The organism is Methylobacterium tardum, from assembly GCF_023546765.1.
In the GTDB taxonomy this organism is placed as follows: Bacteria; Pseudomonadota; Alphaproteobacteria; order Rhizobiales; family Beijerinckiaceae; genus Methylobacterium; species Methylobacterium tardum.
This window is the reverse complement of the sequence record NZ_CP097484.1, coordinates 1055330-1516702: the sequence shown is the minus strand read 5'-3', so window position 1 is coordinate 1516702 and position 461373 is coordinate 1055330. Positions and strand designations below refer to the sequence as shown.

Genomic DNA, 461373 nt, shown 5'->3' with positions numbered 1-461373 from the left:
CTTGGCCTCGTCCGGCGTCATCGCACACTCCATCGGTGCTGCTCGCCGGCCGATGGTCGCGGAAACAGCCGGGCTTCACAAGAGGCCAGCCGGTTTTCGTCAGTTTTCGAACGCGTCGGCAGGTGCTCGCTAAGGTATATAGCCCGCGTTTATTGCATTCAGGGCTGCGTCCTGCCGGGGCTGCCAGCTCTCTCGCCGCTCCTCCTTGCCGCTCTGCCTCTTCTCCGACGCGCACGCCACCCAAGACTTTGTTGGCGGCGTCGGAGCGCTCGTTTCCGCAGGCGGTGGGAGCGACAATGTCCCACTCGCAGTCCGTGCTGGCGGCGCGCCGGCGACCGGCGCCGGAGGCGGGCTTGCGAGCGGCTCGCCGAGGCCTGGAACGCGCGTGACATCGTCAGGCCGGCGTAACACCCGTGTCGGACCCTGTGACAGTCCGTAACTTACCACGCTTCGAATTTCGGCAAGATTGACTTTAATCAAGATGTGGCCGGCACAAACGGGATCGAAACGCTATGACTGGGTAGCGATGGCGGCAACGATGAGACCCGATCAGGTTCAGCTTGCTCAAGACGCGTATGTCACGGCCGCAGATTTCATCGACAATTACATAGACAAGCTTTCTGTGGCTCCGAGACATTTGTTGCGGAACCATGTGGCTTTCGAGATCGCATATCGTATCAAGCAAGGTGTCGATCGAAAGCAGGAACTGATTGCGCTCGCAGTCCAAGCAGCTCTCACAGAGGCGGCTCTAAAATCCCTGCGCTCTGCCGAGCCAGAGGCCGTGAGCTGCTATCGCTGATCCAGCTGTCTTTATGATTGTCCATGCCACCGGGATGTCCTGCATTCCTGCGCGGTCGGACTCCGTCACGACCTGCACCGTGACCTGATCTTGGGGTGAGGGCTGTCGGCCGCGGATCACGCGCGCCAGTGGCCGAGGACGGGCGGGTGACCCTCTCCGCCTCTGGGGTGTCCGGCGGCCACCACCGGTCTGGTGCTTGTCGCGCAGACACCGCGTCGCGTGCGGGAGACGGGACGCGGTTTTTCGTAGCCCGAAGGCGCGGGCGCAGCCCGGCACGCCCGGCGGCGAACCGTTCCAGAGACGATCGCGGGAACGACCTTTTCACCATCTCAGCCGGATGAATTGGGCCGAACGCGGCCTGTGTCCGTTCAGAGCGCATGGCTATACCCGCGCAGACGCTACCGGGCTGCTCGACGTCCAGCGCGGGTGCGGTGGCCGATCTGCCGACGGCCGTCTTCGTCGAACGCTGGCGCCTCATCACGGGCGAGCCGCCGGCCATCCTGCTCAACTCACGCACTGCGATGCTGGCGCTGCTCGTCGAGAGCACGCCTGTCGCGCCCCTCGAACCGCCGGTCCCTACCTGGGACGGGTGTGGGCGGGGCGGTGACACGCCGCGCTGACCCGCCAACCTGGCACCGAGCCGCCCATCAGGCGCGACGGGTTCGGCAAACCCGCTCTCGGTTCAGTCAACCTTCAATGATGTCTCTTGGGACGCCGCTCTGGAAAAACCTAGTGCCATCAGAGCGTTGAGTGGTGGAGACGACAGGGATCGAACCTGTGACCTTTCCCATGTCAAGGGAATGCACTACCGCTGTGCTACGTCTCCTCATCGACCGCAATCAGGCTCGCCGAACCTGGAAGCCATCGAAATAGTCCATGTATCTCAGCGACTTATGAGGAGTATCGACTACCCTGTCAAGGTAGTGTCCTCCCGCTGAGCTACGCGCCCGGGCCGGAGCCGTTCGTGCTCCGGTGGGCGGGGCCTATAGCGGCTGCCCGGCGCGCGCGCAAGCGGTTCCTGGCCGCGGGGAGCCGCAATCGCCGATCCCGCCGGTCGGCGCCGTCATGGTGCACGCCGACGGAAAAATGCGCTATGGGCCTGCCGCTCGGCATCCGGCCGCGCCACCACACAGGGCGCCGGCGCGCCGCCGCCTCACGCTACGGGACATGCGCTACTTCATCGACCATGATCAGGGTGACTCGATCCGCGGCTGGATCGTGCCGGACAATCCCCTCGCCATCAGCCGGGTCGTGGTCTCGGTCGACGGGCGACGCGTGGCCGAGATCCCGGCCCGCTTCACCGACGAGGTCTTCAAGCGCAATGGCTGGCACGCGACCGGTCAATGCACCTTCATGGTCTCCCCCGACGAGGTGCCGGGGCTGCCCGAGATTCCGCGGCTGGAGCTCTACGACGCCGATACCAACGTCCTGGTCTACCGGCGCGTGCCGCCCGAGGGGCGGGTGCGGCTGCGCACGATGCTGATCAACACCGGCATCGAGCCGGAGGCCGTCCTCCAGGCCGCGCTCTTCCCGCATTTCCAGCACTGCTACTTCGGCGTCCACAAGCTGCCGGACGAGATCCTGACCTGCGTGCTGACCGGCCCGGCCGCCCCGTCGGCCTTCCTGTCCGGAGCCGTGACGATCCCGCGCTACGAGAACTTCCTGACGCCGGACCTGATGATCACCGCGATCCTGCTGCAGGAGCCGCAGATTGAGATGGCGACCCGCATGCTCTGGCTGAAGGCGCGGGCCGGCGACGCCGCCGATCCCGCGCGCAGCTGGCGCCTGGGGCCCCTCGCCGAGGCCGCGGCCTTCGCGGACGAGTACGACTTCACCGACGTGAAAAGCCTCAAACGGTTCTTCCGCATGCTGCCGGAATCCGCCTACCGGCTGCTCTACAACCCCCTGACGCGCCAGCTCGGAACCCGCATGCCGGAGGACCGGCTGCATCCGGGCAATTCCATCGCGGCGATCGAGATCCTCGCCCGGGTCGGCATCGTCGGGCACAAGACCCGGTTTCCCGCCTTCGCGTCGACCCTGTTCGACCGACTCGGCATCGCCGCGCCGATCCCGGTCCTGCCCGCAATACCCGCCGAGACCCAGGCGCTGGCCGAGCGCCTCCGGTCCGTCAAGGCGGTCGAGGAGATGATCGTGTTCGATGTGGCCATGTCGGACGCCGTGAAGGCCTCGGTCGACAAGAGCTGGAGTTGAGGGTGCGCTCCACCGGGCCGGAGGCGCCCGAACCTCGCCTCCCGCCGGCGCACCTGACCGGGCTCTGGCGCGCGCGCCGCACCCTGCCGGCCCGGGCCGCGCCGGACGGGCTGCGCGTCGCGCTGCCGGACCTGGCGGATCGCTGGGTCGAGATCACGCTGTCCAACGACCCGGCCGAGGGCCGCGATACGGTCCCGGATATCAGCTTCGTCGGGCCGGACGGGCGTCCGGGATCGCTGCTGCCGCAGGAGGCGCGGGGCGGGGGCGCCTTCGCGTGGATCGGCCGCCTGCCCGGCAACATCGTCGAGCTGCGCGTGGCCGATCCGGCCGGACGGGTTCCGGCCCGGCTGCGCCGGATCTCGGTGCGCCGCCTCGCCCGACCGGTCCTGGCCCTGCGCGGCCTGATGCGCGAGCCCGGCCTGACCGCACAGGCGCTCACGTGGCGCGTCCTCGGCAAGAAGGTGCGCGCGCGGGGCTTCCTCGGGCGGGCCCTGCGCCACCGGCGGGTGACCGGCTACGAGGCCTGGCTCGGGACCCATGCGCTGCGCCGTGCGGAGCGGGACGGGATCGCCGCCGAGATCGCCGACTGGGCCGACCCGCCGCTGATCTCCGTGCTGATGCCGGTGCACAACCCCGACCCGAAGGTGCTGCGGGCCGCCCTGGCGTCGCTGCGCGCGCAGCTTTACCCGCATTGGGAGCTCTGCGTCGTGGACGACGCCTCGACGCGCCCGGCGGTCCCGCGGATCCTCGCCAAGGCGGCCGAGGCCGACCCGCGCATCCGCGTCCTCACCCGCCCCGAGAACGGCCACATCGCCCGCGCGACCAACGACGCGCTGGGCCGGCCCGCGGCGTGGTCTGCGCCTTCATGGACCATGACGACGCGCTGACCGAGGACGCGCTCTACGAGGTCGCCCGGGCGCTCCGCCGCGATCCGGATCTCGTGCTGATCTACAGCGACGAGGATAAGATCGACGGGCGCGGCCGCCGGTTCGACCCGCATTTCAAATCGGGCTTCGACCGTGAGCTGCTCTACGCGCAGAATTACATCAACCACCTCACGGTGGTGCGGACCGACGCCCTGCGGGCGGTCGGCGGTCTGCGTCCGGGCTTCGAGGGCAGCCAGGATCACGACCTGCTGCTGCGGCTGACCGACGGGCTCGACCCCGGCCGCATCCGCCACATCCCACGGGTGCTCTATCACTGGCGCGCCGCACAGGGCTCCGGCACCTTCTCGGACCGGTCGCTCGCCCGGGCCGAGGCGGCGCGCCTGCGGGCCCTGGAGGAGGTCGTGGCCCCCTGGGGCGGCCGGGCGGAGCGCGGTCCCGGCGGCTTCAACCGCCTGATCCGGCCGCTGCCGACACCGCCGCCGCGGGTCTCCGCGATCATCCCGACCCGGGACCGGGCCGAGATCCTGTCAGTGACCCTCGACGGGCTGCTCGGCGCGACCGACTACCCCGATATCGAGGTGGTGATCGTCGACAACGACAGCCGCGAGCCCGAGACCGCCGCCCTGTTCGCCCGCTACCGGGGCGATCCCCGGGTGCGCATCGTCCCGGTGCCGGGCGCCTTCAACTTCTCGGATCTATCGAACCGGGGCGCCGCCGCGGCGACCGGCGCGGTGCTCCTGTTCCTCAACAACGACATCGAGGTGCTTGAGCCCGGCTGGCTCGCCGAGTTGGTCCGCCACGCGGTCCGCCCGGAGATCGGCGCCGTCGGGGCGAAGCTGCTCTATCCGGACCACACGATCCAGCACGGCGGCATCGTCCTCGGGATCGGGGGCGTCGCCGGCCACAGCCATCTCGGCGTTGCGGACGCGGATCCGGGCTATTTCTGCCGGATGGTCATCGCCCACGAGGTCTCGGCGGTCACCGGCGCGTGCCTGGCCATGCGGGCCGAGGTCTTCAGCGAGGTCGGCGGTTTCGACGCGGTCGACCTGAAGGTCGCCTTCAACGACGTCGATCTCTGCCTCAAGGTCCGCCGGGCCGGCTACCGGATCGTCTGGACGCCCTTCGCCAAGCTGATCCACCACGAGTCGAAGAGCCGCGGCGCCGAGGACACGCCCGAGAAGCAGAAGCGCTTCGAGGGCGAGGTGCTGACCATGCTGGATCGCTGGGGCCCCGAGTTGCGCGCGGACCCCTACTACAACATCAACCTGTCACGGAACTCGGCGCATTACCGGGTCTGAGCCGCACCGGTCCCGCGGATGCTGTCGGCGGCCCGCGACGACATGGTGCTATGCGTGCGTCAGTGGGTGAACTTGCGTCCGGAGCCGGTTGCGATACCTCTGGACATGCCGCATGAGGCGGTTCCGGCCAAGGCGTCCCGGCGGACGCGCGGCGAGGGCAGCAACCAGAGATGAGTGCGAACACCCCTACGGTCACGGGCCTTGAGCGCGACGCCCAGCAGGCGATGGGAGACCACAAGGTCCATCCCAACGAGATCGCCATCGGCGTGGTGATCGGACGTGCGTCCGAATACTTCGACTTCTTCGTGTTCGGCATCGCCTGCGTGCTGGTCTTCCCGAAGGTGTTCTTCCCCTTCGTCGACCCGCTGAAGGGCACGCTCTACGCCTTCTCGATCTTCGCCCTCGCCTTCATCGCCCGGCCGGTCGGCACCGTGCTGTTCATGGCGATCGACCGGCGCCACGGCCGCAGCGTCAAGCTGACGACGGCCCTGTTCCTGCTCGGCGGCTCGACGGCGGCGGTGAGCTTCCTGCCGCGCTACGACAGCATCGGCATCTCGGCGGTCTACATCCTGGCCGGCCTGCGGGTGCTGCAGGGCACGGCGCTCGGCGGCGCCTGGGACGGGCTCGCCTCGCTGCTCGCCATGAACGCGCCGCGGGAGCGCCGCGGCTGGTACGCGATGATCCCGCAGCTCGGCGCGCCCCTGGGCTTCATGGTGGCGAGCGCGCTGTTCGCGTTCTTCCTGGTCAACCTCGACGAGGCCGACTTCATCGACTGGGGCTGGCGCTTCCCGTTCTACTGCGCCTTCACCATCAACGTGGTCGCCCTGTTCGCCCGGCTGCGCCTCGTCGCCACCGACGAGTTCGCCCGGATGATGGACCTCGACCGGCTGCGCCCGGTCCCGGCCCTGGAGCTGTTCCGCCATCACGCCGGCGACGTGGCCCGCGGCGCCTTCGTGCCGCTCGCCGCCTTCGCGCTGTTCCATCTCGTGACGATCTTCCCGATCGCGTGGCTGGCGCTGAACAGCACCAGCCGCTCGCCGGGCGAGTTCCTGATCGTGCAGTTCTCGGGCGCCATCGTCTGCGCCGGCGCAGTCGCGGCCTCGGGGCTGATCGCCGACCAGATCGGCCGCCGCAACTGCCTGATCATGAGCTCTTCGCTGATCGCCTTCTTCGCCGTCGGCAGCATCATCGCGCCGCTCCTGTTCGGCGAGAGCGCCATCGGCCAGACGATCTACGTCACGATCGGCTTCATGCTGCTCGGCCTCGCCTACGGCCAGACGGCCGGTGCGGTGAGCGCCCGCCTCGGCAACCACTACCGCTACACCGGCGCCGCGCTCACCTCCGACTTCGCGTGGCTGCTCGGGGCCGGTTTCGCGCCGCTCGTCGCGCTGTTCCTCTCGCAGCGCTACGGGCTCGCGATGATCGGGGTGTACCTCCTGTCCGGCGCGGTCTGCAGCTTGGTGGCCCTGTTCACCGACCGCTCGGAACTGCGTCAGATGTAGCCGGTCGGGCCCGCGGCGCAGGCCGCCGGCCACCCGTTGACTGACAGGAACGCCGCCTCGCGCGGCACGGCAGAAGCGCCGCGTCAGCGGCATGGGATAACGAGACGCGTGCTGTGACCTCTTCGACCCATCGACCGGACAGGACCGACACCGCGGCGCGCCGAGGCGGCCGCGGGCGGCGCCTCCTGCCGTTCCTCGCCCTCCCGCTCCTGACCCTGCTGGGCGGCTGCAACTTCGTGGTCCTGCACCCGGCCGGCTACGTGGCCGAGCAGCAGCGCAATCTCGTGCTGGCGGCGACCGGGCTGATGCTCCTGATCATCGTCCCGGTGATCGCCTTCACGCTGATCTTCGCGTGGCGCTACCGCGCCACCAACGAGGACGCGGTCTACGATCCGGAATGGCACCACTCGACGCAGCTCGAGGTGCTGATCTGGACGGCGCCGCTGATGATCATCATCGCCCTCGGCGCCCTGACCTGGATCGGGACCCACACCCTCGATCCGTTCCGGCCGCTCAGCAAGATCGACCCGAAGCGCGACGTCCCGGCCGGCACGCAGCCGCTCGAGGTCGAGGCGATCGCCATGGATTGGAAGTGGCTGTTCCTCTACCCGCAATACGGGATCGCCACGGTCAATGAGCTGGCCGCGCCCGTGGACCGGCCGATCCGCTTCAAGATCACCGCCACCGACGTGATGAACACGTTCTACGTGCCCACGCTCGCCGGCATGGTCTACGCGATGCCGGGCATGCAGACGCAGCTCCACGCGGTGATCAACCGCGAGGGCGCCTACGAGGGCCGCTCGGCGCATTACAGCGGCGCCGGCTTCTCCAACATGTTCTTCAAGTTCCACGGCTTGACCAACGAGGGCTTCGACCAGTGGATCGCCAAGGCCAAGGCCCAGGGCGGTGAGCTGAGCCAGGAAGCCTATCTCAAGCTCGAGGAGCCGAGCGAGGCCGAGCCGGCGCGCTTCTACAAGTCGTACATGAAGGGCCTCTACGACCGGATCATCGGCATGTGCCCGCGTCCCGACCAGATGTGCGTCGGCGAGATGACGAAGATCGACGCCCAGGGCGGCGCCTCGGGCGAGGAGGCGGCGGCGAACTACAAGCGGCTGCAATACGACAACCGGCTCGCCGAGCGCGGCGTCGAGGGACCCGGCGCGACCGCGCCGGCCTCGGAGACCCTGCCGCACGGCCAGACCCAGCCCCAGGGCATGCAGCCGCGGCCCGACATGGGCAATCCGGACGTCCGGGGCCAGAAGTCGCCCGATAGCCAGGGCAAGGGCTCCGGCGAGGGCCAGAGCGAGGGCGGCCAGATCGCCCCGAAGCAGCTGAACCAATGAGCCCGCGCGCGATGACAGCGGACTCCACACACATGACCGGCGGTCGCCGTCGAACCCACTGAACGGGCCGATCCCATGTTCGCAAACCTGGACCTACAGCAACTGCTCTTCGGACGATTTACGATCGAGCAGATTCCCTACCACGAGCCGATCCTGCAGGCGACGTTCGCCGGCGTGGTGGTGGTCGGCCTCGCGGTGCTCGGCGTCATCACCTACTACCGCTTCTGGGGGCCGATGTGGCGTGACTGGATCACGTCGATCGACCACAAGAAGATCGGCATCATGTACTGCATCTTCGCGGGCGTGATGCTGCTGCGCGGCTTCGCCGACGCGGTCCTGATGCGCTCGCAGCAGGCCGTCGCGTTCGGCCAGGAGCAGGGCTTCCTGCCGCCGCACCACTACGACCAGATCTTCACCGCCCACGGCATGATCATGATCTTCTTCGTGGCGATGCCGTTCGTCACGGGGCTCATGAACTTCGCGGTGCCGCTGCAGATCGGCGCCCGCGACGTCGCCTTCCCGTTCCTGAACAACTTCAGCTTCTGGATGACGGTGGCCGGCGGCATGCTGGTGATGGTCTCGCTGTTCGTCGGCGAGTTCTCCCGCGCCACCTGGCTCGCCTACCCGCCGCTCTCCGGGGCGGCGATGAGCCCCGGCGTCGGCGTCGACTACTACATCTGGGCGCTGCAGATTGCCGGCATCGGGACGCTGCTCTCGGGCATCAACCTGATCGCCACCATCGTGAAGATGCGGGCGCCCGGCATGACCATGATGAAGCTGCCGATCTTCGTCTGGTCGTCGCTGTGCACCAACATCCTGATCGTGGCCGCCTTCCCGATCCTCACGGCCGTTCTCGCGATGCTGTCGCTCGACCGCTACGTCGGCACGCATTTCTTCACGAACGACCTCGGCGGCAACGCCATGCTGTACTTCAACCTGATCTGGATCTGGGGTCACCCGGAGGTCTACATCCTGATCCTGCCGGCCTTCGGGGTGTTCTCGGAGATCACCTCGACCTTCTGCGGCAAGCGCCTGTTCGGCTACACCTCGATGGTCTACGCGCTGGTGGTCATCACCATCCTCGCCTATCTCGTGTGGCTGCACCACTTCTTCACGATGGGCTCGGGCGCGGACGTGAACTCGTTCTTCGGGATCACGACCATGATCATCTCGATCCCGACGGGCGCGAAGATCTTCAACTGGATGTTCACCATGTACCGCGGCCGGATCCGGTTCGAGGTGCCGATGCTCTGGGTGGTGGCGTTCATCGTCACCTTCGTGATCGGCGGCATGACCGGCGTCCTCCTGGCGGTGCCCCCGGCCGACTTCGTGCTGCACAACTCGCTGTTCCTGATCGCGCACTTCCACAACGTGATCATCGGCGGCGTGCTGTTCGGCATGTTCGCCGGCGTGACCTTCTGGTTCCCCAAGGCCTTCGGCTTCAAGCTCGACGAGTTCTGGGGGAAGATGGCGCTCGTGTTCTGGGTGACCGGGTTCTACGTTGCCTTCATGCCGCTCTACGTGCTCGGCCTGATGGGCGTGACCCGGCGCATGCAGCACTTCGATGACCCGTCGCTGCAGATCTGGTTCGTGATCGCGGCCATCGGCGCGGCGCTCATCGCCTGCGGCATCGCCTCGCAGATCATCATGTTCGTGGTCTCGATCCGCAACCGCGACAAGCTGCGCGACCTCACCGGCGATCCGTGGGGTGGCCGGACGCTGGAGTGGTCCACCTCCTCGCCGCCGCCGGACTACAACTTCGCGTTCACGCCGGTCGTCCACGATTCCGACGCGTGGTGGGACATGAAGAACCGCGGCTTCGCCCGCCCGATGACGGGCTACAAGCCGATCCACATGCCCAAGAACACCGCGGCCGGCGCGATCCTGGCGGCGCTGAACTTCACCTTCGGCCTGGCCATGGTCTGGTACGTCTGGTGGCTGGCGGCGCTCACCTTCGTGGCGATCTTCGTCGTCGCGATCGCTCACACCTTTAATTACAATCGCGACTACTACATTCCCGCCGACGTCGTCAGTCGGACGGAAGGTCAGCGGACGCGCGAACTGGAGATGGCGTGATCCGATGATGCACGCGGAGACTGCACCCCCGGCGCCGCGGCGCCGGTCTTCTACCAGATCGACGAGGAGGGCCATCATTCCGAGGGCTCGACCATGCTCGGGTTCTGGCTCTACCTGATGAGCGACTGCCTCATCTTCGCGACCCTGTTCGCGACCTACGGGGTGCTCGGGCGCAGCTACGCGGCCGGCCCCACCCCGAAGGAGCTGTTCGACCTGCCGGGCATCGCGGTGAACACCGCCATGCTGCTGTTCTCGTCCATCACCTACGGCTTCGCCATGTTGGAGATGGACCGGGACCGGGTGAAGCAGACGCAGATCTGGCTGGCGGTGACCGGCCTGTTCGGCGCGGCCTTCGTGACGCTGGAGATCCGGGAGTTCGTCCACCTGTTCCACGAGGGCGCGCCGCCCTGGCGCAGCGCCTTCCTGTCCTCGTTTTACACGCTGGTGTCGACCCACGGTCTGCACGTCTCCATGGGCATCCTGTGGCTGATCGTGCTGATGGTGCAGGTGCGCAAGCACGGGCTCATCGCCGAGAACAAGCGTCGGCTGATGTGCCTGTCCCTGTTCTGGCACTTCCTCGACCTGATCTGGATCGGCGTCTTCACGGTGGTCTACCTGATAGGAGTGCTCGAATGAGCGCCGACGTGCACAACATCGCCGGGCCTGCCGGGCACGGACCGGATCTGCACGGCCACGACGCCCACGCCCACGGCGAGGGCAGCCACGGCACGTTCCAGAGCTACATGACGGGCTTCGTCCTGTCGGTGATCCTGACGGTGATCCCGTTCTGGCTGGTGATGGGCAACGTGCTCGACAACAGCCTGGTCACCACCCTGGTCATCCTGGCGCTCGGTGGCGTCCAGATGGTCGTGCACGTCATCTACTTCCTGCACATGAGCACGAAGTCGGAGGGCGGCTGGACCTTCATGTCGCTGATCTTCACCATCACGGTGGTGGTGATCATGCTCGCCGGCTCGGTGTGGGTGATGTACCACCTCAACCACAACATGATGCCGATGGATGCCCACGACGTCATGAACAACGCCCGCTGAGCGCGCGTCCGGAGATGAGACCCGCGGGGTCGGGACGGGGGCTGATCCGGGCTCGGCCCCCTCCCCGGCCCCGCTCTCGTTCCTGCGGCGCGTTGTGTTCGGCGTCGGCGCCGGCCTCGTGTTCGTGGTCCTGCTCGGGCTCGGGACGTGGCAGGTGGAGCGGCGGGCCTGGAAGCTCGACCTCATCGCCCGGGTCGATGCCCGGGTCCACGCGCCGGCCGTGCCGGCCCCGGGCCCTGCCGACTGGCCGCGCGTCGGCCCCGACGACGCCTACCGGCATGTCCGGCTCTCCGGTACCTTCCTCAACGATCGCGAGACCCTGGTGCAGGCCGTGACCGAGCGCGGCGGCGGATTCTGGGTGCTGACGCCGCTGCGCCGGACCGACGGCAGCCTCGTGCTGGTCAATCGCGGCTTCGTGCCCGGCGACCGGCGCGATCCGGCGACCCGGGAGCCCGGCCAGGTCGCGGGCGAGACCACGGTGACCGGCCTCCTGCGGCTGACCGAGCCGAAGGGCGCGTTCCTGCGCTCGAACGATCTCACGGACGACCGCTGGTATTCCCGCGACGTGGCGGCGATCGCGGCGGCCCGGGGCCTGACCGAGGTCGCCCCCTACTTCGTGGACGCGGACGCGACGCCCAATCCCGGCGGCCTGCCGGTGGGCGGCCTGACGGTGATCGCCTTCCCCAACAACCACCTCGTCTACGCGATCACGTGGTACGGGATGGCGCTGATGCTGGCCGGCGCGATGGTCTACGTCCTGCGCGGCGGGCGGGCGAAGGACCTGGACGCCGAGGTGCGTGGGCCGCGCCGCGGGTGATCCGGGCGGATTCCTGACGCATCCACCGCCGCACCGTCGTTCCGGGGCCGCGCAGCGGAGCCCGGAATCCAGATCCGCCGGTGGTTTTCGGTCTGCGACGATGGCGGCTCTGGTTTCCGGGCTCGCCCGCGGCGCCCCGGAACGACGGGCTGTCTTCGCGCAATCCACCGCCGGCCATGCGCGTCGAGCGGCGAACGGGTCGCTCCGGCCCCTGTCCTCACGTCCGCGAGACGGTGGCCCTGGACTCTGCAAAGCCAAACTGCTGCGCGCCTGGCTCGACCGATAGGGGAGTAGCCCGCTCCGAGCGGGTCCCTATAATGGCATGACAAACGCCATAACGAGTCAACGCCATGACCTCCCGCATCCCGAACTTCGCCGAAATCCCGCTTGCCGGCGAATCACTCGCGATCGCGGCCCCGGCGCTCGGCGAGCCCTGGATGACGCCGGAGGGGATCCCGGTGAAGGGCCGCTACGGGCCGGAGGACCGGGAGGGCATCGAGTTCCTCGACACCTATCCGGGCATCGCGCCGTTCCTGCGCGGCCCCTACCCGACCATGTACGTCACCCAGCCCTGGACGATCCGGCAGTACGCCGGCTTCTCCACGGCCGAGGATTCGAACGCCTTCTACCGCCGCAACCTCGCGGCCGGGCAGAAGGGCCTGTCGGTGGCCTTCGACCTGGCCACCCACCGCGGCTACGATTCCGACCATCCCCGCGTCTCGGGCGATGTCGGCATGGCGGGCGTGGCGATCGACTCGATCTACGACATGCGCACGCTGTTCTCCGGCATCCCGCTGGACGAGATGACCGTGTCGATGACGATGAACGGCGCGGTGCTGCCGATCCTCGCCCTCTACATCGTCGCCGCCGAGGAGCAGGGCGTGCCGCCGCAGAAGCTCGCGGGCACCATTCAAAATGATATTCTAAAAGAATTCATGGTCCGCAACACATACATCTATCCCCCTAAGGGATCGATGCGGATTATCTCCGATATCTTTGCGTATACTTCCAAAAATATGCCGAAGTTCAACTCGATCTCGATCTCCGGCTACCACATGCAGGAGGCAGGCGCCACGAACGACCTGGAGCTCGCCTACACGCTCGCCGACGGCGTCGAGTACATCAAGGCGGGCCTCGCCGCCGGGCTGACCATCGACCAGTTCGCCCCGCGCCTGTCGTTCTTCTGGGCGATCTCGACCAACTTCTTCATGGAGGTCGCCAAGATGCGGGCCGCGCGCCTGATCTGGGCGAAGCTCGTGAAGGGGTTCGATCCCAAATCCGAGAAGTCCCTGGCCCTGCGCACCCACTCGCAGACCTCGGGCTGGTCGCTCACCGCCCAGGACGTGTTCAACAACGTCACCCGCACCAACATCGAGGCGATGGCGGCGACGCAGGGGGGCACGCAGTCGCTCCACACCAACGCGCTCGACGAGGCGCTGGCCCTGCCCACCGACTTCTCGGCCCGGATCGCCCGCAACACCCAGCTGTTCCTGCAGCAGGAGAGCGGCACCACCCGGATCGTCGATCCCTGGGGCGGCTCCTACTACGTGGAGAAGCTCACTGCCGACATGGTCGCCCGGGCCTGGGAGCACATCCGCGAGGTGGATCAGCTCGGCGGCATGGCCAAGGCGATCGAGGCCGGTATCCCGAAGCTGCGGATCGAGGAGGCCGCCGCCCGCGCCCAGGCCCGGATCGATTCCGGTCGCCAGACCATCGTGGGCGTGAACAAGTTCCGGGCCGACGACGACATGGCGATCGAGCTGCTGCGGGTCGACAACGGCAATGTCCGCCGCCTCCAGATCGACAAGCTCAAGCGCCTGCGCGCCGAGCGCGACGAGGCGACGGTCGCGGACCGGCTCGACGCGCTCACGAAGGCCGCCGACGGCGCCGGCAACCTGCTCGAACTCGCCGTCGACGCGGCCCGCGCCAAGGCGACGGTGGGCGAGATTTCCGAGGCCCTGGAGAAGGCCTGGGGCCGGCACCGCGCCGAGATCCGCTCGATCTCCGGCGTCTACAAGCGCGAGGTGGGGGGCATGTCGCCTGTGGTCGAGGAAGTCCGGGCGCTGGTCGAGGCGTTCGAGGAGAACGACGGCCGCCGGCCGCGCATCCTGGTCGCCAAGATGGGCCAGGACGGGCACGACCGCGGCCAGAAGGTGATCGCCTCGGCCTTCGCCGATCTCGGCTTCGACGTGGATATCGGGCCGCTCTTCGCCACCCCGGCGGAGGCCGCCCGGCAAGCGGTGGAGAACGACGTCCACATCGTCGGGGTCTCGTCGCTGGCGGCCGGCCACCTGACGCTGGTGCCGGAGCTGAAGGCGGCGCTGACCGAGCAGGGCCGGGACGACGTGATGATCGCCATCGGCGGCGTCATCCCGCCGGGCGATTACGAGGCGCTGACGGCGGCGGGCGCGGCGGCGATCTTCCCGCCCGGCACGGTGATCGCCGAGGCGGCCGCCAAGCTGATCCGCGCGCTGAACGAGCGGCTGGGCTACGCGGCCCGGCAGGCGGCGGAGTAGGGCGAGCCTTCCGAGGCGGCCGGACGGGCCGCCTCGATCCCTCCCACCCCCGCGTCCCATCCTGAGGTGCCGGAGCGCAGCGGGGCCTCGAAGGAGGTCTCCAGCCCGCCGCGCGATTCCTGGAGCCCTCCTTCGAAGCCCGTCGGCGCGGGCACCTCAGGATGAGGGGTTTGGGTCGGATTCCGCCGGTGCGACCGGGATCAGCCCGCTCAGTTCAGTGCCTGCGGATCCGCCTCTGTGAGGAAGGCCTCGACCTCGTGGAGGAACTGCATGCGGTTCTTCTCCATCATCACCGTGTGGGTACCCTCCCCCAGCTCGACGAAGCGCTTGTAGGGGGCGTGCGTGAGCTTGGTGAAGTATTCCTGCGCCTGGTAGCTCGGCAGGTCCGCATCCCACTCGGCGTGGATGATCAGCACGGGCACGCGGATCTCGCCCGGGTCGTAGAGCGGCTTGCCCGCCTGCCAGAACTCCTTCGAGTCGGCCACCACGCCATTCGGGGCACGCAGGACCGGCGGCGTCTGCTTGGCGCCGGCCTGGTCCGTCGCGAAGGTCGCGTCGGCCCATTGCTCGAACCAGCCCGGCGGGATCAACTCGGCCTTCTTGTCCTCGGGCACGCCGGTCAGCCAGCGCGTCTTGGCATTGTCCCGGCTGACGCTGCGATAGGCGCCGAGCGGCCCGTTGCCGCCGATCAGGGCCGGCGTGCGCGCCAGCCATTGCGGCGCGTAGAGCACGAGCCGGTTGACCTTGTCGTTGTGGGTGCTGGTGTAGAGCCCCATGGTGGAGGTGCCCCAGGACCAGCCCATCAGGTCGATTTTTTCGACCCCGCGTCGCTTCAGGATGAAGTCGACCACCTGCCCCACCACCTTGGCGGAATCGGGCGTGCGCATGAACGGCGCGTTGTCGGAGGCCGGCGCGCTCATGGCGGCGGGACGCCCGGACAGGCCGTAGCCCGGCAGGTCCACGAGGTAAACGTCGAAGCCCAGGCCGGCGAGGTAGTCCATCGGGGACATCCCGCCGAGCGGCAGGTCGAAAGCCGTGGAGGCCGGGTAGGTCGCCCCGTGCACGTAGAGCAGGATCCGATCACCCGGGAACCGCTCCGTTCCGGCGGGACGCTTGTTGCGGACGTAGATCTCGACCCCCGGCTCGCTCCAGGGCAGGCGGAACTCCTCCGTCGCCAGCCGGGCGGATGGGGCGGCGACGGCCGGTGCCGCCGAGGCCGCGACCACCGCCCCGGCGGCGAGCGCCCCGACCAGCTCGCGCCGGGCCAAGCCCCGGCCCGGCTGCGCCGCGTTCGGATCTGTGCGCATCGGTCTGTCCGCCATGGTTTCCTCCGGCCCGCCTTGCGTGGCGGCTCGGGCGATTCAACCGACGGGTGTCGGCCGGCGCAACGCCCCGCGGCACGGCCGGCTGGACAGGCGGCGGATTCCGTCGCCCGATCCGGCGAGACCGCGTGAAAAAAGCCCGCCCCCGACGCCGGAGCTGGTGACGCCAAGCTCCCGGACGGGCATTGAGGCGGGAGATCCCGGGAGACGCCCGCTTATGACGACTCCGAAAACCGTCGCGACCACGCCCTTCCCCGACCAGAAGCCGGGCACCTCCGGCCTGCGCAAGAAGGTGCCGGTGTTCCGGCAACCGAACTACGTCGAGAACTTCGTCCAGGCGATCTTCGACACCCTGCCCGACAAGGCGGGCGCGACCCTGGTGCTGGGCGGCGACGGCCGGTTCCTCAACCGCGAGGTGGTGCAGAAGACGCTGCGCCTCGCGGCCGGCAACGGCTTCGGCCGGGTCCTTGTCGGGCGCGGCGGCCTGCTCTCGACGCCCGCCGCCTCCTGCGTGATCCGCAAGGCCCAGGCGCTCGGCGGCATCGTCCTCTCGGCGAGCCACAACCCGGGCGGGCCGGACGGCGATTTCGGCATCAAGTTCAACGCCGCCAATGGCGGCCCGGCGCCGGAATCCGTCACCGACGCGATCTTCGCGCGGGCCAAGGCACTGACGGAGTACCGCCTCGCCGAGGCGCCGGACCTCGACCTCGACCGCCTCGGCGACACCCGCCTCGGGGCCATGACGGTCACGGTGATCGACCCGGTGGCCGACTACGCCGAGCTGATGCGCACGCTCATCGACTTCGATGCGGTGTCGCGCCTGTTCGCCTCGGGCTTCCGCATGCGCTTCGATGCCATGAGCGCGGTGACCGGCCCCTACGCCACCGCGATCCTCGAAGGAATGCTCGGCGCCCCCGCGGGCACGGTGGTCAACGCCGAGCCGAAGGAGGATTTCGGCGGCCACCACCCGGACCCGAACCCCGTCCATTGCCACGACCTGTTCGACCTGATGCAGGGGCCCGACGCGCCGGATTTCGGTGCCGCCTCCGACGGTGACGGCGACCGCAATATGATCGTGGCCCCGGGCCTGTTCGTGACGCCGAGCGACAGCCTCGCCCTGCTCGCCGCCCATGCCCACCGGGCGCCGGGCTACGCGGGCGGGCTCGCGGGCGTCGCCCGGTCGATGCCCACGAGCCGCGCCGCCGACCGGGTCGCGGCCGCCCTCGGCATCAAGGCCTACGAGACGCCCACCGGCTGGAAATTCTTCGGGAATCTCCTCGATGCGGGGCTGATCACCCTGTGCGGCGAGGAGAGCGCCGGCACCGGCTCGAACCACGTGCGCGAGAAGGACGGGCTCTGGGCGGTGCTGCTCTGGCTCAACATCCTGGCGGCCACCGGCGAGCGCGCCGACGCGCTGGTGCGGGCGCATTGGCGGACCTACGGGCGCGACTACTACGCCCGCCACGATTACGAGGAGGTCGATTCGGACGCCGCCAACGGCCTGATGGACGCGCTCCGCGAAAAACTCGCCGGGCTGCCGGGCACGCGGATCGGCGACCTCACGGTGTCGACGGCCGACGAGTTCGCCTACCGCGATCCGGTGGACGGCTCGCTCACCGAACGTCAGGGTATCCGGATCGGCTTCGCCGAGGACGCGCGGGCGGTGTTCCGGCTCTCGGGCACCGGCACCGCCGGGGCGACGCTGCGGGTCTACCTGGAGCGCTACGAGAACGCGCCGGACCGGCTCGACTTGGCCGTTGCCGAGGTGCTGGCCCCGGTTGCGGCCGCGGCCCGCGCGATCGCCGAGATCGAGCCGCGCACCGGAAGGCCTGAGCCGAGCGTGGTGACCTGAGGGGAGCCGGGAGACGCCCCGTCTTTGCGAGCGCAGCGAAGCAATCCAGAGGCGCCACGCTCTACGGCGACGCGCCACCCTGGGTCGCTTCGCTGCGCTCGCGATGACGGTAGGGCCGGCGCCGATGCCTCAGACCAAGTCCTTCACCATGTGCACGGTGACGTCGTCGTCGCGGGTCCGGCCCGGTCCGTCGTAGAGTTCCTCCCGCTCCACCCGGTAGCCGAGCGCGCCGTAGAGGCGCAGGTTCGCGACGTACTTCTTGTTGGTGTAGAGGCGCAGCCGCGCGAGCCCCGCCCCGGCCGCGACGGCATCCGCGAGCCCCATCAGCCGGCTGCCGAAGCCCCGGCCCTGGAAGGCCGGGTCCACCGCCACGTTGACGACCAGCAGGTGATCGGCCTCCGCCTTCGTCTCGATCAGCCCGGCGAGATCCGGGCCGGCCAGCAGCAGGTCGAAGCGGTGGTCCCGCAAAGCCTGCGCGTAATCCGCCCGCATCGGGATCGGCAGGCGGCCTATCACCGGGATCCACTTGGTATAGGCCGCCGCGACCAGCGCCCGGATCGCCTCCACGTCCGCGGGTGTCCCGCGCCGGACCGCGACTGACTCGTCCATCTGACCTCTCACGGTTGACCGCGGCGGCTCCGTCCCCTAAAGACCCGCCCGTCGATGGGGCTCCGCACGGGGCCCCGTCGCGTTTTCACGCGCACCCGTGGGCGGGATCCTCCCGCCCTGTCGTCCCGGACCTGACGTCCGGGAAAAGGAGGGCGCGTTCCTCATTCTCGTCACGAGAGGACGCGAAACATGTCGAAGCGGATTCAGGCCAAGCACAAGCTCGACCGCCGCATGGGCCAGAACATCTGGGGCCGCCCGAAGAGCCCCGTCAACCGCCGCGAGTACGGCCCCGGCCAGCACGGCCAGCGCCGCAAGGGCAAGATGAGCGACTTCGGCACGCAGCTGCGCGCCAAGCAGAAGCTCAAGGGCTACTACGGCAACATCACCGAGAAGCAGTTCCGCCGCTACTACGCCGAGGCGATCCGCCTGCGCGGCGATTCCGGCGAGAACCTCGTCGGCCTACTCGAGCGCCGCCTCGACGCCGTGGTCTACCGGGCGAAGTTCGTCGCGACCCCGTTCGCCGCGCGCCAGTTCGTCAACCACGGCCACGTCAAGGTCAACGGCGTCCGCGTCAACATCCCGAGCTACCAGGTGAAGGCCGGCGACCTGATCGAGGTCAAGGAGTCGTCCCGCCAGCTCGAGATCGTCATCGTGGCGACGCAGCTCTCCGAGCGCGACGTGCCGGACTACATCGAGGCCGACCACGCCAAGATGACCGCCCGCGTCACCCGCATTCCCAGCCTGTCCGAGGTGCCCTACCCGGTGCAGATGGAGCCGAACCTCGTCATCGAGTTCTACTCCCGCTAAGGCTGTCGCGACAGCGATGTCGGTGGAGGGGCCGCCCGCCTGGGCGGCCCTTTCGCGTTTTCGGGGTCAGCACCCGTGGCAGATCGAGCCCATGGTGTGGCGCATCTTGGCGTCCCAGGCCTTTGAGCGCGCTTCCGCGGCCTTCTGCGCCTTGATCATCTCGGCCTCATTGATCGGCCGCGGCAGACCGGCGGCGGCCGCACCGGGCGGCTTCGTCTGGCCCGTGGCGGCAATCCGGCGTCCGCCCGGCGCGGTGAGTGCCGGATCCCGGGCCGGCACCGTGCTTGGCGCACTACCCGGAGCCCGGTCCGGGAGCGGGCTCTGGGCCAGCGCCGGCGTTATCCCGAGCAGGACGCCCAGGATCACCGCGTGACGGATCGTTGCCATGAACCTGATCTCCCCGGCGCAGGATCGAATGCCTGTCCCGCCCTATTCGGTGCCGATCGTAGCCGATCCGAGCCGTAAAATCATGCGTTCGGGATGGCTCCGATGAGCGGCGTGGCGCCACCCCGGAATCGCCGCGAGGCCGTGGCCGCGGCGCTGGCCCGCCTCGCGCCCCGCCTGCCGGGCTTCGAGGCCGAGGCCGTCCTCGATCGCGCGCTGGCGAGCGCGGGCCTGCGCCGGGCCGCGCCCGAGACGGCCGCCCGCCTCGCCCTCGTCACTTATGCCCGCCACGTCTTCACCGATTACGACGCGCTCCTGGCCGACGGCTACGACCGGGACAGCGCCCGGCATTTCGTCCTCGGCGACCTCAACGCGGCGCTCGTCGCCTGGGGCGCGACCGCCATCCCGGAGACCGAGGCCGGGGAGGCCGGCGTGCCGGAGGACGAACCCCGCTGAGGTTATCGCGCGCGGCCCCGCCATGCTGTAGGAGACGCGCCGGAGCCGCCCCGGGCGGCGAGCGGAGTCTGCACACATGAAGATCAGCGCGCGCAACGTCCTCAAGGGCACCGTCGTCTCGGTCGACAAGGGCGCGACCACGTCCCACGTCAAGATCGAGATCAGCCCCGGCCAGGTGGTCACGGCCTCGATCACCAACGAGGCGGTCGATTCCCTCAAGCTTGTCGCCGGCGGTCCCGCCTACGCGGTGGTCAAGGCCTCCGACGTCATGGTTGCCGTCGACTGAGGGCGGCCCGGGTCCCGCACCCGCCGGGTTGCGGCGGGTCGGCGATCCATCTCCCGCCCGCGTCCGCATCCGCGGTGCCGAGGCGCAGCGGAGGCCTCGAAGGACGAGGTTGCGGATGAGATCGACGGCGGAGACCAGGCTCCGCCTTCGCGCCGCGGCCGCCGGCGGATAGAGTGTGATCCGGACAAGGAGTTCCGCGCGTGCAGAAGACCGTCCTCGGCATCGAGACCACCTGCGACGAGACCGCGGCCGCAATCGTGTCCGTCGACGAGGACGGCCTCGGCCAGATCCGCGCCAACGAGGTGCTGAGCCAGATCGCCGAGCACGCGGCCTATGGCGGGGTCGTGCCCGAGATCGCCGCCCGCGCGCACGTGGAGGTGCTCGACCGGCTGATCGCCCGCGCCCTCGACCGGGCCGGGATCGGCTTTCCCGATCTCGACGGGATCGCGGTGGCGGCCGGGCCCGGGCTGATCGGCGGCGTGCTGGTCGGCCTCGTCACGGCCAAGACCCTGGCCCTCGTGACCCGCAAGCCGCTTCTGGCCGTCAACCACCTGGAGGCGCACGCGCTCACGGCGCGGCTGACCGACGGCATCGCCTTCCCGTACCTGCTGCTGCTGGTCTCGGGCGGCCACACCCAGCTCGTCGCCGTGCGGGGCGTCGGCGACTACGTGCGGCTCGGCTCCACCGTCGGCGACGCCATCGGCGAGGCTTTCGACAAGGTCGCCAAGCTCCTCGGCCTCGGCTATCCGGGCGGCCCCGAGGTCGAGCGCATGGCCGAGACCGGGGATCCCGAGCGCTTCGCCCTGCCCCGGCCCATGCTCGGCCGGCGCGAGGCCGACTTCTCCCTGTCGGGCCTCAAGACCGCCCTGCGGATCGAGGCCGAGCGGATCGCGCCGCTGGCCGAGCGCGACGTCGCCGACCTGTGCGCGAGCTTCCAGGCCGCCGTGGTCGACGTCGTGGTGGACCGCGCCCGGGTCGCCCTGCGCGCCTTCTCGGACGTGGCCGGTCGGCCCACCGCCCTCGTGGCGGCGGGCGGCGTGGCGGCCAACGGTGCCGTCCGGCGGGCGCTGGCCGCCCTGGCCGGCGAGGCCGGTCTCGGTTTCGTGGCCCCGCCCCTGCCGCTCTGCGGCGACAACGGCGCGATGATCGCCTGGGCCGGCCTGGAACGCCTGCGCCTCGGGCTCGTGGACGACCTCACCGCCCCGGCCCGGCCCCGCTGGCCGCTGGCGGCCGCTCCGGCGCGCGCGGCGGTCCCGGCCGGATGAGCGAGGCGGCGCGGCGCGCCTCTTGGCGCGATCTGGTCGAACGCCGCCTGCCCGAGGCCGCGCGGCCGGGCTGGCCGGTCCGCCTCGACCATTGCTTCGCCCGCATCCTCCTGGACCACGCCTGCGGCGGCCCCTGGCGCGACCATGTGCGCCCGCCCGCCTACGCCACCCTGCCCCTCGATCAGCTTGAGGCGGCGATCGCGCTCGGCGAGGCCGTGCTCGCCGGCCACGCGGACCTCGCTCTCCTGAACCGCCGCTCGCTCGCGTGGCGCGGCAAGGTTGCCGCCGCTGCGGTGCCCGAATCCCTCGAGGACGGGGACCTGATCCTGCGCCGCTGGCGTCCGGAGGACACGGCGCCCTTCGCGGCGCTCAACGCCGACGCGGCGGTGATGGCCCATTTTCCCCGGCCCCGGACGGAGGCCGAGAGCGTTGCCGAAGCCGGCCGCTTCGACCGGCGCTTCGTGGCGGACGGGTTCGGCCCCTGGGCGCTGGCGCAGGGCGGCCGGTTCATCGGCTGCGCCGGCGCGATGCGGATCCTGCAGCCCCTGCCCTTCCCGGGCGGCGACCGGCCCGGGACGACGGTCGAGCTGGCCGGCGCCTCGCGCGGGAGGCCTGGGGCCGGGGCTTCGCCACGCGCGCCGCGCGGCTGGCCCTGGACGATCTCGCCGGACGCTGCGGAATCCGCGCCGTGGTGGCCTACACGGCGGCCGGCAACGCCCGCTCCCGGGCCGTGATGGAGCGCCTCGGCATGGCGCCGGCCGGGACGTTCCCGCATCCGGCGGTCCCGGAGGGGCCGCTGCGCGATCACGTTCTCTACCGTCTGGACTGCGCGGACAGGGAGGATGCGGCATGAGCCCAGGACGCGCGATCAACGTCGTCGGCGGCGGCGCCTGGGGCACGGCGCTCGCCAACGCCGCCGCCGCGGCCGGCCATCCCGTGACCCTCTGGCTGCGCGACGCGGAGGCGGCCGCCGCCCTCGAGGCGCGGCGGGAGAACCCGCGCTACCTGCCGGGCGTGCCGCTCCACGCCGGCATCCGGGCGACCGCGCAGCCGGAGGACCTCGCCGGCGCCCGCGCGACCCTGCTGGTCGTGCCGGCCCAGACCGTCCGCGGCGTTCTGGAGACCCTGCGCGCGCCCCTGGCCTCGGCCGGTCCTGTGATCCTCTGCGCCAAGGGCATCGAGCGCGGCAGCGACAGCTTCATGAGCGCGGTGGCCGAGCAGATCCTGCCGCCGGGAACGCCCGTGGCGGTACTGTCGGGGCCGAGCTTCGCGGCCGACGTCGCCCGCGGCCTGCCCACCGCCGTCACCCTGGCAGCGTCCGATCCCGGCCTCGCCGCGTCTCTGAGCGCGCTGCTGTCGGGGCCGAGCTTCCGGCTCTACCACACCGACGACGTGCGCGGCGTCGAGATCGGCGGGGCCGGCAAGAACGTGCTGGCCATCGCGTGCGGGATCGTGGCCGGCCGGGGGCTCGGCGAGAGCGCCCGGGCGGCGCTGATCGCCCGCGCCTTCGCCGAGCTGATGCGCTTCGCCCGCACCTTCGGGGGTCGGGCAGAGACGCTGATGGGGCTCTCCGGCCTCGGCGACCTCGTGCTCACCGCCTCCTCGCCGCAATCGCGCAACTTCGCCTTCGGCCAGCGGCTCGGCGCCGGGGCGAGCCCGGCCGAGGCCGCGGGCGGCAAGCTCGCCGAGGGGGCGTTCACGGCCGCGGCGCTCGCCGGGCTCGCCACCGCCAAGGGCATCGAGATGCCGGTGGCGGCGGCCGTCGCCGCCATCGTGGCGGGTACGGCCGGGGTCGGCGACGTGATCGCGGGGCTGCTGGCCCGGCCGCTGCGCGGCGAGACGGATTAGCGCGCCTGCGTCGGGTCCGCCCGGTCGATGGTTCGGCGGTCGCCTTTGTGCCCGCCTTCGCCCGCCTTCGCGCCCGGCTCTGCGGCCGCCCTGGCGCGCAGCGAAGCGATCCAGGCGCCGGATCTACGCCACGGAGGCCGCCGCCTCCGGCGCGGTGCCGTGGGTGTGGGTGGAGAAGCGCTCGATCGGCGCGGGCCGGCCCAGCAGGTAGCCCTGGGCCAGGGTGCAGTGCTCCGCGGCCAGGAACGACAGCTCCTCGTCCGTCTCCACACCCTCGGCCACCACCGCCAGCCCGAGGCCGCGCCCGAGCCCGAGGACGGAGCGCACGATCGCGGCCCCCTGCGGGTTGCTGTGGACCGCCTTGATGAACGAGCCGTCGATCTTGATCCGGTCGAACGGGAAGGAGCGCAGGTTCGAGAGCGAGGAATAGCCGGTCCCGAAATCGTCCATGGCGATCCGGATGCCCAGGGCCTTGAGCTGGCGCAGGGTGAGCAGCGCCCGGGCCGGATCGCGGATCAGCGCCGTCTCGGTGATCTCGATCTCCAGGCGCTCGGCCTTCAGGCCGGTCTCGAACAGGGTGCCGTGGACGAACTGCACGAAATGCGGGTTGTGGAGCTGAATCGCCGAGACGTTGACGGCGATCCCGAGCGGGCGCGGCCAGCTGAAAAGCGACAGATAGTACCCCGCCAGGGACGCAAAGCCGACCCCAGTGCGAATCATACCCATCCAACCCCTTGAATCCCATCGAAGGCAAGAAAGATGATCTGGGCGCGGGCTATGACGATCAGGGTGATGCGTTTTGCGTCTGGCGACTGGTCTCAGCCGACCGCGCCCTCAGGTTGCGTCGGGATGCACATTTCGCTATGGCGCTCGAACCATCGCGCTAACGAACCGTTGAGAGAGGCGTGCTCAAAGGGCGACGGAGATTGGAAAGGTTGCTCAAGCGACCTGATTTCTCTCGACAGCGCCGATCTGAGTGATACACCTTCGCTACCAGCACCCACGGGGGAGCAGGGAAGAATGTCTGAGAAGCCAAAGACGACTGACGCTGAATATCTGGCCCAATTTTCCGAATCGCCTTACGGCTTTCGCGCGAACAAGCGCGTGGTTGTCGAAGGCAAGTCGGAACTGAAGGGTTCCTGGCGTCGGGCTCAGGCTTCTGGCGAGACCAAAGCCGCCTAATTGCATCGTTTGATGTTGACTGGTTGTTGGGGCGCAGCAAAGAGCTGCGCCCTTCGCATTTGTGCGCCTGAGGAACGTGATGGACGTCCGGTTGAGCAAGGGTCTGACGGGGGATTTCTTCGAGCGTATCCAAAATAAGGAAGTGTTCGAAGCTGAGATCTACCGAGATTTCCATGACCGGGCTGAGGAAATGGGGGTGGTTTTTCACTGGAACAAGCGCAACGCATTGGACGGGTTTTTCGAGTGGTCTCAGGATCTTAAACGTCTCGATTTTATTGAGAAAAAGTTAGAGCGCCCAGATCATCTAAAATGCGCAGCTTATCTTATTTATTGGTTGTGTCGATCGTCGCCGATATCTAATTTCGTGTTTGCGGAAGACCTCGATGACGCGAAGGAGTTCATGCTCAAATATGGGCGTGAGTATCTTGCATTTGATCTTGGTTATCGCGCTGCACAGCTATATGAACGGAAAGTCAATAGCCGCAACTTGGGCGAGGACGCGTTCCCTTTGCATTCTGCTCTCGGCGATGTTGCAAGGACAGATTTTATTGAGACGACGTGCCATGTTCTTAAGCTTAAGATGGTGTCTCCGAGCGCAATATTGCTTGTTCTGAAGGCGGTTTTTTTGCGCCCTTGATGGCTTAAACCGCTTAGTGGTCCACTAGGGCGTGAACCGAATCAAGCTGTTGCAGACGCTGTCGTTTTGTGATTCAGGGCCGCCGTTTGCGACCTGGAGGTAGCGATGGCGGACCTGTTCTGGCTCTCGGATGCGCAGTGGGCGGTGATCGAGCCGTTCATGCCCAAGAACCAGCCCGGACCGGAGCGCAAGGACGACCGGCAAATCATCTCCGGCATCGTGCACGTGCTCACCTCGGGCTGCCGCTGGCGCGACTGCCCAGCCGCCTACGGCCCGCGTACCACGGTCTACAACCGCTTCAACCGGTGGTCACGGCGTGGCTTCTGGAAGGCGCTGTTGGCAGCCCTGGCCAAAGCCGGATGGTCAGGCGAGGCGGCGGCCATCGACAGCACCTACGTGCGGGCGCAGCGCTCGGCTCACGGCGGGAAAGGGGGCCAAGGCGCAAGGGATTGGCCCCTCGCGCGGCGGCCAGACCACCAAGATCCACGCGCTCACCGATGTCCTCGGCCGCCCCGGCGTCCTCCTGCTGACACCCGGCAACGCCAGCGACGTGCGCACGGCGTCCGAGGTGCTCGCTGAAGCTCCCGGCCGCATCCACCGTCTGAGCGCCGACAAAGGCTATGACGCCGCCTGGCTGCGCGCCGATCTGCGAGCGCAGGGCATCACCCCCATCATCCCGGGCAAGCGCGGCCGCAAGCGCCGCATCCGTCACGACAAGCGCCGCTATCGCGAACGCTGGCGCATCGAGGCGACCTTCAACCGCCTGAAAGACTTCCGCCGCATCGCGACCCGCTACGACAAGCTCGCCCGCAACTATGCCTCAGCCGTCGCGCTCGCGGCCGTCATCGCCTTCTGGTGCTGATCGAGTCCAGACCCTAGATGTTAGGGCCCGGGATTTGGTGGTGCGGGTTGTGGTTGAACCTGAATGGTTCGTCCATGCCTTGCAGATGGCCTCGTAGGGCGTGAGACCGCGAAGGGTCTTCAGACGGCGTGCGAAGTTGTAGGCACTGGCGAACTTGGCCAGGTGAGCGCGAGGCTGTGCGAACTGCTTTAATGATAGCGCTTGACCGTGGCGTTCTTGATCGTGCGGTTCATCCGCTCGACCTAACCGTTGATCCAGGGGTGCGCGGTTTGGTCAGCCGATGGTCGATATCGTTGCGGGCGCAGGCGGACTCGAAGCTGTAAGCTCGGAAGGTCTGCCCGGCTGCGATCGTCTCCCTGATCAATGGCGCGGCCGAGGCAACGTCGCCGGGCATGGTGCAGCGGGTGTCGTTGTCCGTGAGTACCGTGTGTACCTTGTCGGGCACGGCCTCGATTAGATGCCGGAGAACGGCATCCGCAACACGCCGGGTGGCCTTCTCGTGCAGCTCCACGAAGGCGAACTTGGTCGTGCGATCAATGGCGACGAGCAGCTCGAGCCGCCCTTCTTCCGTGTGAGCTTCAGGCAGATCGATGTGGAAGTAGCCGAGCGGGTAGCCTTTAAGCGTGACCGCTTGGGCTTGTCACCGTCGACCTCCGGCAGTCGGCTGATGCCGTGGCGCTGCAGGTAGCGGTGTAGCGAAGAGTGGGTCAGGTGCGGGATCAGGGCCTGGAGCGCGTAGAGGCAGTCGTCCTATGGTAGGAGCGTAAGACGGCGAGAAAGGCGGCGACCACCGCCTCGTCCTCGGGTGACAGCACCGTCGAACGCAGATCCTTGGAGCCCGTGCGCTGGTCGGCGACCAAGGTCCGTTTCGAGAGCGCCCTCAGGTTCGCTTGACGATGCTGGATCGCTCGACGGATCGCCTTGGTTGTCGTGACGCTGCCGTGAAGAAGCTGGCCCATCGCGCGTCCCTCCCCTCCAACGTGAAGAGTGCACCATCAAACCCCGGGACCAAATATCTAGAAGCTGCGTTGAATTCAAATCTCTTGTGCCCCTCGATCAAATAAGGGAACGTACGGTGGACTATGAAGTTCAATCCGCGATCTGCAAAGCAGCGCGCGAGGCCGCTGGAGGCCGTTTGACTTTTGCAGAACTCGTGCGGAACCTAGGTTCTGTCGGCGTCGAACGCCTTCACGTCGATCTCGTGCGTGGCGATACGACGTACTATCAGGGCGACTATACCGCGGTTCTGCCGGTGTATGTCCAGATCAGAAAACCTGCCCCTCGGTTCTCGACCGCAGGTATCGAGGCAGCGGGCGACGCGTGCACATACCCAGAGTTTTGCGAGCGCATCCTGGCGGCTGGGTGTGTTGGCTTCATCGTGTCGATCGTCGGCCGCCGCGTTCTCTACTACGGAGCAGACGGTGCAGTCGTATCGTCCGAGAGGCTTGCGGGTAGGGCCATCACGAGCTGATCTGAACTTGCTGATCCCTGCCGACGGCCGACCACACCTAAGATCGACGCGCGGACCTCGATGGAAGGGGCAATCCGCCGGCGCAGCCTCGCCGAGAACGCGCGCGAGCGGAACAAGACGGCGCGGCGCGATCACCATCGTGCGACCCGGCCTGCCGCGAAGGTTCCGGTAGAGGTCCCTGTAGAGCCGGTCGCAACGCCGCGTCAGGCCCAGGAGCGCATGAACCCGATCGGTGACATCTTCGCTGAGCCGCCGCCTGTGTTTACGATCCGGCCGAACACGAACGTCCGCTGAGACATTCCAGGTACGACGGACGATTTCGGATGTCCGTCGTACCCCTATTCGTCGATCCGATGAGAAACCCAGATTCTCCCATGCCCATTGAGCCCAAAGACTATCTTGCGGATCGCATCGCCGCTTTGAAACATCGGATGGTAAAACTTCGGCCGCTCGACGGCGTTGCCCTGGAAAAGCTTAATGCGTCGTTTGATGTCGAACTGACGTACACATCGAATGCAATTGAGGGAAACACGCTTACCCATCGAGAGACGGGCCTCGTCATCGAGAAAGGTATCACGATCGGCGGCAAGACGGTGGTCGAGCACATGGAGGCTCTGGATCACTACGAGGCGGTCCAGACTATGCGCCAGATCGCCGCCGAATCCCGTCCCGTCACGGAGCGGGACGTGCTCGATCTGCACCGGATCGTGACCTATCGATCCAATCCGAAGATCTCCGGAATCTATTCCGACAGTCTACGCCGGATCGTCGGCTCGGACGTAATCTTGCCGGGCCCACACAAAATCCCCGGCTTAATGGAGCGCTTTGGTCAGAGTCTCGAGCGCGCCCAAGGATGGCAAAGCGCCTTCGAGGCCCATTATGCCCTCGTCACCATCCATCCCTTCTCCGATGGCAACGGCCGGACGGCGCGGCTTCTGATGAACCTGCTGCTCCTCAAGGACGGCTTGCCGCCTGTCCCGATCAGGCCCGAGGTCCGCGCCGAGTATCTGAAGGTGCTCGAAGACCGGCAACTTGCCGAGCCCCTCGGCCACGATGTCCGGGATCCCCGAACACGCTCGGCCTACCGGAACTTCATGGGAACTTGCCTCGTCCAGGCGACGGAGCGATATCTCAGTATCGTCGAACCGGAGCGTGAGGATCGGAAACCTGCTCCCTCGCCCAGGGGGCGAGACGGAGGCGGGATCGGCGATTAGACGGCGAACGGCATGAGGCGTCTGTCATACCCGGGCTCACTCGGCCGTGTCGCCGGCCGACACAGCTTCGCCAAGACCTTCGGTCTTGCCCGCAAGGCCCGGCACTTCGTTAAGTTGGCGCAAGCTGGTGAAACGCCGGCGCTCCTTGCGGTCGCGGACGATCTCGAAGCCGCGGCCCTTTAGGGCTGGGACGGCGTCGAAATCCTCAGCAGTGGCCGTGTCCAGGTCGATCATCGAGGGCGGGCTCCTCAGTCGCGTCGACAGCGTCCGAACCTTTCCACGCGGCGACGGCCCCCTGCTAAACCAAGTGTGGGAAGCCTGCGCTCAATCGATCGACGGTGCCCGCCAAGGTGCCATCGTCGCGGCAAATCCGGCACGGAAACCGCGCCTCCTCGCTTTCGCGATGCACGACCGTCTTCGAACTGCGATCACCCCGCGGAGAACGGTGACACGCCGCGGTGTCCTGCATCCGCAACCTAGGGGTGCCGATAGACATCGAGCGCGAAGCTTGGCAGGCCCGAGACGCTTTGCGTCGAACGAGTCCTCCCGATGTCCTACGTCTCGTCCACCATCAGCCGCGTCCTCGATCAGATCAATCGCAGCTACTTCCTTCCGGCGATCCAGCGGCCCTATGTCTGGCAACCCGACCAGATCATCGCTCTGTTCGATTCCCTGTTGAAAGGGTATCCGATCTCCTCGTTCCTGTTCTGGGAGATCCGGCCGGAACGCCGTGCCGACTGGGAGATCTACAAGTTCGCCGACAACTTCCGGCAGGGTAGCACGCACAACGAGCTGGCCGAGCCCGATGGTCGCGATGTCATGCTGGTGCTCGACGGCCAGCAGCGTCTGACGTCGCTGTTCATCGGCCTGCGCGGGACCTACGCGGTGCGGGCGCGATATGCACGACGCAACAACCCGGACGCCTGGAGCCGGCAGCGCCTGTACATCGACCTCCTGAAAGACCCTGCCGTCGAGGAAGAGGAGATCGACGGCGAGGACCTTGGCGTCACCTACGGCCTGCGCTTCTTCGAGCAGGACCCGATCAACGACGCGGCACACCATTGGATGAAGGTTGGTCGCATCTTGGATTGCACCAGCGACGACGCCTTCGATCACCTCCGCGAGGCGATTGTCGACACGCTGCCCGACACGACGACGCGCGCGCAGCAGAGGATCGCCGAGCGGACGCTCGACCGGCTCTATCGAACGGTGTGGAAGGACGGCGTCATCGCCTACTACACCGAGAAGGACCAATCCTACGATCGCGTGCTCGACATCTTCATCCGTGCGAACGACGGCGGGACGAAGCTGAGCAAATCGGACCTCCTGCTGTCGATGATCACCGCGCAGTGGGAGGGGGTCAGCGCGCGGCAGGAAATCTACGCCTTTGTCGATCATCTCAACGACGGCCTGACCGCACGCAATCGCCTCGACAAGGATTTCGTGATGAAGTCCTGCCTCGTCCTGTGCGACCTCGATCCGCGATATAAGATCGGCAACTTCACCAACGCCAATCTCGAGCGCATCGAGGCGAACTGGCGTGCGATCAAGGCGAGCCTGGAAGCGACGCTTCGCTTGGTCAATCGCTTCGGCATTGACGCGGAGACCCTGACGTCGCTGAACGCGTTGCTGCCCATCGCCTACTACCTACACAGGATCGGGGGAGGCAGCCTGGACGGTTCGACCCCATTCGAGGCCGCCAACGCGAAGCGGATCCAGCGCTGGCTGCTCGGCAGCCTGCTGAACGGCGTGTTCGGCGGTAGTTCCGACCGGACGATCGGCATCGCGCGCGCTACCCTTCAAACCGCCTTGGAGACGGGCCGCGATTTCCCGGAACGGGCGCTCGTGGAAGTCCTCGTCGGTCGCGGCCGCGCCGCGGCGTTCGACGAGGGCAACATCGAAGGCGTGCTCGGATCGAGCTACGGCAAGCGGACGTGCTTCCTGGCCCTGTCGCTCCTCTACGATGCTCACGCGTGGGGCGCGATGCCTCATCATATCGATCACATCATCCCGCGCTCGCTCGCGGACCGCAGAGCCCTCGCGGCACAGAACATCCCAGCGCCGGAGATCGATCGGATCCTCGCGAGCGTGAACCGCCTCGGGAACCTTCAGCTTCTTCTCGCGCGCGAGAACCTCGAGAAGAGCAACATGCCATTCGATCGGTGGCTGCAAACGCGAGACGCAGATTTCCGCAGTCGTCACTTGATCCCGAACGATCCCGCCCTCTGGTCGGTCCGCGCATTGCCGGAATTCGTCGCCGCGCGCGAGGAACTCATCCGACAGCGTCTCAGACAGATCGATGTCGACCCCGTCGGTGACACGCCACAAGCTCAGGCGGCGACGATTTGAACGGCGACGACCGACCAGCATCGTCATCGGTCGCGCCAGCGAACCAGGATCCCTCGGCTGGCAAACAAAGTTGGCACAGGCGATCAGGCGGGCATACGCGTCTCAACAGTGCGAACCCTGAGAGGGAGAGCCAGAACCGTGTCGCTCGTCTGGGATGGCATCACGAAATCGGGCACGCTACCTGAAGCCAGTGCCGCAATCCGCCACCGCTTGGCGGACGCAGCGGAGCGGTACGACTGGACCGAGACGCTGTCGCTGCTGGCCGATCACGCCGATCTGGTGAACACCACCCGGCCGGACGGTTCCGCGCTTTTGCTCCGCTTCATCACGCCGCCCACGGTCACGCCCCTCGGGAGGTCTGTGCCGCACTCATCGAGGCCGGGGCTTGGCGGATGCTGAAGAACGCCCGCTGGGAACGCCCAATCGACATCGCCGAGCGCTGCGGGCACTCCGACATCGTCGAGATCCTGCGACCCGTTCTACGACGTACCGTACCCCTCGGCGTGCTGACCGCCATGCAGCATCACTTCCACGCCATCATTCGAGGCCGCGTGTCCGACCTCGTACGCAAGAACGCCCTCAGACTGCCAGAACTCGGGCCGTTGTTGGAGCTGTCGCCGGAGGCTGAGCCGATCTGGTTCGCCGTGCCAGGCATGTACGGCGGCTTCTCCTATCAACTGCGCTTGGACGTACCCACGCCCGTTCTGATCTCGGAGAGCTGGTGCCGCGTCGTCGGCGGATCCGGACAGCGGCACGAGATCACCGCGACTGGTAGCCGTCTGATCGACGAAGGCTTCGTGTAGCGGGTCTGCTCGGGTCCTAGTCGGTACGTCGTGCACGGATCCGAGTACCGCGCCGGGCAGACGTTGCATGAGGATTGCGAGCCGCGACGGACAGCCGCTTAAACGCGTCGTCGTCGCCATAGGGCCGGACGTCCTCTACGTCGCCAACCCGATCTATCTCGATGAGATCCAACGCGGCCGCAGCCAGCCCATCGGCTTCCGGCGCATCGACTGTTTTGCTTGGGACAAAACCGCCTTCGAGACCCTCTCCGAGCGCTACGCGGCTGCCGAACAGACCGAGACAGAGGCGTGGATCACGCTGCCGCCATTCACCGGTGCAGTCTTGGCAATGAGATAGTAGACCGATCGCCGAGCGATGAAGGCGACCTGCACGATCTGCCGCCGGCATCGCCTGGTCCTGCCCGAGCACCGCCTTTGCCGCGCCTGCGCGACGGGCACCACCCACACCTGCCCGATCTGCCGTGTCGTCGTACCCGGAGGCGGCCAAGCCCCGTGTGCCCCGTGCAGCCACCGCCGTAGATCCGAGCCCCGGATCGCGGGCGAGGCAGGCACGATCCCGCAATTGTGGGTCGCCGAACTGTTCACCGGCTTCTGCACGAGCGGCCAGATCCCACCCCGACATCGCGCCAGGCACACACGTTGCACGAGACCGTTGTATGCAAATCTGCGACTTGCATACAGTGCCGTCCGCGATGCCACGACCGCTCTCGCTCGCCCAGCACACGCTGTACGCCGATCTCCTCGAACAGGGGATCGGCGACCTGTTTGATACGGATTTTGCCGAGAACGGCAGCATACTGATGCGGCCCGGCCGCATGGGCGGCCCCGCCCAACACGCCTACTACCAAGGCTATCGCAGGGTCTTCGGCGGGAGGGATCGAGGACAGCGCTACGCCCGCTACCTTGGGCGCGCTGATGATCCAGCGGTCGCGTCACGGATCGCGCGGTTCTCACGGGTCAAGGCAGTCCGCGCCGAGCGCGCCACGACCGTTCGCGCCCTGATCGAAGCCGGGATGCCGCGACCCGACCGGATGACAGGACAGCTGGTTGAGGCGCTGGCCCGCGCAGGCCTATTCCCCGACGCGGCTGTTCTGCTCGGCGCGGCCGCGTATCAGACTTACGGCGGCATCCTTGGGGTCCGACTGTCGACAGCCTTGAGCAAGCCCGTCGGCGACGCGGAAACGCGCTCGATCCAGGTCGCCCTGCGCGCGGTTGATCAGACGGCTAAGATTCATGCAGCGCTATGCGGCGTCGATCCGAGCTTCGCGCCCTGGACCTGTTCGGCTGACCCGACCCGTACGACGTGCTTTCAGAATGCAGACCGCGTCCGGGTCGATGTCAGCACCGTCAACGCAGAGCCTATCCTCTTCAAAGCGGCAGTCAGCGCCGTCGTTCTGTTCGGTCCAGGCATCCCGGTGACCGTCCCAGCGCCGGAGTGTTGGCTTATTCGCACCCTGATTGGGCAGGGACAGCGGACCATCGCCACCGGCGATACGAACCGAGCGCTTGCCCGGGCAGCCGAGCTCGTCAAAGCCGTGAGCATCGCCGGACGAAGCCACCTCCTCGCAAAAGGGTTGCGCGAGGCTTGCCGGGCCGAGCTCCAGAACGAGATCCAACACTTGCCCGCCGCTGCGCGAACCATTCTGGAGGGCTGCTTTCAGATACGACAGGTCGGTAGGACCCTGTGACCGGGCTTCTGTCGCTTCTGTCCCTATTGTCAGCAGCAGCACCGAGGCCACAAGCCATTCGGAGCCGCTTCGTCGTACCCAATTGCACCCAGCGACGTGACAGAACCGACAGTTCTGAAACTAGATCCGCTCACGCGCGTAGTTGGTCCGGCCAAGTGTATGCAAAGCCGAGTTTTGCATACACCGTCCTCAGGCTGATGCGGTCGCTCCTGCTCGCCCGGCCCTCACCGAGCGCCATCCACGCTGGCGAGACGGTCTTCACATCGGCTTCGCCGCTCTCGCGATGGCAGATCCTGGCATAAATTGCCGCCCTGATGGCGGCTAAGCCGCTGAGCGCGCTGAGCTTTTTCTCCATCCACAATTTGTCTTTGTACGCCAATGGTTTAGGATTGTCGCGCCCGCTGTTTATCGGTAGCATCTCGGGATCATGGGGCCGCCGGTCCCAACCGGAAACGCCCGTGCGCGACGACGCCCTAAGTCAGCGGCTGAACGAGATCTGCGAGCAGCTCGGCTACACCGAGAGCGAGACCTTCGTCACCGCCGACACCCTAGGTGCGGACGGGCAGCGCTCATATGTCGTGCGGGAAGCGATCAGGACGATCGGCATCGCCGCTGTGTTCGGTCTGGCCGGTTCCCTCGAGGCGAGCGCAGCGCGCCCGGTCGTCTACCTTGCGGCGGCCGCCGATGCCGATCAGGTGCGCCGGATCCGCAGGGAAGTCTGGACCCAGGGCGTCGTCCCGTTTCTGATCATCGTCTCGCCGGGCACGCTGACGATCTGTTCCGGCTTCGAGCCGCCCTCCGAGAAAGCCGTCGTCCTCAAAGATGACGGCCCCTTGCCGAAGCCGCTCCTCGATCTGTCCGCGGCGCGTCTGCGATCCTCCATCGCGTGGCAGAACTTCGACGTCGCGTTGAAGTCGAGCGTCGACAACCGCCTCGTGGACGCGATCGAGGCGCTCAACCGCGCCGCTCGGAACCTGAACCCCTCGCTCAAGGACGAGCGGAACCTCGTCAACGCCGCGATCGGACGGTTCCTCTACCTCTACGTCCTGATCGACCGCGGGATCCTCCACGAGGCATGGTTACGCGAGGTTGGGACCAACCGCGAAGGAGCCGCCCTGTTCGCGAGCGCGGTCTGCGCGGATGGAAAGCAGGGCGCGTGGACGGCCCAGGACGCGTTTGAAGCCCTCGACGCGGTCGACGGCGAGATCAACGGCTCGGTCTTCCCCATCACTGAGGACCAGCGCGCGCTGCTGACGGACGAGGTCTGCCGGTTGATCCACACCGTCCTAAGGGCCGGCACGACCGTCGAGGCCATCGGGGGACAGCAACTCGACTTCTTCGACGTCTCCTACAGGGTCCTGAGGACCGAGACGATCTCCGCGATCTACGAGCGGTTCGTCGCGATCGAGGACGGCAACGACAAGGCCGACGATGGTGTGTTCTACACGCCGCCGCACCTTGCCGATCACGTCCTGGACCTCATGGAAGAGGCCGCACCGCTCACGGTCACCTCTCGGATCATCGATCCGGCGGCCGGGTCCGGCGTGTTCCTGGTCGGTGCATTCCGCCGGATCATGGAGCGGGCGACGCCCGAGGGCGGGTGGTCTCAAGAACACATCTACCGCGCGCACGATCTCCTGACGCGCTGCATCTTCGGTGCCGAGAAACAGGCCCAGGCGACGAATGTCTGCCGTTTCAGCCTGTACCTGACGCTCCTCGACTACGTCGGAAACGCTCAGATCGAGAACCTCGTCGCCGCTGCAGGGGACGTGAAGTTTCTTCCCGATCTCACCAAGAATATCCTTTGTACGAACGCCTTCGACCTGACGCCCGATCTGCTCGCCGTCGATCGAAAGCGCTACACGCACGTCATCGGCAACCCTCCATGGTCTCAGAAGGGCGGCCAAAAGGATCGCGCCAACGTCCGGATCAATCAGCGCGAGGAGGCCGCCACCGCGCACTTCTCCGAAGGTCTCGACACAGACGAAGAGCCCGTGGCGCAGGGGCGGATGTCGGACCTGTTCGTGTGGCTCGCCAAGAAGCACTTGGCCGAACACGACGGGGTTATCGCGCTCGTGCTGCCCACGCGCTCACTGGTCGGACTGAAATCCGGACGGTTCGCTCACGCCGTCGCGCGTGCGATGACGCCGGTCTTCATCGGCAACCTGTCTCATCTGCGTCGCAAGCTGTTCGATGGCGCTCAAGCTCCAGCCATGATCGCCGTCCTGAGAAATCGGCCGCCAGAGCGCACGGATCGTGTCGCGATCTATCGGCCGCTTCTCACGTCCCTCCCGCTTGGCAAGAAACGGGATATCTGGGCGCTGTTTCTCGCTCAGGCAGACATGCAGTATGTTCGCGCCGAAGATCTCCAGTCGGGACCGAGCGGCTGGTACGAACAGACCATGCTGCGGGCGCTCGACCGCCGTATGCGCGGCGCGCTCGTGACGTGGACCCGTGCGCGGTCGCGGACGTTCGGTGATTTCCTGACCCGCTCAAGGCTCGCCATGACGCGCGGGGCCAGCCCCACCAATAGCGGCGTCTCGCGTCGGCCCAACGGTGCAGATAAAGACGTCAAGCTGATGCCGATCACGCCGTACGCCCTGGAACAGGCCAATCCGGATTACCGGGCCCGGTTCTCAGGGAACGTGATCCTGGTCCCCCGCAGCATGGCCGAGGCCTTCTACCTGCGTGACCCGCACGCCTACTCATCGTCGTTCAATGCGATCCTGCCCGAGGCACAGCAGCGTGCAGGACGCTACGATCCCGAGACCGACGTCGGATTGACACTGCGGGATAAGGTCGTCAACGCCCTCATCCAGTACCTGAACGCGCCGATCTTACGCTACTTCGCCGCCCTGTACGGTTCAGGCCAGCTCGCCGACAGCGCCCGCTTCGAGCGCGAGGAACTCCTGTCTGTCCCCTGCCCTTATAGCTCGGTGGACGATCCCGTCTTCCTGGCCCTTGCCGCTCGATCGGACGTCGATGATGCGATCCTCGACGCGATGAACGCCGGCGACGAGTTTCGGAGAGCCTATCGAGACTTCCGGGATTTCCGGAGGCAATTCGGCAACGCCCGCATCCCGAAAACAAGCTACATGACCGCAAAGACCTCAGAGGTCGAAGACTATCTGGAACGGGTTAAGGCCGAGGTCGCCTCCGCTCTCCCGCGCGGCACACCGATGCAAATCAAGTCCTCCAAAACACCGGGCCATGACGCGCCGGACGCAATCCATATCTTGCTCGATGGTGGCGATCCAATACCACGGACGCCGCCGAAGAGCCTGTTCCTTGGTACTTCCGTCATCGAGACTTACCTCGATGACGAGCAAATCGTCATCTGGAAAAGCACAGGCCGGCACGCCTGGACCATCGAGCAGGCGGTCGCCGACGCACAGGTTGTCATCCGTCGGATCTCAGCAGTCCCCGTCGAGCTTCGCTAAGCTGCAGACCCAAGCATGACGCAGACGACGACCTGGCCGAGTTTCCTCGAGAAAGCCCTGTGGGGCTTGCGAAGGGCCTCGGAGCACCTCGGTGACCCTGAGGTGCAAGCTGAATTCGAGGCCGCGGACGACTGGTGGCGCAAGCCCAAGACGATCGGCGGCGTCGAGAACGTCCTCGTGCCCGAGGAGACGGCAGTGAGCGGAGCCCTGAAAGTCCTGTTCAGTCGGATCCAGTCGGACCAAGTGATCTCCGGCACCCCGCCTGACGAGGACGATCTCAGACAATTTCACTTCAGCCTTGAGGAACGCCGGCCGCGCGATCCGGCTATCGGCAAGAAGACCAAGCCGACCGACATCGCCATCGTCCTGCGGGCTGCCGAGGTGTTCGACCTGCGCATCGAGGCCAAGACCCTGATCGAATACGGAGACATCAGGTCGGAGTATCTTTCCGGTCGCGGGCTGCTGCGCTTCGAGGATCCCGGAAACCCCTACACGCTCGAGGTCTATGGCGGCATGCTCGCCTACATCGTGAAGGAGGAGGCCTCGGTTTGGGAAGATCGGGTTCGGGTAGACCTGCTCACCCAGCTCGGAGCCGAGCGCATCCTACAGACGACTGTCGGACAGCGTTCGATGACCACGTCCACGCATCGGTTCGACATCGCCGAGAAGGGCAAAACACGCACGGTCAACGTCGCTGTGCTGCATCTTGTGACAGCAATCGAAGCACGGCCCTCGCTGAGGAACCCCACCGATCCTCGGCAATCCGAGCCGAACGACGCCTGATTCTGATCTTCGCCGGCACAGTCGTGGTCCCGTGCTTCGTCGCCGACCACGTTCAGGTCCGATCCCGGCGACCCTGGCCACGGCACGGCTGGTCCAGTCCGTGACGTCACCCGGCGGTTCCGAGCAGGTCAGCGCCAACACCTCGGCAATCGTCTCGGTCGAGTGGGGCGGCGTGCCGGGTGGGCGCGTCTTGTCGCGCAGCAGACCTTCTCGATACCCACCTCGCCGTAGCGCCGGTGCCAGCGCCACACGGCCGGGCGGCTGATGCCTTGCCCGCTTGGTCGGCATCCTGCACGCTCAGGCGCTCGGCCGAGAATAGAACGATGCGGGCGCGCTGGATGTGCTTGAGCGGTCGAGATCGGTCGCCAGCGATCGCAGCTAGCTTGGGCATACCGGCCGCCTCGGGTCGCACGCACACCGTCTGAGTCATCGCCTAGACACGCACGCCTCACCGCGGGCGTGAAGCCTCCGCCCGCGCTACTGCATTAGTAATCTTTTAATCCACTTAGCTGTCTCAGAATTCATCAATTGTCGGGCTGGAGTTCGCGACGCCTAATTGTAACTCATGGGCTTTTGTCGACAATTAACCTATAATTAGGTTTGATAGCGCACATTTTGAGATGGACCAACACAGAGTTTTTTCCCATGCTCCCCGTCCGGAAGATGGCTTTCGCGCTCGCAGCAACCTTGCTGCTTGGAAGCACGGCTGCACACGCCCAGGACGTTCAGCAGCTCAAAGCAAGTTACAAACGGCCTGATCTCATCCCTTTCCCCGAGGAGGCACCGTATTCTCCGCAGATGGCGACCCTCGGCAAGATGTTGTTCTTCGACCCGCGGCTGAGCGGTAAGCAGAACCTCAGCTGCGCAAGCTGCCACAACCCGTCCTTCGGATTCGAAGTCCCCGTCGCAGGCGCGATTGGCGCGACCAACAAGCCGCTGCCGCGCAAGGCTCCGACCGTGCTGAACGCGGCTTGGATCCCCACCCTGTTCTGGGACGGGCGCGCGCCGAACCTCGAGATGCAGGCGATGGGGCCGATCACCGCCGAAGGTGAGATGGACGGCAAGTTCCCGCAGATCATCGCCCGGCTTGGGAAAATCCCTGAGTACAAAGCCTGGTTCGGGAAGCTATTCCCCAAAGACGGCGTCACGCAGGACAACATCCTGACGGCGATCGCCACCTACGAACGCTCGATTGTCGCCGGAACCGCGCCCTTCGACCGCTGGATCGAGGGCGATGAGGCGGCGATCTCGCCTGCAGCGCAGCGCGGCTTCAGTGTATTCAACGGCAAGGCTGGATGCGCGGGCTGTCACACGGGCTGGAACTTCACCGACAACCAGTTCCACGACATCGGCATCCCGACCAAAGACATCGGCCGTGCGGCCTTCAGCCCCGATGATCCGTTCGCCCAGTTCGCTTTCAAGACGCCGGGGCTGCGCAACCTGACTTACCGCGCGCCGTTCGGCCACGCCGGTCAGTTCGCCGACCTTGAGGCGATCATCGCCTTCTACGAGAGCGGGGGCCTGCCGCGGCCGTCTAGGTCGCCTTTGATGAAGCCGCTCAGCCTCAGCGACGGCGAGCGCGCAGACCTGATCGCCTTCCTGCACACCCTGACAGCCGAGCAGACGCGGATCGCCCTGCCGAACCTGCCGAACTGACGCTGACAAGGGGACCCCGTACCATGTCGATCCGCTTTAAAATCCTTCTTCCCCTGCTCGCCTTCCTTGTCGTGGCGGCCGCTTTGTCGGGCGTGACCGGTCTGGTCGGCCTCGGAGCGGTTGCAGATCTCGCCACCCTCACCGAACGCACGAGCGAGGCAAACGAGGTCAGTCGCGCGGCGCGAGACCATTTTCGCCAAGCGGAAGATCTGCTCGCCCGGGTGAGCGCGATGACCGACCTCATCGACATGGCACCAGTCAACGCCCAGTTCACCGCAGCGAGCGACCAGCTGACGCTGTTGCTCGGGCGTCTGAGGAGCGCCACCCTGTCTGACCCGATGCAGGCGTTGTCGCGTGACACGGACATCGAAGCGCGCCGGTGGCGCAGCGATGCGGAGGTCCTGCTCGGCATACGACCGGCGCGGGAGATCCCGACACAGGAGCGGATGGCGCAGCAAAGCCGAGGCCTGCAACAGCGCTTCAACGAAATCGTAGCGCTCGCGGCCGCGGATGCGAGGGCCCAGATCGGGTCGACCCGAGAGGCGACGGCCTGGAAGATCTGGATGATGCTCGGGCTCGCAGGATCCGTGGTGCTCCTCGGCTCGACCACGGCGTGGTGGCTTGCCGGAAGTTTGGCGAAGCCGTTGGTTCAGCTGACCGCCGACACCGCGCGCTTGGCGAAGGGCGACACCAGCGTGGGCCTCCTGGGTGCGCACCGTCGCGATGAGATCGGCGACATCGCCCGCGCGGTCGTGGCCGTTCGCGACATGTCGCTGGAGGAGGCCGCCCGGCAACTTGAGACGACGGAGGCTGGCCGCTTGCGCGAGGAGCAAGCGCGCCGCGCGATGTTGCGCGACCTCGCCGACCGCTTCGAGCACTCCGTCGGTGCCATCGTCGAACGGGTCAGGCAAGCTGTCGGCAGCCTGCAGGCCTCATCCGACACCATGTCGGCGGCCGTGGAGGGCACCGCTCAGCGCTCGACCAGTGCGGCGGGGGCCGCACGACAGACCAGCGACAACGTCCGCACTGTGGCAACCGCAGCCGAGGAGATCGGCGTGACCGTCGGTCAGATCGGCCGTCAGGTCGAGCAGGCCACGGGGATGTCGGCTTACGCCGTGCAGGCCGCTTCCCGGACCGAGCAGACCATGGCGGCGCTCGCCGCCGCCGCGACCCGAATCGGCGACGTCACCGATATGGTCTCGTCTATCGCCGGTAAGACGAACCTCCTGGCACTCAACGCGACGATTGAAGCGGCGCGAGCCGGGCAAGCTGGACGGGGCTTTGCCATCGTCGCCTCCGAAGTCAAGGAGTTGGCTGCCCAGACCAGCAGAGCGACTGAGGAAATTGGGCAACAGATCTCGGCGATCCAGGGGGCCACGGGAGGGGCCGCCCAGGCGATCCAGGAGATCGCAGCGCAGATCCACGCGATGAACGGGGTGACGATGAGCATCGCCGCCATGGTCGAGGAGCAGAGCGCCACCACGCAGGAGATCATGCGCAGCATGGTCCAGGCTTCGGCCGGCACCGATCACGTGACCGTCAACATCTCCGAGGTTGTCCGGTCAGCCGAGGGCGCAGGCGACGCCGCCCGGTCGGTCTCGTCCGCTGCCGACGCGTTGGCCGATCAGTCTGATGTGCTGCGGGCCGAAGTGCAGCTGTTCCTCGCAAACGTGCGCGCGGCCTAGCACTTTCAACGACAGACGCCGTGCTCGTGTCGGGTCCGATCCCCATACGAGCACGGCGTTTTCACGTCGGGGCTGCCCTGCATCATAGCCACTGTGAGTTGGCTCTATAGGCTCACCCTGTGATACCACTCCGCCTTGAGTGGCGGGGCTTCCATGGCTGAACGCGCACAGCGTCTCACACCATAGACGGGCAATGTTCACTGCGGCGTTCTGATCGCGTTCGTGTTCCGCTCTGCACGTGCTGCATGTTCCTCAAAGCCCTAGGGTGGTCGATGTCTGGGCATCGCCCCACATTGGGCTTTAAGCGTGACAGCCCATCCGTTGACGGAGTCCGGCCGCCCGCGTAGACGAAATTGCAACGGATTCGCCCCTCACTGGTTGTGGGAGCGGGAAACACCACATGAGCGCACTTCGCAACAACACCGGCAAGCTGCAGCCCCTCACGCGCGCCGACGATATGGCCTTCGTCGGCGGCGAGCGTACGCGGTCGCATAACGATGCTGGCATGGTGCGATACCTTCAGGCGAACCCGAATGATGCGCGTATGATCGGTCGCGCGATCCAGCGCATGCGCCGCAACCTCAGCGACGCTTATCCGGGGGAAACCCGTGATCGTCATTATTCCAACGCCGACTGGCGACAGGCGGGATACGACGATGTCGCGGCGGTCAACGAACTGCTCGGTCTAGACGGACGCTGAGGCCGTCGACTTCGAGCGCACCGTCTCTCACACCATTCTCGGCGACGTGCGCTCCGCCGTTGAGGCAAGGATTGCGCGTTGTCGACGGTTGGAAGTGAGCTGAGGCGTCTGTTTCCTCACGGAACCAACCCTGCCTCCGAAGATGCTTCCGAGCCGGACTGGTCGCAACGGCCGTTCGTTCCCGCCGACGTGTTCACCGCGGCGGCACACCTGCTCGAAACTTCGGGTGCCTACCAGTACATCGTCGCACCCTACTCAGCCGCGAGCGGAGGCGACCCTCGATATGGGTACGACAGTCCGACCGCGGCCCCGCTCAAGGTGGAACTGGAACGCTGGATCGACATCGGACGGCGCTGGGCCAGGCGGCCGGATGTCGGTGAAGAAGTTCAACCTTTCTGGGACATTCTGTACGCGTGTGAAGCCGAGAAACTCGTCCTCACTCCGAGCGCCCGTGCGCCGTCGCCGCGATGGTGGTCTGCATGCCATGCGATGCTGGTCATCGCCGACGAAGCCAGCGGCGATTTCGGGTACGACTACCGGGCAACCCAATCGACGGTCGGAGAGGCGGACAAGTGGGCGAACTGGCTTGCAGGCTACGCCCTCGCCGACGTCACGGAACGGCGGCCTATCCCGAGTGCCGATCACCCCGGTAATCAGGATCATTACAGTCGGCATGTGTCCCTCGATAGCCTGTGCACGGACGTTGATCGGCATGTGGCGCGCGTGTTCCCGAAAGGACGCACCACCGAGATCGGTTGCACCCTCAGGACGTTCTCGCACAACCTCACTCTGCTCCCGCCTCACGGGCGCGCCAACGCGTACTGGCACCAGTCTGTCGACGCCACGGAAGTCGACAATCCCGACGCCTTGACCATCTTGGTGATCCCGTTCCCCTACGTCATTCCCGAGCGATCGTTTCACGGGTGCGAGACGGACGTCGGTGCGGGCGAGCAACGCTGGGGCCGCTTCCAACTGGATCAACGCTGGCTGCGTCCCGACGGGTCGGCTTTGCCCGGCCACGACGAGGAGTGGAGCACGACGGCCTCGCGTCAGGCCTTCGCCGATTTTGTCGAAGCGATGCTCGCGAAAGTGCGCGCGGACGGGGACGGGCCAATCCAAGGGATCGTGCTGCCCGAACTCAGTCTCGATTGGGAAACCTACGACACCCTGATCCGCCGCCTGTGTCGGAACTGGCCGTCGATCGAGTTCGTCGTCGCGGGCGTCTCCCAGGATTGCAACGGTCGCGTCGGAAACCAAGTCACCGCGTCGGTGTTCCGGCCGTCTCCAAGCGACGGTCGGAGGATCGCGGAAACGCACTCGCGACGGAAGCACCACCGCTGGCAGATCGACCGAACGCAGATCGAGAGCTACGGCATCGAAGGGGACTTGGATCCGGAAGTCCTCTGGTGGGAGCACCACTCCGTCGAGGAACGCGTCCTCCACCTCGACGTCTTTCGGGAAGGCTCGGCGATGACGGCCGTGATCTGCGAGGATCTGGCGCGCGTCGACCCTGGTTTGGCCCTGCTGCGTTCGCTCGGTCCGAACCTCGTGTTCGCCTTGCTGATGGACGGCCCGCAGCTCAAATTCCGGTGGCCGGGAACCTACGCGACGGCGCTGGCGGACGACCCCGGCTCCTCCGTGCTCTCAATCACCTGTGCGGGCATGGTTGACCGATCCAACGCAACCTTTAAAGCGAGGAACCCGACCGCGGCTCCGCAGCGTACGGTCGCCCTCTGGAAGAACCGTTCCGGGCCGGCATCGGTGTATCCGCCCGGCGATTTCGCCGAGATCAATCTTCCCGACGGCAGCCACGGGCTTGTGCTGAAACTGGCGGGCACCCGCGCACACGAGACCACGATGGATGGTCGGCCCAACACGGACACGACCGCGTGGCACTTGCGCGGCGTGACACCGGTCGCGATCGAAGCCGCGGTGCTCGACGCGCAAAATCTTCGCTGGATCGTTCCTAATTGACTCCTACACGGCAGTGCTGAGCGTCGCGAAGGTCCGGCCAGTGAGCACTGCGCAAGCCTTCGAGGCCGCCCCACACGTTAAGCGGGCGCTCGCGAAGCTCGCCAACGCCACGGCTCAGGGGGGCGGGCAAGCCGTGTCAGCGATCGGCTCGATCACCGGCCGCATTCAGGAGATCAGCGGCGTGACGACGAGCATCGCTGCCGCTGTCGAGCAGCTGGGTGCGGCCACGCAGGAGATCGGGAGCGACGTCAGCCAGGTGGCGCACGCCACCAGTGCGTTGACGAGCAACATTGCCGGTGCTGCGAGGACGGCCGAGGAGACGGGGGCAGCGGCGAGCCAGGTTCGGGGCGCGGCCTCTGAACTGTCACGGCAATTCGAGCATCTCTCAGCCGAGGTCGCGCGCTTCCTCACCACCGTGCGCGCGGCATAAAACCGTCGGTTTGAACGACCGATCTTAATCGTCGCATGATTGCAATGGACGGAGGCGCGGAATCTCGAATGCCCGCTGGGGTTGCTTCTCGTGGGAGGCAAGCTGGGTTGGTTTGAAGGGCATCTTCGCCGCCCTATGGCGATCACCTGGGTCAACTGCTTAGGCTGACGCAACAAACCCATGCCGCGTGTCTTTTGCAACCTTGAATAGGACTTGCGAACCGGCGACACAGCTCAAAACGAAGCTGTAGGGTGTCGCCATGTTCCGGGGCGGATGGAGTGGGGTTCTGTTAGCGGCCGCCCTCGCTTCTGCGGGGCCGGTTCAGGCACAGGTCACGCCGCTCGACATCTTCGGCGGGCTTCTGGGCGCTGCCCAGGCTCAGGCGGCGCGCGAGGGATGGGCGCGGCTTCCGAACGCGGATCGCTCCTGCCTCGACCGCGCGCTCGCCCGCAGGAATGCTGACATCGCCGGTTTGATCCAGCGCGGCATCGGTCCGGACGACGGGCGGCTGAGCGGGTTCTTCACAGAGTGCCGACGCTTCACCGAGCCGAACCTGCGACGCGGCTTCAGCTGCACGACCTCGGACGAGAATGGCTGGTCGCTCACGACGACGTGCAACCAGTCATTTGCCTATCGCGATGGCGACGGACGCCTGCAGCCCGTCGAACCCCGTGAGGCCATCGAGCTGCACTTCTCGGGCACGCGCATCATTGTCGCCGACGTCGAGACCGGCGAAGCGCGCGCGTTGCGCCAAGCTCGAGCCGAGGCGCAGGGGCGTGCCGAGCAACTCCAAGTGCTTAAAGGAACGCTGGCAAATTATGGGCGCGATCCATCCCCAGTGGTCCGAGCCGAGATCTCTCGGATCCAGAGCCGGATTGATCAGCAGCTTACGGCGCGTACTGGCCCGTCAGCGCCCGACACCGAGGCGATTGCCCGTGAGATCGGCGGGCTGAGCGCGCTGTCTCAGGCTGAGACCGTGCGCATGGCCGCGCTCGACCGGATGAGCAGCCTACGTGCCCAGGCTGAGGCGCGAACAAAATCAGACGCGCCAGAGGCTCTGCGCAAGCGCTTGGCCGATTTACGGAAGGAGGCTGTGGCACTGTCGGAGCCGCCACGCCCCGCCCCGTCGCCGAAGGCTCCGGCACAGGCTCGCGACCTCGGCCCGTCTTTCGATTGTGAGAAGGCGAACACCCCGCTGCCAATTCTCATCTGTGAAGATGCCGGGTTACGGCGTGTCGATCTGGAAATGGCGCGGGCGTTCTACGTGCTGCGACACCTCAAGTCCGATGCCGGCGCGGAGCTTAAGGCCGAGTCCAACGAGCTCGTGAAGCGCACGCTCGATGCCTGCCGCATTCCCGAGACCGGTAAGGTCACGGCGGCGCTGCGGGCCAGAGCCGTTCCCTGCATCGCCGTCACCTATCAGCGCCAGAAGGACATCTGGGCGGCGCGCGTCAGCCGCGAAGGTCCGCCTTCTGCCGTGCAGGAGCTTGATCGACCGATTGACGAGCATATCCGCCTGCAGGAGGCTCTGCGCGGTGCAGGCTATCTCTCGGCCGATGCGATCGCCGACGGCGTCTATGGCGGCGTGACCCGCAAGGCTATCGTGGCCTTGGCGCAAGCCGAAGGTCTGCCGAGCGATGGCTTCCTCGGCAACGGGCTGGCCGCAAAGCTCGGCCGCGGCTCGTCGTCGACGCCAAGCGCCGCGTTCATCACGGATCCAAGCTTGCCTGCGCGCATCGACGCTCTGGCGCGGCGATACGACGGCTACCTCGCAGATCTCGGTGTCGAGGAGCGGGACCGGGCTGCGAGGCTACAGGCGCAGCATCAGCTCGACGATCAGCGCAAGCGTGTTCAGGCCCTCCTGAGCGGCCCCGTGCCGGAGGATCTCCGTCCCGAGCTCGCGGTGCTGTTGCAGCAGACTGACGGCGCTGCTCCGCGAGACCTGCCGAGGATTGCGGAGGCGATCCAGCAGCGCTTCTCGCAGATCGAGCCGCGCGTCCGTGAGGCCGAGGCGGTTCAGCGCGCCGTGACCGACAAGAACCGCTTCCTCGTGGACGGCGACGCCGGCGATCTGCTGCTGCTCTACAACAGCTCGCCGCGCGCGGTCGCGGTGGTGCGAGGTCTCGACGGCAACCTCGTCTTCGATCCCGAGCGCACGGTGGTCTGCGCCGTGCCGGATGCACCGAACGATCGCGTCGCGTTGGAGCAACTCGTCGCGAAGGCGCGCAGCCTCGGTGCGCCAGTCAAGGAGGCGCTCCCCTCGTGCAGCACAGTGCAGCAGCAGAGCGCCGATCTCATCGTGTTCGAGCGGGGAGCCTTGCGCGCGCAGGCTGGTCTGTTCGGCACCATCGCGTCGGCTGTCGACACCGGCGTGTTCACGCTCGGCGGCACGGTGCCAAAGTCAGATATCGAGGCCGCACGACAAGCGGAGGGCATCCGCGCGGCCGAAGCCGAGAGCGAAGTCGCGCGCGGAACGTCGGACGGTCTGGCCGTGATCGCCTTCGGGGCCGGCTCTCGCACGATCTGCAGGATCGCTGCTGGCGACAAGGCTCTGCATGATCAGCTGCTACAGACCTATGAGCTGCTGCTGAAGGCCGAGCTGCGCGGCGCGACGACGGTAGTGACCGCAAGTGCCGATGGGGCATTCTTGTCGATCAAGCGCGGGCAATGCGGAGCAGCCTACGGATCAGCCAAAGATCTGGTCCCGCTGGTAAAGGGCCTGACGCGGGACGGCGTCACCTTCCGCTATCTCCCGATCTGGATTGCGCCCGAAACGGTCACCAAGGCGCAGGCGGCTCTGGCGGAGCAAGCTGCCGCCAAACAGCGTGAGCGTGAGCAGGATGAACTCCGGCGCGGGCGCGATGAGGCTGAGCGCAGCCGAGCGGCGCTCATCGAGCGGCTCAAGCATGATCAGGCCGAGGCGGACGTCACGCTCAGAGGTGGCATTCCGCAGGATCTCCAGACTTTCCTCAGCGGCTTCGCCGCCGAGGTCGCCGCGATCGCGCCTGAGACGCCCGATGCTCGGCTCAAGGAACTCGCCGACGCCTACGCGGCCAAGCGGGCCCGCATCGACGAGGCCGCACGGCTCGCCCGGGCCGTTACGGCCAGAAGCCGCTTCCTCATGGATGGCGACCGCGGCGATCTCATCATCCTGTACAACGACAGCGGGAAAGCTCCGTCCGTCGTACGCAACCTCCGTGGCGAGCTGGTCTTCGAGGACGGGCGGGCGGCGGCTTGCCTGTACCATGCGCCCCTGTCTGACGTGTTCCTGAACCGCCAGATCCGCGACCGCAGCGCGGCGCTTGGGGCCAAGCTGGATTTGCCGCTTTCGGCTTGCGGGGCAAATGACCTGGCCAAACAGGACCTGATCTTCGTCGAGCGCGAGCGCTTGCTACGTGAGCCCGTCGACCGGGTGATCAGCCTCGCCGATGCGGTCAACGGAAACCTGTTTGCACGGCTTGATATCGTCCAGGCGGGTGCTCTCGCAGCAGCCAAGCAGGCTGAGGCTGCCAAGGCGAATGAGGTCGAAGCCCGCGTTCACGGCCGAACGGGCGACGGCTTCGGCATCGTCGTCGTGCCGAACGCATCCAGCGTCGTGTGCAGGGTCGCGCCGAATGATGCCGAGGCGCATGCGGCGATCCTTGCACGCGTCAACGACCGGGTCGGGGACGAGCTGCCCGGTACGCCGGTGCTCACGCCGACCTCAGCCGACGGCGCGTTCATCGCGGTGAAGCGTGGCGAGTGTGGCGCAGTCTACGCTGCCTCCGCGGATCTCGCGGTGCTGGACGAGGCGATGAACCGGGACGGTCTCAATCACCGCTACCTGCCGCTCTGGATCGAGCCCGCCGAGGTTGCTCAGACGCGGGACACGATCGAGCAGGACAAGACGCGGAGTGCCGAACAGCAGTTCCTGCGCCAGCGTGAGCTTGAAGAGCGCAGGAAGCTCGATCAGGCCAAGGCGAACGAGGCTGGTGTCCGGCGTGCTGCGCAGGAGCAGGCACTGCGCGCCCAATATGGCGAACGGGCACGCTTCTTCGAGCAGGCGTTCGGCGAGGAGGCCCGCGCCTTCGCGACCGGTGTCCAGCCCGCCGCCTTCTCGGAGCACTATCCCAGGCTCGCCAGACACTATCAGGCTCAGCGCGACGATCGCTGGGAATTCATGTCGGCCGAGACGCACATCCTCGACTATGGGACCGCCCTCTACAAGGATCGCCCACTGGAGACGGCCTTCGTGACTACCCGGATCAAGATGCGCAACCGCATCAAGGGTGAGTACCAGGATGTCTGCTACGTAACCGGCTTCGTGAATGACGCCGAGTTCGGTGTGGTTCGTGATCCGTTCGGTGCGTCCTGCGACGAGGCCGGCCCTAACCTCGCCCGCTACAAGCTAGGGGAGCGCTTCAGCAGCCGCTGGATCGTGCCGTGAGCACGGCGGTGGCTGCAACAGCCCTAGAAACCTCTGAAGCGGACGTACCGCAGTGGACCCAACTCAGCCGCCGGAAGCGCAGTTGGCGTTCCCCGAAGCGGACATTCGTAAACTCTGCTCGGGGTAGAGAGCTGTCATCGGGTAGCTGCCCAGAAGTTGACGTTGGGTTGCGCATGGTCGCAGCGCCGTGCTCACTCGACGAATGGATGAGCGCACGATCATCGCCGACCTCGAACGCCGCCTCGCGGCGGCGAACGCGGCTTTGTCGGAGAAGGCCGACATCGAGGCGGCCTCCCAGCGAATTGGCGAGCTTGGCCGCCCTGCCGTCGAAGATGGTCGCATAGAAAGCGTTGAGGTCACGGAGCAACAAAGGGTGGATGAGCTACTGCGCGAGAGCGAGGCGCGCCACCGCCTTCTCATCGAAAGCTGGACCCAGGCGGTGTGGGAGACGGACGCCGCCGGCGTCGTCGTCGCCGACAGCCCAAGCTGGCGAGCCTACACCGGCCAGACTGTGGACGAGTGGCTCGGCTACGGCTGGCTCGATGCGATCCACCCGGAGGACCGCGCCTTCGCCGAGCGGCAATGGCGGGAGGCGATGGCCTCTCATTCGGTTGTCGACGCGGAGTTTCGCCTCCGCTCGCCAAGCGGCGGGTGGCGCTGGACCAACGTACGTGCCGCCCCCTACTCAAGGCTGAAGGACGCATTGAGAAGTGGGTTGTGGTAAATATTGATATCGACGCCCGAAAGCGTGCCGAAGACGCTCTCCGCGAAAGCGAAGCCCGCTATCACGAACTCTTTGAAAGCATGGCTGAGGGCTTCGCCGCGTTAGAGGCGGTCCGCGACGATGAAGGAAACCTGACAGATTTCCGCCATCTAGCCCGAAACCCAGCAAGCACGCGCGTGACAGGACTCCATGACGAACAGGTCCTGGGCCGCTTAGTCGGCGAGGTGCTTCCGCCTGAGGACGCGCGCTATTGGATAGATGCCTATTCGCAGGTCTTCGTCTCCGGCGAGCCCTCACATTTCGAGAACTTCATCCCGGCTTTGAATCGCTGGTTCGGCATCAACGTCACTCCATTCGGAAGGAATGGTGTCGGCGTGTTCTACGAGAACATCACGGAGCGCAAGCGGGCAGAGGCAGCGTTGCGCGAGAGTGAGGAGCAACAGGCGTTCCAGCTGCAGCTCAGCGATGCGCTCGGGTCGTTGACCGATCCTGCGGAGATCCAAGCGGAGGCTACGCGGCTGCTTGCCGAGCGGCTCGACGTCGGCTGGTGCTACTTCAACGAGTTTGACGAGCGCGGGACGCACGCGACCGTGCTTCGCGATTTTCACCGTGAGGGTGTGCCCTCAATGGTGGGCGTCCATGATCTGTCAGGCGAGCGGGACTTTCTCGATCTGGTGCATTCAGGTGCCGTGCTCGACATGCCGGACCTGACAGGTTCGGAGCACTTCAGCGCAGAGGCCAAGGCTACTTACGGCGAGCTCGGCATCCGCTCCGCGCTGGGCGCGCCGCTCCTGCGAAACGGGCGTCTAGCCGCTGTTCTCCTGGCGGCCGACACCCGCGTGCGCACGTGGAGCCGTGTTGATAAGGGGCTCTTGAAAGGAGCAGCGGAACGCACCTGGGTAGCGCTCCAGCGCACCCGCCTTGAAGCAATTGTACGCGAACGCGAGGAGCGGCAGGCGTTCCTGCTCACATTGGGCGACGCCATGCGTACTCAGTCTACGCCAAACGCCATTATCGAGATCGCAGCCCGTCTGCTTGGCGAGCGGCTGAACGCTTCGCGGATCATGTTCGCCGAGTTCGGCGAGGCGAAAGGTATCGCCGACATCTTCTTCGGGTGGTTCGCGGATGGCGCGCAGCCATTTCCGGCAGTGATGCGGCTGGAGGACTACGAGGGGCCGATCCTGGACGACCTCCGCGAGGGCCGGATCGTGCGGATCGAAGACACGAACGATCCGGCCCTCGCGCGCCCCGATCTCGCCGCCATTGCGGAACTCGGGGTATCGGCGCTGCTCAGCGTTCCCCTCTTGATCGGCGGCAAGCTGCTGGTGAACCTGTCCGTTCACCAGCATACACCACGCCGCTGGACCGACGACGAGGTCGCGTTGGCGCAGGAGATTGCGGCGCGGCTTTGGGCCGATCTCGTGCGTGCCCGCGCCGAGGCATCGGTGGCCGCAGCCGAGGCTTGGCAGCGCACGCTCGCCGAGGGCATCCCGCAGCTCGTGTGGCGCGCGGCCAGAGGCGGCGAGTGGACCTGGGCCAGCCCACAATGGACGGCGTATACCGGCCAGAGCGAGCCGGACAGTAGGCGCTGGGGCTGGTCTCTCTCTCTCTCTCTCTCTCTCTCTCTCTCTCTCTCTCTCTCTCTTGAGCCGCTTCATCCTGATGATCGACCTGCGGCACGGGAAGTGTGGAGCCAGGCGGCCCAGCGGGACGGGTTCGACGTCGAATACCGCATCCTCAGCCGAGCCGGGCACCGTTATCGCTGGTTCCAGACACGGGCCACGCCAGTGCGTGATGAAGCCGGGGCGATCGTCGAGTGGCTGGGCACTTCAACCGACATCGACGATCTGCGTGCTATGCAGGTGCGGTTGGAGGTGCTGATCAACGAGCTGCAGCACCGCTCCCGCAACCTACTTGGCGTGGTCACTGCCGTGGCGGGCAAAACACTGCGGCAGGGTAGTACGGTCGAGTCGTTTGAGGAGCGGCTGCAAGCGCTCAGTCGCGCCCAAGCGCTTCTCAGCAAAGCCGGCAGCGATACCGTCGAGGTCGGGGCTATGGTCCGAGCCGAGCTCGCTGCCTACGCTCAGGATGGATCGGAGAAGGTGTGCGTCGGCGGTCCGGAGGTGCAACTCACCGCACGACAAGTACAGAACTTTGCGCTCGCCCTGCATGAGCTGACCACCAACGCCGTGAAGTATGGCGCGCTGAAGGACGGCACTGGCAGTTTGGCCGTCACATGGGAGGTGCTGCTCGATAGGCGTGATCGCCGGCGGCTAGCACTGAGCTGGGTGGAGAGCGGCGTCGCCATCAAGCCGGACAAGGTCACGCGCCGGGGGTACGGGACCGAGCTGATCCAGGAGGCCCTGGGCTACGCTCTGGAGGCCGATGTCGACTACGAGATGAGCGCGGACGGCGTGCGCTGCCGTGTCGAGATGCCGATCAATCAGCCTGGGTGAACGCGCATCCGCACAGCTCGGTTGGCCTCAGAGGGGAGGCATACATGAGGAGCATCCATGGCCGACGCTGCCCTGTCACTTGCTGGCCGTCGCGTTCTCATCGCCGAGGACGAGTACCTCATCGCCATGGAGGTGAAGCGCTGGCTGCAGCATGCCGGGGCCAAGGTAGTCGGGCCTGTGCCCACCGTTGAGCGTGCGCTCGACCTGATCGAAGACGATGACGTCGATGTAGCCGTGCTGGATCTCAACCTCGGTGACGGGGCCACAGCCTTCCCGATTGCCGACCGCCTCCGTGCGCTTGGCGTACCGCACCTCTTTGCCACCGGCGACGTGCAGCTCGGGCAAGGCTCTGGATATGAGGACAGCCCGCGGCTGGAGAAGCCGTTCGTGGAAGCGGAATTGGTGCGCGCGGTTGGCAAGCTGATCGCACCAGCTTGAGCCATCCGCACGCTCGCCGAAGTACACAGCCCATGCGGCGACGGCGTCCGCTTCCGTGCCTTACCACCCGTAAGCGGACCGGCAGATTTCCACCCTGAGCGGACGACTGGCGCTAAGGGAGATGCACGCCTAGGTCGACGGGTGTCCAGACGCGGCGGTCGGGCTCCTCATCGGCCGAACCGAAGCTGAGGCAGCCATCGCTCCGGTAGGCAAGTGAACCGCACCCCGTTTTGACCGGACAGGCGGCATAGCTCACGAAGGCATAGGCATTGGCCTATGGGTAAGGCTATGTCATCGATCCAACCGCCCCGCCGGTGCCCAGCGAGATCCTGACCGGCGTCCAGCGTCGACGTCGCTGGTCCACCACTGAGAAGATCCGCCTCGTTGAGGAGAGCCAGCAGCCCGGCTCGTCCGTGTCATTCGTCGCCCGCCGCTACGGCATCTTGGCCCAAGCCTGCTGTTCTCGTGGACGCGGCGCATGCTGGAGGGCGGCTATCAGGCCGTGCACGCCGACGAGGCGGTTGTCGGCACCAGCCGCGTGCGCGCGTTGGAGCGGCGCGTGCGCGACCTCGAACGCCTGCTCGGGCGCAAGACTATGGAGGCAGAGATCCTGAAGGAGGCGCTCGACCTCGCGCGCGCGAAAGACCGATCACGCCGCTCAGCTCTTGGAGCGGTTCGACGGGCGGTTCGCGGTGAAAGCGGTCGCCGACACGCTCGGTGTGGTGCGCTCCCACCTGGCCGAGCACCTGCGTCGGCCCGCTCGGCCGCGCGGCGTCTACCGCAAGCGCGAGGATGCGCGACTTCTGCCGACCATCCGCGCGATCGCCGATGCCCGCCCGAGTTATGGCTATCGCCGCGTCACCGCGCTGGTGAGCCGGGCACTGCGCTCGCGCGGTGAGGCGAGCGTCAATGCCAAGCGGGTGCTGCGCATCCTGCGGGCGAACGGGCTCTCCCTCGCGCCGCACACCGCCCGCCGGCCCGGCCCCACCCACGACGGCATCGTGGTGGCGCTGCACTCGAACGTGGAGCGGGTAGCTCAGACCACCTCGAACTGCGCTGCCGGGACGGTGCGGTCGTCCGCGCGCCGTTTGCCATCGTCCTTACACAAGCTCAGCAACCATTAGAAACGAGCATGGGTGTCAAGTGCTATGCCTCCGCTTGATCGCTCAAGGATCGGATCAAAAATAACAAATTGAGCTAAATATTTCTTCGAAGTTCTCGGCGGGCTCCTGATCGGGCTTGTAATTTTTGAGGCCATTCGGGTAGCCTATCCTGCCGATATTTAACAGGGAGGGCCTATCGATGCGAGTCCATGTGCCTATATCTGCCCTGGTGTTTCCTTTGTTGATGTTGTCTTCTACGCAAGCTGCGGACGTGGCAAAGCTTCAAAAAGCGATGAACGATGCGCAAATATGTAAACCTGTCAAGCTAAACACCAAAGAAATCAGAAAACTGCTTCCAATCAAAATTCCGGACGCAATACCAGATACAGATATCGGCATCGATAAAGACTTCCATGTTGTTAAATCTTTTGACGTGACGGCCTCATCGGCGAAGGTCATGGGAACTTACGGTTGCCAGCCGAGCGACGAGGCCGTTCCGTTCAAGCCTCCTTTCAGCCAGAAACCCGAAGACTGGCGGCTGACCGACAATTTCGAATGTGAAGCGCAGATCAGCGGGACAACCGTGAGTTCGGCGACGTGCAAGAATAGCGGAGAGGTCGGTAAAATCATTGCTGCCGCAACAAACGTAAACGAGAAAATGAAAGGAGCAATCCAAGCAGCGCTTCAGTGAAACTTCTGTTTGGCACTTGTTAAGGCGCGATCATTTGGACGGCCTCGCATTGCGAGGTCGTCGGTGTTCCCGCTGATCAGAGTGACGTCAAGCTCTTTACAGCCTGTGCCGGCAAGGCTCCGCACCTTGAGCTTGAGTGTTGTCTGGTTCGAGGCATATCTGCTTCGGTGATGCTGCAGGGGGCCGCAGACGACCGTCATGGGTCGCAAGGGGACGGTATCAAAAGGCAAATTTCGACCATTCGACACGAGTATGGCCGACGCTGGAAGAATCACACCAACCGCTGCTAGCCTCATGGCACAGACCCTGATTTAGAGTGGGCAAATTCTGCGTCTGCATACATCGGGCTGGAGAGAGGTTCGGGCGGCCCGCTCACCCCTTCAAGGCTCCGGTCTCAGCAATCTCACAAACGGTTGATGCTCGCAGAGGCTGAGCGACAATCAGAGTTCCCAACACGCCTCCCGGTTGCACGAGACTCCTACCGCCAAGCTTGCACTACTTGAGGCTGTGCCCCTACAGTCAAGCTAATGACAGGGGGAAGCCGTGCAGGACGGTATCCAGATCACATGCTCGGCGACTGAGCACGTCAGCCTCGCCTACCACGAGAACGCGGTCCCGGTCGTCCGTGAGCTCGTGGTCGCGAACGCGTCCGAGCAGGACCTCCTTGACGTCCAGCTCCGCATCGAGAGCCGACCAGCGGTTGTGCAGCCGCTGACGCTGCGCATCGATCGGATCCCGGCCGGGTCGGACCACCACATCGAGACGCCGGATCTCCGCCTCGATGCCGCGCTGCTGGCAGGCTTCACCGAGGCCAGTCGCCTGGAACTGACGGCAATCCTGGACGATGCGAGCGGTGAGCGAGCCCGGCTCGCCGAAGAGCTGCGTCTGTTGCCGCCGTCGCACTGGGGCGGCAGCCGAAGCGCGCCCGAGCTTCTCGCAGCTTTTATTCGACCCAATGATCCGGCGGTCGACGTCGTCCTGCGCGATGCCGCAACCAAGCTCGGGGATGCCGGACGTGAGACGGGTCTGAACGGCTACACGACCGGCAAGAAGTCTCGCGCTTGGGAACTAGCCGAGGCGATCTGGGCGGCCCTCGCGGACAGGCGCATCGCCTACGTACTGCCGCCGGCTAGCTTCGAGCAGGCCGGACAGAAAATCCGCGGCCCGAGCGATGTGCTGGAGCGCAAGGTTGGGACCTGCCTGGATCTCTCGCTGCTCTACGCGGCCTGCCTCGAGCAGGCCGGGCTCAACCCGGTGCTCGTCCTCACTGCCGGCCATGCCTTCGTCGGCGTCTGGCTCCAGGACGAGGATTTCACGAGCGCGGCCATCGACGACATGCAGCTCCTGCGCAAGCGGCGCGACCTGCAGGATTTGATCCTCGCCGAGACGACACTGCTGACCCACAACCCACCGGCCACGTTCAAGGTCGCCACCGCTCAGGGCAGTGCCCAAGTCGAGGACGAAGCGCCCTCGGCGCTCGAGATCGCCATCGACATTCGGCGCTGCCGCCGACGCGGCATCCGCCCGATGGATCTCGGCGGCGCGAAACCCAGTGATGTCGCATCCGCGCCGACCGCGCCTTTGAACCACGTGCTGTCTGCACCGCCGAGCTTCGACGAGGAGGCACGGCCGCCCGCAGACGAAGCACCGGAGACACCGGTCGGACGTGTGGAGCGCTGGAAGCGCAAGCTTCTCGACCTGACGCTTCGGAACAAGCTGCTGAACTTCAAGCCCGGCAAGGGCTCCGTCAGCCTGGAATGCGCCTCGCCCGGCGCGCTGGAAGACGGACTCGCGGCGGGGACCGAGTATCGCCTGAAGCCCGTCTCCGATGTGCTGAGCGGGGGCGATGAGCGTAGCGCTGACCTCTACGCGCGCCGGCACCACGATGATGGTCGCCGCAGCTATCTCGAGGCGGCGCTCGTTCGGAAAGAGATCTACACGACCTCGACTGAGACCGATCTCGATCGCCGTCTGCTCGACCTCTATCGGCTCGCGCGCAACGGTTTTGAGGAGGGCGGGGCCAACATCCTCTTTCTCGCGATCGGCTTCCTGTCGTGGACGAAGAAGGACGGCGAGGACGCTTACCGCGCCCCGCTTCTGCTCGTCCCCGTCACCCTCAAGCGCTCGAGTGTGCGGGCCGGCTTCAAGCTCGCTCTCCACGACGACGAAGTCCGGATCAACCCGACCTTGCTGGAGATGCTGCGCGAGGACTTCAAGCTCCGTATCCCGGAGCTCGAAGGCGATCTGCCGCGCGACGGCTCTGGGTATGACGTCGACGGCATCTTCCGGATCGTCCGCCAGCACGTGAAGGAGCTGCGTGGCTGGGAGGTCGTGCCAGACGTCGTGCTCTCGGCCTTCTCCTTCACCAAGTACCTGATGTGGAAGGACCTGGTCGACCGCGCCGAGCTCCTGAAGCGCAATCCGGTGGTCCGCCACCTCATCGACACGCCGAAGCATTCCTACGGCGACGGCACGCCGTTTCCTGAGCCGGCGCGTCTCGACCGGGAGCATCCACCGGAGACCGTTTTTGCGCCGCTCTCGGCAGACTCCTCGCAGCTCTCCGCGGTCCTGGCTGCCGCCAGCGGCAAGGACTTCGTTCTGTTCGGGCCGCCCGGGACCGGCAAGAGCCAGACGATCGGCAACATGATCGCGCAGTGCCTCGCGCAAGGGCGAACCGTGCTGTTCGTCTCGCAGAAGACGGCCGCCCTGGAGGTCGTGCAGCGCCGCCTGCAGGAGATCGGCCTCGGCGACTACTGCCTGGAGGTGCATTCGACCAAGTCGCAGAAATCGGCCGTGCTTGGTCAGCTGCGCCGCGCCTGGCACGAGCGCACCACGCCCACGCAGGGCGCGTGGGACGCAGCGACCGGCGAACTTGCGAGCCTGCGCGAAGAGCTCAACGGTCTGGTGAACGCCCTGCATCGGCGGCGCGAGAACGGGCTCTCGGCCTACGAGGCCTTCGGGCGCGTGATCGCGGCCGGCAGCACCGACGCACCGCTCGTGCTCGCTTGGCCCGATCACCTCGCGCACACCGAGACGACGCTCGCGACCTTGCGTGTGAGCTGCCGGGAGCTTCGGCCTGTCCTGGCCTCCGTGGGTTCGCTCGTGGATCACCCGCTGCAAGGTGTCGAGGCTACCCAGTGGTCGCCGGTCTGGCGCGATGACATGGGCGCTGCCATCCGAAACGTCGAACAGACGTTCAGTGCCCTGCGCAGCTCCGGCCAAGCCTTCGCCGATGCGATCGGCCTGCCCGCCCTCCTCTCGACCTATGCTGGCACGCGCGGGCTCATGGTGTTGGGCAACTATCTCGTGCGGCCGGAAGCGCGCTGCGGGGCCGCGTTCCTCGCCGATGGAGCCGGTGACCTGCGTCGGGCCGTCGACGCGCGCGAGCGCTTCCAGGCGACGAAGGCTCAGCTGCTCGGCCGGCTCTCTGGGCGATACGGCTCAGGCATCCTCGATCAGGATCTGCCGGGGCTCCTCGCAGAGTGGGTCGCCGCGCAAGCGTCGAATTTCCTCGTTCGCGGTGGCAAGCTGAAGCGCGTGGTGGCCCAGGTGCAGCCCTACGCCGAGGGCCCCCTGCCCGCCGATCTCGGACCGGACCTGACGGGGCTGATCGAGGTCGCCAAGCACGTCAAAGCCGGCTGCGTGGAGGAGCTGGTTCTCGCTCGGCTCGGGTTGCCGTGGAGCAATCCGGAATGCCCGGCCTCGGATTTCACGCCGGCGATCGCCTGGGCCGAGAAGGTCGAGCAGCTTCTCGACATCCTCGGACCGCTGTCGCTCGGGATCGACGGCCTGCGCGACCACCTCGCGCAACTGATCGAGCGCCAGACCCGGGCCCTCGCCGAAGGCGGCCGCATCGCCCAGGCCTACGCGGTGTTCGCGCAGGATCGCGCCCGGGCCACCGAGGCCATGAAGGTGCTCAGCCAACTGGCTGGACGTTCTGATCCCGATGAGCCGCTGGCGGCAGACGCTGACTGGATCGAGGCGAGCATTGCCCTCGCCCATCGCTGGGCATCCGGTCTCGGACGAGCCCAAGGCTGGTGCGCCTGGCAGGCCGCGGCACAGAACGCGCGCAAGACTGGCCTCACCCCGCTGATCGAAGCGCTCGAAGAGGGTCGCGTTGCACCCGACCAGGCTGAGGTAGCGTTCGAGACCGCCTATGCGCGCTGGTGGATCGACCGCGTCGTCAGCCACGATCCGGTGCTGCGGCGCTTTCTGCCGGAGCTGCACGAGGACACCATCCAGCGCTTCCGGGCCGCCGACGCGCGCGTCACCGAACTCTCGAAGCAGGTTGTCCGCTCGCGCCTCGGCGGCGGCATTCCAGGGCCGACGGCGTTCGGTGCCGATCCGGAATGGGGCACGCTCTCGCACGAGCTGACGAAAAAGACGCAGCACATGCCGCTGCGGAAGCTGTTCGGCCGGATGCCAACGGCGCTGACGCGGCTCACCCCGTGCGTGATGATGAGCCCGCTCTCGATCGCGCAGTACCTGCCGCCCGACAAAGAGCCGTTCGACGTCGTCATCTTCGACGAAGCTTCACAGATCTCCCCATGGGATGCGGTCGGCGCGATCGCGCGCGGCAAGCAGGTCGTCATCGTCGGCGATCCTGAGCAGCTGCCGCCGACCAACGTCGGTGACCGCGGGGTCGATGACATCGAGGATGGCTCCGACGTCACGGACCAGGAGTCCATCCTCGACGAGTGCTTGGCGGCCAACATACCGCGGCGGAACCTCGACTGGCACTATCGCAGCCGCCACGAAAGCCTGATCGCCTTCTCGAACGCGCGCTACTACGGCGGACGGCTTGTCACGTTCCCCTCCCCTGTCACAGACGACAGGGCCGTTCGGCTCACCCTCGTGCCGGATGGAGTGTACGAGCGCGGAGCGGGCCGTGTGAACCGGCCGGAGGCCCGCGCGGTCGTCGCCGAGATCGTGCGTCGCCTGCGCGATCCGAGCTTCGCCCAGGAGCGGCGCTCGCTCGGCATCGTCACCTTCAACGGCGAGCAGCAGCGGTTGATCGAGAACCTGCTCGACGAGCAGCGGCGGTCGTACCCGGAGCTGGAGCCGTACTTCGACAAGGACCGCTGGCACGAGCCCGTGTTCGTGAAGAACCTCGAGAACGTGCAGGGCGACGAGCGCGACGCGATTATCTTCTCGGTTGCGGTCGGACCGGACCAGACCGGGCGTCCGGTCAGCACCGTGTCGTCGCTCAACAAGGACGGCGGCCACCGCCGCCTGAACGTCGCGATAACCCGTGCCCGGCGCGAACTCGTCGTTTTCGCGTCTCTTCGGCCTGAGCAGATCGACCTCGGTCGTACCCGGGCGCGCGGTGTCCGCGACTTCAAGCACTTCCTCGAATTCGCCGACCGCGGTGCGCGGGCTCTCGCGGAGGCGTTCGCGCCGACCGGCGGCGACGTCGAATCACCGTTCGAGGCGGCGGTGATGACGGCCCTCGAGGCCAAAGGTTGGACCGTACACACGCAGATCGGCGTCTCGGGCTTCCGGGTCGATCTCGGCGTCGTTCATCCGGACGCCCCCGGACGATACCTCGCCGGTGTCGAATGCGACGGCGCGACCTACCATAGCTCGGCCACGGCGCGGGATCGCGACCGCCTGCGCGAGCACGTGCTGACCGATCTCGGTTGGCGCATCCGCCGGGTCTGGAGCACCGAGTGGTGGATGGACGCCGAGGGCGCGCTCGCCAAGCTCGACAAGCGCCTGCGCGAGGATCTCGAGGCGGACCGTGCGCGAGCTGCGGCTGCGGCGATCGTGGCCGAAGACGCGGTCGAACCCGTCGTCGCCGAGCCGGACGATCTGGAGCCTGAGGGCGAGCTCTCTGCGGTTTCGTCCGCCGAAGAAGCTCCACCGGAGCCGGCGAACGATGCGCAACCTGCTTCCGAGGCGGCACAGCCACGCCGCTATGCCGATCAGGTTATGCCGGCCGCGGTCGCGGCTGCGCCTATCGAGCTTCCGCCAGAAGAGCGGGACTACCGGATCGCCGATCTGGCAGAGCTGGGTCTGCCGATCGAGCCTGGGCGGTTCTACGATGCCTCCTATCGACCGGTGCTGAGCGCGATGATCGCCCACGTGCTCGCCGTCGAAGCACCGATCTACGAAGAGCTTCTCGTTCGGCGTGTCGCCCGCGCGCACGGCCTGCAGCGGGTTGGGCACCTCGTCCGTGAGGCGATCGTCGCTCAGATCGACGTGGCTGTCGCGCGCACCGATGACGAGGGTCGCCCTGTCTTGTGGCCAGCCGGTGTGGAGCCGCAGATGAGCTACCCACACCGGCCGGCCGATCCCAGCGTGCGCAGCCATGGCGACACGCCGATGGCGGAGCTCGTTGGGCTTGCAGGGACCCTTCAATCCAACGCCTCGGAGGCTGAGCGCGCCAGGCTGATGGGACAGAGGCTCGGGCTGTCCCGCATTGAAGCTTCCGCGCGGACTAGGTTCGAGCGCGCCAGCGAGTTGGCGCGTCGAGCGGCGTCCTCGTAGACGACCTTCTGCGTTGGATTACTAACAGCCACTAGCGCTGAGTCCAATCAGCCCGCTTTGGAGAGTCTGAGCGTTCCTTTGGGCGCTTATCAAACCGAAGCACCTCAATCCAAGTCCATCTTCCGCCGCGCAAATCTTCAATCCCCCGCGCATTGAGGGCATTCGCGATTTCCGCCGGGTCCGAGATCCCGGCCAATCGGATCTCCTGTAACACAAAAGAAATTCGAGCCGCCCGCTCGATTCTCATTTTCTGTCGCTTGTCCATACAGCAAGATGTATTGTGATCTGAAAACTAAAAAAGGCCCGCACCGTTACTGGTGCGGACCGAACGCATGTGGATCTAAACCAGTGCTTAATATTTGCGGACCAGCGGCGTTGGGATCGGCGACGCGGCCGGGGTCGGCGAGTAGAGCGGCACGATGAACCGGATCCAGCCGTCGGTGGAGTAGTCGCTGCGGGTGCGGCCGAACGCGTTGGTGAGGGTCGCGCCGGTCACGACGTCGCGGGCGACGTAGGCCTGGACGGTGAAGACCTTGAAGTCGTAGCCGATCAGGCCACCGATGGCGAAGCGACCGCGGTTTCCAACCGCCGCGCTGAACTGGCTGATGTCGAAGTTGTAGGTGCCGTAGGCGACCGGACCGATCTCGAAGTTGCCGAACTTCTTGGTCGCCGTGAAGTCGAAGTTCAGGGCGTTCGACAGTCGGATCGGGCCGATGAAGGCACCGACTGGACCACCGAAACGGCCGGGCGAGTCGTAGATGTTGGCGGTCAGGTTGGTGGTGATGTTCCAGCCGTCACCGGTGTAGCTGCCGGCGATGCCGAAGCGGTAGGTGTTGGAGGAAAGCTGCGGCAGGACTGGGGTGCCGACTGGGATCTGACCGGTCCCGGAGAGCGGGTTCACCCTGGTAGAGCCTGTGAACAGCGAGCCGCGGTCGCCGTTGAGGTCGTTCAGGTACACACCGCCGAGCAAGCTGACGCCGAAGTTGCCGCCGAGATCGAACGCCCAGATGCCGCCGACGAAGGTGCCGACGTTGATCGAGATGTCCTTGTTAGGCTGGCCCGCCGGATTGCGGGTGAAGACGAACACGGTCGGAGGCGCGACGAGCAGCTCGACGCGGCCGCCGAACGGCACCAGCGGGGTCGACCACACCAGGACCGGGATGTTGACGGCCGTGTCGGGATCGTTGCGGCCGTCGGTGCGGCGGTAGGTGAACGTGTTGATGGCGTAGATGCCTTCCGGCAGCGGCGCGCCGACAGCGAGGCCGACCTGCTCGCCCGGAACCGTCGTGGTCTGCGCCTGCGCGATCGCCGAGGCCATGCCGACCGTGAGCGCGACCGTGCCGGCCGCGAGCCAGTTCTTCATCATTTTCTCATTCCTTCCCAAGGTCTCAAGGCATCCGTCCCGCATTCGGCATTTCCCTGCCGGTCTGCTCGCCTGTCGCGGCTGCCGGCTTTGGACCTACCGAGCGCCCCCACGGAGCCTGCCCGTCTCAACACAGGAAATATCCTACGGTTAGCGGTTGATTGATAGTCACAACAGCTCAGGTTAGAAGCAACGGTGCGCTGTAGTGGCAGAAATGCACCATTCTTCCCGCGCTGCAAAATGTCCCCATGCGGTTTTGTCCCGGGATCCCCGGCACACACCAGTAGCGCGATCGCCTTGGCGCTTCGAAGTTATTACCAAAACCTTAAATCCCTGGACTTCGCTGATACGCCCGTGTGATGGGTAGAAGGGAAATGGATCGGCTGGGCAATCTGTCTGGTGATCCTCCCTTGGCTTCGCGGTTCTCCCGCACTTTGCGTGGATCAAGCAGCAAGGAGCACGCGGTGGCGGAGGCGTGCGAAGCTAGCGCGGCCGTTCATGGTGCGCTTGAGCATCTTCAGCCGACTGATCTGCCCTTCTGCCTGCGCGTTGCTTCAGGACGTCGTCAGCGCCGACCAAACCGCCGGCCCGTCCTGCGCCAAGCCAGCCGCGAAGGTCTCCAACGCCGCGACGCCGCAGTTGCGCGTCTTCGGGAGCCATCTGTCGAGTGCGCCGACTGCATCCGCTTTTCGGTCGCCATCCAGGCCGCAGGCGCGGACCAACTTCGTGAACCGTCGCGCCAGATCGGCAACCCGTGCTGCCTCGGCATCCTGCCGGATGCGGGCGAGGTCGGCCGTGGCCCGGGGCGGCAAAGTCGTGATGGCGTGAACCGGGGTCCAGGCCAGCTGCTTCGGAGAGGCGATTGGTTCTGCTCCGGGAACCTCCGCGCCCGTCGAGCCGGTCCGCGACAGCCATTTGTGGGCGGTGCGCCGCGCCGGCTTCGTGCGCCGCTCAGCGACGTAGCGGTGCACCTGCCGATGAGTGCCAGCGAAGCCCCGGTCGCGGATCTCGCGCCAAAGCTCCATGGCGTTCTCGCAGCCCTCGGCCATGCGCTGCTCCAGATGAGCGAGATAGGGATCGAGGCAAGACGGATTGGGCCAGCGGATCGTGCGCTTGAGCAAGCTCTCGGCCTGGGCGTACCTGCGCACGGTTGCGCGCCCCAGACCCATGACGCGGCCGATCGCCAGGAGGGACTCACCTGCCTGATAACGTCGATGCACGTCCTCGTAGGACGCAAGTCGCTGGACGCTGCTGTCGAGGCTTGTCGCGATCTCGGCCGCGCTGCGGCGGTCCGCATGCAGGCGTTCCCCTGGCTGTCGGCCATTGCCGCTGGACAGAGCGGGCAGCTGCCGCAGCCGACTATCAACGCGGTCGAACCAGCGTTCGAGTGCTTGGCGCATGTTGAGGAGGAGATGCCATCAGTCGGCGTGGAGAGCAGAGGGAGCGCCTGTCGCCGTCGCTCGGGCTTACTCGGTCGAGCGGTCGTGGGCGACGATCTGGATGCCGGGATGGCGTCGCAGCCAGGTGGTGACGGTCGCCCCCGAACGGGCAGGCAACAAGACGCCGTGCCCCTCCGGGCATGGAAGCCCCGCCTTTTAAGGCGGGGAGACATCACGGTTGGTCTGCATCCCCAGCTGGCCGGTCAGGCGCGCACCAGCCCCGCCACCCGCCGCAAGCTCGATGCGGGTCTGGGCCTGCGCGAGGCGGCGCGTCCGGCGTGCTTGCGGCGGCATCAGCTGCGGAAATGGCTCCGCGAAGGTACGGCGGCAGGCACTATGATGGCAATAGAAGCGCCGGATGTGTAGGCGCAGCGTCATGGGCTGACCAACGCTCGGCAGATCGGCCGGACGGCGTTCAAAGCGGCTGTGAACGGCAGAGCTGGTCGTGCCACAGGTCGGACACCGGCCACGAACACGCCGCGCATGGGCGATGACGACAAGACGACCGTCGCTCCGGATGACGCGCTCGATCGCGCAGCCCGGCAAGGATGAGGACAGGATCATCCGCCTGGTGAACCAGCTTGTGCCATCCCCGTCACCGTGACCGTTCCACGCAAAGTGCGGTAGAACCGCGTAAGCAGGGGAGGATCGGCCGGACGTGAACGCACCCTCCGGAACGCGTTCGACGCGGCTCGGCAGCGTAGCTCGGAGTGGCAGGCCAGCCTCCGTGCGAGCGTGCAGCAGCTGCCCACGGCCGCGCGCACGATCGTCACGCCCCAGATGATTAATCTCGATTAAGAAGAACTTATATATGCATAACGAAGTGTGAGCCAATTAACTGCTCGTTAACCATGTCAGTGCCTCTGTCAGGACTTATTCCCTTCCCGGCAGGGCAAAATCAGCATGGTTGCGGCCCCAACAGCCTCGTGGTCCCAGATCCTGACGCAAGTCGCGGAGAGTCTCGACAGGATCGTCGAGAAGCCGACTGCCGAGATTTTGACGCTGAAGCCCTCCTTCACATCGGGAGCGCCGACTTCTTGGACGGAGACGGCGGCCGACGGCAGTGATCCCGCACCAGTCCTGCCAACTGAAACAATCAGTGATGCCGGACCGGTAACACCTTACTCCGAGCCGGAAGCCGACGATGTGTCGGACTGGATGAGCACCCTCGACATCATCAACGGTATGGCCGGCCTGGCTGACGAGCAGAAGAAGCGCCTCACGGAGCAGAGCGTGTCGCACGAAGCCGCGCTTCAAACCTTGCAGCGGGAACTGCGGGAAACGCAGCAGCGCCTCCAGCTCTCCGAGATGCGCGTTCAAGAGATCCAAACGCGTGCCGACATCCGTCTGCAGAAGGTTCAGGCAGATGCGGATGCGCAAGTGCAGGAGATTCGCGCCGAGGCGGAGATGCGGGTGAGGACGATTCGCGCCGAGTCGGAGGCCTGGGTCAGGGCGGCCGAGGAGCAGGTGCGGGTCGCCGATCTCCGGGCGGACACCGCGGAGCGATGGCTGCAACGCATCGACACGGCCGCCAAGGCTCTGCTGCTCGGCGGCCATATGAGCCCGGCCCGGGCACCGACGTGAGGCGACGCGGCTGACACCGAGGACCGACCATGGAACAATCAGCACAGATCCCGTCAGATCAGCCGGACAGGAGCGCGCTGACGCCCGCGACTGTCCAGGACGAAGCCGTAGCGGCAGCGTCCCCAAAGGTTGTGGTCCTTGCCTCAATCGCCGCTAGCCAGCCGTCAGCGCATCCCTCGGCAGAGACGGCCTCAGCGAAATGGACGGGTGTGCTGGAGCGGGTGCGCGGGGCGGCCCACTACATCCGAGAGGTCGAGGACCGCACGCAGGAATACGAGCTGCGCGTCCAGGACCTGCTGGAGCAGGTGCGAGCCGACCTGCGGGACGCTGACGCCAAGGTCCGGGCCGCTGAGCAACGTGCCCGGGCGGCCGAGGCACAGGCGAGCAATGCGATCCGGTCTGCGGAAGCGCGTGCGCAGGCAGCTGAGGAGCGTGCTGCGGCGGCCGAGGAGTGGCTGCAACGGATTTCCGAGGCGATCGAGGCCGAATTTGTGGTGGAGCCTGCCGCTCCGCAAAAGACCGGCGCGCGGAGCGCGTAGCCCTGCCGCCGCGGCGGTGACCGTTTCAGGACAGATCCAGGAAGAAGGACTAGGGATGGCGGCGATCGATGAAGCCTTCTGGGCCCACCTTGATGCGCGGATCATCGCGAACCGACCGGACGACCAGGGGCGGCCGCTGACGACAGCCATCCCGACAGGAACTTCCGCGGCTGTCGGGGCGGCAGCTGCGGCCGCTCTCCCGCCGTCCCCGGCCCTATCGGATTGGACGGGTGTGCTCGACACCCTCACCGCGGCCAAAAGCGCCGCTCAGCAGCAGGAGGCGCGTCTGCGCGCGCAGGCTGCGGAGCAAGCTGCGTTGCTTGAGGAGCTGAAGCGGACGCAGCAGGAAGTTCAAGCCCTTGAGGCTCTGCTGAGCGGGGTCCGGTCGCAGGCGGATACGAAGATGGAGGAACTCCAAGCTCAGGCCGAGGCGCGCGTTCGCGACCTCCAGGCTGTGGCGACGGCGCAGCTGCAGGCGATGGAGGAACGGGCGCGCGCAGCCGAAGCGCGAGCCGAAGCTGCTGAGGACTGGCTGAAGCGGATTGAGCAGGCGAGCCGGGCTCTGCTACCGGCCGACCAGAGAGTCGCGGCCTGAATGCAGACGCAACCGTGTTGATCGGCTGAACTCGTGAGCGCTCTCGGTCTTCCATTTCGGTCTCTGCAAGTTGTTCTCACGGCGGTTTCGCTCGCGCTGCTGCTCGGCGGGTGCCTCTCTGCGCAGGGCGGGCCGCTCGATCAGATAGCCATTGACCAAATCTCCCGAACTGAGTCTGCTGGCTCGCGCAGTGGTCCGTTAGACGCCGCGGATCTCAGGGCGTGGCGACTGCGGCTGACACGTCTCTAGGCAGAAGCGCCTGACAATAGGTCAGGCGCTCCTGCCTTGACCCTCAGGATGACACTCCGCAGCCATGCTGAGCGTCACGGTGCAGAGCACCGTCCCAGCCTCATCGCGTACCAAGGCTCGGAATGCCCGCCGGCCATCAGCGGGCGGTGGCTCACGGCCGAAATCGGGCAGCGCCGCGATCGCGGCGTCGCGAGCCTCGTGCAGATTCGGATAGCACGTCCCCTCCTCGTCTCGCAGGCTTTCCGAGCCATCCTCGTAGTCGATGAAGTAGCGAGGCATCGCGACGCGCGGGTTCGTGAACGCAGACCGGTACGAACTGAGAAACCGTTCACCCGCAAAAGGTTGCATAGGTTAGAAATTAAGGCTGCCGACAGATTCAACTCGATGATTGTAGTCGGCCTTTCGTCTGTTTGGGCACTTGTGACCAGACAGGCTCCAAGCGTCGCGGTATGAGTTGCGCGCCATCGATCTGTAACGACCTGCCGCCAACCCATGCCTGCCGACATCGACGTCCTGCTCAGCGGCAATCTGCTCCTCAGCGCCCTGCGCCTGCCGGATCAGGCGCTCATCAAACCGCACCTGGAGCTAAAGCCGTACGCGCGCGGCGAGGCGCTGTTCGAGGCGGGCGAGGACGTCAGTTCCATCTCGTTCCCGCTCGGTCCGTGTGTGGCCGCCCTGGTGATCGGCTTGCGGGAGGGCCGCGCGGTCGAGACCGCCACGGTCGGTCATGAGGGCGCGATCGGCGGCGTGGTCAGCCAGGGCTCCCTGCCCGCCTTCAGCCGCGCGGTGGTTCAGGTCCCCGGATCTGTGCTGCGCATCGAGGCCGCGGTGTTGCAGAAGATCAAGCAGACCTCGCCGGGCCTGCGCAATCTGCTGACCCGGTACTCCGACTGTCTGCTCGCCCAAGTGCTACAATCGGTGGCCTGCAACGCCAGCCACACGATCGAGGCGCGCTGCGCCCGATGGCTGCTCAGCCTGCAGGATCGGCTCGGCACCGAGGTCTTGCCGATCACCCACGAGGTGCTGGCTGAGCTCCTGGGCGTGCAGCGCTCCTACCTGTCGCGCGCGCTGCGGACCCTACAGCAGCAGGGGCTGATCCATGTCCGGCGCGGGCGGATCATCATCGTCAGCCGTGCAGCCGTCGAGGCATCGGCATGCGAGTGCCACGGCGCGGTCAAACGGCACTTCGAGGCCGTGCTCGGTGCCGTCTACAATGCGAGCGGCACCCTCGTGTCGCTGCGCGCCCGAACTCCGGACGGTAGCCGGGTGTGCGAAGCGGTCTGAAGACGGCGACCATATATGACAATATTTGCCTCCCCCGCGTCCTTTAACACCGTCCAGTTGCAGAGCTTCGAGGATCTCGCGCGCCTCGCGGCCGAACTCTGTCAGACAACGCACGCCGTGATCCGCCTGGTTCAAGACGGCGCGACGCACCTGCACGCCTGCTACAGCCGCGCGACCGACCGGTTGCGACTGGACGAGACCGCCTGCACCGGACCTGTCGATCACGACGGCATCGTCACGGTGCCGGATCTGCAGCAGGATCCGCAGCTCGCCCGAAGCCAGATCGCGTCCGGCGACGTGCAGGCGCGCTTCTACGCGGCGGTCCCGTTGCGAAGCGCCCAGGGCGCTATGCTCGGCTCGCTATGCGTACTCGACCCTCAACCACGCCCCGGCGGTCTGAACCCGGCGCAACAGAGCTGTTTCGCCAGCCTCGCTCGCCAAGTAGTCACGCTTCTCGAGACCCGGCACGCCGCGCAGGAGCATCGAGCACAGCAGATCCTGCAGGCCCGTATTCTCGACAGCGCGACGGATTACGCGATTATCGCGACCGACCCGCAGGGGCGGGTAACCCGCTGGAACGTCGGCGCTGAGCGGATCCTCGGCTGGCGCGAGGACGAGATGCTGGGCGACCCCGCCGACGTGTTCTTCACGCCGGAAGATCGCGCCGCTGGCCAGCCCGACACGGAAAGAGCCTTGGCGCTTCGCGACGGTCGCGCGCCCGACGAGCGTTGGCACCTGCGCAAGGACGGCTCACGCTTCTGGGCAAGCGGTGAGATGATGCCGCTCAAGGACGAGGCGGGCACCGTCCAGGGCTTCCTCAAGATCCTGCGCGACCGCTCTCAGCAGCGCGCCGATGCAGCGGCGCTGGACAAAGTTCAAGACCAGCTCCGCCTTGCCATCGCCGCGACCGATCTCGGCATCTTCGACTTCGACCTGATCTCGGGCGACCTCGGCTGGGACGCCCGTGTGCACGCGCTGTTCGGTCTGCCGCCAGACGCGCCAGTCTCGTACGACGTCTTCCTGGCCGGCCTGCACCCGGACGACCGCGATCGAGTCGACCGGGCGGTGGAAGCCGCCCTCGATCCGGCGGGCGACGGCACTTACGACATTGCCTACCGCACCATCGGCCTTGAAGACGGCGTGGAGCGCTGGATCGCCGCCAAGGGGCAGGTGTTCTTCGCCCAGGGACGCGCAACACGCTTCATCGGCACCGTGCGCGACATCAGCGACGTCAAGCGGGCCGAGGATCACCAGCGCCTGCTCACCGGCGAACTCCAACACCGGATCAAGAACACGCTGGCGATGGTCCAGGCGATCGCCAACCAGACCCTGCGCAGTGCCAAGGACCTCGGCGAGGCGCGCGAGGCCTTCGCCGGGCGGCTGATCTCGCTCGGCCGCGCGCACGACATCCTGACCCAGGTCAGTTGGACGGCCGCGCCGATTAGCGAGGTCATCGAGGGGGCGCTTCTCGTCCATCGTCAGACCAGCGTCCCACGGATCCGCATCAGCGGCCCGAACGTGTTGCTGGCGGCGAAACCGGCCTTGTCCTTGGCGCTGGCCCTGCACGAACTCGCGACGAACGCGGCCAAGTACGGGGCGCTCTCAAACGACAGCGGGTCGGTCGAACTGCGCTGGGACGTGGTGCATGAGGGCGCAGCGCCCCGCTTCCGCCTGACATGGTCCGAGCAGGATGGTCCACCCATCGTCGGCCCGCCGGCCCGACGCGGCTTCGGCTCGCGCCTGATCGAGCGCAGCTTCGCGCCCGAGAGCGGCGGCGTGGTGACGCTGACCTACCCGCCGACCGGCCTGATCTGCCGGATCGAGGTTCCGCTCGCCTCGATGCAGGAGCAGCTCGTTGTGGCCGACGCCTAACCTCGCCGACGGTGCCGCATTGCGCCACAGCCCGTTGTCGTGCGCACAAGCGCGGTTTCAAGACGTCCGTCGCGGCGTGTGCCGCCCGGTGACACGAAACAACGTGTACCTCAGGTCGCAGGATTGTGCCTTGAGGTAGGCTGCGAACGACCTATCGTGAAATCGTATACATCTGCCGACCGGAAGAGCATGTCCGACCGAAAGCGCATTCTCTCGCGGATTGCCGAAACCTTGGGCATTCCGGTTAATGTCTTCAGAGGTGTCGATGACGCGGCGGGCAGTCGCCTCGCGTCCCTGGATGAATGCGTCGAACTGCTCGAAGCCTTCAAACAGATCGGGGATCGTCAAGCTCGGCGGCGCTGTCTCAGCTACGTCAGAGCCGCGGCAGAACGTTCGGCCGAGGAGGCGTGACGACACCATTGCCTCGATCCAATACCCGCTGGCATGTTCGGATCGGCACAGCGGCCCCGCGGTCGATCCGGCGAAAAATGGATTGGATCCCGTCTTCGCGCATCAGCGACGTGCGACATTCCGCACTCATAGCTTATGTTAATAGTACTTGCGCGGAATGATCGGAGCAACAGCAAGAAACAACTTGTGTCTATTGTTCATTATTGGATCAGACGGCGACGGAATTAAGCTTCGCTTAACCGTCATCGGATCAAATGTCATAGCGGTCAACCGCGGCCCTGCGGTGCGCAGAGGATCTGGGAGTCGCCCAACGTACGTCCGTGGTTGGGCAACTCTTCCGGAAGCCATCAGATTGTTCCTGGGATGGAGCGCACCATGGGCGTCTCGTCGAGCAATGTCGTGCGCCTCGCGACAGGCAACGCGCCATCGCGGGCGTCGTCGGCGGCCAGCCAAGTCGGTTCCGTCCATCAGAACATGAGCGACGATCTCCGCTCGCTCGAGGTGCTGTCTTCAAACCTTGCCGTTCTCAAGGGCAGCTTGATCGAGGCGATCGCGACCTACAGCCGCGATTGCCTCGCCGCTGGCGGCACCGATCCGACGGAGCGCCTGACTACGCTGCTCAAGCCTGTCGAGACCCTCGAAGCGGGCATGCACCGCCTCGCTGGAGCCATGGCGGCGACCCTGCCGCGCTGAGACAGTCGTGCGCGCAGTCGCCCGATCTGCAAGGGGCTGCCTCGTCGGTGCAGTCACAGCAGACACGTCGCGGCGGCGAGCCTCGAACCGCTACGTCAGACCTCTGCACGACAACTGGACTTGTGAGATTGATGGCACAGCTGCAAGCTGACCCACCTGCGCCGAAGTCTTCTGGCCGGCCCGTGGTGCCTCGTGTTTCTGCCGAGGAGCTGACACTGGGTCGGATCAGGGCGCGCCGGCACGAAGCCATCGATCAGCTCGTGCCCGCGATGATGCTCGCCAACATCGCCTGCGCCGGTACGCTGACCCTGCTCCTGTGGCAGATCCAACCTACCGTCCTGTTCACCTGGTGTGCGCTCATCGTCGCCCTCTCCGCCGCCAGGCTTCTGATGGCACTGCGCACGAACGCGCGAGCGACGCGCGCCTACGCTTCACCGCGCTCGGATCGGAAGCGCATGCGTCAAGCCGCGATCATGGCCATGCTCTTTGTCAGCGTCCCGGCGTGGCTGCTGACGCAGACGAGCGGAGCTCAGGTCACGTGCGTCATCTGCTTTCTCACAGGCATGCTGTGGGCCGGCGGCCTTATCCTCGCTCCCGTGCTGCCCGCTGCGGCCACCTACGTCGGCTTGGTCAGCGCGCTCACCATCACGGGCCTCCTCGCGAGCGGGTGCGACGCCTACATCCTGTACGTGGCCTTCCTGTTCGTGGCTGGCGGCGTGACAGTCCTGGGAACAGCCAAGCGTCAATCGGAGCTGTTCACCGCAAGCCAGCGGCAGCAGATGGAACTGGAGGAGCAAGGGACGACGATTGGGCTCCTGCTCAAGGAGTACGAGGATCAGACCAGCGATTGGCTCTGGGAGACCGACGCCGATCTACAATATCAGAACCCAAGCGAGCGCTTTGCGCAGGCGCTCGGTCGTCCGCAAGACGCCATTCAGGGCGTAGCCCTGGGACAGCTTCTCGTCGATGACGGCAGCCCAGAAAACGCCGAGGCCCGCCGGGTGCTCGGGATAGCGCTGCCGCACGCTTGGCGTTCCGCGATATCATTGTGCCTTTCAGTATCGCTGGCGCACACCGTTGGTGGGCACTCTCTCAGGCCGGCCGCTCTACGACGGGCAAGGCGCGTTCCTGGGATATCGCGGTGTCTGTGCCGATATCACGCCGGCCAAGCAGGCCGAAGCGCGGATCGCCTACCTCGCTCACCACGATGCTCTGACCGAGCTGCCGAACCGCACGCTCTTCTGCGACGGCCTCGATCAAGCGCTTCGGCGTGGAGCCGTGCGCCTCGCGGTGCTCAGCCTGGATCTCGACGGCTTCAAAGGCGTGAACGACCGCTACGGCCACCCGGCCGGCGACGCTCTGCTGGTCGCCGTCGCGCAGCGCCTGCGATCCGTGGTCGAGGGTGGTGATCAGATCGCCCGGTTCGGCGGCGACGAGTTCGTCATCCTGGACGCGACCTACACGGATCAGGCCGCGGTCGAGGTGCTGGCCCAGCACATCATCCGCACACTCAGCGCTCCGTTTTCGATCGCTGGCGACGACGTCACCGTCGGGGTGAGCATTGGCATCGCTTTCGCGCCGACGGATGGCGAGACCGCCTCCGCGCTCATCAAGAGTGCCGACGCTGCGCTGTACCGCGCCAAAGGCGACGGGCGCGGCACCTTCCGCTTCTTTGCACCGGAGATGGATCGACGCCTACAGGAGCGGCAGCGCCTCGTACAGGACCTCCGCTCGGCACTCGCGCGTGGGGAGCTGGTGCTGCACTACCAACCCTATGTCAGCGCTGAGACCGGGGCAGTCAGCGGCTGCGAGGCTCTGCTTCGCTGGCAGCATCCTGAGCGTGGCATGATCTCGCCGGCCGACTTCATCCCGGTGGCTGAGCAGAGCGGGCTCATCATCCCGATCGGGGCCTGGGTTTTGGAAGAGGCCTGCCGTGAGGCTGTGCGCTGGCCAGCCGAGCAGCGCGTGTCGGTCAACATCTCGCCGGTGCAGTTCCGCAACCGCGAGCTACCGCGCACGATCCTGACAGCGCTCACGCGAGCGGGCCTGTCGTCGTCGCGTCTCGAGATCGAAGTCACCGAGACCGTGCTGATCGGCGACGTCGAGGCGGCTCTGGACACGCTGAGACAAATCCGAGCCCTCGGCGTGCGCGTTGCGCTTGATGACTTTGGCACCGGCTACTCGAGCTTGAGCTATCTGCGCAGCTTCCCGTTCGACAAGGTCAAGATCGACCGCTCCTTCGTGCAAGAGCTGCCGACGCGCCGGGACAATCAAGTCATCGTGCAGGCGATCCGCGACATGGCTCGAGGACTCGGCATGTCTGTGACAGCCGAAGGTGTAGAGACCTGCGAACAGGCCGATCGTTTGCGGCAGAGCGGCTGCGAGGAGCTGCAGGGCTATCTCTACAGCCGACCCAAACCCGCCGGCGATCTCGAGTTTCGTTACAGTCTGGCACCAAAGCTTGCTGTCCAAACCAGAGCCGGATGATCGCACAGGTCATCGGATGATCCTGCGTTGGCTCGGCTTCCTGCCGTAGCGCTGCCCTCGATCCATGGATCGAAACACGCCATCACGCGTTCCCAACCGGCATACGGTCGAGGTTGGATGACGATGACAGCGTGCGAGGCGAAGAGAGATCGGCATTCGCACGCCGTAGACATGTCCACGAGCGTCGTTTCGGTTGTGTCCTCGCGCTACCGGCTAGGCCGGGCCGCCAATGACAACCCGGCTCCGGATCGCGCAGCCCAGATCGTCATCGCCATTGGTCAGGCGAGCGCCGCCGTCGCCAGCTTCAGCGGGATCGTTGCCGCATTGCTCTTCCTCGGGCGATAGGACCAAGTGTTTCCTTCTGCGCACCTGTCGAGAGCGGCAGTGCGCAGATCGTGATTTGATGCAAGCGCGATCTCGTCCTGTCTCGCAGGGCCGGCGAACCGACGCTGTACTCTGCATCCGTTCGGTGATGCCTAGCGCGCCCGTGGGGCGAGGTTCGCCACAGCTTGGACCAAGTCCGACTGGTCGAACGGTTTCGCGAGCCGCGGGCGCTGCCTGTGGAGGCAGGTATGGGCTGGCCGCACGTCACCGGTGGCGAAGAGGTACGATACGCCGAGCGCGGCGAGGGCATCGGCGACAGGGTAAGACGTCGCGCCATCGCCGAGATTAATATCGAGCACGGCCTGATCCGGACAGCGATCTTCAATCAGATCAAGTGCCTGTTCCACGATCGGCACCGGCCCGATCACCTCGGCACCGGCGGCCAGGAGCCAGCGCTTCACCTGCATGGCGATCAGGTACTCGTCCTCAACGACGAGGATACAGCGTCCCGTCAACGCAGCTCCAAGATCCGGCACGGACACTCCGCCATTTGCGCCGCATGGTTCGAAAAACCCGCACGTTGGCCGGATGTTCGCTGTTCAGGAGATTGGCATCTCGATCCGGCAACGTACGCCATCCGCACCGAGCGAGTAGTCCACCTTCGCCTGGAGCGCGTAGGCGAGCGCTTCCTGGATCAGTTCGGTGCCGTAGCCGCGCCGAGGCTCACGGCTCGGATCGACGGTGACGCCGCTCTCGACCCAGTTCAAGGCCAGCCGCCGATGCTTACGCCGGTCGCGTAGGATCTCCCACGTCACAGAGAGATGTCCTGAATCGTCCTTGAGCGCGCCGTACTTGACCGCGTTCGTCGTCAACTCGTGGAGCGCGAGCGCGAAGTTCTGCACCTGTCGCGCCGTCAGTCGCACCTCCGGACCCGAGATCGTAGCTTGCCGCGACCCGTCATCGACGTGCGCGGCCAGTTCGGCCCGGACCAGGGCACCAACCTCTACGGTATCGTTGCCGCCTTGACTGAGAAGCCCCTGCGACCGGCCGAGCGCCTGTAACCGGTCGCCGAACGTGGCGAGAGGCTTGCCCCTCTCCAGCGTTCGTTCGGCGACCGAGGAGACGATCCCGAGCAGGTTGCGCGAGCGGTGCTGCAGCTCCTTGATCACGATCTCCAGGCGCGCGGCCGTCTGCTTCTCCTCAGTCACGTCCTGGGCGATGCCGCCTGCCCGGTGGATGCGCCCGTCTCCGTTCCGGATCGGAAACCCGATGTCGTGGATCCAGCGCACGGCCCCGTCCGTCGGGCGCACGATCCGGTACTCGTTGACAAAGGTCTCGCTGTTCAGAACTCGCGGCATGCCTTGCTGAGCCTGTTCGCGGTCGTCGGGATGGACGAGTTCGAGCCAGCGGCCGAGATCGGCCATCACGGCCTCGCGCGGCTCACCCCACATTGCCTCAAAGGCGGGGCTGAGATACTCGAGCCGGCCGGTGTCGGTGTTGACGATCCACAGGGTGCTGGCCGAGTTCTCGGCGAACGAGCGAAAACGCTCCTCGTTCGCGTGCACGGTCTGCTCGGCGATCTTGCGGCGGGTCACGTCGCTGGCCGCACCCAGCCACTCGGCGATCCTGCCATGCTGGCCCCGGATCGGGACCGCGCGCGACTGTGTCCAGCCGAAGCTGCCGTCAGCGCGACGCACCCGATGTTCGAGGTCGAACATGCTGCTGGTCCGGATGGTCTGCGCGATAGAGGCCTGTACCGACGGCTGATCATCGGGATGGATGTAGTGATCGAGCCAACCCGTGCTCGGCTCATGCGTGTCGTCCAGGAAGCCTCGCCCTTTGAGGACGAGCATCTCGGACCAGTCCGGGCTCATCCGGTAGACGACGTCGGAACTCGCCGTGACGAAGGCGTGGAAGCGCGCCTCGGTCGCGCGCAGATCCCCGATCTTCCGCAGACGGTCGATCACCGGCCCGATGATGACCGCGTAGGTGCGCAGGAACTCCGTGTCCGCGTCGGTGAAGTCGCGCGGCTCGCCCGCATCCACCTGCAGCAAGCCGTAGGCTTTTCGGCCGGGCACGAAGATCGGCACGTTGGCGAGCGCGATCACGCCCGCGTCCTTCATGAACGCCGGGATCTCGAAGCGCATCTCCTGTCGGATGTCTCGCATGATCATCGGCTTGCGCTCGCGGATCGAGTAGGTCTCCGAGGAGTGCTCGCTCATGGGAAGGCAGACTTTACCGACGACGCCGGGCTCCCAGCCGACCCCGGCCCGCACCAGGAGGCTCTGGTCGTCCTCTTGGATCTCCAGGATCTTGGCGCGCTGCGTGCCGAGCGCTTCGCCGACGAGCCTGCAGGCCTCGGTTAAGACCTCGTCCAAGCTCTCGCTCCGGAGGGCGAACTCGCCGAAGTCGCCCAGCACCCTCTGGCGCTTTATCATCTGCTCATCGCCCGGCATCGTGCTCCCCCTCCCAGCTGAAAGCGCATACAGGGTTCGACAGGATACTCGGTTTTGGAGCCTGCGCAGGACTGCGGCCTCATGGTTGAACTCACGAAGCGCAACTCGGTCCGGTCAGTACACGACGGACTACCGTGAGCGTGTGGTGTGAACAACGATCGCACAGGCGTAGCCTAGTAATTTGTCTACGAAATTGCCCTACATTCCACGTGCGCCAACGACCGTTCCTGTGCGAAGGCACCGTCGTTCAAGTCATTCTACAGACGATAGCGGGTCCGCCTAGGAAGATGAGGGCCAGCTCGATCATGGAAGTCCAGATCCCGGGCGTGCCGATTATTCGCGTGCGCGGCCGCGCCGGCATCATCATGTGCCGTCCGCACGAGGTTGGGGTGCTTCGGGACCAGCCGGCACGGCTCGATCCAATCCGCTTCGTCCTCCCTACGACATCTGGACCTGCGCGGATGGCCGGGAGATCTTGTTCAACCGCGAGTACCGCGCAATCTGGCAGCGCACACCCAAGGGCACCGTCCGCGAGGCCGATCCACACGAGTGGATGCCGTTCAAAACACCGATCTTCTATTCTCAAGACGACAGTCGGCCATGGTTGGACCGCAGAACGCATCGCTTCCGCGAAGGCGTGCTCGCGTCCTGGAGCCTGCCAGAGCGGGCCGCGCCCTACGGCGAAATCGATTGAGAGGCAGAGAGCGTCGCCGACGATAGGGTTAGACAGCTGCTGAGTAGAAGCGTATCGTGTGTACCATAATGTAACGTGTGTTGAGCCTCACGAACTGGTCGAGGCAGCAGGGCGTCTCCAGGATGACGGCTTGGCGCATGGCTACGACCGGACGCGTTCCAGGTGCCAGGCTCAGTCCGGCTGGGCGATGGGTCGTGGACGTCGCTGATCCCAGGCTCACCGTCGCCTATGCGAGGGTCTCGTCGCACGACCAAAAGAGCGATCTCGATCGGCAGGTCGCACGCATCGCCGAGTGGGCAGCGGCATCAGGGATCCGGATTGACCGCTACGTTCGCGAGATCGGCTCGGGTCTCAATGACCGACGCAAGCAACTCGCCTCGCTCCTGTCCGACCCCAAGGTCGGCACGATCGTGGTCGAGCATCGCGACCGCCTCGCCCAATTTGGCGTCGGCCAAGTCGAACAGGTGCTCGTTTCAGCCGATCGCTCCTTGATTGTGATCGATCCGGGCGAGGTGGAGGACGATCTCGTCCGGGACATGATCGACCTCATGACCTGTATGTCGGCCCGCCTCTACGGGAAGAGATCTGCACGCAATCGCGCCCTGCGGGCCGCGGAAGCCCTTCGGGCATGACCCGCACGTTCTGCACGGTCGTGCTCGACCCGGCCGCCGATGCGGTGCTTGCCCCTGTGGGCGAGCTTTTCGCCCGGGCTCGGCACTGGTGCTACCGTGAGATCCACCTCCGCGGCCGATCCGTCGCCAGCGTCAAGAAGGACGCGCTCCCACGCTTTGGCATCACCGCTCGCCAGTTCAACGGCATCCGCTTCGAGCTCGATCAAGCCGTCAACGCTTGGCGCGGCACGGCGCGATACCGCGTTCAGTTCCTAAAAGATGCCATTGAGGCAACCCGCGAGAGGATCGAGGCGCTGGGCCGGAAGCTGGTCGTCGCCAGCACCGCGAAGCGTCAAGCCTCGTTGCGCCTCAAGCAGGTCGGCAAGAAGCAGCGCCTCGACCGGCTCCGGGGCCGGCTCCTGAGGGCCAAGGCCGATCTCGCTTCGAGCACTCCCAAGGTCTGCTTCGGCGGACGCGAGCTTCTCAGGCGATCGCACGCGGACCCCGACGCGATCTGGCGATGGCGCGAGCGGCGGGGCGGGCATATCCTCCTCGTCGGGGCGAAGTGCGAGGCGGAAGGCAACCAGACGTGCCGGTGGGATGGTCGGGCCTTGCGCCTGCGCCTGCCGAACGCGTTCGGCGGAACGGTGGTGACGCTGGACGGTGTGACTTTCCGCTACGGCCAGGAAGAGCTGCTTGCCGTGCTGGCTCGCAACCGGTCCGAGGCGACGCGAACGGGCCTCACCTGGCTTCTGTTTCGCGATGAGCGCGGGCGATGGAATGTGCGTGTCACCGTCGGCGAGCCGGTGGCTCCTGTACTCACCGATGCTCGACATGGCGTGATCGCAGTGGATCTCAACGTCGACCACCTCGCTGTCGTGCTGGTCGACCGCCACGGCAATCCGCATGGCCGGCTCCGGCTGCCGTTCCCGGATGCCGGGGTAGAAACCGGCAAGGCCGCAGCGATGATCGGCGATGCCGTGCGCGGACTGACGCTTCTGGCTCTCAAGCACGGCTACGCCGTCGCCGCGGAGGACCTCGACTTCAGCCGCAAGAAGGCGGGACTGCGCGAGTACGGCACGGCGCACGCGCGCCGACTGTCAGGCTTCGCTTATGCCAAGTTCCACGAAGTGCTGAAGGGGGAGGTGCTCGCGCGACGGAGTGCAACTCGTCGAAGTCGATCCGGCGTTCACGAGCGTGATCGGTCGGCACAAGTACGCCCGCTGCCGGGCCATGTCGCCGCATCATGCGGCGGCGTTGGTGATCGGCCGCGCGGCGATGGGATATGGCGAACGCCTCGTCTGTCAGGACGGCACCGCCCTCGACGCACCTGGAAGGATGCGTCCGAGGATCGAGCGGCGTCGTTGGCGGGGCGTTCGTAGGCTGGTGCAGGAGGAGGCGAGAGCTTCCGCGCGTACTGCACGGTCGGGATCTGGAACGACGCGGAGGGGTGGGCGTTCGCGCCCTGCCTCGGCCATTGCGGGACAGGGTCCGACCCCCTCCTGCACGGGCCGGGCGAGCACTCGAAGCGGCGAGGTCCAAGTCGGGGACGCCGTTGCCCCGGCGGTGGCGGATGTGGTCAGCCGAGGCTGATATGCCCGTTACAACTTACGACAGCGGTCCGACGAAGCCTTTCCTCCGCGCACGCAAGACCTCATCATAGATGATGGGTCATCCGCCTCTAGGATCCCGTGAGATGGACGCCATGGAACAGACCGGACACGCTATCCAGGCCGCACTGGGGCACTTTAAGGCGAGCACGGGCGCTGACGTCGATCCTGTCGCCTTCGCGAAGTCCCTGGCCTCAGGATGCCCGACGCCGCAGACGGAGTTCGCCCTCGAAGCCCACCTGCGCGAGGCCGACCCTGCCGAACTCGCAAACCTCGTCATCGAAGGCGCGGCCAGCTTTCACAGCCTGAAAACTCTGGCCGATCAGTTGCTCCCAGCGGATCACCCGAACCACGCCTACATCGCGCGCTTTCTCCCGTGACGGCTGCCCTTTCAGGCCCGCTCGAAGCCCGGCCAAATCCCTCGCGATGGGCGAGCCTGCTCGACCTCGCCCTTCCGGCACTCGATCATGCCACCCCAAGAGAAGCCGACATGATTTCGCGCGGATCTACGCCGCGTTGGAGCTTGGGCGGAGGAACGGCCCTCGCGCTCCGCATCGGACATCGCATCAGTGATGACATTGATATCTTCCTATCCGGGATTCGTTTGGCAGAACTCTCGCCCAATCGAAATCCTTTCGCAAAATCCATCAGCAGTAAATTCGACTGGCCAGGTCATTACCTCAAGTTCCACAGGCCAGATGGCGAAATCGATTTTTTGAGCTCCGCACTCCAAACCGAGCCCGGCTTCTCGGTGGAAACATTCAAAGGTCGCCCAATCGCGCTTGAGACCGTGGATGAAGTCATGGTCAAAAAGCTTCGGTACCGGTCAGGAAACTTCACGATGCGGGACGCTTTCGATCTCGCCTGTGTTCTCAAAGCCAAGCCCGAGACTGTTTTGACGCTGGCAACGGAAGTGGCGGACACAATCCCCCGAGCCGCGCTCGCCCTCAGCTCCCTGTCGAACGAGAAAGTGCGCGAGGCCGTCCGTGCAACGCCCGCTTTTAAGGACGTCCTCGAAGATCCGATCGGTCGGACAAGAGCCGGCCTTGAACAAATGGCGTGGCTGCGCGAGAACCCCATCTCGCAGCAAACATTCGAGGCAATCGCCCAAGAGATCGCAACGATCGACTGGTTCGAGCCTGGTCGCCAAGCGGGTCGCGTGCGCTTCGGTTGGAACTCATCTTCGAAACAGCGGGAAACCGACTTCCTCGCGACCTTCGATGCTAGACCGATCGAGGCCAAAGCCGCGCTGCTCGTCGCATGGCGTACCAAAGATCCCGCGGCATTCCATCGATGGGACAGCCAAGGACGTCCCGCAGCGCCCCAGGACAGGGTTGTCGCGGTCAAGGACGACGGCGGCCGCGATCGCTAAGATTTGGTAGCTTTTGAAACAGTGAGCTCGACAGTTTTAACCGTTTCTCATGGGTCTACGCTCAGGGTCTGGGTCTTCTTAGACTCGCCACCGCGACGAGGTTGGTGTGCACATCCTGTTTCTCACCGACACGCTGGCGCGCACGCAGCGTCTCGCGCGCAATCTTGGTCGCCTCGATCACACGCGTATCGTGGATGTTCTCGATCCGTTTCAGTCCCCCTCATCGATCGAGGCAGGCGGTGTCAAACTTATCGTCAGTGATGTTGCGTCCACGCGCTCTGACATCCTCGCGGCGCTACGTCTCTACCTCGACGCGCTACGCAAGCCTGGGATGCCATTCTTCTGCGTGCTCAACGGCACGAGCCCGCGAGCGGAGGTCCAAGCCGCCGCCCTGAAGCCGACCCGGATCATGGCCGCCGATCAACTGGCCGAGCCAATCACGCTGGCCCTCGGTAGCCCTGCAAAGCCAGCAGGCAAGCCGGAGAGCCCGGGGTTCAGCGCCCACATCGCCGGCGCGCAGACGAGCCTCACGGAGATCCTCGCCCGTGGCCGTGCGGGCCGGGCGATTGATCCGGCACTGATCACGACGGGAGCCGCCTACATCGAGAGCGCCCTGCGCGAGAGCGACATACGCGTGTGGCTCGAACTCGTGTGGCGCTTCGATGACGCGACCCACCAGCACTGTCTGCTCGTCGCCGGCCTCGCGGCTGGCTTCGGGCAAAAACTTGGCCTGTCCCGGCCCGACTGCGAACGGTTGACCCAGGCGGGGCTCCTGCACGACATCGGCAAGTCGCGGATCCCGCTCGCAATTCTGAACAAGCCGGGACGCCTCGGCGAGGGAGAGCGCGCGGTCATGCAGACGCACCCGGCGATGGGCTACGCGATGTTGCAGGGACACGGCTACTCCGCCGACATGCTTGCGGTCGTGCGCTCGCATCACGAATTCCTCGACGGATCCGGCTATCCGGACCACTTGCACGGCCGTGCCATTCCCGATCTCGTACGTTTAATCACAATCTGTGACATCTATGGCGCGTTGATCGACCATAGGCCGTACAAGACAGCGATGGAGCCGATGAAGGCCTACGACTTGTTGGCGAGTATGACGGGCAAGGTTGATCCAGATCTCGTCCGCGCCTTCCATTCGATCGCCATCGCGGCTGGAGCTGCAGATCTCAAAGTCACGGCTTAGGTCCGCGGCGCAGATCGCATTGTGTTTGGCAGACGATGGCAGAACTCAGAAATCGTAGTCCAACCCGTATCGCCTTCGTGTCATGATCGTCGTCAGCGCGATGATGACAATAGGGCGAACCGATGTCCGACGAACGGCCCGACCTCGTCGATCGGATCTAGGAGGCCGATGTCCTGCCGGAACTCTGGCCCGCGGTTCTGACCTCGACGTGTCCACGCCCGAGGAATTTGCCCGCGAGCCCGTATTTCGCGCGTTCTTCAACCGTGCGTATCGTCAGAGATCGCCGTGGCGCGGCTGAGGCAAAGGCGGGACATTGTCGGGTCAGTTTTGTGAGCAGCGGCTACGCCACGCGAGTTGCACCCCACTGCCCGAGTCGCGTCCCACAACTTCGAACAGAAAGCACCCTGGCCGCGCATCAGCGCTTGGTACGGTCAACAGCGCTCGGGAAGCTGAGACGTCCTTGACGCGGTTTAGGATCTTCGGCCCATCATGCAGCCGGACAATCGCGATCCCACTCATCTCGCATCGCTCTTACGGCGGCTGATCTGCCCGGTACTTGCTCCGGATCCGTTCTCTGTGTTCCGGCCTCGACAAAGCAATCTCGAAACTCTCGCGAGTAACACACGTTAAAGCTGCGAATTTCGTCAAGGGTAACCGTGTTGATGGGTGGAGGGGCGAGCCAAATACGGAGCGTTAATGTGCTGTCTCTAAGCTCCTTCTAATCGGCCAGGGCGCTCATCGAGGCAGATGATGGGGCGGGGCAACAACAAGGTACAATCGAATGTCTCTGTCAAAGGATGGGCAGTTGATACAGCCCGACAGAGCCTCCGGGCCGATCGACAGGGCGGGGTCGCCGTCATCTTCGCCCTCAGTTCCACGGTCCTGATCGGGCTGGCTGGCGGCGGCATCGACTACGCGCGCCTGTCGGCCCGGCGCAGCCAACTGCAAAACGCCCTCGACAACGGCGTGCTCGCCGGCGGTAATGCGCTGAAGCTCGCCTCTGCGACTCCTGCCTCAGTCAGCGGCATCACCGAGCAAGCCATCCGCAGCGGTGTTACCTCGCCGCCCGACCGGCCGCTATCCGTGCAGATCACAGTTCCCAACGACAAGACGAGCGTCACGGCGACTGCCTCGGAGGAGTTCAAGCTCGCCTTCGGTCCGTTCGTGGGCGTGCGCACCGCGCATATCTCGCTTCGGGCGAAAGCCAACGTCATCGGCAACATGCGCCTGTGCATGTTGACCCTCGATCCTGCCGCCCCTGGTGCGTTCGATCTGGAAAAGAGCGCACAGGTCACCGCCAGTGGCTGCTCGCTCTACTCCAATTCCAGCAATCCGCAGGGCATGTTGGGCCAGGATAGCTCGTATGCCCGCGCGCAGACGATCTGCTCAGCGGGCGGCTTCTTTGGGGCTCGCGCCAACTTCGCCCCACCGCCGCAGACCGGCTGCCCGGTCATTAAGGATCCGCTCCAAGACCGCCCCACGCCGACGGTGGATGCCTGCACGTCAATCCCGGCCTCCGCCAATTCGAAGGGTGACACCAGCAAAAACCTCGCCGACCAGAGCACGCCATTGAGCCCCGGCACCTACTGCGGCGGTCTGCACATCACCAAGAACGCCATCGTCTCGCTGCAGCCCGGGATCTACGTGATGAAGGACGGCCCGCTGATCGTGGACAAGAACGGCTCCCTGAGCGGCATCGATGTCGGCTTCTATTTTACAGGAAACAAGGGCGGTCTGCTGTTCGATCAGAAGACCGCCATCAGCCTTGCGGCACCCACGACCGGTGTCATGGCGGGCCTGCTCATGATGGAGGAGCGTGCCGTTTCCGATCCGGTCGATCCGACCCTTGATGTCGTACAGGACATCCTTGCTCCGACCTCACCCACGCCGCCGCCATTGGGCGCAACGAAGCCCATGCGGACCTACCGCATCATCAGCGACAACGCGCGCACGATGCTCGGCACGATCTACCTGCCAGCGGGTCGCGTGGTGATCGATGCGAAGAAGCCGGTTGCCGACCAATCGGCCTACACTGTGATCGTCGCCCAGCAGGTGAATCTCTACAAGGGGCCGAACCTCTACCTCAACGCCAACTACGACGCCACGAGCGTCCCGGTGCCCAAGGGCGTGGGACCGATCAGCGGCAAGCTGCTGATCACGCAGTGAGTGGAGTGACGATGCCGGGCCTGCGCCGATGGAACCTCGTCCGGGAGTGACGCGATGCTCGCTCTGATCCTCGGCGATTCCGAGATGAACAACCTGCTGATGCTGCAGGCGCTGAAGCCCGTGGCCAATTGCGAGCCCGTGGCCTTCACCTGCCCTCGGGCGGCGCTCGACTTCCTGCGGGCGCATGTCGACCGGATCGGCGTCGTCGTCACCGATTACGACATGCCCGGCCTGACCGGTCTCGAGGTCATCGCGGCCGCCCGGGCGGTGCCGGGCTTCGCGCATGTGCCGATCGTCATGGTGACGAGCCTCGATCAGCGCAGCCTGCGCCACGATGCCCTGCGCGCCGGCGCTACCGACTTCCTCGGCAAGCCCTGCGACCCGGTCGAGATCCAGGCGCGCATCACCAACCTGATGCGGATCAGCGCCGCACACCGGCAGGAGCAGGACCGCACCGCCTGGCTCGCCCGCGAGGTCGCGGCCGCGGTCTCGGTGATCGAGGCGCGCGAGCACGAGATCATCGCCCTGCTGATGCGCGCCGCCGAGCACCGCGACACCGATACCGGCGATCACATCGCCCGGGTGGCGGGCTATGTGGGCGTGATCGCCCGGAACCTCGGCTTCGAGCCCGCCGCGATCCAGACCCTGAAGCTCGCCTCCACGATGCACGATGTCGGCAAGATCGGGGTCCCCGACTCGATCCTGCTGAAGCGCGGGCCGCTCTCCGCCGACGAGCGCGCCGAGATGGAGAAGCACGCCGAGCGCGGACGCCGGATCCTGGAGGGCAGCAGCTCCGACGTCGTGCGGCTCGCCGCCGAGATCGCCGAGAGCCACCACGAGCGCTGGGACGGCACGGGCTATCCGAAGGGCCTCAAGGGCGAGACGATCCCGCTCTCTGGCCGCATCGTGGCGGTGGCCGACGTGTTCGACGCCCTGGTGACGGAGCGCCCCTACAAGACCGCGTGGCCCCTCAATCGCGCGCGGGCCTTCGTGGCCGATCAGGCCGGCCTCCATTTCGACCCGCGCTGCGTCGAAGCCTTCCTCTCCGGCTGGGACGAGGTCGAGGCGCATTGCTTCGAGTCGACCGCTTCAGGATGCTAACCGGCGGAATGCTTCGCCCAGCCGTAACGTTCGCTTCCAAAATTCACAGTTTGGGGTTAGCCGGAAGGACGACCAAGACGGCGAAGACGATGAGCGTCGCATAACGTGTGCGAGCTCCCATCGCAGGCACGCCTGGGTTTGCGCGGCATCGGTTGTGCGCGAGCGAAATTGTTCCACGCTTCAGGAGTGTCCTGCCGCAATTGACCCGACAGCAGATCGGCATGACCGAGCTCGCCACCGCCATCGTCACGGCTCTGCCAACGCCTGCTTTCGCGCAAGCCGTGATCGAGAGCCAGACCAGCACCACGATCATCGTTTCCCCGAGTGCGCCGGGTGTAGTCACCTGCCAGCCTGGCCCCACCGGCAGGGACCTCTTCTCCGACGGATAGAATAGCGTGGCGGCTCGCAACGACGGGCAACTCTCACAGGCCAGAACGACCGGCAGTGGCGGCAGCAAGTAGCCGCTCGTAGCACGGCGCGTTCAGTCACACAGTTGCGGCTCGTCTCGGCTCACCCAGCTCACGGAGCGGGCTTTCGTTTGGCGCATTCAAGCGTCGGTCTGCACGACCGATATCCGCCTGCTCAAGCAGATTGTGACCGGCGGAACGCTTCGGACGATTGCGCCCTGGCGTCCCGCCGGACCGGGGGGAATGTTGAGACACCCGGCACGCACGCAGTGCACAAACTGGGATCGCGTTCCGGAGCAGGCGAGACAGCCGACGCGTTTTGCAAGGCATGCGGTCGCGTGCTGCGCCCAGCCTTGAGCAGCTTCGCCCACCGGATCGCCGGGGCAATCTCACAGTCCGTCGTGATCTGCGCGGGACCGGCTGAGATCAACGTCTCGATTGGTATCGCTCTCTCGGCCGCACATCCTCAGAGCTCGCACGACATTCTGACTGCGGCCGATCAGGCAATGTATGCAGCCAAGCGCAACGCGAGCACACCATGGCGGCTCGCAACGTCGCGAGAGCCCCGCATCTGCGCCGCCTGATCGATGGCATGCTGTCGCTCGATGCCGCCTTCAGTCTAATGAAAGCGTTCTTTGACGATCGGCCCCGATGGATTTTAGCCGCCCGCAGTGCTCGGCGATAATGTAGCCTACGATCAACCCGCCGCTCTGACACGCATGATCGGTCACGTCAGCGCCGCCCTGGGCTGCTTCAGCGTTCAGGTAGCCCTTGCTCTATTGCTTGGGCATTGAAGGTCGCAGGGTTCGATGATCCAGCACCTTACGCCCAGGCAGGTCGTTGTCGCGATCGACAGCGCCGCAGAGCCGGTTCGAGAGGCGGCGTGGCCGAGGACGGCCTGGGTACGACAGCCCGAGTTCGTCGGGTCAGCTCTTGCTGAGCTGCCTGTGATTGGCTTGGACCTTCCGACCGTAGCCGCGTACGACCTTGCGCGGCGTGCCGCCCGTCGCGAGCGTCACCGCGGCAGAGCCAGCGACTAGGACCTTCTCGGTCACTATCCAGTGAGTTTCCTTGCGCGCCTTCGGGCCTCCGACCATCAGACTGGCGATCCGCTCGCCGACGGCCATCTGCGCCTGGACGCCGAGTATCGCGAGGTCGTGCCCACGGCGAGCCACGGTGCAAGATTGTCGCCTGATCTCCGGCCTGCGCGCATGGGGCTCCCTGCGTTTTAGATGGACCGCGCTTCACCTTGAACTGGCCGCGCCTACGCAGCGATCCGGCAATTGTTGCAATTGACCCTACTGCCGGATGGAATCGAGGAGATCACCGCCTCACTTCCGTGAGCGTCGAACCCAGGCTGATGGACCGATAGGTCTGACAATAACTCGGATCAGCGCTCTTCGTGGGATCGTCGAGCGTTCGACCTCAGCAATTCGTGCGCGTCGCGTGGCGCTCGGTCTAGTCGTCGACGAACTATCCTCGTCAGACCGGTAGGCGCTGGTGCCACAGTAGCGGCCCAACCGCTGTTGAAACGAGGCCTACGCAGCCTACAGCCCCGCTTCCTACTACCTGTGCGCGAGGACCTAGGGTAGCGTCGCCGGCTCAAGGCAACGGCCGGCACCGGCCGTCATGTGGGGGGACATGACCTCGTGGACGCGTTCGGCCTCGACCAGACCCTAATCCGGGACTACGACGCCTTCGCGCGATCCTTCAACAAGATCGCTGCTGACGACATCCGGACCGAGGTCGACCGCCTCTACGACAACAAGGCGTTCTGGCCGGATCCCCTGATCACGATCAACCCGCACTTCGCACGCGGGGAGACGCTCCAGGAACTCGTCAAGGACGATGTCCTGCACCCGCTCACGACGCACGTCTTTCGTGAGCGCAGCCGGGTCCTCGAGCCGCACCTTCATCAGGTCGAGGCGCTGACGAAGGCCAAGGCCAACAAAAGCTTCGTCGTCACGACCGGCACCGGATCGGGCAAGTCGCTCTGCTACTTCCTGCCGATCATCGACGAGGCGATCCGGGAGCGCCAGAAGCCCGACTTCCGACCGCGGACCCGCGCCATCGTCGTCTATCCGATGAACGCGTTGGCGAACTCGCAGTACGAGGGCCTGACCGAGTTCCTGAACCAGTGCGGTATTCCAGAGGCCGAGCGCCCACGGGTGCGCATCTACACGGGCCAGGAGAGCCGCGAGAAGCGCGAGGAGGTCCGAGACAACCCGCCGGACATCCTGCTCACCAACTTCATGATGCTCGAACTGCTGCTTACGCGGCAGAGCGAGCTCGACGCCCAGGTGATCGGCAACGCCCGCGGCCTGCGCTGGATCGTGCTGGACGAGTTGCACACCTATCGCGGGCGTCAGGGTGCCGATGTCGCCGTTCTGGTGCGCCGACTGCGCGACCAGCTGTGCCGCGGCGTGGCCGATCCCGTCTGCATCGGCACGTCCGCGACCATGGCGACGCCGGACCAGGGCGATCCGGTCAAAGCGGTGGCCAAAGTCGCCAGCGACCTATTCGGTGTGGCGGTCACGGACGACTGCGTCATCGAAGAGACCCTTCAGCGGGCGACCGACGAGGATCTGACAGTCCCCAGCGTGCAGGGGCAGCTGGCCGCATGCATCCAGAGCCCGGTGCCAACGAAGGTCACAGACGCCGAGCTGAAAATCCACCCGCTCGCCGTCTGGATCGAGCTTCGGATCGGGCTGGAGTACACCAGCCGCCTGAAGCGGCGGCAGCCGATGACCCTGGTGGATGCGGCGAGGGCTCTCGCTCATGAGACCGGGTGCGACGCGGAACTATGCGAAGGGCGTCTGCGCGAGATGCTCAGCCTCCTTGCCCGTCCCGGCGCAGAGCGGGGCGGCACCGGGTCCCGCGCGTTTCTGGCGTTCAAGCTGCACCGGTTCATCTCAGGCGCGGGCTTAGTCTACACGACCTTGCGTACGGCCGGTCCGACCGGCATCCGGCGCGTCACGCTGAAGGGTCAGACGCACCATCCAGATGACAAGACCGCGCTGCTGTTCTCGACCCATTTCTGTCGGGATTGCGGGCACGAGTACCACCCGGTCATGCGCCTCGGCGACGAGGACGGCGACCATTTCGTGGCCCGCTCGATCGACGATCCGATCAATGAGCGGGAGACGGACGGCGGCACCGCCGGCTACCTCGTGCCCGAGCCTGAGACGATCAACGAGTTCTTCCAGGGCGCACTGGACGAGTACCCCGACGAGTGGGTCGAGCACACGCCGCGTGGCTCGCGCCTGAAGTCCACGCGCCGAAAGCAGCAGGTCACGGCAGCCTTCGTCCTGCCGAACGGGCGCGTCGGTGCCGCCGGCCGCCAGGCTTGGTTCATCCCCGGCCGGTGGCGTTTCTGCCTGAACTGCAAGCTGGAGGCGCAGCCCGGAACCCGCGAGCAGAACAAGCTCGCCGGTTTGACTGCCGAGGGGCGTTCTTCGGCGACGACACTCATCGTCAGCAGCCTTCTGCGGTTCATGCATCGTCCCGAGGCGAAGATCGCCGACGACAAGCGCAAGGTGCTGGGGTTCTCCGACAACCGTCAGGACGCGGCGCTTCAGGCCGGCCACTTCAACGACTTCATCTTCACGACGCTGTTGCGGGCTGCCGTCCTCTCGGCCGTGCAGGCCGCCGGGCCTGACGGGCTCGCCGAGGCCGAGTACGGCACGGCCGTGCAGAAGGCGCTCGGCTTCGAGGACAACAACGACGATCGCCGCCGCCACTGGATGCGCTCGCCCGAGGCCGTTGGCCCGTCCCGTGCGCGGGCTGTCACCGATCTCACGCGCGTTCTCAGCCACCGCGTGTGGAGCGACCAGCGCCGCGGCTGGCGGTACACCAACCTGAACCTGGAGAACCTCCAGCTCATCCGGGCGCACTACCCGGGCCTCGAGAGCTGTGCCGATGACAGTCTCTTCAAGGATGCCCCTCTGCTGCGCGGCCTCAAGCCGGATGCGCGTCGACGGATCTTTCACGCTCTGTTCGAGGTCATGCGCGGGGAACTCGCGGTCGAGAGCGACTTCCTGAAGAAGGCGACGACCGAGAGCCTGGGCCGATCCTCACGCGACAACCTGCGCACGCCCTGGGCGATCTCGGAGCAGGAGGCGGTCTCCAATGCCGGGCTGCTGATCGTCCCGGAGGGGGCCGGCGGCAAGGCTCAGCCGAGCGGTCGCGGCCCGGACAGCCGCCTGATCACCGCCGGTCCCAACAGCCGCGTCGGCAAGAAGCTGCGGCACGGCCATCTCTCGGGCAATCGACGCCTCACGGTCCACGAGTACAACGAACTCCTGGAGAGCGTCGTCCGGATCGCCAAGGCTCAGAACTGGATCCGAGAGGTCTCGGAGTACGGGATCACCGGCCTGCGGCTGTTGCCCTCCGCCATTCGGCTCGTCGCTGATGCGCCGAAGGTGGACGTAAACACCTACTTCACGCGCCTGTATCGCGAGACCGCGGACATCCTCACCAGCGACGACGATAGCCTGCTCGGGTTCGAGAGCCGTGAGCACACGGCGCAGGTCGACAAGGATCTGCGGCTCTGGCGCGAGGCGCGCTTCCGCTGGGGCGATGCCGGCAAACGCAACCTCGACGTGATGCGCGCGGACCAGACCAATCCGCTGGAGGCTGACACCTTCCTGCCGGTGCTGTTCTGCTCGCCGACGATGGAGCTCGGCGTCGACATCTCGGTGCTGAACGCCGTCTACCTGCGCAATGCGCCGCCGACGCCGGCGAACTACGCGCAGCGGTCCGGCCGCGCAGGACGCTCCGGCCAAGCTGCGCTCATCGTCACCTACTGCGCGGCCCAGAGCCCGCACGATCAGTACTACTTCGCCCGGCGGGAGCAGCTCGTCGCCGGCTCCGTGCGACCGCCCGGCATCGATCTCGCCAACCGCGACCTGATCGAGGCGCATCTCAACGCCATCTGGCTGGCGAAGGCCGGCATCGACGGGCGGCTGCGGCAGGAACTGCCGGACGCCATCCCGGACATCCTCGACCTCGATACGCCCAAGCGCACGGTGCGCGCCGAGATCACCGACCGGCTCGCAAATCCGGACCGCGTGGTCGGCGTGGAGGACGATTTCGAGCGGATCCTGGGCAACATCCGCACCTCCATTCCGCCAGCCGTCCTGAACGACCCGGGCAGCGATTGGCTGAAGAACTCCAAGCCATTCGTGGCTGATGTCGCGAAGACGGCAGCGCAGCGCTTCAACGATGCGTTCGGGCGCTGGCGCGACCTGTACAACGCCGCCTTCGTGCAGATGGAGGAGGCCAGCCGGCAGATCATGAAGCACGGCCTGACGAAGCAGGCCCGCGACGCCGCCGAGCGCGCCTTGCGCATCGCTAACAGCCAGATCCGGCTGCTGGAGCACGGCGGCAAATCGGACAATTCCGACTTCGCCTCGCACCGATACCTCGCGACCGAAGGCTATCTGCCCGGCTACAACTTCCCACGGCTGCCGCTCTACGCCTACGTGCCCGAGCAGGGCTCCACCGGGCCGCGGGCGGCCTACCTGCAGCGTGCCCGCTTCCTGGCGATCGCCGAATTTGGACCGGGCTCGCTGATCTACCACGAGGGGCGCGCCTTCAAGGTCGTCCGTGCCAAGATCCCGCCGGACGTTCGCGACCCGCAAGGAATGCTGGCCGAGGGCAACCTCGCGGTCTGGCGCGTGTGCCGCACATGCGGCGCGGGCCACGAGGGTGCCGGACAGAATCTGTGTCACGCCTGCGGCGCGCAGATTGGCGGCGAAGGTTCGAAGCTCATCCAGAAGGTTCTGCGCATCGAGAACGTCGAGACGGTCCCGTCCGAGCGCATCACCGCGAACGAGGAGGCCCGCCGGGGTCGTGGGTTCGAGATCCAGACCACCTTCACCTGGGCGAAACGAAACGGCCAGAGCGACATCCTGACCGCGGTCGCTGAGGATGACGACGGCACCGTCCTGGATCTAACCTACGCGCCACGCGCTCAGATCAGCCGGCTCAACCTGGGCCTTCGCAAGCGGAAGCCGGAAACAGGGTTTGGCTACCCGATCGACCCGCAGAACGGCCAATGGGTCGGAGCCGACCGCGAGCAGGACGATGACGATGCTGACCCGGCAGAGCCCGAACGCCCCGGAGCCGTGCGCGTCGTACCCATCGTGCAGGACCACAAGAATGCGGCCCTGCTGAAGCTCTTCGGTCCGGAGGCAGAGGAGACCACGCTCGCCACGCTCCAATACGCGATCGCTCGGGGCCTGAGCCTCGTCTTTCAGGTCGAGGAAGGCGAGATCGCCACCGAGGCCGTCCCGGATCGCCGGAGGCGCAAGGCGATCCTCGCTTACGAGTCCAGCGAGGGCGGTGCCGGCGTGCTTCGCCGCCTCGTCAGCGAACCGGAGCGCTTGGCCGAAGTCGCCCGTCGCGCCCTGGAAGTCATGCACTTCACGCCCGAGAGCATCGAGGACGCGCTGATCACCCGCGACGCCTCAAAGCTGCAGGATCTCGGCGACGCCTTCTGCGTGCGCGGCTGCTATCGCTGTCTGCTGTCGTACTACAACCAAATGGACCACGCTCTGATCGACCGCACGGACGAGGGCGCTCGCACGACCCTCGTCCGGCTCGCGGCCGGCGTGATCCGGTCGACCTCCGTCGTGTGCACGGCACCCTCGGCCGCAGCGAGCACGGAGACGTGGCCGCAGGCTCTCGGCCGGTGGGGGCTGCCGCCGTTCGACGCCAAGCGGTTGAAGTTCGACGCCAACGGCATCTTGGACGTTTGGCGCAGCCACCACGTCGCGATCGCCTACGCGCCGCCGCCGCAGGACATCGTCGACGAACTCGATGACGGCGGCTGGACGCTCGTGGTGCTCACAGGAGCCCCCGAGCAGGACCCGCCCCTGCCCTCTCGTCGCTGTTCAAGGTCGCGGCATGACCGTCCAGTTCTCCCCCGGCGACCTCGTGCGTGCGCGCGGCCGGGAATGGGTCACGCTGCCCCACAACGACCCGGCCGCGCTTCGCCTGCGCCCGCTCTCCGGCACTGAGGCCGACGCGCTGACGATACTGCCGGCTCTGGAGCGGATGCCGGTCGAGGCCGCGCACTTCGCTCCGCCCGAGGTCGACGTGCGCGGCACGCAGGAGAGCGCCCGCCTTCTGGCGGAGGCGCTCCGCCTGTCGCTGCGGCGGGGCGCGGGCCCGTTCCGCTCGTCGGCGCGCGTCAGCTTCGAGCCGCGAGCCTATCAGCTCGTACCGCTGCTGATGGCGATGCGCCTGCCCGTGGTTCGCCTGCTGATCGCCGACGACGTCGGCATCGGCAAGACCGTCGAGGCCGGCCTCATCCTTCGCGAACTCCTCGACCGCGGCGAGATCGAGCGCTTCTGCGTCCTGTGCCCGCCGCACCTCGTCGATCAATGGGTCGGCGAGCTGCGCGCCAAGTTCGACATCGAGGCCGTCGCCGTCACCTCCGCGTCCGCGCCGCGCCTGGAACGGAAAGTCGTCGGGACGCAGAGCCTGTTCGAGGTCCATCCGTTCACGGTCGTCAGCCTGGACTACATCAAGGCTGAGAAGCGCCGTGAGAGCTTCGCGGCCTCGTGTCCGCCCTGCGTCGTCGTCGACGAGGCCCATGCCTGCGTCGGCACGCACGGTAGCCGCCAGCGGCGCTATCGCCTGCTGCAGCGTCTCGCCCGAGACGCGGCGCGGCACATAATGCTTCTCACCGCGACCCCACACAGCGGCGACGAGGAGGCCTTCGATCGGTTGCTGAAGCTGCTTGATGAGAGCTTCGCGATGTCCGGCCTCGAGACCAATGCCGGCCGTATCGCGCTCGCGCGCCACTTCGTGCAGCGTCGCCGAAAGGACATCCTCGAGCAGAAGTGGGAAGACGATCAGATCTTCCCGAAACACGAGAAGCTCAACCGCCCCTACTCGCTCGGGCCCGATCACACGGCGTTCCACGACGCCGTCCTCGACTACTGCCTCGATCGCATCGAGGACGCGGGTGACGGCACGCACCGGCAGCGGCTCACGCTCTGGTCGACGTTGGCGCTGCTCCGCTGTGTGGGCTCATCGCCGGCCGCGGCCCTCAATGCGCTCCGCAACCGCCAGGACGGCGATCCCGAACGCTTGTCGATGCAGGTTCTCGACGAGGAGGACGAGGATACCGAGGCCGTCGACGCAGAGCCGAGCGCCTATCTTGGGACCGACCCGGCGCTCGCCAAGCTGATCCAGCAGGCCGAGGCGCTGGTCAAAAAGCCGGACCCGAAGCTCGCGATGATGATCGAGGAGCTGAAGCCCCTGATCACCGCCGGCGCGAACCCGGTCGTGTTTTGCCGGTACATCGCCACGGCCGAGTATGTCGCCACCGCGCTCCGCAAGGCCTTCCCGGGCCTCGCCGTCGAGAGCGTCACGGGTCTGCTCGTCCCGGACGATCGCCGCGACCGGGTCGAAGGGATGGCCGAGGAGCCACAGCGGCTACTGGTGGCGACGGACTGCCTGTCCGAAGGCATCAACCTGCAGATGCTGTTCGACGCCGTCGTGCACTACGACTTGTCGTGGAACCCGACCCGGCATCAGCAGCGCGAGGGGCGCGTTGATCGCTTCGGCCAGCCGGCGTCCCTGGTAAAGTCCATGCTACTGTTCGGGTCGGACAGCCTCATCGACAGCGCGGTCCTCAGCGTGATCCTGAGGAAGGCGGAGCGGATTCGGAAGGATCTCGGCGTCATCATCGCGCTGCCGGAGGATCGTCAGGTGATCTCCGGCGCGCTCTTGAACGCGATGTTGGAGCACCGCGGACGCCCCCGAGCGCAGAGGCAGCTCGACTTGTTCGCCAAGGAAGCGAGCGCCCTGTCGGCGTGCTGGCGCGACGCCGAGGAGGGCGAGAAGCGCTCACGCGCGCGCTACGCGCAGCACGCTCTCAAGCCTGCCGAAGTCATGCCCGAGTGGGAGAGCTGGCGCGCGATCATCGGCGGCCCCGACCGGGTCGAACGCTTCATCGCCCATGCCATGAACCACTTCAACACGGCGCTGGAGCCCGGCCGCGACGCGACCTTCCGCGCCGATCTCGCCAAGCTACCGCCCGCCATCACCGAACGCCTCGACGCCAGCGGTGTCAGGGGCGACGTGCGGATCAGCTTCGAGGCCAAAGCGCCAGCCGGTGCCGTCACCGTCGGCCGGGCGCATCCGATCGCCGCGACCCTAGCCGAGAGCCTGCTGGAGACCGCGCTCGACCCCAAGAGCGAGACTGGCTTCGAACTCGCCCGGACCGGTGTGTGGAGCACCAGCGCCGTCGACGCCATGACGACGGTCGTGCTTGTCCGCCTGCGCCACAAGCTCACCGTACACGGACGATCGGAGCGCATGCTGCTCGCTGAGGAAGCCGTCACCCTGGCCTTTGTGGGAGCGAGCGCGACCGCCATCGCGGATGGCGAGACCGCGCAGCAGCTGCTTGAGGCACCCGCCAGCGGCGACCTTGCTGAAACCGCGCGCCACCGCCTGATCGAGCGGGCGCGCGAGCGCGTCTTGAGCGCGTACATGCCAGCGATCGACGCTTACGCCCTCCAGCGTGGCGAAGCGCTCGAGGCCGATCACCGCCGCGTCCGTGCCGCTGCTCAGGGCACGCCCCGGGTCACGGTCGAGCCGATCCTGCCCGCCGACATCGTCGGCCTCTACGTCCTCACGCCCGGAGATCTATGATGGCGCGCCAGCCGAGACCTGCTGGGCGGGCCCGTCGCGCGAAGCGCACCCCGGCGATCGCGTTCGACGCGATCACCCTAGAGGGTGGTCTGATCGCGCCGGCGATGCTGTCTCAGATCGCCCGCATCGAGGCCGACGAGCAGACTGCGGCCGATTACGGCGTCGCGCGCGGGCTCATCCTGCGCGACGAGATCGCGCGCGCCTACCGGATTGCCCAGGCGCACTACGCCGATCTCACGGCCCATCCGGAGCCGTCGCTCGCTGCTACGCAGCGCTTCACCGAGGCCCTGCTGCGCGACGTCCTGGAATTCCGAGACCTCGTCCCGGTCGGGCGGCATGACCGCGATGGCGACATCTACCCCGTGACCTTCGAGGGCCTCGGTGGACGCGTGCCGGTGGTCGTGGTCCCGCCGGCTGACGGCATCGACCGCGTGAGCGCGAGCCTGACGGCGGCCGGACGGCGCGGGTCCGCGGCCAGCGTCGTGCAGGACTGGCTCAACGCCGAAGATGCCGCCCTATGGGGGCTCGCCTGCTGCGGCACGCGCCTGCGCCTGCTGCGCGACAACCCAAGCCTGACCCGGCCCGCCTACATCGAGGCCGATCTTGACGCGATCTTCACGAACGAGGGCCGGGTCGATTTCGCCGTGCTCTGGCTGCTCCTGCACGCGACGCGCTTCGGCAAGCCTACTGACGCGGTCACGGATTGCACGCTGGAGCGGTGGCGGCTTGCCGGACTGAAAGAGGGCGAAGTCGCACGCGATCGTCTCCGCGACGGGGTCGAGGAAGCCCTTCTCGCACTAGGAACTGGCTTCCTGAGCCACCCGGCCAATGGGGAGCTGCGCAAGTTTGTCGGCAGCGGCGTGATCCCGGCCCAGGCATATTTCGAGCAGTGCCTGCACCTCGTCTACCGGCTGATCTTCCTGTTCGTCGCCGAGGATCGCGACCTCTTGCATCCGCCGCAAACGGCGGCGCTCAAGCGCCAGCGCTATGCTCAAGGCTACAGCCTTGGAAGCCTACGACAGGCCAGCATCCGCCGAAGTGCGTATGATGCTCATGCTGATCGCTGGGAGGCCCTTCAGGTTGTCTTCCGCGGATTAGGGGATGGCGAGGAAGAACTCGGCCTTCCCGCACTCTCCGGTCTGTTCGAGCCGGGACGTATGGATGATCTCGAGAGCTGCGCTCTAGCCAACCGGGATTTGATGAGAGCCATCCATCGGCTCGCCTGGCTCAGGGGGCAGGATGGTACGCTTCCGGTGAATTGGCGTGATATGCAGACCGAGGAACTCGGTTCTGTCTACGAAAGTCTGCTTGAACTCGCACCGCGCATCAGCCCGAATGGACGCGAGCTGCTCTTCGCAGAAGGCGCAGAGACGAAGGGCAACGCCAGGAAAACAACGGGCAGCTACTACACGCCTGACAGTCTGGTTCAGGCGCTCCTCGACACAGTTGCCGATCCCGTCATGGACCGCGTGGTCTCCAGCTCGCAGGATCCCACGCGAGCTCTGCTCAGCTTGCGCATCATCGACCCTGCCTGTGGCTCAGGTCATTTCCTGCTCGCAGCAGCCCGACGTCTCGCGACACGTGTTGCGCGGGTCCGGAACGGAGGTGTCGCTTCAGCGGACCAATATCGAGAGGCGATGCGTGACGTTGTCCGACGTTGCGTCCACGGCGTAGATCGCAATCCGATGGCTATCGACCTCGCCAAGGTCGCGCTGTGGATCGAATCGATCGAACCTGGCAAGCCACTCGGCTTTCTGGATGCCAATCTGGTCTGCGGTGACGCCCTTCTCGGAACGTTCGCTTTCGGGGAGAAGCTGGACAGCCTTCTCGACAGCGGTGTTCCGGACGAGGCCTACAAGCCTATGACCGGGGACGACAAAGCCGTATGCCGTCAGTACTACCTGATCAACCGGGATGAACGCGTCGGGCAGGGCCGGCTCGACATCTTCGATGACAAAGCCTGGAAACTTCAGAACTCCTACATCGAGAAACTTGTAGAGACGTTCAGGGAAATGCCGGAAGACACGCCTCGCGAACGCAGAGCACGCCAGGAGCTCTGGCAACAGGCCATGTCTGATCCAGGTTTGCTCGCGAAGAGACAGGCTGCCGATATCTACGTCGCGGCCTACCTTCTTGGCAAAGATAGCCAAGCTATCGCCCACGATGAAAGACTGATCCCGACAACCGCTGACATTGCTGCCGTACTACGGCAGGTCAGCATCAAGCCGGAGATCGAGGCTTCAGGCTCACTTGCTTGCGCAACCGCGCGCGTCCTTCATTGGGGGCTGACCTTTGCTGACGCATTCGCTGCCGGAGGGTTTGACATCGTTGTCGGCAATCCGCCCTGGGACGTGATACAACTTGGCGAAGAAGAATATTTCGCTCAGCGCAAGCCCGAGATCGCTCTACTGGCAGGGTCTAAGCGCAAAAAGGCCATTCAGGATCTCAAGCTCCATCACCCTGAAATTTTTGCCACTTACGAGCGAGACAAGCGCGCTTTCGAAGCTGCGAACGAGTTCGCTCGTTCATCGGGGCGATTTCCACTCACCGCGCGCGGCAAAGTCAATTCCTACGCGCTCTTCTCGGAACTGTTTGCGAAGCTGATCTCATCCCGAGGTCGGGCGGGGATCGTTGTCCCAACGGGCATCGCAACTGATGCAACGACTTCGCTGTTCTTCGCTGATCTGGTCGCCAACAAGCGACTGATCCGTCTTGCCGATTTCGAGAACAGGATGAAGCTTTTCGCCGCGCCTGATGCGCGGATGAAGTTCTGCCTTCTGACAATCGGAGAAGGCGTTGAGAGTGCGACGTTCTCGTTCTTCTCAACTGCAACCTCCCAGATGAATGAACCCGAAAGAAACTTCATTCTTTCAGCTGACGACATTCTGCAGATCAATCCGAACACAAAGACCGTGCCTGTCTTCCGGGCACGAGAAGATGCGAGACTTACGAAGTATATCTACTCACGCTCTCGCGTTCTCATCGAAGAAGCCAATAAGGCTACAGGCAATCCATGGCGTGTGACGTTTCGCCAAGGATTGTATAACATGACCTCGGACAGTGCGCTGTTCAAAGACGCCAGTCAGCTCATCGATCTGGGCCTAATCCAGGAGGGCACAGATTGGATCAGTGATCCCGATGCAGCTGCGTCCGGTTCTGATATCACCGAACCCGTGCGATATATTCCGCTCTATGAAGCAAAGATGATCAACTTTTACGATCATCGTGCAGGAGGCTACGCTCAGCGCGGCGACGAACGTGGCTATCGCGTACTTCCTGAAACGAGCGCTGACGAACATGCCGATCCGAACTTCGAATTGACGCCGTTCTACTGGGTCGACAAATCTGACGTGGAAGAGAGGTTAGCCTCTCTGCATTGGCCACACGCTTGGTACATCGGCTTCAAAGATCTGACTTCTGCAACCAACGAACGCACCTTCATTCCCGCGATCGTTCCGCGTGTCGGCGTAGGGAACAATCTTCCCCTCATGTTCCCCGGCGTTACTGACGTTAGGAAGATCGCGTGCCTCCTAGCCAACATGAGCAGCCTCATCTTCGACTTCGTTGTTCGCCAGAAGGCGGGCGGCTTGCACATGAATTTCTTCTATGTGAAGCAGTTTCCAGTTCTTCCTCCTGATCACTATGGGCCTGAGAGCCTGAACTACATCATTCCGCGCGTTCTCGAACTCGTCTACACAAGCCACTCCATGGCACCGTTCGCTCGTGATCTAGGGTACTCAGGACCCCCATTCACATGGGACGAGCAACGGCGAGCGCTGCTGCGCGCTGAACTCGATGCCTGGTATGCACATGCATACGGCCTCACTTTTGATGATCTACGCTACGTCCTCGATCCTACTGATGCGAAGGGACCGGAGTATCCGTCCGAAAGCTTTCGCGGCCTGAAAGCCAACGAATTGCGGGAGCTCGATGAATATCGAACGTCCCGGTTGGTCACAGCTGCGTATAGAAACATTGCCGCCGCGATAGGCGCGCGTGTCGCGGCTGAGTAGGATGTCGTACCAGGCCCCCGCAAAGCTACTGCCCTTGCGGCTGTCGGTTTGGATCGACATTCGCCAAGTGGCGAACAGAAACGGGTTTCCGAAAGGCTCGGACAAGCTAGATTTTAGTGAAGGATGGTACCTGCTGCGCTCGACAGAGACGCCCTTGCAGGTTGACGTTGCTGCTTGCGAAGATGGCGGGCCTTGGGTCGTGTCGTTCAGCGATCCACGGATCGATGCAGCCATCCTCCCGGGCACGAACTATATCGGTCCCATGCCAGGGCAGATTGGCCGCATGGTCAGCAGCCTCGCCGAACTCGGCGACGCGCTGTCGCGGATCTATCATTTGGCTACTGCGGAACTAGCACCGACTGCCTACCAGGAGTTCCTGGACGCGACCCATACCATGCCCGCGACGACCGAGGTCGAAAGGCTGGCCATCGTCCGTACAGCGCAGGGCATCTTTCGACGGCACCTGGACAGGTACTGGAACCAGGCCTGTGCGATCACGGGGATGCGCGACCGGGACCTACTCCGGGCTTCGCACATCAAGCCGTGGGCAGACTCCAACGCCTATGAGCGAGTCGACGTCTACAACGGCCTCCTGCTCTCGGCTCTCTGGGATGCAGCCTTCGACCAGGGCCTCATCAGCTTCAGCGACGAGGGCAAGCTCTTCGTGAGCTCGAGGCTCTCAGAGCGTGCAATTGACGCGTTGACGGGAGGGCGAACGATCACATTGCCCCTGAGCGACGGTCATGCTCCCTATCTGCGAGATCATCGGTCAAGGCACGGGTTCAGCGACGATCACGGGTGAGGCGCTGAGCGCTTCCGCTTGCGCCGGGACGATTTCGGTCCCTCAGCGAGAAGTTTGAGCTCGCTGGTGTACGTGCACAGCCGCACGACGTCGGCGGCGATCCACTTGCCGATCGAGCCGTGCTTCTCAATTTCAGCTCTCAATCCGTCCGGGATTTTCAAAGGCGTCTTGTGAAACACAGCGGCCGCAGCCGCGTGAATGAAGTTGCGTTGCCGGCCGGACAGCGATTGGTACTTCGGCGTCAAGAGCGGCCGGTTCTTGCCTGGCGAAGCCGGCAAGCTGGTCTTGCTTGAGCGCCTGAGGCCGGCGCTACAAAACCCGATGCGAAGGACTGTGCTGCCGCCGTGGTATGATCCAGAACTGCTCATCGAACGCTCGAACCGCAAGCATCGGCACCCAGGCGAGCATAGTTCCAGAGAGCTTGGCTGAAGGCTAGTGCCAAGCTGTCCGCGATCTCACGCACGGGCAACTGGCAGATCCGAGACCTGTGTCGTGTAGCGCGGCGTTCGCATCTCGAACTTGGTGTTCCACGCCCGCTTCGTCGCCAATCCAGCGCGCGCGGGGATCACGGAACCGCGGCCCCAGCGGGCATTGCACGCGTCGAGTGCGGCCATCAGCGGTCCGGAGCACTCCCGATCGAGCCGCCCGATCAACGCTCGTGGGCTCTCGGCCAACGGCATGAGGTCGGTGGTGATCACCCCGGCCTTCGAGTACCGCCACGGGACCGCACCCGGTTCGCGCCATGTCTTGGCCACGCCCAGGCAGGCGGCCTTGATCAGGGCGAGGCTGTCGTTCGTCGCCTCGGGCAGGCTCACGACTGTTGAGACCGAGCGCATCGGCTCGCCGCGGTCGTGCTCGCTCGTATGGTAGAAGACCGTCACGTGGTCCGTGCCGAGCCCGTCGCGCCGGAGCTTCTCACCGAGCCGCGAGGCGTGGGCTGCCACCGCTTCGCCGAGGGTCTCGCGGTCGCTGACCCGTCCCGAGAACGAGCGGGTGACCGCGCAGCCCTTGTGGCGCGCCGGGACCAGCTCCAGCGGCAGGCAGGCCGTGCCGCGCAACTCGTGGATGATGCGCTCGCCGACCACGCTCAGCGCCTTGCGCACTGGCCGGGGATCGAGGTCGCGGAGATCCGCGACGCTGTCGACGCCCATCGCCTCGAGCTTGGCGAGCGAGGCCCGGCCGATGCCCCAGAGCTCGCCGACACGGATCCGGCAGAGCCAGTGGTCGTACTGGACCGGATTGGTCAGGTCGCACACGCCACCCAGCGCCGGCAACGTTTTGGCTATGTGGTTGGCGAGCTTCGCCAGCGTCCTCGTAGCCCCGAGGCCGACGCAGGTCGGGATCCCCGTCCAGGCGCGCACCGTCGCCCGGAGATCCTGGGCGAGCGTGAACCTGTCCTGCTCGCGAACGTCTGAGAGGTCCAAAAAGCTCTCGTCGATCGAGTAGACCTCCACGTCCCGCGCGAAGTCGCGGTAGACAGCGTTCGCCCGGGCCGACATGTCGCCGTAGAGCGTGTAGTTTGACGAGAACACGCGAACCCCTTGGGCGTCGCACAGCCCCCGGATCTTGAAGTACGGGTCGCCCATCTTGATGCCGAGGGCCTTGGCCTCGGCCGTCCGCGCGATGGCACAGCCGTCGTTGTTCGACAACACGATCATCGGGACCTGAGCGAGCTTCGGATCGAAGACGCGCTCGCACGAGCAGTAGAAGCTGTTGCCATCGATGAGCGCGATCGCGCGGCTCATCGCTTCAGCGCGGCCTTCGTCGTGTGCCAATGGATCGTGAACCGGACCACGCCCCAGATCACCCCCTCACCAAGCTCTTCGACGGCGAAGACCGGCAGGTCCGGGTTCTCGAAGGCGAGCCACGCGCGATCGCTGGTCTGGCGGTAGCGCTTGATCGACATCTCGCCGTCGATCGCTGCGACGACAACGCTTCCGTCGTTCGGCGTCAGGCTGCGATCCACGCAAGCGAGATCGCGGTCGTAGATCCCGGCCCCCTGCATGCTGTTGCCGGAAATCCGCCATAGGAAGGTCGCCGGCGGGTTCGGCGCAAGCCAGCGCGGCAGGTCGAGCGCGTCCTCGACAAAGTCATCGGCCGGCGATGGAAAACCCGCACACAGGCTCGGGCCCATGATCGGGATCCGCACAGTTCCCGAACCGCCAGGCTTGAGTTCCTCGATCCGTGCGACAGCCATCGCGCTCGCTTCCCGAATTGGAACAGAACGCGAACAGATGGCCGCTGAGTTCCCCGCGAAGCAAGGCGACCGAAGGCTCAAATTTTTAGCCTGGGGACGGCTGTGGATAAACCATTGGAGGGCGGCCTTACGGAGGCTCGGGAGAGAAGAACCAAGTTTGCCTAAAAACCCGGAAGGCAAGGCTGAACGGCTCAACGAGGCAAATCATGGGACCGCGTCAAAGACCACTTTCGGTCAAGGGCACCATCGTATGGATCATACCGCAGACGATGGGAAGCCTTCCTCGTAAGGTGAGAGTGGGCTCAATCATGGAAGACCAGCGCCTCGGCATTCATGATACAGGGCGAAATCGACATCGCTGAAAAGCCGGCGCGGCTTGCCTTCGATGTATGCGTTTGGCCTTGCCCCGTAACTGACGCGATAATTGGCTCATTCCACTACGAGCGCCATCTGCGTTGAGGCCGGGCGTTCTCCAATTGGTTAGCCCGACCTACAGAAACAGGATGAGGCAAATGGCCGACGATCTTATCCCAACCCTCAGCGAGTTCAGAAAGGCTTGGCAAGCAGCCCTCGGCCGCGATCACAAGGGTGACTATGACGCGCTGACCAAGCTGATGCGCTACGCGGCCATCGCCGCGGGGTACTCGCTGGACGAGATCAGGCCGCAGCCGCCGAAGCCCAAGCCGGTGCAGCCCGAAGGCCCCAGCGCGAAGAGTCGCCGCGAAGCAATGGAGCGGAGGCTCGGATTATGACCTACAAGGAGGTCACGGAAACCGAACTGTCGATCCTGGACGGTCTCCTTGGGCCAGGCTGACATCACCCAGGATGAGGTGATCGCGCTGATACGAGGCGAGAAGGGGTGGCCCTCCTTACGGTCCGACGAGCGAGGCTCTCCGGCACTTCTGGCCCTATCGTCACAGACCAAGGGGTCATCACCCCTTCGCGTCGTGTCGCACCCAGCTGCTCGACCGGCGCGCCTGACATAGCCGACAGTTCTGACGATAGACCCTAGCGTCGCACAGGCGGACTACGGCGCTGGACCGATGCCGAACACCGGGTATGTTCGCGGCACGGTTGCGGGAGCTGCTATCTCCGCGGCCGAGGGCGGGACGTGAGCGGAGCCAGCACGCGTTGCGGCGGGTCCCTGGCCGCCAGCTTCGTCCCGCCCGCCTCGAAATGGCGTCTGATCGCTTCATCAGCGCCATGAGACACAGCTCAATCAATGGGCGAACACTGCCGACGTATGAGCATAGGACAGATTGCGTGTCTGGCGAAACCTCCTTGAGGCATGAATTGCCGCGGATTAACTTGCAGCACGGTAACATGAGAAGCGATTAAAACAGAGCCGTGGCACAGATACCAGAGAACGGGGTAGTCCCTACCTGGAAGAAAACCCCAGGAGTGACATCGGTTTCCGATAGGCTGCAAAGCGACATCAAAATCCTATCATTGCTGTAACCGGGAACATCGTCGCGCCAGGCGCTCGGCGCTGCGCTACGACGCGAAGCATCCGTTCACATCGTCCTGCGAGGATCCGCCATGACTAACTTTGAGAGCACGCTTGACGGACTGACGCAGACGCCGACGCGCGTCATCGACGCTGCCGGAATGGTCATGGTCGTCGGCGTCTCCAGCCTGAACCCGACGCTCGATGGTTTCGCGAACGACCTCTTCGCCGGATGCGGCACCGCCGCGATCTTGCACGCCTTCGTGCGGTCGCTCCGCAGCGGTGCGCAGACGATGCGCGCCCGGCGGAAAGATCACGACCGGCGGATCGTCACAGCCGTCGCGGCCCAGCCCCGTCTCGAACTCCCGCGGAAGCGGTTCGACCGGATCGCCAACGCCATCATCGGTGCCGGACCCTGCAACCGCGACGAGGCCAGCCAGATGCGCCGGAAGATCGCCATGGCGATCCACTCCGATCGCGAGCCGGCCGCCGAAGCGGCGCAGTGAGGTGACGCTTCGGCTAGAGCGAACAAGTACCTCGACGCGTTCAAGGCTTGATCTCCAAGCCCCACGGGTACGAGCAGCACACGGCGTCGATACCCAGACTTTCTGCGACTGGTTCGCGTGACGAAACCAACAATTTCGACACGAGGTCGACGCCTCAAACCTCCCAAACGTCGTCGGGCTTGAATTTCCGTGCTCGCGCCGTGTCGCGCGACAGACCGCCGACGAGTTCGGGCGCGCAACCTGGCGGGCACAGAGCGGCCACCGTTTGAAAAGCCCCCGCCACGGTCCCCTTGACCACCGCGTAGATCCGGGTCTCGCCGTCGTGCCTCATAGCCACCAGATACATCTTGCTGCGCTCACGCTGAGGCATGCAAGTCCATGCCACCCGACTGGTGCGCACGAGATACGGGACCGCGTGCTGCGCGATGGGGAGAACACCCCATCGGGACAGCCTCGCTTGGCAGACCAGTACAAGGACCAAATCCCATGAGGATGGAAGACTTCCGTGTCGGCGACCGCGTGCGCAGCGCCGACTGGCGGTTGAAGAGCGACCGCGCATGCACGGTCACGGTCGTCCGTGACGGCGACATCCTCAGCCTTCGACCGGACGGTCAAACCCGCGACGTGCCCGTGCCGATCAACCGGGGCATCCGTTTCGCCAGGACCGATGAGCCGGTCCCTTGCATCGCCCCGGACGCGATGGATCGCTGGCACGTCTCGAACGCGGCGGCCGATTGCCCCGCGCCCGAGGAGAGCGTGGCCTCGTTCGTCACTAGGGTCGGCGAGAACGGCCATTCCTTTCGCATGGTCAGCCTGTCCAGGGACACGATGGCGGATGCGCGATCGGCTGAGCCTCTCGACCAGGATGAGCTCATGGCGTTCACGAGCCAGGTCATGCGGTGGCAGGCACGCTACGCCGGCAGGGCCACCGATCTCGCCTTCCACCATTGGGTGGCGTGGGACGTCCATCACCGCCCGTACGGCGTGTCTCCGCAGGCCTACTTCGCCGAGGAGAAGGCCCACCAAGATCGTGTGAGCGCCCGGATCGAACGTCACTGTGAGTCGGCGGCACGGCGAACGCCCCGTCGGCTCGCGAAATCCTAGCCAGTTGAGCACGGCCGCCCAGCACGACGCCGTCGACGATAGCAGGTACGAGCCGAGCAGCAGCGATGCGCCTGAATTCGGCGACACCGATTGGAAGATCAGATGTTCGTAGGGGACGAGGCTCGTTAACCCTCGGCTTCAGCTCAGTTGACAGAACAACGTTGGGCTGCCGGTAGCAGCGCCACGTCAGCTTGGGTTCGGCACGCGTCTCTGATCACAGGCGGTATCCGATGTGAGCTTGGTGGTCGGGTCAGCCGCGCCTTTGAGCCCGCGGGATCGTGCTGCTCCGTCGATGACTTGGTGGAGCTTTCAGGAGCGCTGATGCTCGCGACGCCGACCTCGCTGTTACAACTTCGTTGTTGTCTACGCAACCGAGAGTTGGCCTGGCGAACACTTTGCAGTCGGTTTGCTCGATATTTGTTCGGCAGATTTTTTTAAGTATTTTCGTGTTCTAATTGGCCAAACCGAGATCCCTTTCCGCATGTCTGCACAGATCCCAGTCCTCGCACCGCCCACTCAAGCTCCAGTCCATGGAGGTGCTCCGACCCTGGCCGCCATATCCGCGCTGACAGCCGAGGTTAGCCGAATCGCCGGCGACAAAATCGACCGCATTCGGCGGATCACGGCTCAGACCAAGATGTTGGCGTTGAACGCGCTCATCGAAGCCGCGCGTGCCGGTGAGCAAGGACGCGGGTTCTCGGTCGTCGCGCAGGAGGTCCGGGCAGTCGGTGCGGAGGTGGAAATCCTCGCCCGTGAATTGGAAACGCATCTCTCCGGTCGGATCGGCGACTTGCACCATTCGGTCACAGCCATGGCGACTCATGCACAGAGCGAACGCCTGGTTGATCTCGCTCTGAATGCGATCGAATTGATCGACCGCAATCTCTATGAGCGAACTTGCGATGTGCGGTGGTGGGCGACTGATGCTGCCGTTGTCGCCTGCGCGCTGGCACCGAGCCAAGCTGCCGTTCGTTATGCCAGCGAACGGCTTGGTGTCATCCTCAATGCCTATACCGTCTATTTGGACCTTTGGCTCTGTGATCGGAACGGCCATATCTTGGCGACCGGTCGTCCTGAGCGCTATCCTGGTGTGATCGGCATGAGCGTGGCTGGCGAGCCTTGGTTTCAGGAGGCTGCAGCGCTGCAGGGCGGTGACGATTATATCGCGGCCAACGTCCGCCAAGAACACCGGCTCGGCGGTGCGCAGGTCGCGACTTACGCTGCCAGTGTACGCGGAGACGGACGAGCGAATGGCGAACCGCTGGGTGTGCTGGCGATCCACTTTGATTGGGAGCCGCAGGCGCGGGCGATCGTCGAGGGTGTGCGCGTCGCCCCCGAAGATAAGGCACGCACGCGGGTTCTGCTGGTCGATGCAAGCCGCCGCGTACTCTCCGCCTCGGATCGCCGAGGAATACTTACGGAGACGCTGAGCCTCGACTTTCAAGGCCAAACGAGCGGCGTGGTGCAGGAAAGCCGGACGGAGACCGTGCAGGCGTTCCACCGCACGCCGGGTTATGAGACTTACCATGGGCTTGGCTGGTATGGAGTCATCATACAAGGATCAATGTGAAGTTGAATCCTTCCACTGGGCGGCGGGGGGGCTCTATTTGTCTCCGCAGCCAGCCGGTAAGTCTCGCAAAAAGTGTCCGAGCGCCGAATATAAGGCGGCAGTGATGTCCGATACTGACATCGCAGACGACGCCGTGCTCCTCAAGGTGATTGCCAGCCTTCGAGACAACTAGCCGATCTCGGCGTGGTCGCCAAAGGCTCAAGGTGCTCCTGCGCTGGCCTTGTACGGCGACGGCAGCCAGCGCATTGAGGCGGAAAAGGCCCGGTTGCTCAAGCGTCACCTGTTCGGTGACTGGCTCGTGCCGACGATCCCGCACCGGGACATGGCCGCCCGCTGGGCCGAGCGGATCCGTGCCGACCTTCCTGGCGTCATCCCGTACGGAAGCGGCGCGTACTTGATCGACCCGGAGGCTGTCGCAGGTTCATGGCAGAGGACGGCTAACGTCGATCGGCACGCCCGACGATCCGTTCCCGGAACCGCTCGCGCCGCGACCCCTAAGAGCTTCGACGCAGCGTAGGGGTAGCGATGATCGCGAACCTCATCGCGTGCCGAGGCGATGCTCGAGGAGCTACTTCGGCCCTTGCTCGCCGCGTCGAAGATCACGGCGGCCCAGCGCGACCGCTGGTGCCTCGTGCCGGAAGCCCGACACGCCGACCTCCTGCGCCTGGTCCGGATCGACGTCAGCACCCGGGACAAACGCGGAAGGGCGATGCGAGCGACCGGTCTCAGCAACGCGGCCGTCGCCGCCCGTGCGACCCTGGATGAGTTGCAGCCCGTCATCGCGTTCCAAGAAAACTTCGCCGAGCGCATGCGTCGCATGATCCTTTCAGAGATCGCGCAATACGCAGCTTGGGAGGCCGGTGCGCCCGAGGCGGTCGGAGCTGTCCCAGGCTGGCGCGAGCAGGACGCGATCCGGAAGCGGTTCGCCAGGACCGGCATTCGTCCGGTGAGTGCTTGAGCGATCGGGGTAGGACGGGCGAGAACGGTCATGGTCAACAGGTGCCCACGATCTCGCCGGACCTCGCCGCGCTGCTGGCGCGGCTGACCGAAGCGACGAGGCGGGGAGACATCACATCGGCACAAACCCAAGTTGGAGAACCAAGTCCGTGTTGGTCGTCCGGACGGCGTAACGAGATCGGACGCGCCGTCAGAAGTCGGTGCCGTGAGGGATGACCCGTGCACGGTTTCAGGAGCTTTGTGCAGATCCCTTGCAGACTGTCGCGGCGTGTTGCCGTGGGTCGAGCAATCTGTGGAGTCAGCGCCGAGGTTGGATCGGACGCGCTTTCACCGGCCAACGACGCGCCAGCTGCCAAGGCTCCGATCAAGCTGCGTTGGACATCATCCGCAACCCAACAGCGAAACAAAACCAGTGACGTACGCACGCGTTGGATATCATCGGCTTCCGAGCACGCTCATGATCTCGCAGAGTCTGTGAGGGCAGCGAACTGGCATTCGGAGATTGGTGATCCGTGCGAGCGGATCCGCACGCCGCTGAGTTGAACGCGTCGGCAGGCTATCGTCGAACCAGCGCCTACGATTGTCGACCGTTCTGGTACTGAGATCGACAACGTGAGATCGCCTCGTATGGTGCTCGAGCGGACAGAGTGGCTACCTGCTGATTCGTTCGCCTAGTGCCAGGAGCGACCATGCGCTTTTTGCCCGCCCTCTTGGGGCTGTGTCTCGTCGCCACCTCGACCTGCACGGCGATGGCACAGGCTGCGCCGACGGCGACAACTCCGGATTCGACCACGCTCAAAGCGGCCCGCGACGCCGTGGCTGCGATGCAGGGCGATCGGACTGCCGTTCTGAACGCGATGGCGGGACCGATGGTCGGCATGATGCAGCAGATCGGCGTCAAGGAGCCCGACAAGGCACAGGTGTTGGTCAGGGAGGTCGTCCTGCCGACCCTGACGGCGCACTACGACGAGTTGCTCGACATCCAGGCGCGCGGCTTCGCCACGGTGCTCGGCAAGGACGACCTGCAGGCGATGGCGGCGTTCTACGCGACGCCGGCCGGCAAGCGTCTGGCGGCCGCACAGCCGCAACTCGCCCAGGTGCAGTTGCAGGGCATGCAACAGTGGATGCAGGCGATGACCCCCGACATGCAAGCCAAGCTCGTCGCGGCGATCAAGGCGCATGGCTGGGGGCCCAGCGGGCAGACGAAGCAGCACTGAGCCGTCGTCGCATCCATGATCCGATCCGAACTCATCGCGCGCGTCGCGGCACAGAACCCGCACCTGTACCTCAAGGAGGTCGAGGCCGTGGTTGCCACGATCCTGACGACGATGTCCGACGCGCTCGCTAGGGGCGACCGGGTCGAGCTGCGCGACTTCGGCACCTTCTCGACACACGACATCGCGGCACGCTCCGGCCGCAACCCCAGGACCGGGGCGCTTGTGGCGGTTGAGGCCAAGAAGCACATCGCCTTCAAACCCGGCAAGGCGATGCGCAGGCGGCTCAATTCCGAACCCGCGCGTTCCGGACAGGATGCGGGGCAGCTCTCACAAACCTCGTGACTGCGGATGGCAACGCGACGGGCAGCCGACCGCAGGGAATATGGGCCGCACCTCGGCGAACGCCCCTGTGAGCGACGTCGATATCCATAAATTTCTCCGCAGGGGACCGTCTGCTTTAGCTGACGGGAGAATGCGGGGCCGCTATCCGACGCTCCCTTGCAGATAGATGCGCGACGTTCATATAACGGCGGATGAGCCGCTACCGACGTAATGCGGGCGCTACCTTCAGCCTCAAGTACCACCTCGTGTGGTGCCCGAAGTACCGGCGCAAGGTGCTGGTCGCGCCTTACGACATGCGGCTCAAGGAGATCATCGCCGAGGTGGCCGCGGAAGCCGAGATGATCGTCCACGCCGTCGAGGTCATGCCGGATCACGTCCACCTGTTCGTGGAGGCCGACCCGACGCTGGCGGTCGCTGGGATCGTTAACCGCTTCAAAGGTCGCTCGTCCCGGCTGATGCGCCGGGAGTTCCCAGCCCTTCGCTCCCGCCTCCCGACCCTGTGGTCGCGCTCGTATTACGCGGGCAGCGTCGGGCACGTCAGCGCCAAGGTGGTTGAAGCCTACATCGCCGCGCAGAAAGGGATGTAAATGTCCCGATCCTCCGAACAGCCGATCAAGATTTTCTGCGATGGCGGATGCGGAAAGTCGCAGAGCGTGCGACCGAGCAAGATTGATAGACGTTACACGCACATTGGCTGCGGTAAGTGCGAAGGCTGGGTTCGGCTCAAAGCGTCCTTCCGGACGGACCGGGACGAAATGATTTGCGAATACGATTTCTACGCGGCCGGAGGCTTTGAGGGGATGCGGCTTCGGATCGCGACCGTTGAGGAACGGGCTGCGCTGGAGCGCGCGCGTGCTCTCGTTCAGATCGCCCGCGAACAGGGTCTCGCCTGATCGATGTCCGTGCGCTCCTATAAGTATCGGCTCCGGCCGAACCGGGCGCAGAGCGCCGCTCTTGACGCAATGCTGCGGGACTTCTGCGGCCTGTACAACGCCTGCCTCCAACAGCGGATCGAAGCCTACCGGCGGCGTGGTCTCTCCCTGCGCTACGGGCCTTAAGCCAGCGAGTTGAAAGCGTGTCGACTCGTCGATCCGGACGGTTTGGGGCGCTGGTCGTTCTCGGCCCTGCAACAGGTGCTCCGGCGACTGGACCAAACGTATTCCGCGTTCTTCAAGCGCGGGCACGGCTTCCCGCGGTTCCGAGCTCTGACCCGTTTTCACAGCACGACGCTCCGGGTCGGTGACGGACTGACCCTGAAAAAGGATCGCCGAGACCTGCGGCACGGGCTCGGTTGGGATCGATCTCGGGCTCAACAGCCTGATCGCCACGAGCGACGGCGAGACGGTCGAGGCACTCCGCTACGCCCACAAGGCTCAGGAGGCGCAGCGACGGAGACAGCGGGCTCTGGCGCGGTGCAAACGAGGGTCGAAGCGTCGCCTCAAGGCCGAGGCTCGGTTCGCCGCAGGGTCCGCCAAGATCGCCCGCCAGCGTCGCGACCACCTGCACAAGCTCTCGCGCTCCTTGGTTTCCCGCTATCAAGGGATCGCGTTCGAAGATCTCAACATGGCTGGGCTTAAGCGCGGGATGCTCGCCCGGTCCGTTCACGACGCCGCGTGGTCTCTCCTCGTCCAACTCGTACAGTACAAAGCTGCGAACGCTGGTGCTGAAGTCGTATTGGTCGATCCGCGCGGCACTTCTCAAACCTGCCCCTCGTGCGGGACGATCAAGGCCAAAACACTCTCGACCCGAACACACGCCTGCGAATGCGGCTGCGTTCTTGATCGCGATGTGGCGGCGGCAATGATCGTGCATCAGCGGGCTTTTTCAGGCCGGGATATCGGCCTTCGGTGCATAAGCCAGCGGGTTGTCGCATAGCTGCGCCGAGAAGCCGCCCGCTTCAGCGGGCGGAGTTGTCACGTCCGAGACATCGGAGCTGCTTACTCGTATCGCGAGCGCCCTTGGTATCCCCGCTGAAGCGTTCTCGCCTCAATGGGAAGGGCTGAGCGATCGTGGGGCGACACCCGAAGAGGTCGCCGAGCTCATCGATGCCTTCCGGCGGATCCAGGATCGGCAGGCGCAACGGCGTTGCCTCAGCTATATCCGGTCGACGGCTGAGCAGAAGCAGTCGCGCTGAATTCCTGCGCATGTCCTGGGGAGACTGGAACGATGGTTGTCAAGGCTTGGACCTTGGACAGGATCCGTGAGCTTCCTGAGAGCGCTCAGCGCACGTTGTACGAGAGGGCCAAGACGCGAGCCGACGGTGACTACATCATCGCGCTGATGGATGACGCGGGACTGAAACCCAAGCCGAAGCTGATGTCCTATACAGACCCAGTCTATCGGCAGATGGTTCAGATCGGCAAATCGTCGTCCGGCAAGGCGGCAATGGAGGCGGCGGCTGCCAAGGGAGAGCCTGCGCTCTGCGGCTTCGACCGGCTGCTTCAGAGCCGCCTTGGGGAAGACTACAGTGAGTCGCGATGCCCCGGAACGATTATGTCTGCGGGCAGCATCGTCGCCGAAATCATGCCCAAGCTGGGCTACGTTCGAGCGAGAAAAAGCGCCTGTGTCGAAGGTTGTATGGCGCGCGAAGGTATCGTCTGGCTTAAAGGCTAGGACGGACTGAGATTGGCCGGAGATTTGTCGTGCATTCCGAGCAAATTTCTTGTTCAGGAGGTGGTCCGCGCTGAGGCGACCTCGTTCTGGCTCCAGCCCAGCACTGAGTATTCTACATCCACGAGGACGGTCATGCGTGCAAACCTTGAGACGCGTACGCTGCCCCTAAGTCGGACAAGCCGATCCGCGATCTGATCGAAGCGCAGGTGTACGGCTGGCGCATCGACGGCGCGTTCCGTGCGGACAGCGAGGGTATGACAATACGTTTTCGACGTCTGTCGTACCGCCCGAATTGCCGTACTTGAGGCAGACAATGCGCGGCTGCGCCAGGTGACGCTCGAACAAACGGCTGACACGAAGGCGTCACCGCGTTCTCACCAACGCATCATGCTCGGCGAGAGCGACATTGAAGCGATGGAACAGCGGACGATCTCAATCCTGTTGCGATCGCCGACATGATCATGTCGCCGTTTATAAGGCGCGGACCGAACGACCATGCTACGCGGAGCAGATCCTAGCTGAAGCATAGCACAACCGGATCCGCACGCCGGGTTCGTGGCGATCGATGACCTCGTGCTCATGGACGTGGAGATGCCAGTCATGAATGGCGTCACGGCCATGCGCCAGATCTGCGCCCTATACGGTCCCGTGCGCGACGTGCCGATCGTCGCGATGACCGCACACGTGCTCCCCGATCAGGTAGAGCGCCTGCTCACTGCCGGCGCGGACGACTACATCGGCAAACCGTTCAACCGCGCCCAGCTGCGCGACGTCATCGTGCGGTGCCTCGATGATCGTCCAAAGCGCGCGCCGGCTGCGGCCTAGCAGCTGCGCGGTCACAGCGCAGGAACCAGCAGAGCTTCGCCGGCCTTGAGCTCATACCTGTGAAAACCGGAAGATCTCCCAAAGCCCGATGCAGTCGCAGTGCGTAACCTACCGAGTCTTGGAGCGGCTGGACGGCCGTTTCGACATCGAAGTAACTGGCACCAACGGCTTCACCGTACAGCGCGAGGGCTTCACCTCGGTGACAGAGGCCGACGCTGCCTTGCGGGATCTGCGCGCAGCTCTCTCAATTCGCCGGTGGCACCTCGTACCCCAGGGCGGGCCGGCGCTGGCCTGATACTCACTGTCGCTGGCCTCATCCCGACATGGAACGAGCTGCTCTTTGAGGGAAGAGCAGCTCGCGCCACGTCCGGGGATTGAACAGGAGCACACCATGCGCAATGTGCATCTGGAAAACTGGTGATCAACGGGTCGGTTCCCGTGATTGTCGATCTCCAGCGCAGATCCGATTTCGCCGAACGCGAGCCCAACACGAAACCTTGAACAGCGGCAGAGGTTGAGGGGCCGTCAATCCAGTGCCGCCATCCTGGCGCGCCTTATGCACCCTGCCCAATCCCCGAAGACGGCTGCGCCAAACGGTCGCGCCCGAGAAAGGATGCCCGCGTGGACGTTACTTCGACCGCCCTGTGCCTCGTCTGCCAGGGCCGCACCTGGATCGACATCAGACCGGGTCAGACGCCGATGTTCCGGCAACGCTGGCCGCTCGCGCGGTTTCTGCCCGGCCTGAACGACTGCCCGGCCTGCGTTCAGACTGCCTGCACGCCGGAACTGCCGCAGGCGAGTGCCACAATTCCGCCACATTCAGACCACTATTCAGAAACACTGGCGTAATCGCACGCCGAACATCAGTTACTCTATACGTGTGAACAGTACTCGTTCCGTCGACGGCTCAGTTATTGCGGGCAAAGCCGGCAACGACCGGAACGCGCGTTGCGTGCGTCTCTCACATCAGGAGATCAGCCGTGGCCGAACACGCCGTCACCGATCTGTCGCTCCGCCTCAACCGGCTCTCGCTGGGCCTGATCCTTGGCCCCGTCGCCGCCGAGGCGACCGTGCTGCTCGGGATCTTCTGGCTCTAGGCCATCACAGTCTCGACTTCGTCACGCACAGTGCCAGGTAGCCGACGGTTGAGGGGCGCGAATACAGAATTCAAGCGTTGCCAGGCGACCCGGCTGGAGGATGCGGTGCTCACGGACGCTCCACAGGATCGCAGCGGCGCACAGGCCTTCGAGCGCCTTCAAGCCTGCGTCGTCCCCCGACGCGGCGTCGCCGCCCGTCAAGCGATCACTCAAGGCACGCGTGCCTCAAGCCTCCACCTCGTGATCACCGGGATGGCGGCACGCGACCGCGTGCTCGGCAACGGATCGCGCCAGGTCACAGAACTCTAACTGCTGGGCGACCTATGCGACCTCGGCGATCAACTCACCGGCCGAGCCAGTGACGACATCGTGGCACTCACCACCTGCATCCTCGGTGAGATCCCATGCAAGATCCTGTTCGCCGACGGCGCATTGAAACCGGACTGGGCGGAGTTCGTCTTTCGAATCCTCGGTCGTGAAAGCGCGATCACCGCCGAGCGGATCGTCAGCTTGGGCCGTCGCTCGGCCTTTGAGGCCGCCGCCCATCTGTTCTGTGAACTCTTTGCGCGCATGGACGCCGTCGGTCTAGCGGATGAGACGCACTGCCCCTTCGGCCTCACCCAGGTCGATCTTGCCGACGTGCTCGACATAACCTCGGTTCACGTCACTCGCACGATGCGGGATCTGCGCAGTCGTGGCTTGGTGCGGGTCCGCGGCATGGTCGCGACGATCCTTGTTCACGGCGCGCTCGCCAAAGTTGCAGACTTCGACCCGACCTACCTTCACATGCAGGAACCGGCAGACGTTCGCCCGATCGCATCGGGCCTCCGCGCCACCGCGCGCAGGTCTGCGCCGCTGCCGTCCGGGCCAGAACTGGCTTCGCAGTCGGTCTGACCGTCGCTTGCGCGTTCGCGCTCAGGCCACGTCGCCGTACCTAGACCGGCTGTACGGCGCTGCGATCCCGGATCTCGTACGACTGGTCACGATCTGCGACATCTACGGCGCGCTGATCGAGCATCGGCCGTACAAGACCGCCCTGGACGCTACCGAGGCCTACAGGATCCTGGCCGGCATGGCAGGCAAGCTCGACCCCGATCCGGTCCGCGCTTTCCAGCCGATCGCCCTCGCCGCTGCCACGGCAGATCTGAAAACGGCAGCCTGAGCACAGGCCGATGGGGCGTTTGCGCGGCCCGTCAAAGGCCGCGTTGGACATCACTCCATGTGCAAAATCACGTTTTTCAACATGTGTTTGCGACTGCGTTGGATATCCTTTAGCGCGACCGTTCCCCTTGCCGCCCGAGCCAGACCACACAGAGCGTCCGCGCGTGGCTGTGGTCATTCGATCTAGACCGTCAGATCAGGCGCGATCCCATCGTGCGTCGACCGGATCGCCGGCAGCACCGCCATTCTCTCTGGCCAGCGGCGCAGAACCGGTGCTCTAGAGGCTGTTATGAACCTGTGGCCAGTTGAGCGGCCTGTCTGAGCATGAGGCAGACGAAAGCGACGAGGTGCAGGTCTGCCAGGGTGCTGGCATAGCGCTCGTAATCTTTGACGAGCCTGCGGAAGCGGGTCGCCCAGGCAAAGGAGCGCTCCACGACCCAACGGCGTGGGAGCAGCACGAAGCCGCGCTTGGCCTCTGGCAGCTTCACCACCTCCAGTTCGATGCCGTGCTCGCGGGCTGCCGTGGCCGGCTTCTCACCGGTATAGCCCTGATCGGCGAAGGCGACCTCGACGCTCTCACCGGTGGCTGCCTGCACGGCCTTGGCGAGCCGGCCCACCTGGGCCCGATCATCGGCATCGGCGGGCGTGACGTGCAGCGCCAGGAGATGGCCGAGGGTGTCCACCGCCATGTGCAGCTTCGAGCCCTTCTTGCGCTTGGCCCCATCGTAGCCGGCCCGCTCGCCGCTCTCGGGCGAGGAGCGCAAAGTCCGGCTGTCGAGCACGGCCGCGCTCGGCTCCGGGGCCCGGCCTGCAGCCATGCGCAGCACCGCGCGCAGATCCTCGGCCAGTTGCTCGAAGCAGCCAGCTGATAGCCAGCGCTGGGCCTGCTGATACACGACAAACCAAGGCGGCAGATCATGCGGCATCAGCCGCCACGGGCAGCCGCTCCTGACGACGTAGCGCAGCCCGTTGAACACCTCGCGCAACGCGTGCTCGCGCTGACCGGCATCCTCGCGCAGCAGCGTCAGGTAGGGCGCGACCAGCGCCCACTCCTCATCGGAAACGTCGGACGGATACGGCTTGCGGGCAGGGCTCATCCCAGCCCATCTGAGCATCAGACCCACCCAGGTCCATAACAGCCTCTAGGATTGATTGCTGCTTTCCGGCGATTGCAGAAATATAATCCTGGTCAGTCCGTCAGGATTGATGATCAGACGGCGTCATCAATCCAGGGGGTGCGACACCGTCAATCACGAACGCTGCTCGCTTCTCGTGTTCAGTTATGCCAATGCCGGATCTCACCACAGCATGACATGCGCGCATTGCTGTCACGCGGACGAATGCCGCCTCTTGAACAACGGCCAAGCCGAACAACTTGTACGGCGAGGGGCATGAACTTGGAACTTCGCACAATGTCAGACGTCAACGCGAGCGGTTCGCTCGACGCCATTAAACTCGCCGACGGGATCGTCGCCGCTTACGTCTCCAACAACGCCGTCCGCGCCGCAGACCTGCCCGAGCTGATCGGAAGCGTCCACGCGGCAATCGTCGGCCTCAGTCGAGGTGGCAGTACGACCGTTGCGTCTGCATCTGCGGCTGCGCCGGCCGTAGAACGCCCGAGCGCGGCTCAGATCCGCAAGTCGGTCCGGGACGACGGTCTCATCAGCTTCATCGACGGCAAGACCTATAAGACGCTCAAGCGCCACCTGACCGGTCACGGGCTTGACCCGAAGAGCTACCGCGAGCGTTATGGCCTACCGGCCGACTACCCGATGGTCGCCCCGAGTTACGCCGCCCAGCGCTCGGCGCTCGCCAAGGCGATCGGGCTCGGTCGTCCCGGTGCGATGGCCGAACGCGAGCAGGCTGATACCGGCGGCCGCAAGGCGGCGTAGTCGCCTCAGCCTCGGAGGACAGGCTGCCCTCCGCGATCACAGGGCAGCCTGCCTCCAGAGCTGTACGCCCAGGGCCGCCGGCCCGACCCTCTCACCCGGGGGAGTTCGACCAGGCCGGGCCGACGGCTGTCCCTTGCGAGGACACGCCATGGTGCAAGCCGAAGCCGCATCGGTCAATTCCGGTGCTAGCCCGGTACGCCGAGCGGCCCCTCATGCGACTGCGCCGACGAGGCCGCGCCGCGATCGACCGTCAAAAACGATCCCGGTGCTGCTCTTTTGGCGCTCAGCCGCTTGGCTGATCGCAAGACGTTCGTGAAGCGATACGATTAATCGAGCGTTAAGTGACCGCGAAACGCAAACATTTCTCGAGGATCGTCGCGCGGCGTCACAGGCACCAAGTCTTCGTACGAAGGCACGTAGGCGCACCAGCCACATACGCCCCTGTCGGCCGCCTTCGGCGCGTTCCACTGCGAGCAGTGCGGGCAAACCTTCACGACGATACGGGTGCCGTGAACGAATGCGAGACCGCGACCACGGAAGGTCGCCTGACCCTGTGGAAGGTTCTTGGACATGATCCTGTCATCGGCACCACCACCGTCCGAAGTCAACGCTCGGGACGCGTTCGTCCGCAGCCGCACGGAGCATTTCGTCGGCCGGCTTGGTCGTTGGACGACTGGTCGGACCAAACCGGTGCTTCGGCAGCGATACTGTTCGTCCACGCCGGAAACGGCAGATCACCAGGAGATTGCGCGGGGTCAAACCGCTGTTTCGACAGCCGTGTTAAGTTGCCGTTGACCACGATCGCGCTGCAACGCAACACATTGCGGAGCCTCGGCGTACTTCCTCATGACCAACGAACGCGACCCCTTGGTTCGATCGACGTCTCGGCCGCACGGCAAACTGGACGGCCTGCCTCAACCGGAATTCGTTGCGGCCTGGAAGGCCCTCGTCGGTGAGCCGCCTGCGGCGATGCTCGACAGCCGGTCTGACATGATCCGGCTTCTCGTGGAGAGCATACCGATTGTCGGAACGATGAGCGAGGAAGTCGGGCGCACATCACCGCTGCCCGATTGAGACTGGTTCACCCCTCCGCTCAGACGTGCCGTCAATCGCGCTGAAGCCAGTCGAACGCGCCCGCACGACGGCGTGACGATCGCCTCCGACCTCACGATGTCAAGGTGGACAGATCGCGTAGGCAGAGATCGACAGCCTGGACCAGTTGCTCGGCAGACGTGATCGTCGCCGGATCCTGAGACATCGCGATCACACTCTCCTTGAGCGTGCGAAACGCCTTGAGACGTGTCGCCGGATCGATTCCGCGTGTGACGGCCGATCGCACAAGTCCTCGTACGAGTTCGCGCGCCAGAGGCTCGCCGAGGTCGAGGGTGGTCCGATGCGTGCCGGCCGGTCCGCAAGAGCGAGCGGTGCTGTCAACGCGGTTCAGGTCATGCTCACCACAAAGCGACTGCATCGATGCTTTAAGTTCACTCTGTCGTGTCCGAACCGGAACGACACTAGGTCGAGTGGTTGTGCAATGCCAAGCCGGTGTGCTCGTTAACCCACTCGCGATTGCCTCCGGATCCTTCGAGCCGATAGAGCCCGGCCAAGAGCGCTCAGGGCGCGCGAGGACCGGATCGGAGAGAGCGGGCATGCCAAACACGCTCGGCCTCAACCGCACGATCGGCGGGGCGATCGGCATCATCGCGCTGGTCTCGCTGCTCAGCAGCGGCGCGGTCCTGCTCACCGGCAACGAGCGGCGTGAGGCGACCGATGCCCTCGAGCGCTCGAATCAGGTGATCCGCGGCCTCGAGAGCTTTCGCGCCGCCATGCTCAATCAGGAGATCGGCTTGCGCGGCTACCTGATCACCGGGCGCGAGAGCAGCCTGGAGCCCTACAGGGATGGTCGTCCGGCCCTCGACGAAGCCATCAGCCGGTTGCGGTCCGTGATCGGCAACGGCCCCGAGCGGACGCGCCTGCTGAACGAAGCCGAGAGCGCTGCACGGGATTGGCAGACGAACATCGGCGAGGCGGCCATACGGTTGGCGGCCGATCCAGCGACGCGGCGGGACGGGGTCCGCATCGAGGTCGAAGGCCGCGGCAAGCAGTTCTTCGATACCCTGCGCGCGCGGCTCTCCGGCATCGAGAGCTTGGTGGAGAGTGCCCGAGCCCGACGCAACGCCGAGGTCGCGCGCGCCGAGCGCCGCGAAAGCATGGCGCTCTGGGGTGGGACCCTGATCACGCTGCTGATCTGCCTCGCAATCGGCATCGCGATCCGTCGCCTGATCGTCCAGCCGCTCGTCGCGTGATGAGCTTTGTCGAGCGGATCGGCGCGGGCGACCTCTCGGGCCGGCTCGAAGCCGGTATCGGTGGCGAGGTCGGACGGCTGGCGGCGACGCTGAACGCGATGGTGGCGGGGTTGTCGGACCTCGCGCGCACCAATCGTTCGGCGACCGCGGACCTGACCGCGGCCGCGACCGAGATCCGCGCCTCGGCGCAGGAGCAGGCGGCCTCGGTGGAGCAACAGTTCGCCGCCGTGCAGCAGACGGTGGCGACGGTCGATGAGATCACCCGCTCGGGCGCTCTGGTCACCAAGCGCGCCGGCGAGGTGATCGCCACCGCCCAGGCCACGGCGCAGACGGTCCGTCAGGGCTCACGCGCGGCCACCGACACGGCCAGGGCCATGGACGCGATCCGCGAGCAAGGCGAGGCGGTGGCCAGCAACATCGTCAGCCTGTCGGCGAAGACGCAAGCCGTCGGCGACATCATCGAGAGCGTCAACGACATCTCCGAACGCACGCACCTCTTGGCGCTCAACGCCGCGATCGAGGCGGCGGCGGCCGGCGAGAGCGGCCGCAGCTTCGCGGTGGTAGCCTCGGAGATGAAGCTCCTGGCTGATCAGGCCAAGGCGGCGACCGTTCAGGTCCGCGCGATCCTGGGGGAGATCCAGCGGGGCATCAACACGTCGGTGATGCTGACCGAGGAGGCGGTCAAGCGCGCCGCCGCCGGCAAGACGCGCTCCGACACGACCCAGCAGACCATCGCAGAGATGGCGGCGCGTGGAGGAGAATGTCCAGACCTTTCAGCAGATCGTCGCCTCGACCAACCAGCAGCAGTTGGCGATCGAGCAGGTCATGGCGGCGTTGCAGAACATCCGGCAGGCGAGCCAGCAGACCGCGGCCGGCACGCGGCAGGTCGAGACCGCCTCGGCGAACCTCACGGAGCTGGCCCAGGCGCTGACAGCGCTGGCCGAACGCTATGGCCTTTGAGCGCTAGAGCCCAGTCGAGGCACAAGGATCAGCCCATGTCGGACCCGGATCGGCCGATCACCGAGGGCGAACTGGAACCGCTGCTTAAGGCACTCAGCCGGTTTTTCGAGGGCTCTGGGCCGGCCTTTGAGGCCCTGTTCGATCAGGCGCGTGCCAACTCGATCGTGTGCGCGTTCCTGCTGCGCGAGATGACCAAAGCCGGCCTGATCGAGCCCGAAACGCTCAAGCAGGAGGCGCTCGCGGCCACTGGAACGCTTGAGCCGCCCGGATCCGGCGCGGAGGTCGCTAAGCTGATCACGAGCCTCTTCGGCGGCGAGCCCGCGGAAATCTCGCCACAAGTGGTGCTGCGCGTGATCCAGGGCGGCCTCGGTCAGGCAGCCGAGACGATCACGTCTGAGCAGGCGGACAATCCGGGCGATCCTACGGTGTAGATCGTCTCACCTCCTCTCCCGATAGCTGGCTACGCCCTAGATTGTGTCGAGCATAGCGGGAGAGCCGGTTTGGTGACGCAGAGATGGATCGAGGCGCTGATCGCCGTGAACGAAGATATCGTCGCGTGCGAGCGGCGCTTTCACGACCAGTGCATGCGCGTCGCCAACGTGGCCGAGCACGCACAGGTCGCGGCACGGGACGAGATGCTGCTCACGTCATACATGACGAGCCTCGTCCTGCTGCGAACCCACCGGGACGCCCTTCTCGGAAAGGCGCGGAGCTGCGCTGACAGCCCACCTTGAGAGCCGGCCGTCGACCTTTCGTCGCAATTGTCCCTATCGTCAGGGCACCTCCGAGATCGCGCCCCACAGACGCCCTGTCGTACCCCGCTCTGCATGAACGGCGCTGACAGAACCGACAGTTCTGACAAAAGACCGCGCCGCCCTCAAGCCTCGATCATCTCGCGGATCCGGCTCGCAAGCGTCTCCATGACGAACGGCTTGGTCAGCACGGCCATGCCCGGCTCCAGGTGGCCATTGCCCACCGCCGCGTTCTCGGCGTAGCCGGTGATGAACAGCACCTTGAGATCCGGTCGCTTCACGCGAGCTGCATCCGCCATCTGGCGGCCGTTCATGCCGCCAGGCAGTCCGACATCGGTGACCAGCAGGTCGACCCTGACGTCCGACTGCAAGACCTTGAGACCGGACTGCGCATCTGCTGCCTCGATCGCCGTGTAGCCGAGATCCTCCAGAACCTCGGTGACCAGCATGCGCACGCTCGGCTCGTCATCGGCGATGAGCACGGTCTCACCCTGCTCGGCGCGGGGCGCATCGGCGAGGTCCGGAGCGGCTTCGGCCTCACCCACGTCGCCGTGATGGCGCGGCAGGTACAGGCACACCGTCGTCCCCTGCTCGACCTCCGAGTAGATCCGAACCTGTCCGCCGGATTGCCGGGCAAAGCCGTAGATCATCGACAGCCCGAGCCCGGTACCTTGACCGATCGGCTTCGTCGTGAAGAACGGGTCGAACGCCTTCGCGATGATGTCCGGCGTCATACCGGTGCCGCTGTCGCTGACGCACAGCGACAGGTACTGTCCAGGCGGCAGATCCCGCTCCCGGGCTGCCCGGTCGTCGAGCCAGCGATTGGCGGTCTCGATGGTGATGCGGCCACCGTCCGGCATCGCGTCGCGGGCGTTGATGCACAGGTTCAGCAGCGCGTTCTCGAGCTGCGGCGGGTCGACCAAGGCCGGCCAGAGTCCGCCAGCCCCGACCACTTCGATGTGCACAGACGGACCCACGGTGCGGCGGATCAGGTCTTCCATGCCGTGGATCAGGGCGTTGACGTCGGTCGGCTTGGGGTCGAGCGTCTGTCGGCGCGAGAACGCGAGCAGGCGGTGCGTGAGCGCGGCGGCCCGCTTGGCCGCCCCTTGCGCCGCGCTCATGTAGCGGTCGAGATCCGTCATCCGGCCCTGGCTCATCCGGGCCTGCATCAGCTCCAGCGAGCCCGAGATGCCGGTGAGCAGGTTGTTGAAGTCGTGCGCCAGCCCGCCCGTGAGCTGGCCGACCGCCTCCATCTTCTGCGATTGCCGCAGCGCCTCCTCGGTCGCGGCCAGCGCCTCAGCGGCCTCCTTCTCGGCCTGGATGTCGCGTCCGACCGCGTGGATGAAGCGCGCGTCCGGCACCGCCGTCCAGGACAGCCAGCGGTAGCTGCCATCCTTGGCGCGGTAGCGGTTCTCGAAGCGCAGCGTGGTGATGCCTTCCGAGAGCCGGCCGACCTCGGCGAGCGTCGCCGCCACGTCGTCCGGGTGGACGAGGCCCATGAACGAGCGCCCGACGAGTTCCTCCTCCGGCCAGCCGAACAGGGTCGTCCAGGCCGGGTTGACGGCCTCGATGCGGGCCTGGAAGTCTGCCACCAGCATGACGTCGGTCGAGAGCCGCCACATGCGGTCGCGGTCGCGCGTGCGCTCCTCGACTTGCTGTTCCAGGGTCTCGTTGAGCGCGCGCAGGCGCTCCTCGGCGAGCTTCCGGTGCGTGATGTCGACAGAGGTGCCGACAAGCCCGCTGACAGTGCCCGTCGCATCGGTGAACGGGGCTTTCGTCGACAGCCAGACCCGAGGGATGCCGTCGGGGCTGGTCACCGTCTCCTCGACGATCTCAGGCTGCCTTCGCTCGATGATGCGCCGATCGTTGGCCATCACGGACTCGGCCTGGACCGGGTCGTCCAGGAACTCCAGATCCGTGCGCCCGAGGATCTCCGCGATCGACTTGCCGACGAGCTCGGCCGTGCCGCGGTTGGCCGCGAGCATGCGGCCCTGAAGATCCTTCGCGTAGACCACCCCAGGCACCGCCTCCATCACCGCGGCGAGCAGCGCGTTGGAGTGCACCAACTGCGCCTCGCTCGCGCGCAGTTTCTCGGAGGCTCGCGCGGTCGCCGTGATATCGCGCGACACGGACAGCAACTTCTCAGGGCGGCCCGACGCGCCCTGGATCGGCGTGACGACCACGTCCCACCAGCGCGGCGAACCCTTCAGCGTCGGAGCGGCCCCTTGGAAGCGACCCGTGTCGCCGCGCTTGGCCGCCTCCACGGCCGTAAGCGCCTTGGCGTGATCGTCGCCCTGCCAGAAGTCGAGCCAGCACGCCCCCTCGATCGCGCTGAAATCGTCGACTTCCATCACGCATAGGCCGCCTTCGGACATGAACTCCAGGCGGCCGTCGAGGCTGAGCACCTTGATGCAATCTGCAGAACTGGCGAGGACTCGGCGGTTGAACTCCTCACTCGCGCGCAGGCGCTCCTCAGCGGTGCTGCGCTCGGTCTCGTCGCGTCCAATCTTCAGAAGCCCGATTCCACGAGCTTGCCCGTCGCGCAGAGCGCGAGCGGCACCGCGGATGAAGACGCGGCTGCCGTCCTTCCTGAGATGCCAACGGACGTCCGGTGCGACGCCGTCCGTCATCGCGGTCCCAGCCTCCGCCTGCGGCACAGCGGCGGCCCGGTCCTCCGGCGTGAACAGCACGTCGCCGAGCTGACCGATGATCTCTTCGGCGGTGTAGCCGAACGTGGCCTCCGCCCCGGCCGACCAGCTCGTGATCCGGCGATCCGGATCCATGGTCAGGATGGCGTAATCGGTCGCGGTCTCGATGATGAGCCGCAGCCGCTCCTCACTCGTGCGCAGGCGCTCCTCGGCCTCCCGCCGCTCTGTGATGTCGACGCACGCTCCTGTCATGTACGAGGGGGTGCCGTCTGGATCGCGGAACGTCTTGCCGCGATCGTAGAGCCAGCGAAGGCTGCCGTCGGGGCGCACGACGCGGAACGCCATCTCGAAATCCGCACCGCTCGCCGCACAATCCTCGCAGCGCGCGATCACGCCAGCGCGGTCGTCCGGGTGGACCAGGGCGATGAACTGATCGAGGCTGCGCGCCGTCTCGCCGGGCGTCAGGCCGAACAGCCGGTCGAGGGCCTCGTCCCAATCGAGCGCGTTGGTCCGGATGTTCCAGCGGAAGGTGCCTGTGTCGCTGGCGTCCAGTGCGGCGCGCAGGCGCTCGTCGCTGGCGAACCGAGCCTCACTGTCGCGGATTTCGCTCTCATCGTCCGGCTGCATTTCGGCGGCGACGCGATCGGTGGTATCGGCAAGAATGCAGAGCACGCCCGCCGGGCGGCCGCTCTCGCCGAGAACCGGCGAGGAGTCCAGGTTCATCCAGACCTGCTCGGGCCGCCCGTGCCGATACAGGGTCAGTTCCTGATCCTTGTAGGACAGCGTCTCGCCAGCCAAGCCGACGCGCATGACGTGATCATTGAAGTCGGCGACCTCGGGCCAGCCCTCTCGCACCTTGGAGCCCAGCAACTGCGGGTGCCGGTCGCCGGCGAAGACCGCGTAGGCGTCGTTGTAGATCATGACGCCGTCCCCACCCCAGAGCAGCGCCATCGGCACGTGCGAGAGCAGCACGAGGCCGACGGTAGTTCTCAGGCTTTGGGGCCAAGCCGTGATCGGGCCCAGCGACGTCGCGGCCCAATCGTAGGCTCGAACCCGGTCGCCGCATTGGCCACCGCCTGCGAAGAAGGTGTTGGGCACGTCAAGAGCTTCAGAGATAGACCGGGGCAGAGGCAAGCGCGGGCAGATGCGCGCGCGAAGTGCCGTCGCTCTCGTGTTCATGTCAATCAGCTGCGGCGACGCTGCGCAACGTACGACGTGGACCGGCGCGACAAGGCAGGAAACTGCGGCTCCTCTCGAAGGCTTGATCACGTCATCGTGATGCTGAGGCGCAAGACAACCGCAGATTGAAACAACTTAGATCAATATGTACGCGCGTCCACCAAGGTGCCCATGCACCGATCTATTGCTATTCGCAGAAGCCCAGCAGAGCCTGTTCTCGGGATGGTCGTGCCTTTAACGAAGGCACAACCTTGAAAGCCTAGGGTGAGTTCAAGTTTCGGCGCTGGTCCGAACGCAACGGGTGTGCAGTGTACGCGCCCGAATAGGGAACTCTGCCATGCACCTCGACCGCACCGGATCGGCGACGCGCGCCCGCGTTTCGCGACTGCCGGCACTCTCGTTGCCCGCGCGCGTCAGCCTGCTCAGCACGGTGCTGCTCGTCCTCGCGACGTCGATCCTCGCCGGTCTGCTGCTCGTGCAGATGCGCGCCGCTTTGGAGACGCGCGCCCAGAACAGTCTCGCCAGCAACCTGCGCCTGCTCCAGCAGGGTCTCGCCGACGTAGGCGGGAGCGCGACCTTCAGCGTCCAAGGTGATCGCCTGTACGTGGGCACCCACGCCATCGACGCCGCCGATGCCGCTGTCGATCGCGTGCGCGCGATCATCGGTGGCAGCGCGACCATCTTCCTGGGCGATACCCGGATCGCCACCAACGTGACGAAGGCCGACGGCACTCGCGCGGTCGGGACCAAGCTCGCGCAGGGCGCAGCCTACGATGCCGTCCTGCGCCAGGGCGTGTCGTACCAGGGCGAGGTCGACGTGCTCGGCACGCCCCACTTCGCGCGCTACGAGCGCGATCCGCGACGCATCAGGCAGCGTCATCGGTGTCCTCTACGTCGGCGTGAAGCGCGCCGACTTCCTCGCGAGCATCGACGCTCTCGTCCAGGAAGCGATCATGATCGGGCTGCTCGTCACCGCTGTCGCGGTTGGCGTGCTCTGGCTCTCACTGCGGCGGGCCCTGTCGCCGCTGAAGCAGCTACACGCGGTCATGGGCCGTCTGGCCGAGGGCGATGCCTCGGCGGCCATCCCCGGCACGGACCGGCGTGACGAGATCGGCGCGATGGCGGGGGCCGTTCAGGTGTTCAAGGACAACTTGATCCAGGCACGCCGCCTGGAAGAGGAGACGGCGCTCGCCCGCGCCTCGGCCGAGGAGCAGCGCAAGCTGGGCATGCGCCAGATGGCCCAAGCCTTCGAGCGGTCGGTCGGTGGCATCGTCGGCCTGGTCTCATCGTCGGCGACCGAGTTGCAGTCCACGGCCCAGGCGATGACCGCAACCGCCACACAGACCGCCAGCCAGTCGGCGACGGTCGCGGCCGCCGCCGAAGAGGCGGCCTCGAACGTCAACACCGTGGCCGCTGCCGCCGAGGAACTCGGCTCGTCCGTTCAGGAGATCGGTCGACAGGTTCAGGGCTCGGCCGAACTCGCCCACACTGCCGTGGCAGAGGCCGATCAGACCGCCGGGCTTGTGCAGGCGCTGAGGGCCACCTCCGCCAAGATCGGCGACATGGTCGGGCTGATCACCTCTGTCGCGTCTCAAACCAACCTCCTGGCGCTCAACGCCACGATTGAGGCGGCCCGGGCCGGTGAGGCTGGTCGGGGCTTCGCGGTGGTGGCCACCGAGGTCAAGGCGCTGGCGGCCCAGACCGCGAAGGCCGCCAACGAGATCGCCGGACAAATCGGCGAGATCCAGGGCGTGACCGACCAAGCGGTCAGCGCCATCAGCGGGATCAGCAGCCGGATCCGCGAGATCAACGCCGTAGCCACGAGCATCGCGGCCGCCGTCGAGCAGCAGGGCGCGGCGACCCAAGAGATCGTGCGCAACGTGTCTCAGGCGGCTGCAGGCACAGGTGAGGTGACGAACAACATCGCCGGCGTCGCGGGCGCGGCCGAACAGACAGGCACGGCAGCTAGCCAAGTTCTGGGAGCAGCTTCGGAGTTGTCGCAGCAGTCCGAACATCTCACGGCCGAGGTCGTGCGTTTTCTCGCCTCCGTTCGGGCGGCCTAAAGACCAGTGAGCGGCGGCTCATCCGCCGCTTCCTGCATGTTGGACGGCTCGCTCTCGTGTGCTCACGGGGGGAGGACGGTTTCTTGGTCTCGGCCACAACCTCACTTTCAGCATCCGCCAAAGTTAATCTGAACCACCCCCGGCTAAAGCTGGGGGGCCAGGTGTGCTCTGATCCCGCCTTTCGTGGTCCTCGCTTTCGCGACACGGCCACGGCCTCGCGGAGCTGGTACTCCCCTTTCAACGGGCGACCTACTCCGACGCCCTGACGGACGTGGGGTCGGACAAGGTCCTTCGCGCTCGCGGGTTTGTCTTTGCGGTCAGGGCGCAACAGCAGCACCAACCCGTTCCAATGCACGGCCGGCACCGGTTCGGAGCGGATGATGGCTTCGCCCTTGCCCTCGACACTGGCGAACCGACCGGTGGGCTTGAACCGTGGCCTGCCGCGCTTTCCGAACGCGTACATCTGCACGGCCCTGAAGGCGCGCAGCGAGGTGGTCTGGGTATCGTGGCTAGCGGCGTGATCGCCGATCCAGCAGGCGTCGCCGGCAGCCCTCTGCAAACTTCTGGAGGGAGGCGGAGGTGAAGTCGAGGGGCCTGCGCGACGTTGAAGAGTTCGGCGCTGATCCCGTTAGGGATCAGCTTGCCGTCTGTGCTCTTGCTGAGGAGCTTCGTCATGGAACGAGCCCGCTGCCAGTTCCTGCTCTCGCGCATGAGCGCGAGGCGGGCACCGCAAGGCAGTGCGCGAGCGCCATCAACGCGTTCGGCGTTCACTCCAGAGGAAAGCCTCGAAGGGCACACGGGGTCGACGCGGCGTCGCTGCCGCGCCGTCCTGCAACGGCTGTCGAGCAGGGAGAGGCGCTTTCACGCGGCGGAGAACCACACGATCTCGCGGAGCGTCATCCACGACGCGATCACGCGACGCGCGGGGATCTGCATCGAAGACCTCGCGGGCATTCGCCTGCGCACGCAGGTGTCCCGCGCCTTGCGCTGGGATCACGCCGGCTGGAGTTTCTACCAGCTGCGCGCGTTCCTCACGTACAAGGCGGCGATCGCGGGCGTTCCGCTCCTTGCAGTCGATCCCGCCTGGACGAGCCAATCGTGCTCGCGTTGTGGCTGTCTCGGCGACCGCGAGCGCAAGGTCTTCCGCTGTAATGCGTGCGGCCACCGGGGCCGACGCCGATCGGAACGTGGCCGACAATCTGCGTCTGATGGGGATGTCCGTAACGCATTATCGAGGTCCGTGTTGTCCCCTTCCAAAAGGGACCGTGCAGGGCTCCTGAAAGCCCCTCCCTTTAGGGAGGGGAACTAACCATGGGGGTGACCGATGGCGCTGAGCGAGTTTGATGTCCTCGGCGAGGAGGTCAGCGACGAAGAAACCGGCGAGATCCTCAAGAAGGGCGACCCCCGCCGCTCCCTGGTTCGATATCAACCTAACGGCGGCGAGCTATTCGTCAGTGCCAGGATCAGCCTCCCGCTCCTGAAGACTGCAGCTTCTCGTCCCGTCCTGCTTCTCATGCCCTCCTCCCGCGAGGACGAGGTGCTCAGACCCAGCAATCCTGCGCTGAGGGCAGCGGGCGGCTGGGATCTGCTGACCCCTGAAGGATCACGGCGGAACTGGAGGCTTTTGGAACGCATCTGTGAGGATCTGACGAAGGCGTCCGTGCCCGCCTGCTACCTGGCTGAGCAGCACGGCGCAAACCGGCGCGACTTCTACTTCGTTACGGAGGACGTGGCCGGTGTGGAGCGCATCGCCTACGCTGCGGCGGAAGCATTGTTCTTCCCGCTGGCGATCGAGCGGCGGTGCTTGGCCGAGGTCGCTCCGATCATTGTTCCGACAGAGGTAATCGGTGAACTTGACCTCGATGTCTCAGACGACGCCCGCATCCGACCGACACGGTTCGAGTTCTGGGGCGCGGACGCCTCTTTGGCGAAGCTCCGGTCCGAGCTTGAGCAGCGCGGCTACCAGTACATCGGGTTCGATCCGGGCATGAGGGAAATGCGGATGGCCAAGCCAGTGCCAATCGATGGACCCGGCTTCCTGGCGGTGCTGAAGGAGATCGCGTCCCTGGCTCGCTCGCTTGGCTGCAGCTACCGGGGTACGGAAACCGTAGGGGGCTCGGCCCAGTTCGCGCTCGATCGGCCCCTGCCCGACCGCTACGCCGCCAAAGCCGGCGTCCTCGGGCGGCTCTTCGAAAGATGGCGACGGTAGCTGGTTGCCTTTCTGCCAGCGGTGGGCCGATTGGAGCGGCTTGCTCGGCCGCAAGCGGACTTTGGCGAAGCGTCTAGTGTGGTGCTTCGGAGTAGCCCTCTAGTTCGACGCAGCCATATCGGAGGCGTCGGTCATGTCAGAGGTCGATACAGCTGCGACCCGTTAGTCGATTTTCAAAGAGCGGTAGCAGGAACGTCTCCGTCTGGGGCGGCCCACAGTGCTCCTTCGGCCCGGCTCCGAACTTTCAACGAAACCTGCCACAAGTCGCCTCTCGCCGCAGGTGATCAGCACCTGATTTGGGCTACTAGGTTCCGGTCAACGCGGCCAGCGTACCATTCGATGATCTGGCGTAATCTTACCCGAGCTCGCCGACTTGATTTGCCTTATAAGCTCGAGTGCCCGGAGGACATCAATCTGGAACGCACGCTACCGAGCCGGTGTGAGTTTTACGCTGTACTATGAACGACGCAGTCCCCAAAGGCCGCAGTGAGGTCGAACGGTTCTTCGGGATTTGGTTGATCGGCGAGTCTCCGCTTCAACTCGTGCCGCGACATAGGTCTGCCGAGATGGTAGCCTTGAAATAGATCCACGCCAAAGGATGATACGAGTTCGATCTGCCGCGCCTCTTCCACGCCTTCGGACGATGGGCCTCTGGGAACAGTTCCCGACCAGATCGATGATGTTCTTAAGCAATTTCGCACCGCGGGGCGTGTCGCAGCTCTGTACGAAGAAACGGTCGATCTTGACCATATCGAAGCGAAGCTCGCTCAGGCACGTAAGGCCCGCGAATCCCGTCCCGAAGTCGTCCAGCCAGACGCGGATCCCACTCTCGGAGAGCCGATCCATCAACCTGGCGACCTCCGGGTTGCCGCTGATCTGCCCGCTTTCGGTGATCTCCAGGGCAAGACGCGACGGTGCGATGCCGGCCGCCCGGACGACCGCCTCGACGGTGCCGACGAAGTCCGGGTCGCCGATCTGTCGCGCGGACACGTTCACGCTGACGATCGGGAGGGCAGGCTCGCTCGCGAGCAGGTCGCAAGCCTCGCGCAGTATCCATGCGCCCATCTCGAGAATGACTCCCGTGCGCTCGGCGACGGGAATGAACGCCTCCGGCGAGATCGCGCGACCTTCGGCATCCTTGAGCCGCATGAGCGCCTCCGCGGCCCAGATGCGACCGGTCGATACGTCGACGATGGGCTGGAAGACCGCGGAGATACGCCCGTCGGCGACCGCCGATCGAAGCGTCTCGGCACCGAGATCGTCACCTTCAGCGCCATGGAGCATTCGCGCGTTGAAGACCCGCGCGCGGTTACGGCCTTCCTCCTTAGCGACGTAGAGGGCGAGATCGGCTGCGGTCACCGTGCGCTCGGGCTTGTCGCCCGCGGCATCCGCCGAGAACGCCGCCCCAATGCTCACCGTCACGGTCGAAAGGGCATCGCGCCGCGCGGCATGTGGGATCTGCAACGCCTCGACGGCCTGACGGACCTCCTCGGCGAAAGCGAGGACCTGTTCGGTCGAGGTGGCCGGGAAAAGGGCGGCGAACTCCTCGCCGCCGAATCGACCCAGGGCGTACCGTCTCCGGTCGGCCGCGCTCCGCATGACCTCACCCAGCGCGGCGAGGCACCGGTCGCCCTGCTGATGCCCATAGCGGTCGTTGTAAAGCTTGAAGAAATCGACGTCGATCAGGAGCATGCCGAACGTCTGACCCGAAGTCGTCTTGGCGAGCCAGAGTTCCTGCAGGACGCCGTCGATGGCACGTCGGTTCGACAATCCGGTCAAGACGTCGGTCGTGGACAGCCGGAAAAGCTCCTCCCCGCGTAACACGATCTCTCGTTGCCGCAACTCCGCGCGGCAGGCGTTCAGATATACGCGATAGCGCTCGCGATTGTACTTGAAGTTCAAAAACATCGTGAGCAGGAAGCTCAAAACGTAAAGCGAACCGAAGCAAATGACGTAAATTGTGCTATCAGAAAATATCGTGGCCCAGATTAGGAAGGTAGTTGTAATCAAGCCGGACGAAATTAGAGCAAATTCGGAGCTGAGATTGAAAAACAGGTTGGCGACCAGCATGAAGATCAGGCCGTACCCTGCATAGTAGAGGATCGCGTTCGCGTCGGAGCTCTGTGCCGCGAGGAGCAGCCATGCCACGAAGCCAACGTAGATACCGAGGCAGCACTGAAGCTCCAGAATGCGCGTGGCGACGCCACGACGGACCTGCGCCACGATCCCGATGACGTAGGCACCACCAATCAGGACGCGCAACGCCATGAGGTACGGGAGCATGTCGCTGATGAGGAGCGCGTCCATCGCGCCGAACGCGATGTAGAGCATGCCTACGAGCTGACACGCCCGGCCCATCTCCTCGCGCGTAGAGTGCGCGTGTTGCGCCTTGAATGCCTCGTGCAGGATCGACGAACGGCGTTGGAACCAACGCTTGCCGATTTCGCAGTCGAGTTGGTCGAGCGTTGCGGTACTCATCTCGGACATGCCTCACGCGGCATCGATACCAGCGGCACGTCCCGAAATTCTTAATGCCGCCTGTGGCGCATCGACCGATAGCTGCGCGTCCGACGCTCAGCACGACGGGTCAGGCCGGTGATCGGGCAAGCCCTGCGAGGGCGGCCGGCAAGCCCTGATGGCGCATCGTCGGATGTGTGCAGCCGATGATGCGATCAAGGATGAACAAACGGGCGCTCTGGTCCGGTAGGGTCATACATAGGCATGGGATCCTTCGCGCTCCGCACGCTTCAGCAACCCCCTAGACAAAGCTTAACCATTCGTTAAGCTTAACCATAAGCCGTGGATGCGTTCCGGCGTCGGGACTCAGGGGTGGTTAAGCATGTCGGGTGGGCAACTTTCACTATCCCGCGAGCGCGATCGCTTGCATGGTTTTGTGTCGCTCAGGGAGTTCGAGCGATCGCGCGGCGATGTCAGCCAGATCCCGGCGGAGATTCCCGAGGAACTCTACCCGGTCGTAGCGGACGACGTCGGGCGAGCCCTAACCAACCTTCTCGGACTTGCGCAGCCGGGGAACTACGCGAGGCTGACGAGCGCCGTCATCGATCTACTCGGAGCCTTGAAGGAGGCGTTCGGCGATCGGGCGTGGCGGGAGGCAGTCCTGCCGGCCGCCCGTGCACACGCCCTCGCCGGCCTCGTGCACGAATGTCCGTTCACGCGGCACTCCTTCATGCAGCCGCGCGGATACCCCGGGGATGCCGGGCTGCTGGACTTCGTCTACCGCCATCCCGCCGCGCGGCTCGCGCAAGAGGCAGCGACCGATGCCGGGCGGACGGTCATGACCTTCACCGTCGACGTGACGGCCTGCGAGGCGGTGCGCCATCGCCGGTCCATCCTGGCCGCGAAGATTGACGAGACCGCAGCCCGCTGCGACATGCCGGCGATCCTGGCGGTCGCCAGCGGCCACCTCCGCGAGGCGGAACTGAGCGTGGCCTTGAGGGAGGGGCGTGTCGGACGTCTGCTCGCGACCGACCAAGACCCGGTCAGCCTGTCGACCGTCGACGGCTACCGGGCGTCGATTTCCGATGCGATCGAGACTAGGCAGGTAACCGTCCGCAACATCCTCGCGGGCAAGGCAGACCTGGGGCGCTTCGACCTCATCTACGCTGCCGGCCTCTACGATTACCTCGATGCCAGGGTGGCCGCGCGCCTGACGCGGATCCTCTTCGACCAGCTCAACGACGGCGGCCGACTCGTCATCCCGAACTTCCTCTGGGGTGTTCCCGAGGAGGCCTACATGGAAGTGTACATGGATTGGTACCTTCTGTACCGCTCCCGCGACGAGATCGAGCGCTTCGCCCAGGATCTTGAGCCCTCGGCGGTCCGAAAGACGACCTACACGGAAGATGCTGCGGGCGTCATCGGCTACCTCGAGCTCGAGCGCGTGTAGGGTGTCATTGCTTCGGTTGGGGGCAGCGTCACCTTAGAAAAGGCTTTGAAGGCCGTCTGTTCAATACGAAGCGCGGCCCGTGGCTGGCCTCTGGCAGGGCACCTACGACTGCTTGAGGCTGCACGCGTCCTGGAGCTAGCGGCCGCGCATGCCCGTCGCCCTCCCACGCTTACGCTTTCAACCACCAGGGGCATCCGTTACGCAGGAGCCTCGCAATTTCCCTCATCCCATACATTGGTCAGCACATAGGACTGTCCACCATGAGCAATTGATGTTGCGAAACTGATACTTGCCCTGATGGCAGATGTGGTCGCGACCCTTGTCGCTCTGCGGCTTGTCTGGTCTCATCTGCATGTCACGATCGGTCTGGTTTCAGAGCCGGACAGCCCTCTACGACTCGGGCGTTTTGACCGGCAACGCGTCCAACATCTCAACCAGCTTACGGACTTCCTGGACAAGTCGGTCGAGCTTTGCCATGGCAACGCGCGCCTCGGAGATTTCTGGGTGGTTCGACTCAAGGTCAACACTCAGAACGCGGACATTTTCACTCAACGTCTGCGCGAGCCGATCGAGGGAATGCGCGAGCATTCGCATGTGCGGAATGCGCGAGCCGAGATCCCGCCCTTCTGTCGCCGCAGCTGCCAGCAAATTGCTGATGTGGCTTGTGCCCGCGGCACTTAGATCGACAGGAAGCACTCGGAGTTCGGCCATTTTTCCCTCCTCGGGAACTCGGGCGCAAGACGGGCACATCACACCACGGTAGTATCAGGCGCTACAAAGGCGCTCTGCCACCCCAGGCGACTGAAGAATGGGCGTGTCGTCAGCGGTCTGAGACACGCTAAACCAAGGCGCTGAGGCTCCGGCTGATATCAGCCATACCGGCTGATGCGACTTGCATGTTCGCCGAGATTTCGCCCGTTGCCGCGCTCTGCTGCTCGATCGCCGCGGCTGCTCCCGAGACGAAGTCCTGCACCGATCCGACCGCCTCGCTGATCGCCGCCAGAGTCTGCACCACCTCCGCCGACACGTCCTGCATCGCCGCGATCTCCTCCGAGATGCGAACCGTGGCGGTCGTGGTCTGTGTGGCCAACGCCTTGACCTCGTTGGCCACGATCGCGAACCCCTTGCCCGCCTCACCTGCCCGCGCCGACTCGATGGTCGCGTTCAGCGCCAGCAGATTGATCTGCTCGGCCGTCTTGCTGATCAATTGCACCACCCCATCCATCGCTTCCGTGGCCTTGTGCAACTGCACGGTCGAGCGGTCCGCACTCAGGGCATGGCCGTGGATCACGTCCACCGCCTGCTTAGAGCGGCTCATCGATACCGTGATCTCGGCCACCGACGCGGTCATCTCCTCGGCCGCAGCCGCCACCGCCTGTACGTTCGCCGCCGTCTTCTGGGCCGCCTCCAAGGCTGCCGCGCGGGCGCGGACATTCTCGGTGATGTCGGTGGCGTACTTGACCACCTTGAATGGGCGACCGGACATGTCGCAGATTGGATTGTAGGTCGCTTGGATCCAGACCTCACGCCCGTTCTTGCCGACCCGCGAGAATGCGGCCGAGTGGAACTCGCCCCGCCGCAGCTTCTGCCAGAACTCCTGGTACTCGCGGCTAGCCGCGTAGGCTCGCTCGACGAATATCTGATGGTGCTGGCCCTGAATCTCATTGAACCGGTAGCCCATCGCGTCGAGAAAGTTGTCGTTGGCGTCCAGGATCGTGCCGTCCATGGCGAAGTGGATCACGGCCTGCGCCTTGTTGATCGCGTCGATCTGGCCGGAGAAGTCGGCATTCTTGAGCTTCTCGGCCGTGACGTCGGTGGCGTATTTGACGACCTTGAACGGGCGACCATTCATGTCGAAGATCGGGTTGTAGCTGGCCTGCAACCAGATCTCCCGCCCGCCCTTGGCGAAGCGGCGGAACTCCGCGTTCTGGTGTAGGCCGCGACCGAGCTTCTGCCAGAAACTGGCGTACTCCCAGCCTTTGGCCTCTTCAGGAGCGACGAACATCGCGTGATGCTGGCCGACGACCTCGGCCCGGTCATAGCCGACCGCTTTGAGGAAGTTGTCGTTGGCGTCCAGGATCGTGCCGTCCATGGCGAAGTGGATCACGGCCTGCGCCTTGTTGATCGCGTCGATCTGGCCGGAGAAGTCGGCGGCCTGCATCTTCTGCGCGGTCACGTCGGTGGCGCACTTCATCACCCGGATGGGCTTGCCCGCCTCATCGAGGATCGGGTTGTAGGTCGCCTGTATCCAGACCTCCCGGCCGCCCTTGGCCAAGCGCCGGTACTCGGCGGACTGGAACTGGCCGCGACGCAGCGTGGCCCAGAACTCGGCGTAGGCTTTGCTCTCGGCCTCGCCCTTGTCCATGAACATGGCGTGGTGCTTGCCCACGACCTCGTCCAACTCGTAGCCCATGGCGGCGAGGAAGTTGGCGTTGGCTTGGAGGATCGTGCCGTCCATCGCGAACTCGATCGTGGCCAGCGACTTGCTGAGCGCCGCGAGCTTGGCCTCCAGCGTGGCGCGGCTGAGCTTGGGAGCTGCTTCCGACTTCTTGTTCAGGCGTAAGCCTGAAGGGCGGGCGCTCGCAAACAGCTTCAGCATGGCGCTTCGGGTCCGAATATTGCAGAGACTGGCCGCTCGCCGAGCAGCATGGCAGTCGACTAAGATCAAGCTGCCGGCCAAAGCCTAAATTTTTCCTAACCATGTTGAGTACACAACATAGGTTACATTGCGGCAGAGCGCCTAAAACCCGAGGTTGTGCTGGCTCGGTTTCTCAATCTTCCATTGCTGAGGCTGGGAAATCGCAATCGCGATCCACTGGCCTTGTCCTGCGTCGAACTCGTCGCACCCAAGCGATGCTTTTGGCGCGGAGATCGACCGCGACACCAATGCCGCGATCGACCTCCGGGCTGTGTCCCCTGGCGTGGTGTAGCTTCGGCGTGGCCACCACGATCACCGGCTTGGGCCGGATTGATCAGGCTGCCAGGGTCGGCAGGCTGACGAGGGGATCATCGCCGATCGGGGCGATGCTTTCCAGGGTGATGTAGCGGGAGCGCTGGACGGCCCACTCGTCGTTCTGTTCCAGCAGGATCGCGCCGACGAGGCGTGTGATGGCCGCCTCGTTGGGGAAGATGCCGACCACCTCGGTCCGGCGCTTGATCTCGCCGTTGAGGCGTTCCAGCGGGTTCGTGGAGTGCAGCTTGACCCGATGCTGGGTGGGGAAGCCCATGTAGGCCAGCACGTCCGGCTCAGCCTCGTCCATCAGCGCGGCGAGCTTGGGGACCTTCGGCCGGAGCTGATCAGCCACGCGCCGCCACTGCTGACGGGCCGCCTCGGCATCGTGCCTCGAGCAAATGCCGTGGCGATGAAGGCGGAGACGACACGCCGCCCGCTGCGTCCGGCATGGGCGAGCACGTTGCGCATGAAGTGGACGCGGCAACGCTGCCAGGTCGCGTTCATCACCTTGGCCACCGACGCCTTGATGCCCTCGTGGGCGTCCGAGATCACCAGCTTGACCCCGCGCAGGCCGCGCCGCGCCAGCTTGCGGAGAAAGTCCGTCCAGAACGTCTCGGCCTCGGACGGGCCGACATCCATGCCGAGCACCTCGCGACGGCCGTCAACGTTGACGCCCACCGCCACGATTACGGCGACAGAGACGATACGGCCGTCCTGGCGCACCTTCACGTAGGTCGCATCGATCCAGAGGTAGGGCCACTCGCCCTCGATGGGCCGGGCGAGGAACGCGCCCACGCGCTCGTCGATCTCCTGGCAGAGCCGGCTGACTTGGCTCTTCGACGCGCCTGTGCCGCCCATGGCTTGGACGAGGTCATCGACCGAGCGGGTCGAGATGCCCTGGATGTAGGCCTCCTGGATCACAGCCGTGAGCGCCTTCTCGGCCATCCGGCGCGGCTCTAGGAAGCCTGGGAAGTAGCTGCCCTTACGCAGCTTCGGAATGCGCAGTTCGACCGTGCCGGCCCGCGTCTGCCAATCCCGGTCACGGGTCACCGTTGCGCTGGACCAGCCGCTCGGCGCTCTTTTCGCCGTGGGCCGCGCCGGTCAGGCCACCGACCTCCAGCTCCATCAGGCGTTTGGCCGCAAAGCCGATCATCTCGCGCAGCAGATCGGCGTCGGCGCTCTTCTCCATCAGCCCGCGCAGGGCCATCATCTCGTCGGTCATCGAGGGTCTCTCGGGTTCGAGGTTGGTGCTCGCAACCCGACCCTACCCGGCAACCGCCGATGACCACCCCGCGAGAGATCCCGCCTGCTACAGCGCTGTCAAGGGCGCGCAGGCGGGCTCTCCCGCTACCGGCGAGCTACACCACCTCCAGGGACACGACCGACCTCCGCGAACGCGCGGTTCTCAAACGTGACAACTCCGCCTGCTGAAGCAGGCGGCTTCTCAGGACAGCTCCGCGGCAACCCGCCCGCTTAAGTCCTGAAGGCACGATATCCCGGCCCTATCCGAAGGCCCGTCGATGCACGATCTTGGCCGCGGCAACGTCACGGTCCAGCACACAGCCACAGGTGCAGCGGTGCTGGCGTTCCTTGAGCGCCTTCGGCTTGATCGCGCCACAGGACGGGCACGTCTGCGATGTGCCGCGCGGATCGACCAGCACGACTTCGGCTCCGGCACTTGCAGCCTTGAACCGGACGAACTGAACGAGCGTGCTCCACGCGGCGTCATGAACGGACCGGGCCAGCATACCTTTCTTGAGCCCAGTCAGATTGAGATCTTCAAACGCGATGCCTTGGTACCGTGACACCAGGGACCGCGAGAGCTTGTGCAGGTGATCGCGCCGCTGTCGCGCGATCTTCGCAGACGCCGCCGCCAATCGGGCCTTGGCCTTTAGGCGGCGGCGACTGCCGCGCTGGCAGCGTGCGAGCGCGCGTTGGCGGCGTCGCTGAGCCGTGTGCGCCCGGCGAGCATAGCGCGGAGCCGGGATGATCTCTCCGTCGCTGGTTGCGACTAAGCTGTTCAGCCCAAGATCGATGCCGACGGTGCCGGTACCGCAAGCGTCGGCAAAGGCGGCTTCGACCGAGAACACGACGTACCATTTGCCCTGCTGGCGCGTCACGATCGCGGTGGCGATCGTCGCGTCTTTCGGCAGTTTGCGGTGCCAGACGGCTTTGATCCCGCCCGGCACACCGACGATGCCGAGGCGACCATCTTTCCTCAGGCTCAGCCCGTCGCCGAAGCGGAACGTGGCGGCGTGGTAGCGGGCCGCAGCGCGAAAGCGAGGAAACCCGTATCCGCGCTTGAAGAAGGCAGCGTAGGCCTGCTGGAGGCGGCGTAGCACCTGCTGCAAGGCAGTGAACGACCAGCGTCCCAGCCCCTCGGGATCGTCAGCGCGGCAGGCTTTAGAGCTGTTCCCGGTCAGGTAGCGACGGCCAAGTCATTCTCGTAGCCGGCTGCGGCGAGGTAGTTGCGGCACTCCTGCGGCGTGAAGCGGGTGAAGGCCTGACGGATCGCCGCCCAGAGATCCGGGATCGTGCGGGCTGCCGTGCTGCGTAGCAGAGCCTTCAGCTTTGCGAAGGCCTGCTCGATCGGGTTGAAATCAGGGCTGTAGGACGGAAGGTAGAGCAGCCGCGCTCCTGCGGCCTCGATCGCATCCTGCACGCCGGCGACCTTGTGGGCTGGCAGGTTGTCCATGACAACGATGTCGCCCGGCTGCAGCACCGGGACCAAGGTGTCGGTGACATAGCTGCAGAAGCACCTGCCGTTCGTGGGGCCGTCCAGCAGCGCGGTGGCACACAGCCCGCTCGTGCGCAGGGCGGCCGTGATGGTCGTGGTTTTGTAGTGGCCGAGTGGGGCTGCAAGCCGGCAGCGCTCGCCGCGTCGGGCCCAGCCGTAGCGGCGCGCCATGTTGGTGGCAGCCGCTGTTTCGTCCAGGAACACCAGCCGGTCCGGATCGAGCTCGGGCTGGGCCTCGAACCAAGCCGCGCGGGCCGCTCTTACGTCGTCACGCTCCTGCTCAGCTGCATACGTCGCCCCCTTTTCCAGGTGATCGCGTGTCGCTGGAAGAAGCGCGACAGGCCGCTTGTGCTGGTCTGGACGCCCTGCTCAGCCAGTCGGTCGCGCAGCTCGCGCAGGAAGAGACGCGGCTCCTGTTCGGAAGTCGCCAGGATCAGTGCGGCATGCGCCTCGATGCGCTGCGAGGTGTGATCGCCGCCCATCGGCTTGGGCGCGACATGGCCCTCTTGGTGCGAGCGCTGCGACCAGCGGCTGGCGCTGGACACGCTGACCCCAAAGCGAGCTGCGGCTCGGTGGCACGAGGCCCCTGCCGCCACGGCAGCCACGACACGCTCGCGTAAGTCGACCGACAGAGGTGAAGGCATCGGCATGCTCCTTCACCCGTCAACGCGCCAGCCGCTAACCCGTCGCAATCCGCCCGGGACCGGCTCTAAGTTCATTTGCCTGCTGGGCGTAGCCCAGGCTGACACGTCGACGGCGGAACGCCTCAATGTGCTGCTGGAGCCCTGCGTTGTACAGGCCACAGAAGTCCCGCAGCATGGCGTCGAGCGCCACGACCTGCGCGCGATTGGGCCGGAGCCGATATTTGTACGATCTCAACGCCACAGGGAGATCGTACCCGATCTGTTCTCAGGAGCAATCGCCGAGCCGCGTTCCCCCGTCGCCTAAAGGCGACGGTCCCCTGCTAAACCATTTATGGCTGTCGGGCCGGCGATGACGGCGCGTGAATCGAGCCGCACCTGCGGCCCGAAGCGGGAACTCTCGAGGCGGCCATGATCGCGAACCAGGCGATCATGGCCGGGAGATGCCCCTGCGTTCACGCAGGGGAGTCGGTCACAACCGGCGTTGCATGGGCGTGAGGTTCAGACCGGTGATGGTCGGGTGGACGGCACCCATGCGCCCGCCGAACCACGAGGCTACAGCGCCGAGCACCAGCGCGAAGAACCCGAACAGGGCACCGCGCGAGACGGCCTTGCGCGTCAACTCGGCCGCCTGCTTCGCCTGCTCCTTGGCGCTGTCGGCCGCTTGACGGTACTGCTGCTCGTACTGCTGCACTTGACCCTTCGCCTGATCGACCGGGATGTTCTGCGCCTTGGCCAGAGCCTCCGCCGCACGGTTGCGCGCCGCCTCAGCCTGAGCTTGGTCACCGGTGACGGCGGCGCGCACCGCGGCCACGGCCGCATCCTTCGCGGCCGCCGGATCCTGGCCAGCGGAAGCCCCGCGAACCGACTGCTCAATGGAGGAGAACGGGTCGCTCACCTTCGAGAGGGATGGCGCGGCCGTTTGCGCGGCGGTCTGAACCGCGCCGCCGGCCGTGTGGGCCAGACCGCCGGCCACACTGCTGAGCGAGTTGAAGGCACCGCCGAGCACACCGCCGACCGTGGAGGACAGCAGGTAGAAGATGACCAGCGTGGTGAAGGCCCAGGCCGTCAGCCCATGCCAGGCGGCGGTGTTCTCCTTCGGCTTGCCCGAGAGGCGGCCTGCCGCGTAGGCACCGGCGAAGGAGGCGATCACGCCGGAGAGCGTCCACCAGAGGCCGGCACCGATGGAGAAGGTTTGCGCGGAGGGATTGTCGCCACCTGCCGCGGAAAGTGAAGCTGCCCCGATGCCAAGCCCCAGGAGGTTGAGGAGCAGCTGTACGACCAGGGCGACCACGACGCCTGCGAGCACCGCGCCCCAGGATATCCGGTTCAGCATGATCGAGCGCGCGTCCTCGCCCGGCGTGATGGGGCTGGTATGAGGCGCGTCATGGTCACCCAAGTCGCGCGGTGTTTCGGGGCGTAAATTGTCAGTCATGAGAGTTTCCGGAAAGCGATGCTTGAGCAGGCAAGATGGCACAATGCCGAAACGATAACCGGGGTATTGGGTGCCGGTTCGCTGCAGTCAAAGAAAATATCTGCTCCACGTCGAGATCGGAAGGTTCGACAAGAGTTCGGTTCGACGCCGGATGCGAGAAGCGGCGAGTTTCGCTTGGTCAACGTATGTACGATCAGAGCGCTTATTGGCTCGGCAGCACGCCCGTGACTCGGCATCAATCCATACGGCGCTGTAACTTTCCCGAAGAGATCTGCGGAACCGGTACAAAAAGACCTACATACCCGGTTAGAAACAACCAAAAAAAGATCGAGGAACCGGTTCGCTACAACCGACTTGACGGGACAAATGCGCCTCCGGCACGCATTGCCGGAGGCGCAGCACTCCAGGGCGTCGATGCACCATGTCCGCTAAGCAACCGCCTCCGCATGCGCGCGGGTCGCTGAAGGAAGCGCTCGGCAAGATCACCGGTGACCCCGAGGTTGAGGCGCAGGGCCGGGCCGAGAAGCATGGCGTGCGCGGCGCTCCCGAGCCCGCAAAAGTCCCCGGGCGGGCTGCGAGGACAGGCCGGCAGCCCGTTTAGCCTAGAGCGTCCGCCCCGCATTATCACATCGATTTACTCCACCGGCTGGCCGGGCCTGGTCCGCTTCGTCTCGCTTGCGGGAACGTTCTGCAGCCAGCCGTCCAATCGGATACGCCCACGAGGTTGCCATGATCAGTGAAGACACCTCGCCGAGTGCGCCCGGTCACTTCGACCTGGCGTGGTGCAGCCAATGAGCGGTCCGCCGGACAACGCCGAGGGCGTTGCCTCGGTCCGCGGGAAGTCCGACCGGAGTGGTCCTGCGGCCGAGCCCCATACCGTCGACCCTGGCCCCGGGTCTGAGCTCGTCATCCCGGTCGCCGAGGAACGCGCCCGGATCGACAAGCGCGTCGTGGAGACCGGCCGCGTTCGTGTCAGCACGCACACCGAGACCACCGAGCAGGTCCTGCGCGAGAGCCTGCGCAGCGATGCGGTGGGCGTCACCCGGGTGTCTGTGAACCGCACGCTGGCCGAGGGCGAAGCCGTCCCGGTCGCACGTACCGAAGGCGGGGTGACGATCATCCCCGTCCTCGAGGAGATCCTCGTCGCCGAGAAGCGGCTCGTCCTGAAGGAAGAGGTGCACATCCGTCGGACAACGTCGGGTGAGGACGTCGAGGTTCCGGTGACGCTGCGCAAGCAGCGCGCCGTCGCCGAACGCCTGTCCGCCGACGGGCATGTCACCAACACAACAGCTTCAACGAGATCCGAGGAGACCTCATCATGACGCAGACGATCACTGCGCTATTCGACAAGCCCGCCGAGGCGCAGGCCGCACAGGCCAAGCTCGTGGCTGCCGGCATCCCGCAATCGGCGATCCGGCTGGTCCAGGGTGCGCAGACGGCGCGTACAAGCGGCTCGTATGACTACCAGCGCGACGAGGGCGGGTTCTGGGGCTCGCTCAAGGAGTTCTTCATGCCCGAGGAGGACCGTTACGCCTACAGCGAGGGTCTGAGCCGCGGCGGTACGTTGCTGACGGTGCAGTCAGATCAAGCCCAGATCGAGACCGCCTACGACATCCTGGAGCAGAGCGGCTCGGTCGATCTCGACCAGCGCGAGGCCTCCTGGCGCAAGGAGGGCTGGAGCGGGTACTCGGCGACGGGCGGCACGACCGCGGCGACTGGTGCAACGGCAGGGACTGCGGGTGCAGCGGCCTACGCCTCCGGTGAGCGCTCCGCGACAGCCACGACCGCGGGCGAAAAGGACTACATCCCGGTCGCCGAGGAACGGCTGAACGTCGGCAAGCGCGTGGCTGAGGCCGGCCGCGTGCGGGTGCGCTCGTACGTCGCCGAGAGGCCGGTCGAGGAGCAGGTCACCCTGCGCGACGAGACCGTTCATGTCGAGCGCCGTCCGGTCGACCGGCCGGTGACGGCGGCTGACGAGGCCCTGTTCGAGAACCGGGTCATCGAGGCGACCGAGATCCGCGAGGAGGCGGTGGTGGCGAAGGAGGCCCGCGTCGTTGAGGAAGTTGGCATCCGCAAGGACGCGACGCAGCATGTCGAGACCATCGCTGACAAGGTGCGGCACACCGAGGTCGAGGTCGAGGATGAGCGCGGCAATGTCAGTCGCACCAGCACGACTGGCACGAACACCGGCACTACGCCGCGCAAGCCTGTCTAATGCCATTTATCGTGCCGCCTAATACTTAACGGATTGGGCGAGCGTTCGAGTGCGCCGTGTGCCGCAAGCTTGGCGGCACACGGCTTCACATCACACGCAATGCCAGAGACCTCGCATGTTCCTGATTCGTACGCTCCTCGTTCTGTTGCCGCTCTTCGCCACGACGCCTGTGCTTGCCCAGACCACGACCACAGGTAGGCCCGCGACCGGGGGTGCCTCGAGCGCGACGTCGGGTGGACAGAACGCCGTGACACGACCCAACACGGATCACGTCCAGGACGGCAAGCCCGGCGGCACTGTCGCGCCCGCGAACGTCAAGCTGGAGAAAGGAGCCAACAGCTTCACCGAGGGCGAGGCAAGGCGGCGGCTTGAGAAAGCCGGCTTCCGCGACGTGAGAGATCTCAAAGAGGATGCGGACGGCATCTGGCGCGGCAGCGCGACGATGGACGGCAAACCGGCCAACATCGGCCTCGACTTCAAGGGCAACGTCGCCGCCGAATAACCCTCGCAGTTCGAAGCAGTTTTCTCCCAATTTTGGAGCTTTTCATGACGGCGCGCACGCTCACCGCATTGTTTGATCGATACGACGAGGCGGCTCAGGCCGTGTCGAAGCTGGAAGCGGCAGGCGTACCGCACGGCGATATAAGCCTGGTCGGCAACAACGCCGACGGCGGCACCGGGGCGGGTACCGCATCCGATCACGCCGCGAGCGGTGCCGGGACGGGCGCGACGATCGGGACCTTGATCGGGGGGGCGCGGGGTTGCTGGCCGGCCTCGGGCTGATGGCCATTCCCGGCGTCGGCCCCGTCGTGGCCGCGGGCTGGCTCGTGGCCACCTTGACGGGAGCGGGCGTCGGTGCGGCCGCAGGTGGGTTGACGGGCTCGCTGACCGGTGCCGGCGTCAGCGAGCAGGATGCCCGGGCCTATGCCGAGGGCGTCCGGCGCGGCGGTACGCTGCTGACGGTCCGCGTGGCTGAGGGCTATTCCGACTCCGCCGTACGCATACTGGAGGAGCACGGGGCGCTCGACCTCGACGCGAGCGCCGAAGGCTGGCGACGCGAGGGTTGGAGTGGCGTAGAGCCGAGCACGGCGGGTGGCGAGACGACGTTAGGCGACCCGGATCCAGCCGTGGGCTCGGCCACTCACAGGGGCGATGCGGGTCGCGGATCGCTGGCCGAGAGCGACACCCGCCTACCCGGTGCCCGACGCGTTCGAATCTACGATCATCCGATCTGAACTAGAGGTCACTCCAGCGGATGCGGCTTGGTCGAAGAACAGGTAAGATTGGTTGACCATTTTGGTTTGGACCTTGATTTCATCGCCTAAGCTTTTCGGTACTTGAGTGATGCACGCGCTGATCGTTTAAGATCAGCGCGTACATCGCCGCCACAGACTCTAGATATGAGTGGAGCTGCAAGTGCATGCAGCTAAGGAGCGGTGTTCCAGGGAAAGCTAAGGGAGCGCCCCCGGCCCTTGCGGCACAATCAGAACAACTCTGCGCATGATAGCTGGTGCTGAAAGCGCGTTGTATCGGCGGGTAGAAGCCATGTGAGATGTAGCAGGCGTCATGCTCGCTCCGAGCACTTATCGGTTTCGAGTTCACACTGAGGTTTGAGAAAAGTAGCGCGTGTGTAAGTTTCCTTTTCGAGATCCGTGTTCCCGGCATTCCAGAAGCGCTGCTGCACGGACAACGGTCGCTCGATATCTCAGCCGGCTTCGCATCCGCGTGTTCTCCGATTGATCATGGTGGATGACGAGCCAATCGGGCAAGATGCCTCACGAGTCGCGCTGGAGTTGAGCCCGATGCAATCCTCCGTGCCCGTGTCGCCGCCCTGCACCTACATGGCAGCATTGACCGAGCTACTCGGTGAGTTCCCGGTCGGACGTGACTGGCGTCAAGAACGGATGTCGGAGCGGTTAGATGAACTCGAGTACGAGGCTCGCTGGAGTGGGGCTCCGGAAACCACCCTGGCTGCGATCCAAGGCGCACGCGTGCTGCTCTTGCTCACGTGATGCCGACTTTCGCCTCCGAGCGTAAGTCTCAGCTCGGGATAGCTCTACCCAACTGCGAAGCAAGTTCGATGATCGTGCAATTCCAGGCGCACCGGAGGCCTACGTCGAAGCTTGTCATTCAAGTACGGACGCCAGCACAGGCGACACTGTAGCCTCGTGCGGTAGCCCAATCTGGCGTTTCCTCCCTTCGACTGAGCCGCCTCTCGCTGAGGCAGCTCCTTTTTGTAAACTCTTCAATTTGCAATGGTGAGGCCTTCCTCAAGGCTGCTTGTGCCGGTCACGGCTGTTTCTTACCGCCGCGCCAGCGACGTGAACACATAATAGCTCAACATTCGACCGGCCTGCTGCGCCGCCTGAACGTCGAAGCCTGGCAGCGGTTCCGATTCTGACATCGTGCCGCTATACATCCACATCTCCGGCCCGATGAACTTGGGCACAGGCCAGTCCTGGCGCACTGCGCAGTGAAGGGCGGGCTTATGACGGTGCATGAAGATATTATAGAGCTTGTGATGGCTCTGATTGTCCATGATTCAGCTTTTGACAGTGAGGTTGCGTTACTTTGGACTGGAGGCGGCTTGGAGGAGTCGAGTCCGGGCAGCCGACGGTTTTCGCGTCTGCGGCCAGCCTTTCGCCGACGGTCGGCCCATCCCGGCCCACGCCTCATTGGATGGGTTTGGAACGTCGGGTTTCACACCGAGGAGAATGCGCATCCGCGCCCTGTCAACGCCCCTGCTCGACCATGACGACCGATGGCGCACCGCCATATGAGGTGGAGTGCGGAGCAGCTCAAGGTGCGATGACGAACGGTGACGGCGTCCTCATCGACCCACCTCGGTCATGATTCGCGTGGAAAAGCGTGGCTATTTGGCCCGCTTTCCAGCAGAGACGCCCGAAGCTCACGCTCCAGACCCTTTGAGCACCGCGTCGAGCTTGGTGGCTAATTGCGGGAGCGTGAACGGCTTGCCGATCAGATGCGTGCCGGCGTCCAGCACGCCATTGTGAACGATGGCGTTGCGTGTGTACCCGGTCATGAACACGACCTTCAGGTCCGGGCGCAGTTTCAGCGCAGCATCCGCCAGCCTGCGCCCATCCATCTCGGGCATGACCACATCCGACAGAAGCAGTGCAACCTCCGGATGATCCGCCAGCAGGCGCAGGGCCACGGCCGCGCCGCTCGCTTCGAGCACACGATAGCCGATCTCGCGCAGCGCCTCGACGGCGAAGCGGCGCACGCCCTCTTCGTCCTCAACGACGAGAACCGCCGTTTTGCCATCCGCCTGCACTGGCGCGGCGGCGTGCGGCTCGGTGATCTCCTCGGTGCCGGTATAGCGTGGTAGGTACAGCTTGACCGTGGTCCCCTGCCCAGCCTCGGAGTACAAGGCGATGTGTCCGCCGGATTGCTTGATGAAGCCGTAAACCTGGCTCAGGCCGAGACCCGTACCCTTACCTTGCTCCTTTGTGGTGAAGAACGGCTCGAAGGCGTTCCTCATCACCTCCGGGCTCATGCCGGTGCCGGTGTCAGTCACCGCCACAAGGACGTACTGCCCCGCTGTGACCTCCACACGGGACGCCGCGTAAGCCTCGTCGAGGTGAGCGTTCGCCGTCTCGATGGTGAGCCGCCCACCTTCAGGCATGGCGTCGCGCGCGTTCACGGCGAGGTTGAGCAACGCGTTCTCCAGCTGGCCTGCATCCACGTGGGTCCGCCACAGGCCGCCGCCGAGCACCGTCTCGATCTGAATCGTCTCCGGGAGCGTGCGCCGCAGCAGTTCGGACAGGCCGGACACGATCTTGTTGGCGTCGAGCGGCTTGGGTTCGAGAGGCTGTCGTCGCGAGAAGGCGAGCAGGCGCTGCGTCAGGTTGGCCGCGCGCGTCGCACCCTCGCGTGCGTTCTCGATCAGGCGGCGCTGGCGCTCGTCGCCGTTCGCCATGCGACGACCGAGAAGATCGAGCGAACCGAGGATGATCTGAAGCAAGTTGTTGAAGTCATGCGCAATGCCACCCGTCAAGCGGCCAATCGCCTCCATCTTCTGCGCCTGCCGAAGCTGCGCTTCCATGTCCTGACGCCGGGCGGCCTCGGCATGCAGGGCTGCCATGGCCATCGCCTCGCGGCGTGTACGCCGCAAGGCGACAAGGCTCAGGGCGACGAGCCCGAGTGTCGCGGGGATGCCGAAGATCAAGTGACTGGCCATCAGCATCAGCCAGCCGTGGATCACGACGGCGCGATCGATACCAACAGTCACGTAGATTGGGTACCCCGGCAGCCGCCGATAGGCATTGATCCTCTCGACGCCATCGAGGTCGGAACGGCCCTTGACCAGACCGCGCCCAGGGCTTTGTGCGATGGCGCGCATCATCGGTCCGTGCGCCGAACGCCGGGTCACGTCATCGGGCAGTGCTGGATAGCGGGCGAGGACGGTGCCGTCGGCGCGCATCAACGATGCCGTCGTGATGCCACCGCCCTGTACGACGTCTCCGTAAAAATCATGGAAGTACGAGGGGCTGGCCGACACCGCCACCACGCCCGCAAAGCCGCCCTGCCCTTCCTCGCGCGCCGTGCTGATCTGGAAGTTGCGCCTGCCGAACACGCGACCGACGAGCACCTCACCGATATAGGCCTGCCCACGAGGGGTCGTGCCGTCGCGGTGGGCACGGACGTAGTCGCGGTCGGATAGGTCGAGCGCCTGTGGCGGTGGAGAAGCAATTGAGCCGACGAGGGGGTGACCGATCGCATCCAGCACCCAGATGTTGCTCACCTGCGGCAGACGGCGGACGATCTTGGCGAGACGGGCGTGCAGATCGGGTTCCCGAGCCCGGACGTCGGCGTCGCTGAGACCGCGGGTCAGTTGGTCGATTTGCTCCACGACCAGGTCGTGGGTCTCAAGCACCTTCGCGGCGTGCTCGTGCATGAGATCGAGGGTGCGATGCAGCCGTTCGTGCGCCTCGCTGAAGGCGTTGCCGTAGGCGATCCATGAAGCGGTCGTGAAGATCAGGATTGGTAACGCCAGGGCTGCCGCGGTGAGCCAGCGCAGCAGTCGCTCAGCCGCTCCTGCCACAGGCAGGTCGAGCGCCTCGTCCATCATGGCTTCTGTCGACAAGTGCAATCAGACGGCTCTCAGTGGCGCTCATCGCCAGCGGTGAGGAAGGCCGGAGCCGGCTCGCTAGCGCGCCTCAACGCGGTGCAGCGCGCTTGGGATCCCAGCGATACGCCACTCCCAAAGGCAATATCGTGATCAGCGATAGGGCCGCCGAGCTGATGTTCGGCGTTCAGGAGATCGGCATCTCGATCCGGCAGCGCACCCCGTCGGACCCGAGGATGTAGTCGACCTGGGCTTGCATCGCGTAGGCCAAGGCCTCCTGGATCAATTCAGTACCGCAGCCGCGGCGCGTGATCGTCTCCGGATTGATAGCAACACCGCTCTCGCTCCAGCTCAGGGCCAATCGGCGATGTCCGTGCCGATCCAGCACTGCCTCCCAGGTCACGGCGAGATGACCAGGGCTGCCCTTCAGGGCTCCATACTTCACCGCGTTGGTGGTTAGCTCATGCAGCGCCAGCGCGAAGTTCTGCACCTGACGGGCCCTGAGGCGCACCTCTGGACCCGAGATCTCAACCTGTTCGGAGGCCGCCTCGGTGTGTGCGGCCAACTCGGCGCGGACTAAGGCTCCGACTTCGACGGTGTCGCTCCCATTCTGGCTGAGCAGCCCAAGAGCCCGGCTGAGCGCCTGCAGCCGTTCCTCGAAGGCCTCCACGGGGCCACCCTGCTTCACTGTCCGGTCCGCAACCGCCGAGACGACGCCGAGTAGGTTGCGCGAGCGGTGTTGCAGCTCGTTCACCAGCACCTCCAGGCGCTGGGTGGCCCGCTTGGCGTCAGTCACGTCCTCGGCGATGCCGCCGATGCGCTGGACGCGTCCCATCCCGTCGCGGAGTGGAAAATCGGTGTTGCGGATCCAACGCTCCTCGCCCTCAGGTGGCCGGCAGATGCGGAACTCATGTATGGTGGCCTCGCCGCCTCGGGCCTGTTCGAGATGGCGAAGTGCCCCGTCACGGTCTTCGGGCAGGACAAGGTTTGTCCAATGCTCCACGCCTCCCAACATAGTCTCTCGGGTGGCACACCGTAGACGGAGTGCATCGCTGGGCTGGCGTACTCCATCGCAAACGTTGCAGCGTCCCGGATCCAGAGCGCGTCAGCCGATGAGGCTGCGAACTGCTGGAAGCGTCCCTCGCTCTCGCGCAATCTTTCGGTGGCCTCCCGTCTCTCGGTGATGTCGGTACCCGCCCCAAACCACTCGGTGATCTCGCCCTGGCCGTCGAGCAGCGGAACCGCTCGCGAGATCACCCAGCCGACACGGCCGTCGGCGAGCCGAACACGATGCTCCAGCTCGAACAGAGACTTGGTGCGGATCGCCTGCTCAATCGCGGCGAACACGATCGGGCAGTCATCGTCCAAAATGTACTTGGACGCCCAGTCCTCGATGGGCTCGGCTGTATGAGTGAGATTTGCGCTATCGAGCTGGTACATGATCCGCCAGTCGGGGCTCATGCGATAGATCGAGTAGGTGCCGGCGGTGACCAAGGCGCGAAAGCGCTCCTCGCTATCGCGCAATGCTGCCTCAGCGTGTTTACGCGTTGATATGTCGAGCACGAACTCCACGAAGCCGGGGCCGAGCTTGCGTGCCGTGAACAAGCCCCACCAGTGCGAGCCGTCCTTGCGGAAGTACTGCTTCTCGTACGGCGCACCCTCGCCTGTGTCCCGGACCTCCTCCACGAACTCTGCAGAGCGCTGACGGAAGTCGGGCGGTGTCAGATCATTCCAGCTTTTCCTCAACGCCTCCGCGCGCGAGAAGCCGGTCATCCGCAGGAACGCGTCGTTCATGTCCGTGAGGCAGCCGTCCCCGCTCCAGAACGCCACGCCGACGGTGCTGATCGACAACGCGAGCCGCAGCCGTTCCTCACTCTCGCGCAGCGCCTCCCCGGCCTGGGAGCGCTCGATCAAATCAGCGGCCTGACGGGCGAGCAGGTCGAGGAAGCGCGACTGTCGTTCGCTCGGGCGATGGCCGGTCTGTCGCCAATGCGTGTTGAGCATGCCGAGCAGTCGGCCTGCGCGTGACACGAGCGGAATGGCCTGCGCCGACTGAAAGCCAGCCCCGACGAGGAGGGCACAGCCAGGATCTGCGACCTCTTCGGTGAAGTCGACAAAGGCTGGCCGACCCGTGCGGAGCGCCAGACCACGCCCCGTGCGGCTGCTCGCGTGGACGTTGCGGAAGCGCTCGATGATCGCTCGCGAGAAGTTCCGGGTCGCGAGTAGCGCGAGCGAGTGCGTTTTTGGGTCGTAGATCTGAAGCGTTCCCGCATCCGCCTCTGCGAGGCCGATGGCGGCAGAGACGATCTCGTCATAGATCGTCTCGACATCGTCCTCGGTCACAAGGCGCGCCGCGAGGTCGCGCAGGAGCAGCGTGTCGGCGAGGTCGGCGGCAAGCCGCTCATCGTGTAGGCGCTGCTCCGTCATGTCGAAGCTCACGCCGTTGACGATCCACGGTCGGTCGCGCTCGGGGCGGCCGCGCAACTGCGCCCAGCGCCCCCTGCCCGGCCCGCTCATGACTTCAATCTGGCCGTCGAACGCATCGCCAGCCGCGGTGGCGCGTGACACCACAGCGCCGATTTCGGTACGGCCCTCCGAGGACATGCGGTCGGTGAAGACGGAAAGCGCATGAGGCCCGTCCGACGGTGGTAGGCCCCACAGCTCCAGGAATGCGGCGTCGCCCCAGATCAGCTCGTCGCGCAGGTCCAAGCGCCACGTGCCCATGCGCCCGCCCTCGAGCGCGATGCGGCGGAGCTCCTCGCTCTCACGTAGTGCGTCCTCGGCCCGCCTGCGATCCGTGACGTCGGTAAACAGGGCGGCAAGCCGGTTCTGCCCTGGCGCACCAGCCGGAAATACATAGACGCTGTACCAACGGTCCAGCCCAGCGACGAAGTCGGCGAACCGCTCCGCTTGCCCGGTTCGGGTGACCGTCGCGTAGAGATCGAGCCACATGTCCTCGGCTTCCGGAAACACCTCCCGCATGGTCTGGCCCGGCTCGGGCCTGCGCCCGGTTTGCTTGGCGAACCCGTCGTTCGTCTCGACGTAACGGAAATCGACGGCCTTCCCGCCCTCATCGAAGATCATATCGAAGACCGCCAGACCTTCATCAATGGCCGTGAAGAGTGTTCGGTACTTCGCCTCACTCTCGTGCAGGGCGGCGACTGCGGCCGTCCGCTCCCGTTCCGCCATAACCGCCTTCGTGGTCTCGATGACCGTGCAGAAGATGCCAACAACCGTGTTGCCGCCGTTGCGCACCGGCAGGTAGTGGACGTTCCACCACGCCTCCTTCACCGCGCCGTCTCGGTTGATTGGCAACAACGCGTCCTGAAGGATGACGGCTTCCCCCCGCTGCACGCGCTCGTAGAGCGGTGCCATGATGTCAGCGATCTCCGGGAAGCATGCATGCGTCGGCTGACCGAACGCGGCGGGGTGCTTGCCACTCATCAGGGTTCGCCAAGGATCATTGTAGATCTGGATGTGGGTGGGTCCCCACAACAAGATCGTGGCGACCGGACTGCCAAGCGTCAGATCGACGGCCGTGCGCAGACTCGCCGGCCATGCCTCGATGGGACCGAGTGGTGTCGCTGCCCAGTCGTGGCCGCGGATGCGCACGGCCATCTCGCCATTTCCGTCAAGCCGCTCTGACATAAACCGGTCGTTCATTTTCTAATGCCGCTCACCATGTCTGCTTGCGCGCGGCGCGGCAATCATAGCATTTCAGGTCTTGCAGACTTTTCAGGCGAGTACTGGGCATCGGTGCGGATCGCTCAGGGGTTTTCACGGGGCGATCGAAAACGAGAGATCTCCGGTAACCCTCAAGCTTTGGCGAAAGGCAGATCAAAAGTTTTCCTTCGGGCTCGCTGTAGGATCGGGAGGATTGCCTAACCGCGTGACCGGAGGTAACCTCGGTGGTGTCGCGAAAAACGACCGTCCGGAACCGGGCTGTCGAGCATACGCCCCCGCGCGCCTCGCGCGGGTCGGTCAGCGTCTCCGAAGCAAATGCCCAACGACCTTGGGCAGCCGCAGCGATCAGCACCGACGCGTGCTGCACGCCTGCGGTCTCAGGAGCGCATCCATGCGACAGTCGATCACGATCCTTGGCGCAGGTCTCGGCGGGCTCGTGCTGGCCCGCGTCCTCCACCTCCACGGGATCGCTGCAGCGATCTACGAGGCCGAGCCATCAGCCGACGCCAGAGCCCAGGGCGGCTTGCTCGACATCCACGAACGCACCGGCCAGATCGCCCTGAGAGCCGCGGGACTCCACGAAACCTTCCTCCGCCTCGTGCGCCCCGGCGAAGACGCCAAGCGTGTCGCCGATCAGGACGGCACCATCCTGTTCGACAGGCCCGGTAGCCCAATGGGCCATCGGCCCGAGGTCGATCGCGGCGACCTCCGGCGGATGCTGATCGCCTCCCTCCCCGCAGGGACGATCCGGTGGGGCCATAGAGCGATCGCGATCGCCGCACGCGGTGACGGGCGGCACGCGGTCACCTTCGCAAACGGCGCGACGATCACGACCGATCTGCTCGTGGGCGCGGACGGCGCGTGGTCGAAGGTTCGCCCCCTGCTCTCGCGGGCAGCGCCCGCCTACGCGGGCACCTCATTCGTCGAGACGGTCGTTCTCGACGGTGACGCGCGCCTCAGGGCAAGCGCGGACGCAATCGGCGGCGGCACGCTCATGGCCGTGGCTCCGGGTATGGGTATCCTGGCCCACCGGTATTCGGACGGTCGGCTGCACACCTACACGACCCTGAACAGGTCGATGTCCTGGTTCGACGCCATCGACTTCGGCAATGCGGAGGCAGCCCTGGCCCGCATTGCCGCGGAATTCGAGAGGGTGGGCACCGCACCTCACCGCCCTCATCACGAACAGCGACACCGATCCCATTCTTCGTCCCATCCACACGCTGCCGGTTGATCACCGCTGGGAACGCGCGCCCGGCCTGACCCTCCTCGGCGACGCGGCGCACCTGATGTCACCGTTTGCGGGTGAGGGAGCAAACCTCGCCCTCTACGACGGAGCCGACCTTGCGAGAGCGATCATCGCCGCGCCTGACAACACGGGTGCCGCACTCGCAGCTTACGAAGAGGATCTGTTTGCCCGCAGCACCGCGGTCGCCCGCGAGTCCGCGCGGAACCTCGCGTGGTTCTTCGGCGAGAGCGCGCCTCGCGGTGTGGTCGCGATGTTGGAGCGGGAGCCTTCGTGAACGTCTGCCCGGGGACGGGAGCAGCCCCTCGCTGCGGGTACCAAGCGTCAGATTGAGGCCGCTGGACCAAGCTGCGAGGGAGCGACGACGACAGCCTGATTTTAGACGCCAAGGCGCTTCGGCTCGGACTTGTACTCTGAATACGGAACCTTGCTACGCAATGCAGGTTGACGCACCGCAGCAGGGTGACGGCGTCACCCTGCTGCGGCCCATCACTGGGCGTTTCCTCCCTAGACTGAGCCGCCTCTCTCCGGGGCGGCTCTTTTTTCTAGGACTCTAATTTGCATTAACTCCGACAGGGTCAAGAGGGTTGCTCGGCTCTCGACCGAAAATGTAGGAGTTGGTGTCTCTATTGACGGCCCGCGACAACGCTTTCGGACTGAGCAACACCGCTCAATCCCAGGAATGGCTGCCAAGCTTTCCGCTTCGGTCCCAACTTTCGATTTCACCTGCTGCGTGTCCTCCTGCCCCTGATCGTAGATGCGCGCCAAGCGCCGACCTAGATGAGCGCCTCGACGCGGGCTCCGCGGCGGCTGCAAAGACGTCCTCGGACGACACGATCCACACGAGCGAAGCGCACAGATGGTTCACACCGGCTACAACCCGGCCCTCGTCGCTCTGTCCGTTGCCATCGCGGTGTTCGCAGCCTACGCCGCACTCGATCTCGGGGCGCGGGTGCGCTCGCATGAAGCCGGCCGTCGGTGGGCTTGGGGTGCAGGCGCGGCGGTCGCGATGGGCGGCGGCATCTGGGCGATGCACTTCGTCGGCATGCTCGCGTTCGAGATGGGCCTGCCCGCTGCGTATGACTTCGGCCTGACACTCCTGTCGCTCCTGATCGCGGTCGGCGTCACAGCCGGTGCGTTCGCCTGGGTGGCGCTGCGCGGCACAGGACCGCGCGCCCTCCTCGTCGCCGGGCCCGTCATGGGCGTCGGTGTGGCGGCGATGCACTACACCGGCATGGCCGCGATGCGGGTGCCCGGCAATCTCGCCTACGATCCCGGGATCGTCGTCCTGTCGGTAGCGATCGCGGTCACCGCCGCAACCGCGGCCTTGTGGCTGACCTTCCGCCGCAACCAGCCCTGGCAGAAGCTCGCCGCCGCCTGCGTCATGGGCTTGGCCGTGGCGGGTATGCACTACACCGGCATGGCCGCGGCGACGTTCACCGCCGAGGCAACCGGCGCACATGATCCCCACGTCGCACCCCTGGGAACGAGCCAGCAGAACCTCGCGCTCGGGGTAGCGGGCGCGACCTTCGTCATCCTGTTCCTGGCGATGCTGGCGAGTTCCCTTGACCAGCGGAGGGTCCAGAAACGCTTGCACGTCAGCGAGGCGCGGTTCCGCTCCGCCGTTCAGGCCGTGCGCGGCATCATGTGGACGGCCAGTTCAGACGGACAGTTTGTCGAGGAGCAGCCCGGTTGGTCCGGCATGACTGGGCAGAGCTACGCCGAGTACCACGGCAGGGGTTGGGCGACGGCGATCCATCCGGAGGACGCGGCGGCGACCCTTGCCGCCTGGGACGACGCCGTACGGGCCCAGCGTCCCTACACCGCCGAGCACAGGGTGCGAACGTCGGACGGCAGTTGGCGGTACTATCTCGTGCGCGCCGTACCGGTCCGCGACGCCGACGGAGCGGTACGCGAGTGGGTCGGGGTTCATGAGGACGTCACGGCGCGCCACGCCTATGAAGAGGCTCTTCGCGAGGCGCGAGATGCCGCAGAAGAGGCGAGCCGGGCCAAGAGCCGGTTTCTGGCCAACATGAGCCACGAGCTTCGCACGCCGCTCACGGCGGTCATCGGCTACGCGGAGATGCTGCAGGAAGAGGCGGAGGACCTCGGGCAGGACGTCTTCCTGGATGATCTCGGCAAGATCCGCACGAACGCCCAGCACCTGCTCGGGCTGATCAACGACGTCCTCGATCTGTCCAAGGTCGAGGCCGAGAGAATGGATGTCCACCCGGAAGACATCGTGCTCGAACCGTTCGCCCGCGAGGTGGCGGCGACCGTGGAAGCGCTGATCACCAAAAGGAGCAACCGCCTCTCCCTCGACCTTGCACCCGACCTAGGGTCCGCTCGGACCGACGCGGTCAAGCTGCGTCAGTGCCTGTTCAACCTTCTCGGCAATGCCGCCAAGTTCACGGAGGGCGGAGCCATTACCCTGCGCCTCCGCCGCGAGCCAGGCTCCGGCAGCGATCGACTGATCTTTGCAGTCTCTGACACTGGCATCGGGATGACGCCCGAGCAGGTAGCGGGGCTGTTCGAGCGCTTTAGCCAAGCGGACGAGACCACGACACGCAAGTACGGCGGCACCGGCCTCGGGCTCGCCCTGACAAAGGCTTTCGCCAATCTGATGGGCGGCGATGTCACGGTGGAGAGCGTTGAAGGGACGGGGACCACGTTCACGCTCGTCGTCCCCGCAAACCTTCCAAGACCAGGGACCGAAGTGGCGGGCGCTGAGGCGGAGGCTGACGCCACGGCATCGTCGGCGGAGCACACCGGTCGCGGCCTCGTCCTCGTCGTGGATGACGAGGCGAGCCAGCGCGACTTGATGTGCCGATTCCTGACCCGACAGGGCTTCTCGGTACGCACGGCGGCGAATGGCCATGTCGCCCTCGACCTTACCCGACGGCTCCGACCCGCGGCGGTGCTGCTCGATGTTATGTTGCCGGAGATCGACGGCTGGGCGGTGCTCGCCACCTTGAAGGACGACCCCGCAACCCGGGACATTCCCGTTGTCATGGTCAGCTTCATGGCCGACGCGGCGCTCAGCACCTCTCTCGGCGCGGTCGGCGCGGTGCCGAAGCCGGTGGACTGGGCGCGGCTACGAGGGGTGCTCGACCGGATCGGCGCGGGAGCCGGCGATGTGTTGGTGGTCGGCGATGACGCGGAGATGCGCAGGCAACTCCGCACGATGCTGGAGCGTCGCGGCTTTGCCGTGCGCGAGGCTGGCGACGGGGCCGAGGCGCTGGAACGTGTGCGGGCTGCGGTTCCGCGCTTGGTGCTCCTCGACTTAACCATGCCGGTGGTGGACGGCTTCACCTTCCTGCGCCAGATGCGCGCGATGCCCGACTGCGCCGCGGTGCCAGTGGTGGTGTTGAGCGCGCGAGATGTGTCAGTCGAGGAGCGACGGCAGCTTGCCGGAGCTGACCGCGTGCTGCGCAAGGGTGACACCAGCCTGCAGGAGGTCGCCGCCGAAGTCGGGCGGCTGAGCAACGCAACCGCCCTCGCCGCGAGCGAGCCATCCGACTGATGCGTCCGGGCCAGGCTGCGCGTCAGGGCTAGCGGCTGGCGCAACGAACGGGTCGGTCTCGATCAGGGTGAAGCCCGATGGCTTCAACTGCCTCACCACTGCCGTCGTGGTGGAAGCATCCGGGGCGAGGAACAAATCTATGAGCGGCGCGGAGTGCCGTCTCACGAACGCCAACGGTCAACATTGCCGAACTCAGCTCGTCGCCTTCTCGGCCAGAGCCTCATCGAGACGGAGCCGGGTTGAGAGCACATCGGTTATGTCGGACAGTCTGATGCCCGCGTATCTGATCGCACCGGCGGCCATCGCGAAGATGCCGAGCAGGAACGGAAGGGGCAGTCCGTTCAGTACTCCGAAGCCCTCAGTGCTGCTCTTGCGCGCAGCCGCTCCTCTTCCCAGGCGAGCACGCGTTTGATCAGCGTGCGCAGGGCGAAGATTGCCGCGAACATCAGGATCGCGTCCCAGGTCCGCAGCTCGATGGTCTTGAGCAGGGTGGCAGCGGTCTTGAAGCCCAGCGCCGCGATGATGCTGTCGGCCACGAGCAATCGGGCGCGCACGATGCTCTCCCGGCTGCCGCGGTTTCTGAAGAGCACGAAGAGCCCGTGAGCGCATCCGGCGACGACGAGCAGCGAGCCGCCGAACTCGATCAGGAGCGCAAGGTCGAGGACAGTATGATCGAGAGCGGAAGCGATCATCGGCTTAAGGCACCTTCGTCAGCCCTGCGGACGATGACGCTGGATTATCGGCTGAGCGGTTTGAAGCTTGGCCCTCACGGGCCTCGGCCGTATCGATCTCCTTCTGGAGGAAGTAATTGAGAAGGGTCCGAATCGTGGCGATGGCGGCGAGCTGACCGATCTCGGACCAGGTCGGCGCGACGGCGGTGCGCAGGATGTCTGCCCCGAGTTCGAACTCCAGGGCCACGGCCAACCAGCGACCAAGCTTGAGCCGGACCTGCTCCTTGGCGTCCTGCGGCTCACGCGAGCCAGCGTGGCGTGAAGTCCCGGGCAGAAAGAGAAGCAGCGCGGAGAAGACGGCCTCGATCGTCGCGAGGCCGATGATAAGGGCAGCAGCAGCTTCGGTGCCAGCAGCGAGCCAGAGTGTGAGGGCCTTGAAATACTCTTCCATCCGCCCCCCAACCCCCGTGCCGCGACTTGGTTTCCCGTCTGTGATCGGCGGTAGACCTGCTCGGGCAAGGTCAGCTTCATGCTCACCATGCTCACTGGCCGTCGACGCCGGTTTGGACCCGCACGAGCTCTGTCCACGCGCGGAGCCGTCCAGAGACGGCTTCTCCAATGCACAAGGCAGCGGAGCTGCCTGAACCCTCCGCAGAATACGGTGAGCGAGTACACGAGCATCTCGGGAGCGCCGGCCGCGGGTCGCACTGGCCGTCAGCCGCCCGCAAAGGCCACACGGTACCCTGCTCAGCGGTCGGCGTACTGCACCCGCGGCGATCACGGATTCTGTGGCTGAACCTCATGCGAGGCCTTGTGCCAAGATCGAGGCCCTCTCTCGCGCTTCGCGCTCTGGCCGGATGACGGCTCGGCAGCCGTCGCGTTAATCACCCATTAGAAAATGCCAGGTCAGTTCTGCAAACCTGAGCGATTGCAGATCGGTGGTGTCGCTATGCGCCTGAACAATCATCTCGGCTTGTTTGGCCCCCCCGCTCTCGGCGCGGCGACCGTACTGGCCCTTGCAGGGGCAGCTGTCGCCAGTCTGCCGGGCGCGGAGCACATCGTTTCGCAGAAGGGCAAGCGCTTCGGCCCCGAGGCGGTGAACCTGCGTCCTGGCGAGCGCGTGACCATCGTCAACGACGACAGCAACTTCGTCCACCATGCCTACGTGGAGGCTCCCGATCTCGCCTACGACTCCGGCGACATCGAGCCCGGCGGAAGGGCGGTCATCACCTTCCCCAAGGAAGGTGACTTCTTTGTCCTGTGCGGCGTGCACCCCAAGATGAAGCTCGCCGTCCACGTGCGGTAGGCGAGCCCATAAGCGCTTCGGTGCGGAGCTTGCCTCAGATCACCGGCAAGCTGCTGAGAGTACCGAACAGGACCTCGTGCCCGAGGTAGTACAGCGCCAGGAAGCTCGCGAGCGCGCCGCCGTACCAAGCGGGTGCGGCGACTACATCCCGAACCCGGACAGCCCGGCGCGCATCGTCTGCGGCGATGCCCAGCAGCACGACGATGATGCCGGAGTGGCCGACCGCGTCCACCTTGCCAAACTCGAACACCGCCGAGATGAAGATCGCCGCCAGGATGATGGCTGCGGCGCGGCGCACCAGGGGCGTCCAGATCAGCGCGAAGGCCAAGGTGAACTCGATCACGCCCGCCGCCTGCATAAACAACTCGGGGCTCGCGCCCATGGTCATCCCCGGCTTGGCGGCCAGCAGCGGGTGGGTCCATTGCGGGTAGGCCCACTTCTCGACCGACGCCCACATCAGCGTCACGGCCGCGGCCCAGCGCACGATGTCAAGCGGGCGAACGCCATAGGGCTCGATGTCGAGGCCGCGCAGGATCAGGTAGGCGGCCACGCCGAGGAAGACGGGATAGTCGGCGAGGTGGAACACGCCGTACTGGCTGGTCGCGTAAGCGAACAGGAACACGATGCCGAGGCCGGTGAGCGGCATGGCTCTGCGCCAGATCAGGCAGGCGGCCATGGCGAGTTGCAGCCACGAGATCCAGGCGGCGTCGGTCTTGAGTTCCGGGGTGAGGATGATGCCGCCGAGCCCCCAGAGCGAGACCAGGAAGAAGCCGAGCGTACAGCGGACCAAGAGTTCGGTGTCGGTGCGGATGCGGCTGGTGACGCGGTCGAGCGCGTTGAGCAGCGCGGTGCCGAGCGGCGTGCCCTCGGCGAGGCAACCGAACATCAGGCAGCCGATGGCCAGGGCGCAGAGCCACTCGAAGTCGGCGCAGAGCACCTGTTCGAGACCGCGTGGCTGCCCGGCGACATCGTAGGCGCAGAACCACTTCACGTGGGCGCTGGCAGAGCCGGTCCCGGCGAGCAGCAGCACCGAGGCAGCCAGGGCGGGTAGAACACCGGCACCACGGCGCGACAAAGCCAAGGATGCCGTTCGCCGAACCATGGTGACCTCGTGACTACGCAGCGGAGTGAGTGTCCGCCTGCGTAGATGCACACAAGGCCAAGCTTTGCGTCAACTCAAAGTTAACCTTTGTTGCGAGGTGGTTAACGCCCTCGTGTTCTGGAATGCGATAGGGTCGGTCCCAAGAGGGTGGGGCGTGTGTGGGCATAGACCTGGAACGCCTCTAGCATTGAGTACGACCGCGTTGAGAGTGCGTTCCGGGACATTCTAGCTGCAGGGCTTGTGGTCAGCGCCGGGGCGGAACCCGTTGGACAACACTGCGATGCCAAAGCTGCCGCCTTTTCAACGAGATGCCGCTGCGTTGGATATCTCTGTAGTATGAACCAACCACCGACGTTCGCGCCCTGACAAGGGTGGTGATCGATCAGCGTTTGCGCCTCATCGTACCCGCATCCGCCTCTGGCACGTGCGGACCCACTTGCCGCTCAACCGCGATCGAAAGTTGACCGTTATCGAAGCGGCGTCGAACCGCACCTCGGTGGTATCGGTCGGGTTCGCCATGGCGTCCTCAGGCAGTGGCGCGACAGAGCACGCCCGGCCGCGGACCGTGTGCACCACCGCTCCGTCTCGCAGAACATCGAACCGCGCCGGGCAGATCGCGGGCTCCGCCACCGCGTTGCGGTCGTTGGCTCCCATAGCGCAAATGCCTCCGGCGAAGGCGACGCTCACGAGGTAGGTCGTACCCGCCGCCTCGAAGCGCGCGGCGTGGATCTGGTAGAACGGCTTATCGGCCAGTTCGCGCCGCCAGAGCGGCGTGACGATCGGCGAGAACGCGGACGGGTGCCGCGGATCCGAATAGGTCAGCTTCTGCCAGGCTGTCTCGGCCTGGGCCGTGCTGATGCTGGCGCAGCAGGCGAGCGTCATCGATGCGACGAGGCGCAAAATCATTTCAACCCTACTTGGTTCGATTGAAGGTGGTGCGTGGGTGCGACGAGCCAGACCGCTGTCAGACGAAGACCGGCATCAGCTGGTGCTCGATCAGGACTTCCAAGGTTCGGCCGATCCGTTGGCAGCGCGCGCGGCGCTCCAGAGCGATTACGGCGCACAGGCCGATCCAGGCGAGGATGCCGCCGATCAGGTGCGGCAGCCACTGCATGGCCCACAGGTATAGAACGTAGCCGAAGAAGCCGTAGAGAAAGAGGCCGAACACTCCGAACAGCATCGCTGGCAGGAATGCGACGGCGAAACCTCTCATCAGCGCCGACATGCTGCCGCCGATGACCATGAGTGTGAAGCGTCCGAGACCGGTGACGAGGTCGAGCAGCCAGCCGCCTCCCGCGTAGGTACCGACGAAGGCGGTCCAGCGATCCAGATCGTAGACGTCAATCCTGCGCCGATTGGCGTCGTAGTACAGGGTCTCAGCCCAGTAGGCGTTCCGGGGGTCGGCGAGACCGATGGGCAGCCACCCGGTCCGCGCGTCGAGCCGCCCGAGCACCACGCCAATGGTCACGCCGTCGGCCGTCAAGCGATACTGCCGTCCTGTCAGCTGCAGGACGTCGTCGTAGTGCTGCAGCCCGCTGGCGCTCTGCTTCGGGAGTTGAAGGGGCATCGGGCGTGACCGTCAGGCGCGAGAGGGGCGAGATCGATGATCCATCACGACGCAGAGGCGGATGGCGCTGCGAAGTAGCCTCGCCGCGCGGTCTCGCACCGGGTCGCACCCGCCACGCCATCGAGGGCGATGCCGATCAGTTCAGCGCCGGTGCGGGGAGCGTCGAAGATGAAAAGACTTGCCGCTCCGGCCAGCCCCAGGGTCAAGAGCGTGTCGACCGCCTGCTGTCCCTGCGCAACGCAGGCGAGTGTCGCGAGCGGACCCGCGAGACCTGGGAGCTCCTGAAGCTCGGTGACGCGCCAGACAGGTCCCAGAGTCGGATGCCGGTCCGCTGTGAGATCCCCGCTCAGGACCGGATTGTCACGGCCGAGGGACGTGATACGGACGCGCTCACGCGTCCAGAAGAACCACGAGGACGTACGCTCAAAGGTGACCTGCAAGCCATTGGCAGCCGCCGCGATCACCAAGGCGCGAGGATCCACGTAGGACAGGCCGCCGTCAGGCGCGGTCAGGACGAGCCGGCCCTTCCCCAGCACCGTCTCGATACCCGCGACCGCGACGGCCTTCTCGGCGCGCCGGAGACCAACCCGGTTCTCCTGTTCGCGACAGGCCTCGCGGATCGTGTCACGCACGCTTCCGCCGCCGGATGGCAGCGTCCGCGTCGGCTTGGCGAGATAAGGCTCACAGACGCGGCGGGCCGGCTGCAGTTCCGCATCCGTCAGGTGGGCCTGCCCGTAGAGATCGGCAATTTCGGACACCGCGGCGTTCCGGGCAGCGTCACGCGACGGCTGGATCATGGCTTGCGTGCGCGCCCGCATCAGGCGGTCGACCTCACCCCAGTCCGGATCTCTTGGATCGTGCACGGTCTGCAGATCGTCCGCAGAGGGTTCGAACCAGCCATTCTGCTCGAGCCCGGCGACCGACCGGGCGGCGGTCACGAAGCGTGCGGTCACAGCCTTGGCGTGGATGTCGACGGCCCGCTCGTTGAGCGCGCGTGCTTCTCGCTGGCAGGTCTGCTGGAGGGGGCCGGTCAGCGTGAGCTCGAAACCCTCGAGCGACGCGAACCAGCGACCAAGCACGGCCGTGCAACGTGCGCGAACCGACAGAATTGGCCCCTGGTTTGGATCGATGGCGGCAAACCCGGCGCGAATGGCGGTGTCGATCGCGGGTTGTTGGCGCATCAGCCACGCCTTCGCCTCGCGACGGCATGCGTCGCTGATGGCCTGGCCGAAGCGCAGTGCCGCATCCCCGCCGGCTTCAGCGCTGCGCAGAGGATCGCTCAGCGCCATGTCACGAACCGGATCGTGCCGCGGGTACCAGGGGCCGAGCAGGTCGCGGCACACGGCGGCGTCGGTCTGCAAGGGTGCGTCGCCGATGGCCGCAGCCCGGAAGTGCGCAGCCAGTTCCCCGACGACGCTTGGCTGAGCGGTGTTGAGCCTCTCCTCAAGTGCCTTCGCGAAAGCAGCCGGGACATCCTCGCGCCCCACTGAGCCCGAGGTTCCGATCAGACGGCTTGGATAGCTGACGTCGAGCGTACGCAGCGTCGGCAGGCGTACGTCGAACGCCCGGGCTCGCTCGCGCACGAGGCGCACGTAGAGGGCCGGTATCGCCCGATCGCGGCAGTAGGCGTCGAGATCGAGTTGGACTTGTGTCGGCCCCTCCCCGCGCTCACGTGCCATGATCCAACCGCACTGGGCAGTGAAGGGGCCCGCCTGTTCCAACGAGGGCACAACAGAGAAGCGGGCGTCGAGCTGCTGCTTCAGTTCGCTTGAGACCGCGTTGCCGTGCCGCCGCAACTGCGCCGTCGCTGGCGCGATATCGATGTCGTATACGAACGGGTGCTCGGATCGGATGGCGACGCCGATCTGGTACCACCGGTACTTCAGCGCATTCTCCACCGTGACCGGAGCCGTGAGCGCCTCCCGGGTGTAGGCCTCGACCCAATCGGGCATGGTCGTCGGGGCGGCTGTTGCTGCCGTCGCGCCGATTGTGCCGGCGACGAGCAGCGAGAGGGACGCGCGGCGCACGATTCGAAACCTTGTGAGTTCGCAGGAGCGTTCTCTGCGACTGGATGACGGTCGAGGCGGGCACGACTGGACGATCGCCGCTTCGATCGGCAGGCCGGCACAGCGCAAACGCGATTCGCAAGCAGCAAAGGGTTGATCTGACTCAGCTTTGCGCGATTCACAATGCGTGCATGGAACGCTATACTTGGAAGCGATTCGTGGAACAGAATTTCCAATTCTGTTCCACACCGCTGCCCGTGCGTGCACCGCTCCGGCAAGAGTGAGGATGGCCAAAATCGTACCCCGTCCCGCCTCAGTTTCGCAAGCGTAGAAGCGCAGTGATTTCAAACAAGTAAACAGAATTGGAAAAACCGTTCCGCACCGTTCCGCCATCAACCGACGGACGTTCTCAGGATCCGCTCCCATGCCTCGCATGACGTCGGATGCGCCGCTATCGCTCCACACCGCTCGCGGACGGCGCAAGTACCTCACGCCCAGCGAGCGGCTGCGCTTCATCGGCGCGGCGACGGTCTCTAGGCCCGAGATCGGAACGCTCTGCCTTGTCCTCGTCTGGACAGGGTGCCGGATTACCGAAGCTCTCAACCTCACGCACGCCGACCTTGACCGCGAGAGCGGGATTATCGCGATCCGCTCCCTCAAAAAGCGTCGGCCCGGCATCGTGCGCGAGGTGCCCGTACCGGCTGCGGTCATGATCGCGATCGAGCGTGTGCACGGCCGAAGGCCACCCGAGATGCCTCTCTGGTCGATCGCGCGCACGACAGCCTGGCGGCACATCAAAGCGGTGATGCAGGATGCCGAAGTCGGCGCGACCGCCGCCTCGCCCAAGGGTCTGCGCCACGGCTTCGGCGTGCACGCCGTGCGCTCGGGCGTGCCGCTCAACCTGCTGCAGCGCTGGCTGGGTCACGCTGATATCGCGACCACCTCGATCTATGCTGATGTCTTGGGGGCCGAGGAACGCGAGATCGCCGCCCGCATGTGGTAGTCACAGCCGCATCGTCCGTCAGTGCCGAGGCGCGGCTCACGCTGTGTGTTCACATTGGCACCCAGCCTGAGTGCGGCTGACAAGCGACGTGGGACTCGAAGCGCGCGCTTCGGCCTGTGTAGTTTTCTCGGCTGCTACAGCTGTGCATCAGCGCCTTCCGCTCAACAAGGAGACATCATGTGGGAGCTCGTCGCTGAAGCGTCGTGGCGGCCGGGGGGACGTAGGAGTAGAAAGTCGATCCTGTGATGCGCCTTGTGTCGCGACGCTTCTGCAGGAACGAGTGTGACAGCGCGGGGATCGGGGCGTTCTGCATCTCTTCCGTGTCCGAGCCAATTCCTACGATTCCGGAAGAAACCGTACGGCGTATTCCGTACGTAGGGCGGCGAGCTGACCGCGCAACTCAAGTGCCCTCACGCGCTGCCTTCGCGCAGTGTCGCGTATCGCGTCAGCACCGGGCTGGCCGGAAAAAGCCTCCGCAACTCGGACGAGTTCGTCTGCGATCGCTTCGGTTCTGAAGGCCTCATTGGTGAGTGCGTCGATCAGCTTCAGCATCGCCCTGCGCACGTCCGAGCTGCTCATGTTGCGGACTCCAAGACGTGGCGTGCCTCCACACCGGTCCACCGGCCACTGCGCTGAACGGTTGTTGGCAAACTGGTCTTGAGGCGAGATCGGCCAAGCGCAGGTCGAGACGAGGATTGAACGATCGCATGCATCGTGACGTTGATCTGGCTAGACAACACGACCCTAGGAGGAACGCTTATGCAGGCACGAACACTCACCCTCGCGACCCTGTTCACGGTCATGCTCTCGGGATCGGCTCTCGCTCAGACTCCGGCCGGCGGCGGCAGCGCCGAGGGCAACATGAACAACCCCGGCAGCGTGAAGAGCAATTCTCAAAAGTCGATGGAGCAGACTGGCTCCATGAGCACGGGCATGACTCCAGGCACCAGCGGCGGGCCTCCCACGAGCACGCTCGGCGCTCCGGCTGGCAGCAGCATGGGCAATGGCGTGACCGGCAGCGGTGCTGCGCCTAGCGGCAGGTAGCGCGGTGCGCCTCGCCGCCTCAGGAGCGGCGGGGCATTCTCATCGGAAATCCTTGAAACCTCGGTCTTCAGGCCGGGGAGAGCGCGCGTCTGCGCGCTGTGAACGGACGTACTCGGCTACGGCCGACAAGGGGCACCGCCGCACGAGGCGACGAAGTACGAAGGTGTCCAGAGCACGCCACGGTGGTGGCGGCCTGTGATTTCAGGGCGCATGTCGCGGAGCTTTCGGCTCGATACGTCCTTGAGGCTGTTGACGAGCTTCGACAGGCTGACCTTGGGCGTATAGGTCACGAGCAGGTGGACGTGATCGTCCTCGCCCGAGCACTCAACAAGCTCAGCCTCAAAATCGCGGCACACCTTTGTGAAGATCGCCGTCAAGTCGCGGATCGCCAACGCGGAGAGGACGTGGGTTAAGGGGCCGGCCTGCAGAACAGGCCGGCCCACTCCGTTGCGTCAGTCGTAGAGACCAAAGGCAGGCCCGTACCCGTAGCCGACCGGACGCGGCCCGAACCGGCGCGGACCGTAGTAGCCGTCGCGCTCCACCACGACCTCGCGGACCACAGGTCGCGGCCGGTACACGACAGGCCGTTCCTCGACAACCTCGCGCACGATCCGGCGCGGGCGCACCACGGGACGCTCGGCGACCACCTCGCGCACCACCTCGCGCGGCGGGACCACGACGCGGCGCTCCACCACGGTGCGGCGGGTCACGACTGTTTCAGGCGCATCGTAGGCGTCGTAGCCATACCCTCCCGCCTGAGCGGGGGCGCTGCCGAGGATCGCTCCGGCCGCGAGGGCGGCGGCTAGAGCCGCCATTGCGAACTGTCTCATGCTCTTACCTCTCGAAAAAAGGAACACACCACTGCGTGTGGCTCCTGGAGAAAACGCGCGTCGGACGCATCCGGCCGAACCCCGCGACGATCACGCACGTGCAGGTGTGAGGCGAGACGAGGAACGGAGCAGACTCCCCTGGGTTGGCCTGACACACCCACCGGGGAGAACATCCTGTGACGAACCAGATGGTGCGCGATATCTTCAGCCTGCAGACCAATCTCACCACGACAGAGCGAGCCGTCTCAGTTGCGCTGGGCTTGGGTCTGGCGGCTGTTGCGGCGCAGCCGCGTCCCAACAAGCTCTTGAGCCTCGCAGCCCTGATTGCCGGAGCAGCACTCGCCATCCGTGGAGCCAGTGGTCACTGCTCGATGAAGTCCGCAATTCAACGAATCTGAACACGGCTGTGCCGGACTTGGCGAGCAGGTCCGCGTGGCTTTGCCCTGTGCGAGTTGGCGGAACACACGCTAAACCTTTCGCGGTCAGGAGCCGCCTATGGCGGTCGCAAGTTCCTTGATCATTTCGAAGATAGGCCGTGCCGCATACTGCGAGATAGGTGTTGCGCGACCGCCAATCGCGACGACCGAGATGAGCGCTGGATCGGCTCTCAGTTCGGCACCTTGCGGCGGTGCTCACCTGTTGTCTGCGGCTGTGACGTCCGCCTACAGCACCTATACGCGCTCTTCCCGGCTAGACGGCTCAGAGTCACAGAAAAATCAACGAGCTCATTCCAGAGCAGCTCGAGATTTGCGTGGCAACCGGGGCAAAGGCTTCATCGGTGTGCTTCCCGACATCTCGCTTGGATTGGTCGATACCAGTTATTTTCCGTCCTGAGCCGATGCTGCCGCCATTTGCTTAACCGCACGAGCCAAACACTCCGATTGTCAAGGGTAAGCTATGCCGTTTCTGTCCTCGAGCGCCCGGCGTTTGCTCGGCGATCGGAATTGTCTTCTCCGCCGCCGTGTTGCGCTGCTTCGGAAGCCTTTTGATTGCCTCGATGGTTTGTCTACTCAGTGGGCGATAACCTGCCTGTCGCAGCTCCGTCTCGTGGGCAGCAGATTGCATCTCAATGCCAGGCCCGCGCTCGATCTGCTGCGCGTGCGCACGTTGTGATAGATCAAAGTCGTTCCAGCGTCCGGTACTGAATCCGATAGAGTCTCAGTCCACGAGAGCTCATGAGCAGAAGCTTGGACGGGTACGCGAAAGCCAGTACTCAGACCGGCTCTCTCTCCTGATCGTTCTGTCGCACGACAGTAAGATTTGGGTTCCGCGTCATCTGTTCACACTCCTGTCGCACGACATCGAGGCACGCCTCGACAGCCTGACGTAGCGAGGCGACGTAGTAATCCGCCCCAACTTGGCGGCGAAGGGCTTGGTCGGTCAGGATCATGTCTTCGGCCGGCCACAATCCAACCAAGATCGGCTTACCCGGAAGCTTGCGCTTCAACCGGTCGAGCAGGAAGCGCAGGTGAGCTGGGTTGCCGCTTATGTCGAGATAAGAGATGCACACCATCGCCACACCGGTGACGTCGAGCGTGCGGATCCCGGTCCTTGCGACCGCCTCGTGCGGCACGACGCGCGCGCCGATACCATGCTTGCCCAGGAGTTGCGCCAGCATCGTGGAGGCGGCTTCGTCCAGCGGACCACGCCCTGCGATGCACAGCACCGGGGCCTCGCTACGCCAGATCGGTGGGCGCTGCTCGGGCGGGGGTGCCTGAGGAGGGACGGCCTCGTTCTTCGGGTGCGCCTTCTCGGCTAACGAGGTTTCAGCCGAGGCATCCGTGGAAGCTTTGCCGGCCGCCTCCGGCTCCTCATCGGGACGTGACGCGAACTCCTCGACCAGGGACTGGGTGAGCGCCTTGATCGTGTCGAGCTGCTCCGGCTTCAGCACGCCGCGTTGGTAGTCGTTAGCGGCGAGCTGCAGCGCCTTCAGCGCGACCTCGTCGTAGTACGAGGACAAGGAGCGCTCCTTCAGCAGGAGCTCGGCCTGCTCTTGCGCCTCGTCCGGGTCGCCGGCCAGCATGCGTTGGTAGAAGTTCTCGACCGGCGTCAGCGGCGGCCGGTCACCGAGCAGGACGTCGAGGAATTCCAGCCGCTCCACGTGGCGGCCGAGCACGACGAGGCAGACGGTGAACGGGGTGGCCAGGATCAGCCCAATTGGCCCCCACAGGAAGCCCCAGAACAGGGTCGAGACGATCACCGCGAAGGGCGAGAGGCCAGTGGAATGGCCGTAGAGCAGCGGCTCGACCACTTGGCCGGTCAGCGGCTCAGCAACAAGGAACAGCGCCGCCGTCCAGATGGCCATCGACCAGCCGGGGTCGACGGCGGCCGCCAGGGCGACCGGGAACAGTCCGGAGATGAACGCTCCGATGTAGGGGACGAAGCGCATCAGCGCCGAGAACACGCCCCAGAGGATCGGGCTCGGCACCCCGATGAACCAGAGGCCGATGCCGATCAGCACTCCGAAAGCGGCGTTGATGCCGAGTTGCGCCAGGAAATAGCTGCCGAGCCGGCTCGCGGCCTCGTCCATGGCCACCGTCGTGCGGTGCAGGTCGCTCGACCCGAACAGGCGGATGATGCGGTCGCGCAGGTCCTCCTGTTGCATCAGGATGAACACCACCACCACGAGGATGATGCCGATGTTGGTGAGCGGAGAAACGATGGGGCCGAGCACCTTTTCGGCGAGGGTGATCGGCGACGGGTCGGGTTCCTGCACCTTGACCAAGACCGGCTTCGGAGCCTCTCCCCCGCTCTGCGCGCCCGCGGCTGCACCGGACGCGGTATCAGCTTTGTTCTGTGCCTCGCTGACCTGGTGATTGAACCGGCGGATAAGTTCGTTGACGCGCCCGAGCACGCCCTGCTGCAAACCTTCGACCTTGTTCTGCACGGTGACTTGGTACTGGGGGAGGTTCTTGGCCAAGTCCGCGACCTGCAGGCCGATGACGCTGCCGATGCCCGCGATGATGCCGAGCGCCAGAAGGACGGCGGCGATCACGGAGGGGACGCGCCCGAGATGGATGCGGCGCAGGAAGCCCACGACGGGCGCGAGGACGAAGCTCAGTAGAACCGCGAGGACGAGCGGGATGAACACCTCGCGCCCGAGATAGAGCGCCGCGACCACGACGACCGCCACCGCGAGCGTCGCCAGGCCGGACAAACCCGGCGTACCGGGCGGCGGAATGCGAGCGGGTTGAGACGGTGTGGGCGTAGACGGCATCAGGAACTCCGCGGGACCACGAGCGACGAACCTTCGTGTCGCCACTGACCGCGTAACGCGTGAAGCGCTCTGCGCGTTCGCCAAGCGGACCCCTGTATCGGAGCCGACTTCCTCGCGGTCCCCTGATCGTTTCCAGCACAGGGCTGATACCATGGCTGACGGCACGTCGCTCCACCTCGTACTACAGGTGGAAGCGCACGGCTCACCCAGCCACTGGTACCTGTGTCCAACGGCCGGTGATGAGACCGCCTACAACTCATGCGCGAGCAATCGAAGCACTTGCGTTTTCTTGGCCACTACCGGCAGCGCAGTTCTCTTGTTTTCGGAACGTTTAGGCAACGGGCAGCGAAACATTCCATTCGGCGACGAGCGTCAAGGCCGCGACGTAGAGGACGGTTCCGTTCTCATCTCGGAGTGAGGCCGTAAGAACGCATCGCTCGCCGGCTGGGATCCGCTGACGCGCCGTCTCGGCCAATGTCCTGTGCGCCACGCGACGGGCGACCTCAACGCTTTCATACGCCCGCCTCTCGACATCAGGAACGAAGAGCGGCTGTCGTCGGTGTCGATGTGGTCGCGCGGCATCAGAAATCTCCACCGCGTGAAAGCGAGAGCCTATGCATCCCTCAGCCGCTGGCACTCGGGGATTCGCGCCAACGATCATCGGCGACGGCCTGCAATTCAGACGCCCAGCAACAACATAACTTACCTTGGTTGCAGATGTGCATCTCTGGGATACATCCCGCTCGAGGTGCCGGATAGCAGAAGCGTCAAGCCTGCTTGTCGCCGCTCTCGCGCCCCTTGAGGTGCAGGTACTTTGGGTCGAACTCGGCAAAAGCCCTCAAGCGCGGCACGTTCGGAACTTGCACTCTCTTGCTCCTCCACTCGACTAATCCCTTGGCCCGTAGATCCTGGAGCGCCCGGTTCGCATGGACGCTGGTGATGCCCAGCACGTCGGCGAGATCCGCCTGCGAGATTGGGAACTCAAAGCTGTCCTCGCTCGCGCGGCCGACCGTCTGCAATCGCACGAGCGACTCGCAGAACAGGTGCGCCATCTGCCGGTCAGCGTCACGCTGGCCCATGTTGACCAGCCATTCCCGCAGCGTTGCCTCATCGACAAGGGTCGCCCACCACAGGGCGCGCGTGATGCGTGGATGGTGAGCCGTCAGGTTGTCGATAGTGGCGCGCGGGATATCTACGACGGTGCAACCCCAGGACGTGCCGATGCTGTGGTCCATCAAGCCCAGGAGGGCCACATGCAGGTCGCAGAAGTCGCCGGGTACCAGGAAGGCCATGATCTGGCGTCGGCCATTGGGCAGAATCTTGTAGCGGCAGGCGACGCCTTCCATGACGAGATGCACGTCCTCTGGCCGCTCACCTTCGGGGATGATGTCGCGATGGGCAGCGACGCGGCGGGGCCGACTGGAGAGATCGTGTAGGAAGGCGCGATCTGCGTCGGTCAGGCATGCGCCGTGTTCCAGCTTCATAACAAGCGGATTGGACATCAGCGCCTTCCTTACTCGCCACGCCGCATCGAACGGGCGAAACCGCCGAGATCTTTTATTCCAACCCGTCAGCCCATAGCGAATGGTACAACAGACTTGAGCGTGCTCCGACAAGACGAGCGCGAGAGCACGGTTCCACACTCACGCCGATTGTGTAACCACGCTGGAGGTGCACGCTCGATGGCTGGAGTCCGGTCCGGGTCACTGTGCTTCGCCAGCGAACTGCCAGCAGCCGCATCACTTGGCTGCCTAATTCAGCTTGCGTGACGTACGAGGTGGGAATTGTCCCACACCGGCTTTCCCGACATGCCGGATAAAATCTTCCGCGCACTCGGATGTTTTTGCCTGTGCATCTTCAAGAGTAGCGAAGGCCTCCACAGCGTGAACCTTACCGTCTGGCCCGATACAAACCACCAACCAAGGAAGGCTTGGTACAGGTGGGTCGTACACAACAAACGCATAACGCTGCTGGTGTGCTTCGGACTCGTTATCTGGCATACAAAACTCACGGATTACGGATTGACAACAGAGGCATTAACACACGTCGAAATAGCCGCGATAGCCGCGGCGACCCAAAGCATTCTTGAAGCCCGTCCAGAATTTGTTTGAAAGAGCACATGTTTGATAGTCGCGCAGATCTAAATTTGTCGCGCTCTCTTTAATCGCGCCCCGGGTCGTACGATCCTTGAATCGTAGTGCAAAATTAGGACCTGGCTGATAGGTGCTTTGTTTGCTCATCCGTTTGATCGGTCCCGTGAGCAGGACTTGTCGCCAAGGTCGTCTACCATGCCTAGGGGCCTGCGCGTCGTACCCGAGGCAGAGCACCGTCCAGCCGAACCGTCCCTCACCTCACGGCAAGCGGCTTCGGCGCTGCTTCCTTTTGTCGATGCCACGCACCAAGGTCTGCTCCTGCTGGACTGCCGCGGGTGCGTCCTCCTCTGCTCCGCGTCCGCCTCATGCCTGTTGAACGCTCCGCACGCCTCAACCTGGGAAGGCGCGTCGTTTCGGAAAGTCCTGAGAGCGTTTCGAGCACTGGCCGGATCTGCCTGGCCGGAATTGCTCGAACACGTGCGTCACGCCTTTGAACTCGGAGCGTCCGGCGCTTTCACGCTACCATGTCGGGACGACCTCATCGAACTCGGCCTCTACGCGGTGAGCGGGTACGGCTGGGCCATAACCCTTGAGGACGTGAGCGCGCGTCGTGCCGCCGAGGTCAGCGCGGCCGAGTTGGCGCGTCTCGACCCTCTCACCGGTCTGCCGAACCGGCTGCTTTTGCGCGAGCGCTTGGACGACGCTTTGGCGCGGTTCCACCACACTGGCGACGGCTGCGCCGTGCTGCTGGTAGACCTCGACCGGTTCAAGCCGGTCAACGACACCTTCGGCCACCCGATCGGCGACGCACTCCTGCAGATCGTCGCTGACCGCCTGCGCTCGACGCTCCGGCCGACCGACACCGTCGCCCGCATCGGCGGCGACGAGTTCGCGATCGTGCAGGCGGATGTGAGTGCGGCTGACGCTGCCCACGCCTTGGCGCGACGCATCGTCGACCTGATTGGCCGCTCGTACATTATCGAGGGCCACCTCTTGACGATCGGAGCCAGCATCGGCGTGGCGCTCGTGCCGGCTGATGGCACCGATGCCGGCAAGCTCCTGAAGAACGCCGATCTCGCCCTCTACCGGGCCAAGCTCGACGGCCGCGGCACCCACCGGTTCTTCGAGCCCGAGATGGATGCGCGCATGCAGGCGCGGCGGAAGCTCGAGCTCGACATGCGCCAGGCGCTCGCCCGCCGCGAGTTCCAGCTGCATTATCAGCCGCAATTGCAGCGCCAGAGCGGCGCGCTCTCCGGCTGCGAAGCCCTGATCCGCTGGTACCATCCCGAGCGCGGGCTGGTCTCGCCCCTCGATTTCATCCCGCTGGCCGAGGAGATCGGCCTGATCGTGCCGATCGGCGAATGGGTCATCCGCCAGGCCTGCCGAGATGCCATGACCTCGCCGGGGCACATGTCGGTGGCGGTGAACGTGTCGCCCGCGCAGTTCAAGAGCGACCGGCTCGTCGAGACCATCATCTCGGCCCTGGCCAGCTCGGGCCTGCCGGCCCGGCGCTTGGAGGTGGAGATCACCGAGGGCGTGCTGCTGCAGGAGAACGAGCGGACGCTCCAGACCCTGCACCGGCTCCGGGAGCTCGGGGTGCGCGTCTCCATGGACGATTTCGGCACCGGCTACTCGTCGCTGAGCTACCTGCGCTCCTTCCCGTTCGACAAGATCAAGATCGACCGCTCCTTCGTGAAGGACCTGACGAGCAAGCCCGACGGCGAGGCGATCATCCGGGCGATCGCGGGCCTCGGCAAGAGCCTCGGGACGACCACGGTCGCCGAGGGCGTCGAGACCTCCGAGCAGATGCAGCGCATCCGCCTGGAGGGCTGCACCGACGTCCAGGGCTACCTGATCAGCAAGCCCGTTCCGAATGATGAAATCCTCACGCTCGTCTCTCGCGCACGTATCCCGGCCTGATCCCGTCGCCGAAGCGGTCGTATGTTCGATGCCAACCGGCGCTGAGCAGACCAGTGACAACGCACCGGCCCGAGAGCCGATGCGTTGTCACCTGCAGGTCAAGCAGCCTTCTGGTTCACCTTGCTCTCAGCCATGGCCGTGAGCTTCTGGTCGGTGGCCTTCTCCTCGTCGAGCGTTTGCTGCAGCACGCTGGCGCAGTCGTTGCGGCCCAGTCGTTTCGCCCACGCGATGAGCGTGCCGTAACGGGTGATCTCGTAGTGCTCCACCGCCTGCGCAGACGCGAGCAGCGCCGCGTCGAGCACCTCCTTGTCGGCGATCTCGCCCGCCGTCTCGTTCGCCTCCTTGATGATGCCATCGATAGCCGGACAGTCTACGGCTTTCGCTTGTTGACCGTGCATCTGGAACACCTGCTCAAGACGCTTGATCTGGTTTTCAGTCTCGCGCAGGTGCATCTCGAAGCCCTGCTTGAGCTGCGGGTCCGTGGCCTTGTCGATCATCTTCGGCAGAGCCTTGGTGATCTGGTTCTCCGCGTAGTAGATGTCCTGCAGCGTATGGACGAACAGATCGTCGAGCGATTTGATGTCGCTTGTGAATAGGCCCATCACTTCCTCCAGAGATCTTGACATTGCCTCGTGGCCGTTGCGTCGTGGCAAATCGGCGAGCGTCAGCATCCGAGGAGAAGCTCAGAGGCGGCCTGTGGTTCCAGCCGCTGGACCAGAGCCCGTCGTGAAATCTTGCATGGGGGCGAACAAGCTTCGCCGCCCTGCCGCGCCTGCTCTCAAGGTTGCGAAATGATGTCGGCCTAATGGAAGCGCAGGCACAGCGTTACCAAACGAGAGCTTCAGCAATGCGCAATCTGTTCTCGCTGAGCTTTGTTAAAGCACGTTGTCAGTTGCGCGCGGAACCTTGCTCAAGTGCAGAAACGTGGCGGCTTCGCGGTGGGGTCGGCGTTCAGAATTTTCTTCGCGTAGGGCGGGCCTGAAGGGCCGCGTCGGAACGATCGAAGCCGTGAACAAAGACATACTTTGAGAGCAGCACGCCCGATGATCTCTTCGAGCAGGCGATTGTCCTTCTCGGCTGAAGCTTCACATAAAGCGACGAGCGGACCGGCCGTGCTCGTTCGGAGGACTGATTAGGGGCTCGGCTCGGCTATGAGTGCCCGTCGTCTTCAGGCCAGCCCTGTGCGCCGACAAGTGCGACGAACGCAACGGCCCCACATGCCTCCTCTTGGTAGGTGTTCTCGCTCGTGCGGACGAGTTTCATGAGCGTCTGAACGCGTCGTGTACCCACCGGGATGACCAAGCGCCCGCCAACAGCAAGCTGCCGCTTGAGCGCCACCGGCACCTCAGGGGCACCGGCCGAGACCAGGATCGCGTCGAAAGGTGCGACCTCGGGCCAGCCGCAGGTGCCGTCGTCGAAGCGCAACGCGACATTGCCATAGCCGAGTGTCTCGAAACGGTGCCGCGCGGCGTTCACCAAGACGGCGCGGCGCTCGAGTGCGTAGACCTTCCTGGCGATCCGGCTCAGGACACAGGCGGCGTAGCCAGAGCCCGCTCCGACCTCCAGCACGCAGTCGCTCGGTCTGACCTCAGCGGCCTCGATCATCACGGCGACGATGTACGGTTGCGAGATCGTCTGGCCCGCGCCGATGGGCAATGCTGTATCTCTGTAGGCGAACCTCGCGGATCCCGGTTCAAGGAAGGCTTCGCGCGGCACCTGTTGCATGGCCTTCAACACAGCCCTGTCGCGCACGCCACGTCGGGCGATTTGCACCTCGACCATTCGCGAGCGCGCTCGGGCATGGTTCGGCATGGACATGTGCTCAACTCAAGTGACAGGGCCATCGTCCAGCATCGGATCGAGCTCCCACGCGAAGGCATGCCGCAGACGCGGTATCAGACCGACAATAGCTTGGACCGTTCGTTGACGGAGAGCATCGGCGATTTCACTGTCGAACCCGCATCCTGAGCGATATGAAGTCGCACCAGCATGAATGTGAGCGGCTCGTGGTTGGACAACGCAAATCCTTTTTAATTTTGGGGGGCTTCGTGTAGGTGCCAAGACCGTTCGCCACTAGGTCAGCCATGAACCGTCATCGAGGGCCGCGGCCGTTCGTCGTTGAGATCAAGTCTCGCCAGCGCCGAAATTCAGCCGCGCCGGAGACGCGCGTTCCCACCTCATCCCCGGTCCGCGACCTCTGGAGCGGGACCAATCTGCATCAGGAGATGGAACGCTTAAAAGAGCTACCCGTGTTGCCTGTGCCCGCGGTTTCGGCGGAAGAGCGGCCGGCCTCCAAGGGCAACGGTCGCCGGATCCTACCAGGCGTCCTGCCCACGTTGGCACCTTCGAACGTCGCGAAACCTCACAGTCCGACCGCTCACGTAGACGCGGTAAACCCCAGTGTCGCCGAAACTTCTGTCGGGCAAAGTCGCGACGAACAGGGCGTGCAGCGTGCGCCCGTTGTCACAGAAGCTCGGCGCGGCGACACGACGATCAAAGCTTGCGCCGAGCCGGTCCTGGAGGTCTTGGACCCTGCTCCCTCAGCCGACGCGACCAGGAGCAAGCGGAAGACGAACCCTAATTTTCGCGCGGGTGAGCGCTGGAAGCGGCGGCTTCCGCGAGCCGGCTGGTCGTCGCGTCGCAGCGTTCGTGCGGATTGAGGACCGAGCGATCCTGCCGATTGGTGAGCTCGTGTTGAGACATCGCCTGTGCGCCTCATCCGTTGGGTGCTGGAGAGACGTCTCGGGTCACAGACATCGCAATCGCGCGGCGATGCGCGAGCAGTCTAGGGCTGCGCGTCGTACCCCGGCGTTCTTAAACGTCAAGGCGTGCCCAGGCGTCGCCTTGACGTGCGGCGATGTTTCTCGCGCGTGAGACGGTAAGCCCCAGCGGAAGATGAACGTGAGACAGCGAACATGACCCTCATCGAGGAGATCCGCCGCATCACGATGTACCCCATCGGGGCCGCGGAGCGGTGCAGGAGGCGACAGGCAGCCGTCGCGCAGAGAAGGGCCGATAGCGTAACGTCAACGCTCCCGAAACCCAGCCGCGCCAAGTTGATCGGCGGCACGTCGGCCTGTGCGATCACCTGATCGTCCTCGAGAACCGTCCGGACCAGCACTTATGAGTGTCATATTCGCGATCACACAATCGCACCTCGCGGATCCGCGCGCCGATCTCGATCGGCAGGTGGCCGAAGCCGAGGAGCGTTGCGAACGTCAGGGCCGTTTCGTCTTCGAACTTGGCGCGGGCACCTCTCCACGAGACTATGCCGAGCACGTCCTGCGCGTGATGGAGCAGACGCTCTCGATCAGTCGCGCAAATCGTGCACTCATTCAGCAACTCGGGACCGGCTCTCCGTGACGCGGTTGAAGCCGGAGTTGCCAATCACCGCACAAGACTCCCGCGCGTACCCTCTTCGAGAATCTGTGGAGTGACGACAACGCGAGAGCGGGTGAGCGGGCGACTTCACGTGGCCACTCACGAGCTGTCTCAGAAGGCGGTAAGCGGAGCCGTCACGATGCAGGTGACGCCCGATGGTCGGTAGTCGAGAGCCAGATCGCCGCCGACCTGCGAGGCCAAGCCGCGCTCGATAAACCGTGAGCCGAACCCCTTGCGCGTCGGCGGCAGCACCGGGGGGCCGCCCAGCTCGATCCAGGACAAGCGCAACATCGACGGTTCACGGTCCGTCAGGATCTCCCAGTGCAGATCGACGTGCCCGTTCTCGGTCGAGAGGGCTCCATACTTGGCGGCGTTGGTGGCGAGTTCGTGCAGCATGAGCGCCAGCGAGAGTGCACGGCCAGCGCTGATCTCCAGGGGCGGCCCTGAGATTCGGAAGCGACCGGCTTTGTCCTCGTGGACCTGCAACGCAGTGCGGACGACCGCCTCCATCTGCGTGCTCGTCAGGGCACCGCCCAGAAGCAGATCGTGGGCTTTGCCCAGCGCGATCAGGCGACCGGCCAGCACCTCCTTGGCAGTCCCGACGTCCGTCGCACCGCGCATGGTCTGTGTGGCGATGGACTGCACCATCGCGAGCAGGTTCTTCATGCGATGCGAGAGTTCGTGATTGAGCAAGCGTTGCTGCTCCTCAGCGCGGACGCGAGCAACCGACAGCTCGACCCGATCAGCGACCGCGCGCAGGAACTCGACCTCGTCGGTCGTCCAGCGCCGGGCCTGCCGGTCATGCACGAAGAACAGCGCAACAGACCGCCCGCGCTCGCGCACCGGCATGTTGACCAGGGTACCGACGTCGATCGCCCGAAGTCGCTCGCTTCCGGCCGTCGTTCGGGGATCCGTCTCGACGTCGTCGATGACGAGCGGCTCGCCCCAGTCCAGTTCTCCGCGAAGGGTGACGTAGTCCTCGAGGTGATGCTGACCGGCGATGCTAATCGGGGTGCCGCTGGTCCAGTCCTGCTCGATCGTGATGGACTTGGACGACAGATCCAGGCGACCAAATCCGGCGCGGCTGACATTCAAGGCTCGGCCGACGATCTCGGCCGCACTCCGCGTCATCTCCGAGACTGTATCAAGGTCGCGCAAACGGTCGCCGAGGTCGAGCAATGTCGCCCGGCGCTGGTCGGCGGCGTGCTTGGCGCGTTCGGCCAGAACGCGCTCGGTGACCTCCAGGAATAGCACCACGAAGGTCTCGTCCGTGAGCTTATGGGCCCGGCCTTCGTACCAGCGGTTCAAATTTCCAACCTGTCGCGTGAACGTGACCGATCGGCCGGTCTCCACGACTTGAGCGAATTCTTGGACCCAGGCGTCCTCGATGCCGGGGAACAGCTCGCGGATGGTCCGCCCCGCAGCGTCCTGAGCGGGAAGGCCCACCAGCTCGCCCCAGGCTCGGTTCACCTCCTCATAGCGCCAATCGGTGATGTGGCCTCGCGCGTCGCGGATGACCCGGCCGAGAATAAAGCCCTCCTGCAGCTGCTCGAACAAACCCCGCCAATACCGCTCGCCTTCCGCCAGCGCGTCCCGAACGGTGCGCTGCTCGGTGACGTCGCGGGCGATACCGGAGAAGCGGGTGGGCTGATCAGCGCCGTTGAACTCAAGTTCTCCTTTTCGTGCGATCCAGCGTAGCGCGCCCGTGTCGGCGCGGCGAATGCGGTACTCCACATCGCGCGGCGCTTCCCCGCTCAGGCGTGAGGCGGCGGTGGAGACGAGGTGCGCATCCTCCGGGATGACGAGTTGCTCGAAGGCGGTCGACGGGTAACTCTCCTGTTCCGGCAGACCATAGAGACGGCAGAACTCCGGGGTGGGATGGAGCACGCCATCGGCGATGCCGACCGAGAACAGGCCGACGCCGCCGACTTCCTGGGCCTGAGCCAAGCGTCGATCAACCTCACGCAGCCTCTCTGCCGACAGGCGCTGCTCGGTGCGGTCGCGTAGGATCTTCACGAAGCCGATCGGCGAGCCATCGTCCGTGCGCAGGGCCTGCATCTCGCCGTTGGCCCAGAATCGTTCGCCGTTCTTACGCTGATGCCACCGCTCGTCGATGCCGCGTCCCTCGGTCAGAGCGCTGTGCATCTCCCGGGCCGGGATCCCGTCGGCACGGTCCTCGTCCGTGAAGAACACGTCCGCGGGCTTGCCGCAGATGTCGTCGGGCGACCACCCGAGGATGCGGGTGGCTCCCGCGTTCCACTTGGTCACCTTGCCCTCGAGGTTCATCACGATGATGGCGTAGTCCGTCGCACTCTCGAAGATCGCACGGTAGTGCTCCTCACGGCTCTGTAGGCTGACCAGGGCCGCATCCTTCTCAGAGACGGCGCGGCGCAGCTCCATCTGCGCCATCGTCTGGCGGGCCAATCGCCGCAGAGCTTCAGCCTGTGCTCCCGTCAGGCCTTCTGGCCGCGGCTCGGTATCGATCACGCACAAGCTGCCGAGCACCTGTCCGGAAGCGGTACGCAGCGGCGCTCCGGCGTAGAACCGAATGTGTGGCTCGCCGGTGACCAGGGGGTTGGCGCGCGTGCGCGGATCTGCGGTCAGGTCCGCGATGACCAGGATGTCTGGTTCGTCCAGCACGAACTTGCACACGGACCGATCGAGGTCGGTCTCGCAAGTCGGGAAGCCGACCCGGGCCTTGAACCACTGCCGGTCGCGGTCGGCGAGGCTGACGAGCGCCACCGGCACCGCGCATAGCTGGGTAGCGAGGTGGAGGATGTCCTCGAAGCCCTGCTCGGTCGCCGGATCGAGGCTGGCAAAACTGTCTAACGCCGCAAGGCGACCGGGGTCCTCGATCATCGGCGGAATGGAAATCCTGTCGATCATCGCGCCGTCTCCCGCAGGGTCACCGCGGGCGAAGGTGGCTTCAGGGCCTCAGGCTCCGTAACGTCTACCGCGAGCATCTCGCCGTCGCGGCCGTAGACCGCGCCCAACACCTCACGGAAGTGCAGCTGTACACTGGCGTGACACTCGCACGCCGCACGCTCGACGCGGCCGCGGTCGAGCACGGTGAGCCTGCCGTGGCCCGTGCGGATCAGGCCATCGTCCTGCATCCTGCCGAGGATCTTCGTGAGGTAGGCGCGGCGTACCCCCAGCATCTCGCTCAGCACCTCGTGCGTCACCGGCAGTTCCGGCACGCCCAGGCGATCCTGGAGCGTCAGCAGCCAGCGCAGGCACCGCTGCTCGATCGGGTGGACGGCGTTGCAGGCGACCGACTGAAGCAGTTGCGCCAACAGGCAGTCGGCGTAGCGCACGAACAGGTCGCGCACGGCCGGCGAGGCGAGCTTTGCCGCGTTCAGCCGCTCGGCGCTGATCCGCAACATGGGGCCACCCACCTGGATGACGGCCTGGCTGAAAGCCGGCAGGTAGCCGTGGCTGACGACACCGCCGATCGCGCCCTCATGACCAACTGTGGCGGTCTCCACCGACTTGCCGTCGCGCAGCGGGACCACGAGGGTGACGATCGCGCGGTGCAGCGGGAAGGTGACGTACGAGACCTCATCGCGCGCATGGAACAGCACGTCTCCGCGCCGGTACTCGGCAGGTTCCAAGTGGGGCGCGATCAGCGCGCGGTCACGCGCGTTCAGAGCGTCGAGCAGGAGATTGCCCTGCAGCGATGGTGAAGTCGAGGTCGGCATGGATGAAGAGATCGCTCAGGCGTGCGTACGGAGGGCCTGATAGCAAGCCTTTGTCGGCCCGTTTGTCCACGAATGGACCAGATATCCGGGTCGGGAATGGTCTCGAGACCGACATCCGCGTCGACCAGCACGTTTCGTCTGCCGCTGGAACTCGAAGGTTGTCGCGGCTGCGCGACAGGGGTTGTGAACCGAACCCGCTGGACTGCGCCTCTGAGCGATAGGCGCTGCAGCGCCTCATGGCGCTCGAGCGACTTCCAGCCTGCCTCACGTCAAAGCGCTATCGACAGACTTCGTTAACCATCGACCACTCAACCTGCGAGCGTCATCTCGCGGGTGTTTCCCATGAACCAAGTTCGTTCGATCACCGCTGCGGACTTCTCCAGCGACTGCCCAGTACCATTCGAACGCGTGGTGCGCCTCACGCGCGCCGAGCCTGACGCGCTCTTTGACCTGCTCGATGGTATCCCCGAAGCGACGCGGGCGCGGCTCGCCGTCTGGCTCTACGGCCGCAGCCACACGCACGAGATCGGCGTCCGGATCGCGGCCACCTGTGACGGGACGACCCTTCACCAAGCTGCGGGTCTCGTCGGCGATCGGCTCCATGAGCTGTCTCGCCGGCCACGCACGGCTTCAAGCTATGGAGTTCATGCTGGCGGCACCCGTCGACAGGTCAGCCTCGGCGGATCGCACGTCGCGGCTCACGCCTTCGTCTAGCGGCTCCACCTCGCTCGGCAGCACCTCAGCATGTCCCTCATACATGAGCTCCTCACCCACTTCCGTCAGACGGTGACCGCCTACGCCGGCGACGAGGCGCTGATGCAGGCCGGCGTGTCAGCGGCGGCCAACGTCATCGTGGCCGATGGCGAGGTCGCGGGTGCTGAGTTCGAGACCGCGCTCGCCGGCGTGCTCGCCAGCCCCATCATAGAGAAGGGCTTCGACGTCCTGATGCTGGAGGAGGCGCTGTACGAGGCGATCGGCCGCGCGCGCACCCGGGCCGGTCGAGCGGACAACCTGCGTCGCGTTGCCGCGATCGCCGGTCGGCCCGCAGAGCAGCGCGAGAGCGTGTTCCTGGTCGCAGCAGATGTGGCCGATCACGACGGCATCGCCGACATCGAGCTCGCGGCGCTCGGCGAGATCGCCGTGGCCTTGATCGTCGACAAGGCACAGCTGCTAGAGGCGGTGCCGGTCCGGTCTACACGGCGGCAAGTGCTGGCCTAAGTCCGCCGTCGGACGGCGTCGCAATCAGCAACCAGAGGGCGCGGGGTTCGGGGCTGCCAGATCGGCAGCCAGGTAGGCGGACAAGCCGATCTCGGCGACGTGACCTCCGGAGGCAGCGTTGCCCCTGTGCCGGATGAAGCCGTGCCCGGTCGCAGGGTCGCACAGCAGATGCCAGTGGTCGCCGTTCGAGCTCACGTAGATCTCGCGTCCAGGTTCGGTCGTCACGGCAGTCGCGCCTCCCTCAACCGAAGCAGGAGAATACATCATGCGGGTCACGATCGCTCTCACGCTCTTGACGACGCTCAGCTTCACTGCGGCCGTCCATGCGCAAGGTTTGGAGCGCGGCGCTCGGGCCGGAGCTGAGCGCGGTGAGGAGATGGCCGGTCCGCTCGGGGCCGTTGTCGGTGGTGCGATCGGGGCAGCCGTCGGTACGGCCAACGGCATCCTCGGCGTCGACCGCCGCGAGCGCTTCCGCATCTATGCACTGGGCGAGCACCGTCCCTCCGTCGCGCTCCCTGGTCCGGTGCGGGCCGGAACCGTGCTGCCGGAGGACGGGATAGTCTACTACGACGTGCCGCGCGAGTTCGCGTTGCCGGAGTACAGCTATACGGTCGTCAACGGTCATCCTGTGCTCGTCGAGCCGGCGAGCCGGCGTATCGTGGAGGTGATCGAGTGACGACCAAGGCCGGCCTACCGACCGGACGCCCGACGCTCGCCGACCTACGCAAGGCTGGTACGATCACAAGCCTTGAGATCGTCGCGGCAATCGACGCCTACAGCCGTGATCCTGCGGCAAAGCGATATCGTTTCGCCAGCGGCCATAGCCTCGATATCGCAGCGGCCGTGGAGGGGTCTGCGGATCTCGCAGAGCTCATGGCCCGGCCAGGACCAAGGGACAAAGTGTTCCGGACTGCGGTCACCACCATCATCATGGCAGCACATCCGACTGCGCCTTGATCTGCGCAGGGGCTCTCGCCTCGATGCCGCTCGGTTCCTGACCGGCCAGATGTCGTTCATGCTCTTCTCTACGGCGTCGCCGAGCATAAAAGTCGGTTTTGTCGGCTGGTGTTTGACAATCGCGATGCGATCAGGCCGACCCGCCTCCAGCGTTCCGTGCCGCCTGCAGCGCCTCCGCGCTCGCGATCACACCGGCTGAGCCATCCTTGCGACGAACCTCGGTGACCCCAGCGGCACGCAGGGCAGAAACCAGCTGCTGCAAATTGGCACTGTGCGGTTGACGCGAGCCGTTCTCAAAACGCGCGATAATCTGCCGGCTCACACCCGAATGTTGCGCGAGATCTTCCTGGGACCAGCCCAGGAGCGCGCGTCCAGCTCGGATCAACTCCTTTTCCACCGATACCGCCCCCGTTCACGAAAACGTGATCGATCGAAACAACACAAAATGTGTCGTTTTAGCGGGGCATAACCTATGTTCGAGGCGCACCTCACACAGGAGCGCAAATCTCATGCTCGACATCGATCCTGAACTCGTCGCGGCCGCGCTGGAGCGCAGTCCCGACTATCGCGTGCTACGCAGACATCACCCCCGACGCGTGTTCGAACACCCCGGCGACGCCGAGGTCCGGCACGGTCTCCTCATCGACCTCGAGACCACTGGTCTTGATCCCGCATACCACGAAGTCATCGAACTCGGGGCGTTGCCATTCACCTACACTGTGGACGGACGCTTGGTGTCGGCGGGCGAGCCGTATCATTCGTATCAACAGCCCTTCGGGGAGATCTTGCCGGAGATCACGCGGCTCACGGGCATCGATGCCGCAATGGTCGAAGGCCACATGATCGAACGCTCGCGCGTCGACGCCATGGTCGAGCGCGCGGACCTGATCGTGGCGCACAACGCCGGATTTGACCGGCCGTTCGCTGAGGACGTCTGCCCGGCGCTGGCGAGCAAGCCGTGGGGTTGCTCGCTCGTGCAGGTCCCGTGGGCCGCCGAGGGGATGGGCGGTAAGCTGTGCTACATCGCCAACGACTTCGGCCTGATCTACGCCGCGCATCGCGCGGTCGATGATTGCCAAGCGACGCTGGAGATCCTGTCACGGCCCCTGCCCCGGTCGGGTCGTACCGGCTTCAGCCATCTGTTGGACCAGGCGTTTGCGCCGCTTTACCGCGTGAAGGCCGTGCGTGCGCCCTTTGAGGCGAAGGATGCCTTGAAGGCGCGCCGATACCGCTGGGATGATGGTGGCAAGAGCCAAATGCGGTGCTGGTACAAAGACCTGCCCGAGGAGGAGGTCGCTTCTGAACTGGCCTGGCTGCGGCTCGAAGTCTATCGGCACGACGCCGATATACCGATCGTCCCAATCAGCCCCTACGACCGCTTCTCCGGTCGGGTGTAGCGCCATGCGGATCGTCACCGATCATGCCGCCCGTCTGACAGGGGCGGGCTTCACGACATCGCAGGCCGCGGCGATTGATGCCGCAGTCCACGCCACAGCCAGTGAAGCCGTCGAAGCGCTGGAAGGTCAATTGGCGCGCTGGCACGCCTACCTCGCGGGCTACCTCCTGATCGAGATCGGCATCGTCCTTCTCGCAATCCTGATCATTCAGGCCGTGCGGGAGCCGGCATACTCATCCAGGCCTCGTCTTGCGACCCGTCCGGAGGGTCCGATGGTAGCCGTCAGACCCGGCGATTCATGGTGAATCGCACGTTACCGACCGCGATTCGGCGATTCCCAAAGTGGGAAATCGGCTGTTTCGTGCGAGAGGATCGAGTCGGATCAAAGACTTAGATCCCATGCGGGGCGAACGATAACCCTTTGCAATCAAAGCGATTCGCGCGCTGGACGCAGGGCATGATGAGCCCCCGGGCCCGTCTTCGGCCATCGCTGGGGTCTAGTCCTCGTCCTTGCGATACGCTTATGGTTCGCAAACGAACGGCGGCATCGGGCCAGCCGGACTAAAGAGGAGCGCAGTATGTCGATCTCTGACCGCTGACCGCTTGGAAACGTTCGACGGCAATCGGACGTCCCAAGCGGTCTTATCGATCCACCGACTAAACCACCCCTGGCCGAGCGTCGGCGGCCCACACATCACGAGGATGCTGCGTCAACCGGTGCGAGGAATCGCACGGGGCTGGCACGGGCTGGAAAATCGCATGTCGATGACAGCGATGCAAGTGCCCGCACCTGAGACCCAGCATCCTCAGCATCCCTGAAACGGAGCGATCCACCTCATCGACCCGCGCATGAGCGCGGATCGGTGACGGCTGTCCGCTTCGTCCCCGGCCCTGCCCGACGGCAGGGCTCATCGATGAATGAGGATACCCATGTTCGACGAACCAAACCCCACACGCTCCGACGCCACCGGCTCCGTGGTCGTACCCGCATCCTTGCCGCCGGACGAGAACGCCAGACCTTTCACGCCACCGCTGCCTTCACTCGCGTCGCGCAACATCAGCTTGCGGTCGAAAGGATCGATGCGCGGCAGCTTCGTCTCCATCCGCGAGATGCGCCAAGTCGACATCGAGAGCAGCATCGAGAAGAGCGTTCTGCTCTGGCTCGCGACACTTCCGGAGATCGTCCGGATCCGGGAACAGCCGCCTGCGGTCCCATACATCGACCGCGAGGGCGTGCAGCGTCTTCACACGTTCGACATCCTCGCCGAATTCGCCGACGGTCGACGGATCTTCTACGACGTCAAGGACGAGCGCCACGCGCGCAAGCACGACGTCGACGGGTTCCTGCGCCACATCGCGCCGCAGATCCCGGAGACGATCGCCGATGGCGTAACCCTCTACACCGAACGAACACTCTCGCCAGCGATGATATCCAACGCGCGTCTCATCCACGCCGTGCGTAGAGATCTCCCCAACGCCGCCGACCGAGCCGTCCTCGACCTCCTCACGGAGATCAAGGGCACGGTCGTCATCAAGGACCTTGTCGCGGCCAGCATGCACGGCGCGGCGGCATTCCGGGCGATCGTCCGGCTGATCGCCCAGCGCGCGCTCCTGCTCACCGCTGACGAGCGGATCGATTACCCGTCTCACGTCACCGTCGTGGCCGAGCGCATCGCGGAGGTGGCCCGATGATCCCCGCCACCGATCCCAACGGCGCGCCCCTGCGCATCGGCCCCCATGATGCCGTCTCCATAGACGGCGTTGCATTCCGCAAAGTCGGCGACAGCCCGGACGGTCACGTCTTCCAGAATACCCTCACCGGCCTGCACGAAGGCTTTGGCCACGCCCAGCTCGCCGCGCTGTCGATGGCTGGACGCGTCGAGTTCAAGGCGAACGCCTTCGGCGCGATCTCGGTGCGCACACAGATGACAGCGGGGGCGACTGCATTCGCGGACCTGCCACTCGATCACCAGAAAAAAGTCGCGTGGTATCTGGAATGGATCACCGAGTTCCTCAAATGGGAGGCCGCTTGGTACGCCGAGAACGCCGACAAGCCGCGCCGCGAGCGCTCGGGACCGGAGCCCCGATCGAATGCCGGCATCGCGCAAGCGCTGGAAAAGATCGGCCAGACGATCCAGGCCCGGGCCGACGCGCGAACCCGACCACCGGGTAAGGACGGCGAGCCGGCGCAACCGCGCAAGCCCCGGGCGGGAAGCCCGGCGGCGGGCTACAACGGGCCGAGCGTCGAGACGTTCAAGACGCACCTGGAGAACTACGAGGCGGCCGGTCGCAACGCCCTGGCGCTCCGGCCGAAGACCAACCGCTGTGGCAACCGCAAACCGCGCTTCCATCCAGAGGTCGAGCGGATCCTGCAAGAATACGCCGCTCAGTACGCGGCCGAGCACAAGCGCTCAAAGGCGCTGTGCCACCGAAAGATGCGGGCGGCACTCAACGCCTTGAACGACGCCCGGGTCGCGGACGGGCTCGCGCCCTACCCCGTGCCCTCGGACAAGACGCTCGCCCGGCGGATCGACGCGCTCGACATGTTCCTGGTCGAGGCCAAGAGGCTCGGCGTCGATCGCGCCACGCGCAAGCACAGGTTCATCCAAGGACAGGCTGAGGCCATCCGCCCCGGTCAGCGCATCGAGATGGACGAGTGGAAGCTCGACCTCTTCTTCCTGCTGTCCCAAACCGACCTGCTAGCAGATCTCTCGGACGAACAACTTGCAGACCTGAAGAAACGGAGGTGGTTCCTATGCGTGGCCATCGACGTCGCCACGCGGTGTATCGTCGGAATGCGCGTGGACCAGACCGCGTCGGTCCGCAACGCGCTCTCGACCCTGGAGATGGTCGTCTCCGACAAGGCCCACCTCGCCGCGGCCGCCGGGGCGCTCTCGTCGTGGCAGCATATGGCGCTGCGCCCCGAAGACGTGGTCACGGACAGCGGCGGCTCTTTCATCGCCGAGGACTTCCACCTCGCGGTAATCGGCCTCGGCAGCACCCACGACATCCCGCCCGCCGGGCTGCCGCATCTGCGCGGGACGATCGAGAGGTTGTTCAAGACGCTCAGCCTGCAACTCGTGCGCGAGTTCACGGGCCAAGCTTTTTCGAACAAGGTCGAGCGCGGAGATTACCCGGCGCAGGAGCGCGCTAGCATCACCGTCGAGCAGTTCGTCCTCCTCGCCGTCCGGTACGCCCTCGACATCTACCACCTCACGCCCCATGCGGGGCTGGGCGGCGAAACCCCGGCCGACGCCTGGACGCGGCTCACGGGGCATTACGGCATCCTGCCCGTGCCCGGGCGCAACGAACGGCGGTCCGTCTTCGGCCTGCGCCTGACCCGGACCCTGGGCCGTCACGGCCTACAGATCATGGGCCTGGATTACCGGGCCGACGTCCTGCAGGTGCTCTACCTGAAGCGTGGCAAGATCCAGGTCGACATCCGGCTCGACCCGCTTGATATCGGCGCGATCTCGGTCGCGATCGATGGCACGTGGCACGAGGCCCGCGCGGCGACCTCCGGCTTCGACGGTGTCCGCCTCGCCGATCACAGGGCGCTGTGCGAGATGTTGGCGAAACGCTTCGCCGATCAGGCCGCGCTCACCCAACCCATCGTGAACGAGGCGCTGCGCACGATCGGGGCAAGGGCCACGGCCGCCGAGAAGGCCGCGCACTTCCTCACCCGGTTCGCCGAGCCCGAGGACATCGCCCGGGCCGAGCGCAGCTTGCGCGACTTCACGATCCCGACTGACGCCGACTTCGCCGGCCGGACCGCCGCCAACCCGCTCGACGGCGTAATCCCGACCGGCGGTGCGCCCTACGTGGGCCCGCCGGATACCCCGCCTCCCGCCGTACCCGAGCGCCGCCCAAACCGGTCACGCCCGCGGCCGGCCCAGCCCGATGCGGGGAGTACGCCGCCGCGGAAGCCGCCGATCGTCGATCTCGAGGACTGACGCTTCGACAGGGGCCCGCACGCTTTCGTGCGGGCCTTTTCATTCATTCCGCCCTCACTTTCTTCGAGGATCCCTGATGTCCGACACAGTTGACGACGACGCCACCGACCCATCCGCCGACCCATCCGTCGATCTGCGCAACTTTCTGAGCGCGGAGGGCCATCAAACCCTGGAACTGCTTGAGCAGGTTCGCGGGAAATACGTGACTTCGCCCGGTGACGCCGTGTGCATGAAGGCGCTGACAAAACTCATTCTGAACGCCGGCATGCGCGCCAATACTGCCCTGCCCTACAGCCGGACGAACCGGGCCGAAGGGCGGATCCTCGTCATCACCGGGGAGAGCGGTGCCGGCAAGTCACGCCGCCTGATGCGCACCCTGCGTCGACATCCCGCGCTCGAGGGACAGGACCTCGCGGGACCGGACAGCCCCGTCGTCGTCGTCAACGTCCCCTCGCCGTGCACGCTCAAGCTCCTCGGGCGCGAAGTCCTCCACGCAACCGGCTACCCGCTCGAACGCGAGCTCTTGGAGAACCTAGTCTGGGAGCGCGTGCGGCGTCGCTTGGATAGGGGCAACAAGCTCATCGTCGTCTTCGACGAGATGCAGCACATCACCCGAAAGCTGAACTCGGACGAGATCAATAAAGTCTCCGACACGATCAAGAACCTGATTAACAATCTCACGTGGCGTGTGTCCATCATCGTCTGCGGCTTGCCGAAGGTCGCGGATTTCATCCACCGCGACCGTCAACTCGAACGCCGCGCTCAATTCATACACATCGACTCCCTTACAATGCCGGGCGATAACGCCGTGATCGCGGCCATGGTCACCAAGCTCGCCGCGGTAGCGGATCTCATCGTCGAGGCCGACATCGCGACGAACCTCGCACCCCGTCTCATCCACGCGGCATGCAATCAGTGGGGGGTCGCCATCGCACTCACCCATGAGGCCATCCAGACCGCGCTTCGGCCCGATTACCTCGCTCTCGACCGGCACGACGACGAGATCGACGTCGGTGATCCGCAGCAGGTCGGGCCCGATGGCACGCTCACGCTCAACCACTTCGCGGAGGCGTACAGAGGCCTTCTCGGCTGCACCGACGAGGAAAACCCGTTCGTCAGCCGCGACTGGATTACGATCCGCATCGCCGGGCCTACCGTCATCCTCGATGCCGCGAAGGACCGAAACACCCAGACAGGTGCAATGGGGGGACCGTCGTGACGCCGCCCCTCGTCCTGCGCTTTGACCTCAAGGCTGACGAGTCCGTCCCCAGCTGGATCTCCCGATTGGCCGTTCACAACGGTGCTGGGACCGCCCGTGAGTTCTGCCTCGACATGGGCTTCACGTTCCAGGACTGCGTCGACGGCGAGCCTGCAGCGCTGACAAAACTCAGCGCTCTGACCGGAACGCCCGTCGAGATGCTCGAACGCGCCAGCCTTCGAGCAGATGGCTCAAACTTCCTTCTGGGCCCTGAGCGCTTATCCCATAAACTGCTCCGGCGCACGAAAGTCCACGTGTGTCCGCTCTGCGCCCGGGACGACATCGAAGCCGCTGCGCGCACGGGCGAACCCGCGCCTTACGGCAGGACGCTCTGGCAGCTCTCAGTCATCAGAACATGCCTGGATCACCACCGCGCCCTCATTCAGATCGCAGAGGGCGCGCGAACGTCCACGCACGACTTCACCCGGCTTCTTCAGGGACGTGCTGCTGAAATTTTACAGGCTGCCAAGTTGCCGCTCGCCCGCGCGCCGTCGTCGCTGGAGCGCTATGTTGTCGATCGGTTGACGGGCAAGCCAACGGGCGCACCCTGGCTCGACCAACTCGATCTGTACGCCGCCACCGCGACGTGTGAACTCCTCGGCGCACTCATCACCGTCGGCGCGAAAGCCAAGATGAAGAGCCTATCCGAGAGCGCGCTGCACCACGCCGGCGATGTCGGTTGCACCATTGCACGCGGAGGGGAAACGGCCATTCAAGAGGTTCTCTCCGACGTCTACCGACGCCACGTCTTCAAGCCCCACGGATCGGAAGGGCCGCCCGGCGTCTTCGGCGTCCTCTATCAGTCGCTCTCCCTCAGACAGAACGAGTCCATCTTCGCGCCAGTCCGCGATATGGTTCGCCGCCAGATCGCCGAAATCATGCCCGTTGGGCCGGGTGACATCATACTCCAGCAACCGGTCGAAACACGCGTCTATCATTCGATCACGTCCGCAGCTCGCGAGACAGGACGCCATCCTGCGCGGCTCAGGAGAATCCTGGCTGCCGCAGGGTTGATCCGACCGGATCATGCGCAGATCCCGGATAACCTCGTGACCTTCGAGGTCGAGAGCGGCCGTGCGCTTCTCGAGGCTCATACGGACAGCGTTCCGTTAAATGAGGTCCGACGATATCTCGGGACCAGCCTCGCTCAGGCTAATCTTATCGCCGAACACGGTTTTATACAACCACGGATCAAAAATCGGGGAAAGCGCAATCAAAAACTCAACGCTTTCTCACGCGATGATATCGATCAATTCCTCGCGCGACTTAGTGATGGGATCGAGCCAGTCTCCATCATATCCAAAGTCATGTTCCCCATCGCAGCCGCTTCGAGGCGCGCACGGTGCAATTTAATCGATGTGATAAAGCTTATATCGGACAAGAAGCTTAAGCGTGTGGCCATTCATTCGGAACTAGATGGGCTGAGTTCCATTTTTGTCGATCCCAACGAGGTTGCCTATCGTCTTCTCGAAGACGGCGACGCTGTCACAATGGAAATGGCGCGCAGTGTTCTGTGGGTCAACCCTACGATTGTCGCTGCTCTGATAGAGAAAAATTATTTAACATCGACTATGTCGGTTCATCCGCTCGCTCGCAATGTTGTGCGATGTATCGAGCGCGATAGCTTTGAGGCGTTCAATCACACTTACGTTTCAGCGGCGGAGCTTGCCGGCTATAGTCGCTTGCGGTACCGACGTGTTTGGTATGCCGTTAAGAAATGTCGGCCCGCAATTGCAAAAGATGTTGCCCGGGCCAATTTTTATTGGAGGGACGCAATACCAATCATTGGGCCTCGGGCGGAAAAGCGAAATAAAATTGAGCGATAAGCAAAAGGCCCCGATTTCTCCGGGGCCTTTTCTTTTGCGCTGTACTGTGTCGGACCAGCGGCGGAGTGGCTGGTATTCGTCGCGTTGGGGGTGGGTATGCTTCGGTTTTCGCGAAGGATCGCGTCGCATTCGGATGCTGAGGCTCGAAAAAACAAGCACTTAGCAAGAACGGATCAGAATACTTTGGTTCGCTTGACACCAGCCGGCCGCCGTCCGGCAGGCCGCCCGCAGCACCCAGGCGCCGATCTCCAGGATGGCCCCCGTCTCCTCGGCGATCGGCACGAACAGGGCCGGCGAGACGGTCCCGCGCTTCGGGTGGCGCCAGCGCAGCAGCGCCTCGAAGCCCGTGACCCCGCCGGACTCGATCTGCGTCTGCGGCTGGTAGACGAGTTCGAGCTCGTTGCGGGACACCGCGTGGCGCAGGTCGTGTTCCAGCTGCCGCCGATCGCGGATCTGCGCGCCCATGCTGGCGTCGTAGCGGCGGCAGGTGCCGCGGCCCTCGTTCTTGGCCCTGTAGAGCGCGGCATCGGCGTGGCTCAGGAGCGCCCGCTGGTCCAGCGCGTCGTCGGGATAGACCGCGATGCCGATGCTCGTGGCGATCACCGGGCCGGAGGCGGCCGCACCGCCGCCAGGGCGTCTAGGATCCGCTCGGCCAGCCGCTCGGCGGCGCCGTCGGTCTGCGGCGTCAGGATCGCGAACTCGTCGCCGCCGAGGCGGGCCATCAGCTGCGCGGCGTCCAGCAGGCCGCCGACCCGGAGCGCGAGGTCGCGCAGCATCGCGTCGCCGGCCGCGTGGCCGAACAGGTCGTTGACCTCCTTGAAGCGGTCGAGGTCGAGGCAGAGGACGGCGAGCCGGGTGCCCTGGACATCCGCGGCGCGCATCTCCCGCTCGAGCCGCGCGTGGAAGCTCGTGCGGTTGGCGAGCCCGGTGAGTGCGTCGTGGTGGGCGAGGTAGTGAATCTCGCTCTCGGCCCGGCGCCGCGCGCGCAGGTCGCGCACCGCCACAGCATGGTGCGGCTGGTTCCCGTACTCGGTGACCGGGCGCATGATCACCTCGACGGGAATCGTGCCGCCGCCCGCCTGGACGAGGTCGGCCTCGAGGGGCTGGTCCGGCGTTCCGAGCCCGGGCGTGAGGCTTGGCAGATAGGCGGCGAGGCGCGTCCCTATCAGGGCGTCCGCCCCGGCGCCGGCGAGCCGGATGAAGGCGTCGTTGGCGCTGACGATCACGCCCTCGCGGCAGACCGCAAGCCCCTCCACGGCCGCGTTGGCGAGGCTGAGCAGGCGTTCGCGCTCGAACTCGGCGCGCTTGCGCTCCCGCAGGTCGAGCACGAGGGCGGCGCCGGCCAGGAGCAGGATCAGGCAGCTCGCCAGCGCCACGGCGGCGGCGAGCCACTCGGTCCGGATCGCGTTCTCCGGAATCGCCACCAGGGGATCGGGCAGGATGGTGACCGCGCCCATGCCGGTGAAATGGTGGCCGCAGATCGCCAGGATCAGCAGCAAGGCGCCCACGCACCGGCCCCGAATCGTCGGCGCCGACAGGCCGACAACGAGGGCCGCCGCCCCGAGGACGGAGCCGACCACGACCGAGACCGCCACCAGGACGGGGCTCCAGATCAGGTGACCGGTCACCTGGTAGGCGGCCATGCCCGTGTAGTGCATCGCCGCGATGCCGCCGCCCACCACGCCGCCGCCGATCGCCCCGCGCACCCGCCCGCCCGTCGCGGCCAGCGCGAAGCCCAGGCCGGCGATCGCGACGGCATCGACGTACGAGAGCAGCGTCAGGCCGACCCCGTAGCCCGAGGGCAGCCCCGGCGCGTAGGCGAGCATCGCCAGGAAATGCGTCGCCCAGATCCCCGAACCGCCCGCGATCGCGGCGATCGCGAGCCACGTGTAGCGGCTGCGGCGCCCGGCCCGGCCGGCATGGGTCAGCAACGCGATCGCCGTCGCGCTCGCCAGCGTGCAGACAAGCGCCGCGAGGGCCACCAGCCACGGATTGTGTTCACCGACGAAGCAGCCGATCACGGTCAACATGTAGACAACCAGCAGAGGCTTGTGGCGAACTTGCCCAAACTCTTGGCAGATAGTATTTAATATTCAGCCAACGTGGTCGCTCAATACAAGTGCATCCGAACCTATGTTCGCGTCTGCCTCGCCGGGCTCCGGGGCGGGCGGCGGCGCGGGCAGGCCTGTCCGCCGGGGGTGAAGCTGGGCTATGGCGAGGCGAGCCGCCGGACCCGGCGGCCGGTGGGGAATGCGGCGATGGCATACTGGCTGTTCAAGTCCGAGCCCGCGACCTGGTCGTGGGATCAGCAGGTCGCGGCCGGCGCGGCGGGGACGTTCTGGAACGGCGTGCGCAATCACCTCGCCAAGAAGCAGCTGATGGCCATGCAGGTCGGCGAGCAGGGCTTCTTCTATCACTCGAACGAGGGCAAGGCGGTGGTCGGCCTCGTGGAGGTGATCCGGCCCTACTACCCGGACCATACCGACGAGACCGGCCGCTTCGGCATGGTCGACGTGCGGGCCGTCAAGGCGCTGCCCCGCCCGGTGACGCTGGACGCCATCAAGGCCGACCCGGTGCTGGCCGAGATGGTGCTGGTGAACAATTCCCGCCTGTCGGTGCAGCCGGTGACCGAGGCCGAATGGGCCCGGGTGTGCGCGCTGGGCGGCCTCGGCTGAGGGCGGTCGAGCCGCGGCTCGGTCAGGCGGCGCGGTTGAGGACGCCGTGCGCCGGAGCCGCGTCGACGTCGACCGCCGGCAGCGTGTCCATGACCCGGGCGGCCGGCAGCGTCACCACCACCTCGGTGCCCTCGCGGGGCCTGGAGGAGAGCTGGAACTGCCCGCCGTGCAGCTCCACCAGGCCCTTCACGATCGGCAGGCCGAGGCCGGAGCCCTGCTCGGCGGTCTTGATCGCCAGGGAGCCGCGCCCGAACGAGGACAGCACCGTGCCGAGCTCATCCTCGGGGATGCCCGGGCCGCTGTCCTTCACCGACACGTACTGACCGCCCGAGGCGGTCCAGCCGACCTTGAGCCAGATCTCGCCGCCCGGCGGCGTGAACTTCACGGCGTTCGACAGGAGGTTCAGCACGATCTGGCGGAGCGCCCGCTCGTCGGCCCAGAGGCGCGGCAGGGATTCGTCGACGAGGCCGTGGACGATCTGGTTCTTGGCCTTGGCGCGGAGCGCCATCATGTGGCGGCACTCCTCCACGACGTGGGCGAGCTGCACCGCCTCCTCGTTCAGCTCGTAGCGCCCTGCCTCGATCCGCGACAGGTCGAGGATCTCGTTGATCAGGTTGAGGAGGTGCATCCCGCTGTCGTGGATGTCGTTCGAGTACTCCCGATAGGAGGGCGCCGTGTGGGAGCCGAACACCTCGTTCTTCATCACTTCCGAGAAGCCCAGGATGGCGTTCAGCGGCGTGCGCAGTTCGTGGCTCATGGTGGCGAGGAACCGCGACTTGGCGAGGTTCGCCTCCTCGGCCCGGCGGCGGGCCTCGTCGGAATTGGCCTTGGCCTGCTCCAGCTCGCCGAACACCGCATCCTTTTCGGCGCGGGAGCGCAGGGCCCCGACCGTCGAGGTGTAGAGGCGGCGGGCGAGGCCGAGGAAGAACAGCTGCGCGCCGCCGGCCATCACCACCAGCATCAGCGCGTCCATTCCGCGGGAGAAGGCGGTGAGCGAGGCGGTGGCAAGCGCCAGCGGGATCAGGGCGGCGATGGCCGCGAGCGGGACGGTCGCGGCCAGCATCGTGGTGACGGCCGCCGCGATGACGAGGCCGATCAGCGCGAAGGTCCAGCCCCCGGTGGTGCCGAGCCCGATCATCGCCGACCACGAGAGGCTCTGCAGCACCTCGCCGATCAGGAAGCGGTGGCGCCAGCGGGCGAGCGGGATCGTCGCCGGGTCGGCGCGGAGGAAGCGCCGGCTCAGGCTCGTGTTCAGCGTGATCATCAGGAACACACAGACCGCCCAGGCCGCGGCCACCGGCGGCGCGATCCAGAACGTCGCCGCCGCGGCGAGCACCCCCGCGAACAGCGCCAGCGGGATCCCCGCCCCGGCCCGGTACTGGGCGTAGTGGCGCAGCAACTCGTAGTCGAAGGCCCGCTCCAGGCCGGTCTGCGAGGTCAGCTTCTCGCGGGCCGAGCGGATCTCGCGGGCGACGCCGCGGCGGCGCGCCGCTTCCTCCGTCGAGGGACCGCGACCGCGCTGGACCATCTCGACGGTGAGATCGGGCATGCGCGTCTTGACACTCGGCTCGGAATCAGGGGCGGGGGTGGCGCGGAGGCACTCCGTGAGGATGAGGCGGATGTGTTAAGAAGCGGCTGTCGGTATCGCTCGGATCTTAGGCATCGCGGATCGTATCGAGACGGTCCGGCGTGCGGATCGACCTGCGGATCGACGTGCGGTGCCGCACATCGTGCGGGCGGGTGCGCCCGGTAGCGTAAGCCGCGCGCTCGCGATGCCCGAGCGGGGCCGCACGCCGCGATCCGGGACGCCCCGGGCGCACGCGTCGAGGAGGGGTCGCCGACCATGCCGAATCTCACCGTGAACGGGGTCACGCACGCGATCGACGCCGACCCGGACATGCCCCTGCTCTGGGTGCTGCGCGACCGGCTCGACGCGACCGGGACCAAGTACGGCTGCGGCATCGCGCAGTGCGGCGCCTGCACGGTCCATCTCGACGGGCAGCCGGTCCGCGCCTGCCAGACCCGGATCGGTGACGTCGGCACCGCGCAGGTGACGACCATCGAGGGCGTCAACGGCCGGGTGGCCGAGGCCGTCCAGGCAGCGTGGCGCAAGCTCGACGTGGTTCAGTGCGGCTATTGCCAGTCCGGCCAGATCATGTCGGCGATCGGCCTGCTCTCGGGCAACGCCAAGCCGACCGACGCCGACATCGACGGCGCCATGGACGGCAACATCTGCCGCTGCGGCACCTACCAGCGCATCCGTGCGGCGATTCACGAAGCCGCGCGCAGCCTCGCCTGATCCGTCCCGGCGCCCACCTACTCGCCCTTCCCCGCGGTCCCGACCGGAGCCTCGCCGCCATGCTGAACGCCCGTCGACCGAATCCCCTGCCCGTCCGCCCCAGCCGCCGCGGCCTGCTCGCGGGCGCCGGCGCCCTCGTGGTCGCGTTCCGGCTCGACCCGAAATCCGCCCGCGCCGCCGCCGGCCCGAACCTCGCCGACGTGAAGGCGCAGCCCAACGCCTTCGTGCGCATCGGCGCCGACGACACCGTCACGGTGGTGATCAAGCACCTCGACATGGGCCAGGGGAACACGACCGGGCTCGCCACGATCCTGGCCGACGAGCTCGGCGCCGACTGGGCGAAGGTCCGCACCGAGTTCGCGCCCGCCGACGCGACGCTCTACAACAACAGCCTGATGGGCCCGATCCAGGGGACCGGCGGCTCGACCGCGGTGGCCAATTCCTGGTTCCAGCTGCGCAAGGCGGGTGCGGCCGCCCGCGAGATGCTGATGGCCGAGGCCGCCTTCCGCTGGAAGGTGCCGGTCTCGGAGATCACCGTTTCCGACAATCTCGTGCGCCACGCGCCGTCCGGCCGGCAGGCCCGGTTCGGGGAGCTCGCGGCCTCGGCGGCCTCGCTGCCGGTGCCTTCCGAGCCGCGACTCAAGGATCCGAGCGAGTGGCGGCTGATCGGCCAGACGATTCCGCGCCTCGATTCCGTGGCCAAGACCAACGGCACGGCCGTCTATTCCCTCGACATTCGCCGCCCGAACCAGGTCACCGCCGTGGTCGCCCGCGCGCCGCGCTTCGGCGCCACCGTGAAGAGCTTTGATGCCGCCGCCGCCCGCAAGGTCGCGGGCGTTCTCGACGTGGTGCAGGTGCCGACCGGCGTGGCGGTGCTCGCCCGCGACACGTGGTCGGCCATGAAGGGCCGCGAGGCGCTCACGGTCGCCTGGGACGACAGCACCGCCGAGACCCGCTCGTCGGAGACGATCCTCGCCGAGTACCGGGAGCGGGCCAAGGCCCCCGGCCTCACGGCGTCCGAGCGCGGCGATCCGCAGGCGGCTCTGAAGGGCGCCGCCAAGGTCATCGAGGCCGAGTTCACCTTCCCCTACCTCGCCCACGCGGCGATGGAGCCGCTCAACGCCACGATCGAGCGGGCTTCCGACGGCGGCTACGACGTCTACGCCGGCTTCCAGTTCCAGACCGTCGAGCAGGCGACCATGGCGGCGGTCCTGGGCGTGACGCCCGACCGGGTCCGGCTGCACAGCAACTGGGCCGGCGGCTCCTTCGGCCGCCGGGCGACCCCCACCGCCGACTACCTCGCGGAGGCCGCCGCCGTCTTCAAGGCGTCCGGCGAGAAGGCCCCGATCCACCTCGTCTGGACCCGCGAGGACGACATGGCCGGCGGCTATTACCGCCCGACCGTGCTGCACAAGGTCCGGGCCGGCATCGACGGCAAGGGCGCGGTGGTCGGCTGGGACCACGTCATGGTCGGCAAGTCGATCATGATCGGCTCGCCCTTCGAGGCGATGATCGTCAAGAACGGCATCGACTCGACCACCGTGGAGGGCGCCTCCGACACGCCCTACGCCCTGCCGGCCTATCGGTTCGGCGTCCATAACGGCCGCGAGGGCGTGCCGGTGCTGTGGTGGCGCTCGGTCGGCCACACCCACACGGCCCACGTGATGGAGGTGATGATCGACGAACTGGCCCATGCCGCCAATGTCGATCCGGTGGCCTACCGGCTCTCTCTCCTGACCCAGGCGCCGCGGCTCTCCGGCGTGCTCAAGCTCGCCGCCGAGAAGGCCGGCTGGAGCGCCAAACCGCAGGAGCAGGGGCGCGGCCTCGGGGTGGCTGTCCACGAATCCTTCGGCTCCTACGTCGCGATGGTGGCCGACGTCACCGCGCAGGATGCGGCGATCCGCGTGAATCGGATCGTGGCGGCGGTGGATGTCGGCGTTCCGGTCAACCCTGACGTGATCCGGGCGCAGGTCGAGGGCGCGGTTGGCTTTGCCCTGTCGGCGGTGCTGCGCAACCGCATCACCCTCAAGGACGGCCAAGTGCAGGAGCACAATTTCGACGCCTACGAGCCGACCCGAATGAGCGAGATGCCGAAGGTGGAGGTGCACATCGTGCCGAGCCAAGTGGCGCCCACCGGGATCGGCGAGCCGGGCGTGCCGGTGCTGGGTCCGTCGATCGCCAACGCGGTCTTCGCCGCCACCGGCCGGCGCCTGCGCTCCCTCCCCCTCGACCTTTCGGGCGTGAAGGGCGCGTGAGGAATCGCACCTTCCGATCGCCTGCATCGGCGTAGGACGGAGGGGCCTTCCCCCAAGGCAAGAGACCCGACTGACGACGGCGCGGCGCGACACCGCGCCGTTTCTTTTTTGCGCGCCGATGCGGCATCTCCGGGCCATGCCGGTCTTCGGCGACACCGCCGCGCGCCTGCGCGCCTGCCGCCTCTGTCGGGACAGCCCGCTCTACGGCCCGCCCCTGCCCCAGGAGCCCCGGCCGATCGTCCAGGGCTCGGCCACAGCCCGCCTGTGCATCGCCAGCCAGGCGCCCGGTACGCGCGCGCATCGCACCGGGCAGCCCTTCACCGACCCGTCGGGCGTGCGGCTGCGGTCCTGGCTGGGGCTCGACGCGGCGCAATTCTACGACGCCGCCCGGGTGGCCATCGTGCCGATGGGGTCGTGCTTCCCCGGCCTCGACGCCAAGGGTGGCGACCGGCCGCCGCGCCGGGAATGCGCCGAGCGCTGGCGGGCGGAGCTGTTCGCCGGCCTGCCCGATCTCGAGCTGATCCTGGTGATCGGCCAGTACGCGCAAGCCTGGCATCTGGGAAAGATGGAGGGTGGCCTCACCGGCACGGTGCGGCGCTGGCGCGAGATCCTGGCCGAGCCGCGCCGCCCCCGGGTCCTGCCCCTGCCGCACCCGTCCTGGCGCAACAACGGCTGGCTGAAGCGCGAGCCCTGGTTCGAGGCGGAGCTGCTGCCGGTGCTGCGCGCCGAGGTGGCGCGGGTGATGGCGGGGTGAGTGGCCGTGCCGGCATTGACCTCGCAGGCGTTCCGCGGAATCGCTGCGGCGACCCCCGAAGGACGCGCCGATGACCGAGATTGCCGACCCCCGCGACCGCCTGATCGTGGCCCTCGACCTGCCGAGCGTGCAGGCGGCCGAGGCGCTGATCGACCGGATCGGCGACGCCGCGACCTTCTACAAGATCGGCTACCAGCTGGGTTACGCGGGTGGCCTCGCCCTGGCCGAGCGGCTGGCGGGACGCGGTCTCAAGGTCTTCCTCGACCTGAAGCTCCATGACATCGGCAACACCGTCGAGGAGGGCGTGCGCTCGGCCTCGGGCTCCGGCGCCACCTTCCTCACCGTCCACGCCTACCCGCAGACCATGCGGGCGGCGGTCCGCGGCCGGGGCGCGGGGCTCAAGATCCTCGCCGTGACGGTGCTCACCTCCTACGACGATGCCGACGCCGCGGAGGCCGGCTACGGCCTGCCGGTGGCGGAGCTCGTCGCCAAGCGCGCCGCCCAGGCCGCCGAGATCGGCATCGACGGCCTCGTCTGCTCGGCCGCCGAGGCGGGCTCGGTCCGGCGCATCGTTGGTCCGGACCGGCTGATCGTCACCCCGGGGATCCGCCCGGCGGGCGCCGAGGCCGGCGACCAGAAGCGGGTTATGACGCCGGGCGATGCCCGCCGGGCCGGGATCGACCACGTGGTGGTCGGCCGCCCGATCACCGGCGCCGCCGACCCCCGCGCGGTGGCGCAGGCGATCGTCTCCGAGATGGCCTGACCGGAACTGGGATTGCCTTCGTCGCGCCCGGATCCACTTCGCTCGTCAAAGCAGGAGACGCAGCATGACGAAGGGCTACTGGATCGCGCGGGTCGATGTCCGCGACGCGGAGGCCTACAAGGAGTACGTGGCGGCCAACGGCGCGGCCTTCGCCAAGTTCGGCGGGCGCTTCCTCGTGCGCGGCGGCGCCCACGAGGCGGTGCTGGGCCCGGCCCGGTCCCGCAACGTGGTGATCGAGTTCCCGAGCTACGCCGACGCCCTCGCCTGCTGGAACTCCGACCTCTACCAGGCCGCCAAGGCCAAGCAGCGCGGCGGCGTCGAGGCCGAGATCCTGGTCATCGAGGGCTATGACGGCCCGCAGCCCAGCGCCTCGGAGCCGGCACCGGACGCGGGCCCGGCCTCCGAGTAGGCCGCTCCGCTCGCAAGGACGGCTGGATCGGTGCGATCCTGATCGCAATGTCACCCCGTCGTTCCGGGGTGCCGAAGGCGAGCCCGGACCCGAAGGGGCATGCCTGAGGCGGGCAACCCGGAACCGCCGACAGTGCAGAACGAGAACCGCCTGAGCGTCTGGATTCGGGCCCTGCTGCGCAGTCCCGGAATGACGGCGCTGTCGGTCTCGGCCGCCAGCCTCCCCGATCGCCCTATGCCCGCGTCCGGTCCGGCGCCAGGCTCCGCAGCAGGAACGCCGTCATGGCCTCGACCGGCGGCACCGGCTGGAGGGTGGAGCTGCCCACCAGCAGCGGGTGGGTGTAGCGGGCGATGGCGGCGTGGATGCAGGCCGCCGCCTCGGCCGGATCCGCGGCCTCGAACTCGCCCCGCGCCACACCGTCTCGGATGATCCGCTCAAACCCGGCGGTGATCCGGGCCACGTGGTGGCGGCAGACCTCCCAGCTCTCCGCCATCGCCGCCTCGATCATCTCGTGCAGGCGGGGACACGCCTCGCAGCGCCGGGTGCAATCGTCGTGCAGGGCCTTGATCGCCGCCACGAGGCGCGCGGTCGCGTCGAGGCCTGGCCGGTCCGCGATCCCCGAGACCACCGCCTCGCTCTCGCCGATCAGGCGCTCCAGCACCGCCTCGTTGATCGCCTTCTTCGAGTCGAAGAAGCGGTAGACGTTGGCCGGGCTCATCTTCAGCGTCCGGGCGATGTCGGCCACAGTCGTCTTCTGGTAGCCGATCTCCCGAAAATACGCGTCCGCCGTCGCGAGGATGCGGCTCCGTGTGTCGGGCGCGCACTCCTCCGCGATCAGGTGGGTCGTATCATCCAGGGACATGCATACTCACTAGGCCATGCCGACCCGGAGCGTCAAAGACGCCAGCGCGGATCGCGTTCCGCGCTGACGGTTCCGCCTGCGGCCGGTGCGCGCGCTCGGAACCGGCCCGGACGGCACCGATTGCCCCGGCATCCGGCCGCGAATGCGGTGCGCCTGCAAGGGACGAGCGATGACCTTCACCGACACCCGCGTTCTGATCACCGGGGCCGATTCCGGCATCGGACAGGCTACGGCGGAGCTGTTCGCCCGGGCGGGTGCCGACGTGGCGATCACCTACCACACCGATGAGGCGGGCATCCGCGAGACCGCCGCGCGGGTCGAAGCCGCGGGCCGCCGGGCGCTGGTGCTCCAGCTCGATGTCGGCGATCCGGCCGCCGTCACGGCGGCCTTCGACCGGATCGGCAGCGAGTTCGGCACCCTCGACATCCTCGTGGCCAATGCCGGGCAGGCGATGAGCGGCGTGCCGGTCGCCGAGATGGACGACGCCCTGCTGGAGCGGATCCTGCGGGTGAACCTCATGGGGCCGCTGTTCACCGCCCGGCCCTTCATCAAGATGCGCAAGGCGCAAGGCGGCACCGGAAAGATCGTGTTCGTCTCACGGTGGCCCAGCACCTGCCGACCCCGGAGAGCGCGCCCTACGGCATGTCGAAGGCGGGCCTCGGCTCGCTGTGCCGCTCCCTGTCGCGGGAGCTTGCCCCGGACCGGATCAACGTCAACGCCGTTGCCCCGGGGCTGATCGAGACGCCGATGACCGCCGACCGCTTCGAGAAGCCGGAGGTGCTCGAGCAGTCGCTGGAGCGGATCCCGTGGCACCGGGCCGGCCAGCCCGAGGAGATCGCCCGGGCGATCCTGTACCGGCCTCGGACGCGGCCGATTACGTGACCGGCCACACCCTGGTGGTCGATGGCGGCCTGACGATGCAGTGGGGCGGCGCCTGAACGGCGAACGGCGCCGGACTCGCGTCCGGCGCCGTTCGGGATCGTCCCAGTTCGGATGCGGGCGGCGGCGGTGCCGCTCGTCCTCAGGACCCGAACTGCGAACCCAGCCGCTCGAGGTACTCGGCAAGGTCGACGCCGCCGATCCGCTTGCCGTAATCGAAGCGCATGCCCTGGCGGATGTCGATGCTGGCATCCCGCGTCGTCAGGGTGAAGGGCCGGACGCATATCCAGGCCCCGTCGCGGCGGTGCTCGAAGTAGCCGAGGATCTCGTGCTTGGCCATAACCTGTCCTCCGGATCCGTGTTTGGAGACATAACGGTTCCGGTGCTCCCCGGTTCGCACGGCGCGACTGTTTTTCGCGCGCCGGCCGATCGGGATCGAGTGTCGGTGATCCGCGCGGCGGCAGGAACGGCCAAGCCTGATCTGGCCTGAGCTTGGCCATTGCGGCGCGAATGCTCGTCTGGGCGCCGCCCGATCACCGCCAGCGGTCGAGGATCTCGGCGGTCGTCATCGTCTCGACCTGATGGCCGTAGCGCATCCGGTACATCAGCAGCAGCGCGTCGTGCGCCTCGTCGCAGGAACTGCACAGGCCGTCGGTGGCCAGTACGATCCGGTAGCCGAGATCAACGCCGCCGAGCACCGCGGCGAGCACGCAGACATCGGTCTCGGCGCCGGTGACGATCAGCGTGTCGACGCCCCGGGCCTGCAGACGGGCGTCGAGGCCGGTCTCGAGCCAGGGCGAGTAGACGGTCTTGTCGGCGACTTCCGCGGGCGGGACCAGCCGGGCGAGCTCCGGGACGAGGTCGATCATCTCCGGGGCGAGCCGCTCCCGGGTCATGTCGGCCCAGCGCTCCGAATAGGTCGCCCAGGTCCCCCGGCCCTCCCCCGGCCGGGCCGCCGGGATGAAGCGGGTGAAGATGGTCCGCTCCGGGTGCGCCTCGGCGATGCGGCGGACATGCGGCAGGACGCGGGGCATCCACGTGGTCTGCCAATCGGTGGGTTCGGCGAACATCCGCTGCATGTCCACGCAGAGATGGACGCACCCGTCCCCCAGAGGCTTGCCGGGGGAGCCGTCCCCCTGTTCGTGGCGGTTCGCCGATCGAGCGCTTCCAGGTTCCATGACCGCGCAATCGGGCGGGGCGGGGGTTGTTCCTGCGGCAGAATGGAGAACCGCGCGGCGCGGGCGGTGCCGCCAAACCGCGCCAGCAAGTCGCGCCAAACGAAGACGGCGCGCCAGGGCGCGCCGCTCGCAGGGAATCGATCGGGGCCGCTCCCGACCTGCCGGATCGGGAGGGGTCGGGGTGCGCCTAGCGGTCGGCCTTCGCGCCGGCGGTGGTCAGCGACAGGTAGCGCTCCGTGGTCGGGCGGATCAGGTTGCGCACCGCCTCCGCCATGGTCTGCTCCTCCTTCAGCGACTGCTGGAAGGCCGTCCGGTGGCCCTGCTGGCCGGCGGCATCGCCGATGGTGAGCAGCGACTCGTAGGCCGCGATCTCGAAGTTCTCGAAGGCGTGGTTGGCGTAGGTGTTCTTCAGGATCTCGTCCTGGGCCGGGGTATGGCCCAGCGCCATCATGTTGCCGACGAAGCCCAGGAAGCCCTCCTTGAGGGCCGAGGGGCTGTCGCCCAGGCTCTGAAGCGCCTCCTCCAGCCGCTGGCGCTGGCCGTGCGTCTCTTCGATGTGGCGGCGCAGGGCCTGCTCCATCTCCGGATAGCGCTCCAGGCGCTCGACCTGCCGCTCCATGATCTGCAGCGCCTGCATCTCGAGGGCGTGGGTATTCTTCAGGGCCGTGACGTAGATCTCGCGCGCGTCCATGGCCATAGGGATCACCTCTTTCGGGTTGCGGGCTCGATGGCCCATTCAACCGGGGAACGCAGAGGCCGTACGGCCAAGTTCCGGCCGGAACGTCGCAGGCGTGGCCCGCGTGCCGTCTGCCGCAGGTTGCGCGGTGACCGGAACTGGGGGAACGCCGGACCGGATCGGCTCCGGGCGAACCCAGAACTTAATCCATGTGCTCACAAAGACCGCGCGAGCGTGGCGGCTCGGCCACAGCCGGACGGCACCCGCATGTCCGCGCGCGTTTCCCCGTGCGGCCGGGGTACCGCGCGCTGCTTCGTCATGCGAGCGTCGTATGCCACATCCCACAACTCTGGGTGTGCATCCGCCCAAGTCTGAGCATCGCCAACCGTCCGGGGTGACGAGCATGTCGCGCCTGAATCCGCCCCGCACCCTCGTCACCGCCGTCGGTGTCGCAGCCAGCCTCGCCGCCGCCGGTCCAGCGCGGGCGCAGAGCGTCGCCGAGATGGCGGCCCGGATGGATGCGATGCAGCGCCAGATGCAGGCCATGCAGCAGGAACTCGCCGCCCTGCGCCGGCAGGCCGGCACGCAGAAGGCGGCGCTTGCCGGGGAGGCAAGGGAGCGCCGGGTGCTGTCGCGCGAGCAGGCCCGCCTCGCCGCCAAGACCGAGCACCAGCAGCGCGTGGCGCAGGCCGGCGGTCCCGGAGGGGCCCGGCCGGGGCCGAGCGCGCACACGCCGGTGATCCTCGCCAACGACCTCATCTGCAACGCCGGCAGCTACGCGCTCGGGCCGGCGGTCTGCTTCACGCCCGGCGGCTTCGCCGAGCTGGCGGGCATCGCCCGCAATCCCAACGTCGTCTCGGACGTCGGCACGGATTTCAACGGCATCCCCTTCCGCAACGATCCCCGCTCGCGCGAGAACGAGTTCCGCTTCTCCGCCCGGCAGAGCCGCCTGAGCGGGCTGTTCACCGCGAAGGTCGAGCCGACGCTCCAGATCTCGGGCTATTATGAGATCGACTTCCTCGGGGCGGCCACCAACGCCAACTCGCGCGAGAGCAACAGCTACAACCCGCGCATCCGGCAGATCTTCGCCACGGTCGATTCCCTCGATACCGGCTGGCACGTGCTCGCCGGCCAGGCCTGGAGCCTGATCACCACCGACCTGTCCGGCATCACGCCGCTCAAGGAGCAGATCCCGCTCACCATCGACGTGCAGTACGTCCCGGGCTTCAACTGGACCCGGAATCCGCAGCTGCGCGTGGTCAAGGACGTGGCGCCGGGTCTGTGGGTCGGCCTGTCGGCGGAATCGCCCCAGAGCGTGCTGCCGCCGAGCCCGTTCGCGGCCCCGAGCAACGTCAATCTCAGCAATGCCGGCGACCCGGTCGGCCAGCTCAACACCACGACCACCTACTCGAACAACAGCGTCCCCGACATCATCGGCAAGGTCGCCCTCGAGCCGGGCTTCGGACATTTCGAGCTGAAGGGCCTCGTGCGCTTCTTCGGCGACCGGCTGAGCGCCACGAACCTCAACGCCGCGACCCGCCTCCCCGGCCGCACCGACACCGCGCTGGGCTACGGGATCGGCGGCGCCGCGACCCTGCCGGTGATCGACAAGCGCCTCGACCTGCAGGTCAGCGGCCTCGTCGGCCAGGGCATCGGCCGCTACGGCTCGGCGCAGCTGCCGGACTTCGCTCTGAAGGCCGACGGGTCGATCGCGCCGATCCCGGCCTTCCAGCTGCTCGCCGGAGCGGTCGCCCATGTCCAGCCCGGCACCGACGTGTTCATCTATGCCGGCTGGGAGCATGCCTCCCGGGCCGGCGCCCTCAACGCCACGGGCTACGGCTCGCCGACCCTGGTGGTGACAGGCTGCGACGTCGAGGGCGCGGCGAGCGGGACCTGCCAGGCGGAGACCCGTGACATCCGCCAGATCACCGGCGGCTTCTGGCACGACCTCTACAAGGGCAGCTTCGGGCGCCTCGTGGCGGGCGCGCAGGTCTCCTACACCGAGCGCGACGCCTTCCGGGGCACCTACGGAATCGCCCCCTCCAACCACCTCGTCACCGGCCTGACCTCGCTGCGCTACTACCCGTTCTGAGCCCCCGGCATCCCGGAGCGCCCCTGCCGTGTTGTCCCGGCGGGACACAGCAGCAGGAGACGCCGATGGACAAGGATCGCGAGTTATCGAAGGAGCCGCCGATCTCCGACGGGCAGAGCTACCGCCCGCGCGACGAGACTATCGCGCAGACGGGGGGCGGCTTGCCGAACGACACGGGCGAGCCGGTGGAGATCGACGAGGCCGAGGCCGAGCGCATCGAGAAGAAGATCCGCGACCTCTAGGGCGGCGACCGTCCGTGGTGCGACACGCTCCGGGCGTGGTGCGCGCTCTGGCGAGCCGCGACACGGAGCCACTGTCCCATCCCCGCCCTCATCCTGAGGTGCCCGCGGCAGCGGGCCTCGCAGGGGCTCCAGGGATCGCGCGGCCGGCTGGCGGGCTCCTTCGCGGCCTTCGCTCCGCTGCGGCACCTCAGGATGAGGTCGGGGGTGGGATGACCCACCGTGACGCGACGGCCCGTAGGCTATGGTCGACCACCTCGACGTGATCGGGAACGGCTCTCGCCGGCGCCCCTGCCGGCGGGGTCGGCCGCCTGGCCTGAGCCGGGGCTGGCCCTTGTCGGCGTGGATCCGGTAGAAGGCGCGCGAGAGCCCGCGCGGCGCTCCGGGCGCGAGAGCGAGAGACACATCCATGTGCGGCATCGTCGGCATCGTCGGGCGCGACGCGGTGGCGGGGCAGGTGATCGAGGCCCTGCGCCGGCTCGAATACCGCGGCTACGATTCCGCCGGCCTGGCCACCCTCGAGCACGGCCGGCTGGCGCGCCGCCGCGCCTCGGGCAAGCTCGCCAACCTCGAGGCCAAGCTCGCGCAGGCGCCGCTCACCGGCACGATCGGCATCGGCCACACCCGCTGGGCCACCCACGGCCGGCCCAACGAGACCAACGCCCACCCCCACGCCACCCACAACCTGGCGGTCGTGCACAACGGCATCATCGAGAACTTCCGCGCGCTGAAGCAGGAGCTCGAGGCCGACGGCGTCGTGTTCGAGACCGAGACCGACACCGAGGTCGTCGCCCAGCTCGTCAGCCGCGCCATCGACCAGGGCCTCGGGCCGGTGGCGGCGGTCGAAGCCGCCCTGCCGCGGCTGCGCGGCGCCTTCGCGCTCGCCTTCCTGTTCGCCGGGGAGGACAACCTGCTGATCGGCGCCCGCCACGGCGCGCCGCTGGCGATCGGCTTCGGCGCGGGCGCGATGTATCTCGGCTCCGACGCCCTGGCGCTGGCCCCCTTCACCGACGCGATCACCTATCTCGACGAGGGCGACTGGGCGATCCTCGCCCGCGACGGCGCCGAGATCCGCGACGCGTCCGGGGCGGTCGTTCAGCGCCCGCGCCAGACGATCGCCACCCAGGCCTACCGGATCGACAAGGGCGCGTATCGCCACTTCATGGCCAAGGAGATCCACGAGCAGCCCGAGGTGGTCGGCCGGACGCTGGCCCACTACGTCGACCTGGCCAACAGCCGGGTGGTGCTGCCCGAAGCGCTGCCGTTCGACTTCGCGAAGCTCAGCCGGGTGTACATCACCGCCTGCGGCACGGCGTACTATGCCGGTCTGGTGGCGCGCTACTGGTTCGAGCAGCTGGCGCGGCTGCCGGTGGAGATCGACGTGGCCTCCGAGGCGCGCTACCGCGAGGCGCCGCTGGAGCGGGACGGGCTGACGCTGGTGATCTCGCAATCGGGCGAGACCGCCGACACGCTGGCCTCGCTGCGCTACGCCAGGAGCCAGGGCCAGCACACGCTGAGCGTGGTCAACGTGCCGAGCTCGGCGATCGCGCGGGAATCGTCGGTGGTGATGCCGACGCTGGCGGGTCCGGAGATCGGGGTGGCCTCGGACGAAGGCGTTCTCGTGCCAGCTCACCGTTCTGTTGTGCCTGGCGATCGCGGCGGGGCGGGCGCGGGGCACGCTGGACGCGTCGGGCGAGGCGCGGCTGGTGGAGGCGCTGATCCGGGTGCCGGGTCTGATGGCGGAGGCGCTGGCCCACGAGGGCGCGATCGCCGGTCTGGCGCGCGAGGTCGCGCAGGCGCGGGACGTTCTGTATCTGGGCCGGGGCACGAGCTACCCGATGGCGCTGGAGGGTGCGCTGAAGCTGAAGGAGATCAGCTACATCCACGCGGAGGGCTACGCGGCGGGCGAGCTGAAGCACGGTCCGATCGCGCTGATCGACGCGAGCGTGCCGGTGATCGTGATCGCGCCGCACGACGGGGTGTTCGAGAAGACGGTGTCGAACATGCAGGAGGTGGCCGCGCGCGGCGGGCGGATCGTTCTGATCGGGGACGCGCAGGGCGCGGCGGCGCACGGTCTGGAGACGCTGGCGACGGTGACGATGCCGGCGCTGGAGCCGAGCGTGGCGCCGATCGTGTACGCGGTGCCGATCCAGCTGCTGGCCTACCACACCGCCGTGATCATGGGCAAAGACGTCGACCAGCCCAGAAACCTCGCCAAATCCGTCACCGTGGAGTGACACCGCGGATCATCGGCGGCCCGAGCTCTCTGAGCGGAACCGTGTCCGGGCGTAGAAGCCGGGAGATTGGCCCGCGCTTGCAGGGCGGGCGGCTCGGACACCATCAGGCCTGAGCGCGGCGGGAAGCTTCGCGCCTCTTCTCACGCAACAGGGCGGCTCAACCTACACACAGGTGTGACGACCGCTTGCAAAGCGGCTGAACCTGCCGGTTCTCTGTTCCGACATCGGTGCCTTCGCCGAGCGGATCGCGGGGGTCGAGCACGGCAGGACGTTCCCGTGGGACGCCGCGCCCGTCGCGTGGCTGACCTGCATGGTCGACCAGTTGAGCGGCCTCGCGTGTGATCCGGGAGGCCGTGCGGCCGACCGGGACCATGCGCTGTGCTGATCCAGGTCCAGCTGCACCCCGAGGGCTACCGCAAACCGGCCCGGCGCCTATGTCACCCCCGGCAAGGAGCCGTTCCAACCATGATCATGATCCTCATCTGCTTCCTGGCGCCATGGCTTGCCATGTTCCTGCGCGGGAAGGTGTTCCAGGGCATCCTCTGCATTCTTCTTCACCTGACGATCATCGGATGGATCCCGGCGACGATCTGGGCACTTATCGTCACCCGCAGGGAAGCCGCCTGACGCGCTTCCGGCGCCGCACGAGGACGGAGAGATGCCGCCCAAGCTCACCAAGGCGATCATCGGGGCGGTCATCGCCGTCGCCCTCGCGGCGGCCGTCTCTTACGGCCTGATCAGCCAGCAGACCTCCGACTCGATCCAGACGCGGGCGAACCAGACCCTGCAGAACGATCAGGCCGCGCCCGCCCCGGGGCAGAAGCCGCCGCCGCCGCCCGAGAACGCGATTCCGCAGGCTCCCGGCCAGCCCGGGTCTTCGCCCCAGCCTCCGGCGCCGGCGCCGCAGCGGTAGCGGCACCGTCCGGACGAAGCGCGGTTCTCTTTCGACCGTGACCCCGTCGGCGACGCTCCCGGTGTCGGACCGGCGATCCTGGGGACGGCATTGCCGATCAAGAACCCTGCGCGTGGCGCAGTCACGTCACCGATTGTTGGCGTGCCGAGGACTAGGCCGCGCTTCGGGGGTCGAGATCACCGGGAACGGCGACACGGCGAAGGAGCCCATAGGAGGCCCCGCACCGACGGCGGACCGACGCCGGCCAGAAATCGATGCCCGCCTCCTGCATTCGGAGGGCGCGGTCACCCGCGACCGGATCTAGCCTTCCCCTCGGCGCAGCGCCTGCGCCCCGTGGGAGGACGAAGATGGACTCTGCCCTGATCCCTGCGCTGCGGCGCAACCTCGCCCTGTTCGCGCTCGCATTCGCCGCCGCCGCCCTGGCTTTCGGCACCGTCATGCTGACCGTGCCGCCGACCAGCGAGGCCGCGGTCCCGAGTGTCTCGGATGACGGACTCATCCCGCCGGTCACCAATTGCGAGTTCCTGCCGACCGGCGACGTCGACAGCTGCACGGTCTACCGGTGAGTGCGTGAAGCCCGGCCGCGTGCGGCGGGGCCGGTGGCGCAGGGCCGTACGGTCGCAGCCCCAGGCAGGTTTGAACCCTGGAGGTGCGAAAGGATCCTCTTCGCCTCAGCCACCTGCACGCTGTGGCGGGCACCCGAGAGGGCGCGACGAGCCGGCCGCCCAACCGGAGCTCGCGCACCGGCCTCGACCGTGCGGCGCGTTGCGTGAGAGGCTCTCACCTCTTGGGTCAGACCTTTTGGCGGGCTCGGAAAACCCGAAGCCTTCCCGGCGCGGACCAGCCTGCCGGGTCAGGGCACGTCCGATGAACGACGACGTCCAGTCGGCGCGGTGTCATGCGTCGACGGAGCGCCGAGGCCTCACCCGGGTCTAGGATTGTCCCTTCCAGGGCACCAGCACGCGCTCGAGCCAGCGCAGGCCGAGTTCGAACAGGGTCGCGAACAGGCCGATCACGAGGATGCCCATCACCACCACATCGGTGCGCAGGAAGTTGGAGGCGTTGAGAACGAGCTGGCCGAGGCCGGCCTGGGCCGCCACCATCTCGGCGGCCACCAGGGTGGTCCAGCCCACGCCCATGCCGATCCGCAGGCCGATCAGGATCTCCGGCATCGCCGCGGGGATCACCACGTGGCGCAAGACCTGCGCGCGGCTCGCCCCGAGGGCGCGCGCCGCATGGATCTGGTCGCGCGAGGCGGAGAGCACGCCGGCCCGGGTGGACAGGGCGACCGGCGCGAAGCAGGCGAGGACGATCAGCAGCACCTTGGACAGCTCGCCGATCCCGAACCAGATGATCATGAGCGGCAGGTAGGCCAGCGGCGGCAGCGGCCGGTAGAACTCGATCAGCGGGTCGAGGAGGCCGCGGGCGATCCGGCTCGTGCCCATAGCGAGCCCGGCGGGGATCCCCATCAGGGCGGCGAGCCCGAAGGCGCCGACGACGCGCAGGAGGCTGTCCCGGACGTGGAGGCCGAGCGGCGCACCGTCGATCGCGCCGGTCCAGGCCTGGCCGAAGGCCGACAGGATCGCCTCCGGCGCCGGCAGGAACAGCGGCTTGACCCAGCCGGCTCGCGTGGCGATCACCCAGGGGCCGAGGACCGCCAGCCCGGTGACGAGGCTGACTGCCGGAACCAGCGCGGTGCCCCGGAGCCACGCTCTACTGCGGCGCCGCGCCGGATCCGCCGAGGCCGTCGCGTCCGGGGGGCGCCCGGTCATCGGCCCTCTCCGGGCGGCGCGTCGGCGCGGCGGTGGATGCGCCCGAGCACGCGCTCGCGCATGGCGATGAAGGCGGGATCCGACTTCACGGCCCGCGTGTCGCGGCCGCCCACCACCGCGCGCGAGAAGGGCAGCTCCAGCGTCTCGACGATGCGGCCGGGACGCGGGCTCATGATCACCAGCCGGGTCGCGAGGAACACCGCCTCCTCGACGTCGTGCGTGATGAAGAAGGCCATCTTGCCGGTCCGGTGCCAGACTTGGAGGATCAGCTCCTGGACCTGCTCGCGGGTGAAGGCGTCCAACGCCCCGAGGGGCTCGTCCATCAGCAGGACGCGCGGGTCGCCGGCGAGCGCCCGGGCGAGGCCGACCCGCTGCTGCATGCCCCCGGAGAGCTCGTAGACCTTCCGGTCGGCGCAATCGGGCAGGCCCACGAGGTCGAGCATCGCCCGGGCGATCTGGCGCCGCTCCGCCCGGGGAACGCCCCGCATCCTGGGGCCGAACGCCACGTTCTCGGCGACGTCCAGCCAGGGCATCAGGGCGTGGCGCTGGAACACCACGCCCCTTTCGGCCCCCGGCCCTCGGATCGGCGCGCCGTCGAGGAGGATCCGGCCCTGCGTGGGTTCGAGGAAGCCCGCGATGGCCGAGAGCAGCGTGGTCTTGCCGCAGCCCGACGCGCCGAGCGCAACCACGAAGTCCCCCGGCCGGATCGTCAGGTCGATCTGCGCGAGGGCGTCGACCGCGGAAGGCCCCGCCCCGTAGCGGACGCTGAGGTCGCGGATCTCGATCATGAGCCTCTCCGGTCCGGAGGCGGGCTATTTCCGGGCCGCGTCCACGTACGCCCCGGTGACGAACCGGCCGTAATCCGGCGCGAGCGCCTGGACGCGGCCTTGAGCCTTCAGGAATTCCGCGGTCTCGGTCAGGGCCTTGGCGGCGCCGCCGCCGAGCCAGGCCGGGGAGGCCTGGGCCTCCAGGGTCGGGAAGCGGTAGGCCGCGAGGCTCGCCGGCACCTCCGCTTGCGCCGAGCCGGTGATCCGGGCGATGGCCGCCACCTCCGGCGCGTCGGCGGCCCAGGGCTTGGCGACGTAGGCGGCGTCCTGCGCGGCGATCAGCTTCACCAGGGTGACCAGGAAATCCCGGTTCTGGGCCGCCCAGGCCCGGTCGACGATTAGGCCGTCGAAGGTGGCCTTGCCCCTGCGGGCGAGGTCGCCCGCCGAGACCACCACGGTGCCGGATTTCTTCACCCGGGCCAGCACGGGATCCCAGATGAAGGTGGCGTCGATGACGCCCCGCTCCCAGGCGGCTGCGATCTCGGGCGGGCGCATGTTCAGGATCCGGACGTCGGCCTGGGTGAGGCCGGCCTCCGCCAGCGCGGCGATCAGCTGGTAGTGCGCCGTCGACACGAAGGGCACCGCGATCGTCTTGCCGCGCAGGTTGGCCACGCTGGCCACGCCGCCGCCGTCGCGCGCCACGAGCTGCTCGGCATCGGCGATCTCATCGAGGATCCAGAACAGCTGGATGTCGAGCCCCTGGGAGGCGGCCGCGGCGATCGGGCTCGATCCCGCCTCCCCGATCTGGACATTGCCCGAGGCCATGGCGCGGATCACGTCGCCGCCGCCGCCGAACTTGCGCCAGTTCACCGTGTAGCCGGTGGCCTTCTCGAGGACCCCCGAGGCCATCAGGGCCCGGAACGGGATGACCATGTCCTGGTGGGCGAAGGTGACCGACCGGTCGGCGGCCCGGGCGCCGCCCGCCGTGAGCGGACCGAGGATCAGGAATGCCACGGCCGCGAGCGCGACGCGGCGGCAGGAACGCAGTGCTGTAGCCATGAAACGGAGCCCCTCGGCGAGACGACTCAAGAATCGCGTCGGCTCGCCGTCGGGAAAGTCGGATACGCTTGGCTTTCGACGCAAGAGCCCGAGCGGCCGGCAAGATCAGGTTGGAAGTTCAATCTCCCAACGGATCGATATCCGCAAGCATTGATCCATGCCGTCGTCTCTGGCCGCAGCAGACAACCTCCGAGTCCGTGCCCTTCCTCTGCGGAAGTGCTTGCTCTGTGCGAGGTCTCGACGCATCGGCATGTCTGGATCCGAGCATCCGGGATGACGGCCGGTCGTTTCGGGACCGACCGGCCGTCAAACGCTTCGGATCGAAGGCCGCCTCAGGCGGCGCGGACGGTGCCGAGGAAGCGATCGACCTCGGCGGCGAGGTGCTCGGACTGGCGCGACAGCTCGGAGGCCGCGCCCAGAACCCGCTGGCCGCCGCCCCGGTCTCCTCCGCCGCGCCCGCCACGCCCGCGATCGTGCCGGTCACCGCGCCGGTACCGGCCGCCGCCTGCGTGACGTTGCGCACGATCTCCTGCGTGGCCGCGCCCTGCTCCTCCACCGCCGCCGCGATGCCCGCCGCCACCCCGTTGATCTCCCGGATCCGGCCCGTGATCGCCCCGATCGCTCCCACCGCCTGACCCGTCACCCCCTGGATGCGCGCGATCTGCCCCGAGATCTCGCCGGTCGCTCGCGCGGTCTGCTCGGCCAGCGCCTTCACCTCCGAGGCCACCACCGCAAAGCCCCGCCCCGCCGCACCCGCGCGGGCCGCCTCGATGGTGGCGTTGAGCGCCAGCAGGTTGGTCTGGCCGGCAATCGACGCGATCAGCCCGACCACGTCGCCGATCTTGGCCACCGCAATGTTCAGCTCCTGCACCAGCGCGCCGGTCTGGTCGGCTTCCGCTGCCGCGACCCGGGCGAGCTCCGACGAGCCCTGCACCTGCCGGCCGATCTCCTGCACGGAGGAGCCGAGTTCCTCGGCCGCCGCCGCGACCGTGTTGACGTTGCTGGCGGCCTCTTCCGCGGCGGCCGCGACCGTGCCGGACTGGGCCGAGGTCTGGCCGGCGAGCGCCGACATCGCGCCCGCCGTGGCCTGCAGCTCGGTGGCCGAGGCCGAGACCACGGCCGACGATGCCGCCGACCGCAGCCTCGAACCGGTCGGCCATCTCGCGCATCCCGGCCTTGCGCTGCTCCTCCGCGGCCAGCCGCGCCTGCGCGGTCTCCGCCTCCAGGCGCCGCGTCCGGATCAGGTTCTCCTTGAACACCTGGACGGCGGCGGCCATCCGGCTCACCTCTTCGGCGGTTCCGGAGCGGGGCACGTCCCGGCCGAGGTCGCCCGCGGCGAGGCCGTCCATCGTGTCGGTCAGCGCCCGGATCGGCCGGGTGACCCCGCGTCCGATCAGCGTCGCCAGCCCGGCGATCAGGAGCGCGGCGAGGGCGGCTCCGGCGAGCAGGCGCTGGAGCGCCGGCTGCACCTGGGCGGCGGTGTCGTCCGCGTAGATGCCGGTGCCGATGATCCAGCCCCAGGGCGCGAAGCCCTTCACGTAGGAGATCTTGGCCACGGGCTGATCCAGGCCGGGCTTCGGCCACATGTAGGGGACGAAGCCCGCACCGTCGCGGCGGACCTGGTCGACCATGTCGACGAACAGGTGCTTGCCGGTTGGATCCGCGAGGCCGCCGATATCCTGGCCGATCAGCTCGGCCTTCGGATGCATCACCATGCGCGGATGCATGTCCTGGATCCAGAAATACTCGTTCCCGGCGTAGTGCAGGCCGCGGATCTCCGCGATAGCCCCGCCTGGGCGGCGGCACGGCTCATCCGCCCCGCCCGCTCCTCCCCCTCGAAATAGGCCAGAACCCCGTGCGCCGCCTCGACCAGTGTGCGGGTCTGCGCCGCGCGCGCGTCGCCAATCACCCGTGACAGGTCCCAGGCCGCGAGCCCGATCAGCAGCGCCATGCCGAGCAGGGCCGTGGCGGTGATCATCTGGAGACGCGTGCCGATGCGCAGGGTCATGATGGGCCGATGAAATCCGATGGGAGGCGCGGCAGCGCGTGGCGGCCCCGGAGCGAGGCGGCCATGCGGGCGTGCACGGAAAGGGTCGTGGAGGCTATAAGAGACCGCGCGCCGGGAAGTTCGGCGGTAGAAAGCGGATTACATCGGCAAAGGTAATAAGTAGTTATAGAGAAGTTCGGCCGTTATAAGTTGCATTATGCTGCGTATTTAGGCCGTGCTGACATAGGTTGTGATAACGCCGGGCTTCCGGGATGCGGTGGCGTCGCGCCGATAGCGTGCGGACCTTCCGGCAAGGGGCGCGGCGGCGGCCGCAGCCCGCCGCGTCATCCCGGGGCCGCGCAGCGGAACCCGAAATCCGGACCCGCCGGCGCGTCAGGTGCTGGCCGCGCGGTGGTTCCGGATTGCCCGCCTCCGGCGTGCCCTTTCGGGACCGAGCACGCCTGCGGCGCTCCGGATTGACGGCGCGGGACGCCGGTGGGGTGAGGACCGCACGTGGCGTTTCCCGTCGACGGCTTCGCCGCCGGGCTCACGCGCCCCGGGCCACGGCGCTGCGCGGGTGAGCACGGACAGGGCTGCCGCGTCCGAAGCCGCGACCGGAAACCGGCTCAGGTGATCGGCGCGGGATTGAACAGCGTCAGGTCGTTGAACAGACCCCACTGGTCCGACCAGGGGCGCTTGCGCCCGCTCGCCACGTCCAGGATCAGGTGGAACAGCTCCCAGCCGACCTCCTCGATCGTGGCCTCGCCGGTGGCGATGCGGCCGGCATCGAGGTCGATCAGGTCGGACCAGCGCTCGGCGAGCTCGGTCCAGGTGGCGACCTTGATCACCGGCGCCTGGGCGAGTCCGTAGGGCGTGCCGCGGCCGGTGGAGAAGACCTGCAGGGTGATCCCCGAGGCGAGCTGCAGCGTGCCGCAGACGAAGTCGCTCGCCGGGGTCGCGGCGAAGATCAGGCCCTTCTCGCGGACGCGCTCGCCCGGCGCCAGAACCCCGGAGATCGCGCTCGTGCCGGATTTGGCGACCGAGCCCAAGGCCTTCTCGACGATGTTGTTGAGGCCGCCCTTCTTGTTGCCCGGCGAAGGATTCGCCCGGCGGTCGGCCTCGCCCTTGGCGAGATAGGCGTCGTACCACGCCATCTCGCGGATCAGGGCTTCGGCGACCTCCGGGCTCTTCGCCCGGGGGGTCAGGAGATGGATCGCGTCGCGCACCTCGGTCACTTCCGAGAACATCACCGTGGCGCCGCAGCGGACCAGCAGATCGGCCGCGAAGCCGAGCGCCGGGTTGGCGGTGACGCCCGAGAAGGCGTCGCTGCCGCCGCATTGCAGGCCGACCACCAGCTCGGAGGCCGGGCAGGTCTCGCGCGTCCGGCGGTTCAGCACCTCCAGGCGGGCCTCCGCCATCGCCAGGATGCTGTCGATCATGGCCGAGAAGCCGTGGTGGCGCTCGTCCTGCAGCCGCACCACCCCGTCGCCCGCCGCGCCGTTGTCGGGCAGGAGCCGCTCCGAGACCAGCTTCTCGCAGCCGAGGCCGACGACCATGACCTCGCCGCCGAAGTTCGGGTTCTGCGCGAGGCTCTGGAGCGTCCGGATCGGCACCACCGCCTCGGGGGCGTTGATGGCGACGCCGCAGCCATAGGCGTGGGTCAGGCCGACCACGTCGCCGACGTTGGGATAGCGCGGCAGCAACTCCTTCTTGATCCGCCGGATCGCCACGTCGAGGGTGCCGGCGACGCATTGCACGCTGATCGAGATCGCCAGGATGTTCTTGGTGCCCACCGACCCGTCCGGGTTGCGGTAGCCCTCGAAGGTGTAGCCTTCGAGCGGCGGCAGAGGAGCCGGCACGCGGGTGGCCATCTCCAGGGCGTCGAGGGCGGGGGCGACCGGCGTCGCGACGCGGGATTCCTCCACCCAGGCGCCCCGCGGGATCGCCTGCGTCGCGATCCCCACCACCTCGCCGTAGCGGCGGACCTCGCCGCCCTCCGGGATGTCGGCGAGCGCGACCTTGTGGCCCTGCGGCACGAACTCGACGAGTTCCAGCCCGTCCGGGAACACCGTGCCGGCCGGCAGCCCGAAGGCGTTGACCACGATCGCGACGTTGTCGCGCGCGCTCAGGCGGATCGTGCGCGGGACGTCTCCGGCCTTCGCGCCGTTCTGGCGCGGGCGGGTCGGGGCTTCGATCTCGGCCTGCATCGGATGCTCCTTCGTGACGCTCCCGTTCGGGGTCCGTGTCGTGGTCCGGCGCGCCGTCAGGCGGCGTCGCCGACCGCGTGGTTCGCCAGGGCCTCAAGGGCCTTCACCATGGCCGAATGGTCCCAGGCCGCGCCGCCCTGGGCCACGCAGGCCGAGAACAGCTGCTGGGCCAGCGCCGTCGCGGGCAGGCTGAGGCCGAGCGTCCGGGCATTGTCCAGGGCGAGGTTGAGGTCCTTCTGGTGCAGGCCGATGCGGAAGCCCGGGTCGAAGGTCCGCTTGATCATCCGCTCGCCGTGCAACTCCAGGATCCGCGAGGTGGCGAGGCCGCCGGTGATCGCCTGCCGAACCTTGGCGGGATCCGCGCCGGCCTTCGAGGCGAACAGCAGCCCCTCGGCCACCGCCTCGATGGTCAGAGCGACGATGATCTGGTTGGCGACCTTGGCCACCTGTCCGGACCCGACCGGGCCGACATGGGTCACGGCCTTGCCCATCGCCTCGAAGAGCGGCCGGGCGCGCTCGAAATCCTCCGGCTCGCCGCCGACCATGATCGACAGCGCGGCATTCTTCGCCCCGACCTCGCCGCCCGAGACCGGCGCGTCGAGATAGGCGCCGCCCCGCGCGGCGACCCGGACGGCGAAATCCTTGGTGGCGAGCGGCGCGATCGAGCTCATGTCGATGACGGTCTTGCCCGGGCTGAGGCCCTCGGCGACGCCCCCGGCGCCGAACAGCACCTGCTCGACGTCCGGGGTGTCGGGCAGCATCAGGATGATCGTGTCGGACCGCTTCGCGACCTCGGCGGCGGTGGCGCAGGCCGTGCCGCCCGCGGCCAGCAGCGCGTCCGGGACGCTGCGCCGGCTCTTGAGGAACAGGCTGTGGCCCGCCGCGATCAGGTGACCCGCCATGGGCGCGCCCATGATGCCGAGGCCGATGAATCCGATGTTCATGGGGAGCGATCCCGGTTGTGGCGTTCAGGCGCGGAAGCGGGCGGCGAGCGCCTCGGAGCCGCGGGCGAGCAGCCCCATATCGGAGCCCACCGCGGTGAAGCGGGTGCCGGCGGCGATGTAGCGGCGGGCCAGCTCCTCGCTCGGCGTGAGGATGCCGGCCTGCTTGCCGGCCTTGACGATCCGGGCGACCGCCGCCTCGATGGTGCGGACCACCTCCGGATGACCCTGCTGGCCGAGATAGCCGAGGCTGGTCGACAGGTCGCCGGGCCCGATGAACACGCCGTCCACGCCCTCGACGGCGGCGATCGCGTCCAGATTGTCGAGGGCGCGGCGGGACTCGACCTGCACCGCCACGAAGATCTCGGCCTCGCAGCGAGTGTGGTAGTCCTTGATCCGGCCGAACCGGGCGGCGCGGGGCGCCTGCGAGAAGCCGCGGATGCCGCGAGGCGCGTAGCGCGTCGCCGCGACCACACGGGCGGCCTGCTCGGCATCGCCGATGTTGGGGATCATCAGCGACTGCGCGCCGGCGTCGAGGATGCGCTTGATCGTGATCGGGTCGTCGCTCGGCACCCGCACCATCGGGTGGGTGCCGCCCTCCATCATCGCCTGGAGCTGGGCGTAGATGTCCCGGAGGTCGTTGGCCGAGTGCTCCATGTCGAGGAGCAGCCAGTCGAACCCGGCTCCGGCGACCACCTCGGTGGAGATGGGGCTCGCGAGGCTGCACCACAGGCCGATCTGCTGGCGCCCCTCGGCGAGGGCCGCCTTGAAGCGGTTGGTGAGGCTGTCCATCGCGAATCCTCCTGAGCGCCGGCGCGTCGCGGCGTCTGCGCGCCGTCCACCGCAACAGGCGCACCCTTCGGCCGCGCAGTCAAAGCCAAAGTCTGGATCGATCGATGCCGCACATGCATCGATCGGCCCGCAATTCACGGCGAAGGCATGTCCGCGAGGACCGAGACCAGCTGGGCGATCAGGGGCTCGTCCGCCGCGCGCCGCCAAGCCAGCACCAGCTCGACCGGCCGCGGCGCGGGCAGCGCGAGGGGCCGGAACACGACGTCCTCGAAGCGCAGGCGCTCGGCCGCCGCCGGCACGAGGGCGATCCCCAGGGCCGAGCGGACGAGGGCCAGGATCGAGTGGATCTGGGTGAGCTGCTGCACGATCCGCGGCGGGATGCCGGCCTCGGTGAACAGGCCGAGGACGAGGTCGTGGAAGTAGCGCGCCTCGTTCGGCGCGTAGGCGATGAGCGGTTCCAGACCGAGATCGCCGGGGGTGAGCCGGTCGCGCAGCGCCAGGGGATTGCCCGCGGGCAGGGCCACCACGAGCGGCTCGGCCAGCGCCCGGACGGCGATCAGGTCGGGATGCGTCACCGGTGGCCGCACCAGGGCGGCGTCGATGCGGCCGGCGAGCAGCTCCTCGACCTGATCCTTGCTGACCATCTCGCGCAGGGAGAGCGTCACGTCCGGCAGCGTCTGCCGGAGCGCGGTGACGAGGCGCGGCAGGAAATCGTAGGCCGAGGCCGCGGTGAAGCCGAGCTTGAGCACGCCGGCGCGGCCCGCCGCCACCTGCCGGGTGACGTGGGTCGCGGTCTCGGCGAGCCGCAGGATGCGCTGCGCCTCGGGCAGGAAGCTGCGCCCGGCCGCCGTCAGCCGGACGGAGCGGCTGGTGCGTTCTAGCAGCTGCACGTCGAGGATGCGCTCCAGAACCTGGATCTGCCGCGACAGGGGCGGCTGCGTCATGTTCAGCCGGGCGGCGGCACGGCCGAAATGCAGCTCCTCCGCCACGGCGGCGAAACACCGGAGCTGGCTGAAATCGAACATGGAGGCTCCCTGACGCGAAGCGGCGGCGGAGCATAGAGCCTCGGCGGCCGCCGCGTCCCGGCGGGCCGGACGGAGCTCACCGCGTGAGTTCGTTGCCGGCGTAGTCGATCTTGCCGTCGGGACCCTTCCTCCACGCGTACATGACGTAGTCGGGCCGGGTGATATCGCCCTTCGTGTCGTAGGCGATCGGGCCGATCACGGTGTCGATCGGCTGACCCCGGTGCAGCCAGTCCGCGAGCGTCCGGCCGTCGCTCGAGCCGGTCTCGGCCATCGCCTTCGCCAGCACCTGCACGGCCGCGTAGCCGTAGAGCGTGTAGGCGTCGGGATCGATGGACTTGGCGTTGAAGGCCGCCACCACGGCCTGGGCATGGGGGTTCCGGCGTGCGTCCGGCCCGAAAGTCATCAGCGTGCCCTCGGCCGCCGGCCCGGCGATCTGCGCGAACTCCTTGGGGGCGAGCCCATCCCCGCCCGCCAGGATCGCCCTGAGGCCCTGGTCGCGCATCTGGCGCAGGATCAGCCCGGCTTCCGTGTGGTAGCCGCCGTAATAGACCACGTCGGCGTTCGCCGACTTCAGCTTGGACACGAGGGCCGAGTAGTCCTTCTCGCCCGGGTTGATGCCCTCGAACAGCACCTCCCGGCCGCCCTTGGCCTTGAGGGCCTTCAGGGTCTCCTCGGCCAAGCCCTTGCCGTAGGGCGACTTGTCGTGGACCACGGCGATCTTCTTGTCCTTGAAGTGGTCGGCGAGATAGGCGCCCGCCACCGCGCCCTGCTGGTCGTCGCGGCCGCAGGTGCGGAACGTGTTCCACAGGCCGCGCTCGGTGAACTTCACGTTCGCCGAGGCGGGGGTGACCTGGATGATGCCGGCGTCGAGATAGACGTCGGAGGCGGGGATCGACACGCCCGAGTTGAAGGCGCCCACGACCATCTTCACGCCGTCGCCGGCGAGCTTGTTGGCCACCGAGACGCCCTGCTTCGGGTCCGAGGCGTCGTCGCCGACGACCGTCTCGAAGATCCGGCCCCCGACCCCGCCGGCCGTGTTGATGTCGGCGATCGCCTGCCCGGCGCCGGTCCGGATCTGCGCCCCGAAGGCCGCGTACGGTCCGGTGATGCCGACGGCGATCCCGATCTTCACCGGGCCGTTCTTCTCCTCGGCCTGCGCGGCGCAGAGCATCAGAAGGCCGGTGACGGCGGCAAGGCGCAGGCTTCGCATCGGTCTCCCCTGGTGCTCGGCGCGGCAGCTGGACGTGTCGCGCAGGCTCTGATCCGGCCCAACCTGCGAATCGGCAGCACTGAAGCCGGAATCCTGATTGTTCAGGGCGTGTTTTAATCCGTCAAATCATGAAAATCGGGATCAATCCCATGTAAAGTTGAAAATATGCGCGCATCTTGATGACGATAAGAACAATTTATGGCCGAAAAATATTCATGCATCCCCCATCTTGATCGCGGAATAGAACTCCAAAACCCTGATCTCCGGTTCGTGTCCTGTGCGGCCGCCGGCCTCGCGCGACGTGGCGTCGATGATGCATCCGGCCGGCGTCGCCGTCGCAGCCCGCGAGACCGATGACCGCTTTGCACACGCCCAGCCCGCGCTCCGCCCGATCCCCGCGCCGGGGACGCGGCTGATGGAGCCGCCCGAGGACGGTTCCGTCGCCTGGGCGGAGCGCCGCCGGATCGCCGAGCAGGGCCGGGGCGACCGGGCGTGGTCCCTCTGGGGCCCGTATCTCAGCGAGCGGCAATGGGGGACGGTCCGGGAGGATTACAGTTCCGACGGCGATGCCTGGCGCGCGCTGACGCACGAGGAGGCCCGCTCCCGCGCCTACCGCTGGGGCGCAGGACGGGCTGGCCGGGATCTGCGACGAGCGCGGCGGCCTCAACCTGGCGCTGGCCCTGTGGAACGGCCGCGACCGCATCCTCAAGGAGCGCCTGTTCGGCCTGACCAACCAGGAGGGCAACCACGGCGAGGACGTGAAGGAGGTCTACCACTACCTCGATGCCGTCCCGAGCCACGCCTATCTCCGGATGCTCTACCGCTATCCGCAGGGCGCCTTTCCGTACGAGGATCTGGTCCGCGAGAACCTGGCGCGCGGCCGCGACCAGCCCGAATACGAGATCGACGAGACGGGGATCTTCGCGGGCGACCGGTTCTTCGACGTCACGGTGGAATACGCCAAGGCCGATGCCGACGACATCCACGCGGTGATCACCGCGCTCAATCGCGGCCCCGAGGCCGCCGACCTCCACGTCGTCCCGCTTCTCTGGTTCCGCAACACGTGGTCGTGGCAGGCCGGGCAGGCGCGCCCGCGGATCGCCCGCGCGCCCGACGGGGGCGTGGTCTGCACCCACGAGCGGCTGGGGCCGTACCGCCTCGCCTTCGACGGCGCGCCGGACCTGCTGTTCTGCGAGAACGACACCAACCTGCGGCGCCATGGCGGACAGCCCGACGCCCCGGGGCCGTTCAAGGACGGGCTCCACGCGGCGATCGCCGAGGGCGACGCCGCGGCGGTACGGCGGGATGCCGGGACCAAGCTCGGCCTCCACTACGCGCTGCGGATGGAGCCCGGGGCGAGCGCCCGGATCCGGCTGCGGCTCTCGGCGGGCGCGCGCATCCGCGCCGTCGACGGCGACGGGTCCACGATCCGGCAGCGGCGGGCCGAGGCGGACGCGTTCTACGAGGAATTGCAGGACGGCATCGCGGACCCGGATGCCCGCGCCATCTTCCGGCAGGCCGCCGCCGGGCTGATCTGGTCGAAGCAGCTCTACTGCTACGACGTACGGCGCTGGCTGGCGGGCGACCCGCTCCAGCCCGGGCCGCCGCGCGGGCGGGACGGCGGCCGCAACAGCCAGTGGCAGCACTTCGCGGCGGCCGACGTCCTGTCGATGCCCGACACCTGGGAATACCCCTGGTTCGCCGCCTGGGACCTCGCGTTCCACTGCCTGCCGCTGGCGCTGCTCGACCCCGGCTTCGCCAAGAAGCAGCTCCTGCTGCTGACCCGCGAATGGTACATGCACCCGAACGGGCAGCTCCCGGCCTACGAGTGGGAGTTCGGCGACGCCAACCCGCCGGTCCATGCCTGGGCCGCCTACCGGGTGTTCGAGATCGACCGGGACCGGCGCGGCGGGCGCGGCGACATCGCCTTCCTAGAGGGCGTGTTCCACAAGCTCCTGATCAACTTCACCTGGTGGGTGAACCGGAAGGACGCGCAGGGGCGCAACGTCTTCCAGGGCGGCTTCCTGGGGCTCGACAATGTCGGGGTGTTCGACCGCTCGCGCCCGCCCCCGGGCTTCGGGGTGGTTCATCAGGCCGACGGCACCGCCTGGATGGCGATGTACGCGCTCAACATGATGCGCATCGCCCTGGAGCTCGCCCTGCACAACGACGTCTACGAGAGCACCGCCTCGAAGTTCTTCGAGCACTTCCTGCTCATCGCCGAGGCGATGACCGACATGGGCGGCGAGGGCTTCGGCCTGTGGGACGAGGCCGACGAGTTCTACTACGACGAGGTCGACATCCCGGGCGGCGGGATGCTGCCCCTGCGGGTCCGCTCCATGGTCGGGCTGGTGCCGCTCTTCGCCGTGGAGGTGATCGAGCCCTCCGTGCTGCAGCGCCTGCCGGACTTCGCCCGGCGCCTGAACTGGGTGCTGGAGAACCGGCCCCACCTCGCCCGGCTGGTCTCGCGCTGGACCGAGGGCGGCGTGAAGGACCGCAAGCTCCTGTCGCTGCTGCGCGGCCACCGCATGAAGGCGCTGCTCCGGCGCATGCTCGACGAGGCGGAGTTCCTCTCGCCCTACGGCGTGCGCTCGCTGTCGAAGGTCCACCGCGACGCGCCCTACGTGCTCAACGAGCTGGGCGCGTCGTTCACGGTCCGGTACGACCCGGCCGACTCGACCTCCAACATGTTCGGCGGCAACTCGAACTGGCGCGGTCCGGTCTGGATGCCGATGAACTACCTCATCGCCGAGGCTCTGCGGCGCTTCCATACCTATTACGGCGACGACTTCCTGGTGGAGTACCCGACGGGCTCAGGGGCCCAGTGCACGCTGAGCGCGATCGCCGACGCCCTGGAGGACCGCCTGATCGCCCTGTTCGCCCGGGATCCGGAGGGCCGCCGGCCCGCCCTGGGCGACAGGGCGCCGAGCCTCACGGCGCCGGGCGCCGAAGAGGCCCTGCTGTTCCACGAGTTCTTCGACGGGGATACCGGCCGGGGACTCGGCGCCTCGCACCAGACCGGCTGGACGGCGCTGATCCTCACCCTGCTGCGCGACCGCGCACGGTCACGGGAGGCGCCCTGCTAGGGCCGTTCCCGATCGTGTTGCCGCGGAAGGACGGCGGCTCCGGTCGAGACAGCCACGCCATGCCCCCTCTCCCGACGGATCTCGGGCCTGCCCGAGATCCGCCCGACTCGGTTGGCGAGGGGGCCCGCGCCGCGTGCGGCACGGGCTCGGCCATTGCTCCCCGTCCCAACCCGATCGGGAACGGCTCTGACGAGCCGTGAGCCTCAGTGCGGCCGCGGCTGCGGCAAGCCGTCGAAACGCGCCGTTAACCTTAATCGGTGAATTGCCTGATCGTTAGTGGCTTCGCGCGGGGGGACCTGCCGCCGCGCAAGGATGGCAAATCATGCGGCTGATCGTCGGCACATTGATCGTCTTCGCCTGCGTCTTCGGCAGCTACAAGATGATGGGTGGCCACCTGGAAGTCCTGTGGCAGCCGTTCGAGTTCGTCATCATCCTCGGTGCGGCGATCGGCGCCTTCGTCATCGGCAATACCGGGCCGGTGCTCAAGGCCGTGCCCGCCATGCTGGGCACGCTCCTGAAGGGCCCCAAATACAATCAGCAATCGTATGTCGAACTGCTGGGGATGCAGTATTCGCTGTACAAACTTGCCAAGCAGAAGGGCTCGATGGCGCTCGAGCCGCACATCGAAAATCCGAGCGAGTCGTCGCTGTTCAACGCCTTCCCGACCTTTGCCGCGAACCATCACGCGGTCGAGTTCGTCTGCGACTACATGCGCATGGTGACGCTGGGTGCCAACAACGTCCACGAGATCGACGCGCTCATGGATGAGGAACTGGAGACGCACCATCAGGAGCAGGAGCGTGTCGTTTCGGCCATGCAGTCGCTGGCCGACGGAACGCCGGCCCTCGGCATCGTCGCCGCCGTGCTCGGCGTGATCAAGACGATGGGGGCGATCAAGGAACCGCCGGAGGTGCTGGGACATCTGATCGGCGGCGCGCTCGTCGGCACCTTCTTCGGCGTCTTCGTCGCCTACGGCTTCTTCGGGCCCATGGCGCAGTCGCTCAAGAGCCTCTTCGAGGCCGAATCCAAATACTACCTGTCCCTGAAGGCGGGTCTGCTCGCCCACATCGCCGGCCAGCCGCCGGTGATGTCGGTGGAATTTGCCCGCAAGTCTCTGATGAGCGACGTCCGCCCGACCTTCAACGAGGTGGAGGCGGCAACCGCCGCCCTGCCCGCCCAGAGCTGACCCGATATCCGGTAGAGACGCGATGACCACGATCATCATCAAGAAGGTCAAGAAGGGCGGTCATGCGCACCACGGCGGTGCCTGGAAGATCGCCTACGCGGACTTCGTGACCGCCATGATGGCGTTCTTCCTGCTGATGTGGCTGATCAGCATGACGACGCAGGAGCAGAAGGTCGGTCTGGCGGAATACTTCGCGCCGGCGGCGCTGAGCCCTGCGACCAGCGGCGCGGGCGGAATTCTGTACGGTACCGCCCTCGACACGTCAGGCAACAAGTCGTCCACGCCCCGTGACGCCGCGAGGGGCTCTGTCGAGCAGGAGGACAGAGCGCGCTCGATCAGTCCGGGCCGCGCCAGCGAGCTCGATGCCAGCCGACCGGCTGCCAACGTGCAGGCCAACGTCAGTGCCATCGCCAGCCTCCGGCAGGCGCTCCAGTCGATGCCCGACATTGCCGAGCTGTCGCGCAACATCGTGATCGAACAGACCAAGGAGGGCGTGAACGTATCCCTCGTGGACCAGGACGGCCGCTCCATGTTCCGCGAGGGCTCTGTCGACCCCTACGAGCACACCCGTCGCGTGCTGGAGGCGCTCGCCCCCACCCTGCGCCGGCTGCCCAACCGCCTGTCCATCACCGGCCACACGGCCGTCGCGCGCCCGGGCTCGGCGCGGGCCGGCGAGCCCTGGAACCTCTCCGCCGGGCGTGCCCTCTCCGTGCGCGCGATCCTGTCGGGTGCCGGGGTTCCCAACGACAACTTCGCGTCCGTGACGGGACGCGCCGACACCGAGCCGGTTTTCCCCGACAACCCCTATCTCGCGCCGAACCGACGGGTGACGGTGACTTTGCTCAATGCGAGCCCGCCGGTGCCCCCGAACCTCTTCCGCTGACGACACGGACTGGGCGTCGCGTTGCTGCTGGCGGTCCGCGGGATCATCGAAGGCTCCCGGGACAGCCTGTCCCGGCCTCCATAGGCTCCAGACCGCCCGTGCGCGCGATGCCACCCGGCCCGTCCGGCGCGACTGCGGCGGACGCAGCCCCGCGCACGCCGTCCAGAGCATCGGGTCCGGATCCCGGGCTCCACTGCGCGGCTCCCGGGATGATTGGGTTTGGCAGGCCGGCGCCGGTCAGCAGCTCAGGCGGCGGCCTTCGCGGCGGCCGAAGACCCGGTAATGGGCGGCGCCGGATTCCATCTGCCCGTTCGCGATCGCGCGGCGGACATCCGGGTTGCAGCGCAGGTACTCGCGCTCGCCGAAGCCGTAATTAGCGCGGCCTCGATAATCGTCCCGATCCCGGTAGCCGCGATCGCGCGACTCGTAATCGCCGCGGTCCCGATCCCGGTAGCCGCGATCGCGGTAGCCGTAATCGTCGTAGTCGGGGCGCGGCTGCGCCGCGACCGGGCCAACCACGCCCAGGACACCGAGGCTCACCGCGGCTGCTGCCAGAAACGCCTTCATCCGTCTGCCCTCCTCGAGCATCCTGCGAAACACCCGCTCATCGGGCTTCCTCCGTCCGCGCAATGGCGCGACGCAGCTTCGCCGGGACGCTCCCGATTGGTGGCTTGAAACGCCCAGCGGGCGAGATGGTTCGATCCGCCATGAGCCGCCGTCGGCAGCCTGCTGCGGAGTAGAGACCTGATATGCGACAAAAAGCCCGGCTGCGGGATCAGCCGCGCCGGGCCCGGATCGAACCGGCCGGGTGATCCGGCCGGCCGCATCCCCGATCACATGCGGCGCATCATCTCCCGACGCATCATGCGGTGGCGCATCTCACGGCGCATCTCGTGACGCTCCATCCGGTGGCGCATCATCCGGCGCTCCATGCGACGCCGCATCATGTGACGCTCCATCCGGTCCATCTGGACGGTCGAAACCATGTCGGACGGCGCGGCGACGGCGCCGGGCGCCAGCGGCGCGGCGGAGGCGGGCAGCGCGACGGCGCTGCCGAGGGCGGCGAGGAGGGCGGCAGTGATGATCGAAGTGCGCAAGGGCTGTGTCCTTTGTCGCCGCCGGTGGAGGCGGGCGTTTCCTTCAGGGCTGCGGCGGGAGGAGATCCTCCCACGGTCCCGCCCAGGAAGCTCCGGGCTGGCCGGATGGTTCCCGGACATCGGGACGCGGTCCGTCCCGACCGAGCCCGCCAGGTCGGCGCGCCGTGTGGCGCTCAGCGTGGGATGCCGAAGGCGGAGCCGTTCGGGTGGCGGGCGCCCTCCGGGCCCGCAGCCCGCGGTCCGGCGCCGTCCGGACCGGCCGAGGCTGGCGTGGGCGCGCTGAGATCGCCGGCCCCGGCGCCGGTGCCGTTAGGTGCGACGGCCCCGACCGGCGCATCGGGCGTAGCGCGCTTCGGCGGCCCCTCGCCGCCGTAGAGTGCCCCGGTGCCGCCGCTCGGCGCCGGACCTCCGCCGACGCCGCCCCGGTCGCCCAGGCCGGCGGCCCCGCCGAGACCAACCCCGCTCGACGGCGACGTGCTGCCGGCCATCGGCGCCGCGCCGCTTCCGCTACCCGGCGCAGCGCCTGACCCGACGCCCTGCGCGGCGGCGGATCCGGCCGCACCCACAAGGCTGCAGATGAGGAGAATCCTCAGGTCGCCCGCGCCCATGGATTGCACGCCCTGGCAGCGGGCCGCCCACTGCCTCATGCCCGGCCAACCAGCCCTCCGGGCGATCGTTCCGGCCCCGGCGCCGCTTGGCCGGGTATCTGAGCACATCCGGCGGGGAGGCCAGCGCGATGAGGCCTGCAATCCCCAGCTCAGCGGGCACCATCGACCTGCCGGCGGTCGCGCGCAGCATCGTCATCGCCCGCTTATTGCTGGGAATGAACAAGTATGCATCAGGCTGCCGATCAAGGGCCTCTTCTCTAGATTTGAATTTCATCGCGATCGATCTGCCGCGGACGGCAGAAGTATTGGTAGTAATTGCACCTGGAAAATCTGCGACGATTTGCTAAGTTGCATCGGCATGACGGCAGAATCAGTGGGCAAGCGATCATGTGTGACTGAAATAACGACGGTGTATTGCTTTTATCAGTACAGAAATAGAAATGCCTTTTTAGGTCTTCACGGCAGAGATTCTCCCCAGCGCGCGGCAGAGACACCTCCGAATCAGGACGCTATGATGCACCGTATTTTGAGCGCCGGCCTCGTGATGGGATTGCTGTCGAGCACAGCGCTGTCCGCCGATCTGGCCCACAATCCCAAATCCGAACCGGTGGCGCCCTCCGTCTTCACGTGGTCGGGCGTCTATGGCGGCCTGTTCGCCGGCTTCGGCGTGCTCGACAGCGCGACGCAGTTCCTCTGCGCGGGTCCAGACGGGCGGGCCGGCGCAGCGGGCTGCCCGGTCCTCCCGTCCCGGCGGGGCACCGATGACGGCTTCATCGCCGGCGGCGAGGTCGGCGGCAACTGGGAGGTCGGATCCGGCTTCGTGGTCGGCGCCGCCGCGGATTATCAGTTCACGCGCCTCTGGGACTACGGCGAGCGGGAGGGCCGCTTCACCAACAGCGGCAGCCGCGCCCTGATCTTCCGCGTCGCGCATGCCGGGCAGCGGCTCGACCAGTTGGCGATCCTGCGCGGCAAGGTGGGCTTCGCCCTGGGGCCGACGCTGATCTACGGCACCGGGGGCCTCGCCTTCGGCAACGTGCGCATCGACAGCAACCTGACGGCCTTCAATCGGAGCGTGTTCGACGCCCGCGAAGGCGAGGTCCGCACGGGCTATGCCGTCGGCGCCGGCCTCGAGCACGCGTTCACCGATCACCTCTCGGCCAAGGTCGAGGGCCTGTACTACGACCTTGGCAGCCGCTCGGTCCTCGCGGCACCGATCGGTCGCGTGCTGCTCGGCTACCGTGCCGGTGCCCGCATCGCGACGGACGGTTTCCTGACCCGTGTCGGCCTCAATTACCGGTTCGGTGCCGGCCTGCCGTCGGACGGTCCGGCCGCGCCATCGCCCTGGGCCATCGCAGGCGGCCTGCGCTACTTCTACAGCTCCGGCGGCCCGCGCTATACCCTTGGCGATCCCTTCAAGCCCGGCCAGGTCAATTCCCGCCTGACCTACGCGGGTGCCGATGCCCATTCCGGCGAGAGCTTCGCGCGGGTCGCGCACGCGCCGACGGGCCTGTTCGCCAAGGGCTTCCTCGGCGCGGGCGGGGTCACGGCCGGCCGGCTCGCCGACGAGGATTTCCCACCCCTCGAAAGCCGGTATTCGAAGACGCTCTCGCCGATCAAGGACGGCGACATCGGCTACGGCGTCATCGATTTCGGCTACGACGTGCTGCGCCGGGATGGCTTCAGCCTGGGCGGCTTCGTGGGCTACTTGTACGACGCCGAGCTTCTCAACGGCCACGGTTGCCAGCAGGTGGCACGCAGCGGCATCTGCGCGGGCCAGTACGCCGTACCCGATCAGGTCAAGGTCCTGGGCGAGACCCTGCGCTGGAATGCGCTGCGCGTCGGCCTGATCGGCGAGGCCCGGTTCGACCGGGTCCGGCTGAGCCTAGAGGGTGCCTACCTCCCCGCTGTGTCTCTGGAGGGGGTCGATCGTCACTGGCTCCGGCCGGACATCAACCCGCTGCCGCAGCAGGGGCGCGGAGACGGCTACTTCGCCGAGGGCATCGTCTCGTACGACGTGACACCTCGCGTGAGCGTCGGCGTCGGCGGCCGCTACTGGCGGATGCAGACCGACTCGGGCTCCGTGAAGTTCCCGACCTACCCGCGCAGCCCGACCAAGTTCGAGACCGACCGCTACGGCGCTTTCGCGCAGATTTCCTACCGGCTGGCCGATTTCGGGCTCGGCGAGGCGAATGCCCCGGCGACTTTGGTCCGCAAGGACTGACTCGGGCTGATCTGGCCTGACAGGGGTCCCCGGCCGGCGCCGCCTGCTCGATCTGCGTGGGGCGCCGGCCCGGTTCGTGTCAGCGCCCGGCCTGCGAGATCTCCTCGACTTGCAACCGGCGGCGAACCGATCGTGCGGATCGCGCAGCAGGTGCCGGATCCGGCGCCTGCTTCCAGGCTGTGGCGATGCCGTTCAGGCCGCCATCATGACCGCGCACCGCCGGCTTCGCCGCAGCCCGCACGCTCGGCCTCGTCCTAGGCCTCGCGCTCCTTTTGGGCTCTAACGCCCGTTTCACGCGCCCCGCCCGCCTGCGCACAGCTGAGCCGCGAGGCTTGTTTGACCGCGCTCTCACGCCGAACCGGCGTCCGCTTGGGCGGGAACGCTCTCAAGCCGCGACCGTCAGGGCTGCGACTCGCTTCGAGAGCCGGGCGCGCTGGCGTGCCGCGACGACCCGCCATGTCCCGTCTCTGCCCTTATCCTGAGGCGACCGCTACGCGCCCGCACCTCGGGATGAGGTCGAGGGGCGCGACGACCCAACCTCACACAACGACCCGCGCCACGCGTCGGCCGTCTCGACGGGACCCGGAACGGCTCCAGCGCGGCTCCACCCACAATGCGCAATCGCGTTCCCCGATCTGAGATCTGCCCCATGGCGTCTCGGCCCGTCATCCTGGGCCTTCGGATCAGAGCCGCCGACGCGGCAAGGTCTTGCGCCGACAACGGCTCTGGATCGCCGGCGCGCCGGTGCCGATCGCACGGGCCGGGGCCTCACACCTGGGGCGATGATGCCGCGCGAGCGTACGGCCCGTCGTCCGTGGCGGCCCTGGAGGACGGGGGCGAGAGCCGCGCGCGGCAGGAGTGCGGTCGCGCATGCCGCACGAAGCTGGCAAGGAATCCGCAACCATAGGCTAAGCAGGCTGCGCCGGAGCAGCACCGTGTGTGCTTCGGGGCGCGGTTCGCGCCGGTCGAACGGATCCGCCAACGCCGATGCACACAGACGCGCCTTTCCCGGTCGCGCCGCCAAGCTCCGCTCTCCCCTCTCCCGCGCGCGAGCCGGAGCCGTGGGCGGGCGCCGCCGGATTCGGGCAATGGCGGATCGACGCGCGCACGCGGTGCGTCGCCCGGTCGGCGAGCACGGCGCGCGTCCTGGGCGGACCGCCGACGGAGCAGATTCTGGCCTTCGAGGACCATTTCGCGTGCTATCACCCGGATGATCGCGCGCTTGTGATCGCGCGGGTCGACGACCTCCTGTGCGGCCGCCGGCCGGCGACGCCCTATCAGGGCCGGGCCCGCATCGTGCGCCCGGACGGCAGCGGCCTCGACGCGATCATCCAGGGCGTGCCCGAACACGGCCCCGACGGCGCGCTCGTCGCCCTGCACGGGATGCTCCTCGACGTGACCGATCTGGTCCGGTCCGAGCGGCGCGCGCACGAGACCGACAGGCTCCTGCACGGGACGCTGGACAGCATGGACCAGGGCCTCGTCGTACTCGACGCCGCCCAGCGCGTCCGCGTGTTCAACCGGAGCGCCGCGAACCTCCTCGACCTGCCGGGCGACGTCCTGCGCGAGGGCGTCGCCTTCCCCGACATCCACGCCTACCAGCGGGCACGGGGCGATTTCGCCGCGGCGGAAACCGAGCTGCGGCTCGGCGTGGCTGGCCGCGACCTGACGGCGCTGCCGCCGCTCTTCGACTGGCGCCTGCCCAGCGGTGTCGTCCTGGAGGTGCGGCGCTCGCCCCTCGCCGATGGCGGCGCGGTCCTGACCTTCAGCGACGTCACGCAGACCCGGCACGCCGAGCGGGCGACGGAGGAGAGCGAGCGCCGCTACCGGCTGCTCGCCGAGAACGCCACCGACATCATCATCTGGTCCGACCTGACCACCTGCCGCCGCTACGTCTCGCCCGCCGTGCGCACCGTCCTCGGCTACGACCCGGACGACCTGATCGGCACGCAGCCCCTCGCCTTCGTCCACCCCGACGACGTCGCGGCCTATCGCGCCGTCCTGGAGGGCCTGACCGGCGGGCGCACGGCGCGCGCCCTGACCTCCCAGCGCTACCGGCACCGGGACGGCCGCTGGGTCTGGCTGGAGATCTCCTTCAGCCTGACCCACGACGCGACGACGGGCGCGGCGGACGGCTACGTCGCCACCCTGCGCGACGTCGGCGCCCGGAAGGGGGCGGAGGATGCCCTGCGCCTGAGCGAGGCGCGCTACCGCGCGCTGGCGGATGCGCTGCCGCAGCTCGTCTGGATCACCGCGACCGAGACCGGCGAGGCGACCTACGTCAACCGGCGCTTCGAGGATTACTACGGGCCGATCGGCCCCGCGCGGGCCGCCCGAACGGCGCGCAACCACCCCGACGACGCCGAGCGGATGGAGGACCTGTGGCGCGAGGCGCGCGCGCGCCGGACCGCCTACGAGGTCGAGGGGCGCCTGCAGCGCCACGACGGGGCCTATCGCTGGCACAAGCTCGTGCTCCTGCCGATCTGGCAGGGCGAGACGATGGTGGGCATGCTCGGCACCGCCCTCGACATCGACGAGATCGTGGGGCGCGCGGCGGAAGGTCGAGGAGGCGAGCAGCCTCCTGCTCCTCGCCCAGCAGGCCGCCAAGGCGGGCACATGGCACCTCGACCTCGACAGCGGCCGGATCGACTGGTCGGCCGAGAGCGCGCGCCTGCACGGCATCGAGACGGAGGGGGATTACGCCCTCGAGGCGCAGGACTGGCTCGCGCGGATCGACCGCCAGGACGGCGAGCGCGCCCTTCAGATCGCCGCGACCGCCGCCGAGGCGGGCGAGACCTTCTCAATCGAGTTCCGGGTCCCCACCCCCGACGGCGGCGTGCGCTGGATCAACGGCGTCGGGCGCGGCGTCCCGGCGCCGGACGGCCGGGCGCGGCGGATGATCGGACTCAACATCGACGTGACCGCCCGCAAGGCTGTCGAGGCGGCGCTCATCGCCGCCAAGGCCGCGGCGGATTCCGCCCGCCTGGAGGCCGAGCGCGCGAGCGCGGCCAAGAGCGAATTCCTGGCCGCCATGAGCCACGAGATCCGCACGCCGCTCAACGGGGTGATCGGCTACGCCGACCTCCTGCTCGACGAGACGGAACTCGGGCCGGTGGCGCGCAAGCACGCCGACCGCATCCGCACCGCCGGCGCGGCGCTCCTGACCGTGGTCAACGACGTCCTCGATTTCTCGAAGGTCGAGGCCGGCCAGATCGAGATCGTGCCCCGCCCCTTCGCGGTCGAGGCGCTCATCGACAACGCCGTCTCGATCGTGCGCCCGTCGGCCGAGCGCAAGGGGCTCGCGCTCGCCATCACGCGCGGGCCGGACCTGCCGGCCTGGATCGCGGGCGACGAGGACCGCCTGCGCCAGATCCTCCTCAACCTGCTCAACAACGCCGTGAAGTTCACCCCGATCGGGCGCATCCGCCTGACGGTCCTGGCGGGTCCCGGAAGCCGGGCCGGCGCGCGCACCCTGCGCTTCGAGATCCGCGATACCGGGATCGGCATCCCGGCGGACAAGTGCGACCGCCTGTTCCGGCGCTTCTCGCAGGTCGACGGCTCCGTCAGCCGCGAGTACGGCGGCACCGGGCTGGGCCTGGCCATCTCGAAATCCCTCGTGGAGCTCATGGGCGGGACGATCGGCGTCGCGAGCGTCGTGGGCGAGGGCTCGACCTTCTGGTTCGAGGTCACGCTGCCGGAGACGGCCCCGGAGGTCGGCGCCGGGGCGCCGGCCACCGCGATCGCCCGCGCGACGGGCAAGCGCCTCCTGCTGGCCGAGGATGTGCCGCTCAACCAGGAACTGGCCCGGACGATCCTGGGGCGGGCCGGGCACACGGTCGACGTGGTCGCCGACGGCGTCGCCGCGGTGGCGGCGGTCCAGGCGCGGCCGTACGACCTCGTCCTGATGGACGTGCAGATGCCCGTCATGGACGGCATCACCGCGACCCGGCGGATCCGCGCGCTGGGCGGGCCGCTGAGCCGTGTGCCGATCGTCGCGATGACCGCCAATGTCCTGCCGCAGCAGGTGGCCGAGCTGCGCGCGGCCGGTCTCGACGACCATGTCGGCAAGCCGTTCCGGACGGATGCGCTGCTGGCGGCGATCGACCGCTGGGCCCGCCCGCGCGGCGCGCCCCGCCCGCTGCCGCCTCGATCGATCGCGCCGTTCTCGACGAGATGACCGAGATGGTCGGACGCGACCGCATGCGCGACCTCCTGGCAATGCTCGCCCGGGAGCTCGCGCAGCGGTTCGGGCCCGACGCCGCGGATCATGGCCGCGAGCGGCTCATGCTGGATGCGCACGCGATGGTATCGGCGGCCAGCATGGTGGGCTTCGCCGCGCTCGCCGACACGTGCCGGTCGGTGGAAGCGGCCTGCCGGGCTGCGGACGACGTCACCCCTCTGCTCGGCCCGCTCCAGGCCCAGGCCACCGCGACGATCGCCGAGATTGAGGCCCTGCGCGCGATCTGATGCGGCGCCGGCCGCGCGCCGTCAGTCCGGGGCGCCGTCGGTGCGGACGTGAACGCGCTGGCGGGTCCGGATCCGGCTCCCGCTGCGCCGTCCCGGGATGACGGGGCAGCGGACCCCAGCACCTCGTGCGGGCGGACAAGCACTTCCGTCGCGTGCGTTCTGGCCAGCAGCATCGTCACCCCGGCCGGACTCTGCTAGGCAGCCGGCACTGCCATGCCGATGCCGATTCCCACCCTCCGGACCCTGCTCTTCCGCCTGCACTGGGCGCTGGGCCTCACCGCTGGTCTCGTCCTCGCCCTGATGGGCCTGACCGGAGCCCTGATGAGCTATGAGGAGGCGGTGACCGCCTTCGCCAACCGCGACCAGCTGGAGGTCACGCCCGGCGGGCGGACGGCGCTGCCCCCCGCTTTCCTCGTGGCGCGGATCGACGCGCAGGCGCACGGACCCAAGGTCGACGCGCTGACCCTGCCGGACGATCCCGGCGCCAGCGTCCTTGTCCGCTTCGCCCGCGATCCCGCGACCCGCGCGCGGCCGCCCTCGCTCTATGCCGACCCGTATGACGGCACGGTGCTCGGCCCGGTGCGGCTCGAGACGGCGTTCGCGACGGTGCGGGAGCTGCACCGCTGGCTGCTGCTCCCCGGCGGCTCCAAGGGCTGGGGCCGCACGATCACGGGCGCCTGCCAATGGGCGCTCCTCGCCTTCCTGGCGACTGGCCTGTACCTGCGCTGGCCCCAGATCCATCGCTGGCGGATCTGGCTGAAGCCGCACCTGTCGCGGCCCGGCCGGGCGCGCTGGTGGTCGCTGCACGCGGTGGCGGGGACGTGGCTCGTGCCGGTCTATCTCGTGATCGCGCTCACGGGCCTGACTTGGTCCTACCCGTGGTTCAAGGACGGCGCCACGGCGCTGCTGGCGGGCAGTCCCGAGGCGGCAAAGCCCGCCGCGGCGGGCCGTCCGGAGGGTCGTGGCAGGACGGCGGATGCGGCGGCATCCGGGCCGTCCCTCGACCGCGCTTGGGCGGCCTTCCGCGCCGGCGAGGGCCGAGAGGCCGGGTCCGCGACCCTGATCGTTCCCGGGGCCGACGCGAAGGCGATCCGCATCCGCTGGCTTCCGCGGGGCGTCGACGCGCCGAGCGCCCGCAACGAGGCACGCTACGACGCCGCCACGGGCGCGCTGGTGTCGGCCGAGCACGCGGCCGACCTGCCGCTGGGCCGGCGGATCGCCGAGAACATGCTGGAGGTGCATCGCGGCCGCTTCTTCGGCGATGGCGTCGCGCTGCTGTTCTGCCTCGCGGCTCTGGCCATGCCGGGCTTCGCGGCCACCGGCCTGACCCTCTACGTCCTGCGCCGCCGCGCCGGGGACCGCCGGAGGGCCGCCCGGCCCGAGGCCCCGGGCGTGACCATCAGCCCGGCGAGCTCCTGAGCACCTGTCCGATCCGCGGTCTCGTCCCGATGGGCCCGCCTCGGCGGGCCCCGCGATGCGGGCCGCCCGGCTCAGAGCCGCGCGGTGATCGTCGCCAGCACCGAGAGCGGCGCACCGGGGAGGTTGTTGAACTGGTTGAACGGCTGCTCGATGTAGCGGCGGTCGGTCAGGTTCCGGGCATTGATCGAGAACCGGGCGTGCTCGCTGAAGTCGTAGAAGACGGCCGCGTCGAGCCGGGCGTAGCCGCCCACCGAGTAGCTGTTGTTCAGGTCGCCGGCGCGGCGCCCGACATAGGTGATCCCGGCCCCGACGTTCCAGCCGAGTAGGAAGCCGTCCTGGAACTGGTAGGTCGACCAGATGCTGCCGCTGAAGGCCGGCGCCCCGACGAGACGGTTGCCCACCGCGAAGGTCGTGTCCTTGGTGATCCGGGCATCGAGGAAGCTGATGCCCCCGATGACCTTCCAGCCCGGCAGGACTTGGCCGGCGAGGTCGGCCTCCACGCCCTCGGAGCGCTGCTGCCCGGTGATCACCGAGAAGCCCGTGTTGACCGGGTCGGTGGCCGAGACGTTGTTGCGGATGATGCGGAAGGCCGCCGTCGAGAGGGTCAGGTCCGGGGTGAGATCGAGCCGGCTGCCGATCTCGTAGAGTTCGCCGGTCTCGGGACGCGGATTGACGGCGTTGAAGACGTTGTCCGTCTGCGGCTTGAAGGAGGTCGCGTAGCTCGCATAGAGGGTCAGCGGCTCCACCGGACGGTAGACGAGACCCACCCGCGGCGACGTGCCTGACAATTGCTGGTCGGGCGGGATGGTGCGCGAGGTCGGGACGCGGCTGAAATAGTACTGGGTGCCCGTGTCGTAGCGGACGCCGACCAGCATCTGCAGGCCGAGGCCGAGATCGATCTGGTCCTGCACGTAGAGGCCGGTCAGCGCGTTCTTCTGCTTGAGATCGGACTGGAACTGGAGGCCGACGATCGGGGATCCCGGGACCGGGTTGAGGAAGCTGACCGACGGGAAGTTCGTGCTCTGCGTCTGGTAAGCGCGCCGGTAGCCGTTCGTGTACTCGACACCGGTGAGCACCGTGTGCCGGAAGCCGAGGAGGTCGAACTGCGCCACCATCTCGGTCTGGCTGTCGACGGCCGCGTAGGTCGAGTAGACCGCAGTCTCCCGCCGGGTCACCTGGGTGTTGCGGTTGGTGAGACCGATGGCTCGGGTGGCCAATAAATCGAAGCCGCCCCACTGCGCGTTGAGCACCTCGCGCAGGGTGATGTTGGCGTTGAGATCGTGCTCGACCTTGAGCAGGCCGAAATTGGCGCTGCCGTTGTAGCGGGAGAACGGCTCGCCGTAGTAGCGCGCGACGTTGTCCAGGGGCACGCGGCCGTTCCGCGCGATCAGGCCCTCGTCGTACTGGTTGTCGACCCGGGTGAACTCGCCGAGGAACGTGACGCGCGTGTCCGGTGTCGGAGTCCACGCGAAGGCCGGAGCCACGAAGGTCCGCGCATTGTCCCGGCCGTAGAAGTTGCGGAACGTCGGATCCGACTGGGCGGCGAAGCTCAACCGTCCGGCCAGGCCCTCCACGCCCTCGATCGCGCTCGACACTGAGCCCTGCACCCGTCGGAAGCCGAAGCTGCCGGCCTGGAGGTTGATGTCGCCGGACGGTGCCAGCGTCGGCTGGCGGGTGACGATGTTGATCAGGCCGCCCGGATCGCCGCGCCCGTAAAGGACCGACGCCGGTCCCTTCAGCACCTCGATCCGCTCCACGTCGGCCAGATCGCGGGTCACCGAGGAGAAGTTGCCTGCCTGGTTCAACAGCACGCCGTCGATGGCGTAAGTCTGCGTCCTGAACCCGCGGATGATGAAGGTGTCGCTCCGGCCCTGGATCGTGCCGCCAGGCTGGACGCTGCTGACATTCTGAAGCGCGTCGCTGAGGCGGATATCCTGCTGGTCGACCAGCACCTCCCGGGGCACCACCTGCACCGATTGCGGCGTGTCGCGCAGGGGCGTGTCGGTCCGGGTCGCGGTGGCCGAGCGGGTGGCGCGGTAACCAACGACCGGGCCGCCCGCGCGCTCGACAGCGGGACCGGTACCAGTGACCGTCAGTTCGGAGAGGGCGACCTCTTCGGCCTCCGGTTGCGCCTGCGCGTGAAGACACGTCGAGGACAGGAGCAGAGCCGTCGTGGCGAGTGCCGCAGTAGAGGCGTTCAAGTACTCGCGGAGACGAGACGTGCGATCGACGGTGTCGATCCGATCCGAAGGCATAGTTTAAAATCGTTCTCAGGAGTGGTGCATCGGCGGGATGCGTTACTCCTAAGTGTACGGTGTGCATTTTCTCAACGGCGGCACGCATCGTCGGCGCAGATGGCGCGCAGATTTTCAGGTTCGGCCCGTCTCGTCTGCCGGAATGTGGCCGATATGGCACGAATCTCGGGACGACGTTTTTAAAACATTTCCAAGATGCCTACTTAGGCGTGTGTGTCCGGAGAAGGAAATACCGAATCACGCGCGAGGCCGAGGCGCGAGAGGCCCGGTTCCGACCGGCCGGCCCGCATGAGGGGGGATTGCGGGCCGGCCGGCGTACCGCGCACCGGTTGTCGGCGCGCGATCGGAGGATGGATGTTGTCTTCGGGCGGAGCGCGGCTGCCGCCGGGCTTGCCGCGCCGAAGCATCGATCGCGCCGGGCGCGGATCAGCTTTTCGCCCGCGGACCCGGAGCGTAGGGCAGGCGACCGTCGAGGCCCGCATCCAAGAGGGCGTGGAGCTGGGCCACGGCCGCAGTGACGTCGAAATCGGGTAGTGCCGCGCGGCCGACCACGATCCCCCGCATCAGCGGCGCGACGAGCGCGTAGAGCGCGGCCGGGTCGCAGTCCGGCGCGGTGGCGAGCGCCGCGAAGGTCGTCACGAACCAGTCGCGGCTCTCGGCCTCGGTCCGCGCCGTCAGGGCGGCGATGGCCGGATTGCGCGTGGATTCCGACCAGATCTCCACCCGCAGGATCGCGGCCTCGCGGGTGATCGACACGAAGTAGCGGGCGATAATGCTGAGCAGTGCCCCACGCCGATTGCCGCTGCCCTCCATCTGCGCCACCAAGAGGGTGCCGCGCTCGCGCTCGCGCTCCACCAGCCCGACGACCAGGGCCTCCTTGGATTCGAAGTAGCGGTAGAAGTTGCCCGGACTCATCGCGGCCTCGCGGGCGAGGTCCTGCATGGTGGTGCGATGGAAGCCGTTGCGCGCGAAGCACGCTTCGGCCGCATCGAGGATGTGCGCGCGCCGGGCGGACGGGTCGCCGCGGGCCTCTGCCCTCCTGTCCGCCGCGACGGTCACGACCTGGGCTGCGCCGTGAGGGCCACCGGAGCGATACGGCTCTGATCCTTGCCCAGGCTGGCGACGGCGCAGGATTGCGGTCCCTGATGCAGGTCCGCGCAGATCCGGGCCTGCCAGCCGTCCGGGCCGGCGCCCGTCCAGTTGATCAGCGCCAGCCGGCGAGGGCCAGGACGGCGCCGAAGGTCAGGTTGGCGGGGGTGCAGACGGTACGGACGAGGGCGAGAGCGCCCGGGCCGCGGGCGCCGAAGCGCTCGGCATCGAGATCGGACCAGCGGCCTTCGAGGGTGAGAGCCATCGCGCGCTCCTGTTTGCCCCATCCTTGTAATGAACGTTCATTCTCATGTCAATGAACGTTCATTCTCATTGGTGGCCCGAGGCGTCACGACCGCGCCCCGCCGCCGTGATGGGGTTTGTCGGGCGTGTGGGTAGAGCGGGGCCGGGACTTCGACGGCGGTTCGGGGTGTCCCAGAGGGGCGTCCGGACCGGTGCGCGGGCGGTGTGTCTCGCCGGGGCCCCGCTTCCTGCCGCCGCGCTCCGGCAGCCCGCGATCTGGGCGGGCGGCTCCGGTCAGCGCCGAGCTGGGTCGCAAGCCACCGTCCACGGCCCGTGCCGCCGCGGTCTCACTGTCTCGGCGCGTCCGGGAGCCTCGTCCCGGACACGCGCGGCCTGCCGTCAGCCGAGCGTGGCCGGCTTGAGGGCGCCGGTCCGGTCGTGGAAGTCCGGGCCGTTGGTGGTCCGGGCCACGTGGCCGGCACGGATCAGGTAGTCGCCGAAATGCTCACCCGGCTGCCGGCCCTTGGCGTAGTCGGCAAACAGCGGGTCGAGGGTGTCGCGGATCTCGGAGGCTGCAACATCCTCCTTGTAGAGCTTGCTGAGCCGCGAGCCGTCATGGGCGGCACCGAGATAGAGATGGTAGCGCTCGGGGCCGCGGCCCACGAGGCCGATCTCGGAGATGAACGGCCGGGCGCAGCCGTTCGGGCAGCCGGTGGAGCGGATCGTGATCTCCTCCTCGGCGAGCCCGTGGGACGCGAGGCTCTCCTCCAGCTCGGTCATCAGGTCGGGCAGGTAGCGCTCGCTCTCGGCGAGTGCGAGCCCGCAGGTCGGCAGGGCCACGCAGGCGAGCGAGCTGCGCCGCAGCGCGCTCGCACCCCGGGTCAGGCCGTACTCATCGACGAGGGCGTCGATCTCGGCGCGCTTCTCGGCCGGGACGTTGGCGATGATCACGTTCTGGTTGCCGGTGAGGCGGAAATCGCCCTGGTGCACCTCGGCGATGCGGCGCAGGCCCGAGAGGAACTGCGCGCCGCCCTCGATGTCCTTGATCCGGCCCGAGGGCACGTAGAGCGTCAGGTGGTGGCGCCCATCGTCACCCTCGACCCAGCCGTAGCGGTCGCCGTTGCCCGTGAAGGCGAAGGGCTTGGGTGCGCCGAGCTTCTTGCCGACGCGCTTCTCGACCTCGGCCCGGAAGGCGTCGAGCCCGTAACGCTCGATCGTGTACTTCAGCCGGGCGTTCTTGCGGTTCTTGCGGTTGCCCCAGTCGCGCTGGACGGTCATCACCGCCTCGGCGACCTTGATGGCGTCCTCGGGCTTCACGAAGCCCATGACGTCGGCGGTGCGCGGGAAGGTGTCGGGCTCGCCATGGGTCATGCCCATGCCGCCGCCCACCGTCACGTTCCAGCCGGTGACTTGGTTCTTCTTGTCGAGGATCGCGATGAAGCCGAGGTCGTGGGCGAAGATGTCGACCTCGTTGGAGGGCGGCACCGCCACGACGGTCTTGAACTTCCGCGGCAGGTAGGTCCGGCCGTAGACCGGCTCGACCTCGGCCGCGTCCTCGCCGCCGACCACGCGCTCGCCGTCGAGCCAGATCTCGCGCCACGCGCTGGTCTTGGGCAGCAGCGAGTCGGAGATATCCTTGGCGAGCTGGTAGGCGGCCTTGTGGGCACCGACCTGGGCCGGGTTCGTCGCCGCCATGACGTTGCGGTTGACGTCGCCGCAGGCCGCAATCGTGTCGAGCAGCGCGCCGTCAATCGCCGCCATCGTGCGCTTCAGGTTCGACTTGATCACGCCGTGGTACTGGAAGGTTTGGCGCGTGGTCGCGCGCAGCGCCCCGCCCGCGTAGGTCCGGGCGATGTCGCCGAGGATCAGCCACTGCTTCGGGGTGATGACGCCGCCGGCGATGCGCAGGCGGATCATGAAGCTGTACGCCTTGTCGAGCTTCTTCTTGGTCCGCTCGGGGCGCAGGTCGCGGTCGTCCTGCAGGTACATCCCGTGGAACTTCACGAGCTGCCCGTCATCCTCCGAGATCGCCCCGGTGGCGTGCTTCAGGAGCCCGTCCGCCAGCGTGCCGCGGAGGTAGCCGCTGGCGATCTTGATGTGCTCGTTCGCGGCGAGCTGGGCCGCGCGGGCGGCCTCGGCCTCGGTGATCGGCCGCTCGGTCGGCGGGGTCTCATAGACGCGCTTGGCGGGCGTGGCGGTCGGGCCGGGGGCCGGGGTCTCGGCGGCGTCGCGGGGGCTGTGGTCGTCCATGGGGTGAATCCGTCTGTCTGAACGCGTCTTCCTCCCCGATGGGGAGGTGGCGAGCGGAGCGAAGCCGGTGCAGGACTGGAACCGGATCCGCGACCGGCCCCCTCTCCCGTACGGGAGAGGGTTGAGGTGAGGGGTGCGCCCTCTCCGGAAAGACCTGATCCCTCACCCTGTCCCTCTCCCGCCCGGGAGAGGGGACCTGCGTCCCGCCTGTCTCTGCCGCATCTCGTTGAAGGCCCCCCGCGGTGCGGGGAGCGGTGTGTCCTTAGTAAACGTCCTGCTGGTAGCGGTGGCTGCGCTCCAAAGCCGCGACCTGCGTCTCGGCGTCGGCGGCGCTCAGGTTCTTGACCGTCTCGTAGGCCTTCACGACCGCGGCGCGCACGTCCTTGGCCATGTTCTTCGCGTCGCCGCAGACGTAGAGATGCGCCCCCCCGTCGAGCCAGGAAACCAGCTCCTTGGCGTTCTGGGTGATCCGGTCCTGCACGTAGACCTTCTCCGGCTGGTCCCGCGAGAAGGCCACGTCGATCTTGGTGAGCGACCGGTCCTCCAGGGCGTCCTGCCATTCGAGCTGGTACAGGAAGTCGTGGGTGAAGTGCCGGTCGCCGAAGAACAGCCACGACCGACCGGGCGCCTCGACGGCCCGGCGCTCCTGCACGAAGGCGCGGAACGGCGCGACGCCGGTGCCCGGGCCGACCATGATGATGTCGGTGGCCGGATCCTGCGGCAGGCGGAAGTGGCGGTTCGGCTTCAGCCGCACCCGGAGCTTGGCGCCGTCGCGGATGCGGTCGGCCACCTGGACCGAGGCGACGCCCGAGCGGGCGCGGCCGTGGGTCTCGTAGCGCACCGCCGCGATGACGAGGTGGACCTCGTCGCCCACCTCCTTGCGCGAGGAGGCAATCGAGTAGGCCCGCGGCGGCAGCGGCCGGGTGATGGTGCCGAGATGCTCGGCCGTCAGCTTCGCCGGGTAGGTCTCCAGCAGGTCGATCAGGTGCCGGCCCTCGATCCAGGCCTTGGCGGCGCCGCTGTCGATGAGCTTCTGCGCGTCCGCGTGACCGGTGGCCTTTACGAACCGTTCGATCGTGGCGGCCGAGAGCGTGGTGATGTCCCGCTCGGCGAGCAAAGCCGTGCGCAGAGCCTCGTCGCCCGAGAGACCGGCGGCCTTCAGGATCTCGTCCACCAACTGTGGGTCGTTCTCGGGGAAGATCTCGAGCGAATCGCCCGGCTCGTAGGCCGGCGCGCCGTCCTCGAAGGCCAGCGCCAAGTGGATCGTCTCCTTGTCGGAGCGCGAGGAGTTGAGGTTCACGTGCTCGACGACCTCGACCACCACGGGTTCGCGGCTCGGCTCGGCGTCGTCGTCCTCGCCGGACCCGGCGCGGGCGAAGTCCACCGCCACGACGTTGTCGGGCTGCTCCGCCGGGGCGAGCGCCTTCAGCGCGCCCTTGATCCAGTCGGCGGCGGGCTTCTCGAAGTCGAGGTCGAGGTCGGCCCGCTCAGCGGCGCGCTTGGCGCCCAGCGCCTCGAAGCGCGCGTCGAGCGCCTTACCGATGGCGCAGAACTCCGCGTAGGACGTGTCGCCGAGCGACAGGACCGCGAACTCGACGCCGTCGAGGCGCGGGGCACCCTCCCCCATCAGCTCGCCGTAGGCCCGCACCGCCCGGGCCGGCGGCTCGCCCTCGCCCCAGGTGGCCGCGATGGCGATCAGCTTGCCGGCCTTCGGCAGGGTCGCGACGTCGAGGTCGGAGAAATCCACGACCTTGGGCTTGAAGCCCTGCTTGCGCGCGAGCTTGGCGACGTTGCCGGCAAGGGCCTCGGAATTCCCCGACTCGCTCGCGTAGATCACCGTCAGCGGCTCGGCGGCCTTGGGCGGCGCGGCCGGCGCCGCGGCGGGCTGGCCGCCCGCGGCGTCGAGGCCAGCCAGGAAGCCGGCCAGCCATGCGCGCTGCGTGGGACTCGCGGCGCCGAGCACCGCATCGAGGCTGGCGCGCTCGCCATCCCCAAACGGGGCGGTACGCGGGAGAAGATTCTGGCGTGACATCAAGAGACCATGTCGTGGCCTGTACGGCCGGTGTCAATCGAGAAACGTTCGTTTTGCAGAACGGGTGAAGATTAGGATATCAGGTTCGCTGCGGTGCGGAATAAGAGAAGATCATTCTCCAACCACGGCGAGGACCGGACCGGTTCCGGGCAGATGCCGCCCGTTCTTCGGTGGCGCCGGCAGCGGCAGGGCAGTGGTGGATTTCACCTTCTCCATGGCGAAGCGGGACGTGACGTTCTTGAGCGGCAGCACGGCGATCAGGTGCTTGTAGAAGCTGTCGTAGGCCTGCATGTCGGCGACGACGACCCGCAGCATGTAGTCCACGTCGCCGGCCATCCGGTAGAACTCAAGCACTTCCGGCATGGCCGAGACGGTTGCGGCGAAGCGCTGCAGCCATTCCTGCGAGTGGTCGGCTGTCTCGATGGAGACGAACACGGTCAGGCCGAGGCCGAGCTTCACCGGATCGAGCACCGCCACCCGCCGGTCGATGACGCCGTCAGCCTCCAGCTTCTGGATCCGCTTCCAGCAGGGGGTTTGCGACAGCCCGACCCGTTCGCCGATGGCCGCGATCGAGAGGGTCGCGTCCGTCTGTAGCAGGGCGAGAATCTTCAGATCGATCGCGTCCAAAGCTGTCTCCATCGGCTTCTTCCGCGCGGGCCGGCGCGGGGTCGATATAGGGGCGTACCGGTGTCGATAAGAAGAATTTTTTATCCTGACCGCCGGCCACCGGTGTGGATCGCTGTGCGCAACCGCACAGTCGCCCCGACGCCAGGGCCCGACAAGCGGGCGGAGCACCTTGACTTCGTTCGGTATAGCGAACATTTCGACCGTTCGACAACAGGGTCGGCATGCGCCGTGCCCTTTCCATCACGCGAACCCCGGGACATGTCGCGATGACCCGTCCGGACCGACAGACGGCTGAGACTCTTGCGGAGCAGCTGTCCGGGCTCGACCTGCCAGGCCGCCTCCACCGGATCGCCGCCGAGATCCCCGGCCGTCTCGTCTTCACGACGAGCCTCGGCGTCGAGGATCAGGCGCTCACCCACGCGCTGGCCATGGCGGGCCTCGCGAAAGGCCGCGTCGAGATCGTCACCCTCGATACCGGCCGCCTGTTCGCCGAGACCTACGACACGTGGTCCGAGACCGAATCGGCCTACGGCATCCGGATCGCCGCCTACGCGCCGGAGCGCGCGGCCGCAGAGGAGTTCGTGCGGACCGAGGGCATCAACGGCTTCCGCCGCTCGGTCGCCGCGCGGCAGGCCTGCTGCGGCTTCCGCAAGGTCGAGCCGCTGGGCCGCGCGCTCGAAGGCGCCAGCGGCTGGCTCACCGGTCTGCGGGCCGGCCAGTCCGCCAACCGCGCCGAGACGCCGCTCGCTGCCTTCGACGCGGAGCGCGGCCTGATCAAGCTGAACCCGCTGGCCGACTGGACCCGGGCGCAGGTCGACAGCTTCGTGTGCGACAACTTCGTGCCCTACAACGTCCTGCACGACCGGGGTTTTCCCTCGATCGGCTGCGCCCCCTGCACCCGCGCGGTGAAGCTCGGCGAGCCGGAGCGCGCTGGGCGCTGGTGGTGGGAGCAGGAAGACAAGAAGGAATGCGGCCTGCACGTCGGACGCCCCGCGGCGTCGGTGCAGCCGGGCCAGGAGGCCGCCGCGTTCGAGACCACCCCGACCCAGACAGCCCGCCAGCCGGAGTTCGCCCGATGAGCGCCGCCCTCGCCGCCGCCGTGCAGCCGAGCGCCCCCACGCCCGCACAGGCCGCCGACCGTCTCAGCCACCTCAAGCGGCTGGAGGCCGAGGCCATCCACATCTTCCGGGAGACGGTCGCCGAGACCGAGAACCCGGTGATGCTCTACTCGATCGGCAAGGATTCCTCGGTGCTGCTGCACCTCGCCCTCAAGGCCTTCGCGCCCGGGCGGCTGCCGTTCCCGCTGCTGCACGTCGACACGACCTGGAAGTTCCGCGAGATGATCGCCTTCCGCGACGCCCGCGCGAAGGAACTCGGCCTCGACCTGCTCATCCACACCAACCCGGACGGGCTTGCCCGCGGCGTCGGACCGGTGAGTCATGGCTCCGAGGTCCACACCGACGTGATGAAGACGCAGGCCCTGCGACAGGCGCTCGACAAGTACAAGTTCGACGCCGCCTTCGGGGGCGCCCGCCGCGACGAGGAGGCGAGCCGCGCCAAGGAGCGAATCATCTCGCTCCGGACCGCGCAGCACCGCTGGGACCCGAAGCGCCAGCGCGCCGAGCCGTGGCACCTCTACAATCTCAAGAAGAAGCGCGGCGAATCCCTGCGGGTCTTCCCGCTGTCGAACTGGACCGAGCTCGACATCTGGCTCTACATCGAGCAGGAAAATATTCCGATCGTGCCGCTCTACTTCGCCAAGGAGCGGCCGGTCGCCGAGCGTGAGGGCCAGCTGATCATGGTCGACGACGAGCGCCTGCCGCTCGAGCCCGGCGAGACCCCGCAGCAGCGCCTCGTCCGCTTCCGCACGCTCGGCTGCTACCCGCTGACCGGGGCGGTGGAGAGCGACGCCGCCTCGCTCCCCGAGATCATCGGCGAGACGCTCGCCGCCCGCACCTCGGAGCGCCAGGGCCGGGTGATCGACAAGGACGGGGCCGGCGCCATGGAGCGCAAGAAGCAGGAGGGGTACTTCTGATGACGCTGCACCAAGCCCCCAACGCCTTCGGCGACCGCGCGGCCGGCTACGCGGCCTTCCTGACCGCCCACCGCAACAAGGCGGTGCTGCGCTTCATCGCCTGCGGATCAGTGGATGACGGCAAGTCGACCCTGATCGGGCGGCTCCTGCACGACACCAAGCAGATCTTCGACGACCAGATCTCGGCGCTCCAGCGCGATTCGCGCAAGCACGGGACGCAGGGCGCGGAGGTGGACCTCGCGTTGCTCGCCGACGGCCTCCAGGCCGAGCGCGAACAGGGCATCACCATCGACGTCGCCTACCGGTTCTTCTCCACCGACAGGCGCTCCTTCATCGTGGCCGACACGCCCGGCCACGAGCAGTACACCCGCAACATGGCCACCGGCGCCTCGACGGCGGACGTGGCGGTGATCCTCGCCGATGCCCGCCAGGGCCTGACCCGCCAGACCCGGCGCCACGCGCTGCTGGTGTCGAATCTGGGGATCCGCCGCGTCGTGCTGGCGGTGAACAAGATGGACCTCGCCGGCTGGGCGCAGGGCACCTTCGACGGCATCGTGTCGGGGTTCGCGGACTTCGCCCGCGGGCTGAACTTCGCCGAGGTCAAGGCGATCCCGCTCTCGGCCAAGAACGGCGACAACGTCGTGGACGCGGGCGTCGCGGCGCCCTGGTACACGGGCGGCACCCTGCTCCATTACCTCGAGACCGTGCCGGTCCACGCCGAGGCGCTCAACGCGCCGTTCCGCATGGCGGTGCAGTGGGTCAACCGGCCGAATTCCGAATTCCGCGGCTACAGCGGCCGGATCGCCAGCGGCCGGGTGCGGCCGGGCGATTCGGTGACGGTCCAGCCCTCCGGCCGGACCTCCACGGTGGCGCGGATCTACACCGCCGACGGTGACCTGCCCGAGGCCGGCGAGGACGAGTCGGTGACCCTGGTGCTCGCCGACCAGATCGACGCCTCCCGCGGGCAGGTGATCGTGGCCACCGACGCGCCGATGCGGGTCACCGAGACCCTGGACGCCCGCCTGTTCTGGGCGGCCGAGACCGATATGAGCCCGGGCGCGAGCCTGTTCGCCAAGATCGGCACCGCCACGGTCACCGCAACTGTGGAGCGGATCGTCTCGCGCATCGACCCCGAGACCGGAAAGCACGGCCCGGCCGAGCGCCTGTCCGCCAACGACATCGCCGATGTGAGCCTGCGCCTCGATCGGGCAGTGGCGGTCGACGCCTACGCGGAGAACCGCGAGACCGGCAGCCTGATCCTGATCGACCGCGAGACCACCGACACGGCGGCCCTCGGGCTGATCCTGGCGCCCAAGGCGGAGGCTCTGAAGGCGGCGGCCGCGGCCGGTGCGAAGCCTGCGGAAGGTGGCGGTTTCCTTGCCCGCCTTGGACGGTTGTTCGGGCGCTGAGGATCGGCCGCACCCGCACCGTCGTTCCGGGGCGCCACAGGCGAGCCCGGAATCCAGAGCCGCCGCAGCAGTCAGGCCTTGGTGCGCCGGCGCGTCTGGATCCCGGGCTCCGCTGCGCGGCCCCGGGATGACGGAGTCGCCAGCGGACCGGCGCGCGATCCGGGCTCGCCTCAGACCAGCTTGAAGCGCAGCGCGCCCAGACCTTCCAACTCGGACACCACCTCGTCGCCGGGCTTCAGCCACGCCCGGTCCTTGCGCGGGATCTTCTCGCCGAAGATCACCCCCTGCGGGGTGCCCGTGTAGAAGATGTCGCCGGGCTTGATCGTCATCACCTTGGACGCGAAGCTGATCAGCTGGCGGCAGTTGAAGATCATGTCGTTGGTGCTCCAGTCCTGGCGCACCTGGCCGTTGACCAGCGTCTTCAGCTTGAGATTGTTCGGGTCCTTCACCCGGTCGGCGGTGACGAGGTAGGGACCGAGCGGCGCGAATCCATCCGAGGTCTTCCCGATCATGAATTGCGAGGTCAGCGTCTGGAGATCCCGGGCGCTGAAATCGTTGCCCGTGCAGTAGCCGGCGAGATAGTCGAGGGCGTCGGCCTCGGAGACGTTCCGGCATTCCCGGCCGAAGACCAGGACCAGCTCGGTCTCGTAGTCGAACTCGCGCGCCGCCTGGGTCGGCAGCGTGATCGCGCCGCCGTGGTGGTTCAGGGCGTTGTTGTACTTATTGAACAGCGGCGGATCCTTCGGGATCGGCGTGCCGGTCTCCTCCGCATGGTGGCGGTAGTTGAAGCCCATCATGATGATCTTCTCGGGCCGCGTGACCACCGGCGCGTAGGCGATGCCGGCCTCGTCCAGCATGAAGCGCCCGTCGGGGGCGGCCTCGACCGCGTCGATCAGCGCCCGCAAGGCCGGGCCGCGCCCGTTCTGCAGCAGATCGTCCATGTCGGTGGGAACCGGCATCCCGAGGGCACGGCCGGCGGCGGCGACGTCGAGCACCGCGTCGGCCATCTTCACGCCCAGGGTATAGGCGTCGCCGCGGCGCATGTTGATGAGGGTCATGTCCCGGGGCATGCCGAAGGGCGCGGGCGTACCCGCCGGCGCGGTCTTCGGCGCCGCCGTCCGCTCCTCGGCGGCCCGGGCCGGCGCCGCCGCTGCGGCGAGCCCCGCGGCCGTGACGGTCAGGAATTCGCGTCGGTTGCCCATGCTGCGTCTCCTCCGGTCTGCCCGTCTCGCGCGGGCCTGGTCCGATCGGAGCCTGCACGGCCGGCGGCAGCGCCGCCAGGGCCTGAAGTGGGCGACGGGTGACGGCTCAGGCCGCCTGTGAGGCGGCGCCGAGCCCCCAGGCCTGGGCCAGCAGCGCGTAGGATTCGTGCCGCGCCGCCTGGTCGGGGATCGCCGAGACGATCATCAGCTCGTCGGCCTGCGTGCGCGCGACCATGTCGGCGAGCCGGGCCCGCAGGGTCTCGGGGCCGCCCACGTGCAGGCGGTCGCGGCCGCGCTCGATCTGCATCCGCTCGCCGTCGGAATACGGGTAGGCCAGCGCCTCGGCGAGGCTCGGCAGCGGCCGGTACTCGCCCCGCTCCCGCCGCAGCGTCGCCAGCCGCGCGCTGGCCGCCAGCCGCTCGGCCTCCGCGTCCGTGGGGGCGCAGATCGCCGCCACCGCCAGGATCGCGTGGGGCTTCGTGCCGAGGCGTGTCGGCCGGAAGCCGCGGCGGTAATCGAGCATCGGCGGCTCCGCGGGCATCCCGGAGAAGTGCTGCGCGAAGCCGAAGCCGCAGCCGATCTCGCCGGCGAGCCGGGCGCTGTAATCCGAGGAGCCGAGGAGGAAGATCGGCGGCAGCGGGACGTCGGCCGGGCTCGCGGTGATGCGGGCGAACGGATGGCCTTCGGGGAAGCCTCCGTCCCAGAACAGCAGCTCCTGCAGGCGGTCGAGGAAGTCGTCACCGCCGCCCTCCCCCGGGGCCTCGCGGCGGCGCAGCGCCCGCGCGGTGAGGCCGTCGGTGCCCGGCGCCCGGCCGAGACCCAGATCGATCCGGCCCGGGAACAGCGCTTCCAGCACCCGGAAGCGCTCGGCCACCATCAGCGGCGCGTGGTTCGGCAGCATGATCCCGCCCGAGCCGACCCGCAGATTCCGGGTCGCGGCGGCAATCTGGCCGATCATAATCTCGGGGGCCGGGCTCGCCACATTGGGCAGCGCGTGGTGCTCTGCGAGCCAGTAGCGCCGGTAGCCGAGGCCGTCGACGTGGCGGGCGAGCGCCAGGGTGTCGTGCAAGGCCTGCGCCGGCGTGGACTCGGCGCTGACGAAGGAGAGGTCGAGGACGGAGAGCGGTGTCATGGGTAGGATCTGGTAACGACGATCCCGCAAAGCGAGAGCGTCCGCGGAGGAGAGACCTGCGCCGCGCGCTGGGCGCGAGATTCGGGTTCGTGCCGCGTCCCGCCTTGCCGGCTCAGCGTCCCGGGCCTAGGGTCCGCCGCGCCGCGAAGAGGCGGCGCCCAACCTCGAAAATCCGGAGCACCGCACGCCATGGCTCTCCTCGCCGACGTCCTCTCGCGGGTGAAGCCGTCCGCGACCATCGTGATGACCCAGAAGGCCCGGGACCTGAAGGCCTCCGGCGTCGATGTCATCAGCCTGTCGGTGGGCGAGCCGGATTTCGACACGCCCGAGCACATCAAGCAGGCCGCCATCGACGCGATCCACCGCAACGAGACCCGCTACCCGCCGGTTTCCGGCATCGTGCCGCTGCGCGAGGCGATCGTGCGCAAGTTCAAGCGCGAGAACGGGCTCGACTACAAGGTCTCGCAGACCATCGTGGGCACCGGCGGCAAGCAGGTGCTCTACAATGCGTTCCTGGCCACCCTGAATCCCGGCGACGAGGTGGTGATCCCCCGCCCCTACTGGGTGTCCTACCCGGAGATGGTCGGCCTGTGCGGCGGCACTCCGGTCTTCGCCGACACTGACATGGCGCACGGTTTCAAGCTCCAGCCCGAGGAGCTCGACCGGGTGCTGACCCCGAAGACCAAGTGGATCGTCCTCAACTCGCCGTCGAATCCGTCTGGCGCCGCCTATTCCGGCGCGGAGATGAAGGCGCTCACCGACGTGCTGCTCCGCTATCCGGACGTGCACATCCTCACCGACGACATCTACGAGCACCTGACCTACGGCGATTTCGAGTTCGTCACGCCGGCGCAGGTCGAGCCGCAGCTCCTTGAGCGGACGCTCACCATGAACGGCGTCTCGAAGGGCTACGCCATGACCGGCTGGCGGATCGGCTACGCGGCGGGGCCGGAGAAGCTCATCAAGGCGATGGATTTCGTCCAGGGGCAGCAGACCTCCGGCGCCAGCACGATCGCGCAATGGGCCGCGGTCGCCGCCCTCGACGGCCCGCAGGACCACCTGGCCAAGTTCCGCGCGGCCTTCCAGGGCCGGCGCGACCTCGTCGTGTCGATGCTCAACCAGACCAACGGCTTGACCTGCCCGACGCCCGAGGGCGCCTTCTACGTCTATCCGTCCTGCGCGGCGCTGATCGGCAAGAAGACGGAAGGCGGCAAGACCATCGAGACCGACGAGGATTTCGTCATGGAGCTGCTCCAGGCCGAGGGCGTGGCCGCGGTGCATGGCTCGGCCTTCGGGCTCGGCCCGAACCTGCGCATCTCCTACGCCACGTCCAACGCGGTGCTGGAGGAGGCCTGCCGGCGCATCCAGCGCTTCTGCGGCTCGCTGCGATAAGTCGACCTGGACGGATCGCTTTACGATCCCCACCCGCGGGCGCCGTCAGGCTCGCGGGTGGGGAGCAGCGAACCTAAGAGACATGAGGATCCCGGACGCTGAGGCCGGGCCGCAGCGTCGAAAGACAAACCCATCATTCCGGGACTGCGTAGCAGGGCCCGGAATCCAGACCCGCCGACGGTGCTAAGCCCGAGCGATCAGAGGTTCTGGATTCCGGGCTCGCCTGCGGCGCCCCGGAAAGCCAGCGTGTGTTCGACCGCCGCGGCCGCGCTGATACGCTTCGCCGCGGGGGCCGCCGAAACGATTCCGTCTCTGTTGCCGGCTCGGCTGTCACCCTCTACACGGGCGGTCCCCAGCGGCCGATGCGCCTGAAGGTTTCGCGAGCCCGCTCGGGCCTGCATGGCGGCGGGGTCGGCAGTGACGGGGCGGTCCGGACCAGTTCTCTGGGCAGTTCCTGTGAGGCTCAGTGGGCCGAGTCGCTGCAGGAGTGTCGGGAGCGCGGGGAACAGGAACCGCGGATCCGGCGCAAGGCCCACACAGATCCCGTATTTCGATAGCCGGTGAACCCGTCCATCGCGGCGCTCCGGGAACTGCCCCGTTCCGGGACAGGCCGGACCGACGCGGTTGCGGCTTCATTCACGCTCCCGCGCGATGATGCGTCAGGGCCGGGGATCCGGTTCCGCGTAACTGCGTTCTCTCGGGCCTGACGACCATGCGAGCCCTGCTAACCGGTGGCATCAAGGCGATCCTCGGCATCGCCGCGCTCTCCACCGCCGCCCATTGGACCCTGCGCGTACAGCGCGAGTCTCCGACGCCGATCCCGGTTGCCGCCAGCTTTCCGGACCCGGTCGCAACGGGCTCCATCGAGCCCCGCCATGTCGAGCGTGCGGCCGCGGTCGCGCCGCTCCCCGTGGCGGCGCCGTCTCCGGTGGCGGCCGCGCGCGCCGCATCGGGGCTCGATCAATCGCACTTGGCTGCCCTGATCGCCGGCGCGACGCCGCCGAAGCCGAAGGTCGCCAAGGCGGCGACCAAGACCGCGTCCGCGGAGAAGACCGCTTCCGCTGACAAGACCGCCTCGGCCGAGAGAGCCCCCGCCAGGCGTTGAGCCCTCCTTCGGCGGGATGACGGTGCCGGCTGCATGGTTCCTCTGCGTGGCGGCCGATACCTCGGCGGCACGAGAGGTGGCAGGAATTCGGTCTCTACCGAGATTGGTCAGGCATGAGCACGCAGGTCGCGACCTCCGTCCCCGATGACATCGCCGCGCCGCGCTGCGATCCGGAGGCCGACCTCGCCGGCCGCCGGCGGATCATCGGCATCGCCCTGATGTGCGGGGCCGTCGCGTTCTTCGCGAGCCTCGACGCCTGCGGCAAGACCCTGGCGCGGGCCGGCGTCGACCCCCTGGTCACCACCTTCATGCGCTACGCGGCGAGCGTCGCCATGATCTCGCTGTTCATCAACCCGGTGCGCACGCCGGGCGTCGTGAAGAGCCGGCGCCTGCCGCTGCAGATCGCGCGCTCCCTGCTGCTGTTCGCCTCCACGGCGCTGAACTTCCTGGCCTTGCGCTACCTGCAACTCGCCGAGACGATCTCGATCCAGTTCGCCGCGCCGCTCACGGTGGCGCTGCTGGCCGGGCCGCTGCTCGGCGAGTGGTCGTCGCGGGCGCGGCTGGCGGCGATCGGCGTCGGCTTCCTGGGCGTGCTGGTGATCGTGCGGCCGGGCGTCGGCGGGATGCATCCGGCCGCTCTGCTCTGCGTCGCCAACGTCGTGGTCTACGCCTTCTACGCGATCATCACGCGCAAGCTCGCGGCCTACGATTCGACCGCCACGACCATGTTCTACACCGGGCTCGCGGGCCTCGCGCTGATGGCCCCGCTCCTGCCCTGGATCTGGACGAGCCCGGCGAGCCTGACCCACTGGGCGCTGCTGTTCGGGGTCGCCCTGTTCGGGACGCTGGGCCACTGGCTGCTGGTGATGGCTCATGCCCGGGCCCCGGCCAACGTGCTGGCGCCGTTCATCTACACGCAGCTGCTGTGGTCGGTGACCCTCGGCTTCCTGCTGTTCGGCGACGTCCCGAGCCGCTGGACTGTCGCGGGCGCCATGATCGTGGTCGGCTCGGGCCTCTATCTCCTGGCGCAGGAGACGATCCGCCGGGAGGCGCGGCCGGCCGCCTGAGGCGACCGGCCGGAACCCGTCAGCGGCCGAGGCGCTCCTGGCGCTCGATCCGCTCCTCGCGACGGTTCTCGCGGGCACGCCGGGCCGGGTCCGGATCGGTGCCGAGCACGCCGCCGACCGTGCCGGTGGCCGCGCCCACCGCGCCGCCGACGACACCGCCCACCGGGCCGGCCGCGGCCGAGCCGTCCTCGACACCGCGCTGCGCACCGCGGGCCGTACCCTGGGCCTGCGCGGCACCCGCGAAGGCGATGGGCGCGAGGGCAAGGGTCGCGATCAGAAGCTTCTTCATGGGTCTACTCCCGTGAGTCGATCTGGGTCTGCTCCGCCCCCTGTTCCGGGGCGGAGGGCGTGCCCATCAACGGTTCAGGCGCCGAAAGGTCTCATCCCGGCTCGCATCCGCGTGATCGGCGCTTCCGCTGGCCTCGGGCCGGAGCGGCTGATAGAGAACGCGTCATGCACGCTTCGCGCGCCCTGCGCGGCCTCGACCGCCCGATCCGAATTACCGGCCCGGCCTCCGCCTGAGGGCCCGCTTCGGCGCGGCCGCGCGGAGGTCCGGGATCCTCCTGCCGCCTGACCCGAATCCGCCGGCCTGCCGCCGGCCCGACCGCCGATGCGAGACCCGATGACCGCCCCCGAGACCGCGCCCGCCCGCGACTATTCCAAGACCCTGTTCCTGCCGCAGACCGAGTTCCCGATGCGCGCCGGCCTGCCGGTGCGCGAGCCACTCTTCATCGAGCGCTGGAAGCAGATGGACCTCTACGGGACGCTGCGCGCCCGTGGGCAGAACCGGCCGAAATTCGTGCTCCACGACGGCCCGCCCTACGCCAACGGCAACATCCACATCGGCACGGCGCTCAACAAGATCCTCAAGGACGTGGTGGTCCGCTCGCAGACCGCCCTCGGCTTCGACGCCAACTACGTGCCGGGCTGGGACTGCCACGGCCTGCCGATCGAGTGGAAGATCGAGGAGCAGTACCGCGCCAAGGGCCGCAACAAGGACGACGTGCCGGTGATCGAGTTCCGGCAGGAATGCCGGACCTTCGCGGCCCAGTGGCTCGACGTGCAGCGCGAGGAGTTCAAGCGCCTCGGCGTCACCGGCGACTGGGACCATCCCTACGCCACCATGGCGTATCCGGCGGAAGCCGTGATCGCCGACGAGCTGATGAAGTTCTCGATGAGCGGCCAGCTCTATCGCGGCTCGAAGCCCGTCATGTGGTCGGTGGTCGAGAAGACCGCTTTGGCCGAGGCGGAGGTCGAGTACGAGGAGCACGTCAGCGACACGGTGTTCGTCGCCTTCCCGATCCGGTCGGGTGCCGAGGGGGATCTCGCCCAGGCCCGGGTGGTGATCTGGACGACTACGCCCTGGACGATCCCCGGCAACCGCGCCGTCGCGTTCTCCAAGAAGATCGCCTACGGCCTGTACCGGGTCACGGAGGCGCCGGCCGACAACTGGGCGACCCCCGGCCAGACCTACATGCTCGCCGACAGCCTCGCCGCCACGGTGTTCAAGGCCGCCCGGGTCGAGGCGTTCGAGCGCGTGGCCGACGTGAGCCCGGCGCAGCTCGCCGGCCTCACCCTGGACCATCCCCTCGCGAAGCTCGGTTACGGCTTCGCCGTGCCGATGCTCGACGGTGACCACGTCACGGACGAATCCGGCACGGGCTTCGTCCACACGGCGCCGAGCCACGGCCGCGAGGATTTCGAGCTCTGGATGGCGAGCGGTCGGCTGCTGCGCGAGCGGGGCATCGACACGACCATCCCCTACACGGTCGACGCCGACAGCGTGCTCACGGAGGCCGCCCCGGGCTTCACCGGCACCCGCGTGCTCACCGCCAAGGGCGAGAAGGGCGACGCCAACAAGGCGGTCATCGCCGCGCTGACGGAGGCCGGGGCGCTGATCGCCCGCGGGGTGCTGCGCCACCAGTACCCGCATTCCTGGCGCTCCAAGAAGCCGGTGATCTTCCGCAACACGCCGCAATGGTTCATCGCCATGGACCGGCCGGTGGATTCGCTCGGCAACCGGACGCTCCGCGAGGTCGCGCTCCAGGGCATCGACGACACCCAGTGGGTGCCGACCCAGGGCAAGAACCGCATCACCGGCATGGTCGCCAACCGGCCGGATTGGGTGGTCTCGCGCCAGCGCGCCTGGGGCGTGCCGATCACCGTGTTCGTCCACCGGGAGACCGCCGAGATCCTCAAGGACGAGCGGGTCAACGCCCGCATCCGCGACGCCTTCGCGGCCGAGGGTGCGGATGCGTGGTTCCGGGACGATGCCGCGCAGCGCTTCCTGGCGCCCGACCACGACCCGACCGCCTACGAGAAAGTCACCGACGTCCTCGACGTCTGGTTCGATTCCGGCTCGACCCACGCCTTCGTGCTGGACGATCCGGAGGCCTTCCCGGGTTTGGCCGGCGTCACGCGCGTCCGCGACGGCGGGAAGGACCGGGTCATGTACCTGGAGGGCTCCGACCAGCACCGCGGCTGGTTCCAGTCCTCGCTGCTCGAATCCGCCGGGACCCGCGGCCGGGCACCCTACGACATCGTCCTGACCCACGGCTTCGTGCTCGACGGCAAGGGCCTGAAGATGTCGAAGTCGAAGGGCAACGTCGTCGCGCCGCAGAGTATCATCAAGGATTCGGGCGCCGATATCCTGCGCCTGTGGGTCGCCGCGTCCGACTACACCGACGACCTGCGCATCGGCCCGGAGATCATCAAGACGTTTGCCGAAACCTACCGGAAGCTGCGCAACTCCCTGCGCTGGATGCTGGGCTCCCTGGCGCACCGGGTGCCGGGCGACGACGTGGCGTACAAGGACATGCCGGAGCTGGAGCGGTTGATCCTGCACCGGCTGGCCGAGCTCGACGGCGAGATCCGCGAGGCCTACGCGACCTTCGACACCAAGCGGGTGGTGGCGCTGCTCAACGGCTTCATGACCGGCGATCTGTCGTCGTTCTACTTCGACGTGCGCAAGGACGTCCTGTACTGCGATCCGATCTCGTCGGTGCGTCGCCGAGCGGCGCTGCAGGTGATCGATGAGGCCTTCCGGCGGGTGACGGTCTGGCTCGCCCCGGTGCTCGCCTTCACCGCCGAGGAGGCGTGGCTCGACCGCTACCCGTCCGAGGACGGCTCGGTGCATCTCCAGACCCTGCCGGAGACCCCGTCCGCATGGCTCGACCCTGCCCTCGCGGAGCGCTGGCAAAAGATCCGGCGGGTCCGGCGGGTCGTCACCGGTGCCCTGGAGATCGAGCGCGCGGCCAAGCGCATCGGCGCGAGCCTGGAGGCGGCGCCGCAGGTCTACGTGGCGGATCCGGACCTGCTCGCGGCGCTCGAGGGCTGCGACTTCGCCGATACCTGCATCACCTCGGACATCACCGTGGTGGCGGGCGAGGGCCCGGCCGAGGCCTTCCGGCTCGACGAGGTGCGCGGCGTGGCGGTGGTGCCGAGCCCGGCCGAGGGCCGCAAATGCGCCCGCTCCTGGCGGGTCAGCCCGAGCGTGGGCAGCGATCCGGACTACCCGGAGGTGACGCCCCGCGACGCCCAGGCCCTGCGCGAGTGGGATGCGGCGCATCCGGAGGCGAGCGCGGCGTGAGCGTGTTCCACGCCGGCGGCGGCGCCGCTGTTCCCCCTGCCCGCCCGCGGGGAGAGGGGGCGACCGCCCTGGACCGCGCGCGCCGCCGATGACGCCCTTCCGCGCCGGCCTCCTGGCCCTCGTCCTCACCCTGATCCTCGATCAGGCCACCAAGCTCGGGCTCTACTTCGGCACCGACCTCGTGCTGACGCAGCCCTGGCGGCTGGCGCCCTTCGCCGACTTCGTGGTGGTCTGGAACCGAGGCGTCTCCTACGGTCTGTTCCAGCAGGAGAGCGGCCTCGGCCGCTGGCTCCTCGTGGTCCTGTCGGTGGCCGCCGCAATCGGCCTTGGCATCTGGATGCGCCGGGCCGCCTCGCGGCTCCTCGCCGTCGCCCTCGGGCTGATCGTCGGAGGCGCGCTCGGCAACGCCATCGACCGGGCGGCCTACGGGGCGGTGCTCGACTTCGTCCACCTGCATGCCGGCGGCTGGTCCTGGTACGTGTTCAACGTCGCAGACGCAGCGATCGTGGCGGGCGTGATCGGCCTGATTCTCGACAGCCTGTCACCGGACAGCCGCAAGGAAAGAGCGTCTCCGCCGCAGGGCGACCCGGCGCCGCGCCTGTGATCCCTGCAACACACAGGTACGGCTGCATCCCCCTCCTGGCGCAACGCAGTCAAGGCGCCATACGATCGCCGGAAACCGGCCTCAGGCCGGGACCCGTCGGATCAGGCCGCGCCGCGGTCATCCCAGAGCCGGACGCCCCGTCCGGAACCCGTGAGGCAGCATGACCGGGCATCGCAGGCTTCGTCCCCTCCTCTCCGCCGCGGTGGCCCTGGCTCCGCTCTGCGCAGTCGGGCCCGTGCACGCGCAGGAGCGCGGCGAGTTCATGCGCGACGCGCTGTCGGGCATCGGCCTTCTGGAGAAGCGCCAGGAGCCGATCGACTATCACGAGCGCCCGCCGCTGGTGATGCCGCCCAAGCTCGACGGCAAGGCCCTGCCCCAGCCGCGCGCCCGCTCCACCAGCACCGCGTGGCCGAAGGATCCCGAGATCGCCGAGCGCGAGCGGGCGGCCGCCGAGCGCCGCCGCCCCGTGGGCAATCAGGCCCGGGGCCGCTACGACGACAACAACGCCACGCTCTCGGTGGACGAGATCCGGGGCGGCCGCCGCGCCGGCGCGAGCGTGACCACCGAGGCCGAGCGCAAGCCCGGCGACAACAACCGCGACGACAGCCTGCTCAGCCCCTTCGACCTGCTCAAGGGCAAGAGCGCCAACGCCGAGCCCTCGGACGTCGAGCCGAGCCGCGATGTGCTGACCGATCCGCCGACCGGATATCGGCAATCGCCCAAGAAGCTGGCGCGCCCGCCGTCGAACGATCCGATCAACAACGCCAGCCGCGAGAAGGAAGAGTCCGATCCCGGGGCCTACCTCCGTCAGCGGGCGCAGCAGTAACCGGTACGCCGTGTCGCTGTTGCAACGGCGCCACGGCATGGCAACATGAGATGACCGTCCCGGTGCGGTTCTTGCCCGCCGGCGACCAGGACGGCCCCGATTCGCGCGTGCGTCCCGACATGAGACGCCGGGTCCGGGGCCGGCAGAAGGAAAGCGGAATGCACCTGTTCAGGAAGGCGACGCCCCCCTCTTCCCGCTGCGTCCGGGCTCGCCCATCGGCGCCAGCGCCGGCCGGGGCGATGCCGCGCCGTTCGGGCGGTCCGAGGCGGGTGGCCCGGAAGTCACGGCCTTCACCCTCGACAACGGCCTCGACGTGGTGGTCGTGCCCGACCACCGGGCTCCCGTCGCCACGCATATGATCTGGTACCGCAACGGCTCGGCCGATGATCCGCTCGGTCAGTCGGGCATCGCCCATTTCCTCGAGCACCTGATGTTCAAGGGGACCGAGACGCACCCGGTGGGCGCCTTCTCGAAGGCGGTGTCGGGCCTCGGCGGCCAGGAGAACGCCTTCACCAGCTACGACTACACCGCCTATTTCCAGCGGGTCGCCCGCGACCATCTCGGCACCATGATGGCGTTCGAGGCCGATCGCATGAGCGGCCTCGTCCTCGACGACGCCGTGGTGGCGCCGGAGCGCGACGTGGTGCTGGAGGAGCGCCGCATGCGGGTCGAGACCGACCCGTCGGCCCAGCTCTCCGAGGCGATGGCGGCCTCGCTGTTCGTGCACCATCCCTACGGGATCCCGATCATCGGCTGGATGCACGAGATCGAGGGCCTGAACCGCGAGCACGCGCTGGCCTATTACAAGCGCTTCTACACGCCGGAGAACGCCATCCTGGTGGTCGCCGGCGACGTCACGCCGGACGAGGTCCGGCGGCTTGCCGAGAACACCTATGGTCGCGTCACCCCCCAGGGCGCCCGGCCCGAGCGCCTCCGGGCGCGGGAGCCGGAGCCGAAAGCCCTGCGCCGCGTCGCCGTCGCCGACCCGAAGGTCGAGCAGCCGACGCTGCAGCGGCTCTACCTGACCCCCTCCTGCATCACCGCCCGCGACGGCGGCTGCCACGACCTGGAGCTGCTCGCCGAGGTTCTGGGCGGCGGCTCCACCTCCTACCTCTACCGGAAGCTGGTCATGGAGACCGGCCTCGCGGTGAATGCCGGCGCCTGGTACATGGGCTCGGCGATCGACGACACGCGCTTCTCCGTCTACGCGGTTCCCGCCGAGGGCGTGCCGCTGGAGAAGCTGGAAGAGGCCGTCGACAAGGTGCTGCGCCGCGCCCCCGCGGAGGCCCTGGATGCCGAGGCGATCGAGCGCGCCAAGACCCGCCTCGTCGCCGAGACCGTCTACTCGTCCGACAGCCAGTCGTCGCTCGCCCGCATCTACGGCTCGGCGCTGGCGATCGGCGAGACCATCGAGGAGGTCCGCCGCTGGCCGACCGACATCGAGGCGGTGACGCAGGATCGCCTCAAGAGCGCCGCCGAGCACTGGCTGACGCCGGCCCGCTCGGTCACCGGCTACCTGACGAAGGCGCAGGATTCCGACGCCCCGGTTGCGATGGCCGCCGAGTAGCCCCGGCCGCGTCCCGGCGGGCCTGTTCCGGGCCCGCTTCGGGACGTGCCGAACGGGAGCCTTGGCCTGCTCCGCCGTCGCCCGAGAGAGAAGACACGAGGTTTCCATGAGCTTGACCGAGACTCTGGTCGAGACCGCCGCCCCCGCCGCCAGCTCGCCGACCACGGCGCTGCCGGTAACGACCGCCGCCGGCATCGAGGCGTGGCACGTCGAATCCCCCGTCGTGCCGATGATCGCCCTGGCCTTCACCTTCGAGGGCGGCGCCGCCCAGGACCCGGCCGGCAAGTCCGGCTGTGCCCAGATGCTGGCGCGGCTCCTTGATGAAGGCGCGGGCGACCTCACCTCCGATCTGTTCCAGGAGCGGCTCGCCGCCCGGGCCATCGAGCTGTCGTTCCATGCCGGGCCGGACGCGGTCGGCGGCTCGCTGAAGATGCTGGTCAAGCATGCCGACGAGGCGATCGGGCTCCTCGCCCTCGCCCTGGCCAAGCCCCGCCTCGACCCCGACGCGATCGAGCGCGTTCGCGGCCAGATTATCGCCGGCCTGCGCTACCAGCAGAACGATCCGGGGGTGCTGGCCTCCCGCCGCTTCTTCAAGGAGGCGTTCGCCGGCCACCCCTATGCCCGCCCCTCCTCCGGGACCGTGGAGAGCGTCGCGGCGATCACCCGGGACGACCTCCTGGCCATGCATGCCCGGATCATCGGGCGCGGCCGGGTGAAGGTCGCGGCGGTCGGCGCCATCGGCGCCGAGCAGCTTGCAGAGGGCCTGAACCGGGCCTTCGGATCCTTGCCTGAGGCGGGCGCGCTCAAGGCGGTGCCGCGCACGGAGGTGCACGATCTCGGCCAGCGCGTGGTCGCCGATCTCGACGTCCCGCAATCGGTGATCCGGTTCGGCATGGCCGGCGTGCCCTGGCGCGACCCGGACTTCATCCCGGCCTACGTGCTGAACCACATCCTGGGCGGCGGCGCCTTCACGTCCCGCCTGTTCCAGGAGGTGCGGGAGAAGCGCGGGCTCGCCTACTCGGTGGGAACCTCGCTGGTCAGCCACCGGTCGGCCGCGATGACCTGGGGCTATACCGCCACCAAGAACGAGCGCGTCGGCGAGGCCCTGTCGGTGATCGGCGACGAGATCGGCCGGCTGATCGCCGACGGGCCGGACGACGACGAGTTGCAGAAGGCCAAGGATTATCTGACCGGCTCCTACGCGCTCGGCTTCGACACCTCGACCAAGATCGCCCACCAGCTGGTGCAGATCGCCTTCGAGGAGCTGGGCATGGACTATATCGCCCGGCGCAACGCCATGGTCTCGGCCGTGACCCAGGCGGATATCCGCCGCGCCGCCGCCCGCACCTTCGCGGACGGCAAGATGCTGGTGGTCGCCGCCGGTCGTCCGGTCGGGCTCTGAGGGGCAGGCTCGGAACGCGGGTCCACCGCGTCCGGGTGTCGATCGCCCGGTCACAACCCGCCGTCATTCCGGGGCGCCGCAGGCGAGCCCGGAATCGAGAGTTGCCGACGGCGCCCTGTTGGGTGGGCATTCGGTGCGGTTCTGGATTTCGGGCCCTGCTGCGCCGTCCCGGAATGACGGGTTCATCAACGAGAGACGCGGCCTCCCCGGGTTGACCTGCCTTCGTGGCCCTCTTCGGAGGCGCGCGACGCCAGGATCGTCGGCGTTGCGCTGTCCTGGGTCCCTGCGCTGCGCTTGTGATGAGGCGACGGTGAGCTCCGAACCGACGTCTTCGCAACCCTGACGCGGGTCCCCACCTGAGGCCCAACGGCGCCAACCCCCGGACCGACATGCAGCTCACCGGCATCCACCACCTCACCGCGGTGACCGCCCGCGCGGCGGAGAACGTCGCCTTCTACACCGGCACGCTCGGCCTGCGCCTCGTGAAGAAGACGGTGAACCAGGACGACGTCTCGGCCTACCACCTGTTCTACGCGGACGGGCTGGCGAGCCCGGGCACCGACATCACCTTCTTCGACTGGCCGGCGCCCCGGGAGCGGCGCGGCTCGAACAGCATCACCCGCACGCATCTGCGCGTGCCCGGCGCGGGCGCGGTGGCGTGGTGGCACGCGCGCCTGCGCGAGGCCGGGATCGCCGAGGCCGAGCCCGCCCTGCGCGATGGGCGCCTCACCCTGGATTTCGAGGATCCGGAGGGCCAGCGCCTCGCCCTCGCCGATGACGGAGACAGCGGCCCGGAGCATCCCTGGGACGGATCCCCGGTCCCGGCCGCCTACCAGATCCGCGGCCTCGGCCCGATCCGGCTCTCGGTGCCGGACCCGGCCCGCACCGCGGCGGTGCTGACCCAGGTCCTCGGCATGCGCCGCGATCGTGCCTTCGAGACGAGCGACGGCCCGGTGGAGGTCTACGCCATGGGCCCCGGCGGCCCGGCCGCGGAGGTTCAGCTCCTGGCCGACCGCTCCGCGCCGGCCGGTCAGGGGGCGGGCGCGGTCCACCACGTGGCCTTCCGCATCCCGGATGCGGATTATGGCGCCTGGGCAGACCGGCTGAGGGCCGCCCGGGTGCCCACGAGCGGCCCGGTGGACCGCTACTACTTCCGCAGCCTCTACTTCCGCGAGCCCAACGGCATCCTGTTCGAGATCGCCACCGACGGGCCCGGCTTCACCGCCGACGAACCTCTGGAGACCTTGGGCGCACGCCTCGCCCTGCCGCCCTTCCTGGAGCCCCGTCGCGCCGAGATCGAGGCCGGGCTGAAGCCGCTCCGACCCGGCGAACCCGACTGAACGCACCGCACGAGACCGCAACTCGACAGCAACCCTCCCATGTCGGCAGCGATGCTGCTGACATCCCGCGAAGGCGCTAAATATTCGAACGATTCCAGACCGTTCACTTCTTTCGCGAGTGTGATCCCGGCACGCCTTGACGGGTGTGCTGCAACTGCGAAAGAAGCAGCGCGCGTGTGTTTGTCATCCGGATCCGGGCGAGTGCCCTCGCCGAGGATCCACCCCCGCCCGAGGGGGCGGCGGGGATCCGCCGAACCATGGGCCCCGAATCGCCGGGGCCGTGAGCCGAGCATCAGAGGATTCGAGGACTGATCCGTCGATGAGCAAGTTCTACGAGGAGCGCGTCCTGTCGGTCCATCACTGGACCGACAATCTGTTCTCGTTCCGCACGACCCGCGACCCGGCGTTCCGGTTCCGCAACGGCGAGTTCACCATGATCGGCCTCGAGGTCGAGGGCCGGCCGCTGCTGCGCGCCTACTCGGTGGTCTCGGCCAATTACGAGGAGGAGCTGGAGTTCTTCTCGATCAAGGTTCAGGACGGCCCGCTGACCTCGAAGCTCCAGCACCTCAAGGTCGGCGATCCGATCATCGTCGGCAAGAAGCCCACCGGCACCCTGGTCCTCGACAACCTGCTGCCGGGCAAGCACCTCTACCTGCTGGGCACCGGCACGGGCCTCGCGCCGTTCCTGTCGATCATCAAGGATCCGGAGACCTACGACCGGTTCGAGAAGGTCGTGCTGGTCCATGGCTGCCGTCAGGTGCAGGAGCTGGCCTATGGCGAGACCATCACCGAGACGCTGCCCAAGCACGAATTCCTGGGCGAGATGATCTCGAGCCAGCTGATCTACTACCCGACCGTCACCCGCGAGCCGTTCCGCAACCGCGGCCGGATCACCGACCTGATGGTCTCGGGCAAGCTGTTCGAGGATATCGGCCTGCCGCCGATGTCGATCGAGAACGACCGCTTCATGCTCTGCGGCAGCCCCGACATGATCCGCGACACCCGTGAGCTCCTGACCTCGCGCGGCTACGAGGAGGGCAATCACGGCGAGGCCGCCCACTACGTGATCGAGAAAGCCTTCGTCGAGAAGTAGTTTCTGGGGCTTGGTGTGAGCCCGGTGCGGTCTGCCGCGCCGGGCTTTGTCGTGTCGTCTTCTGTCTGCAAATCAACAGCTTGAGCCGTGACGCCGCCGTTCTTGCGAGCGGCGCGAAGCAATCCAGGCGGCGCTCAGGCTCCGGACGGCCTGTCGCCTTGGGTGACTGCGCTTCGCGCGTGATGACGGCGAAAGCGACGGCCTTACTGCGGCGCCGGCATCCCGTCCGCGAAGGGACCGCCGCCGGCGCTGAACAGCTTGCGCAGGAAGCCCGGGGCGATGGCCGAGAGCGGGTTCACGCTCACGTCCGGAGAGCCGAGCTTGCCGGAGACGCGGAAATTCACCGCGAACAGGCCCTCATTGTGGCCGCCGCCGAGGAGGGGCCCGAGCAGCGGCAGCTGCGACGCCACGTTGTTCAGCCCGTAGAGCGGCACGAAGGTGCCATCCATGAGGGTGCGCTCCTGCCCGGTATCGAGCCAGCCGGACAGGGTGAAGCCCATGGCGGCGTTCGAGATCGCCGCATCGCTGAAGGCGACCCGCGTCCCGGTGCGAACGAAATTGGCGCGCATCCGGTCGAAGCTGACATCGCCGGCCCCGCGGCCCGGAGCGACCCGGCGGCTGCGGGCCGTCTCCGTGTCGGCCGGCTCCGGCCCCTGCGCCATGATGCTCGACAGCGCCGGTTCGTTGCGCAGGATGAAGTCGCGGATCTGCACCACGCCGGCTTGCGGACCGTCGTTGAGGCCGATCCCGGCATTGAGCCGACCGCCATGCATGCGCCGGTATACGTCGGCGAAGCGCAGGGTCGCGCCGGCATCGGCGGAGTCCACGGCGAGCGTCGGCGCACCGCGGTCGCCCCGCGTGACCGAAGCCGCGAAGGGTGCCGATCGGAAGCGTCCGGTGATGTTGGCGCCGCGCAGGGTCTTTCCGTGCAGCGACAGGCGCAGGTTGGCGTTGGTCAGTGCCTCATCGTTGAAGCCGGTGACGATCGGCACCTGGATATCGGCCTCGATGTCCTTCGGGTTGGTCTCCTTGGCCTCCTTGCCGCCCTTGGCGTCCGGCGCACCGAGGGACTTCAGGAACGGCCGCGCATCGACCACGGCGCCCCGGACCACCACCTTGTAGCCGCTGCCGGTCCGGTCGAGGCTCACCCGCAGATCGTCACCCGGCGAGAGCTTGACGCTCGTCAGATCCGCCCGCTCCAGGCCGCCTTCCGGCGTGATCGACACGCTGCCCCGCGCCGTCGCCGGCCCGGCGTCGAAGGCGAAGTCGCGCAGGTCCAGGGTCTGGCCGCTGTCCACGAGCGTGAAGGTCAGCCGGCCCGGCTTGCCGGCGGATTTCGTCAGTCCCGGCATCAGCCCTTCGATCCCCGCCTTGGCGAGATCTGCCTCGACCCGGATCGGCGGCTTGGCCGTTCCCGGCCGCCCGATCGGCACCACGGCGCGGACCGGGATTGTGCCGGTGAGCTGCGGGGCGGTCGGCAGGCCCTTCCGGCCGCGCACCGCGTCGTCGAGGGCGAGGTTGACCACCGCCTCGCCCGGCTGCCCGACCTTGGGCTGGCGCAGGTCGACCGAGACGGGCGCGCCCGCGACCCGGCCGTCGCCCTTCAGCGCGAAGGCGCCGCGGTCGTACGACAGGGAGAACTTGCCCGCCTCCAGCCGGTCCTTGCCCATCACCTTGTCGACCGAGAGGTCGCCCAGCGTGCCGGTCAGCGTCACCGGCAGGTCCGGCAGGTCGGGGATGTGCTTGAGGTCGAGGGGGAAATCGACGCGCAGGTCGGCGCTGCCCTTGATCGTGGCGGGGTCGAGGTCGACGCTCATCACGCTCTTGAACAGCTTCGCCTGGAGGACGGACGCCATCCCGTCGGCGCCCCCGGAGAGCCTCATGCCGATCTGCGCCACCACCCGATCGGGGGTGATCTGCGGGATCACGAAGCTGCCATCCGTGATCGCGAGCCCGCGTCCGTCCGGCCCGTGCACCTCGGCGGTCACGTTCCGCACGGTGGTCGAGCGTCCCGTGATGACGCCGACGACGTTGCCCTTGGTCACCGGCGGCGAATCGGCGGTGACGTCGATCGCCGCGTTCGACACGTGGAAATCGATATGGACCGCGTCGTCGGGGGCCGGATCGCCCCGGGTCGCGGCGGCCAGCACGGTGCCCGACATCTTCACCCGGATATCGACGGAATCGACCCGGCCGCGCCGCAGCTGGTCCACCAGATAGGTCCGGGCCGGCGGCGCGATGTGCTCCGGCCAGAGGCGCAGACCGGTCCGGACTTCGCCGTCATGGCCGACGATGTGGAGCGTGAGGCCGCCATCGTCGGCGGTGGTCCCGATGGTCCCGGTGATCGTCCCGGTCACGCCCGGCGCGGACAGGTTCAGCGCGTCGATGGCGATTCCGCCGTCCCGCCCCGAGAGCTGCGCGTCCATCGCGTCGATCTTCACCGGCGCGTCCTGCGGTGTCGCTCCGCGCAAGGTGGCGTCGCGGCTCGCCAGGGTCGCGGTCCAGGCCGGGTTAGTGCCGGGCGGGCTGCCCTTCCAGGTCCCCGTCAGGTGCACGGCATTGCCGGCCCCGTGATAGTCCAGCCCGGTGAGCGACATGACCCGGCCGGCCTCGTCCCAGTCCACCACGGCGTCGAGACTCTCGACGGTGACCGGATTGAAGTCCTTCTCCTCGATCAGGAACGTGCCGTCGCCGGTGTGGAGCTTGGCGCTCATCGTCTTGATGCGGCCGGCCGCGAGACTGACATCGGCGCGGGCCGAGACCTTCAGGTCCGTGGTCAGCGGCAGGCCGGACTGGCCCGAGAGCAGCAGGAGGTCGGTGACCGGCAGGTCGTCGAGGGTGATGACGCCCGAGCGCTCCTGACTCGCGCCGCCGTCGCGCAAGGAGCCGCCGAAGCGCCACTCCCCGTGCGGCCCGTCGAGCCGTAACTCGAAGTTGCGTGTCCCGTTGACGGGATCGCGTCCGAACAGGCCGTTGACCCGCGCGAAGACCGCGCGCTCGTGACCGTCCTCGTCGATCAGCCGCAGGCGCGCATCCGTGACGCGGGCGCGGTCGAGGGCGCCGACGACGCCGCTCGAATCGAGGACGACGCCGAAGATCGACGCGATGGCGGCCGAGAGCGGCGAGACGCTGCCGCGCACCCCGTCCACGCTCGGCGGCGTGACCGGCTCGATGTCGACGGGATGGTTGGCCTCCGAGGCCGCGAACGCGATGGAGCCGTCCCGGTGCACCAGCGCGGTGGTCTGCGTCTCACGGAACTCGATCGAGCGCGGCTGCAGGTTGAGCCGCAGGAGGCTCCAGAGGTCGAGGCTGACCAGCGCCAGCGGCGCCCGCACCACCAGGGCGCCCTGCGGATTGCGGATGTCGAGGCCGGAGAAACGCAGGCTGAGGGCGTTCTCGCGGTCGAGCTCGAGGCTGCTGCCGCGGATCCCGATGCTCCAGCCGGGTCCGATCCGCTCGGCGACCGCGGCGGCGACGCGGCGCGACAGGCCGTCGATCTGCAGCGGCCCGTTCGACAGGCGCACGGCCACGAGGCCGATCCCGGCACCGAGGAGCAGCACCAGGGCGAGGGCGCTGACGAGGCAGAAGCCCCCGACGCGTCGTGCCCTCCCCCGAGGTCTGCATGCCGGCGTTGTCTCGTCCGCCATCGGGACCCTTGTTCCGGGGGCTCTGCACGCGAAGCCGTCAGGCGCCGCGGCCGGTGGATCGAAGCGCGCTCACGCTTTACAGCCGTCGCGACTCAAGTTTTGTCTCGGACGTGCCGGGTGCAACCGCGTGATGCCCGGCACGCAATCGATTGCACAACATCAATCGGCCGAAAGGAAGGCACGATGTCCTTGTCCGAGGGTGACTTCGCCCCCGATTTCGACCTGCCCGCCTCTGCAGGAGGCCGAGTCGCACTGTCCGCGCTCAAAGGTCACAAAGTCGTGCTCTACTTCTACCCGAAGGACGACACGAGCGGCTGCACCCTGGAGGCGCAGGATTTCAACGGTCTCCTGCCGGCCTTCGCGGAGGCCGGCGCGCGGATCGTCGGCGTCTCGCCCGACCCGGTGAAGAGTCACGACAAGTTCTGCGGCAAGTACGGGCTGACGTTCCCGCTCGCCTCCGACGAGGACAAGGGCGTGCTCCAGGCCTACGGTGTCTGGGTCGAGAAGAGCATGTACGGCCGCAAGTACATGGGCGTGGAGCGCACCACCGTGCTGGTCGACCGCGAGGGGCGCATCGCGAAGCTGTGGCCGAAGGTGAAGGTGCCGGGTCATGCCGAGGCGGTGCTGGAGGCCGCCCGGGCGCTTCCCTGAGGGCCGTGGAGGGGTCCGGATCGAGGGGCTCGACGGATCCTTAACCTTACTGAGGATTGAATGACGGCTCCTGCGGGGCCGTCCGGATGCACGCTGCGAAGATCCTCATACCGCTCGCACAGCGCCGGGCTGCACCCTGGCTCGCCGCCGGCCTGACCCTCGCCCTGCTCTGGGCCCTCGGCGCCTCCTACGTGATCGTGTTCCACGACGACGTGCTCGCCGGGTTCGTGGCCCGGCAGGGCGCGATGCGGGACGCCTACGAGGCCCGTATCGCGGAACTTCAGGACCTGATCGACCGCGACCGGCGCGACCGGGCCGGCTCCGAATCCGGCCGGCGGACCGGGTCTCGGCGGCGCTGGAGCGCCAGGCGGAGCTTGAGCGGCGCACGGCGGCCCTCGCCGGTCTCGACCGGCAGAGCCCGGCCGATCCGGCGATCACCGGCACGCTGCCGTCGCGCTCGGATGAGGGTGGGAGCGCGCCCGATGACGGGCTCCTGCTGCGGCCGTCCGAGGAGGCCGTGCCGTCGCGACCTGCCCGTCGCTCCCTGCCCCGCCGGAGCGCACGCGATGCCGAGACCGGACTGGTCCGCTTGGAGGCGCGTCTCGAAGGTGTGCAGGCGGCTCAGGGTGAGCGCCTCGCCCGCCTGGCCGTCCGGATCGGCGACGAAGTCCGGCGTCTGCGCGGCACGATCGGTCGTACCGGGCTCGACCTCGGGCGTTTCGACGCTCCGACGCCGGCCGCCGGCATCGGCGGCCCGCTGGTTCCGCTCGACGCCCAGGCGCTGGACGGCGCCGGGTTCGAGGCCGGCCTCGCTCTGGCCCGACGGGCGCTCGGCGACGGCGAGCGCCTGCGCCGGCTCGCCGCCGCGCTGCCCCTGGCCCGGCCGATCCGGGGCGAGGCGCCGGTGTCGAGCCCGTTCGGCACGCGTCTCGATCCGTTCACGCGCGGACTTGCCCTGCATACCGGCCTCGACCTGAAGGCGGAGTACGGCGAGCCCGCCCGCGCCACCGCCGCGGGCCGGGTGACCACCGCGGAGGCCGCGGGAGGGTACGGCAACATGGTCGAGATCGACCACGGTCACGGCCTGGCCACCCGGTTCGGCCATCTCGCCCGCATCGCCGTGCGCCCGGGCCAGCGTGTCGCGGCCGGCGACGTGATCGGCTTCGTCGGCTCGACCGGGCGGTCCACGGGGTCGCATCTGCATTACGAGACCCGCGTCGACGGCGAACCGGTCGACCCGCAGCGCTTCCTGGAGGCTGGCGCCACGCTGGCGACGGCGCAGCTCGGGGCCGATTGAGCCCGTCGCCGCAATCCTTGCCCCGTGCTAACCTTCGAGTCGCGATCGGAGGCCGCCATGGCATTGGCCGTGAAGCGCGACGCGCGCATGAGCGTCGCCGAGTATAGGCGCTGGCTGGAGCCGCGCCCGGATGGGGAGCGGTGGGAGCTGCTCGACGGCGAGCCGGTGCTCATGGCGCCGCCGCGGGAGCGGCATCAGCGGATCGTCATGAATTTGGCGGGCCGCCTCGATTCCCTGGCAGAGCCGCGGGGCTGCCGGGCCATGCCGGGCCTCGCGATCCTCAGCGCGGCGATGGATGATTTCGCCCCGGTTCCCGACGTGGTGGTCCGGTGCGGGGCGCCCCTGCCGGACGGCTATGCGGAGGATCCGCTCCTCGTCGCCGAGGTGCTCTCGCCCTCGACCATGAGCCTGGACCGCGGCCGCAAGATCGATTTCTACCAGACCGTGCCGAGCCTCGCGGCGCTGCTGATCGTCTATTCCGACGAGGCCCGGGTCGAGGTCTGGCGGCGCGCGGAGACGGACTGGACCGTGGCGGCGCTGGGGCTCGATGACGCCGTGATGCTCCCGGAGCTTGATGGCGCCGTGCCGGTGCGCGACATCTATCGCGGTCTCACCTTCTGAGCCGCATCCGATCTCAACGGCCGGCTCGACCGGCCCGGCAGAGCATCAAGGCAACGACTTGCCCCATTTCGAAGATTTCTACGCCGCCAAGCTGCGCGGCTCCCTCGGCGTGACGGACGCGGACTCGGTGCTCGACCTGCGCGGCGCCAACCGGGCGACCGCGGAGGCGTCCCTCAAGGACATGCTGGAGCGCAGCCGCTTCGCCAAGGGCAAGACCGTGGCGATCCGCCTGGACCCGCCGCCCGAGGGCGGCGGCGAGACCCTGTTCCAGCCGGCCGGGCGCCTGCTCCTCGACGCCAAGCGCCGTGGGCTGATCGAGCGCCTGCAGACCCTGCCGGCCCAGGACGGTCTCGGGTTCTACGTGGCGCTGTCCGGCCGGACCGAGCGGACGCCGCTGTAGCGGGACGGGATCGTGGCGCCGGCAACGGATCGGGTCCGAGCCGCCGGGCGTTGATCGGTCCCGCATGTCCGGATCCCGCCGATGCCGACCCTCGCTTCTCTCCCCGTCCGGGGTCGCCGATGACGCCGCTTCCCGGTGGCCGCAACACGATCGAGCGCATCGCCCGGCTCGGCTACGGTGCGCGCGGGGCCGTCTACGTCGTGGTGGGCGCCCTGGCGCTGCTCGCGGCCGTCGGGCAGGGCGGCCGGGCCGGTGACAGCAAGGATGCGTTGCGCGCCGTGCTGGCCGGACCGTTCGGCGCGGTGGTGGTCGGGCTGATCGCGCTGGGGCTCTTGGGCTTCGCGATCTGGCGCCTGGTCGAGGCCGTCACCGATGCGGACCGGCGCGGCACCTCGGCCAAGGGCTTGGCCGTCCGCGGGGCGCACCTGATCAGTGCCGGGCTCTATCTGGCACTCGCCGCCAGTGCGGCCTCGCTCAGCCTCGGCCTCGGGATGAGCGGCGGCGACGGCATGCACGATTGGACCGCTTGGCTCCTGGCTAAGCCCTTCGGCCGCTGGCTCGTGGCCCTCGGCGGCCTCGCGGTGGTCGGCGGCGGCTTCGGCTTCCTGGGCAAGGCGTGGCGGGGGGATGTCACCGACCGGCTCGCCCTCGACGCCCGGGCGCGCGAGCGCTGGGCCGGACCGATCGGCCGGTTCGGTTACGCGGCGCGGGGCACGGCCTTCCTGATCATCGGCGGCTTCCTCGTGGCGGCGGCCTGGCATCAGCGCTCCTCGGACGCCAAGGGGTTGGCCGAGGCCTTCGCGCTGCTGCGCGCTCAACCCTACGGCTGGGTCCTGCTCGGGCTCGTCGCGGCCGGCCACGCGGCGTTCGGAGCCTTCGGGGTGATCCAGGCGCGCTACCGGCACATCGACGCCCCGGACATCGACAGGGTGGACGATGCGGCGGGCGCCGCGGTCCGTGCGCTGACCTGAGGCCCGCCGCGGCGCAGCGCCGGGCCGGCTTCCCGCCGCGTTGACAGGGCCGGTGCCGCGGCGGATACCCCGCGGCATCCCGATCCGGCACCCGATGCAGCAGCGCTTCTACAAGACCGCGGTGATGGTGGCCCACGACCTCGCGGCGACCGCTGCGGCCGTGGTGCTCACCTTCCTGTTCCGCTTCCAGGGCGGCATGCTCGCCGAGCGCCTGCACGCCCTGCCCCTCCTGCTGCCGCCGTTCCTGGTCTTCGCGGGCCTCGTCTACGGCCGCTTCCGGCTCTACCGGACCAAGTGGCGCTTCGCGTCCCTGCAGGATCTCGCCGGCATCGTGCGCGCGGCCAGCGTGCTGGCCCTGGCGCTGCTGGTGACCGACTGGGTGCTGGTCTCGTCCGACCTCTACGGGTTCTACTTCTTCGGCAAGATCGCGATCCTGCTCTACTGGGTGTTGCAGATCTTCTTCCTGGGCGGCGCGCGGCTCGCGTTCCGCTACCTCAAGGACACGCGATCCCGGCAGTCGAGCGCCCGGGCCGCCACGGTCCCGACGCTTCTGCTCGGACGCGGGGCCGATATCGACGTGCTGATCCGGGCGATCGAGGCCGGTTCGGTGAAGAAGCTGGCGCCGCGGGGCATCCTCTCGCCCCGGGCGGACGAGCGCGGTCAGTTCATGCGCGGCGTGCCGGTCCTCGGCGGCTTCCCGGATCTCGAGCAGGTGGTGGCCGATCTCGCCGCCCGCGGTGAGCCGGTGCGGCGACTGGTGGCCGCCCCGAGCGCCCTCGCCCCGGAGGCTGCGCCCGACGACCTCCTCGTCCGGGCCCGCCGTCTCGGCCTGCCGCTCGCCCGCGTGGCCGGCCTCGGCGAAGGCGCGCAGGGGCCGCAGCTGGCGCCGCTGGAGATCGAGGATCTGCTGCTGCGGCCGACCGTGGCCATCGACCGGACGCGTCTCGAGGCGTTCCTGACCGGCCGCCGCGTGGTGGTCACGGGCGGCGGCGGCTCGATCGGCTCCGAGATCTGCCTGCGGGCTGTGGCCTTCGGGGCCGCCGCGGTGCTGATTCTCGACTCGTCCGAGCCGGCACTCCACGGGATCCTCAGCCACCCCGCGATCCTGGCCGCGGAGGCCGAGGTGACGGGCGTCCTCGCCGACATCCGCGACCGGGAGCGGACGCATCAAGTGATCGCGGATTTCCGGCCGGATTACGTGCTCCACGCCGCCGCGCTCAAGCAGGTCCCCTACCTGGAGCGGGACTGGCAGGAGGGGATCAAGACCAACGTGTTCGGCTCGATCAACGTCGCCGAGGCCGCGGTCGCGGCGGGCGCCCGGGCCCTGGTGATGATCTCCACCGACAAGGCGATCGAGCCGGTCTCGCAGCTCGGCGTCACCAAGCGCTTCGCCGAGATGGTCGCCCAGGCCCTCGACGCCGAGCAATCCGTCCGTCCGGAACACCGCACCCGGCTGATCGCCGTGCGATTCGGCAACGTCCTCGGCTCCGCCGGCTCGGTGGTGCCGGTGTTCAAGGCGCAGATCGCCCGCGGTGGCCCGGTCACCGTCACCCATCCGGATATGGTCCGCTACTTCATGACCGTGCGCGAGGCCTGCGACCTCGTTCTCACGGCCGCCTCCCACGCCGACGGCGAGGCGCGCGCCGCTGCGGATTCGGCGCGCGCCGCGGTCTACGTGCTCAAGATGGGCCAGCCCGTGCGGATCGCGGATCTTGCCGAGCGCATGATCCGGCTTGCCGGATTCGAGCCCGGCGTGGAGATCGAGATCGCCTATACCGGGGCGCGGCCGGGTGAGCGGCTCAACGAGATCCTGTTCGCCCGCGAGGAGCCGCGCGTCACGCTGCCGGGGATCGACGGGGTGATGGCGGCGCGGCCGGTCTTCGCCGACAAGGCGCGCCTCGATACCTGGGTCGCGCAGCTGCGCGGAGCCGTGGCGGCGGGCGACCGGGCGGGCGCGGACTCCGTCTTCGAGGCGGCGGTGCCGCATTTCCGCGAGCGCAAGGCCCAGCGGGCCGGGCCAATCCCGGCGACCGGCGATGGGATAACCGAGGAGGCGCCGCTTGCCGGTGCGACTCCGGCCATCGGCTGACGCATCCGGCTTTCGGAAACGGAGCGGCCTGTCAGATCCTTCCCGCGGGGATCACCTCGGTCTCACCGTCTTTGCGAGCGGAGCGAAGCAATCCAGGGCCGCGCCAGAATGACCAGGGCCGCGCCGCCCAGGGTTGCTCCGCTTCGCTCGTGATCACACGGAGCGGGTCCGCCACCCGAGGGCTTCAGCCGGAAACCGTGCCGTCCCGCCCGGAGCGTTCAACCGCCCGCCCGCGCGAGCCGCGCCAGCCCGTCCCGGGTCGCGCAGGCCGGATGCCAGCCGAGCGCCACGAGGCCGTCGGCGCGGGCCACCAACCCTTCGGCGATGCGGGCAAACTGCGCCTCCCGCCCCGTCATCCGGCAGGCCAGCTTGAGGAGGCCGGCCGGGACCGGGACGAGCCCCGCGCCGCGGCCGAGGCCCGCGCGGAGCGCCGCGATCATCTCGGGCAGGCTGAGCGGATCCGGGTCGGCCGCGACGAGGGCCCGGTTCAGCGGCTGCGGCGCCCGCAGAACCGTCTCCACGGCCCCCGACAGGCTGTCCAGGGAGATCAGCGAGCGCCGCGCCGCGAGGCCGCCCAGCGGCAAGGGGTAGGGGCTGCGTGCCAGCCCCAGGAGCGCGGCCATGTTGCCCTTCACGCCCGCGCCGTAGACGAGGACTGGGCGCAGGGCGACCCAGTCGAGCCCGGTCTCGGCGAGCGCCCGCTCGGCCTCGAGCTTGGAGCGGCCATAGGCGTCGGTGGGTTCCGCGGGATCGCCCTCCCCGACCACGCCCGGCGCGCTCGCCCCGACCTGGGCGCGGATCGAGGACAGGAAGACGAAGCGGCGCACCTTGGCGCGGGCCGCCGCCTCGGCGAGCTTGCGCGTCGCCTCGGTGTTGAGCGTGCGGTAATCGTCCTCGGGGGCACCCGACATGGCGTGGGCGAGCCCGGCCGAGTGCACCACCGCGTCGACGCCGCTGAGTGCCGCCGCCATGTTGATCGGGCGCGTCAGGTCACCGACCATCGCGCTCGCCGCTCCCTCGGGCAGGGCCGTCGGCCGGCGCAGCAGGACCCGGACGCGGTAGCCGCGGGCCGTGAGATCGGCGAGGAGATGGCGGCCGATGAACCCGGTTGCCCCGGTGAGCGCGATGAGTCCGGTCAAGGCTGCACGGCACTTTCGGCTGGGGCCGGCGCCGGGGCGCGGGCGAAGCGGCGGAGCAGGATCGCGACCAGGACGAGCCCGGCCGCGAGCGCCGCGAGGGTGACCGGCCAGGACGGCCAAAGCAAGGTCGCGGCGGCCAGCGCCGCCAGGGCGAGGTTCACGACGAAGACGCGCGCCACGATGCCCGGAACGCGCAGGCCATTCACGGTGGCCCGCTGATAATAGTGCCCGCGATGCGCCTCCCAGACCCGCTCGCCCCGGCCGGCCCGGGCGATCAGCGTCAGGCTGGCATCGGCCAGGTAGGTGAGCGGCAGCAGCAACGCGGCCGCGAGGCCGCCCGCCACGGCCAGCTGCCAGAGCAGCCAGGCGGTGACGAGCCCGATCGGCAGCGACCCGACATCGCCGAGGAAGAGCCGCGCGACCGGCCGGTTGAACGGCGCGAAGCCGAGCACGGCCCCCAGCAGGCTGGCCGCCACCAGGGCGGGCAGCGGCGGCAGGGGCCCAGCGAGCCCGAGCAGCAGAAGAGTCGCGGTGACCGGGACGAACTCGGCCACCGTCATCCAATCGAGCCCGTCCATGAAGTTCGTCAGATTCACGAACCACAGGCCGGCGAGAAGCGTGAGGCCGCGCTCGAGCCAGAGGGGAGCTTCAGGCAGGAGCCGCCCGTCCAGGTGCCAGACCAGCAGGCCGACCGTCGCCGCCTGCACGGCGAGCCGGAACGCGGCCGGCAGCGGGCGGATGTCGTCGACCGCACCCAGGACCGCCAGCGCGAGCGCGCAGCCGGCGAGCCAGATCCAGTCCGGCCGGCCGCCGATCTCGGGGGCCGCGATGAACAGGCCCGAGATCGTGACTAAAGCCGTGACGACCGCGATCCCGCCGCCCTGCGGGGTCGGCACCGTATGGCTGGACCGGGCATTCGGCCGCGCCAGGGCGTAGCGCTGCAGAAGCGGGAACAGCCGCAGGATCAGCCCGGCCGAGAGGGCGGCGGCCAGCGGGACGGCGAGAAGCAGGAGCGTGGGCAGCGCGGACGGCATGGGGCCGTCCTACGCCATCCCGGGCGTGACCGTGAGGGCGGCTCACGCCGCCCGCACCGTGGCGAGGAAGCGTCCGACCTCGGCGGTGAGGTGCTCGGACTGGCGCGACATCTCGGAGGCCGCGCCGAGCACCTGGGCGGCGGCCGCACCGGTCTCCTCGGCGGCCTGGGCGAGGCTCGCGATGGTGCCGGTGACCGCGCCGGTCCCGGCCGCCGCCTCGGCGACGTTGCGGACGATTTCCTGCGTGGCCGCGCCCTGCTGCTCCACCGCGGCGGCGATCGAGGCCGCCACACCGTCGATCTCGCGGATGCGCCGCCCGATCCCGTCGATCGAGGTGGCGGCCTGCCCGGTGGAGGCCTGGATCCGGGTGATCTGACCGGTGATCTCCTCGGTGGCCCGCGCCGTCTGGCCAGCCAGCTCCTTGACCTCGGTGGCGACGACCGCGAAGCCGCGTCCGGCCTCGCCCGCGCGGGCCGCCTCGATGGTGGCGTTGAGGGCCAGGAGGTTGGTCTGGGCCGCGATGGTCGAGATCAGGCCGACCACGTCGCCCACCTTCGCGGCGGCGGCGCTCAGGTCCTGCACCAGCGCCACCGTGTCGGCGGCCTCGGCGACGGCGATCCGCGCCAGCTCCGCCGAGCCGCTGACCTGCCGGCCGATCTCCTGGACCGATGAGCCCAGCTCCTCGGCCGCCGCCGCCACGGTGTTGACGTTGGCGGCAGCCTCGTTGGCCGCCGCCGCGACCGTGCCCGACTGGCCGGCCGAATCCGCCGCGCTGCCGGTCAGGGACCGGGCGGTCGCCTCCAGCTCGGTGGCGGCCGCCGAGACGCCGCCGACGATGCCGCCGACCGCCTGCTCGAACGCGTCGGCCATGGCCCGGGTCGCGGCCCGGCGTTGGGTCTCGGCATCCGCGCGGGCGAGCGCGGTCTCGGCCTCGAGGGCGCGGCTCCGGATCAGGGTGTCGCGGAACACCACCACCGAACCGGCCAGCGCGCCGATCTCGTCCCGGCGGCTCTGGCCCGGGATCTCGGCCTCGGTGTCGCCGGCCGCGAGGCGCTGCGTCGCCGCGGAGATCGCCCGCAGCGGCCGGCTGACGCCGCGCAGCACCATCGCCAGAGCGCCCAGGGCGACGATCAACGCGAGGCCGGCGAGCGCCAGCATGTTGCGGTTGGCGGCCGCGTAGGTCTCCTCGATCCGCGTGCCGCTCGCCTTCGAGCCGGCGGCGTTCAGGTCGACCAGCCGGTCCCATTCCGAGAGCACGGCGTTGATGCCGGCCGACATCGCCGTGTTGTAGATCCGCAGGCCGCCGGCGACGTCGCCGGACGTGGCCTTGTCGACGGCTTGATTCTGCAGGGCCGTGTAGGCGTCGAGGTTCCGGCGCAGGGTCGCGTAGGTGTCGCGCTCGGCCTGCGTGAGCGGCTCGGCCTCGTAGCGGGTGAACTGCGCGGCGAGCTGGTCGCCGCGCTTGGCGATCATGCTCGCAACCTCGGTGCGCAGCTCCGGCGTGTCGGCGGTGATCAGGCGCCCGCCGTTGACCCGCTGGCGCATGATGAGGACGCCGATCCGCCCGAGCGCGTCCGTGGTGGGAACGCGCACGTCGCGCAGCTCCGCCGCGGTGGCGTTGACGCTGCGCAGCTCGGACAGCGAGAGGCCGCTCGTGGCGGCGATCAGGAGAAACAGCGCGGCGAGGCAGAGCCCGAGCTTGGCCGCGATCGAGATACCAGTGCGCATGTCACTTCGCCCTCGGTCCCGAAGGAGGACCGAAGGTGTTATGACCCGGGAACGGTTAAACTTGTTTGAGAGACGTTAGCAGTCGATTCAACTTGAGCACCGCAGCCCCTCAGTAGACCTGGGCCTCCGCGCGCAGGCTTTCCGACGGGCCGTCCCGGCGCTCTAGGCCCTTCTCCACCACCTTGGCGAGCCCGACCATGATCTGGTCGATGGCGTAGTCCTTCGGCGTGTAGACGGCGCGCACGCCCATATTCTTGAGGACGAGCTCATCCTCGGGCGAGATAATGCCGCCGACCACAACCGGGACGTGGTCGAGCCCCGCTTCCCGCATCTTGGCCCGGACCTCGCGCACCAACGGCACGTGGGAGCCGGACAGGATCGACAGGCCGACCACGTGGGCGCCGGTCTCCTTCGCCTTCGCGACGATCTCGGCCGGGGTCTGGCGGATGCCGTCATAGGTGACGTCGAAGCCGACATCCCGGGCGCGGAGCGCGATCTGCTCGGCGCCGTTGGAATGCCCGTCGAGGCCGGGCTTGCCGACCACGAGCTTCGGCGTCTCGCCGAGCCGCTCGCCGAGGTCGGCGATCAGCAGCTTGGCCTCCTCGGCCGCGCCGGACGAGATCGTCTCCACGGTCACGCCGGTGGGCGCCCGGTACTCGCCGAACACCGCGCGCAGGCGCGCCCCCCACTCGCCGGTGGTAACGCCGGCCTTCGCGGCCTCGATCGACGGCGGCATGATGTTGGCGCCGGAGCGCGCCGCCTGTTCCAGGGCGTCGAGGGCCGGCCCACGGCGTTCTCGTCGCGGCGGCCGCGCCACTCGCGGATGCGGTTCTGCGCCTCCATCTCGACCGTCTCGGAGACGGAGAAGATCGCCCCCTCCCCGGCGGTCAGCGGCGAGGGCTCGCCCTGCTGCCACTTGTTGACGCCGACGACGATCTGCTCGCCGGCCTCGATCGCCGAGATCCGGCGCGCGTTCGACTCCACCAGCGCGCGCTTGAGCGCCCCGGTCTCGACCGCCGCGACCGCGCCGCCGATGCCGCCGATCCGCTCCAGCTCGGCCCGGGTCTCGACCTTCAGCGCCTCGACCTTAGCCTCGATCACGTGGCTGCCGTCGAAGATGTCGTCGTATTCCAGCAGATCGGTCTCGAAGGCCAGGATCTGCTGCATGCGCATCGACCATTGCTGGTCCCAGGGGCGCGGCAGGCCCAGCGCCTCGTTCCAGGCCGGCAGCTGCACCGCGCGGGCGCGGGCGCGCTTGGAGAGCGTCACCGCCAGCATCTCGATCAGGATGCGGTGGACGTTGTTTTCCGGTTGCTGTTCCGTCAGTCCGAGGCTGTTGACCTGCACACCGTATCGAAAAATGCGCTTCTTCGGGTCGTCGATGCCGTAGCGCTCCCGGGCAATCTCGTCCCAGAGCTCGGAGAACGCCCGCATCTTGCAGATCTCGGTGACGAACCGCAGGCCCGCGTTCACGAAGAACGAGATCCGGCCGAACACCTCCGGGAAGCTTGCGGCGTCGAAGTCCGGATCGTCGCGCACCGTGTCGAGCACCGCGATGGCGATGGCCAGCGCGTAGGACAGCTCCTGGACCGGCGTCGCCCCCGCCTCCTGCAGGTGGTAGGAGCAGACGTTCATCGGGTTCCACTTCGGCACGTTCTTGGTCGTGAACAGGATCACGTCCTTGGTGAGCCGGAGGGACGGCGCGGGCGGGAACACGTAGGTGCCGCGCGACAGGTATTCCTTGATGATGTCGTTCTGGGTCGTCCCCTGGAGGGCGGCGATCGGCGCGCCCTGCTCCTCGGCCACCGCCAGGTAGAGCGCCAGCAGCCACGGGGCCGTGGCGTTGATCGTCATCGAGGTGTTCATCTGGGCGAGCGGGATGTCCTGGAACAGGGTCCGCATGTCGCCGAGATGCGCGATCGAGACGCCGACCTTGCCGACCTCGCCGCGGGACAATTCGTGGTCGGGGTCGTAGCCGGTCTGGGTCGGCAGATCGAAGGCGACCGACAGGCCGGTCTGGCCCTTGGCGAGGTTTCCGCGATAGAGCTTGTTCGATTCCGCGGCCGTCGAGTGCCCCGCATAGGTGCGGATGATCCAGGGCTTGTCGCGGCTAGACTTGTCGCTCTTGGTCTCCGCGACGCTTGCGGCCATCCCTCGCCTCCGTGTGATCTTTGTATCCGCGCGCGGGGCGCAGCCTTGCGGCCACCGTAGCGAAGGCCGGGCGGCCCGTCATCCGGGACAGAAGTGCAAGAGGCCCCCGCAGCACCCGGCCGGGCTTTAAAAAACTTGTCCGCCGGGACAGCCCGATTTGAGGCGTGTCGCGCGGCCGCATCGCCCACACGGAATTGTCAGCTCTGATACACTTCGCGATGGCTCCAATCGGGAACCCGCGCGTTGGGCCGCCAGCGATCGCATCGCGCGCAACACGGTTCGCGCCTGCGCCCGCCCGTCCTCAACGACAAGGAGCGACCGCGATGGCCGACCAGAGCCCGCGTCTCACGACCGCGTTCGGCAACCCGATCTCCGACAACCAGAACTCGCTCACCGCCGGCTCCCGCGGGCCGGTGCTGATGCAGGATTACCACCTCATCGAGAAGATGGCCCATTTCAATCGGGAGCGGATCCCGGAGCGAGTGGTGCACGCCAAGGGCTACGGCGCCTACGGGACGTTCCGGCTGACCAAGTCGCTCGCCGCGTACACCCGCGCCAAGGTCCTGACCGAGGTCGGCAAGGACGTGCCGATGGTCGCCCGCTTCTCGACGGTGGGCGGCGAGTCCGGCTCCGCCGACACCGTCCGCGACCCGCGCGGCTTCGCCCTCAAGTTCTACACCGACGAGGGCAACTGGGACCTCGTCGGCAACAACACGCCGATCTTCTTCGTGCGCGACGCGATCAAGTTCTCGGACTTCATCCGCACGCAGAAGCGCGATCCGCGCACGCATCTCAAGCCGCACTGGCGCCGCTGGGATTTCTGGGGCCTGTCGCCGGAGGCAATCCACCAGGTCATGATCCTGTACAGCGATCGCGGCACGCCGAAATCGGCGCGCTTCATGAACGGCTACGGCTCGCACACCTTCTCGCTCTGGAACGAGAAGGGTGAGCGCTCCTGGGTGAAGTTCCACTTCCACACCAAGCAGGGCATCCAGAACCTGTCCGCCGACGAGGCCGACGCGCTCGCCGGCACGGACCCGGATTACTCGTCCGCCGACCTGTCCTCGGCGATCGAGGCCGGCGACTTCCCGAAATGGGCGGTGAAGGTTCAGATCATGCCCGAGCTGGACGCCGACACCTACCGCATCAACCCGTTCGACCTGACCAAGGTCTGGCCGCACGGCGACTACCCGCTGATCGAGATCGGCGAGATGGAGCTGAACCGGAACCCGGAGAACTACTTCGCGGAGATCGAGCAATCGGCCTTCGAGCCGTCGAACGTCGTGCCCGGCATCGGCTTCTCGCCGGACAAGATGCTCCAGAACCGCATCCTGTCGTACGCGGACGCTCACCGGTACCGGCTCGGGGTGAATTACCACCAGATCCCGGTGAACCAGGCCCGGAACGCCAGGGTCCAGACCTACCACCGCGACGGCGCGATGCGCACCGACGGCAACCACGGCGCGCAGGTCGATTATCAGCCGAACTCGTTCGGCGGGCCCGTCGAGGATCCGTCCTTCGCCGAGCCGCCGCTCCGGATCCGGGGCGACGCCGCCCGGTACGGCTGGCCCAACGACGACGCGGATCTCTACGGCCAGCCGCGGGACCTGTGGTCGAAGGTGCTCGGCGAGGGCGCCCACCAGCGCCTGGTGAAGAACATCGTCACCTCGATGGGCGACTCGCCGCGTCATATCCAGGAGCGGATGATCGGCCACTGGTATAAAGTCCACCCAGACTTTGGGCGGGGCGTCGCGGAAGGTCTCGGGATCGAGACCGGCAAGGCGGCCGCCGAATAATACTTGGTCGTTCGAAAAGCCGAATTTGAATACGTGGGCGCCGGCCCTGTGCCGGCGCCTTTTTCATGCCGGAAACCATCGGCTTTCGACTTTCGACCCACTTGGAGGCCTCAAGCATCGCCGCTATAGCGCGAGGGAGAACCGCGGCCGTGAGCAACACGCGGGACGAGAGGAGAGCGAGATGGCGGCGAGCGCTGCGATCAGTCCGACGGGCGGGGAGGTCAAGGACCTCTACGAGATGGGTGAAATCCCGCCGCTGGGTCATGTGCCGGCCAAGATGTATGCCTGGGCGATCCGGCGCGAGCGGCACGGACCCCGGAGCAGTCCCACCAGCTCGAGGTGCTGCCGGTCTGGGAGATCGGCGACGACGAGGTGCTGGTCTACGTCATGGCCGCGGGCGTCAACTACAACGGCGTCTGGGCCGGCCTCGGCGAGCCGATCTCGCCCTTCGACGTCCACAAGGGCGAGTACCACATCGCGGGCTCCGACGCCTCCGGCATCGTCTGGAAGGTCGGCTCCAAGGTGAAGCGCTGGAAGGTCGGCGACGAGGTCATCGTCCACTGCAACCGCGACGACGGCGACGACGAGGAGTGCAACGGCGGCGACCCGATGCTCTCGCCCTCGCAGCGCATCTGGGGCTACGAGACCGGGGACGGCTCCTTCGCGCAGTTCTGCCGGGTGCAGTCCCGCCAGCTGATGACGCGGCCCAAGCACCTCACCTGGGAGGAGGCGGCCTGCTACACGCTGACGCTGGCCACCGCCTACCGCATGCTGTTCGGCCACGCGCCGCACACGGTGAAGCCGGGCCAGAACGTGTTGATCTGGGGCGCCTCCGGCGGCCTCGGCGTGTTCGGCGTGCAGCTCTGCGCGGCCTCCGGCGCCAACGCAATCGCGGTGATCTCGGACGAGTCGAAGCGCGACTACGTCATGAGCCTCGGCGCCAAGGGCGTCATCAACCGCAAGGACTTCGACTGCTGGGGCCAGCTGCCGAAGGTCAACAGCCCCGAGTTCCACGCCTGGACCAAGGAGGCGCGGAAGTTCGGCAAGGCGATCTGGGACATCACCGGCAAGCAGGATGTCGACATCGTGTTCGAGCATCCCGGCGAGGCGACCTTCCCAGTCTCTGCGCTGGTGGTGAAGCGCGGCGGCATGGTGGTGTTCTGCGCCGGCACGACCGGCTTCAACATCACCTTCGACGCCCGCTACGTCTGGATGCGGCAGAAGCGCATCCAGGGTTCGCACTTCGCCCACCTCAAGCAGGCTTCGGCGGCGAACCAGTTCGTGCTCGACCAGCGGATCGACCCGTGCATGAGCGAGGTCTTCCCCTGGGACAAGATCCCCCAGGCCCACACCAAGATGTGGAAGAACCAGCACCCGCCGGGCAACATGGCCTGCCTCGTCAACTCGCCCCGCGCCGGCCTGCGCACGGTCGAGGACGTGATCGAGGCCGGTCCGCTCAAGCGGTAAGGCACTCCGTCGGGCCGGCCCCGCCGCTCTCGCGTGGGGCCGGCCCGATCGGCTAAGCTCCCGGCGTCCCGCGCCGACTCGGCGACCGGTTCGGTGTGCCGGGACGCGCGGATGACGGGCCCACGAGATCCTGACAGGACCCGGCCCCGATCCGAAATGGGGGCACGGATTTGAGCGGCGACGACGAGGCTTACGTCTACGACGAGGCGACGGGCGAATGGCTCCCGCCCGGCTCCGCGGCCACGGCCCTCGAGACGATTGCCGTCCGCGACGCGGCCGGCAACGCCCTGGCCGACGGCGATTCGGTCACGCTGATCAAGGACCTCAAGGTCAAGGGCGCGAACCAGACCCTGAAGCAGGGCACGGTCATCCGGTCGATCCGGCTCACGGACGACCCGGAGGAGATCGACTGCCGCCACGACACCATCAAGGGCTTGGTGCTGCGCACCGAATTCGTGCGCAAGCGCTGAGCGGACGGCCCTGCCGGGACGATCGCCGTCTGTCGGTTATCGCCGGCGCGACTCGTCCTGCGGCAGATGGCGGCCGTAGACCTCCTCCTTGTCCGCGCGCTGCTGGATCAGGTCGGCATAGGCCTGCCGCATCTCCGGAGAGACGCTGATGCTCTTGCCCTTGGTGGGCTTGCGCTTGGGCGCCTTCTTGAAGGTATTGTTCGAGTCGCTCATGCCGGGCTCCGCGTCGAACCGGGGCGGCCTCGCGTGGCCGGTCGACCGATCCGGCAATCCGGCTGCCGCCCAGGGCCGGACATCCGCCCTGTAGCGCATTGCCGCTCCGGGCGCACCGGGGCGGAGAGGCGGTTTGATCTGGCCTGCCGCTGCGGCCTCTGCCAGGATCGGGACGACGACGGTCGGGGGGCGGAGATGGATTCGGGTGACTCGTCGCGGTGTCGGCCTCCGGGCGCGTCGCGCGGCCGCTCCCGGTGTGGGGCATCGCTCGCGATCCTGATCGGCTTCGGCAGCCTGCCGGTTCAGGCTCAGGATCGGCCGGTGCCGGCCCGGGCCGCACCGAGGCCGGCGCCGGCGGCTCCGACCGATCCCGCCTTCGAGGCCGCGAAGGTGACCTTCGAGGCGCTGCCGGAAGCCGAGCGCAAGGCGGTCCAGGACGCCCTGGTCTGGACCGGTGACTTCAACGCCGTGGTGTCGGGGGCCTTCGGGCGCCGGACCTTCGAGGCGCTCAACGCCTACGGCGCCCGGACCGGCGGGGCCGATCCTCTCGATCCGCGCGTCCGGGCGGCGCTGCTCGCCGCTGGCGCGGCGGCGAGGAGCGCGGCGCGCTTCCGCGTCTCGGTCGATCCCGGCACCGGTGCCCTGATGGGGGTGCCCGAGCGCCTGCTGGCGAAGCGCACCGCCCTGCCCTCCGGAACCCGCTGGCAGAGCCAGGACGGCCGCGTGACCCTGGAATCCCGCGTCTTCCCGCCGGGGACCGAGACCCTAGACACCCTGTTCGAGAAGGCTACCGCGCCGCTCCCCGGCCGCAAGGTGACCTACAAGCTGCGGCGGCCCGACGCCGTGGTGGTCACCGCCGAGACCGGGCCGGGATTGTCCTACATCCGCTATGCCGCCGGACCGGAGGGCGTGCGCGGCTTCCTGCTCGGCTACGACCGCGCCCTGGCGCCGGAGGTCGACCGGCTCGTCATCGCCGTGGCGAACGCCTTCGTGCCGTTTCCGGACTCGGCCGTGGCGCCGGCCGCTCAGATCCCGGCAGGCCCGGGATCGGCGCCGGCGACCCGCGCTGCCGGCAACCCGGCACCCTCGCCGCAGGCCGCGGCACCCCTGAAGCCGGCGAGCCTGTCGTCCGCTCCGGCGTCGGGCGCGGGTCTCACGGTGGCGCCGGGACGCGTGCTGACCGCCGCCGCGGTGCTGGAGGGCTGCGCCCAGCCCCGGATCGGGTCGGCGCCGGCGCGGGTGCTCGCCACCGATTCCGCGGGCCTCGCCCTCCTCGAAATTTCCGGTGCCCCTGCCCCGCTCCAGCCTGCGATCCGGACCGATCCCGTCGGCACTGAGGAGAGCCTGATCGCCCTCGCGCCGGGCCCGGACGGGGTCCAGGCCGCGCCCGGCGAGGCGCGGGGCGGGGATGTGATCGCCGCGCTCCAGCCGGGATCCGGCGGTGCGCCGGTGCTCGACCGGTCGGGGGCCCTCGTCGGACTCGTCGCGCGCTATCCCGCGGCGCCGCGGCGGGTCGCCGGGGTGGTGCCGCCTGCGCGCCTGCCGCTGGTGCCGGCGCGGGCCGTCGCGGCCTTCCTGGCGGCCCAGGGCCTCTCCGCGGCGACGCCGCGCCGGGATGGTGGTCCCGGCGCGGTCGCGCCCGCCGTCGTGGCGATCACCTGCCGCTGAGCGGACCCGCGTCGGCGAGCCGACGCCCATCCGCTCAAGATCGGGCTCGGGCTTACAGCCGGCCGGTGACCAGCAGCACGATCAGCACGATCAGCAGGATGCCGCCGAGGCCGAAGCCGGGACCGCGATACGCACCGCCGCCGAGGAAGCCGCCGCCGCCGAAGGCCAGGATGATCAGGATGATGAGCAGGATGGTGACGAGGGACATGGTCGGGCTCTCCGAACGGCTGCGCTGATGCGAGCGTGACCGTTCAAACGCTGCGACAATCCGTTCCGTTCAACGCCCAGCCAAGCTTTTGTGTGAAAAGTCCGGATGCGGCCGCCGGCCTCAAGCGTGCCAGTCCGGCAGGGCCGCCTCCGGCGCGTCGAGCCAGCCCGGCACCGGCAGGTTGCGCTCGGTGAGGAAGGCCGGATTGAACAGCTTGGAGGCGTAGCGCGCCGCCCCGTCGCAGAGGATCGTCACGATCGTGTGGCCGGGCCCGAGGTCCCGCGCCAGCCGGATCGCTCCGGCGACGTTGATGCCCGACGACCCGCCCAGCGACAGCCCTTCCTCGCGCATCAGGCCGAAGACGATGTCGAGGGCCTCGCGGTCCGGGATCCGGAAGGCGCGATCGGGGGTGAAGCCCTCGAGGTTGCGGGTGATCCGCCCCTGGCCGATGCCTTCGGTGATCGAGGAGCCCTCGGCCTTCAGCGTTCCGGTCGTGTAATGCGCGTAGAGGGCCGAGCCTTCCGGATCGGAGAGCGCGATCCGCACCTGCGGATTCCGGGCGCGCAGGGCCTCGGCGGTGCCGGCGAGCGTGCCGCCGGTTCCGGCCGCGCAGACAAAGCCGTCGACCCGGCCGCCGGTCTGCGCCCAGATCTCCGGGCCGGTGCCGTCCAAATGCGCCTGCCGGTTGGCGACGTTGTCGAACTGGTCGGCGAAGAAGGCGCCTGCCGGCTCGGTGGCAGCGAGCTTCTCGGCGAGCCGCCTTGCCACGTGGACGTAATTGTTCGGGTTGGCGAAGGGCACGGCCGGGACCTCGACCAGCCGGGCGCCCGCGAGCCGCAGCGTCTGCTTCTTCTCCTCGGACTGGGTGACCGGGATGACGATCAGCGTCCGGTAGCCGCGCACCGAGGCCACCAGGGCGAGGCCGATGCCGGTGTTGCCGGCGGTGCCCTCGACGATCGTGCCGCCCGGACGGATCAGGCCCTTCGCCTCCGCGTCCCGCACGATGGAGAGCGCGGCACGGTCCTTCACCGACAGCCCGGGATTCAGGAACTCGGCCTTGCCGTAGATGGTGCAGCCGGTCTCCTCGGAGGCGCGGCGCAGGCGGATCAGCGGCGTCTGGCCGATGGCGGTCAGCACGTCGGCGGCGGGTTCGCGACTCGGTACGGTCATGGTCGGGAGCCTAGGATGCTGCGCGGCCGCTGGCGAGCCTCACCCGAACACGTGCCCGCCGTTGATCCGCAGGCCGACCGGGTGACCGGCGGGGTAGCGGATGCCGTCGAAGTCCTCCACGGCGAGCACCCGCCCCTCGGCGTCGGCCACCTCGATCCGCTGGCGCCCCTGGGACCGGTACGAGCTGCGCACGGTGCCGGACAGGTGCGCGGATTCGGGCTCGGCGAGCTGCAGCTGCCAGGGCCGCACGTAGAGCTTCACCGGGCCGATGATCCCGGCCGGCGCGGTGACCGGCGTCTCGCGACCGCGCACCAGGACGCGCCCGCCCTCGGCGATCGCCTCCACCTCGACGGAATCGCCGAGGAATTTCATGACCGTCGCCGAGGCCGGGTTCTCCTGGACCTCGTCGGGGGTGCCGACCTGTTCCAGGCGGCCCCGGTCGAGCACGGCCACGCGGTCGGACAGCTCCAGGGCCTCGTCCTGGTCGTGGGTCACGAAGATCGTGGTCTGGCCGGTGCGGTCGTGGATCTCGCGCAGCCAGCGGCGCAGGTCCTTGCGGACTTGGGCGTCCAGCGCCCCGAACGGCTCGTCGAGCAGCAGCACCCGCGGCTCGACCGCGAGCGCCCGGGCGAGCGCGACGCGCTGGCGCTGCCCGCCGGAGAGCTGCGACGGGTAGCGGTCGCCGAAGCCTGAGAGCCGGATCAGGTCGAGCAGGTCGCCGACCCGGCGCTTGATCTCGGCCTTGGCCGGCCGGTCGGCGCGGCGGCGCGCGTTCAGCCCATAGGCGATGTTGTCGGCGACGCTCATGTGCTTGAACAGGGCGTAGTGCTGGAACACGAAGCCCACCGCCCGCTCCTGCACGGGCAGGCCCGTGGCGTCGTCGCCCCCGAACAGGATCCGGCCCCGGTCCGGCGCGTCGAGCCCGGCGATGATCCGCAGCAGCGTCGTCTTGCCCGAGCCCGAGGGACCGAGCAGCCCGATCAGCTCGCCCGCCCGCACGTCCAGGGACAAATCGTGCAGCACGGCGGCCGTGTCGAAGGTCTTCGAGACGTTCTCGACCCGGATCGCCGTGGAGACCCGGTCAGTGAGCCCGGCCGTGCGCGAGGTCGCCTGCGAAGCGCCATTCGAGGGCGGATTTGAGGACGAGGGTGATGAGGGCAAGGACGGCGAGGAGCGAAGCGACGGCGAATGCGGCGACGAAGTTGTACTCATTGTAGAGGATCTCCACGTGGAGTGGGATGGTGTTGGTCAGGCCGCGGATGTGGCCCGACACCACCGACACCGCTCCGAATTCACCCATCGCCCGGGCATTGCAGAGGAGCACGCTGTAGAGCAGGCCCCAGCGGATATTGGGCAGCGTCACCGTCCGGAACGCGTGCAGGCCGGAGGCGCCCAGCGTCAGCGCCGCCTCCTCCTCGGCGGTGCCCTGCTCCTGCATCAGCGGGATCAGCTCGCGGGCGACGAACGGGAAGGTCACGAACACCGTCGCCAGCACGATCCCCGGCAGCGCGAACAGGATCTGGATGCCGTGATCGATGAGCCAGGAGCCGAACAGGCCCTGGGACCCGAACAGCAGCACGTAGATCATCCCCGAGACCACCGGCGAGACCGAGAACGGCAGGTCGATGAGCGTGATCAGCAGCGACTTGCCGGGGAACTCGAACTTGGCGATGGCCCAGGAGGCGGCGAGCCCGAACACCACGTTGAACGGCACCGCGATCGCCGCCACCGTCAGGGTCAGGCGGATCGCGCTCCACGCATCGGGCTCCCGGAAGGCGTCCAGGAAAGCGTCGATCCCCTTCGAGAAGGCCTGGATGAACACCGCGAACAGCGGCAGCACCAGGAACAGGGCCAGGAACGCCACCGCGATCCCGATCAGGACCGCGCGGACGCCGGCGCCCTCGGAGGCGGCCGGTGCCGGCTTGGCGGCGGGCACGAAGGCGGGCGAGAAGATCTCAGACATAGCCGAACCGCCTCCGTGACCAGGCCTGGATCAGGTTGATGGCGAGCAGCGTCAGGAACGAGATCCCGAGCATGATCGTCGCGATGGCGGCCGCGCCGCCGTAGTCGAACTCGGAGAGCTTGATGACGATCAGCAGCGGCGCGATCTCCGACACGTAAGGAAGGTTGCCGGCGATGAAGATGATCGAGCCGTACTCGCCGACGCCCCGGGCGAAGGCCAGGGCGAAGCCGGTGAGCACCGCCGGGATCAGCGGCGGCAGCACGACCCGGGTGAGCGTCCCGAACCGCGTCGCCCCGAGGGTGGCGGAGGCCTCCTCGATCTCCTTGTCGATCTCGGCGATCAGCGGCTGCACGGTCCGCACCGCGAAGGGCAGGCCGATGAACACCATGGCGATGAAGATGCCGATCGGCGTGTAGGCCGCCCGGATGCCGAGGCGCGCGAGCGGCGCGCCGAGCAGCCCGTCCGGGGCGTAGAGCGAGGCGAGCGCGATGCCGGCGACCGCGGTCGGCAGGGCGAAGGGCAGGTCCACCGCCGCGTCGACGAGCTTGCGACCCGGGAAGCGGTAGCGCGTCAGCACCCAGGCCACGAGAAAACCGAACACGGAGGCGACGAGAGCCGCGATGGCGGAGACGCCGAAGCTGATCCGCAGGGCGCTCGCCACCCGCGGATCGGTGGCGACGTCCCAGATCCCGGAGAGACCGAGCCCCGACGCCTTCACCACCAGCCCGGCGAGCGGCAGGAGTACGATCAGGCCGAGGCAGGTCAGCGTGTAGCCGAAGCTGATCCCGAAACCCGGGATCACGCTCGGCCGTCGGAAGGTCCAACGAGGGCGGGGCGTCTCGACCATGGTCTCAAGCCTCAGCGGCCAGCCCGGCTCAAACGGTCGAACAGGCCGCCGGCGTCGAAGTTCCGCTTCTGGATCTCGTCCCAGGAGCCCTGCAGATCCTCGATCTTGAACAGCTTGATGTCGGGGAGCTGGGCGAGGTCGGCCGGCGCCGCGGCCTCACGCTTGATCGGCCGGTAATGGTGCTTGGCGAAGATCGCCTGCGCCCGGTCGGTGTAGAGGAAGTCGAGATAGGCCTGCGCGGCCTTCGTCGTCCCCTTGCGCTCGGCATTGGCCGCCACGAGGGCGACCGGCGGCTCGGCGTAGATCGAGCTCGGCGGCGAGACGATGTCGAACTTGTCGGCACCGAATTCCTGAAGCACCAGGTAGGCCTCGTTCTCCCAGGTCGGGAGCACGTCGCCGAGGCCGCGCTGCGCGAAGGTCACCGTGGAGCCGCGGGCACCGGTGTCGAGCACCGGCACGTTCTTGTAGACCTGCCCGACAAAGGCATCGGCCGCGTCAGCCTTCTTCTCCTGATTGTAGGCGTAGCCCCAGGCGGCGAGGAAGTTCCAGCGCCCGCCTGCCGAGGTCTTCGGATTCGGGGTGATCACCTTCACGTCCGGCTTGATCAGGTCGGCCCAGTCCTTGATGCCCTTCGGATTGCCCTTGCGGACGAGGAACACCACGGTGGAGGTGTAGGGCGTCGCCGTGTTCGGCAGCTTGCTGCGCCAGTCATCCGGGATCTTGTGGGTGAGCTTGGCGATCGCATCGATGTCGGACGGGATGCCAAGGGTGACCACATCGGCGTCGACGCCGTCGATCACCGTGCGCGCCTGCGCGCCCGAGCCACCATGCGAAGCCCGCACCGTGATGGCCTCGCCGGTCTTCGCCTTCCACTGCTCCGCGAAGGCGGCGTTGATCTCCCGATAGAGCTCGCGGGTCGGATCGTACGAGACGTTCAGGAGCGCGGTCTCCGCCGCGGCCGGCAGCGCGCAGGTCCATAGGCCGGCTCCGGCCAGCAGCGACAGCCCGATCGCCCGGGCGACCCAGCCCCGGCCTGAAGCGTTCTTCATCTCGTCCGATCCCCAGCCGTTCGCGGATGCGTCGCAGGGGCCTGCGCCCCAGATACCGGGAAATCGTTCTTTTTACCGAACGAAGTCAAGCTCGACGCGTGAGGCCACGCGAGTTCATGCCTGGCGAAGGATCGTTGGATTCGCCGAGAAGGCAAGCCTGATCAGAGATGTAGCTCCCCAGATGGCATGGATCTTCTCCCGGACTAACTCCACGGGGAAGAAACTTTACGCCTCGCAGGGTTTGGCGAAGCGAACGATCTGACGTGCGCCATCACACATGAATAAGTGTCTGGCGGTGTCGGGTCCGAAAGTGCGCGGTGCGCACCGTGTCGGTCCATCGGCGCCCATCGAGGTTGGGCCTCGCGTCGCTCGTGTGCCCGTGCACAGGATCGCGCTGGGCCGAGGCGCCGGTTCAGCGCCCTCACTGCGCCGAGGGTAAGGCGATCTCGGAGAGACGTCCGTAGGGCTGCGGGAGCGGCCGGCGATGCAGCCGTTTCAGCGCTTCGGCTTGCTGAGCTGGGCCACCAGATCTTCGAGGCGCTGATTGGCCGGCGCCGCGAGGGTGTCGGCATAGAGGGTGCGCAGGTTCTGGCCGAGATGGCGGCGCACGCCTGCAGTCAGGGTCGCGGCGGCGGAATTCGGTGCCGTCTCGCCAGGACGCTCCGGAAGCGGTTTCGACATGATCCGAAAACCCTCGCGCCTGCACTCCGCCAGAATGGCCGCGCTTGGTTAAGGAGATGTCACTGCGCGCGATGCAGGGCTGGCATGCCATGGCGGGGCGCGGCCGGCGTCGCAGGTCGGAACTGGCCGCGCGAGGGCGACGTTGCCCGGCTGATCTCCCGCTACCCGGAGCCGCTCCTTGTCCCGCTCGCTGTCCTTCGTCTCCTTGCCGGTGCTGGCAATCCTCGCGGCGGTGGCGGTCGGATCGCCCGCTCGCGCTCAGACGAAGCCGGGGGAGATCAAGGGCATCGACGCCATGGGCGATAAGTCCCGCAGCGCCCAGGACGGCTGGAGCCAAGCGCCTGTCCCCCGGGAGCAATCTGCCGCTAAGGATGCTCCGGATCCGGGTGGCCACTCGATCCAGGAAAACGCGAACCGTCCGGTCCCGCCGGCCAATCCTGGCGGCTCCTCCGCCACCGAGCCGCAGGCCCCCCTGGAGCACCGCACGGCGAGCCCCTCGGGGACCAACCCGGCAAATCCAAGCAAGTAAAAAAATCGTTTCACGGCAGGATGATAATGGCTCGGGTGAACGTATTGCTTCACCCGGGACAAAGTCGTTTGCTGTGTCACGCCACCGCACTTGCCTGGGGCACGATTTTTTGGGACACCCTGGAATTATACCAGATCGCTTTTACGGAGCGGAGATGACGGTCCAGGTCTCGAGGCGTGGCCTGCTCAAGGGGGCCGGCGCCGGCCTCGCGGGCGGCTCGCTAGGCGCGCTCGGATTCGGCGGACTTGAGCCCGCCATGGCCGCCGCAGTGCGGCCCTTCAAGCTCGCGCAGATGCGCGAGACCCGCAACACCTGCCCGTATTGCTCGGTCGCGTGCGGCGTCATCCTCTACAGTCTGGGCGACCGTTCGAAGAACGCGCGCTCCTCGGTGATGCATATCGAAGGTGATCCGGATCATCCGGTCAACCGTGGCACGCTCTGCCCGAAGGGCTCGGCGCTGCTCGACTTCGTGCACGCCGAAACCCGCACCAAGTACCCGCTCCATCGCGCCCCGGGTTCCTCCGAGTTCAAGCGAGTCTCCTGGGACTTCGCCCTCGACCGCATCGCGCAGCTGATGAAGGAGGATCGGGACAAGAACTTCGTGGCCAAGAACGGCGACCTCACGGTCAACCGCTGGACCACGATGGGCTTCCTCGGAGCCTCGGCCACTACCAACGAGACGGCCTGGCTGACTTACAAGACAGTCCGAAGCATGGGGGCTCTGGTCTTCGACAATCAGGCCAGAGTTTGACACGGTCCGTCGGTCGCCAGTTTGGCGCCCTCCTTCGGACGCGGTGCGATGACCAACCTCTGGATGGACATCAAGCACGCGGACGTGATCACCGTGATGGGCGGCAATGCCGCCGAGGCGCATCCCTGCGGCTTCAAGTGGGTCGCCGAGGCGAAAGCTCATAACAATGCCAAGCTGATCGTCGCCGATCCGCGCTTCACCCGCACGGCGTCGGTGGCCGATCTCTACTGCCCGATCCGGCAGGGGACCGACATCGCGTTCCTGTCGGGCGTGGCCAAGTACCTGCTCGACAACGACAAGCTGCAGCACCGCTACGTCTCCGCCTACACCAACGCCGGGTACGTGGTCCGCGAGGGCTACGACTTCAGCGAGGGCCTGTTCGCGGGCTACGACGCGGACAAGCGCGACTACGACAAGACCACCTGGGACTACGAGATCGGCCCCGACGGCTACGCCGTGGTCGACGAGACGATGCAGCACCCGCGCTGCGTGATGCAGCTCCTGAAGAAGCACGTCTCGATCTACACCCCCGAGATGGTCGAGAAGATCTGCGGCTCGCCCAAGGAGACCTTCCTGAAGGTCTGCGAGCTGATGGCGACGACGGCTTCCCCCGAGAAGTCGATGGCCTCGCTCTACGCCCTCGGCTGGACCCATCACTCCAAGGGCTCGCAGAACATCCGCTCGATGTGCATCGTGCAGACGCTGCTCGGGAACATCGGCGTGCTCGGCGGCGGCATGCAGGCCCTGCGCGGTCACTCCAACATCCAGGGGCTGACCGATATCGGACTGATGTCGAACCTGATCCCCGGGTACCTCAACATCCCGGTGGAGAAGGAGCCCGACTACGCGAGCTACATCGCCAAGCGGCAGTTCAAGCCGCTGCGTCCCGGACAGACGAGCTACTGGCAGAACTACAACAAGTTCTTCGTCTCGTTTCAGAAGGCGATGTGGGGCGACAAGGCCACGAAGGAGAACGACTGGGCGTACGATTATCTGCCCAAGCTCGACGTGCCGACCTACGATGTGCTGCGCGGGTTCGAGCTCGCCAAGCAGGGCAAGATGACCGGCTACGTCATCCAGGGCTTCAACCCCCTGCTGTCGTTCCCGAATCGCGCCAAGATGACGGAAGCCTTCTCCAAGATGAAGTTCATCGTGGTGATGGATCCGCTCAAGACGGAGACGGCCCGGTTCTGGGAGAACCACGGCGAGTACAACGACGTCGATCCGACCAAGATCCAGACCGAGGTGTTCGAGCTTCCGACCACCCTGTTCGTGGAGGAGGAAGGCTCGCTGTCGAACTCCAGCCGCTGGCTGCAGTGGCACTGGCAGGCGCAGGAAGCGCCGGGCGAGTGCCGCTCGGACATCGAGATCATGTCGGAGATCTTCCTCCGCGTGAAGGCGGCCTACAAGAAGGACGGCGGGGCCTTCCCGGACCCGATTGTCAATCTGAAGTGGGACTACGCGATCGCCGAGTCGCCGACGCCGACCGAGCTCGCCCGCGAGCTCAACGGCTACACGCTGGCGCCGACGCCGGACCTCAACGGGACCATCATCCCGGCGGGCAAGCAGGTCGACGGCTTCGCCCAGCTTAAGGACGACGGGACGACCGCCTGCGGCTGCTGGATCTACTCGGGCTGCTACACCGAGAAGGGCAACATGATGGCCCGCCGGGACAACACCGATCCCGGCGATCGCGGCATCGCGCCCAACTGGGCCTTCGCGTGGCCGGCCAACCGGCGCGTGCTCTACAACCGCGCCTCGTGCGACCCCGAGGGTCGTCCGTGGTCGGAGAAGAAGAAGCTCATCGAGTGGAACGGCAAGCAGTGGATCGGCTTCGACGTGCCGGATTACGGCGTCACCGTCGCCCCCGATAAGGGCGTCGGGCCGTTCATCCTGAACCAGGAGGGCGTCGCCCGTCTGTGGACCCGGGGTCTCATGCGCGACGGGCCGTTCCCGGCGCATTACGAGCCCTTCGAGTCCCCGGTGGCCAACCTCGCCTTCCCGAAGATCAAGGGCGCGCCCGCGTCCCGCATCTTCAAGGACGATCTGGCCGATCTCGGCGACGCGAAGGAGTTCCCCTACGCGGCGACGAGTTACCGCCTGACCGAGCACTTCCACGGGTGGACCAAGCACGCCCGGATCAACGCGATCCTCCAGCCGGAGGCCTTCGTGGAGATCTCGGAGGAGCTCGCCAAGGAGAAGGGCATCGCCAAGGGCGGATGGGTCCGCGTCTGGTCGAAGCGCGGCTCCCTGAAGGCCAAGGCCGTGGTGACGAAGCGGATCAAGCCGCTGATCTGCGACGGCAAGCCCGTCCACGTCGTCGGCATCCCGCAGCACTGGGGCTTCATGGGCCACACCAAGAAAGGATGGCACCCGAACTCGCTCACGCCGGTCGTGGGCGACGCGAACACCGAGACGCCGGAGTTCAAGGCCTGGCTCGTGAACATCGAGCCGACCACGCCTCCGTCGGACGCGGTCGCGTAAGGGGGAGCGGCAGACATGGCTGACTACAGCTCCCTCGACATCCGCCAGCGCTCCGCCTCCACGGAGACGCCGCCGGAGATCCGCCGTCAGGTGGAGGTCGCCAAACTCATCGACGTGTCGAAGTGCATCGGCTGCAAGGCCTGCCAGTCGGCCTGCGAGGAGTGGAACGACCTGCGCGACGACATCGGTGTCAATACGGGCACCTACCAGAACCCCCACGACCTCACGCCGAAGTCGTGGACCCTGATGCGGTTTACCGAGTACGAGAACCCGGAGACCAACAACCTCGAATGGCTGATCCGCAAGGACGGCTGCATGCACTGCACCGAGCCGGGCTGCCTCAAGGCGTGCCCGTCGCCGGGCGCGATCGTGCAGTACTCCAACGGCATCGCCGACTTCATCGAGGAGAACTGCATCGGCTGCGGCTACTGCGTGAAGGGCTGCCCCTTCAACATTCCGCGCATCAGCCAGACCGACCACAAGGCGTACAAGTGCACCCTGTGCTCGGACCGGGTGGCGGTGGGGCAGGCTCCGGCCTGCGCCAAGGCCTGCCCGACCGGCTCGATCATGTTCGGCACCAAGCAGGCCATGATCGATCAGGCCCACGACCGCGTCGAGGACCTGAAGTCGCGCGGCTTCGAGCATGCCGGCCTCTACGACCCGGCCGGGGTCGGCGGCACGCACGTCATGTACGTGCTGCACCACGCCGACCAGCCGAGCCTCTATGCCGGCCTGCCGAACGACCCGAAGATCTCACCGCTGGTCGCCTTCTGGAAGGGCGGCGCCAAGGTGTTCGGTCTCGCCGCGATGGGCTTCGCGGCGGTGGCGGGCTTCTTCCACTACGTGACGGCCGGCCCGAACGAGGTCGTGCCCGAGGAGGAGGAAGAGGCGGTCGAGTACGACGAGGCCAAGCGCCGCGAGAATGGCGGCGGCGAGGCCCGGCCGCACTGAGATGTGACGATCTCCCTTCCCCTCCGAGGGGGAAGGGGAGAGGCGGATCCAGGAGCCGACACGGTGGAGACGGCGCAGCCGTCCCACCCTATTTTTCGTTTCAGAGCCACCTCCGCGGCGATGCGGGGCCGGCACCGCATCAGGCGCGAGAAGGCCGATGACGATCCACAGCGATATCCGGGACGGCGATCCCCGCCCCCTCCACCACGCCAAGTCCGCGGCGCCGGAGGTGATGTACGTCCCGCGCTACACGGGCGTGCAGCGCGTGAACCACTGGATCACCGCGATTCTGTTCACGCTGCTGACGCTCTCCGGGCTCGCGATGTTCACGCCCTACCTGTTCTCGCTCACCGGCCTGTTCGGCGGCGGGCAGGCGACCCGGGCGATCCACCCGTGGTTCGGCGTGGCGCTGGCCATCAGCTTCTTCTTCCTGTTCGTGCGCTTCTGGAAGCTCAACATCCCCAACAGGGACGATGTCGAGTGGACCAAGCACATCGGCGACGTGGTCACCAACCGCGACGACCGGCTGCCGGAGCTCGACAAGTACAATGCCGGCCAGAAGGGCGTGTTCTGGGGCCAGACCGCGCTGATCGGCGTGATGTTCGTGACCGGGCTGGTGATCTGGAACACCTATTTCGGGGGGCTCACCTCGATCGAGACCCAGCGCTGGGCGCTGCTCGCCCACTCGCTGGCCGCCGTGATCGCCATCGCGATCATCGTGGTCCACATCTATGCCGGCATCTGGGTGCGCGGCACCGGCCGGGCGATGGTCCGCGGCACGGTCACGGGCGGCTGGGCCTACCGGCATCACCGCAAGTGGTTCCGGCAGATCGCGGGCGGCAAGGCGCGCCACGGCTCGGTGGACAAGCGCGGATCCTGAGTTGTGGCCAATTTCTTCAAGCGGAAACCTGCGGCTCCGGCCGCGGACAAGGCTCCGACGCCCGCCGAGGCGCCCAAACCCCGCCGCCGGGATTTCAGCGAGCTGAAGCCCGATCCGGACAAGATCGGGATCTCCGGCTCGGTCCCGTTCGTGCGCCTGCCGGATCCGACGACGCTGTTCTCTGACCGCGCCACCCGCTTGGCCGAGGCCGCGCCCGGTCATCCGCTGGAGGCCTATCTCCGGTTCGTCGCCGAGGTTGCCCGGGCGCAGAGCGCGATCCAGGCGCAGGACCCGGCTCCCACGCTGCCGGAGGCCGCCGATCTAGCGCTGCGGAGCGAGCACGGCATGCCGCCCCTGTCGCGGCACAGCCTGGAGGCCGATACGGGCTTCGACGGTACCCTCCTGGCGCTGCTCGACGCGCTGGACCTCAACACGGCGCCCGAAGCTTCGGCCGCGGCGCGCGAGTCCCTGCGCGCCGCCTCCCGGGAGGATCGCCTCGACCTCGCCCTGCAGGTCTTCGAAGGGGCGCTGCCGGTGGACCGGATCGCCGAATGCGTGTTCGTCTCGGCGGCGCTGCAGGTGCGCCTCGCCGAGCAGGCCGCGCGCCTCGACACCAAGGCGCTGAAGCCGGTGGCCGACGGCGTCTGCCCGTGCTGCGGCGGCGCGCCGGTGGCGAGCGTCGTGGTCGCCTGGACCCCGGCCGACAAGGCTCGGTACCTGAGCTGCTCGCTCTGCGGCACGTACTGGAACCACGTCCGGATCCGCTGCACAGCCTGCGGCGACGGTGAGAACGTCAGCTATTACGGGCTCGACGAGGTCTCGAAGGACATCCAGGTCGAGACCTGCACGACCTGCCACAGCTACATCAAGCACCTGCACCAGCACCGGGCCCCGACGCTCGACCCGGTGGCGGACGACATCGCCTCCTACGGGCTCGATCTGAAGATCGCCGAGGAAGGGTTTCGGCGCGCCGGGCTGAACCTGCTGTTCGTGATCTGAGCGCCCCTCCCCCGCCGGTCATGCGCCGTCGCGGTGGAGGGCGAACCCGCGCGTGCCCGGGGCCTCCAGCCCCGGCCGGAGCTGCATGCTCGGGATGCGGTAATCGCCGCCGTTCTGCCGCCGGAACGGGATCGGGGGCGCCGCGCGGGCGGCGGTCCTGGCGGGGCATCGCCCCCGCGCACCGCTGGCTGGTCGCGGACTGCCTCGCCGATGGGCGGCTCGAAACGGTCCTGTCGGACTACGCCGTGGCGTCCGTGCCGCTCAGCCTGCTGATCGTGCCGGAGCGGGCCGGGATCACGCGGGTCCGGCTTCTGGCGGATTGCCTCGCCGCGGAGCTCCGCGCGGTCCCGGGGATCGCGCCGGAGCCCGGCGCGACGCCAGCTCAGCGATAGCCGTAGCGGCTCTTGGCGGCGGCGAGCAGGTGCAGGGCCTCTCCGGATTTGCCCGCCGCGCATTCCGCGGCGGCGCGCGCGAGGTCGGCGTCGAAACGCTCGCCCACCGGCGCGTTGAGGTTTCCGGTCGCCACGTCGCTGGCGACGATCGCCCGGGTGCGCGCGACCTCCGGGCCGCAGCCGCTGCCCGTGGGGAGCGCCAGCGGGGCCGGGACGACCGGCGCGGGCTCCGTGACCGCGGGCGTGGCGCGCTGCTGGCAGGCGCCCAGCGCCGCGACGGCGAGGGCGACGAGGCTGAGGCGCATCGAGAGGCGGGACGCGGGCACGGCGATCATCCTGTTGGGGCGCGAGGGGCCGCGCCGCCGAGGTTTTGAGCCGAGCTTGGCAGTGGGTCAATCGCGCCGGCCACATGCCGAAGGGGCGCGGAACGCGGGGCGTAGAACGTCGGAAACGCGCGATTCCGCTGTCGTCGGAAGGTCTTGGTGCGCGCCACCGGCATCCGGCGTCGGCGGCGCGCTCCGAATCGTGACAGGCTTACTTCGCCTTGTCGGCGAGGGCCTTCAGGCCGGAATCGTAGATGCCCTGGATCGCGTCGGTGGCGACGGTGTCGGGCGCGCCCTTCGCGTTGAAGGTCCCGGTCCAAGTCACCTTCGAGCCGGAGCCCGCAGGAGCAACTGAGAGCGTCGACTTGTAGTCCGAGACCGGCAGCGGGCTCTCCAGGATCGTGTAGGTGTAGCTCATCACCTTGTCGTCCCGGGACACCTGCTCCTCCTTGATGGTGCCGCCGCCCTTCAGGCTGAGGGTGCGGACCTTCATGCCGTCCTTGTCGGACAGGGCGCACTTCTCGATCGCCGGGTGCCAGTCGCCGATGCCGCAGAACTCGCCAATGGTCTGCCAGACCTTGGCCGGGGGCGCGGCGATGTCGGCCGAGCGCGTCACCTCCAGGGCGTAGCCCGGCACGGTGGCCGCGGCGAGCGCCAGGGCGGCGATGGGAAGGGACCGGCAGAAAGCGAGGGGCATCTTGGGGGTGTCTCCGTCCGTCTCAGGTCGCGGCAGGGGCCGCGCAGGCTCTAATGGCCGCGCAGGAGCTAGGCCGGCATCCCGCCCTCGGCAATGGGTCGCGTCGTCCGGCCCTGACGTTCGCGGGCGGACGACGAGCGGTTCCGGGATGGGCTACCAGCTGTCCATCGCGTCGGTGTCGGCCGGGTAGCCGTAGACCGTCGTCGGCGCGTAGGCGGGCCGCGCGGCGGGGCGATAATAGGCCGGCAGCGACCGGCGGCCCATCTGGTCGCTGTCCGCCAGCAGATCGTCCGTCTCGTAGGGGCTGCGGTGCCGGGCGACGCGGACCCCGCGCTGCCCGCGCTCCGCGACCGGGGCATCCGCGCCGTCGATCACCACGCGGGTCCGGCCCATACCCTGGCTCTTCACGAGGTTGAACAGCGTCGCGGCGTTGCGAACCGACAGGCGCACGCAGCCGTGCGACGCCGCGCGGCCGAGACTGCGCACGTGGTTCGTGCCGTGGATGGCGTGACCTTGGGTTGTGAAGAACATCGCGAAGGGCATGGGCGCGTCGTCCCACTCCTTCGAGAAATGCGTGCGCTCCATCCGGAACGGGCGGTAGGATCCCGACGGAGTGTCGTAGCTCGCGACGCCGGTGGAGACCGGCCACGAATAGCGCGGCTGCCCGTCGACCGAGACCTCCATGCGCTGCGAGGTCTTGTCGACGTTGACGAGCACGTCCGCGTTGGCGGCGCCGGGCGCCGCGGCCCACAGGAGAACGCCGGACAGGATCGAGATCAGACCGATACGCATGAGCGACTCCGACTGCGAAACCTCGCGGGTTTGCCGACAGGCTAAGCCGTTGGCAACAGCGCGGTTCCGGCGGTTGCAGGCGGTGCGTAGTCACGCTTTGCTGAGCGGGTGCGCGGCGGGTTGTCACCCGCCGCATCGGAGGGGTGCCGCAAGCGCAGGGGCCGCGGCACGCGCCATGCTCCCGACAACCGCCGGTTGACAGCTGCCCGAGCCCGGGCGCTTCCTCCCGGCCGCAGACGGTTCGGAGTTCCCATGGCCCTCGACCCCACCCTCGCCGCCGAGATCGAAGCCTCCGTGGCGGAGGGTTTTGCCGATCAGGTCGCCCACACGCAGGCGCTGGTCCGGTTCGCTTCCCTGCGCGGGGAGGAGCATGCCTGCCAGGATTACGTGTTCGATCAGTTCCGCGCCCGCGGCTACGCCACCGAGCGCTTCGCCATGGACCGGGCCGCCATCGCGGACCATCAGGGCGGCTCGAAGATCGACGACGCGCACCATTCGGACGCGCCGATCGTCGTCTGCCACCATCGGCCGAACACCGAGACCGGGCGCTCGCTGATCCTGCAGGCCCATGTCGACGTGGTGCCGCCGGGCCCCCTCGACCTCTGGACCCATCGGCCCTTCGACCCGGTGATCCAGGGTGACTGGATGTACGGCCGCGGCGCCGGCGACATGAAGGCCGGGCACGCCGCCAACCTGTTCGCCCTCGACGCCCTGGCCCGCCTCGGCCTGCAGCCGGCGGCCTCCGTGACGGTGCAGTCGGTGGTCGAGGAGGAATCCACCGGCAACGGCGCCCTGATGACCCACCTGCGCGGCTACCGCGCCGACGCCGTGCTGATCCCGGAGCCCGAGGACGAGAAGCTCGTGCGCGCCAATACCGGCGTGCTCTGGTTCACCGTCGAGGTCCGGGGCGTCCCGGTCCACGTGCGCGAGATGGGCGCCGGCGCCAACGCCATCGACGCCACCTACCGGGTGATCGGCGCCCTGCGCGCCGTCGAGGACCGCTGGAACGCCGAGAAGGCCGCGCACCCGCATTTCGAGACCGAGGACCACCCGATCAACCTCAACATCGGCAAGATCGAGGGCGGCGACTGGGCCTCCTCGGTGCCGGCCTGGTGCCGGATCCATTGCCGGGTGGCGCTCTACCCGGGCGTCACCGCCGCGCAGGCCGCCGCCGAGATCGAGGCCGCCGTCGCGAGTTTTTCCCGCACCGACCCGTTCCTGGCCAACAGCCCGCCGCGGGTGGTGTTCAACGGCTTCTTCGCCGAGGGCTACGTGCTGGAGGAAGGCTCGGAGGCCGAGGCCGTGCTCGGCCGCGCCCACGAGCGGGCGATCGGCGCACCGCTCCAGAGCTTCATGACCGCGGGCTACCTCGATACCCGGGTCCACGCCCTCTACGATCGGGTGCCGGCCCTCTGCTACGGCCCGACCTCCCAGAACATCCACGGCTTCGGCGAGCGCGTGAGCCTCGCCTCGGTGAAGCGGATCACGACCACCATGGCGCTGTTCGTGGCCGAGTGGTGCGGGACGGAGCGCAAGGCCGGGTGAGCCGCCGTCCTTGCGAGCGGAGCGAAGCAATCCAGGGGCGCTACGCCGGCCAATGTCGCGCCGCCCTGGGTCGCTTCGCTGCGCTCGCGATGACGGCGGTGATCCCCGTCAGGGGATCAGCCGGTCCGCCCGGAGCTGGCCGAACAGGTCGACGAACGCGTCGTCGGTCGGCTGATACGCCGTGAAGCCGAGGCGGCGGCTCTTGCTCATGTCGGTGACGACCTCGATCGGTCGGCCGAGATCGGCATCCGTGTGCCAGGCCGAGGCGAGCTTCTCGAGGTTCGGCTCGGCGAGGCCGTAGCGCTGCGCGATCTCCGCCCAGGCCGGGCCGTCCTGCGCCATCCGCGGCTCCAGGGGTCGGTGCGTGCCGTCGAACGGCACCGCCTCGATCCCGAACCAGGCGGCGATCCGGCCCCACATCCAGCTCCAGCGGAAGACGTCGCCGTTGACGACGTTGAACGCCTCGTTGGCAGCCTTCGGCTCCGTGGAGGCCCAGAGCAGCTGGCGGGCGAGCAGCCGCGCGTCGGTCATGTCGGTGAGCCCGTTCCACTGCGCCGCCGAGCCCGGGAAGATGAAGGGCCGCCCCAGCTCCCGGCACAGGGTGGCGTAGCAGGCGAGCGTCGTGCCCATGTTCATGGCGTTGCCCACCGCCTTGCCGATGATCGTGTGCGGGCGGTGCACGCTCCAGGCGAAGCCGTCGCGGGCGGCGGCCGTGAACACGGCATCCTCCTGGGCGTAGTAGAAATTCTCGATGTCGAGGCGCCCCTGGTCCTCGCGGAACGGCGTCTGCGGGAGCTTGCCTTTGCCGTAGGCCTCGAACGGGCCGAGATAGTGCTTCAGCCCGGTCACCAGGGCGACGTGGCGGACGCTCTTCTTCGGGCGGAGCGCGTCTAAAAGGTTCTCGACCATCGCCCGGTTGACGCGGATCATCTCCGCTTCGGTCGGGCGCCGCTGCCAAGTCGCCAGGAACACGTGGCTCGGCGCGAGGTCGGCCAGCGCCTTCTCCAGCGAGGCCGGATCCTGCAGGTCGCCGGCCACCGGCGCGACGCCGTCCTGCTGCACCGGATGGCGCGCGAGGCCCGCGACCCGCCAGCCCTCCTGGTGGAGCAGCGCCGCGGTGGCGCTACCGACAATCCCGCTGGCGCCGACGATCAGGGCGGTGTTCGACATGGAAACCCTCGTGCCCGGCCCAAATCCGGGTCCGGGGCAGATGGGCACGGGTGATGTCGCCACAACCCCGCTGCGCGGCGGGGGCGCCTGTGCGGCGCGCAAGGGTTGTGTGATCGCGTCACCGTCTCCGTCATCGCGAGCGCAGCGAAGCGACCCAGGGCAGCGGGACGTTTGGAACCGTGGCGCGACCCTGGATTGCTTCGCTCCGCTCGCAAAGACGGGAGGGTTCTCAGGCGACCCGGTCGATCGCCGCGCCCAGGATGTCGGCGATCTCGCCGATCTGGCCGCGCTCGATGATCAGCGGCGGCGACAGCGCGATGATGTCGCCGGTCACCCGGGTGAGCAGGCCGCGCTCGAAACAGTCCACGAACACGTCGTAGGCGCGCTTGCCCACCGCGTCCGGACGCGGCGCCAGTTCGATGCCGGCGACGAGGCCGATGGTGCGGATGTCGATGACGTTCTTGCGCCCGCGCAGGTCGTGGAGCGCTGCCGCCCAGTCGTCGGCGATGTCGGCGACGCGGGTGAGGAGCCCCTCCTCCCGGTAGATGTCCAGCGTCGCGATGCCGGCCGCGCAGGCGATCGGGTGCCCCGAATAGGTGTAGCCGTGGAACAGCTCGATCCCGTCCGGGCCCTGCATCAGCGCGTCGTGAACCGCGCGGCTGGCGAAGACCGCGCCCATCGGCACCGTGCCGTTGGTCAGGCCCTTGGCGCTGGTCACGAGGTCGGGGACCACGCCGAAGAAGTCGGTGGCGAAGGGCGCGCCGAGCCGGCCGAAGCCCGAGATGACCTCGTCGAAGATCAGCAGGATGCCGTGCTTGGTGCAGATCTCGCGCAGGCGCTCCAGGTAGCCCTTCGGCGGGATGAGCACGCCCGTGGAGCCCGCCACCGGCTCGACGATGCAGGCCGCGATGGTCTCGGCCCCGTGGAGCGCCACCAGCCGCTCCAGATCCTCGGCGAGCTCGGCCCCGTGCTCGGGCTGGCCCTTCACGAAGGCGTTGCGGGCCGGATCGTGGGTGTGGCGCAGGTGGTCGGTGCCGTTGAGCTGCGGGAAGACCCGCCGGTTCGACACGATGCCGCCGACCGACAGGCCGCCGAAGCCGACGCCGTGATAGCCGCGCTCGCGGCCGATCAGCCGGGTCCGGGTCCCCTGCCCGATCGCCCGCTGGTAGGCCAGCGCGATCTTGAGGGCGGTGTCGACCGATTCCGAGCCGGAATTGGTGAAGAACACGCGGTCGAGGCGCTTGTCGGGGCCGCCCGGGGCGATCTCGGCCAGCCGCTCGGCGAACTCGAAGGCGATGGGGTGGCCCATCTGGAAGGTCGGGGCGAAGTCGAGCGTCGCGAGCTGGCGCTCCACGGCCGCCGCGATGCCCCGCCGTCCATGGCCGGCGTTGACGCACCAGAGGCCCGCGGAGCCGTCGAGGACCTTGCGGCCGTCATCGGCGGTGTAGTGCATGCCCTCGGCCGAGACGAGCAGGCGCGGCGCCGCCTTGAACTGGCGGTTGGCCGTGAACGGCATCCAGAAGGCGTCCATCGCGGGCGTGTTGCGGAGCGGATGGTCGGTCATGGGGCGGTTCTCCGGGGCACGCGGCGCGGATCGGGCGGCGGGACCAGGGGACACCTTCGCCGATCGGGCAACAAGTCCTTTTCTGGTCGCCGCCAACCCCTTGCAGGATCGGGGCCGCGGGTGGCACCGTTGCGGGATCCGCAACACCTGAAACGGACCTTCAGCCGGATGAGCATCGATGTCGGCGCGCGGCTGCGCTTCGTGCGCGCCCGCCACGGCCTGTCGCAGCGGACGCTCGCCAAGCGCGCCGGGGTGACGAATTCCGCGATCTCGCTGATCGAGGCGAATCGCGTGAACCCGTCGGTGGGCGCCCTGAAGCGGATCCTCGACGGGGTGCCGATCGGCATGGCCGAGTTCTTCGCGCTGGAGCCGGAGCCGGAGCGCAAGGCGTTCTTCGCCGCCGAGGAACTGACCGAGATCGGCCGGAAGGCCGACAAGGGGGCGATCTCGTACCGTCAGGTCGGCGACAGCCTGTTCGGGCGCAAGCTCCAGATCTTGAAGGAGCGCTACGAGCCCGGCGCCGATACCGGCCGGGTGCCGCTCTCCCACGAGGGCGAGGAGGGCGGGATCGTGCTCTCCGGCCGCCTGGAGGTGACGGTGGACGCCGAGCGCCGGATCCTCGGCCCCGGCGACGCCTACAGCTTCGACAGCCGCCGCCCGCACCGGTTCCGCTGCGTCGGACCCAACCCGTGCGAGGTGGTGAGCGCCTGCACGCCGCCGAGCTTCTGACAGGGCGAGCGTCGGACTATCCCATAACCCCCTCAGGATGAGGGGTGGATCGGATGCGCCGGCGCGCGGCAAACGTGGAGCCCCTCGGAAGCCTACACCATGCGGTTCCGCATTCGGGTGAAACACCCCGCCTGTTGCGTCTAGGCGTTGCGGTCGGCAGCCCGACTGGCGCATGCAGGGCGGTGTTTGAATTCATAATGCCGCGCGAGGATTGATGGCCGTCACCACCGCAGCCCCGGCCGCCGGGCCCGGACAGAACCAGTCGGCGCGCGCGGCGCTCGCGGCCTTCGTGGGCACCACGATCGAGTGGTACGACTTCTTCATCTACGGCACCGCGGCGGCCCTGGTGTTCGGGCCGCTCTTCTTCACCGCGGAATCGCCCTACATCGCCACGCTCTCGGCCTTCGGCACCTTCGCGGTCGGCTTCCTGGCCCGGCCGCTCGGCGGCCTGATCTTCGGGCATCTCGGCGACCGATTCGGGCGCAAGCGCGCCCTGGTGGCGACGCTGGTGATGATGGGCATCGCCACCTCGTGCATCGGCCTTCTGCCGACCTACGCCTCCGTCGGCCTGTGGGCGCCGGTGATGCTGGTGGTCCTGCGGCTGATCCAGGGGCTCGCGGTCGGCGGCGAGTGGGGTGGCGCCGTGCTGATGGCCGCCGAGCACGCGCCGGCCGGGCGCAACACCTTCTTCGCCTCCTTCGCGCAGCTCGGCAGCCCGGCCGGGCAGATCCTGTCGCTGCTGGCCTTCCGCCTTGCTGGCCTGCTCGACAAGGAGAGCTTCCTGACCTGGGGCTGGCGGGTGCCGTTCCTGGTGAGCATCCTGCTGCTGTTCGTGGGGCTGGCGATCCGCCTCGGCGTTGCGGAATCGCCGGCCTTCGAGAAGGCCCGGGCCGCTGGCGGACCGCCGCAGGCGCCCGTGCGCGAGGTCCTGACAACCAGCCTGAAGCCGGTGCTGCTGGCGGCGGGCGCCAACACCTTCGCGATCGCCTCGGTTTACCTGTTCAACACCTTCATGATCGCGTTCACTACGCAGTATCTTGGCATCGCGCGCGCAACGATCCTCGACGCCCTGCTGATCGGCGCCGTGGTGCAGCTGGTGATGACGCCGGTGGGCGCCCGGATCGCGGAGCTGATCCGCAACGAGCGGTTGTTCCTGCAGGGGACGCTGGTCTGGGCAATGCTGGCCCCCTACCCGCTGTTCTGGCTGGTCGAGACCAAGTCGGTCACGCTGATCGTGCTAGGCCTCGCCCTTAACGTCATCGGCACCGGGACCTTCTACGCGGTGATCGCCGGCTACCTTGCGGGCGCCTTCCCGACGCGGGTGCGCTACACGGCGATCTCCATCGCCTACCAGTTCTGCGGCGCGCTCGCCGGCGGGCTGACGCCGATCATCGGCACCGTGCTGGCCGAGCGCTTCCAGGGCCATTGGTGGCCGATCGCGGTGTTCGGCTCGGCGCTGGCCGGCGTGTCGTTCCTGTGCGTCACGGCGATCAGCGGCTACCGGGCGCGGCAGCGGGGCTTCCTGGACGGGTGAGCGCAAGCCGATCAAAGGCGCCGGATCCGGGTAACGCCGGATTCAGACCGGCGATCTAGGATCAGCGCCATGGATTCGATCGCCGCAGCCGCCGTGCAGATGCTGGGTTCGTCCCAGAACCAGCAGATCGGCCTCGCCGTCGCCGTGCAGCAGCTCTCGGCCGACAAGGCGGTGGCCGGGCTCGTGGCGGACAGCGCGGCCCAGGCGCCGAGCGCCGGCCCGCCCGCGCCTCCCGGACAGGGGCTGAGCGTCGACCTGCGGGTCTGACGGAAACACCGCCCCCGCTTTCCGGGCCTCGCGCGGCGCTGCTTCGCTTCGCTGCGCTCGCGATGACGGCGGGCTCTTCGGGGCCTGTTGAACGGCCGCCCCTACCCGAAGCCGTAGAGCCGCCGCGGGTTGTCGGCGAACACCATCCGGCGCCTGTCCGCGTCCGGCACCCAGTCGCCCATCAGGTCGAGGAGGTCCCGCGTCCGCGGCGGCCCGTCCCAGGCGGCCACGTGCGGCCAGTCCGAGCCCCAGAGGCAGCGTTCCGGCGCGGCGTCGTTGAGCGCCCGGGCGAAGGGGATCGTGTCCGCGTAGGGCGGGCCGGTCACGGAATCCCGGAAGGCCCCCGAGAGCTTCACCCAGTTGCCGTCGGCGACGAGGCCGAGCAGCGCCTCGAAGCCCGGATGGTCCAGGCCGGCCGAGGTCGGCATGTGGCCCATATGGTCGAAGACCAGCGGCACCGGCAGCCGCGACAGGCGGCCGGCGATCGGCGGCAGCTCTCGGGCATCGAGCAGGAACTGGAGGTGCCAGCCCATCTCGCGGGCGAGCGCCCCGTAGGACTCGACCGCGTCGAGCCCGACCCCGCCGCCGAACAGCACGTTGAGGCGCAGGCCGACCACGCCGGCCTCCTTCAGGGCCGCGAGCTCCGCGTCGGGCAGGCCGAGCGGGATCACCGCGATGCCGCGCAGGCGCTGCCGGTTGGCGCGCAGCGTCTCGACCATCAGCCGGTTGTCGGTGCCGTGCACGCTGACCTGGATCAGCACGCCGTTGGCCATGCCGGTCCCGTCGAGCATCGCGAGATACCGCTCGGCCGGCGCCGCCGGGGGCGTGTAGCTGCGGTCGGCCACCAGCGGGTAGTCCGGCGGCAGGCCGATGACGTGGGCGTGGGTGTCGACGGCGCCGTCCGGCACGGCGTAGCGGGTCGGGCCTTCCGGATGCGGGTCCGGGGCGGGGCAGTCTCGGATCTCGGGCATGATCAGGAATCCGCGTGGAGGACCTTGCCGCGCGTCTCGGGCAGCGCGAAGGCCGCCAGGAAGAAGATCCCGTAGGCGACGGCCGCGAAGATCGCGATGGCGGAGGCGAGGCCGGCGCGCTCCGCAAGGTAGCCGACCAGCGCCGGGAACAGCGCGCCGATGCCGCGGCCGAAATTGTAGCAGAACCCCTGCCCCGAGCCGCGCAGGCGGGTCGGATACAGTTCGGTCAGGAACGCGCCCATGCCCGAGAAGTAGCCGGAGGCGAAGAAGCCGAGCGGGAAGCCCAGCACCCACAGCACCCCGTTCGAGAGCGGGATCTGCGTGTAGGCAACGATCACCGCGATGGCGCCCAGCGAGAAGATCAGGAACAGCGGCCGCCGGCCGAGCCGGTCGGCGAGCCAGGCGCCCACGAGGTAGCCGGTGAACGAGCCGACGATCAGGGCCGCGAGGTAGCCGGTGGAGGACACGATCGACAGGTGGCGCTCGGTGGTCAGGAAGCGCGGCACCCAGGTGGTGATCGCGTAATAGCCGCCCTGGCAGCCCGCCGCCGCCAGGGAGGCGAGCAGCGTCGTCCTGAGGATCGGGCCGGAGAAGATCTCCCAGATCTGCGGCCGGTCGCCCGTGGCGGCGGCCCGGGCGCGGGATTCGGCGGCGACCTCCGGCTCCTTCACGTAGCGGCGCAGGTAGAAGACCAGCAGCGCCGGCAGCGCGCCCACCGCGAACATCCAGCGCCACGCGGTCTCGGGCGGCAGGATCGAGAACAGCACCGCCTGCGACAGGACTGCGAGACCCCAGCCGATCGCCCAGCCGGACTGGACGGAGCCGACGGCGCGGCCGCGATACTCGGCGCGGATCGTCTCGCCGATCAGCACGGCGCCGGCCGCCCACTCGCCGCCGAAGCCGAGGCCCAGGATCGCCCGGGCGACGAGAAGCTGCTCGAAGTTCTGCACGAAGGCGCAGAGCAGCGAGAACAGGGAGAACCAGAGGATCGTGATCTGCAGGGTGAGCACCCGGCCGATCCGGTCGGCGATGAAGCCCGCGAGCCAGCCACCGAGCGCCGAGGCCAGCAGCGTCACCGTGGCGGCGAGCCCGGCCGTGCCGGAATCGACGTGCCACAGGGCCATGATCGTCCCGATTACCAGCGGGTAGATCATGAAGTCCATGCCGTCGAGGCACCATCCGGCGGCGCACGCCCAGAAGGTGTGCCGCTCCGGCGGCGTCATCGATCGGTAGAAGGCGGTGAGGCTGGCGTCGCGGATCTCGACCGCGTCCACGCCGGTGCTCCCCTGCCCGGTTGCTGTGCTCATCACCGCCTCCCGCCGTCCGATACCAGTATCAGCGTCCTAGGCTGAGCTGTCCAACGTCGGAGAGGTCCACGCAAGGAAAAGGCCGCCCGCAGGCGGCCTCTCCCCGTCTTTTCGCTTCCCGGTCGACGCTCAGTAGCAGCGCTCGACCAGGACCCGGCGGTAGCCGTAGGGGGTCCAGCGCACCCGCGGGACCGTGTAGCAGCCACCGCCGTAGCCGTAATCGTAGCCGTAGGCAGCCGGCGCGTAGTAGCCGCCATACCCGTAGCCCGGGTAACCGTAGCCATAGCCGCCGTAGAGGCCGCCGGCCGCGAGACCCAGGCCGACGCCGAGGCCCAGGCCGCCGAGGCCGTAGCCGTAGCCCCGGCCATAGCCGAAGCCGCGACCACCATAGAAGCCGCGACCACCATAGAAGCCACCCCCGCGGAAGCCGGCGCCGCGGAAGCCGCCGCCGAAGCCGCCGCCCCGGAAACCGCCGAAGCCGCCGCCGTGGAAGCCGCCGCCGTGGAAACCACCACCGCCGAATCCGCGCGCGTCCGCGCTGGCCGGCGCTAGAGCCAGGGCACCCGCTGCGAGCAGGGCCGAGCCGAGCACTGCACCCTTCATCACGTCATCTCCGTGGAAAACCGCCCTCTGAGGCATGAAACGTTTCAAGGCCGAAAACGGTCCAGTCCCCTCTTGCGGCGCGCCGCCGCTCCTGGCCGCGGCAAGCCTCGGCCTTGCTCCGGGCTCCAAAATCGCCGCTTTCCGAGGCGAGAGGCCCCGGTGACACCCCGCTCCAACCCTCCGAGCAATCCGGAACGAGTGATGACGATGCGCCCGGCTCACGCCCTGTTGATCGCGCTCCTCGCGCTCGCCGCCCCCGCCCGGGCTGGCGGGGCGCCGGCCGGCCCAACGCCTTGCCGGGCCGTCGAGGCGCAGGGCGAGACCTTCACGGTCTGTACGATCGACCTGCGGCGGCAGCGATTGAAGTTGTTCTGGCGCGAGCAGGATGGGCGGCCCTACGGCTCGCTCGGCACGCTGGCCGAGACTCAGGGCGGGCGTCTCAGCTTCGCGATGAATGCCGGCATGTACGACAAGGACCAGGCGCCGGTGGGCCTCTATGTCGAGGACGGGCGCGAGATGAAGCGGGTCTCGACGGCCGATGGCCCGGGCAACTTCCACCTCAAGCCCAACGGCATCTTCTGGGTGAAGGGCGAGCGCGCGGGCGTGCTCGACACGGCCCGCTATCTCCGGGCGAAGATCCGCCCGGACTACGCCACGCAGTCCGGGCCGATGCTGGTGATCGATGGCCAGATTCACCCGAAGATCTCGACCGACGGGCCGAGCCAGAAGATCCGCAACGGCGTGGGCGTCCCGGAGGACGGGCACGTCGCGATCTTCGCCATCTCCGAGCGCCCGGTGACCTTCGGGGCCTTCGCGCGCCTGTTCCGGGACGATCTCGGCTGCCGGAACGCCCTGTTCCTCGACGGCTCCGTGTCGAGCCTCTACGCGCCGAATCTCGGCCGCACCGATATCAGCCGCCCGCTCGGGCCGCTGGTGGGGGCGCTGCCGCGCTGAGGACGGCTCGGAGCCAGGGGACGGGAGGGGAAGCCTGCCTCTCCCTCTCCCGGTCCGCGATCAAGCCGACAAGCTTCGGCACGCGCAATGGTTCTGGATTCCGGGCTCGCCTACGGCGCCCCGGAATGACGGTGTGGTCGAGCGAGGACGGGGTTTCCGCCGCTGCGCGGACGTCCCGCGCGGCGGCCGCGTTCAGCGCTGCCCGAAGGCCGTGTCCTTGAACAGGTCCTTGTACTCCCGCGGTTGCGAGCGCCAGTACTGCTTGGGGGCCCGCACGCGCGCGCCGAGCTCGGCGGCCGCGTGCCAGGGCCAGCGCGGATCGTACAGCATGGCCCGGGCGAGGGATATCGCGTCCGCCTTGCCCTCCTGCAGGATCGCCTCCGCTTGGCTGGGCTCGGTGATCAGCCCCACCGCGATGGTGGTGAGTCCGGTCTCGGCCTTGATCCGCTCCGCGTAGGGCACCTGGTAGCCCGGCCCGAGCTTGATCGCCTGCTTGGGCGAGACGCCGCCCGTGGAGACGTGGAGCGCGGGCGAGCCCGCCCGCTTCAGGGCCTGGGCCAGTTCGACAGTCTCGTCGAGGTCCCAGCCGTCCTCGACCCAGTCGGTGGCCGAGACGCGCAGCCAGACCGGGCTGCCCGCCGGAACGACGGCGCGCACCGCGTCGTAGACCTCCAGCGGGAAGCGCATCCGGTTCGCGAGGCTGCCGCCATACTCGTCCGTCCGCTTGTTGGCGATCGGCGACAGGAACTGGTGCAGCAGGTAGCCGTGAGCGCCGTGCAGCTCCACCGCCTCGATGCCGAGGCGCGCGGCACGCTTGGCGGTGGCCACGAACTGGTCGCGGACGCGCTTCAGGTCGGCGGCGTCGAGGGCGTGGGGCGGGACCTCGCCCTCCCCGTGCGCCAGAGCCGAGGGCGCCTCCGTGCGCCAGCCGTAAGGGTGCTCCGGCGGAATCTGCTGGCCGCCGGCCCAGGGAGCCTCGCTGGACGCCTTGCGGCCGGCATGGGCGATCTGGATGCAGACCGGGATCGGCGCGTATTCGCGCACGGCGTCGAGCACGCGGGCCAGCGCCCGCTCGCAGCCGTCGTTGTAGAGGCCGAGATCCCAGGCCGTGATCCGCGCCTCGGGCGAGACCGCGGTCGCCTCCAGGGTGAGCAGGCCGGCGCCCGACATGGCGAGCTGGCCGAGATGCATCATGTGCCAGTCGGTGGCCTCGCCATCCCGGGCCGAGTACTGGCACATCGGAGCGATCAGGATGCGGTTCTCGAGGGTGAGGGCATCGAGCGTCAGCGGTTCGAACAGGCGAGCGGTCATCAGCAACTCCCGGTGGTCGATCCACTCTGGCGCAGGATGGGCACGACGGCCAGTGCGGTGCGGCAGAGCACCCCTGCGACCTGGGATTGTGGGAACCTGCGGAGACGGACGGCCGTTTTTCGCCCTGTCGCCGCATCGCGGCAATCGACGCGAACCGCCTGAGGGGGCGAGATCGCCCGAGGTCCAGATGATGCTCACCAGACTCGCCGTCCCGCTCGCCCTCGCCGCCGGCTGCGCCGCCCTCGCGGGCGGGGCGCAGGCCCAGCCCGCCGCCTTTGGCGGACCGAAGATGCTGATCCACGGCAATTACTGCGGGCCCGGCAACAATGCCCCGCTGCCGCCGATCGACGCCCTCGACGCAGCCTGCGCCCGCCACGACGCCTGCACGCCCGAAGGAGGCCTGCCCACGCAGGCCTGCAATCTCCGCCTTCAGCGGGAGGCCACCCTGATCTCCCGCGATCCGCGCCAGCCCCAGGAACTGCGCTCGATGGCCGGCCTCGTCGCCGCCACCGCCACCCTGATCCCGTCCGAGCCGGCCCCGCGGAGCATGCCGGCCTCGGTCACGACCAGTCCGGCGCCGGACGCCTTCGCGCCGGCCCCGGAAAGACCGGCCCCCGGGGCGCTGGACGAGGACGACGACGCGGCGGACGCCGACTGACGCGGCCTGATGACGGCGCGGCCAGACCCGCCGCGCCGTCATGCCCGTCGCGCGCGGACGCTCAGACGGCGCCGATGCCCCTGCCCTTCAGGCTCTCGCCGATCTCGCCGAGGGCCGTGGCATCGTCGATCGTCGCCGGCATCGTCCAGGGCTCGTCGTCGGCGATGCGCTTCATGGTGGCCCGCAGGATCTTGCCCGAGCGGGTCTTGGGCAGCCGCGGTACGGTCAGCGCCAGCTTGAAGGCCGCCACCGGACCGATCTCGTCGCGCACCTTGGCGACGAGTTCCCGCTCGATCGCCTCGGTCGGCCGCGCGACGCCGGCCTTGAGCACCACGAACCCGCAGGGCACCTCGCCCTTCAGCGCGTCGCGGATGCCGATGACCGCGCATTCCGCCACGTCGGGATGGCCGGCCAGAACCGCCTCCATGCCGCCGGTGGACAGGCGGTGGCCCGCGACGTTGATGATGTCGTCGGTCCGGCCCAGGACCGTGATGTAGCCGTCCGCGTCGATCACCCCGGCATCCGAGGTGTCGTAATAGCCCGGAAAGGTGGCGAGGTAGCTCGACCGCATCCGTTCGTCCGAGCCCCACAGGGTCGGCAGGCAGCCGGGAGGCAGGGGCAGGCGGATCGCGATCGTGCCCATCGTGCCGGCCGGGACGGGCTTGCCGCCCTCGTCCAGCACCTCGACCCGGTAGCCCGGCATCGGCACGCAGGTGCTGCCGTGCTTCACCGGCAGGAGGCCGAGCCCGAGCGGGTTGCCGGCGATCGGCCATCCGGTCTCGGTCTGCCACCAATGGTCGATGACCGGCCGGTTCAGCACCCGCTCGGCCCAGGCGACTGAGTCGGGGTCGGCGCGCTCGCCGGCCAGGAACAGGCTGCGGAAGGCCGAGAGGTCGTAGGCGCCGATCCGGGCGCCCGCGGAATCCTCTTTCTTGATGGCGCGGAGCGCCGTCGGCGCCGTGAACAGGCAGGTCACGCCGTACTCGGCGGCGACCTGCCAGAAGGCGCCGGCATCGGGCGTGCCGACCGGCTTGCCCTCGTAGAGCACCGTCGTGCAGCCGTGCAGCAGCGGCGCGTAGACGATGTAGGAATGGCCCACCACCCAGCCGATGTCGGAGGCGCAGAAATAGGTCTCGCCGGGCTGGACGCCGTAGAGATTCGGCATCGACCAGGCGAGAGCGACGAGGTAGCCGCCGGTGTCGCGGACAACGCCCTTCGGCTTCCCCGTCGTGCCGGAGGTGTAGAGGATGTAGAGCGGGTCGGTGGCGGCGACCGGTGCGCAGGCCGCCCTCTGCCCCGCGTCCCGGGCGGCCGCGACGGTCTCGGCCCAGTCGCGGTCGCGCTCCGGCGTCAGGGCGGCCGCGCATTGCGGCCTCTGGAGGATCAGGCAGGCCTCCGGCTTGTGGCGCGAGGCCGCGATCGCCGCGTCGAGGAGGGGCTTGTAGGCGACCACCCGGTTCGGCTCGATGCCGCAGGAGGCGGCGAGCACCACCTTCGGCGCCGCATCCTCGATCCGCACCGCCAGCTCGTTGGCGGCGAAGCCGCCGAACACCACCGAATGGACCGCGCCGAGCCGGGCGCAGGCCAGCATGCCGAACAGCGCCTCGGGTACCATCGGCATGTAAAGGATCACCCGGTCGCCCCGGCCGACGCCGAGCCCGGCCAGCACGGCGGCCAGAACCGCCACCTCGTCGCGCAATTCCCGGTACGTGATGCTGCGCTTGGTGCCAGTGACGGGGGAATCGTAGCGGATCGCCACCTGCTCCGCCCGCGCCCCCTCGGCGTGACGGTCGACCGCGTTGTGGCAGGCGTTCAGCGTGCCGTCCGGGAACCAGCGGCCGTAGGGCCCCGAATCCGGTGCGAAGGCCCGCTCCGGCGCGCGCACCCAGTCGAGCGACCGGGCCGCGCCGAGCCAGAACCTCTCCGGATCGCGGCGGGCCGATTCGTAGATCTCCGGGTAGCGGCCCGGAAGGCTGGCGTTCGTCATCGCTTCGGCGTTTCCTCGCGGACCGCTCTCCGGCGGCCGGCTTAGAGTAGCCCATTCTCGCGCGCGGGGAGAGTGGGCCTCGCCCCCGCGCGGCGGCGTGCGCGCCACAAGAAAGCCGCCGCACCGGGAGGTCCGATGCGGCGGCTTCTATCATACGGGGTGTGCTATCTCGGGTGAGGTGTCAGGCCTCAGTGCCAGGCCTCAGTGCAACGTGTCGTTGCCCGCTTGCAGCCTGTTGATCTCGTCCTTGAGAAGGAGTTTCCGTCGCTTCAGCTCGGCGATGTGGAGGTCGTTCGCCGAAGGCCTGTGGGTCGCTTCCTGAATCTCGCGCTCGAGGGCTTCGTGCTTCCGGGCGAGTTGGTTCAGATGCGTCTGCAGCGACATGAGCCGAATCTCCTGTCATCGTTTCGACACGTCGAGATTGGCACAGGATGCCGGACCTGTCGAAGCGTTTTCTGCTGCTAAGTCTCACGAATGCTTACCGCGCCGTCTTGTCCGGCGCCCGGGCGTGACGCATGCTCCCGAGCCATGAACGAACTTCGGGTCCGCGGGTGACAATGGCGGAAGAGTCGGGTGAGAGTGCGCAGTCGGATCTCCTGGGCGAGCTGGCCCGGCTGCGCGAGGAGCACCGGGACCTCGACAGCGCCATCGAGGCGCTGGAGCTCAGCGTCGCCGGGGACCAGCTCCAGATCCAGCGGCTGAAGAAGCGCAAGCTCACGCTGCGCGACCGCATCTTCCACATCGAGGACGCGCTGACGCCGGACATCATCGCCTGATGCCGGTGGACGCCGCCGCGCCCCGCCTTGCCGCGGGCCTGCGCCGCCTGTAAGCGCCCTCTTTTGCCGGGATCAACGATGGTGTCGCCTCCGGTCGCGATCATCATGGGCAGCCAGTCCGACTGGGCGACCATGCGGCATGCCGCCGAGACGCTCGACGCGCTCGGCGTGCCCTACGACGCGCGGATCGTGTCGGCCCACCGCACGCCCGACCGTCTCGTGGCCTTCGCCAAGGGCGCGGTCGCGGCCGGTCTCAAGGTCGTGATCGCCGGTGCGGGCGGCGCCGCACACCTGCCCGGAATGGCGGCGGCGATGACCCGGCTCCCGGTCTTCGGCGTGCCGGTGGAATCCAAGGCCCTGTCCGGCCAGGACAGCCTGCTCTCCATCGTCCAGATGCCCGCCGGCATCCCGGTGGGGACCCTGGCGATCGGTCGGGCCGGGGCCATCAACGCGGCCCTGCTCGCCGCGTCTGTCCTGGCGCTCTCTGACCCGCAGCTGGCGGAGCGACTCGACGCGTGGCGCGCGGCCCAGACCGCCTCGGTGGCCGAGCGGCCGGTGACGGAAGAGAACGCGTGACGGACAAGACCCTCGGCCCCGGCTCCACCCTCGGCATCGTCGGCGGAGGCCAGCTCGGGCGCATGATCGCGCTGGCCGCAGCCAATTACGGCCTCAAGGTCCACGTCTACGCGCCCGACCAGGACAGCCCCGCCTTCGATGTGGCCGCCCGCACCACCTGCGCGGCCTACGACGATGCCGAGGCGCTGGCCGCTTTCGCGCGCAGCGTCGACGTCGTCACCTACGAGTTCGAGAACATCCCGCACGCCACCGCCGACATCCTGGCCCGGCACGCCGCCCTGCACCCGAACGCGCGGGCGCTCTCGACCACGCAGGACCGCCTGTCCGAGAAGGAATTCATCAACGGTCTCGGCATCCCGACGGCGCCGTTCCGGGCGGTCGACACGCCCGACGACCTCGACCGCGCGATCGAGGTGATCGGCCTGCCGGCGGTGCTCAAGACCCGCCGCTTCGGCTACGACGGCAAGGGGCAGCGCATGCTGCGCGAGCGGGCCGAGGGCGACCGCAACGCCCTGTTCGCCGAGTTCGGCGGCGCGCCGCTGATCCTCGAAGGGTTCGTGCCGTTCGAGCGCGAGGTCTCGGTGGTCGGCGCCCGCGCCCGCGACGGCAGCTTCGCGGCGTTCGACCTATGCGAGAACGAGCATCGCGATCACATCCTCGCGTTGACCCGGGTCCCGGCTCCCGGCGTGTCGCCCGAGACGCGCCGCGCCGCCCTCGACATCGCCCAGCGCATCGCCGACGCGCTGGACTATGTCGGCGTGCTCGCCGTGGAGATGTTCCTGGTGCGGGAGGACGGTGCCGAGCGCCTCGTGGTCAACGAGATCGCGCCGCGGGTCCACAATTCCGGGCACTGGACCATCGAGGGGGCGCGGACCTCGCAATTCGCCCAGCATGTCCGCGCCGTCTGCGGCTGGCCGCTGGGCGACGCCGCCCGGGTGGGCGGCCTGCCGGTGGAGATGCGCAACCTCATCGGCGCCCAGGCCGACGACTGGCACGCCCTGCTGGCCGAGCCCGGCGCGCATCTGCACCTCTACGGCAAGGGCGAGGCGCGCCCGGGCCGGAAGATGGGGCACGTCACCCGACTCGGGTCCGACCCGGTCGAGTCCTGAGGCTTCGGGGGCACACCCGCGCCGCCGCGTGCCGCGCGGAGGCCCCGACGCGGCGCCGGGGCCGCGTCGAGCCATACCTTCGCCACATCCCGCCGCTTCCACCAAGTCGTGGTCGGTGCCGAATGCTGTCGATCGATTCACCCGCGCCGCCTTTATCCTGTCGGGACAGGCGACGAGCCGGGTGACGAGGCGGCGCTTTCTTAAGCCGGCCTTCACCGTGATGCGCGACGGTGCCCCGGATCGGGTGTGCCCGGCGCGCGGCGCGGGCGCTTGGACGTGAGGGGCGAGGCGGGCACGCGGGATGCGGGCCGCGCCTCGGGGAGAGTGGGGCGATGATCGTACGCAACGGGCTGGTTCGGACGGCGGCACTGATCGGCGCGGCCATAATCTCGGCCGCGGGCCTTGCGGGCTGCGAGACCGTCGGGAGCGCGGCCGGCCCGCGGCAATACGCGGTGCTGGAGACCGACACGACGGGCGCCACGAACGTGAACATCGCCTCGCTGACCGAGGTCGTGCAGCGCAACCCGAACGACGCGGCGGCCTACAACACCCGCGGCGCCGCCTACGCCCGTGCCGGCCAGTTCAGCGACGCCATCGCGGACTTCACCAAGGCGATCCAGATCGATCCGAACTCGGCTTCGGCCTACAACAACCGGGCGCTTGCCAGCCGCCAGATCGGCCGCGACGGCCCGGCGCTGCAGGATTTCACCAAGGCGATCGGCATCGATCCGAATTACGGCCCCGCCTATATCGGCCGGGCCAATGTCGAGCGCGCCCAGGGCAACCTCGATCAGGCGCTCAATGACCTCAACGTCGCGATCCGGCTGATGCCCGAATCGGCCGAGGCCTACCATGCCCGCGGCCTCGTGCGGCAGAAGCAGGGTCAGGACACCCAGGCGATCGCCGATTTCGACGCCGCTATCGACCGCGACCCCTTCAAGTCGGCGCCCTACGCCGCCCGCGGCCAGAGCCTGATCGCCACGAACCAGTACCCGAAGGCGATCGAGGACTACAACGCGGCGCTCAACGTCAACAACAAGGACGCCACCTCCTGGGCCTATCGCGGCCTGGCCTACGAGAAGTCGGGCCAGCGCAAGGAGGCGATGGAGAACTACCAGCGCGCCTCGACGATCGACCCGAACAATTCCGTCGCCCGCGCCGGCCTCGGCCGGGTGCAGGGCGGGGTCGGCTCGCTGTTCAACTGATCGCGGCTACCCCAAACACGCCTTCATCCTGAGGTGCCCGCGTCAGCGGGCCACAAACGAGGGCTTCGGGGATCGCGCGGCCGGCCGGAGGCCTCCTACGAGGCCTCCGCTTCGCTCCGGCACCCCAGCATGAGGGGGCGAGTCGGATGGACCGCCCTCAGGCCGCCAGCAGCCCGTTCTCGTCCTGCGTGATCCGGCGCAGGTGGTGGGCGGTGTCGCCGAGCTGGTACTCGATCATGGCGAGCCGCTTGAAATGGTGGGCGCCGATGTACTCCAGGGTCATGCCGATGCCGCCGTGGAGCTGGACCGCCTCCTGGCCGACATAGCGGCAGGCCTTGTTGATCTGCACCTTCACGGCCGACAGGGCCGCGGCCCGCGCCTTGGCATCCGGCGTGTCCACCATCATGGCGGCGTAGAGCGCCATCGAGCGGGCCTGCTCCAGCTGAATCAGCATGTCCACGGCCCGATGCTGCAGGGCCTGGAAGGAGCCGACGCTGACGCCGAACTGCTTGCGGGTCTTGAGGTACTCGACCGTGAGCTTGTGGAGCGCGTCCATGGAGCCGACCGCCTCGGCGGCGAGCGCCGCGATCCCGTGCTCCACCACCCGCTCGAGGAGCGGCAGGCCGCCTTCGGGATCGCCCAGGGCTGAGTCGGCAGGGATCTGCACCTCCGAGAAGGACACTTCCGCGGCCCGGCCGCCATCCTGGGTCGGATAGGCTTCGATGGCGACGCCCGCGGCGTCGGTTGGGACCAGGAACAAGCCGATCCCGTGCAGATCGCGCCGCTCACCCGAGACCCGGGCGGAGACCACCATCAGGCCGGCCGCGTCGGCGTTGGGCACGACGCTCTTGGCGCCGCTCAGCACGAAGCCGTCGCCGCTGCGACGGGCCGTGGTGGCCACGTCGGCGAGGTCGTAGCGGGACTGGCGCTCGGTGTGGGCGAGGGTGAGGCGCAGATCGCCCGCGACGAGGCCGGGGACGAGGCGTTCCTTCTGCGCCGCGCTGCCGCCGAGCCGCAGGGCAGTCGAGCCGAGGACGAGGCTTGCCAGCAGCGGCTCGACCACGAGGTTGCGGCCGACCGCCTCCATGACCAGCAGGGTCTCGACCGGGCCGCCGCCGAGGCCGCCGTCCTCTTCCGAGAACGGCAATCCGGTGACGCCGAGTTCGGAAAAGCCGCCCAGCCCTCCGCGGGGAAGCCCAGCGGCGCCTTCAGCCGCGCCTGGCGGCTCTCCAGCGACGGGTAGAGGTCGGCGGCCAGCCGCTCGACCGAGTCGCGCAGGAGCGACTGGTCCTCGTTCAGGTCGAAATCCATGGTTTCCCCTCGTCCTCTCTCCTCCCCCTTGCGGGGAGGAGCCGGAGGTGGGGGTGGTGCAGAAGGCACCGTGGCGCCTCGTCCGGGGCCACCCCCACCCCTGACCCCTCCCCGCAAGGGGGAGGGGAAATCGCTCACAATCCCAGAATGCCCTTGGCGATGACGTTGTGCTGGATCTCGTTCGAGCCGCCGTAAATCGAGACCTTGCGGTTGTTGAAGTAGCTCGGCGCCGCCGCGTCGACCCAGTCGAAGCCTCCGGGCAGGTTGTTGGCGCCCGCCCCACGCGCCGGAGCCGCGAGGGCGAAGGGCCCGGCGAGTTCCACCAGCAGCTCGGTCGCCGCCTGCTGGAGCTGCGAGCCGCGGATCTTGAGGAGCGACGACGCGGGATCGGGCTCCACCGAATCCGCCCTTCCCTGCTTGGCCGCCACCCGCATCTGGGTGATCTCCAGCGCCTTCAGCTCGATCTCCACCTCCGCGACGCGGGTCCGGAAGGCGGGATCATCCCACATTGTGCCCGACCCGGCCGGCATCTCCCGGGCGAGGCGCTTGATCCGGGCGATCCGCTCCTTGGTGAGGCCGATCCGGGCGATGCCGGTCCGCTCGTTGGCGAGCAGAAATTTCGCGTAGTCCCAGCCCCGGTTCTCCTCGCCGACAAGGTTCTCGACCGGCACGCGGACGGAATCGAAGAAGACCTCGTTGACCTCGTGCCGGCCCTCCAGGGTCAGGATCGGCCGCACGGTGATGCCGGGCGTCTTCATGTCGATCAGCAGGAAGGAGATGCCGCGCTGCTTCTTGGCCTCGAAATCGGTGCGGACCAGGCAGAAGATCCAGTCGGCATGCTGGCCGAGCGTCGTCCAGGTCTTCTGGCCGTCGGCGACGTAGTGGTCGCCGTCGCGCACCGCCTTGGTTTTGAGCGAGGCGAGGTCGGAGCCAGCGCCGGGCTCCGAGAAGCCCTGGCACCACCAGTCGTCGAGATTGGCCGCGCGGGGGAGAAAGCGTTCCTTCTGGTCTTGCCGCCCGAAGGTCGCCAGCACCGGGCCGAACATGTAGCAGTTGAACTGCTGCGGCAGCGGCACCGCCGCCTGGAACAGCTCCTCGGTGTAGATGTAGCGCTGGATCGGGGTCCAATCCCGGCCGCCCCATTCCTGCGGCCAGTGCGGCACCGCCCAGCCCTTGGCGTTGAGGATCCGCTGGCTCGTGACGTAATCGTCCTTGGTGAGGCTGCGTCCCTCCGAGACCTTGCGGCGGATCTCTGCAGGGATCTCCGTCCGGCAGAAGGTCCGGACTTCGTCGCGGAACGCGATCTCTTCGTCGGTGAAGCGCAGGTCCATCGACTCAGCTCCGGGCGATCTCGAAGAGGCCGGCGCAGCCCTGGCCGCCGGCGACGCACATGGTCACCACGGCGTAACGCGCGCCGCGGCGGCGGCCCTCCAGCAGGGCGTGGCCGACGAGCCGCGCCCCCGACATGCCGAACGGGTGGCCGACCGAGATCGCGCCGCCGTTGACGTTGACCTTCGCAGGGTCGATCCCGAGCCTGTCGCGGCAGTAGACCGACTGCGACGCGAAGGCCTCGTTCAGCTCCCACAGGTCGATATCGGCGACGCTGAGGCCCTGCCGCTCCAGCAGCCGCGGCACCGCGAAGACCGGGCCGATACCCATCTCGTCCGGCCCGCAGCCCGCCGAGGCGAAGCCCCGGAAGGTGCCGAGCGGCGTGAGGCCCCGGCGCGCCGCCTCGCCGGCCGACATCAGCACGCTGGCCGAGGCCCCGTCCGAGAGCTGGCTGGCATTGCCCGCCGTGATGAAGGCGCCCTCCCCGCGCACAGGCTTGAGCTTGGCGAGGCCCTCCAGATTCGTGTCCGGTCGGTTGCCCTCGTCCTTGGCGAGCCGGGTCTCGACCTCCCGGGTCTCGCCCGTGGCCTTGTCGGTCACCGCCATGACGGCGCTCATCGGAACGATCTCGTCGTCGAACAGCCCGCGCGCCTGCGCGTCGGCCGTGCGGCGCTGGCTCTCCAGGGCGAATTGGTCCTGCGCCTCCCGGGAGATGCCGTAGCGTTCCGCCACGATGTCGGCGGTCTCGATCATCGGCATGTAGATCGCCGGCAGGTGCGCCTCCAGCCACGCGTTGCGGGTCAGCTCCCGCTGGACCTTCGGCTGGACGAGGCTGATCGACTCGACGCCGCCCGCCACCGCCACCGGCACGCCGTCGAGGATGATCCGCCGTGCCGCGCTGGCGATCGCCTCCAGGCCCGAGGCGCAGAAGCGCGAGACCGTGACGCCGGCCGACTCGACCGGGATCCCCGCCACCAGGGCCGCGTGACGGGCGACGTTGCCGCCGGTGGCGTTCTCCGGATAGCCGCAGCCGAGCACCACCTCCTCGACCGCCTCGGGCTCCAGGCGCGCCCGGTCGAGGGCGCCCGGATCGCGTGGGCGGCGAGGTCGGCGCCGCGGGTGAGGTTCAGCGCGCCGCGATGCGCCTTGCCGATGGGCGTGCGGGCGGTCGCGACGATCACCGCGTCGGTCATGATCTCTCTCCCGCTCAGGCGTTCTTCAGGCCGGCGAAGCTGCCGCCCTCGGCGGCGAGGCGCTTCAGGAGCGGCGCCGGCTCCTGGCTGTCGTCGCCGGTCTCCGCGGCGAAGCGCGACAGCGCCTCCGCGATCGTCTTCAGCCCGACCGTGTCGGCCCAGTGCATCGGGCCGCCGCGCAGGCCGGCCAGTTGTAGCCGTTGATCCAGATCGTATCGATGTCGCCCGGCCGGGCCGCGATGCCCTCCTCCAGGATCCGCGCACCCTCGTTGACCATCGGGTACATCAGCCGGGCGATGATCTCCTCGGCCGTGAAGCTGCGGCGCGCGACGCCGTGCTCGGCGGCGACGCGCGCGATCAGCGCCTCGACCTCGGGGTCGCGCGTGCCGGTGCGAGCGCCGTCCGGGTAGAGGTAGAAGCCGCGCCCGGTCTTCTGGCCGAACCGGCCCTGCTCGGCGAGCGAATCGGCGACCGGGGCCCGGCCGCCGAAATCCTTGCGCGAGCGCCAGCCGATATCGAGTCCCGCGAGGTCGCCCATGGCGAAGGGCCCCATCCGGAAGCCGAAGCCGGTGACCGCCGCGTCGACCTCGTGGGGCAGCGCGCCCTCGAGCAGCAGGCGCTCGCCGGCCCGGCTGCGGCGCTCGAGCATGCGGTTGCCCACGAAGCCGAAGCAGACCCCCACCGTCACCGGCAGTTTGTTGAGGCGCTTGCCGAGATCGAGGGCGGTGGCGAGCACGTCCGGGGCGGTCTTCTCGGCCCGGACCACCTCGGCGAGGCGCATGACGTTGGCTGGGCTGAAGAAGTGCAGGCCGAGCACGTCCTGCGGCCGGTTCGTGACCGCCGCGATGGCGTTCACGTCGAGATAGGAGGTGTTGGTGGCCAGGATCGCTCCAGGCTTGGCGATCTGGTCCAGCTTGGAGAAGATCTCGCGCTTGACGTCCATATCCTCGAAGGCCGCCTCGATGACGATGTCGGCCTCCTGGGCGTTCTCCAGCCCGATTGCGCCGGTGATCCGGCCGACCCGCTCGTCGCGCTGGGCCTCGGTGATCGAGCCGCGCTTGGCCGAGCCGGCATAGAGGCCCTTCACCCGGTCGAGGCCGCGCGCCAGGGCGCCCTCCTCGGTCTCGATCACCATCACCGGGATGCCCGCATTGGCGAAGCACATCGCGATGCCTCCGCCCATCGTGCCGGCGCCGATCACGGCGGCCGTGCGGATGGGACGGCGGGGCGTGTCCTTCGGCAGGCCGTGCACCCGGGCGGCCTCGCGCTCGGCGAAGAAGGCGTAGCGCAGGGCCTTGGAGCGTGGATCCTCCACCAGGGCGCGGAACTCGGCCCGCTCCACCGCCACCGCGGCGTCGAAGTCCTGCTCCAGGCCGGCGCGCACGGCCCGCACCAGGGCATGGACGTTGGTGGCGTCGGGGTCGCGCTTCACCGCCTCGGCGGCCTGCGCCTCAAAGGTTTCGCGGGCCGCCGGCGTCAGCCTCTCAGACCGGTCGCGCACCCGCGGCAGGGCGCCGGAATCGGCGAGCTCCAGCGCCCGCCTGCGGGCCTCCGCCACGAGGTCGCCCGGCACCACGGCATCGGCGATCCCGAGCGCCGCCGCCTTCTCGGCGGAAACGGGCTCGCCGGTGAGCATCATCGGGAAGGCGGCGTCGGGCCCGATCAGGCGCGGCAGGCGCTGCGTGCCCCCCGCTCCCGGGATGATCCCGAGCTTGATCTCCGGCAGGCCGATCCTGGCGGACGGCGCCGCCACGCGGCCGTGGCAGGCCATGGCCAGTTCCAGCCCGCCGCCGAGCGCCGCACCGCCGATGGCCGCAACCACCGGCTTCGGGCTGGCATCGAGGCGGTCCAACAGGTCCGGCAGGCTCGGCGGCTGCTGCGGCTTGCCGAACTCGGTGATGTCGGCGCCGCCCACGAACACCTTGCCTTCGGCCGCCAGGACGATCGCTCGGACCGACGCGTCCGCGATGGCCTGCGCCAAGACCCCGTCGAGGGCTGCCCGCATCGCGGCGCCGAGCGCGTTGACCGGCGGATTGGCGAGCGTGAGCACCGCCACGCCACCATCGACCTCCTGACGAACCACCCGAGACTCCTTGTTGTTCTGCAATGCAGAATGACTGTCCGCAATTGGCCCGGATGTTGGTTTGATGAACCGACCCAGTCAAGGCGAAGAGCTTTACGGCTTGCGCGGCCCTGTTCCTGTTCTGCATTGCAGACTTCTGTAACAGGGCCCGTTTGACCGGCCTCTGCCGCCCGTGTCATCAAAACCGCGCCCGGCGCGATCGGCCACAAGCGCCGCGAATGCGGTGCCGAAGAGAACCGGGCGCCGGGGAAGGGGAGGAGCACGATGCGCAGCATCGATCTGAGCGAGCGACCCGGCCGTGCCCGATTGGCGCGCGAGCCCATGGCCGGGCGCGGCCGATGAGCGACGGTCCCGAGCAACCGCAGGCCGGGCGCCTGCCCGCGGCTCTGCGCGGACGGCTCGCCCTGCCGGTGATCTGCGCGCCGATGTTCATCGTGTCCGGCCCGGAGCTGGTGATCGCTCAGTGTCTGTCCGGCGTGGTCGGTTCCTTCCCCGCCCTCAACGCCCGGCCTGCCGAGCTGCTGGACGAATGGCTCACGCGGATCACGGAAACGCTCGCACAGGCCCGCGCTGCGGATCCGTCGAGGAAAGTCGCGCCCTTTGCGGTCAACCAGATCGTCCATGCCTCCAACGACCGGCTGGCGCAGGACGTCGAAGCCTGCGTCCGGCACCAGGTGCCGATCATCATCACCTCGCTGCGCGCCCCGGACGCGGTGATCCGTCCGGTCCACGCCTACGGCGGCGTGGTGTTCCACGACGTCACCAACGTCCGCCACGCCGAGAAGGCGCTGGAGGCCGGCGTCGACGGGCTGATCCTGGTCTGTGCCGGCGCGGGCGGGCACGCCGGGACGCTGAGCCCCTTCGCCCTCGTCGGTGAGATCCGGCGGTTCTACGACGGACCTCTGATCCTGTCGGGGGCGATCACCTCGGGCGCGGCGATCCTGGCGGCCCAGGCCATGGGGGCCGACCTCGCCTATATGGGCACCCGGTTCATCGCCACCCGTGAGGCGAACGCGGCCCCGGCCTACAAGGACATGATCGCCGGCAGCGCGGCGGCCGACATCCTCTACACCCCCTACTTCACGGGCGTGCCGGGCAACTACCTGACGCCGAGCATCCGCGCCGCCGGGCTCGATCCCGAGGCCCTTCCGGTGCGCGACAAGACCACGATGAACTTCGGCAGCGCCAGCGTGAAGGCGTGGCGCGACGTGTGGGGCGCCGGCCAGGGGGTCGGCACCATCGCGGATGCACCGGCAACCGCCGATCTCGTCGCCCGGCTCGCGCGCGAATACGCGGCGGCGCGGGCGCGGATGGCCGGGCTGTCCGCGGATTACGCCGGCGAGGCCGCTTCGTGAGCGTCCGCGTCGCCGATCCGGAGCCCGGAATCCGGCTCGTCACCATCGACCGGCCGGAGCGGCGGAACGCCCTCGATCGGACGACCTATGCGGGCCTGACCGCCGCCTTCGAGGCGGCGGGTGCGGACGCGGCCGTGGGCGCCGTGGTGCTCACCGGCGCGGGCGGCTGCTTCACCGCCGGCAACGACCTCAAGGATTTTCAGGACGTGGAGACCGGGGGCGACAGCCCCGGCCTGACCTTCCTCAAGGCCCTGCGCGCCTGTCCGAAGCCGGTCGTGGCGGCCGTCGAGGGCCATGCGGTCGGCATCGGCACGACGCTGCTCCTGCACTGCGACCTTGCCTATGCGGGAGACGGCGCCCGGTTCCGCCTGCCGTTCACGGCGCTCGGCCTCAGCCCGGAGGGCGGGTCGAGCTACCTGCTGCCGCTGGTGGCGGGCGCGAAGCGCGCGGCCGAGCTCCTGATGCTCGGGGAACCCTTCACGGCTGCGGACGCCGCGTCGGCCGGCCTCGTCAGCGCCGCCGTTCCCGCGGGCGCGGCGCTGGAGACCGCCCTGGCCAAGGCGCGGGCGCTCGCCGCCCTCCCCCGGGCCTCGGTCGCCGCCACCAAGCGGGCTCTGCGGCGCGGCTACGACGACAGCGTCGCCCGCGCCATGGCCGAGGAGGCGGAGGTCTTCCACGCGCTCCGTCGCGGCCCGGAGGCGCAGGCCGCCTTCGCGGCGTTCCTACGCCGATGAGGGCCGGGGAGACGACAGTGCTGACCGAGGCCGGCGCGGCCGTCCCGGTTGCGGACGGCGCCAAGGAGGACCGGCACTTCGTCACGGCGCTGGCCCGCGGGCTGGCGGTGCTCGCCTGCTTCGGTCCGGGCCGGACGAGCCTCGCCAACCACGACATCGCGGAGGCCTGCGGGCTGCCGCGCTCCACCGTGTCGCGGCTCACCTACACCCTCACCAAGCTCGGCTACCTGCAGCACATGCCGGAGCTCGGCCGCTACCGGCTCGGCACCGCGACCATCGCGCTCAGCTCGGCGGCGCTCGGCGGGCTCGACGTGCGCACCATCGCGCGACCGGTCCTGCGGGCGGTGGCGGAGGCGGCGAACGCCTCGGTGGGGCTGGGCGTGCGCGACCGGCTGAGCATGCGCTACGTCGAGTGCCAGCGCGGCCCGGCCGCGATCTCGCTCAACCTCGACACCGGTTCGCGCATCTCGCTCGCCCGCAGCGCCATGGGCCGGGCCTACGTGGCGATCTGCCCGGAGCGGGAGCGCGAGGGGATCTACGAGGACCTGAAGGCGCTCGATCCCGTGGCCTGGCCCGCGCTCCGCGCCGGTCTCGACCGGGCGGTGGAGGAGCACCGGGAGATCGGCTGCTGCACCTCCTTCGGCGAGTGGCAGGAGACGGTCTGCGCCATCGCGGTGGGGTTCCATCCCGGCGGCGGCCTGCCGCCCATGTCGGTCAATTGCGGTGCCCCGACCGTCATCACCGATGCGCGCTTCCTCATGGAGGTGGCGCGTCCGAAACTGATCGACGCCGTGCGCAGCCTCGACGGCGTCATGGGAGCCTGAGGACCTTTCGCGATGGAAGCCGTTGCCGACCTGCCGCTCGCGGGGATCCGCGTCCTCGACCTGTCCCGGGTCCTGGCGGGGCCGTGGTGCGCGCAGGTGCTGGGCGATCTCGGCGCCGACGTGATCAAGGTCGAGCACCCGGAGCGCGGCGACGACACCCGTGACTGGGGCGTGCCGACGAGCCCCGGCAACACCTCGTATTTCGACAGCGTGAACCGCAACAAGCGCTCGATCGGGGTCGACCTCGCCACGCCCGAGGGGCTGGCGATCGTGAAGGCGCTCGCCCGCGAGAGCGACGTGCTGGTCCAGAATTTCAAGACCGGCGGCGCCGAGAAGCTCGGCCTCGGCTACGCGGACCTGTCGGCCGAGAATTCCGGGCTGATCTACTGCTCGATCGCCGGCTATGCGTCGGACGGCTCGGAGGCCGGCCGACCGGGCTACGACCTCGTCGTGCAGGGCGAGTCCGGCGTGATGGCGCTCAACGGCGAGGCCGGCGGGCCGCCCCTGAAGTTCGGGGTCGCGGCGGTCGACCTGTTCACCGGTCAGTTCGCCGCACAGGCCGTGCTGGCGGCCTTGTTCCAGCGGGAGCGGACCGGGCGCGGCAAGGCGATCGACCTCGCCCTGTTCGATTGCGGCGTGGCGCTGACCTCCTATTACGGCCTGGAGGCGCTGGCCCGCGGCATCGACCCGCCTCGATACGGGAACGCCCACCCGTCGATCGTGCCCTACGGGGTGTTCGAAGCCGGCGACGGGCCGGTGGTGATCACGGTCGGCAATAACGGCCAGTACCGCCGCTTCTGCGAGCAGGTGCTGGACCGTCCGGACCTCGTCGCCGACCCACGCTTTTCCACCAATCTCGACCGCTCGAAGAACCGCGCCGCCTTCATCCCGGTCCTAGAGGCCGAACTCGCCAAGTGGGAGCGCGCACCGCTGATCGCGCGGCTGCGGGCGGCCGGCATCCCGTGCGGCGAGGTGATGGGCCTGCGCGAGGCGCTGACCTGCGCGCGCGCCGAGGAGGCCGGGCTCGTGGTCGCGGCGCCGGGGAACGCCCATGTCATCGCCCCGCCGTACCGGCTCGACGGCCGCCGGCTGCCGGTGCGCCGCATGCCGCCGAGCCTGGGCGATTCGAGTCGGGAAATCCTGGCCGAGCGGCTGGATTATCCGGACGCGGCGCGGGACGCGCTCGTGGCGAAGGGCGTGCTTCGCTAGAGCGGGGCGCTGGTGTGCGCGCCTCTCCCGCGGAGAGGCGCGGGCTGAGGCAGCCTTATGCCTGTGTCGTTCCAGCGCGTGCCCGGGCATCGTCCAGCACCCGCGTCAACGACACGTCCCAATCGACCCGCGGCCGCCAGCCGGTGGCGGCCTGCAGGCGGCCGGCATCGCCGGCAGCGAGCGGGATCTCGGTCGGACGCACCCGCTCGGGAGCAGTCCGAACCTCGAAAGGCACCTGCGCCCGCGTGCGCAGATCCGCGAGCACGCTGGCAATCGTGCGCGGATGGCCCGAGCTGATGTTGAACACGCTCCCGTCCGCCAGCGACTCCGCCCGGCCGATCAGGTCGGCATAGGCCTGCGCCACGTCGGCCACGTCGAGGAAATCGCGGTGGGAGGAGAGATTGCCGACGGCGAGGCTCGGCGGCACCAGCCCGGCCTCGATGCGGGCGATCTGGCGCGCGAAGGAGGCCACAACGAAGCGTTCGTCCTGGCCCGGCCCGATGTGGTTGAACGGCCGCAAGACGACGAGCTTCACGCCGATCCGGGGCAGCAGGTCGCGCAGCAGCTGCTCCCCGACCCATTTCGACCGGGCGTAGGTGTTGCGCGGCAGGGGCTCGGCCGCCTCCGTGAGAGCGTGCCCGGCCAGGAAGGCGCTGCCGTAGACCTCACCGGAGCTGACGAAGAAGAACGTGCAGCCCGGCACGGCCTCGACGGCGGCGACGAGGTTCATCAGGCCGTTGACGTTCACCCGCCACGTCTGTCCGGGCCCGCTGGCGGAGTCGGCCACCGAAGCGAGACCGGCGAGGTGCAGGATCGCAGTCGGCCTGAAGCGGGCCACGAAGCCGCTGAGCGCGGCTTCGTCGAGAAGATCGAGCGTCTCATAGGTAACGCCCGCCGGCAGGTCCGGCAGCATCCCCCGGCCGATTCCCGCCACGCGGTCGCCTGTCTCTGCCAGCAGCGGGAGGACATGGCCGCCGACAAAGCCCGCGGCGCCGGTGACCAGGATACGGTTCACGACCGGTCTGCCGATCCGTGCCGCGCGGGCGGAGCCGCCGCGAGGTCTGGGACAGGAGCTGTCACCTAGCCCAGCTTCCGGGTGCCCCAGCGGACGCCCATGCTGCCCTGCCCGCCCCCCGGCGAACTGCCCGCATCGGCGCCGATCGCCGGGCCCGAGGCGGTCTTCGGCCGATGCTGCGAGCCGGCCGCCAGAGGCTTCGACGTCATCGTGTCGGGCACCTCGGACAGGTTCTCCTCGTCCCGGTCGGTGTTGAATTGCCCCGCCTTGCGGAACGTCCAGAGATAGCCCGGAACCACGGCCTCGGCGGCGGTCGGGGTGATCCCGATACCTTCGAAGGTCCGTCCCTCGGCCTTGGCGGCTTCCGAGACGATGTTGTCGTTCTGGAGCAGGATGACCTGATCGCGGGTGAGCTTCAGCGTGTCGGGCAGGAGGCCGAAGGTCAGGGTATCGGCGATCTCCAGCAGGCGGGCCTGGAGCTTGGCGGCCGGCAGCGGCAGGTCGGCGACGGGGCGCTTCCGCCGGATCGTCTTGAGCATGTAGCGCACGAAATGCTCCAGCGTGCCCACCTCCGGGCCGCCGAGTTCGTAGACCCTGCCGCCGGCCACGGTGCCGTCCACCGCACGGGCGATCGCCTCGGCGACATCGCCCACGAAGGCCGGCTGGAAGCGCGACTGGCCACCCGCCAGGGGCAGGACCGGAAGCGCCCGGGCGAGGCTGGCGAAGCGGTTGAAGAAGCCGTCGCCCGGTCCGAAGATCAAGGAGGGCCGGAACACCACCGCGTCCGGGCAGGCGGCGAAGACCCGCGCCTCGCCCTCCGCCTTGGTGCGGGCGTAGAGCGAGGGCGAGGCCGGATCGGCGCCGATCGCCGACACGTGGATCATCCGTGCACCCTGCCGGGCGGCGGCGCGGGCGATCGTCTCGGCGCCGTCGACCTGCAGCTTGGCGAAGCTCTGCGACCCGGTTTCCTGCAGGATGCCGACGAGGTTGATCAGCACGTCCGAGCGCTCGGCGGCGCGGGTCACCGAGTCGGGGTAGCGGAGGTTCGCCTGGACGGCCACGATCTGGTTGACCTGCCCCAGTGGCTGCAGGAACAGCGCGAGGTCCGGCCGGCGCACCGCGACGCGGATCCGGTAGCCGCGCTTGGCCAGAGCCCGCACGACGTGCCGGCCGAGAAAGCCCGAGCCGCCGTAGATCGTCACGAGCTGGGATTGCGGGCGCAGCGGCCCCGACGCCGTGAGGGGCGCCGTGTCCCGGGACGTGTTCGCAGTCGTCGTGTCTAGGCCGGTCATCGCCTTGGTCTCGGTCCGCGCGCGCCCGGGGGCGCCCTCTCGCGGCCTACTTAGAGCGGGGGGCGCGGGCGTTGCAATCAGGGGCCATCCGATCTTTCTGTTTTGACACCCGCGTGATGAGCGCGGGCCGGCTCCGGGAACGGCTGCCGGCTCCGCGCATTCCTCCGGACCCGTTCAACCCGCCGGACCCTGGACACGGGCCGCGCCGGAGAGGCCCGATGATTGTAGGGATGCTGATCTCTGCGGCGATCGCCGCGTTCGGGCTTCTGGTCGCCCTCGGCCGCATCGGCCATCCGATCGACGCCCAGCTCGTCAGCAATTACGGCTGGAGCATCCTGATCATCGGCGTCGCCCTGTTCGTGCTGTTCGCCGTCCGCTTCGTCACCCGAACGCGCCGGGCGCGATCCCCGCACCATTCCGCCTGACGCGGCCGCTCCGGCGACGCTCAGGCCACCTTGACCCGGCGGCGCATCTCCCGTGCGACGGCGGGGCGGCTCACCGTCCGGGGCGCGCCCACCGTGATGCTCTGGCGCTCCCGGGCGATGAAGGCCGTGGGCATCTCGGCCTGGAGATCGGCCTCCATGTCACGCAGGCTCGTATCGGAGTGCGCCGGGTGGAGGTGGATGATGGCGAGCGCCTTCACGCCGGCCGCCCGCGCCAGCTCGACGCCCTTCTGCCACGTGGAATGCCCCCAGCCCCGGCAGGTCGGGTACTCGCCGTCGGTGAACATGCCGTCGTAGACCATCAGGTCGGCCCCGCTGACGAACCGAACCAGATCCGGATCCGGCCAGGGGTCGCTGTGCTCGATGTCGCTGATGAGGCACAGGCGCCGGCCCTGATGCTCGAACCGGTAACCGACCGAGCCCTGCGGATGGTTCAGCGGGATCGTGTCGACCCGCGCCCCGTCCGGGAAGGTCAGCGTCTGCCCCGCCTCGAACCCATGATGGTTGAAGGTGCAGCACAGCTTGTCGAGCGTAACCGGGAAGAGCGGCGGCGCGAACAGGCGGTCGAGCGTCGGGCCGGCCGATTCGCCGCCGAGGTTGCCGCAATAGGTGTTGATCACCCGGTTGCAGTCGAGGACCGCCGGCTTGAAGAAGGGGAGACCGGCCGTGTGGTCGAGATGCAGGTGACTGAACAGCAGATCGACTTCCTGGGGCAGGTCGGTCCGGTGACCCTGGCCGAGGTTGTAGATACCTGAACCGGCGTCGGCGATGAACATGCGCTGGCCGCAGCAGACCTCGATGCACGGCGTGCTGCCGCCGAACTCGGCGTATTGCGGGCCGCTGACAGGGGTCGAGCCGCGGACGCCCCAGAAGCGGAGGACGAGGTCCTGGTCGGCCGCCGGGAGGATCGGCTCGGAACTGTTGGACATGGCGATCACGAATCTGCGGACAGACGGTCCCGATCCATTATGATCGAAACCCCGTCGCCGTTCCGGGAAGGGAAATGTGAATACGGCAGGCCGACGGGACAGGAGTACCGCGCATCCCCTGCCGTACCATGAATTGGTGTGCCGCGAGCCGCTGTGATGTGCGGCCGCGCACACGGATCGGCCGCTGTCGGGGGTCCCTGCATGCCTAGAGGCTCTCGGCCGAGGCCAGGAGCTCCGGGACAGGGCCGGACAGATTCGGGCGGCCGGTAAGCGGGCCACCGAGTCCGGTCGCCAGCCAGGAGGGCAGTCCGTCGCCGTAGCGCGCCGGCAGGCGGGCGGTGAGCGCGGCGAACGGGTCGGCGGCGCGCAGGTAGGATGGGACGAAGCCCGCCATCCAGCGCGGCGACAGGACGGAATCGGGCGCCGCCCAGGCGGCCCAGACGGATTCGGGCACCGGCCGCGCGGCGCGGTGTCCGGGCACGACCACCACCTCCTGCCCGGCGAAGGCCAGGGCCTCCGGCCGGCTGATGTCGCCGACCGCCCCGCCCCGGGCCGTGTAGGCCGCCCAGAAGGCGTTCTGGCCGCCGTCCGAGTAGGTGGTGCGCACGGCGGGCTCCCCGGCCTCGGCGAGCGCCGTGATCCGTGCCTCCTCCACGGCGCGGCGCGTGGTCACGGCCGCCTCGATCACGGGGTCGCGGGAGGGCGCGAAGGCGTAGCGGCCGGCGACCACCGAGACCTGGAGTTCCTCGCGACTGGCCTCGAACCGGTCGGAGCCGGCCTTGAGCTCGCGCCAGAAGGCGATGTTCGGATCCGTCCGGTGCCGGGCCATGTTCTCCGCGGTCATCCGGAACGGGTAGGACTGGAACTGGAAGGCCGCCTGCCCGCCGTTCAGGGCGTCGCGGGCGATGGCGTAGATCTCGCCGACCGTGCCGTTGGTCATGGCGAAGCAGCCCATCGGCGAGCAGATGCCGTGCACCATCACGGCCGAACCGGTGCCGCCATGGGCCCGGTCGTAGGCATTTGGGTAGCCGACGTCGAAGGACAGGTAGTAGTGCGAGTTCGGGTTCATCTGGCGCTGGGGCACCGTGTAGAACCCCTCCGGGGTCTGTCGGTCGCCGCTCTTGCGCTTGGGCCCCAGCTGGCCGGACCAGCGGCAGATCGGGAACGTCTTGATGAAGACGTAGCCGGACGGTCCCTTCTTCCAGACCTCGATCTCCGATTCCTTCTTGTAGGCCCGGAACAGGACCGGCGAGGCGGCCGTCACGCCCTTCTGCGCCATGAGGGCGAGGGTCGCGCCCGGGATCGGCGCCTCGGCCTTTCCGGCCTGCGCGGCGGCAGGACCGGACAGGGCCAGGAGGGTGAGGATCGCGGCGCGCGGTATCGGGATCGTTCGAGGCATGGACCGTCCGCGCTGGATCAGCCGGGATGGCGCCGGACAGGCACGGCCACCCGGCCTGACCGAGTATTGCGGCGGCCGTGAGGCTGCCGGCCGTGAGCGCGGGTGATCGACGCGTTGCGGCTGGGCCGGTCTCAGGCCGGGGCGGGCTCCCGTTCGAGGGCCGCCGGCACGGGCGCAACCACCGCGCTGTTCTCCACGACGATCACCGCGTCGAACGGCTCGGCGCCCTCGGGCACGCCGGTCTCGGGCAGGCAGACGATGAGGCCGCGCCCGGCCCGCGCCTGCCGCAGCCGGGCGAGGCGGTCGCGCAGGCCCTCGGCCTTGCGCTCGTCGGCGGCGATCGCGACGACCAGGATGTCGGGCTCGCGCGCGAGGCAGCGGGTCAGCTCGATCGCCACCCGCTCGCGGGCATTGATCGCGCCGTCCGCCAGCGCGCCGGTGCTGGGCTGGATCTCGACCTTGCTGTCCAGGCCGAGCCCGTAGACCGAAGCCTCGAGCCCCTCCTCGGCGAGCACCCGGCGCACCAGTTCCCGCACCCGCGGCTCGGCATTGGCCTCGCCGAGGCTGATCCGGCCGAACAGCAGATTCTCCTCCAGGCTGGCGGCGGGATTGACCCGGGACGGATCGTGAAACTCCACGGCGCCCGCGAGATGGGACGGCAGCATCCGGGCGAAGGAGCGTCGCGCCTGGACCAGCCGCGCCTCGAAGGCCGCGTCGATCAGGCCGAAGCGGTGGCGCGTCTCGCTGTAGCGCAGCGCGAGACCGATCAGGCGGATGCGGTCGCGCTGGCCTGCGGGGCCCCGTCGCAGGGCCGCGGCGTTGGGCAGCCGCACCACGAGATCCTCGAAATAGCCGCGCTCCGAGGCCTGGAACAGCGAGTAGGCGTCGAACAGCGGGTGGTCGTTGGGCAGGTCGGCGAAGATCTCCACCGTGCTCCGGGCTACCGACAGGCCGATCTCGGTGAGCGGGCGCACAAGACCCTCGGCCTCCAGCACAGCCCGGAGATAGGGATGGCGGGCGAAGCGCAGCGGCGCGAAGGCGCCGCCCACCGGCTCGCCGAACAGGATGTTCTCGCCGATGCTTGCCTGATGGTTGTAGCGGTCGGGGTCGAACGGTTCGGCGAGGCGCTCGGCTCCCTTGGCGGCGAGCGCCTGCCGCATGGTCCGGCGGGCGGTGACGATCGCGGCCGCGAGCCGCGGCTGGGTCGCCGGATCGAGGCGGCCGGTCAGGCCGCGGGCGTAGACGAAGCCGTCGAGGCCCGTGAGCCGGCTGATCCCGATCAGCGCGATATCGTCCGGGGCGCTCGCCGGATCGGTGCCGTAGAGCAGGTTCTGCCGCAGGGAGCCCGCCATCAGGATCGCCTCCCCGGCCGCGAAGGCGATGCGGCGGGCGCGTTCCGCGGCGTCGAAGGTGCGCAGATCCGCCCCCGCATAGGTGACGGCGCCCGCGGTCGGCTCGACCTGCCCCGCCAGCACCGCCGCCAGGGCCCGGGCGCCGCTGCCGCGGCTCCCGGTGATCGCCACATGTCCCGGCATGGCCACCGCGACATCGACGCCGGCCAGGCGCTCGCCCGTCGCCGGATCGAAGGCACCCACGCCCTGGGTCGCGAGGAGTCCGGATCGGGGCAGCGGCGGCGCGTCGCCGGTCCGGCCCGACCGCATCCTGCGGCCCTCGAGGGACGCGACGATGCGGGCGAGGTCGCGGAACCGCGGACGGACGGCCTTGCGGACGGTCCAGAGACGCGCGCAGATCGCGGCGAGCCAGCCTGCGAGGCCGAAGGCGCCGACCGCGGCCAGGAGGGCGGCCGGATCCACCGGCGGAACCTGCGGTCCCGCCTGTCCGGAGCGCCACAGGGCCGTGCCGGCCGCGATCGCCGGCAGGATCACCGCCAGGGCGAGGGCCGGCGCCCGCGCATAGGCCAGCCGCGCCTCGGAGCGCGCGACGTTGGTGCGCATCGCGGTGACGCGGGCCGCGATGCGCGTCCGCTCCAGGGTGGCCGCCCCGTGGCTGCGCACGGCCGGGAGCCGCCGGACGAGGTCGTTGAGGTTCTCCTCCGCCCGTGCGCTCGTGCGCAGGCGCAAGTCCTGTCGGTCCCGGGCTCGCTCCAGCACCAGCCCGTAGGCGAGACCGACCGCCCCCAGACCCACCACCGCGGCCGGGATGAGCCGGGGCGCGGCGAGGCCCGCGAAGCCCAGCGCCAGAACCAGGGCGGCCAGCGTCATCGCCGGCACCACGATACCGGCGGCGAGCAGCCGGTCGGCCCGCGCCAGAACCTCGCCGACGATCCGGGCGAGATTGCGCGCCTCGTCCCGGGCGCCGGCCGGCGCGTCGAGGATCGCCTGCAGAACCCCCTCGCGGACCGCGTCGGACGCCCGGTTCTGGGCCTTGAAGCACAGGCGCGCCACGCTCCAGCCGAGGACGGCCAGGACCACGGCGCAGACGGCGATGCACAGGAAGGCCTCGCGAGTTCGAGCTCCGTCGGGCGCATCGGGAAGCCGGGTGCCAGCACGAGCTCGCGGCCCGGCAGCGCCACGGCGAGGCGCAGGAAAGGCAGCGTCGGTGCCTCGTCGCGCGGCAGCACGGCGATCAGGTCGCGCAGGCACAGCAGGGCTAGGGCGCAGAGCGGCGCGCCGATCCCGACCGCGAGGGAAACCGCAGTGACGTGGAGACGCCGCGCAGCGCGCCAGGTCAGGACGAGGGGATCGGATTCCATGCGTCTCCGGACGGGATCAGCCGAGGGGCCGGCCGAGGGCATAGGCCTTCGGGGCCGCTGCGGGAAGGGTTGCGGTCCAAGGCCACCGCGCTGCGACATGTCGGCCCGCGCGAGCCACGTTCTGGTCCCGGTCTGGAAGCGCTCTAGGTTAAGAAGGGTGCGGTGCAGAGTCGTCCGGGCGCGGTGACCGCGCTTCGGGGCCACCTCGGGTCGCGCCGGCTGTGACGCGCGCGCGTGCCGGTGCGCCGCCTGAGTTTCGGCCAGGGGCAGAGGGTGGGGCGACGCTTGCGGCGAGGGGCAGAGCAGAACGGGCGGCGCCGGACCGCCGCGACGCGCGGGTGCGCCTGATGGCGCAGCTGTTCACCCCCGGCGCCGACGCGCTCTACCGCCTCGCCCTGATGACCGGCGTGGCCTGCCTCGTCGGTCTGCCGGTCCTGGCGGCCGGGATCGTGCGCTCGAACTACGTCACGGGCGTCGGGGTCGCGCCGGCCCAGCCGCTGCCGTTCAGCCACAAGCACCATTCCGGCGAGCTCGGCATCCAGTGCCGCTACTGCCACACCACGGTCGACCGGGAAGCCACCGCCGGCATCCCGCCGACCCACACCTGCATGACCTGCCACTCGCAGATCTGGACCGGCTCCGAGATGCTCAAGCCGGTGCGCGACAGCTACGCGCAGGATAAGCCACTCGAATGGAAGCGGCTGAACAAGCTGCCGCAATACGTCTACTACAACCACTCCGTCCACGTGACGAAGGGGATCGGCTGCTCGACCTGCCACGGCGACGTCACGTCGATGCAGATGACCTACCGGGCCAACGCCTTCGAGATGCAGTTCTGCCTCGACTGCCACCGGGCTCCGGAGAAGTACGTCCGCACGCCGGATCAGGTGTGGAACATGACCTGGACGCCGCCGGCCGACCAGGCGACCCTGGGCCCGAAGCTCGTGGCCCAGTACCATATCCGCGGCGGGGAGCGGCTGACCGAATGCGGGATCTGCCACCGATGACCGGCGCCCCCGACATCGCGGCCCTGCGCGAAAAACTCGCCGGCGGCGACGGACCGCGCTTCTGGCGCAGCCTCGACGCCGTGGCCGACAGCCCCGAGTTCCGCGCCTATCTGGCGGCCGAGTTCCCGTCGGCGTCCCGGCTCGCCGCCGCCCCGGAGCGGCGCGGCTTCCTGAAGCTGATGGCCGCCTCCTTCGCGCTGGGCGGCCTCACCGCCTGCGGCGGGGGCAGCGGCCGCGACTACGAGGTGCCCTACGTCAACCAGCCCGAGCGGATCGTGCCCGGCACGGACCTGTCCTACGCCTCCTCGGCGGTGTTCGACGGCTTCGGCAACGGCATCCTGGTCACCACCCGCAACGGCCGGCCCCTGAAGATCGAGGGCAACCCCGAGCATCCCTGGAGCCGCGGCGGCACCGACGTGCTGGCCCAGGCCTCGGTCCTCGGGCTCTACGATCCGTTCCGCTCCCAGGCGGTGCAGCATCTCGGCCGGCCGAGTTCCTGGGCGGCGTTCCGGGCGGACCTGCAGGGACGGATGCCGGGCTGGCGCGAGAGCCGTGGCGAGGGCCTCGCCTTGCTCACCGGCCCGGTGACGTCGCCCGGCGTGGCCGCGCAGATCGCGCGGCTGCGGGCCGCCTACCCGGCTCTGCGCTGGTACACCGGCGCCGGCGCCGATCGCGGCGGGATCTACGAGGGCGCCCGCCAGGCCTACGGGCGGCCGCTGGAGACCATTCCCGATTTCGGCCGCGCCCGCACCATCGTGGCGCTGGACGGCGATTTTCTGGATCTCGGGCCCGGCCAGGTCGGCCTGTCGCGGCGCTGGAGCGAGGCGCGGCGCGCGGCCTACGCGGAGGGCCGCCTCCTCACCCTGCACGCGGCGGCGCCGACCCCGACGCTGACCAGCGCCAAGGCGGATCGGGGCCTCGTGGTGCCGGCCGGCCGGCTGGAGGACCTGGCCCGGGAGCTGCTCGCCCTGGCCGCGGGCGGCGCGGCGCCCGGGGGCGACGATCCCGTCGCGCGCTGGACGCGGAATGCCGGGACGGCGCTCGACCAAGCCCGGGGCGCCGGCATCGTCACGGCCGGCCTGACCGCGAGCCCGGAGCTGCACGCCCTGGTCCACCGCCTCAACGGCACTCTCGGCAACACCGGCTCGACCCTGGTCCACACGGCGCCCGCGATGGAGACCGGCGCCGGGACCCTCGCGGAGCTCGCGGAGGCGATGGATCGGGGCGCCGTGAAGGCGCTCGTCGTGCTCGGCGCCAACCCGGTCTACGAGGCGCCGGGCGCCCTCGATTTCGCCGCCCGGATGGCGCGCGTGCCGCTCAAGATCCACGCGGGGCTCTACTATGACGAGACCGGCGCGCATGCCGACTGGCACCTGCCCGCCGCCCACCCGCTGGAATCCTGGGGCGACATCCGGTCCCTCGACGGGACGGTGGGGCTGATCCAGCCGACCGTTGCGCCCCTGTACAACGGCCGGACGCCGGCGGAGATGCTGGCCTTCCTGGCCGGCGGTGAGGGCGGGGAGAGCGGCCAGGACGCGCTGGGCCTGCTCAAGGCGCAGGCGCGGAACGCCGACGAGGACGACGCGGCCTTCGAGACCCGCTTCACGGAGGCCCTGCGCATCGGCTTCTGGGCGGGCAGCGCGCGCCCGGCCGAGACCGTCGCGCTGACGCGGGAGGTCGCGGTCTCTGCGGCCGCTCCATCCCCCGCGCCCGCCGGCGGGGTCGAGGTGCTGTTCCGGCCCGATCCGACGATCTGGGACGGCACCCATGCCGACCTCGCGTGGCTGCAGGAGCTCCCGAAGCCCCTGACCAAGGTGGTCTGGGAGAACGTGGTCGCGGTCAGCCCGCGCCTCGCCGAGCGCGTGGGGGTCGCGACGGGCGACATCCTGCGGGTCGAGGCCGGCGGCCGCGCCGTCGAGGGGCCGGCCTGGATCCTGCCCGGCCAAGCCGACGACACCGTCACCCTCACGCTCGGCTACGGCCGCGACGTGCCGGACCACCTCGCCCGCGGCCTCGGCTACGATTCCGCACCCCTGCGCCCGCCAGGTTCGACCTGGCGCCTCGCTGGCGCCCGGCTGACGAAGACCGGCCGGCAGCGCAAGCCGGTGACCACCCAGCACCTCGGGACGATGGAGGGGCAGGACCTGGTGCGCGTGCAGGCCCTGGGCGCAGCGCCCGCGGGCGACCCGAAGGGCAAGCCGACGCCGGCCTCGTTCTACCCGCCCCCGGAGAGCCAGGACCGATGGGTCGCGGCGCAATGGGGCATGGCCATCGACCTCGACGCCTGCATCGGCTGCAACGCCTGCGTCACCGCCTGCCAGGCGGAGAACAACATCCCGGTGGTCGGACGCGAGGAGGTCGCGCTCGGCCGTTGGATGGGCTGGCTGCGGGTCGACCGCTACTACGCGGGCGACCTCGACGCGCCGACCACGCATTTCCAGCCGGTGCCCTGCATGCATTGCGAGCAGGCGCCCTGCGAGCTGGGCTGCCCCGTCGAGGCGACCCTGCACGATAGCGAGGGCCTGAACCTGCAGGTCTACAACCGCTGCGTCGGCACCCGGACCTGCCAGAGCTACTGCCCCTACAAGGTCCGGCGCTTCAACTACCTCGACTATACCGGCGGCATGACCCCGGTGGAGCAGCAGCAGCGCAATCCCGAGGTCACGGTCCGGTCCCGCGGCGTGATGGAGAAGTGCACCTACTGCATCCAGCGCATCACGGCGGCCCGGATCACATCCGCCAAGGACGCGCACGCGCCGATCCCCGACGGGACCGTCGAGACCGCCTGTCAGGGCGCCTGCCCGACCCGGGCGATCACCTTCGGCAACGTCGCAGACCCGGGCAGCCAGGTTTCAGCCGCCCGCAGGGACGCGCGGGAATACGCGCTCCTCGGCCACCTGAACACGCGGCCGCGCACCACCTACCTCGCCGGGCTCGCCCCCGCCGCCGATCCCAACGGACGGGAGGGCTGAGCATGTCCGGCGCCCTGATCCGGCCCGACGCGACCCTCCCGGGCATCGGCGGCGCGGTCGCGGAGATCCCGCTGACGCATCCCGGTAACCGGCGCTGGTGGATCGCCTTCGCGGGCGCGGCTTCGCTCCTCGGCCTGTTCGCCCTCACCCTCGGCTACCTGCTCTACGCCGGCCCCGGGATCTGGGCCAACAACAACGCCGTCGTCTGGGCGCTGGACATCGCGAGCTACGATTGGTGGATCGGCGTCGCCTCCGGCAGCCTGCTGGTCTCGGCGATCCTGCTCCTCCTCGGCGCGGAGTGGCGCGGGGCGGTGAACCGCGTCGCCGAGACCCTGGCGCTGCTGGCCACCGCGGCCGCCGGCCTCTACCCGATCATCCATCTCGGGCGGCCGTGGTTCTTCTTCTGGAATCTGCCCTACCCCAACACCTACAATCTCTGGCCGCAGTTCCGCTCGCCGCTGCTCTGGGACGCGATCGACATCGTGTCGTTCCTGGTGATCTGTGTGAGCCTCTGGTTCATCGGCCTGCTTCCGGACCTCGCGACGCTGCGCGACCGGGCCCATAGCGAGGCTCTGCGCCAGTTCGACGTTAAGGCGCCGACCCGCAAGCTCGCCCGGCTGCGCGCGCAGGTCTACGGCATTCTCGCCTCGGGCTGGCGCGGCTCGGCGGCCCACTGGCAGATCTGGGTCCAGGCCTACCGGACGGTGGCGCTGCTCGGCGTGCTGCTGGTGGTCTCGGTCCAGACCGGGGCCTCGGTGATGCTGGCGGGCTCGCTGATGCCCGGCTGGCACAGCACGCTGCTGCCGGTGAGCTTCCTGGTCAACGCGGTCTATTCCGGCGTCGGCGTCACGGCGGTGATCGTGATGCTGATCCGCCGCGTCTACGGCCTCGACGCCCTGGTGACCGACCGCCACCTCGACGTGCTCGGGCGGCTGCTGCTCTGCCTCGGCTGCGCCAGCGCCTACTGCTACGCGGCCGAGTATTTCGACACCTTCCTCAACGGCGACGCCGAGGGGCGCGGCGTTCTGGTCCGGCGCATGACCGGCGACCACGCCCTCGTGTCCTGGACGGCGATCCTGTGCCTCGTCCTGCCCGCGCAGATCCTGTGGTCGGCCCGGGCCCGCACGGCGCCGCTCGCCATCGCGACGGTCGGTCTCCTCGTGGCGATCGGCGCCTACGCCGACCACGTCATGGTCCTGGTCGTCACCCTGACCCAGGATTTCCTGCCCTCTTCGAGGCTGCCCTACACGACCGATATCTGGGGCATCGCCACCTTCGCGGGCTCGATCGGCCTGTTTCTGACCCTGCTGCTCCTGTTCCTGCGCTACCTGCCGGCCGTCTCGATCGTCGAGAGCCGCCGCCTCGCCCTGACGGTGTCGCCGGCCGCCCAGGAGGCTGCCCGGATGGCGGCGTCCCGGGCCACGGGCCGCCCGGAGGAGAACCCGGTCACGGCGCCCCTGTGGGGCGTGTCGGCGACCTTCGCGAGCCAGGGCGACCTCGCCGCCGCCCTCCAGGCGGTCTCCGGGATCAGCCCGGATCAGGTCCATCTCGACGGGCACGGCCCGGTGCCAATGCCCCGCACCCTGCGGCCCCTGGGCCTGGAGGGGCGCTCGATCCTGCCCTACGCCCTCGCCGGGGCCCTGCTCGGCGGCTTCGGCTTCTTCGCGCTATGCGTCTACGCCACGGCCTACGACTACGTGTTCCTGATCGGCGGCCGCCCGCGCCTGTCCTGGCCCTCCTTCGTGGTCCCCAGCGTCTCCTTCGCGATGATGGCGGGCTGCGTGGCGATCCACCTCGCGCTCCTCGTGCTCAACCGGCTGCCCCGCCTGAACCACCCGGCCTTCAACATCCCGGGCTTCCTGCGGGCCTCGGAGGACCGGTTCTTCCTCTCCGCGGAGGCGCGGGGCGACCGGTTCGACGCGGCGCGGATCGAGCGGCGGCTCGCGTCCCTGCCGGCCGAGGCCGGGCGCCCCCTCGAGATCCGGCGGATCCCGCGATGAGGCGCGCCACCCTCCGCGTCGTGCCGCTCGTTCTGCTCGCCCTGGCGCCCCTCGCCGGCTGCGGCGAGGCCGACATGGCCGATCAGGCCCGGGCCAAGACCTGGGACAAGAACCCGTTCTTCCCCCGCGAGATCACCATGCGCCAGCCGGTGGCCGGCACCGTGCCGCGGAGCGATCCGGCCCGCGCGGCGCCGCAGCCGCAGACGATCAGCCGGGCGCTGCTCGACCAGGGCCGCGAGCGCTACGGGGTGTTCTGCACCCCCTGCCACAGGCAGGACGGCCGCGGCGCCGGGATGATCGTGGCCCGGGGCTTCCCGCACGCCGGCGACCTCACCGCGGGGCCCGTGCGGGCGGCCTCCGCGTCCGACCTCTACGACGCGATCTCGAACGGCCGGAAGGCGATGTTCGGCATGGCCCAGATGATCCCCTCGGCCGACCGCTGGGCGATCGTCGCCTATGTCCGCGCCCTCCAGCTCAGCCAGGACACCCCGGTGGCGAGCCTGCCCGCGGCGGATCGCGCGCGGCTGGAGGCGACGCCGTGAGGCGCCCCGCCCTGCTCGGCCTCGCCGGCCTCGTCCTCCTGGCCGTCTGCCTGATCGCGGGCGGCTGGCGCGGGGCCGCGGCCTCGTATCTCGCGGCGTGGCTCGTCCTCCTCGCCCTGCCGGTCGGCGCCCTGCCGGTGGTCATCGTCGCCGAGCGCTTCGGCAAGCGGGTCCGGGAGCGCGGCGGCATCGAGATGCTGGCGGGCCTGCGCCGGCTGACGGCTTTGATGCCGGTCGCGGCCGTGCTGGCGCTGCCGCTCCTGGCCGCCGCGCCCCTGCTCTATCCCTGGGTGAGCGCCCCGGCGCGCACGCCCCTGGCCGGCCTGTGGTTCACGGTTCCGTTCTTCGTGGTCCGGGTGATCGTCTACCTCGCGGCCTGGACCTGGCTGTCGCTGCGCTTCGCCAAACCGTTCGACGCGCCCGGCGAAGGGCGGACCGTGCCCGCGGTGGGGCTGCACGCGGTGATCGGCACGCTGTTCGTCACCGACGTCATCGCCTCTCTGGATCCGCGGCTCGATTCCACACTCCTCGGTCTCCTGGTGATGACGGCCTGGAGCGGCCTCGCCTTCGCGGCGGCGATCCTGCTGGCCTGGGAGGAGCCGGAGCCCGTGGGCCGCGGCCGCACAGCGCCCGGGCGGGGACGGCTGGTGCCCCTGGTCGTGCTCCTCGCCCTCTGGGCCTACCTGCACTTCGTGCAGTTCCTGATCGTCTGGTCGGCCAATCTGCCGCCCGAGGTGGCGTGGTACTTCGCCCGCGGCGGCTGGGTCGGGCGGGCGCTGGCGATCGTGGCCGGCGCGGTCGTGGTGCTGGCCGGGCTCGCGACCCTCCGGCCCGGGCGCCCGACCACCCGGATCCTGGCCGGCGCGGCCCTCGCCGTCCACGCCCTGGAGATGTTCTGGCTGGTCACCCCGGCGGTGCGCGACCGCTTCGTCCTCCGGCCGAGCGACGTGCTGGCCGCCGGCGCCGTGTCCTGCCTCGCGGCCGCGCTGCGCCCCCTGATGCGTCCGCGCGCCGACCGCGCGGCCTCCGCCGCCCGCCGCGCCGGGAGACCGGCATGAGCGCGGACGGACCCATCGGCCTGATCCCGGCGATCCTCGCCGGGCTGACCCTGCGCGGCAGCAGCCTGCTGAACGGGCGCCCGCCGCGTCCGGCGGCCAACACCCAGCGCGATCCGAACGATCCCGGCCACGAGACGCGCGACGTCAACGTCCGCAACACCGTGATGGTGATGGCGGGCCTCGCGCTCATTGTGCTGGCGGTTGTCGGCACGATGGTCTGGATGATGAGCACCTTCGCGGCGAGCCAGCGCCGGGCACTGCCCGCCCTGACGCCCCAGCAGACGACGCGGCTGGCGCCGCCGCCGCCGAACCTGCAGGCCGATCCTTTCGCCGATCTCGACCGCGAGCGGGCCGCGACCGCGGCGCATCTCTCCGGCTACGGCTACCGGGACGAGGCCCGCACCCGTGCCCGCATCCCGATCGGGCGCGCCATGGACCTGACCGTCGGCCGCTCCCTCGAACCGGCGGAGCCCGCTGCGCGATGACGCCGAGCCACGATCCCCTCCAGCTCTGGCCCGCCGCGGTCTCCGCCACCGCGACCGAAACGGACCTGCTCATCCTGGCCTTCACGGTGCTGACGCTGCTGCTGACTGTGCCGGTCTTCGTGGCGATTACCTACTTCGCCGTGCGCTACCGCGAGGGCTCGGAGGCGAACCGGAGCCCGTCCGGCATCCGCTCGAACCTCATCGAGATCAGCTGGATGCTGATCCCGTTCCTGCTGACGCTGATCTTCTTCGTCTGGGGCGCGCGGCTGTATGTCCACTCGAAGAACCCGCCCCCCGACGCCATGGTGGTCGAGGCGATCGGCCGGCAATGGATGTGGAAGTTCCAGCACCCGACCGGCCAGTCCGAGATCAACAACCTGCACCTGCCGATCGGCCAGCCGATCCGCCTGCACATCATCAGCCAGGACGTGATCCACGCCCTCTACCTGCCGGCCGTGCGCCTGCAGGTGGCGGCCCTGCCCGACCGCTACACCGACCTGTGGTTCAAGGCCGACAAGGTTGGCACCTACCACCTCTACTGCTCGGAATATTGCGGCACCGACCATTCCGTGATGGGCGGCGAGGTCACCTTCATGAACCCCGGCGACTACCAGGACTGGCTGACCCATGCCGGCGCGCAGCAGGGCAAGGTCGCGGCGGGGCGCGCCCTCTACGAGGCCTATGGCTGCGCCGGCTGCCACGAGCCCGGCTCGGCCGTGAAGGCGCCGAGCCTCGCCGGCCTCTATGGGAGCCAGGTAAAGCTCGCCGATGGCCGCACCGTCACGGCCGACGAGGGGTGGCTGCGCGAGAAGATCCTGAACCCGAACGGCGACCGGCTCGCCGGCGGGGGCAAGCAGATGATGCCGAGCTTCGCCGGCCGGATCCCGGCGGACGAGCTCACGACGCTGATCGATTTCCTCAAATCCTACGCGAGCCCGGCCGCCGGCAAGGCCGCGGACGCGACGCCGGCGGGGGCGACACGATGAGCGCATCGGGCAGCATCGGCGGCACCGCCCGCCGCGAACCCCACGCCCCGGAAGCCACGATCGGGCGCAAGGCCGATTACCTGCACGCCGAATCGACCCTGCGCTCGTGGTTCCTCACCACCGACCACAAGCGCATCGCGCTCCTCTACCTCGCGTCGATCACCGGCTTCTTCGTGATCGGCGCCCTGGCGGCGGGCGTGGTGCGCCTCGCGCTGATCGTGCCGAACGGCGCGATCATGGCCAACGACACCTACAACAAGGCCTTCACCATCCACGGGGTGGTGATGGTCTGGTTCTTCCTGATCCCGTCGATCCCCGCGACCTTCGGCAACTTCCTGATCCCGCTGATGATCGGGGCCAAGGACCTCGCCTTCCCGAAGCTCAACCTGACGAGCTGGTACGTGTTCATGGCGGGCGCCCTGTTCACCCTGGTCTCGGTGGTGCTGGGCGGGGTCGATACCGGCTGGACCTTCTACGCCCCGCTCTCGACGGCCTTCTCGAACACCTGGGTCCTGCCGGCGCTGATCGGCGTCACGATCGTGGGCTTCTCGCCGATCCTGACCGGGCTCAACTTCGTGGTCACGATCCACACCATGCGGGCGCCCGGCATGACGTGGTTCAAGCTGCCGATCTTCGTCTGGGCGCACTACGCCACCAGCCTCATCTTCCTGCTCGCCACACCCGTCATCACCACCGCGCTGATCCTGCTGATCATGGAGCGCGCCTTCCACATCGGCGTGTTCGATCCGGCCTATGGCGGCGACCCGGTGCTGTTCCAGCACCTGTTCTGGTTCTACTCGCACCCGGCCGTGTACATCATGGTCCTACCCGGCATGGGGGTGATCTCCGAGATCGTCCCGGCCTTCGCGCAGAAGAAGCTGTTCGGCTACCGCTTCGTCGCCTACGCGTCGATCGGGCTGGCCTCCGTGACCTTCTTCGTCTGGGGCCACCACATGTTCGTCAACGGCCAGAGCGATCTGGCCTCGCTGGTCTTCTCGGCCCTGTCCTTCGCGGTCGCGGTGCCCTCGGCCGTGAAGGTCTACAACTGGACCGCCACGATCCATAAGGGCGCGCTCCGCCTCGACACGCCGATGCTCTACGCGATGGGCTATATCGGCCTGTTCGTGCTCGGCGGGCTGACCGGCCTCTACCTCGCCACGCTCGCCATCAACCAGCACATCCACGCGACCTACTTCGTGGTCGCCCACTTCCACTACATCATGGTCGGCGGCACCGTGCTGGCGTTCCTGGGCGGCCTGCACTTCTGGTGGCCGAAATTCACCGGCCGGATGTACAGCGAGCCCTGGGGCCGGGTCTCGGCGCTGCTGATTTTCCTCGGCTTCAACGTGACCTTCTTCCCGCAATTCATCCTGGGCTATCTCGGGATGCCGCGGCGCTACGCGACCTACCCGGCCGAGTTCCAGCTCCTGAACGTGCTGTCCTCGGCGGGCGCCACGATCCTGGCGGCGGGCTACCTCTTCCCGATGCTCTACCTCGTCTATTCCCTGTGGTTCGGGCGCAAGGCCCCCGCCAACCCGTGGAACGCGAAGGGGCTCGAGTGGGAGACGTCGTCCCCGCCGCCGACGCACAATTTCCTGTCCCCGCCCGAGGTGCCGCGCATCCCCTACGACTACCCGATCCAGGCCCAGGAATCCCGGGACCAGCACGGATGAGCGAGCGGCTGGCCGACGGCGTCGGGGTCGCCCGCGCCGAGCATTTCGAGACCGTCGCCCAGCAGCGCGAGGCGGCGACGCTGGGCATCTGGGCGTGGCTGATCACCGAGCTGCTGCTGTTCTCGGCCCTGTTCCTGGTGGCGCTGATCACCCGGATCCAGCACCCCGAGGCGACGGTCGCGGCCGCCAAGCACCTCAAGTTCTGGATCGGCGCCACCAACACCGTGGTGCTGATCTGCTCCTCGCTCACCATGTCGATGGCGATCGAGTTCTCGCGCATGGGCTGGCAGCGCGCCATGGTCCGGGCCATGCTGGCGACCGCGGCGCTCGGCGGCCTGTTCCTCGTGCTCAAGGGCTACGAGTATTACGCCGACTGGGACGAGCACATGATGCCGTTCCTCAGCAACCGGCCGTTCGCCCTCGCCGAGACGCCGGCGGCGCGACTGTTCGTGAACCTCTACTACGTCGCGACGCTGCTCCACGCGCTGCACCTGTTCACCGGCATCGCGCTCCTGCTCGGCATGACCTGGATGGCCGCCAAGGCCGGGTTCCTGTCGCGGCACCAGAACTGGATCGAGGTCTACGGCCTGTACTGGCACTTCATCGATCTGGTCTGGATCCTCGCCTTCCCGATCCTCTACGTGGTGAACCGGTAGGATGCGCTCCCCCTCGCCGCCCTGGGCGCCGACGACCGCGCCCTGCTCCGGAAGCGCCTGCGGACCCCGGTGCTCACCTTCCTGGCGCTGCTCGCCCTGCTCGCCGTCAACGTCACGCTGGGCGCCACCCTCCCCTTCGCGCAGGTCTGGATCGCCGAGCTCGCCGTCGTCGCCGTGATGGTGGCGCTGATCCTCCTCGTCTCCATGGAGGTGATCCACGAGCCGCCGCTGATCCGGCTGTTCTCGGGACTCGGCTTCTTCTGGGTCGCCATCATGGTCGGCATGACCCTGACCGACTATCTCGCCCGCTGAGCCCGCGCGAAAGCCGTTGTCGGGACCGCGGAACACTCCTAAACGTCGCCGCTTCCCCGCAGAGCCCGGCTGAAACACGATGTGCGAACTGCTCGGCATGAGCGCCAACGTGCCGACCGACATCCGCTTCTCGTTCGCGGGCCTCGCCCGGCGCGGCGGCGAGACCGGGCCGCACGCGGACGGCTGGGGCATCAGCTTCTACGACGGCCGCACCTGCCGCAGCTTCCACGAGCCGGAGCCGAGCGCCCGCTCGCAGCTCGCCCGGCTCCTGCGCGACATGCCGATCAAGAGCCGGATCGTCGTCGCCCATGTCCGCAAGGCCAACCGTGGCCGGGTCAGCCTGGAGAACACCCACCCGTTCGCCCGGGAATTGTGGGGCCGCCGCTGGACCTTCGCGCATAACGGCCAGCTCAAGGGCGTGAAGCGCCTGCCGCTCGGCGGCTTCATGCCGATCGGGTCCACCGACAGCGAGCACGCCTTCTGCTGGATGCTGGGACGGCTCCAGGCCCGGTACAAAGCCCTGCCCCGGCCCGAGACCCTCGACCGGGCGGTGGCGGACCTCGCGGGCGAGCTGCACGCGCTCGGCGTGTTCAACATGCTGCTGACCGACAGCCGCACCCTCTACGCCCATTGTGGCAAGCGCCTCTGCTACCTGACCCGCCGTGCCCCCTTCGGGAAGGCCACCCTGATCGACGAGGACTGGCAGGTGGATTTCTCCGAGGAGACCACCGAGCACGACGTGGTGACGGTGATCGCCACCCAGGCGCTGACCCGGGACGAGTGCTGGACCGACCTCGCCCGCGGCGATGTCCTGACCCTGCGGGACGGGGCGATCCGGCTGTTGCGGCCGGCCAACTTAGCTTAAGTGTAGTTTGCCCGAGGGTGCATGCCCGCCCCCGATGCGCTAGAACCCCGGTAACAGGGGCGCATCGGCCGGACTTCTCCCCCGGTTCAAGCCGGCAAGCGCTCCGCCTCGACCCTCTCGGGACCGCAGGTCGAGCCACGATGAGCTGACGAGCGCGATACGCATGACCCGCGACGACACCGATACCGTCCTGTCCCAGGAGGACGGGACTCGGGATGGCCGCCCGAACCTCGCCCCCGGCATCCGGACGCATCTCGGGGAGCACCTGCGCACGGTCTACGACCGGATCGGCGAGGAGACGCTGCCGTCCCGGTTCGCCGAACTGATCGAGAAGCTCGAGGCGGCGCTCCGGGCCCGCGGCGAGGCGATCGAGCCGGAATTCCGCAACGGCCTGCTCGCCGCGGTTCCGTCCCTGCGCGCCTTCGCGCTGTCGCTGACCTCGAACCCGGCCCGCTCGGACGACCTCGTGCAGGACACCCTGCTCAAGGGCTGGCAGCACCGCGCCCGGTTCCAGCCGGGGACCAACCTGAACGCGTGGCTGTTCACGATCCTGCGCAACATCTTCTACTCGGATCACCGCAAGCGGGTCCGCGAGGTCGAGGATCAGGACGGGTCCTACGCCGCCCGCCTCGCCACCGCCCCGCACCAGGGCGACCGGCTCGACGTCGAGGATCTGCAATCGGCGCTTGCCAAGCTGCCGCCGGACCAGCGCGAGGCCCTGGTTCTGGTCGGCGCCGAGGGCGTCTCCTACGAGGAGGCCGCGGCGATCATGGGCTGCAAGGTCGGCACCGTTAAGAGCCGCGTCAGCCGCGCCCGCGGCCGGCTCGCGGAGCTGTTGGGCTACGACGAGGAGGATCTCGGCTCCGACCGGTTCATCCAGTCGGCAATGCCCAAGGACGCGTAGCCGCTTCGCCGGCTTCCGGCCACCGCGCTGCAAAAAAGGATGCATCCGAAACCGGGGATCGGGCGTTACCGGCCCGAGCTTCGCCGCGTCTCCGCGGCGGAACACCACGGAACGGAGAAATCCCGTATGACCTTCAAGACCCTCATCGCCGCCTCGGCTCTGGCCCTGTCGCTGCCGCTGGCCGCCCAGGCCCAGGGCACGATCCCGGGTGCCGAGCGCGGCGCGGCCGCGGGTGCCGATGCGGCCGGCCCGATCGGCGGCATCGTCGGCGGCGCGGTCGGTGCGGCCACCGGCACAGTGGGCGGCATCCTCGGCGTCGACATGGCCCCGCGCTTCCGCAGCTACGTCCGCGAGCGGAACGTCCGCTCGTACGATTATGACGGCCGCGTCGCCGTCGGCTCGACCCTGCCGGCCTCAGGTGTGACCTACTACGACGTGCCGAGCGAGTACCGCGTGCAGCCGGGCTACCGCTACACCGTGGTGAATGACCGCCCGGTGCTGGTCGACCGCAGCCACCGCATCGCCGAGGTCATCGACTAACATCCCGGGCCGGTCCAGCACCGGCCCACCAGCCCCCGGAGCCTGTGCTCCGGGGCCTTCCCCCAGAGGCGGCCGCCGGCGCAACGCTTCATCCGTCCGGCCGTTGATAGGCGGTCCGACCCGTGAGGCGATCATGAACGACGATCCCAATACGCCGAGTAAATCGCTGCCCGAGCCCGTGCGCGACCATCTCGGCCAGCAGCTGCGCGGCGTCCTGCCCGTAGAGGCCGACAAGCCCCGCTTCCTCGGCGACGATCCGGTGCCGGAGGTGTTCGAGCCGCAGATCCGCCGGCTCGAGACGCGCCTGAAGACCCACGAGGAAGGCACCGGCGCCGTCGGTCAGGCCCTCGACCAGATCCTCGACGCGTTCGGCGTCAGGCCCGAGGACACCGACAAGCGCGCCGGCTGAGCCTTCAGATTCGGGGCTTCGTCGCCAGGAGGTCGCGGATCTCCGAGAGCAGCTTCACGTCGGCCGGCACCTCGTTGGGCTTCTTGGCCTCGGCGTGCTGCAGCTTGTTCATGGCGCGGATCACCAGGAACAGCACGAAGGCGACGATCAGGAAGTTCAGGGTCAGCGTCAGGAACTGCCCGTAACCGATGACGGCGCCTTGCTTTTTGGCATCCACGTAGGGCAGGCCAGCCTGCACCTTGGACGAGAGCGGGATGTAGTAGTTCGAGAAGTCGAGACCGCCGGTCGCCGCGCCGATCACCGGCATGAAGATGTCTTGAACCGCCGAGTTGACGATGGCCCCGAAGGCCGCGCCGATGATCACGCCGACCGCGAGATCGACCACGTTCCCGCGCAGCGCGAATTTCTTGAATTCTTCGAGCATCCGCCAGCCCCCGCCGATTGCTGCCAAGATAGGGGCTGGTGCCGGGACGGCCAGGGCCTGGTACGGAGCCCACCGCTTCGCTCCGTTCGCGAAGCCGGCGTGCGGCCCGCTAGACCGGTCCGACCGGATTGGCGGCCGCCGTCCCCTCCCCGGTCGCGGCGGCCAGCTCCGCCTTGGCCCGGCGGCGGTATTGGGCGGCGACGACCGGGATGGTCAGCAGGTAGCCGGCACTCACCGTGACCAGCGCCTCGAAGGGATAGCTGATCAGGATGCCGAACGCCGCGACCCCGAACAGGAAGATCGGCAGGACGAGGCTGCGCGGCACCCGCTTGCCCATGGTCTTGCCCGAGTAGGTCGGCACCGTGGAGACGACCATGAGGGCGATGCACAGGACGTAGATCAGGATCGCCGGCGCGGCCCACTTCTCCAGGCCGAACCCGAGGAAATGCAGGTAGAGCGGCAGCATCGCGGTGAGCGCCCCCGCCGGCGCCGGCATGCCGACGAAGAAGTCCTTCTTCCAGTCGGGCCGGTTCGGGTCGTCCAGCATGGCGTTGAAGCGGGCGAGCCGCAGCGCCATGGCAATGGCGAAGATCAGCGCCACGATCCACCCCACCGACTTCAGGTGGAACAGCACGAAGCCGTAGAGGATCAAGGCCGGGGCGCAGCCGAAATTCACGAAGTCGGCGAGCGAGTCGAGTTCGGCCCCGAAGCGCGAGGTGCCCTTGAGCAGCCGCGCCACCCGCCCGTCGATGCCGTCGAGGACGCCCGCCGCCACCACGGCGATGACGGCGGGCTCGAACTTGCCCTCGAAGGCGAGGCGGATCGCCGTCAGCCCCAGGCAGAGCGCCATCAGGGTGATCATGTTGGGCGCGATCATCCGGAACGGCACCGGCTTGAACCGGCGCGGGCGCGGCTCGTTCGGATCAGGCGCGAAGGGCGGGAAGAGCTCGTCCATTGTCCGCCTCAGATCCGCTTGAACACCCGGTCCGGGCCGCCGCCGAGATCGGCCAGGACCGTCTCGCCGGCCACCGCCTTCTGGCCGAGCCCGACTAGCACGGTCGCGCCCGCCGGCAGGTAGACGTCGACCCGCGAGCCGAATCGGATCAGCCCGAACCGCTCGCCGACGCCGAGCACGTCCCCCGCCGAGACGAACCCGACGATCCGCCGGGCCACGAGGCCGGCGATCTGCACCACGCCGACGCGCTTCGCCACGCCGGCATGGCTGGTCTCGATGACCATGCCGTTGCGCTCGTTGTCGTCGCTGGCCTTGTCGAGCTCGGCGTTGAGGAACAGGCCCGGCGTGTAGTGGATCTGGCCGATCCGGCCCGCTACCGGCACTCGGTTCACGTGGCAGTCGAACACGTTCATGAACACCGAGACCCGCAGGGTCGGCACCTGCGGCAGATCGAGTTCGGGCGGCGGCAGGACGGTGGCGATGAGGTTCACGCGCCCGTCGGCGGGCGAGACCACGAGCCCGTCCGCCACCGGGGTGACGCGCTCCGGATCGCGGAAGAAGTAGCAGACCCAGAGGGTGAGGATCAGGAAGATCCAGCCGAAGAACTGGGAGAAGTAGCCGGCCAGCACGGTCAGCACGATGCCGATCAGGATGAAGGGATAGCCCTCCTTGTGAATCGGCACGAGCGTCCGGCGGATCGTCTCGATCAGGTCGGTCATTGTTTTTTCGGACTCACGGGGCCGCGGGCTGGCGGACAGGTCGGACGCGCGGATGGCAGCCCGTCGGGCCGGCGTCAACTTTCCAAGGGTCGCGGGCCGCCGCGCCGCCAGTCCCGGACGTCGGCGGCGCGGGCGGGAAGCCGGCCTCCGGGCCGCTTCAGCGTCGCCGGAGACCGAGGGCGCATGCCGGGGAGCCGTAAGGCAATGCCGGTCTTTACAAGCCTCCCGTCATCCCGGGGCCGCGTAGCGGAGCCCGGGATCCAGACCCGCCGGCGCGGCAAGGTCTGCACCACCGGCGGCTCTGGGTTCCGGGCTCCCCTGCGGCGCCCCGGAACGACGGCGCGGGGTATGGGACCGGCAGGGAGGTGCCGCATCTCGCGTCATGCGTGATCGTCCCCGGCCGCCTTTGGCGCCGGGGGCATGACCCGGATCGCCGATCCGGCGATCGCGTCCGCGCCTCACGCCGGATTGGGCCATCTTGCTCGTGTCCGGTGCGCACGGCGCGCGGAGGGGCAAGGTGGAGTCGATGCATGTGCCGCCGGAGCCGCCTCGACGCCGCTGTGGCGGAGGCCTACGGGTGGCCGACCGATCCCGCCGACGCGCGGATCCTGGCGCGGCCCTCGCCCGTGATCAGGAGCGTGCGGCGGCCGGGCGTTAGGACAGGGACACCGCCATGGTCGGACGCATCGCCCTCCTCGGTCTCGGCGCCATGGGCCATCCCATCGCCCGCAACCTCGCGGCCAAGCGCGCCACCGAGGCCGAGACGATCGTCGCGGTGGATTCCGATCCGGCACGCCTCGCCGGCCTCGACGCGCCGGGCCTCGTCGCCACGGCCGATCCGGCGGCCATCGACGGCGCCGAGGTGCTGTTCCTGTGCCTGCCGAACGGCGACGTGGTCGAATCGGTCCTGCTCGGCGCGGGCCGGCTCGCCGAGCGGCTGGCGCCCGGGGCGGTCGTGGTCGATCTCAGCACCATCGCGCACGCCAAGGCCGTGGCGATCGGTCGGGCCCTGGAGGCGACCGGGCGGCGCTTCATCGACGCCCCGGTCTCGGGAGCGCCCGCCGGCGCGGAGGCCGCGACGCTGACCGTCATGTGCGGCGGCGATGCCGAGGCCATCGCGCAGGTGCGCCCGCTGCTGGAGCGGATCGGCACCCGCATCCTCCACATGGGACCGGTCGGGGCCGGCCAGCTCACCAAGACGATCAACAACGTGCTCTACGACATCAACATCGCGGCGCTCGCCGAGGTGCTGCCGATGGCGGTCGCCATGGGGCTCGATCCCGATCAGATCGCCGCGGTGGTCACCACCGGGACGAGCCGGAGCTACGCGTCGCAATATTTCGTGCCCCGCATCCTGCAGGGGCGCTTCGACGAGGGCTACCCGCTGGGCGCGGCCTACAAGGACTTGGTCGCCGCCGCGGCGGTCGCCGCGGAGAACGGCTTCCCCATGCCGGTCACGGCGGCCGCCACCGCTACCTACCAGACGGCGCTCCGCCAGGGCCACGCCGACAAGGACAAGGGCGCGATGGTGCTGCCGTTTGAGGACCTGCTCGGGGTCAGGGTGCGATCGGGCCGGTAGGGCCGGATCCACCCCTGGACGACCCGGCTAGCGTGGTAGACGTGTGGCCTGTCCGGCAAGCCGGACCCGCCGCTCCGGTTCTCGTCGCGATGAGGCGGGAGCGGCGCAGCTCTGGCCTTCCCGTCACTCCGCCGCCGCCGTCTCCGGCACGGCGCCGCGCCCACGCACCGGCACAACCGGGGCATCGGCCCGCTGGAGCACTTCCAGGGCGGCGTCGGCTTCCCGCTGGCGGTCCCAGAGCGCCGCGTAGACGCCGCCAGCCTCGAGCAGCTCCGCATGGGTGCCGCGCTCGACGATGCGGCCGTGGTCGAGGACCAGGATCGCGTCGGCGTTGACCACCGTCGAGAGCCGGTGGGCGATCACCAGGGTGGTGCGGCCGCGGCTCACCCGGTCCAGGGCCGACTGGATCTCGGCCTCGGTGAAGGAGTCGAGCGCCGAGGTCGCCTCGTCGAGCACCAAGATCGGCGGTGCCTTCAGGATGGTGCGGGCGATGGCGACCCGCTGCTTCTCGCCGCCCGAGAGCTTCAGGCCGCGCTCGCCCACGGGCGTGTCGTAACCCTCCGGCAGGCTCGACACGAAGCCGTCGATCTGCGCGAGCCGGGCCGCCTCGCGCAGCTCGGCGTCGGTGGCGTCGGCGCGGCCGTAGCGGATGTTGTAGCCGATCGTGTCGTTGAACAGCACCGTGTCCTGCGGAACCATGCCGATCGCGGCGCGCAGGCTCGCCTGCGTCACCGCGGCGATGTCCTGCCCGTCGATGCTGATCCGGCCGCCCTGCGGCTCGTAGAACCGGAACAGCAGCCGCGAGAGCGTCGACTTGCCGGCCCCCGAGGGCCCGACCACCGCCACGGTCTGCCCCGCCTGGATCGTGAAGGAGACGCCCCGCAGGATCGGCCGCTCGGGATTGTAGGCGAAGCGCACGTCCTCGAACCGCACCGTGCCGCCCGCGACCGCCAGCGGCGCGGCGCCGGGCCGGTCGGCGATCTCGGGGTTCTGCCCGAGGATGCGGAACATGTCGCCGATGTCGATCAGCGCCTGTTTGATCTCCCGGTAGATCATGCCCATGAAGTTGAGCGGCATCGAGAGCTGCACCAGCATGGTGTTGGCGAGCACGAAGCCGCCGATCGTGGTGCGCCCGGCCATGATATCCCGTGCGGCGAGCCACATCACCACGGTCATGCCGAGCGTGAAGATCACCGCCTGGCCGGCATTGAGCACCGCCAGCGACACGTAGGTCTGCGTCGAGGCCTTCTCGTACTTCGCCATCGACTCGTCGTAGCGAGCCGCCTCCCGACGCTCCGCGCCGAAATACTTCACCGTCTCGTAGTTGAGCAGCGAGTCGACCGCCTTGGTGTTGGCGTCGGTATCCGACGCGTTCATCCGGCGGCGGATCGCGATCCGCCACTCGGTCGCCTTGTAGGTGAAGGCCAGGTAGGCCGCGACCGTCAGGAAGGCGGTCGCCGCGTAGGTCCAGCTGAACTCGTAGGCCAGCACGCCGAGCACCAGCACGAACTCGACGATGGTCGGCACCAGGGTCAGCACCATCAGGCGCGACAATTCCTCGATGCCGGCGCGGCCCCGCTCCAGAACCCGGGTCAGGCCGCCGGTCTTGCGCTCCAGGTGGAAGCGCAGGGACAGGCGGTGCATGTGCTCGAAGGTCTGGAGCGCCAGCCGCCGCACCGCGTGCATCGCCACCTTGGCGAACAGCCCGTCGCGCACCTGGGTCAGCGCCGACATGGCGATCCGCGACACGCCGTAGAGGGCGATCAGCAGCATCGGCGCGGCGAGCAGACCCGTGGGCACCGGCGCATGATCGCCCCCTTGGCCGCCGACCGCCGCGACCAGCGCGTCGGTGATCCACTTGAAGGTGAACGGCGTCACCATGGTCACCAGCTTGGCGGCGAGCAGCAGGCCGAAGGCCAGGAAGACGCGGCGCTGCAGGTCGGGCCGGCCGTGGGGCCAGAGATGCGGCCAGAGCCGTCGGTAGGTGGCGATCAGGCCGGGGCGCTCGGCCGGGGGCTTCGGCCCGGCCGCGGGCGCTGTGTCGTCGGTCATGCGGGTTCTGTCGGGAGGAGCGTTACGAGACCCGCATATAGGCGTGTGACCGCGCCTGATCACCCGCGTTGCGTGCATGTCCCGGTCTCACGCCCGCCAGAACGGCTTGTCGATCTCCGCGCGCAGATCCCACGGCTCGAGGCCGATATCCCGGAGCTGGTCGGGATGGAGCGCCGCGAGGGCGCGCCGCGTGCGGATCCGGCGCAGCCAGAGCCGGAGCACGAACGGGCCCGCGGCGGGGCGAGGGGAAGCGGGTGAGGCAGACAGCGTGACGGTGGGCATCGCGGACGATCCGGTGGCAGGGGTTGCAGTCCGGCCGGGATTGCTGGCGAAGGATTGATCCGATACATTGCTCGGATCAATCGAAACATTGACCTCGGAGCAATAATGCGGTCCGCGGATTACCGGTCCGTCGCCGATGCCATCGCGGCCGAGATCGCGGCGGGCCGGATGCGCCCCGGCGAGCGGCTGCCGCCGCAGCGCGACTTCGCCTATGCCCGCGGCATCGCGGTCTCGACGGCGAGCCGGGTCTACGCGGAGCTGGCGCGCCGGGGGCTCACGACCGGCGAGGTCGGGCGGGGCACCTATGTCCGGAGCGATGCGGGCTGCGTCGGGCCGCTCCAGCCGGAGCCGCCCCCGGCAGCGGTCGATCTGCAGCGGACCCATTCGCGGCTGCCCGAGCAGGAGACCGTGCTGGCGGAGACGCTCGCGGCGCTGGCGCGGAGCGGCGGCGAAATCGGGTTCAGCCAGTACGGGCCGGCGGGGACGCCGCAAGCGCGGGCGGTCGCGGCCGGGTTCCTGGCTCGCGACGACTACGCGCCCGAGCCGGCCGACATCCTGTTCACCGGTAACGGCCGGCAGGCGCTCGCCGCCGCCCTGGCGGCGCTGGCGGCGCCGGGGGCGCGGATCGGCTGCGAGCCGCTGACCTATCCGGCGGTGCGGGGCATCGCCGCCCGGCTGGGGATCACCCTGGTGCCGGTCGCCATGGACACGGACGGGATGTGCCCGGAGTCCCTCCTCCAGGCGCATCGGACGGCGCCGCTGAGCGGTGTCTACATCCAGCCGACCCTGCAGAACCCCCTCGGGGTCACGATGGGGCCGGCGCGGCGCGCGGACCTTGCGGCGTGCCTCGACCGGACGGGGCTCACCGCCATCGAGGACGCGGTCTACGGCTTCCTGGCCGACTCGCGGCCGCTCGCCAGCCTCGTCCCGGACCGGGTGATCCTGATCGACAGCCTCTCGAAGCGGGTGATGCCGGCGCTCACGGTGGGCCTGATCGCCGCGCCCCCGCACCTGGCCGACCGGCTCGCGGCCTCGGTCCGCCAGGGCGCCTGGACGGCCCTCGGCCTATCGCTCGCGGCCGGCATGCACTGGATGGCCGGAGGCTCGGCGGCCGCGCTCGCGGAGGCCAAGCGCCGGGACGCCACGGCCCGGCAGGCCGTCGCCCGGGCGGCGCTCGCGGACCTGCAGGTGGTCGGCGATCCGCACGCCTATCACCTGTGGCTCGAACTGCCCGAGACGTGGCGGGCCGAGGCCTACGCGGCCGCTGCCCTGCGCCAGGGCATCGCCCTCCTCCCGGCCTCGGCCTTCGCGGTCCATCCCGGCCACGCGCCGAACGCGGTCCGCCTCGCGCTCGCGTCTCCGTCGCGGGAGGAGCTCGACCGGGCGCTGCGCAGCCTGCGCCGGCTCGCCTTCGCGGGGGACGATCAGGTGGTGGAGTGAGTGGGGCGCGACGCCGGGCGCGAGGTCCCTCAACCGCGAGAACGCCACGACCGGACAGCGGAGCGGCCTGTGCCGCCCGTGAGCGATATTCTGATCATATGTTGTCGCAGCGCGGAGATCCTGCGCCGAGGTTCGTAAAACTGCTGCCGTTCGGCCGTAGCGTCGACGATCGACCCGCCTGCCGATTCCTTGGCGATCGATCAGGCTCGGGATACGGGATGCGCAACGTGCGGAAGATCTCATGAAGATTGCGATGATTGGGGCCGGCTATGTCGGCTTGGTCTCGGGGGCGTGCCTGGCCGATTTCGGCCACACCGTGGTCTGCATCGACCGGGACCCCGACAAGATCGCCAGCCTGCACGCTGGCCGCATGCCGATCTACGAGCCGGGCCTCGACGCGCTGGTCGCCGAGAACGTGCGCCAGCGCCGGCTCGCGTTCAGCACGTCGATGCGGGAGGCCGTGGCCGAGGCCGATGCGGTGTTCATCGCGGTGGGCACGCCGTCGCGGCGCGGCGACGGCTTCGCCGACCTGAGCTTCGTGTTCGACGCCGCCCGCGAGATCGCCGGGGCCCTGACGGGCTTCACCGTGGTGGTGACCAAGTCGACGGTGCCGGTCGGGACGGGCGACGAGGTCGAGCGGATCATCCGGGAGGCCAACCCGGCTGTGGAGGTCTCGGTGGCGTCGAACCCCGAGTTCCTGCGGGAGGGCGCGGCGATCGCCGACTTCAAGCGGCCTGACCGGATCGTGGTCGGCACCCAGGACGCCCGCGCCGAGGCGGTGATGCGCGAGGTCTACCGGCCGCTCTACCTCAACCAGGCGCCGATCCTGGTCACCGACCGGCGCACCGCCGAGCTGACCAAGTACGCCGCCAACGCGTTCCTGGCCGCCAAGATCACCTTCATCAACGAGGTCGCCGATCTGTGCGAGGCGGTCGGCGCCGACGTCCAGCAGGTCGCGCGCGGCATCGGCCTGGACAAGCGCATCGGCCCGAAGTTCCTGCATGCCGGACCGGGCTACGGCGGCTCGTGCTTTCCCAAGGACACGCTGGCGCTGGTCAAGACCGCCCAGGATGCCGGCACGCCGCTGCGGCTGGTCGAGACCGTGGTGGCGGTCAACGACCAGCGCAAGCGCGCCATGGCCCGCAAGGTGATCAAGGCCTGCGGCGGCTCGGTGCGGGGCAAGACGGTGGCGCTGCTCGGGCTGACGTTCAAGCCCGACACCGACGACATGCGCGACGCGCCCTCGCTGGCGATCGTGGCCGGGCTGCAGGATGCAGGCGCGCGGATCGTGGCCTACGATCCGGAAGGCATGGCCCACGCCCGCGCGCTGATGCCGGAGGTGACGTACGCCGAGGACGCGTATGCCTGCGCCGAGGGCGCCGACGCCCTGGTCATCGTCACCGAGTGGAACGCCTTCCGGGCGCTCGATCTCGACCGCCTGCGTCGGACCATGGCGTTCGGCGAGGCCGCCCCCGTCCTGATCGACCTGCGCAACATCTACGATCCCGCGAGCGCCGCACGCCACGGGTTCACGTATCGCGGCATCGGACGCTGAGGACGGCTTGCTGCCGGGGGCCTGCCATCGGCGCGCGATATCGGGCGCGGGGCAGTGCCAGCTCGGCGGCGGGTGTCTTAGGAACCTGCGCCGGCTCGCCTTCGCGGGGGACGATCAGGTTGTGGAGTGAATGGGGCTCGACGCCGGGTCCGCCGCCTCTCGACCGCCAGAACGCCGCGGCCGGACAGCGGACCGGCCTGCTCCGCCCGTGGTGCGGTACACGAGGCCTCCCCCTCCCTGCACCAGGGAGAAAAACAGGGAAGGCATCCGCGCTCCCGGTATCCACTTACGGTACGTTGGTTCTTATGATTCGGCCGCTCAAAGCGCTGTTACGCCTACGCCAGAGCCGACGTGCTCACGAAGCATGTTCTTGTTATGTTCCAAAGACGGTAGGTCTTGAAACGTCTCAGGTGCAGATCTAAGTTGGCGTTGCTCGTCATATCGACGAGTACTCACAGGCGACCGATTGCAATCGGTAGCTGTGCTTCACCAAAGTTTAGCGGCGGCAGCCTTCCACATGCCGCAGCGGCTTCGACAATTCCCCAGGAGCCACGCGCGTCGCGCGAGCGGGGAAAGTCGATGGTCGTTGCGCGGTTGCCTTGCCCACGGTCTCCAATTTGGAGGCCTACAATGCCAGCATCGACATCGAAGCTTGCGACGTTAACAGCTCAGTCTAACGCACTCCCTCTCGACAGCGCCCCTCGGATCGAGATTGGACCGGGCATCGAGGCGCGATACGGCCTGTGCCCCTGCAGCACGCTCAAATCCAACCCGGCCGCCGTTCGCGTTCATCCCAAACAGCAGATCAAGAAGCTCACACGTGCCATCGAGGTGGCAGGTCCCCTCGCCCCGGTGATCGTCGACGAGGACTACACGATCCTCTCCGGCCATGCTCGGGTCGAGGCCGTGCGTGCGGGATCGGAATCGATACCGATTGTGCAGGTCTTCGGGCTATCAGAGGCGCGGAAGCGTGCGTTCCTGCTGTCTGACAACCGCATCGGCGAGGATGCGCGGCTCGACCGGCAACGGCTCGCCAAACAGATTCCGGAGCTGACGGTCCTCCTTCAGGATGCCGGCTTCGAGATTTCCGATACGGGCTTCGAGATCGCTGAATTCGACGCTTTAACCCTCGATTTCGCGGACCAGGTCGAGGCCGATGACGACGTTGATCCTGCGCTGCTGCAGGAGCCTCTCGTCCTGCGCCCGGGAGACCTGCTTCAGCTGGGGAACATCGCCTCGCTGTCGGCGACGCACGGGATACGTCCCTGCTGGATCGGCTGATGGCGGAGACTGCGGCCGAGTGTGCCTTCCTCGATGTACCGTACAATCTCGCGCAGGCGGAGCTCAGCACGCGCGGAAAGGTGCGGCACCCGGATTTTGTGTTTGCCTCTGGTGAGATGAGCCAGAAGGAGTATGTCGCGTTTCTATCCGCCGCGCTGGGAAATGTGGCGCGCGTTTCGGCACCGGGGGCCGTGCATTTCGCCTGCATTGATTGGCGGCATGTGCAAGACTTGCTTCAAGCGGCATCCAGCGTTTACGGCGCCTACCTCAACCTCGTCGTCTGGAACAAGACCAATGCTGGTCAGGGTGGTCTCTATCGCAACCAGCACGAGTTGATCGGCGTTTTCCGGGTCGGCGAGGCACGTCACCGCGACAACGTCCAGATGGGGCGGTATGGCCGCAATCGGTCGAACGTCTGGACCTATCCCGGCGCCAATGGTTTCGGCGCAGAGCGGTTGGCGCACCTGGCCGCTCATCCGACCGTGAAGCCTTTGCAACTGGTTGCAGACGCTTTGAAAGACGTCACACGATCCGGGGCGGTGGTGCTCGACACGTTCGTAGGTTCCGGCACGACCATCTTGGCCGGGGAGCAGGTCGGGAGGCGGGTGCGGGCCGTCGAGATTGAGCCACGGTACGCGCAGGTCGCGATCCGCCGGTGGGAACGGATGACGGGGCGCACGGCGGTCTGTGAGGAGACCGGGGCGAGTCTCGATGATTGGCTTCATGGGCCTACCCGGCGAGCGGATCAGAATTCACGTGACGCGTGCGCGCTGTTGAGCTCCTCGGAGTCGAGCGGACCTGCGGCGTCGTTGGCGTCCGAGAAGACACCATCCGCGGCGTCCCCGCCCCGCAGACGCGTTCGCACACGCGTTCTCTGACAGATTTATGGGGCAGTCCGCGCGACGAGGTGTTTCCGTCTCTCTGCAGAAGCCGCATGCACAGCTGCATACCCTTCCTGGACGCATCGGCGCGCCACAAACTGGAGGGTTCGACGCAAGCGTCGGCTCGGGAGAGATCGACAGTACTTAGCGCAGAATCTGTGCTGTGCTTTAAGATGTCGCAACCATGGTGGGTTGCGCTTTTGCCAGAAAATTTCCAATTATCGCCGCGTTAACCTTGTTGAGTGGGTGTCAAGACCAAGCTTCGCTCATCTGGCCTGTCGGGAAATTTGCAGCGCACCGCGCGAGCAGCATTCCAAAGGCGTCTGAAACCCCCTCGTTATGGGGGTGAGACGTAATGGGATGTCGATGCACGTGTTCAGGGCGCTTCTCGACGCTAAAAGTGCCGGAGATCTTAGGATGAGCGATAGTCAAGACGGTGAGAAAGTCGGCCCTGGGCACCCGCCGCGCAAGTACCGCTTTACGAAAGGCAAATCTGGAGATCCGCGTGGGCGGCCACGCGGCAGCCTTAATCGTGAGACGATCCGGAATTTGTGCTACGCGGAACTCTTTGAGCGCACGCTGGCCATCAGCGTAGGTGGAGGTCGTAAGCAGATTAGCATCGTGAGGGCTCTGATCCGAGTTTGGGTTCAGCAGGGCTTAAACAAAGATGCTGCTGTGATAGAAAAGATCTTTTCTTACGCCGCGCGCATCGCTGCTGATGCCCCCGAAATTCGGATCGCTGTCGATCGTGCGCAAGATGATGATGCGATCCTCCGTCGGTTCACGGATGCGTTGAACAGAAGGAGTCGCGGCACTCAGGGCCAGGATTCGCAGGAGCCGCCCGGTCCCGACCAGACGGGCGGGAGTGATGACTGATCCGGCTCGCATTTTACGGGCGGTCCTGCGCACCGAACTGACCGCCTTCATACATCGGACGTTCCAGGCTCTTGAGCCTGGGACACCCTACCAACACAGCTGGCACCACGATCATCTCGCTTGGCAGCTCAAGCGCATCGCGCGTGGCGACATCAAGCGGTTGATCATCAACGTGCCGCCGCGATCGATGAAGTCCATCGCCGTCTCGGTGGCTTTCTCGGCTTGGTTCCTCGGTCACGCGCCGAGCCGCCGGATCATCGCGGTCTCGTACGCCGCTGATCTCGCGCGAAAGCTCTCACAAGACACACGCACCGTTATGGAGAGCGCGTGGTTTCAGGAGCTGTTCCCCGACTGCCGTCTGGTCCCGGGCCGGCAACGCGATATGGAGCTTACCACCACACGGCGCGGCGGCCGGCTGGCGGTCGGGCTCGGCGGCAGCCTGACCGGGCGCGGCGCTGACATCATCCTCATCGACGATCCGATGAAGGCGATCGATGCCTTCTCAGCAGCCGAGCGGCGGCGGGTGATTGAATTCTACGAAGGCACGCTGGTCTCGCGCCTGAACGACAAGGCCAACGGCGCGATCGTGATCGTGATGCAGCGTCTGCACGACGATGACTTGTGCGGGCATCTCCGCGAGCGAGCTCCGGAGGAGTGGGAGGTGGTGGAGCTTCCGGCGATCGCCGTCCGGGCCGAGTCGTTTCAGCTGAGCGACAGACCGGATGGTGTCTACTCGCGGTCGCGTGGTGAGGTGCTGCAACCTGGGCGTGAGCCCCTGGACGTGCTGGAGGGGCTGCGCCGCCAACTCGGCACCCTGACCTTCAGCGCCCAGTATCAACAGGCACCGGTGCCGGCCGAGGGCAACGTGATCCGCCGGGATTGGCTGCGCTTCTACGAGGATGGGGAGGATCCGGAAACCTTCGAGCGCGTGGTGGTCTCTTGGGATACCGCCTCGACCCTAGGAGAGGCGAGCGACTGGTCGGCCGGCACGGTCTGGGGTGTGCTGGGATTAGACTACTACCTGCTCGATATCGTGCGCGAGCGTCTCGAGGCACCCGAATTGCGTCGAGAAATCGTGAGCTTGAGCCGGCATTGGAGGGCGAACGCTACCCTGATCGAGGATACGGAGCTCGGGCGTGCCCTCCATCAGGATCTGCGCCGGACGGGAGACTTGTCGACGCTCCTTCATCGCTCGCGCTATGATAAGGAGGCCCGGCTCCTGGCTCAGGCTGCTCGGTTTGAGGCTGGACAGGTCCACCTGCCATCCGATGCTCCGTGGCTCGCCGCCTACATCGCCGAGCTGATGGCTTTTCCGAACGGCCGACACGACGATCAGGTGGACAGCACCTCGCAGGCGCTCGATTACCTCACCGCTCGCGCCCTGCCTCCTCCCCGCTGCAGCGCCGGAACCTCGTGCGCAGAGATGTCGAGCGCCGCTGATTCGATTTCATCAGTGCGGGCTGACCTGCTTCCTCCGGAGGATGCGGATGTTCTCGGCGTTCGGATCGCCAACTCCAGAATAATCCACGGCAACGCCCGGTTTCGACTGGACTGCTGCCGCGAAAGGAGCGTGAATGGTCGTGCAACGAAGCAGTTAGCCAGCTGAAGCGCGGCGGGACAATTATGAGCAAGCTTGGTTTAACCGGAGTTGTCCGTCAGTTCACGCGCGGCGTGGGCCAAGCCGGCACGAGCACGGTGATGCCAAGCGTTGCGACCTGCGCTGCGGCTGAAGTGCCGAGTGAGAACGACCGCGCGGCCTTTAACTTTGAAGCTCCGGGGTGAGACGCCGCGTCGCTGTCGGCTCTGGGCCCCAGCGACGAGGATAGGGCTAGACGAGCACCTCCATAGCTCCGGGCTGAGGTGCGCCGGCCGAAATAGGCATCGTCGCCCTGAGAATTGCGTCCCCCCGCAGGCTCATCGAGCCGCACGCGGGGCCAGGGCAGTGGCGGGGCTGGATCCTGCCGAGAGCTCAAGGCGCGCCACTATGCACACCGACACCTCAATACAGAGCTGCCCCCTGCCCTCCCCCGGTTGGGGAGCGCAGTCGCCATCACGACGTGGGCTAGCAGCCGCACGCGCACGCTTTGCGCTATGCCACTCTCTCCAGGCGTGAGGGCGGCAATGTCCAATCGCAGCATCTCCTGGGCCGCCGCCTTGCGCGAGCTGAAGGCTGACCGTGCCATCCGGCACCCTGTGCGTGAGGAGCGCCTGCGCACGAGCACCGGCTTACGTGGCGCGCCGGTCCTCGCGATGAGCGCATGGCGCGGACACTCCAGCCGGCGCTACGTCGTCGTGGTCCAGCCACTCGACACCCCAGATCTCGTCGCCGAGAGCGCAGCTGTCGTCCTCGCTGTGTGCAGGGATGAACGAGGCCAAGCCTCGATTGTCGGTGCACGGGCCTGCGAGGTCGGAGATCCCGGGTTCCTCGGGTGGCTTGCCACCTGTGCCAGGCTCGGCGCTCGTGAGTTGCATGCCTACCGTTTGGCCGAGACTGCGCCTGAGCGCTCTGCGGTCGCGGCCGACCTTGGCGGATCGATGATCCGAGCCGCGGCGGGAGCAGCGTGATGATCCGGCGGGAGTTCAGCAAGGCTGTACAGAGGGCCGCGCTTGCCCGGGCGGATGGGCGCTGCGATGGCGTACTCACAGACGGCAGCCGCTGTCCGTGCGCGTTGCAGGCCGGGCGGTTCCACTACGACCATATCGTCCCAGCAGCGCTGACCGAGGATGCCTCGCTGGCGAACTGCAGGTGCTGTGCCGGCCCTGTCACGCGGCCAAGACGGTGGTGGACGTGGGTGTGATCGCGCGGGTGCGGCGAGTTCGTGACCGGCACGCAGGCATTGTCGATCCGCACCGCAGGCCGTTGCCTGGTAGCAAGGCGAGCCCGTTCAAGCGGCTGATCGGCGGGGGCGTGATTTGCCGCCACACAGGCGAGCGGTTGGATAGACGCGGCGAGTAGAGAAATCTGCTGCCCGAGTGTCGCGAAGACTCCCTTTTTTGCAGGGATTCCCTTCAGTCGATCGGTGCAGCTCGCAAACCAAAATGACTTGTTCGCCCGCCAGCGCCGAGGCACCTCAGACGCGTCTGAGTGCGGTCAGGCGAGGCCGGAAGGCTCCAAGGACGGCCCTAAGCACCGCCTCGTCCTGCCAGCGCCCAGCAGCTAACAGGGACGGCACTGGAATGCCGTCCCCGGCCCGCTAGGACCTCTAGCTGTTTGGTTGGGGACCGTCAGTGACCGCCGCTCGGCCGATCGGAACCGCGTCGCTGCCCGCGCGTCTACCCAGCATCTCTAGTGCAATAGCCTTCGGCCCCGCTCGGTACCGCCGCGCGAGGCTTTTTTGTCTCCCTCCGGCTGCACGCGGAGGCCATCTACGGAACCTGCGTAGGTCGTTTCCGTCTTATTCGCCGAAGTACGACCAGCCCAGCAAGAGGTATCTATGACCATCTTTCAGATGAGGCAGAAGAGCAGCCGCGAGGTCCTCTGGACAGGGCAGGCCGAAACCGCGGATCGGGCATTAGACGTCGCTGCCCAGGCCGCCGGATACCATGCCTTCGCCGAGCTCCCGGACGCATTTCGGGCCGATATGGCCGTCGAGGCGGTGACGGTCTGAGCTGTACAGGTCTGATGATCGACGCCCTCTCGGCTTAGAGTCAGGGACAAAACCGGTTGATCTGTGCCCTGCAGATGAGGACACAGGCGAGTCTGGTGAATGCGAGATGCAGGTCGACGCGTCTCTCGTAGCGGATGGTCAGTCGGCGGAAGCGGGCCAGCCAAGCCAAGGTGCGCTCCACGATCCAGCGATGGCGGCCGAGGTGCTCGCTGCTCTCAATGCCCCGTCGAGCGATCCGTGGTGTGATGCTGCGGGCCCGGCACTCACCTCGACAACGGCGATGATCGTAGCCCTTGTCGGCGTGCAGCTTGTCGGGTCTACGCCGCGGGCGGCCACGCCGGCCAGTGCGCACCCCGGGACCGCGTCGAGGGTAGCCGCCAGCATCCGGCTGTCGTTGCAGTTGGCCCCGGTCAGCCTCAGTCCGAGCGGCGTGCCGTTGGCGTCCACGACGAGGTGGCGCTTCGTCCCCGGCTTGCCTCGATCCGTCGGGTTCAGGCCCGTCGCGGAGCCCCTTTTTCGCCGGCAGGCTCGCACTGTCGAGGGCCGCGCGCGACCAGTTGAGCGCATCGGCGTCCTGAAGCCGCTCCAGCATCGCATGGTGCAGGGCGGCCCAGACACTGGCTGCCTGCCACGTGCCGAGCCGCCACCAACTCGTCTTGCCGCTGCAGCCTATCTCAGAACGCGGCAGGTGCTTCCACTGCATGCCCGTGCGCAGAACCAGGATGATGCCAGCCAGCGCCGCCCGATCCGAGGCGCGCGGTCGACCGCCTTTCGGCTTCTCAGGCTCAAACGGCAGAAGCGGCTCGATCACGGCCCACAGGTCGTCGGGTACGAGAGCGTACATGCCCGCCCAACACGCTCACCGCGGTTTTGTCCCGCGCCCTTAGCCGCGGCGGGCATCTTCATGTCAGGCGACGCCCCCGGGAGCCAGGAGGCGCGCCGCATAGTGCTTGGCCACGGCCTCGATCGCAGGCGCGAACACGCCGATGGTCCAGGGCATTTTTGCTTCGAGCCACAGGCTATCGTCTGCAACGACGACGTTGCCGCTGACGTCCTGGCCAAGAGCGCGCGCTGTGAAGGTCCGGCCCCCTTGAGACCAATCCGTCATGGCGACGGAGATGTTCTCCTTCTCGAGACGCCGCAGCGCCCAGTCGGTCTGCCGATCGAGCCGCCGCCGTACTTCTTCGGCTCCGAGACCGTGAGGGATCGCGAGGGTGATGTGCTTCGGCATGTACCTTCCCGTGGTGGACACGCTGAAGCTGAAGAGCATCGGTTAAGCGAGGGTTAACCATGTTCTGTGGAGGGTGCCAAATGTCGTGCTCTTGGCTCGGCACGGAGCTAGAATGGGACTCGATCTGGGACTCTTGCTTCGACTTGTCTTAGATCTAGATTAGTCTGCTTGGTTCGCCGGCGCGGGCCTTTTCGTGCGCGGCCAAACTCTTCGCTCATTGCTTAACCGAATTTTTGCCAATCACGAAGGCGTGAAGGCCCTGAAAGTTTTGTCCTAATCTGCATAAGAGATCTGGCAGCACCTTCGATGTGAGGGATAGTGACTAGGGAGAGGACACAGCGCCTTCCATCCTCTCGGCGCGGTGGTTCTCACGGGCCGAGAGTATCGATAGCGAGGACACGATCGTCCTGCACTTCCGAGCCGCAGACGGCAAAGCCTCCGCCGTTATGATCCCCCGGAAAGCCGCAAAGGAAGCCAATCACGCACTGTCAGAGCAGCTGAGTGAACCGAGGCCGCACGCAACCGCTCAAGATTGAAGCTTCTACGAAGCGCCCTTCCTTGGATCTGCTGTCGCATTGCGTATCGGCTCGGCTTGCGCTGGTGATATCGGACGCTTCCCTGCCCCACGAACAGATCGAGGCGGGGCCGAGCGGATATTTGCGGTTCGACAACCATTCCGCCGTACCGCGGAGGCCATGTCATCCTGACCTGACCGGTATTTTGGACCGGGCTGAGTGAGAGGCTACTGCATGGCCGCTGCCATGGGTAGCCGGAAGGCCAGATCCGGGTAGCTGACGGGCGCGGGCGGCCGATAGCCAAGCGACGAATGCGGCCGGACGCGGTTGTAGATGTTCTGCCAAAGGGCGATCACGGCCTGGGCTTCCTTCAGCGAGTAGAAGATTTCTTGGCGTAGGCACTCGTCGCGCAGCTTGCCGTTGAAGCTCTCACAGTACCCGTTCTCCCACGGCGAGCCCGGCGCGATGTACTGGATCTGCGCCCCCGTCTTGGCGACCCATTTGCGCAGTGCCTTCGAGACCATCTCAGGGCCATAGCACATCGGGAAGATGGCTCGACGGTTCTGGGGCGGCGCGCGAAGCCATGCTGAGCGCAGCGCGCCGCCCTGGGCGGTCATGGCCGATCAGCAGGTCTCTAGAGTGACGGTGTTCGAAGCCTCATTCCGGAGACGGATCGACCATGACCAGACCACAGCTTACGCCGCCGGCCGGCGTTCTCGTAGCCATCGACGTCGCCAAGGCCCGCAACGAGGTCCTGATCGAGGTGCCCGGCTCCGGCCGACGACGCCGGTTGAGCGTCCTCAACACCCGCGCCGAGCACGACCGTCTGATCGCGATCCTATCTGATCTCGGCCAGCCGGTGACCTGCGGCTTCGAGGCCACCGGCAACTATCACCGCCCGATTGCCTGGCGCCTGCTCCAGGCCGGCTTTGCCGTGCGCCTGATCTCGTCCGTGGCGCTCGCCCGCACCCGTGAGGCCCTGCACAACGGCTGGGACAAGAACGATCCCAAGGATGCGCAGGTCATGTTGCACATGATCCGCATCGGCGCCTCGCAGGTGTACCACGATCCACTCGCCGCCGGCATCAACGACGTGCAGGAACTGTCCAAGACGCACGACGCCGTCTCAAAGGCCAAGACCGAGGTGCTGCATCGGATCCTGACCCACTACCTGCCGCTGTACTTCCCGGAGGTCGACCGCTTCCGCCACAACAGCCGCTCGGACTGGTTCTTCGCCTTCCTCGATCGCTTCCCCACGCCCGCCAGCATCACCGCGCTGAGCAAGGAGGCCTTCATCGCCGCCGCCTGGGATGTCGTCGGGCGCAAGGTGGCCAAGGCGCAACTGCTCGGCGACATCTACGAGACGGCCCGCAGCTCGATTGGCCTGCCGGTGCCGCCTGACGCTCCGGCGGTGAGCATGCTCCGGCTCGTCATCGGCGAGGTGCGCGGGCTGATCCAGCAGCGCGACGCCATCGAGGCCATGGCCGACGCCCTCCTGACCGACAGCTCCGACTACAAGCTGCTGCGCCGCATCCCTGGCATCGGCCCGATCAACGCCCTGACCATCCTGGCTGAGGCCGGCGATCTGCGCCGCTTCGGCCATCACCGGCAGTTCCTGAAGTTCTGCGGGCTTGATCTGGCCACCCAGCAATCCGGCACCTTCCGGGGCCAAACCAAGCTGTCGAAGTACGGAAACGCCCGCCTGCGCCGGACCCTGTGGCTGGCTGGACAGGTCGCCATCCGGCAGCGGGAGAACGGCTTCCGCGACAAGTTCGAGCGCTACATCGCCCGCGATCGGCACAATGCCGACCTGCGGCGCAAGGCGCTGACCGCGATCACCGCCAAGATGGCGCGCGTGGTGCACGCCGTCGTCAAACGTGGTGACGACTACCGGCCCTTCGTCGAGGGACCGGTACCAGGTGGGAGAACCCCTCTCAGTTGAGCCGTGAGGGCGTGAGAACCACGACCCTGTAGACAATGCTCGGGTCTCCTGCCTGGATCGACATCTCATGTTGAGGACGGTGAGGACCACGGCGCGACGTGCGCCGGCTGGATCCTGTGTTCGCTATGGCTGAGAGTTCTTCCGGATCGGCAGGAGCCACCTGGATCGACGTTGACGAAGTTCACGCCGCGAGCGCATGTTCGCGGACAGAGACCTGTTGCCCGGCCAGCCGTCCTTCCTCGCTACGTAGGACGTTATCGGAGCGAACGTGCTCCGGGATACCGTGCAGGCACATCGCGTCGGCCAGCGCTTCGATCACGCCGACGCTGTTGATGCGCCGCGCCACCCTCAAGGAGAGGCAGGCCCGGCTGTGCTCGCCGATCAGCGTCAGGATGCGAAGGCTCCGGCCGTCGTGCGTCTGTCCCTGCACAAAGTCGAAGCTCCAGACGTGATTGCGGTGGAGCGGACGCAGCCGCATGCAAGAACCGTCGTTGAGCCAAAGTCGGCTACGCGGCCGGTGTTTCTGCGGGACCTTCAGCCCCTCGCGACGCCAGATGCGCTGAACCCGGTCCTTGCCCACCTGCCAGCCGTCTGCCTGCAGCAGCGCGGTGACGCGGCGGTAGCCATAGCGCCCGTACTCGGACGCCAGGGCGATGATGGCCTGGGTCAGTGCATCCTCGTCGGCCAGTACGGTAGGCATGTAGCGTTGCGTGCCGCGGTGCTGACCGACGATCCGGCAGGCGCGACGTTCCGAGAGGCCGTACTTCTCCCGGATGCCGTCCACTGCCTGCCGGCGTCGCTCGGGGGCTAGATGGGGTATTCGGGGTGCCTCGCGCAGCGGAAGCGGCGGCATGATGGCGCTTCGATCCAATCCCGGAGCCCCACCATGAGCGAGCAGCACCACGTCGGCCTCGATGTCTCCGTGAAGGAGACCGCAATCTGCATCGCCGATCCCCATGGTAAGGTCGTGCACCGGGCCACCGTCGAGAGCCATCCCGAGGTGATCGGCCGGCACCTGATCGACCTCGGCCACAGCTACGCGCGTGTCGGCCTGGAGGCGGGACCGCTCTCACCGTGGCTCTACGCCGGCCTGGTCGAAGCCGGACTGCCGGCGATCTGCGTCGAGACCCGCCACATGCATGCGGCCCTCTCGGCCCGCATCAACAAGACCGACCGCAACGACGCGATGGGCATAGCCCAGATGATGCGGGTCGGCCTGTTCAAGCCGGTCCACGTCAAAACGCCGGCCAGCCAGCAACGCCGCCTGCTCCTGACCTCGCGCAAGCTGCTTCAGCGCAAGGCTTACGACATCGAGAGCGACCTGCGCGGCCAACTGCGCAACTTCGGCCTCAAGGTGGGTGTCGTGGGGGCTGCCGGGTTCGAGCAGCGCGTACGCGACCTCGTGCTCGATCTGCCCTTCGTCGCGGCCGTGGTCCTGCCGCTGCTGGAGGCGCGCTCGGCGCTGCGGACCCAACTGGCCAAGCTGCACAAAATGCTGCTGGACCAGGTCCGCACCGACCCGGTCTGCCGGCGCTTGATGACCGCGCCCGGCGTCGGGCCGGTCGTGGCGTTGACCTACCGTACCTGCGTCGACAACCCAGCCCGCTTCGGACGATCGCAATGCGTCGGGGCGCATTATGGTCTGACGCCGCGGCTCTACCAGTCCGGCGAGACGATGCGGGTCGGCCGAGTCTCGAAGTGCGGCGACACGATGATGCGCGCCGCACTGTATGAGGCCGCGCTCGTGCTGCTGACTGGCCCTCGGGTTCGATGGTCCTCGCTGAAGGTCTGGGGCTGGCTGTGGCCAAGCGCAGAGGCATGCAGAAGGCCCTTGTGGCCGTCGCCCGCAAGCTGGCGATCGTGCTGCATCGCATGTGGCGCGACGAGAAGGATTTCCGCTGGTCGACCGAAGCCGCGACGGCGGCCTGAAGCTTACGGATCAGCATCACGTAATACCGAGCTCCTCCGGCGTGGAGGAGGTCCCTGTGGGGACGACGGGAGCGGGTGAGACCGAGGAAACTCGAGCGTCGGTTCTGCCGAGCGCGCGGCTTAGATGGATCCGCCCACTCCCTCTAACCCCATCATGAGGCGGCGCTCGCTGACCTCGGAGAGAAGCAAGAGCTCCACAGGGCCGATCACGCGTCGAACCAGGATGCGCACGAAAGGGCGTTGACCGATGAACCCCGAATAGAGAAAGTTTCCCGAGGCGACCTCCGCCAGCACCTGCTTTTCCAAAGACAGGTCAGCTACGAGCCGGCGTAGCCGCGCGTTCTCGCGCTCAGGTCCTTCATCTTCCTGGCCTGGTCGACCTGGAGGCCGCCGTACTCCCTGCGCCAGCGGTAATAGCTCTGCTCGGAGATCTCCGCCTCTTTGCACGCCAGCGCTAAACTCTTGCCCTGGGCTGTCTGCACCTCGATCTGGCGCAGCTTCAGCACAACCTGCTCCGCGCTCGTCTTCTGACCTCGCCGCATGTCCGACTCCTCTGGTCCTGGCTGATCCTCTCAATCAGCCCGGTCCAAAGCCAGCCGGTCAGATCAGTGCCGGTCAGCCCGAAGACGTAAGCCACGCCGTTGTCCTCGCACCAGTCCATGACCTCGGGCCGCCCGTAATGGCCATCGCCGAGGATGGTGATCGCGGTCGTCGGCCAGTGGCGGCGGATCGCCCTGATGAGGCGGCGCAGATGAGAGCGCACCTCTCGGCCCGACGGCGTCTTGCCCGGCCGCAGGATCACCGCCACCGGGCGCGAGGTGGCGGTGTCGTAGACGTGGATCGGCAGGAAGCAGCGGCCATCGTGATGGGCGTTGAACAGCGACAGCTGCTGCTGGCCGTGGACCACGTCGCAGGTATCGCCGATGTCCAGGGTTACGGCGGCTGGCGGCTTGGCGTAGCTGGCGCAGTACAGATCGACCAGCACTCGCCCGAGCCGGATCAGGTCACGCAGGCCCGGCGTGTTCTCCAGCCGGGAGACGGTGGGCTGGCTCATCAGGTCCACGCCACTCTCGGGCAGGCGTCCGCAGGCGAGCTTGAACGCAGGGTCGGCACGCAAGTGGTCGAGGTCGTCGGCATCCTCATACCCGCAGGCGATGGCCAGGATGCGGGCCAGAAGGATCTCGGGAAGCGGGTGCAGCACCCGGCTCGGATCGCGTCGATCCGGGATCACGGCGGCGAGCTTCTCGGCGATGCCGAGCCGTCGTGCGGCCTGAGCCAACAGCAGGATGCCACCGTCCGAGGTCAGGCGTCCGCCGTCGAAGGCGGCTGTGAGCTTCTTGCCCCGGACGGATGGAAACCCGAACGAAAGCGCGTCAAGATGGACATGGCGGGCGTGGCGGGCTCGATCTGGTCACAGGTCTTGGCGTCAGCACCCAATCCCTAAGCCACATCAATGTCTTACGCTAAGCTCGCCACCTCAGATCCACCGCCCTCGTGAATAAGATAGGCTAGCGCCTCTCCGGCTTTGCCTCGAACGGCACAAACACACGCACAGCAGCGGTGCTCGCGTGCAGGGGCTGGATGAGTGCTTCCGATCCCTCTTCAATGGGCCAGACTGCGATCACTGTGCCTTCGAGACGCGCATCCGCAGAGCAAAAATGCTGGCCCACAAACAGGCGTTTTCGAAAAAGCTTCATAGTCGCGGTCCGTTTCGGTAAACCCTGACGCCAATCCAATGATATGTATCTGCAGATGGTTCCGCCCGGTAGCCCAAGGGCTGGCCCTTCATGCTGCACTAGGCGGGATAATCCCATCAAGACCGTGTGTGCCTGTGGCGTCTATGCAGGCGAGTTCAGGGGCCGACACGCGCATCATCTCTGAAGCGAGCGGGGCAGCGGATTGTTCAGCTGTGCACCCCTCTGTGCGCACGACAAGATCGGGCTTCTCCGGAGGCTCGTAGGGGGCAGAGATACCGGTGAAGTCGGGGATCAGTCCGGCCCGGGCCCGGCTGTAGAGTCCCTTTGGATCGCGCTCCTCGCAAATTCTAAGCGGCGTGTCGATAAAGGCCTCAAAGAACGGAATGTCGCCCGCGATTTGCCGTGCCGCCGCCCTCTCTTCACGGAAGGGCGAAATGAGCGAGACGATCACCACGATCCCAGCCTCGGCCATGAGGCGGGCCGCCTCAGCCGCGCGGCGGATGTTTTCGGCTCGATCGGCCGCGCTGAAGCCGAGATCCCGATTGAGGCCGAGGCGCAGGTTGTCGCCATCGACCACCATGGTGTGGCGCCCGCTTTGTGTCAGGGCGCGGTCGACTGCATTGGCGATACTCGATTTGCCGGCGCCTGAAAGCCCTGTGAGCCACGCGATTGCCGGGCGCTGGCCTAGCCTGCGCCAACGTTCCTCGCGAGGCAGCAGAGCATGCCTAGTCAGATTGTGGTTGATCTCGTCTGCGGACAGTTCGGGCATGTAGCTTCTCGCGGCACAACCAGAGATCGTCATACACGACCTCGTGATCGAAGGCGTGTCTCACGCGTCACTGCAGGCCGTGCAGACGATCCAGGCGGACTCGGGAACGTGCCGCGCGTGGCGCTGTTGACAGCATCGCCCTCAGCCGCGCTCAGGTCCACGTTACGTGGGGTCTCCAGCTTTGCGGCGCCATGCGTCTCGAGCGCTACTCGCGTCTTGGGTGTTTGATCCCGCGGTGTGGTGGTACGGTTGACCATCATGCTGCAAGGGATGCGCTATGGGCCAGGTTCTCCATGGAAGCGCTACCACGACGGAGGCAGTCCGTCGCGCGATCCAGCTACGTGAAGAGAGCGTAAGAACGCTGGCCAAGCGCTACGGCGTCAGCCCGACGACGGTGCAGAAGTGGCGCAAACGGACGAGCACAGCGGATGCCCGGATGGGCCCCAAGGAGCCGCGCTCCACCGTGCTCACCGTTGAGGAGGAAGCGATCATCGTCGCCTTCCGCCGTCACACCCTGCTTCCGCTTGACGACTGCCTCTACGGCTTGCAGCCAACGATCCCGCACCTGACGCGCTCCTCGCTGCATCGCTGCCTGGAACGGCACGGCATCAGCCGACTGCCCGAGATCGACGGCGACAAGCCCAAGAAGCAGCGCTTTGCGAGCTACGCCATCGGCTACGTCCATATCGACATCGCCGAGGTGAGCACGGCTGAGGGCAAGCTCAGGCTGTTCGTGGCTATTGACCGAACTAGCAAGTTCGCCTTCGTGCAGCTCGTGGAGAGCGCCGGAAAGATGGACGCTGCTCAGTTTCTGCGCGACTTCATCGAGGTGGTGCCTTACCGCATCCACACCGTGCTCACAGACAACGGCGTCCAGTTCACATCACGCCGGCAGGACATTTACGATAGCCAGCACATCTTCGACCGCGTCTGCGACGAGCACGACATCGAGCATCGGCTGACCAAGGTGAACCATCCTTGGACCAACGGACAGGTCGAGCGGATGAACCGCACCATCAAGGACGCGACGGTCAAGCGCTACCACTACGACAGCCACGACCAGCTTCGAACGCATCTGCACCTGTTCGCCGATGCCTACAATCACGCTCGTCGGCTCAAGACCCTGCGCGGCCTGACACCCACCGAGTTCATCCTGAACGCCTGGACGAAAGAGCCTAATCGTTTCAGGATCGACCCGTCACACCTCATCCCGGGACCATACACCTAGAGCGCTAGACGTATTGGATCAGCCTTTGGTTGAGACTGGCGGAGCGCTCAGCTATTCCGCAGGGATTGATCTCTCGAAGAGCCTCGCCACATGCATCCCCTGTCGCGCTACTTCAATGAACCGTTGGCGGACCTCGGTGATGTGGAGAATGAGGCTTTTCGAGGTGTTTTGACTCCACAGTCCGAGATCGGACAGAAACGTGAAGGAGTAAATGCCGCATTTTTAGAGGATGCCGAGGAATATTACGCCAAGCATCAAGGCTTTGATTATTGGAAGGCGCTATTTGCCGGCGCGTTCCGTCGCATGGGCGTTAAGGAAGCTCCGCTCGTTGTCGAGTATGGCTGCGGGTTCGGGAACAGCACGCTGCCTCTCATAGAGCTTCTCCCCGATTCCGAGATCATCGCGAGCGACATCAGTCCGAATTTGCTGGCTATCGCCAAACGGTTGGTAGATGCGCGTAAAGCCTCTGACAAGTGCTTGCTCGCCGCGATGGACGCGCAGAAGCCATATATACAAGAGGGTGTGGCCGATCTCGTGGTCGGATCCGCCATCCTCCACCACTTAGCGGATCCAAAGTATTTCGTTAAAGCGGCAATGCGAGTTTTGAAGCCGAAAGGCTGTGCGATCTTCTTCGAGCCGTTCGAGCTGGGCAACGCGATCATGCGCTTGCTGCTCCTCGACATCATCGACGAGGCCGAACGAAGGGAGGAGATCAGTACCACCATCGAGTGGTTCAGGAACTTTGCGTTCGCCTTGAGCGTGCAGATCAAGCGCGATCAGCTCCCCGGCTGGCGTGACCGGGACGATAAGTGGGTTTTTCCCCGATCTGTCCTCCAAGAAATGGCCGATGAAAGTGGCGCTGAGCTGATCACCTACCCGCTCGACGGTGCCTCAGGTAAATTCCGCTCTCAGATCACCTACAGTCTAAGCAGCTACGCCGGCATCGATCCGAACTCTCTTCCCGCGTGGGCCTGGAAGAAGATCGACCGGATGGACAACGATATTTTCTCTCCAGCGGCGATGAATGATATTATGGCGGCCGGTGCTGTGATCTTTCAGAAGCGCTAGGGCGAAGCGGACGTGGCGCTGTCCTGCTCCGCCAAGACGCGGCGGCGGATTTGATAGCGGCAAAGCGGTCGCGAGCCGTTCCGCCTCCAGTCGCTGCAGCGCCGCCGGCACCGGCGTGCGGGGCATTCTTATTGACTGCAATATATTTTCCATAAATTGCCATGCGCCTCGGCTGCTTCAATGCACGGCGGAATGTCTATGCGAAAAACTAGCCTATCTTATTCACGAGGGCGGTGGATCTGAGGTGGCGAGCTTAGCGTAAGACATTGATGTGGCTTAGGGATTGGGTGCTGACGCCAAGACCTGTGACCAGATCGAGCCCGCCACGCCCGCCATGTCCATCTTGACGCGCTTTCGTTCGGGTTTCCATCCGTCCGGGGCAAGAAGCTCACAGCCGCCTTCGACGGCGGACGCCTGACCTCGGACGGTGGCATCCTGCTGTTGGCTCAGGCCGCACGACGGCTCGGCATCGCCGAGAAGCTCGCCGCCGTGATCCCGGATCGACGCGATCCGAGCCGGGTGCTGCACCCGCTTCCCGAGATCCTTCTGGCCCGCATCCTGGCCATCGCCTGCGGGTATGAGGATGCCGACGACCTCGACCACTTGCGTGCCGACCCTGCGTTCAAGCTCGCCTGCGGACGCCTGCCCGAGAGTGGCGTGGACCTGATGAGCCAGCCCACCGTCTCCCGGCTGGAGAACACGCCGGGCCTGCGTGACCTGATCCGGCTCGGGCGAGTGCTGGTCGATCTGTACTGCGCCAGCTACGCCAAGCCGCCAGCCGCCGTAACCCTGGACTGATTTTCCACTGCTCTAATGTTCGCCATTTCAAGCTGTAGGCATGACAAATCACTGCTCGCTGTCGAGCTAATCCTCGTGGCCGCGGCTGAGCAGGGCTGGAGGCACGATCCTGAGACGACGGTTGATCCTGCTCTGATGCACGGGTTGGGTGCCGCCGGACCGGATGCGTCGCGGAGCATCCTCTGTCTAGAAGCCAGCGTCGGATGAGATCCGGCTGGTAGTGGTGGCGAGGGTCCTCTTAACCGGGACCGTGCCTCCGGCCTTGCTCAGCGTTGGATGGTGCTGTGCCGGTAAGGTCCTCACTTCTCGCGTGCTACAGGTATCAGCTCAACGGGCGCCGATCGGCGGCGCCTGTCGGGCAATGGCCCAGACAAAGCCCGCCAACTCGCGTGCGATCGCGGTGACGACCACGGTCGGCGGCTTTCCCGCTCGGCACAGCGTGCAGTACCGCCGGCACAGCCGCTCCTGCGCCTTCCAGGTCGTGTCGCGGATCGGCTGGGCCAGTCCCTCCTGCCTCAGGAGCTGCTCGCGGCTGATCCGAGCTGGGAAGCGATAGCTCCAGGCCGCCTCCACCAAGGTGCGACGGGCCGCACCGTTACCCGTCTTGGGGATGCCGCCCTGCCGCCGCTGGAGTGCTCGGACGGGACCAGTCCGAGATAGGCCACCAGCTGACGCGGGTTGGCAAAGCGACTGATGTCGCCAAGCTCGGCAACGAGCGTCGCCGCCGCGATAAGCGCCATGCCGCGCAGCGCCTGCAGTGTACGCACGACCGGTGCAAGGGGCCAGTCAGACAGCGCCGCCGCGATCTAGGCTTCCAGGCGGTCACGCCGAGACATAGCCGCCTTGACCGCCGCGATGCCATCCTCCAGCACGATGTGGTGTGCCGCGTGCTCGAAGCGCAGGCCCGCCAGCCAGCGGCGATGCATCAGTGTCCGAGCCGGCCGGTGATAAGGGCGGCCCTGCCGCAGCAGGAAACCACTCAACGGCTGACGCGCTTGGCGCAGGGCCCGCACCGCGGCCTGCCGCGCACGCACGAGATCGCGCATGGCTTCATGTTGGGGATCGGGAACCCAGACCGGCGTCAGCTCGCCGGCCCGGCGCAGCTTGGCCAAATTGACCGCATCGCGCCGATCCGTCTTGATCCGACCCCGGGCTTGCGCGGGATCGACGAAGGGGCGGCCACCACGCAGCCGTTTCCGGCCAGCGTCAGCTGGCGCTGGATGCCGTAGCCGCAAGGGCCCGCCTCATAGCAGGACTGCAAGGCCCGGCCGGTCGGGGCCAGCTTAGCCGCGAGCGCCGTCACGGCCGCGGGCCTATGGGCGATCTTGCCGTACTCGCGCACCCTGCCGCGCTGGCCCACCTCGGCGAGAGCGACCGCGATCGTCTCCTTGTGCACGTCCAATCCGATAAACGTGGTAGCCTGCTCCACGACCCGTCTCCTATGCATCAGGCTCGGCACCAGACACTGGCGCAACCCTCGCCGATCTGCATGATGAGAAACGGGTCGCCCCCTCTCGGGCGAACATCTGGTCTAGGCAGCCTGCGCGTGGCGGCATAACCGATCGTCATGAGGCTCCGGTTTTGATCCGCGCCCGCTCGGGCAGGATGTTGATCGCCGCGAAGCATCTGGACTATGACCGCCGCCATGATGCAGAACCGCCCAACGGTTCGGCTTGAGCGTTATCACTGCGAACGCTGCAGGGAGGCAAATGTGGTTGGCCCCCGCGCTACAGTCGCAATCCCCGTCAGGAACGGCGCGAACTTCTTAGCCGAGGCGATCGATAGCGCTCTTGCCCAAACCTATGCAAACCTCGAAGTCTTTGTTGTCGACGACGGCTCCGACGATGGCGGAGCGACGGCGGGCATTGCCTGGGCGTACGGCGAGCGGATCAGGTTCATCCAGCAGGCGAACACCGGAGTGGCTGGAGCTCTGAACCGGGTTCTGCACGAGATGACCGGCGAACTATTCTGCTGGCTGTCGCACGATGACGTGTTCGAGCCCACCAAGGTCGCTACCCAGGTCGCGCTTTACGTCCGTCTTGGTTCACCCCAGGATGCCCTCCTGTACTCTGACCTTAGCTGGATCGACGAGAAGGGCGAAATTACCGGTATAGAACGCTTCGACCGGCGCGAGCTGACTCCGCGCCCGTGGCTCGCGTTCTACGACGGTCAAATCAACGGCTGTACAATTCTCGCGCCCCGGAGGCTCCTTCTCGAAATAGGCGGGATCGCGGAGGGATACCCGCATACGCAAGATTACCGGACTTGGTGGTGCCTTAGCAGGCAGGCCCGGTTTGTCCACATCCCGATACCGCTCGTGCGCGTCCGCCAGCATCGGAACCAGGGCTCACATACACAAGCTGCTCGCCAAGAGAGCAATGCCTTTTGGACGGAGGTAATAGAACAGACATCCGAGCTCGAAGCGGCCCTTCTCGATGGCAGCCGCGAGCGTTTTCTCCGCCGCAGTGCCGATTTCCTCCGCTACCGCAGTCCCAACCGCGCTGCGGCTGATCGGGCGTTAGATCTTGCCGGGAAAGCGGCTAGCGAGGTTCGCGTCTCCGTCGTCCTAGATTTGGGAGCCGACGGGCTGCAGGTTGACCCTGTCGGCGCCGGACGTGCGGTCGCGAGCGTCTTGGCGCAGACTCGACCGCCCGATCAGCTGGTCCTCGTCGGAGAGCGGGCGGCTCTGGCGGAGAGCGCACGTGCCGCGATCGCAGCGTCCAGCATTGTCGCGACATGGGTCGCCTCCGGCGAGGCACGGGTCACTGCCCGTCTCCGCGCCGGCCTGATGATGGCGACTGGGTTCTATGTCGCTTTCCTGCTCGCTCCAGATATATATGAACCCGGGAAAATTGCGCAGCAGGTCGAGGCTATGTCGGCGGGCGGCTACGCGATTTCGCACACGTCCTACACCGACCCAGACGGCACGTGCATTTCCTCTGGCTGCTTCGCCGGCACGGTCTACCCGGAGGTCCTGGGGGGGTCGCCGCTCGAGACCTCGACCGTGATGATTCATCGCGTGCTATGGGCGTCGGGAGTCTTGTTCGTTGAACCCGACTACCCCCCCGGCGCGAGCTGGATCGAGGCGGTCGCAGGTCGCGCGCTGCTCGGACTGGAGCAGCCGCTGTCGAGGCTCCGGCCCACCGCCCGCAGCGACGGCGCGCAGCTTCTGCGTTGGGCTGAGGCGCATCCCCGCCACCGCGAGCACAGCACGGACCTTAAGCGCCTGCGTGCGGCAACCCGCCGAGATTGCCGTTGACCCCAATATTCTTCAAGCGCTGGCTCCCCTTGCGGCGCAGTGCGCTGTCTGCTGAAGCTGTCCGACAGGGAAACGAAGCTTATCGCTTCGAGATAGAGGGTCTGCGCGCTGCCCGCGAAGCGTCACAGATCATTCAGACGCTGCTCGTGCGGCGGATCGAATTCCTGGAGAGCGCGCATCGTACCGCGACCCGGCTTATCCGTGAGTCGAGCTGCGAGCATGATCGGACCCGCACGGTGCTGCAGGAGACGGAGGCTAGGCTCTCGCTGGCGGTGAGCGACCGCCTTCTCGCGACCCGACTGAACGAGGAGCTGCTAAGAGAGGTCCAGCGCCTCGCCCACATCGTCTCCAGTTACGAACCGGATTCGGCGGGACCAGAGATAGAACACCAGGCGGGCGTCTCCCGATACGAGCCTGAACGTGACCGATCGGAGGCGGATTATGCTTGATACCCCTTGCCTTACGCCGAACCGCCGTGGACTGCTCCGCCTCGCGGGCGCCTTCGCTACCATTCAGGGCACGTGCCTGATGCCAGTCCAGGCTAGAAGCGCCGCGGTTGCCTCTCCCGATGTCTCAAATCGAGCCGCCGCGCAGACGAGGCGCAGGCCGAGTTATCTTGAGTTCGGCCCCGGCGGAGCTGGACAGGGGAACGCGGCCGCCGACACCGCTTGCCTCAAAGCAGCGTTTGCGGCCGGAGGCACGTTCACGATCCCGGCGGGACAGCCGGTGCTCCTGAACAGCGGCGTGACTGCGTCGGGCTGGATCGAGGTCGAAGGAGCCGGGAGCGCGTCGCCCCTCGTGCTCACATCGGACTTCCCGCCGGATGAGGACGTCATCACGCTGAAACCTCAGCTCGACGGCGCCAGTACCAAATTTGTGGGCTGGCGACTCGCGTCGCTGGCGATCAAACCCCAGGTGAATGGGCGCGGCCGGCACGGCCTCGTCATCGACCACACGGCCCACCCTTACACGTCGAATGCTGAGCTGATCATCGAGCGGGTCGCGGTCGGCGACGTCGTTGGGACGGCCATGGGAGATGTGACCGTCGGTGGGTACGCGCTCTATTATCTCCCGCACCCGACCGATCCGAACGGCCTTTACTGCTCAACTATCCGGAACAACTACTTCGTCGGTGGCGTGCGCATGACGAGGGCGGGGACAGCCTGATCTTTAGCGGCAACTGGGTAAAGGGACGCAATATCGCGTTCGACATCGAATTCGTGCGTGGCGCCGCCAATGCATCCTTCGAGAATAACAACTGCACCTCCGCCGGAAGCTTCTACCTGAAAAACGGGTTTCGCTGCCGCATTTCGGGCAACCAGTGCGAGATGATCTCGCAATGGGCCGGCGATCACCGCGGGCCGGAGGCGCTGATCGTGCTGGAGGATTGTAACGGCACGACGATTGAGGGAAATAATCTCGGTGCCGACGTTCTCGATCATTCACGGGCACAGACCGCCGACTGCATCTACCTTCTCGGCACGACGACCCATACCCTAGTCCGGGGCGACAACCGTTTCGTGTGTAACCCTGAGCGCGGACGCGTACACCTGCGCGCAGCAGCTTCCACCTCGCTCACAACGGTTGAGCCGGGCGCGCTGACCCAGACGAGCGCTATCGATCGGGCGCCCTGGATAACGGCCATCGAGGCCCCCGGTACGGTGCGCGGCCTCTGGAGCCCGCTGCCTCCCCTCCCGGGCTGGACGACAGCGGCCGGTAGCCAGGGCCTCCGCTTCCGGATCGCGACCGACGGCACAGTGAGCCTTAACGGACAGGTCGGCGCTGGTCCGGGTACGTTTGGGCCAGTAGCGACGCTGCCGGTCGGGGCGAGACCGGCGCACCCACTGCACGTCTCAGGATACGTCCACCGAGGGGCGCGCTGGGAGGCGGCCATTGTCCTGATCCAGCCGGATGGTGCTCTCCGGCTTGAAGTAGATACGGGCCCCCCTACCCTGCTGAGCATGGAAAATGCCACATTCGTCGCTGAAGCGAACTGAGGCCGTCCTGAACAAAGGTGTGACCGGCACGGGGGCGGCTTGCCACCGCTTGCCGCGCCGCGAACGCCGAATTTCCTCCCCTCCCGTAGACGGAACCCGCGATGACCGAGGCCACGCTGAGCGATGACGCACGGGCGTTAAGGCATCGCGTTTTCCGAGCGATGGCACGCGGTCCAGACGCCCCGCAGCCGAACGTCTACCGTGGGTATCTTCCTCTTCGAAGTGCTGCGAAGGACGCTGTCGAAGAATACCGAGCGGGATTTATGACATTCATGACATCCAATTGGGAGGGGCTGTCGGAAACATTTCGTCTTCTAGAGGATGCTTACTCGAAGAATCTATTTGTAGACCTCCTGGCGTTTCGCGCGATCGGTCAAAACAACGTCGATCTTTTTCCAGATAGGGAGTTCTATTTCGCAGCCTTGCGTCACTCAGGGTCAATGCCTGCGACGGCTTCGGAATTCTCCAAGTTCCCAGGCGGGCAGCTTATCAATCAGTTTGAGGTTGAGATTGGCGGAAAATGCCACAAAATCGACTGCCTTCGGGATAATATATTCTTCAGTTTTATGTTGAAGCAATATTTTTTCAGTAAGTACGGCATCGAAATTAAGCCGAGTCGGGGTGATCACGCTATCGACGCCGGAGCCTGCTTCGGAGACACGGCCCTGAGCTTCTCCGCAGCGGTCGGCTCATCGGGATGCGTCTACTGCTTCGACCCGCTGGACGTTCATCTGCAGATCATAAGATCGAACCTTCAACGCAACGGCATCGACAATGTTATGGTTATTCCGGCCGGACTTGGAGAAAGCAACGAAGACGGAACCCCGGTGAGAAATAAAGTAAACCCCGGATTTAGTGCCGTAGAAAATGCCACAAAAATACCTGTTCATTCTATCGATGCATTAGTTGAGGAGCGTGTCCTGGCTCGTATTGATTTTATCAAGATGGATATCGAGGGGCACGAGCTCTCAGCGCTGCGCGGCGCTGAGAATTCTATCCGCCGTTTCCTGCCGAAGTTGGCGATCTCGCTCTATCACGCCTGGGACGATTACATTGATATTCCGCGTTATATCGACGGTCTTAATCTTGGGTACAGGTTCTATTTGGAGAATTATACTGTCAGCGATGGCGAGACCGTGCTGTACTGCGTGGCCGATCCGGGTGCCTGCACCACGAAATCCGACCGGAGCCGGCGGTTATCGAGTTCTGACCTGACCGAGACAATCAACGATCTCGCTGGTGCGATCCAAAACGTGGACGCGCTGCAGATGCTCAGTGAGTCACTCGACGATGCGGAGAGGCGTGTCCGCCAGATCGTGACCCGGCGTAAGAAGACCCGTGACGAACCGTTCTCCGAAGAACTGGGCCAGCCGGGCTCGCGGCCGACCCGCGTCCGTCGCACCAACAGGTCTGGTGGTAGCACGTCGGATGGAGGACAGGCCTGACGCACGTCCTCCACGATCGAGCTTCGCACTCGACCGAGCGAGTAAAGCTGAGTATGGGGTGGTGGAAACGACACCAGGCGAAGCCGCGCGTGGGCACCGCCCCTCGGGCGTCAGGCCCCTCCGAGATCCCAACACGCCGCCCTCCGCGATTTCCGGTCGATGCACAACGCACCAGAAGACACCAAAAGTCCTTCGCACGGACGCTCGCTGCTTGCGAGTTCCGTGCTCGGTGAGCCGAAGGCAAGTCGATACGACTTCCCCTGCGCGCAGGCCTGGAAAGCTCGATAGCGATCAAACACCGTGACGATCCGTTCCACTGTTAAGACGGCGCTTCGCCTGCTGCCGCCCGTTCGACGGGCGACAGCGAGGGTGGACCGGTTGAAGTCCGACCTCGCGCATGCCCACATGGCCCTTGCGGCTCTGGAGGCGGAGCTGGCGCGGCTTCAGAGCGAACTTGGGGCAGCCCTCGAGACCGCGAGGGATGGCGCGAGTCGACTTGACGGGGGGCAGCGCGCTCAGACTGAACTCGTGCGCGACCTGAACGCCCTGACGGCGCGCTACCTCGCAGTCCAGACCGAACTCGGAGAGCAGCAGAGCGAGCACCTGGAGGCGCTCGACCGCGAGATAGCGCTCCGGGAGCGGCTACACGCGAGCGAGGCGCTAAGCGAGTCAGCCTCCGCGCAGAATGCCGCCTTGTCCTCCGATTTGAGAGGAGCACTCGACCGCGAGATAGCGCTCCGGGAGCGGCTACACGCGAGCGAGGCGCTAAGCGAGTCAGCCTCCGCGCAGAATGCCGCCTTGTCCTCCGATTTGAGAGGAGCACTCGACCGCGAGATAGCGCTCCGGGAGCGGCTGCACAACATCAACGAGGCGATTGATCTCGCCTCGGCGGAGAATGCGGAACTACTAGGTCGTGTCACCGAGGCGCAGGCGGCACTCGAACGTGAGCGCGAAATTCACCTCGAACGCGAGGCCGAACTCCGGTCCTCCACACAGACCGCTCGGCAACTGCGCACTCGCGTCCGTGCGACACTGGAGATCATCGGCGAACTGCAGGCCGCGGCGGCCATCTCCGCCGAGCAGATCAGGGCTCGGGAGCAAGAGGCCCGCGAGGTGGATGCGCGCTGGCGTGACCAGACTGCGAACCTCGAGGCGAGAAACACTCTTCTTACTGAGCAACTCTCGGAGCAGACGCGCGCCAAAGAAGTGGTCGCGGCGGAACGTGAGGACCTGAGTGCCGAACTGCTGGCTCGTGGTGCCGAAATTAATGCCCTGCGTGCCAACTTGGCCGAGCAGGCGAGCGGGAAGAAGGCGGCTGAGGAAGCCCTCAGGATGGTCCAGCACGAGGCTGCTGAGGCCGCAGAGAAGCGCGAGTCTGGTAGGCGCGAATTGGTCGATCGCCTTGCCGCCGCTGAAGCAGCACGCGACGAGGCTGTTCAGGAGATCGCCCGCGGTAAAACCGAACTCAGTGAGGTGCGCGGCCACATGGCCGAAACGGAAGCAGCGCGAGATGAGGCGGCTGCCGCGACCGCCCGAAGCGAAGCTCAAATCGCCGACCTCTCTGCTCGCCTTGCCGCCGCTGAAGCAGCACGCGACGAGGCTGTCCAGGAGACCGCTGACCTCACTGCGCGTCTTAGGGCCGCCGAGGCACGGACTGATCAGGTTGTCGCGGAGCAGCGTCAACGCATCGATGACATCCGGGCGGAGGCTGCCGCTCAGATCAATGCGGTATCAACCCAGCTCCACGAGCGCGTGCGTGCGATCAGCGATACCGTGGCGAATCTTGATGATCCGCAACACAGGAACATCCGAGCTGCATCCAAGCCGAGGACTGGCGTATGAGCACGGAACCGGGAGCATTGACAGCCGGCAAGGTGACTACAAACAATGCCGCGACGAGTGAGGCCAGATTCACCGGCCAAAACCATCGAGTCGTGCTTGTCTGCAGTGCCTATACTGATGGGCGCTCCGGACAGACGATCGTGCTCGATGCCCTTACGCGGTCCGGAGCCGACGTCGTCCTTGTCTCGCTACGCGCAGGGCCGGGGCTCGACCAGGTCCGCGGGCACTTCGCCGAAGTGATTGTCCTCCCCGAAGAGAACATCTGGTACGCGGAACGCGGTCCCACCTCAGCAACAGACAATTCCCTTTATGGCCGCGCTACAATCCTCAACCGGTGCGCCGGATTGTTGTTAAGCATCGAGGACTGGACGGTGCGCCTCGCCGAGCGGCTGGCAAACCTGGGGGCAACAGTTGTTGTTGGCTGCAGCGGGGCAATTGCAGACCTATCCGTCGGTGCCAAGGTAGCGGCCGCACTCGGAGTCCCTTTTGTTGCTTACCTGTTCGATGATCCGGTTTACCAATGGACCGATGAACGTCTGGAGCGACCGGCCGCACTGCTTCAGGAGCGGGTCTGGGCGCCCGCGGCCGCGACGATCCTGGTTGCCAACGAAGAGATGACCCGTGAGATGCGGGTACGCAACCCTGACCTGGTCGCCCCCTTTGCGGTAATCCGCAATCCTGCACCGGCCGTCCGAGAGCCAGACGTGAGCCCGCGACCTCCCCGCAGCGCGGATGAGGCATGGACCATCGCCTACACGGGCTCGGTCTACCATGCGCAAGCCGATGCCTTCCGCAATCTCCTAGCAGGGTTCGATTGGATCGACGAATCTTGGGAACTCCACGTCGCGTCGCATCAAAGCGAGGAGGCACTGCAGCTCAATGGCCTCGCTGGTCCGAAGTTACGGCTCCACGGGGCGCTTTCACCGACGGAAACCCTTGATTTGCAGGCTGAGGCGGACGTGCTGTTCCTGCCCCTTGCCTTCGAGGCCATTCCTAACGTGATTAGGACGTCGGCGCCGCTTAAGACGGGCGAGTACCTCGCGTCCGGCCGTCCGATCCTGGTCCACGCGCCCGAGGACTCTTGGCTTGCCCGCTTCTTCCGTGAGCGCGGCTGCGGGCTCGTTGTGGATCAGCCCAGCGTACCGCTTCTAGCGGCCGCTCTCCTCAAGTTGCGGCGTGACGAGACCCTGCGAGCCGACCTCGTGCGTCGGCAATACGCGGCAGCAGGCGAGTTCGCCCTCGTGTCCGCGCGGCAAAGCTTCTGGTCGGCGCTCGACGCGGCCGTTAACGGGGGAAGATCGTGAACGTCGCCGTCGCGCACAAGGGATCGCGGCCACGCATCCTTTTCGTTGGCATGCAGTCGAGCCCCCACGTTGCCCGCTGGATCGAGATGATCGCAGACCGTGGCTGGGATTTACACCTATTCCCCGTCAATGCCGTGGCGCCGAGCGATAGCCTTTGTGGTGTTACTTTGCATCGGCCACAACTAGCCGGGCCGCGCCCGGAGGACCGCCTCGAACGCCCGCCACCGTCTTTCGCACGCGCACGCGCGCCTGGACTCAGGGTAGAGCCCTTCCCCGTTACCTTATCTGACGTCGGAGGGATCGAGGCCCTACGCGCAGGTCGCGTGCCGCTTGGCGGGTCCGGCCGGACCGCGCCTCTAATGCAGGGGCCAAGCTCACTCGAAGCGCTCATTCAGGAGCTGCGGCCTGATGTCGTTCACTCGCTCGAATTTCAGCACGCCGGCTACCTCGTGCTGCAGGCCAAGCTGCGAGCGCGCGAGCCCTTTCCCCTCTGGATCGCAACCAACTGGGGCAGCGACATTTTCCATTTCGGCCACGACTTGGCCCACCGCGCCGAGATCACTCGCCTGCTCGCGGCGGCCGACTTCTATTCGTGCGAGTGCCACCGCGACATCCTGCTTGCGCGCGATTTCGGCTATGCCGGCCCTGTGCTGCCGGTCCTCCCGAACACGGGCGGCTTCGACCTCGATCACGTCGCGGCGCTCAGCTCGGGTGTGCCGCCGTCGGCACGGCGGTGCATTATGGTTAAGGGCTACCAGCACTTCGCCGGACGAGCGATGACGACGCTGGACGCTCTGGTCTCGTTGGGGAACCAGCTGCGCGACTACGAGATTATTCTTTACTCGGTCGGCCACGAGCCACTGGAGCGGGCCCAACAGCTGATCGCGGACGGCACCCTGAACATCCGGATCGTCGGGTCGGCCTCTCACGACGAAATGCTTCGCTCCTTCGCCTCCTCTCGCCTCTACGTTGGGACAAGCGTCTCGGACGCCATCAGCACATCGGTGCTGGAGGCGATGGCGATGGGTGCTTTCCCGATCCAGACTAATACGTCCTGCTGCGAGGAATGGTTCGACGACGGCGTCGGGGGCTTCCTCACGACGCCTCATGATGTGGGACTGATCCGCCAGCGGATCCTCACCGCCCTAGAGGACGACGGGCTCGTAGACGAGGCGGCACGGGTGAACGCCGAGACGGTCCGCAAGCGGCTCGACCGCGCCAAGCTCGCGCCCCGTGTGGCCGCGTTCTACGAACCCGTTCTGCGGGCCGCTCGGAAGCGGTCGGGCTGCGAGCCGCCTGTCCTCCTGAAGATCTGACGCTCCACCGGGTCCGAGATGAAACTGCTCCTCCTCGCTGACATCCCGCCGTGCCGGAATTTTACCGGAGGCGCTGTGCTGGCCGAGCAGTGCCGGCTTCTGCAGTCGGGCTCGGTCGCCGGCTTCATTGTTCTCAACCCGGAACTCCGTCCCGAACTCTGCCCCGACCTGTCGGAGATCCCGCTACGGATCGTGGACAAGCCGAACGAGCGCGGGGAATGGGAGTTGGGTCTTGAGGGCGCAATCGCAGCTGAGCGCTTCAAGGCGACGGTTTGCCGGGATGAACTCGTGGCGCAGGCGGTCGCATTCGGCCGGGAGCAAGGCGTTACCGCTGTCTGGGCAATGCTGGAGGGTCAGACCATTGTCCGCATGGCGCTCCCACTCGCCGAAGCGCTGGGCGTGCCGCTCTACACGCAGGTTTGGGATCCCCTCTCATGGTGGTTGCGCGAGCACCACGTCGATGACGAGACTTCGCTCGCCGTGCTCGCTCAGTTCGACGCGACGTTACGGGGGAGCCGCGCCTGCGCAACCGCCTCGTGGAACATGGCGGCGCATTACCAAGAGCTCTACGGGACGCGCTGCGTGCCTATCATCTCCGGGTACGAGCCCACGGCCGCGCGCATGCCACCGCTCGCGCTACGCCGTTGCGACGAGATCGTCGTCGGGATGGCCGGCCAGTTCTACGCGAACGATGCATGGGATGTGCTTGTGAGCGGCCTCGAAGCGGAAAATTGGTTGGTCGGTGGCCGGACGGTGCGAATCCTCTATCTTGGCGGAAGCCCAGGCAATCTTCCTCAGCAGCACTGCACGCACTGGGGATATTTGCCCCCGGAGGCTGCCATTGATACCCTCGCGCTCCACGCCGACATCCTGTACTGCCCCTACCCATTCCGGGAGGAGATGACCGAGGTCGCGCGATTGAGCTTCCCGTCCAAGATCGTCATGTACGCGGCGGCCGGGCGACCGATCCTGTGCCACGCACCCTACGATTCCTCGCCTGCGCAATATCTAGATCGGACTGGGGCAGGCGCGGTGTGCGCCACGCTCGACGCCCGCGCAGTCTACGACATGCTACGCTGGATCGCGAGTGACCCATCCGTGTTCGCTCGGCTTGCCGGCGCCGCGCAGGAGGCTTTTCGGACTGATTTTACACGCGCGGTCATGGCGCGGAACGTTTCAGATTTCTTCTCCTGACGGAACCGCAACGGATATCGAGACTCCCGCCGTGAGCCGCTCCCCTGCCGAACTTGAAGAACTCGTGCGCGCCCTCGAGATTGTGTGGATCGAACAGTCGGAGCGCGCCCACGCCTTCCAGCAGGAGGCGGCCGGTCTGTGGCGCGTCCGGGCCGAGCAGGATCAGACAATCGCTCATCTCCGCCGCGAGATCGAAGCGCTGCGGGCGAGTGTATCCACCACCCTGTCCGTGGCATCCCTGGAGTGCCCGGTGCGGGCGACAGCTGCAGATGACCCCACGTTGCGCGATCGCTTGACACGGCAGCGAGAGGCGATCGCACAGCGCAAGGGCGTGCTTGCAAGTCTATAGGCGAGACAACCAGCGATCCCTGCGTGAGTGAGAGGTCCCTTGATGCGGATGGCGCTGACGAATCTGGACGGACTGCGGCTGCGTCAGCCCGGCCGCGACGAGGTCTGGATGATCTTCCAGGGATTGCGCCATCGCGTCGCCGACCCGGAGACCTATGAGGCCCTCTTCGCGGACGAGCGGATTATCGAGCACAACGAGGTTGAGACGATCGCTCAAGGGCCAGATCTGCACCCTGGCTCTTGTCTCGCGCGCCCGAACGGCTCGTCTGCAATCTACCTCGTCTTTGGGCGTCCCAGACTTGCCCGTTACTTTATCCCGACCCTCGCGAGCTTCGATGAATTCGGGTTCAGCATGGCGAAAGTCCTCGACGTTCCACCGATCCTCCTTGATGCAATCCCAGTCGGGCCGGAACTGGAGGGAGCGGCGGACCGCATGAGCCGCCGCGATCTTAGATGAGGTTGCTCATATAGTCGTACGCTTTACATATCTGCTCCGGCCTCGTGAAAGTTGTTCAAGGTTTGCGCTCCCACAAAAGTTGCTCTGAGTTCATCAAAACTCGCTAGAGCGGGGCTCGTCCGATCGGAAGCTATACTGGGTGGCTGCGGGTTGACGGGGCAAGGAGGCGCCCATGCCGTAATTACCCACGGGGGTGCGCGAGCGCGGCGTGGTGCCGGCGGGAGGCCGATGTGGGGCGCTCGCAGCGCATCTTGCCGGGAGCCGATTTCGCTGATTCTCTCGTGAGATGGGCCGCAGCGAACTGGAACGGCTGAGCCGCGAAGAGGCTATGGCCCTCGTGACCGGGCTTGGCGCCGCCGGGCTTGGACTGCGCGCGCTGCTCCTTGCGATCGGTCGCGGGCGGTTTGACGAGGTGCGCGAGGTCTTCTCTGGCCGCTGCAGCCGCAGCACCAGCTCGATCAGCTCTTCGCGGCTCAGGCGTTCCAGTTCGCTGCGGCCCATCTCACGAGAGAATCAGCGAAATCGGCTCCCGGCAAGATGCGCTGCGAGCGCCCCACATCGGCCTCCCGCCGGCACCACGCCGCGCTCGCGCACCCCCGTGGGTAATTACCAGAAGTCTGAACAAGGCGCGTGACGAGCCAACTTGCGGCGCGCCCGTCACTGCTGATACAAACCGGTCGACCAAGTTCTTACGGTTCTGCCATGGCAAACAAGATGGATTTTCTTTCAAACTCGCTCGTTTCAAAAAGATCAAACTATCATTACTGGTTTACACCGAAGTGTGCTTGCACAACGACGAAGAATCTCCTTTGGGAGGCTGAGTCGAAGTTAGGCAATTGTAATCCAATTGACGATGCTAATTTTGTACATACGCGACAGCTCGAAGATTTTTCACCTTGGCACGCTGATGCCGCTAGCATATCGGAAAACTGGAATTCTGCAGGCAGATTTACGTTCACGTTTGTCAGAAATCCATTTGCGCGAGCTCTATCTGCTTATCAATCAGTGACGGCAACGCCATCGTCTCATAGTTATTTCGCTTCTTTGAATTGGAGTAGCGATCAGGTGCCGTCTTTCTCCGAGTTTCTGCATCTTGTAGCAGATGCTGATCCTCGGACTCTCGATCATCATTGGAGGCCGTTGACAAAGCTTATACCGATTTCAGATGTAAATTTTGACTATATCGGTCGGGTTGAGAATTATAGCAATGACCTTAGATTGATCATTCGTCGCGCTTTTGGTCTTGACATCGACGTAAATTATTCCCAGAAAAACTATTTTACAGGCGCCGGCGATCGTGAGTTGGATGACAATTCAATCGATATGATCAGGAAGATCTACGAACGGGATTTTGATATGTTTAGGTACAGCACCGATCCGCATTCAAGGCAATTAGTTGCTTAGTTCTACGCGCTGAGGCCAATATGCGTGTTGGAGAACGCGAGGCATTCGCGCCGAGTTGCCGGCCAATTACAGCAACCAAACAAAAAGCTCTTCGTAGCGGTGCCGGCGGGGCTGAGGGGTTCAAGAAGGGAACGGCGGAGCCCTAGCAAGCGGCAGGTGACTCGGGCCACCTGCTACAAAGAGGGAGAGGGGTGGCGCCTGCGCGACGCCCGTCTAAGCACTCGATGGGACTCGAGCCCACGACCTCCAGGTTACGCGACCGGCGCTCTACCCAGCTGAGCTACGTGTGCGCATTGATTGATGGCGGATGCGCTGACCGGCGCCATCATCGCCTCGACGTCCGATTACGGGCGCTTCGGCTACCGCAGCATCACCGCGCTGCTGCATGCAGCCGGCTGGCGGGTGGGCACGGACTTGGTCCAGCCCATCTGGCGTCGTGAGGGGCTCAAGGTCCTGCAGAGGCACCGGCCGCGCAGCCGCCTATGGTTGAACGACGGCTCGGGCAAACGGCTGCGTCCGCTCCACCGCAACCACGTCTGGAGCTTGAGCTTCGTGCTGGGCAGACCCGCGATGGCCACAGTCAACCCAGCTTCGTCTTATTTCGCTCGAGATCCCGGATTTCGCTGCAGGTCGGCTTTCGTCAGCCCGCAATCCGTCCACCACAACGGCTTCCCCGGCAAGGCGCGTGCGCGGGGCGAGGCGGGCGTAGCTCGCGTACCCGCTGCGGTCTCGACAATCGCGGGCGGATTGGGCTACGGGGTCTGCCCTACTTTGCAGATAGTTGGGCTCGTGCGAGTTCTTATCTTCGGCGCCTCAGGAATGCTCGGTCACGCCATGTGCGAGGTGCTGGCTGAGGCCGGCCTCGACGTCTATGGCTCCAGCCGCGGCTCGCTATCGTTGCCCGGGGGCATCCTTGAAGGTATAGACGTTCTCGACATCGACGACCTTCACCGCGCCTTCGAGGCCGCGCGCCCGCAACTCGTTGTCAATGCGGTCGGCCTCGTTAAACAACTGGCTACAGCGGACGACCCGCTTGAAGCCGTGCCCATCAACACACTTTTGCCGCACCGCCTCGCCCGGCTCTGTCGTATTGTGGGCGCGCGGCTCGTTCACGTGAGCACGGATTGCGTTTTTTCCGGGTTGCGGGGCGGATACACGGAGGACGACGCGCCGGACGCGGTCGATCTCTATGGCACTTCTAAGCGTCTGGGCGAGGTGAATGAGGAGGGCGTGATCACGCTCAGGACCTCTATCATCGGCCACGAGCTGCGGGGTCAGCACGGGTTGGTTGAATGGTTCATGCACGCACCGCACATGGTCCAGGGCTACACGAGAGCAATCTTCTCCGGCGTGACGACGCGCGAGCTCGCCCGCGTCGTCCGCGACATAGTGATCCCGCGAGCAGACCTCTCCGGTCTCTTCCACCTTAGTGCCGCGCCGATCAGCAAATACGACCTGCTGCGGCGGATCAACGACGCGTACGGGCTTGGCCGGACTATTGAGCCAAGCGAGCGAGTCGTGATCGATCGGTCGCTCGACTCGAGCCGTTGGCGGGCGGCGACCGGCTACGTCCCGCCGTCCTGGGACGCCATGATCGCGGACATGCGCTCTGCGTGGGAGAGAAGAGAGGGATGAGGGAATCTTCGAAGACGCTGGCTGGCCGGACGATGCTCGTCACCGGCGGTACGGGATCGTTCGGCCACGCGGTCGTGGCGCGGGCGATTGCGTCGGACGCGCGCGAAATCCGGATCTACAGCCGTGACGAGAAGAAGCAGGAGGACATGCGGCACGAGTTCGCTGATAGTCGCCTGCGCTTCTACATCGGTGACGTTCGGGAGTACCGGGGACTAGAGGATGCGTTGCGCGGGGTCGACCTCGTCTTCCACGCAGCCGCTCTCAAGCAGGTCCCCTCCTGCGAGTTCTATCCGGGCGAAGCTGTGCGCACCAACGTGCTCGGAACCGAGAACATGCTCGCCGCAGCAATCGCTAACCGCGTTGGTCGGATCGTCGTGCTGAGCACGGATAAGGCCGTTTATCCAGTCAACGCGATGGGCATGTCCAAAGCGCTGATGGAGAAGCTTGCGGTCGCGAAGTCGCGCGTGCTGACGAACGCTGACACGCGCATCTGCGTGACGCGCTACGGCAACGTCATGGCCTCGCGTGGCTCGGTGATCCCGCTCTTCGTGCGGCAAATCAAGGCGGGTCGACCGATCACGATCACTGACCCTAAGATGACTCGATTCATGATGTCGCTGCCCGAGTCGGTTGATCTCGTGCTGCACGCTTATGACAATGGAAACCAGGGCGACATCTTTGTGCAAAAAGCGCCAGCCTGCACGATCGGGGAGCTGGCCGAGGCACTCCAGATCGTCTTCGAGCGCCGCGTTCCGATCCAAGTGATCGGAACGCGGCACGGCGAGAAGTTGCACGAGACACTCGTCTCGCGAGAAGAAATGGCCCGCGCTTCCGAATTCGGGCGCTACTATCGTGTGCCGGTCGACGATCGCGACCTCAACTACTCGAAATTTTTCACCGAGGGTGAGACAGCGGTTAGCGCACTTGACGATTTCACGTCCTCGAATACGGAGCACCTGACGCAGGACGAGCTTCTACGCCTCTTGAGCAGCCTAGACTACGTGCGGCAGGAGCTCGCGTCACGGGAACCCGGCTCCCAAGGCGTCTGATCAGCAAGGGCTCAGCCCAGGACGTATGATGCGCAAAATCATGACTATTGTCGGGACGCGCCCCGAGCTCATCAAGATGAGTCGGGTTATCGATGCTCTCGACGTACAGTTCCATCAGCTCCTCGTGCACACTGGTCAGAATTTTGATTATGAGTTGAGTGAGATATTCTACCGGGATCTTGGGATTCGCAGGCCGGATGAGTTTCTCGGCGCTGCGGCCGGCTCACCAATGGAAACCATTGCGAATATCCTGCTACTCTCCGATCGCCTGATGGCAGAGTGGCAGCCAGAGGCCGTGCTCATTTACGGCGATACAAACTCGGGCCTCGCCTGCATCCCGGCGAAGCGGCGCAAGATCCCGATCTTCCACTTCGAGGCCGGCAACCGTTCCTTCGACGCGCGAGTGCCAGAGGAAATCAATCGCAGAATCATCGATCACACGAGCGATGTAAACCTCGTCCTGACCGAGCACGCGCGCCGCTACCTTTTGGCAGAAGGTTTTCCAGCGGATCGGATATTTAAAGTTGGCTCGCATATGCCGGAAGTCTTGGCCCACGCTCGCGCGGGCATCACGGCCTCCGACGCGACAGCTCGGCTCGGCCTCGCGCCGGGTGCCTTCTTCCTGGTCAGTGCGCATCGCGAGGAAAACGTTGACGATCCACTGCGCCTTGACCTGCTGGCTCAGGGGCTCGACGTGCTGGCCGAGCGGTATGGGCAGCCTGTGGTTGTCTCCACGCACCCGCGTACCCGACAGAGGCTGGAGAGCGCGAGCATAGCATGCGCTCGGCCGGAAGTTCGATTCCTCTCTCCATTCGGCTTCTTGGATTACGTCCGGCTGCAACTCGACGCACGCTGCGTCATCTCGGATAGCGGTACTATCTCGGAGGAGGCGGCGCTCCTCGGCTTCCCTGCGGTGACTCTGCGGGAAGCCCACGAACGCCCCGAAGGTCAGGAGGGGGAGCAGTCGCTTTGGTCTCGCGCCTCGGCCCGAAAGAAATCCTTTCTGGCGTGGAAGTCGTGATGGCAACGCACGACAGGACGAGAAGGCAACCGGTTCCGGATTACGATCTCGGGCCCGTCTCGGGCCCGATCGTGCGGATCGTTTCGGGGTACATCGACTATGTGAACCGGGTTGTCTGGTCACGCTGAGGGTGTCTACGCCTGGGCACCTTCGCAGAGATGGCGCCAGCCCAAAACTCGACCGGCTGCGCCGACTACACGCGCGTTCGTCGTGCTCCACTCCACGTACGCTTCGGAAGAGACGAGGCGTTTTTGCATAACTGCTGTCCGAGCAGATCTGAGTATAGGGTTAGCAATTCTGCACCCTGGTCCTCGGAGGTCCGAGCGGGGACCGCAGGGCGAACCTCGCGCAGGATTGCGCCGGGATCGCGGTCCATCGCAGCGAGTGCCGAGGCGAGGCCGTCCAGAGAGCTGACGTCGACTATGAAGCCGTCAACTCCGTTGCGGACCTCCTGGCCCATGGCGCCGCGGTCGCTCGCCACAATCCAGAGTCCTGCCTGCTTCGCTTCGCGCGCGACCAGCCCGTAGCTCTCGGGCCAAATAGAAGGAGCGAGCAGCACGTCGAGTCCGGCGTAGAGGTCGGGCATCCGGTGCTGGTGGAGCCGACCGAGGATGCGGACTGGTGTCGTGCCCCAGACCGCTAAGGACTGGTAGTTTGCCGACCGAGCGTCATCGACGACGGTGAGATCGATGTTGGCAAAACGGCCATCTCGGAATGCAATTTCGGCGAGGCTGCCACCCTTGTGAAGCCCGCGCCCGCCAAGATAGCCCATGCGCAGACGCGAACCATTTGTCGTGGTGCGAGGCGTAATCGGTATCTTCGGGCAGCCGTTCGACAGGGTGCGCACGCTCGCTTCGCCCGCGGATCGGTAAATGTCGGTCAGCGCATCCGAGACGGCGAGCACCGCCCGAGCACCCCGGAGCAGTTCACTCAGTCCAGCGCGCCGCGCGACCGATGCCATTTTCCCGATCTGAAGAGGTGGACTAGCCAGTATGGGGTCAGGGCTCGGCCATTGAATCCGGCCCTGAGAATCACAAAGGAACTGGTAGTCGGAGATCCACCACGCGTCGTGCAAGCTGATCACATAGGGCAGATCGCGCTGCTGCGCGGCTCTCACGACTGAGGCGCTCAGCTTCTGGACACAGTGGAAATGAATGAGGTCCGGCGCGGTCCGGTCAAGAATTTCGCCGAACTGCTCCTCTACCGCTGCATCGAACGGCTTCCAATCGCCCTCCGCCGCTGCGGCGATCGGGATGCGAAACACGGGCACGTCGCGGTAGCGGTCGACTCGGGTCAGGCGCGGATCACCGTGCATGTCGTCTGCGGCGACTAGGACTAGATCGAGCCAGTCGGAAGCGTGATCAATCAGGAAGTCGATGTTCTCGCGCATGACGCGCGTAGCGCCGCCAATCAGCGCGGGGGGCTGGAACACGTTAACGATCATAATTCGCCGGCGTTCGTGCGGTTGCGGCTGCGCGAAGGCGAGTGCCCGTCCCGAACCCTCCGCGCCGACGGGATCGCACCCCTCCGGCGGGTCGCCTAGCCACGCCTGCAACTGAGATGCGGCAGCGTCGAGCCCATACTGTTCTAGCGCTGTCTGGCGCGCCCGCTCGCCTATGGTGTCCCGCAGCAAGGCGCTGCCGATCAGGCTGTCAAGGGCGTCGCGCCACTCGTCCGCCGTGGCTGCCAGACGTGCGTTTACGCCATCCCGTAGCACCTCTCGGTACGTTCGCGTTGCGCTGACGATGGACGGAATACCGAACATCGCAGCTTCTAACCATTTTATCTCGCTCTTTGCGTCTGTCATTGCCCCGGGCGACAGCACGGAGAGGTTGATGTCGGCCAGTGCGAGTACCTCCCAGTATGCGTCCAGGTCCGCGTCAAATTCGAAACGGTGAATGCGGTCGAGGTAGGGGCCGAATCGTCGATCGAGGTGAACGTGACCGGCCGTCACCAGGCGCATATGGGGGTGCCGCGCGAAGGCGTCGATCAGGGCGGGGGCGAGCAGGTCAGCGAAGTCGCGGTTGTGTGCCTGCGTTCCCGACCCATAAAATAGGGTAACACTGCTCTGGCGGCCGACGCGCCTGCGAGCGAAATAGTGCGCGTTGCGGTGATCGAGCCCGTTCCTGAGGATATGGCACTCGCCTGATCTGACGAAGGGACGCATTGCCTGTGCGAGGGCGGGCGTAGAGGCCAGTCCAACGTCGCACAGACGTATGGCGAAGCGTACGAGCGGCACCTCAACCAGCAATCCTACGTATTGCTCCTGCGAAATTTTACCCGCAAAATCCGCGAGGGGTTCTGGGTAGCAGGCCGCATCGAAGATGAGGTCGCCGATCTCGTAGGCGGTGGGCACCCCGAGTGCTCGCGCGGTAAGGATCGCGTGGATGACAGGCGGAGTTGCCGTCAGACGGTAGAAGATCGCCTGCCCGGCCCTTGTCAGCGCTGCGCGGAAGGCCTCGGTCTGCTGCTTCTCGTAGATCTCAACTTGCCAACCCGCATGCTCGAGCTGCTGCCTCTTCTGTGTGACCCGGTAATGGTCGCATTGGGGCAGATCGCGGTTGGCCAGAATGATGACGAGACGGCTCACACAGGGAGGGAGAAGGGATGGCAGTGGATCGAGCCAGGGTAGGGTCTGCGCAACGAAGCCACTCGCGCCCTCAAGTAGGTTGTCCCCCGCCGCGCGGTCGCCGGCGCGGTAGAGAGCTCGCGCCTTGTCCTGTTTATCGTCAAAAAACACCCGCAGCAGATCGTGACCCGTGTTCCGCCACGCCGTGAGGTGGCCGTACTCCTCCGACGACTGCCGGAGCGTGGAGAAGGCAGACTCGAGGTCGCCGTGCTCCCCCTGCAACTGTGCCGCGTGAAGGAAGCTCCACAGGCCTGCGTTCGGCTGCGCTGCCGCTAGCTCGAAATCGGCGAGCGCCGCGGTCTTGTCGCCCAGTGCCAAACGCGCATCACCCCGCTTATGAAGAAGGGGCCCAGACCCGCTGCCCGAGGAAATAGCTAGGTCGAAGGCATCGCGGGCTGCCGCAGCGTTCCCCCGCACGAGGTGGTAGTCGCCCACCGCTTCGTAGAATGCAGCGGCCTCGGCACCCGCCGAAGGTAGGGCGAGGCCAGCAGCGAAACCATGCGCGACGAAGTCTCTGAGCGCCGCTGAGCGGCCCAGTGCGACGTCCCGGCCAACCTTCCTCGCGGCTACCCTGTAGCGCCGCTCGTCAAAGCAGGTCGGGAATTCACTTAATCCCAGCGTTACGTCGAGGAAGCTCGCCTCACTCGGCTCCTCTCCCTCCTGCATTCCATACAAAAGCCAGTGGCGGTACAGGTCCGCGTCCGATTGCGCCGCGAGGTCTGGATGTTCACTCCGGTAAAAAGCCGGATCGAAGGCTAAGCCACGCGCGATTGGGGCGAGGCGCCGGACGCCTTCCGACGCGAACAGGCGAAGGGCTTCGACGAGGCACGGTTGAGCTCCCTCGAGCCATCCTCTGTTCAGTAGCGTGAAGTCTAGAAGGACGAAGCGTGTGAGCCAGACACCGGCTGGCAATCCAGATTTCGCCAGCATCTCCGTGACAAGCGCTTGCACATCGGTCTCGAAGGCGTAGTCGCGTCCGCAAAGAGCTTTAATGTCCTCTGCAGTTAACGTAAGTTCGCATTCGAACTTGAAGCGCCGTCCCTCCCTCTCGCCGTAGCGGATGAAGTGCTCGGCGAGCTGCCAGTCCTTGAACAACGTCGCAAGGTCGCGATTAAGAGCGCGGTAGGTCTTTGCGTCAAATTCCGGGGGGAGTGGCTTGCGGCCCACCTCAAGGTACGAGATGTATGCAGCAGGGTTGGCGAAGCGTCCTTCCTCGCGACCGTGATGCCGGTAATGTTGACGAGCCCGCGCGGGATCCATGCCACGAAGGTCGTCGTAGAAATCCGTGTAGAACGCGGCATCGAAGTCGGAAACCTGATCCTCTTCGGTCGCCACGCGCTCGAGCCAGCGAGACACAATTTTAGTCATTCGGAGGAGGCTCTTCCCGAAAGTAAAGAAAACATTTATTCGTAAACTCAACTTGTGCTCCTCTCGGCTCGCCTGACGCCGTAGAGCCTCAGGCACTGTCCGGCCAAGAAATCGACCTACTGTCCGTAGTGAAGACTACGGCGACTATCGCCACTTGAATTTGAGGCTGCGTGCCTCAGCGAGCATTTTGGGAGGATCACGACCCGCGTGCGGGAGGTCCGGCTGGAGGCGAGTAGTGGCAACAAGCAGAGTTGACGCAGAGTAGCGCCTTCATGCCCGAGCCCCTAGTCTTGGCTACGCCGCTCGCGGAAGCTCACCAGATCCGGAGCAAGTGGCACGTGATCTAGCAGTATAGCAGGCACGTCTTTCACCGCGGCCAGCGAGAATCCAAAATCGGTGAAGCTCTCGTAGCTTGCGATGTAGTGCTTTACCACTTTGGGGTAGCGTCCGGTTATGAGAAAGATTCCCGTAGTATGTTCGGCGCGGATGAGGCAGCTGCCCTCGTTCAACTCGGGGCCCATTGCGATGGACGTAATCTCGTCACTGTGGACGAGCGCCTCGGCCTCGGCGAAGAGGGCATCGTACACAGCGGGACTGGCCACACGGTGCCGCCGCCCGTGGAACATGAGCCAGACGTCGGGCTTGCCCGGCTCTACTAGGCGCAAGCCGTCTAAATCGGTGCGTATCTCAAACATCGGCTGGGTCAACTCTTGTCGCGCGCCCGAAAGGCCTGCATCCGCCGGGCATATTCGTGCTCGTTGGGATCGTCGGCGACGCGTTCTCGCGCAAGTTGCAAGGATCGCAGCGTCGAGACCCTGTCTGTCGGGTCGTGGGTGCGCAGTCGCACGATGAATTCAAACTCGCCGACAACGGTGGCTTGGATGTGCTCGGCGATAAAAGGGAAGTAACCAAGTTTCGCTAACGCCTCGCAGCATCGTAGGAAGCTGTCGGGCGTGAATACCCAGCAGTGGCTGTCGAAGTAGCGTGCCTCGGTCCGCAGGGAGGCCGCCTGATCATGGGCGAGTTGGAGGCCTATGTCGCCCATAAAGCTGCGCAGTTCGATCCGGCTTGGGTCGCAGTTCCAAGAGACCGACTTGTCGAGATCGACGGCTGACCAGCAATGATCAAACACCTGCCTCATAGAAGGGCGCCGGTAACGTTGGAAATGAGCCTCCATCATTTCGCCGACCGTGCTCTCGGCGCGGGCAAAGTCGAACGTGTGTCGTCGGTCTGGAATAATTAACCCGACCAAGCCCGATCGAACGAGGAGGCTATGGATTTCCAGGAGCCATCCCACGACATCCGGAACGTGCTCAATGACATGTGCTGCTACAGCATAATCAAAAGGTTTGAAATTAGGGATAATTTGAGAGATCGGCGTATCGCCCCAGGTATAGTCTATATCGAGAATGTTCTCGGGACGTATGCTTGATCCACTTGCGTGCTGTCGCCGTACAACTTCTGTCGAGGCGTAATCGACGTACGAAATATCACCCTCTTGCTTGCGCACGAGTGGATTGTCGAGCGGGCCGAACTCAATGCCACGGCACTGTGCGGGATTGAGGGAGCCCAGAACGAGGGCGCGACGTTCAGATAGGTACGACATAGCCTTACTCGTGCACAGTGCCTGTCAGCCGTTAGGTACGCCACCGGCTTCATTCGAGCCGCTATTCGAAGCTGCTCCCCCTCGCCTACCGCCAGGGCTGGGCATGCCATTGTGTGCACGCGCAACGATCCCCAGAAGTCGAGAGGCGGCCCGGAGACGCGACCGCGAGAGGATGCAATCCGGCACAGTTTGGATCGTCGATGATGTGAGCCACGATGTGGTTGCGGCATATGTGTCGTCGGTTGCATCGTCAGCCACGTGTAGCTCGCACGTCGCGCATCCACAAATTGAGAGTTGAGCGCCTACTAATCGAGGTTCGGACATGTCGGTCGCGGATGCGGCGTTCGGGAAATTGGGTCGCAATGCGAAGGCGTAGGAGTTTCACAACGCGTTGGCCATACCTGGACGTGCGAATTTTCCAATGTCTGCTCGGTTTGTGGGCAATGGCTTTTGGGAGCAGCGTTGCCCTTATTCGCCTCCAGGACAACGACTTGACCGCATGCGCAGACCGCCAGCGGCACCTAAACGGCGCCCATTCGAAGCTGCCGTTGCACAATCGCAACACAACCCCCTCTCGTGAAATTTAATAGGGGCTGCCAAAGGGCGTCGAATAGGGGATGATGAGCATAGCGATTAGGCACGCCAATCGGCGCGCTGAGAAAAATTTCTTACAATAGGACGGATCCTATCTTTACGATCCACAACTCCCTGCGCGTCCGCTGAAAAAGAACTTTTCGGCCGGTCAGGTCAATCGCGGCCCGCGGCTGCGAAGCTGGCGATCCCGGTTTCCTCGGCTGTCTCGCCGCTTGTGCCGTGCTCGGCGCGCGAGCTGCACGCCTACTGGATGGCCGAGACCCGGTGTGAGCTTGCCGAGGTCGCGGCTGACCCCGCCGGACCGACCGCGGACAGCGCTGCGAGGATGGCGTGATGGCGCGGCGGGAGTTCAGCAAGGCGGTTCTGCGGGCCGCTCTCGCCCGAGCTGGCGGGCGCTGCGAGGGTGTGCTCCCGGACAGTAGCCGCTGTCCATGCGCGTTGCAGGTCGGACGGTTCCACTACGACCACATCGTCCCAGCGGCGCTGATTGAGGATGCCTCGCTTGCGAACTGCCAGGTGCTGTGCCGGCCCTGTCACGCGGCCAAGACAGTGCTGGATGTGAGCGTGATCGCGCGGGTACGGCGGATGCGTGACCGGCACGCGGGTGTTGTCGATCCTTACCGCCGGCCATTGCCCGGTAGCAAAGCCAGCCCGTTCAAGCGGCTGATCGGCGGGGGCGTGGTCGTGTCCCATAGCGTGGTGTAGCTTCGGCGTGGCCACCACGATCACCGGCCTGGGCCGGATTGATCAGGCTGCCAGGGTGGGCAGGCTGACGAGAGGATCATCGCCGATTGGCGCGATGCTTTCCAGGGTGATGTAGCGGGAGCGCTGGACGGCCCACTCGTCGTTCTGTTCCAGCAGGATCGCGCCGACGAGGCGCGTGATGGCCGCCTCGTTGGGGAAGATGCCGACCACCTCGGTCCGGCGTTTGATCTCACCGTTCAGGCGCTCCAGCGGGTTTGTGGAGTGCAGCTTGACCCGATGCTGGGTGGGGAAGCCCATATAGGCCAGCACGTCCGGCTCAGCCTCGTCCATCAGGGCGGCGAGCTTGGGGACCTTCGGCCGGAGCTGATCAGCCACGCGCCGCCACTGCTGACGGGCCGCCTCGGCGTCGTCCTGGGCAAATGCCGTGGCGATGAAGGCCGAGACGACACGCCGCCCGCTGCGTCCGGCATGGGCGAGCACGTTGCGCATGAAGTGGACACGGCAACGCTGCCAGGTGGCGTTCATTACCTTGGCCACCGACGCCTTGATGCCCTCGTGCGCGTCCGAGATGACCAGCTTGACCCCGCGCAGGCCGCGGCGCGCCAGCTTGCGGAGAAAGTCCGTCCAGAACGTCTCGGCTTCGGAGGGACCGACATCCATGCCCAGCACCTCGCGACGGCCGTCGCCGTTGACGCCCACCGCCACGATCACCGCTACCGAGACGATGCGGCCGTCCTGGCGCACCTTCACGTAGGTCGCATCGATCCAGAGGTAGGGCCACTCGCCCTCGATCGGCCGGTCGAGGAACGCGCCCACGCGCTCGTCGATCTCCTGGCAGAGCCGGCTGACCTGGCTCTTCGACACACCCGTGCCACCCATGGCTTGGACGAGATCATCGACCGAGCGGGTTGAGATGCCCTGGATATAGGCCTCCTGGATCACAGCCGTGAGCGCCTTCTCGGCCATGCGTCGAGGCTCCAGGAAGCCCGGAAAGTAGCTGCCCTTGCGCAGCTTCGGAATGCGCAGCTCGACCGTGCCGGCACGCGTCTGCCAATCCCGGTCACGGTAGCCGTTGCGTTGGACCAGCCGCTCGGCGCTCTTTTCGCCGTGGGCCGCGCCGGTCAGGCCACCGACCTCCAGCTCCATCAGGCGTTTGGCCGCAAAGCCGATCATCTCGCGCAGAAGATCTGTGTCGGCGCTCTTCTCCATCAGCCCGCGCAGGGCCATCATCTCGTCGGTCATCGGGGGTCTCTCGGGTTCGAGGTTGGTGCTCGCAACCCCACCCTACCTGGCAACCGCCGATGACCACCCCGCGAGAGATCCCGCCTGCTACAGCGCTGTCAAGGGCGCGCAGGCGGGCTCTCCCGCTACCGGCGAGCTACACCACCTCCAGGGACACGACCGGGGGCGGTGGTCTGCCGTGACACGGGCGAGCGGTTGGATAGACGCGGCGAGTAGAGACATCTGCTGCCCAAGTGACGCGAAGACTCGCTCTAGAGCCGTTGTGGCGCAGTCGTTTTGCGCCAGCCCGCGGCGCACGGGATTGCCCTTCGGTTGGACGACCGGCAGCCCGCGAGACCCAGAAGTGGCCTCGTCTACTCAGCTGTGACTGAAGTGGCCTGAGCGCCCGCCTCGCAACCTTTTCGAAGTTCCAAGCTGCTGATATCTGAGTCGCCAAACGCGGATTCTCAATATGAATGTATCCCAGGCCAGTTCACGCACTCATCTTCGCCACCACGTGCTTCACGATCAAAAGCCCGATCGTTATCGAGGTTAGGCCGAACATTGTAATGTATAGATAGTCTATTTCCAAGCCAGCATAGGGATAATACGCCGACCGCATCCACTCAGCTAATTGAAGAACCGGATTGAATTTCATCCAGTAGTATATTTTATCGGGCATGTAGCTCGGAAGAAACATTACTCCGCTGGAAATATACAAAACAATACTCAAGAGAGCGTATCCTATGAGCCATCCTGGAAAAAAGCCAATGATGGCGACGTTAATTGTTCCGATGCCGATACCGAGAATGATTGCCGAGAGGTAGGCGCACATGGCAACGAAAGGATCGGATGGAACTGGATTAGTGCCGATGCATAGAAGAACACTGATGACAACCAAGAGGGCTAGAAAGCCAGTTACGATTTCGGCGAGGATTCGAGCAAATATAACATCGAATAGCTTTACCTGAGGATAATAGGTGAGTGGGCGGTTGGAGATGACCGCTTTCATGACCTCGCGCGAGATGTACTGGAACACCAGCACCGGGACTGCGCCTGAGGCGAAGAACAGCGCCCGGTCATCACCCAAAGGGACCGCTAGTTTCTGGAACGTGTAGATCGCGATCAGCATGAACACGTGCACGCAGGGCCACAGCACGACCACGCCGTAGCCCCATAGCGAGGCTCCGAAGCGGGTGCGCATGTCGCGCAGCATCAGGGCGTGCAGCACGTGCAGATAGGACTCTCCCAGGCTCTTCGGTGCCACGGAGCCAGGTAAAATCGGCATCACGGATCGTCCCTGTGGGTATGAAGCTTGTTCGGCGAGAAATTGGGCTAAAGTTGGTTCCGGAGGGTAACCGCTCGGCCTAGCAACCGCGGGAGGCCGGGGAATGAGCGATCATTACCTATCGCCCCGGGCGGCACGCCTTGGCCTACGCCGGCGCGATCAGCCCCACCTTGCAACGGAGCTTGCCGATATCTCGGCCCCAATGATGCGAGTCGGGGCAGGTTTCCATCACGACAAAGCAAGAGGGCTGGGCGGCAAGAATGGCCAATGCCTGATCCCGTCGCAGCGTCTTGCAGAGCACCAGAGCGTATTCGCGCGCTCGTGTCCCAGGCCACTCGCCCCCGCCGCTCCGTCGTAGATTGTGGGCACCCCGTCGGCATCCAGCCCCACCTGCCAGTCTGCGCCTCCGGGCATATCCTGCTCAGACAGACCGCTGGATGCGCGGCTTCAAGATGGGTTCTCGATTCCGTCGTGCTATTGCTCGAGATGCGCCCGGAGGATGGGCAGCACCGCGTCGCGTGTCGGTAGGGCGCGTAGGGGCCGACCACCGAGGGTAACGTCCAATCCGAGAAGGAAACCGCCGTTCGCCTCGAATCCCGCAACGACCTGGGCGTCCGCTGCCTTCGCCTGCTCCATGCCGGCGATGACGAAGGGTGAGCCGACCTTCGTGCGCACGACTCTTTCGAAGCCACCTGATCGCTCGAGAGCTGATCCGGCCGTAACCGGCATTACGACCGCACCGGCGCTCAAGTAACGGGCAGTGATGGGGCCGAGCACGTCACCCCGCACGATCCGCCCTGCCCCGTCCGCGATCAGGGGCGGTCGGCGTCACCGTCGGTCGTGACCAGCGCATCGAAGTCTCCGGACGTCATGACGTCGCGGATGAAGGCGATGTCTTCGGGACGATGCGCCTCGGCATCGATCGGCACGAAGATGTCGGACCGGCCGATCGGCGTCGCGCCGGCGCCAAACGCGCCGAGCAGATCGGTCAGCAGGTCGCGCGACCGAGCTCCGCTGACACACCGCGACGCGCAGCCCGTTTAGAATCCCCGGCGGAAAAGCTTCGCTGTAGCGGCGATGATAGCGCGCGACGGCGTCGGGTTCCGATGTAGCGGCGACGGGGGCCGCCCCTCGCCCGCAGCCGTCACATCACCCAAAGCGGCCAGGATGGCCGCTTCGTCGGCCTTGGTGATATCTCCGTCGGGCCGAGAGAACTTCAGGCCGTTGCGGTCCTCGGGAATGTGGCTGCCAGTGGCCAGGACCGCTTAGGCGCCGCATCTCAGCGCTCACCTCCGCTGGCAGTGCCTGATCCCCCGCCTCCACCACTCAAGCTAGATCCGACACTACCGGAGAGTTGGCTCGGTGTGCCCAACTGCGTCCCGTTGGGGTTGGTGTCCAGACTTTCCTCTGGCGAGGTGAGGCCACCCGGTGCTGGGTTGAAGGGCTTGATGGGATCAAGTGCTGGTCTGCCGCCCGCTAAAGGGATTACCACTCGATCGGTTCGGACCTGAGTCTCACACAGACCCTGGCAGATCGGCATCATGAGGTCTGTCGGCTGGCAGATGGGCTTCATCACGCCCTGAATGCACGTGCATCGGCAGAGGGCAGACGCGGGCGCTGATAGCAGCAGGAGGGAAATGGCGAGCATCAGTAAGCGCATGGTGACCAGCCCGACTGCCCGCGAAGGGCGACAGAGGCTGATAGCACATCCGGTCCGAAGGCTCGAACGCACCTAACGCTCATTGCCCGCGGTACTCCTTCCGGCTTGGGTGAGAGCGCCTGCGGTCAGCGCGGAGATGAAACCCACTGGCCGACGCATCGGAATATTCCTTGAGCGATGATCGTCAGCCACGCTGGCTTGAAGCTCTGAGGCTTCGAAGTGCGCGCGATGCTCGATCACAGGGCTGAGCGCGAAGGTGGAGCTCGCCCTCAGCCTCGCTTCCGCGCTGCCCGCACGGTCCGTCTCACCGCCAAGTCGGTCTGCTGCGTGAAGTATAATCGCAGATCGCGGATGAAGGCGATGTCTTCGGGACGATGCGCCTCGGCATCGATCGGCACGAAGATGTCGGACCGGCCGATCGGCGTCGCGCCGGCGCCAAACGCGCCGAGCAGATCGGTCAGCAGGTCGCGCGACCGAGCTCCGCTGACACACCGCGACGCGCAGCCCGTTTAGAATCCCCGGCGGAAAAGCTTCGCTGTAGCGGCGATGATAGCGCGCGACGGCGTCGGGTTCCGATGTAGCGGCGACGGGGGCCGCCCCTCGCCCGCAGCCGTCACATCACCCAAAGCGGCCAGGATGGCCGCTTCGTCGGCCTTGGTGATATCTCCGTCGGGCCGAGAGAACTTCAGGCCGTTGCGGTCCTCGGGAATGTGGCTGCCAGTGGCCAGGACCGCTTAGGCGCCGCGCCGCATCGCTTCGAGGGCGAGAGCTGGAGTTGGTAGAGCACCGCAACCGATTGCTGTGAAACCCGGCGCAGCCGCGGATGATGCGCACCGTACTGTATGAGGCTGCGCTTGATCCTCCCTCGGTTTCACGATTCTCCCGCACTTTGCGTGGATCAGGCGGCGAGGAGCACGCGGCGGAGGAGTGCGAAGCTGGCGCGGCTGTACATGGTGCGTTTCAGCATCTTCAGCCGACTGATCTGCCCTTCGGCCTGCGCGTTACTCCAAGACGTCGTCAATGCCGCCCGAACCGCCGGCCCATCCTGCGCCATGCCAGCCTCGAAGGTCTCTAACGCCGCGACGCCGCAGTTGCGCGTCTCCGAGAGCCATCTATCGAGTTCGCCGACCGCATCCGCCAGTGGGTCGCCATCCAGGCCGCAGGCGCGCACCAGCATCGTGAACCGCCGCGTCAGATCGGCAACGCGTGCTGCTTGGGCATCCTTCTGGATGCGGGCGGTTAGCCGCGGCCTGGGGCGGCACCGTCTTGATGGGCTGGACTAAGCTCGACTTTGGCCATTTGCGGCGGGTTGGGTGGGCGGAGGTGACGAAGCGGGCGTGACGGATAGGCTGGTGGCGTCCCCGCCAAGAGACACCGCCATGCTGCCCCTGCCTGCCCGCTTCGCCGGGATCATCCTGGCGTTCGCGCCGCTGTTCGTCCACCGCTCGTGGCGCCATGCTCAGCTGTTGCTGATCGACGCGATCCTGACGCCGGGGCGGCGCACGGTGACGAGCGTCCTGCGCATCATCGGCCGCGCGCAGGAGCGGCGGTTCGTGAACGTCCACCGCATCCTCAACCGCGCTGCGTGGTACCCGCGCTCCGGCAGCCGTATCCTGCTCGGGCTTCTCGTCGATACGTTCGCGCAACGCGGCCCCGTGGTCCTGGGACTGGACGATACGATCGAGCGCCGCCGCGGCAAGCGGATCGCGGCCAAGGGCATCTACCGTGATCCAGTTCGCTCCTCCGACAGCCATTTCGTCAAGGCGAGCGGGCTGCGCTGGATGAGCCTGATGGTGCTCGCCCCGATCCCCTGGGCGGGGCGCGTCTGGGCGCTGCCGTTCCTGACCGCGTTGGTGCCGTCAGAGCGCGCCTGTCGCGAACGGGGCCGTCGGCACAAGCCTCTGCTCGACGTCGGACGCCAACTCGCTCTCCAGGCTCGCCGCTGGCTGCGCGCACGCGACCTCGGGGTGGTGGGCGGCAGCGGCTTCTCGGCCTTGCTGTTCCTCGACGCGATGCGCCGCGCCCGCATCACGACGATCACCCGCCTGCGGCTGGATGCTGCTCTCTACGAGCCGGCCCCACCGCGGCCGCCCGGCACGATCGGACGCCCGCGGACCAAAGGCGCGCGGCTGCCGACGCTCGCCGCGATCCTCGCGGCCAAGGACACGCGCTGGCACGCGGTCGTGGTGCCCGGCTGGTACGGGGCGGGCGCGCGCACCCTTGAGATCGCCTCCGGGACCGCCGTGTGGCGGCACGGCGGTCTGCCGGTCGTGCCGATCCGATGGGTGCTGGTGCGCGATCCCGAGAGCCGCTTTGCACCGCAGGCCCTGCTCTGCACCGAACCGATGCGCGAGCCCGCGCAGATCGTGGGGTGGTTCGTGCGGCGCTGGACCGTTGAGGTCACCTTCCAGGAAGCGCGCGCCCATCTCGGTGTCGAGACGCAGCGGCAGTGGTCGGACAAGGCCATCGCCCGCACTACGCCCTGCCTGCTCGCCCTATTCTCGATCGTCACGCTGCAGGCTGCACGGCTCCCAGTCCGCCAACGGCAACGGATCGCGGCCGCCGCGTGGTACCCCAAACCGCGCCCGACCTTCGCCGATGCTCTGGCCGCCGTGCGCTATGCGATCTGGCGCGAGCGGACTTTGGCAACATCACCGCGCCGACGCGCCCGAACAAAACCCCGCTTCCGTTTGCCAGCGCCCTGGGCCTATGCCCTCTGCCACGCCGCATGAGTGGCCAAAGTCGAGCTAAGAGCGTCTAACAAAACCATCGTTCGATGAAGCGCCACACTATGAGGGCGGCGGCCAGCGTCGAGAAGGCGAGATGGATGTCGGCTCGTCGCTCGTAGCGGATGGCGAGGCGGCGGAACTGGGCGAACCAAGCCAGCGTGCGCTCGGCGACCCACCTGTGGCGTCCCAGTCGCTGGCTGCTCTCGATCCCGCGCCGGGCGATACGGTGCTGGATGCGACGGTGGGTCAGGGCTTGACGACAGCGGCAGTGGTCGTAGGCCTTATCAGCATCTGTGGACGGCAGAGCTGGTCGTGCCACACGCCGGACAACGGACAGGGACACGCTGCGCACGGGCGACGATGACGAGACTGCCGTTGGTTCGATGACGCGCTCGATGGTGCAGCCCGGCAAGGATGAGGACAGGATCATCCGCCTGGTGAATCAGCCCGTGCGATCCCCGTCATCGCGACCGTTCCACGCGAGGTGCGGGAGAACCGTGAAGTCAGGAGAGGAGCAGTTCATCGCTAAGTACAACTGCGAAAGTCATGTGGCATGCGGCGCTCCGATGATGGAGCGGACGCCGCTTGGCGTGCGGTTTTAGCGGCCGAAGGAAGCTTGGTTCGCCTCAACCAGAGCATCCATGCTGGCGAACAGCTCACAGTGCGTGACCTCGCGGCGGAACTGGCGCCAGAGCATCTCGATCGGGTTCAGCCACGGGCTGTAGGCCGGAAGGTAAAGCAGGACGAGGCGGCCAGCGGCGGCGCGCAGCACCGCCTCGACCTCGTCATCCTCTGCGTGCTGGCATTTTCGCCTCAGAAAACGCGTGATTACGTGGCGATTTCGCGCCGCAAAGGGCTATTGAGAGCTCGGACAGAGCAAGCTTTTGGCAGGGAACGAACACGTGATGGACGGGCGGGATCAGACCATCTTCGTTGCGGGCCATCGTGGGATGGTCGGCTCGGCGATCGTGCGCCGGCTGCGGGAACTCGGCCACGAGCGCGTCCTGACCGCCGACCGGCAGGCGCTCGACCTGCTCGACCAGGCGGCGGTCCGGCAGTTCTTCGCCGAGCACCGGATCGATCAGGTCTACCTCGCCGCCGCCAAGGTCGGCGGCATCCACGCCAACAACACCTATCCGGCCGAATTCATTCACGACAACCTGCTGATCCAGACCAACGTCATCCATGCCGCCCACATGAGCGGCGTCGACCGGCTGCTGTTCCTCGGATCGTCGTGCATCTACCCGAAGCTCGCCGAGCAGCCGATGCGCGAGGATGCGCTGCTCACCGGAGTGCTTGAACCGACCAACGAGCCCTACGCCATCGCCAAGATCGCCGGCATCAAGATGTGCGAGAGCTACAACCGCCAGTACGGGCGCCGCTATCGCAGCGTGATGCCGACCAACCTGTACGGGCCGAACGACAATTTCCACCCCGAGAACGCCCATGTCCTGCCGGCGCTGATGCGGCGCCTGCACGAGGCGAAGGCCGAGGGCCGCGCGACGGTCACCGTATGGGGGACCGGCCGGGCGATGCGGGAATTTCTCCACGTCGGCGACATGGCCCGCGCCAGCGTGTTCGTGATGGAGATGGACGACGCGCTCTACGCGGCGAATACGCGGCCGGATCTGTCGCACATCAACGTCGGTACCGGCGAGGATTGTACCATCCGCCAGCTGGCCGAGACGCTGGCGCGGGTGATCGGCTACGAAGGCGATCTTGCGTTCGACGCGACCAAGCCCGACGGCACGCCGCGCAAGCTGATGGACGTGTCGCGGCTCACCGCCATGGGCTGGCGGCCGCAGATCGGCCTGGAGGATGGATTGCGCCAGACCTACGGCTGGTTCCTGGAGAACCACGCCACATTGCGAAGCTAACAATATCAAGGCGATGGTGATCGGCTTGGTTAGCCTTGACGCGGATGCGGTCGCGGTCGTAGCAGCCGGGCATCTTTGGAACGAGACGGGTTCATGACGGTCAAGCGAGCGCTGATCACAGGTGTGACGGGCCAGGACGGCGCGTATCTGGCGCAACTGCTCCTAGAGAAGGGTTACGCGGTGACCGGCATCGTGCGCCGTTCCAGCCATGCCGGCGTCTTCGACCATCGGTTGAAGTGGCTCGGCATCCTGGACGAGGTCGAGCTGGTCGACGGCAACCTGCTCGACCAATCCGCCCTGCTACGCATCGTCCAGGCCGCCAAGCCCGACGAGATCTACAACCTCGCCGCTCAGTCCTTCGTCACCTCCTCCTGGCAACAGCCGCTGCTGACCGGGCAGGTGACGGGGCTCGGCGCCGTGCACATGCTGGAATGCCTGCGCTCGGTGGCCCCGCAGGCGCGCTACTACCAGGCCTCGACCTCGGAGATGTTCGGGCTGATCCAGGAGGAACGCCAGAGCGAGACGACGCCGTTCTACCCGCGCTCGCCCTACGGTGTGGCCAAGCTCTACGCACACTGGATGACGATCAACTACCGGGAGAGCTTCGGGCTGCACGCCTCGAACGGCATCCTGTTCAACCACGAGAGCCCGCTGCGGGGCGTGGAGTTCGTGACCCGCAAGGTCACGGACGCGGTGGCGCGGATCAAGCTCGGCAAGCAGAAGGAGCTGCGGCTCGGCAACATCGACGCCAAGCGCGACTGGGGCCATGCCCGGGATTACGTGAAGGCGATGTGGCTGATGCTGCAGCAGGACCGGCCGGACGACTACGTGATCGCCACGGGGCGGACCACGACGGTGCGGGACATGTGCGCCATCGCGTTCAAGCATGTCGGCCTGGATATCGGCGACCACCTCGTCATCGACCCGGCCCTGTTCCGGCCGGCGGAGGTGGAGGTGCTCCTGGGCAACCCCGCCAAGGCGAAGGCGGCCTTCGGCTGGGAGGCGCAGACGAGCCTGGAAGCGCTGATCACCGAGATGGTCGACGCCGACATCCGCCGCCTCAGCGCAAACGCCTGAGCCGACACGTCAAAACATGAGGCGCATTCTCGTCACTGGCGCCTCCGGGTTCGTAGGTGGCCACGTTCTCCAAGGTGTTCGCGATGCCTTCGCCTCGGCCGAAATCCTAGGCGTCGGGCGTCGCGATTTGCTCAAAGTGCCGGACGGAGTTTCCTACGAGCGGCTCGACCTCGTTGATCCAATCGCGGTCGCGAGGCGGATCGGCACCTTCCGGCCCACTGACGTGCTTCACCTTGCGGCCGAATCGCCGATTGTTCGCGCTGACACATCAAAGTTTGACACGTGGCGTCTCAACTTCGGAGCGGTGTACGATCTGATCGACACTCTCGAGCGGATCGGAGAGCCTTGCATTTTCGCTTTCGTTAGCTCGGGCGAGGTCTACGGACGCGCGTTCATCGGCGGGTGCCCCGTAACCGAGCAGACAGCACCGCAGCCGATGAACGCCTATGCTCATTCCAAGTGGTTGGGCGAGCAGCTAGTGCTCAAGTCGACCGAAGGGACTTGTCTTAAGCCGATCGTGCTGCGTCCCTTCAATCACATCGGCCCGCGACAAGATCTGGCCTTTGCAATCGCCTCCTTCGCGCATCAGATCGCGCTGGCCGAAGTTGGGCAACGACCGCCCTTCGTGGAAGTGGGCAACCTATCTGTGCAGCGCGACTTCCTCGACGTCTCGGATGTTGTGGGTGCCTATATCAAAATTCTTCAATGTGCGGAGATGTTTAGTGGTCCTCAGACCTTCAACATATGCTCTGGTGAGCCGCGAAGCATCGAGAGCATACTGATCGGCTTAAAGAGGCTGTCCCGAGTTGCCGTAGAAGTCCGTCGCGATCCCACAAGGGCGCGGCAATCCGAGGTACCGCTGGCGTTCGGCGACGCCCGTCACCTACGGCTGGCCACAGGGTGGGTGCCGAAGATCGATATGACTGTGACTCTGGCTCGCATCTTGGACGATGCACGGACTAGGGCGGCAGACGCTGAATCGTGAGACACGCTGCGGAGAAATAAGTGAGCGACTGGAGCAACCAAGTTCTACCCGTGATCCTGTGCGGCGGGACGGGGACGCGGCTGTGGCCGGCCTCGCGGGAGAGCATGCCCAAGCAGTTCGCCCGGCTGGTGGACGCGGAGCGCTCGACGTTCCAGGCGACGCTGGCACGGGTGTCGGACGCGGCCGTGTTCGCGAAGGCGACCGTGATCGCCTCGGCCGAGGCCCGGTTCATCGTCGCCGAGCAGCGCGACCAGCTCGGTCTTGCCGCCGACATCCTGCTCGAGCCGCAGGGGCGCGACTCGGCCGCCGCGGTGGCGGTGGCAGCGCTGCACGCGGCGGCCACCGACCCGCAGGCGGTCGTGCTGATCATGGCCGCCGACCACGTCGTGCCCGACACCGCCGCCTTCGTGGACGCCGTGGTGCGCGCGGCCGCCGGCGCGCGGGCGGGCTACACCATGACGCTGGGCATCGAGCCGGACCGCCCCGCCACCGATTACGGCTACATCCGCCGCGGCGAGCCGATCGCCGAGGCGCCGGGCGCCGCCCGCGTCGCCCGCTTCGTCGAGAAGCCCGACCGGGCCGGCGCCGAGGCGCTGATTGCGGAGGGCGCGCTGTGGAACTCCGGCTACTTCCTCTTCCGCGCCGACCTGATGCTGGCCGAGCTGGAGGCGTTCGTGCCGGACGTGCTCGCGGCCGCGCGCGCGGCTTATGCAGCCGCGGTGACCGACCTCGACTTCGTGCGCCTCGATGCGGCGGCCTTCGCCCAGGCCCCCAAGATCTCGATCGACTACGCGGTGATGGAGCGGACCGCCCAGGCCGGCGTGCTGCCGGTGTCGTTCCCCTGGTCGGATGTCGGCACCTGGGACGCGGTCTGGCAGGTCCTGGACCACGATGAGGCCGGCAACGCGGTGCGGGGCCGGGTGTCGCTGATCGAGACGAAGAACAGCCTGGTCCACAGCCAGGGCGACGGCGTCACCGCTGTGGTGGGCCTGGAGGACGTGGTGGTGGTGTCCACGCCCGACGCGGTGCTGGTGGCCTCGAAGGCGCGCTCGGGGCAGGTGAAGGAGCTGGTGACCGCGCTGCGGGCGAAAGGTGAGCCGGAGGCGGACGCGCATCTGCGGATGTACCGGCCGTGGGGTTGGTACCAGCGGATCGACATCGGCGAGCGGTTCCAGGTGAAGCGGATCCAGGTGGTGCCGGGCGGCCGCCTGTCGCTGCAGAAGCACTACCACCGGGCGGAGCACTGGGTGGTGGTGCGCGGCACCGCCGAGGTGACGATCGACGAGCGGGTGGTTCTGGTCCACGAGAACGAGGCGGTCTACCTGCCGATCGGGTCGATGCACCGGCTGGCCAATCCGGGGAAGATCCCGCTGGAGCTGATCGAGGTGCAGGTCGGCTCCTATACCGGCGAGGACGACATCATCCGCGTCGAGGATATCTACGGGCGGTAGGCGCAAGAGATGCACGTGTCGGCATCTGCAGCTTAGCTTCTCGCATGAGTACGGCATATCGCTGGTTCTTGCGTTTGTCTCAGGCTGGCGTGTTCGAACGCTTAGCCCATGCTCTCACGATGCCCCCCAGTGGGTCGGACACGAGTCTGACCAACTGACCGTGCCATGGATGCGCAAGTGGCGTGCTTCGGTGGCGTAGGCGCAGACCGGACAAGCCGCATCCCGACAAGGGCTACGACCATCGCCGCTGCCGGCGCGAGTGCCGGGCGCGCAGCATCACACCACGCATCGCGCGTTGCAGCACCGGAACCAGCGAGGGGCCCGGCCGCTATCACTGGCTCGTCGAGCGGACGCTTGAAGGGCTGGCTCATTTCCACCGCCCCGCCACTCGCCGGCAGCAGACCCATTGCGGGATCTGGGCCGTATTGAGGTGTTGTTGCCCCTAAAGACCGGACAGGGTCTCCTGGGTTGATCGGGCGATGAACTCGCGCGGCGAACGGTAGCCGAGCGCACGATGAGGATGAAGGTTGTTGTAGTGTGCCAGCCAAACGGGGAGCTGGCGCAGCACGCTCTCGGCGTCTGGTAGCACCGAGACACGTACGTAATCGCGTTTCAAGGTTCGCACGAACGCCTCGGCCATGCCGTTGCTCTGCGGGCTTTCCAGCGGCGTTGTCTTTGGCACCAATCCAAGTTCACGGGCAAAGCGGCGAGTGTCGCGGGCCACGTAGCAGCTACCGTTGTCAGTCAGCCACTCGATCAGGCTCGGCAGCTGGTTGATCGCCCCGAAGCGATGCTCTACGGCGGCCACCATCAGGTCGCGGACGTCCTCGCCCGTGATGCCCGCCGTGGTCGCCACGTAGCTCATCGCCTCCCGGTCGCAGCAATCGAGCGCGAAGGCGGCGCGCACCCGCTCACCGTTCTCTGCTGCGATCTCCAGCCCGTCTGAGCACCAGCGCGTGTTGCGCACGGCCACCGCCACCTTGCCCTCGTGACGGCGCGTCTCGGCTCCCCCCGCATGTCGCTGGAGCAGGAGGCCGTGCACCTTCATGACCCGGTAAACCCGCTTGGCGTTCGGCGCAGGCCGCCCATCCCGCTCGGCCTGCCGGCGCAGAAGGGCATGGACGCGCCGATAGCCGTAAGTCGGCAGATCCGCGATGAGCGCCTGGATCGCGCCGAGCAACGCGGCGTCGGGTGCAGGCGGACGGCCGCGTCGGCCCATGGGCTTCCAGACGGGGGAGGCCTGCCTGGACGAGGCGAGGTGCGGGCGCGATACGCTCAAAGCTGCGGCCACAGCGCTCACCGGCCGTCCCCCGGCCACGAGGTCACGCGCGAGGGCAACGTTTTGGGGGCGGCGACCCGCTCCATCGCCTCGCGCAGGATCTCGGTCTCCAGCGTCTTCTTGCCCAGGAGCCGCTGCAGCTCACGGATCTGTGGCTCAGGCAGCCCGCAGCTCGGAGGCGGGCACCACTTCTTCGCCAGCCCCGGCGGCCGTGAACGCGCCGCGCTCCATCAGCCGACGCCACGTGAACAGCTGGTTGGCGTTCAGCCCGTGGCGGCGGGCGACGAGCGAGACAGACTGGCCGGGCAGATAGGTCTCCTCGGCGAGGCGCACCTTCTCCTGCGTAGTCCAGTGCCGACGCCGCTGGACGGAGGTGATCACCTCGACGCGTTCGGCGCGGGGCGGGTCGTTCGAACTCACCATACGGTCGGTCATAGGCACACACTTCCACAAGCGTGAGCCCCTGTCCCGTCATTTAGGGGGCTACTTCATGAGGCCGTCCTCCTATGGATCGGTTGTCACTGCGCCGGACTCGACCGGCGTTCCCAGGCTGCCGGAGGAAGCGCGCGGGCGCCGAACCAGGATCTCGCCTTGAGCGGGGCCTTCACAGATCGCGTCAGCGCAGTGCGATTCTATCGCGTTAGCTCCGCGAAATATGAGATCGTGCGTTGCAAGCCCTCATGCAACTGGATGGACGGCCGCCAGTCGAGGGTTCGGTCGGCCAGTGTGATGTCGGGACGTCGCTGACGGGGATCATCCGGCGGAAGCGGCCTATTGACGAGCTTAGAACGCGAGCTGGTCATATTTATGATGATCTCCGCCAAATGCCGGATGGTGATTTCGACAGGATTTCCGATATTTATCGGACCGGTGATCTCATGGCCGCTCTCCATCATCGCGAGAAGCCCTCCGACCAGATCGTCGACATAGCAGAATGACCGTGTCTGCTGCCCATCGCCATACAGCGTAATGTGTTCTCCGCGCAAAGCTTGCAGTATCAGATTGGACACCACTCGACCGTCGTTCGGGTGCATCCGCGGGCCATAGGTGTTAAAGATGCGCACAACTTTTATCGGCAAGTCATGCTGCCTGCGATAGTCAAAAAAAAGCGTCTCCGCGCAACGTTTGCCTTCGTCATAGCACGAACGAAAGCCGATTGGATTCACGCGTCCCCAGTAATCTTCAGACTGCGGGTGGATTTCGGGGTCGCCGTAGACCTCAGAAGTCGACGCCTGCAAAATTTTGGCTTTGACGCGTTTGGCTAAGCCGAGCATGTTGATCGCACCGATGACACTGGTCTTGGTCGTCTGCACTGGATCGAACTGGTAGTGCACCGGCGATGCCGGACATGCTAGATTGAATATTTCATCAACTTCGACGTATAGCGGAAACGTCACGTCGTGCCGCATCAATTCGAAGCGCGGCTCACCGAGTAGATGAGCGACATTGGCGCGTGTACCGGTGAAGAAATTGTCGACGCACAGCACGTTGTGACCGCGAGCCAAGAGGCGTTCGCACAGGTGCGACCCGATAAATCCCGCCCCTCCGGTTACGAGGATCCTCTTCGTATCGCCATACCGCATTAAGATCGCCCTCGATTCGTCCGTGCGCACTCTCTTCGCTGACGGACAATGCTCCTGCTGGAGCCGCAGCCCTTTTGACCCGTTCCGCGGTTCCAGCCCGTACCCTCATCGCTCGTAGTCCCGCTTCTGCACCCGTGCTAATGAAGCCGGAACGACGAGTCTGAGGAGCTGGTCTTGCAACGTAGATTGACGAAGTGGGATTCGGTACAGACTCTGCTCCGCGCAGGTTTGAATGTTGGCACGGTCATCGACGTCGGCGTCCAGCGGGACAGTCCGGACCTGCGCCAGCTTTTCTCGAATTTGCCCCATATCCTGTTCGAACCGGTGGTGGAGTATCACGAGTCCATTCACCGTGCCTACGCGGGCCTCAATTACAAACTTGAGCCCGTTGCTCTCTCAGATCGATATGGCCCGCTCTTACTGAGGGAGGTGCGTGCCGACGCCGACGGCGTCGTCAGTCACGTCAGTCCGGCGGAAGGACATGAGGCGAGCCTGAGGACGGTGCAACGCAAGACGCTGGACGGGTACGTCGACGAGACATCGCCGGCAAAACCTTACCTCGTAAAGATCGACGTAGATGGGCACGAGACAGAGATCCTGAAGGGGGCCAGGAGGGCACTCTTCGGCGCCTCCTGTCTGATCGTTGAGACGACGCTTCATCACCTGCCTGAACGTCTCAGGCTGGCCGAGGCCGCCGGGCTAACCCTGTGGGACATCGTCGATATGACCTATTATGACGGATGTCTCTACCAGTGCGACCTCGTCTTCATACCCGATCGCGCAGAGGGCCTCATCCGTCGCTTAGACCCGAGAATGCGGATCGCATTCGAGCCGTTCGACCCTGCCGCTTGGTATAGCCTGCACGCAACGACAGAGGGCGAGCCCTGAACCCGCGCCCTGCCACTCACTCGGGCGGCCGCTCTCCCGACCCTCGCTGTCTATCATCATACGATCGGATTGCGTCGGCGGCCGCTCGGGGCGGCACAGACGGCAGCGCCCGGCGGCATAGGTGAACCCAAGTCATTCATCCGACGCCTGATGGTTGTACCATTGTGTCTGATCTATCTCGCCAACCCCGATCGACACGCTGGCATTCAGATTCGGGTTCTTCGCCGTCCCCTGGCCTGAGATGAACACCAGATCCAGTTGATACAGACTGCCGCGATAAAAGCTGATGTCCGCGATGTCTCAAAGATGCATCCCGGCCTTCTCCGCCAAGGCGCAGCGTTCAGGCAAGTGCGGCAATGTGGTCTCGACTATCTGGCACGAAGTAAAGATTAGTGCGTTCTTGGCGCCGCGCAATATTTCCGTTTCATGCCCATCGACGTCGATTTTTATAAGATAAGGCACGTCTGTAGACTTGCCTGCCTTCCACGCCTCATGCCAATAACTGTCAAGTGACCGGGTCTCGGCTGATCTCAGGGCGTCCTCCATGTGTATGGCCGGATGTACATGAGTACGCATCCGGCGAAGGCCGCCTTGTGAGTTGGCCCGTTGAGGCTGAGGTCATAGGAGTAATCCTAGGACCTTGAGCATGACCCAGGCGGGTATCGAACTGGTGAGAGCCGAGCGGCGTCGACGCTGGACGCTGGCGGAGAAGGAGCGGTTGGTCGCCGCTTCGTTTGAACCGGGTGTGTCGACCTCGGATGTCGCCCGCCGGGCCGGTCTCCACGTCAGTCAGCTGTTCCGCTGGCGCAAGTTGCTGTGCGAGCGTGTCGGTGCTCCCACGCCAGCGCTGGTCCCCGTCGTGATCACTCCCACGTCCGCCGCGATGACGGTCGAGCCTGGTCGAGCGCACAACCGCGGCCGTCGCTCCGGCGGAGTGATCGAGATCGATCTCGGCAGAGGCCGGCGCGTTCGGGTCGGCTCCGACGTCGATGCAGCGGCGTTTCGGCGGGTGCTCGACGCCCTGGAGGGTCGATGATCCCGCTGCCGGCCAACGTGCGGGTGTGGCTGGCCACCGGCCACACCGACATGCGCAAGGGCTTTTCCAGTCTCGGCCTGATCGTCCAGGAGACGCTCAAGCGCGATCCCCATGGCGGGCATCTGTTCGTGTTCCGCGGACGGCGCGGCGACCTGATCAAGGTGATCTGGCACGATGGCCAAGGCGCGTGCCTCTACACGAAACGGCTCGACCGCGGCCGTTTCCTGTGGCCCTCGGTGGCGGATGGAGCCGTGACGATCTCGACGGCGCAACTCGGCTACCTGCTCTCGGGGATCGACTGGCGGATGCCGCAGGAGAGCTGGCGTCCGAGCGCTCTCGGCTGAGGATAACGCGTTACAGCGCTTGAAGAATATGCTCTTCTCTCGAGCGTGCCGAACGCGCCCGAGCCCCCGCCGCTTCCCACCGATCTCGCCGCCGCCCACGCCATGATCCTGGCCGAGCGGGCGGCCCGGCTCGCCTCGGAGATCGCGGTCGAACGGCTGAAGCTGGAGGTCGCCCGGCTGCGGCGAGAACGGTTCGGGACCTCCTCGGAGCGCAGCGCCCGGATCGACCAGCTCGAACTCGTCCTGGAGGATCTGGAGGAGACGCTGGCCGAGACCCGAGCGCAGGCGACCGCCGAGCCCGAAGCGCTCTCCGGTGCGGCTTCCTCGCGGCGCAAGCCCGCCCGCCGGCCTCTGCCCGAGCACCTGCCACGCGAGCGCGTCGTCCATCCCGGCCCGACGACCTGCGCCTGTTGCGGCGGAGCGCGCCTTCGTCACCTCGGCGAGGACGTCACCGAGACCCTGGAGCGGATCCCGGCGCGCTGGGTCGTGATCCAGCACGTACGCGAGCGCGTCTCGTGCAGCGACTGCGAGACGATCGCGCAGGCTCCGGCCCCATTCCATCCGATCCCGCGCGGACGCGCGGGCCCGAACCTCCTCGCCGAGGTGATGATGGCCAAGTTCGGCCTGCACCTGCCGCTGCATCGCCAGAGCCAGCGCTTCGCCCACGAGGGCGTACCGATCGACGTCTCGACGCTGGCCGGCTGGGTCGGAGCGGTGACGACCGCCCTGTCGCCCCTGGTCACCCGGATCGAGGCCCATGTTCGAGGGGCTGAGCGCCTGCATCTCGACGACACGCCCGTCCCGGTCCTGGCCAAGGGCAAGACCCGCACGGGCCGGCTCTGGACGGTGGTGCGTGACGACCGTCCCTTCGGCGGTCCCGAGCCGCCGGCTGTCGCCTACTTCTACTCCCCCGACCGCTCCGGCGCGCATGCCGAGACTTGGCTGGGCGACTTCCACGGCCTCGTGCAGGCGGACGCCTTCTCCGGGTTCGGTCGGCTGTACGAACCCGGCCGCAAACTAGGCCCGCTGCGCGAGGCGGCCTGCTGGGCGCATGCCCGACGCAAGTTCTTCGAGCTGGCCGAGCTCAGGAAGGCTCCGATCGCGATCGAGGCGGTGGCGCGGATCGATGCGATCTTCGCCACCGAGCGCGCCACCAACGGTCTTGCCGCCGATGAACGCCGCGCGCACCGTCGCACCCGCTCGGCCGCCCTCGTCGCCGAGTTGGAAGCGTGGCTACGGCAGAACCGCGCCAAGCTCTCGGCCAAGGCTCCGGTGGCGCAAGCGATCGACTACATGCTCAAGCGCTGGAGCGCCTTCATCCTTTTCCTCGGCGACGGGCGTGCCTGCCTGTCGAACAACGCCGCCGAACGGGCGCTCCGGCCGATCGCGGTAGGCCGCCGCAACTGGACCTTCGCTGGCTCGGATGCCGGCGGCCATCGCGCGGCCGCCCTCTACACGCTGATCGAGACCGCCAAGCTCAACGGCATCAATGCGCAGGCATGGCTCGCCGATGTGCTCAGCCGTCTGCCCGACCATCCGGCCCAGCACATCGACGATCTGTTGCCGTGGAACTGGACCCAACATCAGCCCAGGCCGATCGCTGCCTGACACCCCATCGGGAGAACGACCGCGGCCTTCACCGCAGGCGTACTACATGACTGACAATGCCGTCGTCGTCTGACCTGACATCTTTCAGAAACATTATGTCATCTCGGTCCGACAGTGCGTTATTCTCCAGATCGAACGACATGTCTTCATAATTTAGTTTGATGTCTGCCGCATATTCTCGAACTGGTTCGAACAGGATATATCGTTTATCCGGGAACATAAGCCGAAGTTCAGGACCATCGCGCTGGACCCTAATATCTATCACCGTGCCTACGGCGAGCCCGGCATCCTTCAAAACCTAAGCGAGTCCCATTTGGTGAGCCTGCGTTTCACGCCTTGCTCCTCGACACCGTGCGGTGGTTCGCGCATCGCAGCGCCGCGGGATCCGCGTTTCCCCGGCCTTCGCCTCGACCACCGCCTCTACCACTTCCGGCTCGCCTACTCCGGCTTGGAGCACGCCCACGTCGTGCTCGGCGGCGTGGCCCGCGAGCACCGCACCAACAGCCTTCGCAACCTCGACGCCGCCGCCCGGGAGGATCTCACCCGCCGCTGCGAGGCCCTCTGCGCCCGCTACGGCATGACACCCACCCGCAACAATACCCGACTTGTCCGCGAGAACGTCTCGGTCGAGGGCCCGCACAGCCACCTCGAGCGGGTGATCGCTCACGCGCTCCTGCTGCGCGCCAGCACGGACTTCCCCGACCTGATCGCCTACCGTACCTTCGTCAACGAACTCGTCGGACGCCGCAACGCCCGCAAAGCGCAGCGACAGCGAGCGTGCCGTCCTGGCGCAACTGCCCGAGCGGCGCTCGTGCCATTACGAGCAGGTCAGCGCGCGCCTCCTCGGCCGGCGGGTTCCGCCTGCGCAAAATTTCTACACCGTGCCCTAGCGCCTGAATGGCCATACCCCGCGCGTGCGCCTTTACGACGACCGCCTCGGCGACTTCGTTGGCGGCTCTCACCTCCTCACCTGCCGCCGGGGCGGGCTCATCCCGACAAAAACGTTTCCGGACTTAATTTAACATTCTTACAGTTCTAAGTATCATGATTTTCATTGAGATCTCGAATTGCCTCTTCGATGCGAATGCGATGTATGCGGGGAATCATCAAAAGTACATCTTTATAATGCACCGTGTAAGATGTGCCATTCATTGCTTGTATTATCTCGTCGATGGACGGCCAATCGGTAAACCGATGGGGCCTGATCGGAGGTTCTAAAAAATACCTGGCATCATCGATCATGACGACATGTCTGCTAAACCACGGCCGTATTACTTCGAGCTCTGTTAGGAGCGGGCATTCATTGCTCTCGCCGGCTGTCTGTCCAGTCGACCAATGTGCATCCAAAAATATCAAACTTGGAGGCAAATTTGGAATAAGCCGAGACAAGACCAGGCTCGTATCTCCAAATCTTGAATCGATGTTGTCGGCAGAAGAGAACGTGTCTTGCGCAATATCATAGTAATGCTTAGATGCTTCGATTGTATAAACCTTCGGGAAGCGCTCAGAGGCCCATAAACTTGTCTTTCCCTCGAAGGTGCCTGTTTCGGCGAAAGCCTCAAACTTAAAATTCTTTTGTAGGAGGGCTATAAGTTCTTGAGGAGGTCCCCATGTGACGATACCCATCCAAACACGCTCCATCGCCAAGTCCTGGAAGGTGGCTCCGTACCATAGCAGGATCAGCTTGTCAGACCGTGCGCCCAACGTCGCCTCTTGCGCGACCAGATCGGGCACCTGTCCGAACATGCCTCGCCCTGCCGTATTCCCTTCCGGCAGCGGGCGGCGGTGCGGGCAAACGCGCTGCTATTCATTGGACTTAGATGTTCGCTCTCAGTCTGATTGCGACGAGTTAGCCCCTCTTATTCACCCGGCAGGCGACGGATCGAGTTTTTGCGCTGTAGCCGCGCGAGATCGCTGCGCCTTCGACGCTGTGGATCCAGGTTGTTTCGGCAATGCTTGAGGAACGGGAGCGGGCTCGTCGGGGCGTCTCGGCCCTGTGGCTCAGGCCGGTGCCGGTCCCAGAGCCCCTGCGAGGTAGTGCAGCAGGTCAGCCTTCGGACAGGCTGCGGCGAAGGCGAAGCGGACGCGAGCAGCGCTCTCGCGGATGCGGGGTCCGAGTTTCAGGAGCTGCAGCCGGATCGTGGCGAACTCGGCCCTTGCCAGGCGGTGGTCCTTCATGATGGCGTCTCGCACGGTGAGCGTCAGCCAGTAGGCGGCGATGTACAGAACTAGCCGCATCTGGTTCGCAGCCGGGTGCCGACAGGAGGTGCGGTCGGAGGCGAGTTGGCTCTTGTGCAGCTTGATCAGATTCTCGGCCTGTCCGCGGGCGCAGTACAGCTCGGCGTAGAGCCATTCGGGCGTGCCGGTCGTAATGTTTGTGACCACGTAGCGAATGCCGATGCCGATGCCGAGCCGGGTCGCCTCAATGCGGGCGGCATCGCGGCGCTGGCGCCGCCAGAACTTGGCCGCATGCGCGGTCTCGGCAAAACCGCGCACCGCATCCATGTCGCCGACGGCCCGCACCACCCGGATGTGATCGGCCGTCGCCTCGACTTTGGCCGCCAACGCCCTGGTGCCGGTCAGCCCGAAGATGTAAGCCACGTCGTTGTCCTCGCGACCTTACCATGACCTCGGGTCGGCCGTAGGGCCTGTCGCCGCAGGTGGTGATCGCAGAGTTGGGCCAGTGCCGGCGGATGGCTCGGACCAAGCGGCACAGATGAGAGCGCACCTTGCGGCTCGAGGGCGTCCTGCCCGGCCGCAGGATCACCGTCACCGGGCGCGAGGCGGCGGTGTCATAGACGTGGATCGGCAGGAAGCAGCGGTCATCGTGGTGGGCATTGAACAGCGACAACTGCTGCTGGCCATGGACGACGTCGCAGGTGTCTTCGATATCCAGGATGACGCAAGCGGGCGGCTTGGCGTAGCTGGCGCAGTACAGGCCGGCCAGCACCCGCCCAAGCCGGATCAGGTCGCGCAGGCCCGGTGTGTTCTCCAGCCGCGAGACGGTGGGCTAGCTCATCAGATCCGCGCCGCTCTCGGGCAGGCGTCCGCAGGCGAGCTTGAACGCCGGGTCGGCGCGCAGGTAGTTGAGGTCGTCGTCATCCTCATACCCGCAGGCGTTGGCCAGGATGCGGGCCAGAAGGATCTCGGAAAGCGGATGCAGTACCCGGCTCGGATCACGACGGTCCGAGATCACGGCGGCGAGCTTCTCAGCCATGCCGAACCGTCGGGCGGCCTGAGCCAACAGCAGAGAATGCCACTGTCCGAGGTCAGGCGTCCGCCATCGAAGGCGGATGTGAGCTTCTTGCCCCGGACGGATGGAAATCCGAACGGAAGCACGTCAAGATTGGACATGGCGGGCGTGGCGGGCTCGATGGTGTCACAGGTGTTGGCGTCAGCACCCAATCCCTAAGCCACATCAATGTCTTACGCTAAGCTCGCCACCTCAGATCCACTGCCCTCGTGAATAAGTTAGGCTAGCAGACATGATGGCGGCTGAAACGTCCGTCAAGCCGACGGCATGCCCGGGCCCAGTCAGGGAACGACAACAGGACTGCCCTGGGCGGGGGCTAAGATCCGCATCCCGAACAAGATTTGAGGTCGGAGCCGAAGCTTGTCTTCGACAGCATGGACTTGTAAACATCTGGCCATAAACGTTGGCGCACCGGATTGCTAGACGCACATTCGCGGGACGGCTTGGATGACGAGATGGTTGCTTTGGCCCAGGCCGAACTCGTGTCCATGCTCAACGGAGAAGCGGTTATCTTGGTACGTGGACCTTTTGATGCATGAGCAAGAAACTTAAAATTCAAGTGCGCCTATCGCGCACATGGCCTGAGGCCGGCTACGCCGGGACCGTTCCGTTCGACGTTGTTGCCAAGCTAACGGATCAGCATGATAGACCTTAATCATATCGCATCGCTTGTGGCTCGTTCAAACGCGACGCTTCTAGAAGTCGGTGCCAACGATGGAACAGATACCAGAAGGTTGGCTAAGACCTTTCCATTCGGCCAGGTCATAGCTTTCGAGCCGGACCCACGGGCGGCTATGAGATTCCGTGAACGCGTTCAAGAGAAGAATGTGCAACTGTTCGAAACCGCGATTGGCGATCGGATCGGCAGCATTGAATTCCACCAGAGTGGTGGTTTATGGCCGCACAGCGAGGAACAGCGAATTATCCAAGGGTTGCCAACTGACTGGGATCAGTCAGGCTCGATCCGGAAGCCGAAACTTCACCTTCAGGCTCACCCTTGGGTGAGTTTTGGAAATATAATACAAGTTCCTATCACTACTCTTGATCAGTGGTCCAGTTCCAACAAAATCGTATTAGTTGACTTCATATGGGCTGACGTCCAGGGAGCCGAGGCGGATCTCATCAGCGGGGCAAGCGACATGCTGCAATGGACGCGATTTTTCTATACGGAATTCTCAAAACAGGAATTTTACGAAGGGGCCCTCGATCTTGATGGGATCGCTTCCCTGCTGCCAGACTTTGAGCTTGTCGAAGTGTACGAAAACGATGCTCTCTTTGCCAACAAGAGGCTTTCGGGTATTTTTGATCACGCATGAGCTCCGAATTCATTAGAAGCGATAAGGTTACCTCTTGATGAGTGGCGATAGAGACGCGCAGGTCGAAGCGCTCGTCGATCTAATCCGACGAGCGGACGCGAGCGGCGACCATATGAGTGCCTTGCGGTACTGTCAAGATGCCGTACAATTAAGGCCTGGCGACTACTCTTTGCTGCTATGGCTAGGGTGGTTATATTTCAATTGTAGGCACTACCGGGCTGCAATGGAGTGCGCGCAGCTGGTTCTGAGACTCGATTCTTCAGACGCTCCGAGCGGCTACCGGCTCCTTGTTTTCGCAGCAGCGGCCTCAGGAGACTGGGAGGCCGCGAGCCAAGCGTTTGCCAGACTAAGTGGCGTGTCGTTGGATGCCTGTTCGAAGGTCGCGAGTGAAGCGATCGGTGCGTTTTTGGGTTATCTTAATGTGCAATCCCAGTCTGGCAATCATGAGGCTGTGATCAGGGCCTATCGGTGCCTGCCCTCTATAGTAAGGCAGTTGAAGGACAGGAATAGGTTCGTTATCGATCTGATGGCGGCTCATGCGTGCGTCATGGTCGGCAATAATCTTATGGCAACTGAAATCCTCACCGGACAAGCGACTGAGCTGGACGAACCGACCGCTTTCATCGACTACCTCAAACCATTCTCTGGAATAACCCTGATCACCTCTTTGATGCCTATGCGGCATGAGATCCAGCGTCTCGCTGTAAATTCCTGGCGCAGTTACGGCGCGCTTGTATTATCCATCAATTCCGGTGACGAAATCGAACTTCTGCGTGATATTTACCCGGATGTGACTTTCGTCTCCGCGCCGCGCGACGCACGTCGCGAGTATGGAAAGCCGTACGTCTATATGGCCGATATGATATCGGCTTTAAATCATTCAGATCACGAGATCGTCGGCGTCATAAATTCTGATATCGTTCTCAGCTCGTCAAATCTGCCGTTCTTGCGTGAGATCAAGCATGCAGCGCGCCATTGTATTGTTTATGGTCATCGTTTTGACGTTGATAGCATAAAGGAGATCGCCACAAAGCCAGACGAGGGTGAGTTGTTCGTAGACGGTATCGATTGGTTCATGTTCCCGAGAGAAAGGGCAGATCTACTCGCTAGTCAGCCTTTCATTTTTGGCTGTCCCTGGTGGGATCTCTGGCTGCCTGTGCTTGCCTCGATCAACAAGCTCGAGATTTGCCTGGCAAATGGCAAGTTGGCCTTTCATGAGACGCATAAACAGCGATGGGATCCAGATATTTTTTCCGATTTCGGGCAAGTGGTACTTCGCGAGATCGCGACGGTTGGAAATCGGGGTTTGTTGGGTTACGGCGCCCGTCTGTTGGCAGATTTCGCGGAGGCATGTGGCAGTGAGGTTCAGTTCGGCCTTGAGCCGGCGCGTTTCGCCGGCCGCTTAGCTGAATTCATCAAAGCCTTGATCCAAAAAGGAAGATTGGCGATAAATGAGGTCTAGGCGCCGGTCGCAGCGATCACATGAAAGGTGTGGTGTCGGGCGGTGGCTCCGCAATCGCGCGTGTCCTCCGGCTGCGGCTCGTTCGCCGGAAGCTTATCTCCGCTGTCTACAGGGCGCGTCGAGTGGAGAGTTTGTCCGGCTCTTGGCAAGCGTAGCTTTAGGTGATCAGAGTCCAGCGGGATTGGGAGAGAGCCTCGAAGCGGCGCTGACTCGGTGGGGAAGAGCGATCACCGAGAGTTCAGCGTGACCGACCGAAGACTATCGGGGGGCAGCGATCTTTCACCCAAGCTTTAGCCATCGACTGCCGCATCACAGCCGCTGTCTGCTAGGCCAAGCTCTGCACGCTCGTCGTCGATATCTGACCAATCGTGATAGGCGATCTTACATGTTGAAGGATCAGGCATTGCGCGATGCCGTCTGCGGCATCCAGAGCAGTTTGGAGGTGCTGGGCGATCCACGCAATCTCCTGCGCCTGGGCATGCCTGACAGCCGACTGGGGCATGCGCGCGTCGAGAAAAAGCTTCACCAGCTTGGGGAGGAGAAGCATCTCCAAGTCGGCGTGGTCGCATTATGGCCTATGACTCAGGACCAAGTCTTCCAAGTGGGTGAACGATCCTATAGCTTCAGTATACGCGCTGCCGATCAACTCGCCGATTGCGATATCATCTTCATAAATTGGAATTATTTTTACGGGAAGCCGGAAAGACTGCAAGATATATTAAAATTGTTGCACGACGAGGCCAAACCTCGCGTAGGTATCATATGGTTGATTGATCATCATCACGAATTTGAGCAGTCGCTTCGGCTAGCGTTTGAATTCGATTTCTATGTGCACGCCCATCCGACCCGGGTCGACTACCTGCGTTCGGTAGCTCGCAATTGTCTTGGCCTCCTGCCGTGTTGTTTCGGCCAGTGGGAACCACTTGATGTTGAGGCGTTTGCAGGAAGGTACATGGTTGGGCCGCGCGTCGACGCTTTGTATGGAGGTTTCCGGGGGTATAATGACTCGTTCTCCCGAGAGGCTTTCTTGCGCACCGCCATCGAGCGCATACCCGGAAACAACCTGTTCCTCATACCGTACAACGAGCCCAACGAGAGCCACCGCTACTTCTCTAAGTCCGGCGAGGAGCAGTTCGAGGAGTGGTGCCGGCACAAAACTTCGGCGGTGCTCGCCGTGAACGAGGACGTCCCGATCCGGCTGTTCGACGCTTTGGCGACCGGGCAGATCCCGATCGTGTCCGATGATGTCCAGAGCCTTGAGATGATCCTGCCCCCGGCCGATCAACTCGCGCTCCCTGTTCTGCGCTACCGAGCAGGCGACGTCGGCGATCTCGAGAGAGTGCACCGCGAAGCTGTACGCCTGTTCGATGCGGGCGGTGAGGCCGGCGCGTGGCGGCGCCACCGCTACGCCGTCGCGCAGCACTCATACGTCGCCCGCTTGCGCACGCTCGCCGAGATGCTGGAAGTGAAGATCGCGGGGAGTTTCGGCCATTTTGAAGGCGGACAGATCATCGATCGCCCTGCCGAAGGCTCGGCATTGCCGCTCCCCTTCGTTAGGGAACCACGCAGAACTCCTGTAGAGATGCTCGTAGCCGAAGAGATTCAGGCCGGCGTTCCGATAATGCGCTGTGCCGTCGCAGACGAGGTGGCAGCGCTCGAATCGCGCTTGGCTGTTGCCGATGAACGGGAGCAGGCCGTGCGTGCCGTGCTGCGCGCATTGATCGTCAGCCTCCGTTGGTTCGGCCTCGACCGAAGCCGATTCAGACGCTGCGTCGAGGAGGAAGGGCAGGACACACCCAACGATGGTCCGGCGGCGATCCGGCATACCGTGCTTTATCAAGAAGCGCGACGGGTGCTCCGCGAGGCTCCCTGAGGCCATCAAGCAAGGAAGCCGCTCCCGATTTGGCCGGAGCTACAGATAGACGCGTGACGCGCGAAGCGCAGAGTCGCGCGGCACGAACACTAGATCGACCTGCCACAACAGACTGTCGCTCGGCCGGAGCACTGGTTCCAGGATGTCCCAGACCTCGTAGCCGTGTGCTGTCATGAAGTTGACGATCCGGCCAAAGCGTGCTGCGTGCTCATCGAGGAGCGCCGCCTCGATCACGACCACACAATTGCATGTGAGCGTAGCTTTGGCGCCTTCCAGCACGTCGAGTTCTGCGCCATCGACGTCGATCTTGAGGACAGCCTGGGTCGACGGGGAGATCGCGAGCCGCCGAGCGACGAGGCTGTCAACCGTAACGACCGGAACACTGGCGCGCGGCCATTCGGGAGGCGCTATGTCGGCGGGCCAGTGAACGTGAAGTTGATCGGGTGCGGTGGCGATATCGGCGGTCCCCGCTGCGCGGCCGGCGAAGGCGTTGATGCTCTCGCAGGATCCCAAGCTGGATGCGATGCGCACCAAGTCGTCCTTAAATTTCGGCAGCGCCTCAACCAGGACGTAGTGAGCATCCGGCCAAACCTCGTAGAGGCCCTCGGTTCCAGTCGCGACGCCGACATCGATGACGAGCGAGGCATTGAAGCCGTGATGCGCGCTCAGTGATAGTGCCTCTTTCTTGGTCCGCATCCCTGCTTCCTACTCCTCCAGCTTGCCGATTCCCAGCACTTCCGTCAGCGCCCCAGCGCAGACCGTAGATACCGCTACACCCTCTTCCGGTCGTGTCTTCTGGCGTGATGTAGCTTCGGCCTGGTGGACACGATCACCGACCGGGGCCGGATTGATTAGGTTGCCAGAGTGGGCAGACTGGCGAGAGAATCATCGCCCAATGGGGGTGCTTTCCAGGGTGATGTAGCGCGAGCGCTGGACGGCCCACTTGAAGTGCTGTTCCGGCAGGGTCGCGCTGACAAAGCGGATGATGACAGCCTCTATGGGGAAGAGCACCATCCGGCGTTCAGAGTTCGATATTCACGTCGCCCCGAAGGATGCGGATCGCCCCGGCGGGAATCCCGGCTGGGGTCGCGTCCTCACGGGCGGGAGTCGAGAACGAGATGCCCATCAGTTCTGCATGGATCGCGGCCGCGCGCAGGGCCGCGGCGTCGTCGCCGATGGTGGCCTCGAACCGAGCGATGGCCAGCCAGACATCGGGGTCCAACGGCCCGATCTCGCGCAGGACCTTGAACAGGCGACGCGCCGGCCAGGGTCGCCAGTCAGCCCCAGGAAAAGCCCGCAGGCGGCGAGCAGGCCGACAGGCATGTCGCTCCGAATCCGGATCAGACGGCACAGATCGTCGACTCGGCCCGTTCGAGCGAGCGCCACGGCCAGCAACTGGGGCGGAGCGTCCGGATCCTCGGGCAGGGTCGACAGAGCGTGCTCACCCTCGAGATGCACGCCGGCGATGGCGCAGAGAAGGAAATTGTCCAGGGACACGGCGCGATCTCCTATGTCCGGCCCGAGATCTCGGCCTGAGGCGCCGCCACCGCCAAGTCTCGGATCAGGTCCGCGACCGCGGCGGCGTAGGCCGCTCTGTAGCGCCGTGCAGTTTCCGCGGTTCCACTTTCCCCCGGGCGGCGCGCTGCGAGGTCCGCGTAGGTCTCCGCGTGCCGCCCCAGATCCGCTACAGCCGCCTGCGCGTCGGCACCCTTCTCGCACTGCAACACTGCCAACTCCGACGAGAAGCGCGTGCGAAACGCCGCGAAGAAGCGCTGGTGAAGGTCCTCCCCCCACGCTCTCGGATGATTGAGGTGCAGCAGGGCCGCGGCAGCCGGACAGGTGGCCTGAGAGCCCGCGAGGAGGAGCGCCATCGCGAGGGCGCGCCCCCACCCGGGCAAACCCACGGCGAAGGGCTCGACGTCGAGTCCAGCGGCACGCCCGACGTCGAATAGGACCGCTGACGGACCGCTGGGATCAAGGACGCCAGCGTCATCACAGGGATGCACGACGTTAGCGCGGTTCAGAAATATTGGCCGGCCCCCGCTCCGGCCTTCGTTGACGACGCGCCGGAGGAGATCGGGGTCTGCAACCCGCACGTCCGCGCTCGCGATGCCACCCCACGTCACCCCGGCGACTTGCAGGGCGCGGATCATCTCGGACACCGGTATCAACGGTCGCCTGCAGAGATCACGCGCGTCGCGCTCTGCGACGAGGACCGGCATATCCGGGTATGCAGTACGGATGGCGTCCGCCTCGTCTGCGGCGTTGACACTGACGACGTGGAAGCCGCTCGCCCGCCAACTCTCGACGCAGCGGTACTGGTTCAGATGACCAATTTCGCGCGCCCCGGTGATCCGGCGTGCGGGGTGCGGGGCCAGCGATGTGGCCAGGGTGGGGGGCGCCGTCACAGTTCAGAATCCCGGGCTGCCGGCGCCACCACCGCCGAGCGCAGCGCGGTGGCCAGCCGGGCGGAGTATGTGACCGTGTCGAAGAACGGAGCGGCGCGCATGCCCCGCGCTATGCCGACCTTGAATGCGGCCCAGGCGGAGAGATCCTCGGCAAGTATGCAGGCCGTTCGCAGGTAACCGTCGACAGAGTCCGCGACGTAGCGCGACAACCCCATCAGATCCAGCAAGTCGGCGGTCTGGTTCTCGCGCTGTGTGGGGCCGCCCTTCGTGACGATCGGTATGTTCAACCGTAGGGCGTCCAGCGACGACAATCCGCCGCTGTGGGGAAAGCTGTCGAGATAGATGTCAACCTCGGATAGAAGGTCGGCCACGACCCCCGCGTCCCGCCAGGGACCCGCCACGGTCACGCGCGCGGGATCGACTCCCCGCGCGATGAGCTGATCGCTGAAGCGGCGCAGGAAGCGCCGACCCGCAAAATCGGAACTCCAGTTTGGGTTGAACGGGTACAGCACGAGTCGGCTATTCTGCGTCTCGGCTAAGATCTGCGTCCACGTATCGGTAAGAGCAGGATGGATTTTGTAGAAATTTGCTCCGCTGCCGAACAGTGTGACCGTCGATGGGTCGCGTAGGCGCTGGAAGGAAAGCTTCGCGCTATGGTGCTTCCTCCCCTCGCCTTGGCGGTCGAACACGAGGCACGATCCCGGCAGGCGCACGAGCGCCTCGGTGTAGCCGTCTTGCGGCCTCTCGGCTCTCTCCGAGAGCAGGCCGGAGATGTAGAGGTCGATGGCCGGGAACGCCGTCGTGACCACAGCACACAGGTTGACCGCTTGCCACCGCGCCAGCCGCAACGTCGCCAGGGCGATGTAGTCGTTATAGCCGTGCGTAACGTTCGTCATGAACATCAGACAATCGAGATCGAGGGCTTTGATCGCCTCAGCTTGCTCCATCAGCCCGCGCGCTCGGCTGAGGTCGGCGACCTCATGGCTCAGGGCGGCAATTCGGCCCTCCATAGTCCGCCGATCCTTCGTTGCCGGGCGGTTATGGTGGATGATCGAGACGATGTGGAAGCCATGATCCCGCAGACGGTCGACGGACGCCGCCCCGACGATGTTCTCCGTACGCCAGTCAGTATCCGCCCAGAGCAGCCCAATCCGGATCGTGGGGCCACGGGGAAGCCGTTCCGTTTGGCTCGTTTTGGCAGGATCGAGGCCATGTCTGCGCTTGAGATAGGCGCGGATCACGCGGCTCTTCGCCCGCGCGTGTTCGACGAGCATCCCCTCACACGAGTAGACAATCCCGCCGCCGATCGAGCGGACGCTATGGTCCAGAAACGTGTTCAACGGACCGGTGGCGCTCTCGATCCGGTCGGCGAGCGCGGCGCCAAGCGCGGCACCGTAAGCGACGAAGCGGGCACGCTGAGCATCCGTCTCGAAGCACCGCGGTTGCCACGTCGCGTAGATCAGAAGGATATTATCGAAGCGCCCCTGCGCGACGAAATATTCGAGCCCGTCCAAATCGAAGGGCGGACACAGGAATATGCCGCCGAGCAGTCGGCGGGGATCATCTTGAGCGAGGGCGCCCCACGCGTCGCGGACCCTCTCAGACGGAGCCGGAAGCTGGAATATCGCGTCGAGAACGCGGGGCTCATGGGCGATTGCGAAGAAAACCGCACCGGCCTCCTTGGCAAGTAGGGCCAGGGCCGACTCGGCTTGGTGATGACTGACGAGCCCGATCCAGCGATCGCGCGCGTCAGCAGCAAGCTTCGCATCAACCGGCGCGCCGTCGGCGAGCCAGACGCGCAAGCACGCGTGCAGTTCGCGCAGGCTGCCCGCGAGCACCTGCTCCGTGATGTCAAGGCTCATGAGGTGGCGCCGGGCCCGTCCGAGGCTGGGATCAGGCCGGCTACGTCTCGCCCCGCGAAATACGACAGCAGCGCCGCGCGGACGATGAGCCGGTTGCGCGCGAGCACCTCGGGAGCGACTGGCCGGACGCGCAGCAGCGAGACGCCGATCGAGAGCGTACGCGCATCGCTCGGATTGGGCTGCTTGGCAAATGGGGCGCATACCTCGATCTCGGTGAGGCTCTCCGCCAAGTCGCGCGGCTCGGTCCCGGTCGGGTCCGCGGAGCGGGGTGCGCGCGCCGGGAGCGAAATCACGTATCGGCGGACCTCGTCGGCCGTAAGGGTTGCGGCGACGGGATGCCCGTCTACGCTGAATGTCACCGCCTCCCAGTACGCGTGATCCGCTATGTGTGGCACGTACACGCTCAGTTCTAGGTCAACGGCGCGGTCGAGGACCGCAAAGACACGCGCCGTGGGCTTGCTTCCCATCCACCGGAAGCACACGCCTTCGAAGATCTCCGAGGGGTACCAGCCTGTCCCGGCCAGCATGCTGTCGAACGGGATTTCCGCCTCGATCGGCAAATCGAGGCCCGAATCCCACGAAATGGTGCCTGGCTCCTGCTCGCTGCTCTGATGCAGCGTGACCGATGCAGCGCTCACTGAACGAGGATTCCTTCCGATCGTGCCGCGGCAGCGGCGGCCCCTCTGCCGAACGTCAGCAAATTTTTCTCCGGCACCAGCGTCGTATTAAGGCCCGCGACCCGCATGAACGCCTCGACATGACGCGCCGCGCAGGCCTCCCAGCTGAATTGCCGGCTGCGCAGTTCCGCCTCCCGCGCCAGTGCGGCGCGCAAGGTGGCGTCGGTGGCCAGCCGCTCCACCGCCGCCGCGATGGCGGCCGGATCGGTCGGATCGACCAGGATCGCGCCCGAGCGCGCGATCTCGGCCATGCTCGACCCGTCGGACGTGACGACGGGCGTGCCGCAAGCGAAGGACTCGACGATCGGCAGGCCGAAGCCCTCCGCGAGCGATGGGAAGACCGTGCAGACCGCGCCAGCGTAGAGGTCCCAGAGCTGCTCGTCCGGCACACGGCCGAGGAACGTTATGCGATCCGCGTCGGCGCCCGCAAGATCGGTTAGTCCCTCAGCCGTAACTGACCAGCCCGCCTGACCGACCACGACCATGCGGAGATCCTGAACGGATGCGGCTCTTAGGTGCCGCATCGCCGCGATAACCGTACGCAAGTTCTTTCGGGGCTCGATTGTCCCGACGCAGATGAAGTACGGCGCCCCGTCAGCCGTCACGGGGTGCGCCGACCCGGCCGTCCTGCCGCTCCCGGACGGCTGCGCCACACCGTGATGGGCGACGGACGATGTGGCCGGCAACGTCGGAAATGTGGCGCGCAGGGCCTCTTCCGTAGCCGCCGAGACGCACAGGACGTGGTCGGCGTCGGCGAGGTAGCGCAACTGTGCGTTGAACTTGGAGACCGCCACCTTTGAGAACCAGTTCGGATTCGTGAGCGGGAACAGGTCGTGAACCGTGAAGACCTGTGGCAGCCCCTCAAAACGCGGGTCCACGCCCGCGAAGGGGAAATAGGGATAGAAGGCCACGCCGGACCGGGGCCGCAGGCCGGGCTTGGCGAACGTGGTCTGCGCGAAGTTTCCCGCCCGCAGCGCGGCTGCGCTGTCCTCGAGTTGCGGCGCATGGAACAGCCGCAGATCGATCCGTGCGTCGCGGGCAAGTTCCTGCATCACGTTGTGCACATAGCGATGGACGCCCGTAGCCGCCTTCGGGTCAGTCACCGCCATGCAAAGAACGTCGACGTTCATGTACACGGTGAGCGCCTCCGCACCCGGGACATCCTGATCGAGACCCGCGGTTCCCTGGCTAAGGGCTCTCGCCTCGGCTCGGCTCGGCAGCCGGCCCGTCCCGATGGAAGCGACCAACAGGCGCCGTTGCCCAGGGGACAGGGCTGCGGCCGGTTCCTCCTCCCCGTCGAGGTAGGCTGACAGGAACGCCGTCCGCACGTGCCGGGCGTAGCGCGCCTCGGGACGCGCGAGGATCTCGCGGATGATGTTCCGCCGGTCGCCGCCGGAGCGAAGCGCCTCGGTTTGCCGCGCGTGCTCCGCGACAAACTCCAGCCGTCGGAGCAGGATCGGATAGAGCAGCGCCAGGAACGCTGGCTCCGATAGGCTGAGTAGGATCTCCAGATCCTCGGCGGCACGCAGGTCGGCGTCTGAGGGCGGGAAGAAGTCGCCGCGGATGACCCGACGGTCAGCTGCGGGGGTATCGATCAGCCGCACGATCCGCAGGAGGCGCGACCACATCCGGTCGCTCGGATCTTTCACGTATTTCACAAAGTACCGCACTAGGGCCCGCGCCTTCAGCGCGCCCGGGCAATAAGTGTCAATGATGTAGACCAGAGGCCGCGCGTAGTTTGCCGAGCGGAACGAGAACAAGCGCTGATTGCGGGGTGCGAAGATGCCGTCCCCGTCAACCGTGAACCGGTTAAAGAGACGTGCGTCCGGGGCGATCCAGCGCTCGATGCCGGCGCGCTCGGCACGCATCGTGAACTCGCTGTCGGCGTGATAATGCGGCAGGTGCCGGACGTCGTAGAGCCCGATATCCTCGAAGACTGAGCGGTGGATCAGCGTGCCGTTGCCGCACAGGTAGTCGGCCGCAATCAGGCCGCTGGACGAGCGGGGAGCTTGCGCCAGGACCTCGTCTTCGGTGCCGGCCATGGTGAGCTGCACGAAGGAGCCGGAGTTCCAGTCGTTATAGGCCCCCACGCCCCAGAGGCGGCCCGGCTGGTTTGCGAACGCGATCACGCTACCCACGATGCGCGCGCCGGCGCGTTCCGCAGCACCGACGATGGCCGTCAGGAAGTCGGCCGGGATAATGGCGTCGTCGTTGATCGTCAGGATGTAGTCGCAGCCGTCCGCCAGGGCACGGGCGACGCCGATATTGGTTGCGGCGGTCCAGAAGGCCGAGTCGGGTGCCGAGAGGACCGTGCATCCGGCTACGTCGAGGTCTCGGAGGGCCTGAGGCGTCCCGTCGGTGGAGTTGGAATCTACTGCGTAGAACCGGAAGAGCGGATAATCCTGCCCGTCGAGCATGCGGGCGAAATCCACCGACCAAGCGCGCCGGTTGCGCACTGGAGTCACGACGGCCACGAGTGGGTATTGCGCTAGCGGCGTCGCCGTCGGTGCTTGCTCCTCGGCCGGCGCCCAGGCCTCGACCGGAAGGTGCGCGGAGTTGGGGAGGCGTCCCTCGGCGTGACCGCGGACGGCGTAATGCTCGGCTGGGTCGAGGCCCGAGTTCGAGACGTCGGGGTAGCGCGCCACATACCAGTCTAGGTCGACCTCGGACCGCCGCGCCTGCTTGGTGGCCGCCTCGGCGTTGGGATGGCGGCCCTCGGTATGACCAGACAGGGCGTAGTGCTCGGCCGGGTCGACGCCCGCTGCCGCAACGTCGGGATAGGCGGCGAGGTACCAGGCCGGGTCGACCTGGGCCATCAGCTCCCGCCCGGCCTCGCGGGCATAACGTGCCGCCGCCGCGGCGTTGGGATGGCGGCCCTCGGTATGACCAGACAGGGCGTAGTGCTCGGCCGGGTCGACGCCCGCTGCCGCAACGTCGGGATAGGCGGCGAGGTACCAGGCCGGGTCGACCTGGGCCATCAGCTCCCGCCCGGCCTCGCGGGCATAACGTGCCGCCGCCGCGGCGTTGGGATGGCGGCCCTCGGTATGACCAGACAGGGCGTAGTGCTCGGCCGGGTCGACGCCCGCTGCCGCAACGTCGGGATAGGCGGTGCGGTACCAAACCGGGTCGACCCGGGTCATCTGCACTAGGCCGGCCTCACGGGCGTGGCGCGCCGCGGCGGCGGGATTGGGAAAGCGGCCCTCCGCCCGCCCGTAGCGGACGTAATGATCCGCCGGATCCAAGCCGGCCTCCGCGACGTCGCCGTTCGTGGCGAGGTACCAATCGGAATCGACGAGCTCTTCGTGGGAGGCTGGTCCTGCGGACTGCCGCCCACCGTCTGTCTCACGCAATCCAGCCATCGCCAGCTCTTTGCAGGCCTCTTGACCTAATCCCACCCCGAAGTCGAGGCGGTCGAGAAGTATGAGTCGCCGCGGGCCTGTCACCCCTCCCGCGGGGCATCGCTTTGCGGCCGCACGATCGGCACGCGTAGGCGTGCGTAGCGTGTACAATAATCCGACAGGAACGCCACCGTCCCGTTCCGCAGCCCCTGCGAAGAGGCGCGGCGGAGCAGGACGTCGCGGACAGCCAAGCCGGCACTCCGTCGCCGCTGATAAGCGATCACGCCCTCCTTTTCGCTTGGCTTGGGCTCGAGCTGGCAATCCTGCAAACGTGGATCCGGCTCGGCGCAATCCGCCTGCGCGAAGAGACGCAGCGCAGCCAACACGCCCCGAACTTTGGTGGCGCTGTAGGCGCTGAGCCCGCCGCGATAGGAGGTGACCAGTTGGAAGTCCGCATGGTCGTAGCGGATCGCGAAATCCGCCACGGCGGCGTCCAGGGAGGCCAGATCGCCGGCGTCGAACAGGATGAGCTTGGGGGCGGCACCGAAGAAAGCCGACAGGTCCGGGTCGTTCACCAGGGCGAAGTCGACGCCGACGGTCACGTCGGTGTCCACGCCGAAGGCCCGCGCGTGCCAAGCCCGGATGTCCCCCGCCGCGCGCAGCTGCGCGCGATCCGTCTCCGTCAGCCTTCCGTACGACACGAAAACGGCCAATTCGTTAAAACGGGGTGGAGTGAACCGGCTCGGGGGCGGAAGGGCCGAGGTCGCCTTGGCGGCGACGGCCGCGTCGATGGCGTCGGCGAGGTGCGCGACCATCTGCTCGGAGGAGAAGTCCCGCGCCCGTTCGAAACCCCGGTACATCAGATCCGTGCGCATCTCGGTTCCGGTCCAGAAGGCCGCGATGTCGTCAGCTAGCGCCAGGGCGTTGGACGCATTGCGCATGTAGGTGACCGCCGTGCCGCAGATCTCCGGCACCGCTGCGGCCGGATTGGCCAGGACAGGCACACCCAGCGCCATGGCGTCGACCAGTGGAATGCCGAAGCCCTCGTACAGGCTCGGGAACACCATGCCGCGGCTGGAGATCACGAGATCGAGGAGCGTCGCCTCATCTAGGAACCCGTGTAGATCCACGAGATCGCCGACCTTGAAGGCCGCCGCGACACGGCCCAGCCGCTCCTTCTCGGCGGCGTGGCCCGACGTATTCGTCAGCGCCAGCGGCACGTTCATGCCGCGCTGCTTCAGGATAGCGATCGCCTGGATTAATATGTCGTGATTCTTATGCGGCCAGGGCACGGCGGGATAGATGAGATATGGCGCCGAATCGCCGACCCGGTCGCGTCGCGCGCGCACGGCTTCGGCGTCGAGGCCGCTGTCCTCGGCCATGAAGCCGGCGAGGTGGACGACAGAGACGCGATCGACACCGTAGAATTCTGCAAGATTGTCACGCTCATAGCGGGAGATCGCGACAAGCCAATCCGACCGGTCGATAGCGTAGCCGTACTCGGCCAGCCGCCCGGCCATCTGCTCCTCGGTGTAGAGCCATGGCATGCGCAGGTGCTGAAGATCGAGGACGAAGCCGATAACGGCGATCTCCGGATCGATGAGCGTCGGCCTGAGCCCGTTCAGCGGATCGACGTAACACGTGCACCAGGACAGGAGCCGCCGCAGACTCGCGTTGCTGTCGTCGTCCACGACCTCGAAGCTGACCTCCGGGAAATCCTGGATTAAGCTGCGCCAATGGTGAAGGATCGCCACCCGCAACTGCACGCGCTTTGGGAGGTGGGCCAGGAGAGCCCGCGCCAAGCGGCCGGCACCTCCCGCGCCTTTCTCGCTCGGCAAGAGCCGCACGAGGTTTAGCAGGACGCGCGGTCCCGCCGTACCCAATAACGCCCTGGTCATGGCCGACGCCCGGAGGCTGCCCTTCGGCGTGGCCGTGGCGCGGTCGCTACCTTGTAAGCGCTCAGGCGCTCCGACAAGACATCACCTCGCTCGATGCGAGCCCTCGCCAAAACCATTGTCACTCCGTCGCGTTCGCCTGACCTGAGCGCCGCGCGGGTCTCTAAGTCTACGGCGACCAATCTGTCAAAGTGGCGTCCGCCGCTGTAAGGCCGAGAAAACGCTCAGGTTTGATCAGGGAGACGGAATGCCCATCACGGCAACCAATTGTGTGCCGCACCGGAACTCAGGAACGTACGTGCCAGACCACGGCGCGAGGCAGGCCGAGACGATTCGCTTTGCGCTCCTCTTCCTGATCTGTCTGACCGCAATCCTGCCGGCCGAGGCCCTCGATGCCTCCTCGACCGCACTGACCCGTACGGATCTCGCGAAGGTCGATCCCCTCGCCCTCGGTTCGGCAATAATCCTGTCGGGTTTTGTGAGCCCGAGCGATCGTGGTGCGGGTTGTATGCTCGTACGAGGCTCATCCGGCGGCCCGAACGCCGTCCGGGACGGGGCCGGAGGTTGGTGGCAGGCTCCCATGGGCCACCCGATGGACGTGACCTGCTTCGGAGCCAAGATGGATGGCAAGACCGACGACAGTGCAGCGGTGCAGGCTGCGATTGCCGCAGCCACGCTGTCAGGGGCGGGCGGTCAAGTGCTCATCCCAGGCGGCAGGATCCGCTTGGGGGCGTGAGCTTGCCGAACAACATCCGCTTGTCCGGTGCGGGGGCAAATGCGACGGCGGTCTTTGCATCCACCTCATCGGGCGACATCTTCTCCGCCTCCGATCCGTCGAGCGTCAGCAATGTCGCAATCGAGAATTTATCTATCTACAGCGCGGGCGTGGCGCGTCAGACTGAGGGGCACTACGTCCTGTTCCGAAACTGCACGAATTGCCGAGTTTCCGACTTCCTGTTCTCAGGCGCCTATATCGGCGCAGAGGTAACGGGAGCGAACACAGTGAACGTGGCGTTGGAGCGTGGCCGCTCGGATGGGGCTTCGCTCTACCACTTCGCGGTCTCGGGCGGCTCGGACACTTTTCTCCGCGGGCTGCTGACGACTGCCGGCGGGGGCGCCCAGGCGGCCTGTGGCGTGCGCCTGACGCAATCTGGCGGGACGTGGATCTCAGACAGCGACTTCACCGCCTCCGGCCACGGCACCTGTGTGCAGCCGGGCGATGGCCAGGCGGCGTAAAATGGACCTTCGTGTCTAACACCGCCCTTGGCGATAGCGGTACCGGCTATGGCCTTTTCCTGAACCCCGTCGGATCCGGTGCCGTCTACGGCTTCTCCGCCACGAACGCTTGGACCTCCGCCAACAAGAAAGCCGGAGTCGCGACGCAGTGTGATCGTGGCGGGACTATCCAGAGTCTAACACTCAACAATCATCGAGCTATTGCCAACACCCTCGATGGAATGACGTTCTCCTGCGGTGACGGTATCCGGATTGTAACTCCAACAATTGTCAACAACAGCAACCCGGACGGCGGCGGTGTGGTCGGCCGCAACTCCGGAATCGTATTCGGTCCCGGCGTGTCGCATTTTACCGTGAACGGCGGCGAGTTCCGGGCCCTGTTTGGAAGCAAGCCGTTTCAGGCTCATGCGGTGCGTGTGATGCCAGGAGCGTCGAACTTCTGCGCGCGCGCGCGCGCGCGCGCGCGCGCGCGCGCGCGCGCGCGCGCGCGCGCGCGCGCGCGCGCGCGCGCGCGCGCGCGCGCGCGCGCGCGCGCGCGCGCGCGCGCGCGCGCGCGCGCGCGCGCGCGCGCGCGCGCGCGCGCGCGCGCGCGCGCGCGCGCGCGCGCGCGCGCGCGCGCGCGCGCGCGCGCGCGCGCGCGCGCGCGCGCGCGCGCGCGCGCGCGCGCGCGCGCGCGCGCGCGCGCGCGCGCGCGCGCGCGCGCGCGCGCGCGCGCGCGCGCGCGCGCGCGCGCGCGCGCGCGCGCGCGCGCGCGCGCGCGCGCGCACGATACAAGGGGTTGACGCGGTCGGCGGGACGACGACCCAGGTTTCGGTTCAAGACGCCGGGACGGGCTCGCAGAAGAACGTAGGTGGAAATTGGTGACCCAGATCCGGTTGCGCGGTAATGTAGATAGGTTCTGACCGGTAAGAGGCTTGGCTGACGTGCTCGGCATGCCTCCGCTCCAACCTCATCGCGCTCAGGGGCAACCAGCCCCCATCCGGTCTGTGGAAGTAAGATCGCTGTACGCACGCGGACTTCGGACACAAACTCGACCGATCCGCGCGATCTCGCGCCTCGCTGCCGCTCGATGGTGCGGATCACCGCTGCGAGCGTCCTCTCGTTGAACCCTACCGGTTAAGGAGCGTCGAACAGGGAGCGGATGCTATCCAGCCGACGATTGTAGCGTTTCGAAATGGCGTCGATGCTGAAGTTGTTCTTGACACATTGGGCGGCGCGCATACCCCGTCGCGCCATCTCGTCGCGGCTGTACAGCACCTCTCGCATGGCGGCGGCGGCGCTGGCGATCTTCGGATCGGCCCATGTGCTACCGCGTTCAACGCCCGGGTACTCGTCATGCCCAACTGCTATCAAGTCGTAATCGACCAGGTAGCAGTTATCCGGCGTACAAAATTCCATGTTCCCGGAATACGCTGTTGCGATCACGGGGCGCCCGAGTTGCATCGCCTCCAGCATGCCGAAGCCGAAGCCTTCGGCCCGGTGTAGAGACACGTAGCAATCACAGGCCAGCTTCAAGGAAAGAATTTGTTCGTAGGTGAAAGTCTCGCCGATGACCCGGATCCGAGGATCGTCTCGGATGAGGTTGTCTATCACGCGCCAGACGCTGACTTGGTAAGCATCCGAGACCCGGCTCCTATTCCAGGTCTTTATAATGAGGGCGACCTCTCGGTTTTCCCTTTCGAAGGCTGCCTGGAAGGCGCGAATGACCGCCAGCGGGTTCTTTCGCTCGGCGAAGGAGAAAGAGTCAAAGGTCGTGAGGAAGGTGAACACCCCGTCCTGACGAAAGCCGAGATGTGGTCGGAGATCCGGCGGCAGGTCCTCGACGGCCATGCCGACATTCACCACGGGTTTATCGGTCCGCGCCTCGTATATTGTCCGGACGTACTCCGAAGAAACCCAGATCTCGTCTAAGAGGTCGAGCGCGAGGAAATGCGCCTCGGGCATCTTGTTAAGCTCCCAGAAAAAATACCCAATGTTGTAGCTGTTCTGAAACGTCGCTTCTGGCAGAATGGAGAAGGCGAGCGGGACGGCTTCGGCGTTGAGGTGTAACAAATTTATGCGATGCGGCCGGTCATACGGACGATAGCCGATCTTGGTTGAGAAGCCGATGAGAGCCGGGTTCTCAACGTTGAACGGCATCGCCGACAGCGAAGGCGCGGTGCTGCGTTCGAGAATCTGATACGAGAGGCGCGTCGCTTGCCCGAGCCCTGACGTCTTCTCGATGGGACCGATGACGGTGACACCCTCGTCCGGTGCCTGGCAGGGACGCGCCGTCGACGTCGTATCCCGCCGGGCGCCCTGGAGCGGTCCCGCATTCGACGCGCCGGCGCCGCCCGCGCTGTTCGAGCGTGCCTGTCCGGCGAGGTTGCCGGCGTCAGGGGCATCTCGGAGGAGGAACGACAGATTGTCCTCGAAGGTGTTAGTGCCGTCTGCTCGTGATGCGAGGAGCGCCCGCAGCGACTGGACCGGAAGAAGCTCGGCGATGTGGGGATGCTTGCAACTCAACAGAAGGAAATAGTGCAGCGCCGCCAACCGGCCGGCGGCGCTGTGCAGGTTCAAGCACTGCAGTTCGGGGTTCTTGGCGATATGCAGCCGCATGAACGTGCTGAGTGGAAATCTGCCATAGGGCGCCTGATCAACTCTCCGGAGCGCGGAGACCTGTTCAGGCGTCACAAGCTTGCGTTCCAGGTTTAGCTGCAGAGTCTTTTCAAAACACCACCAGTAGAGGGCCTCGTTCTCCACCTCCGGCTTGGTGATATCGATGAGGTCCGGGCGGTCGCGCCTTAGGAGGTTCCAAAGGGCTACGCTAATACTGGCCGGGAATCCGTCGACCGGCAACGGGTCGTTGAGGAACCGGAGCTGACTCTCCGAGAGCGGGACGCTCAGTGACCGGCCCCATCTCAGACTATACTCTGCGATGTACCACAGCAGGACGTTCAGGCGGTCCTTCGTCGTGCCGGACAGCTTGGCTTTGAGGTCCCGCCCACCCGACCGGATCACCTCGTAGCGGAGAAATTTCGAGATCAGGCCGTCGGGATCACGCTCGGGGCGAGCCGTTTCCAGAAGGATGGCCGAGAGCTGCCGGCCGGTGGACGGGGGTTGGATCTCCCCCGACGGACGAACCTGTCCGGCTCCGTTCTGTACCGCGGAGTCCGCTGTGGCTCGCAGTTCAGCGGCCATCAGCACCATCAAGGCGACGAACGATTCGGGGATCGGCGGAACGGCGCTGCGGAGGCTCAGGGCGTCTAAGTGGATCTCCTTGGCCAGAACGCAGTCGCTGCCGAGGATCGAGATCTCGATAGCACCGTCCAGGGCCGAGAAGTTCTGCAGGTCGGCGACGAAGCCGTGCCGGCCGTCGCCGATGCCATGGTCCTTGAGATCCTGCCGGAAGATGTTGGCTTTCACGATCTCCGTCTTGCCGCCGGCTGCAGTGATCTGGACGAGGAGAGGCAGATTCGGATTGCGCGGGTCGAAGGCCCATCCGGTGACGAGAGGCTCGCCGATGAAGTCGATGAAGCCGCGCCACCGTTGATCGTCGGTCATGTGCAAACTCTTGAATGGGCGTCGTGCCCCTCACCGAGGAGCCGGAAGCTGCATAGCGTTCGAGGATCAATCTCTTCCGGACAGGGCTTCGAGGCCACGCAGAACGAGGGCGGGGGCGGCTGAATAGTTGGCGTGGAAGGCGTGCACCGCCGCCCCGGCGACGGTCTTGCCGCGTATGAAGAGCAAATCGGCCCCGCTCGACCGAATCATGCTGCTGTATCCACGAAAATTGAACGACCGATCCTCGTGGATCAGCGCGATTACCCGCGCGCGAGAATTGCAGAAGATACAGTTGGTGAGCGCGGAACTCGCCGAGCCGACGATCGTGTTGGCCGTGTGATAGAGTGCGACCTGCTCGGCGAAGGACAGTTTCTCAGGATAGACCACCTCGAAACCCTGCCGCGTTAGCACGTCGATAATCTCCGCCTCGTTGAGAAGCTGGCGCTGCGCGAAGCCCCGGCGCGAGAGCACGATCTTGCGTCCCGAAGGCCGGAGATCGACGCCGCGCGCCGCCAGTCGCTCGAGCACCACGCCCCGCATGGCGCCGAGGACATCCGCCGGCCAGACCGCGTCGTAGACCGGCACGCCAGGTCGCGAGTCAAACGGGAAGAAGGTCGGCACCGGAGCGACGCCGAGTTCTCCGAAGCGGATCGCTTGTGTCGACAGCGGCAGGATTCGCCTGTCGCGCTCATCGAGCAGTTCCAAGATCTGCCGATGCGTCTCCGGCATATGATCGCCGATGCAGATCGGGAAATCTGACGGACATGCGCGGTCGTTGAACCAGAGCATGCGTGGCACGAACTCGAGCAACCAGTGGCCGTAGTTCTTGCTCTGCAGCCCGAACATCATCAGCCCGGCATCAAGGCTCTGCGTCTCGGCAGGCTCTTCGGCGAGCGCGCGCCGGGCGCCGTAGACCGCAGTCATGATCTGGTCGGGGTTCACCCCGTCCTTGATGTCCGCGACCCCGGCGAGCGGGTGTGCGGCCAGATCGTAGATCAGGCGGTTCCCCTGAAGCACGATGTTGCTGCGCGGGAATGTCAGGCAGTCCTTGAAACGGGCGACGTATTGCGGCGGCGCGTCGAGGGATCCGCACGACGAGGTCAGCGCCACCGGTCCTTCGAGGAAGGCGATCTCCGGCTCGGTGATCCGGCGGGGGCCGAGCAACTCGCGGTACTCGCCCTCCCCGTCCGCGGCGGCTTCGCGCGCGGACACGATGTCGTATATCCGCAGCGGGCCGAGCCCCAGAACGTGCCGGGTCCGCTCGTGGAGCGCCTGCGCCTCCTCGTGCCGGCCCTCCTCGGCCAGCGCATTCATCTGCAGGATGCGGAGATTCCGGATCTTGCGCTCGAGCGTGTCGCCGTCGATCGTGAGCGCTTGGCCGCCCAGCAGGTCCCGCGCGACGCGCGAGAGGAGGTAGCTGCGCACCGCGCCCTCGGCATCGCCGGCGAGCTCGTAATCCCAGGCGATGTGGATGAGGGACGGGTCGTTCTGCCCGCGATCCCCGGCCTCCGCCTTGGCCGCCCGCAGCTCTTGGAGCAGCCCCTCCACCGGATCGAACATCTTGCGCCGGCACAGGTCGAGGATGCGTGTCCGGATGGCGGCGAGCCTGTAGGACGCCGCCTGTGCGGGTGTCACCCGGGCCGCGAGGTCATAGGCACGCGCCGCGAGGTCGAGCCGGTTCTCGCCCTGGAAGCGAAAGGCCAGGGTAGCGAGGTGCTGCGCGGCGACCGCCGGCCGGCCCTCCGTCGGCACGGACAGGCCGCTCTCGATCGCGTCGAGCGCGGCGGCGCCCTTCGATTCGTTGGCCTGCGTCAGAATTCGCCGGAAGTCGCCCTGCATCGTTCTCGACCGTTCCTCTCGGTACGCGACCGCAGGGCGCGCCCAATGCGGCGCCTCAGCGGGCCGCCAGAGACCGCTCCACGCAGCCGCACACCGCGCCGATCTGCTCCGGCGTGATCGCCGGGAAGAACGGCACACCGATGGCGCCGGCGGCCACCGCGGCGGTCCGCGCGAGACCGTCGTGCCGGCACGTGGCGAAGGCGGGATGTACGTGGCATCCGGTCCCGTACCAGCGCCGCCACTGGATCCGGTCCGCGTCGAAACCGGCCGTCACCACCTCGGCGGCGGCGGGCTCGAACAGCGCGGCGATCGTCATGGTCAGCCAATCCGTGCCGAAGCCCGGCTGCATGCGCACGCCGATCCGGTTGAAGCCCGAGACATAGGCCAGCGAGGCTTCTCGCAACTGCCGGATGCGCGCCTCGAGACCGTCGAACACCGCCAGCCCGACGGCGGCGGCGTATTCTGAGATCCGGTAATTGCCGCCCCGCACCTCCGAGACGCGGCTGCTCACCGAGAAGCCGAAGCCCGTCATGGCGGTGGTCTGGGCCACCAGATCAGTGTCGGTGGTGAGGATTGCCCCGCCCTCCCCGATCCCGAGCGCCTTGGTGGCGTGCAGGCTGACGCAGATTGGCTGCGCGGCCACGCGGTGCAGGTTGAGCGTGGCGGCGGCGGCGTCGAACACCACCGGGATCTTGTGTGCCGCCTCAAATGCCTCCCAGGCGGCGATGTCGATCGGGGCGCCGTATGGGCTGACCACCACCACGGCGGCGACATCTCCCTCGGCCGCCGCCAGGGCCCGTACGGCGATGGCAGGCGTGAGCGCTAGGGTTTCGGGATCGACATCCGCGAAGAACGGCTCCAGGCCGACATTGACCGCCGCATGCGCGGTGGCCGCGAAGGTGTAGGCGGGCATCAGGCAGAGCCGGCCGCCCCGGCCGGCGATCCGGTAGCGCAAGGCGAGCTCGATGGCCGTGGTGCCGCTGCCAGTGAGCGTCGCTGCCACTGGGGCGCCGCCGGCCCGTTCCGACACGAAACGGCAGAGCCTGTCGGTGAACTCGCGGGAGAGCGGCCCGTAATTGCTGTAGATGCGCGCCTGATCGATCCGCCGCAGATACGGAATGATTGCATCCGTCTCCGGCAGACTTGGAATGAGCACAGGGATCATCGCCGAGACACGTCCTGACTGTCTGCCGCCACCGTCCTCATACGCATGCTCGGGTGACGCGGCCCGCTATACATGGCCGGGCGGGAGCACGGAAGGCGCCGGCCCAGGCTCAGACCCGGGCCCAAACCTCAGCCGCGGTCTTGCCCTCTCCGCTCTAGGCACGCCGCAAGGGCCGGGCAGGATTGCCGAACACCGTCTGGCCGGGCGCCACGTTCCGGATGACCACGGCGCCGGCGCCGACCACGGCGTGCGCACCGATGCGGATGCGCGGGATCACACAGGCCCCGGTGCCCAGGAACGCCCCCTCCTCAACGCGGACATGCCCGGCCAGGTGGACACCGGGGCTCAGCGTCGCGAAGTCCTCGAGGACGTCGTCGTGGGCGACGGTGCAGCCCGGATTGACTAGAACATTCTCTCCGAGCCGCGCATCCGCCGTGATGGAGGAATGGCCAAGGATCACCGCGCCTGCGCCGATCCGGCTGCTCGCCCCGACCAACACGCCAGGATCGATGATCGACGTGAACTGCGCGCCGATCTCCGTCCGGAGATACTCGACCGCCCGAGCCCGGGACCCAGGCTCGCCCAGAGCTACAACGAAGCGCAGGTCCGCGTCGCCCGCGAAGCTTTGCACGTCGCGCACCACCGGCCGGCCACGGAACGTCTCCGGTGCGTCGATCCCGGGATCGACGATGCTCGCCTGCAGGTCAATCGCGGTCTCCTGCGCATTTAGGCGATCTAAAGCGTCCACGATCTCGCGCGCGAGCGCGCCTGCGCCATAAAGAACGAGGCGGATCGTCATCGCGCCGGAATCCGCGATCTGACTCGCATCGGTCCCGACGAAGGCCTGTCGATCCGGTCAACGTCCATGCGCGGGGTTCCCTGCCTGTCCGGCGCCCTGCCCTACACGAGACCGCGTGCGTTCTCCAGCGCTCGGGTGCCTCGTCACGGGGCGTCCCTTCCAGTACACCGCCCGCAAAAGGGCGCTGCCCGGTCGGCGCGCGAACGAGCAGGTTCGATCAGGCGTGCGACTGACATGAGGCCGATGGACACCTTCATCGATCTGATCCGGACGGCCAATCGCGACAACGCGTCGGACGTTGTCGCGCGGCTGCGCTCTCTCGCTGCCACGGATCACGATCCGACGCGCCGCGCCGCCCTGTGCCGGCATCTTGAGACCCTCGCGTTCCGGCTGGAGGGAGACGATCGGCTCGGCGCCGCAGCAGAGACCTACGACCTGATCGCCGCGCTGGTCCCCAGCGAGCGCGTGCGCTGGGCGCGGGACGCCGCCACGGTGCGCCTGCGCGACCTGTGCGCGCGCGGCCGCTTCGATGAGGCCGAGACCTATGTCGCGCAGCTGCGCGCCGACGCTGACGCGCCCACCCTGATCCAGGACGGGCTCGCGACCTTGCTGCGGCTCGGATGGGCCCACGAGTGCCGCAATCAGCCCGAGCCGTGCCTCCACTATTACCGCCTCGCCTACGACCTCAACGGCGGCGATGCGGGCGTGACGACCGAGGACGGCGATCGGCTCAGCACCAAGGTCAAGAACCTGCGCCGCCTGCTCCTCGATACGCTGCTGGAGGACGGGCGCTTCGACGCGGCGATCGCGCTGCACGAGACGACGCGCCACGTCACCGGCTCCGGTCCGCTGGAAGCCTACGACATCGTCTCCGTCCAGGACCTCGCGGCGGCGGGCGGCGCGCGCGCCATCACGATGCTCCCGGAGCGCCGCATCGTCGCGCCCGAGCTGCGCTTCTGGGAAAAGCCCCTGCCCTACGGTCGGAGCCCGGCAGCCTGGACATCCCGGCCCAGTACCTCGCCTTTCTCGACGACGCGCGCGCTTATCCGCGCAGCAACGTCGTCATCGCCGGCGGCAAGCTCGTCTACGACCTCGCCGCCCATCCGCGCCGCCCAGACATCCTGCTGCAGGACGGCCTCAACCCCGACCAGATCATGACCGCCGCCTTCGGCGCCGGGCGTGCCATCGTGGAGGTACCCGAGGATGAGCATGAAATCGAAGCCGGGCTGATGATGTTTGGATTTCAGAGCCGGAACTACGGGCACTGGCTCTTGGAGTTCGTTCCGCGGATGCTCTGCTACAACGACCCACGATGCCCAGAGGGAATTTCACTCTGCATCGACGACCACATGCCCGGCTCGCACGAGGAGATCCTGCGCCTACTCGATACGCGCGACCGTCTCGTGATCAAGCTGCCGCCCAAACCCGTGGCGTTCGGGCTCCTCGGCATGGCGCCGGTTCCGGCCTTCTTTCCCTTCGACATGAAGCCAGGCCGCCCGTTCTACGACACAGTTTGGCCGGCCGACGTCTTCGCGGCTGTGCGTCAGCGGATCCTGGACCGCGCCCGCGAGTGCGGCATCCTCTCGGGCCGAACCGACCGGCGCCTGTTCATCTCCCGCAAGGCCTTCTCCCAGCGCGCCCTCGTCAACGAGGCGGAGATCGCCGAGCGGCTGCGCCCCCTGGGTTTCGAGATCATCTACCCGGAGACGATGTCGTTCCTTGAACAGGTCGAGGCCTTCCACTCGGCAGCTTTGGTGGTTGGATCATCTAGCTCGGCACTGTGCAATGCCCTGTTCTGCAGGCCTGCGTCCCGGATCATCGGCCTAATTCACGAGGAGTTGTCCTTTAATTTCCGAGGATATACCAGTTGTATCGAGGTTGGCGGCGCGCGGATCCTATTCCTGCGCGGCCGCACGCTCCCGCGTCCCGGCGTGCACGCCTTCCACGTGAGCTACACGGTCGATCCCGAACAGGTCGCGGCCGCCGTGGCGGCGCTCGAGACCGAGGTCGCGACCGGGAAGCCGGCCGGGTTCGCGGTCCAGGTTGCGGACGACCGGCCGATCCGGGTGCCGGATCGCGACCCAGCCGGGTCCTGGAAGGCCGAGACGGTGGGGGCCGCCCGCGTCGATCCCGACCGGCTCGCGCGCGTCAGGACACTGGCGGCTGGCTGGCATGCCGGCGCGGAGGCAGGCCTGTGCGCCCTCGAGGCGGTGGCCTACGTCGCGGGCGAGCCTCACTCGGATCAGCCGGCCTGTGCGTCGCCGAGTCTCGCCGCCTTCATCGGGACCTGGAGCGACCGCCTGTCCCAGGACGCACGCGACGCCCTGATCCTCCCGCTCGTGCCACGCCTCGTCGGCACGCGCGGCTCGGAGGCGCTGGAGCGCCGGCGCGTCGCCCTGGTCGTGGATTGGCTGGTCCGCACCCACGTGCCGGCGTGGTTCCGCCTCGCCAAGCTGAATGTCGAGGCGGACGAACTGGCCAACAGGCCGGTCGTCGCGGACGTCGCCGATCTGGCTGCCTGGTTCGATCACCTGAAATGGGCGCGCAAGCGGGCAGCGGTCGCGAATCCCACCCTGCGCCAGACGGGGACCGGGGTCCGGGCCGCAGCCTGGGACGCGGCCCATCAGGCCGCGTGGGCCGCCATCCGGGACGATCTGGACGCCGCCGGCTCGCGGATCTTCGCGGCCGGCTGGGACGCGGCCTACGCGGCCGCCTACGCGGCGGCCCGGGCTTGGGGGAAGGCGCCGCTGGAGCCGACCCGGCGCGCACTCCAGGAGTCCGCTTTGGCCCTGGTCGAGCGCATGATCGGAACGCGCGAGACGGATCTGCGTGAACTGGGCTCGGGTGGAGCGGACCCGTCGTCGGATGCGGCCGCTCACCCGCCGGTCCGCCACGACGCCGAGGCTCAGGCATGAGCGCGGACTGGCAGACCGGGCTGGCGGATCCCGTCGCGTCAAGCCGGCCGACCGTGTCGCTCTCGGGAATCCGCTGCCTCGTGCTCGGCGGCGGCGGATTCCTCGGGCTGAACCTGTGCAACCGTCTCGCGGAAGCGGGCGCCGAGGTCACCTGTTTCAGCCGCAGCCATCCGCAGCCCGAGGTCCTCGACCGCCGCGTGACCCGGGTGACCGGACATTTCGCCGACCGCCTCGCCATCGCCAACGCCGTCGAGCGTCAGGACGTCGTCTTCCACCTGATCGCCGGATCGATCCCGGAAAGCTCGAACCGGGATCCGTCGGCGGAGCTCGCGGCCGCGCCGATCGCCACCCTGAACCTGCTCGAGATCTGCCGCTCGGCCCGGATCAAGAAGCTGGTGTTCTCGTCCACCGGCGGCGCGATCTACGGGATCCCCCGCGGCATCCCGATCCCCGAGCAGGCGCCCACCGACCCGATCTCGGCCTACGGCATCAGCAAGCTGATGATCGAGAAGTCGCTCTACCTGTACCGCCACCTCCACGGCATCGACTACCAGGTCCTCCGGATCGCAAACCCGTACGGCCGGTTCCAGCTCGGCACCAAGCACCAGGGCCTAATCGGGAGCTACATCCACCGCGTCCTCTCGGGCCTGCCGCTGGAGGTCTGGGGGACCGGCGAGGTGGTGCGCGACTTCCTGCATGTCGACGACGTCAGCGACGCGTTCCTCGGCGCCGTGACCTATGAAGGACCGCACAAGATCCTGAATGTCGGCAGCGGCGTGGGCATGAGCGTCAACCAAGTCATCGCCGAGCTGGAGACGGCCTTCGGGCTGGACCGCCTACCCTGCCTCTACAAGCCGAGCCGCGCCGCCGACGTGCCGGCCAACGTCCTCGACACCGCGCTGATCCGGTCCGAGCTCGGCTGGCAGCCGCGCGTCGCCCTGCGCGCGGGGCTCGTCGGCACGATCGCGTGGATGCGCGCGCACCGGGCCGAGGCGCATCCCGGCACGCCGCGGCATCCGGCCCGTGAGGGCTGAGGCGCCTCCGATCGGCGAACCTCGGATGGACAAGGCCCGTCGCGCGGGCCTTCCCCGGCGGGCGTCCCGCGTTCAGCGCTCGCCGAGTCCGGCGGCGGCGAGGCACAGCTTGACGTAAGGATGCAGGCCCGGATCAATGTGATCGATCCAGACCCAATCCTCATGATGGCTGTCGAGATTCACCTCGACGGATTGCTGGCGGCTGAACAGAAAGAAGCATGTGTTGACGCTGTGGACGGCAATGCCCTCCGGGCCGTCCTCGAAAATGGTCTCGTCCGTGTGGATGATCGGCCCGACATGGCAGTCGATCCCGGTCTCATCCAGCGCCTTGCGGGCCGCGGCCTGGCGAAGGGTCTCGCCTTTGTGGACCCGGCCGCCGGGGAGCCAGAGCTGGCCTTTCGCCGGGGCGTCGCGCCGTCGGACCAGAAGGACACAGCCATCGTTGACGATGGCCACGTCGACACAGACGATCGGGATCGCCTCCAGGATCTGGTTGTACAGGTGCTGGGGGATGAAAGACATCGAACGGGTGTCCTGATTACGGGCGCGCCGTTGATGGTCGGGTGCGCCGCCACGAATCGAGTGTGGCCGGGCAGGCCCTCGCGCGGGCGTCAGGGCCGGTGACCCTGCCGCTGCCAGACCGGCCGAGTCTTCGGATCCGGCGTTCCGCAGGCATCGCACCGAAGCGTCATGCCCGCATCCGGGACGAAGCTGGTGGAGGCCCAGCGCCCGACATGGATCGAAACCTCGGCCTCGTGTCCGCACGCGCAGATGGCCCGAAGCGCCGTGACCCCGCGATCCATGGCGTTCTGCAGGGTCATCGGGGTGATCTCGCGCCCGTCGGCATCGTAGGCGCGGCGCGGGTTGCGGGCGTGCGCGGGTACCGGGCTTCGACCTTCGAGGATGGATGGGTTGGCCACGGTCAATCCTCTCGCTCTCCGGACATGAGCACCGCCCGAGGGTGATGGCCGACGCCGCAGTCTCCGTGGCGCCCACGATCAGACAGGGGCCCTACCTCCGCCGCCCCCGCACGGCCATTTTTGCCTGCGACTGCGTTGTGCACGATTTGCGAGGAGACCGCATGTCCTTCCTGCACGACCTGCCCATCGCCGACCTGATCGCGCATTACGGCTATCTGACGATCTTCGTCATCATCACCCTGGAGAGCGCCGGTCTGCCCTTGCCCGGCGAGACGGTCCTGCTGACGTCGGCGGCCTATGCCGGCAGCACCGGCAACATCAACATCGCCGTCGTAGTAGCGATTGCCGCGACCGCCGCCATCCTGGGCGACAACGCCGGCTACTGGGTCGGTCGCCGCTGGGGACTGCCCCTGCTCCTGCGCAAGGGCCACCTGATCGGCCTCGATCACGGACGCCTCAAGCTCGGCCAGTACCTGTTTCGCCGGCATGGCGGGAAGATCGTGTTCTTCGGCCGCTTCACCGCGATGCTGCGCGCCTACGCGGCCGTCCTGGCCGGCGTGAACAAGCTCGATGCCCGCCGGTTCTTTGCCTTCAATGCGCTGGGCGGCGTCGCCTGGGCCTCGATCATGGGCTTCGGGGCCTATCTGTGCGGCCGCTCGATCGAGAACGTCATGGGGCCGGTCGGCCTCGGACTGCTGGCTTTCGTTCTCCTCGGCGCCGTCGCGCTGTGGATGTTCATGCGCCGCCACGAGGCACGCCTGATGGCGGATGCTGAGGCCGCGATCCCGGGTCCGCTCGCCGAAGGTCTGAGCGTGGAAGCGCCGCCGCGCGAGGAGGCCCGGAGCGTGGCCGCTGGTCCTGCGGCGCGCCGTGCGGACCTGCCGGACCTTCAGAGCCAGGTCGAGGCGTTCCTGGCGCAGCGGGAGGCTGATCGGGCGCACGCCGAAGGTCCGGCACGGGAGAAGCACCCGCCGGCGCCCCTACCCCTGTGGTTCAAGATGCTCGCCCTGCTTCTCATGGCCGCCGCCGGCATGGTGCTGGCGTCATGGCATTACGGTGTGACCGGCGGCTTCTATGGGCGCTTGGTCGGTCACGTAGGGATCATCGGCATCGTGCTGGTCCTGCTCGGGCCCGCCGTCCTCCTGACGCTCATCCGTCGACGGCTGCGGCATGCCGGGCCGTCGAGCCCCGTCGAGCAGACCGAAGGCGCCATCGGGCTGGCGACCTGAGCCGGCGTCTCGCACCACATCCGACGCCTGAGCTTGGGGTAGGCACGCCCGGCCCGCTATGCGAGAAGCCACGCCGCGCGGCGGTTCGGCGGGACGTGAGCGTGCCGGCCCGGGCGGCCGCACGTTCTCTGCCCCCTGCGCCGACCTGGCGGGCGCGCCGAGAGGGACGGACGACGGCATGCATCCGGATCTGCCTGGATTGTTCGATGCGGGCTTCGTGGCCCGACGCAATGGCGAGGCGCGCGGCATCGACACGGCGGCGGCCTACGCGGCCGCGGGCTGGCTCTCCGATCTTGATCCGAACCCGCTGTTCGACACGGCCTTCTACCGCGCACAGGTCTCGCCCGCGCACGCGACCGGGCTCAGCCCGGCCGAGCATTACTGCGCCCACGGGGCCGCGATCGGGCTCGATCCCGGGCCGCTGTTCAGCACCCGCACCTATCTGACGCTCTACCCCGACATCGCCGAGGCCGGGGTCAACCCGCTTGGCCATTATCTCCATTACGGCGCCGCGGAAGGCCGGCTGCCCAACCTTCTGGAGGGGCGCGCCCTCGCCGAGGCAGCCGGGACGGTGCTGGCGCGTGATCCGGCAAATCCCTACGCGCGGGTGCAGGCCGCGACGGAGCGGCTGCACGCCACCGATGCCGCGGCGGCGCTGGCGCTGCTCGACGGGGACCCGTCGCGGGGCTCCAGGCGCTCCTGGTGCGGGTCGAGGCCCTGCTCGCCCTGGGCCGAGGCGAAGCGGCCGATGCGGCCGCCAGGGCCGCCGTCGAGGCAGAGGGCGACAGCCTGGTCGCCCGATGCGCTCTGGCCGCCTATCAGGCCGAAACCCTGGGCCGGCTGGGCACCGCCGCGGCGGCCTACGCGATCGCGCTGACCTTGGGCTGCGAGGAGCCGGCCCTGTTCCGCTTCCGCCTGGCGGTCATCTTTCGGACCTGGGGCCGGCTCGTGGAAGCCGAAGAGCAGGCGCGCCGCGCCCTCGAACTCGGTGATTTCAGCCCGCACACCCGGACTCTGCACGACCTGCTGGCGCGCGATCGCGGCCAGGCCGAGCGGCTCCAGGCCGAGAGCCGGGCCGTGCCGGATTTCGCCCCCGAAGCCTGGCAGGCCGCCAACCAGGCCCGGGCCGTCTACCCGCAGGTGGCCGGGCCGAGCCAACCGGCCCGGGGGCGCGGGGCCGGCCTCCTCCTCGTCGATTCGAGCTTCCCGTCCCGGTTCTCGGCGTTCCGCTACGGCGAGCTGCTCACCTACCTGTACGCCATCCCGGAGAGCCGGGCTGCCTCGTCGCTGCGCGACATTGACCGCTACCGGCCGGACTGGACCTTCCTCGACGAGCTGCGCCAGTTCGAGGCGGAGCATCCGACCCTCGCGGGCCGGGTGCAGGCCCTGAACACCGGCCACGACCTCAGCGCCGAGGTCCTGCACACGACCTTCCTGCACAACGCGGCCGTGCTGCTGGCCTCGAACCCGGACCTGCGCGCCGCGCGCTTCGTCTTCACCCTGTATCCTGGGGGCGGGTTCATGCCGAACGATCCAGTCTCGGACGCCAAGCTGCGGCGCGTGCTCGGCGATCGCCGCTTCGCCAAGGTGCTCACGACCCACACGCTGCAGCGCGACTACCTGCTCGACCGGGGCTGGTGCGATCCCCAGCAGATCGCCTTCATCTTCGGTGCCGTCTCGCCGGATTGTTGGGATGTCGCGGCGAGTGCGCGCTGCTCGCGGGTCGGGCGCCCGCTGCCGGACACGATCCGGATCTGCTTCGTGGCCCAGCGCTACACGGAGCTCGGCATCGAGAAGGGCTGCGACGTGTTCACCGAACTCGTCCGGCGCTACACGGACGACCCGCGCTTCGAGTGGCACTATGTCGGCGACTGGAATGCGGAGCTTCTCGGCCTGACGCGGGTCGACCGGGTGCGTTTCCACGGCGTGCAGCCGGCCTCGTTCTTCCCGGATTTCTATCCCAGTATGGACATCGTCATCTCGCCGAACCAGTCGCCGATGGAGCGCGACGGCGGCCGCGGGTCCTTCGACGGCTTTCCCACCACCTCCTGCGTCGAGGCGGGCCTGCGCGGCGTGGCGATGTTCCTTACTGATTCCCTCGCGCTGAACCGCCGGCTCGACGGGACCCACGCCATGGAGCCCGGCGTGGAGTTCGAGCTGATCACGCGCGACGTCGACGGGATCGCCGACCGGATCGAGTTCTACGCCGGCGACCGGGAGGCGCTCCGGCGGCTCAGCGAGGCCGGCCGCTTGGCGATCCTGCGGGAATACAGCTTCGAGCGGCAAATGCGGCCGCGCCTCGACCTGCTCCGGGCGCAGCTCGATGCCGCGTAGATCCGCGGCACGGCAGCCCCTGGGGATCATCGGAGAGAGGTGCAAACGCCGATGTTGCGGTTCCTGACCAAGTCCGCGCGCCCGCAGCCCGCGTCCCGGCCGCCGGTCGGGCGGCGGATCTCGGTCGTCATCCCGTCCTACAACCATGCGGCCTACATCGCGCAGGCAATCGGCTCCGTGCTGGATCAGGACCGCCCGGTCGATGAGCTGATCATCGTTGACGACCGCTCCACCGACGCGTCGCGGGCCGTCATCGCCAAGGCCATCGACGGTTATGCCGGCCCGGTCCGCATCCTGTGCGACCTGCTCGACCGAAACGGCGGCGCCCACGCGGCGATCGCGCACGGCCTGTCGAAGGCCAGCGGGGACGTGCTCACCATTCTGAATTCGGATGATGCCTACGCGCCGGACCGGTTCCGCGCGATCCACGCGGCGCTGCCGCCGGACGGCGACTTCATCGCGTTCACGGGCGTCGACTTCATGGACGATTCCGGCGCCCGGCTCGCCGAGGACGATCCGGTCCGGGTCTGGTACCGCGACGTGTTGGGTCAGGCGGGCGCCTGCCCGACGATCGGCTTCGCGCTGCTGCGGGCCAACATCGCGGTGACGAGCGGCAACCTCGTCTTCTCGCGCGGTCTCTACAAGCGGGTCGGCCCGTTCGCGGCCTACCGCATGTGTCACGACTGGGACTTCCTCATCCGCTGCATGGTCCACGTGGAGCCGATCTTCGTGCCCGGCGCGCATCTCCGGTACCGGACACACCTGACCAACACGCTCAAATCCACCGGCGACCTGATGCACAGCGAGGGATCGGCGGCGCTGAAGACCTATCTGGCGCTGATCGCCCGGGGACCGACGGCCAACCGGCTAGCGCCCACACCCGAGAACTGGCCGGTCTATTTCCGATTCTTCATCGCGACCTACGCGCCCTGGTTCACCGGGCAGCCGATCGAAAAGGTCGCCCGGCAGCTCTTCCCGGACCTCGAGACGCTTCCCTCCTGGCTGTCGGCGGCGCCGGTGGCGGGCGGCTTCCTCACGGCGCCCACGCCCGAGCAGGATGCGCTGGCCTTGCGTCGGGTCGTTGACCTGCTGATGCCGCGCTAGAGCGGGTCCCGATCAGCTGGAAGCACAAGCGTCATCCTCGTAGCCGGCCGCCGTGAAGTAGTTGCGGCACTCTTCGGGCGAGAAGCGCGTGAAGGCTTTGTGGATGGCCCCCCAGAGATCGCTGACTGTGCGGGCCGCCGCGCTGCGCAGGATTGCTTTGAGCTTCGCGAAGGCCAGTTCAATCGGGTTGAAGTCAGGCGAGTACGGTGGGAGGTACAGGAGCCGGGCTCCGGCTGCCTCGATCGTCTCGCGCACGCCCGCTACCTTGTGGGCGCCGAGATTGTCCAGGATGAGCGTGTCGCCGGGCCTCAGGGTCGGGACCAGTGTCTCTGACACGTAGGCGCGGAAGCGTTCACCCGTCACAGGCCCGTCCAGCAGCGCAACCGCACTCGGCCCGCTCGTGCGCAACCCGGCAATGACCGTGGTGGTTTTCCAGTGCCCGGCCGGCGCCGCGATCCGGCAGCGCGCGCCGCGCTCTGCCCAGCCGTAGCGGCGAACCATGCTGGTGGTGGCCGCCGTCTCGTCCAAGAACACGAGGCGCTCGGGATCGAGCTCGGGCTGGCCCGCAAACCAAGCCTCACGTGCCGCTCTTACGTCGTCTCGCTCCTGCTCCGCTGCGTGCAGCGCCCCTTTTGCGCGTGATCCGGTGCCGGGCGAAGAAGCGCGATAAGCTGCTGGTGCTGACCGCGACCCCGTGTGCCTGCAGAGCCTCGCGCAACTCCCGCAGGAGGATCTGCGGGCGAGCCTGGTAGGTCCGCCGGATGAGCTCGGCATGAACCTCAATGTGGCGGGAGCGCTGGTCGCCGCCCAACGGCTTGGGTGCGACGTGACCCACGCGCCGCTTCTGCTGTGACCAGCGGCTGGCGCTGGCCCGGCTCACGCCGAAGCGCTCGGCGGCCTGTCGGTAGGTCGCCCCGGCTGAGACTGCAGACGCCACGCGCTGGCGCAGATCAACGGACAAGGTTGTGGGCATGGGCGCCTCCTTACCCCGTCAACCCTCAGTCACCCAGCATAGCTTCCGATCGGACGAAGCCCGCTCTAGCGGAATGAGCCAGATAGCTCAGCTTGATGGTCGCTGGCCTGTTCTTTGTAATGGCGATCGAGTGCCGCGCGCTGCCGAGGAAATCGGCTTATGTGCCTACTGCTCACTGGTAGAGAGTTTAGCGATTTTTTAATTTTTATAGACTAATTTATATTACGATCCTAAATCGCTGTCGATATTCTAGAGTAAACTTGCAAAAGTTAACAGCGCGTGCTCATGGGGACATGAATGCTCGATCTTACGGGCTACAAGCTGACGTTTGACGACGAATTCAACACGCGCAGCATCTCCCAGGCATCGGGTAGCACAACCTGGGGTGATATCCGCTCTCAGTGGCGCTATGATGCCAACTCTGACATCGGCTTCGGACATTCCTCGTTCGTCGACCCCGCCTCCGGCTACGATCCCTTCAAAGTCTCAGGCGGTGCGCTGACCATCACCGCTGTTCCCGACAAGACCGCCTCGGGTTATCCCGGAAGTTGGGAGTCGGGGCTGATCACAACACAGGGTAGCTTCTCGCAGACCTACGGGTACTTCGAAATCCGTGCCGATTTCTCCGACATGAAGGGCGCATGGGATGCGTTCTGGTTGCTGCCCGACAAACCAGCGGCCAACCCCAACAACTTGCCAGGCTGGCAGGAACTCGACATCGCCGAGCACTATGGAGACAACGACAAGGGCGTCTACAGCACGATCCACACGACGGATCAGACTCCCAACATCCCCTGGCAGCAGAACCGGCAGGTCTACAGCGAGCTGGCGAACGCGCCGGGCTATCACACCTACGGAATGGATTGGCAGAAGGATAAGATCAGCTTCTACGTCGACGGGCAGTTCGTCGGCTCGCAGGCCACGCCGAGCGACATGACCGGCCCGATGTATCTTGTAGCCAATCTCGCCACCCAGAGTGGTGCGGACGTGGCGGGCAAGCCGATCTCCTCTTCGATCGATTACATTCGGGCCTACTCCAAGAGTCCAGACGCGGTGGCGGTGATCCAAGGCACCGTGTCGGCTCCCGACGGTGCCGATCCGGGCCACTACGGCGCAACCAGCGCAAACTCACACACACTTGAAGCGTTTGGGGTGACGCGGCTGGATCAGGTGGGCAGCGGGTTCTTTCTGGACGACAGCACGGGGTCGGGCCCCTCGCTCAAACTTAGCGGATCCGTCGTGACCGCGGGTCAGCTCGGCGGCTGGACCCCGATTGGCGCGGAAAAGACGGCCACCGGCTACGAGGTGGCCTGGAAGATGACGGGCGCGGACCAGTACACGGTGTGGAACACCGACGCGAACGGCAACTACATTGCATCTCCCATCGGCACGGTGTCGGGCTCGGACCCGTCCCTGCTCGGGCTGGAGAAGAGCTTCGCGCAGGATCTGAACAACGACGGCCAGATCGGGGCCGTGCCCAAGACCGTCGAGGCGTTTGGGGTGACGCGGCTGGATCAGGTGGGCAGCGGGTTCTTTCTGGATGACAGCACGGGGTCGGGCCCCTCGCTCAAACTTAGCGGATCCATCGTGACCGCGGGTCAGCTCGGCGGCTGGACCCCGATTGGCGCGGAAAAGACGGCCACCGGCTACGAGGTGGCCTGGAAGATGACGGGCGCGGACCAGTACACGGTGTGGAACACCGACGCGAACGGCAACTACATTGCATCTCCCATCGGCACGGTGTCGGGCTCGGACCCGTCCCTGCTCGGGCTGGAGAAGAGCTTCGCGCAGGATCTGAACAACGACGGCCAGATCGGGGCCGTGCCCAAGACCGTCGAGGCGTTTGGGGTGACGCGGCTGGATCAGGTGGGCAGCGGGTTCTTTCTGGACGACAGCACGGGGTCGGGCCCCTCGCTCAAACTTAGCGGATCCATCGTGACCGCGGGTCAGCTCGGCGGCTGGACCCCGATTGGCGCGGAAAAGACGGCCACCGGCTACGAGGTGGCCTGGAAGATGACGGGCGCGGACCAGTACACGGTGTGGAACACCGACGCGAACGGCAACTACATTGCATCTCCCATCGGCACGGTGTCGGGCTCGGACCCGTCCCTGCTCGGGCTGGAGAAGAGCTTCGCGCAGGATCTGAACAACGACGGCCAGATCGGGGCCGTGCCCAAGACCGTCGAGGCGTTTGGGGTGACGCGGCTGGATCAGGTGGGCAGCGGGTTCTTTCTGGATGACAGCACGGGGTCGGGCCCCTCGCTCAAACTTAGCGGATCCATCGTGACCGCGGGTCAGCTCGGCGGCTGGACCCCGATTGGCGCGGAAAAGACGGCCACCGGCTACGAGGTGGCCTGGAAGATGACGGGCGCGGACCAGTACACGGTGTGGAACACCGACGCGAACGGCAACTACATTGCATCTCCCATCGGCACGGTGTCGGGCTCGGACCCGTCCCTGCTCGGGCTGGAGAAGAGCTTCGCGCAGGATCTGAACAACGACGGCCAGATCGGGGCCGTGCCCAAGACCGTCGAGGCGTTTGGGGTGACGCGGCTGGATCAGGTGGGCAGCGGGTTCTTTCTGGACGACAGCACGGGGTCGGGCCCCTCGCTCAAACTTAGCGGATCCATCGTGACCGCGGGTCAGCTCGGCGGCTGGACCCCGATTGGCGCGGAAAAGACGGCCACCGGCTACGAGGTGGCCTGGAAGATGACGGGCGCGGACCAGTACACGGTGTGGAACACCGACGCGAACGGCAACTACATTGCATCTCCCATCGGCACGGTGTCGGGCTCGGACCCGTCCCTGCTCGGGCTGGAGAAGAGCTTCGCGCAGGATCTGAACAACGACGGCCAGATCGGGGTCGCAAGTATTCTCAGCGCGATCAATGTGGGCTCGACCGGCACCGACAAGTTCGTGGCCAGCGCGGGCGTGGACAACTTCGTGTTTTACGCCAACTTCGGCAAGGACGTGATTTCAGGGTTCGACGTCAAACAGGACGGGCTG

General features: G+C 67.2%; 362 protein-coding genes, 1 tRNA gene and 47 pseudogenes (2 of these 410 only partly in view). 251 read left to right on the top strand and 159 right to left on the bottom strand.

Features of this window, described 5'->3' with window-relative positions:
* Positions 1 to 21: the 5' portion of a hypothetical protein gene (locus M6G65_RS07160; protein ID WP_238197319.1), read on the bottom strand. 282 nt of this gene lie to the left of the window's left edge; 21 of the gene's 303 nt are visible here — the first part of the coding sequence; the start codon lies at positions 19 to 21; its stop codon lies off the left edge, out of view.
* A 505-nt stretch (positions 22 to 526) separates the two neighbouring features.
* On the opposite strand from M6G65_RS07160, the gene M6G65_RS07155 reads away from it, so the two are divergent.
* Both M6G65_RS07155 and M6G65_RS07150 read left to right on the top strand, forming a co-directional pair.
* Positions 527 to 799: a hypothetical protein gene (locus tag M6G65_RS07155; protein WP_250103755.1), complete on the top strand. Its 273-nt coding sequence runs from the start codon at positions 527 to 529 to the stop codon at positions 797 to 799.
* A 377-nt stretch (positions 800 to 1176) separates the two neighbouring features.
* Positions 1177 to 1419, top strand: a complete 243-nt coding sequence (locus M6G65_RS07150; RefSeq protein WP_238197317.1) for a hypothetical protein — start codon at positions 1177 to 1179, stop codon at positions 1417 to 1419.
* 131 nt (positions 1420 to 1550) lie between these two features.
* Here the strand turns inward: M6G65_RS07150 and M6G65_RS07145 are convergent.
* Positions 1551 to 1625, bottom strand: a tRNA-Val gene (locus tag M6G65_RS07145).
* 341 nt (positions 1626 to 1966) lie between these two features.
* Between M6G65_RS07145 and M6G65_RS07140 the strand changes: the two genes are divergently transcribed.
* The 9 genes and pseudogenes from M6G65_RS07140 to scpA all read left to right on the top strand — a co-directional run bounded on the left by M6G65_RS07140 (position 1967) and on the right by scpA (position 14501).
* A complete protein-coding gene (locus M6G65_RS07140) occupies positions 1967 to 3010 on the top strand; it encodes a hypothetical protein (RefSeq protein ID WP_192711151.1) in 1044 nt (347 codons plus the stop codon).
* A gap of 53 nt (positions 3011 to 3063) precedes the next feature.
* Positions 3064 to 5195 (top strand): annotated as a pseudogene (locus M6G65_RS07135) (glycosyltransferase family 2 protein).
* 170 nt (positions 5196 to 5365) lie between these two features.
* Complete coding sequence (locus M6G65_RS07130) at positions 5366 to 6697, top strand: MFS transporter (RefSeq protein ID WP_250103754.1); 1332 nt, start codon at positions 5366 to 5368, stop codon at positions 6695 to 6697.
* Positions 6698 to 6810: 113 nt separating this feature from the next.
* Positions 6811 to 8040 (top strand): ubiquinol oxidase subunit II, encoded by a 1230-nt coding sequence (gene cyoA, locus M6G65_RS07125; RefSeq protein ID WP_238197315.1) that lies wholly within the window; start codon positions 6811 to 6813, stop codon positions 8038 to 8040.
* A gap of 75 nt (positions 8041 to 8115) precedes the next feature.
* Positions 8116 to 10116 (top strand): cytochrome o ubiquinol oxidase subunit I, encoded by a 2001-nt coding sequence (gene cyoB, locus M6G65_RS07120; protein WP_238197314.1) that lies wholly within the window; start codon positions 8116 to 8118, stop codon positions 10114 to 10116.
* A gap of 93 nt (positions 10117 to 10209) precedes the next feature.
* The gene (cyoC, locus tag M6G65_RS07115) at positions 10210 to 10752 is read left to right on the top strand and encodes a cytochrome o ubiquinol oxidase subunit III (RefSeq protein ID WP_430929553.1); all 543 of its coding nucleotides are present in this window, start codon (positions 10210 to 10212) and stop codon (positions 10750 to 10752) included.
* Entirely contained in the window at positions 10749 to 11168 is a 420-nt protein-coding gene (cyoD, locus tag M6G65_RS07110) for a cytochrome o ubiquinol oxidase subunit IV (RefSeq protein WP_238197312.1), read from the top strand. The genes cyoC and cyoD overlap by 4 nt, the downstream gene beginning before the upstream one ends.
* A gap of 94 nt (positions 11169 to 11262) precedes the next feature.
* Entirely contained in the window at positions 11263 to 11985 is a 723-nt protein-coding gene (locus tag M6G65_RS07105) for an SURF1 family protein (protein ID WP_250103753.1), read from the top strand.
* A gap of 350 nt (positions 11986 to 12335) precedes the next feature.
* The gene (gene scpA, locus M6G65_RS07100) at positions 12336 to 14501 is read left to right on the top strand and encodes a methylmalonyl-CoA mutase (protein ID WP_238197310.1); all 2166 of its coding nucleotides are present in this window, start codon (positions 12336 to 12338) and stop codon (positions 14499 to 14501) included.
* A 209-nt stretch (positions 14502 to 14710) separates the two neighbouring features.
* Here scpA and M6G65_RS07095 read toward each other — a convergent pair whose 3' ends face one another.
* Positions 14711 to 15823 carry an alpha/beta hydrolase gene (locus tag M6G65_RS07095; RefSeq protein WP_238197309.1) on the bottom strand — a complete coding sequence of 371 codons (1113 nt, stop codon included), beginning with the start codon at positions 15821 to 15823 and terminating at the stop codon, positions 14711 to 14713.
* A 217-nt stretch (positions 15824 to 16040) separates the two neighbouring features.
* On the opposite strand from M6G65_RS07095, the gene M6G65_RS07090 reads away from it, so the two are divergent.
* Entirely contained in the window at positions 16041 to 17675 is a 1635-nt protein-coding gene (locus M6G65_RS07090) for an alpha-D-glucose phosphate-specific phosphoglucomutase (protein WP_238197308.1), read from the top strand.
* A gap of 129 nt (positions 17676 to 17804) precedes the next feature.
* Here M6G65_RS07090 and M6G65_RS07085 read toward each other — a convergent pair whose 3' ends face one another.
* A complete protein-coding gene (locus M6G65_RS07085) occupies positions 17805 to 18284 on the bottom strand; it encodes a GNAT family N-acetyltransferase (protein WP_238197307.1) in 480 nt (159 codons plus the stop codon).
* 189 nt (positions 18285 to 18473) lie between these two features.
* Here M6G65_RS07085 and rpsD point away from each other — a divergent pair, with 189 nt between their 5' ends.
* Positions 18474 to 19091 carry a 30S ribosomal protein S4 gene (rpsD, locus tag M6G65_RS07080; RefSeq protein ID WP_010686187.1) on the top strand — a complete coding sequence of 206 codons (618 nt, stop codon included), beginning with the start codon at positions 18474 to 18476 and terminating at the stop codon, positions 19089 to 19091.
* A gap of 66 nt (positions 19092 to 19157) precedes the next feature.
* Here the strand turns inward: rpsD and M6G65_RS07075 are convergent, their stop codons facing one another.
* Positions 19158 to 19478 carry a hypothetical protein gene (locus M6G65_RS07075; RefSeq protein ID WP_238197306.1) on the bottom strand — a complete coding sequence of 107 codons (321 nt, stop codon included), beginning with the start codon at positions 19476 to 19478 and terminating at the stop codon, positions 19158 to 19160.
* A 102-nt stretch (positions 19479 to 19580) separates the two neighbouring features.
* Here M6G65_RS07075 and M6G65_RS07070 point away from each other — a divergent pair, with 102 nt between their 5' ends.
* From M6G65_RS07070 to M6G65_RS07050, 5 genes and pseudogenes are all read left to right on the top strand, one after another.
* Positions 19581 to 19931 (top strand): DUF2293 domain-containing protein, encoded by a 351-nt coding sequence (locus tag M6G65_RS07070; RefSeq protein ID WP_250103752.1) that lies wholly within the window; start codon positions 19581 to 19583, stop codon positions 19929 to 19931.
* 76 nt (positions 19932 to 20007) lie between these two features.
* Positions 20008 to 20217 carry a TOBE domain-containing protein gene (locus M6G65_RS07065; protein ID WP_238197304.1) on the top strand — a complete coding sequence of 70 codons (210 nt, stop codon included), beginning with the start codon at positions 20008 to 20010 and terminating at the stop codon, positions 20215 to 20217.
* 200 nt (positions 20218 to 20417) lie between these two features.
* Positions 20418 to 21482, top strand: a complete 1065-nt coding sequence (gene tsaD / locus M6G65_RS07060; RefSeq protein WP_250103751.1) for a tRNA (adenosine(37)-N6)-threonylcarbamoyltransferase complex transferase subunit TsaD — start codon at positions 20418 to 20420, stop codon at positions 21480 to 21482.
* A pseudogene (locus M6G65_RS07055) lies at positions 21479 to 22335 on the top strand (GNAT family N-acetyltransferase). The gene tsaD and the pseudogene M6G65_RS07055 overlap by 4 nt, the downstream one beginning before the upstream one ends.
* Positions 22332 to 23330: an NAD(P)H-dependent glycerol-3-phosphate dehydrogenase gene (locus M6G65_RS07050; protein WP_250103750.1), complete on the top strand. Its 999-nt coding sequence runs from the start codon at positions 22332 to 22334 to the stop codon at positions 23328 to 23330. The pseudogene M6G65_RS07055 and the gene M6G65_RS07050 overlap by 4 nt, the downstream one beginning before the upstream one ends.
* Positions 23331 to 23453: 123 nt before the next feature.
* On the opposite strand, the pseudogene M6G65_RS07045 reads toward M6G65_RS07050, so the two are convergent.
* Positions 23454 to 23990, bottom strand: a pseudogene (locus tag M6G65_RS07045) (EAL domain-containing protein); the annotation flags it as partial.
* 360 nt (positions 23991 to 24350) lie between these two features.
* Between M6G65_RS07045 and M6G65_RS07040 the strand changes: the two are divergent.
* The 3 genes from M6G65_RS07040 (at position 24351) to M6G65_RS07030 (ending at position 26011) form a co-directional block, all read left to right on the top strand.
* Positions 24351 to 24512 carry a hypothetical protein gene (locus tag M6G65_RS07040; RefSeq protein ID WP_238197301.1) on the top strand — a complete coding sequence of 54 codons (162 nt, stop codon included), beginning with the start codon at positions 24351 to 24353 and terminating at the stop codon, positions 24510 to 24512.
* Between the two features lie 91 nt (positions 24513 to 24603).
* Positions 24604 to 25149, top strand: a complete 546-nt coding sequence (locus M6G65_RS07035; protein WP_250103749.1) for a hypothetical protein — start codon at positions 24604 to 24606, stop codon at positions 25147 to 25149.
* Between the two features lie 105 nt (positions 25150 to 25254).
* Positions 25255 to 26011, top strand: a protein-coding gene (locus M6G65_RS07030; protein WP_250103748.1) for an IS5 family transposase whose coding sequence is annotated in 2 segments (ribosomal slippage) — positions 25255 to 25586 and positions 25585 to 26011 — 759 coding nt in all. Because the reading frame shifts where the segments join, the coding sequence is not laid out codon by codon here.
* A 13-nt stretch (positions 26012 to 26024) separates the two neighbouring features.
* On the opposite strand, the pseudogene M6G65_RS07025 reads toward M6G65_RS07030, so the two are convergent.
* A pseudogene (locus tag M6G65_RS07025) lies at positions 26025 to 26970 on the bottom strand (integrase core domain-containing protein).
* A 116-nt stretch (positions 26971 to 27086) separates the two neighbouring features.
* On the opposite strand from M6G65_RS07025, the gene M6G65_RS07020 reads away from it, so the two are divergent.
* Both M6G65_RS07020 and M6G65_RS07015 read left to right on the top strand, forming a co-directional pair.
* Positions 27087 to 27482, top strand: a complete 396-nt coding sequence (locus tag M6G65_RS07020) for a DUF1398 domain-containing protein (protein ID WP_238197298.1) — start codon at positions 27087 to 27089, stop codon at positions 27480 to 27482.
* A gap of 374 nt (positions 27483 to 27856) precedes the next feature.
* Positions 27857 to 28696, top strand: coding sequence for a Fic family protein (locus tag M6G65_RS07015; RefSeq protein ID WP_238197297.1), 840 nt, complete (start codon positions 27857 to 27859; stop codon positions 28694 to 28696).
* Between the two features lie 36 nt (positions 28697 to 28732).
* Here M6G65_RS07015 and M6G65_RS07010 read toward each other — a convergent pair whose 3' ends face one another.
* The gene (locus M6G65_RS07010) at positions 28733 to 28930 is read right to left on the bottom strand and encodes a helix-hairpin-helix domain-containing protein (protein ID WP_238197296.1); all 198 of its coding nucleotides are present in this window, start codon (positions 28928 to 28930) and stop codon (positions 28733 to 28735) included.
* 315 nt (positions 28931 to 29245) lie between these two features.
* On the opposite strand from M6G65_RS07010, the gene M6G65_RS07005 reads away from it, so the two are divergent.
* From M6G65_RS07005 to M6G65_RS06985, 5 genes are all read left to right on the top strand, one after another.
* The gene (locus tag M6G65_RS07005; RefSeq protein WP_250103747.1) at positions 29246 to 31045 is read left to right on the top strand and encodes a DUF262 domain-containing protein; all 1800 of its coding nucleotides are present in this window, start codon (positions 29246 to 29248) and stop codon (positions 31043 to 31045) included.
* Positions 31046 to 31183: 138 nt separating this feature from the next.
* Positions 31184 to 31444 carry a hypothetical protein gene (locus tag M6G65_RS07000; protein WP_250103746.1) on the top strand — a complete coding sequence of 87 codons (261 nt, stop codon included), beginning with the start codon at positions 31184 to 31186 and terminating at the stop codon, positions 31442 to 31444.
* On the top strand, positions 31438 to 31848 hold the full coding sequence (locus M6G65_RS06995; RefSeq protein ID WP_250103745.1) for a hypothetical protein: 411 nt from the start codon (positions 31438 to 31440) through the stop codon (positions 31846 to 31848). The genes M6G65_RS07000 and M6G65_RS06995 overlap by 7 nt, the downstream gene beginning before the upstream one ends.
* A gap of 67 nt (positions 31849 to 31915) precedes the next feature.
* Positions 31916 to 32185 (top strand): hypothetical protein, encoded by a 270-nt coding sequence (locus tag M6G65_RS06990; RefSeq protein WP_238197293.1) that lies wholly within the window; start codon positions 31916 to 31918, stop codon positions 32183 to 32185.
* Between the two features lie 319 nt (positions 32186 to 32504).
* Complete coding sequence (locus M6G65_RS06985; protein ID WP_250103744.1) at positions 32505 to 33536, top strand: GSU2403 family nucleotidyltransferase fold protein; 1032 nt, start codon at positions 32505 to 32507, stop codon at positions 33534 to 33536.
* Positions 33537 to 33666: 130 nt separating this feature from the next.
* Here M6G65_RS06985 and M6G65_RS06980 read toward each other — a convergent pair whose 3' ends face one another.
* The gene (locus M6G65_RS06980; protein ID WP_238197291.1) at positions 33667 to 33891 is read right to left on the bottom strand and encodes a hypothetical protein; all 225 of its coding nucleotides are present in this window, start codon (positions 33889 to 33891) and stop codon (positions 33667 to 33669) included.
* A 103-nt stretch (positions 33892 to 33994) separates the two neighbouring features.
* Here M6G65_RS06980 and M6G65_RS06975 point away from each other — a divergent pair, with 103 nt between their 5' ends.
* Both M6G65_RS06975 and M6G65_RS06970 read left to right on the top strand, forming a co-directional pair.
* On the top strand, positions 33995 to 36976 hold the full coding sequence (locus M6G65_RS06975; RefSeq protein WP_238197290.1) for an HsdM family class I SAM-dependent methyltransferase: 2982 nt from the start codon (positions 33995 to 33997) through the stop codon (positions 36974 to 36976).
* Between the two features lie 15 nt (positions 36977 to 36991).
* Positions 36992 to 37759, top strand: a complete 768-nt coding sequence (locus tag M6G65_RS06970) for a hypothetical protein (RefSeq protein WP_250103743.1) — start codon at positions 36992 to 36994, stop codon at positions 37757 to 37759.
* 60 nt (positions 37760 to 37819) lie between these two features.
* Here M6G65_RS06970 and M6G65_RS06965 read toward each other — a convergent pair.
* Positions 37820 to 38189, bottom strand: a pseudogene (locus tag M6G65_RS06965) (helix-turn-helix domain-containing protein); the annotation flags it as partial.
* 233 nt (positions 38190 to 38422) lie between these two features.
* On the opposite strand from M6G65_RS06965, the gene M6G65_RS06960 reads away from it, so the two are divergent.
* The 12 genes and pseudogenes from M6G65_RS06960 to proA all read left to right on the top strand — a co-directional run bounded on the left by M6G65_RS06960 (position 38423) and on the right by proA (position 60531).
* Entirely contained in the window at positions 38423 to 39415 is a 993-nt protein-coding gene (locus M6G65_RS06960) for a cytochrome-c peroxidase (protein WP_238197288.1), read from the top strand.
* 23 nt (positions 39416 to 39438) lie between these two features.
* On the top strand, positions 39439 to 41100 hold the full coding sequence (locus tag M6G65_RS06955) for a methyl-accepting chemotaxis protein (protein WP_238197287.1): 1662 nt from the start codon (positions 39439 to 39441) through the stop codon (positions 41098 to 41100).
* A 400-nt stretch (positions 41101 to 41500) separates the two neighbouring features.
* Positions 41501 to 41800 carry a hypothetical protein gene (locus tag M6G65_RS06950; RefSeq protein WP_238197286.1) on the top strand — a complete coding sequence of 100 codons (300 nt, stop codon included), beginning with the start codon at positions 41501 to 41503 and terminating at the stop codon, positions 41798 to 41800.
* Between the two features lie 78 nt (positions 41801 to 41878).
* Positions 41879 to 43774 carry a hypothetical protein gene (locus M6G65_RS06945; protein ID WP_250103742.1) on the top strand — a complete coding sequence of 632 codons (1896 nt, stop codon included), beginning with the start codon at positions 41879 to 41881 and terminating at the stop codon, positions 43772 to 43774.
* A 124-nt stretch (positions 43775 to 43898) separates the two neighbouring features.
* Positions 43899 to 44204 (top strand): annotated as a pseudogene (locus tag M6G65_RS06940) (methyl-accepting chemotaxis protein); the annotation flags it as partial.
* A gap of 259 nt (positions 44205 to 44463) precedes the next feature.
* Positions 44464 to 48630 carry a peptidoglycan-binding protein gene (locus M6G65_RS06935; protein ID WP_250103741.1) on the top strand — a complete coding sequence of 1389 codons (4167 nt, stop codon included), beginning with the start codon at positions 44464 to 44466 and terminating at the stop codon, positions 48628 to 48630.
* A 202-nt stretch (positions 48631 to 48832) separates the two neighbouring features.
* Positions 48833 to 49354 (top strand): PAS domain-containing protein, encoded by a 522-nt coding sequence (locus tag M6G65_RS06930; protein WP_250103740.1) that lies wholly within the window; start codon positions 48833 to 48835, stop codon positions 49352 to 49354.
* Complete coding sequence (locus M6G65_RS06925) at positions 49348 to 51810, top strand: GAF domain-containing protein (protein ID WP_250103739.1); 2463 nt, start codon at positions 49348 to 49350, stop codon at positions 51808 to 51810. The genes M6G65_RS06930 and M6G65_RS06925 overlap by 7 nt, the downstream gene beginning before the upstream one ends.
* Positions 51811 to 51867: 57 nt before the next feature.
* Entirely contained in the window at positions 51868 to 52248 is a 381-nt protein-coding gene (locus M6G65_RS06920; RefSeq protein ID WP_250103738.1) for a response regulator, read from the top strand.
* A 276-nt stretch (positions 52249 to 52524) separates the two neighbouring features.
* Positions 52525 to 53344 (top strand): annotated as a pseudogene (locus M6G65_RS06915) (transposase); the annotation flags it as partial.
* A gap of 206 nt (positions 53345 to 53550) precedes the next feature.
* Positions 53551 to 54042 (top strand): hypothetical protein, encoded by a 492-nt coding sequence (locus tag M6G65_RS06910; protein WP_238197281.1) that lies wholly within the window; start codon positions 53551 to 53553, stop codon positions 54040 to 54042.
* A gap of 543 nt (positions 54043 to 54585) precedes the next feature.
* Positions 54586 to 60531 carry an anti-phage protein ProA gene (proA, locus tag M6G65_RS06905; RefSeq protein ID WP_250103737.1) on the top strand — a complete coding sequence of 1982 codons (5946 nt, stop codon included), beginning with the start codon at positions 54586 to 54588 and terminating at the stop codon, positions 60529 to 60531.
* Positions 60532 to 60883: 352 nt separating this feature from the next.
* Here the strand turns inward: proA and M6G65_RS06900 are convergent, their stop codons facing one another.
* Complete coding sequence (locus tag M6G65_RS06900; protein WP_250103736.1) at positions 60884 to 61897, bottom strand: transporter family protein; 1014 nt, start codon at positions 61895 to 61897, stop codon at positions 60884 to 60886.
* A gap of 440 nt (positions 61898 to 62337) precedes the next feature.
* Positions 62338 to 63897 (bottom strand): annotated as a pseudogene (locus M6G65_RS06895) (transposase family protein).
* Between the two features lie 339 nt (positions 63898 to 64236).
* Here M6G65_RS06895 and M6G65_RS06890 point away from each other — a divergent pair.
* From M6G65_RS06890 to M6G65_RS06880, 3 genes are all read left to right on the top strand, one after another.
* Complete coding sequence (locus M6G65_RS06890) at positions 64237 to 64917, top strand: cell division protein DivIVA (protein WP_238197278.1); 681 nt, start codon at positions 64237 to 64239, stop codon at positions 64915 to 64917.
* Between the two features lie 209 nt (positions 64918 to 65126).
* Positions 65127 to 65456 carry a hypothetical protein gene (locus M6G65_RS06885; protein WP_238197277.1) on the top strand — a complete coding sequence of 110 codons (330 nt, stop codon included), beginning with the start codon at positions 65127 to 65129 and terminating at the stop codon, positions 65454 to 65456.
* A gap of 55 nt (positions 65457 to 65511) precedes the next feature.
* Positions 65512 to 66051, top strand: coding sequence for a hypothetical protein (locus tag M6G65_RS06880; RefSeq protein WP_238197276.1), 540 nt, complete (start codon positions 65512 to 65514; stop codon positions 66049 to 66051).
* A 270-nt stretch (positions 66052 to 66321) separates the two neighbouring features.
* On the opposite strand, the gene M6G65_RS33930 is transcribed toward M6G65_RS06880, so the two are convergent.
* On the bottom strand, positions 66322 to 66579 hold the full coding sequence (locus tag M6G65_RS33930) for a DUF6894 family protein (protein WP_373323806.1): 258 nt from the start codon (positions 66577 to 66579) through the stop codon (positions 66322 to 66324).
* Positions 66580 to 66792: 213 nt separating this feature from the next.
* Between M6G65_RS33930 and M6G65_RS06875 the strand changes: the two genes are divergently transcribed.
* The 4 genes from M6G65_RS06875 (at position 66793) to M6G65_RS06860 (ending at position 70560) form a co-directional block, all read left to right on the top strand.
* Complete coding sequence (locus M6G65_RS06875) at positions 66793 to 67584, top strand: Crp/Fnr family transcriptional regulator (protein WP_238197275.1); 792 nt, start codon at positions 66793 to 66795, stop codon at positions 67582 to 67584.
* A gap of 15 nt (positions 67585 to 67599) precedes the next feature.
* Positions 67600 to 69456, top strand: coding sequence for an HWE histidine kinase domain-containing protein (locus M6G65_RS06870; protein ID WP_250103735.1), 1857 nt, complete (start codon positions 67600 to 67602; stop codon positions 69454 to 69456).
* Positions 69457 to 69645: 189 nt separating this feature from the next.
* Positions 69646 to 69867: a hypothetical protein gene (locus tag M6G65_RS06865; protein WP_238197273.1), complete on the top strand. Its 222-nt coding sequence runs from the start codon at positions 69646 to 69648 to the stop codon at positions 69865 to 69867.
* A 363-nt stretch (positions 69868 to 70230) separates the two neighbouring features.
* The gene (locus M6G65_RS06860; protein ID WP_238197272.1) at positions 70231 to 70560 is read left to right on the top strand and encodes a hypothetical protein; all 330 of its coding nucleotides are present in this window, start codon (positions 70231 to 70233) and stop codon (positions 70558 to 70560) included.
* A gap of 872 nt (positions 70561 to 71432) precedes the next feature.
* Here the strand turns inward: M6G65_RS06860 and M6G65_RS06855 are convergent.
* Entirely contained in the window at positions 71433 to 71585 is a 153-nt protein-coding gene (locus M6G65_RS06855) for a hypothetical protein (RefSeq protein WP_250103734.1), read from the bottom strand.
* A 55-nt stretch (positions 71586 to 71640) separates the two neighbouring features.
* Between M6G65_RS06855 and M6G65_RS06850 the strand changes: the two genes are divergently transcribed.
* Positions 71641 to 73047 (top strand): putative bifunctional diguanylate cyclase/phosphodiesterase, encoded by a 1407-nt coding sequence (locus tag M6G65_RS06850; protein WP_250104220.1) that lies wholly within the window; start codon positions 71641 to 71643, stop codon positions 73045 to 73047.
* A gap of 117 nt (positions 73048 to 73164) precedes the next feature.
* Complete coding sequence (locus tag M6G65_RS06845; protein WP_238197270.1) at positions 73165 to 73392, top strand: hypothetical protein; 228 nt, start codon at positions 73165 to 73167, stop codon at positions 73390 to 73392.
* 131 nt (positions 73393 to 73523) lie between these two features.
* On the opposite strand, the gene M6G65_RS06840 is transcribed toward M6G65_RS06845, so the two are convergent.
* On the bottom strand, positions 73524 to 73907 hold the full coding sequence (locus M6G65_RS06840; RefSeq protein ID WP_308445202.1) for a response regulator: 384 nt from the start codon (positions 73905 to 73907) through the stop codon (positions 73524 to 73526).
* A 63-nt stretch (positions 73908 to 73970) separates the two neighbouring features.
* Positions 73971 to 75809, bottom strand: coding sequence for a PAS domain-containing protein (locus M6G65_RS06835; protein ID WP_250103733.1), 1839 nt, complete (start codon positions 75807 to 75809; stop codon positions 73971 to 73973).
* A 493-nt stretch (positions 75810 to 76302) separates the two neighbouring features.
* Here M6G65_RS06835 and M6G65_RS06830 point away from each other — a divergent pair, with 493 nt between their 5' ends.
* The 10 genes from M6G65_RS06830 (at position 76303) to M6G65_RS33925 (ending at position 85564) form a co-directional block, all read left to right on the top strand.
* Positions 76303 to 76521, top strand: coding sequence for a hypothetical protein (locus tag M6G65_RS06830; RefSeq protein ID WP_238197268.1), 219 nt, complete (start codon positions 76303 to 76305; stop codon positions 76519 to 76521).
* A gap of 80 nt (positions 76522 to 76601) precedes the next feature.
* A complete protein-coding gene (locus M6G65_RS06825) occupies positions 76602 to 77153 on the top strand; it encodes an IS607 family transposase (protein ID WP_238197267.1) in 552 nt (183 codons plus the stop codon).
* Positions 77150 to 78514: a hypothetical protein gene (locus M6G65_RS06820; RefSeq protein ID WP_250103732.1), complete on the top strand. Its 1365-nt coding sequence runs from the start codon at positions 77150 to 77152 to the stop codon at positions 78512 to 78514. Before M6G65_RS06825 ends, M6G65_RS06820 begins: the two co-directional genes overlap by 4 nt.
* Positions 78515 to 78828: 314 nt before the next feature.
* Complete coding sequence (locus M6G65_RS06815) at positions 78829 to 79122, top strand: hypothetical protein (protein WP_238197265.1); 294 nt, start codon at positions 78829 to 78831, stop codon at positions 79120 to 79122.
* Positions 79119 to 80114 carry a nucleotidyl transferase AbiEii/AbiGii toxin family protein gene (locus M6G65_RS06810; RefSeq protein WP_238197264.1) on the top strand — a complete coding sequence of 332 codons (996 nt, stop codon included), beginning with the start codon at positions 79119 to 79121 and terminating at the stop codon, positions 80112 to 80114. Before M6G65_RS06815 ends, M6G65_RS06810 begins: the two co-directional genes overlap by 4 nt.
* Before the next feature lie 106 nt (positions 80115 to 80220).
* Complete coding sequence (locus M6G65_RS06805; RefSeq protein WP_250103731.1) at positions 80221 to 81306, top strand: HD-GYP domain-containing protein; 1086 nt, start codon at positions 80221 to 80223, stop codon at positions 81304 to 81306.
* A 747-nt stretch (positions 81307 to 82053) separates the two neighbouring features.
* A complete protein-coding gene (locus tag M6G65_RS06800; protein WP_250103730.1) occupies positions 82054 to 83472 on the top strand; it encodes a TadE/TadG family type IV pilus assembly protein in 1419 nt (472 codons plus the stop codon).
* A 54-nt stretch (positions 83473 to 83526) separates the two neighbouring features.
* Complete coding sequence (locus M6G65_RS06795) at positions 83527 to 84573, top strand: HD-GYP domain-containing protein (protein WP_250103729.1); 1047 nt, start codon at positions 83527 to 83529, stop codon at positions 84571 to 84573.
* 221 nt (positions 84574 to 84794) lie between these two features.
* Positions 84795 to 84962: a hypothetical protein gene (locus M6G65_RS06790; protein WP_238197260.1), complete on the top strand. Its 168-nt coding sequence runs from the start codon at positions 84795 to 84797 to the stop codon at positions 84960 to 84962.
* Between the two features lie 287 nt (positions 84963 to 85249).
* Positions 85250 to 85564 carry a diguanylate cyclase domain-containing protein gene (locus tag M6G65_RS33925; RefSeq protein WP_373323804.1) on the top strand — a complete coding sequence of 105 codons (315 nt, stop codon included), beginning with the start codon at positions 85250 to 85252 and terminating at the stop codon, positions 85562 to 85564.
* A 342-nt stretch (positions 85565 to 85906) separates the two neighbouring features.
* Here the strand turns inward: M6G65_RS33925 and M6G65_RS06785 are convergent, their stop codons facing one another.
* Positions 85907 to 86155: a hypothetical protein gene (locus M6G65_RS06785; protein ID WP_238197259.1), complete on the bottom strand. Its 249-nt coding sequence runs from the start codon at positions 86153 to 86155 to the stop codon at positions 85907 to 85909.
* A gap of 474 nt (positions 86156 to 86629) precedes the next feature.
* Between M6G65_RS06785 and M6G65_RS06780 the strand changes: the two genes are divergently transcribed.
* From M6G65_RS06780 to M6G65_RS06765, 4 genes are read left to right on the top strand one after another with little or no spacing between them, the layout of a single operon-like run.
* Positions 86630 to 92002, top strand: coding sequence for a DEAD/DEAH box helicase (locus M6G65_RS06780; protein WP_250103728.1), 5373 nt, complete (start codon positions 86630 to 86632; stop codon positions 92000 to 92002).
* Positions 91890 to 94649, top strand: coding sequence for a DEAD/DEAH box helicase (locus M6G65_RS06775; protein ID WP_238197257.1), 2760 nt, complete (start codon positions 91890 to 91892; stop codon positions 94647 to 94649). Before M6G65_RS06780 ends, M6G65_RS06775 begins: the two co-directional genes overlap by 113 nt.
* A complete protein-coding gene (locus M6G65_RS06770; protein WP_238197256.1) occupies positions 94646 to 98662 on the top strand; it encodes an Eco57I restriction-modification methylase domain-containing protein in 4017 nt (1338 codons plus the stop codon). Before M6G65_RS06775 ends, M6G65_RS06770 begins: the two co-directional genes overlap by 4 nt.
* A 1-nt stretch (position 98663) precedes the next feature.
* Positions 98664 to 99464 (top strand): HNH endonuclease, encoded by an 801-nt coding sequence (locus tag M6G65_RS06765; protein WP_238197255.1) that lies wholly within the window; start codon positions 98664 to 98666, stop codon positions 99462 to 99464.
* Here M6G65_RS06765 and M6G65_RS06760 read toward each other — a convergent pair.
* From M6G65_RS06760 to M6G65_RS06750, 3 genes are all read right to left on the bottom strand, one after another.
* Positions 99455 to 99709: a hypothetical protein gene (locus tag M6G65_RS06760; protein ID WP_238197254.1), complete on the bottom strand. Its 255-nt coding sequence runs from the start codon at positions 99707 to 99709 to the stop codon at positions 99455 to 99457. The genes M6G65_RS06765 and M6G65_RS06760 overlap by 10 nt on opposite strands.
* A 210-nt stretch (positions 99710 to 99919) precedes the next feature.
* Positions 99920 to 101209, bottom strand: a complete 1290-nt coding sequence (locus M6G65_RS06755) for a Y-family DNA polymerase (protein ID WP_250103727.1) — start codon at positions 101207 to 101209, stop codon at positions 99920 to 99922.
* Positions 101206 to 101661 carry a LexA family protein gene (locus M6G65_RS06750; RefSeq protein WP_373323810.1) on the bottom strand — a complete coding sequence of 152 codons (456 nt, stop codon included), beginning with the start codon at positions 101659 to 101661 and terminating at the stop codon, positions 101206 to 101208. The genes M6G65_RS06755 and M6G65_RS06750 overlap by 4 nt, the downstream gene beginning before the upstream one ends.
* Positions 101662 to 102173: 512 nt before the next feature.
* Between M6G65_RS06750 and M6G65_RS06745 the strand changes: the two genes are divergently transcribed.
* Positions 102174 to 102413, top strand: a complete 240-nt coding sequence (locus tag M6G65_RS06745) for a hypothetical protein (RefSeq protein ID WP_238197251.1) — start codon at positions 102174 to 102176, stop codon at positions 102411 to 102413.
* Positions 102414 to 103200: 787 nt separating this feature from the next.
* The gene (locus M6G65_RS06740) at positions 103201 to 103614 is read left to right on the top strand and encodes a hypothetical protein (protein ID WP_238197250.1); all 414 of its coding nucleotides are present in this window, start codon (positions 103201 to 103203) and stop codon (positions 103612 to 103614) included.
* Between the two features lie 154 nt (positions 103615 to 103768).
* Here the strand turns inward: M6G65_RS06740 and M6G65_RS06735 are convergent, their stop codons facing one another.
* On the bottom strand, positions 103769 to 103951 hold the full coding sequence (locus M6G65_RS06735; protein WP_238197249.1) for a hypothetical protein: 183 nt from the start codon (positions 103949 to 103951) through the stop codon (positions 103769 to 103771).
* A gap of 149 nt (positions 103952 to 104100) precedes the next feature.
* Here M6G65_RS06735 and M6G65_RS06730 point away from each other — a divergent pair, with 149 nt between their 5' ends.
* The 14 genes from M6G65_RS06730 to M6G65_RS06665 all read left to right on the top strand — a co-directional run bounded on the left by M6G65_RS06730 (position 104101) and on the right by M6G65_RS06665 (position 114501).
* Positions 104101 to 104718: a hypothetical protein gene (locus M6G65_RS06730; protein WP_250103726.1), complete on the top strand. Its 618-nt coding sequence runs from the start codon at positions 104101 to 104103 to the stop codon at positions 104716 to 104718.
* 481 nt (positions 104719 to 105199) lie between these two features.
* On the top strand, positions 105200 to 106288 hold the full coding sequence (locus tag M6G65_RS06725) for a methyl-accepting chemotaxis protein (protein WP_283214879.1): 1089 nt from the start codon (positions 105200 to 105202) through the stop codon (positions 106286 to 106288).
* A 220-nt stretch (positions 106289 to 106508) separates the two neighbouring features.
* Positions 106509 to 106805 (top strand): hypothetical protein, encoded by a 297-nt coding sequence (locus M6G65_RS06720; protein WP_238197247.1) that lies wholly within the window; start codon positions 106509 to 106511, stop codon positions 106803 to 106805.
* Positions 106806 to 106868: 63 nt separating this feature from the next.
* Positions 106869 to 107246 carry a hypothetical protein gene (locus tag M6G65_RS06715; protein ID WP_238197246.1) on the top strand — a complete coding sequence of 126 codons (378 nt, stop codon included), beginning with the start codon at positions 106869 to 106871 and terminating at the stop codon, positions 107244 to 107246.
* Between the two features lie 748 nt (positions 107247 to 107994).
* On the top strand, positions 107995 to 108462 hold the full coding sequence (locus M6G65_RS06710) for a DUF2059 domain-containing protein (protein WP_250103725.1): 468 nt from the start codon (positions 107995 to 107997) through the stop codon (positions 108460 to 108462).
* Positions 108463 to 108477: 15 nt separating this feature from the next.
* A complete protein-coding gene (locus tag M6G65_RS06705) occupies positions 108478 to 108804 on the top strand; it encodes an HU family DNA-binding protein (protein WP_238197244.1) in 327 nt (108 codons plus the stop codon).
* 191 nt (positions 108805 to 108995) lie between these two features.
* Entirely contained in the window at positions 108996 to 109391 is a 396-nt protein-coding gene (gene tnpA / locus M6G65_RS06700) for an IS200/IS605 family transposase (protein ID WP_238197243.1), read from the top strand.
* 309 nt (positions 109392 to 109700) lie between these two features.
* Positions 109701 to 109862, top strand: coding sequence for a helix-turn-helix domain-containing protein (locus M6G65_RS33690; RefSeq protein WP_308445201.1), 162 nt, complete (start codon positions 109701 to 109703; stop codon positions 109860 to 109862).
* A gap of 205 nt (positions 109863 to 110067) precedes the next feature.
* Positions 110068 to 110679, top strand: coding sequence for an RNA-guided endonuclease InsQ/TnpB family protein (locus M6G65_RS06690; protein WP_308445203.1), 612 nt, complete (start codon positions 110068 to 110070; stop codon positions 110677 to 110679).
* 291 nt (positions 110680 to 110970) lie between these two features.
* A complete protein-coding gene (locus tag M6G65_RS06685) occupies positions 110971 to 111417 on the top strand; it encodes a hypothetical protein (protein ID WP_238197241.1) in 447 nt (148 codons plus the stop codon).
* A 555-nt stretch (positions 111418 to 111972) separates the two neighbouring features.
* Positions 111973 to 112242 (top strand): response regulator, encoded by a 270-nt coding sequence (locus M6G65_RS06680; protein WP_250103724.1) that lies wholly within the window; start codon positions 111973 to 111975, stop codon positions 112240 to 112242.
* 118 nt (positions 112243 to 112360) lie between these two features.
* Complete coding sequence (locus M6G65_RS06675; RefSeq protein ID WP_238197240.1) at positions 112361 to 112537, top strand: hypothetical protein; 177 nt, start codon at positions 112361 to 112363, stop codon at positions 112535 to 112537.
* A gap of 1171 nt (positions 112538 to 113708) precedes the next feature.
* A complete protein-coding gene (locus tag M6G65_RS06670; protein ID WP_238197239.1) occupies positions 113709 to 114233 on the top strand; it encodes a Crp/Fnr family transcriptional regulator in 525 nt (174 codons plus the stop codon).
* Positions 114234 to 114240: 7 nt separating this feature from the next.
* Positions 114241 to 114501, top strand: coding sequence for an HD domain-containing phosphohydrolase (locus tag M6G65_RS06665; RefSeq protein ID WP_308445200.1), 261 nt, complete (start codon positions 114241 to 114243; stop codon positions 114499 to 114501).
* A 286-nt stretch (positions 114502 to 114787) separates the two neighbouring features.
* On the opposite strand, the gene M6G65_RS06660 is transcribed toward M6G65_RS06665, so the two are convergent.
* Positions 114788 to 115597 (bottom strand): IS5 family transposase, encoded by an 810-nt coding sequence (locus M6G65_RS06660; RefSeq protein ID WP_250102688.1) that lies wholly within the window; start codon positions 115595 to 115597, stop codon positions 114788 to 114790.
* Between the two features lie 315 nt (positions 115598 to 115912).
* Between M6G65_RS06660 and M6G65_RS06655 the strand changes: the two genes are divergently transcribed.
* From M6G65_RS06655 to M6G65_RS06630, 5 genes and pseudogenes are all read left to right on the top strand, one after another.
* Positions 115913 to 116392, top strand: coding sequence for a Ros/MucR family transcriptional regulator (locus M6G65_RS06655; protein WP_238198855.1), 480 nt, complete (start codon positions 115913 to 115915; stop codon positions 116390 to 116392).
* 846 nt (positions 116393 to 117238) lie between these two features.
* On the top strand, positions 117239 to 117466 hold the full coding sequence (locus M6G65_RS06645) for a hypothetical protein (protein ID WP_238198852.1): 228 nt from the start codon (positions 117239 to 117241) through the stop codon (positions 117464 to 117466).
* A 575-nt stretch (positions 117467 to 118041) separates the two neighbouring features.
* Positions 118042 to 119658 (top strand): annotated as a pseudogene (locus M6G65_RS06640) (methyl-accepting chemotaxis protein).
* A 35-nt stretch (positions 119659 to 119693) separates the two neighbouring features.
* A complete protein-coding gene (locus M6G65_RS06635; RefSeq protein ID WP_238198850.1) occupies positions 119694 to 120089 on the top strand; it encodes a hypothetical protein in 396 nt (131 codons plus the stop codon).
* A gap of 72 nt (positions 120090 to 120161) precedes the next feature.
* Positions 120162 to 120392, top strand: a complete 231-nt coding sequence (locus tag M6G65_RS06630; protein ID WP_238198849.1) for a hypothetical protein — start codon at positions 120162 to 120164, stop codon at positions 120390 to 120392.
* Between the two features lie 143 nt (positions 120393 to 120535).
* Here the strand turns inward: M6G65_RS06630 and M6G65_RS06625 are convergent, their stop codons facing one another.
* The gene (locus tag M6G65_RS06625) at positions 120536 to 124156 is read right to left on the bottom strand and encodes a PAS domain S-box protein (RefSeq protein WP_250103723.1); all 3621 of its coding nucleotides are present in this window, start codon (positions 124154 to 124156) and stop codon (positions 120536 to 120538) included.
* Positions 124157 to 124574: 418 nt separating this feature from the next.
* Here M6G65_RS06625 and M6G65_RS06620 point away from each other — a divergent pair, with 418 nt between their 5' ends.
* The 4 genes and pseudogenes from M6G65_RS06620 (at position 124575) to M6G65_RS06610 (ending at position 128509) form a co-directional block, all read left to right on the top strand.
* Entirely contained in the window at positions 124575 to 125342 is a 768-nt protein-coding gene (locus tag M6G65_RS06620; RefSeq protein ID WP_308445230.1) for a cache domain-containing protein, read from the top strand.
* Positions 125284 to 126300, top strand: a pseudogene (locus M6G65_RS06615) (methyl-accepting chemotaxis protein); the annotation flags it as partial. The gene M6G65_RS06620 and the pseudogene M6G65_RS06615, both read left to right, overlap by 59 nt.
* Before the next feature lie 673 nt (positions 126301 to 126973).
* On the top strand, positions 126974 to 127609 hold the full coding sequence (locus tag M6G65_RS33920) for a zinc ribbon domain-containing protein (RefSeq protein WP_373323859.1): 636 nt from the start codon (positions 126974 to 126976) through the stop codon (positions 127607 to 127609).
* A gap of 15 nt (positions 127610 to 127624) precedes the next feature.
* Complete coding sequence (locus tag M6G65_RS06610) at positions 127625 to 128509, top strand: hypothetical protein (RefSeq protein ID WP_238198847.1); 885 nt, start codon at positions 127625 to 127627, stop codon at positions 128507 to 128509.
* Positions 128510 to 128965: 456 nt separating this feature from the next.
* Here M6G65_RS06610 and M6G65_RS06605 read toward each other — a convergent pair whose 3' ends face one another.
* Complete coding sequence (locus M6G65_RS06605; protein WP_250103722.1) at positions 128966 to 130996, bottom strand: putative bifunctional diguanylate cyclase/phosphodiesterase; 2031 nt, start codon at positions 130994 to 130996, stop codon at positions 128966 to 128968.
* Positions 130997 to 131348: 352 nt separating this feature from the next.
* Between M6G65_RS06605 and M6G65_RS06600 the strand changes: the two genes are divergently transcribed.
* The gene (locus M6G65_RS06600) at positions 131349 to 132416 is read left to right on the top strand and encodes a methyltransferase type 12 (RefSeq protein WP_373323860.1); all 1068 of its coding nucleotides are present in this window, start codon (positions 131349 to 131351) and stop codon (positions 132414 to 132416) included.
* Between the two features lie 390 nt (positions 132417 to 132806).
* Here M6G65_RS06600 and M6G65_RS06595 read toward each other — a convergent pair whose 3' ends face one another.
* The 7 genes and pseudogenes from M6G65_RS06595 to M6G65_RS06565 form a co-directional block, all read right to left on the bottom strand.
* Positions 132807 to 133127 (bottom strand): hypothetical protein, encoded by a 321-nt coding sequence (locus M6G65_RS06595; protein WP_238198843.1) that lies wholly within the window; start codon positions 133125 to 133127, stop codon positions 132807 to 132809.
* Between the two features lie 127 nt (positions 133128 to 133254).
* Positions 133255 to 135015 carry a methyl-accepting chemotaxis protein gene (locus tag M6G65_RS06590; protein ID WP_238198842.1) on the bottom strand — a complete coding sequence of 587 codons (1761 nt, stop codon included), beginning with the start codon at positions 135013 to 135015 and terminating at the stop codon, positions 133255 to 133257.
* A gap of 373 nt (positions 135016 to 135388) precedes the next feature.
* A pseudogene (locus M6G65_RS06585) lies at positions 135389 to 136591 on the bottom strand (IS256 family transposase).
* A 280-nt stretch (positions 136592 to 136871) separates the two neighbouring features.
* Positions 136872 to 137711, bottom strand: coding sequence for an RNA-guided endonuclease InsQ/TnpB family protein (locus M6G65_RS06575; protein WP_238198863.1), 840 nt, complete (start codon positions 137709 to 137711; stop codon positions 136872 to 136874).
* 77 nt (positions 137712 to 137788) lie between these two features.
* Positions 137789 to 138750 (bottom strand): IS630 family transposase gene (locus tag M6G65_RS06570; RefSeq protein WP_238198840.1). Its coding sequence is split into 2 segments (ribosomal slippage): positions 137789 to 138411 and positions 138411 to 138750, totalling 963 coding nucleotides; the frame shifts between segments, so codons are not numbered across the junction.
* A gap of 34 nt (positions 138751 to 138784) precedes the next feature.
* Entirely contained in the window at positions 138785 to 138925 is a 141-nt protein-coding gene (locus M6G65_RS33685; RefSeq protein WP_347710494.1) for a hypothetical protein, read from the bottom strand.
* A 294-nt stretch (positions 138926 to 139219) separates the two neighbouring features.
* Positions 139220 to 140182, bottom strand: coding sequence for a PhnA-like protein (locus M6G65_RS06565; protein ID WP_238198839.1), 963 nt, complete (start codon positions 140180 to 140182; stop codon positions 139220 to 139222).
* A 791-nt stretch (positions 140183 to 140973) separates the two neighbouring features.
* Here M6G65_RS06565 and M6G65_RS06560 point away from each other — a divergent pair.
* The 5 genes and pseudogenes from M6G65_RS06560 to M6G65_RS06540 all read left to right on the top strand — a co-directional run bounded on the left by M6G65_RS06560 (position 140974) and on the right by M6G65_RS06540 (position 144409).
* Positions 140974 to 141504, top strand: coding sequence for a YsnF/AvaK domain-containing protein (locus M6G65_RS06560; RefSeq protein WP_430929550.1), 531 nt, complete (start codon positions 140974 to 140976; stop codon positions 141502 to 141504).
* Positions 141501 to 142397 (top strand): YsnF/AvaK domain-containing protein, encoded by an 897-nt coding sequence (locus tag M6G65_RS06555; RefSeq protein ID WP_250103721.1) that lies wholly within the window; start codon positions 141501 to 141503, stop codon positions 142395 to 142397. Before M6G65_RS06560 ends, M6G65_RS06555 begins: the two co-directional genes overlap by 4 nt.
* 115 nt (positions 142398 to 142512) lie before the next feature.
* Positions 142513 to 142899, top strand: a complete 387-nt coding sequence (locus tag M6G65_RS06550; protein WP_238198837.1) for a hypothetical protein — start codon at positions 142513 to 142515, stop codon at positions 142897 to 142899.
* A 44-nt stretch (positions 142900 to 142943) separates the two neighbouring features.
* Positions 142944 to 143369, top strand: a pseudogene (locus M6G65_RS33915) (hypothetical protein); the annotation flags it as partial.
* Positions 143370 to 144139: 770 nt separating this feature from the next.
* Positions 144140 to 144409: a hypothetical protein gene (locus tag M6G65_RS06540; protein ID WP_238198836.1), complete on the top strand. Its 270-nt coding sequence runs from the start codon at positions 144140 to 144142 to the stop codon at positions 144407 to 144409.
* 290 nt (positions 144410 to 144699) lie between these two features.
* On the opposite strand, the gene M6G65_RS06535 is transcribed toward M6G65_RS06540, so the two are convergent.
* From M6G65_RS06535 to M6G65_RS33910, 4 genes and pseudogenes are all read right to left on the bottom strand, one after another.
* The gene (locus tag M6G65_RS06535; RefSeq protein WP_238198835.1) at positions 144700 to 144936 is read right to left on the bottom strand and encodes a hypothetical protein; all 237 of its coding nucleotides are present in this window, start codon (positions 144934 to 144936) and stop codon (positions 144700 to 144702) included.
* Positions 144937 to 145305: 369 nt separating this feature from the next.
* Entirely contained in the window at positions 145306 to 147489 is a 2184-nt protein-coding gene (locus M6G65_RS06530; RefSeq protein WP_238198834.1) for a hybrid sensor histidine kinase/response regulator, read from the bottom strand.
* A 184-nt stretch (positions 147490 to 147673) separates the two neighbouring features.
* Positions 147674 to 148501 (bottom strand): sensor histidine kinase, encoded by an 828-nt coding sequence (locus tag M6G65_RS06525; RefSeq protein WP_250103720.1) that lies wholly within the window; start codon positions 148499 to 148501, stop codon positions 147674 to 147676.
* Positions 148502 to 148698: 197 nt separating this feature from the next.
* Positions 148699 to 149913, bottom strand: a pseudogene (locus M6G65_RS33910) (PAS domain S-box protein); the annotation flags it as partial.
* 1648 nt (positions 149914 to 151561) lie between these two features.
* Between M6G65_RS33910 and M6G65_RS06515 the strand changes: the two are divergent.
* The 3 genes from M6G65_RS06515 (at position 151562) to M6G65_RS06510 (ending at position 155939) form a co-directional block, all read left to right on the top strand.
* Complete coding sequence (locus tag M6G65_RS06515) at positions 151562 to 152404, top strand: FAD-dependent oxidoreductase (RefSeq protein ID WP_347710481.1); 843 nt, start codon at positions 151562 to 151564, stop codon at positions 152402 to 152404.
* 55 nt (positions 152405 to 152459) lie between these two features.
* Entirely contained in the window at positions 152460 to 152693 is a 234-nt protein-coding gene (locus M6G65_RS33680) for a hypothetical protein (protein ID WP_347710480.1), read from the top strand.
* Positions 152694 to 153275: 582 nt separating this feature from the next.
* On the top strand, positions 153276 to 155939 hold the full coding sequence (locus tag M6G65_RS06510; protein ID WP_250103719.1) for an MHYT domain-containing protein: 2664 nt from the start codon (positions 153276 to 153278) through the stop codon (positions 155937 to 155939).
* A gap of 341 nt (positions 155940 to 156280) precedes the next feature.
* Here the strand turns inward: M6G65_RS06510 and M6G65_RS06505 are convergent, their stop codons facing one another.
* Together M6G65_RS06505 and M6G65_RS06500 are read right to left on the bottom strand one after the other, a co-directional pair.
* Positions 156281 to 156631, bottom strand: coding sequence for a DUF1622 domain-containing protein (locus tag M6G65_RS06505; RefSeq protein ID WP_238198830.1), 351 nt, complete (start codon positions 156629 to 156631; stop codon positions 156281 to 156283).
* A 4-nt stretch (positions 156632 to 156635) separates the two neighbouring features.
* Entirely contained in the window at positions 156636 to 157061 is a 426-nt protein-coding gene (locus M6G65_RS06500; protein ID WP_238198829.1) for a DUF1622 domain-containing protein, read from the bottom strand.
* 498 nt (positions 157062 to 157559) lie between these two features.
* Between M6G65_RS06500 and M6G65_RS06495 the strand changes: the two genes are divergently transcribed.
* Positions 157560 to 157916: a cupredoxin domain-containing protein gene (locus M6G65_RS06495; RefSeq protein ID WP_238198828.1), complete on the top strand. Its 357-nt coding sequence runs from the start codon at positions 157560 to 157562 to the stop codon at positions 157914 to 157916.
* Between the two features lie 34 nt (positions 157917 to 157950).
* On the opposite strand, the gene M6G65_RS06490 is transcribed toward M6G65_RS06495, so the two are convergent.
* From M6G65_RS06490 to M6G65_RS06475, 4 genes are all read right to left on the bottom strand, one after another.
* On the bottom strand, positions 157951 to 159018 hold the full coding sequence (locus M6G65_RS06490) for a hypothetical protein (protein WP_238198827.1): 1068 nt from the start codon (positions 159016 to 159018) through the stop codon (positions 157951 to 157953).
* A gap of 396 nt (positions 159019 to 159414) precedes the next feature.
* Entirely contained in the window at positions 159415 to 159900 is a 486-nt protein-coding gene (locus M6G65_RS06485; RefSeq protein ID WP_238198826.1) for a hypothetical protein, read from the bottom strand.
* Positions 159901 to 159982: 82 nt separating this feature from the next.
* Positions 159983 to 160585 carry a hypothetical protein gene (locus M6G65_RS06480; protein WP_250103718.1) on the bottom strand — a complete coding sequence of 201 codons (603 nt, stop codon included), beginning with the start codon at positions 160583 to 160585 and terminating at the stop codon, positions 159983 to 159985.
* A 44-nt stretch (positions 160586 to 160629) separates the two neighbouring features.
* Entirely contained in the window at positions 160630 to 162612 is a 1983-nt protein-coding gene (locus M6G65_RS06475; protein WP_238198824.1) for a hypothetical protein, read from the bottom strand.
* 403 nt (positions 162613 to 163015) lie between these two features.
* Between M6G65_RS06475 and M6G65_RS06470 the strand changes: the two genes are divergently transcribed.
* Positions 163016 to 163594: a tyrosine-type recombinase/integrase gene (locus M6G65_RS06470; RefSeq protein ID WP_238198823.1), complete on the top strand. Its 579-nt coding sequence runs from the start codon at positions 163016 to 163018 to the stop codon at positions 163592 to 163594.
* Positions 163595 to 163930: 336 nt separating this feature from the next.
* Here the strand turns inward: M6G65_RS06470 and M6G65_RS06465 are convergent, their stop codons facing one another.
* A complete protein-coding gene (locus M6G65_RS06465; protein WP_238198822.1) occupies positions 163931 to 164173 on the bottom strand; it encodes a hypothetical protein in 243 nt (80 codons plus the stop codon).
* Positions 164174 to 164353: 180 nt separating this feature from the next.
* On the opposite strand from M6G65_RS06465, the gene M6G65_RS06460 reads away from it, so the two are divergent.
* On the top strand, positions 164354 to 164638 hold the full coding sequence (locus tag M6G65_RS06460; RefSeq protein WP_238198861.1) for a hypothetical protein: 285 nt from the start codon (positions 164354 to 164356) through the stop codon (positions 164636 to 164638).
* Between the two features lie 39 nt (positions 164639 to 164677).
* Here M6G65_RS06460 and tnpA (M6G65_RS06455) read toward each other — a convergent pair.
* Together tnpA (M6G65_RS06455) and M6G65_RS06450 are read right to left on the bottom strand one after the other, a co-directional pair.
* Positions 164678 to 165027: pseudogene (tnpA, locus tag M6G65_RS06455) on the bottom strand (IS200/IS605 family transposase); the annotation flags it as partial.
* Positions 165028 to 165090: 63 nt separating this feature from the next.
* Complete coding sequence (locus tag M6G65_RS06450) at positions 165091 to 165468, bottom strand: hypothetical protein (protein WP_250103717.1); 378 nt, start codon at positions 165466 to 165468, stop codon at positions 165091 to 165093.
* 188 nt (positions 165469 to 165656) lie between these two features.
* On the opposite strand from M6G65_RS06450, the gene M6G65_RS06445 reads away from it, so the two are divergent.
* A complete protein-coding gene (locus tag M6G65_RS06445; RefSeq protein ID WP_238198860.1) occupies positions 165657 to 165866 on the top strand; it encodes a YgaP-like transmembrane domain in 210 nt (69 codons plus the stop codon).
* 815 nt (positions 165867 to 166681) lie between these two features.
* On the opposite strand, the gene M6G65_RS06440 is transcribed toward M6G65_RS06445, so the two are convergent.
* From M6G65_RS06440 to M6G65_RS06435, 3 genes are all read right to left on the bottom strand, one after another.
* Positions 166682 to 168685, bottom strand: coding sequence for an AI-2E family transporter (locus tag M6G65_RS06440; RefSeq protein ID WP_238198820.1), 2004 nt, complete (start codon positions 168683 to 168685; stop codon positions 166682 to 166684).
* Positions 168686 to 169016: 331 nt separating this feature from the next.
* Positions 169017 to 169346 (bottom strand): DUF6894 family protein, encoded by a 330-nt coding sequence (locus tag M6G65_RS33905; protein WP_373323857.1) that lies wholly within the window; start codon positions 169344 to 169346, stop codon positions 169017 to 169019.
* Positions 169347 to 169452: 106 nt separating this feature from the next.
* On the bottom strand, positions 169453 to 170187 hold the full coding sequence (locus M6G65_RS06435; RefSeq protein ID WP_238198819.1) for a Crp/Fnr family transcriptional regulator: 735 nt from the start codon (positions 170185 to 170187) through the stop codon (positions 169453 to 169455).
* A gap of 786 nt (positions 170188 to 170973) precedes the next feature.
* Here M6G65_RS06435 and M6G65_RS06430 point away from each other — a divergent pair.
* Positions 170974 to 172698: a putative bifunctional diguanylate cyclase/phosphodiesterase gene (locus M6G65_RS06430; protein ID WP_430929549.1), complete on the top strand. Its 1725-nt coding sequence runs from the start codon at positions 170974 to 170976 to the stop codon at positions 172696 to 172698.
* Between the two features lie 98 nt (positions 172699 to 172796).
* On the opposite strand, the gene M6G65_RS06425 is transcribed toward M6G65_RS06430, so the two are convergent.
* Positions 172797 to 173300 carry a YciE/YciF ferroxidase family protein gene (locus tag M6G65_RS06425; protein WP_238198859.1) on the bottom strand — a complete coding sequence of 168 codons (504 nt, stop codon included), beginning with the start codon at positions 173298 to 173300 and terminating at the stop codon, positions 172797 to 172799.
* Positions 173301 to 173847: 547 nt separating this feature from the next.
* Entirely contained in the window at positions 173848 to 174516 is a 669-nt protein-coding gene (locus tag M6G65_RS06420; RefSeq protein WP_238198817.1) for a protein-L-isoaspartate(D-aspartate) O-methyltransferase, read from the bottom strand.
* 1097 nt (positions 174517 to 175613) lie between these two features.
* On the opposite strand from M6G65_RS06420, the gene M6G65_RS06415 reads away from it, so the two are divergent.
* Together M6G65_RS06415 and M6G65_RS06410 are read left to right on the top strand one after the other, a co-directional pair.
* Positions 175614 to 175790, top strand: a complete 177-nt coding sequence (locus M6G65_RS06415; RefSeq protein WP_238198816.1) for a hypothetical protein — start codon at positions 175614 to 175616, stop codon at positions 175788 to 175790.
* 31 nt (positions 175791 to 175821) lie between these two features.
* Entirely contained in the window at positions 175822 to 176061 is a 240-nt protein-coding gene (locus M6G65_RS06410; RefSeq protein WP_238198815.1) for a hypothetical protein, read from the top strand.
* Positions 176062 to 176190: 129 nt separating this feature from the next.
* Here M6G65_RS06410 and M6G65_RS06405 read toward each other — a convergent pair whose 3' ends face one another.
* Together M6G65_RS06405 and M6G65_RS06400 are read right to left on the bottom strand one after the other, a co-directional pair.
* Entirely contained in the window at positions 176191 to 178965 is a 2775-nt protein-coding gene (locus M6G65_RS06405; RefSeq protein ID WP_250103715.1) for a PAS domain S-box protein, read from the bottom strand.
* Positions 178962 to 179777: a Crp/Fnr family transcriptional regulator gene (locus tag M6G65_RS06400; protein WP_238198813.1), complete on the bottom strand. Its 816-nt coding sequence runs from the start codon at positions 179775 to 179777 to the stop codon at positions 178962 to 178964. Before M6G65_RS06400 ends, M6G65_RS06405 begins: the two co-directional genes overlap by 4 nt.
* A gap of 342 nt (positions 179778 to 180119) precedes the next feature.
* On the opposite strand from M6G65_RS06400, the gene M6G65_RS06395 reads away from it, so the two are divergent.
* Together M6G65_RS06395 and M6G65_RS06390 are read left to right on the top strand one after the other, a co-directional pair.
* Positions 180120 to 180491 (top strand): hypothetical protein, encoded by a 372-nt coding sequence (locus M6G65_RS06395; RefSeq protein WP_238198812.1) that lies wholly within the window; start codon positions 180120 to 180122, stop codon positions 180489 to 180491.
* A 30-nt stretch (positions 180492 to 180521) separates the two neighbouring features.
* Complete coding sequence (locus tag M6G65_RS06390) at positions 180522 to 180995, top strand: tellurite resistance TerB family protein (RefSeq protein ID WP_250103714.1); 474 nt, start codon at positions 180522 to 180524, stop codon at positions 180993 to 180995.
* Positions 180996 to 181019: 24 nt separating this feature from the next.
* Here the strand turns inward: M6G65_RS06390 and M6G65_RS06385 are convergent, their stop codons facing one another.
* Complete coding sequence (locus M6G65_RS06385) at positions 181020 to 181220, bottom strand: hypothetical protein (RefSeq protein ID WP_238198810.1); 201 nt, start codon at positions 181218 to 181220, stop codon at positions 181020 to 181022.
* A gap of 40 nt (positions 181221 to 181260) precedes the next feature.
* Between M6G65_RS06385 and M6G65_RS06380 the strand changes: the two genes are divergently transcribed.
* Positions 181261 to 181671: a DUF1236 domain-containing protein gene (locus M6G65_RS06380; RefSeq protein ID WP_238198809.1), complete on the top strand. Its 411-nt coding sequence runs from the start codon at positions 181261 to 181263 to the stop codon at positions 181669 to 181671.
* Positions 181668 to 181952 (top strand): hypothetical protein, encoded by a 285-nt coding sequence (locus M6G65_RS06375; protein ID WP_238198808.1) that lies wholly within the window; start codon positions 181668 to 181670, stop codon positions 181950 to 181952. Before M6G65_RS06380 ends, M6G65_RS06375 begins: the two co-directional genes overlap by 4 nt.
* A gap of 130 nt (positions 181953 to 182082) precedes the next feature.
* On the opposite strand, the gene M6G65_RS06370 is transcribed toward M6G65_RS06375, so the two are convergent.
* Positions 182083 to 182349: a helix-turn-helix transcriptional regulator gene (locus M6G65_RS06370; RefSeq protein ID WP_238198807.1), complete on the bottom strand. Its 267-nt coding sequence runs from the start codon at positions 182347 to 182349 to the stop codon at positions 182083 to 182085.
* A gap of 112 nt (positions 182350 to 182461) precedes the next feature.
* Here M6G65_RS06370 and M6G65_RS06365 point away from each other — a divergent pair, with 112 nt between their 5' ends.
* Positions 182462 to 183349, top strand: coding sequence for a 3'-5' exonuclease (locus M6G65_RS06365; protein WP_238198806.1), 888 nt, complete (start codon positions 182462 to 182464; stop codon positions 183347 to 183349).
* A 4-nt stretch (positions 183350 to 183353) separates the two neighbouring features.
* Positions 183354 to 183653 carry a hypothetical protein gene (locus M6G65_RS06360; protein WP_238198805.1) on the top strand — a complete coding sequence of 100 codons (300 nt, stop codon included), beginning with the start codon at positions 183354 to 183356 and terminating at the stop codon, positions 183651 to 183653.
* A gap of 603 nt (positions 183654 to 184256) precedes the next feature.
* Here M6G65_RS06360 and M6G65_RS06355 read toward each other — a convergent pair.
* Positions 184257 to 184451: a hypothetical protein gene (locus tag M6G65_RS06355; protein WP_238198804.1), complete on the bottom strand. Its 195-nt coding sequence runs from the start codon at positions 184449 to 184451 to the stop codon at positions 184257 to 184259.
* On the opposite strand from M6G65_RS06355, the gene M6G65_RS06350 reads away from it, so the two are divergent.
* From M6G65_RS06350 to M6G65_RS06335, 4 genes are all read left to right on the top strand, one after another.
* Positions 184429 to 185040, top strand: a complete 612-nt coding sequence (locus tag M6G65_RS06350) for a Tn7 transposase TnsA N-terminal domain-containing protein (RefSeq protein ID WP_250103713.1) — start codon at positions 184429 to 184431, stop codon at positions 185038 to 185040. The genes M6G65_RS06355 and M6G65_RS06350 overlap by 23 nt on opposite strands.
* A complete protein-coding gene (locus tag M6G65_RS06345) occupies positions 185037 to 187301 on the top strand; it encodes a Mu transposase C-terminal domain-containing protein (RefSeq protein WP_238198802.1) in 2265 nt (754 codons plus the stop codon). The genes M6G65_RS06350 and M6G65_RS06345 overlap by 4 nt, the downstream gene beginning before the upstream one ends.
* 76 nt (positions 187302 to 187377) lie before the next feature.
* Positions 187378 to 188520: an ATP-binding protein gene (locus M6G65_RS06340; protein ID WP_238198801.1), complete on the top strand. Its 1143-nt coding sequence runs from the start codon at positions 187378 to 187380 to the stop codon at positions 188518 to 188520.
* Positions 188517 to 190385, top strand: coding sequence for a TniQ family protein (locus tag M6G65_RS06335; protein WP_250103712.1), 1869 nt, complete (start codon positions 188517 to 188519; stop codon positions 190383 to 190385). Before M6G65_RS06340 ends, M6G65_RS06335 begins: the two co-directional genes overlap by 4 nt.
* Positions 190386 to 190583: 198 nt before the next feature.
* Here M6G65_RS06335 and M6G65_RS06330 read toward each other — a convergent pair.
* Positions 190584 to 192415 (bottom strand): annotated as a pseudogene (locus M6G65_RS06330) (diguanylate cyclase domain-containing protein); the annotation flags it as partial.
* Between the two features lie 228 nt (positions 192416 to 192643).
* Between M6G65_RS06330 and M6G65_RS06325 the strand changes: the two are divergent.
* Positions 192644 to 193060 carry an EVE domain-containing protein gene (locus M6G65_RS06325; RefSeq protein ID WP_238198799.1) on the top strand — a complete coding sequence of 139 codons (417 nt, stop codon included), beginning with the start codon at positions 192644 to 192646 and terminating at the stop codon, positions 193058 to 193060.
* A 22-nt stretch (positions 193061 to 193082) separates the two neighbouring features.
* Here M6G65_RS06325 and M6G65_RS06320 read toward each other — a convergent pair whose 3' ends face one another.
* Positions 193083 to 194609: a sensor histidine kinase gene (locus M6G65_RS06320; RefSeq protein ID WP_238198798.1), complete on the bottom strand. Its 1527-nt coding sequence runs from the start codon at positions 194607 to 194609 to the stop codon at positions 193083 to 193085.
* Positions 194610 to 194903: 294 nt separating this feature from the next.
* On the opposite strand from M6G65_RS06320, the gene M6G65_RS06315 reads away from it, so the two are divergent.
* The 5 genes from M6G65_RS06315 (at position 194904) to M6G65_RS06295 (ending at position 199540) form a co-directional block, all read left to right on the top strand.
* On the top strand, positions 194904 to 195359 hold the full coding sequence (locus M6G65_RS06315; protein ID WP_192711131.1) for a (2Fe-2S)-binding protein: 456 nt from the start codon (positions 194904 to 194906) through the stop codon (positions 195357 to 195359).
* A gap of 59 nt (positions 195360 to 195418) precedes the next feature.
* Positions 195419 to 197614, top strand: coding sequence for a xanthine dehydrogenase family protein molybdopterin-binding subunit (locus M6G65_RS06310; protein ID WP_238198797.1), 2196 nt, complete (start codon positions 195419 to 195421; stop codon positions 197612 to 197614).
* A 136-nt stretch (positions 197615 to 197750) separates the two neighbouring features.
* The gene (locus M6G65_RS06305; protein ID WP_250104218.1) at positions 197751 to 198368 is read left to right on the top strand and encodes a uracil-DNA glycosylase family protein; all 618 of its coding nucleotides are present in this window, start codon (positions 197751 to 197753) and stop codon (positions 198366 to 198368) included.
* Positions 198369 to 198438: 70 nt separating this feature from the next.
* Positions 198439 to 199131, top strand: a complete 693-nt coding sequence (gene pyrF, locus M6G65_RS06300; RefSeq protein ID WP_238198795.1) for an orotidine-5'-phosphate decarboxylase — start codon at positions 198439 to 198441, stop codon at positions 199129 to 199131.
* A 64-nt stretch (positions 199132 to 199195) separates the two neighbouring features.
* The gene (locus M6G65_RS06295; RefSeq protein WP_238198794.1) at positions 199196 to 199540 is read left to right on the top strand and encodes a DUF1330 domain-containing protein; all 345 of its coding nucleotides are present in this window, start codon (positions 199196 to 199198) and stop codon (positions 199538 to 199540) included.
* 232 nt (positions 199541 to 199772) lie between these two features.
* Here M6G65_RS06295 and M6G65_RS06290 read toward each other — a convergent pair whose 3' ends face one another.
* Positions 199773 to 200402, bottom strand: coding sequence for a TetR/AcrR family transcriptional regulator (locus M6G65_RS06290; RefSeq protein WP_192711126.1), 630 nt, complete (start codon positions 200400 to 200402; stop codon positions 199773 to 199775).
* 169 nt (positions 200403 to 200571) lie between these two features.
* Here M6G65_RS06290 and M6G65_RS06285 point away from each other — a divergent pair.
* Positions 200572 to 201340 (top strand): annotated as a pseudogene (locus tag M6G65_RS06285) (SDR family NAD(P)-dependent oxidoreductase).
* 83 nt (positions 201341 to 201423) lie between these two features.
* On the opposite strand, the gene M6G65_RS06280 reads toward M6G65_RS06285, so the two are convergent.
* From M6G65_RS06280 to M6G65_RS06270, 3 genes are all read right to left on the bottom strand, one after another.
* Positions 201424 to 201621: a hypothetical protein gene (locus tag M6G65_RS06280; RefSeq protein WP_091716776.1), complete on the bottom strand. Its 198-nt coding sequence runs from the start codon at positions 201619 to 201621 to the stop codon at positions 201424 to 201426.
* Positions 201622 to 201814: 193 nt separating this feature from the next.
* Positions 201815 to 202360: a cysteine hydrolase family protein gene (locus tag M6G65_RS06275; protein ID WP_250104217.1), complete on the bottom strand. Its 546-nt coding sequence runs from the start codon at positions 202358 to 202360 to the stop codon at positions 201815 to 201817.
* A gap of 286 nt (positions 202361 to 202646) precedes the next feature.
* A complete protein-coding gene (locus tag M6G65_RS06270; RefSeq protein WP_192711124.1) occupies positions 202647 to 203156 on the bottom strand; it encodes a ferritin-like domain-containing protein in 510 nt (169 codons plus the stop codon).
* 382 nt (positions 203157 to 203538) lie between these two features.
* Here M6G65_RS06270 and M6G65_RS06265 point away from each other — a divergent pair, with 382 nt between their 5' ends.
* The 6 genes and pseudogenes from M6G65_RS06265 to M6G65_RS06240 all read left to right on the top strand — a co-directional run bounded on the left by M6G65_RS06265 (position 203539) and on the right by M6G65_RS06240 (position 209182).
* The gene (locus tag M6G65_RS06265) at positions 203539 to 205227 is read left to right on the top strand and encodes a hypothetical protein (RefSeq protein WP_250103711.1); all 1689 of its coding nucleotides are present in this window, start codon (positions 203539 to 203541) and stop codon (positions 205225 to 205227) included.
* Positions 205228 to 205292: 65 nt separating this feature from the next.
* Positions 205293 to 205469 carry a hypothetical protein gene (locus M6G65_RS06260; protein ID WP_192711122.1) on the top strand — a complete coding sequence of 59 codons (177 nt, stop codon included), beginning with the start codon at positions 205293 to 205295 and terminating at the stop codon, positions 205467 to 205469.
* Between the two features lie 406 nt (positions 205470 to 205875).
* Positions 205876 to 207703: pseudogene (glmS, locus tag M6G65_RS06255) on the top strand (glutamine--fructose-6-phosphate transaminase (isomerizing)).
* A gap of 465 nt (positions 207704 to 208168) precedes the next feature.
* The gene (locus M6G65_RS06250) at positions 208169 to 208330 is read left to right on the top strand and encodes a YqaE/Pmp3 family membrane protein (RefSeq protein ID WP_192710096.1); all 162 of its coding nucleotides are present in this window, start codon (positions 208169 to 208171) and stop codon (positions 208328 to 208330) included.
* Positions 208331 to 208361: 31 nt separating this feature from the next.
* A complete protein-coding gene (locus tag M6G65_RS06245) occupies positions 208362 to 208616 on the top strand; it encodes a hypothetical protein (protein WP_210026095.1) in 255 nt (84 codons plus the stop codon).
* 347 nt (positions 208617 to 208963) lie between these two features.
* Complete coding sequence (locus M6G65_RS06240; protein ID WP_192710094.1) at positions 208964 to 209182, top strand: hypothetical protein; 219 nt, start codon at positions 208964 to 208966, stop codon at positions 209180 to 209182.
* Positions 209183 to 209548: 366 nt separating this feature from the next.
* Here the strand turns inward: M6G65_RS06240 and M6G65_RS06235 are convergent, their stop codons facing one another.
* The 10 genes and pseudogenes from M6G65_RS06235 to M6G65_RS06190 all read right to left on the bottom strand — a co-directional run bounded on the left by M6G65_RS06235 (position 209549) and on the right by M6G65_RS06190 (position 220376).
* Complete coding sequence (locus M6G65_RS06235; RefSeq protein ID WP_238200280.1) at positions 209549 to 210388, bottom strand: ABC transporter permease subunit; 840 nt, start codon at positions 210386 to 210388, stop codon at positions 209549 to 209551.
* Positions 210385 to 211176, bottom strand: a complete 792-nt coding sequence (locus M6G65_RS06230) for a taurine ABC transporter ATP-binding protein (RefSeq protein ID WP_238200282.1) — start codon at positions 211174 to 211176, stop codon at positions 210385 to 210387. Before M6G65_RS06230 ends, M6G65_RS06235 begins: the two co-directional genes overlap by 4 nt.
* Positions 211177 to 211200: 24 nt before the next feature.
* Complete coding sequence (gene tauA, locus M6G65_RS06225) at positions 211201 to 212214, bottom strand: taurine ABC transporter substrate-binding protein (RefSeq protein ID WP_238200284.1); 1014 nt, start codon at positions 212212 to 212214, stop codon at positions 211201 to 211203.
* A gap of 332 nt (positions 212215 to 212546) precedes the next feature.
* Positions 212547 to 213929 (bottom strand): annotated as a pseudogene (locus M6G65_RS06220) (methyl-accepting chemotaxis protein).
* A complete protein-coding gene (locus M6G65_RS06215) occupies positions 213923 to 214222 on the bottom strand; it encodes a hypothetical protein (protein ID WP_250103710.1) in 300 nt (99 codons plus the stop codon). The pseudogene M6G65_RS06220 and the gene M6G65_RS06215 overlap by 7 nt, the downstream one beginning before the upstream one ends.
* 605 nt (positions 214223 to 214827) lie before the next feature.
* Positions 214828 to 216408, bottom strand: a complete 1581-nt coding sequence (gene garD / locus M6G65_RS06210) for a galactarate dehydratase (protein ID WP_250103709.1) — start codon at positions 216406 to 216408, stop codon at positions 214828 to 214830.
* A gap of 56 nt (positions 216409 to 216464) precedes the next feature.
* Positions 216465 to 217352 (bottom strand): 2-hydroxy-3-oxopropionate reductase, encoded by an 888-nt coding sequence (locus M6G65_RS06205; protein WP_238197135.1) that lies wholly within the window; start codon positions 217350 to 217352, stop codon positions 216465 to 216467.
* Between the two features lie 24 nt (positions 217353 to 217376).
* Complete coding sequence (locus tag M6G65_RS06200) at positions 217377 to 218141, bottom strand: HpcH/HpaI aldolase family protein (RefSeq protein WP_250103708.1); 765 nt, start codon at positions 218139 to 218141, stop codon at positions 217377 to 217379.
* A gap of 134 nt (positions 218142 to 218275) precedes the next feature.
* Positions 218276 to 219166, bottom strand: coding sequence for a LysR family transcriptional regulator (locus M6G65_RS06195; RefSeq protein WP_238197137.1), 891 nt, complete (start codon positions 219164 to 219166; stop codon positions 218276 to 218278).
* Between the two features lie 76 nt (positions 219167 to 219242).
* A complete protein-coding gene (locus tag M6G65_RS06190; protein WP_250103707.1) occupies positions 219243 to 220376 on the bottom strand; it encodes a branched-chain amino acid ABC transporter substrate-binding protein in 1134 nt (377 codons plus the stop codon).
* A 415-nt stretch (positions 220377 to 220791) separates the two neighbouring features.
* Between M6G65_RS06190 and M6G65_RS06185 the strand changes: the two are divergent.
* The 3 genes and pseudogenes from M6G65_RS06185 (at position 220792) to M6G65_RS06175 (ending at position 225531) form a co-directional block, all read left to right on the top strand.
* Positions 220792 to 223462: pseudogene (locus M6G65_RS06185) on the top strand (MGH1-like glycoside hydrolase domain-containing protein).
* Positions 223463 to 223784: 322 nt separating this feature from the next.
* On the top strand, positions 223785 to 224648 hold the full coding sequence (motA, locus tag M6G65_RS06180) for a flagellar motor stator protein MotA (protein WP_192710084.1): 864 nt from the start codon (positions 223785 to 223787) through the stop codon (positions 224646 to 224648).
* A 22-nt stretch (positions 224649 to 224670) separates the two neighbouring features.
* Positions 224671 to 225531: a flagellar motor protein MotB gene (locus tag M6G65_RS06175; protein ID WP_238197139.1), complete on the top strand. Its 861-nt coding sequence runs from the start codon at positions 224671 to 224673 to the stop codon at positions 225529 to 225531.
* A gap of 237 nt (positions 225532 to 225768) precedes the next feature.
* Here M6G65_RS06175 and M6G65_RS06170 read toward each other — a convergent pair whose 3' ends face one another.
* From M6G65_RS06170 to M6G65_RS06160, 3 genes are all read right to left on the bottom strand, one after another.
* Entirely contained in the window at positions 225769 to 226098 is a 330-nt protein-coding gene (locus tag M6G65_RS06170) for a hypothetical protein (protein ID WP_250103706.1), read from the bottom strand.
* Positions 226099 to 226364: 266 nt separating this feature from the next.
* Positions 226365 to 226628, bottom strand: coding sequence for a hypothetical protein (locus tag M6G65_RS06165; RefSeq protein ID WP_192710081.1), 264 nt, complete (start codon positions 226626 to 226628; stop codon positions 226365 to 226367).
* A gap of 173 nt (positions 226629 to 226801) precedes the next feature.
* A complete protein-coding gene (locus tag M6G65_RS06160) occupies positions 226802 to 227275 on the bottom strand; it encodes a hypothetical protein (RefSeq protein WP_250103705.1) in 474 nt (157 codons plus the stop codon).
* An 89-nt stretch (positions 227276 to 227364) separates the two neighbouring features.
* On the opposite strand from M6G65_RS06160, the gene M6G65_RS06155 reads away from it, so the two are divergent.
* The 6 genes and pseudogenes from M6G65_RS06155 to M6G65_RS06130 all read left to right on the top strand — a co-directional run bounded on the left by M6G65_RS06155 (position 227365) and on the right by M6G65_RS06130 (position 235343).
* On the top strand, positions 227365 to 227583 hold the full coding sequence (locus M6G65_RS06155) for a hypothetical protein (protein WP_238197141.1): 219 nt from the start codon (positions 227365 to 227367) through the stop codon (positions 227581 to 227583).
* Between the two features lie 164 nt (positions 227584 to 227747).
* Positions 227748 to 229457, top strand: coding sequence for an outer membrane beta-barrel protein (locus tag M6G65_RS06150; RefSeq protein WP_250103704.1), 1710 nt, complete (start codon positions 227748 to 227750; stop codon positions 229455 to 229457).
* Between the two features lie 987 nt (positions 229458 to 230444).
* Positions 230445 to 231941, top strand: a pseudogene (locus M6G65_RS06145) (PAS domain S-box protein); the annotation flags it as partial.
* Entirely contained in the window at positions 231910 to 233634 is a 1725-nt protein-coding gene (locus tag M6G65_RS06140; protein ID WP_250104216.1) for an ATP-binding protein, read from the top strand. The pseudogene M6G65_RS06145 and the gene M6G65_RS06140, both read left to right, overlap by 32 nt.
* A 23-nt stretch (positions 233635 to 233657) precedes the next feature.
* On the top strand, positions 233658 to 233924 hold the full coding sequence (locus tag M6G65_RS06135) for an Hpt domain-containing protein (RefSeq protein WP_250104215.1): 267 nt from the start codon (positions 233658 to 233660) through the stop codon (positions 233922 to 233924).
* Between the two features lie 213 nt (positions 233925 to 234137).
* Positions 234138 to 235343 carry a PepSY-associated TM helix domain-containing protein gene (locus M6G65_RS06130; protein ID WP_250103703.1) on the top strand — a complete coding sequence of 402 codons (1206 nt, stop codon included), beginning with the start codon at positions 234138 to 234140 and terminating at the stop codon, positions 235341 to 235343.
* Positions 235344 to 235414: 71 nt separating this feature from the next.
* On the opposite strand, the gene M6G65_RS06125 is transcribed toward M6G65_RS06130, so the two are convergent.
* The 6 genes from M6G65_RS06125 to M6G65_RS06100 all read right to left on the bottom strand — a co-directional run bounded on the left by M6G65_RS06125 (position 235415) and on the right by M6G65_RS06100 (position 243839).
* Positions 235415 to 237598, bottom strand: a complete 2184-nt coding sequence (locus tag M6G65_RS06125) for a TonB-dependent siderophore receptor (RefSeq protein WP_238197145.1) — start codon at positions 237596 to 237598, stop codon at positions 235415 to 235417.
* 426 nt (positions 237599 to 238024) lie between these two features.
* The gene (locus tag M6G65_RS06120; RefSeq protein ID WP_238197146.1) at positions 238025 to 238657 is read right to left on the bottom strand and encodes a TetR/AcrR family transcriptional regulator; all 633 of its coding nucleotides are present in this window, start codon (positions 238655 to 238657) and stop codon (positions 238025 to 238027) included.
* A gap of 145 nt (positions 238658 to 238802) precedes the next feature.
* Entirely contained in the window at positions 238803 to 238952 is a 150-nt protein-coding gene (locus M6G65_RS33900; protein WP_250103702.1) for a hypothetical protein, read from the bottom strand.
* A gap of 377 nt (positions 238953 to 239329) precedes the next feature.
* The gene (locus M6G65_RS06110; protein WP_250103701.1) at positions 239330 to 241180 is read right to left on the bottom strand and encodes an NADPH-dependent assimilatory sulfite reductase hemoprotein subunit; all 1851 of its coding nucleotides are present in this window, start codon (positions 241178 to 241180) and stop codon (positions 239330 to 239332) included.
* Positions 241181 to 241442: 262 nt separating this feature from the next.
* Positions 241443 to 243212 carry a diflavin oxidoreductase gene (locus tag M6G65_RS06105; protein WP_238197149.1) on the bottom strand — a complete coding sequence of 590 codons (1770 nt, stop codon included), beginning with the start codon at positions 243210 to 243212 and terminating at the stop codon, positions 241443 to 241445.
* A 111-nt stretch (positions 243213 to 243323) separates the two neighbouring features.
* Positions 243324 to 243839: an Lrp/AsnC family transcriptional regulator gene (locus M6G65_RS06100; protein WP_091716811.1), complete on the bottom strand. Its 516-nt coding sequence runs from the start codon at positions 243837 to 243839 to the stop codon at positions 243324 to 243326.
* Between the two features lie 266 nt (positions 243840 to 244105).
* Here M6G65_RS06100 and M6G65_RS06095 point away from each other — a divergent pair, with 266 nt between their 5' ends.
* Genes M6G65_RS06095 through cysN form a run of 3 tightly spaced genes read left to right on the top strand, consistent with a single transcriptional unit; the run spans position 244106 to position 247283 of the window.
* Entirely contained in the window at positions 244106 to 244918 is an 813-nt protein-coding gene (locus tag M6G65_RS06095; protein WP_238197150.1) for a phosphoadenylyl-sulfate reductase, read from the top strand.
* Positions 244915 to 245874 carry a sulfate adenylyltransferase subunit CysD gene (gene cysD, locus M6G65_RS06090; protein ID WP_250103700.1) on the top strand — a complete coding sequence of 320 codons (960 nt, stop codon included), beginning with the start codon at positions 244915 to 244917 and terminating at the stop codon, positions 245872 to 245874. The genes M6G65_RS06095 and cysD overlap by 4 nt, the downstream gene beginning before the upstream one ends.
* Entirely contained in the window at positions 245874 to 247283 is a 1410-nt protein-coding gene (cysN, locus tag M6G65_RS06085) for a sulfate adenylyltransferase subunit CysN (protein ID WP_250103699.1), read from the top strand. The genes cysD and cysN overlap by 1 nt, the downstream gene beginning before the upstream one ends.
* 170 nt (positions 247284 to 247453) lie before the next feature.
* Here the strand turns inward: cysN and M6G65_RS06080 are convergent, their stop codons facing one another.
* Together M6G65_RS06080 and M6G65_RS06075 are read right to left on the bottom strand one after the other, a co-directional pair.
* Positions 247454 to 248485, bottom strand: a complete 1032-nt coding sequence (locus M6G65_RS06080) for a fumarylacetoacetate hydrolase family protein (RefSeq protein ID WP_238197153.1) — start codon at positions 248483 to 248485, stop codon at positions 247454 to 247456.
* 106 nt (positions 248486 to 248591) lie between these two features.
* A complete protein-coding gene (locus M6G65_RS06075) occupies positions 248592 to 249617 on the bottom strand; it encodes an LLM class flavin-dependent oxidoreductase (protein ID WP_238197154.1) in 1026 nt (341 codons plus the stop codon).
* A 189-nt stretch (positions 249618 to 249806) separates the two neighbouring features.
* On the opposite strand from M6G65_RS06075, the gene M6G65_RS06070 reads away from it, so the two are divergent.
* The 3 genes from M6G65_RS06070 (at position 249807) to M6G65_RS06060 (ending at position 253181) form a co-directional block, all read left to right on the top strand.
* Positions 249807 to 251009 carry a pyridoxal phosphate-dependent aminotransferase gene (locus tag M6G65_RS06070; protein ID WP_238197155.1) on the top strand — a complete coding sequence of 401 codons (1203 nt, stop codon included), beginning with the start codon at positions 249807 to 249809 and terminating at the stop codon, positions 251007 to 251009.
* Positions 251010 to 251721: 712 nt separating this feature from the next.
* Positions 251722 to 252114 carry a hypothetical protein gene (locus tag M6G65_RS06065; RefSeq protein ID WP_238197156.1) on the top strand — a complete coding sequence of 131 codons (393 nt, stop codon included), beginning with the start codon at positions 251722 to 251724 and terminating at the stop codon, positions 252112 to 252114.
* 113 nt (positions 252115 to 252227) lie between these two features.
* Positions 252228 to 253181 (top strand): DMT family transporter, encoded by a 954-nt coding sequence (locus M6G65_RS06060; RefSeq protein ID WP_238197157.1) that lies wholly within the window; start codon positions 252228 to 252230, stop codon positions 253179 to 253181.
* A gap of 19 nt (positions 253182 to 253200) precedes the next feature.
* On the opposite strand, the gene M6G65_RS06055 is transcribed toward M6G65_RS06060, so the two are convergent.
* Positions 253201 to 253470 (bottom strand): hypothetical protein, encoded by a 270-nt coding sequence (locus tag M6G65_RS06055; protein WP_238197158.1) that lies wholly within the window; start codon positions 253468 to 253470, stop codon positions 253201 to 253203.
* A 333-nt stretch (positions 253471 to 253803) separates the two neighbouring features.
* Here M6G65_RS06055 and ileS point away from each other — a divergent pair, with 333 nt between their 5' ends.
* From ileS to M6G65_RS06020, 7 genes are all read left to right on the top strand, one after another.
* Positions 253804 to 256770, top strand: a complete 2967-nt coding sequence (ileS, locus tag M6G65_RS06050; protein ID WP_238197159.1) for an isoleucine--tRNA ligase — start codon at positions 253804 to 253806, stop codon at positions 256768 to 256770.
* Positions 256771 to 256858: 88 nt separating this feature from the next.
* Entirely contained in the window at positions 256859 to 257374 is a 516-nt protein-coding gene (lspA, locus tag M6G65_RS06045; RefSeq protein ID WP_238197160.1) for a signal peptidase II, read from the top strand.
* Positions 257375 to 257534: 160 nt separating this feature from the next.
* Positions 257535 to 258200: a hypothetical protein gene (locus M6G65_RS06040; RefSeq protein WP_250103698.1), complete on the top strand. Its 666-nt coding sequence runs from the start codon at positions 257535 to 257537 to the stop codon at positions 258198 to 258200.
* Positions 258201 to 258513: 313 nt separating this feature from the next.
* The gene (locus M6G65_RS06035; protein ID WP_379011124.1) at positions 258514 to 259767 is read left to right on the top strand and encodes a M16 family metallopeptidase; all 1254 of its coding nucleotides are present in this window, start codon (positions 258514 to 258516) and stop codon (positions 259765 to 259767) included.
* 106 nt (positions 259768 to 259873) lie between these two features.
* Complete coding sequence (locus M6G65_RS06030) at positions 259874 to 261169, top strand: M16 family metallopeptidase (protein ID WP_250103697.1); 1296 nt, start codon at positions 259874 to 259876, stop codon at positions 261167 to 261169.
* Between the two features lie 389 nt (positions 261170 to 261558).
* Positions 261559 to 262509 carry a ring-cleaving dioxygenase gene (locus M6G65_RS06025; RefSeq protein WP_250103696.1) on the top strand — a complete coding sequence of 317 codons (951 nt, stop codon included), beginning with the start codon at positions 261559 to 261561 and terminating at the stop codon, positions 262507 to 262509.
* A 319-nt stretch (positions 262510 to 262828) separates the two neighbouring features.
* Entirely contained in the window at positions 262829 to 263602 is a 774-nt protein-coding gene (locus M6G65_RS06020; protein WP_192710056.1) for a ferredoxin--NADP reductase, read from the top strand.
* Between the two features lie 203 nt (positions 263603 to 263805).
* On the opposite strand, the gene M6G65_RS06015 is transcribed toward M6G65_RS06020, so the two are convergent.
* The gene (locus M6G65_RS06015; RefSeq protein ID WP_250103695.1) at positions 263806 to 267249 is read right to left on the bottom strand and encodes a DUF3971 domain-containing protein; all 3444 of its coding nucleotides are present in this window, start codon (positions 267247 to 267249) and stop codon (positions 263806 to 263808) included.
* A gap of 183 nt (positions 267250 to 267432) precedes the next feature.
* Here M6G65_RS06015 and M6G65_RS06010 point away from each other — a divergent pair, with 183 nt between their 5' ends.
* The 6 genes and pseudogenes from M6G65_RS06010 to M6G65_RS05985 all read left to right on the top strand — a co-directional run bounded on the left by M6G65_RS06010 (position 267433) and on the right by M6G65_RS05985 (position 273278).
* Positions 267433 to 267900, top strand: coding sequence for a peroxiredoxin (locus M6G65_RS06010; RefSeq protein WP_238197166.1), 468 nt, complete (start codon positions 267433 to 267435; stop codon positions 267898 to 267900).
* 86 nt (positions 267901 to 267986) lie between these two features.
* Positions 267987 to 269197: pseudogene (locus tag M6G65_RS33895) on the top strand (M23 family metallopeptidase).
* 57 nt (positions 269198 to 269254) lie between these two features.
* The gene (locus M6G65_RS06000; RefSeq protein ID WP_238197168.1) at positions 269255 to 269818 is read left to right on the top strand and encodes a Uma2 family endonuclease; all 564 of its coding nucleotides are present in this window, start codon (positions 269255 to 269257) and stop codon (positions 269816 to 269818) included.
* A 58-nt stretch (positions 269819 to 269876) separates the two neighbouring features.
* Positions 269877 to 270218, top strand: coding sequence for a hypothetical protein (locus tag M6G65_RS05995; protein WP_192710051.1), 342 nt, complete (start codon positions 269877 to 269879; stop codon positions 270216 to 270218).
* Positions 270219 to 270337: 119 nt separating this feature from the next.
* Positions 270338 to 271189, top strand: a complete 852-nt coding sequence (locus M6G65_RS05990; RefSeq protein WP_250103694.1) for a DUF1206 domain-containing protein — start codon at positions 270338 to 270340, stop codon at positions 271187 to 271189.
* A gap of 94 nt (positions 271190 to 271283) precedes the next feature.
* Positions 271284 to 273278 carry an SDR family NAD(P)-dependent oxidoreductase gene (locus tag M6G65_RS05985; RefSeq protein WP_238197170.1) on the top strand — a complete coding sequence of 665 codons (1995 nt, stop codon included), beginning with the start codon at positions 271284 to 271286 and terminating at the stop codon, positions 273276 to 273278.
* 218 nt (positions 273279 to 273496) lie between these two features.
* Here M6G65_RS05985 and M6G65_RS05980 read toward each other — a convergent pair whose 3' ends face one another.
* From M6G65_RS05980 to M6G65_RS05965, 4 genes and pseudogenes are all read right to left on the bottom strand, one after another.
* Positions 273497 to 274417 carry an NAD-dependent epimerase/dehydratase family protein gene (locus M6G65_RS05980; protein ID WP_238197171.1) on the bottom strand — a complete coding sequence of 307 codons (921 nt, stop codon included), beginning with the start codon at positions 274415 to 274417 and terminating at the stop codon, positions 273497 to 273499.
* Positions 274414 to 275451 (bottom strand): MraY family glycosyltransferase, encoded by a 1038-nt coding sequence (locus M6G65_RS05975; protein ID WP_238197172.1) that lies wholly within the window; start codon positions 275449 to 275451, stop codon positions 274414 to 274416. Before M6G65_RS05975 ends, M6G65_RS05980 begins: the two co-directional genes overlap by 4 nt.
* Positions 275452 to 275493: 42 nt before the next feature.
* Positions 275494 to 277179: a methyl-accepting chemotaxis protein gene (locus M6G65_RS05970; protein WP_238197173.1), complete on the bottom strand. Its 1686-nt coding sequence runs from the start codon at positions 277177 to 277179 to the stop codon at positions 275494 to 275496.
* 109 nt (positions 277180 to 277288) lie between these two features.
* Positions 277289 to 279330, bottom strand: a pseudogene (locus tag M6G65_RS05965) (protein meaA).
* Between the two features lie 323 nt (positions 279331 to 279653).
* On the opposite strand from M6G65_RS05965, the gene M6G65_RS05960 reads away from it, so the two are divergent.
* From M6G65_RS05960 to M6G65_RS05950, 3 genes and pseudogenes are all read left to right on the top strand, one after another.
* A complete protein-coding gene (locus M6G65_RS05960; protein WP_250103693.1) occupies positions 279654 to 281126 on the top strand; it encodes a catalase in 1473 nt (490 codons plus the stop codon).
* 181 nt (positions 281127 to 281307) lie between these two features.
* Positions 281308 to 282593 (top strand): annotated as a pseudogene (gene ccrA / locus M6G65_RS05955) (crotonyl-CoA carboxylase/reductase).
* Positions 282594 to 282763: 170 nt separating this feature from the next.
* On the top strand, positions 282764 to 283063 hold the full coding sequence (locus M6G65_RS05950) for an alkylphosphonate utilization protein (protein WP_238197176.1): 300 nt from the start codon (positions 282764 to 282766) through the stop codon (positions 283061 to 283063).
* A gap of 36 nt (positions 283064 to 283099) precedes the next feature.
* Here the strand turns inward: M6G65_RS05950 and M6G65_RS05945 are convergent, their stop codons facing one another.
* Positions 283100 to 283276, bottom strand: a complete 177-nt coding sequence (locus M6G65_RS05945; RefSeq protein WP_192710041.1) for a hypothetical protein — start codon at positions 283274 to 283276, stop codon at positions 283100 to 283102.
* Positions 283277 to 283471: 195 nt separating this feature from the next.
* Here M6G65_RS05945 and M6G65_RS05940 point away from each other — a divergent pair, with 195 nt between their 5' ends.
* On the top strand, positions 283472 to 284944 hold the full coding sequence (locus M6G65_RS05940) for a serine protease (RefSeq protein ID WP_373323795.1): 1473 nt from the start codon (positions 283472 to 283474) through the stop codon (positions 284942 to 284944).
* Positions 284945 to 284996: 52 nt separating this feature from the next.
* On the opposite strand, the gene M6G65_RS05935 is transcribed toward M6G65_RS05940, so the two are convergent.
* The 7 genes from M6G65_RS05935 to M6G65_RS05905 all read right to left on the bottom strand — a co-directional run bounded on the left by M6G65_RS05935 (position 284997) and on the right by M6G65_RS05905 (position 290862).
* Positions 284997 to 285152 carry a hypothetical protein gene (locus M6G65_RS05935; protein WP_007563230.1) on the bottom strand — a complete coding sequence of 52 codons (156 nt, stop codon included), beginning with the start codon at positions 285150 to 285152 and terminating at the stop codon, positions 284997 to 284999.
* A 120-nt stretch (positions 285153 to 285272) separates the two neighbouring features.
* On the bottom strand, positions 285273 to 286322 hold the full coding sequence (locus M6G65_RS05930; protein WP_238197178.1) for a cysteine synthase A: 1050 nt from the start codon (positions 286320 to 286322) through the stop codon (positions 285273 to 285275).
* Between the two features lie 39 nt (positions 286323 to 286361).
* Positions 286362 to 287345: a sulfate/molybdate ABC transporter ATP-binding protein gene (locus tag M6G65_RS05925; RefSeq protein WP_238197237.1), complete on the bottom strand. Its 984-nt coding sequence runs from the start codon at positions 287343 to 287345 to the stop codon at positions 286362 to 286364.
* 58 nt (positions 287346 to 287403) lie between these two features.
* On the bottom strand, positions 287404 to 288285 hold the full coding sequence (cysW, locus tag M6G65_RS05920; protein ID WP_238197179.1) for a sulfate ABC transporter permease subunit CysW: 882 nt from the start codon (positions 288283 to 288285) through the stop codon (positions 287404 to 287406).
* Positions 288278 to 289132, bottom strand: coding sequence for a sulfate ABC transporter permease subunit CysT (gene cysT, locus M6G65_RS05915; RefSeq protein WP_238197180.1), 855 nt, complete (start codon positions 289130 to 289132; stop codon positions 288278 to 288280). Before cysT ends, cysW begins: the two co-directional genes overlap by 8 nt.
* Positions 289133 to 289143: 11 nt before the next feature.
* Positions 289144 to 290181: a sulfate ABC transporter substrate-binding protein gene (locus tag M6G65_RS05910; protein WP_238197181.1), complete on the bottom strand. Its 1038-nt coding sequence runs from the start codon at positions 290179 to 290181 to the stop codon at positions 289144 to 289146.
* A 495-nt stretch (positions 290182 to 290676) separates the two neighbouring features.
* Positions 290677 to 290862: a hypothetical protein gene (locus M6G65_RS05905; protein ID WP_238197182.1), complete on the bottom strand. Its 186-nt coding sequence runs from the start codon at positions 290860 to 290862 to the stop codon at positions 290677 to 290679.
* A gap of 178 nt (positions 290863 to 291040) precedes the next feature.
* Here M6G65_RS05905 and M6G65_RS05900 point away from each other — a divergent pair, with 178 nt between their 5' ends.
* From M6G65_RS05900 to fdhE, 5 genes are all read left to right on the top strand, one after another.
* Positions 291041 to 291391 carry a hypothetical protein gene (locus M6G65_RS05900; protein ID WP_238197183.1) on the top strand — a complete coding sequence of 117 codons (351 nt, stop codon included), beginning with the start codon at positions 291041 to 291043 and terminating at the stop codon, positions 291389 to 291391.
* A gap of 154 nt (positions 291392 to 291545) precedes the next feature.
* Positions 291546 to 294626 (top strand): formate dehydrogenase-N subunit alpha, encoded by a 3081-nt coding sequence (gene fdnG / locus M6G65_RS05895; protein WP_250103692.1) that lies wholly within the window; start codon positions 291546 to 291548, stop codon positions 294624 to 294626.
* A gap of 15 nt (positions 294627 to 294641) precedes the next feature.
* Entirely contained in the window at positions 294642 to 295577 is a 936-nt protein-coding gene (fdxH, locus tag M6G65_RS05890; RefSeq protein ID WP_250103691.1) for a formate dehydrogenase subunit beta, read from the top strand.
* 157 nt (positions 295578 to 295734) lie between these two features.
* Positions 295735 to 296457 carry a formate dehydrogenase subunit gamma gene (locus M6G65_RS05885; RefSeq protein ID WP_238197186.1) on the top strand — a complete coding sequence of 241 codons (723 nt, stop codon included), beginning with the start codon at positions 295735 to 295737 and terminating at the stop codon, positions 296455 to 296457.
* 3 nt (positions 296458 to 296460) lie between these two features.
* Positions 296461 to 297456, top strand: a complete 996-nt coding sequence (gene fdhE, locus M6G65_RS05880) for a formate dehydrogenase accessory protein FdhE (protein WP_238197187.1) — start codon at positions 296461 to 296463, stop codon at positions 297454 to 297456.
* 18 nt (positions 297457 to 297474) lie between these two features.
* On the opposite strand, the pseudogene M6G65_RS05875 reads toward fdhE, so the two are convergent.
* Positions 297475 to 297660: pseudogene (locus M6G65_RS05875) on the bottom strand (NAD(P)H-dependent oxidoreductase); the annotation flags it as partial.
* A 41-nt stretch (positions 297661 to 297701) separates the two neighbouring features.
* Here M6G65_RS05875 and M6G65_RS33890 point away from each other — a divergent pair.
* Complete coding sequence (locus M6G65_RS33890) at positions 297702 to 297848, top strand: hypothetical protein (protein ID WP_373323797.1); 147 nt, start codon at positions 297702 to 297704, stop codon at positions 297846 to 297848.
* Here the strand turns inward: M6G65_RS33890 and M6G65_RS05865 are convergent.
* From M6G65_RS05865 to M6G65_RS05855, 3 genes are all read right to left on the bottom strand, one after another.
* On the bottom strand, positions 297839 to 298183 hold the full coding sequence (locus M6G65_RS05865) for a hypothetical protein (protein WP_238197188.1): 345 nt from the start codon (positions 298181 to 298183) through the stop codon (positions 297839 to 297841). The genes M6G65_RS33890 and M6G65_RS05865 overlap by 10 nt on opposite strands.
* Before the next feature lie 199 nt (positions 298184 to 298382).
* On the bottom strand, positions 298383 to 298868 hold the full coding sequence (locus tag M6G65_RS05860) for an SRPBCC family protein (RefSeq protein ID WP_192710030.1): 486 nt from the start codon (positions 298866 to 298868) through the stop codon (positions 298383 to 298385).
* Between the two features lie 153 nt (positions 298869 to 299021).
* On the bottom strand, positions 299022 to 299660 hold the full coding sequence (locus tag M6G65_RS05855) for a L,D-transpeptidase (RefSeq protein ID WP_238197189.1): 639 nt from the start codon (positions 299658 to 299660) through the stop codon (positions 299022 to 299024).
* Positions 299661 to 299912: 252 nt separating this feature from the next.
* Here M6G65_RS05855 and M6G65_RS05850 point away from each other — a divergent pair, with 252 nt between their 5' ends.
* Positions 299913 to 301205 (top strand): ArgE/DapE family deacylase, encoded by a 1293-nt coding sequence (locus M6G65_RS05850; protein ID WP_250103690.1) that lies wholly within the window; start codon positions 299913 to 299915, stop codon positions 301203 to 301205.
* Between the two features lie 108 nt (positions 301206 to 301313).
* Here the strand turns inward: M6G65_RS05850 and M6G65_RS05845 are convergent, their stop codons facing one another.
* Entirely contained in the window at positions 301314 to 302375 is a 1062-nt protein-coding gene (locus tag M6G65_RS05845; RefSeq protein ID WP_238197191.1) for an SDR family oxidoreductase, read from the bottom strand.
* Positions 302376 to 302604: 229 nt separating this feature from the next.
* Entirely contained in the window at positions 302605 to 303939 is a 1335-nt protein-coding gene (aptA, locus tag M6G65_RS05840) for an omega-aminotransferase AptA (RefSeq protein ID WP_250103689.1), read from the bottom strand.
* Positions 303940 to 304107: 168 nt separating this feature from the next.
* Here aptA and M6G65_RS05835 point away from each other — a divergent pair, with 168 nt between their 5' ends.
* The 3 genes from M6G65_RS05835 (at position 304108) to M6G65_RS05825 (ending at position 306469) form a co-directional block, all read left to right on the top strand.
* Complete coding sequence (locus tag M6G65_RS05835; RefSeq protein ID WP_238197193.1) at positions 304108 to 304668, top strand: cupin domain-containing protein; 561 nt, start codon at positions 304108 to 304110, stop codon at positions 304666 to 304668.
* A gap of 214 nt (positions 304669 to 304882) precedes the next feature.
* On the top strand, positions 304883 to 306202 hold the full coding sequence (locus M6G65_RS05830; RefSeq protein WP_238197194.1) for an MFS transporter: 1320 nt from the start codon (positions 304883 to 304885) through the stop codon (positions 306200 to 306202).
* A gap of 69 nt (positions 306203 to 306271) precedes the next feature.
* Complete coding sequence (locus M6G65_RS05825; protein ID WP_250103688.1) at positions 306272 to 306469, top strand: hypothetical protein; 198 nt, start codon at positions 306272 to 306274, stop codon at positions 306467 to 306469.
* A gap of 101 nt (positions 306470 to 306570) precedes the next feature.
* Here the strand turns inward: M6G65_RS05825 and M6G65_RS05820 are convergent, their stop codons facing one another.
* The 3 genes from M6G65_RS05820 to M6G65_RS05810 all read right to left on the bottom strand — a co-directional run bounded on the left by M6G65_RS05820 (position 306571) and on the right by M6G65_RS05810 (position 309350).
* Complete coding sequence (locus M6G65_RS05820) at positions 306571 to 307440, bottom strand: amidohydrolase family protein (protein ID WP_250103687.1); 870 nt, start codon at positions 307438 to 307440, stop codon at positions 306571 to 306573.
* A 2-nt stretch (positions 307441 to 307442) separates the two neighbouring features.
* Positions 307443 to 308747: an MFS transporter gene (locus M6G65_RS05815; protein WP_238197197.1), complete on the bottom strand. Its 1305-nt coding sequence runs from the start codon at positions 308745 to 308747 to the stop codon at positions 307443 to 307445.
* Positions 308748 to 308876: 129 nt separating this feature from the next.
* On the bottom strand, positions 308877 to 309350 hold the full coding sequence (locus M6G65_RS05810) for a hypothetical protein (RefSeq protein WP_238197238.1): 474 nt from the start codon (positions 309348 to 309350) through the stop codon (positions 308877 to 308879).
* A gap of 201 nt (positions 309351 to 309551) precedes the next feature.
* Between M6G65_RS05810 and M6G65_RS05805 the strand changes: the two genes are divergently transcribed.
* Complete coding sequence (locus M6G65_RS05805) at positions 309552 to 310304, top strand: phosphodiester glycosidase family protein (protein ID WP_238197198.1); 753 nt, start codon at positions 309552 to 309554, stop codon at positions 310302 to 310304.
* Positions 310305 to 310496: 192 nt separating this feature from the next.
* Here M6G65_RS05805 and M6G65_RS05800 read toward each other — a convergent pair whose 3' ends face one another.
* Positions 310497 to 311615, bottom strand: a complete 1119-nt coding sequence (locus tag M6G65_RS05800) for an NADH:flavin oxidoreductase/NADH oxidase (protein WP_238197199.1) — start codon at positions 311613 to 311615, stop codon at positions 310497 to 310499.
* Between the two features lie 187 nt (positions 311616 to 311802).
* On the opposite strand from M6G65_RS05800, the gene M6G65_RS05795 reads away from it, so the two are divergent.
* On the top strand, positions 311803 to 312273 hold the full coding sequence (locus tag M6G65_RS05795) for a phospholipase A2 family protein (RefSeq protein WP_238197200.1): 471 nt from the start codon (positions 311803 to 311805) through the stop codon (positions 312271 to 312273).
* 61 nt (positions 312274 to 312334) lie between these two features.
* Here the strand turns inward: M6G65_RS05795 and M6G65_RS05790 are convergent, their stop codons facing one another.
* Positions 312335 to 314260 (bottom strand): propionyl-CoA synthetase, encoded by a 1926-nt coding sequence (locus M6G65_RS05790; protein ID WP_250103686.1) that lies wholly within the window; start codon positions 314258 to 314260, stop codon positions 312335 to 312337.
* Positions 314261 to 314461: 201 nt separating this feature from the next.
* Positions 314462 to 314644, bottom strand: a complete 183-nt coding sequence (locus tag M6G65_RS05785) for a YdcH family protein (RefSeq protein WP_192710016.1) — start codon at positions 314642 to 314644, stop codon at positions 314462 to 314464.
* Positions 314645 to 314817: 173 nt separating this feature from the next.
* Here M6G65_RS05785 and M6G65_RS05780 point away from each other — a divergent pair, with 173 nt between their 5' ends.
* The 4 genes from M6G65_RS05780 (at position 314818) to M6G65_RS05765 (ending at position 317926) form a co-directional block, all read left to right on the top strand.
* Positions 314818 to 315036: a YdcH family protein gene (locus tag M6G65_RS05780; protein WP_238197202.1), complete on the top strand. Its 219-nt coding sequence runs from the start codon at positions 314818 to 314820 to the stop codon at positions 315034 to 315036.
* A gap of 78 nt (positions 315037 to 315114) precedes the next feature.
* Positions 315115 to 315612, top strand: coding sequence for a 5-(carboxyamino)imidazole ribonucleotide mutase (purE, locus tag M6G65_RS05775; RefSeq protein ID WP_238197203.1), 498 nt, complete (start codon positions 315115 to 315117; stop codon positions 315610 to 315612).
* Positions 315609 to 316721, top strand: a complete 1113-nt coding sequence (locus tag M6G65_RS05770; RefSeq protein ID WP_238197204.1) for a 5-(carboxyamino)imidazole ribonucleotide synthase — start codon at positions 315609 to 315611, stop codon at positions 316719 to 316721. Before purE ends, M6G65_RS05770 begins: the two co-directional genes overlap by 4 nt.
* Before the next feature lie 332 nt (positions 316722 to 317053).
* Positions 317054 to 317926 carry a tetratricopeptide repeat protein gene (locus M6G65_RS05765; RefSeq protein WP_238197205.1) on the top strand — a complete coding sequence of 291 codons (873 nt, stop codon included), beginning with the start codon at positions 317054 to 317056 and terminating at the stop codon, positions 317924 to 317926.
* A 157-nt stretch (positions 317927 to 318083) separates the two neighbouring features.
* On the opposite strand, the pseudogene M6G65_RS05760 reads toward M6G65_RS05765, so the two are convergent.
* The 4 genes and pseudogenes from M6G65_RS05760 to M6G65_RS05745 form a co-directional block, all read right to left on the bottom strand.
* A pseudogene (locus M6G65_RS05760) lies at positions 318084 to 319237 on the bottom strand (acyl-CoA dehydrogenase family protein).
* 134 nt (positions 319238 to 319371) lie between these two features.
* Positions 319372 to 320568 (bottom strand): acyl-CoA dehydrogenase family protein, encoded by a 1197-nt coding sequence (locus tag M6G65_RS05755; RefSeq protein ID WP_250103685.1) that lies wholly within the window; start codon positions 320566 to 320568, stop codon positions 319372 to 319374.
* 4 nt (positions 320569 to 320572) lie between these two features.
* Positions 320573 to 321759, bottom strand: a pseudogene (locus M6G65_RS05750) (acetyl-CoA C-acyltransferase).
* A 14-nt stretch (positions 321760 to 321773) separates the two neighbouring features.
* Positions 321774 to 323842, bottom strand: a pseudogene (locus tag M6G65_RS05745) (3-hydroxyacyl-CoA dehydrogenase NAD-binding domain-containing protein).
* A gap of 338 nt (positions 323843 to 324180) precedes the next feature.
* Here M6G65_RS05745 and M6G65_RS05740 point away from each other — a divergent pair.
* The 4 genes from M6G65_RS05740 to M6G65_RS05725 are packed head-to-tail and all read left to right on the top strand — an operon-like array spanning position 324181 to position 327964.
* Positions 324181 to 325197, top strand: a complete 1017-nt coding sequence (locus M6G65_RS05740; protein ID WP_238197210.1) for an NAD(P)H-dependent flavin oxidoreductase — start codon at positions 324181 to 324183, stop codon at positions 325195 to 325197.
* On the top strand, positions 325194 to 325931 hold the full coding sequence (locus M6G65_RS05735) for an enoyl-CoA hydratase-related protein (protein WP_238197211.1): 738 nt from the start codon (positions 325194 to 325196) through the stop codon (positions 325929 to 325931). Before M6G65_RS05740 ends, M6G65_RS05735 begins: the two co-directional genes overlap by 4 nt.
* A gap of 17 nt (positions 325932 to 325948) precedes the next feature.
* Entirely contained in the window at positions 325949 to 326755 is an 807-nt protein-coding gene (locus tag M6G65_RS05730) for an IclR family transcriptional regulator (protein WP_238197212.1), read from the top strand.
* Positions 326756 to 326767: 12 nt separating this feature from the next.
* On the top strand, positions 326768 to 327964 hold the full coding sequence (locus M6G65_RS05725) for a CaiB/BaiF CoA transferase family protein (RefSeq protein WP_238197213.1): 1197 nt from the start codon (positions 326768 to 326770) through the stop codon (positions 327962 to 327964).
* 55 nt (positions 327965 to 328019) lie between these two features.
* On the opposite strand, the gene M6G65_RS05720 is transcribed toward M6G65_RS05725, so the two are convergent.
* Complete coding sequence (locus tag M6G65_RS05720) at positions 328020 to 328979, bottom strand: NAD-dependent epimerase/dehydratase family protein (protein WP_238197214.1); 960 nt, start codon at positions 328977 to 328979, stop codon at positions 328020 to 328022.
* A gap of 65 nt (positions 328980 to 329044) precedes the next feature.
* Positions 329045 to 330271 (bottom strand): complex I NDUFA9 subunit family protein, encoded by a 1227-nt coding sequence (locus M6G65_RS05715; protein ID WP_250103684.1) that lies wholly within the window; start codon positions 330269 to 330271, stop codon positions 329045 to 329047.
* Positions 330272 to 330501: 230 nt separating this feature from the next.
* On the opposite strand from M6G65_RS05715, the gene M6G65_RS05710 reads away from it, so the two are divergent.
* The gene (locus tag M6G65_RS05710; RefSeq protein WP_238197216.1) at positions 330502 to 330696 is read left to right on the top strand and encodes a hypothetical protein; all 195 of its coding nucleotides are present in this window, start codon (positions 330502 to 330504) and stop codon (positions 330694 to 330696) included.
* 20 nt (positions 330697 to 330716) lie between these two features.
* Here the strand turns inward: M6G65_RS05710 and M6G65_RS05705 are convergent, their stop codons facing one another.
* The 3 genes and pseudogenes from M6G65_RS05705 to M6G65_RS05695 form a co-directional block, all read right to left on the bottom strand.
* Complete coding sequence (locus tag M6G65_RS05705; RefSeq protein WP_250103683.1) at positions 330717 to 331643, bottom strand: MBL fold metallo-hydrolase; 927 nt, start codon at positions 331641 to 331643, stop codon at positions 330717 to 330719.
* Positions 331644 to 331848: 205 nt separating this feature from the next.
* Positions 331849 to 333042 (bottom strand): L,D-transpeptidase family protein, encoded by a 1194-nt coding sequence (locus tag M6G65_RS05700; protein WP_250103682.1) that lies wholly within the window; start codon positions 333040 to 333042, stop codon positions 331849 to 331851.
* A 131-nt stretch (positions 333043 to 333173) separates the two neighbouring features.
* Positions 333174 to 335755, bottom strand: a pseudogene (locus M6G65_RS05695) (ABC transporter ATP-binding protein).
* A gap of 347 nt (positions 335756 to 336102) precedes the next feature.
* Between M6G65_RS05695 and M6G65_RS05690 the strand changes: the two are divergent.
* From M6G65_RS05690 to M6G65_RS05620, 14 genes are all read left to right on the top strand, one after another.
* Entirely contained in the window at positions 336103 to 336762 is a 660-nt protein-coding gene (locus M6G65_RS05690; RefSeq protein WP_192709998.1) for a cytochrome c3 family protein, read from the top strand.
* The gene (locus M6G65_RS05685) at positions 336759 to 339734 is read left to right on the top strand and encodes a TAT-variant-translocated molybdopterin oxidoreductase (RefSeq protein WP_238197220.1); all 2976 of its coding nucleotides are present in this window, start codon (positions 336759 to 336761) and stop codon (positions 339732 to 339734) included. The genes M6G65_RS05690 and M6G65_RS05685 overlap by 4 nt, the downstream gene beginning before the upstream one ends.
* Before the next feature lie 2 nt (positions 339735 to 339736).
* Complete coding sequence (locus tag M6G65_RS05680) at positions 339737 to 341734, top strand: quinol:electron acceptor oxidoreductase subunit ActD (protein WP_238197221.1); 1998 nt, start codon at positions 339737 to 339739, stop codon at positions 341732 to 341734.
* Positions 341731 to 342276: a c-type cytochrome gene (locus M6G65_RS05675; protein ID WP_238197222.1), complete on the top strand. Its 546-nt coding sequence runs from the start codon at positions 341731 to 341733 to the stop codon at positions 342274 to 342276. The genes M6G65_RS05680 and M6G65_RS05675 overlap by 4 nt, the downstream gene beginning before the upstream one ends.
* Positions 342273 to 343334 (top strand): hypothetical protein, encoded by a 1062-nt coding sequence (locus tag M6G65_RS05670; protein ID WP_238197223.1) that lies wholly within the window; start codon positions 342273 to 342275, stop codon positions 343332 to 343334. The genes M6G65_RS05675 and M6G65_RS05670 overlap by 4 nt, the downstream gene beginning before the upstream one ends.
* Positions 343331 to 343819, top strand: coding sequence for a hypothetical protein (locus M6G65_RS05665; RefSeq protein WP_238197224.1), 489 nt, complete (start codon positions 343331 to 343333; stop codon positions 343817 to 343819). The genes M6G65_RS05670 and M6G65_RS05665 overlap by 4 nt, the downstream gene beginning before the upstream one ends.
* Positions 343816 to 344805 carry a cytochrome c oxidase subunit II gene (coxB, locus tag M6G65_RS05660; RefSeq protein ID WP_238197225.1) on the top strand — a complete coding sequence of 330 codons (990 nt, stop codon included), beginning with the start codon at positions 343816 to 343818 and terminating at the stop codon, positions 344803 to 344805. The genes M6G65_RS05665 and coxB overlap by 4 nt, the downstream gene beginning before the upstream one ends.
* Complete coding sequence (locus M6G65_RS05655) at positions 344802 to 346478, top strand: cytochrome c oxidase subunit I (RefSeq protein ID WP_250103681.1); 1677 nt, start codon at positions 344802 to 344804, stop codon at positions 346476 to 346478. The genes coxB and M6G65_RS05655 overlap by 4 nt, the downstream gene beginning before the upstream one ends.
* Positions 346475 to 347134, top strand: coding sequence for a cytochrome c oxidase subunit 3 (locus M6G65_RS05650; protein ID WP_192709990.1), 660 nt, complete (start codon positions 346475 to 346477; stop codon positions 347132 to 347134). The genes M6G65_RS05655 and M6G65_RS05650 overlap by 4 nt, the downstream gene beginning before the upstream one ends.
* Positions 347135 to 347203: 69 nt before the next feature.
* Positions 347204 to 347446: an oxidase gene (locus M6G65_RS05645; RefSeq protein ID WP_250103680.1), complete on the top strand. Its 243-nt coding sequence runs from the start codon at positions 347204 to 347206 to the stop codon at positions 347444 to 347446.
* Between the two features lie 79 nt (positions 347447 to 347525).
* Positions 347526 to 348311: a class II glutamine amidotransferase gene (locus tag M6G65_RS05640; RefSeq protein WP_192709988.1), complete on the top strand. Its 786-nt coding sequence runs from the start codon at positions 347526 to 347528 to the stop codon at positions 348309 to 348311.
* Between the two features lie 163 nt (positions 348312 to 348474).
* Complete coding sequence (locus M6G65_RS05630) at positions 348475 to 349215, top strand: NepR family anti-sigma factor (protein WP_192709987.1); 741 nt, start codon at positions 348475 to 348477, stop codon at positions 349213 to 349215.
* Positions 349216 to 349341: 126 nt separating this feature from the next.
* Entirely contained in the window at positions 349342 to 349755 is a 414-nt protein-coding gene (locus tag M6G65_RS05625; protein WP_250103679.1) for a DUF1236 domain-containing protein, read from the top strand.
* Positions 349756 to 349888: 133 nt separating this feature from the next.
* On the top strand, positions 349889 to 350164 hold the full coding sequence (locus M6G65_RS05620) for a hypothetical protein (RefSeq protein ID WP_238197229.1): 276 nt from the start codon (positions 349889 to 349891) through the stop codon (positions 350162 to 350164).
* A gap of 4 nt (positions 350165 to 350168) precedes the next feature.
* On the opposite strand, the gene mscL is transcribed toward M6G65_RS05620, so the two are convergent.
* The 3 genes from mscL to M6G65_RS05605 form a co-directional block, all read right to left on the bottom strand.
* Positions 350169 to 350588 (bottom strand): large conductance mechanosensitive channel protein MscL, encoded by a 420-nt coding sequence (gene mscL, locus M6G65_RS05615; RefSeq protein ID WP_238197230.1) that lies wholly within the window; start codon positions 350586 to 350588, stop codon positions 350169 to 350171.
* Between the two features lie 109 nt (positions 350589 to 350697).
* The gene (locus M6G65_RS05610) at positions 350698 to 351543 is read right to left on the bottom strand and encodes a CDP-alcohol phosphatidyltransferase family protein (protein ID WP_238197231.1); all 846 of its coding nucleotides are present in this window, start codon (positions 351541 to 351543) and stop codon (positions 350698 to 350700) included.
* A gap of 8 nt (positions 351544 to 351551) precedes the next feature.
* Positions 351552 to 352262: a phosphatidylserine decarboxylase gene (locus M6G65_RS05605; RefSeq protein WP_210026541.1), complete on the bottom strand. Its 711-nt coding sequence runs from the start codon at positions 352260 to 352262 to the stop codon at positions 351552 to 351554.
* Between the two features lie 673 nt (positions 352263 to 352935).
* Here M6G65_RS05605 and M6G65_RS05600 point away from each other — a divergent pair.
* On the top strand, positions 352936 to 353841 hold the full coding sequence (locus tag M6G65_RS05600; protein ID WP_238197232.1) for an NAD(P)-dependent oxidoreductase: 906 nt from the start codon (positions 352936 to 352938) through the stop codon (positions 353839 to 353841).
* Between the two features lie 123 nt (positions 353842 to 353964).
* On the opposite strand, the gene M6G65_RS05595 is transcribed toward M6G65_RS05600, so the two are convergent.
* Together M6G65_RS05595 and M6G65_RS05590 are read right to left on the bottom strand one after the other, a co-directional pair.
* Positions 353965 to 355893 (bottom strand): ABCB family ABC transporter ATP-binding protein/permease, encoded by a 1929-nt coding sequence (locus M6G65_RS05595; protein ID WP_250103678.1) that lies wholly within the window; start codon positions 355891 to 355893, stop codon positions 353965 to 353967.
* 87 nt (positions 355894 to 355980) lie between these two features.
* A complete protein-coding gene (locus tag M6G65_RS05590; RefSeq protein WP_238197234.1) occupies positions 355981 to 356175 on the bottom strand; it encodes a DUF1127 domain-containing protein in 195 nt (64 codons plus the stop codon).
* A gap of 105 nt (positions 356176 to 356280) precedes the next feature.
* Here M6G65_RS05590 and M6G65_RS05585 point away from each other — a divergent pair, with 105 nt between their 5' ends.
* The 7 genes from M6G65_RS05585 (at position 356281) to M6G65_RS05555 (ending at position 365816) form a co-directional block, all read left to right on the top strand.
* Positions 356281 to 357615 (top strand): aminotransferase-like domain-containing protein, encoded by a 1335-nt coding sequence (locus tag M6G65_RS05585; RefSeq protein WP_238197235.1) that lies wholly within the window; start codon positions 356281 to 356283, stop codon positions 357613 to 357615.
* Between the two features lie 241 nt (positions 357616 to 357856).
* A complete protein-coding gene (locus tag M6G65_RS05580) occupies positions 357857 to 359170 on the top strand; it encodes a UDP-glucose dehydrogenase family protein (protein ID WP_250103677.1) in 1314 nt (437 codons plus the stop codon).
* Positions 359171 to 359800: 630 nt separating this feature from the next.
* Positions 359801 to 360451 (top strand): ParB N-terminal domain-containing protein, encoded by a 651-nt coding sequence (locus tag M6G65_RS05575; RefSeq protein ID WP_238200166.1) that lies wholly within the window; start codon positions 359801 to 359803, stop codon positions 360449 to 360451.
* Positions 360451 to 361329, top strand: coding sequence for a DNA-methyltransferase (locus tag M6G65_RS05570; RefSeq protein ID WP_238200167.1), 879 nt, complete (start codon positions 360451 to 360453; stop codon positions 361327 to 361329). Before M6G65_RS05575 ends, M6G65_RS05570 begins: the two co-directional genes overlap by 1 nt.
* A gap of 420 nt (positions 361330 to 361749) precedes the next feature.
* Positions 361750 to 362208: a DUF5681 domain-containing protein gene (locus tag M6G65_RS05565; protein WP_238200168.1), complete on the top strand. Its 459-nt coding sequence runs from the start codon at positions 361750 to 361752 to the stop codon at positions 362206 to 362208.
* Positions 362201 to 363814 (top strand): phage terminase large subunit, encoded by a 1614-nt coding sequence (gene terL / locus M6G65_RS05560; protein ID WP_250103676.1) that lies wholly within the window; start codon positions 362201 to 362203, stop codon positions 363812 to 363814. The genes M6G65_RS05565 and terL overlap by 8 nt, the downstream gene beginning before the upstream one ends.
* Before the next feature lie 1828 nt (positions 363815 to 365642).
* Positions 365643 to 365816, top strand: a complete 174-nt coding sequence (locus tag M6G65_RS05555) for a hypothetical protein (protein ID WP_238200174.1) — start codon at positions 365643 to 365645, stop codon at positions 365814 to 365816.
* A 40-nt stretch (positions 365817 to 365856) separates the two neighbouring features.
* On the opposite strand, the pseudogene M6G65_RS05550 reads toward M6G65_RS05555, so the two are convergent.
* From M6G65_RS05550 to M6G65_RS05540, 3 genes and pseudogenes are all read right to left on the bottom strand, one after another.
* Positions 365857 to 366660: pseudogene (locus M6G65_RS05550) on the bottom strand (IS5 family transposase).
* A gap of 63 nt (positions 366661 to 366723) precedes the next feature.
* Positions 366724 to 367047 carry a polyhydroxyalkanoic acid system family protein gene (locus tag M6G65_RS05545; protein WP_238200176.1) on the bottom strand — a complete coding sequence of 108 codons (324 nt, stop codon included), beginning with the start codon at positions 367045 to 367047 and terminating at the stop codon, positions 366724 to 366726.
* Positions 367048 to 367789: 742 nt separating this feature from the next.
* Positions 367790 to 368095 (bottom strand): annotated as a pseudogene (locus M6G65_RS05540) (integrase core domain-containing protein); the annotation flags it as partial.
* A 146-nt stretch (positions 368096 to 368241) separates the two neighbouring features.
* Here M6G65_RS05540 and M6G65_RS05535 point away from each other — a divergent pair.
* Positions 368242 to 369504, top strand: a complete 1263-nt coding sequence (locus M6G65_RS05535; protein ID WP_238200363.1) for an IS110 family RNA-guided transposase — start codon at positions 368242 to 368244, stop codon at positions 369502 to 369504.
* Positions 369505 to 369757: 253 nt separating this feature from the next.
* On the opposite strand, the pseudogene M6G65_RS05530 reads toward M6G65_RS05535, so the two are convergent.
* Positions 369758 to 370315: pseudogene (locus M6G65_RS05530) on the bottom strand (IS3 family transposase); the annotation flags it as partial.
* Positions 370316 to 370390: 75 nt separating this feature from the next.
* On the opposite strand from M6G65_RS05530, the pseudogene M6G65_RS05525 reads away from it, so the two are divergent.
* Positions 370391 to 371433: pseudogene (locus M6G65_RS05525) on the top strand (IS110 family RNA-guided transposase).
* Between the two features lie 261 nt (positions 371434 to 371694).
* On the opposite strand, the pseudogene M6G65_RS05520 reads toward M6G65_RS05525, so the two are convergent.
* The 3 genes and pseudogenes from M6G65_RS05520 to cysC all read right to left on the bottom strand — a co-directional run.
* A pseudogene (locus tag M6G65_RS05520) lies at positions 371695 to 371975 on the bottom strand (transposase); the annotation flags it as partial.
* Positions 371933 to 372819, bottom strand: a pseudogene (locus M6G65_RS05515) (IS1380 family transposase). The pseudogenes M6G65_RS05520 and M6G65_RS05515, both read right to left, overlap by 43 nt.
* 399 nt (positions 372820 to 373218) lie before the next feature.
* On the bottom strand, positions 373219 to 373899 hold the full coding sequence (gene cysC / locus M6G65_RS05510; protein ID WP_238200324.1) for an adenylyl-sulfate kinase: 681 nt from the start codon (positions 373897 to 373899) through the stop codon (positions 373219 to 373221).
* A gap of 277 nt (positions 373900 to 374176) precedes the next feature.
* On the opposite strand from cysC, the gene M6G65_RS05505 reads away from it, so the two are divergent.
* From M6G65_RS05505 to M6G65_RS05495, 3 genes and pseudogenes are all read left to right on the top strand, one after another.
* Positions 374177 to 375127: an IS481 family transposase gene (locus tag M6G65_RS05505; RefSeq protein WP_250103675.1), complete on the top strand. Its 951-nt coding sequence runs from the start codon at positions 374177 to 374179 to the stop codon at positions 375125 to 375127.
* Positions 375128 to 375217: 90 nt separating this feature from the next.
* Positions 375218 to 376195: a class I SAM-dependent methyltransferase gene (locus tag M6G65_RS05500; RefSeq protein ID WP_238200320.1), complete on the top strand. Its 978-nt coding sequence runs from the start codon at positions 375218 to 375220 to the stop codon at positions 376193 to 376195.
* A gap of 334 nt (positions 376196 to 376529) precedes the next feature.
* Positions 376530 to 376990: pseudogene (locus tag M6G65_RS05495) on the top strand (transposase); the annotation flags it as partial.
* Positions 376991 to 377320: 330 nt separating this feature from the next.
* Here M6G65_RS05495 and M6G65_RS05490 read toward each other — a convergent pair.
* Positions 377321 to 378440: pseudogene (locus M6G65_RS05490) on the bottom strand (IS110 family RNA-guided transposase).
* A gap of 186 nt (positions 378441 to 378626) precedes the next feature.
* Here M6G65_RS05490 and M6G65_RS05485 point away from each other — a divergent pair.
* From M6G65_RS05485 to M6G65_RS05435, 11 genes are all read left to right on the top strand, one after another.
* On the top strand, positions 378627 to 380252 hold the full coding sequence (locus M6G65_RS05485; RefSeq protein WP_238200226.1) for a glycosyltransferase family 2 protein: 1626 nt from the start codon (positions 378627 to 378629) through the stop codon (positions 380250 to 380252).
* Complete coding sequence (locus M6G65_RS05480) at positions 380249 to 380701, top strand: hypothetical protein (RefSeq protein WP_238200210.1); 453 nt, start codon at positions 380249 to 380251, stop codon at positions 380699 to 380701. Before M6G65_RS05485 ends, M6G65_RS05480 begins: the two co-directional genes overlap by 4 nt.
* 277 nt (positions 380702 to 380978) lie before the next feature.
* Complete coding sequence (locus tag M6G65_RS05475) at positions 380979 to 381419, top strand: hypothetical protein (protein ID WP_250103674.1); 441 nt, start codon at positions 380979 to 380981, stop codon at positions 381417 to 381419.
* Positions 381420 to 381472: 53 nt separating this feature from the next.
* Positions 381473 to 382249, top strand: a complete 777-nt coding sequence (locus M6G65_RS05470) for a hypothetical protein (protein ID WP_250103673.1) — start codon at positions 381473 to 381475, stop codon at positions 382247 to 382249.
* A 101-nt stretch (positions 382250 to 382350) separates the two neighbouring features.
* The gene (locus tag M6G65_RS05465) at positions 382351 to 383694 is read left to right on the top strand and encodes an FkbM family methyltransferase (protein WP_238200206.1); all 1344 of its coding nucleotides are present in this window, start codon (positions 382351 to 382353) and stop codon (positions 383692 to 383694) included.
* Positions 383695 to 383994: 300 nt separating this feature from the next.
* A complete protein-coding gene (locus M6G65_RS05460) occupies positions 383995 to 385536 on the top strand; it encodes a coiled-coil domain-containing protein (protein WP_250103672.1) in 1542 nt (513 codons plus the stop codon).
* Positions 385533 to 386840: a glycosyltransferase gene (locus tag M6G65_RS05455; RefSeq protein ID WP_238200046.1), complete on the top strand. Its 1308-nt coding sequence runs from the start codon at positions 385533 to 385535 to the stop codon at positions 386838 to 386840. The genes M6G65_RS05460 and M6G65_RS05455 overlap by 4 nt, the downstream gene beginning before the upstream one ends.
* Before the next feature lie 359 nt (positions 386841 to 387199).
* Positions 387200 to 388156: a glycosyltransferase family 4 protein gene (locus tag M6G65_RS05450; protein ID WP_238200045.1), complete on the top strand. Its 957-nt coding sequence runs from the start codon at positions 387200 to 387202 to the stop codon at positions 388154 to 388156.
* Between the two features lie 75 nt (positions 388157 to 388231).
* Positions 388232 to 389350 (top strand): glycosyltransferase family protein, encoded by a 1119-nt coding sequence (locus M6G65_RS05445; RefSeq protein ID WP_238200044.1) that lies wholly within the window; start codon positions 388232 to 388234, stop codon positions 389348 to 389350.
* Between the two features lie 31 nt (positions 389351 to 389381).
* A complete protein-coding gene (locus M6G65_RS05440; RefSeq protein WP_238200043.1) occupies positions 389382 to 389699 on the top strand; it encodes a hypothetical protein in 318 nt (105 codons plus the stop codon).
* A gap of 42 nt (positions 389700 to 389741) precedes the next feature.
* Entirely contained in the window at positions 389742 to 390155 is a 414-nt protein-coding gene (locus M6G65_RS05435) for a hypothetical protein (RefSeq protein ID WP_238200042.1), read from the top strand.
* A gap of 325 nt (positions 390156 to 390480) precedes the next feature.
* On the opposite strand, the pseudogene M6G65_RS05430 reads toward M6G65_RS05435, so the two are convergent.
* A pseudogene (locus M6G65_RS05430) lies at positions 390481 to 390656 on the bottom strand (IS66 family transposase); the annotation flags it as partial.
* Between the two features lie 129 nt (positions 390657 to 390785).
* On the opposite strand from M6G65_RS05430, the gene M6G65_RS05425 reads away from it, so the two are divergent.
* The 5 genes and pseudogenes from M6G65_RS05425 to M6G65_RS05405 all read left to right on the top strand — a co-directional run bounded on the left by M6G65_RS05425 (position 390786) and on the right by M6G65_RS05405 (position 395264).
* On the top strand, positions 390786 to 391559 hold the full coding sequence (locus M6G65_RS05425) for a sulfotransferase family protein (protein ID WP_238200041.1): 774 nt from the start codon (positions 390786 to 390788) through the stop codon (positions 391557 to 391559).
* Between the two features lie 306 nt (positions 391560 to 391865).
* Positions 391866 to 392123 (top strand): annotated as a pseudogene (locus tag M6G65_RS05420) (IS3 family transposase); the annotation flags it as partial.
* A 6-nt stretch (positions 392124 to 392129) separates the two neighbouring features.
* On the top strand, positions 392130 to 393194 hold the full coding sequence (locus M6G65_RS05415; RefSeq protein ID WP_283214918.1) for a dTDP-4-dehydrorhamnose reductase family protein: 1065 nt from the start codon (positions 392130 to 392132) through the stop codon (positions 393192 to 393194).
* Positions 393191 to 394243, top strand: a complete 1053-nt coding sequence (locus M6G65_RS05410; protein ID WP_238200040.1) for a polysaccharide biosynthesis protein — start codon at positions 393191 to 393193, stop codon at positions 394241 to 394243. Before M6G65_RS05415 ends, M6G65_RS05410 begins: the two co-directional genes overlap by 4 nt.
* A gap of 28 nt (positions 394244 to 394271) precedes the next feature.
* A complete protein-coding gene (locus M6G65_RS05405) occupies positions 394272 to 395264 on the top strand; it encodes a UDP-N-acetyl glucosamine 2-epimerase (protein WP_250103671.1) in 993 nt (330 codons plus the stop codon).
* 193 nt (positions 395265 to 395457) lie between these two features.
* Here M6G65_RS05405 and M6G65_RS05400 read toward each other — a convergent pair whose 3' ends face one another.
* From M6G65_RS05400 to M6G65_RS05390, 3 genes are all read right to left on the bottom strand, one after another.
* Positions 395458 to 399228, bottom strand: coding sequence for a glycosyltransferase (locus M6G65_RS05400; RefSeq protein ID WP_250103670.1), 3771 nt, complete (start codon positions 399226 to 399228; stop codon positions 395458 to 395460).
* A gap of 317 nt (positions 399229 to 399545) precedes the next feature.
* Positions 399546 to 399968: a hypothetical protein gene (locus M6G65_RS05395; protein ID WP_238200035.1), complete on the bottom strand. Its 423-nt coding sequence runs from the start codon at positions 399966 to 399968 to the stop codon at positions 399546 to 399548.
* Positions 399965 to 400867 carry a class I SAM-dependent methyltransferase gene (locus tag M6G65_RS05390; RefSeq protein ID WP_250103669.1) on the bottom strand — a complete coding sequence of 301 codons (903 nt, stop codon included), beginning with the start codon at positions 400865 to 400867 and terminating at the stop codon, positions 399965 to 399967. The genes M6G65_RS05395 and M6G65_RS05390 overlap by 4 nt, the downstream gene beginning before the upstream one ends.
* 927 nt (positions 400868 to 401794) lie before the next feature.
* On the opposite strand from M6G65_RS05390, the gene M6G65_RS05385 reads away from it, so the two are divergent.
* A complete protein-coding gene (locus M6G65_RS05385; RefSeq protein ID WP_250103668.1) occupies positions 401795 to 402166 on the top strand; it encodes an HNH endonuclease signature motif containing protein in 372 nt (123 codons plus the stop codon).
* A gap of 42 nt (positions 402167 to 402208) precedes the next feature.
* Here the strand turns inward: M6G65_RS05385 and M6G65_RS05380 are convergent, their stop codons facing one another.
* From M6G65_RS05380 to M6G65_RS05365, 4 genes and pseudogenes are all read right to left on the bottom strand, one after another.
* Positions 402209 to 403408 carry an IS256 family transposase gene (locus M6G65_RS05380; RefSeq protein WP_238200371.1) on the bottom strand — a complete coding sequence of 400 codons (1200 nt, stop codon included), beginning with the start codon at positions 403406 to 403408 and terminating at the stop codon, positions 402209 to 402211.
* A 472-nt stretch (positions 403409 to 403880) separates the two neighbouring features.
* Entirely contained in the window at positions 403881 to 404675 is a 795-nt protein-coding gene (locus M6G65_RS05375; protein ID WP_250103667.1) for an ABC transporter permease, read from the bottom strand.
* 474 nt (positions 404676 to 405149) lie between these two features.
* Positions 405150 to 405404, bottom strand: a complete 255-nt coding sequence (locus tag M6G65_RS33885; protein WP_373323960.1) for a hypothetical protein — start codon at positions 405402 to 405404, stop codon at positions 405150 to 405152.
* 1829 nt (positions 405405 to 407233) lie between these two features.
* Positions 407234 to 407621 (bottom strand): annotated as a pseudogene (locus M6G65_RS05365) (ISL3 family transposase); the annotation flags it as partial.
* Between the two features lie 93 nt (positions 407622 to 407714).
* On the opposite strand from M6G65_RS05365, the gene M6G65_RS05360 reads away from it, so the two are divergent.
* Positions 407715 to 409067 (top strand): IS701 family transposase, encoded by a 1353-nt coding sequence (locus M6G65_RS05360; RefSeq protein WP_238200256.1) that lies wholly within the window; start codon positions 407715 to 407717, stop codon positions 409065 to 409067.
* A 25-nt stretch (positions 409068 to 409092) separates the two neighbouring features.
* On the opposite strand, the pseudogene M6G65_RS05355 reads toward M6G65_RS05360, so the two are convergent.
* Positions 409093 to 409353, bottom strand: a pseudogene (locus M6G65_RS05355) (transposase); the annotation flags it as partial.
* 309 nt (positions 409354 to 409662) lie between these two features.
* On the bottom strand, positions 409663 to 409836 hold the full coding sequence (locus M6G65_RS05350) for a transposase (protein ID WP_238200258.1): 174 nt from the start codon (positions 409834 to 409836) through the stop codon (positions 409663 to 409665).
* A 133-nt stretch (positions 409837 to 409969) separates the two neighbouring features.
* Between M6G65_RS05350 and fcl the strand changes: the two genes are divergently transcribed.
* The 6 genes and pseudogenes from fcl to M6G65_RS05320 all read left to right on the top strand — a co-directional run.
* Positions 409970 to 410941, top strand: coding sequence for a GDP-L-fucose synthase (gene fcl, locus M6G65_RS05345; RefSeq protein WP_250103666.1), 972 nt, complete (start codon positions 409970 to 409972; stop codon positions 410939 to 410941).
* A gap of 93 nt (positions 410942 to 411034) precedes the next feature.
* Complete coding sequence (gene gmd / locus M6G65_RS05340) at positions 411035 to 412018, top strand: GDP-mannose 4,6-dehydratase (protein ID WP_250103665.1); 984 nt, start codon at positions 411035 to 411037, stop codon at positions 412016 to 412018.
* A 16-nt stretch (positions 412019 to 412034) separates the two neighbouring features.
* Complete coding sequence (locus tag M6G65_RS05335) at positions 412035 to 413003, top strand: NAD-dependent epimerase/dehydratase family protein (protein ID WP_250103664.1); 969 nt, start codon at positions 412035 to 412037, stop codon at positions 413001 to 413003.
* A 104-nt stretch (positions 413004 to 413107) separates the two neighbouring features.
* Positions 413108 to 414454 (top strand): mannose-1-phosphate guanylyltransferase/mannose-6-phosphate isomerase, encoded by a 1347-nt coding sequence (locus M6G65_RS05330; RefSeq protein WP_430929568.1) that lies wholly within the window; start codon positions 413108 to 413110, stop codon positions 414452 to 414454.
* A gap of 1 nt (position 414455) precedes the next feature.
* Positions 414456 to 414567: pseudogene (locus M6G65_RS05325) on the top strand (IS5/IS1182 family transposase); the annotation flags it as partial.
* Positions 414568 to 414651: 84 nt separating this feature from the next.
* A pseudogene (locus tag M6G65_RS05320) lies at positions 414652 to 414855 on the top strand (IS5/IS1182 family transposase); the annotation flags it as partial.
* Positions 414856 to 414896: 41 nt separating this feature from the next.
* Here the strand turns inward: M6G65_RS05320 and M6G65_RS05315 are convergent.
* Positions 414897 to 416156, bottom strand: a pseudogene (locus tag M6G65_RS05315) (IS3 family transposase).
* A 209-nt stretch (positions 416157 to 416365) separates the two neighbouring features.
* Positions 416366 to 417316 (bottom strand): UDP-glucuronic acid decarboxylase family protein, encoded by a 951-nt coding sequence (locus M6G65_RS05310; RefSeq protein ID WP_238199364.1) that lies wholly within the window; start codon positions 417314 to 417316, stop codon positions 416366 to 416368.
* A gap of 174 nt (positions 417317 to 417490) precedes the next feature.
* On the opposite strand from M6G65_RS05310, the gene M6G65_RS05305 reads away from it, so the two are divergent.
* Complete coding sequence (locus M6G65_RS05305) at positions 417491 to 418204, top strand: FkbM family methyltransferase (RefSeq protein ID WP_238199333.1); 714 nt, start codon at positions 417491 to 417493, stop codon at positions 418202 to 418204.
* Positions 418205 to 418504: 300 nt separating this feature from the next.
* Here the strand turns inward: M6G65_RS05305 and M6G65_RS33880 are convergent, their stop codons facing one another.
* Positions 418505 to 418750, bottom strand: a complete 246-nt coding sequence (locus M6G65_RS33880; protein ID WP_379011098.1) for an FkbM family methyltransferase — start codon at positions 418748 to 418750, stop codon at positions 418505 to 418507.
* A gap of 100 nt (positions 418751 to 418850) precedes the next feature.
* Here M6G65_RS33880 and tnpA (M6G65_RS33875) point away from each other — a divergent pair, with 100 nt between their 5' ends.
* The 4 genes and pseudogenes from tnpA (M6G65_RS33875) to M6G65_RS05285 form a co-directional block, all read left to right on the top strand.
* Positions 418851 to 419240 carry an IS66-like element accessory protein TnpA gene (gene tnpA / locus M6G65_RS33875; RefSeq protein WP_373323889.1) on the top strand — a complete coding sequence of 130 codons (390 nt, stop codon included), beginning with the start codon at positions 418851 to 418853 and terminating at the stop codon, positions 419238 to 419240.
* Positions 419237 to 419584: an IS66 family insertion sequence element accessory protein TnpB gene (gene tnpB / locus M6G65_RS05295; protein ID WP_024827170.1), complete on the top strand. Its 348-nt coding sequence runs from the start codon at positions 419237 to 419239 to the stop codon at positions 419582 to 419584. The genes tnpA (M6G65_RS33875) and tnpB overlap by 4 nt, the downstream gene beginning before the upstream one ends.
* A 102-nt stretch (positions 419585 to 419686) precedes the next feature.
* Positions 419687 to 421192 (top strand): IS66 family transposase, encoded by a 1506-nt coding sequence (gene tnpC, locus M6G65_RS05290; protein WP_250104212.1) that lies wholly within the window; start codon positions 419687 to 419689, stop codon positions 421190 to 421192.
* 397 nt (positions 421193 to 421589) lie between these two features.
* Positions 421590 to 422175: pseudogene (locus tag M6G65_RS05285) on the top strand (IS21 family transposase); the annotation flags it as partial.
* A 52-nt stretch (positions 422176 to 422227) separates the two neighbouring features.
* On the opposite strand, the gene M6G65_RS05280 reads toward M6G65_RS05285, so the two are convergent.
* The gene (locus tag M6G65_RS05280; protein ID WP_250103662.1) at positions 422228 to 422926 is read right to left on the bottom strand and encodes a hypothetical protein; all 699 of its coding nucleotides are present in this window, start codon (positions 422924 to 422926) and stop codon (positions 422228 to 422230) included.
* 267 nt (positions 422927 to 423193) lie between these two features.
* A pseudogene (locus tag M6G65_RS05275) lies at positions 423194 to 424546 on the bottom strand (IS1380 family transposase).
* A 540-nt stretch (positions 424547 to 425086) separates the two neighbouring features.
* Here M6G65_RS05275 and M6G65_RS05270 point away from each other — a divergent pair.
* From M6G65_RS05270 to M6G65_RS05260, 3 genes are all read left to right on the top strand, one after another.
* Positions 425087 to 425761, top strand: a complete 675-nt coding sequence (locus M6G65_RS05270) for an FkbM family methyltransferase (RefSeq protein ID WP_238199335.1) — start codon at positions 425087 to 425089, stop codon at positions 425759 to 425761.
* Positions 425762 to 426116: 355 nt separating this feature from the next.
* Complete coding sequence (locus M6G65_RS05265; RefSeq protein WP_238199336.1) at positions 426117 to 427223, top strand: hypothetical protein; 1107 nt, start codon at positions 426117 to 426119, stop codon at positions 427221 to 427223.
* A 385-nt stretch (positions 427224 to 427608) separates the two neighbouring features.
* On the top strand, positions 427609 to 429096 hold the full coding sequence (locus tag M6G65_RS05260) for a CgeB family protein (RefSeq protein ID WP_250103661.1): 1488 nt from the start codon (positions 427609 to 427611) through the stop codon (positions 429094 to 429096).
* Positions 429097 to 429135: 39 nt separating this feature from the next.
* Here the strand turns inward: M6G65_RS05260 and M6G65_RS05255 are convergent, their stop codons facing one another.
* The 8 genes and pseudogenes from M6G65_RS05255 to M6G65_RS05220 form a co-directional block, all read right to left on the bottom strand.
* The gene (locus tag M6G65_RS05255) at positions 429136 to 429792 is read right to left on the bottom strand and encodes an FkbM family methyltransferase (RefSeq protein WP_238199338.1); all 657 of its coding nucleotides are present in this window, start codon (positions 429790 to 429792) and stop codon (positions 429136 to 429138) included.
* A gap of 155 nt (positions 429793 to 429947) precedes the next feature.
* Positions 429948 to 430104: pseudogene (locus M6G65_RS05250) on the bottom strand (IS256 family transposase); the annotation flags it as partial.
* A 13-nt stretch (positions 430105 to 430117) separates the two neighbouring features.
* Positions 430118 to 430318, bottom strand: a complete 201-nt coding sequence (locus M6G65_RS05245; protein ID WP_250103660.1) for a hypothetical protein — start codon at positions 430316 to 430318, stop codon at positions 430118 to 430120.
* 286 nt (positions 430319 to 430604) lie between these two features.
* Positions 430605 to 431504 carry a hypothetical protein gene (locus M6G65_RS05240; protein ID WP_238199340.1) on the bottom strand — a complete coding sequence of 300 codons (900 nt, stop codon included), beginning with the start codon at positions 431502 to 431504 and terminating at the stop codon, positions 430605 to 430607.
* Entirely contained in the window at positions 431501 to 433366 is a 1866-nt protein-coding gene (locus M6G65_RS05235; RefSeq protein ID WP_250103659.1) for a tetratricopeptide repeat protein, read from the bottom strand. Before M6G65_RS05235 ends, M6G65_RS05240 begins: the two co-directional genes overlap by 4 nt.
* On the bottom strand, positions 433363 to 434004 hold the full coding sequence (locus M6G65_RS05230) for a hypothetical protein (protein WP_238199342.1): 642 nt from the start codon (positions 434002 to 434004) through the stop codon (positions 433363 to 433365). The genes M6G65_RS05235 and M6G65_RS05230 overlap by 4 nt, the downstream gene beginning before the upstream one ends.
* Positions 434001 to 437402, bottom strand: coding sequence for a glycosyltransferase (locus tag M6G65_RS05225; RefSeq protein WP_250103658.1), 3402 nt, complete (start codon positions 437400 to 437402; stop codon positions 434001 to 434003). Before M6G65_RS05225 ends, M6G65_RS05230 begins: the two co-directional genes overlap by 4 nt.
* Before the next feature lie 80 nt (positions 437403 to 437482).
* A complete protein-coding gene (locus M6G65_RS05220; protein WP_238199344.1) occupies positions 437483 to 439183 on the bottom strand; it encodes a glycosyltransferase in 1701 nt (566 codons plus the stop codon).
* A gap of 340 nt (positions 439184 to 439523) precedes the next feature.
* Between M6G65_RS05220 and M6G65_RS05215 the strand changes: the two genes are divergently transcribed.
* The 3 genes from M6G65_RS05215 to M6G65_RS05205 are packed head-to-tail and all read left to right on the top strand — an operon-like array spanning position 439524 to position 441294.
* Positions 439524 to 440012, top strand: coding sequence for a glycosyl hydrolase family 28-related protein (locus M6G65_RS05215; protein WP_250103657.1), 489 nt, complete (start codon positions 439524 to 439526; stop codon positions 440010 to 440012).
* Positions 440009 to 440512, top strand: coding sequence for a hypothetical protein (locus M6G65_RS05210; protein WP_250103656.1), 504 nt, complete (start codon positions 440009 to 440011; stop codon positions 440510 to 440512). The genes M6G65_RS05215 and M6G65_RS05210 overlap by 4 nt, the downstream gene beginning before the upstream one ends.
* 11 nt (positions 440513 to 440523) lie before the next feature.
* The gene (locus M6G65_RS05205) at positions 440524 to 441294 is read left to right on the top strand and encodes a hypothetical protein (RefSeq protein WP_250103655.1); all 771 of its coding nucleotides are present in this window, start codon (positions 440524 to 440526) and stop codon (positions 441292 to 441294) included.
* Positions 441295 to 441628: 334 nt separating this feature from the next.
* Here M6G65_RS05205 and M6G65_RS05200 read toward each other — a convergent pair whose 3' ends face one another.
* The 4 genes from M6G65_RS05200 to M6G65_RS05185 all read right to left on the bottom strand — a co-directional run bounded on the left by M6G65_RS05200 (position 441629) and on the right by M6G65_RS05185 (position 447858).
* Positions 441629 to 444055: a glycosyltransferase family 4 protein gene (locus M6G65_RS05200; RefSeq protein WP_250103654.1), complete on the bottom strand. Its 2427-nt coding sequence runs from the start codon at positions 444053 to 444055 to the stop codon at positions 441629 to 441631.
* A 66-nt stretch (positions 444056 to 444121) separates the two neighbouring features.
* The gene (locus tag M6G65_RS05195) at positions 444122 to 445894 is read right to left on the bottom strand and encodes a glycosyltransferase family 61 protein (protein WP_250103653.1); all 1773 of its coding nucleotides are present in this window, start codon (positions 445892 to 445894) and stop codon (positions 444122 to 444124) included.
* 55 nt (positions 445895 to 445949) lie between these two features.
* Positions 445950 to 447059 (bottom strand): aminotransferase class I/II-fold pyridoxal phosphate-dependent enzyme, encoded by a 1110-nt coding sequence (locus M6G65_RS05190; RefSeq protein ID WP_238199349.1) that lies wholly within the window; start codon positions 447057 to 447059, stop codon positions 445950 to 445952.
* A gap of 154 nt (positions 447060 to 447213) precedes the next feature.
* Positions 447214 to 447858, bottom strand: a complete 645-nt coding sequence (locus M6G65_RS05185; RefSeq protein ID WP_238199350.1) for an acetyltransferase — start codon at positions 447856 to 447858, stop codon at positions 447214 to 447216.
* Between the two features lie 243 nt (positions 447859 to 448101).
* Between M6G65_RS05185 and M6G65_RS05180 the strand changes: the two genes are divergently transcribed.
* From M6G65_RS05180 to M6G65_RS05170, 3 genes are read left to right on the top strand one after another with little or no spacing between them, the layout of a single operon-like run.
* Positions 448102 to 449016: a hypothetical protein gene (locus M6G65_RS05180; protein ID WP_250103652.1), complete on the top strand. Its 915-nt coding sequence runs from the start codon at positions 448102 to 448104 to the stop codon at positions 449014 to 449016.
* Positions 449013 to 450773 (top strand): glycosyltransferase family 61 protein, encoded by a 1761-nt coding sequence (locus M6G65_RS05175; protein WP_250103651.1) that lies wholly within the window; start codon positions 449013 to 449015, stop codon positions 450771 to 450773. Before M6G65_RS05180 ends, M6G65_RS05175 begins: the two co-directional genes overlap by 4 nt.
* Positions 450770 to 451807 carry an NAD-dependent epimerase/dehydratase family protein gene (locus M6G65_RS05170; RefSeq protein WP_250103650.1) on the top strand — a complete coding sequence of 346 codons (1038 nt, stop codon included), beginning with the start codon at positions 450770 to 450772 and terminating at the stop codon, positions 451805 to 451807. The genes M6G65_RS05175 and M6G65_RS05170 overlap by 4 nt, the downstream gene beginning before the upstream one ends.
* A 72-nt stretch (positions 451808 to 451879) precedes the next feature.
* Here M6G65_RS05170 and M6G65_RS05165 read toward each other — a convergent pair whose 3' ends face one another.
* Both M6G65_RS05165 and M6G65_RS05160 read right to left on the bottom strand, forming a co-directional pair.
* A complete protein-coding gene (locus tag M6G65_RS05165) occupies positions 451880 to 452329 on the bottom strand; it encodes an NUDIX domain-containing protein (RefSeq protein ID WP_250103649.1) in 450 nt (149 codons plus the stop codon).
* Positions 452330 to 452418: 89 nt separating this feature from the next.
* Positions 452419 to 452727 (bottom strand): hypothetical protein, encoded by a 309-nt coding sequence (locus M6G65_RS05160; RefSeq protein WP_238199356.1) that lies wholly within the window; start codon positions 452725 to 452727, stop codon positions 452419 to 452421.
* Positions 452728 to 452888: 161 nt separating this feature from the next.
* Between M6G65_RS05160 and M6G65_RS05155 the strand changes: the two are divergent.
* From M6G65_RS05155 to M6G65_RS05145, 3 genes and pseudogenes are all read left to right on the top strand, one after another.
* Positions 452889 to 453524 (top strand): annotated as a pseudogene (locus M6G65_RS05155) (DedA family protein); the annotation flags it as partial.
* 1134 nt (positions 453525 to 454658) lie between these two features.
* Positions 454659 to 456290, top strand: a complete 1632-nt coding sequence (locus M6G65_RS05150) for a glycosyltransferase family 4 protein (protein ID WP_250103648.1) — start codon at positions 454659 to 454661, stop codon at positions 456288 to 456290.
* 39 nt (positions 456291 to 456329) lie between these two features.
* The gene (locus tag M6G65_RS05145; RefSeq protein ID WP_250103647.1) at positions 456330 to 457394 is read left to right on the top strand and encodes a glycosyltransferase family 2 protein; all 1065 of its coding nucleotides are present in this window, start codon (positions 456330 to 456332) and stop codon (positions 457392 to 457394) included.
* A 12-nt stretch (positions 457395 to 457406) separates the two neighbouring features.
* Here the strand turns inward: M6G65_RS05145 and M6G65_RS05140 are convergent.
* A protein-coding gene (locus M6G65_RS05140) for an IS630 family transposase (RefSeq protein WP_238199361.1) occupies positions 457407 to 458367 on the bottom strand; the annotation gives its coding sequence in 2 pieces (ribosomal slippage) (positions 457407 to 458022 and positions 458021 to 458367; 963 coding nt in all).
* 297 nt (positions 458368 to 458664) lie between these two features.
* Between M6G65_RS05140 and M6G65_RS05135 the strand changes: the two genes are divergently transcribed.
* Positions 458665 to 461373, top strand: partial view of a family 16 glycosylhydrolase gene (locus M6G65_RS05135; protein WP_250103646.1) — the 5' portion only. Its footprint extends 159 nt past the window's final position; the window shows 2709 of its 2868 coding nt (coding positions 1-2709); the start codon lies at positions 458665 to 458667; its stop codon lies off the right edge, out of view.

What these genes read in the sequence shown, in the direction of transcription:
- M6G65_RS33905 (WP_373323857.1), bottom strand. Translation starts at nt 169,346, where the DNA reads ATGATCGTTGGCGCGAATCCCCGAGTGCCAGCGGCTGAGGGATGCATA.
- M6G65_RS05180 (WP_250103652.1), top strand. Translation starts at nt 448,102, where the DNA reads ATGGACACCTTCATCGATCTGATCCGGACGGCCAATCGCGACAACGCG.
- M6G65_RS06325 (WP_238198799.1), top strand. Translation starts at nt 192,644, where the DNA reads ATGGCATACTGGCTGTTCAAGTCCGAGCCCGCGACCTGGTCGTGGGAT.
- M6G65_RS05375 (WP_250103667.1), bottom strand. Translation starts at nt 404,675, where the DNA reads ATGCCGATTTTACCTGGCTCCGTGGCACCGAAGAGCCTGGGAGAGTCC.
- M6G65_RS05435 (WP_238200042.1), top strand. Translation starts at nt 389,742, where the DNA reads ATGCGGATGGCGCTGACGAATCTGGACGGACTGCGGCTGCGTCAGCCC.
- terL (WP_250103676.1), top strand. Translation starts at nt 362,201, where the DNA reads ATGACTGATCCGGCTCGCATTTTACGGGCGGTCCTGCGCACCGAACTG.
- M6G65_RS05595 (WP_250103678.1), bottom strand. Translation starts at nt 355,893, where the DNA reads ATGACCGACGACACAGCGCCCGCGGCCGGGCCGAAGCCCCCGGCCGAG.
- M6G65_RS06480 (WP_250103718.1), bottom strand. Translation starts at nt 160,585, where the DNA reads ATGCCCCTTCAACTCCCGAAGCAGAGCGCCAGCGGGCTGCAGCACTAC.
- M6G65_RS06060 (WP_238197157.1), top strand. Translation starts at nt 252,228, where the DNA reads ATGAGCACGCAGGTCGCGACCTCCGTCCCCGATGACATCGCCGCGCCG.
- M6G65_RS05215 (WP_250103657.1), top strand. Translation starts at nt 439,524, where the DNA reads ATGCCCATCACGGCAACCAATTGTGTGCCGCACCGGAACTCAGGAACG.
- M6G65_RS06390 (WP_250103714.1), top strand. Translation starts at nt 180,522, where the DNA reads ATGTCCCTCATACATGAGCTCCTCACCCACTTCCGTCAGACGGTGACC.
- pyrF (WP_238198795.1), top strand. Translation starts at nt 198,439, where the DNA reads ATGACCGAGATTGCCGACCCCCGCGACCGCCTGATCGTGGCCCTCGAC.
- M6G65_RS06205 (WP_238197135.1), bottom strand. Translation starts at nt 217,352, where the DNA reads ATGAACATCGGATTCATCGGCCTCGGCATCATGGGCGCGCCCATGGCG.
- M6G65_RS05985 (WP_238197170.1), top strand. Translation starts at nt 271,284, where the DNA reads ATGCAGCAGCGCTTCTACAAGACCGCGGTGATGGTGGCCCACGACCTC.
- M6G65_RS05690 (WP_192709998.1), top strand. Translation starts at nt 336,103, where the DNA reads ATGGCGCAGCTGTTCACCCCCGGCGCCGACGCGCTCTACCGCCTCGCC.
- M6G65_RS05935 (WP_007563230.1), bottom strand. Translation starts at nt 285,152, where the DNA reads ATGTCCCTCGTCACCATCCTGCTCATCATCCTGATCATCCTGGCCTTC.
- M6G65_RS06605 (WP_250103722.1), bottom strand. Translation starts at nt 130,996, where the DNA reads ATGTCCGAGATGAGTACCGCAACGCTCGACCAACTCGACTGCGAAATC.
- M6G65_RS06230 (WP_238200282.1), bottom strand. Translation starts at nt 211,176, where the DNA reads ATGATCGAGATCCGCGACCTCAGCGTCCGCTACGGGGCGGGGCCTTCC.
- M6G65_RS05360 (WP_238200256.1), top strand. Translation starts at nt 407,715, where the DNA reads ATGCTGCCCCTGCCTGCCCGCTTCGCCGGGATCATCCTGGCGTTCGCG.
- M6G65_RS05960 (WP_250103693.1), top strand. Translation starts at nt 279,654, where the DNA reads ATGGCCGACCAGAGCCCGCGTCTCACGACCGCGTTCGGCAACCCGATC.
- M6G65_RS05715 (WP_250103684.1), bottom strand. Translation starts at nt 330,271, where the DNA reads ATGACCGGCCTAGACACGACGACTGCGAACACGTCCCGGGACACGGCG.
- M6G65_RS06015 (WP_250103695.1), bottom strand. Translation starts at nt 267,249, where the DNA reads ATGGCGGACGAGACAACGCCGGCATGCAGACCTCGGGGGAGGGCACGA.
- M6G65_RS05835 (WP_238197193.1), top strand. Translation starts at nt 304,108, where the DNA reads ATGAGCATCGATGTCGGCGCGCGGCTGCGCTTCGTGCGCGCCCGCCAC.
- M6G65_RS05905 (WP_238197182.1), bottom strand. Translation starts at nt 290,862, where the DNA reads ATGTCGAAACCGCTTCCGGAGCGTCCTGGCGAGACGGCACCGAATTCC.
- M6G65_RS33920 (WP_373323859.1), top strand. Translation starts at nt 126,974, where the DNA reads ATGGAACGAGCCCGCTGCCAGTTCCTGCTCTCGCGCATGAGCGCGAGG.
- M6G65_RS06095 (WP_238197150.1), top strand. Translation starts at nt 244,106, where the DNA reads ATGACCCGTCCGGACCGACAGACGGCTGAGACTCTTGCGGAGCAGCTG.
- scpA (WP_238197310.1), top strand. Translation starts at nt 12,336, where the DNA reads ATGACCTCCCGCATCCCGAACTTCGCCGAAATCCCGCTTGCCGGCGAA.
- M6G65_RS06310 (WP_238198797.1), top strand. Translation starts at nt 195,419, where the DNA reads ATGCTGAACGCCCGTCGACCGAATCCCCTGCCCGTCCGCCCCAGCCGC.
- M6G65_RS06660 (WP_250102688.1), bottom strand. Translation starts at nt 115,597, where the DNA reads ATGAGCCCTGCCCGCAAGCCGTATCCGTCCGACGTTTCCGATGAGGAG.
- M6G65_RS06240 (WP_192710094.1), top strand. Translation starts at nt 208,964, where the DNA reads ATGGACTCTGCCCTGATCCCTGCGCTGCGGCGCAACCTCGCCCTGTTC.
- M6G65_RS07070 (WP_250103752.1), top strand. Translation starts at nt 19,581, where the DNA reads ATGAGCGGCGTGGCGCCACCCCGGAATCGCCGCGAGGCCGTGGCCGCG.
- M6G65_RS06485 (WP_238198826.1), bottom strand. Translation starts at nt 159,900, where the DNA reads ATGACGCTCGCCTGCTGCGCCAGCATCAGCACGGCCCAGGCCGAGACA.
- M6G65_RS05755 (WP_250103685.1), bottom strand. Translation starts at nt 320,568, where the DNA reads ATGGACCTGCGCTTCACCGACGAAGAGATCGCGTTCCGCGACGAAGTC.
- M6G65_RS06865 (WP_238197273.1), top strand. Translation starts at nt 69,646, where the DNA reads ATGTCCGACCGAAAGCGCATTCTCTCGCGGATTGCCGAAACCTTGGGC.
- M6G65_RS06710 (WP_250103725.1), top strand. Translation starts at nt 107,995, where the DNA reads ATGGCACAGGCTGCGCCGACGGCGACAACTCCGGATTCGACCACGCTC.
- M6G65_RS06450 (WP_250103717.1), bottom strand. Translation starts at nt 165,468, where the DNA reads ATGAGACAGTTCGCAATGGCGGCTCTAGCCGCCGCCCTCGCGGCCGGA.
- cyoB (WP_238197314.1), top strand. Translation starts at nt 8,116, where the DNA reads ATGTTCGCAAACCTGGACCTACAGCAACTGCTCTTCGGACGATTTACG.
- M6G65_RS05570 (WP_238200167.1), top strand. Translation starts at nt 360,451, where the DNA reads ATGGCGGAGACTGCGGCCGAGTGTGCCTTCCTCGATGTACCGTACAAT.
- M6G65_RS05970 (WP_238197173.1), bottom strand. Translation starts at nt 277,179, where the DNA reads ATGCGCACTGGTATCTCGATCGCGGCCAAGCTCGGGCTCTGCCTCGCC.
- M6G65_RS07050 (WP_250103750.1), top strand. Translation starts at nt 22,332, where the DNA reads ATGAGCCCAGGACGCGCGATCAACGTCGTCGGCGGCGGCGCCTGGGGC.
- M6G65_RS05990 (WP_250103694.1), top strand. Translation starts at nt 270,338, where the DNA reads ATGACGCCGCTTCCCGGTGGCCGCAACACGATCGAGCGCATCGCCCGG.
- M6G65_RS05465 (WP_238200206.1), top strand. Translation starts at nt 382,351, where the DNA reads ATGACCGAGGCCACGCTGAGCGATGACGCACGGGCGTTAAGGCATCGC.
- M6G65_RS33885 (WP_373323960.1), bottom strand. Translation starts at nt 405,404, where the DNA reads ATGCCGGTTACGGCCGGATCAGCTCTCGAGCGATCAGGTGGCTTCGAA.
- M6G65_RS33690 (WP_308445201.1), top strand. Translation starts at nt 109,701, where the DNA reads ATGTCCGTGCGCTCCTATAAGTATCGGCTCCGGCCGAACCGGGCGCAG.
- M6G65_RS05600 (WP_238197232.1), top strand. Translation starts at nt 352,936, where the DNA reads ATGGTCGGACGCATCGCCCTCCTCGGTCTCGGCGCCATGGGCCATCCC.
- M6G65_RS06685 (WP_238197241.1), top strand. Translation starts at nt 110,971, where the DNA reads ATGGTTGTCAAGGCTTGGACCTTGGACAGGATCCGTGAGCTTCCTGAG.
- M6G65_RS05415 (WP_283214918.1), top strand. Translation starts at nt 392,130, where the DNA reads ATGGCCACAGTCAACCCAGCTTCGTCTTATTTCGCTCGAGATCCCGGA.
- M6G65_RS06985 (WP_250103744.1), top strand. Translation starts at nt 32,505, where the DNA reads ATGCAAATCTGCGACTTGCATACAGTGCCGTCCGCGATGCCACGACCG.
- rpsD (WP_010686187.1), top strand. Translation starts at nt 18,474, where the DNA reads ATGTCGAAGCGGATTCAGGCCAAGCACAAGCTCGACCGCCGCATGGGC.
- M6G65_RS06425 (WP_238198859.1), bottom strand. Translation starts at nt 173,300, where the DNA reads ATGGGCCTATTCACAAGCGACATCAAATCGCTCGACGATCTGTTCGTC.
- M6G65_RS33900 (WP_250103702.1), bottom strand. Translation starts at nt 238,952, where the DNA reads ATGGCTCTCACCCTCGAAGGCCGCTGGTCCGATCTCGATGCCGAGCGC.
- M6G65_RS06270 (WP_192711124.1), bottom strand. Translation starts at nt 203,156, where the DNA reads ATGGCCATGGACGCGCGCGAGATCTACGTCACGGCCCTGAAGAATACC.
- coxB (WP_238197225.1), top strand. Translation starts at nt 343,816, where the DNA reads ATGACGCCGAGCCACGATCCCCTCCAGCTCTGGCCCGCCGCGGTCTCC.
- M6G65_RS05765 (WP_238197205.1), top strand. Translation starts at nt 317,054, where the DNA reads ATGATCGTACGCAACGGGCTGGTTCGGACGGCGGCACTGATCGGCGCG.
- M6G65_RS06565 (WP_238198839.1), bottom strand. Translation starts at nt 140,182, where the DNA reads ATGACTGACAATTTACGCCCCGAAACACCGCGCGACTTGGGTGACCAT.
- M6G65_RS05685 (WP_238197220.1), top strand. Translation starts at nt 336,759, where the DNA reads ATGACCGGCGCCCCCGACATCGCGGCCCTGCGCGAAAAACTCGCCGGC.
- M6G65_RS06420 (WP_238198817.1), bottom strand. Translation starts at nt 174,516, where the DNA reads ATGTCCATGCCGAACCATGCCCGAGCGCGCTCGCGAATGGTCGAGGTG.
- M6G65_RS06460 (WP_238198861.1), top strand. Translation starts at nt 164,354, where the DNA reads ATGCAGGCACGAACACTCACCCTCGCGACCCTGTTCACGGTCATGCTC.
- M6G65_RS06055 (WP_238197158.1), bottom strand. Translation starts at nt 253,470, where the DNA reads ATGAAGAAGCTTCTGATCGCGACCCTTGCCCTCGCGCCCATCGCCTTC.
- M6G65_RS06495 (WP_238198828.1), top strand. Translation starts at nt 157,560, where the DNA reads ATGCGCCTGAACAATCATCTCGGCTTGTTTGGCCCCCCCGCTCTCGGC.
- M6G65_RS07075 (WP_238197306.1), bottom strand. Translation starts at nt 19,478, where the DNA reads ATGGCAACGATCCGTCACGCGGTGATCCTGGGCGTCCTGCTCGGGATA.
- M6G65_RS06445 (WP_238198860.1), top strand. Translation starts at nt 165,657, where the DNA reads ATGGTGCGCGATATCTTCAGCCTGCAGACCAATCTCACCACGACAGAG.
- M6G65_RS05820 (WP_250103687.1), bottom strand. Translation starts at nt 307,440, where the DNA reads ATGCCCGAGATCCGAGACTGCCCCGCCCCGGACCCGCATCCGGAAGGC.
- M6G65_RS33880 (WP_379011098.1), bottom strand. Translation starts at nt 418,750, where the DNA reads ATGGAGGACGCCCTGAGATCAGCCGAGACCCGGTCACTTGACAGTTAT.
- M6G65_RS06065 (WP_238197156.1), top strand. Translation starts at nt 251,722, where the DNA reads ATGCGAGCCCTGCTAACCGGTGGCATCAAGGCGATCCTCGGCATCGCC.
- M6G65_RS06400 (WP_238198813.1), bottom strand. Translation starts at nt 179,777, where the DNA reads ATGCCGACCTCGACTTCACCATCGCTGCAGGGCAATCTCCTGCTCGAC.
- M6G65_RS05190 (WP_238199349.1), bottom strand. Translation starts at nt 447,059, where the DNA reads ATGATCCCTGTGCTCATTCCAAGTCTGCCGGAGACGGATGCAATCATT.
- M6G65_RS05830 (WP_238197194.1), top strand. Translation starts at nt 304,883, where the DNA reads ATGGCCGTCACCACCGCAGCCCCGGCCGCCGGGCCCGGACAGAACCAG.
- M6G65_RS06530 (WP_238198834.1), bottom strand. Translation starts at nt 147,489, where the DNA reads ATGATGGACGAGGCGCTCGACCTGCCTGTGGCAGGAGCGGCTGAGCGA.
- M6G65_RS06555 (WP_250103721.1), top strand. Translation starts at nt 141,501, where the DNA reads ATGACGCAGACGATCACTGCGCTATTCGACAAGCCCGCCGAGGCGCAG.
- cysD (WP_250103700.1), top strand. Translation starts at nt 244,915, where the DNA reads ATGAGCGCCGCCCTCGCCGCCGCCGTGCAGCCGAGCGCCCCCACGCCC.
- M6G65_RS06465 (WP_238198822.1), bottom strand. Translation starts at nt 164,173, where the DNA reads ATGAGCAGCTCGGACGTGCGCAGGGCGATGCTGAAGCTGATCGACGCA.
- M6G65_RS05380 (WP_238200371.1), bottom strand. Translation starts at nt 403,408, where the DNA reads ATGACCGACGAGATGATGGCCCTGCGCGGGCTGATGGAGAAGAGCGCC.
- M6G65_RS05705 (WP_250103683.1), bottom strand. Translation starts at nt 331,643, where the DNA reads ATGTCCAACAGTTCCGAGCCGATCCTCCCGGCGGCCGACCAGGACCTC.
- M6G65_RS05590 (WP_238197234.1), bottom strand. Translation starts at nt 356,175, where the DNA reads ATGCCCACCGTCACGCTGTCTGCCTCACCCGCTTCCCCTCGCCCCGCC.
- M6G65_RS05200 (WP_250103654.1), bottom strand. Translation starts at nt 444,055, where the DNA reads ATGACCGACGATCAACGGTGGCGCGGCTTCATCGACTTCATCGGCGAG.
- M6G65_RS06315 (WP_192711131.1), top strand. Translation starts at nt 194,904, where the DNA reads ATGCCGAATCTCACCGTGAACGGGGTCACGCACGCGATCGACGCCGAC.
- fcl (WP_250103666.1), top strand. Translation starts at nt 409,970, where the DNA reads ATGGACGGGCGGGATCAGACCATCTTCGTTGCGGGCCATCGTGGGATG.
- M6G65_RS06295 (WP_238198794.1), top strand. Translation starts at nt 199,196, where the DNA reads ATGACGAAGGGCTACTGGATCGCGCGGGTCGATGTCCGCGACGCGGAG.
- M6G65_RS06595 (WP_238198843.1), bottom strand. Translation starts at nt 133,127, where the DNA reads ATGGCCGAACTCCGAGTGCTTCCTGTCGATCTAAGTGCCGCGGGCACA.
- M6G65_RS05700 (WP_250103682.1), bottom strand. Translation starts at nt 333,042, where the DNA reads ATGCCTCGAACGATCCCGATACCGCGCGCCGCGATCCTCACCCTCCTG.
- M6G65_RS06190 (WP_250103707.1), bottom strand. Translation starts at nt 220,376, where the DNA reads ATGCGAAGCCTGCGCCTTGCCGCCGTCACCGGCCTTCTGATGCTCTGC.
- M6G65_RS33680 (WP_347710480.1), top strand. Translation starts at nt 152,460, where the DNA reads ATGTCACCGTTTGCGGGTGAGGGAGCAAACCTCGCCCTCTACGACGGA.
- M6G65_RS06505 (WP_238198830.1), bottom strand. Translation starts at nt 156,631, where the DNA reads ATGATCGCTTCCGCTCTCGATCATACTGTCCTCGACCTTGCGCTCCTG.
- M6G65_RS06600 (WP_373323860.1), top strand. Translation starts at nt 131,349, where the DNA reads ATGTCGGGTGGGCAACTTTCACTATCCCGCGAGCGCGATCGCTTGCAT.
- M6G65_RS06130 (WP_250103703.1), top strand. Translation starts at nt 234,138, where the DNA reads ATGCCGATGCCGATTCCCACCCTCCGGACCCTGCTCTTCCGCCTGCAC.
- purE (WP_238197203.1), top strand. Translation starts at nt 315,115, where the DNA reads ATGGTGTCGCCTCCGGTCGCGATCATCATGGGCAGCCAGTCCGACTGG.
- M6G65_RS05175 (WP_250103651.1), top strand. Translation starts at nt 449,013, where the DNA reads ATGACCGCCGCCTTCGGCGCCGGGCGTGCCATCGTGGAGGTACCCGAG.
- M6G65_RS06880 (WP_238197276.1), top strand. Translation starts at nt 65,512, where the DNA reads ATGGCGGCGATCGATGAAGCCTTCTGGGCCCACCTTGATGCGCGGATC.
- M6G65_RS05605 (WP_210026541.1), bottom strand. Translation starts at nt 352,262, where the DNA reads ATGACCGACCTGATCGAGACGATCCGCCGGACGCTCGTGCCGATTCAC.
- M6G65_RS05535 (WP_238200363.1), top strand. Translation starts at nt 368,242, where the DNA reads ATGACCAGACCACAGCTTACGCCGCCGGCCGGCGTTCTCGTAGCCATC.
- M6G65_RS06875 (WP_238197275.1), top strand. Translation starts at nt 66,793, where the DNA reads ATGCCTGCCGACATCGACGTCCTGCTCAGCGGCAATCTGCTCCTCAGC.
- M6G65_RS06280 (WP_091716776.1), bottom strand. Translation starts at nt 201,621, where the DNA reads ATGGCCAAGCACGAGATCCTCGGCTACTTCGAGCACCGCCGCGACGGG.
- M6G65_RS06525 (WP_250103720.1), bottom strand. Translation starts at nt 148,501, where the DNA reads ATGTTGGGAGGCGTGGAGCATTGGACAAACCTTGTCCTGCCCGAAGAC.
- M6G65_RS06550 (WP_238198837.1), top strand. Translation starts at nt 142,513, where the DNA reads ATGTTCCTGATTCGTACGCTCCTCGTTCTGTTGCCGCTCTTCGCCACG.
- M6G65_RS06645 (WP_238198852.1), top strand. Translation starts at nt 117,239, where the DNA reads ATGACCAACGAACGCGACCCCTTGGTTCGATCGACGTCTCGGCCGCAC.
- M6G65_RS06910 (WP_238197281.1), top strand. Translation starts at nt 53,551, where the DNA reads ATGCGAGTCCATGTGCCTATATCTGCCCTGGTGTTTCCTTTGTTGATG.
- motA (WP_192710084.1), top strand. Translation starts at nt 223,785, where the DNA reads ATGCGGCTGATCGTCGGCACATTGATCGTCTTCGCCTGCGTCTTCGGC.
- M6G65_RS05680 (WP_238197221.1), top strand. Translation starts at nt 339,737, where the DNA reads ATGTCCGGCGCCCTGATCCGGCCCGACGCGACCCTCCCGGGCATCGGC.
- M6G65_RS05195 (WP_250103653.1), bottom strand. Translation starts at nt 445,894, where the DNA reads ATGCAGGGCGACTTCCGGCGAATTCTGACGCAGGCCAACGAATCGAAG.
- M6G65_RS06860 (WP_238197272.1), top strand. Translation starts at nt 70,231, where the DNA reads ATGGAGCGCACCATGGGCGTCTCGTCGAGCAATGTCGTGCGCCTCGCG.
- M6G65_RS06290 (WP_192711126.1), bottom strand. Translation starts at nt 200,402, where the DNA reads ATGTCCCTGGATGATACGACCCACCTGATCGCGGAGGAGTGCGCGCCC.
- M6G65_RS06980 (WP_238197291.1), bottom strand. Translation starts at nt 33,891, where the DNA reads ATGGAGAAAAAGCTCAGCGCGCTCAGCGGCTTAGCCGCCATCAGGGCG.
- M6G65_RS06305 (WP_250104218.1), top strand. Translation starts at nt 197,751, where the DNA reads ATGCCGGTCTTCGGCGACACCGCCGCGCGCCTGCGCGCCTGCCGCCTC.
- M6G65_RS05945 (WP_192710041.1), bottom strand. Translation starts at nt 283,276, where the DNA reads ATGAGCGACTCGAACAATACCTTCAAGAAGGCGCCCAAGCGCAAGCCC.
- M6G65_RS05860 (WP_192710030.1), bottom strand. Translation starts at nt 298,868, where the DNA reads ATGCCCCTCGCTTTCTGCCGGTCCCTTCCCATCGCCGCCCTGGCGCTC.
- M6G65_RS06490 (WP_238198827.1), bottom strand. Translation starts at nt 159,018, where the DNA reads ATGGTTCGGCGAACGGCATCCTTGGCTTTGTCGCGCCGTGGTGCCGGT.
- M6G65_RS06515 (WP_347710481.1), top strand. Translation starts at nt 151,562, where the DNA reads ATGCGACAGTCGATCACGATCCTTGGCGCAGGTCTCGGCGGGCTCGTG.
- M6G65_RS05675 (WP_238197222.1), top strand. Translation starts at nt 341,731, where the DNA reads ATGAGGCGCGCCACCCTCCGCGTCGTGCCGCTCGTTCTGCTCGCCCTG.
- garD (WP_250103709.1), bottom strand. Translation starts at nt 216,408, where the DNA reads ATGCAGGCCGAGATCGAAGCCCCGACCCGCCCGCGCCAGAACGGCGCG.
- cyoC (WP_430929553.1), top strand. Translation starts at nt 10,210, where the DNA reads ATGCTCGGGTTCTGGCTCTACCTGATGAGCGACTGCCTCATCTTCGCG.
- M6G65_RS06705 (WP_238197244.1), top strand. Translation starts at nt 108,478, where the DNA reads ATGATCCGATCCGAACTCATCGCGCGCGTCGCGGCACAGAACCCGCAC.
- M6G65_RS06845 (WP_238197270.1), top strand. Translation starts at nt 73,165, where the DNA reads ATGACGATGACAGCGTGCGAGGCGAAGAGAGATCGGCATTCGCACGCC.
- M6G65_RS05845 (WP_238197191.1), bottom strand. Translation starts at nt 302,375, where the DNA reads ATGTCGAACACCGCCCTGATCGTCGGCGCCAGCGGGATTGTCGGTAGC.
- M6G65_RS05225 (WP_250103658.1), bottom strand. Translation starts at nt 437,402, where the DNA reads ATGGCTGGATTGCGTGAGACAGACGGTGGGCGGCAGTCCGCAGGACCA.
- fdxH (WP_250103691.1), top strand. Translation starts at nt 294,642, where the DNA reads ATGGCTGACTACAGCTCCCTCGACATCCGCCAGCGCTCCGCCTCCACG.
- M6G65_RS05780 (WP_238197202.1), top strand. Translation starts at nt 314,818, where the DNA reads ATGGCGGAAGAGTCGGGTGAGAGTGCGCAGTCGGATCTCCTGGGCGAG.
- aptA (WP_250103689.1), bottom strand. Translation starts at nt 303,939, where the DNA reads ATGACCGACCATCCGCTCCGCAACACGCCCGCGATGGACGCCTTCTGG.
- M6G65_RS05855 (WP_238197189.1), bottom strand. Translation starts at nt 299,660, where the DNA reads ATGCGTATCGGTCTGATCTCGATCCTGTCCGGCGTTCTCCTGTGGGCC.
- M6G65_RS06610 (WP_238198847.1), top strand. Translation starts at nt 127,625, where the DNA reads ATGGCGCTGAGCGAGTTTGATGTCCTCGGCGAGGAGGTCAGCGACGAA.
- M6G65_RS06215 (WP_250103710.1), bottom strand. Translation starts at nt 214,222, where the DNA reads ATGACCCTGCGCATCGGCACGCGTCTCCAGATGATCACCGCCACGGCC.
- M6G65_RS06040 (WP_250103698.1), top strand. Translation starts at nt 257,535, where the DNA reads ATGACCGGGCATCGCAGGCTTCGTCCCCTCCTCTCCGCCGCGGTGGCC.
- M6G65_RS05650 (WP_192709990.1), top strand. Translation starts at nt 346,475, where the DNA reads ATGAGCGAGCGGCTGGCCGACGGCGTCGGGGTCGCCCGCGCCGAGCAT.
- M6G65_RS06025 (WP_250103696.1), top strand. Translation starts at nt 261,559, where the DNA reads ATGCAGCTCACCGGCATCCACCACCTCACCGCGGTGACCGCCCGCGCG.
- mscL (WP_238197230.1), bottom strand. Translation starts at nt 350,588, where the DNA reads ATGCTCGAAGAATTCAAGAAATTCGCGCTGCGCGGGAACGTGGTCGAT.
- M6G65_RS33930 (WP_373323806.1), bottom strand. Translation starts at nt 66,579, where the DNA reads ATGCCTCGCTACTTCATCGACTACGAGGATGGCTCGGAAAGCCTGCGA.
- M6G65_RS05575 (WP_238200166.1), top strand. Translation starts at nt 359,801, where the DNA reads ATGCCAGCATCGACATCGAAGCTTGCGACGTTAACAGCTCAGTCTAAC.
- M6G65_RS05850 (WP_250103690.1), top strand. Translation starts at nt 299,913, where the DNA reads ATGGCCCTCGACCCCACCCTCGCCGCCGAGATCGAAGCCTCCGTGGCG.
- M6G65_RS06275 (WP_250104217.1), bottom strand. Translation starts at nt 202,360, where the DNA reads ATGCAGCGGATGTTCGCCGAACCCACCGATTGGCAGACCACGTGGATG.
- M6G65_RS05505 (WP_250103675.1), top strand. Translation starts at nt 374,177, where the DNA reads ATGGGCCAGGTTCTCCATGGAAGCGCTACCACGACGGAGGCAGTCCGT.
- M6G65_RS06435 (WP_238198819.1), bottom strand. Translation starts at nt 170,187, where the DNA reads ATGTCCAATCCGCTTGTTATGAAGCTGGAACACGGCGCATGCCTGACC.
- M6G65_RS06935 (WP_250103741.1), top strand. Translation starts at nt 44,464, where the DNA reads ATGTTCCGGGGCGGATGGAGTGGGGTTCTGTTAGCGGCCGCCCTCGCT.
- cysW (WP_238197179.1), bottom strand. Translation starts at nt 288,285, where the DNA reads ATGTCTGAGATCTTCTCGCCCGCCTTCGTGCCCGCCGCCAAGCCGGCA.
- M6G65_RS06345 (WP_238198802.1), top strand. Translation starts at nt 185,037, where the DNA reads ATGATCCCCGCCACCGATCCCAACGGCGCGCCCCTGCGCATCGGCCCC.
- M6G65_RS05385 (WP_250103668.1), top strand. Translation starts at nt 401,795, where the DNA reads ATGGCGCGGCGGGAGTTCAGCAAGGCGGTTCTGCGGGCCGCTCTCGCC.
- M6G65_RS06110 (WP_250103701.1), bottom strand. Translation starts at nt 241,180, where the DNA reads ATGGACGACCACAGCCCCCGCGACGCCGCCGAGACCCCGGCCCCCGGC.
- tnpA (WP_238197243.1), top strand. Translation starts at nt 108,996, where the DNA reads ATGAGCCGCTACCGACGTAATGCGGGCGCTACCTTCAGCCTCAAGTAC.
- cysC (WP_238200324.1), bottom strand. Translation starts at nt 373,899, where the DNA reads ATGCCCGAACTGTCCGCAGACGAGATCAACCACAATCTGACTAGGCAT.
- M6G65_RS06105 (WP_238197149.1), bottom strand. Translation starts at nt 243,212, where the DNA reads ATGTCACGCCAGAATCTTCTCCCGCGTACCGCCCCGTTTGGGGATGGC.
- M6G65_RS06765 (WP_238197255.1), top strand. Translation starts at nt 98,664, where the DNA reads ATGTCGTACCAGGCCCCCGCAAAGCTACTGCCCTTGCGGCTGTCGGTT.
- M6G65_RS05500 (WP_238200320.1), top strand. Translation starts at nt 375,218, where the DNA reads ATGCATCCCCTGTCGCGCTACTTCAATGAACCGTTGGCGGACCTCGGT.
- M6G65_RS05790 (WP_250103686.1), bottom strand. Translation starts at nt 314,260, where the DNA reads ATGACGAACGCCAGCCTTCCGGGCCGCTACCCGGAGATCTACGAATCG.
- M6G65_RS05785 (WP_192710016.1), bottom strand. Translation starts at nt 314,644, where the DNA reads ATGTCGCTGCAGACGCATCTGAACCAACTCGCCCGGAAGCACGAAGCC.
- M6G65_RS06755 (WP_250103727.1), bottom strand. Translation starts at nt 101,209, where the DNA reads ATGAGCCGCGCGATCGCGCTCATCGATGGCAACAGCTTCTACTGCTCG.
- M6G65_RS06200 (WP_250103708.1), bottom strand. Translation starts at nt 218,141, where the DNA reads ATGGACAGCCTCACCAACCGCTTCAAGGCGGCCCTCGCCGAGGGGCGC.
- M6G65_RS05655 (WP_250103681.1), top strand. Translation starts at nt 344,802, where the DNA reads ATGAGCGCATCGGGCAGCATCGGCGGCACCGCCCGCCGCGAACCCCAC.
- M6G65_RS06070 (WP_238197155.1), top strand. Translation starts at nt 249,807, where the DNA reads ATGGCTCTCCTCGCCGACGTCCTCTCGCGGGTGAAGCCGTCCGCGACC.
- M6G65_RS06075 (WP_238197154.1), bottom strand. Translation starts at nt 249,617, where the DNA reads ATGACACCGCTCTCCGTCCTCGACCTCTCCTTCGTCAGCGCCGAGTCC.
- M6G65_RS07005 (WP_250103747.1), top strand. Translation starts at nt 29,246, where the DNA reads ATGTCCTACGTCTCGTCCACCATCAGCCGCGTCCTCGATCAGATCAAT.
- M6G65_RS07085 (WP_238197307.1), bottom strand. Translation starts at nt 18,284, where the DNA reads ATGGACGAGTCAGTCGCGGTCCGGCGCGGGACACCCGCGGACGTGGAG.
- M6G65_RS07090 (WP_238197308.1), top strand. Translation starts at nt 16,041, where the DNA reads ATGACGACTCCGAAAACCGTCGCGACCACGCCCTTCCCCGACCAGAAG.
- M6G65_RS06470 (WP_238198823.1), top strand. Translation starts at nt 163,016, where the DNA reads ATGCCTCGCATGACGTCGGATGCGCCGCTATCGCTCCACACCGCTCGC.
- M6G65_RS05610 (WP_238197231.1), bottom strand. Translation starts at nt 351,543, where the DNA reads ATGGACGAGCTCTTCCCGCCCTTCGCGCCTGATCCGAACGAGCCGCGC.
- M6G65_RS06195 (WP_238197137.1), bottom strand. Translation starts at nt 219,166, where the DNA reads ATGTTCGATTTCAGCCAGCTCCGGTGTTTCGCCGCCGTGGCGGAGGAG.
- M6G65_RS05585 (WP_238197235.1), top strand. Translation starts at nt 356,281, where the DNA reads ATGCGGTCCGCGGATTACCGGTCCGTCGCCGATGCCATCGCGGCCGAG.
- M6G65_RS06265 (WP_250103711.1), top strand. Translation starts at nt 203,539, where the DNA reads ATGTCGCGCCTGAATCCGCCCCGCACCCTCGTCACCGCCGTCGGTGTC.
- lspA (WP_238197160.1), top strand. Translation starts at nt 256,859, where the DNA reads ATGACGCCCTTCCGCGCCGGCCTCCTGGCCCTCGTCCTCACCCTGATC.
- M6G65_RS06990 (WP_238197293.1), top strand. Translation starts at nt 31,916, where the DNA reads ATGAGGATTGCGAGCCGCGACGGACAGCCGCTTAAACGCGTCGTCGTC.
- M6G65_RS05450 (WP_238200045.1), top strand. Translation starts at nt 387,200, where the DNA reads ATGCAGGGGCCAAGCTCACTCGAAGCGCTCATTCAGGAGCTGCGGCCT.
- M6G65_RS05805 (WP_238197198.1), top strand. Translation starts at nt 309,552, where the DNA reads ATGACGATGCGCCCGGCTCACGCCCTGTTGATCGCGCTCCTCGCGCTC.
- M6G65_RS07150 (WP_238197317.1), top strand. Translation starts at nt 1,177, where the DNA reads ATGGCTATACCCGCGCAGACGCTACCGGGCTGCTCGACGTCCAGCGCG.
- M6G65_RS05940 (WP_373323795.1), top strand. Translation starts at nt 283,472, where the DNA reads ATGGATTCGGGTGACTCGTCGCGGTGTCGGCCTCCGGGCGCGTCGCGC.
- M6G65_RS06155 (WP_238197141.1), top strand. Translation starts at nt 227,365, where the DNA reads ATGAGGCCTGCAATCCCCAGCTCAGCGGGCACCATCGACCTGCCGGCG.
- M6G65_RS06410 (WP_238198815.1), top strand. Translation starts at nt 175,822, where the DNA reads ATGAGTGTCATATTCGCGATCACACAATCGCACCTCGCGGATCCGCGC.
- M6G65_RS06415 (WP_238198816.1), top strand. Translation starts at nt 175,614, where the DNA reads ATGACCCTCATCGAGGAGATCCGCCGCATCACGATGTACCCCATCGGG.
- M6G65_RS07040 (WP_238197301.1), top strand. Translation starts at nt 24,351, where the DNA reads ATGTCTGAGAAGCCAAAGACGACTGACGCTGAATATCTGGCCCAATTT.
- M6G65_RS05410 (WP_238200040.1), top strand. Translation starts at nt 393,191, where the DNA reads ATGAGGGAATCTTCGAAGACGCTGGCTGGCCGGACGATGCTCGTCACC.
- M6G65_RS05330 (WP_430929568.1), top strand. Translation starts at nt 413,108, where the DNA reads ATGCCCAAGCAGTTCGCCCGGCTGGTGGACGCGGAGCGCTCGACGTTC.
- M6G65_RS06730 (WP_250103726.1), top strand. Translation starts at nt 104,101, where the DNA reads ATGAGGATGGAAGACTTCCGTGTCGGCGACCGCGTGCGCAGCGCCGAC.
- M6G65_RS06800 (WP_250103730.1), top strand. Translation starts at nt 82,054, where the DNA reads ATGATGGGGCGGGGCAACAACAAGGTACAATCGAATGTCTCTGTCAAA.
- M6G65_RS06405 (WP_250103715.1), bottom strand. Translation starts at nt 178,965, where the DNA reads ATGATCGACAGGATTTCCATTCCGCCGATGATCGAGGACCCCGGTCGC.
- M6G65_RS05865 (WP_238197188.1), bottom strand. Translation starts at nt 298,183, where the DNA reads ATGATCGCCGTGCCCGCGTCCCGCCTCTCGATGCGCCTCAGCCTCGTC.
- M6G65_RS06160 (WP_250103705.1), bottom strand. Translation starts at nt 227,275, where the DNA reads ATGAGGCAGTGGGCGGCCCGCTGCCAGGGCGTGCAATCCATGGGCGCG.
- M6G65_RS06750 (WP_373323810.1), bottom strand. Translation starts at nt 101,661, where the DNA reads ATGGCTGTCGCACGGATCGAGGAACTCAAGCCTGGCGGTTCGGGAACT.
- M6G65_RS06150 (WP_250103704.1), top strand. Translation starts at nt 227,748, where the DNA reads ATGATGCACCGTATTTTGAGCGCCGGCCTCGTGATGGGATTGCTGTCG.
- M6G65_RS05390 (WP_250103669.1), bottom strand. Translation starts at nt 400,867, where the DNA reads ATGTCGTACCTATCTGAACGTCGCGCCCTCGTTCTGGGCTCCCTCAAT.
- M6G65_RS06430 (WP_430929549.1), top strand. Translation starts at nt 170,974, where the DNA reads ATGCCTAGGGGCCTGCGCGTCGTACCCGAGGCAGAGCACCGTCCAGCC.
- M6G65_RS05335 (WP_250103664.1), top strand. Translation starts at nt 412,035, where the DNA reads ATGAGGCGCATTCTCGTCACTGGCGCCTCCGGGTTCGTAGGTGGCCAC.
- M6G65_RS06365 (WP_238198806.1), top strand. Translation starts at nt 182,462, where the DNA reads ATGCTCGACATCGATCCTGAACTCGTCGCGGCCGCGCTGGAGCGCAGT.
- cysN (WP_250103699.1), top strand. Translation starts at nt 245,874, where the DNA reads ATGACGCTGCACCAAGCCCCCAACGCCTTCGGCGACCGCGCGGCCGGC.
- M6G65_RS06320 (WP_238198798.1), bottom strand. Translation starts at nt 194,609, where the DNA reads ATGCCCGATCTCACCGTCGAGATGGTCCAGCGCGGTCGCGGTCCCTCG.
- gmd (WP_250103665.1), top strand. Translation starts at nt 411,035, where the DNA reads ATGACGGTCAAGCGAGCGCTGATCACAGGTGTGACGGGCCAGGACGGC.
- M6G65_RS07140 (WP_192711151.1), top strand. Translation starts at nt 1,967, where the DNA reads ATGCGCTACTTCATCGACCATGATCAGGGTGACTCGATCCGCGGCTGG.
- M6G65_RS05710 (WP_238197216.1), top strand. Translation starts at nt 330,502, where the DNA reads ATGCTGATCTCTGCGGCGATCGCCGCGTTCGGGCTTCTGGTCGCCCTC.
- M6G65_RS05235 (WP_250103659.1), bottom strand. Translation starts at nt 433,366, where the DNA reads ATGAGCCTTGACATCACGGAGCAGGTGCTCGCGGGCAGCCTGCGCGAA.
- M6G65_RS07155 (WP_250103755.1), top strand. Translation starts at nt 527, where the DNA reads ATGGCGGCAACGATGAGACCCGATCAGGTTCAGCTTGCTCAAGACGCG.
- M6G65_RS06260 (WP_192711122.1), top strand. Translation starts at nt 205,293, where the DNA reads ATGGACAAGGATCGCGAGTTATCGAAGGAGCCGCCGATCTCCGACGGG.
- M6G65_RS06000 (WP_238197168.1), top strand. Translation starts at nt 269,255, where the DNA reads ATGGCATTGGCCGTGAAGCGCGACGCGCGCATGAGCGTCGCCGAGTAT.
- M6G65_RS06900 (WP_250103736.1), bottom strand. Translation starts at nt 61,897, where the DNA reads ATGATGAAGAACTGGCTCGCGGCCGGCACGGTCGCGCTCACGGTCGGC.
- tnpB (WP_024827170.1), top strand. Translation starts at nt 419,237, where the DNA reads ATGATCCCGCTGCCGGCCAACGTGCGGGTGTGGCTGGCCACCGGCCAC.
- M6G65_RS07015 (WP_238197297.1), top strand. Translation starts at nt 27,857, where the DNA reads ATGCCCATTGAGCCCAAAGACTATCTTGCGGATCGCATCGCCGCTTTG.
- M6G65_RS05485 (WP_238200226.1), top strand. Translation starts at nt 378,627, where the DNA reads ATGACCGCCGCCATGATGCAGAACCGCCCAACGGTTCGGCTTGAGCGT.
- M6G65_RS06020 (WP_192710056.1), top strand. Translation starts at nt 262,829, where the DNA reads ATGAGCAAGTTCTACGAGGAGCGCGTCCTGTCGGTCCATCACTGGACC.
- M6G65_RS05580 (WP_250103677.1), top strand. Translation starts at nt 357,857, where the DNA reads ATGAAGATTGCGATGATTGGGGCCGGCTATGTCGGCTTGGTCTCGGGG.
- M6G65_RS06500 (WP_238198829.1), bottom strand. Translation starts at nt 157,061, where the DNA reads ATGGAAGAGTATTTCAAGGCCCTCACACTCTGGCTCGCTGCTGGCACC.
- M6G65_RS06355 (WP_238198804.1), bottom strand. Translation starts at nt 184,451, where the DNA reads ATGGAGACGAAGCTGCCGCGCATCGATCCTTTCGACCGCAAGCTGATG.
- M6G65_RS05185 (WP_238199350.1), bottom strand. Translation starts at nt 447,858, where the DNA reads ATGACGATCCGCCTCGTTCTTTATGGCGCAGGCGCGCTCGCGCGCGAG.
- cysT (WP_238197180.1), bottom strand. Translation starts at nt 289,132, where the DNA reads ATGGTCGAGACGCCCCGCCCTCGTTGGACCTTCCGACGGCCGAGCGTG.
- M6G65_RS06870 (WP_250103735.1), top strand. Translation starts at nt 67,600, where the DNA reads ATGACAATATTTGCCTCCCCCGCGTCCTTTAACACCGTCCAGTTGCAG.
- M6G65_RS06620 (WP_308445230.1), top strand. Translation starts at nt 124,575, where the DNA reads ATGCACCTCGACCGCACCGGATCGGCGACGCGCGCCCGCGTTTCGCGA.
- M6G65_RS05665 (WP_238197224.1), top strand. Translation starts at nt 343,331, where the DNA reads ATGAGCGCGGACGGACCCATCGGCCTGATCCCGGCGATCCTCGCCGGG.
- M6G65_RS06740 (WP_238197250.1), top strand. Translation starts at nt 103,201, where the DNA reads ATGACTAACTTTGAGAGCACGCTTGACGGACTGACGCAGACGCCGACG.
- M6G65_RS06835 (WP_250103733.1), bottom strand. Translation starts at nt 75,809, where the DNA reads ATGATAAAGCGCCAGAGGGTGCTGGGCGACTTCGGCGAGTTCGCCCTC.
- M6G65_RS05455 (WP_238200046.1), top strand. Translation starts at nt 385,533, where the DNA reads ATGAGCACGGAACCGGGAGCATTGACAGCCGGCAAGGTGACTACAAAC.
- M6G65_RS06560 (WP_430929550.1), top strand. Translation starts at nt 140,974, where the DNA reads ATGAGCGGTCCGCCGGACAACGCCGAGGGCGTTGCCTCGGTCCGCGGG.
- M6G65_RS05555 (WP_238200174.1), top strand. Translation starts at nt 365,643, where the DNA reads ATGACCATCTTTCAGATGAGGCAGAAGAGCAGCCGCGAGGTCCTCTGG.
- tnpA (WP_373323889.1), top strand. Translation starts at nt 418,851, where the DNA reads ATGACCCAGGCGGGTATCGAACTGGTGAGAGCCGAGCGGCGTCGACGC.
- M6G65_RS05310 (WP_238199364.1), bottom strand. Translation starts at nt 417,316, where the DNA reads ATGCGGTATGGCGATACGAAGAGGATCCTCGTAACCGGAGGGGCGGGA.
- M6G65_RS05565 (WP_238200168.1), top strand. Translation starts at nt 361,750, where the DNA reads ATGAGCGATAGTCAAGACGGTGAGAAAGTCGGCCCTGGGCACCCGCCG.
- M6G65_RS05795 (WP_238197200.1), top strand. Translation starts at nt 311,803, where the DNA reads ATGATGCTCACCAGACTCGCCGTCCCGCTCGCCCTCGCCGCCGGCTGC.
- M6G65_RS05910 (WP_238197181.1), bottom strand. Translation starts at nt 290,181, where the DNA reads ATGAAGAACGCTTCAGGCCGGGGCTGGGTCGCCCGGGCGATCGGGCTG.
- M6G65_RS07065 (WP_238197304.1), top strand. Translation starts at nt 20,008, where the DNA reads ATGAAGATCAGCGCGCGCAACGTCCTCAAGGGCACCGTCGTCTCGGTC.
- M6G65_RS05270 (WP_238199335.1), top strand. Translation starts at nt 425,087, where the DNA reads ATGATAGACCTTAATCATATCGCATCGCTTGTGGCTCGTTCAAACGCG.
- M6G65_RS06030 (WP_250103697.1), top strand. Translation starts at nt 259,874, where the DNA reads ATGAGCTTGACCGAGACTCTGGTCGAGACCGCCGCCCCCGCCGCCAGC.
- M6G65_RS06440 (WP_238198820.1), bottom strand. Translation starts at nt 168,685, where the DNA reads ATGCCGTCTACGCCCACACCGTCTCAACCCGCTCGCATTCCGCCGCCC.
- M6G65_RS06135 (WP_250104215.1), top strand. Translation starts at nt 233,658, where the DNA reads ATGCGCGACCTCCTGGCAATGCTCGCCCGGGAGCTCGCGCAGCGGTTC.
- M6G65_RS05810 (WP_238197238.1), bottom strand. Translation starts at nt 309,350, where the DNA reads ATGAAGGGTGCAGTGCTCGGCTCGGCCCTGCTCGCAGCGGGTGCCCTG.
- M6G65_RS05825 (WP_250103688.1), top strand. Translation starts at nt 306,272, where the DNA reads ATGGATTCGATCGCCGCAGCCGCCGTGCAGATGCTGGGTTCGTCCCAG.
- M6G65_RS06540 (WP_238198836.1), top strand. Translation starts at nt 144,140, where the DNA reads ATGGTGGATGACGAGCCAATCGGGCAAGATGCCTCACGAGTCGCGCTG.
- M6G65_RS06510 (WP_250103719.1), top strand. Translation starts at nt 153,276, where the DNA reads ATGGTTCACACCGGCTACAACCCGGCCCTCGTCGCTCTGTCCGTTGCC.
- M6G65_RS05815 (WP_238197197.1), bottom strand. Translation starts at nt 308,747, where the DNA reads ATGAGCACAGCAACCGGGCAGGGGAGCACCGGCGTGGACGCGGTCGAG.
- M6G65_RS06725 (WP_283214879.1), top strand. Translation starts at nt 105,200, where the DNA reads ATGTCTGCACAGATCCCAGTCCTCGCACCGCCCACTCAAGCTCCAGTC.
- M6G65_RS06235 (WP_238200280.1), bottom strand. Translation starts at nt 210,388, where the DNA reads ATGACCGGGCGCCCCCCGGACGCGACGGCCTCGGCGGATCCGGCGCGG.
- M6G65_RS06970 (WP_250103743.1), top strand. Translation starts at nt 36,992, where the DNA reads ATGACGCAGACGACGACCTGGCCGAGTTTCCTCGAGAAAGCCCTGTGG.
- M6G65_RS06010 (WP_238197166.1), top strand. Translation starts at nt 267,433, where the DNA reads ATGTCCTTGTCCGAGGGTGACTTCGCCCCCGATTTCGACCTGCCCGCC.
- M6G65_RS05260 (WP_250103661.1), top strand. Translation starts at nt 427,609, where the DNA reads ATGTTGAAGGATCAGGCATTGCGCGATGCCGTCTGCGGCATCCAGAGC.
- M6G65_RS06340 (WP_238198801.1), top strand. Translation starts at nt 187,378, where the DNA reads ATGTCCGACACAGTTGACGACGACGCCACCGACCCATCCGCCGACCCA.
- M6G65_RS05255 (WP_238199338.1), bottom strand. Translation starts at nt 429,792, where the DNA reads ATGCGGACCAAGAAAGAGGCACTATCACTGAGCGCGCATCACGGCTTC.
- M6G65_RS05930 (WP_238197178.1), bottom strand. Translation starts at nt 286,322, where the DNA reads ATGACCGTACCGAGTCGCGAACCCGCCGCCGACGTGCTGACCGCCATC.
- M6G65_RS06080 (WP_238197153.1), bottom strand. Translation starts at nt 248,485, where the DNA reads ATGGGCAACCGACGCGAATTCCTGACCGTCACGGCCGCGGGGCTCGCC.
- M6G65_RS06920 (WP_250103738.1), top strand. Translation starts at nt 51,868, where the DNA reads ATGGCCGACGCTGCCCTGTCACTTGCTGGCCGTCGCGTTCTCATCGCC.
- M6G65_RS05630 (WP_192709987.1), top strand. Translation starts at nt 348,475, where the DNA reads ATGACCCGCGACGACACCGATACCGTCCTGTCCCAGGAGGACGGGACT.
- tnpC (WP_250104212.1), top strand. Translation starts at nt 419,687, where the DNA reads ATGATCCTGGCCGAGCGGGCGGCCCGGCTCGCCTCGGAGATCGCGGTC.
- M6G65_RS06890 (WP_238197278.1), top strand. Translation starts at nt 64,237, where the DNA reads ATGGTTGCGGCCCCAACAGCCTCGTGGTCCCAGATCCTGACGCAAGTC.
- M6G65_RS05620 (WP_238197229.1), top strand. Translation starts at nt 349,889, where the DNA reads ATGAACGACGATCCCAATACGCCGAGTAAATCGCTGCCCGAGCCCGTG.
- M6G65_RS06745 (WP_238197251.1), top strand. Translation starts at nt 102,174, where the DNA reads ATGGCCGACGATCTTATCCCAACCCTCAGCGAGTTCAGAAAGGCTTGG.
- M6G65_RS05165 (WP_250103649.1), bottom strand. Translation starts at nt 452,329, where the DNA reads ATGTCTTTCATCCCCCAGCACCTGTACAACCAGATCCTGGAGGCGATC.
- M6G65_RS06380 (WP_238198809.1), top strand. Translation starts at nt 181,261, where the DNA reads ATGCGGGTCACGATCGCTCTCACGCTCTTGACGACGCTCAGCTTCACT.
- M6G65_RS05405 (WP_250103671.1), top strand. Translation starts at nt 394,272, where the DNA reads ATGCGCAAAATCATGACTATTGTCGGGACGCGCCCCGAGCTCATCAAG.
- M6G65_RS06770 (WP_238197256.1), top strand. Translation starts at nt 94,646, where the DNA reads ATGATGGCGCGCCAGCCGAGACCTGCTGGGCGGGCCCGTCGCGCGAAG.
- M6G65_RS06590 (WP_238198842.1), bottom strand. Translation starts at nt 135,015, where the DNA reads ATGCTGAAGCTGTTTGCGAGCGCCCGCCCTTCAGGCTTACGCCTGAAC.
- ileS (WP_238197159.1), top strand. Translation starts at nt 253,804, where the DNA reads ATGACCGCCCCCGAGACCGCGCCCGCCCGCGACTATTCCAAGACCCTG.
- M6G65_RS05545 (WP_238200176.1), bottom strand. Translation starts at nt 367,047, where the DNA reads ATGCCGAAGCACATCACCCTCGCGATCCCTCACGGTCTCGGAGCCGAA.
- cyoD (WP_238197312.1), top strand. Translation starts at nt 10,749, where the DNA reads ATGAGCGCCGACGTGCACAACATCGCCGGGCCTGCCGGGCACGGACCG.
- M6G65_RS07010 (WP_238197296.1), bottom strand. Translation starts at nt 28,930, where the DNA reads ATGATCGACCTGGACACGGCCACTGCTGAGGATTTCGACGCCGTCCCA.
- M6G65_RS07130 (WP_250103754.1), top strand. Translation starts at nt 5,366, where the DNA reads ATGAGTGCGAACACCCCTACGGTCACGGGCCTTGAGCGCGACGCCCAG.
- tauA (WP_238200284.1), bottom strand. Translation starts at nt 212,214, where the DNA reads ATGGCTACAGCACTGCGTTCCTGCCGCCGCGTCGCGCTCGCGGCCGTG.
- M6G65_RS06790 (WP_238197260.1), top strand. Translation starts at nt 84,795, where the DNA reads ATGACCGAGCTCGCCACCGCCATCGTCACGGCTCTGCCAACGCCTGCT.
- M6G65_RS06535 (WP_238198835.1), bottom strand. Translation starts at nt 144,936, where the DNA reads ATGGACAATCAGAGCCATCACAAGCTCTATAATATCTTCATGCACCGT.
- M6G65_RS33685 (WP_347710494.1), bottom strand. Translation starts at nt 138,925, where the DNA reads ATGCTGCGGGACTTCTGTGGCCTGTACAACGCAGGGCTCCAGCAGCAC.
- M6G65_RS06815 (WP_238197265.1), top strand. Translation starts at nt 78,829, where the DNA reads ATGGACGCCATGGAACAGACCGGACACGCTATCCAGGCCGCACTGGGG.
- M6G65_RS06635 (WP_238198850.1), top strand. Translation starts at nt 119,694, where the DNA reads ATGTCGGACCCGGATCGGCCGATCACCGAGGGCGAACTGGAACCGCTG.
- M6G65_RS06950 (WP_238197286.1), top strand. Translation starts at nt 41,501, where the DNA reads ATGAGCGCACTTCGCAACAACACCGGCAAGCTGCAGCCCCTCACGCGC.
- M6G65_RS05725 (WP_238197213.1), top strand. Translation starts at nt 326,768, where the DNA reads ATGGAAGCCGTTGCCGACCTGCCGCTCGCGGGGATCCGCGTCCTCGAC.
- M6G65_RS06955 (WP_238197287.1), top strand. Translation starts at nt 39,439, where the DNA reads ATGTCGATCCGCTTTAAAATCCTTCTTCCCCTGCTCGCCTTCCTTGTC.
- M6G65_RS06125 (WP_238197145.1), bottom strand. Translation starts at nt 237,598, where the DNA reads ATGCCTTCGGATCGGATCGACACCGTCGATCGCACGTCTCGTCTCCGC.
- M6G65_RS06360 (WP_238198805.1), top strand. Translation starts at nt 183,354, where the DNA reads ATGCGGATCGTCACCGATCATGCCGCCCGTCTGACAGGGGCGGGCTTC.
- M6G65_RS06795 (WP_250103729.1), top strand. Translation starts at nt 83,527, where the DNA reads ATGCTCGCTCTGATCCTCGGCGATTCCGAGATGAACAACCTGCTGATG.
- M6G65_RS06395 (WP_238198812.1), top strand. Translation starts at nt 180,120, where the DNA reads ATGAACCAAGTTCGTTCGATCACCGCTGCGGACTTCTCCAGCGACTGC.
- M6G65_RS06820 (WP_250103732.1), top strand. Translation starts at nt 77,150, where the DNA reads ATGACCCGCACGTTCTGCACGGTCGTGCTCGACCCGGCCGCCGATGCG.
- M6G65_RS06655 (WP_238198855.1), top strand. Translation starts at nt 115,913, where the DNA reads ATGTCAGACGTCAACGCGAGCGGTTCGCTCGACGCCATTAAACTCGCC.
- M6G65_RS06995 (WP_250103745.1), top strand. Translation starts at nt 31,438, where the DNA reads ATGCTGAAGAACGCCCGCTGGGAACGCCCAATCGACATCGCCGAGCGC.
- M6G65_RS05170 (WP_250103650.1), top strand. Translation starts at nt 450,770, where the DNA reads ATGAGCGCGGACTGGCAGACCGGGCTGGCGGATCCCGTCGCGTCAAGC.
- M6G65_RS05800 (WP_238197199.1), bottom strand. Translation starts at nt 311,615, where the DNA reads ATGACCGCTCGCCTGTTCGAACCGCTGACGCTCGATGCCCTCACCCTC.
- M6G65_RS05885 (WP_238197186.1), top strand. Translation starts at nt 295,735, where the DNA reads ATGACGATCCACAGCGATATCCGGGACGGCGATCCCCGCCCCCTCCAC.
- M6G65_RS06250 (WP_192710096.1), top strand. Translation starts at nt 208,169, where the DNA reads ATGATCATGATCCTCATCTGCTTCCTGGCGCCATGGCTTGCCATGTTC.
- M6G65_RS07095 (WP_238197309.1), bottom strand. Translation starts at nt 15,823, where the DNA reads ATGGCGGACAGACCGATGCGCACAGATCCGAACGCGGCGCAGCCGGGC.
- M6G65_RS05975 (WP_238197172.1), bottom strand. Translation starts at nt 275,451, where the DNA reads ATGCCGTCCGCGCTGCCCACGCTCCTGCTTCTCGCCGTCCCGCTGGCC.
- M6G65_RS06930 (WP_250103740.1), top strand. Translation starts at nt 48,833, where the DNA reads ATGGATGAGCGCACGATCATCGCCGACCTCGAACGCCGCCTCGCGGCG.
- M6G65_RS06170 (WP_250103706.1), bottom strand. Translation starts at nt 226,098, where the DNA reads ATGAAGGCGTTTCTGGCAGCAGCCGCGGTGAGCCTCGGTGTCCTGGGC.
- M6G65_RS05640 (WP_192709988.1), top strand. Translation starts at nt 347,526, where the DNA reads ATGTGCGAACTGCTCGGCATGAGCGCCAACGTGCCGACCGACATCCGC.
- M6G65_RS06350 (WP_250103713.1), top strand. Translation starts at nt 184,429, where the DNA reads ATGCGCGGCAGCTTCGTCTCCATCCGCGAGATGCGCCAAGTCGACATC.
- M6G65_RS06775 (WP_238197257.1), top strand. Translation starts at nt 91,890, where the DNA reads ATGACCGTCCAGTTCTCCCCCGGCGACCTCGTGCGTGCGCGCGGCCGG.
- M6G65_RS05740 (WP_238197210.1), top strand. Translation starts at nt 324,181, where the DNA reads ATGAGCGACGGTCCCGAGCAACCGCAGGCCGGGCGCCTGCCCGCGGCT.
- M6G65_RS06960 (WP_238197288.1), top strand. Translation starts at nt 38,423, where the DNA reads ATGGCTTTCGCGCTCGCAGCAACCTTGCTGCTTGGAAGCACGGCTGCA.
- M6G65_RS06175 (WP_238197139.1), top strand. Translation starts at nt 224,671, where the DNA reads ATGACCACGATCATCATCAAGAAGGTCAAGAAGGGCGGTCATGCGCAC.
- M6G65_RS06245 (WP_210026095.1), top strand. Translation starts at nt 208,362, where the DNA reads ATGCCGCCCAAGCTCACCAAGGCGATCATCGGGGCGGTCATCGCCGTC.
- M6G65_RS05625 (WP_250103679.1), top strand. Translation starts at nt 349,342, where the DNA reads ATGACCTTCAAGACCCTCATCGCCGCCTCGGCTCTGGCCCTGTCGCTG.